This window comes from Klebsiella sp. 54, assembly GCF_018223875.1.
In the GTDB taxonomy this organism is placed as follows: domain Bacteria; phylum Pseudomonadota; class Gammaproteobacteria; order Enterobacterales; family Enterobacteriaceae; genus Klebsiella; species Klebsiella quasipneumoniae.
In genome coordinates, this window is record NZ_JAGRRA010000002.1 from 337,697 (window position 1) to 799,069 (window position 461,373).

Consider the following 461,373-nt stretch of genomic DNA (forward strand, 5'->3'; position numbering starts at 1 on the left):
TGCCTCGCTGCCTTTGCCGCCGATAAAGCGGATCGGCTGGCGTTTCCACCAGCCGGATTGATGGGCGCGAATGTTACCGCGTACGGGCCGGGTCACCGGCCCCTCGACGACAAACTCGCAGCTGTGAATGCTGGCCATAAACAGCCGCTTCTGACGCACGCTGAAGGTCACGGCGGTGGCGTTGTTCAAGCGCAGCAGCGCGCTGCGCTCGCTCAGCTTTTCGCAGGGCCAGCCGGCCAGATCGCGCTGCACCGCGTTCATTAACGGCGTTTCAAACCAGGGGACGGAGGACATCTGGCGTCATCTCCCCGCGGGTCTGTTTTTCGTAGTTGTTGATGGCGCGCTCCACTACCTCTTCCACCACCAGCGGCTTGAACGGATTGACGCGCTGCACGCACACCGTCCAGAACAGGGCGTAGGCGGCGGTCAGGCCGAGCATAATGCCGAACGGCACCAGCACCTGGCGACTGTCCATCCCCGGCGGGGTGATATTGACGATAGCGATGATAATGCCGACGCTGGAGATAATCTGCGGCAGTGGGAACCACGGCGAGCGGTAGGCGCGCGGCAGGTCCGGGCGGCGAATGCGCAGCATCACCACCGACAGCGTCACCAGCAGATAGGCGACGCCCCAGGCGCAGACCGCGGCGAGGATCAGCGGCACGATGCGGTCCAGATCGCCGTTCAGATACCAGGCGTGCAGGCAGGGGATCGCCACCCCGATGGCGATGGCGATTACCGGCGTTTTAAAGCGCGGATGCAGCCAGGTCAGGAAGCGGGGCAGCGCGCCGTCCAGCGCCATACCGTAGATAATGCGCGGCACGGCGGCCATCAGCGTATTGATGGTGGCGCAGCCCGCCAGCAGCAGCCCGACCCCCAGCCAGTACTGGCCGGCGTGGCCCATCACCCGCTCGGCGAAGGCCGGGATCGCCATCGGCGTATCCAGCAGATGGACGTTGTTGGCCGCGTCGAGCACGGTATTCTCCACCTGGCGGTTGATCGCCGCACCGTAGATAAACATGCAGCTGGCGACCCCCAGCAGGCCCAGCGCCATCGCCCGCGGTATGGTGCGGTGGGCCTGTTTGATCTCCGGCGCCATCGGCGTCACCAGTTCGCAACCGACGAACATAAACATCGCCATGCCGATATAGCCGAACAGGCCGTTGATATCGCTAACGTTCAGCGGTGTGCCGAACCAGCCGGAAAGATGAGTCACCGGCGCCATAAAAATGCCGCACAGGCCGAAAATGGTCAGCGTGGTCCACATGCCGAAGGTCAGCACCACTTCGACCTTGCCGAAGATTTCCACGCCGATGGCGTTCAGCAGGCCGAAAATCACCACCATGCCGACGCCCACCATCCAGGTGTTTTGGTGAGCGGCCATCTGGGCGTTGATCGATTCGAAGTTCACCAGCGCCATAATGCCCGCCAGGATCGTCTCCGCCGTCCCGGCGAAAATATGGACGATCAGATAGGCGCACAGCGCGCCGGTGATAGCGAAAAAGCGGCCCATGCCGCAGGAGATATAGTCGTACACCGAACCGGTGGTGGGAATGAGCGTCGCCGCCTCGGCAAAGGTGGTGACCTGCGCCTGCATCATAATAAAGGCCAGCAGCACCGCCAGCGCGAAGGTATCGCCGCCCATGCCGAAGCCGCTGGTCACCGTCAGGATCACCGGGCTGGCCATAATCAGCCCGACGGAGCTGGCGAGGGTGGTCGGGAAGCCGACGACGCCGCGCTCAAGATGGCTGGCAAGTCTGTTACTAAACATAGTCAACCTCTGCACAATAATGGGGTAGGGCAGGGAATAGCCAGCGCCACTCCCGGATAGTCATAATTTAGGCGGGCATCCTGCTCAACGAATATCGTCCGGAAGGTGGAGGGTGGCGCATGATTCTGTGACGCAGTCCATGAATGTGAGGGTGGATAAACAAGATGACCCCGAAAACCGGGGCCATCCGTCTTGCCACGTTGCGCCTGTTTCTGCCGGGTGGCGGCTGCGCCTTACCCGGCCTACGATCCGCGCGGCCTGCCTGTAATTTATTCACCATGCTGACTGAAACTGCCGGTGTTGGCGGCCTCAAAACTCCCGGTGGCGCTGCCGCTTACCGGGGCTACAGCGCTGTGCGATTTGGTAGCCCGGAGAAGGCGCAATGCGTCGCCTCCGGGTCCCCCCCCTGCGCCGCCGGGCAGTATCAGCGCGTTAGCGCGTCTCGACGTTCGCCAGGTAGTGCTTCACAAAGCGCGGCGTCAGGATTTTCCACTCCACTTCGGTGCCCTGTTTAACAAACCAGCTATCGCCTGGCGCAAAGCGCTGCGGTTCACCGCCGGCGACGGTCAGCTCTACTTCGCCTTCCAGCACGGTGGCGTGTTCGGTAAACGGATAGGTCATGGTAAAGCTCCCCTCAGTGGACGAAAACAGTCCGCAGGTAAAGGCATCCTGCGGCTCGCCGTAGATCATCGCCCCGGCCACCTGCGGGTCGCCGGCGGTCGGCGTCGCGCCGAGCAGGCTGACGCTGCCGATTGGCTGCAGGTCGGGCACCGGGTGTTTAAGTTTAAAAGCGTGCATAGCGTTCTCCTGGTTAACTCCGGCCTTTCCAGAAACCGGCGGTTTGATGCATCAATTTTCCGGCGGTGACCAGCAGCAGGCGCAGGCTGTCACGGCCGTGGATGGTCGCGTGGGGGATGCTGCTCAGCAGACGATAGCGGTCTGAACCGCCGTTGATCCCTTCGGCGAGGATTTTGCACACGATGTGCGATGGGGTGACGCCGAAGCCGGAGTACCCCTGGACGTAAAAGACGTTGTTGTGATCGCGTAGCGTGCCGATCTGTGGAAACAGGTTGGCGCTACAGGCCATTGGCCCGCCCCAGGCGAAATCGATCTTCACATCCTTCAAATAGGGGAAGACCTCCGCCAGCAGGGTGCGGTTCCAGGCGGCGAAATCGTTCGGCGTATACTCCACAAAGCGGGTGGCGCTGCCGAACAGCAGGCGGTTTTCCCGGGTGACGCGGTAGTAGTTAATCACCGGGCGAATATCGCTGAAGGCGCCGCGCAGCGGGCTGATGCGCTCGATCAGTTCATCGGAGAGCGGCTCGGTCGATACCTGATAGGAGTAGGTGACCAGCGTTTTGTTGTAGATCTCCGGCTCCATATTGTTGAGGAAGCTGTCGCAGGCCCACAGCAGTTTGGCGGCTTTGACGCTGCCCATCGCGGTACGTACCCGCACCTGTTTGCCGTAATTCACCTCCACCACCGGCGAGGATTCGAAGATCTTCACTCCCAGCGAATGGGCGGCCTGCGCCGAGCCGAGGAGCATATTGAGCGAATGGATCTGGCCGCCGCCCATATGTTTCAGCGCGCCGCAGTAGACCTCGGAGCCCACCACCTGCTGCACCTCTTTCCCGGTATACAGCTCGATCTCTTCATCCGGGGTGGCAGCCTTAAACTCCTTCTCCCACTGGCGCAGCGTTTTCAGTTGCCGCTGGTTATAAGCGAGATAGCCATAGCCGGGGACGAAATCGGCGTCGATATTATATTTGCGGATGCGTTCGCGAATGATGCCCGCGCCAAGGTTGGCTATTTTAAACAGCGTTTCCAGCCCTTCTTTGCCGACGTGCTTTTTCACCGCTTCGATGTCGTGACCGATACCGGCCATCACCTGGCCGCCATTGCGCCCGGTGCCGCCATAGCCGAGATGGCGCGCTTCCAGCACCACCACGTTGGTGATGCCCTGTTCCGCCAGCTCAAGGGCGGTGTTAATACCGGAGAAGCCGCCGCCGATAATCACCACGTCGGCTTCAATATCTTCCCGCAGCGCCGGAAAATGGAGGTGGTATTTCTTCGTCGCGCCGTAGTAGTTCAGCGCATCGATTTTGATGTTCATCGCGTTACCCTGTGGTCTTGCCTCGCTCAAGTGCCTCATCACAGCACGCCGCGCGGGCGTTGAATATCGTCCGGAAGAATGACGTTCTTTAGAACGATAGGCGGCGGCGGGAAGCCGTGCTGTGATGGGCCAACGTTGCTGAAAAAACGGGTACTGACGATGAGCGAGATAACCTTACTGGCGGAAGTGACCGCCTTTTTACGCCAGCCGCACGGGCAGTTTATCGCCGGTGAGCGAGAGGCGGGCCGCGGCGCGCCGTTTGCGGTGATCAACCCGGCCACCGGGCGGGCGATCGCCGAGGTCACCGCGGCGGATAGCGACCAGGCGGATCGCGCGGTAGAGAGTGCCCGCCAGGCGTTTAATCAGTGGCGCGAAATGCCGACGCTGGCGCGCGGAACCTTGCTGCTGAAGCTGGCGGATGCCCTGGCTGAGCATCGCGAAGCGCTGGCGCAGCTGGAAAGTCTCTGCTCCGGCAAGACCATCACGCTGGCGCGCATGCTCGAGCTGGATCAATCGGTCGCTTTCCTGCGCTACTTCGCCGGCTGGGCGGGGAAAGTCACCGGCGAAACCCTGAATGTGTCGCTGCCGTCGATGGCCGGGGAGAAATATACCGCCTTCACTCGCCGTCAGCCGCTGGGGGTAGTGGTGGGCATCGTGCCGTGGAACTTCTCCATCATGATTGCCGTCTGGAAGCTGGCGGCGGCCCTGGTCTGCGGCTGCACCATTGTTCTCAAGCCGAGCGAGTATACGCCGCTGACGCTGCTGCGCGTGGCGGAGCTGGCGAAAGCGGTGGGTATTCCGGACGGGGTGATTAACGTGGTCAACGGCGCCGGCGGCGAGATTGCTCAGCGGCTGATTACCCATCCGGCCTGCGCCAAGGTGAGCTTCACTGGCTCGGTGGCCACTGGCGAGAAAGTCCAGCAGTCGGCCAGTGCGTCAGGTAAACGGGTGACCCTTGAGCTGGGGGGCAAAAACGCCGCGCTGTTCCTGGATGATCTGACGCCGGAGGCGATGGTCAACGGCATTCTGGAAGCCGGCTACCTGAACCAGGGGCAGATTTGCGCCGCCGCGGAGCGCTTTTATCTGCCGCAGGGTAAACTGGATGCGGTGCTGGCGCTGCTGAAAGATAAGCTCAGCGCCTTCGCGCCGGGATCGCCGCTGGATGAGCGCACGCTGATGGGGCCGCTGGCCAACCGCCAGCAGTATGACAAAGTGTTGCGGCTCATTCAGACCGCGCGCGACGAGGGCGATACCATCGTCTGCGGCGGCGAAGCCCTGCCGGGGGAGGGCTATTTCCTGCAGCCGACGGCGGTCAAAGTGCGCAGCGAAGAGAGCACCCTGATGCGCGAGGAGACCTTCGGCCCGGTGTGCAGTTTTATCGGTTATCACAGTGAAGACGAGGCGCTGGCGCGGATCAATGCCTCGCCGTATGGCCTGGCGGCCAGCGTCTGGTCGGATAACATTCGCCTGGCGCTACGCTACTCGGAGGCGATTGAGGCCGGCATCGTGTGGGTCAATATGCATACTTTCCTCGACCCGGCGGTACCGTTCGGCGGCATGAAGGGCTCGGGCATCGGGCGCGAATTCGGCAGCGCGTTTATCGATGACTACACGGAGCTGAAGTCGGTGATGGTGCGCTATTAAGTTTTGTCGGTGGAGGTAGCCTTAACCGGGCTTCAGGCGTCTGCGTAGGCCCGGTAAGCGCAGCGCCTCCGGGCAAGGACAGCGGATGGACAGCCGCGAATGTGCCAGGCGACGACGGCGCCTTGCACGGCCTGAGTCCGTGCAAGCGAAGGTTAATGTCGCCGCCGCCATAACCCCTCGCAACTTGCGACAATCCCCCCTTAGTGATAAAAGGTGCCCCTTCGCAAAAACACACAGGGGAACGACGTGAAAGACGCGTCAACGTCGTCGGATGCCGTAGAAGAGAGCGGCCCGACGCTTCATCGCGGTTTACAGAACCGACACATTCAACTTATCGCCCTTGGCGGCGCGATTGGCACCGGGCTGTTTCTCGGCATTGGTCCCGCTATCCAGATGGCCGGTCCGGCGGTATTACTGGGTTACGCCGTTGCCGGGATTGTCGCTTTTCTGATCATGCGCCAGCTGGGCGAAATGGTGGTGGAAGAGCCGGTATCCGGCTCCTTTGCCCACTTTGCCTACAAATACTGGGGCCCGTTCGCCGGCTTCCTTTCCGGCTGGAACTACTGGGTGATGTTCGTGCTGGTGGGAATGGCGGAGCTGACCGCCGCCGGGATCTACATGCAGTACTGGCTGCCCGACGTCCCGACCTGGATCTGGGCGGCGGCCTTCTTCCTTATTATTAACGCCGTCAATCTCGTCAACGTGCGCCTGTATGGCGAAGCGGAGTTCTGGTTTGCGCTGATAAAAGTGCTGGCGATTATCGGCATGATTGCCTTTGGCCTGTGGATGCTGTTTGGCGGCCACGGCGGCAGCAAAGCCGGGTTCGACAACCTGTGGAAACACGGCGGCTTCCTCGCCACCGGCTGGCACGGTCTTATCCTGTCGCTGGCGGTGATCATGTTCTCCTTCGGCGGGCTGGAGCTTATCGGCATCACCGCCGCTGAAGCGCAAAACCCGGAAAAGAGCATTCCAAAAGCGGTCAACCAGGTGGTTTATCGTATCCTGCTGTTCTATATCGGTTCGCTGGTGGTGCTGCTGGCGCTCTACCCGTGGGTGGAGGTCAAATCCGACAGTAGCCCGTTCGTGATGATTTTCCATCATCTCGACAGCAACCTGGTGGCCTCCGCGCTGAACTTCGTCATTCTGGTGGCCTCGCTGTCGGTGTATAACAGCGGCGTGTACTCCAACAGCCGGATGCTGTTCGGCTTGTCGGTGCAGGGCAATGCGCCGACGTTCCTCGCCCGCGTCAGCAAGCGCGGCGTGCCGGTGAACTCTCTGCTGCTCTCGGGGATTATCACCTCACTGGTGGTGGTGCTGAACTACCTGCTGCCGCATGAAGCGCTGGGACTGCTGATGGCCCTGGTGGTGGCGACGCTGCTGCTGAACTGGATCATGATCTGTATGGCGCACCTGAAGTTCCGCGCCGCCCAGCGCCGCAAAGGGCGTGAATCGAAGTTTAAAGCGCTGCTGGCGCCCGCCAGCAACTACTTCTGCATTGCTTTCCTTGGGCTGATTCTGGCGCTGATGTGCACTATCGACGGGATGCGCCTGTCGGCGATCCTGCTGCCGGTGTGGATCCTGTTCCTGTTTATCGCCTTCAAACTGCTGCGCCGCCCGGCGTAAGCGAGATGCCCCGCCGTCCGGCGGGGCTGCCTGGCTTTTTATTGTGATCCTCTTCGCAGGTGGGGCATTTGCCTGGCGATCTTCTTTTTGTAATCGATTACTTTTGTTTGGAGCTATTTTGTAATCGATTACTTTTCTGAGGGCGAGCAACATGGTCACAACAACAGAAGGTCGGGAAAGTGTCCGCGTGAGCCACCGTTTTCTGGTGCCGCGGCTGTCGTTAATGATGTTTATGCAGTTCTTTATCTGGGGCAGCTGGTCGGTGACCCTGGGGCTGGTGATGACCCGCTATGAGATGTCATTGCTGATCGGCGATGCGTTCTCCGCCGGGCCGATCGCCTCCATCCTGTCCCCCTTTGTGCTAGGGATGCTGGTGGATCGCTTTTTCGCCTCGCAGAAGGTGATGGCGGTGATGCACCTGGCCGGGGCGGCGATCCTGTGGTTTGTCCCCCAGGCGCTGGTGGCGCAGAATGGCGCGCTGCTGATTGGCCTGCTGTTCGGCTATACGCTGTGCTATATGCCGACCCTGGCGCTGACCAACAATATCGCCTTCCACAGCCTGGCTAACGTCGATAAAACCTTTCCGGTGGTCCGCGTGTTCGGCACCATCGGCTGGATTATCGCCGGGATCTGCATCGGGGTGACCGGCATCTCTGACACCACCGGCATCTTCACCGTGGCGGCGCTCTGTTCGGTGGCGCTGGCGATCTACAGCCTGACGCTGCCCCACACCCCGGCGCCGGCCAAAGGCATGCCGGTTCAGTTTCGCGATCTGCTGTGCGCGGACGCCTTCTCGCTGCTGAAAACCCGCCATTTCCTGATTTTCTCCCTCTGCGCCACCTTAATTTCCGTGCCGTTAGGCACCTATTACGCCTATACCGCGTCGTATCTGGCGGATGCCGGCGTTAAGGATGTCAGCACCGCGATGTCCTTCGGCCAGATGTCAGAGATCGTCTTTATGCTGGTGATCCCGCTGCTGTTCCGTCGCCTCGGGGTGAAATACATGCTGCTTATCGGCATGGCGGCGTGGTTTGTTCGCTATGCCTTTTTCGCCCTCGGGGTCAGCGAAGAGGGGCGCTTCCTGCTCTATCTGGGTATTTTGCTGCACGGCGTGTGCTATGACTTTTTCTTTGTCGTCGGCTTTATCTACACCGACCGCGTGGCGGGCGAGAAGGTCAAAGGCCAGGCGCAGAGCATGATTGTGATGTTCACCTACGGGATCGGCATGCTGCTGGGCTCGCAGATCTCCGGCGCGCTGTATAACCATCTGGTGGCCGGCCAGAGCGTGCCGCAGGCCTGGGTGACCTTCTGGTGGATCCCGGCGGTGGCCGCCGCGGTTATCGCGCTGATTTTCCTTTTCTCTTTCCAGTACAACGAGAAAGAGCCGCACTAATTTTACAGGAGGGGGTATGAAAACGATCAAGGGACCGGGCATTTTTCTGGCGCAGTTTATCGGCCCGCAGGCGCCGTTCAACACCCTGGCGGGGATGGCGCAGTGGGCCGCCGGCCTGGGGTACAAGGCATTGCAGATCCCCTGCAACCACCCGGCGATTTTCGATGTCGAGCGGGCGGCGGCGAGCCAGACCTACTGCGACGAGGTCCGCGGCACCCTGGCGGAGCATGGGCTGGTCATCAGCGAGCTGTCCACTCATCTTGAAGGACAGCTGGTGGCGGTGCATCCGGCGTATGACGCGGCGTTTGACGCCTTCGCCCCGGCGGCGCTGCACGGCGATCCGCAGGCGCGCCAGCGCTGGGCGGTGGAGAAAGTGCGCCAGGCGGCGGTGGCCTCCGGCCGCCTGGGGCTGCAGGCGCATGCGACCTTTTCCGGGGCGCTGGCATGGCCCTTTTTTTATCCGTGGCCGCCGCATAATCAGTCGCTTCTGGATGAGGCCTTTGCCGAGCTGGCCCGGCGCTGGCGGCCGCTGCTGGACCTCTTCGACGAGCAGGGGGTCGATGTCTGCTACGAGATCCACCCCGGCGAAGACCTGCACGATGGCGTGACCTTTGAGCGTTTTCTCGCGCGGGTGGATAACCATCCGCGCTGCAATATGCTCTATGACCCGAGCCACCTGCATCTGCAGCAAATGGATTACCTGACCTATATCGATATCTATCATGCGCGTATTAAAGCGTTTCACGTCAAGGACGCCGAATTTCGCCGCAACGGGCGCAATGGCGTCTACGGCGGCTATCAGCCCTGGCAGCAGCGGGCTGGCCGTTTCCGCTCTCCCGGCGACGGGCAGATCGACTTCAAAGGGGTGTTCAGTAAGCTGACCGAATATGATTTTGACGGCTGGGCGGTGCTGGAGTGGGAGTGCTGCCTGAAGGATGCCGAGACCGGCGCGCGCGAGGGCAGCGAGTTTATTCGTCGCCATATCATTCCCGTTGCCGGACGGGCCTTCGATGACTTTGCCGCCGGTGGGAGGGAATAACATGATTCAGGTTGCGATTATTGGGGCTGGGTTTATTGGCCCGGCGCATCTGGAGGCGCTGCGGCGGCTGGGGGATATCGAGGTGGTGGCGCTGTGCGACAGCAGCCTTGAGGCGGCGCAGCGCAAGGCGCAAGCGTTGAATATTGCCCATGCCTACGACAGCGTGGCAGCGCTGCTGGCCCATCCGGGGCTGCAGGTGGTGCATAACTGTACGCCGAACCATCTGCATGCCCAGATTAACCGGCAGATCCTCGCCGCCGGGCTGCACGTCTTCTCCGAAAAACCGCTGTGTATGACGGCGGAGGAGGCGCGGGAGCTGGTGACGCTTGCCGCCCGGGCCGGCGTGGTGCATGGCGTCAGCTTCGTCTATCGCCAGTTCGCCATGGTCCAGCAGGCGGCGGCGATGATCCGCCATGGCGAGGTCGGCAGGATCTTCGCGGCGCACGGCAGCTATTTACAGGACTGGATGCTGCTGGAGACCGATTACAACTGGCGGGTTGATTCGGCGCAGGGCGGCGCATCGCGGACGGTGGCTGACATCGGCTCCCACTGGTGCGATACCGTGCAGTTTATGACCGGTCGGCGGATTGTCGAGGTGATGGCGGATCTGTCTATCGTCTGGCCGACGCGTAAAGCGCCGGTCAATGGCAAAGCGACCTTCAGCGCCGTTCACGAGGCGCAGGGATATGAAACCCGGCCTGTCGATACCGAGGACTTTGGCTCGGTGCTGTTGCGTTTTGACGATGGCAGCAAAGGCAGCTTTATGGTTTCTCAGGTGAGCGCCGGGCGGAAAAACCGTCTGGCGGTGGAGGTTAACGGCAGCCGCTGTTCTCTGGCCTGGGATCAGGAAGTGCCCCAGCGGCTGTGGATCGGCCACCGCGAGCAGCCGGATCGGCGGCTCAGCGACGACCCCAGCCTGCTGTGGCCGGAGATCGCTGACAGCGCCCATTACCCCGGCGGCCATATTGAGGGCTGGCCGGACGCCTTTAAGAATATGATGGGGCATTTTTATCAGGCGGTGCGCGCCGGGAAGATGCCGGAGGCCGGGGCCCGACGCTTCGCCGCTTTCGACGACGGCGCCGATGTGATGTACATCATCGAGGCGATCGTCAAAAGCCATCAGCAGCAGCGCTGGGTGAGCGTCGAACGCTGAGGGCGGGGGAGCGAAGGATTATTTCACCCCAAGATAGCCGTCGAGATAGGCACCGGAGAGTTCGTTGCCGAACAGGACGGCATCTTTATTTTCCATTGCATTATCCCATTTGTCGCTGGCGTTGCCGGTAAAGGCGTGCTCGGTGCGGGTGCCCTGCGCCGCCTGCTGTTTGATGGCCTCCGCGGTGCGGCGGGCGTCGCTTTCGCTCATGCCAGCGGCTTTATCCTGCTGGCCGCGGGCGTACATCGCCGTGAAGGTCGGCAGGTTTAAACGGTAATTTTCCTGACGGTTGACGGTGAAGTTGCCGCCGACAAAATCGGAGCGGTGGGCGACGAACGCGTAGGCGTGGCGTTCCGGTGACGATTTTGACGAGGTGCAGCCGGTGATCGTTGCCAGGGCACAGCTGAGGGCGAGAATCGCGGTGGAGAGCCTCATGGGGATATCATCCTTAATCATAAAAGAACAAATGGGGCACAGGCGGTCTGTTGCGCCTCCTGCGCTAATGAGAATATGAAACGGCAAAAGGATGCGCGTTATCGGGGCGGGAGAGAAGCCCTGATTATTAATAGTGTCCCGAGACGCCGTCTCACTGAGCCACGCTTTCGCGCCAGGCTGGCAGGCCAACCAGAGCTCATTTATGATAGCCTGCAGGATCCACCTCTATCGCAGGAAGTGCAGGGTTTATGTCTATTCAGAAAATTGCTCGTCTGGCCGGCGTTTCGGTGGCCACGGTGTCGCGGGTGCTGAACAACAGCGATACGGTAAAAGCCAAAAACCGTGAGCGCGTGCTGCAGGCGATCAAAGAGAGCAACTATCAGCCGAACCTGCTGGCGCGTCAGCTGCGAACCGCCCGCAGCAATATGATCCTGGTGATGGTCTCCAATATCGCTAACCCTTTTTGCGCCGAGGTGGTGAAAGGGATAGAAGAAGAGGCGGAGAAGAACGGCTACCGCATTCTGCTGTGTAATTCCGGGTCGGATCTGGCCCGCTCGACCTCGGGCCTGCAGCTGCTCTCCGGCAAAATGGTCGACGGCATTATTACCATGAACGCGCTCTCCAGCCTGCCGGAACTGACCACCATGATTGGCGATGCGCCCTGGGTGCAGTGTGCGGAGTATGCCGATACCGGCAGCATCTCCTGCGTCGGGATTAACGACGTCGAGGCGGCTCAGGGGGCGGTGTCCCGGCTGGCCGACGGCGGCCGCCGTCGCATCGCGCTCATTAATCACGACCTCAGCTATCGCTACGCCCGCCTGCGCGAGCGCGGCTATAAAAGCGTGCTGCACGTGCACGGTCTGGCGTATCAGCAGGTGACCTACGCGCAGGATCTTAGCGCGGCGGCCGGTAAACGGGCGATGGAGCAGCTGCTGTCGCAAGACGAGAAGCCCGACGCGGTGTTTGCCGTTTCGGACTCCCTTGCCGCCGGGGCGCTGCGGGCAATTGACCAGGCTGGACTGCGGGTGCCGGAGGATATCGCGGTGATCGGCTTCGACGGCACCGAGCTGGCGGAAGTGGTCTCCCCGCAGCTGACCACCGTTGAACAGCCCTCCCGGGCGATCGGCCGCACGGCGGTGGATCTGTTAATGAAACGCATCGACGATCCCGACGCTGCCGTTGAGCGGGTGATGATGGACTGGCGCGTGATAGCCCGCGCCAGCGCCTGAGGTCAGCGGGAGAAGGCGCCCGCCAGCGCGCGAATGTCGTTGCCGGTGGGCGTCTGATGAATGCGTAAGCCAAACTCCTCCACCACGGCGAAGACATGGTCGAAAATATCCGCCTGGATCCCCTCATACTCCGCCCACACCACGGTGTTGGTGAAGCAATAGATCTCGATCGGCAAGCCGTTGGCATCCGGCGCCAGCTGGCGCACCATCAGGGTCATATCCTGGCGGATGCGTGGATGATGACGTAAATACTCCTGCAGATAGGCACGGAAGGTGCCGACATTGGTCATTCGCCGCTCATTGAGAACCGACTGTTCCCCGGCATACTGCTGGTTCCAGGCGCTAATTTCCTCGTGGCGCGAATCCATATAGGGTTTAAGCAACTTCGCCCGGATCAAGCGCTGCTGCTCCTGTTCATCGAGGAAATGAATGCTGGTGGTGTCGATGTTGAGGCTGCGCTTAATGCGGCGGCCGCCGGAGGCCGACATGCCGCTCCAGTTTTTAAACGAGTCGGAGACCAGCGACCAGGTCGGAATGGTGGTGATGGTATTATCCCAGTTACGTACCTTGACCGTAGTGAGGCCGATATCGATCACCGCGCCGTCGGCGCCGTATTTCGGCATCTCCAGCCAGTCGCCAAGCTTGAGCATATCGTTGGCCGAGAGCTGGATACCGGCCACCAGGCCAAGGATCGGATCTTTAAATACCAGCATGAGCACCGCGGCCATGGCGCCGAGCCCGCTAATCAGGATCGCTGGCGACTGGCCTATCAGCAGGGAAATAATCAGGATGCCGATAATAATCGCCGTCACCAGCTTAATTCCCTGGAATATCCCCTTCAGCGGCAGCTGAGAGGCGGCGGGAAATTTCTGCGCCAGCTTTAAGATCACATCCAGCAGTGAGAAGAAGGACAGCATGGCATATATCATCACCCATAGCTGAGCCACGGTGGTTAATATTTCCGCGGCCTCGCTGCCTTTTTGCAGCCACAGCACCGCCTGCACGTTGACGATGATCCCCTGCAGGGTAAAGGCCAGTCGGTGAAAGAGTTTATTCTGCGTGATGATTTGCAGCCACAGATGGCTGCTGGCCAATGCCCGTTTTTCAAAAGCGCGAAGCACCACTTTATGCAATATCAGATGCACGACGACGGCGGTGAACAAGATAATGCCGAAGATAATCATCAGCGAGCGGGTGGGAGTTATTTCGATTCCTAAGGCGGCAATTTGCGATATTAATTCCTGCATAACGTCTCCTGAATATCCAGCGGGTATGATGACCGCTGGATAACGATTATGCAAATCACCGCCGCCGGTATTACGACGCTACCGTCGCCGGCTGTCGGTTGAGATGATGACGCAGCCACAGCGCGATGGCCCCCAGCAATAGCATCATAGCCACCTCGACCAGCAGAAAATCAATCAGCGCCTGCGGATAGTTTCCGCCGCCGCGACGGGCCAGCGCCAGGAACAGCGAGCCGAGGATAGCCGGCCCAAGGCCGAGAGTCGCCTGCTGCAGGGTACTGAGGATGGCGCTCCCGGCCCCGGCGTCGCTGGCGCTGATATCGCGCATACCAATCCGGTAAAAGCTGTTGACGATCAGCGCCTGGCCGTAGCCGATCAGCGCCGTGGCGGGGACCAGCGTCAGGGCGGTGGTGGCGATCCCGAAGCGGGAGAAGGTGGCGCACAGCAGCAGTAGACCGGCGATCTGCACCGCCAGACCGGTCAGCAGGATCCGCCCCATGCTGTAGCGGGCGATAAGCCGCGGGGCATACAGCGCCGAAATAAAATAGGCCACGCCGAGGGCGATAAAGCTATTGCCGGACTGCCACGGCGCCATCCCCAGCCCCTCCTGCATGGTCAGCGCCATGCAGAACATAAAGCCGGACCAGGCGCTGAAAAACAGCAGGGCGATGGCCATCCCGAAGCGGATGCTGGTCAACTGCAGCAGACGCGGCGGCAGCAGGGGATGATCGCCACGCTGCTGCTGGCGCAGGGCGCTCTGACGCATGGCGAACAGCAGCGGCAGGACCGCCACCAGCATCAGCTGCAGCCACAGCGGCCAGCGCAGCTCCGGACCGAGGGCCATCGGGAACAGCAGGCAGCAGAGGATGAGGGCGAGGTACAGCGTGCCCTGCCAGTCAATCCGCGACGGCGTCTCACGACGGGTTTCCGGCACATAGCGGCGGCTCAGGGCCAGCACCAGCAGGCAGATCGGCACATTGATAAAAAAGGCGTTGCGCCAGCCCAGTCCGGCGATGTCCGCCGATACCAGCCAGCCGCCGCCCATCTGTCCGACAATAAAGGCGATCCCGCCGATCCCGCCGTACAGGCTGATAGCCCGGGCGTGGGCCGGGCCTTTGAGGGTGACGTGCAGGGTGGCGAGGATCTGCGGCACAATCAGCGCCGCCCCGGCGCCCTGCAGAGTGCGGGCGGCCAGCAGGGCGCTGATGCTGTTCGCTATGCCGCACAGCAGGGAAGCAATGCCAAAGAGCGCGACGCCCCACATAAACAGGCGCCGGCGGCCATAGTTATCGCCAAGCTTACTGCCCATCGCCAGGCAGACGGCAAAGGCGACACCGTAGAGCGCGACGATAAGTTCCAGCTGCGTGGCGCTGGCCGCCAGGGTATGGGTGATGGCGTCCAGCGCCACATTGGTGATCGAGGTATCAATAAGCGGCAGCATCTGGCCGCCCAGCAGCAGCAACAGACCGGCGCGGCCGGGTGAAACAGCAGACGTTTTCATGGGAATCTCCATTGCGTCATTCAGCAGACCGACGTAGCATTACCGATAAATTAAACGGGTACCAGTTCCTGTCTATACTGGTACTGGAACTACCATGCTGGAGGGGTGATGACCACGATGCCGCAACGGGAGTCGACGTTCGCCGTGCCGGACGATCGGCGCAAACAGCTGGGGGCGTTTCTGCGCGCCCGCCGTGAAAGCCTCGATCCGCAGCGCCTGGGGTTACCCCGGGTGGGCCGCCGACGCACGCCGGGTCTGCGCCGGGAAGAGGTGGCGATGCTCGCCGACGTCGGCGTTACCTGGTACACCTGGCTGGAGCAGGGGCGGGAGGTGAATCCGTCGGAGGCAGTGCTGGTGGGGGTGGCGAATGCCCTGCAGTGCAGTCCGCTGGAGACCCGGCATCTGTTCGTGCTCGCCGGGCTGACCCCGCCGGAAGCCACCCAGGTGACGGCGTGCGAAGGCATTAGCCCCGGCACCCGCCGCATGCTGGACAGCCTGATGCCGCAGCCGGCCAGCATTCAAAAACCGAACTTTGATATTGTGGCCTGGAACGACAGCTTCTGCCGCCTGATGGGTGTCGATTTCGCCACCCTTGCGGAAGAAGATCGCAACTGCATTTATCTGTATCTGACCCATGAGACCTGGCGCAGCCGGATTGAAAATCGCGATGTGCTGCCGACTTTTGTCTCCTATTTCCGCGCCGCGATGGCCGAGCACCGTGGCGATCCGGCATGGGAAAACAAACTGGCGCGCTTTTTCGCCGCCTCGTCGGAGTTTGAAGCGCTGTGGCATCAGCGCTACGAGGTGCGCGGCGTGGAAAACCAGATTAAACATTTTAACCACCCGCAGCTCGGGCGATTCAGCCTGCAGCAGATGTACTGGTATTCGGCGCCGCGCAATGGTTCGCGTCTGCTGGTCTACCTGCCGATGGACGAGGCGGGCGAGCAGGCGCTGGCGTGGCTGGACCAACATTCATGACAAGGACTCAGATGGTTGAGAATGTGCCATCTTCGGGTATTGCCCGGCTGGGCTGCTGGACGGTTCCCTCTCCCTCCGGGAGAGGGGCAGGGTGAGGGAAAGCACTGCAGGGAAGTCTTTTATGTTATCTGCGACTTCAGCGCACATTGCGCTCCCGGTTAGTCTTCTGCGTTATATCTCTCATGACGCAGGGAGCGCACAGGGGGCGGCCAGTCGCCGCCGCCCCCTGTACCCCCGGGCTCCGGCCAGCAACATCGCCACTTCGTGGTGCCTTCGACTTATCCCTGCAGGCTTCGGGTCGGGCCGAGGCAGCGTCCATGCAAAACACGGCCCTCAGCCCGCATCCATGCGGGCTGCCCCGGCCTGCCGGGAACGTCTCAGCGATGTTGAGGCCGCCAGCACCGGCAGTTTCAGCAGCCCCAGGACCCGCGGTGATTTGGGTTTGTAGGCCGGGTAAGGCGTACGCCGCCACCCGGCAAAAAGGCGAGCATATTAGCGAAAACAGGTTTGTCATCAGTCTCAAGGAATGCCTATGAACGTAACCCGAAAAGAGCAGCGCATTATTCAGCGCGCGCTGAATGCCTGGCAGGCCAGCGGGGAGTTAACCCCGGCGGACAGTCAGCGGCTGGCGCACACGCTGCGCGTCTCCCCCTTCGACTGGCGGCGCCTGAGCCGCTATGCCTTCTGGACCGCGCTGGCCTGCGTGCTGATTGCTCTGGGCAGTCTGTTTGCCGACAGCGAACTGGTGGCGTGGCTGCTGAGCCTGTTCAGCCACTCGGCGCTGACGCGGATCCTGCTGCCTGCACTGCTGGCAGTCGCCTGCTACGGCTGGGGTTTTCGCCGCCAGCAGCGGGAGACGCAGTGGCACTACAGCACCGAGGCGATTTTGTTTCTGGGCGTCGTCTTTACCGCGTTGGCGCTATGGCAGTTGGGTGAACGGCTGGATAACGGCAGCGGCCATATCGCGCCGCTGTTTCTGGCCGGATGCATGATTTACGGCGCTATCGGCTATGTAGCCCGCTCCGGGCTGGTGTGGCTTTTTTTTCTGCTGGCGCTGGGCAACTGGTTTGGCGCAGAAACCGGCTATGTCTCGGGGTGGGGCGCCTACTGGCTGGGCATGAACTACCCGATTCGCTTCGTCCTGTTCGGCGGCGCGCTGCTGGCGCTCTGCTACGGCGCGCAGTCCTTGCTTCGCCAGCGTCAGCTGTTTACCGTCAGCAAGGCGATGGGCCTCACGTACCTGTTTATTGCGCTGTGGATCCTGTCGATTTTCGGCAATTACGACGCTGACAGCTGGTACAACGTAAGCCAGGCGCGACTCCTGCCGTGGGGGCTGCTGTTTGCCGCGGCGGCCGGCGTCTGCATTTTTATCAGCCTGAAAACCGATGACGCCATGCTGCGCGGCTTTGGGTTAACCTTCCTGGCGATCAATCTCTATACCCGCTTCTTTGAGTTTTTCTGGAACGGGATGCACAAAGTGCTGTTTTTCTTGATCCTTGCCGTCTCGCTGGCGGTGATTGGCCGCTATGCCGAGCGCATCTGGCACGCGGGGAACGTTAAGCCATGAAAAATTAAGCGCTTTTAAAGAAGTGTGGCTGACGGCAGCGACGTCCTGCGCGAATTGTCGTATAAGCGAATTTTACGCTTTTGACAGGGGAGCGAGATGAACAAGGAGTCGATTTTTCGCCAGCTAGAACAACGGATCGCCGGGCGAGCGCTGACGGCGGAAGCGCTGGGCGAGTTTAACGCTATGGCCATTGCCGATAGCTTGAAGCAAAAACGCAGCATCATCAGCCATCATCTGAATAATCTCCATCGCGAGCAGCGGGTGGTCAAAGTGAATGGTCGCCCGGTGCTGTTTTTACCCGTTACCGTTCTGCGCGATCATCACCGCCTGGCGGTTCGGCACGGCGAATACGCCTCCATTCAGGCGCTGTGCGCGGAGCGTCAGGATAGTCTGGCGCAGCTGATTGGCGCGCAGGGCAGCCTGCAGGAAGCATTGCGCCAGTGCAAGGCTGCCATCAGCTACCCTGGCGCAGGTCTGCCGCTGCTGCTGCGGGGCCCTACTGGCACCGGGAAAAGTTTTCTAGCTCGCCAGCTCTGGCACTACGCAATAGATGAAGGCATTTTACCTGCCGATGCGCCTTTTACCGTATTTAACTGCGCCGAGTACGCGAATAATCCAGAACTACTGACCTCGAAGTTATTTGGTCATGCGAAGGGGGCCTTTACCGGCGCCGATAAAGCCGTTCCTGGTCTTATCGAGACCAGCAACGGTGGGGTGTTGTTTATCGATGAGGTTCATCGGCTGCCGCCCGAAGGTCAGGAAAAGCTGTTTCATTTTATGGATAACGGTAGCTGGCGCCGGCTGGGGGAGAGCACCGATGAGCGCAGCGCCACGGTGCGGCTAATTTTTGCTTCAACCGAGGATCTGGAAAAACACTTCCTGGCGACCTTTATTCGCCGTATTCCGGTCATTGTAAAAATTCTGCCGATCGCTGAACGCGGCCAATTCGAGCGGCTGGCGTTTATCCACCACTTTTTCCGCCGTGAAGCCCAGCGTTTGAACCACGATCTGGCGCTGGATGGCGAAATCGTCAGCCAGCTCATGCGTGAAACGCTTGAAGGAAATGTCGGTGGGCTGGAAAATTTGATTCGCAATATTTGCGCCAGCGCCTGGACATTTGGCGAACGTGATAGCGGTCTTTTACACATAAAAGCGGGTTTGCTGCCCGACCGATTACTGGCGGATGCGCCTTTTTCCCTTCAGCAAAATAGCGAGCGGGTTATGATTTACCGCGATGGCGACGCGCAGCCTCTTTTTTCTGGTCGTCACCATGAATACCAACGGCTAACGGAAAATATTTGTAGCCTGTGCGAGGAGTTGGCTCAGGATAATATTAGCGTGCGGACCTTTGAAAAGCTTATTTATCAGAACGTGACGCTCTATCTTGATGCGCTGATGAATCAGGAGAGTACGGTCTCTCTGCAGGACAAACGGCTGCGCTTTATTGAAGATGTGGGCAAAGCAATCGCTGTCAATTATGACCTTCAGCTAAATGTCGAATTCGCTTATCTTACCGGCCGCTACCTCACCAGCCTCCCTCTGGCGCCGCGTAGCGTTGCTGAGCCCGTGCGTCTGGTGATGCAGCGCTGGCTGGACTCCTCGGCGGGGCTGGCGCAGCGTATCGCAGAGAAACTACTGGATGTCGTCAATAATAAATACGATCTGCTCATCGATACGCTTGACCGCCTGGCGGTTGCCGCTATCGTCAGCAATGCGATTGATGCGACCAGCGGCGGAAAAGTGAAAGCGCTGATAATCGCCCACGGTTATTCGACCGCCAGCAGCATTGCCGGCGTTGCCAACCGCCTGATTGGCGAGAAGATCTACCAGGCCATGGATATGCCGATGGAGGTGGCGTTTAACGATGTCAGTCGCGCCGTGGTTGATTATCTCCAGCATACGGACACGCGTGCGGGTGTGATGGTGCTTATTGATATGGGCTACACCAAGGAGATTGCCGATGCGCTTTTGTCGGTGATTCACGGCCCGCTGGTGGTGGTGGATAACGTCACGACCCGCATGGCGCTGAACGTTGCCAGCGAGATCGCGCTGGGAAAAAACATCGAACAAATCGCCGAAGAGATCGTGCCGCTTAATCAGTCGCGTTGGGATGTGTTCTGGCCCGCAGAAAAAAAAGAGCGTGCGCTGCTGGTGACCTGTATTACAGGTATCGGTACCGCATTTAAATTTAAAAATCTGATGGAGAAGAGCCTGCTCAACGATTTTGATATTAACATCATCGCCTGCGAGTATACGCGCTTAAAAAACAGTCGTACGGCGGTATCGTTGCTCCACCAGTATGAAGTTATTGCGGTCGTGGGTACCCACGACCCGCAGCTGGCCGGAGTGCCCTGGGTTGGCATTGAGGAACTACTTGGCGAGCAGGGGCATCGACATCTGAGTCAGCTCTTAAGTGGCTATCTTAATGAAAAGCAAATTGCGCTGATTAATAAAAATATGGTTCGTGAGTTTTCGCTGCATAACGTTGTCAACTCTCTGACGATACTGAATGCCGGAAAAACCATGGGCCATATCGAAACCATTATCGCTGAGTGGCAAAATACGCTTGGTTTTCATTTTAATAATAACTTAATTATCAGTTTATATGTGCATCTCAGCTGTATGATTGAGCGTCTGGTAATGCGTAATGAAATTAGCCATTATAAAGATCTTGAGCAATTTACCCGCCAGCATGGCGAATTTATTGCCATGGTGAATCACTCGTTCCAGCGCCTGAAAATACTCTATAACGTGGCGCTACCGGTAGCGGAAATTGGCTATATTCACGATATTTTTGAATTACGTATTGAAGATTTTAGCTGGTAATTCTCAACGCAGCCCCGGAGAATTACGCCGGGGCTGGCAGGCGGTTAGCGAATCAATATTCGACTTTCCACATATAGCGGCGGGTGGTCAGCGGGTGGTTGCGGGCGGTGGCCAGCGCCAGGTTGTAAACATCCAGTACGCAGTTGTGCAGCAGGCCGCAGAAATATTCGCGCACGCTGGCGTGCAGTGTGTCGATTCCCACCTTTTCCACGTCAATAATCTGCAGTTTTCCCTGGTAACGTTCGATAAAGCGGATCGCGCGGTCATCCAGCGGGCGTGTGCGGCCGCTGCTTTTTAATAAAATAAACGGCGTTCCCGCTTCGGTAATCTCAAAGGGACCGTGGAAATACTCGCCGCTATGGATGCTCGCGGAGTTAATCCACTGCATCTCCAGCAGAATACAGATGGATTCCTGATGCGCGGCGCCGAATGAGGGGCCGCTGCCCATCATGTAGATGACCTTTTCGCTCTTCCAGGCTTCGGCAAAATGGCGCGCATCCGCCTGAACCTGCTGCTGAGCGCCGCGTACCACGGATTCAAAACTGGCAAAGGCGCTGACCATCTCATCGTAATGGGCGTATCCCTCAGTTTGCGCAAGCACTTCCAGCGCCAGCCACAGGCTGTATGCCGCTTTTTGCTGCGTCGGATCGACGGTTTCGGGATAGCGCGCCCAGCAGTATTCAATAGTGTAATCGCTGTGTTCGCACAGCGGCGTGCCAGGGGTATATACCAGTCCAATAGTGGCGGCGCCTTTCTGACGCGCGATGCGGGCGGCTTCCACCGTTTCAGCGGTGTTGCCCTGCTGCGAGGCGAGGATCACTACGCTGTTTTTACCTAACGCGTTCGGCGTCGCGTGGACAAATTCATTACTGGTAACATAGCCGACGGCCAGCTTTTTAGCTTCACAATCGAGAAAATATTTCCCCGGCCAGAAACCGGTTAATGAACCACCGCAGCCAACAAACCATACGCGCTCAATGTGCTGCTTAGATAAAATATCGCGAATAATAGTATGTGCGTTTTTATGAGCTATAGACATATTGGTCTCCTTGAGATGTAACGGGTCCTCCGCTGAATAGCGGATAACTTTTACTATGCGTCAATTAATTGGGTTGTTTACTTTTCATTTTCTGGTGGAACTGCGGATCCTTCGGTATCGCGGGATCGATGCCCTTCACTGGTGGCAGTCGGGCACAAACCATTTGTAACGGAATGATATATTCAAAGACCGCAAAGTCGGGATCGTTAATAAATGCGAAGGGCATATTTTTGCCGTTATTTTCGACTTGTGGACCAATGCGATAAATATGCTGAGTCCAGCCGCCAAGTATTTCCGCCAGGCGATCCTGACGCTCATCGGGAAACGGATCGAGCATGATCAGGGTAGAGCGCTCGTCGAAGGCGTTATAGATCCCGTGGATGAACTCCTCAAATTCGTAACCGGCAACCGGACAGCGTAGCGTTTCAAGCATCTTTAGCGCACCTTCCTGAACGGTGCCAAACAGCCTTGCCGGACCGGTCAGGCGAATGTCCGCGCTGTCGATAAGCGGTCGGGCATGGTTGAGAACCCACGCCTGCGAGGCCTCAATGAGCGTCGGCAAATGATTAAACGTGGTATCCATGCGGATGAGTAGCGCTTTGCGCTCCTCATCGCTCAGGCGCCGCTGGCGACTGGCGACAGCAAGCGCCAGCAGCATCAGATTAAGTATGGTGCAGTGATACCCTTTGGTTTTAGCGCCAGCCCGCTCTTCTCCACAGGGTACTGTTAAGACCAAATCTGCCGCCCGGTCGATAACGGCTGGCGCTTCCCCGGCCATGGAAGCGGTGAGATGCCCGGCTGCCCGGGCGCGTTCCATTGCGGCGAGGGTAGAGAGGCTGCCGCCTCCCTGAGAAATGCCGATGACCAGCGCTTTGTCGCTGAGGGTCAGCGCCGAATCATCCAGCAGAAAAGGCCAGTAGACATCAACGGGTAGCCCGCACCACTGCTGCATAAACGAGCGGGCGGTCAGCGCGCCGTGATAAGAGGTACCGGAGCCGGTCAGGATAATACGCGTGATGCCGCGCTCCGTTAGCGCTTTCGCCGCCTGCCAGAGATCTTCCCGCGTCTGCGTCAGCATAGCGAGCAGACAGGCGGGTGTTTCATTCATATAGTCTTCTACGTGCATGGGGATATTCCTCTTCTTAAAGCAGGCCTAGCGCGCTGGCCGCCATGCCAAACGCGACGGTTCCTAGCAGGATCCAGTTAATATTGACTCCCTTACGGATCAACTTGTACATCCCGAGGGTGAAAAGCAGCGGCAGCAGCGAAGGAAGAATTTTGTCAATAAACTCCTGCGCCTTCATGGTGGTCTGCCCGGCGGTAAAGCTGAGCGGGGTGGTGATATCTATCATGCTGGCGGTCATCGCGCCGACGACCATGAGGCCAACAATTGATGCGATATAGGTCACCCGGTCCATAAGGCCGCTTTGGTAAATTCTCATCAGCCAGGTCGTACCCGCCCGGTAGCCGAGCTTCAGGCCATACCAGCGGCACAAAAGATGCGGCAGGTTATAAACTAACAGCGCCAGTATCGGTCCCAGCAGGCTGCCCTGCTGGGCGAAATAGATACCCATCCCGGCGGCGATAACCTTTAATGATCCCCAGAAAATGGAGTCGCCGATGCCCGCCAGCGGTCCCATCAGGCTGGTTTTAATCGCGTTTATCGACTCCTCATTAAATTCGGGGTTACGTTGGTTCTCTTCTTCCATGGCAATCGACAGGCCGAAGATAAAGGTCGAGAGATGGGGCGTGGTGTTAAACAGCACCAGATGACGCTGCAGGGCGCGCCCCAGCTCCGTTGGGTCCTGATAGATACGCTTCAGGGCTGGCGACATGGCGAAGGCGTAGCCCATATGCTGCTGGCGCTCGTAGTTCCACGAGCCCTGTAGCGTAAAGGAGCGCCAGAACACGCTGCGTAAATCGCGGGCGGTGATGCGGCTTGCGTCATCGCTTTGCGGCTGGGTAGCGCCAGTCACAGTTTGCGTCATTTCGCTCATGATTAGCTCTCCTGCTGCTTAAGATTAAGGAACTGGCTGATGATAAATGCCAACACCACAGCGAACAGCGCAATGGCGATGATATCCAGTTTGGTATATGCCGCTATCAGAAATCCCAGACCGAGGTACGGCATCAGTTTGCTGCTGAGCATCATGCTGATCAGCAGGGCGAAGCCGAGCGCTGGCAGGATCTTACTGGCGACGATCAATCCGTTGGTTATCACCGGTGGAATGGCCTCCAGGAACCAGCTTACCGCCGAAGAACCAAGCAGAATGGCAAAAAAAACCGGTAGAAATCCGTTTAAAAAATAGAGTAGCGTCGGACCGGCGAGGTGCATCAGGCCGACCATTCGGGTATTACCCCGTGCCGCATAGCGATCCGCCAGATGACCAAAGCGGGCGTTCACCACGCGCACCAGGATGCCCAGCGTCTGCGCCAGCATTGAGACAGGGATGGCGATGGTGAGCGCAGCCTCCGGACCGCGGCCGGACATGATCGAAAACGCGGTGGCCAATACGGAGCCGGTCACGATATCTGGCGGGTGCGCGGCGCCGATGGCGACGTTGCCGAGGAAAATAAGCTCCAGCGTAGCGCCAATCAGAATCCCCTCATGCAAATTACCGCAGACCAGACCGGTGAGGGCGCACATCACCAGCGGTCGATCGATCATTGATACCCCAAGCAGGCGGCCATCAAGTATCCCCAGAGCGGCGATCAGGCCGAGTAACGTTGCGGTGAGCAACATAGTGACCTCCGAAGTTAAAGTTGGTCGTTAAGGAGTTCAGCCGAGTGGGCGGGTACCTGACGCATCTCCAGCCGAATGCCTTTTTCTTTTAGCGCTCTGCTATGGGCGATTTCCTCGTCGGTCAGATAGATGGCCTTGCCGAATTGTCTTGCCCCTTCCTTCTGTGGCAGACCACCGTAATTAATTGCGCTAATTTCCGGGATTTTTTCCACTAGCGCGAGGGTTTCCGCAGTATTGCCAAGGACCACCATGACTTTTTTATGATCCAACTTGCCGCTGTTAAGCTTTTCCGCCGCCTGTTCAACGGTGGCGATGTCCAGCGTGACGCCCGCTGGCTTTGCCAGGTTAAGCGACATCGTAATGAAGGCATCCGCCGCGGCTTTGGCGTTGGCGACGATGATATGGTCGATATCCAGCGCTCGGGTCCAGGCAAAAACCACCTGGCCGTGCAGCAGCCGATAATCAATGCGCACGAGTTTAATCATGAGATTCTCCCTGTGGGTCAGAGGATGGTTGTGTTATTAGAGGATTGATGAAAACAATGGATTCACGCGCCGCGCTGGTGGCGTAGATAATCGCGGCCTCGGTAGTGGCTTCTTCGCACAGCAGAAACTCCAGCAGCAGAGTCAGATTGATGCCGGCGACCACGAAAACGTTGCGATGTCGCATCAAGACGCTCACGGCGCTATTGTTAATACTGCCGCCAAGCAGGTCGGTGAAGATCACCACTTCATCACCATTCGCCTGGACGATGAGATGCTCCAGGGTTTGCTCCAGCTGTTCGGTGGTCACGATATCTTCGTCATAGGCGCAGACCGGGATAACGCCGTGTTCATCGCCAATCAGCAGCGACAAACTGTTCACCAGTCCGCGAGCAAAATGGCCGTGGCTGGCCACATAGATATGTTTCACCCGGTTTCTCCTTCATCCAGATAGCGGTATCTGTTAAGAGCAAAGGGCGTGCCAGAAATAAAAAATATTATTTATCAATTAATTAAACCAGCTGGTTCACACTAAAGGCGTTATTCCTGGCACAAGCGGGCTCATTAGCGCCAGAAACCTGGCACAAACGGCAGAAAAAGAGGGGAAAGAGTGGGGGAAGAAAGTCCCGGGCGAGACGCTGCTGCGCCATGGCCCAGGCGTTCCCGGCAGAAGGGAATTAAATCTCGGTAATGGTCGTCGACTGCGGCAGACGCGACTTCGGCAGGGTAGCGTTGAAATCCTCCACGCTATGGTGGCCAACCGGGACCACCACCAGGCTGGTGTAGCCCTTGGCTTTCAGGTCAAACTCCTCATCGAGGATCGCAAAATCAACCCCTTCGATCGGCACGGCGTCGAGGCCCATCGCCGCTACGCCCAGCAGGAAATTGCCGACGTTGAGATACACCTGCTTCGCCATCCACTGATCGTCATCTTTCAGCTCTTTGCGGTGCATATCGGCAAAGAAGGTGCGACCCTTGTGGTTAGCGGCTTTTGCGTCAGGAGTGGCGAAACGGCCATCGGCCTCTTCCTGATCCACGACGCGCTGCAGCCAGGCGTCGTCCATCGCGGTTTTCGCGCAGAACACCACCACGTGCGAGGCGTCAAGAATTTTACGTTCGTTGAACACGTAGGTACCGCTGGCGGCTTTCGCCACGCGGGCTTTGCCTTCATCGGTGCTGGCAACGATAAAGTGCCACGGCTGGGAGTTGGTGCTTGACGGGCTGTACTGCAGCAGCGTTTTCAGCTGTTCCGCTTCCCCGGCAGTCAGCTTTTTCGTGGCGTCAAAGGCCTTGGTGGAATAGCGCTTCAAAGCGACCGATACGATATCCATAACTCTTCCTCACAGTTTACAGCACCTTACCGGTGCGTTCAGGAGAGGAAGAGTACAGCGAAGATCGCAAAATGATAAGGGTGAAAAATGCGATAACACTTATCGCGTTTGGCTGAAAATCAGCGCGGACGCAGGCGCTGCTGCGCCTTTTTGCTCAGCTTGTTCACCACCTGGTGCCACGAATCGTCAATCAGCTCGGCCAGCAGATCCTCGCTGATGTCGTCGCCCGGCACCACCGTGATCCAGTGTTTCTTGTTCATATGGTAGCCGGGTTCGATACTGCGATAAATTTCCTGATTGAGCAGCGACTTCTGCGGCTCGGCCTTCAGGTTGACCAGCGCCCGCCCGCGAATGGTCATGGTGATCATAAAGATGCGGCCGTCGACCTTAAACACATCGTACTCCGGCCCAAAGGGCCAGCAATGTTCGGTAAACGGGTAGGTCAGGGCGATACGGTGAGCGCAGGGATGCAGTGTTTCCGGCGTCATTAGGCGTCCGCCTCATGCAGGGCGTTCCACATGGCTTCAAAACCGAGGGCGATAATCTCCCGGGCGCGCTGCGGATCGTGGCTGGCGAATTCGATGGTGGTTTCCGCCAGCGACAAAAACAGGGCGTCGCCAAAGGCGCGATACGCCTCGCTGAGGAATATCTCTTTCACCGACAGCTGGCACATTTCGTTGAGCTCCGGAAAGCTCTCTTTCACCTGGCGGCGGGTTTCGTCAGTGATGCGCTCGCTGAGCGCCATACGGCGGATCGCCTTGTGCTCCATCGGGTTGCGCACGCCCCAGTCGATATAGCTGTTCCAGATATTGCGCGCGTTCTCTTTCGGGCGCTTCTCGTCCGGATCCAGCCCGGCGATCATGGTGCGCACCAGGCGCAGCTTAATGGCGAGGTATAGTTCGTTGAGCAACTCATCCTTGGTAGCGAAATAGCGAAACAGCGTCCCCTCGGCCACACCGGCGCTGCGGGCGATGGCCGACGTCGAGGCGGCGATGCCGGACTGGGCGAAAGCCGCGGTGGCAGCTTCCAGTAACGCTTGCTTTTTATCTTCACTCTTTGGACGAGCCACTACTTTTTTCCTCACGCAGGTTTAAACAAACCGCCGATCTTTGCACGTCTGACCTGGTTGCTGCAACGGCGGAACGCAAAAATTGAAAATCGTCTTGACGACTTTCATCACATTCCTAATAATGAGTGCGTACTCACTCATAATCAAGTTATATCATAAAGCCTCCGGGATGGGGGCTTTTGTCTGGTCAGGATATGAACCGTGTCACTTTCAGCGTGGTCGCCATCATGTTACTCGCAGCAGCAACGACATTGCCGTTTGTCCTCAATGCCGGTTTTGGTAAGGCGCCGCAGGGGGCACAGCTTAGCCAGGTGGAAGCGTCCCCCCACTACCGGGATGGCCAGTTCCATAACCAGCTGCCCACGCCGGGGTTCACCGGGCAAAAAAATATGCTGGCGGCATGGTGGGATTTCCTGATGACTAAACGGGAAAACGCCCGTCCCGCGCAGCCGCTGCCGCTGGTGAAGACCGATCTGGCGACGCTGCCCCTCGGGCAGGACGTGATGGTCTGGCTCGGCCACTCCTCCTGGTATCTGCAGCTGGCGGGAAAACGCATCCTGATCGACCCGGTGTTCAGCGATTACGCGGCGCCGTTCTCCTTTATTAATAAAGCTTTTCCCGGCGACTATCCGTGGCGGGCGGAAGGGATGCCGGAGATCGATCTGCTGATCATCTCCCACGATCATTACGACCATCTGGATTACGCCACCATCCGCGCTCTGCTGCCGAAAATTAAGCGGGTCATTACGCCGCTGGGGGTTGGCTCGCACCTGCGTTACTGGGGGATGGACGGGGCGCTGATTACCGAAGCGGACTGGCAGCAGGCGATTCCGGTTAACGACGAGCTCACCGTCCACGTCCTGCCGGCGCGGCACTTTTCCGGCCGTGGGCTGAAGCGCAACCAGACGCTGTGGGCCAGTTTTCTGTTCGTTACCCCGCAGCAAAAGATTTATTACAGCGGCGACAGCGGCTATGGGCCGCACTTTAAAGCGATAGGCGATGAATTTGGTCCGGTCGATCTGGCGATCATGGAGAACGGGCAGTATGACCAGGACTGGAAATATATTCACATGATGCCGGATGAAACAGCTCAGGCCGCCGACGACCTGCGCGCTCGCGCGGTGCTGCCTGGGCATGCAGGACGATTCGTTTTGGCGAAACACAGCTGGGATGAACCGTATCAACGGCTGGCGGCTGCCAGCGAAGGAAGGGCCTGGCGTCTGCTGACGCCTGTGCAGGGCGAGCCGGTGTGGGTCGCCGATAAGACGCAATCATTTAACGCCTGGTGGCGCTAAGCGCCAGTGCAGTATCAGAGGAGAGAGCATATGACGATTTCCGCTCAGGTGATTGATACTATCGTCGAGTGGATTGATGACAACCTGCATCAACCGCTGCGTATTGATGATATCGCTCGCCATGCCGGGTATTCGAAATGGCATCTGCAACGGCTGTTTTTACAGTATAAAGGGGAGAGCCTGGGGCGCTATATTCGCGAAAGGAAGCTGCTGCTGGCCGCCCGCGATCTGCGTGACACCGATCAGCGGGTCTACGATATCTGCCTGAAGTATGGCTTCGATTCGCAACAGACCTTTACCCGCGTCTTCACCCGGACCTTCAATCTGCCGCCGGGCGCCTACCGTAAAGAGAACCACAGTCGCGCCCACTGAGGCGCGCCCTTCCTGGTTTAGCGTTCGAGCGAAAACCAGCGACGCCACACCCAGCGCAGCACCAGATACTCAATGGCGCCCAGTGCTAAGAACCACAAACAAAACAACACCGTATAAAGCTGGTTGAGATCCATCATATGGAATGTCTCAACCAGCTTTTGCGCCAGCGTCAGGCCCAGCGACGGCGCGGGCAACAGCAGACAGGAGAGCAGAGCCAGGAGCAGGATCCCGGCGGCGGAGAGGAGCGTTTCCAGCGGATGTTTCATGTCATGTTAATCATCAGTTAAAAAACATATTGTCCGGCAAAATAATCCCTAACGCAATATGCTTTGTATTTTACTCGCCTTAATGCGCCTCTGTTTAATATTATGGTCTGCCTTTCATTCCCATGTTAATTAATCTGAAATAATTTGTAATTAAATTAAAATCAGTCTCCTGTAAATTACTGTCATTATTATGCCAGCGCTTTTACAAAACTATAAGTGCTATATCCCACCAGCGTGGCAGCGATGATGGCCAGCAAGATGTACAGCGCAAGACGGCGTCCGCGGTAGATTCCAAACATATTTAACCTCGTTTAGTTTTGGTTTATTAATATTCTGTAATAGTTGGCTCGTGGAATTAACTTACCACATATTTTTTATTTTGCGAAAAATTTAGGCTTGTATTGGTTCACATTTTTATCGGCTTTTTCGCCACCTTTTACTGCATTGGCCAGGAATGATTTCAGGCTTTCCGACTCACGGAATTTATAAGGAAAATGTAATTTGACCAAGATGAATAACCCAAAGTTTACGACGCCCTCGGGCGACACCGCGCCACGGCAGGTCTGGCAGCAGACCGTTGACGCAGTGCTGGCGCAGACCAAAAGCCAGGCCGCTGGGTTAAGTTCCGCAGACGCCGCCGAGCGCCTGAATAGCTGTGGGCCGAACGCGCTGCCGGAAAAGAAAGGGAAACCGGCCTGGCTGCGCTTTCTTGCCCACTTTAACGACGTACTGATTTACGTGCTGCTGGCCGCCGCGGCGCTGACCGCCATCATGGGGCACTGGGTCGATACCCTGGTGATCCTCGGCGTGACGGTGATTAACGCCCTGATCGGCCATATCCAGGAGAGCAACGCCGAAAAGTCCCTGCAGGGGATCCGCAACATGCTCTCCAGCGATGCCCGCGTCCAGCGTAACGGCAAACATGAGACTATCCCGACGCGCGACCTGGTTCCGGGAGATATCGTTATCCTGCGCGCCGGCGACCGCGTGCCGGCGGACATGCGGCTGATTGAAACGCACAACCTGCGGGTGGAAGAGGCGATCCTCACCGGCGAGTCGACGGTGGTGGATAAAATCACCGACGCGCTGGAAGGCGACCTGCCGTTGGGCGACCGGGTGAACATGGTCTTCTCCGGGACCACCGTCAGCGCCGGCGGCGGCGTCGGCGTGGTGACCGCCACCGGCGCGCAGACCGAACTCGGCCACATTAACCAGATGATGGCGGGCATTGAGAAGCACCGCACCCCGCTGCTGGTGCAAATGGATAAGCTCGGCAAAGCGATTTTCGTCATTATCCTCGCCATGATGGTGGCGCTGTTTATCTTCAGCCTCGCGCTGCGGGATATCCCGATGGGCGAGCTGCTGCTGTCGCTGATTAGCCTGGCGGTGGCCGCGGTACCGGAGGGGCTGCCGGCGATCATTTCAATTATTCTGTCGCTCGGCGTGCAGACGATGGCGCGCAAGCGGGCGATTATTCGTAAGCTGCCGACCGTGGAAACCCTCGGCGCCATGACCGTGGTCTGCTCGGATAAAACCGGCACCCTGACGATGAACGAAATGACCGTCAAGGCGATCATCACCGCCGACTGCTGCTACCGGGTGGAAGGCGACAGCTATGAGCCGCAGGGGCGGATCTTCCTTGAGGGGAGCGATGAGCCCGTGCAGGTTCAGCCGGGTACCGTGCTGGAGACCTGGCTGCGCACCATCGACCTGTGCAACGACAGCCAGCTTATCCAGGATGAGCGCGGCCTGTGGGGGATCACCGGCGGGCCAACCGAAGGGGCGCTGAAGGTGCTGGCGGCGAAAGCGCAGCTCCCGGCGGTGGAGGCCCGTCTGGTGGCCAAGATCCCCTTTGACTCGCAGTACAAATATATGTCCACGCTGCAGCACATCGATGGCGATGCCCGGGTGTTAATCACCGGTGCGCCGGACGTCATCTTCGGCATGTGCCGTGAGCAGATGAGCCGCCAGGGCGCGGTGCCGTTCGAGGCGCAGTACTGGGAAGAGGAGATGGCGCGCTTCGCCCGTCAGGGGCTGCGCATGGTGGCGGCGGCCTGTAAGCCGGCCAGCCTTGATGCCACCACGTTGAACCATGAGGATCTGCAGGAGGGACTGATTTTCCTCGGCATCGCCGGAATGATGGATCCGCCGCGTCCGGAAGCTATTGACGCTATCCACGCCTGCCAGACCGCCGGCATCCGCGTGAAGATGATCACCGGCGACCACCCGCAGACGGCGATGAGCATCGGCCAGATGTTGGGGATCACCAACAGCAGCCAGGCCATGACCGGCTACCAGCTGGAGCACATGGACGATGCGGCGCTGGCGAAGGCGGCGGTGGAGTACGACATCTTTGCCCGCACCAGTCCGGAGCATAAGCTGCGCCTGGTGAAAGCCCTGCAGGATAACGGCGAAGTGGTCGGCATGACCGGCGACGGCGTCAACGACGCGCCGGCGCTGCGCCAGGCCGACGTGGGTATCGCGATGGGTATCAAAGGGACCGAAGTCACCAAAGAGGCGGCTGACATGGTGTTGACCGATGATAACTTCGCCACCATCGCCAGCTCGGTAAAAGAGGGCCGTCGGGTCTATGACAACCTGAAGAAGACCATCCTCTTCATCATGCCGACCAACCTGGCGCAGGGGCTGCTGATCATCATCGCCCTGCTGGCGGGGAACATGATTCCGCTGACCCCGGTGCTGATCCTGTGGATGAACATGGCGACGTCGGCGACGCTCTCCTTCGGCCTGGCCTTTGAGGCCGCGGAGCGCAACGTGATGAACCGCCCGCCGCGTAAAACCGGCCAGCACGTGATGGATGGTTTCGCCGTGTGGCGGGTGGCTTTTGTCGGGTCTATGATTGCTATTGCCGCCTTTATCCTTGAGGCCTGGCTGGCGCCGCGCGGCCACAGTCCGGAGTTTATCCGCACCGTGCTGCTGCAGATGCTGGTGACGGCGCAGTGGGTCTACATGATCAACTGCCGCAGCAGCGACAGCTTCTCCCTGAGCATGGGCCTGCTGCGCAACAAAGGCATCTGGCTGGTGACCGGTGTCCTGCTGCTGATGCAGCTGGTGATTATCTATGTCCCGCTGATGCAGAACATGTTTGGCACGGAAGCGCTGCCGCTGCGCTACTGGTTGGTCACCCTGGTCATCGGCATCGCCATGTTCCTGGTGGTGGAAATCGAGAAGCGTCTGACGCGCCGGTTCCGCAAAACGGCCTGATCGATCTCGCGCGCCTCGCCGCAGGCGCGCGTTACTGTCGCAAGGATCCCCTATGATTAAAACCTTCCGCTTTGCGCTGCTGGCTAGCGCCCTGGCCAGCAGCGCCCTGACGGCCACCGCCGCGCCGGCGGTGCCGGTCCGCGTCGCCACGGCCGAACTGGCTCCTCATGCTGAAGAACGCGCCATCCCCGGACGGGTCGAGGCAATCCGCGCCGTCGACATTCGCGCGCGCACCGAAGGGGTGATTGTTCAGCGCCACTTCCAGGACGGGCAGTATGTGACCGAGGGCGACCTGCTGTTTACCCTCGACGACGCACAGCCCCGCGCGGCGCTGGCCCTGGCGCAGGCCGAGCTGAAAAGCGCAGAGGCCTCATTACGCCAGTCGCAACAGCTGCTCACTCGCTACGAGCGACTCATCAACAACCACTCCATCAGCCGCAACGACGTCGACACAGCCCGGATGCAGCGCGACGTCGCCGCCGCTGCCGTGCAGCAGGCGAAAGCCCGCGTCGAGGCCCAGCAGATTGTGCTCAGTTATACCCGGATTGCGGCGCCGGTGACCGGACGGGTGGGCCACAGCGCCCTTCACGTCGGGACGCTGATTAACCCATCCAGCGGAGTGCTGGTGGACATTGTGCAGCTGGATCCGGTGCGGGTCTCGTTCGCCCTCGACGAAGCCGCGTTTTTCAGCAAAACCGGCCAGCATGCCGACATCCACGCTCTGAAGCAGGCGTGGCTGGCGCAGATTGACGTGGATGGCAAACGGCGCGATGGGGTGTTGACCTCCATCGATAACCGGATTGACGCCCGCACCGGCAGCGTGGCGGTGCGGGCGGAGTTCGCCAATCCGCAGCACCGTCTGCTGCCGGGCGGCAGCGTAACAATCCTGTTCCGTCCGCAGGAGCTGCAGTCACGGGTGATGATCCCGGCCGCCGCCGTGCAGCAGGATCCGCAGGGCTTTTTCAGCTGGGTGCTGAAGCCGGACCATACCGCCGGGCAGCGTCGTCTGACCCTCGCGGGACAGCAGGGGCAGCAGTTTGCGGTTGAGAAAGGGCTGCAGGCGGGCGAGCAGGTGATCACCGACGGCGCGCAGCGTTTACGCGAAGGCGCCGCGGTACAGGTGCTGAACTAAGTAAGGAGAAGGGATGCTGACCTTTTTTATCCGTCGTCCGCGATTTGCCATGGTGATCGCGCTGCTGCTGACCTTTGTCGGCGCGGTGTCGCTGAAGCTGATCCCGGTGGAGCAGTACCCGGCGATCACGCCTCCGGTGGTGAACGTTACCGCCAGCTGGCCAGGCGCCAGCGCGTCAGACGTGGCGGAGGCTATCGCCGCCCCGCTGGAGACCCAGCTCAACGGCGTCGATCATATGCTGTATATGGAGTCCACCAGCTCGGATGAGGGAACGTACCGCCTGAGTATTACCTTCGCGGCGGGCACCGATGCCGACCTGGCGGCGATCGACGTGCAAAACCGGGTGTCGCAGGCGCTGGCGCAGCTCCCGCCGGAGGTGCAGCAGAATGGGGTCCAGGTACGCAAGCGCGCCAGCAACCTGCTGATGGGGGTAAGCCTTTATTCGCCGCTGGGCACGCTGTCGCCGCTGTTTGTCAGTAACTACGCCAGCACCCAGGTACGCGAGGCGCTGGCGCGCCTGCCCGGCGTCGGCGAGGTGCAGATGTTTGGCGCCCGGGATTACAGTATGCGCATCTGGCTGCGTCCGGACCGCATGAACGCCCTCAACATCACCACGGATGACGTTGCCCAGGCGCTGCGCGAGCAGAATGTGCAGGGCGCGGCGGGGCAGGTGGGCACCCCGCCGGTATTCAACGGTCAGCAGCAGACGCTGACCATCAACGGGCTGGGGCGTCTGAACGAGGCGGCCAGCTTTGGCGAGATTATCCTCCGCCGCGGCGCGCAGGGGCAGCTGGTTCGCCTCGCTGACGTGGCGACCATTGAGCTGGGCGCCCGCAGCTACAGCTCCGGCGCGCAGCTGAACGGTAAAGCGTCGGCCTATCTGGGTATCTACCCGACGCCCACCGCCAATGCCCTGCAGGTCGCCAGCGCAGTGCGCGCTGAGCTTAACCGCCTGCACACCCGCTTTCCGGCGGATCTCACCTGGGAGGTGAAGTTCGATACCACCCGCTTTGTGGCGGCGACGATCAAAGAGATCGGCGTCTCGCTGGCGCTGACCCTGCTGGCGGTGGTCGTGGTGGTGTCGCTGTTCCTGCAGAGCTGGCGGGCGACGCTGATCGTAGTGCTGGCAATCCCTGTGTCACTGATCGGCACCTTTGCGGTGCTCTATCTGCTGGGCTACAGCGCCAACACCCTCAGCCTGTTCGCGATCATTCTCGCCCTGACGATGGTGGTGGATGACGCCATTGTGGTGGTGGAGAATGTGGAAACCAAAATGGCGGAAGGGCTGGATCGCCTGCAGGCCACCGCCCAGGCGCTGCGGCAGATCGCCGGGCCGGTGATCGCTACGACCCTGGTGCTGCTGGCGGTGTTTGTGCCGGTGGCGCTGCTCCCGGGGATCGTCGGCGAGCTGTACCGGCAGTTTGCCGTGACGCTCTCCACCGCGGTGGCCCTGTCGAGCCTGGTGGCGTTAACCCTAACCCCAGCCCTCTGCGCGCTACTGCTGCGCCCGCGTCCCGCCCGGCCGGCGGCGGTGTGGCGGGCGTTTAACCGTCTCCTCGACGGCACCCGCGACGGCTATGGCCGGCTGGTTGGCTGGATGAACCGCCGCCCCTGGCTGGCGCTGGCGGCGACGGTCGCGGCGGGCGCGCTGGTGGCGTTCAGCTTTAGCTCAATGCCGAAAGGCTTCCTGCCGCAGGAAGATCAGGGTTACCTGTTTGCCAGCGTGCAGCTGCCGGAGGCGGCGTCGCTGGAGCGTACCGAAGCGGTGATGGCCCAGGCGCGCAAGCTGCTGATGGCTAACCCGGCGGTGGAGGATGTGATTCAGGTGTCCGGCTTCAACATTCTCAACGGCACCAGCGCCGCTAACGGCGGGTTTATCTCGGTGATGCTCAAGGACTGGCATCAGCGGCCGCCGCTGGATACGGTGATGGCGGATATCCAGCGCCAGCTGCTGTCGCTGCCGGAGGCGACGATCATGACCTTCGCGCCGCCGACCCTGCCGGGCCTGGGCAATGCCTCGGGATTTGACCTGCGCATCCTGGCGCAGGCCGGTCAGTCGTCGGCGGAGCTGGAGCAGGTGACGCGGGAGATCCTTCAACTGGCGAACCAGCATCCGCAGCTGAGCCGGGTGTTTACCACCTGGAGCAGCAACGTGCCGCAGCTGACCCTGACGGTCGACCGCGATCGGGCGGCGCTGCTGGATGTGCCGGTGGCGCAGATCTTCAGCAGCCTGCAGACGGCGTTCGGCGGCACGCGCGCCGGCGATTTCAGCCTTAACAACCGTGTCTATCATGTGCTGATGCAAAATGAGATGCAGTGGCGCGAGCGGGCTGAGCAGATTAGCGAGCTGTACGTCCGCAGCCGCGACGGCGAGCGGGTGCGGCTGAGCAATCTGGTCACCATTACGCCGACGGTGGGGGCGCCGTTTATTCAGCAGTACAACCAGTTCCCGTCCGTGTCGGTGAGCGGTTCAGCGGCCGAGGGGGTCAGCAGCCGTACGGCGATGGCGGCCATGGAGCAGATTCTGCAGGCCCATCTGCCTCCGGGGTATGACTACGCCTGGAGCGGCATCTCCTGGCAGGAGCAGCAGACCGGCAATCAGGCGGTGTGGATCGTGCTGGCGGCGGTGGCGATGGCGTGGCTGTTCCTGGTGGCGCAGTATGAGAGCTGGACGCTGCCGGCGAGCGTCATGCTTTCGGTGCTGTTCGCCATCGGCGGAGCGCTGCTCTGGCTGTGGACGGCGGGCTATGCCAACGATGTGTATGTCCAGATAGGACTGGTGCTGCTGATCGCCCTGGCGGCGAAGAATGCGATTCTGATCGTTGAGTTTGCCCGCAGCCGGCGCGAAGAGGGATTGTCGATAGTCGACGCCGCGCGCGAGGGCGCCACCCGCCGCTTCCGCGCGGTGATGATGACCGCGGTGTCGTTTATTATCGGCATCATGCCGATGATGCTCGCCACCGGCGCCGGGGCGCAGAGCCGGCGGATCATCGGCACCACGGTGTTCAGCGGAATGCTGGTGGCGACGATGGTTGGCATCCTGTTTATTCCTTCGCTGTATGTGCTGTTTCAGCGTATGCGCGAGTGGGCGCATCGGCGGGGGTAAGCGCGGCGCTACCGGTCGGTAACGGGGATACTCCAGGCTGCAACGACTACCGGGCGGTCCCCTCTCCCTTTGGGAGAGGGGTAGGGTGAGGGTGGGTTTTGCGTTCACGTTGCGTTTGGGCGTGAGCCCCGTCTTATCTGCCGACCTCCGGTTCGCCGATTTCAGCAGGAATCGGCCCTGCTGCACGCCCGTAGATTTCAGGGGCCATATCATAGCGAACAGACTCTGTAGGCCCGGTAAGCGCAGCGCCACCGGGCAAGGACATCGGGCACGGCGGCAATACCTTGCCCGGCCTGCCGTTAATTTATTCACTCTCCTGGCTGGAATGGCCGCCCCCAAACGCGCCCGCTATTTCCTCTCCACCGTTATCATGGTCACGAACGGATGATATTGCCACGGCACGCTGCCGCCTTTGCGGTACATCTTCGACAGGGTGCCGTCGAGATAAAGCATCTGTCGCACCCCAAGCTTTGACTGCGCATAGCAGGCAAAATCATAGAAGTTGGTCTCGCGATCGCTGAGCATAAACACCACCCGGCCTTGCTTATCGATGCCAACCCCGTTGCGCAGTTTGCGCGAGCTGGCGGAGGGCTTCAGCCGCCAGTTGATGACGCCATTCTCAATCAGCATCGGGCCGGACTGCACCGCATAGCGGATGGCGGGAGAGCGTTTGTACGCCGGCAGCGGCACGATTTTCGCCCGGCCGTTCTCCACCAGGAATACGCCGCCGGGGCGGATAAAGAAGTTCCCGCCGCCGGCGGAGCGGTTTACCGGCGTCAGGCGTTTGCCGTCTTCGATATACAGCCCCAGCGGCGCGTAGGCCTTATCGTAAATGCCGCCGTTCATCGCCATCTGCACCCGGCCATCGCCATCGATACCCGCCAGCAGCGAACGCAGGGAACCCCAGGCTTTACCGTGCCGATCCTGCCAGTACATTGCAATGCGCTCTTTCTGCGCATCCACCCGATAGCTCTGCAGGGTTAGCGTCGGGTCGGTGAGGGTACAGGCGGCGCTGGCGACGGCGGCCAGGGGCAGCAGCGCCAGGGGGAGCAGGCAGCGTAATAACATGGGCAATCCTTTCTATGGTCTGCGCCGAGTATACCCGCCTCGCTGTCTTATGCCGCCCAAATCTCACAGTGTTTTTGCACCAGCCCGGAAAGCGAACCGCCGTTGGCGATAAACTCGCGCATCTGCTGCGCCTCGCTGTGCGGCGATTTCGCCTGGCGAACCACCGCCTCCAGCGCCGCCGTCGCCTTCAGCTGATGGGCGAAAGGAGCCAGCCGGTCGGCGAGCTGCAGGATCTCCTGGCGGATGCTGCGCTGCTCCCCGCTGCGCACGTCGGTAAGGGTCCCGTCCAGCCCGTAGCGGCAGGCCTGATAGCGGTTAAAAGGGTACAGCAGATAATCATCAGGCTGGTGCTTAAAGGGGCGCTCCGTCAACAGCCAGCAGGCCAGGGTCTGTATAAAGCCGGCGATATGGATCGCCTGGGCGAGGGTCAGAGGAGTGTCCATCACCCGCACCTCGACGGTCCCAAACTGCGGGCTGGGGCGAATATCCCAGTGCAGATCCTTCATGCTGTCGATCATGCTGGTGTAGCTCAGCTGGCGGAACAGGCGACGAAACCCCTGCCAGTCGGCCACCCACGGCATCGGACCGTTGTCGGGATAAGAGGAGAAGCGGTTGAGGCGCGAACAGGCGAAGCGGCTGTCGGTGCTGTCGAACCACGGCGAGGCGGCGTTGAGGGCGATGAAGTGCGGCACAAAGCGCGACAAGCCGTGCAGCAGATAGATGGCGTCGTCGCCGCTCTGGCAGCCGACGTGCACATGCTGGCCAAAGACCGTCGCCTGCTGCGCCAGATAGCCAAAATGCTCGACGGTTTTGACATAGCGCGGATTGTCGCTGATCTGCTGGCGCTGCCAGGCATGAAAGGGGTGGGAACCCCCGCCGCAGATCTGCAGATGATGATGCAGCGCCGCGCGCTGGACCGCCTGCTGGATGGCGCTGAGCTGGATTTGCGCATGGCTGATGTCGCGGCACACCCCGGTGGCGATCTCCAGCATGCTCTCGGTGATATCGTGCTTGGCTTCTCCCACGGTCAGCTCATGCTGGACGTCGGCAATCAGCGTCGAGGCATCCTGGCTGAGGTCGTAACCTGGCGGGTTCACCACCTGCAGCTCCAGTTCGATACCGAGGGTAAAAGGATCGGAGCGGTGAAAATCGGCTAAAGGCATAGTCTCTCCCGGTCGATGTGTTCCCTGAAGTATAGAAGGGATTGATCCCGAGGGAGAATACGCGGCGGCGGAGGACGGGGATGAATAAAAAAGTGACGCAGAGTGATTATTTGAAATTTGCCATATAGCGGCTGGTGCAATTCTGCAACATATTTCCCGCTGGCGGTGCGACGGAATAAGGTGCAATTATTTTCCCATAATTATCATGGTGATAATATAAGTCCTTCTTATTTTACCGGTCGGTTTTGGCCTATTATCGCCCGCGTAAGAGCTGGTACGCATTTTGCCTGTTAATCCGTGACACTTTATTTAACAGGGATCATGTGATGCACAAAAAGACGTTATTTTCGCGTGCCGGTCGTCTCGCCGTGGCGGTGAGCGGCGCACTGGCCCTGGCGGGCGCCGCCTTACCTGCCAACGCCTCCACGCTGCGGATCGCCATGACCGCCGCGGATATTCCGTTAACCCTCGGCCAGCCGGATCAGGGCTATGAGGGCAACCGCTTTACCGGCATCCCGCTGTACGACGCGCTGGTGGAGTGGGATCTGTCGCAAGGTGAAAAGCCCAGCGGTCTGGTGCCGGGGCTGGCGACCGAGTGGCACATCGATCCGCAGAACACCAGCCGCTGGATTTTCACCTTGCGTCCGGGCGTCAGGTTCCATGATGGGACGGAGGTGAACGCCGACGCCATCGTCTGGAACGTGGATAAGGTGCTGAATAAAGCGGCGCCGCAGTACGCCCCGGGGCAGATCGGCAACACCCTGTCGCGCATGCCGACCCTCACCGGCGCGGAGAAAATTGACGACCACACCGTGGCGCTGACCACCTCGGAACCGGACGCGCTGCTGCCGTACAACATCACCAACCTGTTTATTGTCTCGCCCACGGCGTGGCAGAAGCAGTATGACGCGGTGCCGGCCAGCGCGGGGGATAGCGCCGCGCGCAGCAAACAGGCATGGACCGCCTTCGCCGCCCATGCGGTGGGCAGCGGCCCGTTCAAACTGGAGAAGCTGGTGCCGCGTCAGCAGCTGATCCTCGCGAAAAACCCCGACTACTGGAACAAAGATCGCATTCCCCGGGTGGATAAGGTGGTGCTGATCCCTTTGCCGGAGGCCAACGCCCGCACCGCGGCGCTGCTGTCGAAGCAGGTGGACTGGATTGAAGCCCCGGCGCCGGACGCCATCGATCAGATCAAGTCTCAGGGTTTTCACCTTTACGCCAACACCCAGCCGCACCTGTGGCCCTGGCAGTTCTCCTTTGAAAAAGGATCGCCGTGGCAGGACATTCGGGTGCGCAAAGCGGCCAACCTGTGTCTGAACCGCGCCGAGCTGAAAAGCTACCTCGGCGGCTACATGACCGAGGCCACCGGGGTCTACGAGGCCGACAGCCCGTGGCATGGCAAACCCACCTTCCAGATCAAATATGACCCGGACGCCGCCCGTCAGCTGATGACCGAGGCTGGATACAGCGCCGGCAAGCCGCTGCACGTCACGGTGGCCACCTCGGCCTCCGGCTCCGGGCAGATGCAGCCTTTGCCGATGAACGAGTATATCCAGCAGAGCCTGAAGAGCTGCTTCTTCAATGTGGATATTAAAGTGGTGGAATGGAACACCCTGTTCACCAACTGGCGCCTGGGCGCCCGGGATCCCTCGGCAAAAGGGATCGACGCGATCAACGTCAGCGCCGCGGTCAATGATCCCTATTTTGGCCTGATCCGCTTCTCGACCGCCAAAGCGTTTCCGCCGGTGGCGACCAACTGGGGCTACTTCGCCACCCCAGAGACGGAAAAACTCGCCGCCGCCGTCAAGCACGCCTTTACCCCGGAAGCGATGAATAAAGCCGCCGGCGATCTGCACGCCGCGCTGGTGGATCAGGTGCCGTTCCTGTTTGTCGCCCACGACGTCGGGCCGCGCGCGATTTCGCCCGCGGTGACCGGAGTGGTGCAACCGCAGAGCTGGTTTATCGACCTCAGCCTGGTGAGCAAAAAAGAGTAATCGCGAAAGGGGCAACCGATGATCAATACGCTGCTATACCGCATTCTGCTGGCTATCCCCACCATGCTTGGGGTGGCGGTGATCTGTTTCATGCTGGTGCAGATCGCGCCGGGCGACCCGCTGGTGTCGGTGATGCCGCCGGACGCCTCGGAGGCGCTGCGCCAGACGCTGATGCAGGCCTACGGCTTTGATAAGCCGCTGCCTCTGCAGTTTATCCACTGGCTGTGGCGGGCGCTGCACGGCGACCTCGGTATGTCGGTCGCCACCGGCCGCCCGGTGATAGACGAGGTGATGACCGCAGTGGCTTACTCCCTGCGCCTGGCGCTGCTGGCGACGGCGATCGGCTTCGTCCTCGGCAGCCTGTTTGGCTTTGTCGCCGGCTATTTTCGCAACAGCGTCATTGACCGTCTGGCCTCGGTGTTGTCGGTGTTTGGCGTCAGCGTGCCGCATTACTGGCTGGGGATGCTGTTGGTGATCCTCTGCAGCGTCAAGTTCGCGCTGCTGCCGGCCACCGGCGGCGGGCCGATAGGCGAGGTGGGCTGGCAATGGGACTGGGCGCACCTGCAGTTCATGCTGCTGCCGGCCATCACGCTGTCGGTGATCCCGACCGGGATTATCGCCCGCACCGTGCGCTCGCAGGTAGCCGATATCCTCAGCCAGGAGTTTATCGTTGGCCTGCGCGCCCGCGGCCTTAACGAATCGCGCATCTTCGTCCACGTCATGAAAAATGCCGCGCCAACCGCGCTGGCGGTGATGGGGCTGCAGGTGGGCTATCTGATGGGCGGCTCGATCCTCGTGGAGACTGTCTTCTCCTGGCCGGGGACCGGGCTGCTGCTCAACACCGCCATTTTTCAGCGCGACCTGCCCCTACTGCAGGGCACCATCTGGGTGCTGGCGCTGTTTTTCGTGTTGCTCAACCTGTTGGTGGATATTCTGCAGGCCACCCTCGACCCGCGCATTAAGAGGAGCTGACCATGGTGGATACGGCAACGACGAAAGCGGTCCCGGCCGCGCCGGCCAACGCTTCCCGGCAAGGTTACTGGCGCGGCGTGCTGCGCCGCTTACTGCGCGATCCCGGCGGCGTGGTGGTGGGGGTAGTGATCCTCCTGCTGCTGGCCCTGGCGCTGTTAGGGCCATGGCTTATCGTCAAAGACCCCTATCAAACGTCGATGTTCCTGCGCCTGAAGCCCATCGGCAGCGACGGCTTCCCGCTGGGCTCTGATGAGCTGGGGCGCGACATGCTGTCGCGACTGATTCTCGGCACCCGGCTGTCGCTGTTTATGGGGATTGTCCCGGTGGTGTTCGCCTTTTTTATCGGCGGCGCCATCGGGATCATCGCCGGCTACATGGGCGGCAAAATCAATACCGTGATTATGCGCACCGTGGATGTGTTCTATGCCTTTCCCTCGGTCCTGCTGGCGATTGCGCTGTCGGGGGCGCTGGGGGCGGGCATCGGCAATGCGCTGCTGTCGCTGACCCTGGTGTTTGTCCCGCAGGTGGCGCGGATTGCCGAGAGCGTGACCGCCCAGGTACGGCATATGGACTATATCGACGCCGCCCGGGCCACCGGCGCCAGCGCGTTGACCATTATCCGCGTCCAGGTGCTGGGTAACGTGCTCGGGCCGATCTTCGTCTTCTCCACCGGGCTGATTTCGGTGTGCATGATCCTCGCCTCCGGCCTGTCGTTTCTCGGCCTCGGCGTGCGGCCGCCGGAGCCCGAGTGGGGGCTGATGCTCAATACCCTGCGCACGGCAATCTATACCCAGCCGTGGGTGGCCGCCCTGCCGGGCCTGATGATTTTTATCACCTCCATTTCGTTCAATATCCTCGCGGACCGCCTGCGTGCGGCAATGGCGATTAAGGAGTAAGCGATGCAACCCTTTATCAATATCGATCTCGGCGGGCCGGCGCAGCCGCTGCTGAAGGTCAATCATCTGCTGAAGTACTTCCGCGGCGGCAAAGGCCGGGAGGTGGTCCAGGCGGTGGACGATATCAGCTTCACGGTGATGAAAGGTGAAACCCTGGGGGTGGTCGGCGAGTCGGGCTGCGGCAAATCGACCACCGCCCGACTGCTGATGCAGCTGCTCACCCAGGACAGCGGCGAACTGATCTTCGACGGGCTGGAGGTTGGCTCGTCGCGTCTGCCCATGAAAGCCTACCGTCGCCAGGTGCAGATGGTTTTCCAGGATAGCTATGCCTCGCTCAATCCGCGCATGACCATGGAGGAGAGCATCGCCTTCGGCCAGCGCGTCCACGGCGTCAGCGCCAGAGAGGCCAGCGAATACGCCCGCTATCTGCTGGCGCACGTCGGCCTTGAACCGGCGCGCTTTGCCGACCGCTACCCGCATGCGCTCTCCGGCGGCCAGCGGCAGCGGGTGAATATCGCCCGCGCGCTGGCGATGAAGCCGCGGCTGGTCATTCTTGATGAGGCGGTGTCGGCGCTGGATAAATCGGTGGAAGCCCAGGTGCTGCAGCTGCTGCAGGAGCTAAAACGCACCCTCGAGCTGACCTATGTGTTTATCAGCCACGATCTGCACGTGGTTCGCTGGCTGTCGGATCGGATCCTCGTTATGTACCTTGGCGAAGTGGTAGAGATCGGCCCGGCGGAGCAGCTGTTTACCGCCTCCGCCCACCCCTATACCCGGGCGCTGTTAAGCTCCATGCCCTCCATGGACCCGGAACACCGCACCCTGACCTCGCCGCTGAGCGGCGATCCCCCCAGCCCCATCGCGCCGCCGAGCGGCTGTCGCTTTCACACCCGCTGCCCGCATGCGAAGGCGGTCTGCGCCGAAGTGAAACCGCGGCTGGAGGCGGTCGGGGAGGGGCACCAGAGCGCCTGCCTGATGGCGCAGCCGGCCTCGCTCTGGCATCAGAGCATCCCCCTTAAGGAGGTCAGCCATGTCGGATAACGCCTTTGTCCATGTGCGCGACCTGCGGGTCGTCTTTCGCCGCGACGGGCAGACCATCAACGCGGTCAACGGGGTCTCCTTTGACGTACAAAAGGGGGAGGTGATGGCGCTGATTGGCGAGTCGGGTTCCGGCAAGAGCGTGACCCTGCGGGCGCTGATGCGCCTGCACCCGCCGGGGAGCAGTGAGCTCTCCGGCACCCTGCGGGTGGGTGACGACGCGGTGCTGACGATGAGCGCCAGCCAGCTGCGGCGCTACCGCGGCGGGCGCTGCGCGATGATTTTTCAGGAGCCGCTACTGGCCTTCGACCCGGTCTACACCGTTGGGCAGCAGATTACTGAAGGGCTGCGTCGCCACGAAGGGCTGTCGCGCCAGGCGGCCCGGGACAGGGCACTGGAGGCCCTGCGCCAGGTGCGCATTCCCAGCCCCGAGCGGCGGCTGGACGCTTACCCGCACGAGATGTCCGGCGGGATGCGCCAGCGGGCGATGATCGCCCTCGCGCTCTCCTGTAACCCGCAGCTGCTGCTGGCGGATGAGCCGACCACCGCCCTCGACGCCACGGTGCAAATCCAGATCCTGATCCTGCTGCGCGAGCAGCAAAAGCAGCGCGGGCTGTCGATCGTGTTTGTGACCCACGACATCGGCGCCGCGGTGGAGATCGCCGACCGGGTGGCGGTGATGTACGCCGGGCGGATCGTCGAGGAGGCTTCTATGAGTGAGATCCTGCGCCACCCACGCCATCCTTATACCCGGGTGCTGCTGGGCAGCCGGCCGAAAGAGGGGCTTAAGAAAGGCGATGCCCTGCACTGCATTCCCGGCGCGCCGCCGGATCTGGCGCGCTTGCCGCCCGGCTGCGCCTTTGCCGAGCGCTGCCCGCACCGTCGCCCGGTCTGCGAGCAGAGCCTGCCGCCGACGGAATCCGTCGCGGAGCGCCACGCGGTGAGTTGCCACCGCTGGCGCGAGCTGGCGATTGACGCCAACGCGCAGGCCCTGGCCGTCTGACCGGCGGCAACACACCACGATGAAGACCAGGCGCTGATGCCTTTTTTCCCACCGCCGGTTGCGCTGGCGGCGACCTTGATGTCAGGAGACCACCATGAGCTGTGATGTACTTTTTACCCCCGCGACCGACACCACCGGCTGGCGTATCAATGGCGACCGCCTGTGGGCGTCGTTAATGGATCTCGCGCAGATCGGCGCCACGCCGAAGGGCGGCTGCCGCCGTCTGACCCTCACCGACCTCGACCGTCAGGGGCGGGACCGGGTGATTGGCTGGGCGCGGGAGGCCGGGATGAGCGTCACCATCGATAAAATCGGCAATGTGTTTATGCGTCGGGAAGGGCGCAACCCCAGCCTGCCGCCCATCGTCTCTGGCAGCCATATCGACACCCAGCCCACCGGCGGCAAATTTGACGGCAACTACGGCGTGCTGGCGGCGCTGGAGGTGGTGCGCACGCTCAACGATCTGCAGATTGCCACCGAGGCGCCGATTGAGGTGGTGTTCTGGACCAACGAAGAGGGGTCGCGCTTTGTGCCGGTGATGATGGGCTCCGGGGTCTTTGCCGGGGTCTTCCCGCTGGAGGAGACCTGGGCCGTCACGGATAAAGAGGGCGTCAGCGTCGGCGAGGCGCTGGCGCAGATCGGCTATATCGGCGAGCAGACCCCGGGAGAGCATCCCGTAGGCGCCTATTTTGAGGCGCACATTGAGCAGGGGCCGATTCTCGAAGATGAAGCGAAAACCATCGGTATCGTGCAGGGCGTGCTGGGGATCCGCTGGTACGACTGCGTGGTGACCGGTCAGGCGTCGCATGCCGGGCCCACGCCGATGCGCCTGCGTCAGGATGCCCTGCAGGTGGCGACCCGCATTATGCAGGAGGTGGTAGCCATTGCCGGACGCAGCGAAGAGGGACGCGGCACCGTCGGCAGCGTGCAGGTGTGGCCCAACAGCCGCAACGTGGTGCCCGGAGAGGTCACCTTCTCCATTGATATGCGCAATCTCAGCGATGCGCTGGTGGATGAAATGGATCGCCAGCTGCGGGCGTTTATCGCGGAGGTTGAGCGGGAAAGCGGTCTGCAGGTGGCCCTGAAGCAGGTGAGCCACTATCCGGCGGCGCCCTTCGATGGCGAATGCCAGCAGGCCATTGCCGATGCCGCGCAGCGGCTGGGCTACCCGGCGCGGCCGATCGTCTCCGGCGCCGGGCATGACGCAGTGTATATGAGCTACCTGGCGCCGACCGGGATGATTTTTATCCCCTGCAAGGATGGGATCAGCCATAACGAAATGGAGTATGCCTCGCCGGAGCACGTCGCCGCCGGCGCCAACGTGCTGCTGCAGGTGATGCTCCAGTACGCGCGGCCGCTGTAGGCGGTCGCCCTCCCCGGCGGGGCGACCTGTTTCCAGCCGTTTGTCATGTGGTAGCCCGGGTCAGCGGTTACGCCGCCGAAACCCGGGACGGCGGATGTAGGGGCGGTCAATCACTGCTCCTGCTCTCTGCGCTAACCCGCCGGCGGCCACATTTGCGCGAGCCCATCACGCACAGCACCACGCCGAGGGTAACCGCCAGCATCAAGGGGCTGACGGTTTCGTGCAACAGCGCCGCCGACAGGCCAAGCCCGAAGAACGGCTGCAATAGCTGGAGCTGGCCGACGGCGGCGATCCCGCCCGCGGCCAGCCCTTTGTACCAGAAGATAAAACCGATCAGCATACTGAAGAGCGACACATAGCCGAGCGCGGTCCAGGAGGAGGCCGATATGGCATGCCAGGACGCAGGCTGAACCATCAGCGAGGCGGGGAGCATCAACGGCAGGGCAATCACCAGCGCCCAGCAGATCACCTGCCAGCCGCCGAGCTCCCGCGTCAGCTTCGCCCCTTCCGCATAGCCGAGGCCGCAGGCGATAACTGCCGCCAGCATCAGCAGATCGCCGCTGAGCGACGTCGCCGCACTTTGCGTCAGGGCGAATCCCATCACCAGCAGGCTGCCCAGCAGCGAAAAGATCCAGAAAGCGCGCTGTGGACGCTCGCCGCCGCGCAGCACACCAAAAATAGCGGTCATCAGCGGCAGCAGACCAATAAACACAATCGAATGCGCCGAGGTGATGCGCTGCAGGGCCAGCGCCGTGAGCAGGGGAAAGCCGATCACCACCCCTGATGAGACGATGATCAAGGGCACAAGCTGCACCAGGCGCGGGCGTTTCTGGCGAAAGCCGACCAGCAGGGCGATGGCAAGCAGCCCGGCGATGGAGGCGCGCAGAAAGGTCAATAACAACGGATCCATATCCTGCACCGCCAGCCGCGTCGCGGGCAGGGAACCGCTAAAAATAATCACCCCCAGTAAACCATGAAACCATCCGGACCAGGGACCGGGCGCCGATTTATCCAATATTGAATCTACCACGTTAACCTCGCGTTATCTGATTGGGCTGCGCCCGCTTGAGCATCGTCAGTGGCGATGGTAATGTGGCCAATCTGATACAATCAAATTATTGTCATAGATACATTTCACGATGAAAGCTCGATACAAAGCCGTTGTCGACCGATACGCGCAGGCGATCCGCAGCGGGCAGCTGCCCGCCGGCAGCCGTCTGCCAACGCACCGTACCCTTGCCGCCGATGAACGCCTCTCGCTGGCCACCGCCACCCGCGTCTACCGTGAACTGGAAGAGATGGGGCTGGTTAGCGGCGAAACCGGCCGCGGCACCTTCGTGCGCGACCTCGCGCTGCCGCCGGGGCATGGGGTCGATCAGCAGGTGGTGGCCGCTGACGTCGTGGATCTTAACTTCAACTACCCTTCGCTGCCGGCGCAGGGCGATGCGCTGCGCGAGGCGCTCAGGCAGCTGGCGATGGCGGGCGATATTGATTCGCATCTGCGCTATCAGCCTCACGCCGGGCGGCTCGCCGAGCGGGACATTATCGCCCGCCATTTGACCTGCCGACACTTTGCGCCGGCCGCGGAAAATGTCCTGATCGTTAACGGCGCACAGCACGGGCTGGCGGTGACCGTTATGGGGCTGTTACGTCCGGGCGATGTGGTGGCGGTTGATGCTCTGACCTATTCGGGCTTCAAGGTTCTGGCGGCGCTCTATCATCTGGAGCTGGCGGCCATCCCCTGTGGGGCCGAGGGGCCGGACCTGCAGGCGCTTCATGCGCTGTGCCAGCAGCGGCGAGTGCGGGCGGTGTATACCATGCCGACGCTGCACAATCCGCTGGGCTGGGTGCTCAACGCCGGGCAGCGGCAGGCGCTGGCCGACCTCGCGCGCCAGCACGATCTGCTGATTATTGAAGATGCGGCTTACGCCAGGCTGGTGAGCCGCCCGCCGCCGCCGGTGGTCAGCTATGCGCCGGAAAGAACGGTGTATGTCACCGGATTTTCGAAAAATATCGCCACCGGACTGCGCGTGGGGGTGGTGATTTCTCCGCCGCGCTATCGGCCGGAGATTGAGCGCGCCATCCGGGCCACGACGTGGAATACGCCGACGCTGATAAGTTCGCTGATCTGCGCCTGGATTGAAGATGGCACGGTGGCCCGCTTTGAAACACAGAAACGCCAGGATGCGCGGCAGCGGCAACAGGTGGCCCGCGAGGTGCTTTGTGGGCTTCCCGTTGTCAGTCATCCCGATTCGTACTTCGTCTGGCTGCCTCTGGGGGAAGAGAGCCGGGCCGATCGGCTGGCGAACGCGCTGATGGAACAGCGTATTTCGGTGTCGACCGCCGAGCCGTTCTGCGTCTCCGCCACGATTCCACAGGCGCTGCGCATTGCGCTCGGATCGGTGCCTTTCGACAGTCTGCGCCCGGCGCTGCTCAGCGTGCGCGATGCCGTTGAGTACGAACAATTTCGCTAACCCATCTGCTCCAGCTGGCCGCGCAGGACCTCCACCCCCTGGGCGATGGCGTCGGGGTTAATGGCGTGGAATCCCATGCGAAAGTAGTTATCCGGCGGCGCGGCGCTGAGAAAATGGCGCGCCCCGGGCTCAATCAGCACGCCGGCGTGGGCGGCGCGCCAGGTGAGCTGCTGGGTGTTGATCTGCGCCGGGGTCTGCAGCCAGAAGGCGTTAGCGTGTTCGCTCCCCGCCAGCGCGCGACAGGACGGCAGATAGCGCTGCAGGGCGGCGTGCAGGCGCTCCCAGCGCTGGGCGGAGTCGTAGTGGTAGCGCCGCAGATGGGTTTCATAATGTCCCTGGGCGAGGAAATGGGCCATCTGGTACTGAATGTTGGTCGGCGGATGGCGATAGACCAACCGGCGCAGGGCGCGCGCCTCGTCGATCAGGTCCGGGTCGGCGACCATAAATCCCAGCCGCAGCCCCGGCGATAGCGCCTTTGACAGGCTGCTGACATACACCACCCGGCCGCTGCGGTCGCTGGCCTTCAGCGCCGGCAGCGGGTTGAGGGTAAAGTTACTCTCCGAGTCATAATCATCTTCAATGATCACCGCGTCATGGCGGGCGGCATGCTCCAGCAGCTGGCGACGCCGCGCGCTGCTCATTGCCACCCCGGTGGGCACCTGGTGGCCGGGGGTGACATAGTAGTAATCGCAGGGACGTTCGTTAAGCACGATCCCCTCTTCATCCACCGGGTGCGGCACCACCTCGGCGTCGGCGAGCAGAAAGGTGTTGATGGCTTCGCGAAAGCAGGGGTTTTCGACGCCAATGCGGGTGGTGGAGGAGAGCAGCAGCCGGGTCAGCAGGTAGAGGGCGTTTTGCGAGCCCAGGGTGATGAGAATTTCGTCCGGGGCGGCGACAATGCCGCGCTTGGGCAGCACCCGGGTGCGGATCTGCTCGATGAGCATCGGCACATCCTGGTCAATATGGTCGATGACCCACGCCGGGTCGCGCACCCCGCCGTGCAGCCAGTTCGCCGCCGAGCGCCAGGTGGCCAGCGGGAACTGACGGGTATCGGGCTGGCCGTAGATAAACGGGTAGCGGTAGTGCATCCAGCCCGCCGGTTTGAGGATCGACTCCTGCTGGCTGGGGGTCATCTGCAGCCGGTCGCCCCAGCGTGGTGCAGCCGCTTCGCGCTGCGGTGCACTCTCGACCGCGGCAGGTGAAGCATCGTGATAGTGGGGGTGCAGGTAGTAACCACTTCGCGGGCGGCTAATCAGGTAGCCCTCGTTGACCAGACTTTCGAACACCAGGGCGGTGGTGTTGCGCGAGACGCGCAGCTGGCTGGCCAGCTGGCGGCAGGAGGGCAGCGGGGTGTCGGCGGCGAAGATCCCGCTGAGAATGGCATTCACCAGCGTCTCTCGCACCTGCTCCTGCAAACCGCGACCAGGCTCAAAATCAACGTGTAACAGGTGACGGATCATACGGGGCTCCTCTGGCAATAACGCATCGCGACCACCCGCTAAGCTCAGCAAATTCCATACCACCCTTCCGCCATCTGACACAGCGATGCGGCCCATCTGGCTCTATACGGAATTGCAAAACGCTCCCACATTAAAAACGCATTCAGCCGCCGTGGACCGGAACCTCCCGGCCTCTATTTTGCATAAACCTTTTCGCGTTCTGGAATGAACCCGTCTGGCCAATCCATCAGGGGTGAAATAATGAAAAAATCATTGGCATCAATATGTCTGAGCGCTGTATTAACGGTTGCTTTTTCTTATCACGCCGTCGCGGCCGATCTGCCGGAAATAGAAAAATCCGGCACCCTGAAAGTGGCGACGGAAGATGATTATGCGCCGTTTAACTTTATGAATAATGGCCAGGCCGATGGCTTTAACAAGGATATGCTTGAGGAGTTACGTAAATACGCCAAATTTCATGTCGACCAGAGCATATTACCATGGACCGGATTATTAGCGGCTGTCTCCACCGGGCAATATGATATGGCCTTAACCGGGGCGGTTATTACCGATGAGCGGCTGAAGGTTTTTGATTTCACCCCGCCGTGGGCCTCTGCGCAGCACTATTTTGTCAAACGCGCTGGCGATACCTCGCTAAATACCATTGCCGATCTCAGCGGCAAAAAAGTGGGCGTGCAGGCGGGCAGCGCGCTGCTGGCGCGTTTGCCGGAGCTGAAGGCGATGCTGGAGAAGACCGGCGGCAAGCTGGGACCGGTGGTGGAGTACCCCTCCTATCCGGAAGCCTACGCCGACCTGGCGAATAAGCGGCTGGATTACGTGATTAACGTGGTTATCTCGGTGAACGACCTGGCGAAAGCCAAACCGAAGGTCTTCGCCAAAGGGCTGGCCGTCTCCGGACCTGGCTATATGGCGTGGCCGATCCCGAAAAACTCGCCGCAGCTGCTGGCCTATATGACTAAGTTTATGAACCACATGAAGGAGACCGGCAAGCTCGCCGAGCTGCAGAAAAAATGGTTCGGCGAAACCTATGACAACCTGCCCACCGAGGCGATCACCAGCCCGGAACAGTTTCATAAGCTTGCCGGTCTGTAATGTTCCGCGGCGGGCGACCGCCGCCTGTTGCTGAGAAGGAGGGCCTCATGGATGCAATTTCCTGGCAGTTATTAATCGAAGGCGCATGGACGACCCTCTGGATTTCGGCCATCGCTATCGCCTTCGGGGTGGTGGCGGGGCTGCTGATCGCCCTGGTGCGGATGCTGCGTCTGCCGGTTATCGACCAGCTGCTGGTGGTCTATATCAGCCTGGCCCGCGCGACGCCGCTGGTGACGCTGGTGCTGTTTCTGTTCCTTTCCCTGCCCACGATGGGCATTAACCTCGACAAGAACGTGGCCGCCATCGTGGCGCTGACGCTTAACACGTCGGCGTTTAACGCTGAGATCTGGCGCAACGCCTTCCGCACCTTTCCGCGCGAACAGCGGGAGGCGGCAGAGTCGGTGGGGATGCGCCGCTGGACCTACTTCCGCTACATCATGCTGCCGCAGATGTGGATCGAAAGCCTGCCGGCGCTGGTCAATGAGATGTCGTTTTTGATCAAAGGTAGCCCGGCGATCGCCGTGATTGGCGTGGTGGATCTTACCCGGGTGACCAACCGTATCTCCTCGGTCACCTACGAGCCGCTGTCGCCGATCCTCGCCGCCGGCCTGCTGTATGTGGCGATCATCGGCTGTTTGTTGAAGCTGCAGGGGATCGCGGAACGGAAAGCCAGGCGCCTGGCGCGCTAGCAACGGGAGGTATTATGAATCAGTGGGGCGTTATCTGGTCGGTACGCGATAGCTTTATTGCCGGGTTATTCGCGACCCTCGAACTGTTTATTACCGCCGCCCTGGCGGCCCTTATTATCGGTATTGCGCTGTGCTATTTGAGTGAATATCAAAAGAAAGTCCTTAACCGGGTTATCATTGGCTTTGTCAGCCTGATGCGCGCGATCCCTTTTTTGATCCTCGCCTATCTGCTGTATTACGGACTGCCGCAGCTCGGTATTAGCATGGAGCCGTGGACCGCCGGTTTATTGGCCCTGATTATTTATCATGGCGCCTACTTCTTTGAAATATTGCGCAGCCAGCGGCGGGTATTTTCTGGCGGGTATATTGAAGCGGCGATTGCTCAGGGCTTTTCTCGCTATGCCATTTTTCGGCGGATTATTTTACCCAATATCGTCTCTTCCGCCTTACCGCTGATCGGCAATCAGCTGATTATCTGCCTGAAGGACACCGCTTTCCTGAGCATTATTACCGTTCAGGAGATCACCGCCGCCGCCAACAGCGTCCAGGCGACCTATTTTATTCCGTTTAACGCCTTTATCGTCGCCATTGGGCTTTACTGGGCGATCAGCATTCTGCTGGAACTGCTGATTAAGCGCCTGACCGCCTGGGGAGCCAAACGAGGAATGAGCCATGCCTGAGTCTATTGCCGTAAGCGTCAAAAACGTCTCCAAGCAGTTCGATAATGTGGAAGTCCTGCGGGATATTAACCTGACGGTGGAGAAGGGGACCGTGGTGAGTATTCTCGGTTCGTCCGGGTCGGGAAAATCCACCCTGCTGCGCTGTATGAACTGGCTGGAACAGCCGGACCGCGGTGAAATTCATATCGGCGGTCAGCGGCTGGGGATTGATGAACAGCGCGGCCGGGCGATGTCGCACCGCCAGCTGGCCAAAATCCGCGAGCGGGTGGGGATGGTGTTTCAGAGTTTTAACCTGTGGCCGCATCTGACCGTGCAGCAAAACGTCAGTGAGGCGCTGCTGCGCGTTAAGGGCATGAAGCGGGACGAGGCGAAGGCCATGGCCATGCAGCAACTGGAGAAAGTCGGCATGGCGCACAAAGCCGATGTCTACCCGATCACCCTCTCCGGCGGGCAGAAGCAGCGGGTGGCGATCGCCCGTTCACTGGCGATGTCGCCAGAAGTTATCCTCTTCGATGAACCGACCTCGGCGCTGGATCCGGAGCTGGTGAACGAGGTGTTAGGAGTGATGAAAGCCCTTGCCGCCGAGGGCTACACCATGGTGGTGGTGACCCACGAGATGGATTTTGCCCGCCAGGTGTCCAATGAGGTGGTGTTTCTGGAGAAGGGGCTGCTGATTGAGAAGGCGCCGCCGGAGAAGTTCTTCACCCAACCTGACTCCGAGCGCGTCAGGCAGTTTCTGCAAAGCAGCCGCTAGACCGGCCTGTCCCCCCTGCCGGCAGCGCCGGCAGGGGAAGCGTCGGGCTTCTCTTAATCCCGATCGATGGCGAACGGCTGCCACGCCTGACGCACCGGCATCACCTCTACCCGGTTAATGTTCATATGCGCCGGCAGCGTGGCGATATAAAACATCTGCTCGGCGATATCGCGCGCGCTCAGCGGCGTGGTGCCGCGATAGAGCTTATCCGATGCCGCCTGGTCGCCCTTAGTGCGCACCAGGGTAAATTCGGTCTCGGCAATCCCCGGCGCCAGATCGGTGACTCGCACGCCGGTGCCAAGCAGATCGCAGCGCAGGTTATAGCTGAACTGTTTCACGAAGGCCTTGCTGGCGCCATAGACATGGCTGCCGGGATAGGGCCACTGTCCGGCGATCGAGCCGATATTGATAATGCTCGCTCCGGTGCCATGGCGAATCAGCGTCGGCAGCAGGGCGTGGGTGACCGTCACCAGACCGGTGACATTGGTGTCGATCATCGTTTTCCAGTCCTCCAGCGCCACCTCCTGCGCCGGCAGCGGCGACAGCGCCAGCCCGGCGTTGTTGATCAGGGTGGTGACATCGGCGAAATCGGCGGGCAGCGACGCCACGGCGGCAGCCACTGCCTCGCTGTCACGAACGTCAAGCTCAATAATATGCACCGGCACCTTAGCGGCGAGGCTGTCCTGTAAGGCCTTCAGTCGCGGATAGCGGCGCCCGCTCAACACCAGCGACCAGCCCGCGTCGGCAAACACCTGCGCTGCCGCTTCGCCAAAACCCGAGGTCGCCCCGGTGATAAACACTACGTTGCTCGTTGCCATCTCATTCTCCTGTGCGGTTGTCTCTTCACTATAAAAACGCCGGACGGCAAGGCACAGGGCCAGACGACGGGCGGGGATGTGACACCGTGTCACATCGTTTTGCGCGCACTGGCTCTATCCGATTTGCGCGGCCGCGGCCAATGATGAAGCCAACCACTACGACATGAGAGAGGGCAGGGTATGAAGCTGGCAATTCACAACGAGGTCGCGGTAAGCAATGACGAAGTTCGGCAATTGGATCGCGCCTATGTGTTTCATTCATGGTCGATGCAGGGCAATCTCAACCCGCTGGTCATCGCCGGGGCGCAAGGCTGCGAGCTGTGGGATTATGAGGGGAATACCTGGCTCGACTTCAGCAGCCAGCTGGTGAACGTCAACATTGGCTATCAACATCCCCGGGTGCTGGCGGCCATGAAGGCGCAGCTGGAGACCCTGGTCACCATCGCGCCCGCCACCGCCAACCTTGCCCGCGGCGAAGCGGCGAAGCGCATCGTCGACCTGGCGCCGGCGGGCTTCAGCAAGGTGTTCTTCACCAACGCCGGGGCGGATGCCAATGAGAACGCGATTCGCATGGCGCGGCTCTATACCGGGCGCGACAAGGTGCTCTCGGCCTATCGTTCCTACCATGGCAACACCGGCAGCGCGATCGCCGCCACCGGCGACTGGCGCCGGGTGCCGAATGAGTTCTCCCGCGGCCATGTGCACTTCTTCAACCCCTACCTTTACCGCAGCGAGTTCAACGCCGCGACTGAGGAAGAGGAGTGCCAGCGCGCGCTGGCGCATCTGCGGCGGATCATTGAATGCGAGGGGCCGACGGCCATCGCGGCGATCCTGCTGGAGTCCATCCCCGGCACCGCCGGGATCCTCGTGCCGCCGGCAGGCTATATGCAGGGCGTGCGCGCTCTGGCCGACGAGTTTGGCATCGTGCTGATCCTCGATGAGGTGATGGCCGGCTTTGGCCGCACCGGCAGCTGGTTCGCCTTCGAACAGGATGGCGTGGAGCCGGATCTGGTGACCTTTGCCAAGGGGGTTAACGCCGGCTACGTGCCGGCGGGCGGGGTGCTGATTAGCGAGCCGATTGCCCGCTACTTTGACGACCACTTCTTTGCCGGGGGGCTGACCTACTCCGGCCATCCGCTGGCGATGGCGGCGATTGTCGCCACCATCGACGCGATGAAAGAGGAGAAGGTGGTTGAGAACGCGGCCTATATCGGCAATGAGGTGCTGCGACCCGGCCTCGAGGCGCTGGCGGAGAAGCACGCCATTATCGGCGAGGTGCGCGGTCGCGGCCTGTTCCAGGCGCTGGAGCTAGTAAGCAGCCGTAAACAAAAAACGCCGTTGACCGCCGCCGACATGGCCGCGATCAAAGGGGCCTTAACCGAGGCCGGACTGCTGGCCTTTGTGGTGGAAAACCGCATTCACGTGGTGCCGCCGTGCACCATTACTGCTGAGCAGGTGGCGCAGGGGCTGGCGATTTTTGATGCGGTATTCGCCCGCTTTGCCAGCCTGGCGAAGTAGGGGAGGGGGCCGGATACTGTTCCCCGGCGGCGCGCTTGCCGGGCCTAAACGCCAGCCGGACGGTTCCCTCTCCCTCCGGGAGAGGGCGAGGGTGAGGGGAAGCACTGCAGGTGGTTGTTTATGTTATCGGTGGCTTCAGCGTAGTTTGCGCTCCCGGCTAATCGTCTGCGTTATGTCATTCATGGCGCAGGGAGCGCACAGGGGGCGGCCAGTCGCCGCCGCCCCCTGTACCCCCGGGCTCCGGCCAGCAAAATCGCCGCTGCGCGGTACCTTCGACTTTTCCCTGCAGGCTTCGGGTCGGGCCGAGGCAGCGTCCCTGCAAAACACGGCCCTCAGCCCGCATCCATGCGGGCTGCCCCGGCCTTCCGGGAACGTCTCAGCGATTTTGAGGCCGCCAGCCCCGGCAGTTTCAGTCGCCGCAAGTGGGTAAATTAACGGCAGGTCGCACGAATCGTAGGTCGGGTAAGCGAAGCGCCACCCGACAAAACAACCGCGCATCCGCTGACTTCACCTCATTCGGTGTTCTCCGTTGACCAGCGCGTCGCGATCGAAAAAGCGCTGGATCACGCCCTCCGCCATAAACGCCGCCCGATCGGACATATGGGCGATGACGTCGGCATCATGGCTGACCAGCAGATAGGTCATGCCGTGCTCCTGTTTCAGGCGGTTTAGCAGATTGAGGATTTCCGCCTGTACCGACATATCCAGTGCCGAGGTCGGCTCATCCAGCAGCAGGATCTGCGGGCGCAGCAGCAGGGCGCGGGCAATGGCCACGCGCTGCCGTTGACCGCCGGAGAGCTGATGCGGATAGCGGCGCGCGGCGTCGGCGGCCAGACCCACCTGTTCAAGGGCGGTGGTCACCCGCGAGGCAACGTCGCGGATGCCGTGGATCTGCAGCGGCTCCGCCAGGGTGCGCCACAGGGTATGGTTGGGATGCAGCGAAGCATACGGATCCTGAAACACCATCTGCACGTTGCGCCGCAGCTCGCCCTGAAAGCGGGCGCCCGGCGTAATGGCCTGGCCGAGCAGATCCACGCTGCCGCGCCATTCGCGCTGTAATCCGGCGAGCACGCGCAAAATCGTCGATTTACCGCAGCCCGAGGCGCCGATCAGGCTGAAGGTTTCCCCGGCGTCGACACGGAAACTGGCGGCGGAGACCGCCGTCTTCGCGCCGAATGTTACCTGTAAATCCTGAAGATTAACGATCGCCATGGGCCGTCTCCGTAAAGTCCTGAGTTCTGTCGAGGGTCGGCAGCATCTGGCCGTAAGTATGCGCATTCGGCCGGCAGGTCCACAGGGTGCGGGTATAAGGGTGCGTCGCCGTCGGTAGCGCTCGCGCTGGCATCTCGTCGACCTGTCTCCCCTGGTACATCACCAGCACGCGATCGCAATGCGCGGCCACTAACGGCAGATCGTGGCTGATCAGTAACATGGCCATCTGCCGCTGCGCGCACTGCTCCACCAGCAGCTCGAGGATCTGGTTGCGCAGGCGGGCGTCAAGGGCCGAGGTCGGCTCGTCGGCTATCAGCACCTTCGGGTTATTGAGCAGCGCGAGGGCGATCATTACCCGCTGCCCCATCCCGCCGGAGAGTTCGCCGGGATAGCGGCTGAGGACCGGGAGATCCAGACCGACGGCGGCGATAGCGTCTTTGACCGCCTCGGCGCGCCCGCGGCGGCTGAGACGCTGATGCAGGGTTAACGCCTCTTCCAGCTGCGTCTGAATGGACTGCACCGGATTCAGCGCATAGCGCGGGTCCTGCAGCACCATAGCGATATCGTTGCCGCGCAGCTCGCGCCAGCCGCGGGCGCTAAGGGTCAGCACATCACGCCCCAGCACCTCCAGCCGTTCGGCGCTCACTATCCCGGGCTTGCGCACCAGGCCCATCAGCGCCCGGGCGGTCATTGATTTGCCGGAGCCGGATTCGCCCACCAGCGCCAGCCGCTCGTTGCCGAGGGTGAAGCTGACGTTGTCCACCACCCGGGCGGTGGGGTAGTCGACAGCGAGTCCCTGCACGGTCAGTCGGATGTCAGTCATGTTGCGGCTCCAGAATATCGCGCAGGCCATCGCCCAGCAGGTTAAACGCCAGGCTGGCGAGCAGGATCGCCGCGCCGGGGATGGCAGCGATCCACCACTGGTCGAAAATCACCTGCATCCCGTCGGCAATCATCGCTCCCCACTCCGCCATCGGCGGGCGAGCTCCAAGGCCGAGAAAGCCGAGCCCGGCGGCGGCGAGAATAATACCCGCCAGATCGAGCGCCAGCCGGACAATTGCCGACGGCAGACACAGCGGCAGAATATGGCCGACCAGCAGCCGCCCGCCGCGGATGCCCAGCATCTCCGCCGCGGCGAGATAGTCGCTATGGCGCAGGCGCTGAATTTCACTGCGCGCCTGACGGGCGTAAGCCGGCCAGGTAGTCAGGGCTAACGCCAGCGCGCCGTTGACCAGCCCCGGGCCGAGCATCGCCACGAACGCGAAGGCGAGGATCAACCGCGGCATCGACATCACCACGTCGGTAAACCGCATCAGTATTCGCTCCAGCCACCCGCCATAGTAGCCGGAGAGGATACCCACCAGCAGCCCGACGGGCAGGGTAATGGCGGTTACCAGCGCCACCAGACCCAGCGCCGGACGGGCGCCGTAGAGCAGGCGCGACAGCAGGTCACGGCCGTAGCTGTCGGTGCCGAGCCAGTGCCCCGCGCCAGGTCCCTGCAGACGGGCGGCGGCATCCTGCCAGTTGGGATCGTGCGGCGCCAGCCACGGGGCGAACAGCGCGGTCAGCACCAGCAGGATCACCAGGGCCAGGCCGCTGAAGGCGGCGGGTGATCGGCGCAGACGGCGTAAAAACAGATAAGTCGGCATCAGCGCACCCTCGGGTCGGTTAACCGCACCAGCAGGTCGGTCAGGTTATTGATCAGCACAAAACTCACGCCAATCAGCAGCGTGCCGCCCATGATCGCCGTGGTATCCCCGGCGAACAGCGCGGTGGTGAGATAGCGGCCGATCCCCGGCCACGAGAAGACGGTTTCGGTGAGCACCGCCCCTTCGAGCATCGAGGTCCAGGTGAGGGCGGTCACCGTCAGCAGAGTGCCGCGGATATTGGGCAGGACGTGGCGCAGCAGAATCGTCATCTCTCCGGCCCCTTTGGCCCGCGCCAGCAGAATGTACTCTTTGTTCATCTCGCTCAGGCAGGCGGAGCGGGTCAGGCGGGTGATGCTCGCCAGCGAGTAATAGGCCAGCACCAGCACCGGCAGCGCCAGATGGCCGATGGCATTTTTAAATGCGGCGGTATCGCCGGAGAGCCAGGTGTCGATCAGCGCAAAACCGCTGCGCGGCTCGACAGTGTACTGATAAATATCGTCGAGTCGACCCGGGCCCGGCGCCCACTGCAGCCGGGCGTAAAACAGGGCCAGCATCAGCAGGCCGAGCCAGAAAATGGGCACCGAGTTGCCCAACAGGGTAAAGGTGCGCACCGCCAGATCCCACGGCGAACAGGCGTAACGGGCGCACAGCACCCCGGCGACGATGCCCAGTACCGCGCCGACGATCAGCGCCAGGGTCGCCAGCTCAAGGGTTGCCGGAAAGACCGCCAGCAGGTCGAGAAGCACCGGCTGGCCGGTGGCGCTGGCGATGCCAAGATCGCCATGGGACAGGTTGACCAGGTAGTGCCAGAACTGGACCGGCAGCGGTTGGTCGAGACCCAACTGATGGCGAACCTGGTCGTAAGTCGACTGACTGGCATGGTCGCCGACGATCTGCAGCACGCGGTCGACCGGCGACAGCGCGGAGAGCGCGAAGGTGACCAGCAGCAGCCCGAACAGCGTCAGCAGCAGGGTAAACAGCCCCTGCAGCAGGCGGGTAAAATGAGTGGAAAACGATGGCATGGAAAATGGAAATTCCTGGTATATCAACATGGTTCCCGGCGGCGCGACGCCCACCGGACCCGGGTGGCGAAACGGTCATCCGGGCAGGGCGAGGCCGCCATGCCCGGTGACATAACCCGCTTACTTGGTGACGTTATCGTACCAGACCATATCGGCGTTCAGCCCCTGCTGATAGCCCTTCACGTTGTCGCGCACCACGATCTGGGTTTTCCCCTGGTCAATAAAGACGTATGGCGAATGCTGCAGCAGGGTTTCCTGCATCGTTTTGTACAGGTCGAGGCGTTTCGCCGGGTCCGGCTCCGCCACCGCGGCGAGGGTGGCTTTATTCAGCTCAGGGATCTGCCAGCCGTTGAGCCCGGCCACGGTGCTGGATTTACCATCGTTCCATGCAAAGGCGCTGGCGTTGGAATGGGCATCAAAGTAGTCCGGGATCCACAGGCGGATCGCCGCCTGATGCTGCTTCGCGCGCACCCGGGCATAGACCTGGCTGCCGGCGGCGGGTAGCAGATCCACCTTCACCCCGCCCTGGGCAAAGCTGGCCTGCAGCGACTGGGCGATGGTGATAAACGGCGGTTTGTTCTCCACGTCGAGGGTGAAGTGGGCATCCTTAATGCCCGCTTTATCGAGGATAGCCTTAGCTTTTTGCGGGTTGAAGGTGAACGGATTGGTCTCCAGCGCCCCCGGCAGGCCGGCCGGCAGGAAGCTTTGATGAATAAAGTACTGTCCTTTCAGCAGATTTTTGGTGATGCCTTCATAATCGACCAGCCAGCGCGCCGCCTCCCAGAAGGCCGGATTATTCAGCAGCGGGTTGGCGCTGTTGGCGGTATTAAACACCAGGTAGTTTTGCTCGGCGGACGGGATGCTCAGCACCTTCACGCCGGGTTTATCCTGCAGGGCGGCTATCTGGTCAGCGCCGAGGTCGCGGGCCACGTCGGCATCCCCCTGCTGGATCAGCAGGCGGCGGGAAGCCGGGTCGGGGACATTTTTAATAATAATGCTCTTGATCTTCGGCGCGCCGGTGGGGGAGCTGGCGTTGGCCTCCAGCACAATGGCCTGATGCGGCTGGTAGATGCGCATTTTATAGGCCCCGCTGCCCGCCGAGTGCATCTTCAGCCAGTCGTTGCCGAAGTCGTTATTTTTCGCGTTCGGCGCCACCTGTTTTTCATCAACGATGGAGGCGATGGGGGTGGAGAGAATATTCAGCGCCACCGCCGGGCTGACGTCGGCGGTCCAGTGCAGCGTCAGGGTATGATCGTCAACTTTTTTCAGCTGGCTGGCGATGTTGTCCGGCTGCCAGCCGAGCACGTTGAGAATAAACGCTGGCGATTTATTCAGCGTCACCGCGCGGGTGTATGAGAAAATCACATCTTCCGGGCGCAGCGGATTACCGGAAGCGAATTTGGCATCCGGCTTCAGTTTAATGGTCAGGGTTTTCGCCGCCGGATCGGCCTGCCAGCTTTCGGCGAGAATCGGTACGATTTTTTCAGGGTTGTTGCGGTCCGGCTGCACCAGACGCTGGTAGAGGCTGGGGACCGTCTGAATGCTGGAGAGTTCGTTCGCTTCCGCCGGGTCGAGGCTGACGATATCGTCGAGACCCTGGGCGACCACCAGCGTGTTGGGCGGCGTGGCGGCATGCGCGGCGGTGGAGAGCGCCGTCAGTACCAGTAAAGGCAACAGTTTTTTGGTCATGTGCAATCCCTGAAAAATGGTTATTTTAATTTTTTATGCCTCGCTACGTTAGGCCGCTTGCGAAAAGGCGTAAAGTCAAAATAAGGATATTCTTATGCTAAAAACGCATAATCAAGAACGACAGGTTATTGCCGGTCGCGCAGAAGCGCCTTTCTCCGCTGCGGGCTTCTTGCTATAACGCATTGTCTATTGCGAGGAGGTGGGTGTGCCGGAAATCAATGAGTTTGGCCAGCAGGTGAACGACCTTGTCCCAGGCTGGCAGGGGGCGCGAGTCCTGCGACGGACGGCGTTAAATGGCCGTTTTTGTCGACTGGAGCCGCTGGACGTTGACCGTCATGCGGCGGATCTGTTTGCCGCCTATGCGCTCGGTGACAACAGCGACTGGACGTGGCTGGCGTCTACGCGGCCGGAGAGCGTGGCGGCGACCGCCCACTGGATCGCGGGCAAGGTGAATGATGATGCCCTGGTGCCGTATGCGGTGATTGACCTCCATAGCGAGCAGGCGGTGGGCATCGTCAGCTATATGGCGATCGAACGGGAAATGGGCACGGTTGAGATCGGCCATGTCACCTGGTCGCGACGGATGAAAAACACCCCGCTGGGTACCGAAGCGGTCTGGCTGCTGCTGAAGAACGGCTTTGACCATGGCTATCGTCGGCTGGAGTGGAAATGCGATTCGATGAATGTCGCCTCGCGCCGCGCCGCCGAACGGCTGGGCTTTAGCTGGGAAGGACGTCTGCGGCAGAGGCTGGTGCGTAAAGGGCGGACGCGCGACAGCGATATGCTGTCCATCATCGACGGCGAGTGGCCTGCGCGCGATGCGGCGCTGCGGGCGTGGCTGGCGGCGGAAAACTTTACTGCCGACGGGCAGCAGATCAAACGCCTGGAGGCGTTTCGCTAACTCTGCAAAGTGAATGGGCAGAGCGCATCACGCCAGCTCTGCCCATACAAAGGCTATTTCTCGATCATCTGAATAATTTGATCCCGGTTAATGGCATGTTCATTTCCCGCGATATCCTCATAGGTGATTAACCCAGTATCGTCATCGACCTCCGGTTTTCCGTGGGTGATAATCATCTCACCATTTTTTTTCTCTAATACATAATCGCTGGAACACCCCGCAACGGTGAACGTTAATAATGCCAAACCGAATACTGCAACGAACTTTTTCATTGTGCTACCTGTTGTAAGAAAGCCACAGTGGGCCGCAGAATATGACAGACTAACCAGTTATCGAAAGTGGGTCATAATTAACACCGAATAAAGTATTAACATGGCGACTAACGTAATAACCACAATACGACGCTCAAGGGGCGTGGCCTTTTTCTTAGATTCATCATCTGGTTTTGTTAACATAATATTCTCTCTGTTAGCCCTGTCAGTGCTCCCGATTCCGACACCGGCAGAGGTGAGTTCTCGGCAATATTGTCGGGATGAACGACTTGCTAGTTGTTATTTAATACCCAGAGTTAAAGTAACGATTCCAGTGATAACCATTCAAAGACCCGTTCAGGCATTTTTGGCTAACACAACATTAAAAATCTCATTTTTATGGCTGAAGCTGGCTATGCCTGCCGCAGACTCTGTTGCGCAGGCAGCACGCTTATTATCTTTTCGCACGTAACGGATAAGAAATGCCTGTTATTATCAATGCTCCGGGGCTGGAAACGGCAAACCCCGGATGACGTTATTAAATGATTCTCACCAAAATATTAAAGAGGCCTATTTAAGATGATGAGAATCACAATTCGCCATTAAGCTAATATAATTTTGCAAATAAGCTATAGATTCGTCGGTTTACAAAATAAAGGTACCTTCAATAACCAGACAGGCTTCGCCTGAGAGTTCAACACGTCCGTTATCTTTGATGTGGCAGAAGAGTTCTCCCTTACGGTTGCCACCTTGCTGGGCATGAAGCGTTTTTTTCGCCAGTTTCTCACTCCACAGCGGCGCCAGAAAAGTATGTGCCGAACCGGTGACCGGATCTTCGTTGACTCCCACCTGCGGACCGAACCAGCGAGAACGAAAATCGAAGGTCCGTGATGCGGCGGTGACCACCACGCCACGGGTGTTGAAGGCATTCAAGGCGTTAAAGTCGGGTTTAAGCGCGTCCAACAGCGCTTCGTCATCAATGACGACAATAATATCGGAGGCTTGCCAGGTTTCACCTGCGTCTTCAGCCAGTCCCAGCGCCTTGAACAATCCTTGCGGCGCGGCGATGGGTGACGGAACAACCAGCGGAAAATCCAGGGTATATTTTCCGTCATGCATCGTGACGTCCAGCGCGCCGCTGCGGGTGAAAAAACGCACCCGATCGCGCGCTTGTTGATTGAGCAGCACGCTGGCCGCAGCCAGCGTGGCATGACCGCAGAGATCGACCTCGACGGCTGGGGTAAACCATCGCAATCCGAAACCGTCAGGCTGCCTGACAACAAAGGCCGTTTCCGACAGGTTGTTTTCCGTCGCAATGCGCTGCAGCACGCTATCTTCAGGCCACGCCTCCAGCAAACAAACCGCGGCGGGATTGCCGGTAAAGGGGCCTTTTGAGAAAGCATCGACCTGATAAAAGCGAATGCGCTGCTGTGAATTATTTTTCATTCATCACCTCAAGGTCATTATAAACCGTATATCGTGTTACCCCCAGGGCCTGAGCCGCCTGCTGCACGCCCCCGCGCATTTTAAAAATACCTTTCGTATGCATTTCAGCGACAATTTTCAAACGCTGCGCTTTTTGTATTTTTTTACCCGGCACTGAATATTTATCAATGATTTCCTGGATTGACTGATCGATCAATCCGCCTAAATTAAGATCGACCGCCTCTGCGGCCTCCGCCGGCGATGGCAGCAGCGCGTCAAGGCTCTTGCGTATTTGCTCAAAAGGCGAGGGGTCGACATTAATACAGAAGGCGATAAGCGGATATCCCTCTTCGCTGTAATAAATTGTCGATGCGCTATTGAGCGTTTTCCCTGAAGCGGTGACGGTTTTATAATCGCTTATGGTTCTCGGCTTGTTGTTATTCGTCTTCTGCAGAAGCAGCGCAAAACCGGTATCTTTTTCCGGACCGGCTAATAAATGATCGCCATTACCCCTGCCGCTAACATGACCGTTAATAATTTTGATAATGGAATGTTCTGGGGTAGTGAGATTATGCAACACCACCTCCTGATTCGCTGATAACGTTCCCGCCATGGCGTCCATGGCTGCTTCAAGCGGCCCGGCGATCTGTGCAACCTGCTGTGTGTACTCTGATGTCATGGATGATCCTCTGCTGGAATCGTGGTCAGGAAGCGACCCCGGAACGCTATTTTACCATGGGAGATTCGCTGACAGGATTAAGTTATACGCACAATGTTTAATTATCAACAAAAAGTTGAATTTTTAGCGCTGGCAGCGTAAATTCCGCTGCGCAAAGCGTCAGCGCTCATGTCGGGTGCGTCTTTATGTTATGGAAATATAATGAGAATTTTTGGCTTGATAGTCATTGCCGTTCTGCTGGTGGCCTGCGGAGTCATTCACCCCTTCGGCGACAAAACCATCTATCAGACTTATTCGGTACCCGATCGGCTGGGGCTGCACTGGCGCTATGACTGCATACGCAGCGCCCTGAAGCCGCAAGGCTATGAGGTTGAGCGCATCATCCCCGAGCAGAATGCGCCAAACTTCTTTGATATTTCGCAGCACGGCACACGAGTCGCCCAGATCGATATGTATCAGGTGGCTGGGGCGAGGGCGATAAGTATCACCCTGATATCCGGTGCAAAACAGGTGAATGCTGCTATCGATAGCATTATTCAGCCGTGCCTTGATCGCTAAGGGATGCTGGAAAGGTGAGGAGTGTCCTTTCCGCACGGGAAAGGACAAGCGTGGCCTAAACGGTTAGCGGCGAACCGGCGCGTCGCCAGCGACATAATACGCCGCGGTGCTGCGCGGCAGCGGCTGGCGGCCGCGAATGGCGTCAGCCATCTTCTCGCCGATCATAATGGTGGTGGCGTTCAGGTTGCCGGTGATGATCTGCGGCATAATCGACGCATCGATCACCCGCACGCCTTCCAGACCGTGGACCCGGCCTTCGCCGTCGACCACCGCCATCTCGTCGTAACCCATCTTACAGGTCCCGCATGGGTGGAATGCGGTCTCGGCGTGGTTGCGCACAAACTCATCCAGCTCGGCATCGCTCTGGCAGTCAATACCCGGGCTGATTTCGCGGCCGCGATACTTATCCAGCGCCGGCTGGTTCATGATCTCCCGGGTGATGCGAATGGCGTCGCGGAACTCCTGCCAGTCCTGCTCATGGGACATATAGTTAAACAGGATCGCCGGGTGGGCGTGCGGGTCGCGCGACTTCAGGCGCACGTGGCCGCGGCTCGGAGAACGCATCGAACCGACGTGGCACTGGAAGCCATGCTCTTTTACCGCGTTGGAGCCATTGTAGTTAATCGCTACCGGCAGGAAGTGGTACTGAATGTTCGGCCAGGCGAACTCGGCGCGGCTGCGGATAAAACCGCCCGCTTCGAACTGGTTGCTGGCACCGATCCCGGTGCCGCCGAACAGCCACTCGGCGCCGATCTTCGGCTGGTTCCACCACTGCAGCGCCGGGTAGAGCGAAACCGGCTCTTTGCATTCATATTGCAGATACATCTCCAGATGGTCCTGCAGGTTTTCCCCCACGCCGGGCAGATCGTGCACCACCGGGATATCGAACTGCCTGAGCAGCTCGGGGTTGCCGACGCCGGAGCGCTGCAGGATCTGCGGCGAGGCAATCGCCCCGGCGCACAGCAGTACCTCTTTGTTGGCCGTCGCTTTTGACGGGATAGTGCTTTCCCCCTCCAGCCACTCGACGCCCACCGCGCGCTTGCCGGCAAAAATAATGTGATCGGTCAGCGCATGGGTGCGGATGGTCAGGTTGGGGCGACCGCGCGCCTGGTCGAGATAGCCGCGGGCGGTGCTGGCGCGACGGCCCTGCGGCGTCACGGTGCGGTCCATCGGACCAAAGCCTTCCTGTTGGTAACCGTTAAGATCGTCGGTGCGCGGATAACCCGCCTGCACCCCGGCTTCAACCATCGCCTCGAAGAGCGGATTATTGCCCGGCTTCGGCGTGGTGACGCTCACCGGGCCATCGCCACCGTGGTAGTCGTTGGGCCCGATATCACGGGTTTCCGCTTTCCGGTAGTAGGGCAGGCAGTCGAGATAGCTCCAGTGTTCCAGCCCTGGCGCGGCGGCCCAGTTATCGAGGTCCAGGGCGTTGCCGCGTATGTAGCACATGCCGTTGATCAGCGACGAGCCGCCGAGCCCTTTGCCGCGTCCGCACTCCATGCGGCGATTGTTCATGTACGGCTCAGGTTCGGTCTCGTAGGCCCAGTTGTAGCGCTTGCCCTGCAGCGGATAAGCCAGCGCGGCGGGCATCTGGGTGCGGAAATCGAACCGGTAGTCCGGGCCGCCGGCTTCCAGCAGCAGGACGGTGGTGTTTGGATCTTCAGTCAGTCGTGTCGCCAGAACGTTGCCGGCGGAGCCGGCGCCAATAATGATGTAGTCAAATTGCAAAAAAACCTCCCGGTTAAAATATGGACTGGAATTTACCCATCTCAACCTGGATGGACTTCACCTGGGTGTAACTCTGCAGGGTCATCACGCCGTTCTCGCGGCCAATGCCGGAGTGCTTATAGCCGCCGACCGGCATCTCCGCCGGGGATTCCCCCCAGGTGTTGATCCAGCAGATACCCGCTTCGAGCTGATGAATGGCGCTGTGGGCGCGGTTCAGGTCGGCCGTGACTATACCCGCCGCCAGACCGTAGTCGGTATCGTTGGCGCGGCGGATCGCTTCTTCATCGGTGTCATAGGTGAGGATGGACATCACCGGGCCGAAGATCTCCTCGCGCACGATGGTCATCTCATCGCTGCAGTCGGTAAACACGGTCGGGGCCACCCACGCGCCGTTGTCAAAGCCTTCGCCCTTCAGCACGTCGCCGCCGCACAGCAGGTTCGCGCCTTCTGCTTTGCCTTTGGCGATGTAGCGCAGCACATTGTCACGGTGCGGGAAGCTGACCAGCGGGCCAAAGTTGGTGCGTTCATCGAACAGATCGCCTGCACGGATGCGGCCCACGCGCTCAACGATTTTCTGCTCAAACGCCGCCTTAACCTTCGCGGGGACGAACACCCGGGTGCCGTTGGTGCACACCTGTCCGGAGCTGAAGAAGTTGGCCATCATGGCGATGTCGGCGGCGAGATCGAGATCCGCATCGTCGAAAATAATCAGCGGCGATTTGCCGCCCAGCTCCATCGTCACCTCTTTCAGAGACGAGCCCGCCGCGTTGGCCATCACCTTTTTGCCGCTGGCGACGCCGCCGGTAAAGGAGACTTTAGCGATACCCGGATGCTCGGTCAGGTACTGGCCGGTCTCCGCGCCCACACCCGGCAGGACGTTAAACACGCCGTCCGGCAGACCCGCTTCGGTATAGATTTCGGCAAGTTTCAGGGCGGTGAGCGGGGTCACTTCGCTCGGCTTGAAGATCATCGCATTGCCCGCCGCCAGCGCCGGGGCGGATTTCCACAGAGCGATCTGGATCGGGTAGTTCCATGCGCCAATCCCGGCCACCACACCCAGCGGTTCGCGGCGGGTGTAGACGAACGACGTCTCGCGCAGGGGGATCTGACTGCCTTCCAGCGCCGGGATCAGCCCCGCGTAATACTCCAGCACGTCCGCGCCGGTGACGATATCCACGGTTGAGGTTTCGGAATACGCTTTACCGGTGTCGAGGGTTTCCAGCTTTGCCAGCTCGTCGTTCCGTTCGCGCAGGATATCGACGGCGCGACGCAGGATGCGCGAGCGTTCCATGGCGGTCATCGCCGCCCAGATTTTTTGCCCACGCCGCGCGCTCTCGACGGCGCGGTCGACATCCTCGCGTCCGGCAGCCTGTACGCTTGCCAGGACTTCACCGTTGGCCGGGTTAATGGTCTCGAAGGTGCGACCGCTGGTGGCGGATGTATAACCACCATGGATATAAAGCTGCTGTTCTGCCATTCGGGACATAAATTCTCCTCGGTTATTCGGTCGGTAAATGCTGGCTGATGAAGTGGCTGGTCAGCGACTGCGCCAGCGTCTTATCCAGCGGTTTGCCGCTCAGGGCGGCGCGCAGCCACAGGCCGTCTATCAGCGCCGCCAGCCCGTAGCCGGCCTCCTGGGCCTGCTGGCGCGGCAGCTCCCGGCGGAACTCGTACACCAGGTTCGACAGCAGGCGGCGGCTGCTCACCTGCTGCAGGCGGTAGAGCATCGGCTGGTGCATGCTGCTAGCCCAGAAGGCCAGCCAGGCCTTCATCGCCGCGCTGCTGATCTGCGTCTCATCAAAGTTGCCGCCGACTATCGCCTGCAGGCGCTCTCCGGCGCTGCCGTCCGGCAGAGCGTGCAGACGGTTGAGCACCGCGTCGCGTAGCTGGCTGGTGATGTCGCGCATGGTCGCCTCCAGCAGACCATTTTTGTCTTTGAAATAGTGACTGATGATCCCCGTCGACACGCCCGCCCGCCGGGCGATCTGCGCGATGGTCGCGTCGTGCATTCCGACTTCATTTATTGCGTCCAGCGTGGCGTCGATCAGTTGCCTGCGCCGGATTGGCTGCATCCCCAGTTTGGGCATTTTTGCCACTCCATTCATCAGCGTTGGTTAACTATTAAAGCGGTTTTTGATTGGACGTTCAATATAAAATGTGTCTTAATTGTTACGTGATTGAATTTTAATAGTTACAAAAACAGTGGGGATACTGGATGACAGATCTTTCGCAAAACAGAGAAAAGGACAAAATCAATCCGGTGGTTTTTTACACCTCTGCCGGACTGATTTTGTTGTTTTCCCTGATGACGATCTTTTTTCGCGATTTTTCTGCCGAGTGGATTGGACGCACCCTGGGCTGGGTGTCGAAAACCTTCGGCTGGTACTATCTGCTGGCGGCGACGCTGTATATCGTCTTCGTCGTCTGCATTGCCTGCTCGCGCTTCGGATCGGTGAAGCTCGGGCCGGAGCAGTCCAAGCCCGAGTTCAGCTTGCTGAGCTGGGCGGCGATGCTGTTCGCCGCCGGGATCGGCATCGACCTGATGTTCTTCTCCGTGGCCGAGCCGGTGACGCAATATATGCAGCCGCCGGAAGGGGCGGGGCAGACCATCGAGGCGGCGCGCCAGGCGATGGTGTGGACCCTGTTTCACTATGGCTTAACCGGCTGGTCGATGTATGCCCTGATGGGCATGGCGCTGGGATACTTTAGCTATCGTTATAATTTGCCGCTGACCATCCGCTCGGCGCTGTACCCGATTTTCGGCAAACGGATCAATGGGCCCATCGGCCACAGCGTCGATATCGCGGCGGTGATCGGCACCATCTTCGGCATCGCCACTACCCTCGGCATTGGCGTGGTGCAGCTCAACTACGGTCTGAGCGTGCTGTTCGATATTCCGGACTCGCTGGCGGCGAAAGCGGCCCTGATTGCGCTGTCGGTGATCATCGCCACCATCTCGGTCACCTCCGGGGTGGACAAGGGCATCCGCGTGCTCTCTGAACTGAACGTCGCCCTCGCGCTGGGGCTGATCCTGTTCGTGCTGTTCATGGGCGATACCTCCTTCCTGCTCAATGCGTTAGTGCTCAACGTCGGCGACTACGTCAACCGCTTTATGGGCATGACGTTGAACAGCTTCGCCTTCGACCGCCCGGTAGAGTGGATGAACAACTGGACGCTCTTTTTCTGGGCGTGGTGGGTGGCCTGGTCGCCGTTCGTTGGCCTGTTCCTGGCGCGCATTTCGCGTGGGCGCACCATCCGCCAGTTTGTGATGGGCACCCTGATCATTCCGTTCACCTTTACCCTGCTGTGGCTGTCGGTGTTCGGCAACAGCGCGCTGTATGAGATCATCCACGGCGACGCGGCCTTTGCCGAGGAGGCGATGCTCCACCCGGAGCGCGGCTTCTACAGCCTGCTGGCGCAGTATCCGGCGTTTACCTTTAGCGCCTCGGTGGCGACCATTACCGGCCTGCTGTTCTACGTCACCTCCGCCGACTCCGGCGCGCTGGTGCTGGGGAATTTCACCTCGAAGCTGAAGGACATTAACAGCGACGCCCCGAACTGGCTGCGCATCTTCTGGTCGGTAGCTATCGGCCTGCTAACCCTCGGGATGCTGATGACCAACGGCATCTCGGCGCTGCAGAACACCACGGTGATCATGGGGCTGCCGTTCAGCTTTGTGATTTTCTTCGTGATGGCCGGACTGTATAAATCCCTGAAAGTGGAAGATTACCGTCGGGTCAGCGCCAGCCGCGACACCGCCCCGCGCCCGATGGGCCTGCAGGACCGGCTGAGCTGGAAGAAGCGCCTGTCGCGGCTGATGAATTACCCGGGCACACGCTATACCAAACAGATGATGGAGACGGTGTGCTACCCGGCGATGGAGGAAGTGGCCCAGGAGCTGCGGCTGCGCGGCGCCGCGGTGGAACTGAAGAGCCTGCCGCCGGAAGAGGGCGAGAACCTTGGCCACCTCGACCTGCTGGTGCACATGGGCGACGAGCAGAACTTTATCTACAAGATCTGGCCGCAGCAGTACTCGGTGCCGGGCTTTACCTATCGGGCGCGCAGCGGGAAATCCACCTATTACCGGCTGGAGACCTTCCTGCTGGAGGGCAGCCAGGGTAACGACCTGATGGACTACAGCAAAGAGCAGGTGATCACCGATATTCTCGACCAGTACGAGCGGCACCTGAACTTTATCCATTTGCACAGGGAAGCGCCGGGGAACAGCGTGATGTTCCCGGATGGCTAGCCAGGGAGCCCCCGTCGGCGAAAGACTGACGGGGGCGACGGGCGGTTACTGGTAGTTAAAGGCGTCCGGATGGTTGTCGAGGCTACCGCTGAGGGCGGCAAACAGCACGGTTTTGCCATCGATGGACAGGGCGTCGCTGACGTTAAGCCAGGTCAGCTTCTCCTGGTCGGTTTTTTCATCGACCACCGAGTAAACGCCTGACATCTGTTTGCTTTTCTCCGACCAGATCACCGCGATACGCTCGTGGCCGCAGTCGTGGGGTTTGCAGGCGCTTAACACCTGCCAGGATTCGCTGCCCAGCTTCACCGTCTGCGCCGGCGAACCGGTGCCGCCGGTGGTCACCCAGGCGGGCAGCTGATGGCCTTTGACCATCTGGTTAAACGACGCCCGGGTGGCGCTATCGTGGGCCAGACTGTTCAGCGTGACGTCGCCTTGCGCCATAACGCTGGCGGAGGCGGCTAAGGCGATAATAGCGGTAAGCGTTTTAAACATGTTTCCTCCTGGACTTATTCCGTCCTGATAACAAGCCTCTTTATAGTGAGCGTAGATAATGATTAATGCAAACTTTGACATATATCCCGTGAAGGATTAGCGGCGGTGCGCGCATGGACGTTACGCTAAGCGATATGCCATGATGCGGATTGATTAACTTTTTCCAATATATGCCCTTGTGATAAAGCAGTTAGCGAAATGGCATAGTTATTCAGGCGATAAAGCATGGCGTATGTGAATCATCTACTGACGTTTATTGAGAGTAATCCGGCGCTGGCGGTGGGATTTAACCTTATTCTGCTACTGTTCTCCGGCATATTTGCCCACCTTTTATGCAAGTTCTTGCTGATTAAAGTGGTGCGTAAGGTCTTCTTTGGTAGCCATAAACAGGACGTGCCGCTGGAGAAGGATCGACGCATCGCCGAAAAGCTGTCCAATTTCATTCCGGTTATTATCGTCTATTACGTTCTCCAGTTTATGCCGGCGATGCCGGCATCGCTGGTGACGGCGATTAATACCGTCTGCGGGATCTTGTTTTTTATTTTTATGTCGGTGTTTTTCAACGAGATGCTGGATATTGTTAACAGCTCTTATCTGCGAAAAACCAAACGTAAAAATCATTCCATTAAGGGCTATATCCAGATAGGCAAAATCTTAGTTCACATCCTGGCGGCGATTATGATCCTCGCCGTGATGTCGAATAAATCGCCGATTATTATTATCTCCAGTTTGGGGGCGGTGGCGGCGGTGCTGATGATCGTGTTCCAGCATACCCTGCTGTCGCTGGTGGCGAACGTTCAGCTGTCGTCCAACGACGTGCTCCAGCTGGGGGACTGGATTGAAATGCCTGACAAGAACCTCAGCGGCGAGGTGACGGATATCGCGCTGCACACCATTACCATCCGCAACTGGGACAATACCATCTCCCGTATTCCCACCAAGAATTTCCTCACCGAGACCTATACCAACTGGCAGGCGATGTTCTCCTCCGGGGCGCGGCGGATCATGCGCAGTATCGCCATCGATCAGCACTCGGTGCGTTTTCTCGACCAGGAGATGCTCTCCTCGATGCTGGCCATCCGCGGGGTGAATGAGCCTTTGACCACGTTGCTTGACGGCCGGGATCCCGGCGGCGTGGCGGACCGCTGGTTTGTCGATAACGGCCTGACCAACCTGACTCTGTTTCGCCACTACCTGATGCACTATCTTGCCGAGCGGCCGGATATTATTAAGGAGATGTACATTGTGGCGAGAACGCTGAAACCGTCGCCGTCGGGTATCCCACTGGAGATTTACTGCTTCACCTCCTCGACGCTGTGGAAAGACTACGAAAACACCCAGTCGGCGATATTTGAGTACATTACCGCGGTGGCCGGGCAGTTCTCCCTGCGCCTCTATCAGTATCCCGCCGGGCACGATTTCTGGCGTCTCTCCCAGGAGCACGCCGCCCGGGCTGGCCTGCCGCCGTCGGCCGAAGGCTAAGCGCTGATCTGCTGGCGCCAGAGGGCGATCTCCTCTTCCAGCCAGGCGATGAACCGGGCGATTTCCGGCCGGTTCTCCGCCTGCGGGGAGACGGTCAGCCAGTAGTGCCAGGGGTAGGGGACGGTGACGGCGGTGAGCTGCACCAGCTCGCCGCGGGCTATGGCTCCCGCCACCAGCGAGCGCCGCTCCAGCGCCACGCCGGCCCCCAGGCGAACCGCCTCCAGCACCAGGTTGGAGTCGTTCAGGCGCAGGCCCGCGGGGACGATGGTCTTTTCCAGCCCCGCCTGGCTGCACCAGGGGTGCCACGACTCCATGGAAAAAACGATATCGCTGGCGGCGATCGCCTGCGGGGTGGTCGGCAGGTCGCCGCCGCGATAGTGCGGCGCGGCCACCACCAGCTGTTCATCGGCAAACAGATGCCGGCTTTCCATCCCCTCCCAGTCGCCTTGCCCCATGCGAATGGCCAGATCGATACCCTCCTGCTGCAGGTTGACTACCGCCAGGCTGGTCAGCAGGCGCACCGCGATCTGCGGATGTCGCGCCTGAAAGCGCGCCAGCCGCGGCAGCAGCCAGTGGCAGCCAAAGGAGGGGAGGGTCGCCAGGGTCAGTTCCATGGTGCGGGGTTTGATCTGCACCATCCGCGTGGCGTCGGCGATGTGCTGTAACGCCTCGCGGATTTGCAGGGCATAGAGCCGCCCCTCTTCCGTGATGCGCACCCCGCGGCCGTGGCGGACAAACAGTGAGACGCCGACCAGGGCTTCCAGCTGTTTGATGTGCTGGCTGACCGCCGAATGGGTCACGCTCATTTCGTGGGCGGCCTGCGTCACGCTGCCGAGGCGCGCCACCGCCTCAAAGCTGCGCAGGCTGGCGACAGGGGGAAAATCTGCCATGGTGATCTCTCTGGTCAAGGAGTCGATACGTTAACGTTACTACCGGGTTAGCGGGTTTTATAGCCGCCGTGAACAGGCTGTCGAGGGGATGCAGGCTGTCTCAGTCGGTATAGCACAGGGGAGACAGGCGAACTACCCCGTGGCGCCAGTTTGTTAGTTTTCCTAACCATTGCGGTAAGCATCCCCTGATATTCGCGGGGCGGGTTTTGCAGTAAGGTAAGCCAGCAACCCCTTTATCGCAGGCAGGAGTGACGATGAAACTCATTGGTATGATGGATTCACCTTATGTAAGACGCGTGGCGGTTTCTCTGGCGCTCTATGGCGTGGAATTTGAGAGCCTGCCTCTATCGGTCTTTAGCGGCTTTGACGAATTCTCCCGTATTAATCCGGTGGTCAAGGCGCCGACGGTGATTCTTGATAACGGGACGCAGCTGATGGACTCCACGCTGATCCTCCATTATTTCGAAACGGCCAACCCCGCCGGGCGTCGGCTGCTTCCCGCTCATCCCGAGGCGCTGGCCCACGACCTGCACCTGCTGGGGGTGATCCTCGCCGCCAGTGAAAAAGCGGTCCAGCATGTTTATGAGCACCGTCTGCGGCCGGAAGAGAAGCAGCATCAGCCGTGGATAGCCCGGGTGACCGGCCAGCTGCTCGCCGCCTGTCGGGAATGGGACGCCCGGCTGGCAGACCGCGCTGTCGCCGCGCATCCGGACCAGGTGATGGTCACCAGCACGGTGGTCTGGTCCTTTATCCAGTTGATGATCCCGGCGGTGGTGCCGGCAGCGGAGTTTGCGCATATTCGCGCGCTGGCGCAGAAGGGGGAGGCGCTGCCGGCGTTTCAACAGTATCCTCTGGCTTAACGGCGGGGATGGAGAGGGGCGCCGCAGCGTGGCGCCCTGAAGCAGGAAAGGATCACCAGCAGACAAACCCGCCGTCGACCACCAGGTCTACGCCGGTGCAGAACGAGGCGGCGTCGCTGGCGAGGAACAGCGCCGGGCCGGCCATCTCTTCCACCTTCGCCATCCGCTGCATCGGCGTCTGGCTTTCAAACTCGCGGGTTTGGTGCACCATCTCCGGACGGGTATTCATCGGCGTGGCGGTATATCCCGGGCTGATGGAATTGACGCGGATCCCTTTGCCCACCCACTCCATCGCCAGGCTTTTCGACAGATGGATCACGCCGGCTTTGGAGCAGTTGTAATGCGCCTGGTCGAGGCCGCGGTTAACGATAATCCCCGACATCGAGGCGATGTTGATAATCGACCCGCCGCCGGATTCCAGCATCAGCTCCGCTTCCGCTTTGCAGGAATTCCACACCCCGGTGAGATTGATATCGATCACCCGCTGCCATTGCTCGCTCTCCATCTCCAGCGCCGGATTGGCGTTGGCGATCCCGGCGGCGTTGACGGCGATGTCGAGGCGGCCAAAGCGGCTTTTGGCCAACGCGACGGCGGCGCGCAGGTCGGCCAGCTGGCGGACATCGCCGGTGTAGGCGCAGGCCTGGCCACCAATGGATTCAATATGACTGACCGTTTCCGCCAGCCCACCGTCGTCGCGAAGATCAAAACAGACCACCCGCGCGCCGGCGCTGGCGAGACTGCAGGCGATGGTCTGGCCAATGCCGCTGCCGGCGCCGGTGACAAAGGCGACGCGATCCCGCAGGCTAAACAGCTGTTGTGCAAAGTCTTTACCGATCATAATGATTATTCTCTTCAATATAGTGTCGAACATCGGGAGCCAGGCTTCCCGGTTGGCGGCGCGCCGCGCCTTAACCGGGCTACCGTGCTCAGGACATAATCAAACCGCCATCGATGTTAATGGTCTGTCCGGTGAGATAGCGGGCGTCGTCGGAGGCGAGAAACGCCACCAGCCCGGCGACGTCTTCCGGCTTGCCGGCGCGCTTCATCGGAATGCCCTCGACCCACTCCGCCATCAGCTCGCCTTTGCCGTAGCGCTTCTGCTCGGTGCTGAGAATTTCGCCCCACACGCGGTCGTTGTAATCCCACATTTCGCTTTCAATAATGCCCGGGCAGAAGGCGTTGACGGTGATATTCCACGGCGCCAGCTCATGAGCCAGGCTTTGGGTAATGCCGATCACGCCCATCTTGCTGGCGGCATAGTGCGGGGTATAGATAAAGCCCTGGCGCCCCTGACCGGATGAGGTGTTGATCAGGCTGCCGTGATTCTGTTTCACCATATATTTGGCCGCCTCGCGGCAGCACAGCCAGACGCCGGTGGTGTTGACCGCCAGCACTTTTTCGAAATCGGCTTTTGGCATCCGGTCGTAGTAATCGATGGTGATCACCCCGGCGTTCTGAATCGAGACGTCAATGGTGCCGAAGCGGGCGGCGGCCTGCTCATATAGCCCCTGAACCTGGGCTTCATCGGTGACATCGACCTGCAGCGATAAAATATCCGCCTGATAGCGCTGACGCAGGGTTTCGGCGGTCTCGTGAACGCGCTCGGCGTTGGAGACCATCACCAGATTCGCGCCGTCGCGGGCGAAGCGCTCCGCAATACCTGCGCCGATGCCGCGGCAGGCGCCGGTGATCACCACCGTTTTGTTCTGGAAATCTCGTTGCATATGTTGTTCCCTTTCGCTGAGCCGGGCACCAGGCCCGGCGGAAGATGTGAATCGTTGCCGGTTAGCTGGAGGTGGCGCCGTTGGGGGGGATGGCGGCCAGTTTCTCCTCGTGGCGGCGCATCAGGATGACCTTGCTCTGCAACTTCTGCTGGAACTGGTCGACGACCACGGCGGTGACGATCACCACGCCTTTAATCACCATTTGCCAGAAATCGCTGACGCCCATCATCACCATGCCGTCGGCAAGGAAGACGATGACGAAGGCGCCGATAATCGAGCCGGTTACCCGACCACGGCCGCCGGCCAGCGCAGTGCCGCCGAGCACGGTGGCGCCGATGGCGTCCATCTCAAACATGTTGCCGGTCATCGGGTGCGCGGTTTGCAGCTGCGATGCGACGATCAGGCCGACAAAGGCCGCGCACAGGCCGGAGAAGGCATAGACGAATATTTTCGCTTTCACGATCGGCACGCCGGCGAGGCGGGCGGCGGACTCGTTGCCGCCGATGGCGTAGATGTAGCGGCCAAGCGGCGTTTTGGTGGTCAGCCAGTAGCCCAGCACCAGGAAGCCGATCATCAGCCAGATGGGCAGATAGACGCCGAGCAGGGTGCCGGAGCCGAGGGTGGCGAAACCGGTGTTGCCCAGCGCTTCCATGCCGTTGAGATTCGGGTAGGTGCTCCCGTCGTTAAACAGCAGCGCGGAGCCGCGGGCGACGTACATCATGCCTAAGGTGCAGATAAACGGCGCCACGCCGAAGCGGGTGATCACCGCGCCGTTCACCAGGCCGACCAGCACGCCGAAGATCGCCACGCAGAGGATCACCTCCGGGACGTTAAAGAAGAGGATGTCGCCGTTCCACAGCGGCAGGCCGTTGGTCAGCAGCGCGCCCGCCACCATGCCGCAGATCCCCGCCACCGCGCCGACGGACAAATCAATGCCGCCGGTGAGAATGACCAGCGTCATGCCGATGGCCAGCAGGCCGGTGATCGCCACGTGCTGGGTCATGATCAGCAGGTTAGAAGCGGTCAGGAAGTTGGGTACCATCACGCTGAAGAATGCGATCACCAGCAGGAGGGCGATAAAGGTGCGGGCCTTCAGCAGGTACATATAAATCATATATTTCTGGTTCATGATGGATTCCAGCCTGATTAATCTTGAGGAGTTGAAGCCGCGATTAACTGTTCGCGGGTCACCGCATGACGCGGTAGATCGGCGGTAATGCGGCCATCGGCCATCACCAGGATGCGGTCGGCCAGGGCCATCACCTCATCCAGTTCAGAAGATGAAAACATCACCGCCAGCCCCTGCTGGGCCATTTTGCCGATCAGGTGGTAGACGTCGGTTTTCGCACCGACGTCGATGCCGCGCGTCGGTTCGTCGAGGAACACCACCTGCGGCTGGGTCATCAGCGCTTTACCCAGCACCACTTTTTGTTGATTGCCGCCGCTCAGCGAGGTGATGGGCAAATTGGCGTCGCTGACCTTGATCGCCAGCTGCTGGATCATCGCTTTCACGCAGGTCTCTTCTTTTTGCGGATTCAACCAGCGCCAGGCGCGGCGAAAACCCTGCAGGCTGAAATCAGAGAGCGTCATGTTGGCCTGAATCGACATCATCTGCACCACGCCTTCGCCCTGGCGGTCCTCCGGCACCAGAGCCAGCCCTTTTTTCAGACGCTGCTGAAAGCGTGCTTTGCCGATGCTTTCGCCATTGAGGTGTACCTCGCCGCGCTGGCAGGGCATCAGGCCCACCAGGCCTTTGAACAGCTCGGTGCGTCCGGCCCCCAGCAGGCCGTAAATACCGATCACTTCGCCTTTTCTGAGGGTGAAGGTGACGTCATTGAGCTTGTAGCCGCCGCTGGGATGCAGCGCGGTCAGTCCCTTGACGTCAAGCACCGCGTTGCCTTTTGGCGCCGGTTGATAATCGAAATGTTTTTTCTTATCGCCGACCATCTGCTCGATGATCCACGGCACGCTGGCGTCGCTGACGTGACGCTCGCTGATAAAGCGGCCGTCGCGGAAAATGGTGATGTGGTCGCCGATCTCCATCAGCTCTTCGAGGCGATGCGAGATATAGATAATGGTCACGCCGCGGCGCTTAAGCTGCGCGATCACCTTGAACAGCACTTTCACCTCAGACTGGCTCAGCGCCGAGGTGGGTTCGTCCATGATCAGCACCCGGGTGTCTTTCGACAGCGCGCGGGCAATCTCGACTAATTGCTGGTGGCCGATACCGAGTTCGCCCAGCGGGGTGTAGGGATCGACATCCAGCTCCAGTCGCTCCAGCAGCGATTTGGCCAGCGCGTACTGATATTTTTCGTTGATGCGTCCTTTCTGAAAGAATTCATTTGCCATGAAGATGTTGTCCATCACATTCATATTGGGAAATAAATTCAGTTCCTGGAAAATAATGCTGATGCCGAATTTCTCTGCCTGATGGGTAGAGTTTAAAGTCACCGCCTCGCCATCGAGAATAATTTGCCCGGAGGAGGGCGTTTCCACACCGGCAAGCATTTTCATCATGGTGGATTTACCCGCACCATTTTCTCCGATCAGCACGTTGACCTTATTTCGATAGACCCGGTAATTGACATTATCCAGGGCGGTCACGCCGGGATAGACGCGCGACAGGCCGCGAGTTTCGATAATCACTTCAGACTCAACGGGCTGGGGAGCGACGAGATCGTGCGGCGCCATATTATTGCCCCCCCGCGTGAACGATTTTCGCCGGGGTAATTTCCGGGAGGGTTGGCGGAATATCCCACGCCGAGAAGACGCCGTACACGTCCACGCTGTCGCCGGTTTTGACGTTGGCTGTCTGAATCATTTTGACCGCCTGGCTGTTGATATTCTTGCTGTACTCGCCGAACAGCACCTGGTCGTTAAAGTCCTGATAGCTGGCGCCGCTGTAGCCATCGCGCAGCTGGGTGCCGCGCAGGGTGGGGCCAATTTGCACCGTCACATTGCCGACGCTGGCGTCGGACAGGGTCATCTTGCCGCTGCGCGAGGCGGTATCGAGCTTGCTGACAGTACCTGAAACTTTGACGTAGAAGATGCAGGGGGTTTCGTCCTGCGCGCGGTAGCCAAGGGCTTTGCAGGCGCTATCGATGTCTTTTGCCGCCTTGAGCGCGCTCATCAGTTCCGCCGCCGGGCGCGCTTTCGCCACCACCTGGGGTACGATGCTCTGCTGCCAGGTTTTATCCATGTTCGCCATATGCGGGTTAGGCGGCGATTTCAGATCTGCCAGCTCCTGCTGCGAGACGATGCGACAGCCCCCAAGCGCCAGTACGGCTAGCGTCAGACAGGTTTTCTTAAACATAATGCTCTCCTCTGCGCCCCCGCGGGGGCGCAACCACCCGAACTCAGGACTTAATGTTGAAATCCTGGACTTTATCGGCGTTATCCTGGGTAATCAGAATGCCGCGGAACATCACGCGCTGTTTGGCCGGCTTTTCGCCTTTTTGCAGGTAATTATCCAGATCGGTGACGCCCTGAGCGGCGATGGCCTGCGCTTGCAGCATCACGGTCGCCTGCAGGGTGCCGGCTTTCACGGCGTCGCGCTCATCGTTGCTGCCGTCGATGCCGACGACGATCACATCGCTACGGTTGGCCGCTTTCAGCGCTGCAATCGCGCCGAGGGCGACCGGCCCGTTGCCGCAGATCACGCCTTTCACGTCCGGGTGAGCCTGCAGAATGCTGTCCATGATGCGCTTGCCGTCGATCAGGGTGCCTTTGGCATCCTGTTTCGCCACGCTGACCATATCCGGATACTGGTCAATGACCTGATGGAAAGATTTAGAACGGGTGACGCAGTTATTATCGGCGAGGTTGCAGGTCAGCTCGGCGTATTTGCCTTTCTCCGCCATCTTCTCGACGAAGACGTTGGCGACCTCGGAGCCGGCCTGGAAGTTATTGTGGGTAATTTGTTCCAGCGCCACATCATCAACCGGAATTTCACGGTTAATTAAGACCACCGGAATGCCGGCTTTTTTGGCCTTTTCAATGGCGGCGACGCTGGCGGTGGAGTCGGCGTTATCAAGAATAATGCCCTGCACCTTTTTACCAATGGCGGTGTCGATAAGCTCATTCTGCTTTTTGACATCTTCGCCATGGGACAGCACGGTGGTTTTATAGCCGAGCGCCTGGGCTTTTTCGCTGGCGCCTTTGGCTTCCGAGGCGTAATACGGGTTATCCAGCGAGTTGACCATGATCATAATGGTGCCTTTCTCCGCGGCGTGCGCGGCAAAGGAGAAGGCGGTCAGGGTAGCAGCGGTTAAAAGGGTTATACGTAATTTCATGACTCTGTTCCTGTATTTTTATATTCGAACAAATGAGCCCCTGAGCGGGCAGGCTTTTACGGTCTGAAATTTCCCCTGATGTATTCGGGGATAGCGATATCGTTATGGGCCGGGTTTCTCCTGTGATAAGTGAATGCGTGTTGTCGCGCAGTCTGGCGGTCAGGCTGGCGAGTCCGGTTTCCATAATGTTCGGTCGACCGCATGGCGCCACTCCTGCCAGCGCGTTTGTAAGCGCTGGTGGCGGGCCATGTCGGGCTGAAAGGCGCTGTGTTCGGTTAAGAAGGCCTGCAGATCGGCGGTCGACCCGGGATGGAGCGCTTTGCGGGCCAGCAACGCCGCGCCGATGGCGGACAGCTCCGGCACGTCGCTGCGCATCACCGGGCAGCCGAGCAGATCGGCCTGGTATTGCATCAGCCAGTCATTGTTGGTCGGCCCGCCGTCCACCATCAGCGCCGTCAGGGTGAACTCCTCATGCTGACGCATCGCCACCACCACGTCGGCAATCTGATAGGTGATGGACTCCAGCGCCGCGCGGATCAGATGCGCGCGTTTCACCCCGCGACTCAGGCCGCAGATCACGCCGCGGGCGCTATCGTCCCACCAGGGGGCGCCGAGACCGGTCAGCGCCGGCACGAAGTACACCCCGAGGGTCGAGTCGACGGAGGCGGGAAGGGTGTTCAGCTCATGGGCCAGCTCGGCGGCAGAGAGCTCGCTCAGACCGGTGCTGTCCGCCATCCAGGCGACGGCATCGCCGGTGTGGGGAATATTACCTTCCAGCCCCCACACTAGCTGATCGCCATCGTGCCAGGCGACAGTGGTCGCCAGCGCCTCGATATCGCACTGCGCCGATTTGACCGGCGCCATCACCGATGAGCCGGTGCCGTAGGTGGCTTTCACGCAGCCCGCTTCGCCGAGCGCGTGGCCGAACAGCGCCGCGTGGGAGTCGCCGATCATCGCCATAATGGGAATACCGTCTGGAATAGCGGCCAGCCCTTTGGTATGGCCGAAGAGGCCGCTCGACGGTTTAATTTCCGGCAACGCCGCGCGCGGAATACCGAATAGCGCTAGCATCTCGTCGTCCCACTCGCCGCGGTGCAGATTCAACAACTGGGTGCGGGCGGCATTGGAGTAGTCGCAGCAGAAGGCTTCTCCGGCGGTCAGATTCCACAGCAGCCAGCTGTCGATGGTGCCGAGGCAAATCTCGCCGCGTTCGGCGCGCAGGCGGCCATCGGCAGTCGCATCCAGCAGCCAGCGCATTTTGGAGGCCGAGAATAGCGGGGCGATCGGCAGGCCGGTGGCCTGTTTAATACGCTGTTCCTGACGTTCGTGACGCAGCGTGTCGCAGAACGCGGCGCTGCGGGTGCATTGCCAGGTAATGGCTGCGTTAATCGGTTCGCCGCTGTCGCGATACCAGCCGATGGCGGTTTCCCGCTGGTTGCTGATGGCCAGCGCGGCGACGTTTTCCGCGCCGACGTGGGCCACCGCGCTGGCGATCACCGCCAGCGAGGCGGCCACCAGCGCCTCGCCCGACTGCTCCACCCAGCCGTCGCGCGGCGTTTGGAGCGCCAGCGGCTGCGAGAATTTGACGATAACCTTGCCCCGGCTATCCAGCACCACCGCTTTGGCGTTGGTGGTGCCTTCATCCAGGGCGATGATGAACTCTTTTGCTGTCGCCTGCATCGTGCTCTCCTCGGTCACCCGGTGTCCTGGAACAGCGGAGACGGGATATCTTCCACCGTCTCATGCGTTTACGCAGGCCATGATGTGACATTTCGTTATCATCTTCTTAATCACTGAATATATATTCGATAGTGATTATTTATTTGATACCTTAAGCCACAAACCCGGTGACGGGCTACCGGAAAAATCATCAATTGTGCTGGCAATCACATTTCGCCGATCGGCGAAAGCGGCGGCAGGCGGCTGGAGTGGTAGATTAACTCATTGAATTTCAATGCAATAACTGAGGCAGCCCTGAGGCTAAAAAAGCGCGTCAGGGCGGCAGAGAGGAAAAACAGCGCGGCAGGTTAGTCGCTGACCAGCATGCGGGCGGTAGGATAATCGGTGATTAAAACGTCAATGTAGCCGCCGGTGAGGGCGCCTTTGATGGCCGCGACTTTGTCAGTGCCGCCGGCCAGCGCGACCACGTTCGGGCATTTTTTGACCTTCTCCAGCGCCATGCCGATCACCGGATCTTCATCATCGCGTAACACCGGATGGCCGTTTTTGTCGTAGTAGTGCAGGCAGATATCGCCCACCGCGCCGCGCGCCGCCAGCACCTGCAGCATATCTTCGTGATAGTAGTTCCCGGAGGTTTTCAGCAGCTGGGAGGGTTCGAGAATGCCGATGCCGACGATGGCGATATCCACCTCGTCAAAGCGCGACACTACGTCCGCGACGTCCTTGCTGGCCAGCAGTCGGTTGCGCTCCTCCATGGATCCCTCAATGCTCTGCGACGGCAGCAGCCAGGCGTCGCAGTTCAGGCGCTGGGCGAGGGTCTGGGTAAGAATCGTCGCCTGCACGTTACCGTTGGGCCCGACGCCGCCGAGCAGCTGGATCACGCCGCTGGCCTTCAGGTTCTGCGCATGAACTTCATCGACCATCGCGCGAATGGTTGAGCTCCAGGAGGAGACGCCAATCAGATCTTTTGGCCGCAGACGGGTTTCCAGGTAGTGGGCGGCGGCGGAGCCAATCGCCCGCTTAATGGTGTGATCGCTGGCCTCTTCCTCGGTATCCACCACCACCGCCTGCTTAAGACCGTAGCGATCCTCAAGCCCTTTTTCGAGCTTCAGAAAAATGTTTGACGGCTGTACGACGCTGATTTTGACGACGCCCTCTTTCTGGCAGCGGGTAATGGCGCGGGAGACAAATGACTGTGAGAGCGAGAGAAGTTGGGCGATATCAGACTGCTTTCGTCCTTCCAGGTAGTAAAGCGTGGCAATCTTAACCAATAGCCGTTGTTCATCCTGCTTAGCCATATTAATCCTCGAAAATCATTTATCGCCTGTGTTCAGACGCTTAGCGGCAGCCATATTATTTAGGGTATAGAGGCTTCTATCATACGCGAAAAAAAATCACACTTAAGTGTGACAGGCATCTAACTTTTGCCAATCCTCAAAATCGACTATGGACAAAAACAAAACAGCCAGGTCATAATCGAATAAAGAATCATCATTGAATATATATTCAAGGCGATTCCAAGTCAACGTGTTTCTCCGGGCTAAGTCCGGAGCGGGAGGCAGAATGTTCCTGAGTAGGGCGCTGTGGCAGAAGGCTTACCACCCGGCATAGGGATATCTGGTTTTTTTAGTTCTTGCTGGAATAAATATTCCATGCTGAAAATAAATTCAGAGGTGTGAAATGAATCCCTACAGATTTGATATTCAGACGCTGGAGCGTAAAGCCCGCGCGGTGCGGCGCCACATTGTGCGCTTAAACGCCAATAGTCCGGCCGGCGGCCACACCGGGGCCGACCTCTCGCAGGTCGAATTGTTAACCGCACTCTATTTCCGCGTTCTCAACGTCGCGCCGGATCGGCTCGACGACCCGCAGCGCGATATCTATATCCAGTCGAAAGGCCACGCGGTGGGCTGCTACTACTGTGTCCTGGCGGAGGCCGGCTTCTTCCCGGTCGAGTGGCTGGAGACCTACCAGCATGCTAATTCTCATCTCCCGGGCCACCCGGTGCGGCAGAAAACGCCGGGTATTGAGCTGAACACCGGCGCGCTGGGCCACGGTTTGCCTGTTGCGGTGGGGCTGGCGCTGGCCGCGAAGAAAAGCAACAGCACCCGCCGCATTTTTTTGATCACTGGCGACGGCGAACTGGCGGAAGGCAGCAACTGGGAAGCCGCCCTGGCAGCGGCGCATTACGGTCTGGATAACCTGGTCATTATTAATGATAAGAACAATCTCCAGCTGGCCGGGCCGACGCGCGAAATCATGAATACCGATCCGCTGGCCGACAAATGGCGCGCCTTCGGCATGGCGGTCAGCGAATGCCAGGGGAACGACATGGCCTCGGTGGTCGCGGCCATCGAGGGGTTGCAGCAGAAGGGTAAACCAAACGTCATTATTGCCAACACCACGAAAGGCGCGGGGATCTCCTTTATCCAGGGGCGCCCGGAGTGGCACCACCGGGTGCCGAAAGGTGAAGAGATCGCTCTGGCGCTGGAGGAACTGAAAGATGAGTAATGCAGAACACCTGGCTAACGTCATGGTCGAGGCCTTTATCGCCGCCGTGGAAAGCGGTGTCGATCTGGTGCCGGTGGTGGCCGACTCCACGTCGACGGCCAAAATCGCCCCCTTTATTAAGCAGTTTCCCGGCCGGCTGGTGAACGTCGGCATCGCTGAACAGAGTATGGTCGGCACCGCCGCTGGTCTGGCGCTGGGCGGCAAAGTGGCGGTGACCTGTAACGCCGCGCCGTTTCTCATTTCACGGGCTAATGAGCAAATCAAAGTGGATGTCTGTTACAACAACACCAACGTGAAGCTATTTGGCCTTAACGCCGGGGCCAGCTACGGTCCGCTGGCCAGCACCCACCATGCGATTGACGATCTGGCGGTGATGCGCGGCTTCGGCAATATCCAGATCTTCGCCCCCTCCACGCCGCGCGAATGTCGGCAGATTATCGACTATGCCCTTGCTTATCAGGGCCCGGTCTATATTCGCCTCGATGGCAAGGCGCTGCCGGAGCTGCTTGACGAGTCGTATCGCTTTGTTCCCGGCGCCGTGCTGACCCTGCGCGAAGGCGAGGACGTCGCGCTGGTGGCCACCGGTTCGACGGTGCATGAGGTGGTGGAGGCAGCGCAGCGGCTTGCCGACCTCGGCGTTCAGGCGAAAGTGGTCAGCGTGCCGTCGATCCGCCCCTGCGATACCGCGGCGCTGCTGGCGGCGCTTCGGCCGTGCGGCTCGGTGATCACCGTGGAAGAGCATAACGTCAACGGCGGTCTGGGCAGCCTTGTGGCGGAGGTGCTGGCGGAAGCCGGCGTGGGCATGACTCTACAGCGCTTGGGGATCCCGGACGGGGAGTACGCCGCCGCCGCCGATCGCGGCTGGATGCGCCAGTACCACGGGTTTGATGCCGCCGCCATCGTCGCCCGGGTGCAAAACAGGGGCTGATGGCCTGAACGCCCGTCGCGTGAAGCGCGCGGGCGTTTACTGCTGCAATGCGCAAAGCGTGATGACCTGCTCCTCCGACGCGGTCCAGTGCAGCGGATAGCATTGCCCCGCAAACCGCAGCGCTACGGTGCTTGCAGTTACCTCCACGATCTGAAAGTCGTCGAACCCCAGCGCGCGCTGGCTTGCCGTCGGCGTCGCCTTAAACCCACTCTCTTTCGCCGAAAACGCCAGCGTCAGCGCCAGCGGGAAGGGCAGGCCGCTGTGTAACAGCACCTTTTTTTCCACCTCGTTGATAATGCTGCTCTCCAGCTCCGCCGCCAGCGGTGGCGTAAACTGGCGCTCGATATCGACGCCCACCGGCCGGTCAGTCACTACCGCCAGCGCGCGCTGGCCGCAGTGGCTGATGCTGCCGAACCAGGGCGCGGGCCATAGCGGCTGGCGCCGATCGCCGATGGCGGGAGGCTGTTTTTCCCCGACCTCGCGCAGGGCGTACACCGCGGCGATGCGCCCGGCCAGGTGCTCCGCCTGCCGCTTGCGGCCCCAGCCGCTCAGGCTGGCGTGGTAGGGCAGCCACAACAGATCTTCAGGCTGGAAAGTCGCCGGGTCGAAATCGATCTGCTGCAGCGTATAGCCGGCCAGCGGCAGGGTGGCGTGATGGATGCGCATAGGGCAAGAATACCGTGGTTGTCCCCGCCCTTTATCCTGCAAGGGCGGGGCAGGGAGAACCCGCTATCAGAAGTGGGTGTTGACGCTCAGGTACCAGGTGCGGCCCGATTCGTTGTAGGTCTCGGCGCCGGCGCCGTACATCGTGCCGGTGGCACCCCCAGTGGTCTGGGCGTTGCCCGCGCGCCAGTGGCGCTTGTCGAAGACGTTATCCACGCCGCCGGTCAGACTAACGTATTTGGTGACGTCCCAGGTCGCGCTCAGGCCGAGGATGCTGTAGGGGCTGACCTCGTTCTTCTCGCTGCCGGTAACCGGTTGACCCTTATAGTTGTACTTCTTCGGCTCCTGTTTGCCGTACCAGGTAAAGGTCGATTGCAGCGAAACATCATCGCGTACCTGCCAGCTCAGCGTGGAGTTTAGCGTGTATTCCGGGATAATCGACAGACGATCGCCGGTCTCTTTGTTCTTACTCTGCAGCATATAGGTGATGTTGTTGGTCCAGTTGACGGTCTCGCTCACCGGGACGTTGAGCGTGCCTTCCAGGCCTTCCACTACCGCTTTCGGCACGTTTTCCCACTGGTAGAGATCGGTACCTTTACCGTTTTGATAGACCGGAGCATAGCCTGCCTCAATCTTGTTGCGGTAATCGTTGCGGAACCAGGTCACGCCCGCCAGCCAGCCGTCGCGTTTAAACTCAAGGCCAATCTCTTTGTTGATGCTGGTCTCGGCTTTTAAATCTTCATTCCCCTGCAGATAGCAGCCGTCTTTGCTGGCGTAGCAGCCCTGGCCTTTGCTGTAGAGAATGTAGTTCGGGTTGGTCTGATACAGGCTCGGCGCTTTATAGGCGCGGGCGATGCCCATCTTCAGCGTGAAGTCGTCCCACAGCCCTTGGGACAGGTTAAGGGACGGACTCCAGTTGTTGCCGACGATGCTGTGGTGATCGAAACGCAGCGCCGGGGTCAGCATGGTGGTGTCGGTCAGCTCCATGTTGTTCTCAGCGAACAGGGAGAAGATCTCCGCCTGCGAGTACGGGCTGCGGCCGGTGCTGTCGTAGCCCGGAATTTCTCCTCCCGACAGCGCCTGGGTATTGGAGGCATTATCCTTCATCCGCTGCTGGTTCCACTCGCTGCCCAGCGTCAGGTTCTGATTAACCAGATAGTCGAACGGGATGCTGACTTCGCTGTGCAGCATCACATCCGCCAGATCGATATCGGTGAACTGGTTGCTGTTGAAGATCCCCTCGGTACCCCCGGCCAGACCTTCGCCTTTGCGCGAGTTGCGGGTGCGTTCGTACTGCGCCCAGTTGCTGGTGGTCACGCCGTTGTCCCAGGCGCCGTTCCAGGTGACCGAGTAGGTGTTGCGGTACAGACGGTTGGTCTCTTTGCCGTAGTTCTCTTTCACCAGGTCGTTGGAGTTGGTGTTCTGAGTGTCGCCGGCATAGAGGTTCCCCTGGCGGCTGTAGCCGGCCTCAAACTCCAGCGACTGCATCGGGGCGAATTCCCAGCGCACCAGACCATCGATGTTTTTATTTTTTACCCCTTCGCGCCCGGCCGGCAGGGTGTCGGCATAGATCCCGGTGCGTTCGGACTGATGACCCTGGTTGATGTCCCAGGCGTCGGCCTGCGTTTTGTCGAGGTTACCGAACAGGCGGAAGCTGAAATCGCCGCCCAGCGGGCCGCTGAGGCTGAAGTTGGTGCGCTTGGTGGAGCCTTCGTCTTTGTGCTCCGGGGCGTTCATATAGGTGTTCCAGGAGCCGTGCCACTCATCGCCGGTTTTTTTGGTGATGATATTCACCACGCCGCCGGCGGCGCCGTTACCGTAGCGGGCGGCGGCCGGGCCGCGAATCACTTCGATGCGTTCGATCATCTCCGGCGGCACCCAGCTGGTGTCGCCGCGGGTGTCGCGCTCGCCGCGCCAGCCGAGACGCACAGAGTTGCGGCTGGTGACCGGCTTGCCGTCGATCAGGATCAGGGTGTTTTCCGGGCCCATGCCGCGGATATCAATCTGGCGGTTATTGCCGCGCTGGCCGCTGGTGGAGTTGCCGGTCAGGTTGACCCCCGGCATGGTGCGAATGATCTCCGAGACGTCGCGCGCTGGCGGACGCTTGCGGATCTCATCGGCGGTGATGGTGGAGACGCCCGGCGCCTGCAGGTTCTGCTCGGCGGCGGTGACCACCATGGTCTCTTCCGCGGCGCTGTTTTTATCGTCGGTGGCGGTTTCCGCTGCGCTTAACGGAAAAGCAACCCCGTAAATTCCCAGATTGACCAGCAAGGCCAGGGATTTGATCCTGTTATTCATTGTTATTCCTGCTTTTTTGTCGCCACGTTCCCCAAACGCCCCTTCCCACCGGGAGGGGAGGCGGCATAAATGTTGCCGGAAGAGGGCAAAGGCACTCCGTCGCTAGCTGAATAAGCTCTCTTCGACATGTGTTGTGAAAGACGCGCTTCCCACGGCGCGCTAATACGCTATTGCAAATGCAAATAGTTATCAATAATATTATCAATAAAGAATGACAATTAATTAAAAAAGTCACGCGATACATAGGGTTAATGACAGAATGTTAACGACAGGAAGCGAGGAGTGGTGGCGAACCCTGCAGGGTCCGCAGTCCCGGGCGGTGGATGACGCCATCGAGGTGACGTTCTGGTGGCGGGATCAGGCAGGGGATGAAACGCGTTCTCCACGCCGTCGGGTATGGCTCTATATCACCGGCGTGACCGACCACCATCAGAATGCGCGGCCGCAATCGCTGCAACGTCTGCCCGGGACCGACGCCTGGTGCTGGCGAACCACGCTGTCGCCGACCTGGCGCGGCAGCTACTGCTTTATTCCTTCCGACCGTGACGATGATTTTTCCCCTGAGGTGTTCAGCGCTGATAAGCCGGACCGCGCGCTGCTGCGCGAAGGCTGGCGCAAACTGCTGCCGCGGGCGATAGCCGATCCGCTGAACCCGCACAGCTGGCGGGGTGGACGCGGCCATGGGGTCTCGGCTCTGGAGATGCCGCAGGCGCCGGCGCAGCCCGGCTGGGACCAGCTTAATGCAGCGCATCCTCCCGCTCGTTGCCTTGAGTGGCGCAGCGCGCGTCTGGGCAACCATCGCCGGGTCTGGATCTACACCCCCGGCGAGGCCGTCGATCCGCAAACACGGCCGCTGGCGATCCTGCTTGACGGCCAGTTCTGGGCCGAAAGCATGCCGGTGTGGACGCCGCTGGCCGCGCTGACCCGCGAGGGGAGACTGCCGCCGGCGGTCTACCTGCTGATCGACGCGATCGATAACCAGCGCCGCGGGGTTGAGCTGCCCTGTCATCGCGATTTCTGGCTGGCGGTGCAGGAGGAGCTTCTGCCCCTGGTCCGCGGCCATGCCCCGTTCAGCGACCGCCCGGATCGGACGGTGGTGGCCGGGCAAAGCTTCGGCGGCCTGGCGGCGATGTTCGCCGCCCTCAACTGGCCGCAGCGCTTTGGCTGCGTGCTCAGCCAGTCAGGCTCCTACTGGTGGCCGCATCGCGATGGCCGCGGGGAGGGCTTTATCGGCGAACGTCTGCGCCAGGGCGAGGCGTCCGCGGCCGGGCTGCGCATCTGGCTGGAGGCGGGCCAGCGTGAACCGATTATTTTTCGCGCCAACCAGGCGCTGCTGGCGCAACTCACCACCACGCAGCAGACAATTTTCTGGCGTCAGGTTGACGGCGGGCATGATGCGCTCTGCTGGCGCGGCGGGCTGACGGCAGGGCTTATCCAGCTCTGGCAGCCTCTGCTGTCGCCCCCTTAGCACAGCGCTTTACGACAGGAGTTTGATATGCAATTCAGTAACCCCTTCGACAATCCGCAAGGGCAGTTTTACATTCTGCGCAATGATCAGCAGCAGTACAGCCTGTGGCCGGGGCACTGCGCGCTGCCTGCCGGATGGACGGTAGTGTGCCCTCCGCAGTCGGTTGAGGCGTGCAACGCCTGGCTGGCGGCTAACTGGCCGACACTGACCCCCGCTCATCATGCGGCATAAGGAGCTGACCATGACCACTCGTTTACCGCTGGTTGCCGCGCAGCCGGGGATCTGGATGGCCGAGCGCCTCTCCACTCTGCCTGGCGCCTGGAGCGTGGCCCACTATGTTGAACTGCGCGGCGCGCTCGACCCCGCGCTGCTGGGTAAGGCGATTGTCGCCGGTCTGCAGCAGGCGGACACCCTCAGCCTGCGCTTTGAGGAACAGGAGGGGGAAGTCTGGCAGTGGGTAGCGGCGGAGCGCACCTTTGCCGAACCGCCCATCATTGACCTGCGTACGACGCCGGATCCGCATCGTGCCGCCACGGAGCGGATGCAGGCGGATCTGGCGCAGGATCTGCGCGTCGACGGCGGTAACCCGCTGGTGTGCCATCAGCTGCTGCGCGTCGGCGACGATCGCTGGTACTGGTATCAGCGTTATCACCATTTGCTGGTGGATGGCTTTAGCTTCCCGGCGATAACCCGGCAGATCGCCGCCATCTACCGCGCCTGGCAGCGCGGGGAAGCCACTCCTGAGTCGCCTTTCACCTCCTTCGCCGAGGTGGTGGACGAGTACCAGCGCTACGCCGGCAGCGAGGCCTGGCAGCGGGATAAAGCTTTCTGGCAGGCCCAGCGCCAGGCGTTACCGGCTCCCGCCTCACTCTCTGCCGCGCCGCTGGGCGGACGCGCCGCCGGGAGCGATATCTGGCGGATGAAGCTGGAGATGAGCGCCGACGCCTTCCGCCGCCTGGCCAGCCATGTGCCGCAGTGTCAGCCCGCTGATCTGGCGCTGGCGCTCACCACGCTGTGGCTGGGCCGCCTGTGCAACCGGATGGACTACGCGGCGGGCTTTATCTTTATGCGCCGGATGGGCTCAGCGGCGCTGACCTCGACGGGGCCGGTGCTCAATGTCCTGCCTCTGGCGGTGCATATTGACGCCGAGGAGACGCTGGCGGATCTGGCGATGCGCCTCGCCGCTCAGCTGAAAAAGATGCGCCGCCATCAGCGCTATGACGCCGAGCAGATCGTCCGCGACAGCGGCAAAGCGGCAGGGGACGAACCGCTGTTTGGCCCGGTGCTGAACGTCAAAGTCTTTGATTACCTACTGGATATCGACGGCGTCGAGGCGGTGACCCATACTCTCGCCACCGGCCCGGTCAACGATCTTGAGCTGGCGCTGTTCCCCGATGAGACCGGCGGGCTGTCGCTGGAGATCCTCGCCAACAAGGCCCGGTATGATGAAGCCGAGCTGCGTCGCCACATGGCGCGACTGACCGCGCTGCTGGCGCAGTTTGCCGCCGATCCGACGCTGAGCTGCGGCGACGCGGAGATGCTCTCCGCCGACGAGCTGACCCGGCTGGCGGCGGTCAACGATACCGCTATGCCGCTGCCTGCCACCACCCTCAGCGCGCTGGTGGCCGACCAGGCGCGGAAGACCCCTGATGCCCCAGCGCTGGCGGATGCTAACTGGCAGTTCAGCTATCGCGAGATGCGTCAGCAGGTGGTGGCGCTCGCGCAGCTGCTGCGTCAACGCGGCGTGAAGCCGGGCGACAGCGTGGCGGTGGCCCTGCCGCGCTCGGTGTTCCTGACCCTGGCGCTGCACGGCATTGTCGAAGCGGGGGCCGCCTGGCTGCCGCTGGACACCGGCTACCCGGACGACCGTCTGCGGATGATGCTGGAAGACGCCCGGCCGTCGCTGCTGATCGCCTCGGAGGATCAGCTGGCCCGCTTCAACGATATCCCCGGGCTGGAGAGCCTCTGCTACCAGCAGCCGCTGGCCGTTGCGGATGACGCGCCGCTGGCGCTGTCAAAACCGGACCATACCGCCTACATCATCTTTACCTCGGGCTCCACCGGGCGGCCGAAAGGGGTGATGGTCGGCCAGACCTCCATCGTCAACCGCCTGCTGTGGATGCAGGATCGCTATCCGTTATCTGCCGACGACGTGGTGGCGCAGAAAACACCGTGCAGTTTTGACGTTTCGGTGTGGGAGTTCTGGTGGCCGTTTATCGCCGGCGCGCGGCTGGTGATGGCCGAGCCGGAGGCGCACCGCGACCCGCAGGCGATGCAGCAGTTCTTCGCCCACTACGGCGTGACCACCACCCACTTTGTGCCGTCGATGCTGGCGGCGTTTGTCGCCTCGCTGGATGCCGACAGCGTCGCCGCCTGCCGCACGCTGCGGCGGGTATTCTGCAGCGGCGAAGCGCTGCCGACGGACTTGTGCCGCGAGTGGGAGCGCTTGACCGGCGCGCCGCTGCATAACCTGTACGGCCCGACGGAAGCGGCGGTGGACGTCAGCTGGTATCCGGCCTGCGGGCCTGAGCTGGCGGCGGTGACCGGCAGCAGCGTGCCGATTGGCTGGCCGGTATGGAACACCGGGCTGCGCATTCTGGATGCTGCGATGCGCCCGGTGCCGCCGGGGGTGGCGGGGGATCTTTATCTCACCGGCATTCAGCTGGCGCAGGGCTATCTGGGGCGTCCGGACCTCACCGCCAGCCGCTTTATCGCCGACCCGTTTGCCCCCGGCGAGCGGATGTATCGTACCGGCGACGTGGCGCGCTGGCTGGCGAACGGCGCGGTGGAGTATCTTGGCCGCAGCGACGATCAGCTGAAGATCCGCGGGCAGCGCATCGAGCTTGGCGAGATTGACCGGGCGATGTCGGCCCTGCCGGACGTGGCGCAGGCGGTGAGCCACGCCTGCGTCTTCAACCAGGCGGCGGCGACCGGCGGCGATGCCCGACAGCTGGTGGGCTATCTGGTCTCTGACTCCGGCCTGCCGCTGGATACCGCGGCGCTGAAAGCGCGGCTGGCGGAACAGCTGCCGCCGCATATGGTGCCGGTGGTGCTGATGCAGCTCGCTGAGCTGCCGCTCAGCGCCAATGGCAAACTGGATCGCAAAGCGCTGCCGCTGCCGACCCTCGGCGGCGAGCGCAGCGGCCGGCCGCCGGAGCCCGGCATGGAAACTCTTGTCGCCGCCGCCTTCAGTCAGCTGCTGGGCTGCGAGGTGAATGATATCGACGCTGATTTCTTTGCCCTCGGCGGCCATTCGCTGCTGGCGATGCGCCTGGCGGCACAGCTTAGCCGCCAGCTGGCGCGGCAGTTGACCCCGGGGCAGGTGATGGTGGCCTCGACTGTGGGCAAACTGAGCGCGCTGCTGGCGGCCGATCTCAGCGATGAGCAGGCTCAGCGCCTGGGGCTGGATACGCTTCTGCCGCTGCGCGAGAGCGAGGGCCCGACGCTGTTCTGCTTCCATCCGGCCTCCGGCTTCGCCTGGCAGTTCAGCGTGCTGGCGCGCTATCTCAGCCCGCGCTGGTCGATTACCGGTATTCAATCGCCGCGCCCGCAGGGGCCAATGGCCAGCGCCGCCAGCCTCGACGAGGTGTGCGAGCATCATCTGCAAACGCTGTTGGCGCAGCAGCCGCACGGCCCTTATTACCTGTTCGGGTATTCGCTGGGCGGCACCTTAGCCCAGGGGATTGCCGCCCGCTTGCGCCAGCGCGGCGAAGCGGTGGCCTTCCTCGGCCTGCTGGATACCTGGCCGCCGGAGACGCAAAACTGGGCGGAGAAAGAGGCGAACGGGCTGGATCCGGCGGTGCTGGCGGAGATTGCCCGCGAGCGTGAAGCGTTTCTTGCCGCCCAGCAGGGGCAAGCCTCCGGCGAGCTGTTCAGCGCCATCGAAGGCAACTATGCCGATGCGGTGCGGCTGTTAACCACCGCGCACAGCGCGAAGTTTGACGGCAAGGCGACGCTGTTCGTGGCGGAGAAGACGCGGCAGGCGGGGATGGATCCGCAGGTCGTATGGGGCCCGTGGGTGGGGGAACTGGAGGTGTTCAGCCAGAACTGCGCCCACGTCGACATTATCTCCCCGCAGGCCTTTGAAGCCATCGGTCCGGTGGTCAGGGAGATTCTGGGATAACGGTTGAGTTCGGGCTACAGCAGGTAGCCCGGCTCAGCGTAGCGCAAGCCGGGGAAAGGGAGAATTACCGTCGGCCCAGCGGCACCACCAGCGGCGTATGCGCCACCGGATCCTCAATGATCGTGCAGCGCAGGCCGTAAATCCGTTCAATCAGATCCGCCGTGACGATCGCCTTCGGCGCCCCCTCGGCGACGATCCTGCCGTCGCGCAGGGCGATCAGGTGGGTGGCGTAGCGGCAGGCCTGGTTAAGATCGTGCAGCACCGCCGCCAGGGTATAGCCCTTCTCGCGATTCAGCTCGCTCAACAGTTCCAGCAGGTCGATCTGATGGCTGATGTCCAGCCAGGTGGTCGGCTCATCCAGCAGCATAATCGCCGTTTCCTGGGCCAGCACCATCGCAATCCACGCCCGCTGCCGCTGGCCGCCGGAGAGCGTATCGACGCTCTGCAGCGCCAGATCGCTGATCCCGGTCGCTCGCATCGCCTTGTTCACCGCCTCTTCATCTTCTTTGCGCCAGCGGGTAAACAGCGGCTGGTGCGGATAGCGCCCGCGGGCCACCAGCTCCTGCACCGTGATATCGCCAGGGGTGGTGGCATTCTGCGCCAGCAGCCCGATGCGGCGGGCAACCTCTTTACTGGCGTACTGCTGGATCTGCGCGCCGTCGAGCCAGACGTGGCCGCTGGCGGGCGTCATCAGGCGACTGAGGGTGCGCAATAGCGTCGACTTGCCGCAGCCGTTGGGGCCGATAATGGCGGTGAAGTGACCGTCAGGGATGGTCACGTTCAGCGACTCGGCGATGGTCTTGTTCCCGTAGGCCAGGGTTAACTGCTCGCCGCGCAAACGGGAGGGGACAGCACTCATTTTTTGCGGGACTCCTGAATCAACAAAGCAATAAGGTAAATACCGCCGAGGCTGACGGTTAGCACGCCCACCGGCAGTTGCCAGGGCATAAACAGCCGCTGGGCGCCGTAATCGGCCAGCGCCAGCAGCAACGCGCCGCACAGGGCAGACTGGGTTAATCCCCAGCGGGCCGTGCCGCTCAGGCGGCGGGCGATATGCGGCGCCACCAGCGCGATAAATGAGATTGGCCCGGCCAGCGCCGTCGAGGCGGCGGTGAGCACCACTGCCACTAGCATCAGCAGCAGGCGCGAGCGTTCGACCTGCACCCCCAGCGCGCAGGCGGTATCGTCGCCCATCTCCAGCAGCCGCATCCGGCGAACCAGCAGGGCGCTGCCCACCAGCATCAACAGGATCAGCGGCGCTGATGGCCAGGTTTTACCCCACGTCAGGCCGTTAAGCGATCCGGCGTTCCACAGGCCCGCAGAAAGGGCGGTCTCCAGCGAGGCGCGCAGCAGCAGCCAGGTGTTGAATGCCACCAGCATGGCGCGCACGCCGATGCCGATAATGATCAGGCGGAAGGTCCCGATCCCGTTGCGCCAGGCCAGCAGCCAGACCACCAGCGAGGTCAGCACCCCGCCGGCCATCGCCGCCAGGGCGATCGCCGTCAGGTTCTGGCCGAAGAGCACCATCGCCACCAGCACGCCGCTCCAGGCGCCGGTGTTAAAGCCCATCACGTCCGGGCTGCCGAGCGGGTTACGGGTCAGCGACTGGAAAATGGCGCCGCTGACGCCGAGCGCGGCGCCGATGAGCAGCGCCATTAACACCCGCGGCAGCCGCCATTCGTTTACCACCATCGTGACGTTGCGCGGCGCGTCGCCGAACAGCGCCGAGAACACCTGGTCAATCGTTAGCGGCACCGGGCCTTGCGCCAGCCCGAGCAGGGAAATCAGCAGGCTGGCGGCCATCAGCAGCAGACAGCTGGCTATCAGGCGGCGGGACGGGGCAATCACAGGCCACCTCCCCGCGGCTGGCGGCGCACCAGCCAGATCAGCACCGGCGCGCCGAGAAAGGCGCTCACCACCGATACCCGCAGTTCGCCGGGCACCAGCAGGCGGCCAATCACGTCGGCAAACAGCAGCAGCGCCGGGGTGGCGAGCAGGGTGACCGGCAGCGACCAGCGATGATCGGCCCCCACCAGCCAGCGCGCCATATGCGGCATCATCAGACCGATAAAGGCGATAGGGCCGACGACGGCGGTGGCGCTGCCGCACAGGACGGTGATAACGATCAGGCCGATCAACTGGGTGCGGGCGACGCGGCTGCCGAGGGCGGTGGCGGTATCGTTGCCGAGGCTCAGGCTGTTAAGCGCCCGGCTCAGCAGCAGGGCGGCGATCCCCGCCACCACCACCGGTAGCAGGACAATTTTCAGCGTCTGCAGGGTGCGGATATCCAGCGAACCGGCCTGCCAGAAGCGCAACTGATCGTAGACGTCGGGGTTGAGCAGGGCGATGCCGTTGGACAGCCCTTCCAGCACCGCCGCAAGGGCGACCCCGGCGAGGGTGAGGCGCACCGGGCTCAGCTGGCCGCCGCCCTGGCTGCCGGTGAAGGCCACCAGCAGCGAGGCGCAGAGCGCGCCGCAAAACGCCAGCAGCAGCTGCTCCTGTGGAGAGGTGATCCCGAACAGCGCCGCGCCGAGGACGATGGCGAAGCTGGCGCCGGAGTTGACCCCCAGCAGGCCGGGGTCGGCCAGCGGGTTACGGGTGAGCGTCTGCATCAGCGCGCCGGCGAGACCGAGGGCAATGCCCGCCAGCAGACCGGCCAGGGTGCGCGGCAGGCGCGCATCCAGCACGATGGTGCAGTCGGCGCTTTGACAGGTTCCGCTAAAGGCGGTGAATACCGTGCCGATCGGCAACGATTTGGCGCCGATCGTCAGGCTAAGCGCGGCGGCTAAGGCAAGTAGTAGCAACAATCCGGGCACGGCGACAGAGCGTACCGCGGTCGTAGAAAACGACATAACTGACATCCCTGATATGATAATGATAGTAATTATCGTTATCGATTTTATTCAGCTATGGTAGCATGACCCACAGGAAAAAGGGTATTAAAAATAACGACAAGGCGCTGTAATGAACCGACAATCCTGGCTGCTTAACCTCAGCCTGCTGAAAACTCACCCGGCGTTTCGCGCCGTTTTTATCGCTCGCTTTATCTCTATTCTGTCGCTTGGTCTGCTGGGCGTGGCCATCCCGGTGCAGATCCAGATGATGACCCATTCGACCTGGCAGGTCGGGTTGTCGGTGACCTTGACCGGCGCGTCGATGTTTATTGGCCTGATGGTGGGGGGCGTACTGGCTGACCGCTATGAGCGCAAACGCCTGATCCTGCTGGCGCGCGGCACCTGCGGCGTGGGCTTTGTCGGCCTGTGTCTGAACGCCCTGCTGCCGGAGCCGTCGCTGGCGGCGATTTATCTGCTGGGGATCTGGGACGGTTTCTTCGCTTCTTTAGGCGTGACCGCGCTGCTGGCGGCGACCCCGGCACTGGTGGGGCGGGAAAATCTGATGCAGGCCGGGGCCATCACTATGCTGACGGTGCGCCTGGGCTCGGTGATTTCGCCCATGATCGGCGGCCTGCTGCTGGCCTCCGGCGGCGTGGCGTGGAACTTCGGCCTGGCGGCGGCGGGGACGTTTATCACCACCTTAACCCTGCTGCGTCTGCCGCAGCTGCCGCCGCCTCCGCAGCCGCGCGAGCATCCGCTGCGTGCCCTGCTGGCGGGGCTAACCTTCCTCTGTCAGAGCCCGCTTATCGGCGGGATTGCGCTGCTCGGCGGCCTGCTGACCATGGCCAGCGCGGTGCGGGTGCTCTATCCGGCGCTGGCCGGGAGCTGGCAGATGTCGGCCGGACAGATTGGCCTGCTGTACGCCGCGATTCCGCTCGGCGCGGCCCTGGGGGCGTTGACCAGCGGCCAGCTGGCCCAGACCGTGCGGCCGGGCGCGCTGATGCTGGCGACGACGGTGTGCTCCTTTGTCGCCATTGCGCTGTTCAGCCTGATGCCGCACTGGGCGTTGGGCGCGCTGTGCCTGGCGCTGTTTGGCTGGCTGAGCGCTATTAGCTCGCTGCTGCAGTACACCCTGATCCAGACCCAGACGCCGGAACATATGCTCGGGCGGATTAACGGTCTGTGGACCGCCCAGAACGTTACCGGCGACGCCATCGGCGCGGCGCTGCTCGGCGGGTTAGGGGCGGTGATGACGCCGGTCGCTTCCGCCAGCGCCAGCGGCTGGGCGCTGGCCCTCGTCGGCGTGCTGCTGGTGGGGCTGCTACGCGAGCTGCGCCGCTTCCAGCGCCCGGAAATCGTCAAAGAAAGTTAAGTAGGGGGCGATTGCCCGGTGGCGGCTGCGCCTTACCGGGCCTGGGGGGGCGGGCATTGTAGGCCGGGCAAGCGCAGCGCCGCCCGGCAAAGCGTTCGGGCTGGGTTCCCGTCCTGATGGCACAGACCGCGCTAGCCGAACAGGCTGGAGAGACGCTGGAGCACCAGCAGGGCGCTGTAGTAGTCAAGACGGAAGGTCTCGGTGCCCAGCGGGTAGACGCGTTTCCCTTCGACCGCCGGGAGATGCGCCAGCAGCGGATTGGCGTAGATGGCATCGACATCTTTCTGGTCGCCAGCGAACAGGAACAGGCTCTGGCCGTTCAGTCCGGCCGCCAGGTTCTCCCCGCCCAGCTGCACGATATCGTGGCGTTTGCCCTGGCTGTGGCTGGCGGGCAGGCCGCCTGGCAGCGTCGCCAGACTAAAGCCCAACTGCTGGAGCATCTGCCCCTGGGCCGATTCCGGCGTCCAGATATTGGCGCTGTGCGCGGCCGCGGTATAGACGAGGGCGGTGACCGGCTGCGGCGGCAGCTTCATTTTTTCTTTTAACGAAACGAGCTGTTTATTGAAGTCGGCGATGCGCGCGCTGGCCTGCTGCTCATGGCCGGTGATCTGCCCCAGCTGGGTGAGCAGCGTTTGCCAGCTTTTATCGTCATAGTTGATGACCAGCGTCGGGGCGATCGTTTTGAGCTGATCGTACAGCGGCAGGGCGGAGTCGCCGCCGGTGGCGCTCACCAGGATCAGATCCGGCATCTGGGCGGCCACCGCTTCCGCGCTCGGTTCGCCGATATACAACCGCGCCAGCTTGCGGGCTTTGGCGACCTCGCTCCACTGGCGCAGAAAGCCCTGGCTATCGGCCACGCGGTTGTTCGGGGTGGTGGCGCCGCTGGCGACCACCGGCGCGTCGATCGCCAGCAGCGAGCCGGTGAGGGTCACGCTGGTGGAGACAATGCGCAACGGCTGGCTCGGCAGGGTGTGTGTCCCGTAGCTGTCGGTGACCTGGCGCGGCCAGTCCGCCGCCTGGGCTGAGGTAATTCCTAAAAACAACAGCATGCCGGTCAGCGCACCGCGGCGGCAAAAAGAAGAGAAGTTCACGTCATCGCATCCTGATTCGAAGGGTAATAAATGCGTCTCATTTTCAACTTTGCGTTGACAGGATGCAAGCCAAAGTGGCGGCGCGATGACGTAACGCGGTTGACATGGCGGGCAATACCTTTTAGGTTAGCCAACCAAAATACAAATGATAATTATTCGTAATATATTTATCGTTTTTGGAGGATGATATGGAAACGTCACTGGCTGAGGATGTACAGAAACCTACCCGGACCTTGTCGCCGGACAGCTTCTTCTTTATGTCGCCGTACCGCAGTTTTAGCACCTCAGGCTGCTTCCGCCGCCTCTCAGCGCCCGCCGTCGGCGGCGATGCGCTGAACGGCGAGTTCCAGCAGCAGATGGCCGCCGCCTTTGCCGAGGCCCGGGCGGCGGGGATCCGCAAGCCGGTGATGGTCGGGGCCATCCCGTTCGACACCTGTCAGCCTTCCGAGCTTTATATCCCCGAGCGCTGGGAAGCGTTCTCGAGACCGGAAAAACAGCGTTCCGCCCGCTATGCCGCGCCGCTGGAGGCGATGGCGGTGGTGGAGCGCCGGGAGATCCCGGAGCAGGACGCGTTTCTAGCCATGGTGGAACGCGCCGCCGCGCTGACCGCCACCCCGGAAGTCGACAAAGTGGTGCTATCACGACTAATCGATATCACCACCCGCGATCCTGTCGATAGCGGCGCCCTGATGGAGCGCCTGATCGCCCAGAACCCCGCCAGCTTTAACTTCCATGTGCCGCTCGCCGACGGCGGCGTGCTGCTGGGCGCCAGCCCGGAGCTACTGCTGCGTAAAGAAGGGGCGCATTTCAGCTCGCTGCCGCTGGCCGGCTCCGCCCGCCGCCAGCCTGACGATGTGCTGGACCGCGAAGCGGGCAACAGGCTGCTGGCGTCCGGCAAAGATCGCCATGAGCACGAGCTGGTGACCCAGGCGATGAAGAGCGTGCTGGGCCCGCGCAGCAGCCAGCTGTCGCTGCCGTCATCGCCGCAGCTAATCACCACCCCGACGCTCTGGCATCTGGCGACGCCGATCGAAGGCACGGCGCTGGCGGAAGAAAACGCCATGTCGCTGGCCTGCCTGCTGCACCCGACTCCGGCGCTGAGCGGCTTCCCGCACCAGGCGGCGAAGCGCCTGATTGCCGAACTGGAACCCTTCGACCGTCAGCTGTTCGGCGGCATCGTCGGCTGGTGTGACGATGAAGGCAACGGCGAATGGGTGGTGACCATCCGCTGCGCGCGTCTGCAGCAGCGTACGCTGCGCCTGTTTGCCGGCGCGGGCATTGTTCCGGCCTCCTCGCCGCTGGGCGAATGGCGCGAAACCGGCGTCAAACTGACCACCATGCTTAACGTATTTGGCTTGAATTAAGAGGCAAGGATGATTGCATTTACCCGTTGGCCGGATGAGTTCGCGGCCCGCTATCGTCAAAAAGGCTACTGGCAGGATCTGCCGTTAACCAATCTGATCACCCGTCACGCAGAAAACGACGCCGTGGCGATTATCGATGGCGATCGACACATTAGCTACCGCCAGTTTAACCAGCGGGTGGACAACCTTGCCTGCTCTCTGCAGCGTCAGGGACTGAAGCGCGGAGAAACCGCGCTGGTGCAACTGGGCAACGTCGCCGAGTTTTACATCACCTTCTTCGCGCTGCTGCGCATCGGCGTCGCGCCGGTGAACGCGTTGTTCAGCCACCAGCGCAGCGAGCTTAACGCCTACGCCGCGCAGATTAAGCCGGCGCTGCTGATCGCCGACCGCGAGCACGCGCTGTTTGCCGACGATAGCTTCCTCCATGCGTTTATTGCTGAACATGCTTCCCTGCGCGTGGCGCTGCTGCGTAACGACGGCGGCGAGCGCAATCTGGCGACGGAGATTAACCGCCCGGCGGATAACTTTATCGCCAATCCAACCCCTGCCGACGAAGTGGCCTTTTTCCAGCTCTCCGGCGGCAGCACCGGGACGCCGAAGCTGATCCCGCGTACCCATAACGATTACGACTACAGTATCCGCCGCAGCAACGAGATCTGCGGGATCAACGCTGAGACACGCTACCTCAACGCGCTGCCGGCGGCGCATAACTATGCGATGAGTTCCCCGGGTTCGCTCGGCGTTTTCCTCGCCGGCGGGCGGGTGATCCTCGCCGCCGACCCGAGCGCCACCCTCTGTTTCCCGCTGATTGAAAAACATCAGATCAACGTTGCCTCGCTGGTGCCGCCGGCGGTCAGCCTGTGGCTGCAGGCCATTCACGAATGGGGCAGCAACGCGCAACTGCAATCGCTGCAGCTATTGCAGGTCGGCGGCGCGCGCCTGTCGGCGACCCTTGCCGCGCGCATTCCGGCGGAAATCGGCTGCCAGCTGCAGCAGGTGTTCGGCATGGCGGAGGGGCTGGTGAATTACACCCGCCTTAACGACAGTCCTGAGCGGATCATCCATACCCAGGGCTGCCCGATGTGCCCGGACGATGAAGTGTGGGTGGCAGATGCCGAGGGCAACCCGCTGCCACGCGGCGAAGTGGGCCGCCTGATGACCCGCGGGCCCTACACCTTCCGCGGCTACTACAACAGCCCGCAGCATAACGCGGAGGCCTTCGACGCCGAGGGTTTCTACTGCTCCGGCGATCTGATTTCGATCGATGAAGACGGGTATATCACCGTTCAGGGCCGGGAAAAAGATCAGATCAACCGCGGCGGCGAGAAGATCGCCGCCGAAGAGATCGAAAACCTGCTGCTGCGCCATGAGGCGGTGATCCACGCCGCGCTGGTCAGCATTGAAGACAATCTGCTGGGCGAGAAGAGCTGCGCTTACCTCGTGGTGACCTCGCCGCTGCGCGCCGTCGCGGTGCGCCGCTTCCTGCGCGAGCAGGGGGTGGCTGAATTTAAACTGCCGGACCGCGTGGAGTGCGTAGCCGCTCTGCCGCTGACGCCGGTGGGCAAAGTCGATAAGAAACAATTACGTCAGTGGCTGGCCGAAGGCAAGCTGGGCTGAAGGAGAACAGAAAATGGCAATCCCTAAATTACAGGCTTACGCGCTGCCGGAAGCCAGCGATATTCCGGCGAACAAAGTCAGCTGGGCCTTTGAACCTTCCCGCGCCGCGCTGCTGATCCATGATATGCAGGAATACTTTCTCAATTTCTGGGGCGAAAACAGCGCGATGATGGAGACAGTGGTGGCCAATATCGCCGCCCTGCGCGACTTCTGCAAACAGAACGGTATTCCGGTGTACTACACCGCCCAGCCGAAAGAGCAGAGCGATGAAGACCGCGCCCTGCTGAATGATATGTGGGGGCCGGGGCTGACCCGTTCGCCGGAGCAGCAGCAGGTGATTGCCGCCCTGGCGCCGGACGAAGACGACACCGTGCTGGTGAAATGGCGCTACAGCGCGTTTCATCGCTCGCCGCTTGAAGAGATGCTGAAAGAGAGCGGCCGCGACCAGCTGATCATCACCGGCGTTTACGCCCATATCGGCTGCATGACCACCGCCACCGACGCCTTTATGCGCGATATCAAACCGTTCTTTGTCGCCGACGCGCTGGCGGACTTCAGCCGCGAAGAGCACCTGATGGCGCTGAAATACGTCGCCGGCCGTTCCGGCCGCGTGGTGATGACCGAAGAGCTGTTGCCGCTGCCGGCCAGCAAAGCGGCGCTGCGCGCGCTGATCCTGCCGCTGCTCGACGAATCCGACGAACCGCTGGATGATGAAAACCTGATCGACTACGGTCTGGATTCGGTGCGGATGATGGCCCTCGCCGCCCGCTGGCGCAAAGTGCACGGCGATATCGACTTCGTGATGCTGGCGAAAAACCCGACCATCGACGCCTGGTGGGCGCTGCTTTCCCGCGAGGTGCAATAATGGCGGCGCTGGATTTTCGCGGCCAGACCGTGTGGGTGACCGGCGCCGGTAAAGGCATTGGCTATGCCACCGCGCTGGCTTTTGTGGAGGCCGGGGCCAACGTCACCGGTTTCGACCTCGCCTTTGACGGCGAACGCTACCCGTTTGCCACCGAAACGCTGGACGTCGCCGATGCCGACCGGGTACGCGAAGTGTGCAGCCGCCTGTTGGCGAACACCGAGCGATTAGACGTGCTGGTGAACGCCGCCGGGATCCTGCGCATGGGCGCCACCGACCAGCTGAGCGCGGAAGACTGGCGGCAGACCTTCGCGGTCAACGTCGGCGGGGCGTTTAATCTGTTTCAGCAGACGATGGCCCAGTTCCGTCGTCAGCGGGGCGGGGCCATCGTCACCGTCGCTTCCGATGCCGCGCATACGCCGCGTATCGGCATGAGCGCCTATGGCGCCTCGAAAGCGGCGCTGAAAAGCCTGGCGCTAACCGTCGGCCTTGAGCTGGCGGGCAGCGGGGTACGCTGTAATCTGGTGTCGCCGGGTTCTACCGATACCGATATGCAGCGCACGCTGTGGGTCAGCGACGATGCGGAGCAGCAGCGGATCCGCGGTTTCGGCGAGCAGTTTAAGTTGGGTATCCCGCTCGGCAAGATTGCCCGCCCGCAGGAGATCGCCAATACCATTCTGTTCCTCGCCTCTTCTCACGCCAGCCATATCACCCTGCAGGATATCGTGGTAGACGGCGGCTCGACGCTGGGGGCGTAAATGGCCTGGAAACGAGCGCTCACGCTGGCGGCGCTGAACGCCAGTAGCGAAAACACCCTGGTGGCGCATCTGGGGATCGTCTACACCCGGCTGGAAGCTGGGCTGCTGGAGGCGGAAATGCCGGTGGATGCCCGCACCCATCAGCCGTTTGGCCTGCTGCACGGCGGGGCCTCAGCGGCGCTGGCGGAGACGCTGGGGTCGATGGCCGGCTGGCTGATGACCGAAGAGGGGCAGTGCGTGGTGGGTACCGAGCTGAACGCCACCCATCACCGGGCGGTCTCCAGCGGGAAAGTGCGCGGCGAGTGCCGCCCGCTGCATCTTGGCCGGCAGAGCCAGAGCTGGGAGATTGTGGTGTATGACGAGAAGGGGCGGCGCTGCTGCACCTGTCGTCTGGGCACCGCGGTGCTGGGCTAAGGAGCCGCTGTTTCCCCGGCTCGCGCTACGCTTAGCCGGGCTACGGTTTTGACGCCCGGCGGCGCTGCGCTTGCGCGGGCCTACGGTCTGCCCCGGCCTTCCGGGAATGTCTCAGCGATGTTGAGACCGCCAACACCGGCAGTTTCAGTCAGCATCGATGCCGTTGTAGGCCGGGTCAGCGCAGCGCCACCCGGCAAAATCACGGCGTAACTGGACCGATTCGGTCATCGACTGGCAACCCGCATAATCCTTTCATTCATTTTCCAGCCTTAAGTGATCTCGCTAGCAATGTGAGACAAATCTCTGTGGGTGGACGGCATCTGCGCTGTTTCGATGTTGTTAAATTCTGCGTTGTGATCTAGAAACAAAATGTAACATCCTGATTACCCTACCGGTGGACCACAACAATGAATAATTCAGGGAAATACCTTATCTGGGCACTGCTCTCCGTGATCGGAGCCTTTGCCCTCGGCTACATTGCTTTAAACCGGGGTGAGCAGATCAACGCGCTGTGGATTGTCGTCGCGGCAGTATGCGTTTATCTGATCGCGTATCGTTTTTACGGCCTGTATATCGCCAAAACCGTGCTCGGCGTCGATTCGACGCGCATGACGCCCGCGGTGCGGCATAACGATGGCCTCGACTATGTCCCGACTGACAAAAAAGTGCTGTTCGGACACCATTTTGCCGCCATCGCCGGCGCGGGGCCGCTGGTGGGCCCGGTGCTTGCCGCGCAGATGGGCTATCTGCCGGGGATGATCTGGATCCTCGCAGGCGTGGTGCTGGCCGGGGCGGTGCAGGACTTTATGGTGCTGTTCGTCTCCACCCGTCGCGACGGCCGTTCGCTGGGCGAACTGGTGAAAGAGGAGATGGGGGCGACCGCCGGGGTGATTGCCCTGGTGGCGACCTTTATGATCATGGTGATCATCCTCGCGGTGCTGGCGATGATCGTGGTGAAAGCGCTGACCCACAGCCCGTGGGGGACCTACACCGTCGCGTTCACCATTCCACTGGCCATTTTTATGGGGATCTACATTCGTTACCTGCGTCCGGGACGCATTGGTGAGGTGTCGGTCATTGGTCTGGTGCTGCTGGTATTCGCCATTATCTCCGGCGGCTGGGTAGCGGAAAGCCCGACCTGGGCGCCGTTCTTTGACTTTACCGGCGTCCAGCTCACCTGGATGCTGGTGGGCTACGGCTTTGTCGCCGCGGTGCTGCCGGTCTGGCTGCTGCTGGCCCCGCGCGACTACCTCTCCACCTTCCTCAAAATCGGCACTATCGTCGGTCTGGCGATCGGCATTCTGATTATGCGTCCGACCCTGACCATGCCGGCGCTGACCAAATTTATTGACGGTACTGGCCCGGTATGGACTGGCAACCTGTTCCCGTTCCTGTTTATCACTATCGCTTGCGGCGCGGTGTCGGGCTTCCACGCCCTGATTGCCTCCGGTACCACGCCGAAGATGCTGGCGAATGAAAATCAGGCCTGCTTTATCGGCTACGGCGGCATGCTGATGGAATCCTTCGTGGCGATTATGGCGCTGGTCGCCGCCTGTATCATTGACCCGGGCGTCTACTTCGCGATGAACAGCCCGATGGCGGTGCTGGCGCCGGCGGGAACCACCGATGTGGTGGCGTCGGCGGCGCAGGTGGTGAGCGGTTGGGGCTTTGCGATTACCCCGGAAACGTTGACGCATATCGCTAATGAGGTGGGCGAGCAGTCCATCATCTCCCGCGCCGGCGGGGCGCCTACGCTGGCGGTGGGCATGGCCTACATTCTCCACGGCGCGCTGGGCGGGCTGATGGACGTCTCGTTCTGGTACCACTTTGCCATTCTGTTTGAAGCGCTGTTTATCCTGACGGCGGTGGATGCCGGCACCCGTGCGGCGCGCTTTATGCTGCAGGATCTGCTGGGTGTGATCTCCCCGAACCTGAAGCGTACTGATTCGTTACCGGCTAACCTGCTGGCGACGGCGCTGTGCGTGCTGGCGTGGGGCTACTTCCTGCATCAGGGGGTGGTCGATCCGCTGGGCGGTATTAACACCCTGTGGCCGCTGTTCGGTATCGCCAACCAGATGCTGGCGGGGATGGCGCTGATGCTCTGCGCAGTGGTGCTGTTCAAGATGAAACGTCAGCGCTATGCGTGGGTGGCGCTGGTGCCGACGGCCTGGCTGCTGATCTGTACCCTCACCGCCGGCTGGCAGAAAGCCTTCAGCCCGGACAATAAAGTGGGCTTCCTGGCGATCGCTAATAAATTCCAGGCGATGATCGACAGCGGCAAAATCCCGGCGCAATATACCGAGTCGCAGCTGGCGCAGCTGGTGTTTAACAACCGTCTCGATGCCGGGCTGACCATCTTCTTTATGATCGTGGTGGTGGTGCTGGCGCTGTTCTCGATTAAAACCGCGCTGGCGGCGCTGAAAGAGAATAAACCGACGGCGAAAGAGACACCCTATGAGCGAATGCCTGAAAACCTGGACGCGATGGTGACTCAGGCGAAAGGGGCGCATTAACCTGTGTGCCGGGTGACGGCTTCGCCTTACCCGGCCTGTCTTTCTGATCCTCCCTCTCCCTTTGGCAGAGGCTCGGGGTGAGGGAAACAAAAGAGAAATGACTTATGTTTGACACCCTTTCCAAAGCAGGTAAGTACCTGGGCCAGGCCGCCAAAATGATGATCGGCGTGCCGGATTACGACAACTACGTCGAGCACATGCGCGTCAACCATCCGGATCAGACGCCAATGACCTGGGAAGAATTTTTCCGCGAACGCCAGGACGCTCGCTACGGCGGCAAGGGCGGGGCAAAGTGCTGTTAACCCTCTTTCGGCAGATAGAGGCTGATCTGCTCCTGCTTACAGCCGTAGAGCGCCGCCAGCTTTTCGCGGGTGCGCTTCTGCGGCCGGGAGTCCAGCGCTTCCAGCTGTGACACGGCGGACTGGCTGATGCCCAGTTTGTCGGCCACCTCCTGCTGGGATAACCCACGCAGGATACGCCACGCGGCCTGCAGGCTGACGTTCTCGCTATGCATGATGTCGCACACTTCACCCGGTAAACCTACGTTATCGTAGATATCTGATTCGTAAGGGATGTCTTCCCAGTCGTTTTCATCATCGTCATCATACTCAAGCATGGCTAAACGCATGCGAAAATATTCACCGTAGGGAATGACAACATACTGTTTTTTTCCTTCTTCATCCTTGATGAACTGAATAGTCATATTCCGTATGCTCCTCATGAAGGTAGGTGGTGGTTGTCCGGCGTTTTACCGCCACTACGTAACAGGTATCACCCGGCGGGTCTCCGAAGGTGTAAATGACCCTGTAATCACCTAATCGCAACCTGTAGTGGTTTTCGGGAGAAGATAATTTCTTGATATCCGCGACAGGTGATGTTTTATCATCCATCTTCTCCAGCCTGAATTTAATGCGGTTCTGATATCGCGTATCGATTTTAGAAAATTGCTTCTCTGCTGTTTTTGACCAGACAATCTTCATCCGTACCTCCACTGTACGCCCACACAGAATATAAGGAAATAATAAGACTATTAGATAAATTCCGAATTTCTAATGGGTTACTGTAGAGCGGAGAAAAACCGGGAGAAAGCGGCAAAACGGGAACCGTCGAGGGTGCTCGGGAAGGCCTCTGCCGGACGACAGAGGCTTGCAGGAAATGTGCGATCAGGCGTTCAAACCACCGTCCACATCGAGACCGGTACCGGAGATCTGCCCCGCGGCCGGGCTGGCGAGGAAGGTGACCGCCGCGGCGATGTCTTCCGGCTGGCCGTAGTGGCCTAACGCAATAAGTTGACGCTGAGCATCAGCCTGCTCGCCGTCTTCCGGGTTCATATCGCTGTTGGTCGGGCCGGGATGGACGAGGTTAACGGTGATACCGCGGGGGCCTAAATCGCGCGCCAGGCCGCGGGTCAGGGAGTTGAGAGCGGACTTGGTCATTGAGTAAACCGCGATGCCCGGCTGCGCCACGCGGTTAGCCAGACAGCTGCCGATGTTGATGATGCGGCCGCCGTCGGACATATGCACCAGCGCCTCCTGGATAGCGATAACCACCCCACGAATATTGACGTTAATAAGCGCGTCAATGTCCGCCAGCGTCATGGACTCCAGCGGGCCGCCGCGCGCGATCCCGGCGTTGTTGACCAGAATATCCAGCCCGCCGAGGGACCGCGCCGCATGGGTCACAGCATCCTGTATCGCCTGCGCGCTGGCGCTGTCGGCCTGCACCGCTTCACCGTGCCTACCCAGCGCCTTTATTTCCTCGGCGACCGCCTGGGCTTTATCGGCCGATTTTTCATACGTTATAACCACATCGGCGCCGGCGCGCGCCAGCGACAGCGCGATAGCGCGCCCCAATCCACGGCTGGCGCCGGTAACCAGCGCCTTCTTACCTGTTAAATCGATCTGCATGATGACCTCGTTGCGAGAGTGGTGAGCATCATCATTAGGTATAGACGGTCGGGGTGATTAACGGCTGAAGTATTCCACCTTCTCAAACGCCGCGCGCAGAACCCCAGGGGTTAAGGTCACCGGTAAATAATGAATCGACTCGCCCGGGCGCAGGGTATGGGCAATGACCCGGTCAAGCTCTGCGCGGTTATTGATATCAACCTCCAGCGCCGCCAGCGTCGCCGGCAGGTTAAAGCGCTGCCAGGCCTGCACCAGCTGCGCCAATACCTCATCCTGACCGAGCAGGGCGCTTTGCACCAGAATGCCGTAGGCCACCTTGGTGCCATGGAGGAATTTATCCGTCTGCGGCAGCACCGTCAGCCCGTTGTGCACCGCATGGGCGGCGGCGACCCGGGTGTAGCGTTCCCCCAGCCCGCCAACCATCCCGCCGCCAGCGATAACTGCATCCACCACATCGCGAAACGCCTGGGTCAGCTCGCCGCGGCGCTGGTCCGCCAGCGCCGTTTCGCTGCTGTCCAGCAGCACGTCGCGGATCGCCAGCGCGCCGTTAATCCCCAGCCGCACGGTGAGCGGCAGAGCCTCCGGCTGCGGCGCCAGTACCACGGCCTCATACCATTTGGCTAAGGTGTCGCCAATGCCCGCCAGCAGGTACTCCGCCGGGGCGTTGAGAATGATGCGCGGCTCGACCAGCACCAGGAAATTCGCGTCATCGAACATCTCAAAATTCAGCGCCTGTCCGGCGTCGCTGTACCACACCGACAGCGGCGTCCACGCCGCGCAGGTGGCGGCGATGGTCGGGATGGCCACCAGCGGAACCCCCAGGCGGCGGGCCAGCACTTTTGCGCTGTCGAGCAGCGCGCCGCCGCCGACGCCAATCACTACCGCTCGATCGTCACCTGAGGCCTGCACCAGCCCCGCCACGTCGCGTTCGCTGCAGTGGCCGGTAAAGCGGATCTTTTTCGCTTCCGGCAAGTGGAAGGCCGCCGGCAGAAAAGGCTCGGCGCCGGCCAGGGCGCGCTCGCCATAGACCCACACCGCCCGCGACAACTGGTCGGCGTTAAAAAAATCGCTCAGCCGCTCAAGGCTGCCAGAATGGGAGAAATAGTTGGCCGGGCCGGGCACGACGCGGATATCGCTGTTGCTCATGGGTGCTGTCCTTATTGGTGTTGGGCTAACCTGATGTTATGTCTGGACATCCAGATGGCTAATATTATTTCGTTGTATCTTATGCTTTTTACGCAGTTGTCAGCCAGCGGCGGCTATGAAAAATTCGTTAAATCAGAAGATTAATTGCCGCACGGGAGCAGTGATGAGCGCGAATCGCCTTGAGATGCATAACATTAGCCTGGCCTTCTCCGGCTTTCAGGCGCTGAACAAGGTGGCCTTCACCCTTTATGGCGGGTCGGTGCATGCCCTGACCGGCGCCAACGGCGCGGGTAAGTCGACGCTGATGGCCGTGTTGTGCGGCACCCACGCCCACTATGAAGGCGAGGTGACGATCAACAACCAGCCGGTCACCATTCGTTCGCCGCGGGATGCCAAACAGCTGGGGATCCACCTGGTGCAGCAGGAGGTGGACGTGGCGCTGGTGCCGGGCCTGAGCATTGCCGAAAACATCATGCTGGACAGGCTGGCTGAGCCGGGGACGACCTTCCGCTGGGCGCGGGTTCGGCAGCTGGCGCGCGAGGCGCTGGCGCAGCTGGACGTGGCGCTGGACGTCAGGCGCTCTATTGATAGCTGCACCCTTGCTGAAAAACAGCAGATCCTGCTGGCCCGCGCCCTGTCGCACCATTGCCGCTTTTTGATTCTGGATGAACCCACCGCGCCGCTGGATCAGCATGAAAGCGAACGCCTGTTTGCGGTGGTGCGCCGTCTGCAGCAGCAGGGGATCGGGGTGGTGTTTATTTCGCACCGTATTCACGAGCTGAAGGCGATCTGCGACACCCTGACGGTGCTGCGTGACGGGCGGTTGATTGAGAGCGGCCCGATGGCGCCGCTGAGCGGGGAACAGATTGTCGAAAAGATGCTGGGCCACGAGCTGAGCGATATCTTCCCGCCGCCGCGACCGCCGCACGGTGAAGAAGTGCTGCTGCAGGTAGAAGGGCTGCACGATGAGGCGCTGCTGCAGGATATCTCGCTGCGCCTGCGCAAGGGGGAAATTCTTGGTATCGCTGGGCTGGCCGGCGCGGGCAAAACTGAGCTGTGCAAAGCGCTGTTCGGCGCCAGCAAAAGCCGGGTACAGCGCGGCGAGCTGAACGGCCAGCCGTGGCGGCCGCGCGATCCGGCCGATTCGGTAGGGCGCGGCCTGGCGCTGGTCCCGGAGGAGCGGCGCAAAGAGGGCATTTTCATCGAAGAGCCGATCGCGATGAACCTGGCGGTCAGCGCCGATAACCACTTTTCGCGCTGGAGCCTGTTCGGCCATCGGCAGGCCTGGCGCTGGGCGGAGGAGGTGATTGCCCGCCTCGGCGTGCGCGCCACCGGTCCCGGTCAGACGCTGCGCCGTCTTTCCGGCGGCAATCAGCAGAAGGTGGCCATTGGCAAATGGCTGCGCAGTCATGCCAATGTTTTGATTTTTGACGAACCGACCAAAGGGGTCGATGTGAAAGCGAAAACCGATCTGTTCATGCTGATCGATGGTCTGGCGCGCGAAGGCAAAGGGGTGATTTATGCCTCGGGTGAATTCGCCGAGCTGGTCGGTTTATGCGACCGCATCTGCGTACTGTGGGACGGACGGATCGTGGCGGAGATCCCCGGCGCGGAAGCCCGGGAAGAGACACTGCTTTATTATTCAACCGGAGGAGCGGCAGCGTGAGCAAGGCCCTGGCAGTGAACGCGACGGTATCGGGCCGTCAGCGATTTTTTGATTTTCTCTACAAGTGGGGCATGTTGCTGACCGTGGTGCTGCTGGTGGCGGTCTTTGGCCTCGCCTCGGACAATTTCCTTGACCCGTTCAACATCATCAACATTCTGCGCTCGATTGCCATCGTGACGGTGATTGCCATTGGGGTGTCGATTTCCCTCACCATCGGCGGCTTCGATCTGTCCGTCGGATCGACGGCATCGCTGGCCAACGCCCTGGTGATCTCCCTGTTCGTCTGGCATGGCCTGGGGACCACCGAAGCAATCCTGATCACCCTCGTGCTCTGCACTCTGGTAGGGCTGTTTAACGCCTTTCTGATCGTGGTGCTGCGCATCCCCGACATGCTCGCCACCCTGGCCAGCCTGTTTGTGATTCAGGGGGTGGCGATGACCTACAGCTACGGCGGGTCGATTACCGAAAACATGGTGCTGCCGAGCGGCGAGATGGCGGAAGGCACCATCCCGGCGGCGTTTGGCGCCCTGGGCCAGGTGCCGACAATCGTCATCATCATGCTGGTGGTAACGCTGGTCGCCCAGCTGGCGCTGTCGTTCACCACCCACGGCCGGCGGATGTACGCCATCGGCGGCAACCCGGAGGCGGCGAGGCTCTCCGGCCTGCGGATCACGCGTTATAAAGTGGCGGCGTATGTGATTGCTTCGCTGCTGGCCGGGCTGGGCGGCATTCTGCTGGCCTCGCGCATCGGATCCTCGCAGGTTAATGCCGGCGGCGGCTATCTGATGGACGCGGTGGCGGCGGCCTGGATCGGCTTTTCGCTGGCCGGTTCCGGGAAACCGAACGCCCTTGGGACGCTGGTGGGGGCGGTGATCCTCGGCGTGCTCTCCAACGGCCTGGTGATGCTCTCGGTGCCGTATTACGCGATGGACATTATTAAAGGGCTGGTACTGGCTGGCGCGCTGGCACTGACCTATTTTCAGCGCCGTACTTAACATTTTACAGGGTAAACCGCATGAAAAAGATCGCACTCTCTCTCATTACGCTGGGTCTGCTGCAGTCGACGGCGGCGCTGGCCACCGCCCCGACGCCGGTGCCGGCGGCCATTGCCGAACACAACGGCCCGATCCGCATTGCCGTGATCCGCAACCTGGGGTCTGACGATAACACCACCCAGTTTGTCGCCGGGGCGCTGCAGGAAGGCAAAAAGCTCGGTTTCAAAATCAGCACCTTCCTGAGTAACGGCGATGACGCCAAGTTCCAGGACTTCGTCAACCAGGCCATCAGCCAGAAATACGATGGCATTATTCTCTCCCAGGGGCGTGACCCCTATTCGACGGCCCTGGTGAAGAAGGCGGTGGACGCCGGGATCAAAGTGGCGGTGTTCGATACCGCGGTGAGCGGCGAGATCCCCGGAGTGACGGTCAGCCAGCAGGATGACGCCTCACTGACCGAGCTCTCCTTTGGCCAGCTGGTGAAAGACTTCAACGGCAAGGCCAACATCGTCAAGCTGTGGGTGGCGGGCTTCCCGCCGATGGAGCGCCGTCAGGCGGCTTACCAGACGCTGCTGAAGCAAAACCCGGGAATTAAAGAGCTGGAGTCGATCGGCGCCGTTTCGTCCGATGTGCAGGGCGACACCGCCAACAAGGTGGGGGCGATCCTCGCCAAGTATCCGAAAGGGAAAATCGACGCTATCTGGGGCACCTGGGATGCCTTCAGCCAGGGAGCCTATAAAGCGCTGAAAGAGAACGGCCGCACCGAGATCAAACTCTACAGTATTGATATTTCCAACCAGGATCTGCAACTGATGCGCGAAGCCGGCAGCCCGTGGAAGGTGAGCGTGGCGGTGGATCCGAAGCTTATCGGCGCGACCAACGTGCGGCTGATCGCCAATAAGATCGCCGGCGAGCCGACGCCAGCCACCTACGACTTCAAGGCGGCGGCGATCCCGCAGGCGCTGCTGGCGGCCCAGCCGGGGGCGGTGAATGTGGCGTCGCTGGGGAAAATCATTCCGGGCTGGGGCCAGACGGAAGACTTTATCGCGCCGTGGTTCGCGACGCTGGAAGCGAAAAACAAATAAAACGAAGCCGGGTGGCGGCGGGGCGGCATGGTGGCCCTCACCCCGGCCCTCTCCCGCAGGGAGAGGGGGAAAACCAACTGCACTCGTAGGCCCGGTAAGCGCAGCGCCACCGGGCGAAAGGAATTCACTATGTCAGCATTACCTTCCCCCGAATACAGCCGCAATATGCGGCTGATTGGCCATAGCGACCAGGGCGGTCGTCCGGACGGCGTGCAGCTGATGGTGCACCGCGGATTCGCCTATATCGGCCATATGGTGTCGCAGGGCTTTTCCGTGGTCGATGTTCGCGATCCGACCCGGCCCACTACGGTCAACTATATTGCCGCGCCCTCGGGCACCTGGAACGTGCACCTCCAGGCGCATGACGATCTGCTGCTGGTGATCAACGCCCGGGACCTGTTTGCCGACGCCCGTTTTGCCGATGAGAAGGTGTACTACACCCGATCGGTGGGTGACACAGTCAGCGATGTGCAGGACAAAGGCTGGAGCGCCGGGCTGCGCGTGTTTGATATCTCCACGCCGGATAAGCCGCGTGAAATTGGCTTTCTGTCGCTTAATGGCATCGGTATTCACCGCATCTGGTACGTCGGCGGCCGCTGGGCGTACGTGTCCGCGCTGATCGACGGTTTTACCGACTACATCTTCCTGACCATCGATCTGGCCGATCCGCGTAAACCGCAGGTTGCCGGGCGCTGGTGGCTGCCGGGGATGCACCAGGCAGGCGGCGAAACACCGGACTGGCCGCAGGGCAAACGCTACGCGCTGCACCACGCCATTATTGCCGGGGATACCGCCTACGGCAGCTGGCGCGACGGCGGCCTGACGCTGCTGGACGTCAAAGACCGAACTCAGCCGACGCTGATTAGCCATCGCAACTGGAGCCCGCCGTTTGGCGGCGGAACGCATACCGCGCTGCCGCTGCCGGATCGCGATCTGCTGGTGGTGCTGGATGAAGCGGTGCTCGACAACCAGGAGGACGGCGAGAAGCTGATCTGGCTGTTTGATATCCGCGAGCCGGCGAACCCGGTGAGTATCTCAACTTTCCCACAGCCGGATGAAATCGACTATGTGGCGAAAGGGGCGCATTTTGGCCCGCACAATCTGCATGAGAACCGGCCGGGGAGCTTTGTCAGCTCAACGCTTATCTTCGCCACGTATCAGAATGCCGGCGTGCGGGCGTACGACATTTCTAATCCTTATCGCCCGCTGGAGACCGGGGCGCTGGTGCCGGCTGCTCCTGAGAGAATGATGGATACCCGTCCCGGCCGCCCGCGGGTGATCCAGTCCTGTGACGTGTTTGTCGATGCCCAGGGAATTATCTACAGCACCGATTACAACGGCGGGCTGTCGGTGATTGAGTATCTGGGGTGAGGGCAAGGTAAAAGCAAAATTGTGCTTGCATTTCTGCCGGGTGGCGGCTTTCGCCTTACCCGGCCTACGAAAGACTGCAAGATCAAATCGTTATGCGGTTATCTGTAGGCCCGCGCAAGCGTAGCGCCGCCGGGCAATCTCAGAAAATTGCACTTTTTAGGGCTTGCTCCCTCTCCCTGTGGGAGAGGGCCGGGGTGAGGACAAGGTAAAAGCAAAATTGTGCCCGCATTTCTGCCGGGTGGCGGCTTTCGCCTTACCCGGCCTACGAAAGACTGCAACATCAAACCGTTATGCGGTTATCTGTAGGCCCGCGCAAGCGCAGCGCCGCCGGGCAATCCCAGAAAATTGCACTTTTTTAGGGCTTGCTCCCTCTCCCTGTGGGAGAGGGCCGGGGTGAGGGAAAACAGGCCGCACTCAGCTGTACTGGCGCACCCGCGCCAGCAGCTCGTCGACGCTGTCGATACGCTCGGCCAGCACGATCAGCGCTCTGCCGAGGGTAATGGCGTGGCGCAGGCACTCATGACGCATGGCGTCGTCCTGGATAGTGTCGATATCCGCGACGTGCGACAGTCCGACGCTGCGGCGGATCAGTTCGCTGCCGCAGAAGCCGACCGCGTCCGCCCACACCTTTTTCAGAAAGGCGGAGGCATAGCCGGGGTAAGCCAGCGCCGCGTCGCGGGTTTTCTCCGCCGCCAGCGCCTGGAAGCGCTCGGCAAAGGTGGTCCACAGTTGGTGGATGTCGTTCAGCCGCTGCTCGCGCGCGGCGGCGGCATCGCGAATGCCGAGCTGGCCCGGCAGGCCGCAGTAGTTCAGCAGCAGGTTGCCGATGGCGGTGCCGATATCGAAGCCGATGGGGCCGAAGTAGCCGAACTCGGCGTCGATGGCCTTCAGGCTGCCTTCGGCAACGAAGATCGACCCGCTGTGGATATCGCCGTGCAGCAGCGCTTCCGCATGGGCAAAGAAACGGTGCTTCAGCGCCGCCACCGCCAGCTTAAGCTGGGCGTCGTCGCGCAGGGCGGCGACATCGGCCTCCAGCTCCGCCGGGTAGTTATTGCGCTCGTGGATCTGATACGGGTCGTTAAAGAACAGATCCTCGGTGATCTCGCACATCGCCGGGTTAATAAACTGCGCTATCTGCGCTTTTTTCTCGTGGGGATGAAGATAGAAATCGCTGGTGTGAAACAGCACCTGCGCCAGATAGTCGCCAAGCTGGCGGGCCGCCTGAGGGTAGTAGACGTTAGCGATAAGCTCCCCGCGCCAGATGCGGTGGTCGGAAAGATCTTCCATCACCATCACCGCCAGCTCGGGATCAAAGTGATGGATTTTTACCGTGTGCTGCGGGCTGTGCTGATAGTGGGCGACCAGGGTCTGCGCTTCGAGACGGGCGCGGTCGAGGGTCAGCGGCCAGGATTCGCCGACGCAGCGCACGTAGGGCAGGGCCTGTTTGACGATCGCCCGGCTGACGCCCTGGCGATCGAACACTTTAAACACCAGATTGAGGTTGCCATCGCCCACTTCCTGCGCGCTGACCAGCTCAGATGGGTTGTCGATGCCGGCGAACTGCTGCGCGTAAGCCACGGCGTCATGGGCGGTGAAGGTATGGTATTGCGACATTGCCTCGATCCTCGAATTCTGATTAAGCCGTTCAGACGTCTATACTTCTGGATTCCATCCTGACACAATGTGATACAACAACGCAACAGGGATTTAACGACATGCAGACATTACAGACCACCAGCCTGCGGGTGAGTGAAAATCAGCTTTTTATTCTCGACCAGCAGGCCTTGCCGCAGGAAAAACGCTGGCTGGCGGCGGATAACGTTGCGCTGCTGGTGGACCATATTCACGCCCTGCGGGTGCGCGGCGCGCCGTTGATTGGCCTGTCCGCCAGCCTGCTGCTGGCCCTGCTGGCCCAGCGCGGCCTGTGCCGGGATGAACTCCAGCTGGCGCTGGAGACGCTGCGCGCGGCGCGGCCGACGGCGGTCAACCTGATGAATAATCTGGATCGCATGAAGCAGGTGCTGGCCCGGGAGGATTATCCGCAGGCGCTGGAAGCGGAAGCCTTGCGTCTGGTCGAAGAAGATAAACAGCTGTGCGACCGCATCGCTGAGGCGGGCAGTGCGCTGGTGAAGCCCGACAGTCGATTGCTGACCCACTGCAACACCGGTGGCCTGGCGACCGCCGGGGTAGGTACCGCCCTGGGGGTCATTGCGCTGGCGCATCAGCAGGGAAAAGTGGCCAGCGTGTGGGTCGATGAAACCCGGCCGCTGCTGCAGGGCGGTCGTTTAACCGCCTGGGAGCTGGGCGAGCTGGGCGTGCCCTATCAGCTGATCGCCGATTCAATGGCCGCCAGCCTGATGGCGCAAGGGAAGGTGGATGCGGTGTGGGTCGGCGCCGACCGCATCGCCGCCAACGGCGACGTGGCGAATAAAATCGGCACCTATTCCCTGGCGGTATTGGCCCATTACCACCAGATCCCGTTTTATGTCGCTGCGCCGCAGACGACCCTCGACCGCCATTGCCCGAACGGGGCGGCCATTCCCATTGAGCAGCGCGCCGCGGCCGAAGTGACCGGAGTGGCGGGCAGCTTTGGCGCGGTACAGTGGGCGCCGACCGGGGCCGCCGTGTACAATCCGGCGTTCGATGTCACGCCTGCTGGGCTGATAAACGGCTGGGTGCTGGACAGCGGGGTGGTCACCCCGGCGCAGGTCTCCGCCGGGGCGTTTGCGCCGGATAACGGATAACGGACGCCGTGCCGGGCCTGGAAAAAACGGCTTTCCCGGGCCCGGCAAACGCCGCTACGGCAGGACCATCGCTACCGTCGGGGCGGAGGGCCGATCGATACGCTGACCCAGCGCGGTGATGGCCGCCTGGAAGGGGCACAGCGTACCGACGTCGGTCTGACGGCAGCCCGGCTGACGCCACTCCTGACGCAGCATCGGGTGCTGCGCGTCCGGCGTCTGCAGACGACGCAGGTCGTCGAGGCCTTGCGCCTGGAAATAGACCCGCAGATAGCGTTCCCCGCTCTTCGCGTCGCGCCAGCGCTCCAGCACCAGGCTACTGCCCGGCGGGATATTCCCCCGGCTGTAGCCCGGCAGCTGCCAGCTAAAGTTCATCAGCGTGCGCACCATGGCGATGTTGGTGTCATGCGCCACCAGCAGCAGCCAGCGTACGTTCGGACTCGCCTCTGGTTTGACGCCGTCGAGCATGGCGTTGAGCAGCACCGACCCGCGTTTTTGCGCGGTATACAGCACGTCGTTACTCAGATCGTAGTTTTCCGTTAACAGCGGCAGCAGGGCCGTGATCTGACTGGCCTGGGCGATCTTGCCCCACGCCAGCTGGCTGAGAGGCAGGTTTTCACTCCAGCCGAGACGCAGCGTTTCCACCATATTGGCCATCACGCTCAGTCCGCTAATAGTGGTCTTCCCGCTTTTGCTCTGCTCGACCTGCCATGGGGTATCGAAGATAGGGCAGGGCTTATCGGCCTGGCAAACCGCCTGTTTCAATAGCTGGATAGTCGGCGCCAGCGCCTGCCGACGCTGCGCCAGATCCCCGGCCTTCTCTTTCACCGCCGCCAGCTGGCGGGCGGGGTCGGTTTGCGTGGCGGCGAACTTGTCGGTCTGAAACAGCGGATCGGCATCCCCGCTGACGTAATGGATAGCGACGCCACAGCCGGGGAAGGCGCCATCCACCAGCGCCTGGGCGGTCGCCCGCGTCCGCTGCAGCGGACTGGCGCGCACGTAAATCGACTCCGCCGTCGGGCATCCCGCCTGCAGCAGGCCGAGCTGGCGATAGTGCTGGCCTTCCTCACGCCCTTTGTTGACCACGGCGGCATAGCCATGACCGGTGAGCTCGCCGTCATGGGTGGTCCACTCGGTCCATGGGCGTCCGGTGGCGGCCTCGATGGCTTCCCGGTTGCCGGCCGTCGGCGGACGAATGCCGTGGCGGCTAAGCTCCACCACTTTTTCCAGCTGCCAGTCTGCGGCGGCGGCTGATTGCAGCGCCAGCAGCGGCAGCGCGCAGGCGATAAACAGGCGTAACAGCCCCTGATGTCTTGCAGGCATCATATCTTCTTCCTTAATTCGTTAATCGGTTATGAGGAGAACGAGGTCTGCCGTTCGACGGCATGGCGCCGGGCGACGATGGCGGCAGTGGTAAAACAGAGTAGCGCGGAACCCAGACCGGTACCCACCCAGAACAGCGCCAACGTGCTGAAATCATACAGCGTTTTGCCGTTCTCAAGGATAGCTGTTTTATCAATAATGATCCCGGTGAGAAACTCGCCCAGGCCGGCGCCGGCGTAGCTGGCGATGCCGATGGTGCCGAGCGCGGCCCCCGCCGCTTTGCGCGAGGAGATATCGACGGCGATCAGCCCGCCGAGGAAGCAGGTCAGAGCGCCAATGGTGGCCCCGAAGATAATCATCGCCAGAATATCAGTGTAATAATTGTGCGGCGACCAGAGCATCAGGGCGAAGCCGGCGGTGTTCAGCAGGCTGATAAAGCCGGCCATCACGCTGCGGTTGCGCGGGAAAAAGCGGTCGGAGAGCATGCCGGCAATGATGGTCCCGGCGATGCCGGCGATGGCGTTGACGCCGATAATCCCGGATGCCTCCAGCGTGGAATAGGCTTTATCCTGCTCGAGGAAGAAGATCCCCCAGGAGTTGACGGCGTAGCGGTCGATGTACATAAAGGCGGAGGCGAGGGCGAGGGTCCACAGCGCCGGGTTGCGCAGCGCCAGCAGCTGGTTTTTAAACACCGAGCCGCGGGCTTCGACCTCCTCCTGCGGTTCATCGCGGATGACGTTGATGGACGGGAAGCCGCTGCTCTGCGGCGAATCGTGCATGAACAGCACCAACAGCACCACGCCGGCGGCGCCGAGCGCGGCGGTGGACAGGTAGCCCATCTGCCAGCCAAACCCGGCGATCACCGCGGCGATCACCATATAGGTGACGGCCTCGCCGATATTATGCGCCGTCGACCAGATGCCATAGAAGGTGCCGCGCTCTTTAACGCCGTACCAGCGCGCCAGCGAGACCGCGCAGGGGCCGACGCCCATCGACTGCGCCCAGCCGTTGATCCCCCAGAAGATGGCCAGCAGCAGGGCGTTGGTGGTCATCCCCATCATCAGGTTCATCCCGGCGCTGAGCAATAAACCGAGGCTCATATAGCGCACCACGTTGGCGTGATCGGCGATAAAGCCATTGACCAGCTTGCCGATGGCGTAGCTGAAGAACAGAGTGGAGCCGATCATGCCGAGCTCCGTCGGGGTGATCCCCAACTCCACCAGCGCGCTTTTGGCGACGGTGAAGGATAACCGGCAGACGTAAAAGGTGACGTAAGCCAGGGTCATGGCGATAAAGGTTTGCCAGCGCACCCGGCGAAAACGCTGTTCATCAAACGCGGCGCCCGCTTTCGGCGGCGACGCCCGGAAAAAAGCGATAATTCCAGACATAGGTGGTTCTCCGCAGGTCGGAGGCCTGACTGATTGATGTGGTTCGTCCGTGAATGAAGTTATCGTTACTGTGTAGAGTACATAATCAGAAATAGCCTGACCCGTAAGGGTTAATGTAATGGTTGTGGGATCATCTTTTTCAGCTGCGGGTAGAGCGTTGAGCTGGCCAGCAGCAGCGGGTTGCCGCGCTGGATCCCCTCCTGCGCCAGAAAATCGTTGCTGGCGCCGCCCGCTTCGCGCATCAGCACCAGCCCCGGCAGGGCGTCCCACGGGTTCATGTGCGGCTCGTAGTAGCCAATCAACCGGCCTGCCGCCGCCCAGGCGCTCATCAGCGCGCCGGAGCCGTTGCGGATAAACATGCCGCCGTCGCTGAGCAGCGCCTGCAGAAACGGCAGAAAGTCCGCCGGGGTGACGCGATGCGAGGTGCCGACGCCCATCACTCCCTCCCTGACCGTCGCCGCGGGGTGCGGACGGATCGGGGCGTCATTGAGCCAGGCGCCATGACCCCGCAGGGCGTGAAACAGCTCGCGATGGTTGGGGTCGTAGACCACGCCGATGACCGGTTCGCCGTCGGCGACGATCGCCAGCGACAGGCACCAGGTGTGCAGGCCGTTGAGGAAACAGCTGGTGCCATCGATGGGGTCGACCACCCACAGCACTTGCGCGTCGGGCAGGCGGGCGCCGCTCTCTTCGCCGAGAAAGCCATCCTCCGGAAACGCGCTCTGAATACGCTGTTTCACAAAGGCCTCCACCCGCTTATCGGCCACGCTGACCACGTCCTGCAGGTCGTCGCCTTTATGGTCGACGGTCAGCGCTTCGCGTTGCTGATAGTATTCAAACGCCAGCTCAGCCCCTGCTTTCGCCAGCTCGCAGGCCAGGCGGTAGCGGGCCTGTAGCGCTTCTGATTCCTGAGATTGCATATTGACTCCCTATTTTGCACACGTGTGCATTTTGCGTGAAAAAAACAGCCCCGAAGGGCCGAATGAGTGTGGCCGGGTTTCGCAGAAGATTCTGTGATCGCTCCAGCATAAAATGATTTTTTCATTTCGCACTTTGACGAATAATTAATTTCACCGGCACTTCGCGATGGCGCGAGGGCAGGCTGAAGCGGGCGATCCGCGTCATTAACAGATCCACCGCGTGGTGGGCCAGCAGGGCGGTATTCTGCTGAATGGTGGTAAGCTGGTAGGGTTGCCAGTCCGCCTGCGGGATATCGTCAAAGCCGACGATGGCCGGCAGCGGGGCAGCGGCGTCCCGCAGGCCGTCCTGGGCGCCCAGCGCCAGCATATCGGTAGCGCAAAACAGCGCTTGCACCCCGGGGTTTTCAGCAACGATTTCTCTGGCAGCCTGGTAGCCAGCCTGATAGCCGCCGCCGTCGCAGAAGCGGCTGGTCACCGTCATGCCCGACGTCTGCGCGATGAAAGCGTCATAACGCTGGCGGGTGCTGAAGTTCTCGCGATTTTCGCCTATAAAGCCAACCTGCCGCCAGCCTCGACGACTGAACAAGTCCGCCACCAGCTTCGCCCCCTGGGCGTTATCGCTGCACACCCGGTCGCAGCCGGCGAGATCCGCATGACGGTTGATCAGGGTGACGGGGATCTTGCGCTCCAGATACTCTTCCGCCAGCGACAGCGGCGGCGCGCCGGAGGTGATGATCACCCCGGCGACGTGGTAGCTCAGCAGCTGCTTAAGCGAAGGGGCGAGCTGCTGCGGATCGTCAGCGTTCATCAGCAGCGGCATAAAGCCGTTGAGCGCCAGCTGATGGACCAGCGGCGCCAGCAGTTTGCTGCGAAACGGATTGTCGAAACCGGCGGTGACGATGCCGATAAAATTACTGCTGCCGGTGATCATCGTCCGGGCGATGATATTCACCTGATAGCCCAGAGCTTCCGCGGCGTTCAGCACCTTCTGCCGGGTCTTCTCCGACACCGAGGCGCCGGGGGTGAAGGTGCGGGAGACCGCCGAGCGCGAGACCCCGGCCAGTCTGGCCACGTCCTCGGCCTTAATCCATTTTTTATCGCTCATCGTCGTTTCGCGCCGTCTGTTTTCCAGGAAGCCAACGCCCGGACGGGCGTCGGTCACGCACACTGCCTGAAAAGGTATCACAGAAAGGCGCCGACGCGCAGCGCCTTGCGCCTTATGCCGGATAGCGGATGTGCTCCACCTCACGCTGCAAAATCACCTTGCCGTGGCGAATGGAGGTCAGCACCCGCGCCTGGCGGCGGACGGCCTCGTAGTCGTTTTCCGCATCGAGGATCAACAGGTTAGCCGGGCGGCCTTCGGCGAGGCCGTAGTTATCGCCCAGACAAAGCGCCCGGGCGCTGTTGTCGGTGACGAAGTCGAGACAGCGCTGTAGATCGTCATAGCCGAGCATATGGCAGATGTGCAGTCCGGCATCCAGAATGCGCAGGATATTGCCATTCCCCAGCGGATACCACGGATCCTGAATCGAGTCCTGAGCAAAGCAGACGTTGATGCCGGCGCGATCCAGCTCCGCCACCCGGGTGACGCCGCGCCGTTTCGGCCAGCTGTCAAACCGGCCCTGCAGATGAATGCTTTCGGTCGGGCAGGAGATAAAGTTGATCCCCGAGGCTTTCAGCAGGCGAAACAGCTTCGAACAGTAGGCGTTATCATAAGAGCCCATCGCGCAGGTGTGGCTGGCGGTGACCTGCGCCCCCATACCGCGCACCCGGGCCTCTTCCGCCAGCACTTCGAGGAAACGCGACTGCGGATCGTCGATTTCATCGCAGTGGACATCCACCAGGCGGCCGTAGCGCTGGGCGAGGTCCATCAAAAACATCACCGAGCTGACCCCTTTGTCGCGGGTATTCTCATAGTGCGGAATGCCGCCCACCACGTCGGCGCCCATCTCGATGGCGCGCGTCATCAGCTCCCGGCCGTTGGGATACGATTCGATCCCCTCCTGCGGAAAGGCGACAATCTGTAGATCGATGAGATCGGCGGCCTCTTGTTTCACCGCCAGCAGCGCCTGCAGGGCCGCCAGCGACGGGTCGGTGACATCCACATGGGTCCGGACGTGCTGAACGCCGAAATCGCGCAGCATGCCGATGGTTTTCAGCGCCCGCTGGCGGGTGTCCTCCGGGGTAATGCTCGCTTTGCGCTGGCTCCAGCGGGTGATGCCTTCAAACAGGGTGCCGCTGCGGTTCCACTCCGGCTCGCCTGCGGTAAGGGTGGCGTCAAGATGGATATGCGGCTCGACGAAGGGCGGGATCGCCAGCCGACCCTGGGCGTCGATATCCCCGGTGTCGGCGGTCCGCATCGCGGTTTGGGCGGTCATGCGGCGAATGATGCCGTCCTGCAGCTCAAGGGTAAACAGCGCCTCCTGGCGGCGCAGGCGGGCGTTAACAATTTTCATGGTTGGTCCTGTAAATGGTTTTGCGATAAACGCCAGATCACCAGCGCGACCGAGGCGTTGAGATGAAACTGAGGGTGGCTGACCGGGTAGCCGGTCAGTTTTTCAATACGCTGGATGCGCTGGTGCAGGGTGTTGCGATGGAGACCCAGCCGGTCGGCGGCTCGCACCACGTTGCCGTTCTCCTGCAGCAGCGTCTCGAGGGTCTCCAGCAGCAGCCACGGCGCTTTACGGCCTGGCTCGATCAGGCAGCCGAGGGTGTCGTGCATAAAATCGTTGAGCAGCGCCGGGTCGCTGACCGCGGACAGCAGTTTGATAAACCCCAGCTGCTGATAGTCGCTGATGCGCTGGGTCGGCCGCAGGGTATCGCACAGATCCAGCGCCTGGCGCGCCTGCGACAACGCCCGCGGGTAGCCCTGCAGCTGCCTGACCGGCGCCGAGAGGCCGCAGAGCAGCGACAAACGCTCTTCCCCCTCCGCCAGCGTCTGCAGCCACTGCTGCAGCCACTTTTTCTGCTGAAAGTCTTCCCCCTCCTCATCCGGCAACAGGAAAAGGAACATGTTGCTGCGTTCCAGAAGCGGGAAGGGGTTGCCCTGCTGGTTGAGCTGCTGCTGCAGCTGCTGGCGCACGCTGCGGTGGGCCTGCTGCAGCCAGGCTTCGGCCTGTTCGGGCGGGAACTGGCGAAACAGGCGGGACAGTCCCTCCAGGCGCAGCGCCGCCAGCCGCAGTGGGCGGGTAAAATCGAGCTGCTGGTGGAGGGCGCGCTGGTGAAGCATCTGCAGGTCCGGATAGTCGCCGGTGACCAGCTGCATCAGGATGTCGCGCTGCGACTGCAGGGCGTTTTCGCTGCGGACCAGCGCGGTGCCGACCCGCTCGGTGACAATCACCATCTTCAGCAGGTAGGGCTGCTCGATCAGCGGAATGCCCAGCTCGTCGGCAAGGGCGATCAGCGTGGCGGGAATGGCGTGGATATAGGCCTCGCCGGTGAGGATCACCATCCCGGCGATGCCGCGCTGTTTGCCCTCCATCAGCAGCTGGATCAGGTTGGCTTCATCCCGGGGATGGTTGATGCCGGTGATAAAGACCAGCTCGCCTCCCATGATCCACTCGGCGATATGCTCATTTTCCGCCACGTAGTACCAGCGTACCGCCCGCTGCAGCCCTTGCTTTCCCGCCCGCAAACGCAGGGCGGAGAGTCCCTCAAGGGCCAGCAGTTCGCTGACCGTCAGGCTCATGGCTCTTGCTCCGCGACGGCGGCAGGCTGACGTTTGCTGACCATGGTCAGGGCGATATAGACCAGCGCGGAGACGGTGATCCCCACCAGCGGCGCGATCCACGGTGACAGATAAGCCACCACCGCGCCGGCGGCGTAGGCGCCGAGTCCCAGCCAGTTAAAACGCGGCAGGCAGGCGTTCTGCAGCAGGGGATAGCGCCCGCCGCGGGCGAACCAGTAGTCGGCGAGAATCACCCCGCCGATGGGCGGGATAATGCTGCCCAGCAGCACAAGGAACGGGATCAGCATTTCGTACATTCCGCCAATGGCCAGCACAATGCCCACCCCGGCGGCGGCGAGGGTCAGCGTGCGGCGGCGTTCGCTGCGCAGCAGATGGCAGGCGGCGGCGGAGACGTTATAGATGGTGGGGCCCTGGATGGTCAGCAGATTGAGACACAGCATGATCACCGCGGCGACTGACAGCCCCTGCAGGATCAGCACTTCGACGATATCGGCCTGTTGATAAACGATGGCGCACCAGGCGCCGGCGACGATCATCAGCCCGTTGCCGATGAGGAAGCTGCCCATGCTGGCGAGAATGGCGGTCCGGCTGGAGTTGGCCAGCCGGGTCCAGTTTGTCGCCTGGGTGGCGCCGCTGGCGAAAGTGCCAAAGACCATGGTGATGGCCGCCGACCAGGTCATGGTGTCGCTCGGCGCAATGCGGGTCATCGCCTGCCAGCCGCCGGCGTGGTGCAGCGCCAGATACATGGAGACCACCAGCAGCACGAACATCAGCGGCACCGACAGGCGCGACAGCGCGTCCAGCCCCTTGTAGCCCACCAGCGCGGTGACGCAGAACAGAATGCCAAACAGCACCATCAGCGGCTGGGTCAGCGCCTCGGGCAGGGCGAGGATCTTCACCAGCGAGATAGCGACCGTGGCGGTCCCCCAGGCGTACCAGCCCAGCTCGGCAAAGCCAAGGATAAAATCGGCCAGCTTGCTGCCGATCTCCCCGAAGCAGAACCGGCCCATCAGCACCGTATTCAGGCCGCTGCGCGCGGCAATCCAGCCCAGCGATGCGGCATAGAGAGCCAGCAAGGCGTTGCCGATGACGGCTATCCACAGCAGATTAACGATGGAAAAGGAGACGCCGAGTTTGCCGCCGGCAAACATCGTGCCGGTGAAAAAGGTAAAACTGAATAACACCATGGCGATGGAAAATACGCCTTTACGTCCGGCGGTGGGCGCTTCGACGAGGGGAAAATCATTGCTGTTTGACATCCTGGAACCTCTGGCTGGGTTAGATGGGCGGTGATAGCCGGAAGTAGCAAGAGATGTGCCAGGAAAAACCGGGCATGAGGAATAGCGCATAGTGTGCAATGTGCACGGTTATTGAGGGATTCAGGAGGAGTAATGCCATTTTAGTGTGCATCCTGCCATGTTTTGCACCAGTCCGGGGCAGAGGAGGGCGGCGACGGCATGCCTGGCGCAGAAGGAGAATTTCAGCCAGCACAATCCGCCAGCGTTGTGGCGCCAGGCAGCAGGGGATCGTAGCGGATTCACTGCGGTTGGTTAAATTGCTGTGAATAAAGGTTATTTAATATGCATTTATGATATAACCATTTGTCTTATGTGTGTTTCCTGAAATATTGTTCCCTCCGGTTAGCGGTGTTAGTATCGGATAAATAGCCATTTAGACGGCTAAACAAATCATCGCTAACCTAAGGAACTGCTATGTGGCAAGAAAGACTCGCGCAACTGGTCACCACCTGTCATTGGATCGGCGCGAAAGGCTGGGCGCCGGCGACCGGCGGCAATATGTCGGTGCGTCAGGATGATACCTGGTGCTGGCTAAGCGAGTCGGGCCGCGATAAAGGCAGCCTGACGACCGAGGATTTTCTGCAGGTGGAGATCGCCACCAATCAGGCCCCTTCCGGACGGAAACCGTCGGCGGAGACCGGCCTGCACACCCTGGTCTACCGCCTGTTCCCGGAGGCCAACGTGGTGCTGCATGTGCATACCGTCAATGCCACCGTGCTGTCGCGCATCGAAAAAAGCGACACGCTGGCGCTGCAGGGGTATGAAATGCAGAAAACCCTCAGCGGGCAGCACAGCCATCTCGATACCGTTCCGGTCGCCATCTTCGATAACGATCAGGATATTGACGCCCTGGCGGCGCGGATTGCCGATTATGCGCAAACCCGCCCGCTGCGTTACGGCTTTCTGCTGCGCGGACATGGCCTGACCTGCTGGGGGAAAGATATTCAGGAGGCCCGCCGGCAACTGGAGGGGCTGGAGTTCCTGTTCGAGTGCGAGCTGATGCGCCGCCGCTACGAGCCCTGAACCGGAGCAGGTATGGATTTTTATCTTGGTATCGATATCGGCACCTCCCGGGTGAAAGCGGTGCTGTTTGATCAGCATTTCACCGCGCGCGCCAGCGCTGCGGAAAACACCTCCCCCCGCCTGTCGGCCAATGGCTACGCGGAACAGGATATGACCCAGCTGTGGCATTCGGTGCTGGCTATTCTGCGCCAGATTGCCCGCCACCCGGCGCTGCAGGAGGGGCGGCTGCGGGCCATCGGCCTCGCCGGGCAAGGGGAGGGGGTCTGGCTCAGCGATGCGCAGGGCGAACCGGTGGGGCCGGGGATCCTGTGGAGCGATACCCGCAGCCACGAGCTGATGAGCGAACTGCTGCGCCGGCCCGGTTTTGACCGCCGCTATTTCGCCGATACCGGCACCCACCTGCAGCCCTGCAATACCAGCCTGCAGCTGTACTGGCTGAAACAGTATCAGCCGGAGCGGCTGGCGGCCGCGCGCTATCTGTTTTTCGCCAAGGACTGGATCCGCTTTCGCCTGACCGGCGTGGCGGCGCTGGAGCTGACGGACGCCAGCAGCTCATTACTCAATCAGCAGAGCGGCAGCTGGTCCTCGGTGGTGATGAACGAGATGGGGCTGGACGAACTGCTGCCGCTGTTTCCCCCTCTGCTGGCCCCGGACGCTCCGGCCGGTACGCTGAGCGACGCGGTGGCGGCGCTGACCGGACTGCCCGCCGCGACGCCGGTGGCCGCCGGGGCGCTGGATGTCTGTAGCGCCGCGCTGGGCTGCGGCGCGGTCAACGAAGGGGATATCTACACGATCCTCGGCACCACCTGCTGTACCGGAATCGTTTGCCGCGGTCCGCAGACGGTGAACGAGGCGACGCGCTTCGTCACTCACACCGAAGCCGGGCAGGTGATCTCGCTGTTTCCGATGCAGGCCGGTACGCCAAACATTGACTGGCTGCAGCAGCATATTTCGCTGGACGCCGATCTGGGTCGGCTGGAGCAGGCGATCGCGGAGGTGGAGCCAGGCAGCGGCGGCGTCTTCTGGCAGCCGTATCTTAATGGCGAACGCGCGCCGTTTTACAGCCCTGACGCGCGGGCCGGCTTTATCGGCATTAGCCCGCACACCACCCGCGCCGAACTACAGCGCGCGGTGTTTGAAGGCCTGGCCTTCGCCATTGTCGATGCGCTGCAGGGTTATCCCCAGGGCGGCGAGCTGTATCTGACCGGCGGCGGCGCAGCCTCGGCCACCTGGCTGCAGATTATCGCCGACTGTACCGGGCGCACGGTGGTCTCCAGCGCCTTTAATGAACTAAGCGCGCGCGGTGCGGCGATTCTGGCGGCCCGCAGCGTCGCGGCGCTGGCCGAGACGCCTCCGCTGGCGCAGGCCCGCTATCAGCCGCGCCCTCAGGCGCATGCCCGCTACGCGGCGCTGTATCCCGTTTATCGCCTGCTGCGTGAGCAGATGCTGCCGGTATGGCAGGCCAGGCAGGCCGCTCTTCAACGTCTTTCTCAGGAAGTACAACCATGAAAATCGTTTTTACCGCCGAGCATGCTGGCGACCTTAGCGCCTTCCACCAGCTGGGTGAGCTGCTGGTGGAGGGGTGGGCGCTGGGCAAACCGAAACTCAGCGCCGGTCAGCTGATTGAGCTGGCCCACGACGCTGAGGTGCTGGTGACCAGCTATGATGAGGTGACGGATGCGGTGATGGCCGCCTGTCCGCGCCTGCAGGTGATCGCCTGTACCCGCGCGAATCCGGTGAATATTGATACCCAGGCCGCGCAGGCGCGCGGCATCCGGGTACTCTACACCCCGGGGCGCAATGCCGATGCCGCCGCGGAGCTGACGCTTGGCCTGATGCTCAGCCTGGCGCGCCATATTCCGCAATCCCATGCGGCGCTGAAGCGGGGGGAATTCACGCAGGCTGACAATGCCGCCGCCGCCACCCAGCAGGGGCTGCGCCGGGATGTGGTCTGGGACGTGAGTCCGGAAAGCCCCTATGAAGTGTTTAAGGGCAGTGAACTGCGCAATAAAACGCTGGGCCTGGTGGGGTATGGCAACATTGGCCGCCGGGTGGCGCGTATCGCCCGGGCGTTCGGTATGGCGGTGCGGGTGGTGGATCCGTTCGTCGCCGCAGAGGATATCAATGAGCCAGGGTTACAGAAAACGACCCTGGAGGCGCTGTTCCGAGAGGCGGATATCGTCAGCCTGCATCTGAGCAGCGGGCCGCACAGCGACGGGCTGGTGAATGCGGCGCTGTTAAACAGCATGAAGCCCGGCGCGCTGCTGATCAATACCTCCCGCGCGGCGGTGGTCGACGAAGCGGCGCTGATTGAGGCTCTGCGTCACGGCCCGTTGGGCGGCGCGGCGCTGGACGTGTATCATCGCGAACCGCTGTGGCGCGATCACCCTTTTGTCACCGAGTTCGATAACGTGATTATCACGCCGCATATCGCCGGGGCCACCCGGGAGAGTATCGCCAAACACACGGCGATGATTGCCGCCGATCTTCAGCGCTATGTCGCCGGGGAGCCGCTGCTGTACCAGTGGCGTTAAGCCGCTTGCGCCGCCGCGTCCTGCAGCGGCTTGGGTCCAACGTCAGGGGCGATGGGCCGCCATAAAAGCCTGGGTCTGTTCCCAGTCTACCACCCCGGCATCCGAGCCCATCCCGGTCGCCACCAGCGCGGCCACCGCCGAGGCGACGTCGCACGCCGCTTTCACGCTGAGCCCGCGCGCCAGCGCGGCAATAAACCCGCCGCAGTAGCTGTCGCCGCAGCCGGTGGTATCCACCGCCTCGACGGGCCACGGCGCAATATGCTCCAGCGCGCCATCGCGGCCGATAAGCCAGGAGCCGTTCTCGCCGTCTTTCAGAATGCAGGTGCCCACGCCCAGCGCGAAGAAAAAGCGGGCGATGGCCTCCGGCTGCGTCTCCCCGGAGAGAAAGGCGGCTTCCTCCAGCGAAGGCATAAAATAATCCACCGACGGCAGCAGGGGCCGCAGCAGTTCCAGGGTGTGTTCATTCGGCGCGATAAGGTCAAAGCTGGTGGTGACTCCACGCGCTTTGGCCGCCTGCAGCAGCCGTGCGCTCTGTCCCTGGTCCATTGCCGCCAGCAGTCCGCTCCCGCCGTGATGCAGGAAGCGACAGTCAAGGACGGCGTCAAATTCCGCTTCACTGACGAACAGGGCGTCAGACGCGCCCCGGCAGTGCAGGGCCGGACGTTCGCCGTTGGGGCGAATCGGCAGGATCGTCGCCGAGGTCTCCTTCAGCGCGGTGCGCTGGATAAGCGAGCAGTCAATGCCCAGCCGGGCATAGCTGGCGAGGATAAAGTCGGCCTTTTCATCTTCGCCCAGGCAGGCCACCGCCGCGGTGCGGATCCCGAGCTTCGCGGCGTTAATATTAGCCCCCGCAGCGGTGCCGGCGGGGTTGAGGCGAATTTGCTCAATAAAAGCGACGCCACCGCGCGGCGGGATCGCCACCACCGGGCGCCCGGCAATATCCAGAATAGTCAGGCCGACAAATACGGCGTCAAAGGTTGCCATCGTTCTCCCGTTTAGCGATGCGTTTGGCGCAGACGCGCCTGCCAGAAGGATAGGGCGAGGGCCACCACCAGAATCACGCCGACCAGCGCGTCCTTCACCAGATAATTGAGGCCCATCAGGTTCAGACCATTATCAATAATGGCGAGGAACAGCACGCCGCCGAGGGTGCCGGCGATGCTGACCCGGCCCAGACGGTTAAAGGCGGTGCCGATAAACACCGCCGCAATGGCGTCCATCAGGTAAGACTGCCCGGCCAGCGGGGTAAATTGCCGCAGGTTGGCGGAGAGGATCACCCCGCCGACGGCGCAGAGGGCTGAGGCGGCCACCAGCACGCCGAGCATGGTCAGGCGATCGCGGATCCCGGCGATGCGCGCCGCTTCGCTGTTCTGACCGATAGCGCGGATATATTTGCCCCACAGGGTGCGCTCGGTCACCAGCCAGGCCGCCAGCCACAGCGCCAGCACGATCGCTACCGGCGTGGGGATCCCGCCAAGGTTACCCACCGCCAGGTCGTGATACTCGGGAGCCATTCGCCGATAGGCTATCGCGCCGCCGCCATCGGTATAGATACGTTCGGCGCTGCTGGCGATAAACCAGGTGCCGAGGGTGGCGAGGAAGGGGCGGATCCGGCAGATGAGGATCAGAAAGGCATTGAGCAGACCAATCAGCACCCCGCCGAGCAGGGCGCAGCCCACCGCCGCCTGCCACGGCAGATGCCAGGTTTTCAGGGCGACGAGGGCGAAGGCGGCGCCGAAATCGAGCGCGACGCCCACCGACAGGTCAATCGCCCCGGCGCTGACAATCAGGGTCATCGCCATCGCCACAATCAGCAGGATCGCGCTGCCCTGCAGCAGGTTGGCCCAGTTATCCACGGTTAAAAATACTGGATTCGCCCAGCCGAACAGGGCGATGGCCAGCAGGGTGATGATGCCGAATCCGGCCCGCGACAGCCAGGCCAGCGGGCTGCTGGCCGTCTGTTCCGCGGTAGCTGGAGTTTTCAGGGTGATTTGGCTCATGCCTCGCCTCCTTTGTGTCTGACCGCCGATGCCGCGAGCACCACCAGGATCAGGCCGCCTTTAATGGCGCCCATCCAGAAGATATTGACCCCCAGCAGGCCGAGCCCGTTAGAGAGGGCGTTAACCAGAATCGCTCCCAGCAGCGCGCCCCAGATGGTGACCACCCGACGGCGCGAGAAGGCGGCGCCGATAAAGGTCGCCAGCACGGTTTCCAGCAGCAGCGGCGTGGCCGTTCCGCTGGAGCTGCCGGAGCCCTGGCTGAGCAGCGGCAGAATAGCCAGCCCGGCGGCGATGCCGGCTAACAGCCAGACCTGCAGGGTTAAGCGGCGCACGTTCAGGCCGCTCATCTGCGCCATATCGCGATTACCGCCCACCGCCTGCACATGCTGGCCGAAGCGGGAGTGATGGAGCAGGAACTGGAACAGGATAAACACCCCCAGCAGATAGATAAGCGGCCAGGGCAGGCCCAGCACGCTGTTATCGCGGAAGGCGACCATCAGCGGATCGCTGACCGCGATGCGCCGCTGTCCGGTCAGCAGGTCCGTCAGGCCGGTAAACGCCACGGAGGTCGAGAGGGTAGCCAGCAGCGGCGGCAGGCCGGCCGCCAGCACCAGGAAGCCGTTGATCGCCCCGCAGAGCAGGCAAACCGCCGCCAGCAGCGCCAGCAGCAGGAGATACGGCGTGTGCCATTCGGCCAGCCCGAGGCTGAGCAGCGCGACGCCGAGCACCGCCGTCGCCGGCAGGGAGAGGTCGATGCCGCCGGAGACCACGTCATCTCCGCCCACGGCGATGACGCAGACCAGGCCGAAACAGAGGATCGCCAGCGGAACGCTCTGGACCAGCATCAGGCTGATATTTTGCCAGCTGAGGAAGTAGGGCGACTGCACGCTCAGCCACACCAGCAGCGCCAGAAACAGGATCAGGGGGAATTTTTCAATCAGCGTCGCCAGGCCCGGACGGCCGCGACGCTGGATAGCGGTACTCATGGTGAAGGCTCCTGTCCGCCGTTGATCGCCACCAGCAGGGCGTCGAGGGTCAGCCCGCGGGTGGGCAGATTGGCCGCCAGCGCGCCGCGCCAGAGGACGAGGATCCGGTCGCATAGTCCGAGCAGTTCGGGGGCGTCGCTGGAGGAGACCAGCACCGCCCGCCCTTTATCGGCCAGCTGGCGCGTACGTTGATAAATATCGCGGCGGGCGCCGATATCAACCCCGAGGGTGGGTTCATCGAGAATAAACAGCCGGGCATCGGTGCCGAGCCAGCGGGCGAGGATCGCTTTTTGCTGGTTGCCGCCGCTCATGTAGCGTACCGGCAGCGCCGGGCGTCCCGGACGGATCGCCAGCTGTTCTATCCAGTCGCGCGCTTTCTGCTCGGCGATCCCCCGCCGCTCCCAGCCAAAGGTGGCGGTCTCCGGCAGCGAGGCGAGATTAATATTGTCGGCGGTGGTGAAGGAGAGGATAAGCCCCTGATGGCGGCGGTCGCGCGGGACCAGCGCCATTCCGGCGCGGATCGCCTGCTTTGGCGTACGGATACGTCGCGGCAGGCCGTCGAGATGGATAGTGCCGCGCTCCGCCGGGCGCAAGCCGTAGAGTAAGTCCACCAGCACATCGCGCCCGGCGCCGAGCAGGCCGGCGACGCCGACGATCTCCCCCGGGTGAATATCAAAAGAGAGATCCTGCAGCTGCCGTCCGTCGCTCAGCTGGCGCACCGAGAGCAGCGGAGCCGCTCCGTTGTCTGCCGCCGGGCGCTGGCGCGGGGTATACAGCTGGTCGATTTCCCGGCCGACCATCATGGCGATCAGCGCCTCGGTATTCTGCAGCAGGTCGCGGTCGGGATAACCGACCACTTCCCCGTTGCGCAGCACAGTGCCACGGTCGCAGAGGCTGGCTATCTCATTGAGATAGTGGGAAATATACAGAATGGCAATGCCCTGGTCGCGCAGGCGCAGGATGGCGGAGGTGACCAGACTGGCCTCCTGGGCCTCGAGGGGGGCGGTGGGCTCGTCGAACACCACAAGCCGCGCCGCGCCGTCGATCAGCGCGCGGGCAATCTGCACCAGCTTGCGCTCGGCCAGGCTCAGGTCTCGCACCAGACGTTCGGGGTCGATCGCCAACTGCCAGTTTTGCTGGAAAAATTGCGCCGTGGCGGCCTTCATCCGTCGGCGATCCAGCGCCCCCCAGCGGGTGCGATACTCCTGGCCCAGAAACACCGATTCCGCGACGGTAAAGTGCGGGATCAGGTTGAGCTCCTGGTGGATAACGCGGATGCCGGCGGCTTCGATGGCTGCCGGGTTGCCGAGGGGCAGCGGGCGACCGTCGAGGGTCGCGCTGCCGCTGTCGGCCTGATAAACGCCGGCGAGGATCTTGATCAGCGTCGATTTACCGGCGCCGTTCTCGCCAATCAGGCCATGAATCTCCCCCGGATTGAGGCGCAGGGTAACCGCATTAAGCGCCATTACGCTGGCAAAACGTTTGCCGATCTGGTCCATGACCAGACCCGCGGCGGGGCGCTCCCCGCCAGGGTGTTGATTTATCACTGCAGTTCGCCGTATCCCAACTGTTTATACACCGCTTTCGCTTCCTGCGGACCTTTCACCGGTATCACCGGGATAAAGGTTTGCACCGGCAGTTTCTGACCGGCAAAGTAGCGGGCCACGTTGTCGGCGGAGGTCTGGCCGATCAGATGCGGCTGCTGCGCGACGTTAGCCACGAAGGGACTGCCGGGCTCCGCCATGATCTCCAGCGTTTCCGGACCGGCGTCGATGGCCGTCACTTTCACGTCCTTATCACGGCCGGTCTCTTCCAGCGCCTGGACGATACCGATGGCCGGTTGATCCCAGCAGGCGACATGGATGGCGTCCAGTTTGCCTTTCGGATACTGGCTGAGTAATTCGAGGGTTTTCTTCCGCGCGTCTTCCGGCGAGTTGGCGAACTGTTCCGCGAGCTCGGGCTGGATAATATGAATATCCGGGTAATCCTTAAGGACATATTTCCACTGATCGTAACGAATTCCGCAAATACGCAGCGCGCTGGAGAACGCGTTAAATACAGCGACGTTGCCTTTACCGCCTAATTCGTCCGCCATGTAGCGACCGATGGTGGAGCCCAGAGTGTAGTTATCGGAGGTGGTATTATTGACCGAATATTGTGAAACATGATCCACGGTGAATACCGGGATACCAGCATCACGTAATGCTTTAAATTTGGGTTCGACGGCGCTGTCGCCGAGAATACTAATTACCGCATCCACCTTGCGTGACAGTAAAATATCGTGATTATTGGCATGAACCTGATTATCCCGGCCGCCATCGACGCCAATGACTTTGCCTCCCAGTTTCTCCACTTCCTCTGTCGCGCCTTTAAAAGCTTCGCGATCCCAGAAATGCTGGGTGCCTACTACGGCAACGCCAATGGTTTTTCCCTGTAAGGAGAGGGTATCAGCGCCAGTGACGCTCAGCGAGGCAAGGGAAAGCAGTCCCAGCGCGGCAGGCAATAATTTTCTCTTCTGCGACATTGTTATTATGATCCTGTGATGAAGGTGGTTGCGGACCGGTAGCATGACAAGAAGCACCTCGCCACCTCAAATACAAAATAAGTCTAAGTTATGCCGGCAATGTTATATCGCGGAAACGCCAGAGAAAAATTTATTTTGTCATGAAGAACCTGAAAATATTTCATGATGGCGGATAGGCCTTTTTATTTTGTGGTTTTATTTTTGGCTTGTTCCGTGTTTATTTAGCAGATAAAGACAATTTTCTGTTTATTATGAGTGTATGGGAAATACGGCATCTACAGAGAAAAAGAGAAGATTGCGCGGGCTAAAGCTTTTTTTAGCAGCGCAATGTCTGGCCGGGTAAGCAATATTACCGCATTTCCCCGCTTTATTTTAACGAACCTTAGGCTGAGAAGAACGCGGGCGCTATGAAGAAACAGCATAATTATACGGTGATGCACTGGGGAACCTGGCAGGTGGAGAGCCGCGAGGGCGAGATCGTGGCGGTTAAGCCGGTGCCCTGGGATAAAAACCCTTCACGCATCGGTCAGTCGCTCCCCGACGCGGTGACCAGCCAAACGCGCATTCGTCGCCCGGCGGTACGCGCCGGCTATCTGCAGCACGGGCCGGCGTCACGAGAAGGGCGAGGCAAGGAGCCCTTTGTCGAAGTCAGCTGGGAGGTGGCCCTGGACCTGGTGGCTCGCGAGCTGCGCTCGGTCAAGGCGCGCTGCGGCAATGAGGCGATTTACGGCGGCTCCTACGGCTGGGCCAGCGCCGGGCGCTTTCACCATGCGCAGAGCCAGCTGCACCGTTTTCTTAAGGGCTTTGGCGGGTATACCGCCAGCACCAATACCTATAGCAGCGCCGCGGGCGAGCGTATTCTGCCGCATATCCTTGGGCCGCTGAGCCCGCTGCATCGTCAGCATACCCATTTTTCCGAGCTGGCGCGGGAGTGTCAGCTGTTTGTCGCGATTGGCGGTCTGCCGCTGCGCAATGCCCAGGTCAACGGCGGCGGCGCCAATGACCATATGTTGCCGTACTGGCTGGATAAGATGCAGGCCAACGGCACGCGGTTTATTAATATCAGTCCGGTGCGCAATGACCTCAGCGCGGTGCCCGACGCCGAGTGGCTGGCCATTCGGCCGGGCACCGATACCGCACTGCTGCTGGCGCTGAGCTATGTGCTGATCGCTGAGTCCCTCTACGACCAGGCGTTTATCGCCAGCCATACCGTCGGGTTTGCCCCTTACCGCGCGTATCTGTTGGGCGAGCATGACGGCATAGCGAAAACACCGGCGTGGGCGGCGGCAATTACCGGCCTTGACGCCCAGCGCATCGCCGAGCTGGCGCGGGAGATGGCCCGCCACCGTACGATGGTGAATATCTCCTGGTCCATCCAGCGCGCCCGTCAGGGGGAGCAGGCCTACTGGGCGACGGTGGCCCTGACCGCGCTGCTGGGACAGATCGGCACGCCGGGCGGCGGCCTCGGGTTTGGCTATGCCTGTACCAACCTGGCGGGGGCGGTGCGAAAAGCGTTTTCCGGCCCGCGCTTGCCCGCCGGCGAAAATGCGGTGGACAGCGTTATCCCGGTGGCGCGGCTGTCCGATATGCTGCTGCACCCGGGAGAAGCCTATGAGTTCGACGGTCAGCTGCTGCATTATCCCGACATCCGTCTGGTCTACTGGGCGGGAGGCAATGCGTTTCACCATCACCAGGATATTAACCGACTGTGCGAGGCCTGGCGCCGTCCGGAGACGGTGGTGGTGCATGAGCAGTACTGGACCGCGCAGGCCAAATTCTCTGACATCGTCCTGCCGGCTACCACCTCGCTGGAGCGAGAGGATATCGGCAGCGGCGGTCATGACGGATTTATGATTGCCATGAGCGCGCAGATCCCGCCGGTGGGCGAGGCGCGTGATGATTACGCTATTTTCCTCGATCTTGCCGGGCGGCTGGGCTTCGGCGAACTGTTCAGCGAGGGGCGGGACGCCGGGCAGTGGCTGCGCCATCTCTATGAGGAGTCAAGGCCGCGGGCGCAGGAGGAGGGCATTGCGCTGCCCTCGTTCGAGGATTTCTGGCAGCAAGGGGTGCTGGAATACAGTGCGCCGGAGCGGCCGCAGGTCTTTCTCGCCGATTTTCGCGCCGATCCGCAGCGCTATCCGCTTTCCACGCCCTCCGGCAAGATTGAACTCTTTTCCTCTACCGTCGCCGGGTTTGGCTATCGCGAATGCCCTGGCCATCCCTGGTGGGATGAGGAAGAGGCTGCCCGGCAACGACTGGAGGCGGCGCGCTGGCCGCTTCATCTGCTCTCCAGTCAGCCACGCGCCCGCCTGCACAGCCAGTATGATCACGGCAGCGTCAGTCGGGCGACGAAAATTCAGGGACGCGAGCCGCTGTGGATGCATCCGCGGGACGCGCAGGCAAGAGACATCCACGAAGGCAGCGTGGTGAAGGTGTATAACGACCGCGGGGCGATTCTGGCGGGCGTGCATTTGAGTGAACAGATTTTGCCGGGGGTGGTACAGATGTCCACCGGCGCCTGGTATGACCCTCTGGATCCGAATGAAAAAGGAACCCTCGATAAGCACGGTAATCCCAACGTGTTAACCGAGGATCGCGGCAGTTCGCGCCTGGGGCAGGGCTGTAGCGCCCAGAGTTGTTGGGTGGAAATCGCCCCGTGGCGAGAGGAACTGCCGCCGATCACCGCCTTTGACCCGCCGAAGTTTATTGCGGTTTAAGCGTGGGAGGATCGCCGGCGGCGGGGCGGGTAGCCCGGAGAAGGCGCAGTATGCGCCGCCTCCGGGAAAGCGCGGTCCAGGCAGTTTAAGGCTCCTGACCAGGCGGTAATGGATGACAGGACGACGTTACGCCAGCCGTGGGTAGGCGCTGGCGATATCGTCGCCGGTAAACTGGGCGATCCAGCCTTCCGGGTTATCAAAAATGCGAATGGCGGTGAAGTTCGGTTCTGATCCCATATCAAACCAGTGCGGAGTGTGGGCAGGAACCGAAATCAGATCGTTCTTTTCGCACAGCACCTGGAACACCTCGTCGCCAATGTGCAGGCAGAACAGACCGGCGCCCTCGACAAAAAACCTGACCTCGTCTTCGCCATGGGTGTGCTCATTCAGGAATTTTTCCCGCAGCGCCTCTTTCTGCGGGTTATCGGCGCGCAGGCTGATGACGTCCCAGCTCTGATAGCCCTTTTCGGCGACCAGTTTGTCAATCGCATGCTGATAGGCGGCAATCACCGTTTCTGCGCTGGGGTCTGCGCCGAGGTCGCGGTCGGCCTGCCAGCGTTCGAAACGGACGCCTTTGGCGTTAAGCTGCTCCTGAATCGCTTTGGCGTCGGTGCTGTGCCAGACCGGCGTTTGCGGATCGGTCACAGAAAATAGGGTTAATGCGCTCATGCTGGGATCTGCTCCGGATGAATGTCGTCAAAACGCTGAACCTGAGGGTGGTGGCTTGCCGGGTCGCGATCGCCGCGTACCAACTGGACAGTGCGCAACCCCGCGGCTTCGGCGGCGTCGAGTTCCTGATGGATATCCGACAGGAACAGGATGGCCCCGGGGGCGTGGCCCAGGTGTTCAGCAATGTTGCGGTAGGACTGCGCTTCGCGTTTAGCGCCTACCAGGGTATCGAAATAGCCCGTAAACAGATGAGTAATATCACCTTCATCGCTGTAGCCAAATAACAATTTCTGCGCTGCCACGGAGCCAGAAGAATATACATACAAATCAATGCCCTGTGCTTTCCATTTCTCCAGCGCCGGCAGCACGTCCGGGTAGAGATGGCCGGTAAAGTCGCCGTTGAGGTAGCCATCGCGCCAGATGATCCCCTGGAGTGCCTTCAGCGCAGTGGATTTACGGTCTTCGTCCATAAAGGCGAAGAGGGTAGCAATCAGGTCGGCGGTGCTGGCGGCGGGGGAGTCTGTCTCTCGGCGCAAGTTGTCGAGAATCGTTCTCACCGGCTCAGCGTGCTGTTGAGCGGTCACAAAGCCGGCCAGTCGTTCGCGGGCGTAGGGGAACAGCACGTTATGCACGAAGCGGATATCGCTGGTAGTGCCTTCGATGTCGGTCACGATGGCGCGGATCATGGTTTCTCCAGAGTGGGCGTAGCGTGGAATAACATTAGCATTTAGACGTCTAAGCGTCTTGATTGCCAAATATTAACATCGTGTTATAGTGGCTTCAACAACAGCATTACAATCGGTACAAAAAGAATGAGCAATAACCCATTGATTCCAGAGAGTAAACTCCCGTCACTTGGCACCACCATTTTTACCCAGATGAGCGCTCTCGCCCAGCAGCATCAGGCCATTAACCTGTCTCAGGGCTTTCCCGATTTTGACGGCCCGCGCTATCTTCAGGAGCGTCTGGCGTACCACGTGGCGCAGGGGGCGAATCAGTATGCCCCGATGACCGGCGTGCCGGCGCTGCGCGAGGCGATCGCTGACAAGACGGCGGAGCTGTATGGATATCGACCCGACGTCAACAGCGATATCACGGTCACCGCCGGGGCGACGGAGGCCCTGTACGCGGCGATCACCGCCCTGGTGCGCCGTGGCGACGAGGTGGTCTGTTTCGATCCCAGCTACGACAGCTATGCTCCCGCGGTGGCGCTGGCCGGCGGCGAATTACGCCGTATTGCCCTTCAGCCGCCGCATTTTCGCGTCGACTGGCAGCAGTTTGCCGCGACGCTGAGCGACAAAACCCGGCTGGTGATCCTCAACACCCCGCACAACCCCTCGGCCACGGTCTGGCAACGCGAGGATTTTGCCGCCCTGTGGCAGGCGATAGCCGAACGTGAGATCTATGTTCTCAGCGACGAGGTCTATGAGCATATCAACTTTGCCGAAAACGGCCACGCCAGCGTGCTGGCGCATCCGCAGCTGCGCGAGCGGGCGGTGGCAGTCTCTTCGTTTGGCAAAACGTTTCATATGACCGGCTGGAAGGTTGGCTACTGCGTGGCCCCGGCGGCCATCAGCGCGGAGTTGCGTAAGGTTCATCAGTATCTGACCTTCTCGGTGAATACCCCGGCGCAGCTGGCGATCGCCGATATGCTGCGCGAGGCGCCAGAGCACTATCTCGAGCTGCCGGCGTTTTATCGTGAACGCCGCGATCTGTTTATTGAGGCGCTGCGCCCCAGCCGGCTGAAACTCCTGCCCTGTGAGGGCACCTACTTCCTGCTGGCGGACTACAGCGCCCTCTCCGATCTTGACGACGTGAGCTTCTGCCGCTGGCTGACGACAGAGGTTGGGGTGGCGGCGATCCCGCTCTCCGTCTTCTGCGCCGACCCGTTCCCGCACAAGCTGATCCGTTTGTGCTTCGCTAAACAACCGGAGACCCTGCTGGCCGCGGCGGCGCGTTTGTGCCAGCTATAGTTATTTAATGGTCCATGCCTGAGAGAACTGGCGGCCGGCGAACATTTCCGTCAGGCCGCTGATTTGCTTCAGACGCAGTACCTCATCGGCATCCATCCCCAACTCTTTGCCGATCTTTTGCGGTGTCCAGCCGAGCCGGGTCAGCTCGCGCACAATCTCCGACATGGCGTGGATTTGGTGACGTCCCCGCGCCCGGTTGTGGCGTATGGTTGCCGCCATCAGCCCATCGCGGGAGGCGGTTTCATTCGGCAGACAGGTCACCGGCAGATAGCCTCGCAGGGTTTTCTTCAATGACGCTTTGCTGCAGGCCAGTTCATGACGGTGAAAACCATCGACAATGGTATACGCCTGCGGACCCTGGCGGATGACCACCACCGGCTGGGTAAAGCCATCGGCTTCCAGCGAGGTCTGCAGCAGACGTTTTTCCGGCGGCGCCACGTTGTTCGGATTGTAGTCATTGGGGGCGACCTGCTCCTGTTTGACCCACAGCACGCAGTCAACCGGCTGGGAGCGGAAGGGGCTGCGCTGGTGGAGCACATGGCGAAACGCGTTGATAGCCTCGATGCGCGCTTCATCATCCAGCGTTTGCAGGAAAGCGTCCAGCGCCTGCGTTAGTTGTTGTTGCATAATATCCCCCATTGTTGGCGATGTTTTTCCATACGTTTTCGGTAGCGCTGATAGTGGCTGCTTTTGGTCGGACTGAACGAGAGCTGACGGCACCAGTAGTCGTTATTGAGCAGCACTTTGCAGACTCGTCGCCAGGAGGGGATATCCTTTGTGCCAATGTCCCCGGGCTGGGTGTCGGGAATATCTTCCATCCCTTTTTTCTGATACCAGCGCAGGTAGACGGCGATTTTATTGCGATAGTGCTCGGCGGTGGTTTCCGGCATGCTGTCGAGCAGGAAAAGAGCATAGCTTTTCCATGTCAAATGGTCGGGTTTGTCGATTTTTCGGTGACCGTAGAACTGATTGTCATGCCCGGCATAGACGCCGCCGCTGTGCGCGCCGCTGACCCGCTGACACATCGCGGCCCAGCGTTCCGGCTCCAGCACATGGTACAGCCACAGCCCCTGGCGCTGCTCCGGACCGAAGGGTTCGCAGATGCGCATGTAGCGCAGCGGCACCCCGGCCTGATACATCAGATCGTACAGCGGGTTATAGGGCTGGCCGCTTCTGGCAAACCAGGTCCAGATATCGGCGGTTTTCCAGTCATAGAGCGGGTAGATGTACCAGGCGTGTCCCCCCGGCGCCGAGGTGGTCCACGGTTTATCGTCAGCGAAGCGTTGTTTGCGCTGGGAAGAGATGGTCATAAAGCGATTCAGCGACTCATCAGCCCGAATGCCCACCAGCACGGCGGCGGGCCGCCGCTGGGAAAACCACTCGGCAAAATGGCTGACGAAAGCCTCAAAGCTCATTCCGGGTTGGTAGAAGGGGAAATAATCCGGGTGGGCGATCGCCCCTGGCGGCGGCTGGCGGACCCAGCGGGTTCCGGGCTCCCAGCATTGCCATTGCGGCTTATACTGCGTCAGGGCATTTTGGGTCGTGAGCGGCAGGGCGACCCAGTAAAAGGTGTCGATGACATCCTGATACAGGGCGCGCAGTTTTTCACAGTGGGCGATGGTGCAAGAGAACTGTGCTTCCCAGTCAATAAACAGTACGCTGATTTTCTTACCCTGTAACCGAGCTGCCTGCGCGGTTAAATGCAGCATAACGGTGGAGTCTTTTCCGCCAGAGAAAGAGACGCAAACGCGTGAAAAATTATCCAGAACCCATTGGATCCGCTGCTCCGTCGCCTGCAGCACCGACTCCGGTAAGGGATATTTAATAAACGACATGACCATTAATCCTTTAATACGAGATATTCCCATTTGGTCAGTATAAACGATGAGGGCCGGGAGTTTAATGGTCGTTTTTTTATTCGGACAATGTGGGGTAAATAGTGGATATGTTATCCATTGTTATTAATTTGTGGTTGTGATGCTACTCTATCATTCATTAGAATGCTGATTAATTCAGATAAGAAATGATTCTGCGAAGATGAATGATGGTGGTTAATATATATTGTGATATCCGGGAAGAGATTGTCTATATTGATGACGTGAAGCTGCATAGTGGGTGAAATAAAATCAAATAAATAGGAAGGAACGAAGCCAATTAAGTCGGTTTTACTGATCATATTAAGAATGGTCATAAACGAGTCACTGCGAAAGGCGATATTGTTCGGGTTCAGCCACGGCATGCTGCTCTGCTGAACGCGCTGAATCACGGGATCGTTGGTGATGTAGTGGGTAAAAAACTCCTGCGCCAGCGCTTCAACCGATGTGAGTTCCTCACGCCGCGGATGGTCCCTCCGGCACAACGCCAGCGTCTGCACCGTCTTATAGGGCTGACAAATAGTAGCGCGGTTGTTGATGGGCATTCGGGTGAATACCAGATCCGCCTGGCGATACGCCAGCAACTCCTCCGCCGATTCCGTGGTGGTCAGATTATGGTGCTCAATCTGTAAATTAGCCTGATGACAGAGCTGGTTAATCATAAAATGGCTGTTTACTGAACAGAACAGCGGCGGGCCATATATTACAATACGCTTTCGCAGTTCGGTGCGTTTATTGAGATTGATTGTTTTTTCGAGTTGTTCAAGGTTTTGTTGCAGATGATAATGAAGATTGACGGAGGCGGTGGTGGGCGTCATGCCTTTCCCGACCCGAACAAATAGCGGATCATTTAATTGTTGGCGCAGACGCTGCAATGACTGACTCACCGCCGACGGGGTGATAAATAACGTCGCCGCCGCTTTGCTGATGCTTAAATGTTGATATATACACTCAAAAATAACCAATAGGTTTAAATCGAACTTTTTCAGGTCGTAAAGATTTGCCATTAATGCAGTCCTGTGTATTATCAGTGCGAATTGAAATATTCATAATAAGAATGTTGAATGGCTTAATATGCGTGGTGTGAATTTATTTTTGGCCAGTAATATTAAGCTTTGCTTAATATATCTTATTGTCGATAGCGGCGCCAGCGGTGGTTGTTGTCTGGCGCCACTCCACAATAAGATTATTTCTTTTCACCCATCATAATTTGTAGCTTCTCTTTATCCGGCAGGCCGACCACCTGCTGCAGCATATTGTCCTTATTCATATAATAAATGGCTGGCGTGACGTTGGCCCCCAGATCGTCCATCAGCTGCTGATTGACGTTGAGCATTTTCATTTTCTCGGGCGGGATAGCCTTCGGTATCGTCAGGGCTATTTTGCCGTTCGATTGCTCGTAATCATGCCAGGTTTTCGCCGGATCTTTACTGGCGAGAATCGCTGCGGCAGTGACCGGGCTCTCCGGCTTGATCACGCCCACCAGCAGGGTGCGGATCTGCACTTTACCGGCGTCCACCCAGGGACGGGACTGCTGCCAGAACTGTTTGCAGTAAGGGCAGAAGGGGTCGGCAAAGACATACAGCACGATGGGGGCGTCTTTGTTGCCATCCTGCAGCCAGTGGGCGCTGGCCATCTTCTTCCACATCTCTTGTCCCGCCGGCGTGTAGAGCTCTTTTTGAAACAACTGCTCGCTGAGGTTGTTGCCGTTCTCGTCATACATATAGCCGGAAATGGCATGTTTGCCGTCTGGCGTGAGGTAGATGGCGACGCCCATATCCTGGTATTTACCCAGCCAGCCTTTCATTCTCCCCGGCGCGTCAAAGGGTTTGATGATAGTAATGCCTTGTTTTTCAATAGCTTTTACCGGGGCGGGTAGTTCTTCCGCATAGCTGCAAAAAGGCAAAAGGCTGAGCAACAGCAGACGTTTTAACATGAGTATTCCTTGTAAAATCAGCAGGAAAGGAAGAAAGATTGCCAAACCTATTACAGTTATAGGCAGGATCAGCAGAACGACGGATTGCCCTTTCCTGGCGTGGGTGATGTAATCCTGGATGCTGTTACATTAAGGTAATGTAGAGCGCAACACATAGCCAGTCTGACTGGCGCTGAACCTACCTTCGGGTATTTCAGGTAACGGGGCCGCCTGAAAAGGTGGCCTTTTTACTTTTGTCGCGGCAAATGATGCGAAAAACAGCGAACAGCGCTGAACGCGTCGCCAGGTTCACAAAGTTGTCTTGTTCCGGTTGTTAGATAACGCTTATTGATTCGATAATGTAAACGCATTGGTCGGGTCAGGAAAAATTCGTTAACTTAGACCTCAACGAAAACACGGAGGAAGTATAGATGTCCTTAATTAACACCAAAATCAAACCGTTCAAAAACCAGGCATTCAAAAATGGTGAATTCATCGAAGTCACCGAGAAAGACACCGAAGGCCGCTGGAGCGTCTTCTTCTTCTATCCGGCTGACTTCACCTTCGTCTGCCCGACCGAACTGGGCGACGTGGCTGACCATTACGAAGAACTGCAGAAGCTGGGCGTAGACGTTTACTCTGTTTCTACCGATACCCACTTCACCCACAAAGCGTGGCACAGCAGCTCTGAAACCATCGCGAAAATCAAATACGCGATGATTGGCGACCCGACTGGCGCCCTGACCCGTAACTTCGACAACATGCGTGAAGATGAAGGTCTGGCTGACCGCGCCACCTTCGTGGTTGACCCGCAGGGTATCATCCAGGCAATCGAAGTTACCGCTGAAGGTATCGGCCGTGATGCGTCTGACCTGCTGCGTAAAATCAAAGCGGCGCAGTATGTTGCTTCCCACCCAGGCGAAGTGTGCCCGGCGAAATGGAAAGAAGGCGAAGCGACGCTGGCTCCATCTCTGGACCTGGTCGGTAAAATCTAAATTTCCGTCGCCTTTCACGCTATAGCGGCGTTGGCGTTGCCTGCTCACCCCGGTCACTTACAGGTGTAAGCTCCCGGGGATTCTCAGGCTAGCCGCCTTGCTCTGGCGCGAAATGCTTAGGAAATTGCGTAGATTATCAGGGCGCTTTGGCGCCCATTTTATTCCAACACCATGATGCAAGCGCATTCAGGCAGCCTGACAAGGCCGCTTGCATGATGATGTTTTAAGCCCAGGAGATAACAATGCTCGACACCAACATGAAAACCCAGCTCAAGGCCTATCTTGAGAAGCTGACTAAGCCTGTTGAGCTGATTGCCACGCTGGATGACAGCGCTAAATCGGCAGAAATCAGGGAACTGCTGGCTGAAATTGCTGAACTGTCAGACAAAGTCACCTTTAAAGAAGACAACACGCTGGCGGTACGCAAGCCATCGTTCCTGATTACTAACCCAGGTTCCGACCAGGGCCCACGCTTTGCGGGCTCCCCGCTGGGCCACGAGTTTACCTCGCTGGTGCTGGCGCTGCTGTGGACCGGCGGTCATCCGTCGAAAGAGGCCCAGTCTCTGCTGGAGCAGATCCGCGATATCGATGGCGACTTTGAGTTTGAAACCTACTACTCGCTCTCCTGCCATAACTGCCCGGACGTGGTCCAGGCGCTGAACCTGATGGCGGTGCTCAACCCGCGTATCAAACATACGGCGATTGACGGCGGGACGTTCCAGAATGAGATCACCGAGCGCAACGTGATGGGCGTGCCGGCGGTGTTCATGAACGGCCAGGAGTTTGGTCAGGGACGGATGACGCTGACGGAAATCGTCGCCAAAGTGGACACCGGTGCGGAAAAACGCGCAGCGGAAGAGCTGAATCAGCGTGACGCTTACGATGTGCTGATCGTCGGTTCCGGCCCGTCCGGCGCGGCGGCTGCGGTTTACTCTGCGCGTAAAGGGATTCGTACCGGCCTGATGGGCGAACGCTTCGGCGGCCAGGTGCTGGATACCGTGGATATCGAAAACTACATTTCGGTGCCGAAAACCGAAGGCCAGAAGCTGGCCGGGGCCCTGAAAGCGCACGTTAGCGACTATAACGTCGATGTGATCGACTCCCAGAGCGCGACCAAACTGACGCCGGCGGCGACAGAGGGCGGCCTGCACCAGATCGAAACCGCCTCCGGCGCGGTGCTGAAGGCGCGCAGCGTCATCATTGCCACCGGGGCGAAATGGCGCAATATGAACGTGCCAGGCGAAGATCAGTATCGCACCAAGGGCGTAACCTACTGCCCACACTGCGACGGTCCGCTGTTTAAGGGCAAACGCGTGGCGGTAATTGGCGGCGGTAACTCCGGCGTGGAAGCGGCTATCGACCTGGCGGGCGTCGTGGAGCACGTGACCCTGCTGGAATTCGCACCGGAGATGAAGGCCGACCAGGTGCTGCAGGATAAAGTCCGCAGTCTGAAGAATGTCGATATCATTCTCAATGCGCAGACTACGGAAGTGAAAGGCGACGGCAGTAAGGTCACCGGTCTGCAGTACCGTGACCGGGTGAGCGGCGATGAGCATCATGTCGCGCTGGCGGGGATTTTCGTGCAGATCGGCCTGCTGCCTAACACCACCTGGCTGGAAGGCGCGGTTGAGCGTAACCGTATGGGTGAGATCATCATCGATGCGAAGTGCGAAACCAACGTCAAAGGCGTATTCGCCGCCGGTGACTGCACCACTGTGCCGTACAAGCAGATTATTATCGCGGCAGGGGAGGGGGCGAAAGCGTCGCTGAGCGCCTTTGACTACCTGATCCGCACGAAAACCGCATAACAAGTCAGACAATAGACCTGCATAACCAAGAGGCTACCCTGGGGTAGCCTCTTTTTTTATGCTCTTTTTCCTCACCCTTACCTGACGACCATCACCGGGATATGGGCATGACGGATGACGCTCGAGGCGTTGGATCCCAGCAAGTGGGTACTGATGGAGGGATTGCGTGAGCCAATCACCACCACGTCGGCGTTTATTTCACTGGCCAGTTCGTTGACCATGTCGCGCACGCTGCCGAAACGCACATGCAGCTTGATACGTGAGGGGTCAATGCTGAAATGGCTGACCATGGTCTGCAGGCGGGTTTCCGCCTCATGCTGCAGATGCTCCTCAAAACGCCGCAGGTCGGCGGTAAACCGGCTCATGGTGAAGCTCGCTGAACCGGGTAATACGTGGAGCAGATGGATCACCCCGTCCTGCTGGGCCAGAAACTCCGCGTGCCGGACGGCTTTATCGCTCAGCGCCATCTCAAAGACATCAACCGGCATAATGATAGTCTTATACATATGCAATCCTCCTTGTTCGTTTGCGTCTATATCAACATATTATATGCGGATATTGTGTCATTCAGGTCGCAAAACTGTCAGTCAGGCAGGCGCAAAGCGTAAAAAAAGGTTAGCGGGGGGGAAGACAGCAGAAAGAGGATGTGTGGACATCCTCTGAATAAAGCGCGATACGCCTCAGGCAGCGGAGATTAGCGGTGGAATTCGCCAGCGGCTTCCGGCTGGTACAGCAGCGCCAGCACTTCCAGGTGCGTTGACGCCCCGCCCGGCAGCTCCCAGTGAATGGTGCTGCCGACCTTGAGGCCGAGCAGAGCGGCGCCCACCGGCGCGAGGACCGAGAGCTGGCTGGCGCTGTCGGTCACCTGCGACGGAAACACCAGCGTCCGCACGCGCTCTTCGCCGCTGGTTAAATCGCGGAATTTAACCGTACTGTTCATGGTAACGACATCGTGCGGCATCGCTTCCGGCGCCAGCATTTGCGCGCGGTCGAGCTCGTCGTTCAGGGCATCGGCAACCGGCGAGCTGGCGAAAGCTGGCTGCTCCAGCAGCCTGTCGATACGTTCGGCATCCAGTTCGTTAATGATGATTGCGGGTCTGGTCATTGCATACTCCATGTTATCCAGGAACCTGTCCGTAAAAGAAAACCCTCGCCGAAAAAGGCAAGGGTTAAGGTTCTCCCATCATACTGAGAGTTGCCGGCAGTTTGAAGTGATGAAACGCACAATCAGCGCGCAACGCCCCCCGGCGAACGACGTTTTCTGGTCAGCACGCGGCGTCGCGCTAGTGGCCAACCTTATCGAGGATAAACTGCGCGCCGCAGTTACCTGGGTGAGGCTGAGGCAAAAAGGCGGAAGTGGCCAGCGGGTCATTGATGGTCGAGGCGTTGAGCGAGATTTGCATCTCGGTCAAATAGGCCGGATTACCGTTACAGGTTAATTTAAACGCCTTCACGCTCTGCGGACCCCAGGCGCGGGCCACAGCGGCGTCGAAGTCGGCGCGGCTAACGGTTTGGCCATAGTGTTTGGCAATGAAATCGCCCACCGGGCTGCGCTTAATTTCTCCATTCAGGCGCACCATGGCGCCAAAATAGCTGTCGGGATCGAAGCCGAAGCAGACGCCATGTTTGGCGTATTCGTAACGTTCGAGGCAGGAGGTGCCGCCCGCGCCCGGCATCACGCTATTCAGTTTGTTGGCCATCTCCAGCGACAACCCGGTCTCCGCCGCCTGACATTTGCGGTTCGCTTTCACCTCCGGCATGTCGGGCACCGGGCGCGTGGCGCAGCCGTAGCGCATCCAGCGTCGTTCATCCACTCCGCGCGCGGCAATGGACTTTGGCAGCCCGGGCCACAGGCCATGCACGGTCAGAAAATCGGCTTTATTCGCGGTTTCCTGCTGCAGGCGACACTCTTCCGGTTCATTGCGGTTACGGTCATACATGCTCTGACAGAATCCGGTTTGCCAGGAGAGGGCCAGGACATAGCGGTCAAAATCAGCGTATCGCGTCGCGGTGAGCGGTTCAGCGCCGGCCTGAGTGGCGGTAAGCACAAGGGCAAGCGCGGCGAATTCCTTCCTGAACATGTTTATTCCTGATTGTGGATAGCAAAAGATAACGGGGAGTTATTAAAGCATAAAAAAGGCGCCTGCTGGCGCCTTTTCACGTGGTTAGACCATTAGTGGACCGCGCTGCCGGGGACGAGGAGCTCGGTCGCGACGATCACCACCAGCAGGCCAACCATCACCGGCACCGAGGTGCGTTTGACCACTTCGAACGGGGAAATCTTCGCCATCCCGGCGACGGCCACCACCACGCCAGAGACTGGCGATATTGTGCGGCCAAGGTTTGAAGCCTGCAGCATCGGGATCGACAGATAGGCCGGATTGATACCGGAGGAGTGCGCCAGCTTGGGGATCATCTCGACAAAGGCGTAGAACGGGGCATTGCCGGAGCCGGTGGTCATCGCCGCCAGCATGGTCAGGATCACCAGCACCAGCATCAGAATAATACTGGCCGAGCCGAAGGAGGTGGCGATGGAGATCAGACCATTGATGAAGCCGATGGTGCTTAATCCCTGAGCAAAAACGCCGGCGGCGACCAGCAGCATCACCACGCCGGCGAAGGCGTCAGCCATCCCGCGGTAGGCGACTTCCAGTCCGCTGAAGACGTTTTTGGTGTTGAACCCGCGCAGGAATTCGAGGATCGCCGCCAGCAGCATGCAGCCGACGAGGATGGTAATAATGTGCAGTTCCGGTCCCCATTTGCCATCGAAGATCAGCACGCCAATAATCGGCGTAAACGGCAGGATGGCGTACAGCGCCGGAGCGTTGGTGGTGATCTCGTTGACGTCGAGCATTTCGTGGGAAATGTTCTCTTTTTTATCCAGGTAGCGCTGCCAGAAGAAGTGGGCGATCGCCATGCAGATGATAGCGGCGATGGAGATCGGCAGCGTGGTCTTAAAGGCAAAGTCGATCAGCGGCATTTCGGCCGCTTTGGCCGCCAGCACGACGTCGCCCGAGGTGGGCGAAAGGATAATCGCCGCCGGCGAGGCGCAGATGGCCGCCGCCGCCCCGCGGCTGATACCGACGTTTACCATCACCGGGAACAGGGTCGCCATCAGCAGCACGCCGAGGCCGGTCGCGGAGGAGACGGCCAGTGACATCAGGCAGGCGACAAAGTAGGCGGCAATCATCAGCAGATAGGGCGAATTGATATAGCGCAATGGCTTTGAGGCTAATTTCACCACCATATCATTGGCGCCAATATGAGTCATATAGGTGGCGAAGCCGCACAGCATCATGATCATCATACCCAGATCGCCGCCACGGCTCATGAGGAGAATCTTAATGTATTCAATAATGTCAGTGGCGGAGTAACCGGTGCCCGCGGTATTGCCTGGTAAGACTTTATGTCCCAGCAGGGCGCTGACGATCAATAAGATTAAGCCCCCGACGAACAGCACCCCGGTGGCCGAGTAGCCTTTGATGATATAGCGGGCGACGCCCACAATGACCACGATCCCGATCAGGATCTCAATAAACGTCAGCATTTATTACCCCTAAGCCCAAAGAATATGTAGTGAAAAAGCGTCACACCAAATTTTAATGTGCGAATGTGCCGAAAAAACGGACGAAACTCGCTGATGCAAATCAATAAAGCGACAAGAACTACGCGTCCCCGTTACGCCTGGATATAATCACCAGATGGATAGTTAAGTGGTTCTGATGGTCAGCGGGAGAAAATCAGGAGTTTGCCTTATTTCGTTCAACCTGTATTGAGACTATCTTTGCTATTTTAGGTGGCTTTTAAATGAAAGTGGTAATAGAAAAGTGTTGATGTTACGTCGTTTTTCATTGTTTTCTCTTGGTTTTTTAGGATGGTTATTGGTGTCCGGAAACGCCAGCGCGTCGTTTTCATCGACCCTTAGCGAAGGTTACCATACCTTAAGTAATAACGTTGCGCAGACCTGGAACGAGCCAGAGCACTATGATCTGTACGTTCCAGCCATCACCTGGCACGCGCGCTTTGCCTACGATAAGGAAAAGACGGATAAGTATAACGAACGCCCGTGGGGGGCCGGTTTCGGCGTCTCCCGCTGGGATGAGAAAGGGAACTGGCACGGTCTGTACCTGATGGCGTTTAAAGACTCTTTCAATAAGTGGGAGCCCATTGGCGGCTACGGCTGGGAGAAAACCTGGCGCCCGCTGACGGATCAGAACTTCCGCCTCGGTCTCGGCTATACCCTTGGGGTGACGGCGCGCGATAACTGGAACTACATTCCGATTCCGGTGATCTTGCCATTAGCGTCAATAGGTTACGGTCCGGCAACGTTCCAGATGACCTACATTCCCGGCACCTACAATAACGGTAACGTTTACTTCGCCTGGGCTCGCATACAGTTTTAATTCGCTAAGTCTTAGCAATAAATGAGATAAGCGAGGCGTCTTGTGGAAAAACAAGGACTAAAGCGTTACCCACTAAAAAAGATAGCGACTTTTATCACTTTTTAGCAAAGTTGCACTGGACAAAAGGTACCACAATTGGTGTACTGATACCCGACACAGCATTAGTGTCGATTTTTCATATAAAGGTAATTTTGATGTCTAAGATTAAAGGTAACGTTAAGTGGTTTAATGAGTCCAAAGGATTCGGTTTCATTACTCCGGAAGATGGCAGCAAAGATGTATTCGTACACTTCTCTGCAATCCAGTCCAACGGTTTCAAAACTCTGGCTGAAGGTCAGCGCGTAGAGTTCGAAATCACTAACGGTGCCAAAGGCCCTTCTGCTGCAAACGTAATCGCTCTGTAAGCAACGCGTCAGTAGAATATAAAAACCCGCTAAACAGCGGGTTTTTTTTTGCCTGTTGATTACGCCTTTAGCGGCTGGCGGCCTGCGAGAAGAGCCAGAAGGCGACAGCCGTCATGGCAAACGAACCCAGCAAGTTCACCGCAACGTTGAGGAGCGCCCAGCTCACTCGCCCCTGCTGCAGAAGAAACACCACTTCCGCAGAGAAGGTGGAAAAGGTGGTCAACCCGCCGCAGAAACCCGTGGTGATCAGTAGCTTCCACATCGGGTCAATGCCGGTCAGTCGATTAAACCACGCCAGCCCGGCGCCGATCACAAAGGCGCCTAACAGGTTGGCGGTCAGCGTTCCAATAGGGATAGCATGGTGCACAGGATTAAGCTTCATGCCGAGCCACCAGCGCAAAACGCTGCCGGTGCCGCCGCCAATAAAAACGGCGCAAAGAAGTTGAAACACGGTCGTTTCCTGCTATTTGATGTAAGAGAGTGTCAAGTGTAGCGCGCAACGGGCGCAATTGGCTATTCATAACCTGACGGGAGAAAAACATGCGGGTAGCGGCAGGGCAGTTTATCGTCACGCCAGTATGGCAGACGAATGCGCACACTTGTGTGGCGATGATGCAGCAGGCGGCGCGTGAAGGGGCGGCGCTGCTGGTGCTGCCGGAGGCGTTGCTGGCACGTGATGACAACGACCCGGATCTGTCGGTGAAATCGGCCCAAACGCTGGATGGGGCGTTTTTGCAGCTGCTGCTGGCCGAGAGCGCGCGTAACGGCCTGACGACGATCCTGACGCTGCATGTGCCGTCGGGGGAGGGAAGAGCAACCAACACGCTGGTGGTATTGCGTGAAGGGAAAATCATTGCCCATTATCACAAACTTCATTTATACGACGCCTTCGCAATGCAGGAGTCCCGGCGGGTGGATCCCGGCAGGCAAATTCCCCCGGTGATTGACGTGGCGGGATTTCGCGTTGGCCTGATGACCTGTTACGATCTGCGTTTTCCGGAACTGGCGCTGTCGCTGGCGCTGAACGGTGCGCAGCTGCTGGTGCTGCCCACCGCATGGGTGAAAGGGCCGCAAAAAGAGCATCACTGGGCGACGCTGCTGGCGGCGCGCGCGCTGGACACGACCTGCTACGTCGTGGCGGCAGGCGAATGCGGGACGCGTAACATCGGGCAGAGCCGCATCATCGATCCGCTGGGGACCACCGTGGCGGGCGCGGGGAGCGAGCCGCAGCTGATCTATGCCGATATTTCCGCAGACTACCTTACGCGGGTTCGCGAGCGTTTGCCGGTGCTGCAGAACCGACGGTTTGCGCCACCGCAATTATTGTGACGTTTTTTTAAACAAGGCTTGATTCACCTTGTTACAGATTGCTATTGTGTCCGCGCGCCAAATACCCGTATTGTTTATCCCAATAATTCGCTGTGCACGTCAGGACGGACACCCCAGCGCTCACTCCCGGAGGGGAGGCCTCGGGCTGAATCACGCGGCCCGCGCACAGGTGGATTACAATATGACGGATAAATACGTGTATGATGGCGTATTCGCAGCTTGTATAGAGAAGAAGGTTAGCTATGGGTGAGATTAGTATTACCAAACTGCTGGTCGTTGCAGCACTGATTATCTTAGTGTTTGGTACCAAGAAATTACGTACGCTGGGCGGCGACCTGGGTTCGGCTATCAAGGGCTTTAAAAAGGCCATGAACGAAGATGACGATAGCGCGAAGAAAACCACCGCTGAAGACGAAGTACCGGCGCAGAAGCTCTCTCATAAAGAGTAATTCTCCGGCTGCGTCCCCTGGCGGGATGCGGAAGGTTCGGCGAAGAGGCCGCGACGTTTACGTTGCGGCCTTTGTCGTTTTTATCGACGCCGCGCAGGAAAGATGCAACTAATTGTTACGGGAAGGCGAAGCGGATGAAGCGGAGAGCGCCGCTGCGCCGGGAAGTGACGCAGCGGGAGAAGCGGCAGGTTATTTAACTTCCATCCCTTTAGCCTGCAGGTCGGCATGATAGGAAGAGCGAACGAAGGGGCCGCAGGCGGCGTGGGTGAAGCCCATCGCCATGGCTTCTGCTTTCATCTCTTCAAACTCTTCCGGGCTAACGTAACGCTGCACTGGCAGGTGGTGACGGCTCGGCTGCAGATACTGGCCTAACGTCAGCATGGTGACGCCATGACGGCGCAGGTCGCGCATAACTTCGATGATCTCGTCGTTGGTTTCGCCCAAGCCCACCATCAGGCCGGATTTTGTTGGGATCTCCGGGTGCGCTTCTTTAAAACGCTCCAGCAGCTTCAGCGACCAGTTGTAATCCGCGCCCGGACGCACCTGACGATAGAGGCGCGGTACGTTTTCGAGGTTGTGGTTGAAGACGTCCGGCGGGGTCACCGTCAGAATCTCCAGGGCGCGATCCATGCGGCCGCGGAAATCCGGGACCAGCGTTTCGATTTTAATCGTCGGGTTTTTCTCGCGAATGGCGCTGATGCAGTCGGCAAAATGCTGTGCGCCGCCATCGCGCAGGTCGTCACGGTCCACCGAGGTGACCACCACGTAGCGCAGCCCCATATCGGCGATAGTTTGCGCCAGCTTCTGTGGCTCGTTCGCATCTGGCGCGACCGGGCGGCCATGCGCGACGTCGCAGAATGGGCAACGGCGGGTACAGATCGCACCGAGGATCATAAAGGTCGCGGTACCGTGGTTGAAGCATTCTGCAAGGTTCGGGCAGGAGGCCTCTTCGCATACGGAGTGCAGGCCGTTCTTACGCATCGCTGCTTTGATTCCCTGGATACGGGACGAGTCTGCCGGAAGTTTGATTTTCATCCATTCCGGTTTTCTGAGCAGAGCTTCACGCTCAGTTGCCACGTTCTTCACCGGGATAAGGGCCATTTTATCGGCGTCGCGGTACTTAACACCGCGTTCCATCACAATGGGTTTACTCATAGCGTGCGTGTTCCAGTTGCGAGTCACGAAGGAAAGCGAATTAATTCAATGAAATGTTGCAATTATCAACTATTTTTGAATCAAGAGCAGGCAGTATACCATTGAAAAGGGGCAGAAAGCAGCCTGCCTGCCCGGCAAATTGTAAAATAGTTGTTGTTTTATCCTTTTCCCTTCCGTGCGCTACGCCTTAAACGCCTGGATCACGGTCTCAATGATCTCTTTCAGCAATGGCTCTTTCCCGCTCTGCTTATTGAAGTGCAGCGCAACATCAATCTGTTCTTCCCGCAGGGAGGGAACATCCAGGGTTTGCAGCGGCCAGAGACGGGATACCATGGCGAACAGGCGCTCGGTGGTTAGCCCCAGCATATCGCTCTCGGCGATCATTGCCGCCTGGGTCAGCAGATTGAAGGTGCTGAAACCGCAGCGGCGCTCGCCCATCTCCTCCTGCAGTCGACGATGCAGCGTAGGGTAGCGCTGGCCTTCAGGCAGCAGCAGCGCAAACTCGTATTGCGCGAGGGCGGATTCATCTTGTGGACCGTCCAGCGCAGGATGCCCAGCGCGGCAGTACATCTGCACCCGATCCTGATACAGCACGTGATGGCTTAGCGCCTGACCGCTGTGCAGATGGGTGTCGATTAACAGATCCACCTGGCGCTGGTCGAGCTGCCGCGCGGCGTCGGTAAGGGCGATGTTGTGCAGCAGGATCTGCGGAAAGGCCGGCTTCAGCGCGCTGGCCAGGCAAGGCATCAGCAGCGCCCCCATGGCTGGCGTAGTGGCGATAGTGATCACCCGCTGCTGGTCCGGGCTGCCGGTGATATCCAGCGCGCTAAGGAAAGCCTCCATACCGCGGCTGATGTACTGGTGAAGGTGGGTGGCATAGGCGGTGGGCGTCACGCCCTGGCCTTTGCGGATAAACAGCGGATCGGGGAACAGCGCCCGCAGTTTGTTAATTGACTGGCTAATGGCCGACGGCGTGATATTGAGTATCTTCGCGGCATTGACGATACCTTTGTGTACATACACGGCTTCGAAGATGGTCAACAGATTGAGGTCAATATTACGCAGGATGCGAAACATCTGACGGTCGTAACGTTCGTCCTGTCTGTCAGGAGATTCTGACGGCGGCGTATTCTCTGGCACGCGATGAGTCCGGTTGGGAATGATAGGCCAAGTATAGCGGCCCGCGGCGTTGCCGTGCGTGACAATTGATTGCAAAAATAATGTGTTACTTGTTCAGCCCCCCGCCGTCAGCGGGGCGCTGATCTGCCGCTTAACCCTGAGGCAGGTATTCGTGCGGGGGATGGTTCAACAGCGCCAGCAGATTGGCGACCAGCCGCGGAGCGACAGTCTCCGGGGTGGCTTCCGGTAGCCACTGACGCATTTGCGTCATCTCCATACCGGCATAGCCGCAGGGGTTGATACGCAGAAACGGCGTCAGATCCATCGCGATATTGAGCGCCAGGCCGTGGAAAGAGCAGCCTTTACGGATCCGCAATCCCAGAGAGCAGATTTTGCGATCGCCGACGTAGACGCCAGGGGCATCGGCGCGGGGGTGCGACTCAATCCCATATTCGGTAAGGGTATTGACGACCGTTTGCTCCAGCAGCGTCACCAGCTCACGCACCCCCAGCTTGCGGCGCTTGAGGTTCAACAGGACGTACATTACCTGCTGTCCCGGGCCGTGATAGGTTACCTGGCCGCCGCGATCGCTTTGGATCACCGGAATATCACCGGGCACCAGCAGGTGTTCCGCTTTGCCGGCCTGACCCTGGGTAAAGACCGGGTGATGTTCTACCAGCCAGATCTCATCGAGGGTATCTTCATCACGGGCGTCGGTAAATTCATGCATCGCCTGCGAGACGGGTTCGTAAGGTTGCAGGCCAAGCTGCCGGATTAGAATTTTATTATGCTGCAAAACAACATCTCCGCCGGGAAGAGAGAATTCAGGTCGGGGAGTATATCACAGCCGTGTGAAAGGGAATGAGAAGACCCGGCACGGCGGCCGGGTCAGGGAAAGGGTTACAGCACCATCCGAACGATATCGATATTGCCTAACTCTTCGTACAGCGTTTCCACTTGTTCAATGTGGGTGGCGTTGATGGTGATGGAGACCGAGTGGTAGTTACCTTTGCTGCTCGGTTTTACTGACGGCGAGTAATCACCAGGCGCATGGCGCTGTACCACTTCCACCACCTGATCAACCAGCTCAGGCAACGCCTGCCCCATTACTTTGTAAGTAAATGGCGTAGGGAATTCAAGCAGTTCGTTAAGTTTGGTTTTCATGTCAGCTCCGGTGTTACGACAAAATAATAACTCCCACCAAGGGCGGGAGTTATCAGGTTACTTGGATGAATAGTATATGGGGATGGAAATCACACTTTCAAGCGTTCGATTTTTAACCAAACCAGTGGTGGAACATTAATTTAATGTAATCAATAATTTTACCGAAGAAATTACCTTCCGGAATTTCCTGCAGCACCACCAGCGGGCGCTGGTCAATGGTTTTACCATCCAGCTGGAAGTTAATGGTGCCGATGACCTGGTTTTTCTGCAGCGGGGCATGCAGCTCAGTGTTATTCAGCACGTAGCTGGCTTTCAGATCTTTCATCCGGCCGCGCGGGATGGTCAGGTAGACGTCTTTATCCACCCCCAGCGAAGCGCGATCGCTGTCGCCGAACCAGGCTGGTTCGGATGCAAACTCTTTGCCGGCTTTAATCGGGTTGACGGTTTCGAAGAAGCGGAAGCCCCAGGTCAGTAGTTTTTTGCTTTCCGACTCACGCCCTTTGAACGTCCGGCCGCCCATTACCGCCGAGATCAGACGCATCTGGCCTTCGGTGGCGGAAGCGACGAGGTTGTAGCCTGCTTTGTCGGTGTGGCCGGTTTTGATGCCGTCGACGTTCAGGCTGTTATCCCACAGCAGGCCATTACGGTTCAGCTGGCGGATGCCGTTGAAAGTGAACTCTTTCTCACGATAGATCGAGTATTCGTTCGGCACATCGCGGATCAGCGCCTGGCCAATCAGCGCCATGTCGCGCGCCGAGCTGTACTGGCCGTCAGCGTCGAGGCCGTGAACGGTCTGGAAATGGGTGTTTTTCAGGCCGAGGGCGTTGACGTAGTTGTTCATCAGGCTGACGAAGGCATCCTGGCTGCCGGCGACATAGTCGGCCATCGCCACGCAGGCATCGTTACCGGACTGCAGGTTGATACCGCGGATCAGCTGGGAAACCGGCACCTGCATCCCCGGTTTGAGGAACATCAGGGAAGAGCCTTTGAATACCGGGTTGCCGGTGGCCCAGGCGTCGTTGCCGACGGTGACCAGATCGGACTCTTTGAATTTGCCCGCTTTCATCGCCTGACCAATAACATAGCTGGTCATCATTTTGGTCAGACTGGCCGGGTCGCGGCGGGAGTCGGCGTTGTTTTCAGCCAGCACCTTGCCAGAATTGTAATCGATAAGGATCCAGGATTCGGCGTCAATCTGCGGGGCGCCTGGGATCATCGTTTTGATATTCAGGTCATCGGCGCGGGCAGCGGAGGAGAGCGCTGCAACGGAGAGCGCCGTGATGAGTAAACGAGCGGTGAAAGAGGTCTTCATGGTCAGAACAACGGCATCCGTGATGGAGTTAAAAAAAGTGCCTTACTATAGCAAATGCTCTGCGGGCCAGCATCCGACATTGCGCATGAGTTTGTTAATGACTTTTACATGCGCAAGGTGAACGGGCTGCCCGCGGCCTTTAGTTGGCGCGAGTAATAAAGGACTGCAGCTGCGCTTCGCTTTGCAGGCGCTGCTGAACGGCGCTGGCCTGCGCCTTGTCGGCAAATGGTCCCAGCTGAATACGCCACACCGCGCCGTTTTGCATGACCCGGCCTGGCACAGAGAACTGCTGGCTCAGACGCTGCTGATACTGCTGCGCACGCGCCTGGTCGCTCACTGCGCCCACCTGGACGACAAAGTTACCGCTGGCGCTGGAGGTGGCGGAAGAGGAAGCGGCAACGGCGCCGGCGGCTGCGGCCGCTGCGGGCGCGACGCTACCCTGGATGGAGCCGGGGGCGGTCACCGGCGCTGCTGGCGTGGCGCCGGCGGCAGGTGCGGTCGCGGTGGCGGCCGCGGGTTCGCTGCTCTCCAGCACGCCGCTGTTCAGCGGCGTCGGGGCGCCGAGGAAACCGCCGCTGTTCACCGGAGCGCCAACGCTATCTTCCGGCTTCAGCGTGCTGTTGCTGATCGGGCGAACGTCAGTGGGCGCAGGCTGGTTCATGCCAGCAGCGTCACCGCCGTCCAGATTCGGACGGGCGGGCAGAGCGTAAGTCTGTTTGGCGACGGTGGTACAAGCCATTCCCGGGCCGGAAAGCGAACCGTCAGGCGCGACGATGATGGGGTCGATACGCACTTTGGTGTTGTTCGAGGTGTTCAGGCGGTCGGCGGACGCGCGAGAGAGCGAGATAACCCGATCGTTGCCGTAGGGACCGCGATCGTTAATCCGCACGACGATCATGCGCCCGTTGGCGAGGTTGGTGATCCGCGCATAGCTCGGGATCGGCAGCGTCGGGTGCGCCGCGGTCAACTGCGTCGGGTCGAAGGTTTCACCGCTGGCGGTCAGGTTGCTGTTGGGTTCCGCGTCATAGATCGCCGCGAAACCGGCCTGAGTAAAGTTTGCCGGATCCTGGACGATTTTGTAGCGCTTACCGTCGCGCTCATAATCCTGATTCGCCGTCGCGTTCGGCGTTTCATACTGCGGATCGGCGCCGCTGATCTCAACCGTCGGGCCATTACAGACGGCCGGCTGTGGAGTACTGACCGTCTTTTGTTGCACGTCATCACTCGAACATGCCGCCAGCAGCCCCGCTGCTATGCAGATCCCCAGCCATTGCTTACGCATTGCGAACCCCTTTAAACGCTTTTCGACAACATTTTTCTGTGGGTATGGATCGACATCACGATACCAAACCCGGCCATCAATACGATCAGGGCGGAGCCCCCGTAGCTCACCAGCGGCAACGGTACGCCCACCACCGGTAAAATACCACTCACCATACCAATATTTACGAAGACATAAACGAATAAAATCAACATTAAACCACCGGCCATGACCCGGCCAAAGGTGGTCTGCGCCTGAGCGGCGATCCACAGTCCGCGCATGATCAGCAGAATATAGAGCGCCAGCAGGATCAGCACGCCAATCAGGCCCAGCTCTTCGGCGAGAACGGCGAAGATAAAGTCGGTATGGCGTTCCGGCAGGAACTCCAGCTGCGACTGGGTGCCGTGCAGCCAGCCTTTGCCGCGCAGACCGCCAGAGCCAATGGCAATTTTAGACTGAATAATATGATACCCCGCGCCCAGCGGGTCGGTTTCCGGATCGAGCAGCATCATCACGCGCTGGCGCTGATAGTCGTGCATCAGGAAGAACCACAAAATCGGGATAAAGGCGGCGACCAGCACCACCGCAATGCCGATCAGTCGCCAGCTGAGGCCGGAGAGGAACAGCACAAACAGACCGGAGAGGGCGATCAGAATCGAGGTCCCGAGGTCAGGCTGCGCCGCTACCAGCAGCGTCGGCAGAAAGATCAGCACCAGGGCAATACCGGTGTTCTTCAGCGAAGGGGGGCAGACGTCGCGGTTAATAAAGCGCGCCACCATCAGCGGCACGGCAATTTTTGCAATCTCCGACGGCTGAAAGCGGACGATACCGAGATCCAGCCAGCGCTGCGCCCCTTTGGAGATGGCGCCGAAGGCGTCGACGGCCACCAGCAGAATAATACAGAAAATATAGAGATAGGGCGCCCAGCCTTCATAGACCCGCGGCGGGATCTGCGCCATGACGATCATGATCACCACGCCCATGGCGATCTGGCCGATTTTACGCTCCATCATGCCGACGTCCTGACCGCTGGCGCTCCAGATAACCAGTGCGCTGTAGGTCAGCAGCGCCAGCAGGATCAGCACCATGGTGGGGTCAAGATGGATCTTATCCCACAGCGATTTTTTGTTCGGATTATCCGTCATTATTGATCCTCCCCTGCGGTCACCGCCGGGTTTTCGCTTGGTAGCGTGGTGTTGTTATCGCCCAGCATGATGTGATCGAGGATTTGGCGCATAATCGTACCGACCGCCGGGCCGGCACCACCGTTTTCCAGGATCATCGCCACGGCAACCTGCGGGTTGTTATAAGGCGCAAACGCCGTCATCAGTTTATGGTCACGCAGACGCTCAGAGATTCGGTGCGCGTTATAGGTTTCGTTGGCCTTCAGGCCAAACACCTGGGCGGTACCGGACTTGGCCGCGATTTTATACGGCGCGCTGGCGAAATACTTGTGCGCGGTGCCGTTGCCGCGGTTGGCCACGCCGAACATGCCGTCTTTGGCGATTTCCCAGTAGCCGGAATGAATGTCGCCTACCGGCGGCTCATGAGGCTGGACCCACGGAACGGGCTTGCCGTCTTCCACGGTGCTTTGCAGCAGGTGCGGCACTTTCACCACCCCGTCGTTAATCAGGATCATCAGCGCTTTGTTCATCTGGATCGGCGTGGCAGTCCAGTAACCCTGGCCGATGCCCACCGGAATGGTGTCCCCCTGGTACCAGGGTTTCTTAAAGCGTTTGAGCTTCCATTCGCGGGTCGGCATGTTGCCCGAGCGCTCTTCGGCAAGGTCGATACCGGTATAGTGGCCGTAGCCAAACTTGCTCATCCACTCCGCGAGGCGATCGATGCCCATGTCATAGGCGACCTGATAGAAATAGGTATCCGCGGACTCCTCAAGCGCTTTGGTGACGTTCAGGTGGCCGTGGCCCCATTTTTTCCAGTCACGATAGCGTTTTTCCGAGCCGGGCAACTGCCACCAGCCCGGGTCAAACAGGCTGGTATTGCGGGTGATCACCCCGGCGCTCAGCGCCGAGACGGCGACGTACGGTTTGACCGTCGATGCCGGCGGATAGACCCCTTGCGTCGCACGGTTGACCAGCGGCGTGTTCGGATCGTTGAGCAGGCCGGAGTAATCTTTACTGGAGATGCCGTCGACGAACAGGTTCGGGTCGTAGCTCGGCGTCGAAACCAGCGCCAGAATGGCGCCGGTACGCGGGTCGGTGACCACCACTGCGGCGCGGCTACCAGCCAGCAGCGTTTCGATATACTGCTGCAGCTTGAGGTCGAGGGTGAGGTAGATGTCGCGTCCGGCCTGCGGCGGCACCTCTTTGAGCTGACGAATCACGCGGCCGCGGTTGTTCACTTCAACCTCCTCGTAGCCGGTCTGACCGTGCAGGACGTCCTCGTAATAACGCTCAATACCCAGCTTACCGATGTCGTGGGTCGAGGCGTAGTTGGCCAGTTTGCCCTCTTTATCGAGGCGGTCGACGTCTTTATCGTTAATTTTCGAAACGTAGCCGATGACGTGCGTCAGCGCCGAGTTATAGGGATAGTAACGGCGCTTGTAGCCTTTGACTTCCACGCCGGGAAAGCGGTACTGGTTGACGGCAAAGCGGGCCACCTGCACTTCGCTGAGGTTGACCTTTACCGGAATCGAGGTAAAGCGATGGGAGCGGGCGCGCTCCTTTTTGAAGCCGGCGATATCATCGTCGGTTAAATCGACGACGTCGCGCAGCGCATCCAGCGTTTGCTGCACGTTATCGACTTTCTCCGGCATCATCTCCAGCTGATAAATGGTGCGGTTAAGCGCCAGCGGAGTGCCGTTACGATCGTAAATAATGCCGCGGCTCGGCGGGATCGGCACCAGCTTGATGCGGTTTTCGTTCGAACGCGTCTGATAGTCGTCGAAGCGAACGATTTGCACATTGTACAGGTTGGCGATCAGAACGCCGGTAAGCAGCAAAATCCCCAAAAAAGCGACCAGCGCCCGGCGCACGAACAGCGAGGATTCAGCCGTATAGTCGCGGAAAGAATTCTGTAATTTCATTCGCTGCTCAGTCTACCCTGATCATCATTACTCACGGTGGTACGGATGGTTGGTGGTAATGCTCCACGCCCGATACAGGCTCTCGGCCACCAGTACGCGCACCAGCGGGTGAGGTAAGGTGAGGGTGGAGAGCGACCAACTCTGTTCCGCCGCTGCTTTACAGGCTGGAGAGAGGCCTTCCGGGCCGCCGACCAGCAAACTGACGTCGCGCCCGTCCTGTTTCCAGCGTTCCAGTTCGCGCGCCAGCTGCGGCGTATCCCATGGTTTACCCGGAATATCCAGGGTCACGATGCGGTTTTTACCGGCAGCGGCTAACATCATCTCGCCCTCTTTTTCGAGGATGCGCTTGATATCAGCGTTCTTGCCGCGCTTACCGGCTGGGATCTCCACCAGTTCGAACGGCATATCTTTGGGAAAACGGCGCAGATACTCGCTAAAGCCGGTCTGTACCCAGTCCGGCATTTTGGTGCCAACGGCCACCAGCTGCAACTTCACGCATTAACTCCAGAGTTTTTCCAGCTCGTACAAACGACGGCTCTCTTCCTGCATGACGTGAACCATCACGTCGCCGAGGTCGACGACGATCCAGTCGGCGGCGGCTTCCCCTTCAACGCCCAGCGGCAGCATGCCGGCGGCGCGGGATTCCTGAACCACGTGGTCGGCGATGGACATCACATGACGCGTGGAGGTGCCGGTGCAGATAATCATGCAATCGGTGATGCTGGATTTGCCATGTACATCAATGGCAACGATGTCCTGACCTTTCAGGTCATCAATTTTGTCGATAACAAAATCCTGGAGTGCTTTACCCTGCAAGTGTTCCCCCTGGGTGCGTGAAGATTGATAATCATAAAGAGCCTGACAGTATACCTGAACTGATGAAAAAGTCGGGTGAAATGTCTGTCGGCAGGCGTTCGCGGCGGGGTATCATCCCATCCCTCGCCGAGGATTGCATCGCCATTTTTGTAAAACAATTTTCTGCAAAGCGGCTTTGGCGGATGCTGCCTGGCAGCGGAGAATAGCAGCCTGCTCTGGCCTGTCAATGGTTCGGCGGGAATTCTTCTTCCGACTGCCAGACGGCCTGGCTATTTAATACCCGCAGGGTGGTGAAATCGTGGCGGATTTCGAGCAGGCTCCAGGCGCCATGGGCTATCGGAAAGTGCCACATCGCCGCGGCGGGCATCTGCAACAGCAGGGCGGTCAGCAGGCTCAGAACGCCCTGATGGCCGACGATCAGCAGATGGTCAAGATGGCGGCAGTCGGTCAGCGTGGGGATAAACTCGCTGACGCGGCGGGCAAAACGCTGAAAGCTTTCGCCGTTAGTAGGGGCCGCGTGCTGCCAGTCAGCACACCACGCGGCATAGTTTTGCGCATCTTCTCGTTGAAGGTCGCGATGATGACGCATCTCCCAGTCGCCGAAAAACATCTCATTGAGCGCGGCATGGCATTCGCGCGGGATAGCGCGATCGCCAAGCAGCAGATCGGCCGTTGTCCCGGTCCGCGCCAGCTCGCTACAGAAGACTTTATCGAAAGGCACCGCGCGCAGCCGTTCGCCGAGCGCTCGCGCCTGAGCGACGCCTCGCGGCGTCAGGGGCGTTGGGGCATGGCCGCTGTATAATCCGGCAACGTTGGCTTCGGTTTCGCCATGGCGAACTAACCATAATTTCATGAACAGGCTCTGACGGGCGATGGAGAGGTGGCGTTACCATAGCGCTTTTTTCGCGTCAGGCCCAGCGCGGGGTCAGCAATAGAGACCCTGCTCGCGGATGTAGTCCAGCACCGCGGCCGGCAGCATCTCGGCGCAGGACTCGCCGCGCTCGAGGCGCTGGCGAATGATCGTCGCCGAAATATCGAACCACGGTGTCTCAGCCAGGTAGATCACGCCGGAAGGGCGGCGATGCAGAGATTCCACATCGTGGGTTAAATGGCGATCCAGCCAGCGCTGATCGGCCTCATGGGCCATGGTCAGTGGGTAACCCGGCCGGCGGCAGACAATCAGGTGGACATTGTCGAGGATGGTTTCATAGCGGTGCCAGGTGGGAAAGGTGAGCAGCGAATCCTGGCCAATGATAAACGCCAGCGGCTTGTGCGGCCCCTGCTCCTGGCGCCACTCCTGCAGCGTTTGCGCCGTCCAGGAGGGGGTATCGCGCTGCAGTTCGCGTTCATCGAGCGTGAACAGCGGCTTATCGGCAATCGCCAGCTTCAGCATGTGCACGCGCTGGGCGCTGGTGGCTTCCGGTTGTGGACGGTGCGGCGGGACGTTATTAGGCATGATGATGACCTTGCTCAGGCCAATCTGATTCGCCAGGATCTCGACCGGCTTGAGGTGACCATAATGCACCGGATCGAAGGTGCCGCCATAGATTGCCTGTAAGTGAGTCATATCAACCATCAATAAAAACGTCCGCCAGGGCTTTGTGGCAGAGCAACAACGAAAGACTTTCCAGTTCGGGCCAGACGTCGTACCCGTAATCCTGTTTAAAGGTCAGTTCCGCGCGGGTCAGAAGAGTCACCGCCTGGCGAAGCTGTTCGCCGCTCAGTCGGGCGAGGGCGTCGCTGAGCAGCTGACGGCGGTTTTGCCAGACCCGATGTTTATCAAACAGCGAACGCAGCGGCGTCTGTGCCGACTGGCGCTTGAGGGTCACCAGCAGCAGCAGCTCCCGCTGTAGCGTACGCAGCAGGATCGCCGGCTCGCAGCCTTCAAGACGGAGCTGCTGCAGGACGTGCAGCACGCGCTTACTTTTGCCTGCCAGTAGGGCATCGACCCAATGGTAAGGGGTAAAGTGCGCGGCATCGTTCACCGCCTGCTCAACGCGGGGCAGCGTCAGCTTACCGTCCGGCCAGAGTAGCGCCAGACGCTCCAGCGCCTGCGCCAGCGCCAGCAGATTGCCTTCGTAACAGTAGCACAGCAGCTGGCTGGCCGCGTCGTCGAGCTGCAGCTGATGCTGTTTGGCCCGGGCGGCTAGCCAGCGCGGCAGCTGCGCGTATTCCGGCGTCTGGCAGCTGACCTGGACGGCGCGCTGCGCCAGCGCGGTGAGCCACGCGGCATTCTCCTGGGCTTTGGTCAACTTACTACCGCGAACTATCAGCAGCAGGTCGTCGTGCAGCAGACCGACCAGCGTCGCCAGCTGTTCGTTGATCGCCGCGTTGGGGCCATTCTCTGGCAGGATTAGCAACAGGGTTTGCCGGCTGGCAAACAGGCTCATCGCCTGGCTTAAGGCGAAAAGCGCCTGCCAGTCGGTGCTGTTGTCGATAGAAAAGGTATGGTGTTCGGTAAAGCCTTGTGCGGCAGCGGCTTCGCGAATAGCGTCCTGGCTTTCCTGCAATAGCAAAGGATCGTTGCCAAGCAGCAGATAGGCCGCGCGCAGCCCTTCAGTGAGCTGCGCGCGGAGCTGTTCCGGGTACAACCGAATCATCATTGACCCAGCGTGGTGGAGACGCGGTTACCCGAGGACGCCGGCGCGGTGCTGCCCGCGACCGGTTTTTCTTCCTGCTGGGTGGCTTCAACATCCGCTACCTGAACGCTTGGTAGTTTACGAATCAGCTGTTCCGCCGCTTTATCGTACATTTCCTGGATAATCATATCCTGCTCGGCGTCTTTGGCTAACGCCGCCTGCGGGTTATCAAAGAACGAACGATAGACCTTAGTGGTTATCGGATAGATATCGTGACCCGGGATCAGAACGCTGGCATGGACGGTCATGACCATCTGATATTCCGCCGTACGACCGTCCTGGAACACCGAGGCCGTATCTTTCTGAATCGACGAACCATCGAGGCGCAGAGAAGGGACATCTTTACGCAGCGTGCTGGCGTCGATCAGTTCCACGCCGTTAAGACGCAGCTGATTGCGCACCGCGCGGCTTAATGGGCCATTCGGATCGCTCGACTGGAAAATCATGGTTTTCATGGTGGTGGGCACCTTGGTAGTGCTACGCAGATGCCAGCCACAGCCGGCGGTGGCAAGCACCGCCAGAGATAACAACATTGTTACCAGATATCGCACGCTTCCTCCCGCGCTTAGCCAACGACCAGATTGAGCAGTTTACCCGGGACGTAAATCACTTTACGCACGGTTTTGCCGTCGAGATACTTCGCCACCAGATGCTCCTGGCCGGCGCGCTCGCGGACCTGCTCTTCAGTTGCGTCTACCGCAACGGTAATTTTACCACGAACTTTGCCGTTGACCTGGACGACGACGAGGGTGCTGTCTTCCACCATCGCGCTTTCATCCGCCACCGGCCACGGCGCGTTGTCGATATCACCTTCGCCGTTCAGCTCACGCCACAGGGTGAAGCTGACGTGCGGGGTGAACGGGTTGAGCATACGCACTACCGCCAGCAGGGCTTCCTGCATCAGGGCGCGATCCTGCTCATCTTCTTGCGGCGCTTTCGCCAGCTTGTTCATCAGCTCCATGATCGCCGCGATGGCGGTGTTGAAGGTCTGACGACGGCCGATGTCATCGGTCACTTTGGCGATAGTTTTGTGGATATCGCGACGCAGCGCTTTCTGATCTTCACTCAGCGCCGCCACGTTCAGGGCCGCAACGTCCCCTTTGGTGGTGTGTTCGTAGACCAGCTTCCAGACGCGTTTCAGGAAACGGTTCGCCCCTTCGACGCCAGATTCCTGCCACTCGAGGGTCATATCCGCCGGGGATGCGAACATCATGAACAGACGGACAGTATCCGCGCCGTAGCGCTCAACCATGACCTGCGGATCGATGCCGTTGTTTTTCGACTTGGACATCTTGCTCATGCCGGTGTACACCAGCTCGTGACCCGCCGCGTCTTTCGCTTTCACGATGCGGCCTTTTTCGTCACGTTCGACGATGGCGTCAACCGGGGAGACCCAGTTACGTTCGCCGTTTTCGCCTACGTAGTAGAAGGCGTCAGCCAGCACCATGCCCTGGCACAGCAGCTGTTTCGCCGGCTCATCGGAGTTGACCATCCCCGCGTCGCGCATCAGCTTGTGGAAGAAGCGGAAGTAGAGCAGGTGCATGATCGCGTGTTCGATGCCGCCGATGTAGATATCGACCGGCAGCCAGTAGTTGGCCGCTTGCGAATCCAGCATCCCTTCCTGATACTGCGGGCAGGTGTAGCGCGCATAGTACCAGGAGGATTCCATAAAGGTGTCAAAGGTGTCGGTTTCGCGCAGCGCCGGCTGGCCGTTAACCGTGGTTTTGGCCCATTCAGGATCGGCTTTGATCGGGCTGGTGATACCGTCCATGACTACGTCTTCCGGCAGGATCACCGGCAGCTGATCTTCCGGGGTCGGCAGCACGGTGCCGTCTTCCAGGGTAACCATCGGGATCGGCGCGCCCCAGTAGCGCTGACGGGATACGCCCCAGTCACGCAGGCGGTAGTTAATTTTACGCTCACCTACGCCCATGGCAGCCAGTTTGTCAGCAATAGCGTTGAAGCCCGCTTCATAATCGAGGCCGCTGAATTCGCCGGAGTTAAACAGGACGCCTTTCTCGGTCAGCGCCTGCTGGGAAAGATCCGGCTCGGAGCCGTCGGTGGCGAGGATCACCGGCTTGATGTTCAGCCCGTATTTGCTGGCGAACTCGTAGTCGCGCTGGTCGTGGCCCGGAACGGCCATCACCGCGCCGGTGCCGTACTCCATCAGCACAAAGTTAGCCGCCCATACCGGAATTTCTTCACCGGTCAGCGGGTGGATAGCTTTAAAGCCGGTATCGACGCCTTTTTTCTCCATCGTCGCCATGTCGGCTTCCGCCACTTTGGTGTTGCGGCATTCGTCGATGAAGGTGGCCAGCGCCGGATTGTTCGCCGCAGCCTGCTGCGCCAGCGGGTGACCCGCAGCGACCGCCAGGTAGGTACAGCCCATAAAGGTGTCCGGGCGGGTGGTATAGACGGTCAGCTTGTCGGCGTAGTTATTGACGTCAAAGGAGATTTCCACCCCTTCAGAACGGCCGATCCAGTTGCGCTGCATGGTCTTCACGGTGTCCGGCCAGTGGTCCAGCTTATCCAGATCGTTCAGCAGCTCATCGGCGTAGGCGGTGATTTTAATAAACCACTGCGGGATCTCTTTACGCTCGACTTTGGTGTCGCAGCGCCAGCAGCAGCCGTCGATAACCTGCTCGTTGGCCAGCACGGTCTGGTCGTTCGGGCACCAGTTCACTGCGGAGGTTTTTTTGTACACCAGGCCTTTTTTATACAGCTCAGTGAAGAACTTCTGCTCCCAGCGGTAGTATTCCGGGGTGCAGGTTGCCAGCTCGCGGCTCCAGTCATAGCCGAAGCCCAGCATTTTGAGCTGGTTTTTCATGTAGGCGATGTTGTCGTAGGTCCACGGCGCTGGCGCGGTGTTGTTTTTTACCGCCGCCCCTTCCGCCGGCAGACCGAACGCATCCCAGCCAATTGGCTGCAGGACGTTTTTACCCAGCATGCGCTGATAGCGGGCAATCACGTCGCCGATGGTGTAGTTACGCACGTGACCCATGTGTAGTCGACCAGAAGGATAAGGAAGCATCGACAGGCAGTAATACTTCTCTTTGCTCTCGTCTTCAGTTACTTCAAATGTACGATTTTCGTCCCAGTGAAGCTGGACTTTCGATTCTATCTCTTCCGGGCGGTATTGCTCTTGCATGGCAGCCAGTGGTCCTGTTTTCAATACAGCTACAAAATGTAGCCAATGGATGTGTTATTTCAGATCGGCATAGCATAGCCCAAACGCCAACGTCAAAACAGCTTTTCGCACATCAACATCGGCAAAAGCTGGGCAGATTATTTCGCGAGTCTGTGGCTTGTCAGACACAGCGGGAGAGGAATAAGGTCTATTATCAGAAGACGTTAACCACACCGGAGGCGAAATGATGAACAAGGTTGCTCAATATTACCGTGAACTGGTCTCCTCGCTCAGCGAACGGCTCCGCCATGGAGAACGCGATATTGACGCGCTGGTGACGCAGGCACGCGATAAAATTGTCCGCGCCGGCGATCTGACGCAGAGCGAGATTGAGTCGGTGATAGCCGCGGTCAAGCGCGATCTTGAGGAGTTTGCCCGCAGCTACGAAGAGAGTCATGAAGACGAGAGCGACAGCGTGTTTATGCGGGTGATCAAAGAGAGCCTGTGGCAGGAGCTGGCCGATATCACTGACAAAACCCAGCTTGAGTGGCGGGAGGTTTTTCAGGATCTGAATCACCACGGCGTATACCACAGCGGCGAAGTGGTCGGTTTAGGCAACCTGGTGTGTGAGAAGTGTCACTATCACCTGGCGGTGTATACCCCGGATGTGCTACCGCGCTGTCCGAAATGCGGCCACGATCAGTTCCAGCGCCGGCCATTTGAACCCTGATGCATCCGGCCCGGTGCGTATTAATAGCATCGGGCCTGATTAAAAACGACCTATCATTGCATTAACGAGATAGATAAACGTCTTCCCTGTGATTGTAAAATATCTCAGCTGTCTCTTTTACCCTGATCACTTCGCGCTTCATATAATCATTATGAGCGAGCAGAGCACTCGTCCTCAGCATGAATGCGGCTTGATGATTACTATCTCGTGATAGATCTTTCCGCGCGAATGGAAAGCGTGTGCCAGCATGGTGCGCCATAATAAAATGACTACCGGCGATGCGCTGACATCAGCGCATCGCCTGCTCTTACCGCTTGGTCGTGATTTCAGCTTGTTTAAACTGCTGATGACCGCCCATCTCGGAAACATAGTTGTGCGCGGAGTTCAGCACCAGTTTGTTAGTGGAGATAGAACCAACATTACAAGTTGAAAGCTTCAGGAAACCACAGCGATAGCCGCCATTATAGACTTTATTAGCGATAATCGTCAGATTCTCTCCTGCCTGAAGAGTGCCGTAGTTGGTGATATCGGCAAAATTTTTCGTATCCAAGGTGAGATCTTTGGCTGCGATGATTTGGCCTTCATTTTTCATACCATAATAAGCGATGATATTCGCATCGACACTATCAATAGTTGCCTTATTGTGAACGTTATTACTCTCAATCTGTACGGATTTTCCGTAAACGTAGTTGTTATTTTTGAACTGGACGCTTTTAACCGTCATAGAGTTTCCGCTAACAAGGTTACCGTCCTGGATGATATCGCCATTAGTGATAAGCGATATATCGATACCAGAAATTCGCCCTGTATTATGGATGTTGCCTGAACTGACGTTGCTATCCTTTGCCGACACGATAGCCAGATTAGTGTAGCCCCAAAGGTTACCGGTGACGGTGAGATTATCCCCGCTAAACTTGACGTTGGTGATTTCGCCCCACATTGTACCGCCGTTGTTGATATTGTGGGCAGAAATATTTAACTGGCCATCGGCGTTAATCGTTGAACCATAGGTGGTATTGATATCGCCGAGGGTGGTTAAGGTTAATGCCTTGGTGCCATTAATTCTGCCGGTATTGACGAGGTTGCCGGCGGCGCTCACGTTAAGCGTTTTGTCACTGGTAATCGTGCCTTCATTGGTCAATGTGTTCAGAGTGGTGACCTGAGTGGCGAGGGCGCTGCTGTTAATGCTGCCCTTATTTTTCATCTCACCTGCTGAGACGATTTGCGTCGCGATGCCTTTCCCAGTGATAGCGCCTTCATTAATCAGTGAACCGTTGCTGGTCATGGTGAGAAGGGTGTTTGCAGCCATCGTGCCTTTATTCCGGACGCCGAAACCCAGATTATTACCAGTCATGGTGATACTGTTGGCCTTGATTCCGCCTAGTTGGCTAATATCAATGCTGTATTCCGGATATAATATTTGTTTGGCTGTGGCTGCTTTTCCAAGGCTGGTCATCTTTCCGGTTTTGTTATCAAACGTTAAGTTGCCCGCGCCCACCATAGCGTTGGCTGCCGTCATTGTGCCGTTAATCGCGATGGCGTCGGCCAGCAAGGCTGCATAGCTGTTAGACGCGTTCATACCTTTATCGTCAATGGTGATTTTACCCTGCGTGACCGTATAGCTATCAATCGCGCCGGTATCGCTCAGATTGACCTGGCCTGTCGTCAGCACTGCTTTGTTAGTATTAATAAAACTGCACCCGGAGCAGGTGATGCCGTTAGGGTTGGCGATAACGACATCGGCTTTTTGTCCGTTAACTTCGATAAAGCCCTGCAGATTACTCATTTTATTGGAGGTGACTTCATTTAAAATAACGGAAGCGCTGCCGTTGGTCAGATTATTATTCTTAGCGATATTACCGTGAGTGCTGTGGTTCACGTCGCTGGCGCTGTTGTTTAAAATAGTGCCGTTAGGGCCGACGTTGAATTCGCGATATAAGTTATGCGAGACGCCAGCGGCATTAGGAGCTTCGATATCAATAACATTTGCCCCTGATCTATGCGTATAGCTTGACGGATCGGCATAAACAACGGATGAACTTAGCGCTGCAGCCAGCGCAACATATGAAACCTTGAATTTAAACATGTAATTTATTCCTTTAAATAGTAAAAAATGAATCAGTAAATTGCAGTAATGCGCCGATGAAAACTAATACCTCCACTGTAATGAAAAGCCCAGGTTCATGGCATCGCTATGAAAGTCATCAGGTTTACTGATGGGCGTGCCGATAAAAAAATCATATTGCGTAGACGCTATTTCTCCGCGGACGCCGCCGACTGCGCCTGAAAGGCTTTTTCCCTGCCTGGCGCGCTCGGTACCAATGATCCTGCCGAAGTCAAGGCCAAGATATACCTGCTGGTCGGGGGTGGGAATATTCCAGCTAAAATCATTGCGCCAGTACCAGCCTTGATTGGCCGAAAGCGTATTTTCACCGTCAAAGCCGCGAACCGTCCAGCGATTGCCGATATTAAACTGGTTGTCCGAAGATAATCTATCCGGGCTGAACTGGGCATGGAAACGCGGCATCCAGCTAAACTTATCGCCGGTTGCGGCAAACTGCATCAAGGCCTGTATATCGGCGTGAACAATGCGCGATTGATGGCTATATAAACCGCCTTTTTCCTCGGGGGTGGGGACGGAGCTCAGCCACGGCAGGCTGCGCTGAACGCCCAGGCTTGCGTCGATAATTTTCCTGTTGAAATAGTGCTGATGGCGCACGGTAAATTCCCAGACAGGATTTTGTTTACGCATCACATACAACTCATCGCCGCCAAAGAAATAGTGCGAACTGCTCTTCGCTATGCGCAGATCGGCGGTCGTTTTTTGTTGTCGGGTATGCGAAAGCAGGCGGCTAAGGGTCGCGCTGTAATAACGGTTTTTACTTTTATAGTCGATGCTTGACCATCTTCCTTTAAACAGCTGGCGGTACTGGCTGTAGGAGCCGTACAGGCTCAATGACCAGTAACCAAAAGGCACGGAGTAGTAAAGGTTGCCGTTATGGTTGCCGTCGTTGTGCTGGTTGAATTCAACGTCGCCGCCTGCCGAGATGGAAAGAATATCGTTCAATGAAGATAAATCGTAAAGGTATAGCGCGCCTCCACCCTGATAGCGACCGCTGGCGCGGCTGCCTGCGTCATCAAGCCAGGCGCCAACCTGCCACTGTTTATCCATTACCCGGGCGATTTCAATATCACTTTCGCCAATGTGTTCCCCGGGCCGCAGCTTCATATGGGCGCTGGCGCCAGGCAGGCGCTGCAGGTTAGCCATCCCTTGTTCAAGATCGCTGAGGCGCAGGATTTTACCGGTATGGGTGGGCATGGAGGTCCACAGGTTCGTCACGGCACTATTTGGCGCAAAATCAATATGCCCCGTTTTGCCATAAGTCAGCGTTATTTTGAGAATGCCCCCTTCTAGTGACTGAGAAGGGATATCGATCAGGGAAGTAATATACCCTTGTGTTATCAGTTCATTTTGTAGGGCGTTCGTCAGCAGGCGAATCCCTTCTATTCCGAGGCAATGGCCGGGCGCCTGGGCAGCGATCTTCCCGAGGAGGGCGGTGGTTTTTGCGTTGTCCTCGGAGGCAATATCAACTTTCGTGATGTACCGACAGGTCGCTTCCTCGGGAAATATCAAGGTTTGCGTTTTCGCATAGGTGCGAGAAGATTGGTATTGCTGCTGATGGGGCATTAATGCGCTTTCACGGGCTTTATCCTGTTCTACCTGGTTTACCGTGGCGGAGTCAATACCCGCCCGCGCGGTAAAGCAGGTGAGCAAATTTAAACACAAAATAATGGCCAGTCCGTTAGTGTTAGTCCGCATGAAGCAATATCCGTTTGTTTCATTGAGTAAGATTATAATTAATGGTTGTGCACGGCATGAAATAGCCTGCGCGGCGTATAGCAAGTCAATTGAAATATTATTTCAAGAAATTTAAACTCACGGGGATTATTACAAGATGCCGTATGCTAACGATGACGTGGCGGTTAATCTATTCTACGGCCCCTGAATTCTTTGTGAAATTTTTACTTCATGTTGTGAAGCTGTCGCTTTGAGATGAAGCAATTGAAAAGGGGAGGGGCTGACAGGCGCGCACGGTGATATCGTGCGCGCCGCAGAAGTTAGTGCAGAATTTTGGCGAGGAAATCTTTAGCGCGATCGGATTGTGGATTGGCGAAGAAGGCCTCTTTATCGGCATCTTCGACTATCTTTCCTTCATCCATAAAGATCACCCGGTTGGCCACCTTACGGGCGAAGCCCATTTCATGGGTAACCACCATCATCGTCATCCCTTCGTTGGCCAGTTCCACCATGACGTCCAGTACCTCGTTGATCATCTCCGGGTCGAGCGCTGAGGTGGGCTCATCAAACAGCATAGCGATCGGGTCCATACACAGGGCTCGGGCAATGGCCACGCGCTGCTGCTGGCCGCCGGAGAGCTGCGCCGGGTATTTTTCCGCATGCGCCGCCAGGCCCACGCGCTCCAGCAGTTTGAGCCCCTTCTTGCGCGATGACGCTTTGTCACGATTGAGCACCTTAACCTGCGCCAGCGTCAGGTTGTCGATAATCGACAGGTGTGGGAATAGTTCAAAATGCTGAAACACCATTCCGACATGCGAGCGCAGTTTGGCAAGATTGGTCTTTTTATCGTTAACCACGGTGCCATCGACGATAATCTGCCCCTGCTGCACCGGCTCAAGGCCGTTCACGGTTTTAATCAGTGTGGATTTACCGGAGCCTGACGGCCCGCAGACCACCACGACTTCGCCTTTTTTCACTTCCGTGGAGCAATCGGTCAGCACCTGAAAGTGACCATACCATTTTGAAACATTTTTCAGGGTAATCATTACACAGTCCTTTTCTTCAACCAGCTGACCAACAGCGAGGCGCTGAGGCTAATCACAAAATAGACGCCGCCCGCGAACAGGATCATTTCGACCTGGGTCCCGTCACGCTCGCCAATCGTGGAGGCGGTACGGAAGAAGTCGGCGAGGCTCAATACATACACCAGCGAGGTATCCTGGAACAGGACGATCCCCTGGGTTAACAGCAGCGGCACCATGGCGCGGAAGGCCTGCGGCAGGATCACCAGCCGCATCGACTGCCAGTGGGTCATTCCCAGCGCCAGCGCGGCGCTTGACTGGCCGCGGGAGATGCTCTGGATACCGGCGCGGATAATCTCTGAATAGTAGGCGGCCTCGAACATCGAAAAGGCCACCATCGCCGAGATCAGGCGAATATCCGTTTTCGGCGACAGTCCCAGCACGTTCTGCAGGAAGCCCGGGACAATCAGGTAGAACCACAGCAGAACCATCACCAGCGGGATAGAACGGAACACGTTAACGTAGGATTTAGCAAACCAGGCCAGCGGCAGAAAGCTGGACAGGCGCATGACCGCCAGCAGGGTGCCCCAGACGATGCCGACCACGATGGCGATCACCGTAATCTTCAGGGTGATCACCAGCCCTGCCAGCAGGTAGGGCATGGAGGGAACGATCGAACTCCAGTCAAAATCGTACATTATTTGCCTCCCATATTGCCAGGCAGGCGAACCTTACGCTCGACCACATACATAATCAGCATAATCACCGCGTTGATGAAAACATAGGCCAGGGTGATGGCGGTAAAAGACTCCCAGGCATGAGCTGAGTAGTCCAGCAGTTTGCCCGCCTGCGCGGCCATATCGGCCAGACCGATGGTGGAGGCGATGGCCGAGTTTTTCACCAGGTTCATCATCTCCGAGGTCATCGGCGGCACGATAACGCGATAGGCGTTCGGCAGCAGCACGTAGCGGTAGGTTTGCGGCAGGGTCAACCCCATCGCCAGACCGGCGTTCTTTTGCCCGCGCGGCAGCGACTGGATAGCGGCGCGTACCTGCTCGCAGACGCGAGCGGCGGTAAACAGCCCCAGGCACAGCATGGAGGAGACAAAGAACTGAATGTTTGGGTCCAGCTCCGATTTAAACCACATGCCGATATTTTCCGGCAGGAATTCCGGCACCACCAGGTACCAGGTAAAGAACTGCACGATCAGCGGCACGTTGCGAAACAGTTCGACATAGCAGGTGCCAATGCCCGAGAGGAAGCGATTGGGGACCGTGCGTAAAATGCCGAACAGCGAGCCGACGAGAAAAGCGATGATCCAGGCCGAGATGGAGAGGGCGACGGTGATCTGAAAACCGCTCCACAGCCAGCCCAGGTAGGTAGTGTTGCCGAAGGGGGCCTGTTGCAGGAATATCCCCCAGTTCCAGTCTATTGACATACATGACTCCTGGAAAAAAAGGGTAGCCATTGCTACCCTCGAAGACGGTTGTCCAGCTTGTTTCGGTATTCGCGGCGGCTGGGGAACGACCAGCCGCCGTATAGTCTGTCCGTGCTGTGACAATCATCGGGAGGGCAGGATATCCCGCCCCTGGTTGTTATAATTAGTTCAGTGCTTTGTCATTAGGTGATTTGAACAGCGCTTTCATGTCGTCCGACAGCTCGAAGTTCAGGTTAAGATTTTTTGGCGGAATCGGGTTTTTGAACCATTTGTCGAACCACTTCGCTGCTTCGCCAGAGGTCTGGGCCTGGGCAACGGTTTCATCGACCAGCGCCTTGAAGGCCGGATCGTCCTTACGCAGCATGCAGCCATAGGCTTCTTTCGACTGCGCGGTGCCGACGATTTCCCAGTTATCCGGTTTCTTCGCCTTGGCGCGTTCGCCAGCCAGCAGGGCATCATCCATCATAAAGGCCACCGCGCGTCCGCTCTCCAGGGTGCGGAAAGAGTCGCCATGATCTTTGGCGCTGATAATGCGCATATTCATTTTTTTCTCATCGTTCAGCTTGTGCAGCAGGATCTCTGAGGTGGTTCCGGAGGTGACGACGACCGCTTTATCCTTCAGGTCAGGGAAATCTTTAATCGGGCCGCCTTTCTTCACCAGCAGACGAGTGCCGACGACGAAGATAGTATCGGAGAAGGCCGCCTGTTTCTGGCGCTCAAGGTTGTTGGTGGTAGAGCCGCACTCGAAATCAAAGGTGCCATTCTGCAGCAGCGGAATACGATTCTGCGAGGTGACCGGGATCAGTTTGACCTGCAGATCGGGTTTGTTCAGTTTTTTCTTGATGGCATCGACGATGGCGTTGGAGTAGTCCTGAGAGTAACCCACAACCTTCTGTTGGTTATCGTAGTAAGAGAAAGGGACGGAAGATTCGCGATGGCCGACAACGATAACGCCATTTTTCGCGATCTTATCCAGAGTGCTCTGGCCAGCCGCCGGGGCAGCATCTTCCGCCTGCGCCAGACCAGCGGTCATTCCCATTACCAGCATTGCCGTGGCCAGTTTACGTAATTGCATATCCAACTCCTTATCCGCAGCGTCACCGACGCTATTGATACCCATTGTGATTGTGTGTGTTGTTATTAGGGGCACGCATCCACGTGCCGCATTTGTATGTGTTTGTTAGCATTTAGTTTGGCTTAATGTAAATATTTTGCTGCTTTATTGTTTATTTTTGCGAAGCGCTCCGCACCAATGGGAGGCAAATATCTTCCATTGCACCAAAATAGCGCGACCACCGATCGTTTATGGTGCAACCCGGTTGCACTGGGCCGGAGGACGGCGCTACCCGATTAAATAAAGCAATGACTGTGCCAGGGTGGCAAATGACGGGAAGAAAAAAGCCGGCGACGGGCGTCGCCGGTAGAGAACTTATCGGCGACGCTGACGCAGGCTCATCAGCAGCGCACCGAAGCCGAGCAGCGCCGTCAGCGCCCACAGCGGCCAGTTGCCAGTGCGAGCGTAAGGGGTCATGCCGCTGGTGGGCGTCACGGTGGTGGTCAACACCTCACGGGTAAACTGCGGGATCATCTTCTGGATCTCGCCGCGCGGGCCGATCACGGCGGTAATGCCGTTGTTGGTACTGCGCAGCAGGGGGCGGGCCAGCTCCAGGGCGCGCATCCGCGCCATCTGGAAGTGTTGCCACGGGCCGATGGACTTGCCGAACCAGGCGTCGTTAGAGATGGTCAGCAGGAAGTCGGTATCCGGACGGAAGTTATCCCGCACCTGTTCCCCGAGGATGATCTCGTAGCAGATGGCCGCGGTCAGCTTCAGGTTATGCGCCATCAGCTGCGGCTGCACGTAGGGACCGCGGCTGAAGGAGGACATCGGCAGGTCGAAGAATGGCGCCAGCGGACGCAGAATCGACTCCAGCGGTACAAACTCGCCGAACGGCACCAGATGGTTCTTGTTGTAGCGGTTGGTCGAGTCGTAGCGGTACGGGTTATCTTTGCCGAGGGTAATGATGGTGTTGTAGGTGTCGTAGCGATTCTGCTTATTAAGACGCGCGTCGACGATGCCGGTGATCAGCGAGCTGTCTTTTGCGCGCAGCAGATCGTCCATCATGCTGAGGAACTGCTGCTGGTTGATCTCCAGATCCGGGATCGCCGATTCAGGCCAGATAATCAGCTGCGAGTGGCCGATATGCGGCTGGGTCAGCGCCAGGTAGGTTTTCAGGGTATTAACCAGCTGTTTCTCGTCCCACTTCATGGCCTGCGGGATATCGCCTTGCACCAGCGAGACCTGCGTCGCGCGCTCCGGCAGCAGCTGATACCACTGGATATAGCGCAGCGGGAACGGCAGGGCGAACAGCACCGCGGCAATCACCAGCGCCTTCCCGTTGCGCTGCACGAGGGCCAGAGCCAGCAGGCCGCTAACCATCATCAGCAGGAAGTTGATCGCCTCAACCCCCATCACCGGCGCCAGGCCTTTCAGCGGGCCGTCGATCTGGCTATAGCCGAACTGCAGCCACGGAAAGCCGGTCAGCACCCAACCGCGCAGGAACTCGGTGATCTGCCAGACGACGGGGGCGGCGATCGCCACCCGTAGCCAGCTGGTTTTGGGCCACAGCCGGGCGAGCAGGCCGGCAAACAGGCCGGTGTAGAGCGACAGATAGGCCGCCAGCAAAACGACGAGGAAGACGTTAACCGGACCCGGCATACCGCCAAACTGCGCAATACTGACATAAACCCAGTTGATTCCCGTGCCGAACAGGCCAAGTCCCCAGAAATAGCCGATGCCGGCGCTTTGCAGCGGGCGGCGGTTAAGGGTTAACGCCTGCAGACCGACCAGTGAAATAATCGCTGCTGGCCAGAAGTCGTAAGGTGAAAAAGCCAGCGTTCCGCTGGCTCCGAATAGCAGCGCCAGCAGCAGACGTACGCGCTGGCGTTCAAGAAGAGAGGCAAATACCATTTAGGCTAATCGTCCCGTAAATTAACGCCTGTTGCCACAGGCTATGCTGTTTGCCAGCCGGGGGAGGGGACAACCGAGTATCGCCACGGTCTGTCTCCCGGCTGGCCGTGACCTTCAGCGCCGCCGCTTACTCTTCCAGCTTCGGCTGGGGAGCATCATCCGGCAGCTTAACATGCACCTGAATGATACGACGACTATCTGCCATTGCTACCTTGAATTGGTAACCATCAATGTCGATAGATTCGCCGCGAGCTGGCAGGTGGCCAAAGGCCTGCATTACCAGCCCGCCAATGGTATCCACTTCTTCATCGCTGAAGTGCGTATCGAAGGCGTCGTTGAAGTCTTCAATGGAGGCCAGGGCGCGTACCGTCCAGGTATGGCGGCTCAGCTGGCGGAAATCGATATCTTCTTCTTCGTCGTACTCGTCTTCAATTTCCCCGACGATGAGCTCAAGGATATCCTCGATGGTCACCAGACCGGAGACGCCGCCGAATTCGTCAATAACGATCGCCATATGGTAGCGCTGTGAGCGAAACTCTTTCAGCATGCGGTCGACCCGCTTGCTTTCCGGAACGACAACCGCCGGCCGTAACACTTTTTCCATGCTGAAGGCTTCGGCGTCGCTGCGCATAAACGGCAGCAGATCCTTGGCCATCAGAATCCCTTCGATGTGATCTTTATCCTCACTGATGACCGGGAAGCGCGAGTGGGCGGATTCGATGATGACATCGAGGCACTCGTCCAGCGTCTGATTGCGTTTCAGGGTAATCATTTGTGAACGGGGGATCATAATGTCGCGGACCCGCTGGTCGGCGATATCCATTACCCCTTCGAGCATGTCACGCGTATCTTCATCGATAAGATCGTTCTGCCCGGAATCACGGATCAGCGCCAGCAGTTCATCGCGGTTTTTCGGTTCCCCGTGAAAGAGCTGGCTGAGTAACAGGGAGAAAAATCCCTTTTTGCTGTTTACTGTGTCACTACTGTGTGAATTGTCGTCGCTCATGGCGTCGTTTGGGTTCTCATGTTGATTTAATGTCGCTCGTCGCGCGTAAACTCAGCGCCGGACGGCATGGGTTGCCTGACGTTCAGGCGGGTAAAATGCATGAACAGCGGCCGGATGAGGCGCAAGCGCCACGATCCGGCAGGGGGCTATTCAGCAATCTTCTCGGAAATGTACGGGTCCTCATAGCCCAGAGCAAGCATTATCTCTGTTTCGAGGCCTTCCATCTCTTCCGCTTCGTCATCTTCGATGTGATCGTAGCCCAGCAGATGCAGGCTGCCGTGCACCACCATATGCGCCCAGTGCGCCTCCAGCGGTTTACCTTGCTCGCTGGCTTCCTGCTCCACCACCTGACGGCAAATGATCAGATCGCCGAGCAGCGGCATTTCAATCCCCGGCGGCGCTTCAAACGGGAAAGAGAGGACGTTGGTCGGCTTATCCTTGCCGCGATAGGTCAGGTTCAGCTCATGGCTTTCTGCAACGTCGACCAGACGAATCGTTAACTCTGACTCCTCCTGAAACGGCGGAATGACGGCGTCGACCCAGCGTTGAAAAAGGGCTTCGTCCGGCAGGCCGCTGGTCTCTTCGCAGGCCAGCTGTAAATCGAGGATCACCTGACTCATTTTTGCTCCTGTTCCTGGGCTTCGCGTTTGCGCTCGGCGGCCAGTTCTGCTTTACGTTTCTGGTCTGCGGCTTCCCATGCCTCATAGGCGTTCACGATGCGGGCGACCACCGGATGGCGGACCACGTCTTCGCTATGGAAGAAGTTAAAGCTGATCTCATCGACTTCCGCCAGCACTTCGATGGCGTGGCGCAGACCGGATTTGGTGCTGCGCGGCAGGTCAATCTGCGTGATATCGCCGGTGATCACCGCCTTGGAGTTAAAGCCGATGCGGGTCAGGAACATTTTCATCTGCTCGATGGTGGTGTTCTGGCTTTCATCAAGAATGATAAAGGCGTCATTCAGCGTCCGTCCGCGCATATAGGCCAGCGGGGCCACTTCGATGACGTTACGCTCAATCAGCTTTTCCACCTTCTCAAAGCCGAGCATCTCGAACAGCGCGTCGTACAGCGGGCGCAGATACGGGTCGACCTTCTGGCTCAGATCGCCGGGCAGGAAGCCGAGCTTTTCACCCGCTTCGACGGCCGGACGGGTCAGCAGAATGCGGCGGATCTCCTGACGCTCCAGCGCATCAACCGCCGCCGCCACCGCCAGATAGGTTTTCCCGGTACCCGCCGGACCCACGCCGAAGGTGATGTCGTGATCGAGGATATTGGCGATGTACTGCGCCTGGTTCGGCGTACGCGGTTTGATCACCCCGCGCTTGGTCTTGATATTGACGGCTTTTCCGTACTCCGGCACGCTCTCGGCGCTTTGCTCAAGCACGCGCGCCTCTTTGATCGCCAGATGGATCTGCTCTGGTTCAATATCCTGAATCTGACCGCGCATCGGCGCCGTGTCGACATACAGGCTGCGCAGAATATCGGCGGCGGCGTGTACGCAAAGGGCGCGTCCGGTCAGCTTAAAGTGATTGTCACGGCGGTTGATCTCAATGCCTAACCGACGCTCCAGCTGTTTGATGTTGTCGTCAAACGGGCCGCACAGGGCTAACAGGCGTGCGTTATCCGCTGGCTCCAGGGTAATTTCACGAGTGTCTATGTTCAAACTGTTCCTCTTTACGCAGGTGGCCGGACGCGGCGCGTGGCCGGCTAATCAGGAAATTATTTACGTCACAGGAAAATGGCGCAAGCATTGCTGTAGATATAGGGACGGAGAGAGGAATTACAAGGCCTGCCGGAACCGACAGGCCTGAAGGGATCACGGCTGATAGATACCCACGCCAAGATCGTTCTCTTTACGGGTGCGGGCAATCACTGATTCGGGGGATTCAGCGATACGCAGACCCATCTCCGCTTCGGTGCGCACGATTTTGCCGCGCAGCGAGTTGGTGTAAACATCGACGATTTCGACATCGACAAACTTGCCGACGAGGTCCGGGGTGCCTTCGAAATTGACCACCCGGTTGTTCTCCGTACGCCCGGAGAGCTCCATGATGTTCTTGCGCGACGTGCCTTCCACCAGGATGCGCTGTACCGTGCCGAGCATGCGACGGCTCCAGGCCATCGCCTGCTGGTTGATGCGCTCCTGCAGAATATACAGACGCTGTTTCTTGTCGGCATCCGGCACGTCGTCGACCATATCGGCCGCCGGGGTGCCCGGACGGGCGGAGAAGATAAAGCTGTAGCTCATATCGAAATTGACGTCGGCGATAAGCTTCATCGTCTTTTCGAAATCTTCCGTGGTTTCGCCGGGGAAGCCGACGATAAAGTCTGAGCTTATCTGAATATCCGGACGCGCTTCACGCAGCTTACGAATAATCGCTTTATACTCCAGCGCGGTATGGGTCCGTCCCATCAGGTTAAGCACGCGGTCGGAGCCGCTCTGCACCGGCAAGTGCAGGAAGCTCACCAGCTCCGGCGTATCGCGATAGACCTCGATGATATCGTCGGTAAATTCGATCGGGTGGCTGGTGGTGAAGCGAATGCGGTCGATGCCGTCGATAGCGGCCACCAGGCGCAGCAGATCGGCAAAGCTGCCGGTGGTGCCGTCGTAGTTCTCACCGCGCCAGGCGTTCACGTTCTGGCCCAGCAGGTTGACTTCACGCACGCCCTGCGCCGCCAGTTGGGCGATTTCAAACAGGATATCGTCGCACGGGCGGCTGACTTCTTCACCGCGGGTGTAGGGCACCACGCAGTAGGTGCAGTATTTGTTGCAGCCTTCCATAATCGAGACGAAGGCGGTCGGGCCTTCGGCGCGCGGTTCTGGCAGGCGATCGAATTTTTCAATTTCCGGGAAGCTGATATCAACCACCGGGCTGCGGTTGCCGCGCACAGAGTTAATCATCTCCGGCAGGCGGTGCAGGGTTTGCGGCCCGAAAATAATATCGACATAGTGCGCGCGCTGACGAATATGGTCGCCTTCCTGGGAGGCCACGCAGCCGCCAACGCCAATAATCAGGTCCGGGTTCTTCTCTTTCAGCAGCTTCCAGCGTCCAAGCTGATGGAAAACTTTTTCCTGGGCCTTCTCACGAATTGAGCAGGTATTGAGCAACAGCACATCTGCTTCTTCCGCCACTTCGGTCAGTTGATACCCATGTGTCGCATCCAGCAGATCGGCCATCTTTGATGAATCATACTCGTTCATCTGACAGCCCCAGGTTTTAATATGGAGTTTTTTTGTCATTGACTTGCTCATGCTCAGTAATAGATATCCAAAACGCGGGGATATATACAGGGTGAATTTCGCATTCCAGGGCGCGTATTGTAATGCTTTGGTCGCCCCCTGACCAGTGCGAGCGTTATCACCGCAAGAGGGCGAAAAATCCGGTAAACTTAACGGATTCTGCTTTAAGGATAATAGCCATGACAATTCACGCAACAGATGTCGCCATCGTGGGCGGCGGCATGGTCGGCGGCGCCCTGGCGTTAGGGCTGGCGCAACAGGGATTTACCGTGACGGTGCTTGAGAAAACGGCGCCCCCGGCTTTCGATCCGGCATCCGCCCCGGATGTGCGGATCTCGGCGATCAGCGCGGCCTCGGTCGGCCTGCTGAAAAGCCTTGCCGTCTGGGATGCCGTGCGGGCGATGCGCGTCCACGCTTACCGTCGTCTGGAGACCTGGGAGTGGGAGAGCGCGCACGTCGCCTTTGACGCCGCAGAGCTCAAGCTGCCAGAGCTGGGCTATATGGTTGAGAACAAGGTCCTGCAGTGGGGCCTGTGGCAAGCGCTGGCGGCGCACGAAGGGGTTACCCTCCGCGTTGGCGGCGAACTGGAGGCGATGCAGCGCGGCGAGGCGCAGACGGTGCTGCGTTTACGCGAGGGGGAGACGATCCACGCCCGGCTGGTTATCGGCGCCGACGGCGCCAGCTCTCAGGTGCGGGAGATGGCCGGCATCGGCGTGCATGCCTGGCAATATCAGCAGTCCTGTATGCTGATCAGCGTCGAATGCGCCGACGATCCCGGCGACAGCACCTGGCAGCAGTTTACCCCCAGCGGACCGCGCGCCTTCCTGCCGCTGTTCGACAACTGGGCCTCGCTGGTGTGGTATGACGCCCCGGCGCGGATCCGTCAGCTACAGGGCATGTCCATGCCCCAGCTTCAGCAGGAGATCGCCCGCCATTTCCCGGCGCGTCTCGGACGGGTGACGCCGCGGGCGGCCGGCGCCTTCCCGCTCACCCGGCGTCATGCGCTGCAGTATGTTCAGCCCGGTCTGGCGCTGGTGGGCGATGCGGCGCACACCATTCATCCGCTGGCGGGGCAGGGGGTTAACCTTGGCTATCGCGATGTCGACGCCCTGCTGGAGATCCTGGCGCAAGCGCGCGGCCGAGGCGAAGAGTGGGCCAGCCTGCCGGTGCTCAAGCGCTACCAGGCGCGGCGGCGGGCGGATAATTTTATTATGCAGTCGGGGATGGATCTGTTTTACGCCGGATTCAGCAATGACCTGGCGCCGGTGCGGATGCTGCGTAATATTGGCCTGATGGCGGCCGAACGCGCCGGGGTGCTGAAGCGTCAGGCGCTGAAGTATGCGTTAGGCTTGTAACTCCGGCTTCCCGGGCAGGGGCGTAGTGGAAAGCGCATGCCCGGCAGTCAGTGACGCGCCAGGATGGCTATACGCCAATAGCAAAAAAGCCCACCGAGGTGGGCTTTTTTGCATTTAAGTGGCTGGGGTACGAGGATTCGAACCTCGGAATGCCGGAATCAGAATCCGGTGCCTTACCGCTTGGCGATACCCCAATTGTCTGTTGCGCCTGACCGACACTATCCCGGTTTAAGAGCAACAGTGCGTTCATTGCTGAACGACTTTTTAATTTGGCTGGGGTACGAGGATTCGAACCTCGGAATGCCGGAATCAGAATCCGGTGCCTTACCGCTTGGCGATACCCCAACAAATTGTTTGCGGATTTATCGATGTGTATCGATACGTCCCGAATATGGTGGCTACGACGGGATTCGAACCTGTGACCCCATCATTATGAGTGATGTGCTCTAACCAGCTGAGCTACGTAGCCAAATTGTCTTACTGTTTCTTCGATGGCTGGGGTACCTGGATTCGAACCAGGGAATGCCGGTATCAAAAACCGGTGCCTTACCGCTTGGCGATACCCCAATACCGTCGCGGTGACCCGCAAATATCGAAGAAATATGGCTGGGGTACCTGGATTCGAACCAGGGAATGCCGGTATCAAAAACCGGTGCCTTACCGCTTGGCGATACCCCATCCGTACAACGCTGACTGGTGAATGGTGCGGGAGGCGAGACTTGAACTCGCACACCTTGCGGCGCCAGAACCTAAATCTGGTGCGTCTACCAATTTCGCCACTCCCGCAAAAAAAGATGGTGGCTACGACGGGATTCGAACCTGTGACCCCATCATTATGAGTGATGTGCTCTAACCAGCTGAGCTACGTAGCCATCTTTTTTTCGCGTAACCTTATCGGCGTTGCGGGGCGCATTATGCGTATTGGGCCTGCGAGCGTCAACCTCTTTTTCAAGGAAAATCGTTGTAATGTGACTGTTTGGTTAGGTTGCGAACAGCTCGCTGCAATAATCGGCAATTATTGGTTATTTATCGTTTTTCAGAGGCATAATTCCCGCAAAAAGAAAACGGACCCCGGAGGGTCCGTTTCGCGTTTCAACGCCTGTCAGGGCTTATTTATAGGCCGACTGGTGGACGCCTACCGCGCGGCCTGACGGATCGTTCATGGTTTTGAATGCTTCATCCCACTCAATGGCTTTAGCAGAAGAGCAGGCCACCGACGGACCGCCAGGAACACACTCCGCCGCGCTTGGCAGCGGGAACAGCTCTTCGAAGATCTCGCGGTACAGATAGCCTTCTTTGGAGGTCGGCGTGTTGTACGGGAAGCGGAAGCTTGCGGTTTCCAGCTGCTGATCGCTGATCTGTTTCGCGGCCACTTCTTTCAGCGTATCGATCCAGCTGTAGCCGACGCCGTCAGAGAACTGCTCCTTCTGGCGCCAGGCAACGCTGGCCGGCAGATAGGATTCAAAGCATTCGCGCAGCACGTGTTTTTCCATTTTGCCGTTGCCGCACATCTTATCCTGCGGGTTGATGCGCATCGCCACGTCGAGGAACTTCTTGTCAAGGAACGGCACGCGGGCTTCCACGCCCCAGGCGGACATCGCTTTGTTGGCGCGGGCGCAGTCAAACATATGCAGCGCCTGCAGCTTACGTACCGTCTCTTCGTGCAGTTCTTTGGCGTTCGGCGCCTTATGGAAGTAGAGGTAGCCGCCGAACACTTCGTCCGAGCCTTCGCCGGAAAGCACCATTTTGATGCCCATGGCTTTAATTTTCCGCGACATCAGGTACATCGGCGTCGAAGCGCGAATAGTGGTCACATCGTAGGTTTCGATGTGATAGATAACGTCGCGGATCGCATCCAGCCCTTCCTGGACGGTAAAGTGAATTTCATGGTGCACGGTGCCAAGGTGGTTAGCCACTTCCTGCGCCGCTTTCAGGTCAGGAGAGCCTTCCAGACCGACCGCGAAGGAGTGCAGCTGCGGCCACCAGGCTTCGCTACGCTCCTGATCTTCAACGCGACGGGCGGCAAATTTCTTGGTGATGGCGGAGATGACCGAAGAATCAAGGCCGCCGGAGAGCAGCACGCCGTAGGGGACGTCGGACATCAGGTGGCTTTTCACCGACTCTTCCAGCGCCTGGCGCAGCTCGTTCTTATCGGTAACGTTGTCTTTTACCGCGTCGTAATCGAACCAGTCGCGCTGATAGTACTGGCGAATTTCACCGTCTTTGCTCCACAGGTAGCTACCCGCCGGGAACTCTTTAATGGTGCGGCACACCGGCACCAGGGCTTTCATTTCAGAGGCGACATAGAAGTTGCCGTGTTCGTCATGGCCCATATACAGCGGGATAATGCCGATATGGTCGCGGCCAATTAAGTACGCGTCTTTTTCGCTGTCGTACAGGGCGAAGGCGAACATCCCCTGCAGGTCGTCGAGGAACGCCGGGCCTTTTTCCTGATACAGCGCGAGGATCACTTCGCAGTCGGAGCCAGTCTGGAACTGATAGCGGTCGCCATATTCCGCGCGCAGCGCCTGATGGTTGTAGATTTCGCCGTTAACGGCCAGCGCATGGGTTTTTTCGGCGTTGTACAGCGGCTGAGCGCCGGCGTTGACATCGACAATCGACAGGCGCTCGTGCGCCAGAATCGCTTTGTCGCTGGCATACACGCCAGACCAGTCCGGACCGCGATGGCGCATCAGGCGGGAAAGCTCCAGCGCCTTTTTACGCAGCTCACCTGCGTCAGTTTTAATATCCAGTACGCCAAAAATAGAACACATAGCCTTCTCCATTACCCTGTCGTGTTTGATGTTGTGCTGGCTTCGTCTCGTGGCGAAGCCTGAGTGCGTGCTTAAGAAAATGCCGTAAAGGGGGAGCAGGCGCAAGGGTTTTACGGCCGGAAAAAGAAAAAACGCAACTGCGATTGTTGAATAGTAAAAAAAGAGTATCTTTTGAACGGCTTCATTGAAGAATACGCAATTTTAAGCCATTTTTATTAGATATGGTGCTTTTGGCAGGCGTCAAAAATGAACAACCACGTCCTGAGACGTGGCTGACATTAGAAAATATCGATTTCCGCGACGGAGGGGTAGATCCACGACGGGCGGAACGGCATGCTGTCGATGTCGTCGAGGGTTGAGACTCCGGAGAGCACCAGAATGGTCTCCAGCCCCGCCTGGAAGCCAGCCAGAATGTCGGTGCGCAGATTGTCGCCGACAATCACCGTCTGTTCGGAGTGGGCCTGCATTTTGTTCAGCGCTGAGCGGATGATCCACGGGCTGGGTTTACCGACGTAAAACGGCTTACGGCCGGAGATCTTCTCGATCCCGGCGCACAGGGCGCCGCAGGCCGGGTAGAAGCCGCGACCGTGAGTATCCGGGTTAGTGGCAATGAAGCGGGCGCCATTGGCGACAAAGAAGGCCGCCTTATGCATCATCTCCCAGTTAAAGGAGCGGGTTTCCCCGACGATGACAAAATCCGGGTTGACGTCGGTAATGGTAAAGCCGGCTTTGTACAGCTCGTGGATCAGCGCCCCTTCACCCACCACATAGGCTTTCTTACCTTCCTGGCGGCGCAGAAAATCGGCCGTCGCCATCGCCGAGGTGTAGAAGGCGCTATCCGGAACCTCAATCCCGGCGGTGGCGAAACGGTTCGCCAGATCCTGGCCGGTTTGCGACGGGTAGTTGGTCAGCATCACCAGCGGCATGCCTTTCTCGAGGATGCGCTTGATAAACTCGGCAGCGCCGGGAACGGCGACGTTATCGTGCATCAGCACACCGTCAATATCACAAATTATGTTTTGAATGGTCATGGTGGGTCCAGAATCATTATCAAAGACGAAACTATACGCGTCATTGATGAGGTTTCACACCTCTGACGGGCGATGCCCGCCAACGACAGAGCGACGCGCTTATCAATAAAGGGGGGCGGTTAGCTCTCAAGCAAGCGCTGCAGCAGCGTGCCATTGAGCATGGCGCGTTTGACCAGCGCGAAGGCGCCAATCGCTGAGCGATGATCGAGGGTGGAGCGCACCACCGGCAGGTTCTTACGAAACGCCTTCAGCGCCTGGGCGTTAATGCAGCCCTCAATGGCCGGGAGCAGCACTTTCTCGGCTTCCACAATTTCGCCGGCGATGACGATTTTTTGTGGATTGAACAGGTTGATGGCGATGGCGATCGTTTTTCCGAGGTGACGCCCTACGTACTCGACCACTTCGCAGGCCAGGGCATCGCCTTTGTTGGCCGCTTTGCAGATGGTTTTGATCGTGCAGTCATCGAGGGTCAGACGGCTCTGATAGCCCTGCTCCAGCAGGTGGCGAACGCGATGTTCGATGGCGGCATTAGCTGCGACGGTCTCCAGACAGCCAAAGTTGCCGCAGTGGCAGCGCTCGCCCAGCGGGTCGACCTGAATATGGCCGATTTCGCCGACGTTGCCGTTACGGCCGATAAAAATGCGTCCGTTGGAGATGATCCCTGCCCCGGTGCCGCGGTGCACGCGCACCAGAATGGAGTCTTCGCAATCCTGGCTTGCGCCAAAATAGTGCTCGGCCAGCGCCAGGCTGCGGATATCGTGTCCGACAAAGCAGGTAACGTTGAAGCGTTTTTCCAGCGCCCCGACCAGGCCCCAGTTTTCCACCGCAATGTGCGGCATATAGCGGATCACCCCGCTTTCCGGATCCACCAGCCCCGGCAGGATCACCGAGATGGCGATCAGCTCGCGAATTTTGCGCTGACAGTTTTCAATAAAAGTGGCGATGATATTCAGCAGGGCGTGTTCCAGCGTTTCCTGGGTGCGCTCGGGCAGCGGGAAATGCTCCTCTTCCAGGGTCTTGCTGCTTAAATCATAGAGGGTGAGAGTGGCGTCATAGCGGCCAAGGCGCACGCCAATGGCGTTGAAGTTGCGCGTCTCCGCAATGATGGAGATGGCGCGGCGCCCCCCGGTGGAGGCCTGCTGATCGACTTCTTTGATCAGGCCGCGCTCAATAAGCTGACGCGTGATTTTGGTCACGCTGGCAGGGGCAAGCTGGCTTTGTTCCGCGATCTGAATGCGCGAGATAGGCCCATGCTGGTCAATCAGGCGGTACACGGCCGCGCTGTTCAGTTGTTTTACGAGGTCAACGTTACCAATTTGAGCTTGTCCGCCTGCTGTCATACTTTTACTTACTCAGTGACGACCTCGTTACCATTAACGATGGTCTTGGTGATTTTATAATCGCGTGTAAAGGCGGTCAGGTTAGCGACCATACCCGGCGCAATACTGCCGAGCTGCTTGTCCACACCAATGGCGCGCGCGGGATAGAGCGTCGCCATGCGCAATACTTCGTCCAGCGCCACACCGCAATGCTCAACCAGATTACGTACCCCTTCAATCATGGTCAGGGAAGATCCGCTGAGGGTGCCGTTTTCATCTACGCACAGCCCGTTGCGGTAGTATATTGTTTTCCCGGCAAAAATGAACTGGTCAATATTCGCCCCCGCCGGCGCGGTGGCGTCGGTGACCAGGCACAGTTTGTCGCCTTTCAGGCGCTTGGCGTTGCGCACGTTGGCGTAATCGACGTGCATCCCGTCGACAATAATACCGCAGTAGACATCCGGCTCGTCAAAAATCGCCCCGGCCAGACCCGGTTCGCGGCCAGTAATGTACGGCATTGCATTATACAGGTGGGTGGCGAAGGTAATGCCTGCGCGGAAGCCCACTTTCGCCTCTTTCAGCGTGGCGTTGGAGTGGCCCGCGGAGACGACGATCCCGGCGGCGACCAGTTTGCGGATCACTTCCGGCTCAACGCGCTCAGGGGCGAGGGTCACTTTGGTGATCACATCGGCGTTGTCGCACAGGAAATCGACCAGCGCCGCGTCCGGTTTACGCACATAGTCCGGGTTGTGGGTGCCTTTCTTGACGATATTCAGCCACGGTCCTTCAAGATGCAGACCCAGCGCCTGGTTCGGGTGCTTTTGCAGGTATTCGCGCATCACGCGCACGCCTTGCTTCATCAGATCGTCGCTGGAGGTAATCAGCGTCGGCAGGAAGCTGGTGCAGCCTGAGCGTTCGTTGGCCTTCTGCATGATCTCCAGCGTGTCGACAGTGACCGCGTCAGGGCTGTCGTTAAACTGTACGCCGCCGCAGCCGTTGAGCTGGACGTCGATAAAACCGGGGGCGAGGATGGCGCCGTTGACTGAGCGCTGCTCGATGTCAGACGGCAAATCTGCCAGCGGACAAAGACGTTCGATAAGGCCATTAGCGATAACAACCGCATGGTCATCAAGAATTTCATGACCGGTATAAACCCGGCCCTGGGTTAATGCATACATTACGACCCCCGGTATATACGCCTCATCAGGCCCGGGTACGTTCGTTTGCCGCCGGCATGATGATGCATACAAAGAAAAAGATGGTCCCGCGCAAATCGCGGGACACGACTACATTACAGACCTTTAATATTTTCAGCTTCTAATTCGTTGAAATATTTCAGTGTCTTCACTTTCAGCTCCATGGTAGACGGTTCGTCACAGACGATCACCGCCTTCGGATGCAGCTGCAGACAGGTAATGGTCCACATGTGGTTGACGTTACCTTCTACCGCCGCCTGCAGCGCCAGCGCTTTCTGATGGCCCAGCACCAGAATCATTACCTCTTCTGCGTCCAGCAGGGTGCCCACGCCGACGGTTAGCGCATATTTCGGCACCAGATCCACGTCGCCGTCGAAGAAGCGGGAGTTCGCCACGCGGGTTTCATGGGTCAGGGTCTTAATACGGGTACGAGACGCCAAAGAGGAGGCCGGTTCGTTAAACGCGATGTGACCATCGTTGCCCACGCCGCCCATGAACAGGTGGATTTTACCGTAGGAACGAATTTTTTCTTCATAGCGACGGCATTCCGCATCGATGTCCGGCGCGTTACCATTCAGCAAGTTGATATTTTCTGCCGGAATATCAACGTGGTCAAAGAAATTACGGTGCATGAAGCTATGATAGCTTTCCGGATGCTCTTTCGGCAGGCCAACGTATTCATCCATGTTGAAGGTGACGACGTGTTTGAAGCTAACCTGGCCTGCTTTATGCATTTCAACCAGCGCCTTGTAGGCGGTGAGTGGGGTGCCGCCGGTCGGCAGTCCCAGGACGAACGGACGGTCCGCGGTTGGTTTAAATGCATTAATGCGGTTAACGATATGGCGGGCAGCCCATTTACCGACCTGCTCAGCGGTTACCAGGGGGATCAGTCTCATTCTTCACCTCTATAGTTAAAGTAGATTCTGGCGGATTGGCGCCAGCACTCTGAGGAGAGTATTGCAGCAACTGCGCCGACCGGGGTCAATCCGTGTTGATTTTTTGAATGATAAAATAAGTTTTCGATGTTAGCCAGTGTAAGGGAGGGGGGAATACGATATTTGGTGATAATTATCACAAAAAATGCCCGTTTAATTTGCGATACGAATTAATTTTTCACACACTTTGCCGGTAAGTGATAAAACCGACCTTGTTACACAATAAAAAAGTGGCTTTGAAAATGAGCCTCATCGGGGTCTCATAGGGGGAATAAGATGAATATTTTAGGTTTCTTTCAGCGGCTGGGTAGGGCGTTACAGCTCCCTATCGCAGTGCTGCCGGTCGCAGCATTGCTGCTGCGTTTCGGGCAACCAGACCTGTTGAATGTACCCTTCATCGCGCAAGCGGGTGGGGCTATCTTCGACAACCTGGCGCTGATCTTTGCTATCGGTGTGGCGTCAAGCTGGTCCAAGGATAACGCCGGTTCTGCGGCGCTGGCCGGGGCAGTAGGTTATTTCGTGATGACCAAAGCGATGGTCACCATCAATCCGGAAATTAACATGGGCGTACTGGCCGGTATCATTACCGGTCTGGTAGCAGGGGCGGTGTACAACCGCTGGGCCGGCATCAAGCTGCCGGACTTCCTGAGCTTCTTCGGCGGCAAACGCTTCGTGCCGATCGCCACCGGCTTCTTCTGTCTGATTCTCGCGGCGATCTTCGGCTACGTCTGGCCGCCGGTGCAGCACGCTATCCATGCGGGCGGCGAGTGGATCGTTTCCGCAGGGGCATTGGGTTCCGGTATCTTCGGTTTTATCAACCGTCTGCTGATCCCGACCGGCCTGCATCAGGTGCTGAACACCATCGCCTGGTTCCAGATTGGTGAGTTTACTAACGCCGCAGGCGCCGTGTTCCACGGCGACATCAACCGCTTCTACGCCGGCGACGGCACCGCGGGGATGTTCATGTCCGGCTTCTTCCCAATCATGATGTTTGGTCTGCCGGGCGCGGCGCTGGCGATGTATCTGGCCGCTCCGAAAGCGCGTCGTCCAATGGTGGGCGGTATGCTGCTGTCTGTTGCCATCACCGCGTTCCTGACCGGGGTAACCGAGCCGCTGGAATTCCTGTTCATGTTCCTGGCTCCGCTGCTGTACCTCCTGCACGCGGTACTGACCGGTATCAGTCTGTTCATCGCAACGGCGCTGGGCATTCATGCGGGCTTCTCCTTCTCCGCCGGCGCCATTGACTACGTGCTGATGTACAGCCTGCCGGCCGCCAGCAAAAACGTCTGGATGCTGCTGGTGATGGGCGTGGTCTTCTTCTTCGTCTACTTCCTGCTGTTCAGCGCGGTGATCCGCATGTTCAACCTGAAAACACCGGGTCGTGAAGACAAAGCCGCTGACGTGGTAACGGAAGAAGCTAACAGCAACACTGAAGAAGGCCTGACCCAGCTGGCGACCAGCTATATCGCCGCGGTGGGCGGAACGGACAACCTGAAAGCGATTGACGCCTGTATCACCCGTCTGCGTCTGACCGTGGGCGATTCGGCGAAAGTGAACGACGCCGCCTGTAAACGTCTCGGCGCATCCGGGGTGGTGAAACTGAATAAGCAAACCATCCAGGTTATCGTCGGCGCGAAGGCAGAGTCTATCGGCGATGAGATGAAAAAAGTGGTTACCCGCGGCCCGGTAGCGGCAGCGGCAACCGCACCGGCTGGCAACGTCGCCACCGCAGCGCCAGCGGCTAAACCGCAGGCGGTAGCGAACGCGAAGACCGTTGAGTCGCTGGTTTCGCCGATTACCGGTGACGTGGTGGCCCTCGAACAGGTGCCGGACGAAGCCTTCGCCAGCAAAGCCGTCGGCGACGGTATCGCGGTGAAACCGACCAGCAACATCGTTGTCGCGCCAACGGCGGGTACTGTGGTGAAAATTTTCAACACTAACCACGCGTTTTGCCTCGAAACCAACAACGGTGCGGAAATCGTCGTCCACATGGGTATCGACACCGTGGCGCTGGAAGGCAAGGGCTTCAAACGTCTGGTTGAAGAGGGCACGGACGTGAAGGCGGGCGAGCCGATTCTGGAAATGGATCTGGACTTCCTCAACGCCAACGCGCGCTCGATGATTAGCCCGGTAGTCTGCAGCAATAGCGATGACTACAGCGCGCTGGTGATACTGGCGAGCGGTAAGGTCGTAGCCGGCCAGACGCCGCTGTATGAGATTAAAGGCAAGTAAGGCTCCTGAGTCGAGTTTATGCCTCAGCGGCGAAGGGAAACCTTCGCCGCTTTTTTTTCCAGCAATCGGCCCCATAATCCTCTTCTGATACCTATTTTACGTAACTAATAGTTGTCACTACGCCCTGCTTGTAAGATCATGTGCCGTTATACGTTGTTTACGCTTTGAGGAACCCGTGATGAGTGAGGCAGAAGCCCGCCCGACTAACTTTATCCGTCAGATCATTGATGAAGATCTGGCTACCGGTAAGCACACCACCGTTCACACCCGCTTCCCGCCGGAGCCGAACGGTTATCTGCACATTGGCCATGCGAAATCCATCTGCCTGAACTTCGGCATCGCCCAGGATTATCAGGGCCAATGCAACCTGCGTTTCGATGACACCAACCCGGTGAAAGAAGATATCGAATACGTGGAGTCGATTAAAAACGACGTGCAGTGGTTAGGTTTCCACTGGTCCGGGGACGTTTGCTACTCGTCTGATTACTTTGATCAGCTGCATCAGTATGCGGTTGAGCTGATCAACAAAGGCCTGGCCTACGTTGATGAACTCTCTCCTGATGAGATCCGCGAATACCGCGGCACCCTGAAAGCGCCGGGTAAAAACAGCCCGTATCGCGACCGCAGCGTGGAAGAAAACCTGGCGCTGTTCGAAAAAATGCGCAGCGGCGGCTTCGAAGAGGGCAAGGCCTGCCTGCGCGCGAAGATCGATATGGCGTCGCCGTTCATCGTGATGCGCGATCCGGTGCTGTACCGCATTAAGTTCGCTGAGCATCATCAGACCGGCAACAAGTGGTGCATCTACCCGATGTACGACTTCACCCACTGCATCAGCGATGCGCTGGAAGGCATTACCCACTCGCTGTGTACCCTGGAGTTCCAGGACAACCGTCGTCTGTACGACTGGGTGCTGGACAACATCAGCATCCCGGTGCACCCGCGCCAGTACGAATTCTCGCGCCTGAATCTCGAATACACCGTGATGTCCAAGCGTAAGCTGAACCAGCTGGTGACTGAGAAGCACGTGGAGGGCTGGGACGATCCGCGGATGCCGACCATCTCCGGTCTGCGTCGTCGCGGCTACACCGCCGAATCCATCCGCGAATTCTGCAAGCGTATTGGCGTGACCAAGCAGGACAACACCATTGAGATGGCGTCGCTGGAGTCCTGCATTCGCGAAGATCTCAACGAAAACGCGCCGCGCGCGATGGCGGTGATCGATCCGGTGAAACTGGTTATCGAGAACTATCCGCAGGGCGAAAGCGAAATGGTGGCGATGCCGAACCATCCGAACAAGCCGGAGATGGGCAGCCGCGAAGTGCCGTTCAGCGCGGAAATCTGGATCGACCGCGCGGACTTCCGTGAAGAAGCCAACAAGCAGTACAAGCGTCTGGTGCTGGGCAAAGAAGTACGTCTGCGCAACGCCTACGTCATCAAAGCGGAACGCGTGGAGAAAGATGCCGAAGGCAATATCACTACTATCTTCTGCACCTACGATGCCGACACCCTGAGCAAAGATCCGGCTGACGGCCGCAAGGTCAAAGGCGTGATCCACTGGGTGAGCGCGGCGCATGCGCTGCCGGTAGAGATCCGTCTCTACGATCGCCTGTTCAGCGTACCAAACCCGGGCGCAGCGGAGGATTTCCTCGCGGTGATCAATCCGGAATCGCTGGTGATCAAACAGGGTTACGCGGAGCCGAGCCTGGCGCAGGCGGAAGCCGGTAAAGCTTACCAGTTTGAGCGTGAAGGTTACTTCTGCCTCGACAGCCGCTATGCAACCGCAACCAGTTTGGTGTTTAACCGCACCGTCGGTCTGCGCGATACCTGGGCGAAAGCGGGCGAATAACATTTTCCCTACCGTCAAAGCGCCGCACTCTGCGGCGCTTTTTTTTGTTTCAGAATCAGCCAATTACTCTTTTTATTTTCGCGAAGCGAATTAATTCTGTTTCGCTCCGGAAATAAATAACGCTTCTGATGTTTCCTGTCTCATATAAAAAACCAATGTAATCGCTTTCAGTCTTCGCATTTTTCCCTGATTTAGCAATGACTTCCATGACAAAATCATCAGAGATAAGACTGTAACAAAACGACATAAATTATGTGCGCTTTGTCATAATCTTAAGCTTTGCCTCACGAAAAACATTGATAATTCGCGTCACGAAAAATAGTCTATCTACAGTGGTTTCGCGGCCTTTTTCGCCGCCCCACATTTTGCAGTTTTATTTATTTTTTAGCGAATGACCTCTGGTCTTCGCCTTTTAAAACGTCAAAGAGGATATGCACATGCGTACGTTTAGTGGCAAACGTAGTACGCTGGCGCTGGCTATTGCCGCCGTCACCGCGATGTCGGGCTGGGTTGTGATTCCGCAGGCCAGCGCAGCAGGCTTTATCGATGATTCTACTTTAACCGGCGGTATCTATTACTGGCAGCGTGAGCGTGACCGTAAAGATGTGACCGACGGCGACAAATACAAAACCAACCTTTCCCACTCCACCTGGAACGCCAACCTGGACTTCCAGTCCGGCTATGCCGCCGATATGTTTGGCCTTGATATTGCGGCGTTTACCGCGATTGAAATGGCGGAGAACGGCGACAGCGGCCACCCGAACGAAATCGCCTTCTCGTCGCGCAACAAAGCCTATGACGAAGACTACTCCGGCGATAAGAGCGGCATCAGCCTGTATAAAGCCGCCGCGAAATTCAAATACGGTCCGGCGTGGGCGCGCGCGGGCTACATCCAGCCAACCGGTCAGACCCTGCTGGCGCCGCACTGGAGCTTCATGCCGGGGACCTATCAGGGGGCGGAAGCCGGGGCCAACTTCGACTATGGCACCGCGGGCGCGTTAAGTTTCTCCTACATGTGGACGAACGAGTATAAAGCGCCATGGCATATCGAAATGGATGATTTCTACCAGAACGATAAGAAGACCAAAGTTGATTATCTTCACTCCATCGGCGCCAAATATGATTTCAAAAACGACCTGGTGCTGGAGGCGGCATTTGGTCAGGCTCAGGGCTATATCGATCAGTACTTTGCTAAAGCCAGCTACAAATTTGACGTCGCCGGCGCGCCGTTGAGCACCAGCTACCAGTTCTACGGCACTCGCGATAAGGTCAGCAACGGCGGGGTCAACGACATCTATGACGGCACCGCATGGCTGCAGGCGTTAACCTTTGGCTATAAACTAGCGGATGTGCTGGATCTGCGTCTGGAAGGGACCTGGGTGAAGGCCGATGGCCAGCAGGGCTACTTCCTGCAGCGTATGACCCCGACCTACGCCTCCTCCAACGGTCGTCTCGATATCTGGTGGGATAACCGTTCCGACTTCAATGCCAACGGTGAAAAAGCGGTCTTCTTCGGCGCGATGTATGACATGAAAAACTGGGATATGCCGGGCTGGGCGTTTGGCGCGTCTTATGTGTACGCCTGGGATGCGAAGCCTGGCAGAATGGCTTCTCCGGATGCGTACTATGACCCTGACTATCGCCTGAAAGAGTCGGCCTATAGCCTCGATGCCATGTATACCGTGCAGGAAGGCCGGGCGAAGGGCACGCTGTTTAAACTGCACTTTACCCAGTACGACAACCATTCCGATATTCCGAGCTGGAGCGGCGGCTACGGCAACATCTTCCAGGATGAGCGCGACGTGAAGTTCATGGTTATCGCCCCGTTCACCATTTTCTAATGCCTGCGCGGCGGGCATGAGCCTGCCGCACCTCTGGGAGAACGACAATGAAAAAAATGCTGCTTATTGCCATGATGGCATCGGCTCTGGTGGCCTGCACCACGTCCCCGGCTCCGAAAGAAGACACCAAACTGAAAGATGCCTATAGTGCCTGTATTAATACGGCGGAAGGCAATCCGGACAAGATTGAAGCCTGCCAGAGCGTACTGAATGTCCTGAAAGAGGATAAACAGCACCAGCAGTTTGCTAACCAGGAGAGCGTCCGGGTGCTGGATTATCAGCAGTGTATCCAGGCTACCCGCACCGGCAACGATCAGGCGGTAAAAGCGCGCTGCGACCAGATCTGGAAGGAGATCCGCAGCAATAATTCGACCCATTAAGCCAGACGGCAGCGGCAAACGGGCGGAGCATATCTCCGCCCGTTTGCTTTTTTAGCGCTGACTCTCCGCCGGCTGATAGCCGCGACTCAGGCGCACAAACAGCAGCGCGGTGGCAATGAACCCGCACAGCGCAGCGCACATTAGCCACCATCCCGGCGCGCTTTTATCGCCGGTAAGCTCGACCAGGGCAGTGGAGATAGCCGGCGTCAGGCCGCCGAAAATGGCGGTGGCGAGGCTGAAGGCCAACGAAAAGCCCACGGTGCGGACATAAACCGGCATCACTTCGGTGAGGGCCGCCACCATCGCGCCGTTATACATGCCAAAGAAGAACGAAAACCACAGCAGGACCAGCGTCATACGGGTGAAATCCGGCGCGGCGGTAAGCCAGTGCATCACCGGCCAGGTGGTGAGCAGCGCCAGCACGGTAATTCCCATCAGCACCGGGCGACGACCGATCCGGTCAGAGATGGCTCCGCCAATCGGTAACCAGATGAAGTTGGAGATGCCCACCAGCATGGTTACCAGCAGACTGTCGCGGGCGCTGAGGTGCAGCACCGCTCTGCCGTAGGTTGGCGTATAGACGGTAATAAAGTAAAACGTGGTGGTGGTCATCGCCACCAGCAGGGTCCCCGCGGTAATAATGCGCCAGTTCCTGGCGATGGTGGTCAGGATCTCTTTGGTATCCGGGCGATGTTTACGCTGCAGGAATTCCTCGGTTTCCTGCAGTGAGCGGCGCAGCACGAAAATCAGCGGAATGATCAGGCAGCCAATAAAGAAGGGGATGCGCCAGCCCCAGGCGGCGATCTCCTCATGTTCCAGCGTGGCGTTCAGCGCATAGCCGATCAGCGCCGCCATGATGATAGCCACCTGCTGGCTGGCGGACTGCCAGCTGGTATAGAAGCCTTTATTGCCCGGTGTGGCGATTTCAGAGAGATAGACCGACACTCCGCCAAGCTCGACGCCCGCCGAGAACCCCTGCAGCAGACGGCCCACTAACACGAGGATCGGCGCCAGCACACCGATAGTCTGATAGCCAGGGACCAGGGCGATGAGTAGCGTCCCACAGCCCATGATCGCCAGGGTAACCATCAGCCCTTTGCGGCGACCGATTCTGTCGATATAGGCGCCGAGCACCACCGCGCCGATGGGTCGCATCAGGAAGCCCGAACCAAATACCGCAAAGGTGAGCATCAGCGCCGCGAACTCGCTCTCCGCCGGAAAGAAGGTGCGGGCGATATAGGTGGCATAAAAGCCAAACAGGAAGAAGTCGAACTGTTCGAGAAAATTACCGCTGGTCACGCGGAGGATAGCGCCGACGGTGCCGGCGCGGGTGGGTTGTTGGGTCATAGGGGGTGCTCTCCATTGTCTTTATCTTGTTGTTATCGGGTGCAGAGGGGGTAGGTCAGTCGCCGGCGACGCCCACCTGTTTTCCGCGGCGTTTCTCAATCGCCCACTTGAGTAACGCCGCACAGCGATAAAATCCGTGGGCAAATTTTCCATACGGCAGGGTTAAGAACAGGGCCATCACCACCCCGAGGTGGATGGCGAGCAGGATGCCCATCCACGAGGTATCCCGCCCCGCCAACAGCGCCAGGCCAGTGAAGCTGGTCAGCAGCAGCAGCAGAATAAATCCGCGATCCATCGGCTTCTGCCGCGCGTCGCCGTGCAGCGGCGAGCGGCGCAGGTTCAGCCACAGCAGGCCCGCCGGGCCGACCAGCAGGCCGATGCCGCCGAGGGTGCCGAGCAGCACCGGCAGGCTGAAGAACGGGTAGGGGGCTTCCCGGGCGGCGATATAGTGATAGCCCGTGGCCACCACGGTGGCGGCGAAGCAGAGCATAAAACCGTAGAAGGTGCAGTGGTGGAATCGGCGGCGCAGCAGGGTGAAGGCGTCATCGGCTTCGTTGCAGCCTTTCCCGTGCCCGCCGTCGAGATATTTCAGCGTCAGCGCATCATGGGATGCCTTTGCGATATCAATCGGTTGCGGCTGGCCAGGGGAGATCTCGCGCCAGAAGCGGATCACCCCGGTCATCAGTAAGCCAATCGCCAGCACAAAGACCGAGCCAAACATCCACGCCAGCAGGTTATGGGGGAATATCTGGTAGAAGTCGCCTGCCAGCGGCGGATGAAGCAGCGAGCCTTTGAGCCCCATCGCCAGCAGCAGAAAGATAATCAGGCCGCCGACCAGCGCCAGCACGGTGGTCATGCCGGCCCGGCGGTACAGGCTGCCAAAGGCGGCGGGCTGGGCGTAGTGTTGATAGGTCTCGAGCCGGACTTCGGCCATCGCCTTCGGCACGTTAATGGCAAACTCGTGCGGTGGCGCGTACTGGCAGGCGTGCAGGCAAGCGCCGCAGTTATGGCACAGGTTAGCCAGATAGTTGATATCCGCCTTGCCAAAGGCCAGGCGCTGGGTCATCGCCGGGAAGACGGCGCAAAACCCTTCGCAGTAGCGGCAGGCGTTACACACCTGCATCACCCGTTCGACTTCCGCTTCCGGTTCGGTGATGATCTGCGCGTCAATGATCAGCTTTTCAAGCGACTTCATGGTGTTTCTCCTGCTGCGCCGCCCGGGCGGCTTGCTGGCCGGCGATACGGCCGAAGGTGGTGCCGATCGACATCCCAACGCCGGCGGTGTAGCCCTTGCCCAGCACGTTGCCAGCCATCATTTCCCCGGCGACGAAGAGATTACGGCTGGGGTGACCGGCGAAATGGACGGCGGCGGTGTCGTCGACGTATAGCCCGAGGTAGGTGAAGGTGATCCCCGGACGCAGGGCGTAGCCGTAGTAAGGCGGCGTATCGATGGGGCGCGCCCAGTGAGTTTTCGCCGGCGTGAGGCCAGAGGTCGCGCAGTTATCCAGGCGGGTGTGATCGAACTGGCCCGGCGCGCAGGCGGCATTATAGTCGGCGATGGTTTGCGCTAAACGTTCGCCGTCAAGCCCCAGCTGGCGGGCCAGTTCCGCGATGGTATTGGCCTGAGCGCCGGGAAAGACCGGGGGCATAAAGTGGCCGATGGCTTTGCTGTCGATGATCGAGTAGCCGATCTGGCCGGGCTGGTGGGCGACCAGTCGGCCCCAGATGGCGTAGCGTTTAGGCCAGAAATCTTCCCCTTCATCATAAAAGCGCACGGCATCGCGGTTGACCACCACCCCCAGCGAAACGCAGTCGACGCGGGTGCAGATCCCGCCGTCATAGAGCGGCGCCCGGGCGTCAATGGCGACGCAGTGGGACTGAGAAGGATCGCCGATGATATCGGCCCCGGCGTCGATCATAAACTTGAGCAGCACCCCCTGGTTGAAGCGCGTGCCGCGGATGAGAAAGTTATCGGCGGGCCATTCGCCGCGGTCATTTTGCCCCCAGGCCTCGCGCAGCCACTCGCGGTTGGATTCAAATCCGCCGGCGGCGAGAACGCAGCTTTTCGCGACAATCCGTTCCTCGCCCGCCAGCGCGGCGACAAATTCACCGTTGCGCAGCTCCAGGGCCTGCACCGGCGTGTTGTAGCGGATCTGCACCCCCATCTGCTCTGCGCTGCGGTAATAGGCATTGACCAGCGCTTTGCCGCCGCCCATAAAAAAGGCGTTGGTGCGGGCCACGTGCAGGGCGCCGGAGAGCGGCGGCTGAAAGTTAACCCCGTGCTGGCGCATCCAGTCCCGGCACTGGGATGAGGTGCGGATCACCAGCCGGGCCAGCGCTTCGTTGGTGTTCCCTTCGGTGACGCGCAGCAGATCCTGCCAGTACTCCTCTTCCGGGTAGCTGTCGACCAGCACGTCCTGTGGCGCATCGTGCATACAGCGCAGGTTACGCGTGTGCTGCGAGTTGCCGCCTCGCCACTCCCGCGGCGCCGCCTCCAGCAGCAGCACCGAGGCGCCGGCTTCCCGGGCGGTTAAGGCGGCGCATAGCGCGGCATTGCCGCCGCCAATGACCAGTACATCCACCATTATCGGTTTCCTTGTAATTTAATTAATTGTTAAATTTGTAATGGGAATGTAGGCGGGAACGGCGGCAGGGCGCTATGGCGTAGCGCTAAAGAGGGGTTTAGTTAACGTAAAGGGTAGCACCTGGCCAGCGATCGGACTCCACCAGCTGGCGCATGACTTTGCTCAGTATTACCCTTGCCGCAAGGCCTGCCGGGGTGAGCTCATCATCCGACAGGCTGACCAGAAAGTTGGGACGGCTGAGGACCGGATTAGCGATGCCGATCACCCTCAGCGCCTGATGGTCGAGATGGGAAATGGCGGCCCCGGGCTGCAGGGTAGCGCCCAGCCCGCTGCGCACGGCCTGCATCAGCAGGGCCAGACCGTCAATGTCCGCCACCACCTCAACGCTGAGGTTGTGCTGCTGGCAAACCGCCTCCAGCCTGCCGCGCAGGCCGTGGCCCTGGCTTGGCATAATCAGCGGCAGGGTGGTGAGCTGGTCAGGGGAAACAGGGTCATCCGGCAGCGAGGCCAACAGCGCATGGGTGCCAATCAGGAACAGGCGCTCTTCGAGCACCGGTCTGGCGCTCCAGCGCAGGATCTTCTCCTGCTGGAAGACGATGGCTAAATCCAGCTGGCGGGTGTTGATCATCCGCTCCAGATTCCCGGAGAGGCTTTCCACCAGGTGCAGGCGGACGTCGGGGTAGCTCTCGCGCATCGCGTTGATGAACGGAACGCCAAGAACGGAGGCGGTACTGGGGGCCATGCCGACGCTGACGTGGCCCGACAGCCGCGCTTCGCGGGCGGCGAGGATGGCATCATCGGCATGACGCAGCGCCAGCTGCGCCTGTGAGTAGAAAGCGAGGCCCGCGCTGGTGGGCGTCACGCCGCGGGAGGTCCGCTGCAGGAGGCGAATGGCCAGCTCATTTTCCAGACGCGCGATCTGCTGGCTGAGCGCCGAGACGCCGATATTCAGATCGAGCGCGGCGCGGCCCATGCCGCCGGTTTCAACAATGCGCGTAAAATAGCGTAGCTGGCGAAGTTCCATATCAACTCTCCGGACAAAGCGGGGACTCGCGAGGGGCGCCGCCGGGACGTGAGCGGGAAGCGCGGCAGAAGCGCCCATAAAAAAGCCAACCGGCAGGTTGGCTTTTCAGAGCAGGCGAAGCGGGGAATTACTTTTCCACCGCGTCGTGGGCGTGTTCGTCCTCGCGGCAATCACCTTCCGCACAGTGACCGTACAGATACAGACTGTGGTTGGTCAGGCGGATGCCGTGACGGGACGCGATTTCACGCTGGCGTGCTTCGATAGAGTCATCACTGAATTCGATCACTTTGCCGCAGTCGAGGCAGATCAAGTGATCGTGGTGATGCTGCTGGGTCAGTTCGAAAACGGATTTACCGCCTTCAAAATTATGACGAGTCACGATACCGGCGTCATCAAACTGGTTGAGGACGCGGTAAACGGTCGCCAGACCAATCTCTTCGCCCATGTCGATCAGGCGTTTATATAAGTCTTCCGCACTGACATGATGGTTATCCGGTTCCTGCAGCACTTCAAGGATTTTCAGTCGAGGAAGTGTGACTTTCAGGCCAGCCTTCTTTAATGCGGTATTGTTGTCAGTCATGCGGAATCTGTCCTGTTGCTAAACGATCTACTTCCTTCAACGGAAGTCATACAGAAATTAACCCGACGTAATGCGTCTCATTATAGAACTGCCACTGGTAAATGAAAACTGCAAGTATCGGGCCTGGTTTGCTGTCAAAAACGAGGCACCAGCTACAAACTGCGTCACGTGCCTCGTAGAATCAGAGGACATTGTACAGATATGTGATTAAAAGTTAAAAACTTGTAGCTATTAGTTTGATTGCTTTTGTCTATTAATGCGACGCAACTCAATGATTGCGCCGCTTAATCATCAGGCGTTTTTGATTTCTTCGAGGTGCAGCTCTTCGGCCACCTGCTTCACCCACTTCTCAACGCGCTCGTTGGTCAGCTCCGGCTGGCGGTCTTCATCAATGGCGAGGCCGACGAAGTGGTCGTCATCCGCCAGGCCTTTAGAGGCCTCGAAGTGATAGCCGGCAGTCGGCCAGTGGCCAACGATGGTCGCGCCGCGTGGCTCAATGATGTCGCGGATGGTGCCCAGCGCATCGCAGAAGTACTCTGCGTAGTCTTCCTGGTCGCCGCAGCCGAACAGCGCCACCAGTTTGCCGTTAAAGTCGATCTCTTCCAGCGTCGGGAAGAAGTCGTCCCAGTCACACTGCGCTTCACCGTAGTACCAGGTCGGGATGCCGAGCAGCAGGATGTCGTGGGCTTCCAGATCTTCTTTGCTGCTTTTGGCAATGTCGTGAACATCAGCAACATCTTTACCAAGCTGCTTTTGAATCATTTTTGCAATATTTTCGGTGTTGCCGGTGTCGCTGCCAAAAAAGATGCCGATGATTGCCATGAGTAAAATAACCTCTTGAAACTTAAATGATGTGGTAGGGACGCGATGCCCACAGATAACGGCAATCATAGCAGAACAGGCAAGGGCGCGGAAACAGCAATCACGCCCGACTGCACACTCTGCTACATGAATGCGGATTTTTCGCGGAAAGTTAGAGTTTTCCCTGGCTGCGCAGGGCGGTTAATTGCGTCATCAGCATCTCTTCAATGAGATCGCTACGGCTCATATTACGCGCTTCCGCCAGTTCGTTAAGCGCATCGACCGCGTCGGCGTTGAGCTTTAGCTCCACGCGCTTCAGCCCGCGCACTTTATCGCGTTTCAGCTGATTACGTTTGTTGATGCGCAGTTGTTCATCGCGCGACAGCGGATTGGTTTTCGGTCTTCCCGGGCGACGCTCGTTTGCGAACAAATCTAATGTCGTACGGTCCGTTTGTTCTTTTGCCATGATTCTGAGTGACTTCGGGGAAACAAGCTGCCGGGCTCTAGCCGGCGCAGATAGCGCGCCATCATACATCAGGCGAACGGCTGCGCCAACGACCGCGGGCATTCTGCAGCGCGGTCGGGCATATTTTAGCCAATCAGGCGGCTATGCTCGTCAGATAGCGGCGGATCGCGCGCAACACCGCCTCGGGTTTCTCGGCATGAACCCAGTGGCCGGCGCCGGCAATGACGTGGGCCCGAGCCTGCGGGAACTGGGCCAGCAGCGCGTCGCGGTAGGCGTCGGTCACATAGGGGGAGTTGCCGCCGGGAATAAACTGCGTTGGGTGCGGCCAGGCCGGGATGGTTTCCCAGCCGACGATATGCGGGTACTGGTCCCACAGCACCGGGACGTTGAAGCGCCAGTCGCCGTCGACGAAAGATTTCAGCAGGAACTGAATCACGCCCTCTTCCTGCAGATGCTCGCGCATCACCTGCGCCGCCTGCTGGCGAGTGCTGGCGGCGGATTCGCTGACGGCGCGAATAGCGGCGAAGATCTCATCATGGCGGCGAACGTGATAATCCACCGGCGCGATATCAATAGCCACCAGACCGCTGATGCGCTCCGGGGCCAGGGCGGTCAACGCCATCACCGCTTTGCCGCCCATCGAATGGCCGATAAAGGTGGCCCGTTCAATCTGATGTGCATCGAGCGTGTCGAGCAGATCCTGCGCCATCGCGGGGTAGGTCATCTCTGGCGACCGCGGCGACAAACCGTGGTTGCGCATATCGACCTGCAGAATATCGTGGTCGGCGATCAGGTCGCGGGCGAGGATGCCCAGGTTGTCCAGGCTGCCAAACAGACCGTGGACCAGCACGATCGGGGAGTGGTTGTGCGGATTCTGTGCAGATTGCGCTCGGCTATTTAATTTCATGGCAAAGTTCTTTTTTTCGCTGCGTCGGGTTAGGGTATTATGTTGGACATTCTGCCATCCGGCTGCAAGACCCAGAAGTTATCTGAGTTTTACCGCCATCCTGGTTTGACGCTATCCGCGGTTGGGATTTGTACTTATAATCCCAACGATTTGTATTCAGAAAAGATATCGCACTGGATTAAGATGAAAACAATTGAAGTTGATGATGAACTCTACCGCTATATTGCCAGCCACACTCTGCATATCGGCGAGAGCGCATCCGACATTTTACGGCGTATGCTGAAATTTTCCGCCGTTTCCCAACCGGCTACACCGGTCAGCAAAGCCGCGCCGACGCTGGCGCCCACGCCTGCCGCTGAGGTGAAACCCGCTAACCCGGTGAAAGATAAAGTCCGCGCCATGCGCGAGATGCTGCTATCTGATGAATACGCCGAGCAGAAGCGCGCGGTGAACCGTTTTATGCTGGTGTTGACCACCCTCTATTCCCTGGACAGTAAAGCATTTGCCGAGGCCACTGAGTCTCTGCACGGCCGCACGCGCGTTTACTTCGCGGAAGATGCGCGTACGCTGCTGAAAAGCGGTAATCAGACCAAACCGAAACAGGTTCCTGGTACACCGTGGTGGGTGATCACCAATACCAATACCGGCCGTAAATGCAGCATGATTGAGCACATCATGCAGTCGATGCAGTTCCCTGCGGAGCTGATTGAAAAGGTTTGCGGCACGATCTAGCTTTTTAACATTTGCACCAGAAGGATCAGGCAATGGCAATCGATAAACGTGCGGGGCAGCCTGCGCAACAGAGTGATTTGATTAACGTCGCCCAACTGACTGCTCAGTACTACGTGCTGAAGCCTGAAGTCGGTAATGCGGAGCATGCGGTCAAATTCGGCACCTCCGGCCATCGCGGCAGCGCGGCGCGTCACAACTTCAACGAACCGCATATCCTGGCCATCGCCCAGGCTATTGCGGAAGATCGTGCGAAGAACGGGATCACCGGTCCGTGCTATGTCGGTAAAGATACCCACGCCCTGTCCGAGCCGGCGTTTATTTCGGTGCTGGAAGTGTTAACCGCCAACGGCGTTGACGTTATCGTTCAGGAAAACAACGGCTTCACCCCGACGCCGGCGGTCTCCAACGCGATTCTGGTGCATAACAAAAAAGGCGGTCCGCTGGCGGACGGCATTGTGATCACCCCGTCACACAACCCGCCGGAAGATGGCGGTATCAAGTACAACCCGCCAAACGGCGGTCCGGCTGATACCAACGTCACCAAAGTGGTGGAAAACCGTGCCAACGAACTGCTGGCCGCTGGCCTGCAGGGTGTGAAACGCATTTCTCTGGACGCGGCGCTGGCTTCCGGCCACGTCAAAGAGCAGGATCTGGTGCAGCCGTTCATTGAAGGCCTGGCGGACATCGTCGACATGGCGGCGATCCAGAAAGCGGGCCTGACGCTGGGCGTCGATCCGCTGGGCGGTTCCGGTATCGAATACTGGAAGCGCATTGGCGAGCACTACAAGCTCAATCTGACCATTGTGAACGACCAGGTGGACCAGACCTTCCGCTTTATGCACCTCGATAAAGACGGCGCCATCCGCATGGACTGCTCCTCGGAATGTGCGATGGCGGGCCTGCTGGCGCTGCGCGATAAGTTCGATCTGGCATTTGCCAATGACCCGGATTACGACCGTCACGGGATTGTCACCCCTGCCGGGCTGATGAATCCGAACCACTACCTGGCGGTGGCGATTAACTACCTGTTCCAGCATCGTCCGCAGTGGGGCAAAGAGGTGGCGGTCGGTAAAACCCTGGTCTCCTCGGCGATGATTGACCGCGTGGTGAACGATCTGGGCCGCAAGCTGGTGGAAGTGCCGGTGGGCTTTAAGTGGTTCGTTGACGGCCTGTTCGACGGCAGCTTCGGCTTCGGCGGCGAAGAGAGCGCCGGGGCCTCCTTCCTGCGCTTCGACGGCACGCCGTGGTCCACCGATAAAGACGGCATCATCATGTGCCTGCTGGCGGCGGAAATCACCGCAGTGACCGGGAAAAACCCGCAGGAGCACTATAACGAGCTGGCGGAACGCTTCGGCGCGCCGAGCTACAACCGTCTGCAGGCTTCCGCGACCTCCGCGCAGAAAGCGGCGCTGTCTAAGCTGTCGCCGGAAATGGTCAGCGCTGACACCCTGGCGGGGGATCCGATCACCGCTCGTCTGACCGCGGCGCCGGGCAACGGGGCGGCGATTGGCGGCCTGAAAGTGATGACCGACAACGGCTGGTTTGCGGCACGCCCGTCAGGCACCGAAGACGCCTACAAGATCTACTGCGAAAGCTTCCTCGGCGAAGAACATCGCAAGCTGATTGAAAAAGAAGCGGTAGAGATTGTCAGTGAAGTGCTGAAGAACGCTTAACGGCGCACGATCATCAGGCCCCTTGCGGGCCTGATTTTTTTCGCAAGGATAGCGATGAAAATACAACGGAAGTCCCTGTTTTTGTTCTGGGCGTGGATGGATCTCTTTTTCGTCCTGCAATTCTTATGGTGGAATATTGCCCACCGCCGACTCCCTTTTTACGACGACCTGCTGGCTTATCTCCAGCTGCTGCACACCTGGGGCTCTGCGGCGGTCTGGCTCTATCCGCTAAATGTGCTGCTGATTATCAGCATCCCGTTGTCGATGATCCTCTTTTTCCGTCAGAGCCGCTATGGGCTGTGGCTGGCCTGGGGGCAGGCGCCGCTCAGGCTGGTGTTTATGCAGCCTTCGCTTTCTTTGGGTCTGTGGCTGATTCAGGCCGCCGGCGTCAGGCATTTAGCGATCCTGGCAGGCTTCCTGCTGCTCTCTGAAGGGCTGAAGATCACCAGCCTCTGGTACTGCAGAGGCGGGGCTCAGGGCATAAAGCGATAGCCAATCCCGGTTTCGGTCAGCAGATGCTGAGGGCGCGCCGGATCGGCCTCCAGCTTTTGCCGCAGGTGACCCATATAGATCCGCAGATAATGGCTGTGCTCCACGGCGTTAGGGCCCCACACTTGATTCAGCAGCTGGCGCTGGGTAAGCACTTTGCCGGGATTATTCAATAGCGCCGCCAGCAGGCGAAACTCGATGGGCGTCAGGTGGATCTCTTCGCTGCCGCGCAGGATGCGGCGGGCGGGGATATTGACCTCCAGGTCGGCGAAGCGCACCACCGGCTCGTCGGCCTGCGCCGCGCCGTGGCGACGCAGCGCGACGCGCAGGCGGGCCTGCAGCTCGCCGATGCCAAAGGGTTTACTTAAGTAGTCATCGGCGCCGGCATCCAGGGCGGCAATTTTGTCATGCTCTTCGCTACGCGCTGACAGGACGATAATCGGCATCTGACTCCACTGGCGCAGGTCGCGAATAAAATCAATGCCATCACCATCCGGCAGGCCGAGATCGAGGATCGCGAGGTCGGGCTTACGGGTGGCGGCTTCGATCAGCCCGCGCTGCAGGGTTTCCGCTTCAAATACGCGCATGCCGTCGGCTTCCAGCGCGGTGCGCAGAAAGCGACGGATAGCGTGTTCGTCTTCGATAATCAGAACGTTAATCACAATTCCTCAGATAGCTCTTCCAGTTCAGGGGGCGTTTCTCCCGGCAGTGTAACACGGAATGAGGCGCCGCCCTCTGGCCGGTTGCTGGCAGAGATGGTCCCGCCGTGGACGTCGACGATGGCCTGACAGATGGCAAGGCCCAGCCCGACGCCGGGGATCGCCGATTCTTTGTTGCCGCGGGCGAATTTATCAAAGATAGCCTGTTCCTGGCCCGCCGGGATCCCTGGACCATTATCCCATACTTCCAGCGACAGCTGCCGGGCGTCCGCTTCGGCGCGAATACCGATGTCCGCCCGGGCGCCGGCATACTTATGGGCATTCTCCAGCAGATTAATCAGCACCCGCTCGAACAGCGGCCCGTCAACATGCACCAGCTGCAGCGGATCGGGTAAATCCAGTTGAACGTGCTGGCCGCCGAGGCTCGGTTCGAGCATGCGCAGCGCGCTGCCGACCACCTCCTCCAGCGTCAGCCACTCCTTGTGCAGATTAAAGCCGCCGGACTGGATCCGCGCCATATCCAGCAGGTTGTTCACCAGCCGGGTGGTGTTGAGCACATGCTGGCGGATTTCGTTGGCCTGCGGGGCATGCTTCGAGCCCTCGCTGGCCAGATCGAGGGTCAGGATTTCCGCCTGGCCAAACAGCACGGTCAGCGGGGTACGCAGATCGTGCGACAGGGCGGCGAGCAGCGAGTTACGCAGGCTTTCGCGCTCGCTGGTCAGTCGGGCCTGCTCTTCGCTGGCGGTCAGGGTGAGACGCTCCAGGGCGCTGGCCACCAACAGGGTGAAGGTCTCCAGCAGCCGCTGTTGCTCCGGGATCATCAGCTGACGCAGATTCGCCGGCTCCACCACCAGCAGGCCCCAGGTGCGGGCGGCGCTCTTCAGGGGCAGGATCTGATACGGCACGCCGGGCAGGGTATCGGTGCCGGCGCCGGCGGGTTGACCCTTATCAAAGCTCCAGCGGGCGATGGCATCATCCCACGGCGTCAGCCCGGGCTGGTGGGTTAAGGGCAGCAGTTTCCCCTGGGCGTCCGGGAGCAGCAGCTGGCTGCGGGCCTGAAAGGTGGAGGCGATAAACCGCTCGCTGGTGGTGGCGATATCCTGCTGGCTACGACCCACCGCCAGCGCTTTGGACATCTCATACAGATGGCGGGTACGCCGCTCGCGGTAGCGCGCCACCCGCGCCTGGTAGCGCACGCCGGCGGTGAGGTTACCGATAAGCAGGCCCACGGTGAGCATCACGCCGAAGGTGAGCAGATACTGGACATCGGACACCGCCAGCGTGCCGCGCGGGGCGACAAAAAAGAGATCGAAGCTGATAACGTTGATCACCGTCGCCAGGACCGACGGCCAGCGGCCGTAGAGCAGGGCGATGATCACCACTCCTAACAGATAGAGCATCACCAGGTTGGCGGCTTCGAAGGCCATCAGCCACTGCATGGCCACCAGGGTAATGATGGCGCACAGCGCCACCGCCACCGCGCAGCCCTGCAGCTGCAGGCGCCATTTCTCCAGCGCCGGACGACTGTCGCTGGCGCGCGCCTGAAAGGGGAAGGGTTTTTCATCCAGGGCGATGACCACCAGATCGAGGTCCGGCGCGTGGCGAGCCAGACGGTCGGCAAAACCGCTACGATCCCACCAGCGGCGCTTGCTCTGGCGGCCGATGACAATTTTCCCAAGGTTGTGTTCGCGGGCGTAATGGAGAACCGCTTTCTCTTCTGACGGGTCGGAGAGGGTGGCGGTTTCGGCGCCCAGCTCCTGGGCCAGACGCAGCGCGGCGAGGATGGCCCGTCGCCGGGCTTCCGGTAGCTGGTGCAGGGAAGGGGTCTCGACATACACCGCATGCCAGACGCTGCCCAGACGGGCGGCGAGCCGTGCGGCGGTACGCACCAGCTTTTCGCTGCCGGTGTTGTGCCCGATACAGAGCAGGATCGCGTCGCGGGTGTGCCAGACTTTCTCCTGGCCCTGGCGGTCGCGCCAGGCGCGCATCTGCTCATCGACGCGATCGGCGGTGCGGCGCAGGGCCAGTTCACGCAGCGCAATCAGGTTCCCTTTGCGGAAAAAGTTCTCGATAGCGCGCTCGGCCTGGCCACCGATATAGACTTTGCCCTCATTGAGCCGCTGGCGCAGATCGTCAGGGGGCAGATCCACCAGCACCACGTCGTCCGCGGCGTCAAAGAAGGGATCGGGGACGGTCTCTCGCACCTGCACGCCGGTGATCCCGCTGACGACGTCATTCAGACTTTCCAGATGCTGGACGTTAACGGTGGTGAAGACGTCAATCCCGGCCTCCAGCAGTTCGTCCACATCCTGCCAGCGCTTTGGATGGCGGGAGCCGGGGGCATTACTGTGCGCCAGCTCATCCACCAGAATCAGCGCCGGACGGCGGGCGAGGGCGGCGTCGAGATCGAACTCATACACGTAGCGCCCGCGGTGGGCGAGCCGCCGCGGCGGCAGGGTGCTCAGGCCCTGCAGCATCGCGGCGGTCTCTTTCCGGCCGTGGGTCTCCGCCACGCCAATCAGAATATCCAACCCCTGCGCCCGGAGCCGCTGCGCTTCCGCCAGCATCGCCCAGGTTTTCCCCACCCCGGCGCAGGCGCCGAAGAACACTTTTAGTTTGCCGCGATGCGGGGCGGCGGTGTGCTGCAGCAGGCGGTCAGGGTCCGGACGCAGCGGCTCGTCACTCATTTACTTATCCTTCAGGGCATCCAGCGCCATATTGAGTTGCAGTATATTGACCACCGGCTGGCCAAGGAAGCTCAGCAGCGGCTTTTGTGTGGCCTGGTTAACCAGCGCGGTCACCTGGTCGACGCTCAGCTGGCGCGCTTTGGCCACCCGCGGCGCCTGCCACAGCGCGGCGGCCGGGGTCAGGTTGTTATCGAGACCGCTCGCCGAGGTGGTGACCAGTTCGACCGGCACACGCGGGTCGGCATCCGGGTTTGCGGCGCGCAGGGCCTGCACCCGCTCGCTCACCGCCTTATCCAGCGCCGGGTTGCTGGCGGCGAGGTTGCTGCCGCCAGAGGCCATCGGGTTATCCGCTGTCTCCGCGGTGGCTGACGGGCGACCCTGGAAATAGCCTGCGGCGGTAAAGTTCTGGCCAATCAGCGCCGAGCCGCGCACCTCGCCGTTCATGCGGATCAGCGAGCCGTTGGCCTGTGAGTTAAACCACCACTGCCCCAGGCTGGTGGTCAGCAGAGGATAAACGCCGCCGGTGAGCAGGGTTAACAGAATAAATAGCACAAGTGCTGGACGAATCAATGACATAGTTTGTTCCTCACACCAGACCGCTCAGGGTCAGCAGCAGGTCGATGGCTTTAATACCGATAAAAGGCACCAGCAGACCGCCGAGGCCGTAGATCCACAGATTGCGGCGCAGCATCGCCGAGGCGGAGAGCGGGCGATAGCTCACCCCTTTCAGGGCCAGCGGGATCAGGAAGACGATGATCAGCGCGTTGAAGATAACGGCGCTGAGGATCGCCGACGATGGCGAATGCAGGCCCATCACGTTCAGCATGGCCAGCTGGGGATAGACCGCGGCAAACGCCGCCGGAATAATGGCGAAATATTTCGCCACGTCGTTGGCAATACTGAAGGTGGTCAGCGAGCCGCGCGTCATCAGCATCTGTTTGCCGATATGGACCACCTCAATCAGCTTGGTGGGGTTGGAATCCAGGTCGACCATGTTGCCCGCCTCTTTCGCCGCCTGGGTGCCTGAGTTCATGGCTACCGCCACGTCGGCCTGCGCCAGCGCGGGCGCGTCGTTGGTGCCGTCGCCGGTCATCGCCACCAGCCGACCTTCCGACTGATACTGGCGGATCAGCGCCAGCTTGGCTTCCGGCGTCGCTTCGGCGAGGAAATCGTCGACGCCGGCCTCGGCGGCGATCGCCGCGGCGGTCAGGCGGTTATCACCGGTGATCATTACCGTTTTAATGCCCATTTTGCGCAGCTGGGCGAAACGTTCTTTTATGCCGCCTTTGACGATATCTTTGAGTGAAATAATCCCCAGCACCTTTTCCCCTTCGGCGACCACCAGCGGCGTGGCCCCCTGGCGGGCGACCTCTTCCACCTGCTTCTCGACATCGGCAGGGAAGTGGCCACCGTTGGCCTCTACGTGGCGGCGAATGGCGTCCACCGACCCTTTGCGGATCATGCGCTGATCGATATTGATGCCGCTCATCCGCGTTTGCGCGGTAAAGGGGACAAAGGTGGCGTGCAGCGACTGCAGATCGCGTTCGCGCAGGTTAAAACGCTGTTTCGCCAGCACCACGATGCTGCGTCCTTCAGGGGTTTCGTCCGCCAGCGAGGAGAGCTGGGCGGCATCGGCGAGGGTTCGCTCTTCCACACCGCGCGCCGGCAGGAAAGCGGAGGCCTGGCGGTTGCCGAGCGTAATGGTCCCGGTTTTATCCAGCAACAGCACATCAACGTCGCCTGCCGCTTCCACCGCGCGGCCGCTGGTGGCGATCACGTTGGCGCCCAGCATACGGCTCATCCCGGCGACGCCGATGGCCGACAGCAGACCGCCGATGGTGGTCGGGATCAGGCACACCAGCAGCGCCACCAGTACGGTGACGCTGACCGCATTGCCGCTCCACGCCGAGAATGGCCAGATGGTGGCGGTGGCCAGCAGGAACACCAGCGTCAGGGCGATCAGCAGGATCGTCAGGGCGATTTCGTTCGGCGTTTTACGGCGCTGGGCGCCTTCCACCATGGCGATCATCCGGTCGAGGAAGGTTTCTCCCGGGTTAACGCTGCAACGGATCACCAGCCAGTCGGAGAGGATGCGCGTCCCGCCGGTCACCGAGGCGAAATCACCGCCGGATTCGCGGATCACCGGAGCAGACTCGCCGGTAATGGCGCTTTCATCCACCGAGGCGCCGCCTTCGATGACTTCACCATCGCAGGGGATAATATCCCCGGCTTCCACCAGCACCACGTCGCCTTTGCGCAGGTCTTCCGCCGGCACGTGGTCGACCGTCGCGTCATGCTGCGGGGCGCGCAGCTTACGGGCGAAGGCCGTTTTTTTCACCCCTTTCAGGCTATTGGCCTGGGCTTTGCTGCGGCCTTCCGCCATCGCTTCGGCAAAGTTGGCGAACAGCACGGTAAACCATAGCCAGATACTGATGGCGGCGGTAAAAGTGGCGCTGCCGGTCAGGGCGCCGCCAGCCATGGCGATGGCCAGCAGAGTGGTTAACAGGCTGCCCACCCAGACGATAAACATCACCGGATTGCGCCACTGCACCATCGGGCTGAGTTTTTTCACGGCATCCAGCAGCGCCTGGCGCACCAGCGTCGGCTCCAGCAGGGCTAATTGTTTGCGACTCATAACAGGGTGCTCCGCATCGCTCAAAGTAAGGAAAAGTGTTCGGCCAGCGGGCCAAGCGCCAGCGCAGGAATAAAGGTCAGGGCGCCAACCAGCAGCACGGTGCCGATCAGCAGACCGATAAACAGGGCGTCGTGGGTGGCCAGGGTGCCGGGGCTGGCCGGTTGAATTTTCTTCGCCACCAGCGAGCCGGCGATAGCCATCACCGGAATGATGACGGCGAAGCGTCCAGCCAGCATGCAGAACGCCAGCAGCAGGTTCCAGAATGGCGTCGCCGCGCCCAGGCCGGCGAAGGCGCTGCCGTTGTTATTGGCCGCCGAAGTGACGGCGTACAGCACTTCGCTAAAGCCGTGCGGTCCGGGGTTGAACATCCCGGCGCGGCCGGCCTCGGTCATCATCGCCAGCGCCGTGCCGAGCAGCACCAGCGTCGGGGTGACCAGAATGGCCAGGGCGATCATTTTCATTTCCCGGACATCGATTTTCTTTCCGAGGTACTCCGGGGTGCGGCCGACCATCAGGCCGGCGATAAACACCGCCAGCATAACGAACAGCAGCATGCCATAGAGACCCGAGCCGACGCCGCCGAACACCACTTCGCCAATCTGCATCAGCCACATCGGCACCATCCCGCCCAGCGCGGTGAAGGAGTCATGCATGGCGTTGACCGCGCCGCAGGAGGCGGCGGTGGTGATCACCGCGAACAGACTGCTGGCGAGAATACCGAAGCGGCTCTCTTTACCTTCCATATTCAGGCTGCTGTCGGCGCCCAGCGTCATCAGGTGCGGGTTGCCGCGGGTTTCCGCCCACATCACCACGGCGACGCAGAGGATAAAGATCAGCGTCATCGCCCACAGGATGGCGCGCCCCTGGCGGCGATCGCTCACCACCTCGCCGAAGGCGAAGCACAGCGCCGCCGGGATCAGGAAGATGGCCAGCATCTGCACGAGATTGGTCAGCGCCGTCGGGTTTTCAAACGGATGGGCGGAGTTGGCGTTAAAGAAACCGCCGCCGTTGGTGCCCAGCAGCTTAATCGCTTCCTGTGAGGCGACGGGCCCCATCGGCAGCAGCTGGTGCGCCCCTTCGAGGGTGGTAAAGGGCTGGTAGGCCTGCAGGTTCTGCGGCACGCCCTGCTGAATAAAGAACAGGGCCACCAGCAGAGAGAGCGGCAGCAGCAGCCACAGGGTAATGCGCGTCAGGTCGACCCAGGCATTGCCGAGGGTGGACATTTTCTGCCGGGCGAAGGCGCGGGTCAGGGCGAAGACCACGGCGATGCCGGTAGCGGCGGAGAGGAAATTCTGCACCGTCAGCCCCACCATCTGGCTGAGATAGCTCATGGTGCTTTCGCCGGCGTAGGCCTGCCAGTTCGTATTGCTGACAAAGCTGACCGCGGTGTTGAGCGCCAGATCCCACGTCAGCCCCGGCAGGTGCTGCGGGTTAAACGGCAGCACGCCCTGCAGCATCAGCAGGGCAAACAGCGCCAGGCCGCCGAGGGCGTTGAACAGCAGGAGCGCCAGCAAATACTGCAGCCAGCCCATCTCTTCGGCGCGGATCCCGGCCACGCGCCACAGGACGCGCTCGATCCCGGCCAGGCCGGGAAGCGGGATGTCATTCACCATTCTTGCCAGACACATCCCCAGCGGGCGCGCCAGCACCAGCAATACCAGCAGATAGCTGGCTAATAATAAAAATCCCTGGGCAGCCATCAGAATGCCTCCGCATGTATCAAGGCATAAACCAGATAAGCCAGTAACAGGAACACCAGCCCAACGCCAGTGAGTACGCCTGCAGTCACAATCCACCTCCGGGTGTGTTTTTGATTTACCAGGAGAATAGAAATTACGGCGCAAAGATTTCGCAAAAATCCGCGGGCGCGGTGTAAAAAAAGTATAAAAATGACAAAGGCATAAATTAACTAATGGTTAGTATTAATTTAACTTTTTTGTAACTAATTTACGTGGAGAATGTAAATTAAGTATAAATACGTGCTTTTTAGTGGTCGGATGAGTAGTAAAATTACAACCAGAGCGGTATTATTTTGCTCAGACAAACATGATTAATTTTCCGGCGCTGCTTGCCGGCCTGACAAAGGGGAGAGAAATGATGGCGTTGTACAAAGCTTATCCTGCTCATATTATTTTGCTGCGTCGTGCTTTCGCCGTCGTGGCTGGCGTCGCGGCGCTGCCGGTGATGCTGTTCTGGAAGGATCGCGCCCGCTATTACAGCTGGCTGCACCGTGTATGGTCGAAAACCAGCGAGCAGCCGGTGTGGATGGCGCAGGCGGAAAAAGCCGCGCACGACTTCTACTAATTCGCCCTGCTGCGAGGAAAACCACTAACCGCCGGTTGCCCCCGGCGGTTTTTTTTCGTCGCTTGTCTACACTCGTTTTCAGGCGCCGCAGCGGAATTGGCAGGTGCTTATTTTGCCTGGGCGCGCTATTTTTGCCGGCTTAGATCATAAGATGAGTTTTGCTGACGGAGAGTGAGGAGTGATATGGCCACCCATCTGGTCTGGTTACGCACGGATTTACGCATTCACGATAACCTGGCGCTGGCCGCCGCCTGCCGCGATCCGCAGGCGCAGGTGCTGGCGCTGTATATTGCCACCCCGGGGCAGTGGCGCGAACATCACCTGGCCCCGCGGCAGGCCGCTTTTATCGCCAGCCATTTGCGCAGTCTGCACGCCGCGCTGGCGGAGCGGGGCATACCGCTGTGGGTAGAAGAGGCGGACGATTTTAGCGCCAGCGTCGAGCGGCTGGCCCATTTCTGCCAGCAGCACCAGGTCAGTCACCTGTTCTACAACTATCAGTACGAATTCAATGAACGCCAGCGCGATGCCGCCGTTGAGAGCTCCTTGAGCGAAGTGATTTGCCAGGGATTTGACGACAGCGTCCTGTTGCCGCCCGGCAGCGTACTGACCGGCGGCGGCGAAATGTATAAAGTCTTCACCCCGTTTAAGAACGCGTTTATTCGACGGCTGCGGGAAGGATTGCCGGCGTGCGTGGCCGCGCCAAAGCCGCGCCAGGCGCCCGCTCGCCTGGCGCCGCCGGTGCCGGAGCTTAACTATCCGCAAACGCCGTTCGATGGGCTGCTGTTTGCCGCGGATGAAAAAACGGCGCTGGCGCGGCTGCGCGCGTTTTGTCAGCAACCGGCGGCGGATTATGAGGGGCAGCGCGACTTCCCGGCCGTGGAAGGGACCAGTCGCCTGTCGCCCTGCCTGGCCATCGGGGTGCTGTCGCCGCGCCAGTGCCTGCATCGGCTGCTGACGGAACACCCCGCCGCACTGGATGGCGGGGCAGGCGCCACCTGGCTTAATGAGCTGATCTGGCGCGAGTTTTACCGCTATCTGATGGTCTACTATCCGAAACTCTGTAAAGGTCGGCCGTTTGTCGCCTGGACCGATAAGGTCGCCTGGCGCGAAGAGGATGGCGCCCTGCAGGCCTGGCAGCGCGGGGAGACCGGCTTTCCGATTGTCGATGCCGCCATGCGCCAGCTTAACGCCACCGGCTGGATGCATAACCGGTTGCGCATGATTGTCGCCAGCTTCCTGACCAAAGATCTGCGCCTCGACTGGCGGGCAGGGGAGCGCTATTTCATGAGCCAGCTGATTGACGGCGACCTGGCGGCGAACAACGGCGGCTGGCAATGGGCGGCTTCGACGGGCACCGACGCCGCGCCCTATTTCCGCATATTTAATCCCACCACCCAGGGCGAGAAGTTTGATAAGCAGGGGGTGTTTATACGTCGCTGGCTGCCGGAGCTGGCAAAGGTGCCGGAGAAGGCGCTGCATCAGCCGTGGGTGTGGGCGGATAAACAGGGGGTGACGCTGGATTATCCGCGCCCTATAGTCGATCACAAGCAGGCGCGGCAGGAGACGCTGGCGGCCTGGGAGGCCGCCAGAAAGGGGATTATTCCACCGCCAGACGGCGGGTCCTGACCTTCAGCGAGTGATACAGCCAGATAACCAGCACTACGCCGACGCAGGCCAGCGCGCCCCAGGTGATCTGGCTGAAGACGTTGATGTAGGCGTCAATGGAATAGTTCACCGCCCCGGCGACGTCGAATGACGCCTGCGAGGTCTGGTCGGCGATAACGCCGGCCAGATAGTTGGCGATGGCCCCGGAGAGCAGCATATAGATGCCGGTCAGCACCCCGGTCACCCCCGGGATCTCAATGCGGGTGATTTGCGACATCGCGACCGGGTCGATAAACAGTTCGGCAAAACCCATCACCGCCAGCCCCAGCACCATCAGCGGCATGGACGACTGGCCATAGGCCGCCGACCAGCGGGCGCTGAGGGTCAAAATGCAGAACCCGGCGCTCATCAGGCCCAGACCGAGGGCAAATTTCCCCCAGATGCGCACGGTGCGGTTACCGCCGACGCTCTCTTTCACCAGCCACGCCAGCACCATGCCGCAGAGCATCACCGCAAAGGCATTGATCGACTGGAACATAGCGGTAGGGACTTCGTAGCTCATGATATGGCGGTTAACGAAGCGGTCAATATACAGGCTGATGGAGCTGCCGCCCTGTTGGGCGAAGGCCCAGAACAGCAGGCTGAAGGCGGTCAGGACGACGATCAGGCGCAGATCCTTGCGCTGTTTATCGGTCTCGGCACGCAGGTAGATCCGCGCCAGCACCGCGAGGCCAATGGCCGTGGCCACGATCAGGGCATACACCGACCACTCCTGCCAGAACAGCGCGGCAATCAGCAGCGGCGCGATGACCAGCAGCACCAGCAGCCAGCCCCAGTTCGGCAGCAGGAAGCGGCGGGTGCACAGCGCCTGGCGGTTCACACCGGCGGTATGCTGGAAATGACGGTTGCCGCAGAGGAAGATCACCAGTCCCGCCACCATGCCGATGGCCGCCAGGGCAAAGCCCATCGCCCAGCTATACTCCTCCTGAACGTAGCCGCAGGCGATGGGCGCGATGATCGAGCCGATATTGCCCGCGGCATACATCAGCGAGAAGCCGCCATCGCGACGCGGATCGGCGGGTTCGTACAGTTCGCCCAGCAGACAGCTGACGTTGGATTTAAACAACCCGTAGCCGCAGACGATGATCGCCAGCGACAGGTAGAGGAAGGCCGGGGCGGTTTCGCTGGCCCCGAGCACCAGATGGCCAATGGCCATCAGCAGCGCGCCGAGCATGACCGCCATCCGGTTGCCTAACAGCTTATCGGCCAGATAGCCGCCGAGGATCGGCGTCACATAGACCAGCGAACAGTAGGCGCTGAACAGGGCGTAAGCGTGGTTATCGTCATATTTGAGCTGATTGGTGAGATAGAGGATCAGCAGGGCGCGCATGCCGTAGAAGCTAAAATATTCCCAGATTTGCAGCGCCACGACGTAGTAAATCGCCCGCGGTTGCGATGATGTTGTCTTCATGAGAAGTGTGTTTCCTGGCCTAAAGCGAAAGTCGATCGTTCTGCATGAATAGCGTTTAATTAGTCATATTCATGGCTTGAGGGGCTTTCTGATTATTTAATATGCTTTATTAGTGCATAAATATACACGAATGCGCGGCGGGGTGAATAGACAAATTGCGCTATTCGGTAAAAAGTCATCGTCAGTGTCGGAGGCGGACTATCGACGACCCGAATGGATCTGGTTATGTTATGCCTTTGTATACCCTGATTATCTGCTGGAGTGGCGATGAAAAATAGCGAACTGGAACAACTGATAAACGACAAGCTCAATAGTGCAGCCATCAGTGACTTCGCCCCTAACGGTCTGCAGGTGGAAGGGCGCGACACGGTGCACAAGATCGTCACCGGAGTGACGGCCAGCCAGGCGCTGCTGGATGAGGCCGTTCGTCTTCAGGCGGATGCGGTGATTGTCCATCACGGCTATTTCTGGAAAAACGAATCGCCAGTGATCCGCGGTATGAAGCGCCGGCGCCTGAAAACCCTGCTGGCCAATGATATCAATCTCTACGGCTGGCACCTGCCGCTGGATGCCCATCCCGAGCTGGGCAATAACGCGCAACTGGCGCATCTGTTGGGGATTAACGTGCTGGGGGAAATCGAACCGCTGGTGCCCTGGGGCGAACTGTCGATGCCGGTTTCCGGCCTTGAACTGGCCTCATGGATTGAAGCGCGGCTGGGGCGTAAGCCGCTGTGGTGCGGCGATACCGGGCCGGACACCGTCAGCCGCGTCGCCTGGTGTACCGGCGGCGGCCAGAGCTTTATCGACGCCGCGGCGCGCTTTGGCGTGGACGCGTTTATCACCGGCGAGGTGTCGGAACAAACCATCCATTCCGCCCGCGAGCAGGGCCTGCATTTTTATGCCGCCGGCCACCACGCCACCGAGCGGGGCGGTATTCGCGCCCTCAGCGAATGGCTGACGGAAACCACTGACCTGGACGTCACCTTTATTGATATTCCCAACCCTGCCTGACGGGAGAGAGAAAAGTGCAGCGAGCGCGTTGTTATCTGTTAGGAGAAACGGCCGTCGTGCTGGAGCTGGAGCCGCCGGTCACCCTTGAGAGCCAGCAGCGGATCTGGGGCTTAGCCCAGCGTCTGGCGAACCATGAGGAAGTGATTGACGCCATTCCCGGCATGAACAATATCACTGTGGTGCTCCGCCGCCCGCAGGAGGTGGCGTGGGAGGCGATAGACCGTCTGCAGCGCTGGTGGGAGGAGAGCCTCGCGATCGAGCCGGAGTCGCGCTCGCTGACCATTCCGGTCGTCTACGGCGGCGAGGCCGGACCGGATCTCGGGGTGGTGGCGCAGCACAGCGGCCTCAGTGAAAAGCAGGTCGTGGAGCTGCACGCCTCGGTGGAGTATCTGGTCTGGTTTATTGGTTTTCAGCCGGGATTTCCCTACCTGGGCGGGTTGCCAGCTGCGCTGGCGACGCCGCGTCGCGCCGAACCGCGCGTGCACGTCCCGGCCGGGTCGGTGGGTATCGGCGGCGCGCAAACCGGGATCTATCCGCTGGCGACGCCCGGCGGCTGGCAGCTGCTGGGGCGGACCTCGCTAACGCTGTTCGACCCGTCGCGGAAGGAGCCTGCGCTGCTGCGCGTGGGCGATAAAATTCGCTTTGTGCCGCAAAAGGAGGGGGTATGTTGACTCTGATCCGCGCCGGCCTGTACACCTCGGTACAGGACGGTGGACGAGAAGGCCTGCGCCAGTCTGGCATCAGCCGCTGCGGCGCTCTGGATTATCCCTCGCTGGTGATTGCCAATCTGCTGGTTGGCAACGAGGCGAATGCCGCCGGGCTGGAGATTACCCTCGGCCAGGTGGAGATCGAATTTGCCCGCAGCGGCTGGTTTGCGCTGACCGGCGCCGCCTGCGAAGCGACGCTGGACGGTAAAGCGGTCTGGGTGGGCTGGCGCACCGCCTACCGGCCCGGGCAGCGGCTGGTGCTGAAAACGCCGCAGCATGGCATTCGCAGCTATCTGGCGGTGGCGGGCGGGATTGCGGTACCCGAGGTCCTTGGCTCGCGCTGCACGGATCTCAAGGCGGGGATTGGCGGTCTGGAAGGACGCCGCCTGCAGGACGGCGACAAGCTGAAGCTCGGGAAAGCCGCCCGCCGCTTCACCACCCCGCGCGGCGTCAAGCAGCTGCCGCTGGGCAACCGCATTCGTGCGCTGCCCGGGCCGGAGTACCACGAATTTGACGCGGCCTCGCAGGCGTCATTCTGGCGCGCCCCCTGGAAGCTCAGTCCGCAGAGTAACCGCATGGGGTACCGCCTGCAGGGGCAGCCGCTGAAACGCACCACCGATCGCGAAATGCTGTCGCACGGCCTGCTGCCGGGCGTGGTGCAGGTGCCGCACAACGGCCAGCCCATTGTGCTGATGAACGACGCGCAAACCACCGGCGGCTATCCGCGGATCGCCTGCATCATCGATGCCGATATGTACCAGCTGGCGCAGATCCCACTGGGGCAGCCGATCCATTTCGTGGCCTGCTCGCTGGAGGAGGCGCTGAAGGCGCGGGCCGATCGTCAGCGTTATCTTGAACAACTGGCCTGGAGACTCCACGATGATGATTGATCTCAATGCCGATCTCGGGGAAGGCGGGGCGAACGATAGCGCGCTGCTCCAGCTGGTGTCGTCGGCGAATATCGCCTGTGGTTTTCACGCCGGCGACGCCGGGCTGATGGTGCAGAGCGTGCGCGAGGCGCTGAAGTACGGCGTGGCAGTGGGCGCCCATCCGGGATATCCCGACCAGGAAAATTTTGGCCGCACGGCGATGGATCTGCCGCCGGAAACGGTCTATGCCCAGACGCTGTATCAGATTGGCGCTCTGGCGGCGATCGTTCAGGCTCAGGGCGGCGAGTTGCAGCACGTAAAGCCGCACGGCATGCTCTACAACCAGGCGGCCAAATCGCCGCCGCTGGCCGACGCGATCGCCCGCGCGGTCCGCGATGTTAACCCGCAGCTGGTGCTGGTGGGTCTGGCGGGCAGCGAACTGATCCGCGCCGGGCAACGCTATGGCTTGACGACGCGTCAGGAGGTGTTTGCCGATCGCGGTTATCTGGCCGACGGCAGCCTGGTGCCGCGCACCGAGCCCGGCGCGCTGATTGACAGCGAAGAGCAGGCCCTGGCGCAAACCCTCGAAATGGTGCAACACCACCGGGTGCGTAGCGTCAGCGGCGAATGGGCGAACGTGGTGGCGCAGACGGTATGTCTGCATGGCGATGGTCCGCATGCCCTCGAATTTGCCCGCCGTTTGCGGGCGGCGTTCGCCGGGCGCCATATTATGGTCAGCGCTCAGCCAGAGGCTGAGATATGACAATCTGAAGGACCGCGAAGGAGAAGACGATGGCGGGCGTATTACTCACCGGTTTTGAACCCTTTGACGGCGAGACGGTGAACCCTTCCTGGGAAGTGGTGCAGCAGCTTGACGGTACAATGATTGCTGGTCAGCCGGTGATCGCCAGGCAGCTTCCCTGCGTGTTTGGCGAGGCGCTGTCGGCGCTGGACGCGGCGATTGAAGACCTGCAGCCGAAGCTGGTTATCGCGGTGGGACAGGCCGGCGGCCGGGTCGATATCAGCGTCGAACGTGTGGCGATTAACGTCGATGATGCGCGTATCCCCGATAACAAAGGCCAGCAACCCATCGACACGCCGATCGTCGACGGCGGGCCGGCCGCGTGGTTCAGCACCTTGCCGATCAAAGCGATCGTCAGCGCGCTGCGCGATCGCGGGATCCCGGCCTCGGTGTCGCAAACCGCCGGCACCTTCGTCTGCAATCACGTCATGTACGGTCTGCTGCACAAGCTGCAGGGACAGAATGAGGTAAGGGGCGGGTTTATCCATATTCCATGGCTACCGGCGCAGGCGGCGGCCCATCCCGGCGAGCCGAGTATGGCGACCGCCACCGTGCGGGAAGCGCTGGAGACGGCCATAGCCGTAGCCCTGCACCAGCCGGTGGATAGTAAACTGGGCGGCGGCGCCACCCACTAACAAAAGGATGACAGTATGCCGGAAGGTCCGGAGATCCGCCGCGCGGCGGATACACTGGAGGCAGCAATCAAAGACGAACCCTTAACCGACGTCTGGTTCGCTTTTCCCCGGTTGCAACCCTATCAAACCGAACTGATTGGTCAGCGGGTTACCCATATCGACACCCGGGGCAAAGCCCTGCTGACCCGCTTCTCCGGCGGCCTGACCCTGTACAGCCATAATCAGCTGTACGGCGTTTGGCGCGTGGTTGAGGCCGGCGAACAGCCTGCCTCTAACCGGGTGTTGCGCGTCAGGCTACAGACGACCAGCAAGGCGATTTTGCTCTACAGCGCGTCGGACATTGAGATGCTCACGGCGGAGCAGGAGGCCAACCATCCGTTCTTGCTGCGCGTCGGTCCGGACGTGCTGGATATGACGTTAACCGCGGAGCAGGTGAAAGCGCGACTACTGTCGGCCAAATTCCGCAATCGTCAGTTTTCCGGCCTGCTGCTGGATCAGGCTTTTCTTGCCGGTCTGGGTAACTATCTGCGGGTGGAAATCCTCTGGCAGGTGGGGCTGACCGGGGGGTATAAGGCCTCGGAGCTTAATGAAATACAGCTGGATGCGCTGGCGCACGCGCTACTCGATATCCCGCGGCTTTCTTATCGCACTCGCGGCCAGCCCGATAACAACAAGCACCACGGCGCGCTGTTCCGCTTTAAGGTCTTCCATCGCGATGGGGAAAAGTGCGAGCGCTGCGGGGGCGTGATTGAGAAGACCATGCTCTCATCGCGGCCGTTTTACTGGTGCCCGCACTGCCAGCATTAAGCCGGCAGCAGACAGTGTCAGCGCCAGGCTTCATCGTCAGGCATAAAAAACGCGCCAGCAGGCGCGTTTTTATCATCCGGACAGCGAGATTAACGCTTGATGTCGGACTGGAAGTCGCGTTTGGCGTAGCCGGTGTACAGCTGACGCGGACGGGCGATCTTCATGCCGTCGCTGTGCATTTCGTTCCAGTGCGCAATCCAGCCCACGGTACGCGCCATGGCGAAGATAACGGTAAACATGGAGGACGGAATACCCATCGCTTTCAGGATGATACCGGAGTAGAAGTCGACGTTCGGGTAGAGCTTCTTCTCGATGAAGTACGGGTCGTTCAGCGCGATATGCTCCAGCTCCATGGCCACCTGCAGCAGGTCGTCTTTGGTGCCCAGCTCTTTCAGCACTTCATGGCAGGTTTCACGCATCACGGTGGCGCGCGGGTCGTAGTTTTTGTAAACACGATGGCCGAAGCCCATCAGGCGGAAAGAGTCATTCTTGTCTTTCGCACGACGAACAAATTCCGGAATGTGTTCAACGGAGCTGATCTCTTCCAGCATTTTCAGCGCCGCTTCGTTGGCGCCGCCGTGCGCCGGTCCCCACAGAGAGGCGATGCCGGCTGCGATACAGGCGAACGGGTTAGCGCCGGAAGAGCCCGCGGTACGTACCGTCGAGGTCGAGGCGTTCTGCTCGTGATCGGCGTGCAGGATCAGAATACGGTCCATGGCGCGCTCGAGCACCGGATTGACTTCGTACTCTTCGCACGGCGTGGCGAACATCATGCGCAGGAAGTTGCCGGCGTAGGAGAGGTCGTTGCGCGGATAAACAAACGGCTGGCCGATAGAATACTTGTAACACATAGCTGCCATGGTCGGCATTTTGGACAGCAGGCGATAGGCGGCGATTTCACGGTGACGCGGGTTATTCACGTCGAGGGAGTCGTGATAGAACGCCGCCAGGGCGCCGGTGATCCCGCACATAACGGCCATCGGGTGAGAATCGCGACGGAACGCATGGAACAGACGGGTGATCTGCTCATGGATCATGGTGTGACGGGTCACGGTGGTTTTGAATTCGTCATATTCGGCCTGGGTTGGTTTTTCACCGTTCAGCAGAATGTAACAAACTTCAAGATAGTTTGATTCGGTCGCTAACTGGTCGATCGGGAAGCCGCGGTGCAGCAGGATCCCCTCGTCACCATCGATAAACGTAATTTTAGATTCACAGGAAGCGGTAGATGTGAAACCTGGGTCAAAGGTAAATACGCCTTTTGAACCAAGACTACGAATATCAATAACATCCTGACCGAGCGTGCCTTTTAGCACATCCAGTTCAATAGCAGTGTCACCACCCAGGGTGATTTTTGCTTTAGCATCAGACATTTATGGTCTCCTTAGCGCCTTTATTGCTTAAGACTGCCGGGTGGTGGATTTGCTTTCGGCCCGCGCCCGTATACGTTACCAGTTTGTTATGTTGCACACAGCTCTGCGTCAGCGAAAAGGGCAGGGTACAGAGCAACGGCGCTTGATGGCACGTTCTTCAGGGCTGCGGTGAAACAACAGCAAATCAGCGTTTTAGCAGTCCGAATATTAAAACCTGTATACCACTAATAACTGTCCTGATTACATCGGTCAATACTGACACACTGTTACATAACTTATTCTCAGGTGAAAGAGTGACCCCATAACTTTTGAGCATTATTGCATTTAACTGGTAATGGTTGTAACAAGAATGTTTAATATTTGTCAAATCAGGTGATTAAAAATTAAAAAAATGTTGTTATCGTGACCTTGATCACTGTTCCGGAGAAAACCCAACAAACTATATGTAGGTTAATTGTAATGATTTTGTGAACGGCCTATACTGCGGCCAGGTCTCCGGAACACCCTGCAATCCCGAGCCACCCAGCGTTGTTTAGTGATGTTTTAATGCCTGAAAAGACGTTTTAACATGACTTCTGGTTATAGAAAGGACGCTGTCTGACCCGCAAGCAGACCGGAGGAAGGAAACAATAAGAACAGCATGTGGGCGTTATTCATGGTAAGAAATGTGAAAAAACAAAGACCTGTCAATCTGGATCTACAAACGATACGGTTCCCAATCACGGCGATAGCGTCCATTCTCCATCGCGTTTCCGGTGTCATCACCTTCGTGGCGGTCGGAATTCTGCTTTGGCTGCTGGGCACCAGCCTCTCCTCCCCTGAAGGTTTTCTGACGGCGGCCTCGATCATGGATAGCTTCTTTGTGAAGTTCATCATGTGGGGCATTCTCACCGCGCTGGCCTATCACGTCGTTGTCGGTATCCGCCATCTGATGATGGACTTTGGTTACCTGGACGAAACCCTCGAAGCAGGGAAACGTTCCGCCAAGATTTCTTTTGTTATTACTGTCGTGCTTTCACTTCTCGCAGGAGTCCTCGTATGGTAAGCAACGCCTCAGCACTGGGACGCAACGGCGTACATGACTTTATTCTGGTCCGTGCTACCGCCATCGTTCTGACCCTCTACATCATCTACATGGTTGGCTTCTTCGCTACCACCGGTGAGATCTCATGGGAAGTGTGGACCGGATTCTTTGCCTCCGGCTTCACTAAAGTCTTCACTCTGCTGGCTCTCGTTTCCATTCTTATCCATGCCTGGATCGGGATGTGGCAGGTGTTAACGGACTACGTTAAACCACTGGCTCTGCGCCTGGTTCTGCAGCTGGCTATCGTTGTGGCGCTGGTGGCTTACGTTCTTTATGGATTTGTTGTGGTGTGGGGTGTGTAATGAAATTGCCAGTCAGAGAGTTTGATGCTGTTGTCATCGGTGCCGGCGGCGCAGGTATGCGCGCGGCGCTGCAAATTTCCCAGAGCGGACAGACCTGTGCGCTGCTCTCTAAAGTCTTCCCGACCCGTTCCCATACCGTGTCAGCGCAGGGGGGTATCACCGTCGCGCTCGGTAACTCCCATGAAGATAACTGGGAATGGCATATGTACGACACCGTAAAAGGGTCGGACTATATCGGTGACCAGGACGCCATCGAATATATGTGTAAGACCGGCCCGGAAGCGATTCTCGAGCTGGAGCACATGGGCCTGCCGTTCTCCCGTCTTGACGACGGCCGTATTTATCAGCGCCCGTTCGGCGGCCAGTCGAAGAACTTCGGCGGCGAGCAGGCGGCGCGCACCGCGGCGGCGGCTGACCGTACCGGCCACGCCCTGCTGCACACCCTGTACCAGCAGAACCTCAAAAACCACACCACTATTTTCTCCGAATGGTATGCCCTCGATCTGGTGAAAAACCAGGACGGCGCGGTGGTGGGTTGTACTGCCCTGTGCATCGAGACCGGCGAAGTGGTCTACTTTAAAGCCCGCGCCACCGTGCTGGCGACCGGCGGCGCAGGCCGTATTTATCAGTCCACCACCAACGCCCACATCAACACCGGTGACGGCGTCGGGATGGCCATCCGTGCCGGCGTGCCGGTGCAGGATATGGAAATGTGGCAGTTCCACCCGACCGGCATCGCCGGGGCAGGGGTTCTGGTCACCGAAGGTTGCCGCGGCGAAGGCGGTTATCTGCTCAATAAACACGGCGAACGCTTTATGGAGCGTTATGCCCCGAACGCCAAAGACCTGGCGGGTCGTGACGTGGTGGCGCGTTCCATCATGATCGAAATCCGCGAAGGTCGCGGCTGCGATGGCCCGTGGGGCCCGCACGCGAAATTGAAGCTGGATCACCTGGGTAAAGAGGTTCTGGAATCTCGTCTGCCGGGTATCCTCGAGCTGTCCCGTACCTTTGCTCACGTCGATCCGGTGAAAGAGCCGATCCCGGTTATCCCAACCTGCCACTACATGATGGGCGGTATTCCGACCAAAGTGACCGGCCAGGCGCTGACCGTCAATGAGAAGGGCGAAGACGTGGTGATCCCGGGCCTGTTCGCGGTAGGCGAAATCGCCTGCGTATCGGTCCACGGCGCTAACCGTCTTGGCGGCAACTCGCTGCTCGACCTGGTGGTCTTCGGCCGCGCGGCGGGCCTGCATCTGCAGGAATCCATCGCCGAGCAGGGCACGCTGCGCGACGCCAGCGAATCCGATATCGAAGGCTCGCTGGACCGCCTCAACCGCTGGAACAACACCCGTTCCGGTGAAGATCCGGTGGCGATCCGCAAAGCGCTGCAGGAATGTATGCAGCATAACTTCTCGGTGTTCCGCGAAGGCGATGCGATGCACAAAGGTCTGGAACAGCTGAAAGTGATCCGCGAGCGCCTGAAAAACGCCCGTCTCGACGATACCTCCAGCGAGTTCAACACCCAGCGCGTTGAGTGCCTGGAGCTGGATAACCTGATGGAAACCGCGTACGCGACCGCCGTATCCGCTAACTTCCGTACCGAGAGCCGTGGCGCCCACAGCCGCTTCGACTTCCCGGATCGTGATGATGAAAACTGGCTGTGCCATTCCCTGTATCTGCCAGAGTCGGAATCCATGACGCGTCGTAGCGTCAACATGGAACCGAAACTGCGTCCGGCATTCCCGCCGAAGATTCGTACTTACTAATGCGGAGACAGGAAAATGAAACTCGAGTTTTCAATTTATCGCTATAACCCGGATGTTGATGACGCTCCGCACATGCAGGATTACACCCTCGAAGCGGAAGAAGGTCGTGACATGATGCTGCTGGATGCGCTGATCCAGCTGAAAGAAAAAGATCCGTCGCTGTCGTTCCGCCGCTCCTGCCGTGAAGGGGTTTGTGGTTCCGATGGCCTGAATATGAACGGGAAAAACGGTCTGGCGTGCATCACGCCGATCTCCGCGCTGAATCAGCCGGGCAAGAAGATTGTTATCCGTCCGCTGCCTGGATTACCGGTTATCCGTGATTTGGTGGTGGACATGGGGCAATTCTATGCACAATATGAGAAGATTAAGCCTTACTTGTTGAATAATGGGCAAAATCCTCCGGCTCGCGAGCATCTGCAGATGCCTGAGCAGCGTGAGAAACTCGATGGTCTGTACGAGTGTATTCTCTGCGCATGTTGTTCGACCTCGTGCCCGTCGTTCTGGTGGAACCCGGATAAGTTCATCGGCCCGGCTGGCCTGTTGGCCGCGTATCGCTTCCTGATCGACAGTCGCGATACCGAAACCAGCGAGCGTCTGGACGGCCTGAGCGATGCTTTCAGCGTATTCCGCTGTCACAGCATTATGAACTGCGTCAGTGTGTGTCCGAAGGGGCTGAACCCGACGCGCGCCATCGGCCATATTAAGTCGATGCTGCTGCAGCGCAGCGCGTAAGAAACCCGGTGTGTCCCGGATGGCGCTACCGCTTATCCGGGCTACCAAAAGCAGTAACCCCGGTAGCGTTTGTGCTACCGGGAAATGAATACCCTAAATAATTCGAGTTACAGGACAACGTACATGTAACTTGAAGTATGAAGGGATAGCAGGAAATCTTTAAAAACCGCCACAAGATGTACCAGTAATCAAGGCGTTCAGTGCGAGGTAAGGCGGCAACTGAACGCATCCCCGGGAGCATAGCGAACTATGTGACCGGGGTAAGTGAAGGCAGCTAACGCAACCGCAGCCTGAACGCCGAAGATTAATGGCAGTTTTTAAAGGTTCCTTAGCGGATAGAAACCACAACTCGTCCGCAACAAGTGAACCCCGGCACGTGCACTCGGTGTGCGTGGTAGTTTCTACGGCGAAATAAGCATATGAATGCTTAAGGGATCACGATGCAGAACGGCGCAATGAAAGCCTGGCTGGACTCTTCTTACCTCTCTGGTTCGAACCAGAGCTGGATAGAACAGCTCTATGAAGACTTCTTAACCGATCCTGACTCTGTTGACGCCAACTGGCGTTCAATGTTCCAGCAGTTACCTGGCACCGGAGTTAAACCGGATCAATTTCATTCCAAAACGCGTGATTATTTCCGTCGACTGGCGAAGGATGCCTCACGTTACACTTCTTCGATTTCCGACCCAGACACCAATGTGAAGCAGGTTAAAGTCCTGCAGCTCATCAACGCATACCGTTTCCGTGGCCACCAGCATGCGAATCTCGATCCGCTGGGGCTGTGGAAGCAAGAGAGAGTGGCGGATCTCGATCCGGCCTACCACGATCTGACCGAGGCCGATTTCCAGGAAAGCTATAACGTAGGTTCATTTGCCATCGGTAAAGACACGATGAAGCTGGGCGAGTTGATTGCCGCCCTCAAGCAAACCTACTGCGGCTCCATCGGCGCGGAATACATGCATATCACCTCTACCGAAGAAAAACGCTGGATCCAGCAGCGCATTGAATCGGTAGCTGGCAAAGCGAGCTTTACCGCGGAAGAGAAAAAACGCTTCCTCAGCGAACTGACCGCCGCGGAAGGCCTGGAGCGCTACCTCGGCGCCAAATTCCCGGGGGCGAAGCGCTTCTCGCTGGAGGGTGGCGATGCCCTGATCCCGATGCTCAAAGAGATGATCCGCCATGCGGGCAAGAGCGGCACCCGCGAAGTGGTGCTGGGCATGGCGCACCGCGGTCGTCTCAACGTGCTGGTCAACGTGCTGGGTAAAAAACCGCAGGATCTGTTCGACGAGTTCGCCGGCAAACATAAAGAACATCTCGGTACCGGCGATGTGAAGTACCACATGGGCTTCTCATCCGATATGGAAACCGAAGGCGGTCTGGTGCACCTGGCGCTGGCGTTTAACCCGTCGCACCTCGAGATCGTCAGCCCGGTGGTTATCGGTTCCGTACGCGCCCGTCTGGATCGTCTGGACGAGCCGAGCAGCAACAAGGTTCTGCCGATCACTATCCACGGCGACGCCGCCGTCACCGGTCAGGGCGTGGTTCAGGAAACCCTGAACATGTCGAAAGCCCGCGGTTACGAAGTGGGCGGTACCGTGCGCATCGTTATCAACAACCAGGTGGGCTTCACGACCTCTAACCCGCTGGATGCGCGTTCGACCCCGTACTGCACCGACATCGGTAAAATGGTGCAGGCGCCGATTTTCCACGTCAATGCCGACGATCCGGAAGCGGTCGCGTTCGTCACTCGTCTGGCGCTGGATTTCCGCAATACCTTCAAACGCGATGTTTTCATCGATCTGGTGTGCTACCGCCGTCACGGCCATAACGAAGCCGATGAGCCGAGCGCAACTCAGCCGCTGATGTATCAGAAGATCAAAAAGCACCCGACCCCGCGCAAAATCTATGCTGACAAGCTGGAGCAGGAGAAGGTGGCGACTCTGGAAGACGCGACCGAGCAGGTTAACCTCTACCGCGATGCGCTGGATGCCGGCGAATGCGTGGTGCAGGAATGGCGTCCGATGAACATGCACTCCTTTACCTGGTCGCCGTACCTCAATCATGAGTGGGACGAGAGCTATCCGGATAAAGTGGAGCCGAAGCGTCTGCAGGAGCTGGCGAAACGCATCAGCACGGTGCCGGAAGGTATCGAAATGCAGTCCCGCGTAGCGAAAATTTACGCCGACCGCCAGGCGATGGCGGCAGGTGAGAAGCTGTTCGACTGGGGCGGCGCCGAAAACCTGGCCTACGCCACGCTGGTTGACGAAGGTATTCCGGTGCGTCTGTCCGGGGAAGACTCCGGTCGCGGCACCTTCTTCCATCGTCATGCGGTGATCCATAACCAGACCAATGGTTCAACTTACACCCCGCTGCAGCATGTCCATAACGGTCAGGGCCAGTTCCGCGTTTGGGACTCGGTGCTGTCTGAAGAAGCCGTACTGGCGTTTGAATATGGTTACGCCACCGCTGAGCCGCGCACCCTGACCATCTGGGAAGCGCAGTTTGGCGACTTCGCCAACGGCGCGCAGGTGGTGATCGACCAGTTCATCTCCTCCGGTGAGCAGAAGTGGGGCCGGATGTGCGGCCTGGTGATGCTCCTGCCGCACGGCTATGAAGGCCAGGGTCCGGAGCACTCCTCCGCGCGTCTGGAGCGTTATCTGCAGCTGTGCGCTGAGCAGAACATGCAGGTCTGCGTACCGTCCACACCGGCGCAGGTGTACCACATGCTGCGTCGTCAGGCGCTGCGCGGTATGCGTCGTCCGCTGGTGGTGATGTCGCCGAAGTCGCTGCTGCGTCATCCGCTGGCAGTCTCCAGCATGGATGAGCTGGCGAACGGCACTTTCCTGCCGGCCATCGGTGAAATCGATCAACTTGATCCGCAGGCTGTGAAGCGCGTTGTGCTGTGCTCTGGTAAGGTTTACTACGACCTGCTGGAACAGCGCCGCAAAAACGAGCAAAAAGATGTCGCTATCGTTCGTATCGAGCAGCTCTATCCGTTCCCGCATCAGGCGGTGCAGGAAGCGCTGAAAGCGTATGCGCACGTGCATGATTTTGTCTGGTGCCAGGAAGAGCCGCTCAACCAGGGCGCATGGTACTGCAGCCAGCATCACTTCCGTGAAGTGATTCCGTTTGGGGCCTCTCTGCGTTATGCAGGCCGCCCGGCCTCCGCCTCTCCGGCGGTAGGGTATATGTCCGTTCACCAGAAACAGCAACAAGATCTGGTCAATGACGCGCTGAACGTCGATTAATTAAAGGATACACAATGAGTAGCGTAGATATTCTGGTTCCCGACCTGCCTGAGTCCGTAGCTGACGCAACCGTCGCCACCTGGCACAAAAAACCGGGCGACGCGGTCGTCCGTGACGAAGTCCTGGTCGAAATCGAAACTGACAAAGTGGTACTGGAAGTACCGGCATCAGCGGACGGCATTCTGGATGCAGTGCTGGAAGACGAGGGCGCTACCGTCCTGTCTCGCCAGATCCTTGGCCGCCTGCGCGAAGGTAACAGCGCAGGTAAAGAAAGCAGCGAAAAAGCCGATGCGAAGGCGTCCACGCCGGCGCAGCGTCAGCAGGCCTCTCTGGAAGAGCAGAACAACGACGCGCTGAGCCCGGCGATCCGTCGTCTGCTGGCTGAACACAACCTTGACCCAGCGGCCATCAAAGGCACTGGCGTCGGCGGCCGTCTGACCCGCGAAGACGTTGAGAAACATCTGGCGAAAGCCCCGGCGCCGGCAGAAGCCAAAGCGCCAGCCGCCGCCCCGGCAGCCGCGCCGGCGCCGCAGCTGGGCCACCGTTCGGAAAAACGCGTCCCGATGACCCGCCTGCGTAAACGCGTAGCCGAACGTCTGCTGGAAGCGAAAAACTCTACCGCCATGCTGACGACCTTTAACGAAGTCAACATGAAGCCCATCATGGATCTGCGTAAGCAGTACGGTGAGGCGTTCGAAAAACGTCATGGCATCCGCCTGGGCTTTATGTCCTTCTACGTGAAAGCGGTAGTGGAAGCGCTGAAACGCTATCCGGAAGTGAACGCTTCCATCGATGGCGACGACGTGGTGTACCACAACTACTTCGACGTCAGCATGGCCGTATCCACTCCGCGCGGCCTGGTCACCCCGGTTCTGCGTGACGTCGACCTGCTGGGCATGGCGGATATCGAAAAGAATATTAAAGAGCTGGCAGTGAAAGGCCGCGACGGCAAGCTGACCGTAGATGACCTGACCGGCGGTAACTTCACCATTACCAACGGCGGCGTGTTCGGCTCCCTGATGTCCACGCCGATCATCAACCCACCGCAGAGCGCCATCTTGGGTATGCATGCCATTAAAGACCGCCCGATGGCGGTGAATGGCAAGGTAGAGATACTGCCGATGATGTACCTGGCGCTCTCCTACGACCACCGTCTGATCGACGGACGTGAGTCGGTAGGCTTCCTGGTGGCGATTAAAGAGCTGCTGGAAGATCCGACCCGTCTGCTGCTGGACGTGTAGTCAGCAAGCGTATTACCTACCGTAGGCCGGATAACACGCGTTAGCGCCGTTATCAGGCCTACAGGTTTAAAGATAATTACACCCTGAAGGATGGACTGAACACATGAACTTACATGAATATCAGGCAAAACAACTTTTTGCCCGCTATGGCTTACCGGCGCCGGTGGGTTATGCCTGTACTACTCCGCGTGAAGCAGAAGAAGCCGCTTCAAAAATCGGCGCGGGTCCGTGGGTAGTGAAATGTCAGGTTCACGCTGGTGGCCGCGGCAAAGCGGGCGGTGTGAAAGTGGTGAAGAGCAAAGAAGAGATCCGCGCATTTGCCGAGCACTGGCTGGGCAAACGTCTGGTGACCTATCAAACAGATGCGAATGGCCAGCCGGTTAACCAGATCCTGGTTGAAGCGGCGACCGATATTGACAAAGAGCTGTACCTGGGCGCGGTCGTTGACCGTAGTTCCCGTCGCGTGGTGTTCATGGCCTCTACTGAAGGCGGCGTGGAAATCGAAAAAGTGGCGGAAGAGACCCCGCACCTGATCCACAAGATCGCCATCGATCCGCTGGCTGGCCCGATGCCTTACCAGGGCCGTGAACTGGCGTTCAAACTGGGCCTGGAAGGTAAGCAGGTTCAGCAGTTCACTAAGATTTTCATGGGCCTGGCGACCATTTTCCTGGAGCGCGACCTGGCGCTGATCGAAATTAACCCGCTGGTGATCACCAAGCAGGGCGACCTGATCTGCCTGGACGGCAAACTGGGTGCTGACGGCAACGCACTGTTCCGCCAGCCGGATCTGCGCGAAATGCGCGACCAGTCTCAGGAAGATCCGCGTGAAGCGCAGGCTGCGCAGTGGGAACTGAACTACGTCGCGCTGGACGGCAACATTGGTTGCATGGTTAACGGCGCGGGCCTGGCGATGGGTACCATGGACATCGTTAAACTGCACGGCGGCGAACCGGCTAACTTCCTCGACGTGGGCGGCGGCGCCACCAAAGAGCGCGTCACCGAAGCGTTCAAAATCATCCTCTCTGATGACAACGTGAAAGCGGTGCTGGTTAACATCTTCGGCGGTATCGTACGCTGCGACCTGATCGCTGACGGTATCATCGGTGCGGTAGCGGAAGTTGGGGTTAACGTTCCGGTGGTGGTTCGTCTGGAAGGTAACAACGCCGAACTGGGCGCGAAAAAACTGGCTGACAGCGGCCTGAATATTATTGCAGCGAAAAGTCTGACGGACGCAGCACAGCAGGTTGTTGCCGCAGTGGAGGGGAAATAATGTCAGTTTTAATTAATAAAGATACCAAGGTTATCTGCCAGGGCTTCACCGGTAGCCAGGGGACCTTCCACTCTGAACAAGCGATCGCTTACGGTACGCAAATGGTTGGCGGCGTGACGCCAGGCAAAGGCGGCACCACGCACCTGGGCCTGCCGGTGTTCAACACCGTGCGCGAAGCCGTTGAAGCGACCGGCGCTACCGCGACCGTGATCTACGTTCCGGCGCCGTTCTGCAAAGATTCCATTCTGGAAGCGATTGACGCGGGCATTAAGCTTATCATCACCATCACCGAAGGTATCCCGACCCTGGATATGCTGACCGTGAAAGTGAAACTGGACGAAGCGGGCGTGCGCATGATCGGCCCGAACTGCCCAGGCGTGATCACCCCGGGCGAATGCAAAATCGGCATCATGCCGGGTCACATTCACAAGCCGGGTAAAGTGGGCATCGTTTCCCGTTCCGGTACCCTGACCTATGAAGCGGTTAAGCAAACCACCGACTACGGCTTCGGCCAGTCTACCTGCGTCGGTATCGGCGGCGACCCGATCCCGGGCTCTAACTTCATCGATATCCTGAAGCTGTTCCAGGAAGACCCGCAGACCGAAGCGATCGTCATGATCGGTGAGATCGGCGGCAGCGCGGAAGAAGAAGCGGCTGCCTACATCAAAGAGCACGTGACCAAGCCGGTTGTCGGCTACATCGCGGGCGTGACCGCGCCGAAAGGCAAGCGTATGGGCCATGCGGGCGCCATCATCGCTGGCGGTAAAGGTACTGCTGATGAGAAATTCGCAGCCCTGGAAGCAGCCGGTGTGAAAACCGTTCGCAGCCTGGCCGATATCGGCGAAGCGCTGAAAGCGATCATCAAGTAAACCCTCTCTGCTTGTCCGCAAGCAGAAATCTGTCCGATTTCGACATGGTTGGCCACCGTCAGGTGGCCTTTTTTTTGGCCGTTATCCGCTTCTCCCGAAAGCCGCTGAGCCAGCAAACCCCGCGTTTGGCGAAAACCTTATCTATCATATTGATTTTAAAAATTATTTCATAAATATTCTCGACGTGCGGTTGTCGGAAAGGAAAATATGCCCTGGCCGTACCGGAGGGAAGCAAAACAGACACTAAAAAAAGAGTGGGGGAGGGGATAAGAAAACAGGAAAAAATACTGTGAGCGGTCTAGCATTAATCGGATCGGCTCTTTTTTTTCTTTTTTTTCCTGCGGCGTTAAATAATATTACCTATGATTCTCATCTCTCCCTTTTTAGTAACCAATCAAAGTATACTTTAAACACAGTATTAACATTAAGTTTACCAATATTCTTTATTGGGCTACATAATTAACACGTAGAGTAAAAATTGATTTATATCAATACTTAATGCTTGGAAAAATCCTTCAAAAAACGTTAAATTGTCTCAAGTCAAATTGGCCTAAACTGGCCATCTTCGCTATATATTGATCACCGTCGAAAAATGTAAAACTGGAACAATAAAAACATATTTATTGTAAGGTTATTGCGGCGTAATATATTGGGGAATCAATTGGGTTTTTCGTTAACGTATTTGTAACCTTGTCCTGGCGTGGTTTCACTTTCGGTTGAAACCCGCTCCGGGCGGGCGACAAATAAAAATTTGTATTGGGGCATGCGTATGAGCCAGAGCTTCTCGGTTCATTTTCGGAGTCTTCATGCGATGAGCAAGGAGTCATGATGTTAGATATAGTCGAACTGTCGCGCTTACAGTTTGCCTTGACCGCGATGTACCACTTCCTGTTTGTGCCACTGACGCTCGGTATGGCGTTCCTGCTGGCCATTATGGAAACGGTCTACGTCCTTTCCGGCAAACAGATTTATAAAGATATGACCAAATTCTGGGGCAAGTTGTTTGGTATCAACTTCGCGCTGGGTGTGGCGACCGGTCTGACCATGGAGTTCCAGTTCGGGACTAACTGGTCGTATTACTCACACTACGTGGGGGATATCTTCGGTGCGCCGCTGGCCATTGAAGGTCTGATGGCCTTCTTCCTCGAATCCACCTTTGTAGGTCTGTTCTTCTTCGGTTGGGATCGTCTGGGTAAAGTTCAGCACATGGCCGTCACCTGGCTGGTCGCACTGGGCTCCAACCTCTCCGCGCTGTGGATCCTCGTCGCAAACGGCTGGATGCAGAACCCTATCGCATCGGACTTCAACTTTGAAACCATGCGTATGGAGATGGTTAGCTTCTCCGAACTGGTGCTCAACCCGGTTGCTCAGGTGAAATTCGTTCACACCGTGGCGTCTGGCTATGTCACCGGTGCGATGTTCATCCTGGCTATCAGCTCCTGGTACATGCTGAAAGGCCGTGACTTTGCCTTTGCTAAGCGCTCCTTCGCCATCGCAGCCAGCTTCGGTATGGCAGCGATCCTCTCCGTTATTGTGCTGGGTGACGAATCTGGTTACGAAATGGGCGACGTGCAGAAAACCAAACTGGCGGCTATCGAAGCAGAGTGGGAAACCCAGCCTGCGCCGGCGGCCTTTACCCTGTTTGGTATTCCCGATCAGAATGCGCAAACCAACCACTTCGCCATCCAGATCCCTTACGCGCTGGGCATCATTGCCACCCGCTCGGTGGATAAGCCGGTTATCGGTCTGAAGGATCTGATGGTTCAGCACGAAGAGCGTATCCGTAACGGCATGAAGGCCTATGCGTTGCTGGAGCAACTGCGCGCCGGTTCCACCGACCAGGCCGTTCGCGACCAGTTCAATAACGTGAAGAAAGATCTTGGCTATGGTCTGCTGCTGAAACGCTATACCCCGAACGTCGCTGACGCCACGGAAGAGCAGATCGCCAAAGCGACCAAAGACTCTATTCCAAGCGTCGCACCGCTGTACTTCGCCTTCCGTATCATGGTGGCGTGCGGCATCCTGATGCTGTTGATTATCGGCGCCTCCTTCTGGAGCGTGATCCGTAACCGTATCGGCGAGAAAAAATGGCTGCTGCGCGCCGCGTTCTATGGCTTGCCGCTGCCATGGATTGCCGTGGAGTCGGGCTGGTTTGTTGCCGAATACGGCCGTCAGCCGTGGGCGATTGGTGAAGTCCTGCCGACGGCGGTGGCCAACTCGTCGCTGACCGCGGGCGATCTGATCTTCTCTATGTTGCTGATCTGCGGCCTGTACACGCTGTTCCTGGTGGCTGAACTGTTCCTGATGTTCAAGTTTGCCCGCAAAGGACCTAGCAGCCTGAAAACCGGCCGCTATCACTTTGAACAGTCCTCTGCGGCTATTCAGTCGGCACGCTAAGACAGGAGTCGTCAAATGATCGATTATGAAGTATTGCGTTTTATCTGGTGGCTGCTGATTGGCATCCTGCTGATTGGCTTCGCCGTCGCCGACGGGTTCGACATGGGGGTGGGCATGCTCACCCGCTTCCTCGGCCGTAACGACACCGAGCGTCGGATTATGATCAACGCCATCGCCCCGCACTGGGACGGTAACCAGGTGTGGCTGATCACCGCCGGCGGCGCGCTGTTCGCTGCCTGGCCGATGGTCTACGCCGCGGCGTTCTCCGGTTTCTATGTGGCGATGATTCTGGTGCTGGCCTCGTTGTTCTTCCGTCCGGTCGGTTTCGACTACCGTTCCAAGATCGAGGACACCCGCTGGCGCAACATGTGGGACTGGGGCATCTTCATCGGCAGCTTCGTGCCGCCGCTGGTGATTGGCGTGGCCTTCGGCAACCTGCTGCAGGGCGTGCCGTTCCATGTCGACGAATACCTGCGTCTCTTCTATACCGGTAATTTCTTCCAGCTGCTGAACCCGTTTGGTCTGCTGGCCGGTATCGTCAGCGTGGCGATGATCCTGACCCAGGGCGCGACCTATCTGCAGATGCGTACCGTAGGCGAACTGCACCTGCGCACCCGCACCGTCTCCACGGTGGCGGCGCTGGTGACGCTGGTCTGCTTCGCGCTGGCGGGCGTGTGGGTCTACTACGGTATCGACGGCTATGTGGTGAAATCGGTGATTGACCATACCGGCCCGTCTAATCCGCTGACCAAAGAAGTGGTGCGTGAAGCTGGCGCGTGGATGGTGAACTTTAACAATATGCCAGCGCTGTGGGCGATCCCTGCCCTGGGCGTGGTGCTGCCGCTGCTGACCGTCGTTTCGACCAAAGCGGATAAAGGCGCCTGGGCATTCCTGTTCTCCTCGCTGACCCTGGCCTGCATCATTCTGACTGCCGGTATCGCGATGTTCCCGTTCATCATGCCGTCCAGCACTATGCTGAACGCCAGCCTGACGATGTGGGACGCGACCTCCAGCCAGCGGACGCTGAATCTGATGACCTACGTGGCGATTGTCTTCGTGCCGATCATTCTGGGCTACACCAGCTGGTGTTACTGGAAAATGTTTGGCCGCATCACGCGCGAAGACATCGAAAAGAACACCCACTCGCTGTACTAAGGTAAGGAGCTATATATGTGGTACTTCGCATGGATTTTGGGAACGCTTCTTGCCTGTGCCTTTGGGGTGATTACCGCGCTGGCGCTTGAGCACGTGGAAGCCACCAAAGCCGGGAAGAAAGAAGAAATCTGATGAAATTTATCGCTACTCTGTACGCGATAATGGACAAGCGCCCGCTCCGGGCGCTTTCCTTATTGATGGCGCTGCTGCTGGCAGGCTGCATCTTCTGGGATCCGTCGCGCTTTGCCGCGAAGACCAGCGAGCTGGAAATCTGGCATGGTTTCTTGCTGATGTGGGCAGTTTGCAGCGGCGTTATTCACGGCGTGGGCTTCCGCCCGCGTGCCGTTCACTGGCAGGGGATTTTTTGTCCGCTTATCGCTGATATCGTGCTCGCTTTAGGTCTCTTCTTTTTCTTCTTTTGAATAAGAGATCTCTGTTAATGCTATGGGCTTGCATAAGCCCATAAAAATTTACGCCCCGTTTACTTTCCCCCATTCCAAACCACCTTTCCCGCGCGTATAGTAGCGAAGTTTGAAAGCTCTAACCTTTTTTTGCATTACCGGGATGTAAAGTGAATACAACGCTGTTTCGATGGCCGGTTCGGGTCTACTACGAAGATACCGACGCCGGTGGTGTGGTTTACCACGCCAGTTACGTCGCTTTTTATGAAAGAGCACGCACAGAGATGCTGCGCCACCATCACTTTAGTCAACAGGTTCTGTTGGCTGAACGCGTTGCCTTCGTGGTTCGCAAAATGACGCTGGAGTATTTTGCCCCCGCCAGACTCGACGACATGCTCGAAGTCCAGACGGAAATTACCTCGATGCGCGGCACCTCTTTGGTTTTCACGCAGCGAATCGTCAACGCCGAGAATACAGTGTTAAACGAAGCTGAGGTTCTCATTGTGTGCGTTGATCCACTCTTAATGAAGCCACGTGCGCTTCCCAAGTCTATTGTCGCGGAGTTTAAGCAGTGACTGACATGAATATCCTTGATTTGTTCCTGAAGGCGAGCCTTCTGGTTAAACTTATCATGTTGATTTTGATTGGTTTTTCTATCGCTTCCTGGGCTATCATTATTCAGAGAACGCGTATCCTTAACTCGGCCGCGCGCGAAGCTGAAGCGTTCGAGGACAAATTCTGGTCCGGGATTGAACTGTCCCGTTTGTATCAGGAAAGCCAGGGGCGTCGCGATAATCTGACCGGTTCGGAGCAGATTTTCTACAGCGGCTTCAAAGAGTTTGCGCGCTTGCATCGGGCCAACAGCCATGCGCCGGAGGCGATCGTCGAAGGGGCATCGCGCGCGATGCGTATTTCGATGAACCGCGAGCTGGAAACGCTGGAGACCCATATTCCGTTCCTCGGCACCGTAGGCTCCATCAGCCCGTATATCGGTCTGTTCGGTACCGTTTGGGGGATCATGCACGCCTTTATCGCTCTTGGCGCGGTGAAGCAGGCCACCCTGCAGATGGTGGCGCCGGGTATCGCCGAAGCGCTGATCGCCACTGCGATCGGTCTGTTCGCTGCTATCCCGGCGGTCATGGCGTATAACCGCCTGAACCAGCGCGTGAACAAGCTTGAACTGAATTACGACAACTTTATGGAAGAGTTCACCGCCATTCTGCACCGTCAGGCTTTTACCACCAGCGAAAGCAATAAGGGGTAAGCCATGGCCAGAGCACGTGGACGCGGACGTCGCGAACTGAAGTCCGAGATCAACATCGTTCCGCTGCTGGATGTCCTGCTGGTGCTGTTGCTGATCTTTATGGCAACGGCGCCGATCATTACGCAGAGCGTGGAAGTCGATCTGCCGGACGCCACGGAATCGCAAGCGGTGAAAAGCAATGACGATCCGCCGGTGATTGTGGAAGTCTCCGGGGTAGGGCAGTACAGCGTGAAAGTGGGGCAGGAGACGCTGTCCCAGCTGCCGCCGGAGCAGGTGATTGCCGAAGCGAAGCGTCGTCTTGAAGCCAATGAGAAAACGGTATTCCTGATCGGCGGTGCGAAAGACGTCCCTTACGATGAAATTATTAAAGCGCTGAACCTGTTGCATAGTGCAGGGGTTAAATCGGTCGGCTTGATGACCAAACCTATTTAATCGCTTCAGGTAGGTGCGTCCGCGCGGCGTTCGGCGGCGAGTATCGCTCGCCGTCGGTGCGCATCGCGGGTACAGGCGAACAGTTTTTGGGAACCGATAGTGTCAAAGGCAACCGAACAAAACGACAAGCTTAAACGAGCGATCATCATTTCAGTCGCGCTGCACATCATACTGATCGCGCTGCTGATCTGGAGTTCGTTTGACGAGCATCTGGATGCCTCTGCCGGCGGCGGCGGGGGATCGTCGATTGATGCCGTCATGGTCGATCCGGGGGCGGTGGTAAATAACTATAACCGTCAGCAACAGCAGCAGGCTAGCGCACGTCGCGCCGCTGAACAGCGCGAAAAACAGGCGCAGCAGCAGGCGGAAGAGTTACGTGAGAAGCAGGCGGCGGAACAGGAACGGCTGAAACAGCTCGAACAGGAGCGGCTGCAGGCGCAGGAAGCGGCGAAAGAAGCGAAGGAACAACAGAAGCAGGCTGAGGAAGCCGCAGCCAAGGCTGCCGCGGCGGCGAAAGCCAAAGCGGATGCGCAGGCTAAAGAAGCGCAGGAAGCAGCGGCCAAAGCGGCCGCCGAGGCGAAAGCGAAGGCGGATGCCCAGGCGAAAGCGGCTGAACTGGCGGCAGCGAAAGCGGCTGCTGACGCGAAGAAACAGGCCGAAGCCGCCGCCGCGAAAGCAGCGGCCGATGCGAAGAAACAGGCGGAAGCAGAAGCGGCGAAAGCCGCGGCAGAGGCGCAGAAGAAAGCAGAAGCGGCAGCGGCGAAAAAAGCGCAACAGGAAGCGGAGAAGAAGGCCCAGCAGGAAGCGGCTAAACAGGCAGCGGCTGAAAAAGCGGCTGCAGAAAAAGCCGCCGAAAAAGCAGCTGAGAAAGCGGCCGCGCAAAAAGCGGCCGCGGAGAAGGCCGCCGCCGAGAAAGCCGCCGCAGCTGAAAAAGCAGCGGCAGCCAAAGCGGCAGCTGCTGAGAAGGCGGCGGCTGATAAAGCGGCCAAAGCGGCAGCAGCAAAAGCCGCGGCAGCGAAGAAAGCGGCTGCAGCGAAAGAAGCGGACGGCGTTGACGACCTGCTCGGCGATCTGAGCTCTGGTAAGAATGCGCCGAAAGGTAGCACCAGCGGTAGCACAGGTGGCTCTTCACCTGCTAAAGGAAGTAAACCGGGGCAGGGCGGTGCATCTCAGGCGGAGATTGCCAGCTATATTTCGCAGGTGCAGGCCGCGATTAAAGGACATCTCTATGACTGGGATACGTACAAGGGTAAAGTATGTACGTTGCGCGTAAACCTGGCTCAGGATGGAACGTTGTTGAGTGTGAAATCGGAAGGCGGCGATCCGGCTTTCTGCCAGCAAATGCTGGCGGCTACCAGTCGGATGAGCAAATTCCCTAAACCGCCGTCGCAGGCTGTTTATGAAACGTTCAAAAATGCGCCACTGGACTTCAAACCTTAAGCGCTTTTTCTCCCCGCGTTAGCGGGGGGAAAGAAAATAGGGCGGTCATGGGTTTTGGTAGTTTTGTGTATTTGAGTTTGTTAACATTCTGCTAAATTATCGTGGGCTTTCCGCCCGGATAAGGGAGATATGATGAAGCAGGCATTACGAGTAGCATTTGGTTTTTTAATGCTGTGGGCGGCGGTGCTGCACGCAGAAGTACGTATCGAGATCACCCAGGGGGTGGACTCGGCGCGCCCCATCGGGGTGGTACCGTTCCAGTGGGCCGGCCAGGGCGCTGCGCCGGAAGATGTTGGCGGTATCGTGGCAGCTGACCTGCGCAACAGCGGTAAATTCAACCCGCTGGATCGCTCGCGTCTGCCGCAGCAGCCGACCAGTCCCCAGGAAGTGCAGCCTGCAGCCTGGTCTGCGCTGGGTATTGACGCCGTGGTCGTCGGTCAGGTGACGTCAAACCCGGATGGTTCTTATCAGGTCGCGTATCAGCTGGTGGATACCGGCGGTGCGCCGGGCACAACGCTGGCGCAAGGCTCTTTCAAAGTCACTAAGCAGTACCTGCGCTATGCAGCGCACACTGCCAGCGATGCGGTATTTGAAAAGCTGACTGGTATTAAAGGCGCCTTCCGTACCCGTATCGCCTACGTGGTGCAGACCAACGGCGGTCAGTTCCCGTATGAGCTGCGTGTCTCCGATTATGATGGCTACAACCAGTTCGTGGTTCACCGCTCCTCCCAGCCGCTGATGTCCCCGGCCTGGTCTCCGGACGGTTCAAAACTGGCTTACGTAACCTTCGAAAGCGGTCGTTCTGCGCTGGTGGTGCAGACCCTGGCGAACGGCGCAGTGCGTCAGATTGCCTCCTTCCCGCAGCACAACGGCGCGCCGGCGTTCTCGCCGGATGGCTCTAAACTGGCTTTCGCGCTGTCGAAAACCGGTAGCCTGAACCTGTACGTGATGGATCTGGGCTCGGGTCAGATTCGTCAGGTGACCAACGGTCGCAGCAACAACACCGAACCAAGCTGGTTCCCGGACAGCCAGAACCTGGCCTTCACCTCTGACCAGGCCGGTCGTCCGCAGGTGTATAAAGTCAATATTAATGGCGGCACGCCGCAGCGTATCACCTGGGAAGGTTCGCAGAACCAGGACGCTGACGTGAGCGCGGATGGTAAAACGATGGTAATGGTCAGCTCGGCCGGCGGCCAGCAGCACATTGCCAAACAAGATCTGGAAGCGGGTGGTGTACAGGTTCTGTCATCAACGTTTTTAGACGAAACGCCAAGTCTGGCACCTAACGGCACTATGGTAATCTACAGCTCTTCTCAGGGGATGGGATCCGTGCTGAATCTGGTTTCTACAGATGGGCGTTTCAAAGCGCGTCTTCCGGCAACTGATGGACAGGTAAAATCACCTGCCTGGTCGCCGTATCTGTGATAATAAATAATTGATTATTAAAGGAATCAAAGAAATGCAACTGAACAAAGTGCTGAAAGGGCTGATGATCGCTCTGCCGGTTATGGCAATCGCGGCATGTTCTTCTAACAAGAACGCCAGCAACGACCAGAGCGGTGAAGGCATGCTGGGTGCCGGCACTGGTATGGACGCTAACGGTAACGGCGGCAACATGTCTTCTGAAGAGCAAGCTCGTCTGCAGATGCAGCAGCTGCAGCAGAACAACATCGTTTACTTCGATCTGGACAAGTACGATATCCGTTCTGACTTCGCTGCCATGCTGGACGCGCACGCTAACTTCCTGCGCAGCAACCCGTCCTACAAAGTGACTGTAGAAGGTCACGCGGATGAGCGCGGTACGCCGGAATACAACATCGCGCTGGGTGAGCGTCGTGCTAACGCCGTTAAGATGTATCTGCAGGGCAAAGGTGTTTCTGCCGATCAGATCTCCATCGTTTCTTACGGTAAAGAAAAACCAGCAGTACTGGGTCATGACGAAGCGGCATATGCCAAAAACCGTCGCGCCGTACTGGTTTACTAAGAGAATTGCATGAGCAGTAACTTCAGACATCATTTATTGAGTCTGTCGTTACTGGTTGGCATAGCGGCCCCCTGGGCCGCTTTTGCTCAGGCGCCAATCAGTAGTGTCGGCTCAGGCTCGGTCGAAGACCGTGTCACTCAACTTGAGCGTATTTCCAATGCTCACAGCCAGCTTTTAACCCAACTCCAGCAACAACTCTCTGATAACCAGACTGACATTGATTCTCTCCGTGGTCAGATCCAGGAGAACCAGTATCAGCTGAATCAGATCGTTGAGCGTCAAAAGCAGATTCTGCTGCAGATTGACGGGCTGACGAGCGGGGGTGGCGCAGCAGCGGCTGGCGCCCAGACGTCGTCTTCCGGCGATCAGAGCGCGGCTGCTACCAGCGCAGCGCCAGCGGCCTCTTCAGGCGCTCCGGCGATGACCGGCGATGCGAACACCGATTACAATGCGGCCATTGCCCTGGTGAAGGATGCTTCACGCCAGGATGACGCCATGGCGGCGTTTCAGAACTTCGTTAAAAAGTACCCGGATTCGACTTATCAGCCGAACGCCAACTATTGGCTCGGACAGTTGAACTACAATAAGGGGAAAAAAGACGATGCGGCGTTTTACTTCGCCTCGGTGGTGAAGAACTACCCGAAATCGCCAAAAGCGCCAGACGCCATGTTTAAGGTCGGCGTGATCATGCAGGACAAAGGTGATACCGCGAAAGCGAAAGCGGTTTACCAGCAGGTGATCAACAAATTCCCCGGCACCGACGGTGCGAAACAAGCGCAAAAACGACTTAATGCCCTTGGTTGATTACGGCATGACCAGAAATCGCGTCATTTCTGGTCTTGTCGCCTGAATCGCCAGCAGTTAAGTGATCTTTATCGAAATTTTAGTTGCGCTGAATTCTGAAATCAGTAATATATGCCGCCGTTGCCAAGGGATATCAAACAAGCCCAAAGCGACGCCAGAGTGGGTCGTTAGCTCAGTTGGTAGAGCAGTTGACTTTTAATCAATTGGTCGCAGGTTCGAATCCTGCACGACCCACCAATCGTTCTGGTGGAACGCGATAGTAAAACGTGAAGGATAACGTTGCGACAGCAACGGCCCATAGGGCGAGGCGAAGCCGAGTCATCCTGCACGACCCACCAATTAGCAGTATCCAGCGTAGTATCGGGTGATTAGCTCAGCTGGGAGAGCACCTCCCTTACAAGGAGGGGGTCGGCGGTTCGATCCCGTCATCACCCACCACCGGGTCGTTAGCTCAGTTGGTAGAGCAGTTGACTTTTAATCAATTGGTCGCAGGTTCGAATCCTGCACGACCCACCATTATAATGATGGGGTCGGTGGAGGCAGTATCAGTAGTATCCAGCGCAGTTTCGGGTGATTAGCTCAGCTGGGAGAGCACCTCCCTTACAAGGAGGGGGTCGGCGGTTCGATCCCGTCATCACCCACCACTCGGGTCGTTAGCTCAGTTGGTAGAGCAGTTGACTTTTAATCAATTGGTCGCAGGTTCGAATCCTGCACGACCCACCAATTTCAGCATTTAACTCAGATGTTGAACGTGAAGGATAACGTTGCGTCAGCAACGGCGCCCCAGGGCGAGGTGAAGCCGAGTCATCCTGCACGACCCACCAATTTTAATATTGGTGTCGAGTGAAATTATTCAGGTAGTACCAGAGCGGGTCGTTAGCTCAGTTGGTAGAGCAGTTGACTTTTAATCAATTGGTCGCAGGTTCGAATCCTGCACGACCCACCAATCTTTAATGATGGTAACTGGTAGAAAAGTGAAGGATAACGTTGCGTCAGCAACGGCGCCGAAGGGCGAGGCGAAGCCGAGTCATCCTGCACGACCCACCATCCTGAATGATTACAGTAGCAAAATCCCGCAAGGGGTCGTTAGCTCAGTTGGTAGAGCAGTTGACTTTTAATCAATTGGTCGCAGGTTCGAATCCTGCACGACCCACCAATGTAAAAAGGCGCCCTAAAGGCGCCTTTTTGCTATGCGTTGAACTCAACGATTCGAACCTGCGGCAGGTTCGGGTCTCACGTAGTGAGACAACGGAGCCGCTTGCGGCGACGGCCCGAAGGGCGAGGCGAAGCCGAGTCATCCTGCACGACCCACCAATGTAAAAAGGCGCCCTAAAGGCGCCTTTTTGCTATGCGTCATTCTCCACAATCCTACTTCAGCATGACCCCCTGCCGCCGCTTACCGTGACGCCATAAGGCACGAACCGGTAGCCCGGGAAGATGCGTAGCATCATCCCCGGGGAATAGGTGCTCATGTACAAAATTCATCACGACTTTTTGCTCGTAATCCGCTATCTTGTTTAGCATATAAAACACCATGACCGTGTTAAGGCGCAGACAGGCCATAGTGACGGTCTTAGAGTTAAGCCAGTAAAACGAGATTGCATGATGAGCGTAATGTTTGATCCTGAAACGGCGATTTATCCCTTCCCACCGAAACCGCAGCCGCTGACCGTCGACGAAAAGCAGTTTTACCGCGAGAAAATCAAGCGTCTGCTGCGCGAGCGCGATGCCGTGATGGTGGCGCATTACTACACCGATCCTGAAATTCAACAACTGGCGGAAGAGACCGGCGGCTGTATAGCCGACTCGCTGGAGATGGCGCGCTTTGGCGCCCGCCATTCGGCCTCCACGCTGCTGGTCGCCGGGGTGCGTTTTATGGGGGAAACCGCCAAAATCCTTAGCCCGGAAAAGACCATTCTGATGCCGACCCTGAACGCCGAGTGTTCGCTGGATCTGGGCTGTCCGATTGAGGAATTCAACGCCTTCTGCGACGCCCATCCCGATCGCACCGTGGTAGTCTATGCCAATACGTCCGCCGCGGTGAAGGCTCGCGCCGACTGGGTGGTGACCTCCAGCATCGCCGTGGAACTCATTGACCATCTGGATAGTCTTGGTCAAAAGATCCTCTGGGCGCCGGACCGCCATCTTGGCCGCTATGTTCAGCGTCAGACCGGCGCAGACGTGCTCTGCTGGCAGGGGGCGTGCATCGTGCACGATGAGTTTAAAACCCAGGCACTGACGCGTATGAAGGCCCTCTATCCTGAAGCTGCTGTACTGGTCCATCCCGAGTCGCCGCAGGCAATCGTCGAGATGGCCGATGCCGTAGGTTCCACCAGTCAGCTGATCGCGGCGGCGAAAAGCCTGCCCCAGCGCCAGCTGATCGTGGCGACCGATCGCGGTATCTTTTATAAAATGCAGCAGGCGGTGCCGGAGAAAACGCTGCTGGAAGCGCCCACCGCTGGTGAAGGGGCGACCTGCCGCAGCTGCGCGCATTGTCCGTGGATGGCGATGAACGGCCTGAAAGCCATTGCCGAGGGGCTCGAGCAGGGCGGCGCTGAACATGAAATCCACGTCGACGAAGCGCTGCGGACCGGCGCATTAATTCCCCTTAACCGGATGCTGGATTTTGCGGCTACACTACGGGGATAACCTATTGCCGCGTCATCTGACGCTGAGAGGATAAAATGGATTTTTTTAGCACGCAGAATATTTTAGTACATATACCCATCGGCGCCGGGGGGTACGATCTCTCCTGGATAGAGGCCGTGGGGACCATCGCCGGGCTGCTGTGTATCTGGCTGGCGAGCCTGGAGAAGATCAGCAACTATGCATTCGGTCTGGTCAACGTCACGCTGTTCGCCATCATCTTCTTTCAGATCCAGCTGTACGCCAGCCTGTTGCTGCAGCTGTTCTTCTTTGCCGCTAACGTTTACGGCTGGTATGCCTGGTCGCGGCAAAGCAGCAATCATGAGGCCGAGCTGCAGATCCGCTGGCTACCACGCAGTAAAGCCCTGGGCTGGCTGGCGGCCTGCGTGGTGGCGATCGGCTTGCTGACCCTGTTTATCAATCCGTTTTTTGCCTTCCTGACGCGAATCGCGGTCAGCCTGATGCAAGCGCTTGGTTTGCAGGTCACGATGCCGGAACTGCAGCCGGATGCCTTCCCGTTCTGGGACTCCTGTATGACGGTGCTGTCGGTAGTGGCGATGATCTTAATGACCCGCAAATACGTTGAGAACTGGCTGCTGTGGGTCATCGTCAACGTCATAAGCGTGGTGATTTTTGCCCGTCAGGGCGTCTATGCTATGTCGCTGGAATATCTCTTGCTGACGTTCATTGCGCTGAACGGCAGCCGAATGTGGATAAACAGCGCGCGTGAGCGAGGTTCTCACGCGTTTTCTGGCTAATGATGGTGGTGATGATCGTGCCCGGCGTGCATCGTGTTGAGATGGCACTCCGGGCCGCTGCAGGGCTGGTACTCCATCTGCACCGTGGCATGCTCAATTTCATATTTATGTTCCAGGAAATGCAGGATGCGGTTGAGTAACGCATCATGATCGTGCGGCGGGACCACCTGCACATGCAGCGTCATCACCGGTTTTTCCCCCACCAGCCAGACGTGAACGTGGTGAACATCGCGCACCTCCGGGATAGAGCGGCGGATATCCCGCTGTAGGGCCGCCACATCCAGCGAACGCGGTGCGCCTTCCAGCAGCTCATGCAGACTCTCCTTCAGCAGCCGCCATGCGCTACGTAGCACCAGGCAGGAAACCAGCACGGAAAGGATCGGGTCGACAGGCGTCCAGCCGGTAGTGAGGATCACCACGGCGGCCACAATCGCGCCAACCGAACCCAGCAGATCGCCGAGCACGTGTAGCGCCGCGGCGCGCACGTTAAGATTCCGCTCTTCGCTGCCACGATGCAGGATCCAGAAAGCCAGCACGTTGGCCAGCAGGCCAGCGACCGCAATCACCATCATCGTCACCCCGGCAACCGGCTGCGGATGCTGGAAGCGCTGAATGGCCTCCCAGACAATCAGCATGGTGATCACCACCAGAGCAATGGCATTGAGAAACGCCGCCAGGGTGGTCAAACGCAGCCAGCCAAAAGTATGGCGGGCGTTCGGGGGACGGCTGGCGAAGCGAACCGCCAGCAGCGCAAACAGCAGGGCGGCGGAGTCGGTGAGCATATGGCCGGCATCCGCCAGCAGGGCCAGCGAGCCGGAGATCGCGCCGCCGATGGCTTCTATCAGCATAAAACCGGCGGTGACGATGAACGCCCAAAGCAGCCGGCGAGCGTTGCCGTTATCCGGAGCCTGGGCAGGGGAGTGCGAATGCGAATGCGCCATGGTGTCGTCCCTTGATAGTTATCATTATCACGCTATGACAGCATAAACAGAGAACGATAACAAACAGAGAAAAGGCGAGCCTAGCTCGCCTTTTCTCTGTTTGCACTCACCGCATCAATTACTGGGTGGTGCCGTCGGTTTTGCTGTTGTCATGGTTCATGCTGTCGCCGTTGTCCAGTTTCTTACCGGTATCCGGACAGCGGCCGTCTTTACACATCGAGTTTTTATGTACCTCATCGCTCGACATATTGTCCTGGCTCATCGTCGAGCCGTCAGGATGAAGCATGGTGCCGCCAGAGCCAGAGTTAATTTGGCTATTATCCACGTTATTCGGCGCCACGTTTTCACGGGCATCCGGCGCCACCTGGCCGGCATCAGCGGAAGAGTTGGCCTGGCCATTGTTGGACTGGGCGCCGGTGTCTGCCGCCAGGGCCGCGCCGCTGGCAAGACTTAAGGTGGCGGTGAGCAAAAGGGTCGTCAGTTTTTTCATATTCATCGGATACTCCTGTTGGGTCAGGAAGCGGTAAAAAACGCCTCCAGCGGTAAGTGTGCCAGGGATCTGACTCGCTATGGTTTAAGACTCCGCAGACGATCGCAGTGTCACTATATAATCCTGAAACGTAAGACTTAATTAGCTTTAACAGTTAAATATTGTAGTTCATGAGCCTGCTTTCGCTACTTTATGGCGTATTTTTGCCTATTTCCAGGATTATTCCATCACTACTGTAAAATCACGTTTACACTATTTCAGCGAAGAGATAGATTGGAGGGATTGCATTTCATTGAATAAGTATGGCAACGCTGGAAAGAAGATGAATTATCAGAACGACGATTTACGCATTAAAGAGATCAACGAATTATTACCTCCCGTTGCGCTCCTGGAAAAATTCCCTGCTACCGAAAATGCTGCAAACACCGTTGCACATGCTCGCAAAGCGATCCACCAGATCCTCAAAGGCGATGATGACCGCCTGCTGGTGGTGATTGGGCCTTGTTCTATTCACGACCCGGCGGCGGCGAAAGAGTACGCTTCCCGTCTGCTGACCCTGCGCGAGGCGTTGAAGGGCGAGCTCGAGATCGTCATGCGCGTCTATTTTGAGAAACCGCGCACCACCGTCGGCTGGAAAGGGCTTATCAACGATCCCCATATGGATAACAGCTTCCGCATCAACGACGGGTTGCGCATTGCGCGCAAACTGCTGCTGGACATTAACGACAGCGGTCTGCCGGCGGCGGGGGAATTCCTCGATATGATCACCCCGCAGTATGTCGCCGATCTGATGAGCTGGGGCGCCATTGGGGCGCGTACCACCGAATCTCAGGTTCACCGCGAGCTCGCCTCGGGGCTCTCCTGCCCGGTGGGCTTTAAGAATGGTACCGATGGCACCATCAAGGTGGCTATCGACGCGATTAACGCCGCCGGCGCGCCGCACTGTTTCCTGTCGGTCACCAAGTGGGGCCACTCCGCTATCGTTAATACCAGCGGCAACGGCGACTGCCATATTATTCTGCGCGGCGGCAAAGAGCCGAACTACAGCGCGAAGCACGTGGCGGAAGTGAAAATCGGTCTGGCGAAAGCGGGTCTTCCGGCCCAGGTAATGATCGACTTCAGCCATGCCAACTCCAGCAAGCAGTTCAAGAAGCAGATGGAAGTGGGCGCCGACGTATGCCAGCAGATTGCCGGCGGCGAGCGCGCCATTATGGGCGTGATGATTGAAAGCCATCTGGTGGAAGGCAACCAGAGCCTCGAGAGCGGTGAACCGCTGACCTACGGCAAGAGCGTCACCGACGCCTGCATCGGCTGGGAGGATACCGACACGATCCTGCGTCAGCTGGCGGAAGCAGTCAAAACCCGTCGCGGCTAAGCTACTCTGCGTTAGCGCAGGTCATAAAAAAAGCGTGGAGATTTCCACGCTTTTTTGTTTTGACCGGGGAAATTACTTCGCTTTACCCTGGTTGGCGACGGCAGCCGCTTTCGCCGCGATCTCTTCCGCATTGCCCAGATAGTAATGTTTGATCGGCTTGAAGTTTTCATCGAACTCATACACCAGCGGTACGCCGGTCGGGATGTTCAGTTCGAGGATCTCGTCTTCGCCCATGTTGTCGAGGTATTTCACCAGCGCGCGCAGGGAGTTACCGTGAGCGGCGATGATCACGCGCTCACCGCTTTTCAGGCGCGGCAGAATGGTTTCGTTCCAGTAAGGCACGACGCGGTCGATGGTCAGCGCCAGGCTTTCAGTGGTCGGCAGTTCCGCGTCGGTCAGTTTTGCATAGCGCGGATCGTGGCCCGGGTAGCGCTCGTCGTCTTTGGTCAGCTCCGGCGGAGTGACAGCGAAGCCGCGACGCCACTGTTTAACCTGCTCGTCACCGTATTTCTCAGCGGTTTCCGCTTTGTTCAGGCCCTGCAGCGCGCCGTAATGACGCTCGTTCAGCTTCCAGGATTTCTCAACCGGCAGCCAGGCCTGATCCAGTTCGTCCAGTACGTTCCACAGGGTATGGATGGCACGTTTCAGCACGGAGGTATAAGCAAAATCAAAGCTGAAGCCTTCAGCCTTCAGCAGTTTACCTGCCGCTTTCGCTTCGCTAACGCCTTTCTCGGACAGATCAACGTCGTACCAACCGGTGAAGCGGTTTTCGTTGTTCCACTGGCTTTCGCCATGACGAACCAGTACCAGCTTAGTTACAGCCATTCTCTTACTCCTCTCTACACGCCATCCCTCGCGCCGCGAACGGTGCGCTGAATATGTTGGTGTATGTGTTATTGATTGATAACTATTCTCATTATATTGCCGTGATTTGGCTCACGGCAATGCTTATCCCTAACCATAGCGAAAATAGTGGCTCAGTGTAAGGTGCTTGTAAAACACAGGTTATTTTTTTGCCCTTTGGTGACGGAAAATAGAGCAGGTTGCTGAAAAAAGAGGCGCCAGAGAGGAGGGGGGACGAAAAGCAGCGCCCCCGGCGGAGGGCGCTGGCGATTATCGGGCGATAAACTGATATTCCGTCAGGCTGACGTACTCCTGGCCCGGACGTAACACACAGTCCGGCTGCGGCCATTCCGGATGATTCGGCGAATCCGGGAGGAATTCGCTTTCCAGCGCCAGCCCCTGCCAGTCGGCGTAGGGCTCTGTCGTCTGCGACGGGGTGCCGCCGAGATAGTTGCCGGAGTAAAACTGCAGCGCCGGAGCGGAGGTATAGACCGTCATCTGCAGCTTGCCGTCCTGCGACCAGACCTGCGCCGCAGGCTGGCTGGCGTCGCCTCTGGCGTCCAGCAGGAAGGCATGATCGTATCCCTTCACCTTTTGCTGATCGGCGTCGGCGAGGAAGTCGGCGGCGATGGTTTTCGGCTGGCGGAAATCAAAGCTGGTGTTAGCAACATCTTTGAGTTCACCACCCGGGATACCGTCGCTTTCCACCGGCAGATACCTCTGGGCGAGGATCTGCAACTGGTGCTGGCGCACGTCGCCCTGGTCACCGTCGAGGTTGAAATAGACGTGATTGGTCATGTTCACCGGGCAGGGTTTATCCACGGTGGCGCGATAGGTAATCGCGATGCGGTTATCGTCGGTCAGACGATAGTGCGCGGTGGCCTGCAGCGTGCCGGGAAAGCCTTGATCGCCATCGGGCGAGGTCAGGGCGAAGAGCACTTCCTGCTCGTCGGCGCGGACGATGCGCCAGCGACGTTTATCAAACCCTTCGGGGCCGCCGTGGAGCTGGTGGCCCGCGTCGTTTGAAGGCGTAACGTTGACGAGCTGGCCGTCAAGCGGGAAGCGGCTATTGCCGATGCGGTTGGCGTAGCGGCCTACCGAGGCGCCAAGAAACGCGGCCTGGCGGGCATAGTCCTCCAGCTTCGCGCAGCCCAGCAGCGGGCGGCGCAGGCTGCCATCGGCCAGCGGCACCTCGGCGCTGAGCAGCGTTGCGCCCCAGTCCGCCACGGTGACGGTCATCCCCGCCTTATTGCGCAGGGTTACCTGCTGCCATGGCTGGCCGTCCGGCGCCAGCGCGGTGGTTTGTGTTACCATTGGCCAGCCCCCTGTGACGGTTTGCAGACATAGAACGTCTCTTTAATTCCGGTTTTCGCTTCATACTCGTTGGCAACGGCCTGCTGCACGGTATCGACCAGATCTTCCGGGACCAGCGCTACCACGCAGCCGCCAAAGCCGCCGCCGGTCATGCGCACGCCGCCTTTATCGCCGATTGTCGCCTTGACGATCTCCACCAGGGTGTCGATCTGCGGGACGGTGATCTCGAAATCATCGCGCATCGAGGCGTGGGATTCGGCCATCAGCTCGCCCATCCGCTTCAGGTCGCCTTTTTCGAGGGCGCTGGCGGCTTCCACGGTGCGGGCATTCTCCGTCAGCACATGGCGTACCCGCTTCGCGACGACCGGATCCAGCTCATGGGCGACGGCGTTGAATTGCTGAAGGGTGACATCGCGCAGAGCGGGCTGCTGGAAGAAGCGCGCGCCGGTCTCGCACTGTTCACGACGGGTGTTGTACTCGCTGCCGACGAGGGTGCGCTTAAAGTTGCTGTTGATGATGACCACCGCCACGCCTTTCGGCATCGAGACGGCTTTGGTGCCCAGAGAACGGCAGTCGATCAGCAGCGCATGGTCTTTTTTGCCCAGCGCCGAAATCAGCTGATCCATGATGCCGCAGTTGCAGCCGACGAACTGGTTTTCCGCCTCCTGGCCGTTGAGGGCGATTTGCGCGCCATCCAGCGGCAGATGATACAGTTGCTGGAACACGGTGCCGACGGCGACTTCCAGCGAGGCTGAGGAGCTTAACCCCGCACCCTGCGGCACATTGCCGCTGATCACCAGATCCGCGCCGCCGAAGTGGCTGTTCCGCTGCTGCAGATGCTTCACCACGCCGCGGACATAGTTCGACCACTGCTGGGTGTCGTGGCTGATAATCGGCGCGTCGAGAGAGAATTCATCGCTCTGATTGTCGTAATCGGCGGCAATCACCCGCACGGTACGATCGTCGCGCGGCGCACAGCTGATCACCGTCTGGTAGTCGATAGCGCAGGGCAGCACAAAGCCGTCGTTGTAATCGGTATGCTCGCCGATCAGGTTGACGCGGCCTGGCGCCTGAATGACATGGCTGGCCGGGTAACCGAAGGCCTCAGCAAACAGGGTTTGGGTTTTCTCTTTCAGACTCATCATTACACTCCGGATTCACGAAAATGGACGTCGCTGACGGCGCGCAGTCGTTCAGCAGCTTGCTCGGCGGTCAGATCGCGCTGCGTTTCGGCCAGCATTTCGTAGCCAACCATAAACTTGCGGACCGTCGCGGATCGCAGCAGCGGCGGATAAAAGTGGGCGTGGAGCTGCCAGTGGTTATGGTTTTCGTCGTTAAACGGCGCGCCGTGCCAGCCCATGGAGTAGGGGAATGAGCACTGGAACAGGTTGTCGTAACGGCTGGTCAGCTTTTTCAACGCCAGCGCCAGATCGCTGCGCTGGGCGTCGGTGAGATCGGTAATACGCTGCACGGGCGCTTTCGGCAGCAGCAGCGTTTCAAACGGCCACGCGGCCCAGTAGGGCACGACCGCCAGCCAGTGCTCGGTGTCGACCACGGTGCGGCTGCCGTCGGCCAGTTCGCGCCGGGCATAGTCCAGCAGCATTGGCTGGCCCTGGCTGGCGTAATATTCTTTCTGCAGACGGTCTTCCCGTTCCGCTTCATTGGGCAGGAAGCTGTTGGCCCACACCTGACCGTGCGGGTGCGGGTTGGAGCAGCCCATCGCTGCCCCTTTATTTTCAAAGACCTGTACCCACGGATAGCTTTTTCCAAGGTCCGCGCTCTGTTCCTGCCACGCTTTAACCACGCCTTCCAGCGCTTCAAGGCTCAGCTCCGGCAGCGTTTTGCTGTGGTCTGGCGAGAAGCAGATCACCCGACTGGTGCCGCGCGCGCTCTGGCAGCGCATCAGCGGATCGTCACTCTCCGGGGCGTCCGGGGTGTCGGTCATCAGGGCCGCAAAGTCGTTGGTAAACACGTAGGTACCGGTGTAATTCGGATTCGTGTCGCCGGTGACCCGGGTGTTGCCCGGGCACAGGAAACAGTCCGGATCGTGGGCCGGCAAGGTCTGTTTTGCCGGCGTTTCCTGCGCCCCCTGCCAGGGGCGCTTGGCGCGATGCGGAGAAACCAGAATCCACTGCCCGGTTAACGGGTTATAACGACGATGCGGATGGTCAACGGGGTTAAATACGCTCATGAAGGTTCCTTAGTCTGGATAACCCTGCGGATGGCGGGACTGCCAGTGCCAGGTGTCCTGCGCCATTTCGTCCAGGTTGCGCGTCACGCGCCAGTTCAGCTCGCGGTCGGCCTTGGCGGCATCCGCCCAGTAGGCCGGGAGGTCGCCATCGCGGCGCGGCGCGAAATGGTAGTTAATCGGTTTGCCGCAGGCCTTGCTGAAAGCATTGACCACGTCGAGCACGCTGCTGCCGACGCCGGCGCCAAGGTTGTAGATATGGACCCCGGCTTTGTCAGCCAGTTTTTCCATGGCCGCGACGTGACCGTCGGCGAGGTCCATCACGTGGATATAATCGCGCACGCCGGTGCCATCTTCGGTCGGGTAGTCGTTACCAAACACGGCCAGCGATTCGCGACGGCCAACGGCGACCTGGGCGATGTAGGGCATCAGGTTATTCGGGATCCCCTGCGGGTCTTCACCCATGTCGCCCGACGGATGGGCGCCGACCGGGTTGAAGTAGCGCAGCAGGGCAATGCTCCACTCCGGCTGGGCTTTCTGCAGGTCGGTCAGGATCTGCTCCACCATCAGTTTGCTTTTACCGTAGGGGCTTTGCGGGGTGCCAGTCGGGAAGCTTTCGACATACGGGATTTTCGGCTGGTCGCCGTAGACGGTGGCGGAGGAGCTAAAGATGAAGTTCTTCACGCCCGCGGCGCGCATGGCGGAGACTAATTTCAGTGTGCCGGTGACGTTATTGTCGTAATATTCCAGCGGTTTGGCGACGGACTCCCCGACGGCCTTCAGCCCGGCGAAGTGGATCACCGCTTCAATGGCGTGGTCGTGGAGGATCTCGGTCATCAGCGCTTCATTACGAATATCGCCTTCAATGAAGGTGGCTTTTTTGCCGCCGAGACGCTCAATCACCGGCAGTACGCTGCGCTTGCTGTTGCAGAGATTGTCGAGGATCACCACCTCATGCCCCTGCTGCAGCAGTTGAACGCAGGTATGACTTCCAATGTAACCGCTACCACCTGTAACCAGAACTTTCATGATTCGCTCCATTCGGCTTATCGTGTATGAGGAAGATAGCATATCAAAGAAGTGAAAAGTGTGACACAGAACAAGTTAGTGGAATCGTTTACACTTGAGGGTGAAACGACATCATTTAATTTATTTTGTTTTATATACAATTGGTTATATTAGGTTGGCGCTATTTTTCTGAAAAATACCAGGGATCTTTCGATCCCCGGCAGGAGGCGTCAGGCCACGGGGCCGAGCTGATAAGTGTAACCGTCTCCACTGGGAACGAATGCCAGGCGATGGGTAATACAGTCCGGGGCATCTTCCGCATGGTGCGAGACAAACAGCAGCTGCGTGGTGCCTTCGCCAATCAGGACGTCGACAAAGCGGCGTACCAGCTGGCGATTGAGGGGATCCAGCCCCTGCAGAGGTTCATCGAGGATCAGCAGGGTTGGATGCTTGACCAGCGCGCGAACGATAAGCGCCAGCCGCTGCTGGCCCCACGACAGGCTGTGAAACGGCGCGTCGGCGGTGCGCTTATCGATGCCGAGAATATCCAGCCATTGCTGCACCAGCTTATGCTGTTTATCGGACACCGCCTGATAAATGCCGATCGAGTCAAAATAGCCCGACAGAATAACGTTGCGGACGTTGGTGCTGACCCGGTAGTCCAGATGCAGGCTGCTGCTGACGTAGCCGATATGCTTTTTAATATCCCAGATGGTCTCGCCGCTGCCGCGGCGGCGGCCAAAGAGGGTGAGATCGTTGCTGTAGCCCTGCGGATGATCGCCGGTGATAAGGCTCAGCAGCGTGGATTTACCGGCGCCGTTGGGGCCGACGATCTGCCAGTGTTCGCCCGGGCTCACGGTCCATGAGAGATGGTTGATGACCGGACGATCGTTGTAGGAGACCACGCCGTCATTGAGCACGATACGCGGCGCCGAGTCTGCCAGCGCATGACGGGCTGGTGGTACATCTGGCTCCGGTAGGGTGATGCCGTCCAGTTTTTCACTGTGCGCCAGCTGAGCGACCAGCGCCTGCTGCAGAAGAGCGCGCTTCTCGCCGGTCTCGCTGAGGAGGCAATCAGCCAGCACGCCGGCGTATTGCACAAACTCCGGGATCTCATCGAAGCGGTTGAGCACCAGCACCAGGGTGAGGCCGGCGCGATGCAGGTCGGCCAGCAGCGCGGCCAACTGCTGGCGGGAGTTGACGTCGAGGCCGTCGAAAGGCTCGTCGAGGATCAGCAGTTGCGGATCGCTCATCAGGGCCTGGCACAGCAGGGTCTTACGCGTTTCGCCAGTGGACAGATACTTAAAGCGGCGGTCCAACAGGGCGCTGATGGCAAACTGTTCGGCAAGCTGCGCGCAGCGGGCAGGATCTTTCACCTCGTCCTGAATAATCTCCGCAGTGGTGCGGCCGGTATCTTCTTCTCCGGGGCTGAGCAGGTCGGTGTTATTGCGCTGCCACTCGTCGCTGACCAGCTTCTGCAGCTGTTCGAAGGAGAGACGTGTTACGCGGGAGAAGTGGCTTTCGCGCTGACCGCTGAGCAGGGTCAGGTCACCGGCCAGGGCTCGCGCGAGGGCGGATTTGCCGCTGCCGTTGCTGCCGACGAACGCCCAGCTTTCACCCGCCGCCACGCTCAGGTGGTCTATTTTTAAGGTTTTTGTATCGCTCAGGCGAAACGTGCCTTGCGAAATTTGCAATGATGACATGATGTATCCCATTTTTTGCAGCGATGTGCATCAGGGATACGACTTCAGGCGCGCAATGTCAATGGGGTCAGCATAACGTAGCGAGAATGATGCGATCGGCGTTGAAGTAAGCGATCGCCTCCGTCCCTTCCGTCAGGCCAGACGTCTGCGCCTGTGGCAGAGTGGCGCACAGGGTCTGGCCGTCCGCGAGGGTCATCAGCACTTCGCACTGCCCGGAGCCGCATTCGATATGGCTGATACGACCCGACAGCTGGTTTTCGGCCTGGCGGGCCACCGCCGGGTCGAGGGTGATGCCGACCCAGGGCGCTTTCAACAGAACCAGCACCTCCTGGCCCTCATCGAGCCCCAGCTTTTCAGCGCTCTGGGCGGTAATGGCGACGTTCAGGCGGGTCTGACCGTCGGCCAGCAGCACCTCAACGTGCTGCTGCACCTGCTGGCGATCGCGGCCGGTAATGGTGCCGAACCACTGGTTGCGGGCGCTGGTCTGCAGGGAAAAGCGCGAGATGGCCGCCAGCAGGCTGTCCAGTGGCAGGGCGTCGTCATCGCTGAGCACATCAAACGCTTTCTGCTGGATCTGCGCCAGCAGATCGTACAGTTGGATCAGACGCTGCCCGTAGCGGGTCAGCACCGCGCCGCCGCCGCCTTTGCCGCCGGTGGCGCGATCCACCAGCGGCTGTTCGCTGAGCTGGTTCATCTCGTTGATGGCATCCCACGCGCTTTTATAGCTGATGCCCGCGTGCTTCGCCCCCTGGCTTATCGAGCCGGTCTGGTCAATCTGTTTGAGCAGGGCGATCCGCCGGGGGTCGGCAAACAGGCGCTGCTGTAGCTTAAGGGTGAGAAGAATTTCAGCCTGCATAATCGTTTCCTGACAAAAAAGCGTATTGTGACCGATAGTCACCCAGTTGCAAAACCTCTGTGCGCGGTTTTGTCATTACCCACCGCACAAATGGGGCGTGTTTTTTCGGCTGAAACCGTTACAATCAGCAAATCATACTATCTGGAGTGAACCATGTTAGAGCTTTTGAAAAGTCTGGTTTTTGCGGTCATCATGGTACCGGTGGTGATGGCGGTCATCCTGGGATTGATTTACGGTCTTGGCGAAGTGTTCAACCTCTTCTCCGGCGTAGGCCACAAAGATCGCAGCCAGCAAAATCATTGATTTCCCGGCGCCCGGTTTAACCGGGCGCTGTGCTATTTCCCTCCTGTATCATTTCCCTTCGTTTTATTGTCCTGTGTCACTATAAAAATGCTCTGCATATCGTTATATTGTCGAATACATAACGCATTGACAGGAGATTCAGATGGCAGGTTCTTGGTTACGCGGGGTTATCGGGGTATCACTCACGCTGTGCGTCGCGGGTCAGGCGCTGGCGGCAGAGGGGAAAGTGACCGTTTTCGCCGCCGCATCGTTAACCAACGCGATGCAGGATATCGCCCAGGCGTATAAGAAAGAGAAAAACGTCGAGGTCGTCTCGTCGTTTGCCTCGTCGTCGACGCTGGCGCGGCAGATTGAAGCAGGCGCCCCGGCGGATCTGTTTATCTCCGCCGATCAAAAGTGGATGGACTACGCGGCTGACAAAAAGGCCATCGATCCGGCGACCCGCGCCACCCTGCTTGGCAACAGCCTGGTGGTGGTGGCGCCGAAAGCCAGCGCGCAGGGTGCGATTACCATTGATGAGAAAACCGACTGGACCAGCCTGCTGAAAGGGGGCCGTCTGGCGGTGGGCGATCCGCAGCACGTTCCGGCAGGGATCTACGCCAAAGAAGCGCTGCAGAAACTGGGCGCCTGGGAGACCCTGTCGCCGAAGCTTGCGCCGGCGGAAGACGTGCGCGGCGCGCTGGCGCTGGTGGAGCGTAGCGAAGCGCCGTTGGGCATCGTCTACGGATCGGATGCTGTGGCCAGCAAAGGGGTGAAAGTGGTGGGCACCTTCCCGGAGGCGTCGCATCAGAAAGTCGAATACCCGCTGGCGATTGTCGATGGCCACCGCAATGCGGCCGTGAGCGCTTTCTATGACTACCTGAAAGGGCCGGAAGCGTCCGCGATTTTCCAACGTTACGGATTTACCACCCGCTGATGTTTCTGAGCGAACCCGAATGGCAGGCGGTGCTGCTGAGCCTGAAAGTCTCCTCCCTGGCGGTGGCCTTGAGCCTGCCCTTTGGCATCTTTTTTTCCTGGCTGCTGGTCAGGCGCACCTTCCCCGGCAAGGCGCTGCTCGACAGCCTTCTCCATCTGCCGCTGGTGCTGCCGCCGGTGGTGGTGGGATATCTGCTGCTGGTGGCCATGGGGCGGCGCGGGTTTATTGGCAGCTGGCTGTATGACTGGTTCGGCATCAGCTTTGCCTTCAGCTGGCGCGGGGCGGTGCTGGCGGCGGCGGTGATGTCTTTCCCGCTGATGGTGCGCGCCATCCGCCTGGCGCTGGAGGGGGTGGACATCAAACTGGAGCAGGCGGCGAGAACCCTCGGGGCCAGCCGCTGGCGGGTATTTTTCACCATTACGCTGCCGCTGACTCTGCCGGGAATTATTGTTGGCACGGTGCTGGCCTTCGCCCGCTCGTTAGGGGAATTTGGCGCGACCATCACCTTCGTCTCCAATATTCCCGGCGAAACGCGTACCCTGCCTTCGGCGATGTACACCCTGATCCAGACTCCGGGCGGGGAGGGGGCGGCGGCTCGCCTGTGCCTCATCGCTATCGGCCTGGCGCTGGTCTCGCTCTTGATATCAGAATGGCTGGCCCGCGTGAGCCGCCAGCGCATAGGAGGATAATGATGCTGGAGCTGGACTTTACCCAGACCCTCGGCAGCCACTGTCTGCAGATCCGTGAAACGCTGCCCAGCAGCGGGATCACCGCCATCTTTGGCGTCTCCGGCGCCGGGAAAACGTCGTTGATCAACGCTATCAGCGGCCTGACCCGGCCGCAGGCGGGGCGGATCGTGCTCAACGGCAGGGTGCTGAACGACACCGCGCAGCGTATCTGCCTGGCGCCGGAGCAGCGGCGGATCGGCTATGTCTTTCAGGATGCGCGCCTGTTTCCCCACTATAAAGTGCGCGGCAATCTGCAGTACGGCATGGCGAAATCCATGGTCAGCCAGTTCGATAAGCTGGTGGAGCTGCTGGGGATCGCTCCTTTGCTGGATCGCCTGCCTGGCCGGTTATCCGGCGGCGAAAAGCAGCGTGTAGCCATCGGCCGCGCTCTGCTGACCGCGCCGGAGCTGCTGCTGCTGGACGAGCCGCTGGCCTCGCTGGATATTCCGCGCAAACGCGAACTGTTACCCTATCTGCAGCGGCTGGCGCAGGAGATCCATATTCCGATGCTTTACGTCAGCCACTCGCTGGACGAGATCCAGCATCTGGCCGATCGCGTTCTGGTGCTGGAGGCCGGTAAGGTGAAGGCTTTCGGTCCGCTGGAGGAGGTCTGGAGCAGCAGCGTGATGCACCCCTGGCTGCCGGCGGAACAGCAGAGTACGATCCTCAGCGCCACCATCGCCGCGCAGCATCCGCAGTACGCGATGACCGCGCTGACGCTGGGGGATCAAATGCTGTGGGTCAACCGGCTCGAACGTCCCGCAGGTGATACCGCGCGGATCCGCATTCAGGCGTCGGATGTTTCGCTGGTGCTGGCCCAGCCGTCCGTCACCAGCATCCGCAACATCTTGCGCGCCGAGGTGGTTCAGTGTCTGGAGGTCAACGGACAGATCGAGGTTCAGCTCAGGGTGAGCGGCCATCCTCTGTGGGCTCGAATCAGCCCGTGGGCGCGGGATGACCTGGCGATAGCGCCAGGCCAGCAGGTGTTTGCCCAGATCAAAAGCGTGTCGATCGCCGCCTGATCACAGCAGCTGACGGTAGATAAACTCGGCGATGCTGGCGGACTCATTGTCCCCGATGACCACGTTGGCGCGGGCTTTGACCTCGTCCACCGCATTGCCCATCGCCACCCCGGTGCCTGCTGCTTCCAGCATACTCAGATCGTTGTAGTTATCGCCGAAGGCCACCACATTCTGCATCGACAGCCCCTGGTCAGCGACCCACTGCGCCAGACGTTTGCCTTTGCTGTTGCCGGCGCGGGCAATATCCACCTGGTCGTGCCACGACCATTCGCACGCCAGGCCCAGCGTCTCGCCGACCTCCTGCGCAAAGCGCTGCAGACGGGGAATGTCATCGTCGGTGAGGGCGAATTTCCATACCGCCTTGACCTCGCGGACCGCCTGCGCCAGCGAGTCGACCTGGCTGAAGACCGGGCGCTGATCCTCCGGTAGCGCCAGCGCCCAGTTGCGGGTGCGGATCACATGCCCGGTGGGCTGTTCGTAAAGCATCGCGTCATCCACATAGGCCAGACCGTGGATCTGCTGTTCGGCGAGCATGGCGGTGAGGCTTACCGCGTGTTCCACCGACATAGGATCGGCCGCCAAAACCTTTTTTGCGTGATAATCATACAAATAAGTGCCATTACAACAAATTGCAGGTGTATCGAGGGCCAGTGCCTGATAAAAAGGATGAATAGCGACGTGATGACGTCCGGTAACGACGATCACCTGGTAGCCCGCCTCTCTGGCGCGGGCCAGCGCTTCCAGCGAAGCGGGCAGGATGGTTTTTTTGCTGGTAAGCAGGGTGCCGTCTAAATCCAGGGCAATCACGCGTGTTGTCATGTGTTATTTCCGGTTGATGTTGAAAAGTACCTGGCCATGATGGTACACCGCCGTGGCGTCAGGACCAATTTTTCCACATCTGCCGTGAATGTCTGTATGCCCTTTGTGCCGCCTTCCGTCGGTAATTCGGTCGGCGATGCGAGTATCATGGGCGGATGTCTTATAATTTTCAGGGTGCTGTTATCCTGAAAATGAAAAATCCACGTGCAGTGAGGGAAGGAGTAGTCATGAAACAAACCGTTTATACCGCCAGCCCGGAAAGCCAACAAATCCACGTCTGGAGTCTTGAAGCGGACGGCAAACTGAGGCTGGTGCAGGTGGTTGATGCCCCGGGTCAGGTCCAGCCGATGGTGGTCAGTCCCAATAAGGAGTATCTGTACGTTGGCGTTCGTCCGGAGTTTCGCGTGTTAGCTTATCGCATCACGCCGGATAACGGGGCGTTGACCTTTGCGGGGGAAGCGGCGCTGCCGGGCAGCCCGACCCACATTTCTACCGATCATCATGGCCGCTTTGTCTTCAGCGCCTCCTACAATCAGGGCTGCGTCAGCGTGACCCCGCTGCAGGATGGCCTGCCGGGTGAAACTATCACCGTGGTGGAAGGGCTGGAAGGCTGCCACTCGGCCAATATCTCCCCGGACAACCGTACCCTGTGGGTGCCGGCGCTGAAGCAGGATCGCATCTGCCTGTTTACCCTCAGCGAAGATGGTTTCCTCTCCGCCCAGGAGCCAGCGGAAGTCACCACCGTCGAGGGGGCGGGTCCGCGCCACATGGTGTTCCATCCGAACCAGCAGTATGGTTATTGCGTCAATGAACTCAACAGCTCCGTTGACGTTTGGGAGCTGAAAGACCCGAATGGCAACATCGAATGTGTACAAACTCTGGATATGATGCCGCCTGATTTCACCGGCGTGCGCTGGGCGGCGGATATTCATATCACTCCGGACGGGCGTCATTTGTACGCCTGCGATCGTACCGCCAGCATCATCACGGTGTTCAGCGTGTCGGAAGATGGTAGCGTGCTGGCGGTGGAAGGCTATCAGCCGACCGAGACCCAGCCGCGCGGCTTTAATCTCGATCACAGCGGTAAGTATCTGATTGCCGCCGGGCAGAAGTCGCACCATATCGCGGTGTACGAAATTACCGGCGAGCAGGGGCTGCTGCAGGAGAAAGGCCGCTATGCGGTCGGGCAGGGACCGATGTGGGTGGTGGTCAACGCTCACTGATCCGTCAGGCGGTAAAAGAAAAAACCTCGCGTGAGCGAGGTTTTTTTGATCAGAGCGGACAGGCTCTGTAGGGAAGGTGTTGCCCTGGTAGACCTGAAGCGTGAAAACCTTAGATATCGTCCATGGTGTAGCCGACGACAATCTCCAGCGTTTTACGGATCACGTCTGCGGTCACCACGTCATCGGTGCTTTCCAGCGCCTGAATCAGCCATAAAATAATGGCCTTATTGTTCAGGTGACCCTCGGACTGGAGAATACTGTTGATGGCCAGCGACATCACGGCGGACTCATCAACCAGCTTATCACCGGCGTTACGGAAATAGTCGGAGAGCGCGGTGTCCTGCAGTCCTGCGTAAATATCGGGTTGCTGATGCATAGTCTGTCTCATCACATTCTCACTCTGTGTTATTCACCATGGTTGGGAGACTCAGTGGATCTTTTTACCTTCCAGCGCCATGGCGCTTTGTGTCGGCGAACCTCGGGTTTCCCAACGGCCATTGATTTTCTTTACCTGCAAAGGCGCTTGCTTGCGCTGACGGGCAAGCTTCGCGCAAATTTCTTCGATCACGGCAGCGATGAGCTTTCTTCGCTGTCGGTCTGACTCTGTCGCCTGCATCAACCGAAGTCGAACCAGCAGGGTCGGGGTGGTAATCGGGCGATTCGTTTTCAGAAGCGCGAGCACCGCCTCGCCGATGATCTCATCGGTGATTTCCTCAGTTTCACTGCTATTCATAACCGTCTCTCTGCATGCCACTCTCTCCCTGAACCTGCGAACGGGCATTCAGGTCAGCAGCAGGTTTGTGGAAGCGATCGCCCCTCATCTGCTACTGCGGCGCAACAGGCGACGATCGATGACGTTATTCCTGACCGGCAAACAGCAGACCAATTAAGGTCTGATAGTGACTCTCTTCCTCGGGGGCACGGGCGCGGTCGAGGCGGCTCAACAGTTTGGTGCACAGCGCTTTGCGGTTGAGATGACGCCCTTCGTTGAGAATATCCATCACAATCTGACCCAGCGTTTCCTGCTGGGAAGGTAACGATGCTTTGTTGAAATACTGGGCAATTGCGTTCGCTGTATCTGGAATGTAACCATTCTGCTGCATATGTGCTCCTTTCATTTCATTCATCTGTTAACTGCCATTAAACTTATACAATATTTATTAACCTGTACACACAAAGTTGCACAGAAATGATTCAAAACGTGTTAACATTTTGATTTATAATCGGTTAATTTTTTATGTTTAGTGTGTTTCTGGCTTGTGAAGGTAGGGTTTAGCGTTGCATGTTGTACAAGAAAAGAAAAATGAAAAAGCCTTGCACAAAAAAGGGATTTTTAGTGTATCTTTTTTGTTAAGACAAAACCTAGTTTTACAAGACGATTAGCCTGATAACTGCTACTGTGAATGCTTACCCTCCCATCTGGAATCACTATGCTAACCACCATCATTTATCGCAGCCATATCTGCGACAATGTCTCATTCAAATCGATCGAGGCCATGGTCGCCAGGGCAAACGAAAGAAATGGGCAGGCGGACGTCACCGGTATTTTACTTTTTAACGGGACGCATTTTTTTCAACTCATTGAGGGGCCTGAAGAAAAGGTTCGGGATATTTATCAGCATATTTGCCGCGATCCCCGCCACTATAACCTGGTGGAGCTTCTGTGCGACTATGCGCCGTCCCGCCGTTTCGGTAATGTCGGCATGGAACTGTTTGATTTACGCGAACATGATCGCGAGGAAGTGCTGCAGACGGTGATGGACCGCGGGACCTCAAAATATCAGCTCACCTATGACGACCGGGCACTGCAATTTTTCCGCACCTTCGTCGAATCAACGGAAAAAGCGAACTATTTTGAGATTCCTTCCGCTGACAGCTGGGTATTCATCCCCGATCAGAATACTTTCTATCCTGATACCCCGATAATTGATAATAAGGAAAGCTGGTCCTTTGCCTTCCAGCCGATCGTCGACCCTTTCGCCTGCGAAATTATTTCGTGGGAAGCGCTGTTACGCGCACCGGACGGCCAGTCGCCTGGCGCCTATTTTGCCGGGCTTTCCGGGGACGACATTTATCTCGCCGATCTGCACAGTAAACGGGTGGCGCTGTCGCTGGCAGGGAAATTAGGCTTACGTAATAAGGCGTTAAGTATTAATCTACTACCGATGACGCTGGTTAAAGCGCCGAACGCGGTGGGTTTCCTGCTCGATCAAATTCAGCGTAATGATCTTATTCCTGAGCAGATTATTGTCGAGTTTACCGAGCGGGAAGTGATTTCGCGGATGGATGATTTTACCGATGCGGTGCGAAAGCTAAAGGGGGCGGGCATCAATCTCGCCATCGATCACTTCGGCGCCGGGTTTGCGGGGCTGTCACTGCTGGCGCAATACCAGCCCGACAGAATTAAAATCGACCATGAGCTGATCCGCAATATCCACCAGGATGGGCCGCGCCAGTCGATTGTACAGGCGATTATCAAATGCTGTTTTTCACTGGAGATTGCGGTCTCAGCCGTCGGCGTTGAGCGCGCTGAAGAGTGGATGTGGCTGGAATCAGCCGGTATTTCACAGTTTCAGGGGAATTTGTTCGCCAGCGCGCGCCTGGGGGGCTTGCCTGCCGTCGCCTGGCCAGAGAAAAAATGATCCATCTCGAAATCAGCTAATTATTTTTTCATCTTTTTCCCAAGCGCTGTGAGCCACAACCTGATATCTTTATCTGTACAAGAAAATAGAGTTGTACAGGATGCCTGAATTCGTTAGTTTAGGTATTAAAGTATCAGGTTGATGTGAGGCTGCTATGGCGTTTTACAGTATCGGTGAAGTCGCCGAACGTTGCGGAATCAATCCGGTCACCCTGCGCGCCTGGCAGCGTCGTTACGGGCTACTGAAGCCGCAGCGTAGCGAAGGCGGGCATCGACAATTTGATGAAGAAGATATCCTGCGCATTGAAGAGATCAAGCGCTGGATAGAGCGTGGTGTATCAGTAGGGAAAGTTAAAGCGCTGCTGGAGGATAACCTGCCGGCGGCGCGCGACGAATCCGCGCATCTTCAGGAAGAGATGATGTCCATTCTGCGTTATATGCAGCCTGCCAGAATCCGTGCCAAATTAATGGCGCTAAGCCATCAACACCCCGTCGACACGCTCATCGATAGCCTGTTAGTGCCGGTACGTCAGCGTCTGAAGCTCGATCAGAATACCTCGCTGGTGATTAGCAGTATGCTGGATGGTCTGTTGATTGACTGCGTGGCGCTGTTTCTTGCCGAAGCGCGTAAGAAGAACGGCAGGGAGACGCTGCTGGTGGGCTGGAGCAATGAGGACAGGACCCGTCTGTGGCTGGAGGCATGGCGTCTTTCCCAGCGTGGCTGGCACGTCAACGTCCTCGCCGAACCGCTGGAGTCGCCGCGGCCCGAGCTGTTTCCCGGCCAGCATATCTTCGTCTGGACCGGACGCGCTGCCACCCCTCTGCAGGAAGAGCTGCTCAGCCACTGGCAAGAGCAGGGCTTCAGCATCCATTTTCACGGTAATAATTAATCGCCCCGATCCGCAAAGCAGACCGGGGCTAACGCGCCGGGTTACAGGTGGATCTGGCTCCAGGATTTAAAGGTTTCGCTGCGGCTGATATTAAAAAAATCGGTCCTACCGCTACAGCCGAGCTTTTTAATCAGATTCAGCCGGATCTGATAAATGGTTTTAATATGCAGATTCAGCGACCGGCCAATGCTGGCGACCGCTTCGCCATTGCTGATAAGTTGAATCACTTTCTTTTCCCGCTCGGTAAACTGCACCGAGGCGCCCGGCGCCGGGTGGGTTTTATAGTAGCGGGTGGGCTGGTGCAGAAATATCTTTAACTCTTCCGGCGTTGAATCGGCCGGTAAGCGCAGCATAGGCAGTTCACTCAGAAAATTAAGATCGTTGCCTTCGGTTAACAGAATAAATAACGTATCCCGACGGTTATAGTTGTGCTGCAGTACTGCGAAATAATTGTCGCTGGTAAAGAAAACATGTTTTTTGCGAAAGTAAGTTGCCGGCAGACTATTCAGGATCAGCGACATCCCGTAGAGAAGAAAACGATTATCAAACCACAGATCGTAATGTTCAGTACGATAGCAGGTATTATGGTGTGACATTTTATTTGCCTCAGTTAGCCGATAGAGACCCAGGCGTGCCGGCACCGCAGGGTTGAGCCTGCTGCCAGCTCCGCGGGGTTAATTAATGATGAGGTTTGCTGGACAGCATATCCAGCGCCTGCAAATAGAGGTCGGAAAGTATTTCATTACTTTCCGTTTGCAGGCGATGCTGGATTTCCGTAATCATCCGCTCATTATTTATCGTTCTGTGCTGCTTAATGAGCGTATTTTCAATATTCTTCATCAGGGCCGAATTGAAGACAAACTCTGCTGGAATGGTATTTTTAATATGCATAGCTCGAACTCTCCCACGTATAACGCAAACTGACAATAAAAGTCGCTACGTACCATTGGTACGCGCTAAGTCACGAACAGGAAATGCAAAACCAGGAACCACCGCCTGACTTGCCGCGCCACCGTTAAACATCCCCGCTTCGTTGCGCAACAAGCAGTTAACACTCCAAAACTATAGACGGTGATTCTGCTATGTACAACTTTTTTCAGGACTATATGTACAACGGAACGACTTATTTTTGTATTTTGTATTAATTAATTGATTTTAAAGAATTTTGTTGTTTGCATTACTTGTACATAAAATCCGGTTTGTGCAAGATACCTTTGTAAAACTGGCGGGAAGAGGCTGACGATAATGAGAAGGTGATGTTTTGACCGGCGTGCTGGATGAAATAGCGCCGACGCAGGAAGGGGTACACAGCAACTCTGTCGTCGACAGGTGGCTTTCTTCCGCGTCGGACGCTAATCATAACGAAAAGCAGGTGAGGTTTTGTCTTTTTTTTGCACAATTAGGTAAAGGGAAACACATCGGTCATTTCGTTGTCGGTTTGCTCAGTTTGTTGGCGGATAAGGGGTGTGCTACGCTTTTTAATAACGATGTGGCGGTTGGGCATCGTTATCTTTCCCCCATTTCCCTCTCGGGCTTTTCCCCTTGTCCCGACGGATAAATATGGCAGAAGCTATCTGTCCATGGACAGGCCTTGAAGACTGAGGAGGGAAAATGCGCGGTAGAACCGTAATGCTCCTGGCCGGGTTAGCGACTCTCGCGCAGGCGAAAGAGATTAACCTCTATTCGATGAATACCGGTTCCTATGTTTACCATTTGACCAATAACCATGGGCAATATACTGAGAATTTCGAAAACCACTTTTTCTCAGTGGAACGTAAATTCTCAGAAGACTCGAAATACAGTCTGCTGATTGGCACTATGAATAATAGCTTCGACGATCGCTGCCTGGCGCTGGGCGTGAGAAGAGACTGGTACCACAACGGCAGCGGATGGACCTTCAAAGGCGTTTACGGCTATACCGGCGAATTCTTCTTCGACGCCTTCGAGCATTGCGGCGATCATGGCTCCTATAAAGATTTTAAGGATGCCACCGGGATCGGCTTTTCACCTTATATTTACCATGCCATACAGTACAACTTTACCGACTATTTCGCTCTTGAGAGTGGCATCATTATTCCCAGCGTGTTTGTGATCAGCATTCAGTGGAGCTTCCGCTAAATCGCCGCGTTGTCGATTACAGGGTTATCACCTTCTTGAGCAGCGTACTGGAGAGCGCCGCAAGGGAAATGAGCACCGACAGGACAAACGTTAGCGCAATCACTCCCAGCTTGGTGGCTAACGAGTGTATAGGGATCAGCATCACCAGCAGGTGAAAAACGGAGTAGTGCAGAATATAGACCCCGGTCATCGCTTTGCTAACCGTCGCCAGCACCGCCTCCTTCAGCTCGCGGTTCTTTTTAAACTGCACGGCGTTAGCGGCGATCACCAGCAGGACGATCAGAATATAAATCTGCGACCCCGTGAGAATGAACGCATTGCGATCGGCTTTAAACAGCGCGAAGAAAAAGTGGCGCTCATAAAACCAGGTAAATAAATAGACAAAGGGCAGGGCGATAATCGAACCTTTAATGACCCGCGGGTCGCGTATCCACTCCGTGACTCGCGGATCGTTAAACAACTGCCCGGTTAAATAAAAAAGTAGCCATGTCCACAGACGATACTGCGGCGCCAGGCTGAAAAGATGTCTTTCCGGATAGAGCACTGAGAGCAGGTCGTAACCATAAGAGCAGCACAGCAGCGTCAGGACCACGGTGAAAAACAGGCCGCGCCGCTGACTGAGCCAGGCAATCAGGGGATGGAAGGTATAGATGACGATCAGGGCGAAAATAAACCAGGGCTGGATCAGGTAGCCGCGCTGATAAGGCTCCCAGACATAATAGACCGTCATCCAAAACAGAAAGACGATCACCACGCTTTTAATTTTGCCAATTTGCCAGTTGGCGTCGTGACGCGTCTGCGCATCAAGATAGCCGGCTACCACAAAAAACAGCGGCGTGGCGATGGTCGAGACGAAGGTCAGTAGCCCGAGGATCCAGTGATAGTCATAATCAAAGCGATCCCAGGTGTTATAGATGGTGAAAAAAGTCACCGCTGTCATACAGCCGAGTGTCTTAATAATGCTCAGACCGGTACTGTTCATCGTTGAGGCGTCATATCCTTATGGTGAAAGCAGGCGTAAATCACCGGCAGAACCAGCAGCGTCAGCACGGTGGCGAAGGCCAGACCGAACATAATCACCACCGCCATACTCTGGAAAAAAACATCGCGCAGCAGCGGGGCAAGGCCAAGCACGGTGGTGAAGGCGGTCAGCAGGATTGGCCGCAGACGGGATGTTGCCGCATCAATGATCGCTTGTCGTTGATCTTTCTCTTGTTTTTGTTGCTCTATCTCTTCCACCAGCACAATGCCGTTGCGGATCAGCATGCCGCTGAGGCTGAGAAGGCCGATTAAGGCCATAAAGCCGAAGGGGATGCCGGTCAGCAAAAAGCCGGGCGTGACGCCGATCAGCGCCAGCGGCACGGTCAGCCAGATGGCGACGGCGTTTTTTAGCGAACTGAACATCAGCACCGTAATGATAAACATCACCAGATAGCCAAGCGGTAGGGTCGTGAACAGCCCTTGCTGCGCCTCACTGGAATTCTCCGCATCGCCGCCCCATTCGATACGGTAGCCATGCGGCAGCGTCAATGCGTCAATGCGTGGTTTCACCCGGGCGAGAATATCACCCGAGGTTTGGCCGCTTTGCGGACTGGGGTCGGTCTGGACCGTCAGCACCCGGGTGCGATCCCGGCGGAGAATCAATGGATCTTCCCACTCCAGTGAGAAGCCATGGATGACGTTACTCAACGGGATATACTGCTGGCGGCTCTGGCTCCAGACCAGCACGTTATTCAGGTGGTTGGCATCCTGTCGCTCCGTTGCCGGCGGCCGGACGATCACCGGCAGCAGATCGGCGCCCTCGCGATATAACCCGGCGCGACTGCCGGAGAAATTCATCTCCAGCGCATGATCAATGTCCTGTTTATCCACCCCCAGCTCGCGCCCCAGCGCCGGGGAGTACTGCGGGCGGATCACCTTGCTGCGGTTCTGCCAGTCGTTACGCACGCTGTCGGTGGCCGGATCTTCGGCGAGAATATCGCTCACCTGACTGGCCAGCGCGCGCAGCGTATCCGGGTCAGGGCCCTTAATGCGCACCTCAATTGCGCTATCCCCGGAGGGGCCGAACATAATGCGTTTAGTGCTGGCGTTCACCTGCGGGTAGTTTCTGGCGATCCAGGCTTCCACGTGGCGGGTGACGGGGGCGATGCCGCGCTGGTCGTCCATCCGCACCATAATTTGCGCGTAGTTGCTGTACTGCCGCTGGCCGCTGTAGGTAAGAATAAAACGCATACTGCCCTGGCCAATGGTGGCGACGGTGGTGACTACCCCCGGCTGGCCGGCGATCGACCGCTCAATATCGCGGGTCATCTGCTCGGTGGCGTTAATATCGGTACCGTAGGGGAGCCACAGGTCGACAAAGAAAATGGGCGTATTCGATGACGGAAAGAAATTCTGCCGAACGAAGGTGAAGCCCCAGATAGCCGCGGTCAGCAGGGCGCCCATCAGCACCAGGGTCACGGTCTTTTGCTGCAGCAGTATTCGCAGCGTCTGCTGATAGCCGCGATAAAAGCGGCCACGGTATGGATCGGCTTTTTCCGCCGGCGCGGCGGCCGATGGGGCGTGCTTAAACAACCACCACTTAATGAGTACCGGCGTGATGGTCAGGGCGGAGAACCAGCTTAGCATCAGCGAGATCAGCAGCACCTGGAACAGGGATTTGCAATACTCCCCGGTGGAGTCCTGTGAGAGGCCAATCGGCGCGAAGGCGAGGATGGCGATGATCGTGGCGCCGAGCAGCGGCAGGGCGGAGCGGCGGATCACATAGTTAATGGCGCCCAGCAGCGGCGAACCTTGCTGGCGGGCGATCAGCACCCCTTCGACAATAACGATGGCATTGTCCACCAGCATACTCAGGGCGATGATCAGCGCCCCGAGGGAGATCCGCTGTAACTCTATCCCCCAGATATACATGATAAGCAGGGTGCCGAGAACGTTGAGCGCCAGCGACAGGGCGATAATGATCCCGCTGCGTACCCCCATGAACACCAGCAGCACGCCGACCACGATCGCCAGGGCCATCAGGAAGTTGGTAATAAAGCCATTGACCGAGTGGGCGACCTCTGCCGCTTGATCGTAAAAAATGGCGATGTCGATCCCCGCCGGTTTGTCGGCGGCCATCTGCTGGAGGCGGGCTTCAAGGGCGTGCCCGACGTCAATGACGTTGACGCCAGGAATAAAAGAGACCCCCATGGTCACCGCCTGGCGGCCGTTGGCATGATAGATACTGGACGGCGAGTCGGTCAGCCCGCGCGACAGTGTGGCAATATCCCGCAGTCGGGTGGTGGCGCTGGCGCCGTGAGGGCTGACCAGCAGATCCCCCAGCTCATCGATGCTCTGAAACTCTCCGGTGGGGTGAAGGCGGATCGATTCGCTGCCAACGCGGATCTCTCCGGCGCTGGACACCACGTTGAGCCGGGTCAGGATAGCGGCGAGCTGGTTGAGCGTGATCCCGCGCGCCGCCATCTTCGCCAGCGAGATATCAACATTGATCTGTTGCGGAATGACGCCGCCGATAGCGACTTTACCGACCCCAGGAACCAGCACCAGCTCCCGACGCAGCTGTTCGGCATAGCGCACCAGTTCGGGGTTGGTAAAACTGTCGCCCGAGATGGCGAAGAAAAAGCCAAACACATCGCCAAAGTCGTCATTGACGAAGGGGGTCACGACGCCAGGCGGGAAAAGTCGGCTGGCGTCACCGACGCGGCGACGTAGCTCATCCCAGATTTGCGGCAGCTCGCTGGAATGGTACTGCGAAGCGATATTCACCGTAATTTGCGATAAGCCATTTGAGGAGATGGAGCTGACGTTATCCAGTGAGGGAAGCTGCTGAATCGCATTTTCCAGCGGCAGGGTCACCTCCTCCTCCACCTGCTGAGCGGACGCGCCAGGGTAGTGGGTGACGATCACCGCCGTTTTAATGGTGAAGGCAGGATCTTCCAGACGGCCGATATTGAGCAGGGCGAACAGACCCCCCACCCCCAGCAGCAGAATGGCTAACCAGACGCGGGTCGGGTTATTAATAAACTGACGGGAAATGTCCATTTATAATCCTCGTTCACGCGTCCAGATCCGCACCGGCTGCCCGGCATGCAGCTCGCTCACGCCCGCCGCGACCACCTGCTCACCCGCGTGGAGACCGTCGGTGATAGTCACTCCCTGCGCGGTCACCTCGCCGACGGTGACTTTGCGCTCTTCAAGAAACCGATGCGCATTGTCGCCTTTCACCACCCAGACGATGGGTTCATTCTTCGGCCGGTTATCCGGGTTAAACACCGCCTCCACTGGCACCACGAGGGTTTCCCTTCCGGCGCTGGCCGGTAAATTGCCGAGGTTGACCGTCACGGTGCCGCTAACCCCGCCGACGGTGGGAAAATCATCCGGCCGCGGCATGGTTAAAATGATCTGCCAGGTGAGGGTGCTGTTATCGCTGCTGCCGGTATGCTCTTTGTATTCCGCCGTAAATTCGCGGCCCGGCAGGGTATTGATCCTGACGACGGGACGGTAGGCGGTATTACGGATATCCAGGGAGGTGAACAGATTTTCGGGAATGCTGAAGACTACATCCAGCAGGTCGGTCCGCGTCAGGGTGATCACCGGCTGGCCGGCGGCGACCACCTGATGGTTGCGGATATGCACGCCGGCGGCAATCCCGCCGAAGGGCGCGGTGAGGCTCATTTGCGCCAGCTCTTCACGGGCGATTTTTAAGGCCGCGTTGGCGGCATCGCGATTGGCGCGCTGCACGTCCATTTCCGCCTGGGAGATGGCCTGACGTCCCGCCAGGGTCTGGAAGCGGTCGAACTGACGCTGGGCGAGGGTGGCCGCCGTTTGTCGCTCATTGACCCGCTGTTGGGCCTCGCGGGCATTCAGGCGCGCCAGCGTTTGTCCCTGAGCGATGGTCGCCCCCTGGCGAATATCCAGCGATTCCACCTGGCCCCCCCGCTTAAACGACAGCTCGGTGGAGTCGCCAGACTCGATACGTGCCGGAAACGTTCGCTGCTGGGTATTGCCCACGGCGGTCACCTGCGCCACCTTGACCATGCGCGGGGCGGACTCGACGGACGGCGATTTCTGATCGCAAGCGGTTGCCAATAAAATAACAACCGGGATGAGAGAAAAATAACGGTTCACAGTATTCCCCTCAGATTCAGGATTTATTTTACATTTTTATTACGCGGCGCACGCTTATTCGGCGAGGGCGGCGACAACCAGATAGGTGAATAGTCCCACCAGCGTGCAGGCGACAATGGCCAGCGCGACAAAGAATCCCAGACGTAACAGGCTATAACCAAACATGATTTTCTCCCTTAACACCCACCCGAACCGCGAATGTCATTTAATTCGGCCCTCGCTGTGACCACTGGACATTCGGAGCGGCACTCCTGCTTGTAATCAGCATAGTCGGAGAAAAGGTGAAGTGTTAAAAAAGTGAATACCCCGAGCGTTGGCGGCATCGTTGGGGAAAGGGCAGGAGATTCGCAGGTGATAAGAGCTTTTTATAATATTTTTCAGTCTATTAATCCGTCATTTTCTAATGTTAATTTTCCTGTGCTACGTTTAATAACATCTATTCCGCTCGCCGCTTCTGTTGTTGAGATTTCGTTCCTCCCCAAGTATGGGGTTATTCATCACTACGCATTGTATTGGTAATAAAAGGATTATCTCATGTATAAAAATATCGTTGTTCCCGTTGACGTTTTTGATGCAGGCCTGGCCGACAAAGCGCTCTCTCATGCAAAATTCCTTGCCCAACATTCTGCCGGGCAAATTCATCTTGTCCATGTCATTCCGGCATTCTCTCCGGTGTTAACGCGTGGATTTATCTCTGATGCCCGAAAGATGGAAGACCATTTGATTACTACCGCTAAGGAAAAACTGACCGAGCTGGTCAAAAAAAATGGCCTGGCGGAAGACGCCAGCCATCTTTATGTGCGCAGTGGCAATGTTCGCGATCAAGTGATCGCCCTGGCCGATGAGCTAAAAGCGGACGTAGTGATTGTCGGTTCACGCAATCCGGGGATCCAGACTCACCTGCTGGGCTCGGAAGCGGCCAATATCGTGCGCTATGCCCATGTACCGGTTTTCGTTGTGCGCTGATGACGGCGGGATGTCGTCCTGACTTCCGCTTCATAAATCGAGGGAGAGAGTATGAATACAGATAAACCGGGGGCGCCCTACTATCAGCGCTCCGTCGAGGAGACGCTCGCCAGCGTGCAGAGTTCGCCGGACGGGATTAGCGGAACAGAGGCGGCCACGCGCCTGCAGCAGTATGGCGAAAACGCCCTGCCGCAGAAGCCGGGTAAACCCGCCTGGCTGCGTTTTATTGTGCATTTTAACGATGTGCTGATCTACGTCCTGCTGGCGGCGGCGCTGCTCAAGGCGGTAATGGGCCACTGGATCGACATGTCAGTGATCCTCGCGGTGGCGGTGGTCAATGCGCTGATCGGCTTCATTCAGGAGAGTAATGCGGAAAAATCGCTGCAGAGTATCCGCAATATGCTCTCCAGCGAGGCGGTGGTGATCCGCCAGGGCAACCATGAAACCATCCCCACCACCTCGCTGGTGCCCGGCGATATCGTGGTGATCCGCGCCGGCGACCGAATCCCCGCCGATTTACGGGTGATTGAGGCGCACAACCTGCGGGTGGAAGAGGCGATCCTCACCGGCGAGTCGACGGTGGTGGAAAAAACCACCGAGCCGCTAAGCGGTGATTTGCCGCTCGGCGATCGCAGCAACCTGGTGTTTTCCGGGACCACCGTCAGCTCAGGGGCGGGGAAAGGGATCGTGGTGGCCACCGGCGGCGATACCGAGCTGGGCCACATCAACCAGATGATGGCGGGCATTGAGAAACATCGCACGCCGCTGCTGGTGCAGATGGATAAGCTGGGCAAAGCCATTTTTATCCTCATTCTGGTGATGATGGCGGCGCTGTTCGTCTTTAGCCTGCTGTTCCGCGATATGCCGGTCTCCGAACTGATGCTGTCGTTAATTAGCCTCGCGGTGGCGTCGGTCCCGGAAGGGTTGCCGGCGATTATCTCGATTATTCTGTCGCTTGGCGTGCAGGCGATGGCCCGTCAGAAAGCGATTATCCGCAAGCTGCCGACGGTGGAAACCCTCGGTGCGATGACCGTTATCTGCTCGGATAAAACCGGGACCCTGACCATGAACGAAATGACGGTGAAGGCGGTGATCACCGCGGACAGCGTCTATCGGGTGGAAGGGGACAGCTATGAGCCGGTCGGTAAAATCCATGCCATCGACGACCCGACGCCGATCGCCGTGGCGCCAGGATCGCTTCTTGAGCGCTATCTGCGCACCATCGATCTGTGTAACGACAGCCAGCTTATCAAAGAGGAAGGCGGGCTGTGGAAAATTACCGGCGGCCCCACCGAGGGGGCATTGAAGGTGCTGGCGGCGAAGATAACCCTGCCGCCGCAGCCCAGCGAGCTGCGTAGTAAAATTCCTTTTGATTCGCAATATAAATACATGTCGACGCTTTACCGGCTGGGCGAAGAGGAGGTGGTGCTGGTCACCGGCGCGCCTGACGTTCTGTTCCGCCTGTGCCAGTATCAGCAGAGCGACAGCGGACTGCAGCCGCTGGATCTCCCGTACTGGGAAAGCAAAATTGAAGAGTACGCCCGGGAGGGGCTGCGCATGGTGGCCGCGGCCTGGAAGCCAGCTGCCGCAGGCCAGACCGAGCTGACCCATCAGGATCTGCAGCAGGGGGTCATTTTATTAGGGGTTGCCGGGATGATGGATCCGCCACGTCCGGAAGCGATCACGGCGATTGCCGACTGCCTGCAGGCCGGGATCCGCGTGAAGATGATCACCGGCGACCATCCGCAAACGGCGATGAGCATCGGCAAAATGTTGGGGATTGGCAATGCGGGTAACGCCATCACCGGGCGCGAGCTGGAGGTGATGGACGACGCGCAGCTGAGCGTCGCCGCGCAGCAGTTCGATATCTTCGCCCGCACCAGCCCGGAAGATAAGTTCCGTCTGGTGCAGGCTCTGCAGAGCAAGAAAGAGATTGTCGGCATGACCGGAGACGGGGTGAACGATGCCCCGGCGCTGAAGCAGGCTGACGTCGGCGTGGCGATGGGGATCAAGGGAACCGAAGTCACCAAGGAAGCCGCCGATATGGTGTTGACCGACGACAACTTCGCCACCATCGCCAGCGCGGTCCGCGAGGGGCGCCGGGTGTATGACAACCTGAAGAAAACCATTCTTTTTGTCATGCCGACCAACCTTGCGCAGGGTTTACTGATCGTGATCGCGCTGCTGGCAGGCAACGTGCTGCCGCTGACGCCGGTGCTGATCCTGTGGATGAACATGGCCACCTCCGCCACGCTGTCGTTTGGTCTGGCGTTTGAAGCCGGTGAGAAAAATATTATGCGGCGGCCGCCGCGCGACCCGAAAATTCACGTCATGGACGGGTTTGCCATCTGGCGCGTGGCGTTTGTGGGGTCGATGATTGCGGTCAGCGCCTTTATTCTCGAAGCCTGGCTGCAGCTGCGCGGCTATTCGCCGGAGTTTATCCGTACCGTGCTGTTGCAGACCCTGGTCACCGCCCAGTGGTTCTATATGCTGAACTGCCGCGTGTCGGATGGTTTCTCGTTAACCAAAGGTCTGCTGGCTAACAAGGGGATCTGGATCGTCAGCGGCGTGCTGCTGGTGCTGCAGCTGCTGATTATCTATGCGCCGTTTATGCAGATGCTGTTTGGCACCACCGGGCTGCCGTTCCGCTACTGGGTGATCACCTTTATCATCGGCTTCGCCATGTTCCTGATCGTGGAGCTGGAAAAACCGCTGACCCGCAAATGGCGAACCGCCTGAGGGCGTGAAGCGCTGAACGAAAAAGGAAAGAGGGGGCATCGCCCCCTCTTTTATTATGCTTCACGCTTGTTGCGCTTTACTGTTTCGGCTCGGCGACCACGCTGCTTCCCACGCCGCGGTTGTTATATTCCCACATGCGGTTGAAGCTGTTGTCGTTGAGGTTGCGCTGCAGATTGCCTTTGTCATCCGCGCTGCCGGTGTTGCCGCTGAACGGACGGCCGGAGCCTACCGCTGCCGCCCACGGCTGGGCGATATTAAAGCCTTCGTTGATGGCGCTGTCGCGGATCACGACCTGACCGTTGCTGTTACCGTCAACATCCAGCGCGCGGCCGAGCTGCGCGACGTTATCCCCGGAGGCGGTGAAGCGGCTGTTAGTCGCCAGGAAGCCGTAGGTCACGCTCTTCAGGGTGGCCGGCGCGAAGACATAGGCTTCTTTCTGAGTACGGGAGTTCACCACGCGGAAGTCGGTGTTATCAAACACCACGGCGCCACGGCCAGAAACGATATCCACGTCGCCTTCAATATAGCTGTTGGTTACCAGGGTGCGAGTCTGACGGTTGTCCTGCAGACGGTTCTGCACGCCGCTGTTGGTCACGAAGAAGGTGTTCTGGCGGCCAAGAATGTTCACCTTATCGATCTGCACCTGGTCGCCATCGCTGCGCAGGGCAACGGCCTGGTGGGTACCGGCATCGACGCTGTCGCCAAGGTTGTTGGCGATGGTCAGGTTCTGCAGCTGCAGGCCGTTATTCTGCGACCAGAAGACCGCGGAGCACATCACGCCGACGGTGGCGGTGGATTTGCTCTGGCAGCTGTCGAACATATACCACGCCGGTTTGCCCGGCATGTATTTACCACCCGGATTGACCAGACGACGCCAGGTGTTGCGATCCATTTCAGAATCAATGGCTTCGCTGATTTTTACGTCAATCGGTTTATCGCCGGTACCATACAGAGTCAGGGCGCCCGGCGCCGCCGGAACGTAGACGGTGCCCGGGTATTCGCCCGGCATGATGGCGATAAACAGGCGACGGTTAGAGTGGCGGGCAATTGCCGCATCCACCGCTGCCTGGACGGTGGTATGGGTCACGCCCTGGGTTCCCGCCGGGCCGACGATAAAGTCAGGCTGCGCCGGCAGGCTGATGGCGGACGGCGTCCAGGCCGCGGCATTGGGGTTCAGCGACTGGAAATAGGCCGCCGGGGTAAAGTTTTTTGCTTCATCGGCGTTCAGAATGGGACGCGCGGTGGTGCCCGGTGCAGTCTGCGTTGAGGGCTGTTGATCGGCAGGCGTCGAGCTACAGGCGGACAGCGTCACGCCGAAGGCCAGCGCCAGCGCCAGACGGGAAACGGAATATGTGTTCATGTTGCTCCGGGCAAAATTAAGCGTAGTGAAATACCCCGGCTGAGACGCCAGGCTATAAGTCCTTTAAAACCTGCTGTTTTATACTAACTTGAACGAAACGGGAAGATGTGGGCTGAAAAACTTACCTTCTTTACGCAATGAACGCTTTCCCGGGACGGTCCCTAGTCACAAATAAATAACATTTAGTCGCGCTTTTGTTGACATTCCCGGCGTTATGAAAATAAATGTCTATACAACCCATGACAAGTTAAGCGCTATGACTGAAGCCACTTCCGAACTCGTTATCTGGCGAAACGCCCGTCTCGCCACCTTGAACCCCGACCACGCTCAACCGTACGGTCTGCTGGAGCGCCACGCGCTGCTGGTCCGCGACGGTCGCATTGCGGCGATCGTCGCCGAAGATGACCTTCCCAGCGGGCGCAGGATCGATCTCGAAGGCCGGCTGGTCACGCCGGGATTAATCGACTGCCACACCCATCTCGTCTTCGGCGGCAGCCGGGCCCAGGAGTGGGAGCAGCGTCTGAACGGCGTCTCCTATCAGACCATCAGCGCCAGCGGCGGGGGGATTAATGCCACCGTGCGCGCCACCCGCGACAGCAGCGAAGCCGAGCTGCTGGCGCTGGCCCAGCCGCGGCTGGCCCGCCTGCTGCGTGAAGGGGTAACCACTCTGGAGATCAAATCCGGCTACGGTCTCGATCTGCAAAACGAGCGCAAAATGCTGCGGGTCGCCCGCCAGCTGGCCGACGACAATGGCGTCGAGCTTTCGGCGACGCTGCTCTCTGCCCACGCCACGCCGCCGGAATATCAAGGCGACGCCGACGGCTATATTACGCTGGTCTGCGAAACGATCCTGCCGACGCTGTGGCGGGAGGGACTGTTTGAAAGCGTCGACGTCTTCTGCGAAAACGTCGGTTTCAGCCCGCAGCAAACCGAGCGGGTGTTTCAGGCGGCGCAGGCGCTAGGCATCCCGGTTAAAGGTCACGTTGAGCAGCTCTCTTCGCTGGGCGGCGCGCAGCTGGTGAGCCGTTATCACGGACTGTCCGCCGACCATATCGAATATCTGACGGAAGAGGGGGTGGCGGCGATGCGCGAGAGCGGCACCGTGGCGGCCCTGCTGCCCGGCGCGTTCTACTTCCTCAATGAAACCCGCAAACCGCCGGTGGAACTGTTGCGCAAGTACCAGGTGCCGATGGCGGTGGCGACGGATTTCAACCCCGGCACCAGCCCCTTCGCCAGCCTGCATCTGGCGATGAACATGGCCTGCGTCAAATTTGGCCTGACGCCGGAAGAGGCGTGGGCCGGCGTGACGCGCCATGCCGCGCGGGCGCTGGGGCGGCAGAACAGCCACGGCCAGCTGGCGGCGGGCTTTGTGGCGAACTTTGCCATCTGGGATGCTGAGCATCCGGTCGAGATGGTGTATGAGCCGGGGCGCAGTCCGCTCTGGCAGCGTGTGGTACGAGGAGAACTACAATGATGCTGTGGCAAGCTACCCCCGCTAACCTTTGGCAAGGTCGCGACGACAGCGCGGAAGCGCCGAATGCGCTGCGTCTGTTCCAGACCATTCCCCGCGCCGAACGCTTCGCGCCGCAGGAGATGCCCGGCGATATCGCGCTGCTCGGCTTCGCCTGTGACGAAGGCGTCCGGCGCAACAAAGGGCGTACCGGAGCGGCTGACGGCCCGGCGACCCTACGCCGGGCGCTGGCCAATATGGCCAGCCATCAGGGGCACGACCGCTGCGTGGATATGGGCACGATTAGCGTCGAAGGCGACCAGCTGGAAGCCGCGCATCAGGCGCTGCGCGAGGCGGTGACCGCCTGCCAGCGCGCCGGCAAACGCACGCTGGTACTGGGCGGCGGCCACGAGACCGCCTTCGGTCACGGCGCCGGGATACTGGATGCCTTCCCCGGCGAAAAAGTGGGCATTATTAACCTCGATGCGCATCTGGATCTGCGCTTTGCCGAGTGCGCCAGCTCCGGGACGCCGTTCCGCCAGCTGGCGCTGGAGTGTGACGCGCAGCAGCGCGGTTTTCACTATACCTGCATTGGGGTCAGTCGGGCGGCCAACACCCAGGCGCTCTGGGAGGAAGCGGCGCGGCGCGAGGTGGCTATTGTGGAGGATCTACAGGTATTAGAGGCCTTCGAAACCCGGGTGCTGGCGGAGCTTGAGCGCAATATCGCGCAATTCGACCGTCTGTATCTGACTATCGATCTCGACGTGCTGCCGGCGCGCGAAATGCCGGCGGTATCCGCGCCGGCGGCGCTGGGCGTGCCGCTGGCGACCCTGCTGCGCATCGTAGAGCCGTTGTGCCGCAGCGGTAAGCTGCAGGCGGTGGATCTGGTGGAGTTCAACCCGCAGTTTGACATTGACGGTCAGGGCGCCCGCGCGGCGGCCCGTCTGGCATGGCAAATCGCCCATTGGTGGCAGTAGCCATTCCGGTATATTCTGGGTGTTTCGCCGCCCATTTTGCAAAAGGAAAGCCAGGCTATGTTTTCACAGCAACCCCGTTCCGCGCCCGCGCCTTTTTATGAGAAGGTGAAGCAGGCTATCGGTGAAAAAATTCACAGCGGCGTCTGGCGACCGCATGACCGTATCCCTTCGGAAGCGGAGCTGGTGGCCCAGTTCGGCTTCAGCCGGATGACCATCAACCGCGCGCTGCGCGAGCTAACGGATGAAGGCCTGCTGGTCAGGTTGCAAGGGGTGGGGACCTTTGTCGCCGAGCCGAAAGGGCAGTCGGCGCTGTTTGAGGTGCGCAGCATTGCCGAAGAAATTCTTGCCCGTCACCATCAGCACCGCTGCGAGGTGCTGCTGCTGGAGGAGACCCGGGCGGATCATATTCAGGCGACGGCGCTCAGCGTAGCGGAAGGCACCCGCATCTTTCACTCGCTGATGGTGCATTACGAAAACGAGGTGCCGGTACAAATCGAAGATCGCTGCGTCAATGCCGCGGTGGTGCCGAACTATCTCCAGCAGGATTATACCGCCACCACGCCCCATGATTATCTGTCGCTGATCGCCCCGTTAACCGAAGGTGAACATATTGTTGAAGCGGTGCAGGCCACAGCGGAAGAGTGCGCGCTGCTGCATATTCACGCCCACGATCCCTGCCTGCTGATCCGTCGCCGCACCTGGTCGACAACCCATATCGTTTCCCACGCGCGCCTGCTGTTCCCCGGCAGCCGTTATCGTCTGCAGGGCCGCTTTGGCTCCTGATCCACACTGGCGTCAGCAAAACGTGATTGCTGACGCAATATAACAAAATTGTATCATTTCTGTTAAATCCTGGCTTGCGCATGCTTGTATAGACAAGTATATGTATCTACGTAAACAACGTTCATTGTCAGGAGAAACCCCGATGTCGCAAAGCAAATATCGCCAGCTGGACGTCCGTGCGCCAAGAGGCACGACGCTGACCGCGAAGAGCTGGTTGACCGAAGCCCCGCTGCGTATGTTAATGAATAACCTCGATCCCGATGTCGCCGAAAACCCGCACGAGCTGGTGGTCTATGGCGGTATTGGTCGCGCAGCGCGCAACTGGGAATGCTATGACGCTATCGTGAAGGCGCTGAAGAACCTGGAAAGCGACGAAACCCTGCTGGTCCAGTCCGGCAAGCCGGTGGGCGTTTTCAAAACCCATGAAAACTCGCCGCGCGTGCTGATCGCTAACTCCAACCTGGTCCCGCACTGGGCGACCTGGGAACACTTCAACGAGCTGGATGCCAAAGGGCTGGCGATGTACGGCCAGATGACCGCTGGCAGCTGGATCTACATTGGCAGCCAGGGCATCGTGCAGGGCACCTACGAAACCTTCGTCGAAGCCGGTCGTCAGCACTATCAGGGCAGCCTGAAAGGCCGCTGGGTGCTAACCGCCGGGCTGGGCGGCATGGGCGGCGCGCAGCCGCTGGCCGCGACGCTGGCCGGGGCCTGCTCGCTGAACATTGAATGCCAGCAGAGCCGCATCGATTTCCGTCTGCGCACCCGCTATGTGGACGAACAAGCTACTTCTCTGGATGACGCCCTGGCGCGCATCAAGAAATACACTGCCGAAGGTCGCGCTATCTCCATCGCCCTGTGCGGCAACGCCGCGGAGATCGTGCCGGAGCTGGTGAAACGCGGCGTGCGCCCGGATATGGTCACCGACCAGACCAGCGCCCACGACCCGCTGCACGGCTATCTGCCGAAAGGCTGGAGCTGGGAAGAGTATCAGCAGAAAGCCGAATCCGATCCGCAGGGCACCATTCTGGCGGCGAAACGCTCGATGGCCGACCACGTGCAGGCGATGCTGGCCTTCCATGAGATGGGGGTCCCGACCTTTGACTACGGTAACAACATTCGCCAGATGGCTCAGGAAGTGGGCGTCAGCAACGCCTTTGATTTCCCGGGCTTCGTGCCGGCCTATATCCGCCCGCTGTTCTGTCGGGGTATCGGACCGTTCCGATGGGTAGCGCTCTCCGGCGATCCGCAGGATATCTACAAAACCGACGCCAAAGTGAAAGAGATCATTAAGGATGATAAGCATCTGCACCACTGGCTGGATATGGCGCGCGAGCGCATCAGCTTCCAGGGGCTGCCGGCGCGTATCTGCTGGGTCGGTCTGGAATGGCGGCAGAAGCTGGGCCTGGCGTTTAACGAAATGGTGCGCAGCGGCGAAGTCTCCGCGCCGATCGTCATTGGCCGCGATCACCTTGACTCCGGCTCCGTCGCCAGCCCAAACCGCGAAACCGAAGCGATGCGCGACGGCTCTGACGCGGTCTCCGACTGGCCGCTGCTCAACGCCCTGCTCAACACCGCCAGCGGCGCGACCTGGGTGTCGCTGCACCACGGCGGCGGGGTAGGCATGGGCTTCTCGCAACACTCCGGGATGGTTATCGTCTGCGATGGCACCGATGAAGCGGCGGCGCGTATCGCCCGCGTCCTGCACAACGACCCGGCCACCGGTGTGATGCGTCATGCCGACGCGGGGTACGAGATTGCCATTGAATGCGCAGCAGAACAGGGTCTCAATCTTCCGATGGTCGCGGCAACGCAGGGGAACGCGAAATGAAATCTTTAACTCTGATCCCGGGGCAACTCAGCCTGTCGCAGCTCCGCGACATCTACAGCCACCCGGTGAATATTACCCTCGACAGCGGCGCGTTTGCCGCCATTGACGAGAGCGTGGCCTGCGTCAATGCCATCCTTGCCGAAGGGCGGACCGCCTACGGCATCAACACTGGTTTTGGCCTGCTGGCGCAGACCCGGATCTCGACGGAAGATCTGGAGAACCTGCAGCGTTCGCTGGTGCTGTCCCATGCGGCGGGCGTTGGCGAGCCGCTGGACGATGACCTGGCGCGGCTGATTATGGTGCTGAAGATTAACAGCCTGTCCCGCGGTTTCTCCGGGATCCGCCTGAGCGTGATCCAGGCGCTGATTGGCCTGGTGAATGCCGGCGTGACGCCGTGGATCCCGGCGAAAGGTTCCGTCGGCGCCTCCGGCGACCTCGCGCCGCTGGCGCATATGTCGCTGACCCTGCTTGGCGAAGGCAAAGCGCGGGTACGCGGCGGCGAATGGCTACCGGCCACCGAAGCGCTGCGTCAGGTTGGGCTGGAGCCGATTACCCTGGCGGCGAAAGAGGGGCTGGCGCTACTCAACGGCACCCAGGCCTCGACCGCTTTTGCCCTGCGCGGTTTGTTCGAAGCCGAAGATCTGTTCGCCTCCGCGGTCGTTTGCGGGGCGTTAACCACCGAAGCGGCGCTGGGTTCGCGTCGTCCGTTCGATGCGCGTATTCATGAGGTACGCGGCCAGCGCGGGCAGATTGATGCGGCGGCGCTGTATCGCCATCTGCTGACCGACGATAGCGCGATCTCGCAGTCGCACCATAACTGCAGTAAGGTGCAGGACCCGTACTCCCTGCGCTGTCAGCCGCAGGTGATGGGCGCCTGCCTGACCCAGATCCGCCAGGCGGCGGAAGTGCTGCTGGCCGAAGCCAACGCGGTCTCTGATAACCCGCTGGTCTTCGCCGCCGAAAATGACGTCATCTCCGGCGGCAACTTCCACGCCGAACCGGTGGCGATGGCCGCGGATAATATCGCGCTGGCGATCGCCGAAATCGGCTCGCTCTCCGAGCGCCGCATCGCGCTGATGATGGACAGCCATATGTCGCAGCTGCCGCCGTTCCTCGTGAAAAATGGCGGGGTGAACTCCGGGTTTATGATTGCCCAGGTCACGGCGGCGGCGCTGGCCAGTGAAAACAAAGCGCTATCGCACCCGCACAGCGTCGACAGCCTGCCGACCTCCGCCAACCAGGAAGACCACGTCTCGATGGCGCCGGCGGCCGGTCGCCGCCTGTGGGCGATGGCCGAGAACACCCGCGGCGTATTGGCCGTTGAGTGGCTGGCGGCGGTGCAGGGGCTGGATATGCGCGAAGGGCTGACCACCAGCCCACTGCTGGAAGAAGCGCGTCATCTGCTGCGCGAACGTGTCCCTCATTATACGCAGGATCGCTACTTCGCCCCGGATATCGATAATGCCATTGCGCTTCTGGCGGCCCGTCACCTGACGCGTCTGCTGCCTGCCGTACTGCCAGGCCTGCACTAATCACCGTTGTTCTCTGTACCCGCGTCGGGGGAAGTCATTCCCCCGACCGCCCTACATCGCATATTTGTCGTCATATAAAAAAACCAGGACACCTGTATATGCAACAACAACACAAGCCACATCTGCTGCGCGGGCTCAATGCCCGACACATTCGATTTATTGCGCTCGGCTCCGCTATCGGCACCGGGCTGTTCTATGGCTCGGCCTCCGCCATCAAGGCGGCGGGCCCGGCGGTGCTGCTGGCCTATCTGATTGGCGGCGCGGCGGTGTTTATCGTCATGCGCGCGCTGGGCGAGATGGCGGTGCGCAACCCGGTTTCCGGCTCCTTCGGCAGCTACGCCCGCCAGTATCTCGGGCCGCTGGCCGGGTTTATTACCGGCTGGACCTATACTTTTGAAATGGTGATCGTCGCCCTGGCCGACGTCACCGCCTTCGGCATCTATATGGGATTGTGGTATCCCGATGTCCCGCGCTGGATCTGGATCCTCAGCATCATCTTCTTTATCGGCGCCATGAACCTGTGCAACGTGCGGGTGTTCGGCGAGATGGAGTTCTGGCTGTCGCTGGTGAAGGTGGTGGCGATTATCGCCATGATGCTGGCGGGCACCGGGATCATCTTCTTTGGCTACGGCCATAGCTTCCCGGCTACCGGGCTGGAAAATCTGTGGAGCCACGGCGGCTTTGCTCCTAACGGCTGGCAGGGCGTTATCGCTTCGCTTGGCATCGTGATGTTCGCTTTCGGCGGGGTGGAGATTATCGGCGTCACCGCCGCGGAAGCGAAAGATCCGAAAAAGGTCATCCCGCAGGCCATCAATACCATTCCGCTGCGTATTATCCTGTTCTACGTCTGCACCCTGGCGGTACTGATGGCGATTTTCCCGTGGAACAGCTTTGGCGAGCAGGGGAGTCCGTTTGTGCTGATTTTCGACGGTCTGGGGATCCCGGCGGCGGCGACAATCCTTAACATCATCGTGATCAGCGCCAGCATTTCGGCAATTAACAGCGATATCTTCGGCGCCGGGCGCATGATGTACGGCATGTCGAAAGAGGGGCTGGCGCCGAAAAGCTTCCAGCGCATCGCCAGCAACGGCGTACCCTGGATGACGGTGGTGGTCATGGGCGGCGCGCTGCTGGCGGCGGTGGTGCTGAACTATCTGATCCCCGAGCAGGTCTTTGTGCTGATTGCTTCGCTGGCGGCATTCGCCACGGTGTGGGTGTGGTTGATGATCCTGCTGTCCCATTTCGCCATGCGCCGTAGTTTGTCTGGCGAAGAGCGCAGCCAGATTGCCTTCCCCGTCCCGTTCTGGCCAGTTGCGCCGCTGTTGACGCTGCTGTTTATGGGGCTGGTTATCGCGGTGCTGGGGATGTTTGCTGAGACGCGGATGGCGCTGATTGCCGGCCTGGTCTGGCTCGGGCTGCTGACGGTGGTGTGGTACGCGCGGGTGCGTAAAACGGCGCTGCAGGTAGCCACTGAACAGTAAGGCCAATTTCCCCGGTGGCGCTGCGCTTACCGGGGCTACAAATGGCACGGACCGTAGGCCGGGCAAGGCGTCAGCCGCCGCCCGGCATAAAAGCGGCTCCGTGCCCGCGGCAATCGCCCGGCGGCGCTGCGCTTGCGTGGGCCTGGGGGTATTGTAGGTCGGGTAAGCGCAGCGCCACCCGAAAAACAAATGGCGCCGCAAGTAGCCCGGATAAGGCGACAGCCGCTATCCGGGGGGAGATTAACTGAACAGGGCGGTGATGGAGGCGCTGGCGAGGGAATGGAAATGGACGTTAAAGCCGACCATTGCGCCGCTGGCCTCGGCATCCACTTCAATTTTCTCGACGTCCAGGGCGTGGACGGTAAAGATATAGCGGTGGGTTTCGCCCTTCGGCGGCGCTGCGCCGCCGTATCCCGCCTTGCCAAAATCGGTGCGGGTCTGAACGGCCTCTTCCGGCAGCTCCGCCTGACCGGAACCGGCCCCCTGGGGCAGGACGCGGGTATCCGCAGGCAGGTTAGCCACCACCCAGTGCCACCAGCCGGAGCCGGTCGGCGCATCCGGATCGTAGCAGGTCACCACAAAGCTTTTGGTTCCCGCGGGCACATCATCCCACATCAGATGCGGCGAAATATTGTCGCCATCGTAGCCCATGCCGTTGAAGACGTGACGATTAGGCAGCTTACCGCCGTCCTGGAGATCGTGACTGATCAGTTTCATGCTTCATCCTCATTGATAATGCGCTGATTAACCTGGAAGTGTAGCCTGCACCACGACGCAATTCCGCTATTTATTCGCTAAAAAATGTTTCGTCCTGCACCGCCAGGTTAACGGCGCGGGTCAGGCGGGACAGCTGTTCAGGCGCGATGATGTACGGCGGCATCAAATAGATCAGGCGGCCAAACGGGCGGATCCACACCCCCTGCTCGACGAAAAAGCGCTGCAGGGCAGCCATATTGACCGGGCGACGGCTTTCAACCACGCCAATAGCGCCCAGCACGCGGACATCGGCGACCAGGGCGGATCCCCGCGCCGGCGCCAGCTCGGCCAGCAGCTGGGCTTCAATCGCCGCCACCTGCCGCTGCCATTCGCCGCTCTCCAGCAGGCGCAGGCTTTCGCTGGCCACCGCGCAGGCCAGCGGGTTGCCCATAAAGGTCGGGCCGTGCATAAAGCAGCCAGCTTCACCGTTGCTGATGGTTTCCGCCACCTCGCGGGTGGTCAGCGCGGCGGAGAGGGTCATGGTGCCGCCGGTCAGCGCCTTGCCCAGACACAATATGTCGGCGGTAATCCCGGCGTGTTCACAGGCGAACAGCTTGCCGGTGCGGCCAAAGCCGGTGGCAATCTCATCGGCGATCAGCAGTATCCCTTCCCGGTCGCACATTTTACGCACCCGCTTCAGCCACTCCGGATGGTACATCCGCATCCCGCCCGCGCCCTGTACGATCGGTTCGAGGATCACCGCGGCGATGTCGTGACGGTGCGCGGCCATCAGGCGGGCAAAGGGCACTATATCCATTTCATCCCACTCGCCGTCAAAGCGGCTCTGCGGCGCGGGGGCGAACAGGTTATCCGGCAGATAGCCCTGCCACAGGCTGTGCATCGAGTTCTGCGGATCGCAGACCGACATCGCGCCGAAGGTATCGCCGTGATAGCCATTGCGGAAGGTCAGGAAACGTCGACGCGATTGGCCTTTCGCCTGCCAGTACTGCAGGGCCATTTTCATCGCCACCTCAACCGCCACCGAACCGGAATCAGCGAGGAAAACGCACTCCAGCGATTCCGGAGTCATTGTCACCAGCTGGCGGCACAGGGCCACCGCCGAGGGGTGAGTGATCCCGCCGAACATGACGTGCGACATCTGGTCGATTTGCGCTTTCATCGCCGCATTAAGACGCGGGTGATTGTAGCCGTGGATTGCCGCCCACCAGGAGGACATACCGTCAACCAGTTGTTCGCCGCCGGCGAGGGACAGCTCGCAACCGTGGGCGGAAACCACCGGGTAGACCGGCAGGGGGGAAGTCATAGAGGTGTAGGGGTGCCAGATGTGGCGCCGATCGAAGGCGAGATCGTCCAGGGTCATAAGCGACTTGTAAACCATTTTGAAAACATTTAGGTTTACGAGTATAAACCGAACCGTAAATTAACAAAACCCTTTGGAGAAGCCAATGGCTCACCACGTACGTTGGACAATGTCGCAAGTAACTGAATTATTTAATAAACCGCTCATCGATCTGTTATTCGAAGCGCAGCAAATCCACCGGCAACACTTTGATCCGCGCCAGGTGCAGGTCAGCACCCTGCTGTCGATCAAAACCGGCGCCTGCCCGGAAGATTGTAAATATTGTCCGCAGAGCGCGCGCTATAAAACCGGGCTCGAAACCGAGCGCCTGATGGAAGTCGAGCAGGTGCTGGAATCAGCGCGTCAGGCGAAAAACGCCGGCTCGACCCGCTTCTGCATGGGCGCGGCGTGGAAAAACCCCAATGACCGCGATATGCCGTATCTGGAGCAGATGGTGAAAGGGGTGAAGGCCCTGGGGCTGGAGTCGTGCATGACGCTTGGCACTCTGACAGACAGCCAGGCGCAGCGCCTGGCCGAGGCGGGCCTCGATTACTACAACCACAACCTCGATACCTCGCCGGAATTTTACGGCAACATCATCACCACCCGCACCTACCAGGAGCGCCTGGATACCCTGGACAAAGTGCGTGACGCCGGGATCAAAGTCTGCTCCGGCGGTATCGTCGGGCTGGGGGAGACCGTGAAAGACCGCGCCGGCCTGCTGCTGCAGTTGGCTAACCTGCCCACGCCGCCGGAAAGCGTACCGATCAACATGTTGGTGAAGGTCAAAGGTACGCCGCTGGCGGATAACGACGATGTCGACGCTTTCGATTTTATTCGCACTATCGCCATCGCGCGCATCATGATGCCCACCTCTTACGTGCGTCTCTCCGCCGGCCGCGAGCAGATGAACGAGCAGACCCAGGCGATGTGCTTTATGGCCGGGGCGAACTCCATTTTCTACGGCTGCAAGCTGCTGACCACGCCGAACCCGGAAGAGGACAAAGATCTGCAGCTGTTCCGCAAGCTGGGGATCAACCCGCAGCAGACGGCGGTGCTGGAAGGTGATAATGAGCAGCAGCAGCGCCTGGAGCAGGCCTTACTCACCCCGGACACTGAGGAATATTACAACGCGGCGGTGCTATGAGCTGGCAGCAGCGAATCGATCGGGCGCTGGACGAGCGACGAGCGGCGGATACTCTTCGCCGCCGCCTGCCGGTGACGCACGGCGCCGGGCGCTGGCTGGCGCGGGAAGGGGAGCGCTGGCTTAACTTCTCCAGCAATGACTATCTTGGCCTGAGCCAGCATCCGGCGATTATCGCCGCCTGGCAGCAGGGGGCGGAACGTTATGGCGTCGGTTCCGGCGGTTCGGGACACGTAAGCGGCTATAACGAGGCCCACCGCGCGCTGGAAGAGGAACTTGCCGACTGGCTGGGCTATCCGCGCGCGTTGCTGTTTATCTCCGGCTTTGCCGCCAATCAGGCGCTGATCGCCGCCCTGGCGGATAAAGAGGATCGGATCGTGGCCGACCGCCTGAGCCACGCCTCCCTGCTGGAGGCGGCAAGCCTCAGCCCGGCGCAGCTACGCCGTTTCGCCCACAACGATCCGCAACACCTCGCGCAACTGCTGGCTAAGCCGCTGGCGGGCGAACAGTTGGCGGTCACTGAAGGCATTTTCAGCATGGATGGCGACAGCGCGCCGCTGGCGGCCCTTCACGCCGCGGCGCAGGCCGCCGGGGCGCTATTGCTGGTGGATGACGCCCACGGCGTCGGCGTGGTCGGCGACGAAGGACGCGGGAGCTGCGCCGCGCAGGCGGTGCGCCCTGAGCTGCTGGTGGTTACCTTCGGCAAGGCGTTCGGCGTCAGCGGCGCGGCGGTGCTGTGCGACGAAGCAATGGCCGATTATCTGCTGCAGTTTGCCCGTCATTTGATCTACAGCACCGCGATGCCGCCCGCCCAGGCGGTGGCGCTGAGCGCCGTCCTGCGGATCATTCGCAGCAATGAAGGACAGCAGCGTCGCGACATCCTGGCCGCCCGCATCCGTCAGTTCCGTGAGGGGATGGGCGAGGTGTCGCTGGGGTTGACCGACTCCGTCAGCGCGATCCAGCCGCTGATCGTCGGCGATAACGGCCGGGCGCTGAGCCTGGCCGCACGTCTGCGCGACGCGGGCTGCTGGACGACGGCGATCCGTCCACCGACGGTGCCGGTCGGCAGCGCTCGTCTGCGCCTGACCCTGACCGCCGCCCATCAGGCTGAGGACATTAACCGTTTACTGGAGGTGCTGCATGGCCACGGTGAATAAGCAGGCGGTGGCCGCGGCGTTTGGCCGGGCGGCCGGCGGCTATTCGCAACATGATGAACTGCAGCGGCGCAGCGCGGAATTGCTGCTGCGCCAGCTGGCGCGTCGCGATTTTCCCCGGGTGCTGGATGCTGGCTGCGGCCCCGGCGGCATGAGCCGCCGCTGGCGTGAGGCGGGCAGCGTGGTGACCGCGCTGGATCTCTCCCCCGGGATGCTGGCAGAGGCGCAGCGTAACGACGCCGCCCAGTATTACCTGCTGGGCGACATTGAGGCGCTGCCGCTGCCGGACGCCTGCGTCGATCTGGCGTGGAGCAATCTGGCGGTGCAGTGGTGCGACGATCTGCGCGCCGCCCTTGGCGAGCTGTACCGGGTGGTGCGCCCCGGCGGCAGGGTGGCGTTTAGCACGCTGCTGGCCGACTCGCTGCCGGAGCTCAATCAGGCGTGGCAGGCCATCGACGACCGGCCGCATGCCAACCGTTTTCTCAGCGAAGCGGCGGTGCGTGCGGCGCTGAGCGGCCTGCGGGCGTCCGGCGAGGTGCATCAGATTAGCCTGCCGTTCGCCGACGCGCTGAGCGCCATGCGATCGCTGAAGGGCATCGGCGCCACCCATTTGCACCAGGGGCGGGCATCGGCCCCGCTTGGTCGCGGCAAACTGCGCGAGCTACAGCTGGCCTGGCCGCAGCGGCAGGGCGTCTGCCCGCTGACGTATTCTCTTTTTACAGGAGTCATTGAGCGTGACTAAACGTTTTTTTGTCACCGGGACCGATACTGAAGTCGGGAAAACCATCGCCAGCAGCGCCCTGCTGCAGGCGGCGAATCAGCTGGGTTTTCACACGGCTGGCTACAAGCCGGTGGCTTCCGGCAGCGAGCTTACCGCCGCAGGGCTGCGTAATGAAGACGCCCTGGCGCTGCAGCGTCATAGCCGGGTCGCGCTGCGCTATGAACAGGTTAACCCGTATACCTTCGCCGAGCCGACCTCACCGCACATCATCAGCGCCGACGAAGGGCGGCCGATCGCCGCGGCGAGGCTCTCCAGCGGGCTGCGCGAGTTAGAACGCCTCGCCGACTGGGTGCTGGTGGAAGGGGCCGGCGGCTGGTTTACGCCGCTGTCGGAAACCCTGACCTTTGCCGACTGGGCGCAGGTGGAGCAGCTGCCGGTGATTCTGGTGGTGGGCGTCAAGCTCGGCTGCATCAACCACGCGATGCTTACCGCCCAGGCGGTACGCCAGGCAGGGCTGCCGCTCGCGGGGTGGATCGCCAATGACGTGCAGCCGCCGGGCAAGCGCCACGCCGAGTATCTGGCGACGCTGAAAAACCGGCTGGCCGCGCCGTTCCTCGGCGAAATACCGTGGCTTGCCGATATCGCGCAGCGCGACGATCTCGGCCAGTATCTGGATCTCAGGGCGCTGGATCCGGCGTCATCCACTGCGCCAGCAGCGGTTCATCCAGCGCCATAATATCGCCTTCGGCGACGTTACGGCCCCGGTGCAAAACACAGAAACGATCCGCCACCCGGCGGATAAAGGGCAGGTGCTGCTCGGCGAGCAGCACCGTCAGGCCGATATCGCGATTCAACCGCAGCAGCAGATCCGCCAGCTTTTGCAGACAGCGCGGCCCTCTGCCGCGCGAGGGTTCATCAAGGATCAGCAGCCGTGGCTGGACAATCAGCGCCCTGGCCAACGCCAGCTGGTACTGATCGTCGTCGCTCAGCGAGGCGCCTTTGCGCTGCCGTAGGGCATAGAGTTCGGGAAAATGCTCATAGATTTCGCCGCCGCTGGCGTTAGCCCCGGGTTTCCCGGCCGCGAGGGCAATATGCAGATTCTCTTCCACGCTGAGCTGCGAAAAGATGCGTTTATCCTGCGGCACATAGCCGATACCGATGGCGCTGCGCGACTGGGCCGACAGGGGCGTGAGATCCTGCGGCGGGGCGCCAATGTCATGCCAGGTCATCCGGCCGCTGGCCACCGGCAGGTGCCCGGCAATGCAGTTAACCAGGGTGGTTTTTCCCATGCCCTCGCGTCCCAGTACGCCAATGCACTCCCCCGGGCGTAGTTCAAGATCGACATTCCACAGTGAATGCTGGTTGCCGTAAAAGTGATTTACTGCCTGTAAATTCAACATGGACGTTTTCTCCTTATCCTGGCGTCAGGGCGACAGAAAGATGCTGCAAAACTCTTGCCAGGAAAAAGAACGCTCGGAAAAAAACGCTAAATGCCGATACCATCAGGCACAGCCAGCGCCTGGGGTGCACTTTTCCGGTGCCCGACGCTAAAGGGTGGTGCAAAAAGCAGCAAAAATCGAGCGGCTTTAAGCGGATAGTTATCAAAAATAGTTCGATAAAAATTTTTCGCCACGTGATTAAGGCCGCCAGACGATTTGCGCCGGGCGGCGGCGGTCTTGGGCTGCAGACAGTTATCCACTATTCCTGTGGATAACCTTGTGTATTAGAGTTAGAAAACCTGCGGTAAGCTAGAGCGTACGCGGCTTGCGGCTGAATTGGCGCGAAAGGCGTCTTTTCTTTAAAAACATTAAATATCAGCTTGTTAGATAAAATCAATGGGTGTAAGAAAAGCGTCATCTGCTGCCATAAAACTTTCACCCGTCCGCTTGACAAATGTTAAAAGGTAAAAATTTCTGGGGATAACCCTGACGGCCGGAGGATTATTCCGCCCGGCGCGCGTTTTATACCCTGCTTACCGGCAAAAAAGGCCATGTTGTGGCGCTATCATAAGCACGTACTGTTTAAATATCCAGTGTAATTTATTGGCAAAAAACGGCCCGGGGGGTAGAATTAAACACCGGCCGCTAAATCTTTTTCAGGTTCTGATTGATGAGTAAATCGTTTGTTCTGCATTCCGCCTTTCGCCCCTCCGGAGACCAACCGGAAGCCATCCGCCGCCTGGAAGAGGGGCTGGAGGATGGGCTCGCGCATCAAACGCTGCTGGGGGTCACCGGCTCCGGTAAGACCTTTACCATCGCCAACGTGATTGCCGATCTGCAGCGGCCGACGATGGTGCTGGCGCCAAACAAAACTCTGGCGGCCCAGCTCTACGGCGAGATGAAAGAGTTTTTCCCGGAGAATGCCGTCGAGTATTTCGTCTCCTACTACGATTACTATCAGCCGGAAGCCTATGTCCCCAGCTCAGATACCTTCATTGAGAAAGATGCCTCGGTAAACGAACATATCGAGCAGATGCGCCTGTCGGCCACCAAAGCGCTGCTTGAGCGGCGCGATGTGGTGGTGGTGGCCTCGGTCTCGGCTATTTACGGCCTCGGCGACCCGGACCTGTATCTGAAAATGATGTTGCATCTGACGGTGGGGATGCTGATTGACCAGCGGGCGATCCTGCGCCGCCTGGCGGAACTGCAGTATACCCGCAACGATCAGGCCTTCCAGCGCGGCACCTTCCGGGTGCGCGGCGAGGTGATCGACGTCTTCCCGGCGGAATCGGACGATATCGCCCTGCGCATTGAGCTGTTTGACGAAGAAGTTGAGCGCCTGTCGCTGTTCGACCCGCTCACCGGCCATGTGGAATCGACGGTGCCGCGCTACACCATTTATCCCAAGACCCACTACGTGACGCCGCGGGAGCGCATTGTCCAGGCGATGGAAGAGATTAAGCTGGAACTGGCGGAGCGGCGCAAGGTGCTGCTGGCCAACAACAAGCTGCTGGAAGAGCAGCGCTTAACCCAGCGCACCCAGTTCGACCTCGAAATGATGAACGAGCTGGGCTACTGCTCGGGCATTGAAAACTACTCGCGCTTCCTCTCCGGGCGCGGCCCCGGCGAGCCGCCGCCCACCCTGTTCGACTACCTGCCGGCAGACGGCCTGCTGGTGATTGACGAATCTCACGTCACGGTGCCGCAGATCGGCGGTATGTACCGCGGCGACCGGGCGCGCAAAGAGACGCTGGTGGAGTACGGCTTCCGCCTGCCGTCGGCGCTGGATAACCGGCCGATGAAGTTTGAAGAATTCGAAGCGCTGGCGCCGCAAACCATCTACGTGTCGGCCACCCCCGGCGCCTACGAGCTGGATAAATCCGGCGGCGAGGTGGTGGATCAGGTGGTGCGGCCGACCGGTCTGCTGGATCCGATCATCGAAGTGCGGCCGGTGGCGACCCAGGTCGACGATCTGCTGTCGGAGATCCGCCTGCGCACGGCCATCAACGAGCGCGTGCTGGTCACCACCCTCACCAAGCGGATGGCGGAAGACTTAACCGAGTACCTTGAGGAGCACGGCGAGCGGGTGCGCTATCTGCACTCGGATATCGACACCGTCGAACGTATGGAGATTATCCGCGACCTGCGTCTTGGCGAGTTTGACGTGCTGGTCGGGATCAACCTGCTGCGTGAGGGGCTGGATATGCCGGAGGTGTCGCTGGTGGCGATCCTGGATGCGGACAAAGAGGGCTTCCTGCGCTCCGAACGCTCGCTGATCCAGACCATCGGCCGCGCGGCGCGCAACGTCAACGGCAAGGCTATCCTGTACGGCGATAAGATCACCCCCTCGATGGCGAAAGCCATCGGCGAGACAGAGCGTCGACGGGAGAAACAGCAGCGCTATAACGAAGAGCACGGCATTGTGCCGCAGGGGCTCAACAAGAAAGTGGTGGATATCCTGCAGCTGGGCCAGAGCCTGGCGAAAACCAAAGCCAAAGGGTGCGGTAAAGCGAAGGCCGTCGAGCCTGCCGGGCTCAGCGGCGTGGATATGACGCCAAAAGCGCTGCAGCAGAAAATCCACGAGCTGGAAGGGCAGATGATGCAGCACGCGCAAAACCTCGAGTTCGAAGAGGCGGCGCAAATTCGCGACCAGCTGCATCAGCTGCGCGAACTGTTTATCGCCGCCTCCTGAGTCCCGGCGTGTACTGCCGGGAGGTGGACGTGCGGGAAGCAGACAAGGCGTGGCCCTTATCGCCCTGTTCCGCAGCCAGATAACCATTCGCGGTGAAGAAAAAAGGCCGCAAAGCGGCCTTCTTAATGTTTGCTTAATCTCGCCAGGCGACACTATCCTCAACCTGATGAGGATAGCGCCCATGCAAAAAATCAACTTCCGTGAATATCTGGCGGTCGCCACCGCCCTGGTCATTATTGTTGCCTTCTTCCATCAGTGGGTGCTGACGTTCTGACCCCCGCGCCGCGGGAATAACACCCACGCGCGGACCCCTGGCCCCGGCTGGCGGTTATGTAAAAAGAACTGGGCGTCATGCAGCTGAGCGATGCGCGTGACGATGCTCAGTCCTAGCCCTATACCGCCGTAGCGACTGTCCATGCGCACGAAGGCCTTACTGAGTTCGCCGCTTTTCGCCTCATCAATCCCCGGTCCTTCATCTTCCACTGCCATCACCGGCATCAGACCCGCTTTCACCGACACGCGGATCGTCGACCCTTGCGGGCTGTAGCGATGGGCATTCTCCACCAGATTGCGCAGAATGACGCGGATGAGCGTCGCGTCGCCAGAGACGACGGCCTCGCTTTCGACATCCGTCAGCAGCAGCCGTTGCTGGCGCTCGGCCAGCATGGTCTCCAGCTCATCCTGCAGCGGTTTGACCACGTCATCCAGCAGCAGCACCTGCTGATAGCTGCCGGCGGAAAAGGACTGACCGACGCGCGCCAGCTGCAGCAGCTGCGAAATGCTGGTGGTCATCTGGTCGAGCCGCTGGATCAGCGGGTCGACGCCCATGCCGTGCACTTTCGCCAGCAGCTCAAGGTGCAGCCGCAGCCCGGCCAGCGGGGTGCGCAGCTCGTGCGCCACGTCGGCGGTAAACAGCCGTTCGCGATCGAGAGTCAGATTGAGGCGGGAAACCAGCTGATTCAGGGCGGTGGTCACCGCCGTCACCTCGGGCACCGATTCGCTGAGCACGATGGGGGTGAGGTTGTCCGGGGTACGACTCTCCAGCTCGCTTTGCAGACGTGACAGCGGGCGGGTGATTTTGCGTACCGCCAGCATGCTGATATACAGCGCCAGACCCACGATCAGCAGGCTCGGCACCAGCAGGCTGGCGACCGCTTCCCGAACCTCATGCTCCACATGCTTCTGGTTGTTGTGCCCTTCGATGGCGCTGGCCACCAGCAGCTGGATCTGCTCTTTGCTCTCATGCCATAGCCAGAAGACGCTGATCAGCTGGCAGACCACCAGAATGGCGCCGATGGTCAACAGCAGCCGGTGACGCATGGTCCAGTTTTCGGTTGCAAACAGAGCCATGGTCTATTCCGTATCGATGTGGTTAGCCAGCATATAGCCGAAGCCCCTGACGGTGCGGATCCGCGATTTGCCAATCTTATCGCGCAGGTTATGGATATGCACTTCCAGGGTATTGGTCGCTGGCTCATTGTCCCAGCTGTAGATATCGTTGTAGAGGATCTCACGATGTACCGGGCTGCCGGCTTTCATCATCAGCCGCGACAGCAGGGCATACTCCTTCGGCGTCAGATCCAGCGCCGTCTCACCGAGCCACACCTGGCGGCGGGTGACGTTGAGGCGCAGATCGCCGACGCTGATTTCGTTATCGCCCTGATTATTATGCCGACGGAGCAGGGCGCGAATGCGCGCGTTTAGCTCTTCCAGGGCAAAGGGTTTCACCAGATAGTCATCCGCGCCGGTGTCGAGACCGCTAATGCGATCCTCAAGGGTATCGCGGGCGGTGAGGATCAGCACCGGCTGGGTCATTTTCTCCCGCCGCATACGGGCGAGAAAATGTAGGCCGTCTTCGTCCGGCAGGCCGAGGTCGAGTACGATCAGGCTGTAGTGATTGCTGGCCAGCGACAGCGCCGCTTCGTGCGCCGTGGAGACGCCGTCGCACACGTATCCTTCACTTTGCATCGCCAGTATCAACCCCTGCAACAGCAGCGCATCGTCTTCAATGACTAAGATTTTCATCAACCAGCCTCTCTACATGGCGTTAAAATATCATCTGCCGCCTGGTACTCGTGGGTGCTGACGCCGAGCAGGCCGAGCAGGGTGGAGAACAGATTATCTTGTGAATAATCCTTCGTCTTAGCCTGTTGTTGCAAACACTGGCTGGAAACACCGTAACGTTGCTGGTAATCCGGCGACAGCCACAGCAGCATGGGCACGTGCTTTTGCGTATCCGGCGCAATGGAGTACGGCAGACCATGCAAATAGACGCCATTTTCGCCCAGCGATTCGCCGTGGTCGGACAAATAAACCAGGCTAGTGGTGAATTTGTCCTGTTTAGATTGCAGTAGTTTTATCGCTTTATCAACGACATAGTCGACATACAGAATGGTGTTATCGTAGGTATTGGTCAACTGTTGCTGCGTACAACTTTGGATTTCATTGGTATCGCAGGTTGGGGTGAATTTTTTGAATTCAGCCGGATAGCGATTGTAATAGGTTGGGCCGTGGCTACCGATGGTATGCAGCACAATAATGCCATCCTGTTGCAGGTTATCGATATAGCTGTCGAGATTATGGAACAGCACGTCGTCGTAGCACTCGCCGTCGATGCACTGTCCGGTTAGCTTCAGATCGGTCACGTTCTGGTGCGGTACCCGATCGCATGCCCCCTTGCAGCCGCCATCGTTGTCGTTCCACAGCACCTGGATGCCAGCGCGCTGCAGAATATCCAGGACGCCTTCCTGGTGATGGGCCAGCTCTTCGTCGTAGCGCGCGCGCGGCATATTGGAGAACATGCAGGGCACGGAAACCGCAGTTGCTGTGCCGCAGGAGGTGGTTTTCGGGAAGTACACCACGTTGTCCTGTTGCAGGCGCGGGTTAGTCTCCCGATCGTAGCCGCCCAGTGAGAAGTTATCCGCTCGCGAAGTCTCGCCGAGCACCACAATCGTCAGGTTCTTACGGGGACCGTTATGCATAACCGGTTTCTGCGTGGCATCTTCGCCAATCTTCACCAGCGGCAGGTTGTCCATGCGATGGTGCGCATACCAGGAGTTCAGCGCCACAATGCTGTTGGAGGGGCTCAGGGATTTCACCAGCTCTTTGTTGTTACGGAACACCGAGGCGTAATCTTTGTAGAACAGCGCGGCCACCAGAATTATCAGTAGTGCCGAAACGGCGATATTGAGCAGACGCATCGCCGCGCCGCGCCAGAAAGAGGCAGGTTTACGAACTTTAATCCACCAGGCCACCAGAACCATCAACAGGCCGGAAACTCCAAGCACGATGACCATTTTCGTCGACAGCAGAGCGAAGCTTTCCGCCGGTGTGGTATCGAAGATATTGGCGATCATCGAACGGTCAATCACCACGCCGAAGGACCAGATAAAGTACTGAGCCGAAGCGCTGAGTAGAATAAAAAGGCTAATCACCAGCCGGTCCAGCTTCAGGAACGAGGCGAGGGTGGTGAGGATATTCATCACGCAAATGGCCACGATTGGCATACTGAGGAATACCAGCCAGTTATGCAGGCTATTTACCGGCAGTAGCGGGAAAACCTGGCGATAAAAAGCCAGGTTGAGAAAGATACCGATATAGCAAGCAAAGAGAATCAGATACGTTGTGCGGCTGAGAACGGGCCGACGCAGAGGCAATAAAGACATAACACCTACCTACAGAAAGAGATATGGGTATAATGCCAGCTCTGTTTTAAGACAACCTTAAGATTTTAAGGTGCGCCGAAAGCCGATCCTCCGGCGCGCAGGATCAGCCCGGCAGCTGGAGCGCTTTCTCCAGCGCCCCGCGAAGCAGCGCCCGGTCATGGCGATAGGGAACGTCGCTGGCTTCCAGCGGCGTCTGAATTACCAGCCTGTTGTCGATGCCGCTGATATCGGCTTTTGGGCCGGCGATAACCGCATCCACCACCCGCTTGCCCACATAGCGCTCCATAATTGCGATGCGCTCCGCCAGCGACAGCCTCGCGGCCGGGCTGTGCTCTTTGCCGAGGTTATCGATAAACACCATTGGCGCCGGAGTGCGACGCAGCGCCTGGGCCATCTCGTCAAGCAGCAGGATTGGCAGCAGGCTGGTATAGAAACTGCCCGGGCCGATAAGGATCAGATCGGCTTCGGCGATGGCCTCCACCGCCTCACGGGTGGCCGGTACCGGCGGGGTGAGCATCAGCTCCTGCGGCACGCTATCGAGCTGATCGATATTGACTTCACCGTAAACTTCATGGCCTTCATGATCGAGCGCCATCAAATCCACCGGTTGTTCCGACATCGGAATAAGAAAAGCGTCCACTTTGAGCAGGTTTCTGATCAAATTGATCGCTTCCAACGGCCGCACGCTGAGGTGATCCAGCGCCTTTAACATCAGATTTCCCAGGTTATGGCCGGAAAGCTCGCCATTGCCGCTAAAACGGTACTCAAACATCGCCGACGCCACGCTCGGCTCGGCGATTAACTGATTGATGCAGTTGCGCATATCGCCCCAGGCAATGCCGCCTTCCGAGCGGCGGATCCGCCCGGTGGATCCCCCGTTGTCGGTGGTGGTCACAATGCCAGTCAGCCGTGAGCCCAGCGAGGACAGGGAGGACATTACCCGACCCAGACCATGCCCGCCGCCGAGCGCCACCACCCGATCCAGGTCAGCGAATGTACGATTGCGCATAGAAATTCCTTATTTCATATAAACGGCCACACACTACCCGATCTACCCCTAAAAGACGATGGGAGGAGCCCGACAAACTGACCGATATCAAGGCAAAAAGATGATTTATGGCTATTCTGTAGCGAAAATGCACGAAGGTAGCGATATATACAAGAATATATAGCGAAATCGCAAATGGCGAAACCGCCTGGAACGCGCTACTATCGGCATAACCTGTTAACACTCTAGCCTCTTCGCCTGTGTCAAAAGATATGGCGGTTTGGCCGCGACGCCGCCGGTTGTCGCCAGGGCGTGGGAAGAAATGACCGCGTCTCCCGTATTTGGAAAGGTGTATATGGCCTCACAGCTTACCGATGCATTCGCGCGTAAGTTTTATTACCTGCGTCTGTCGATTACCGATGTGTGCAATTTCCGTTGCACCTACTGCCTGCCGGATGGCTACAAGCCCGGCGCCGTCAATAACAACGGCTTTCTTAGCGTAGACGAAGTGCGCCGGGTCACGCGCGCTTTCTCCGCGCTAGGCACTGAAAAAGTTCGCCTCACCGGTGGGGAACCCTCCCTGCGCCGTGACTTCACCGAGATCATCGCCGCCGTGCGTGAAAACCCGGCGATCCGTCAGATTGCCGTCACCACTAACGGTTATCGCCTGGCGCGCGATGTCGAACGCTGGCGCGATGCCGGGCTGACGGCGATCAACGTCAGCGTCGATAGCCTCGACGCCCGCCAGTTCCATGCCATCACCGGCCAGGATAAATTCCACCAGGTGATGGACGGGATTGACGCCGCCTTCGCCGCGGGCTTTGACAAGGTGAAGGTGAATACCGTACTGATGCGCGATGTTAATCATCATCAGCTTGATACCTTCCTCGCCTGGATCCAGCCGCGTCGTATTCAGCTGCGTTTTATTGAGCTGATGGAAACCGGCGAGGGCAGCGACCTGTTCCGCCGTCACCATCTCTCCGGCATGGTGTTGCGCGACGAGCTGCTGCGTCGCGGCTGGATCCACCAGATCCGCCAGCGAAGCGATGGTCCGGCGCAGGTCTTTTGTCATCCGGACTACGCCGGCGAGATCGGCCTCATCATGCCGTACGAAAAAGACTTCTGCGCCACCTGCAACCGTCTGCGCGTCTCCTCCGTCGGCAAATTGCACCTGTGCCTGTTTGGCGAAGGCGGCGTCGACCTGCGCGACCTGATGGCCGATGATCGGCAGCAGGCCGCGCTGGAAGCGCGGATCGCCGAAGCCTTAACCCATAAAAAGCAGACCCATTTCCTGCATCAGGGCAACACCGGTATTACGCAGAACCTGTCCTATATTGGCGGATAATCGTTTTCGAAAGGAGCATTCAGATGAGCCAGGCTAGCGCTGAGTTTATTCCGACCCGTATTGCTATTCTTACCGTTTCCAGTCGTCGCGGCGAAGCGGACGACACTTCCGGCCACTGGCTGCGTGAGGCGGCGCAGGAGGCGGGGCACCATGTCGTCGATAAGGCGATAGTCAAAGAGAACCGCTACGCCATCCGCGCCCAGGTATCGGTGTGGATCGCCAGCGATGAGGTTCAGGTGGTGCTGATCACCGGCGGGACCGGGTTCACCGAAGGGGACCAGGCGCCGGAAGCGCTGCTGCCGCTGTTTGACCGTGAGGTGGAAGGTTTTGGCGAAGTGTTCCGCATGCTGTCGTTCGAAGAGATCGGCACCTCGACGCTGCAGTCCCGGGCCGTGGCCGGCGTCGCTAACCACACGCTGATCTTCGCTATGCCGGGCTCGACGAAAGCCTGCCGCACGGCGTGGGACAACATCATTGCCCCGCAGCTGGATGCCCGCACCCGTCCTTGTAATTTTATTCCTCACCTGAAGAAATAATGTATGTCACAACTGACCCATATTAACGCCGCGGGCGAAGCCCATATGGTGGATGTCTCCGGCAAAGCGGAAACGGTACGCGAAGCGCGCGCCGAGGCTTATGTCGAGATGCAGGCGACAACCCTGGCGATGATTATCGACGGCAGCCATCATAAAGGCGACGTTTTCGCCACGGCGAGGATCGCCGGGATTCAGGCGGCCAAGCGCACCTGGGAGCTGATCCCGCTGTGTCATCCGCTGATGCTCAGCAAAGTGGAAGTCAATTTGCAGGCGCAGCCGGAACATAACCGGGTGCGCATCGAATCGCTCTGCCGCCTGACCGGCAAAACCGGCGTCGAGATGGAAGCCCTTACCGCCGCCTCGGTTGCCGCGCTGACCATTTACGATATGTGCAAGGCGGTGCAGAAGGATATGGTGATTGGCCCGGTGCGCCTGCTGGCGAAAAGCGGCGGCAAGTCCGGCGATTTTAAGGTGGACGAACGCCATGATTAAGGTTCTGTTTTTTGCCCAGGTGCGCGAGCTGGTGGGGACTGATTCGCTGACTCTCGACGCCAGCGAGCTGGCCACCGTTGAGGCTGTGCGTCAGCAGCTTGCCGCTCGCGGCGATCGCTGGGCGCTGGCCCTGGAGGAGGGCAAGCTGCTGGCGGCGGTTAACCAGACGCTGACCGCCTTTGACCATCCTGTCGCCAGCGGGGATGAAGTGGCGTTCTTCCCACCGGTCACCGGGGGCTGACATGACGCAAACTCGTATCGTCGTTAGCCCGGCGCGCTTTAGCGTTGGCGAGGAGTATCTCTGGCTGGCCGAACGCGATGAAGACGGCGCGGTGGTTACCTTCACCGGCAAAGTGCGCAATCACAACCTCGGCGACAGCGTGAAAGCGCTGACTCTTGAGCACTATCCGGGGATGACCGAGAAATCGCTGGCGGAGATTGTCGACCAGGCGCGCGAGCGCTGGCCGCTGGGCCGGGTGACCATTATCCATCGCATCGGCGAAATGTGGCCGGGGGAAGAGATTGTGTTTGTCGGCGTCACCAGCGCCCACCGCGGCAGCGCCTTCGCCGCCGGCGAGTTTATGATGGACTACCTGAAAACCCGCGCGCCGTTCTGGAAACGCGAGGCGACACCGGAGGGCGAGCGCTGGGTCGATGCCCGCGACAGCGATCGTCAGGCGGCAGAGCGCTGGTAGTGTGATACGCTTACAGAGTGAAACTTTGTTAATCAGGAGAGAGTCATGGACAGATATCCGCGTTCCGATTCAATAGTGCAGGGCCGCAGCGGCCTGCAGACTTATATGGCGCAGGTGTACGGCTGGATGACGGTCGGCCTGCTGCTGACGGCGTTTATCGCGTGGTTTGCGGCGAATACCCCGGCGGTGATGATGTTCGTCTTTTCGAGCAAAATCACCTTTTTCGGGCTGATCATCGCCCAGCTGGCGCTGGTGTTTGTGCTGTCGGGGATGGTGCACCGGCTGAGCCCCGGGATGGCGACCACCCTGTTTATGCTCTATTCGGCGCTCACCGGGTTGACGCTGTCGAGCATTTTTATCGCCTACACCTACTCCTCCATCGCCAGCACCTTTGTGGTCACCGGCGGGATGTTCGGGGCGATGAGTCTGTACGGATACACCACCAAGCGCGACCTGAGCGGCTTCGGCAGCATGCTGTTTATGGGGCTGATTGGCATCGTGTTGGCGTCGCTGGTTAACCTGTGGCTGAAGAGCGAGGCGCTGATGTGGGCCGTGACCTACATCGGGGTGGTGCTGTTTGTCGGCCTGACCGCCTACGATACCCAGAAGCTGAAAAACATCGGCGAGCAGATTGATACCCGCGACAGCGCCAATCTGCGTAAATACTCGATCCTCGGCGCCTTAACGCTGTATCTGGATTTCATCAACCTGTTCCTGATGCTGCTGCGTATTATGGGCAACCGCCGCTAACCTGTTTATATCAAAGGGTTGCATCCCCGATCGCCCGGCAAGCGCAGCGCCGCCGGGCGAGACGTCAGGCACGGTACCCGTGGTATTGCCGGGTGGCGGCTGCGCCTTACCCGGCCTACAGGCTCCTCTCACAGGCTCAGACCCCGTTGGTCCGCGCAAGCGCAGCGCCGCCGGGCGAGACGTCAGGCGCGGTACCCGTGATGTTGCCGGGTGACGGCTGCGCCTTACCCGGCCTGGAGGACCCTCTCACAGGCTCAGACCCCGTTGGTCCGCGCAAGCGCAGCGCCGCCGGGCGAGACGTCAGGCACGGTACCCGTGGTATTGCCGGGTGGCGGCTACGCCTTACCCGGCCTACAGGCTCCTTTCACAGGCTCAGACCCAGTAGGTCCGCGCAAGCGCAGCGCCGCCGGGCGATTTCATTCGCGGGCCAGCTTGCGCTGGTTCTTTTGCCGCAACTTTTTCGCCCGACTCTCCAGCAGCAAATAGGCCACCGTCGCCAGCAGCAGCGGCAGGAAATAATAGAGCGCGCGCCAGGCGAGGAGAGCGGCGATGATCGCTCCCTTCGAAATCTCTTCCCCGGAGAGCATGGCGATGAACACCGCCTCCAGCACGCCAATCCCGGCCGGAATGTGGATAATCACCCCGGCGATACTGCTCACCAGCAGTACCCCCAATACAAGGAAATAGTTAATCTCGCTGCCCAACAGCAGCCAGATGATCGCCCCCATCGCCATCCAGTTCGCCGCCGAGACCCCCATCTGCAGCAGCGCGAATCGCCAGGAGGGCAGCACCAGCCGCTGACCTTTGATCGTCAGGTGACGGCGTTTGGCGAAGGCGCAGCCAAACAGATAGCACAGCGTGAGAAACAGCATCACTCCGCCGATAATGCGCAGAGTGGTCTGACTGATGTACCAGTGCGGCGGCAGCTTCACCAGATCCGCTGTAAATATCACCCCACCGAGCAGGATATAGCCCAGCCAGTTGGTGGTGATGCTTAATGAAAAAATACGGGTGATGGTGCCGCCGTTGAGCCCCAGCCGCGAGTACAACCGGTAGCGCATGCCGATGCCGCCGACCCAGGTGCTGAGGGTCAGGTTGAAGGCATAGCAGATAAACGACACCAGCATCACCTGGCGTTTCGCCAGCTTATGCCCACAATAGGCCCGGCCAAGCAGATCGTAGCAGCCGTAGATCAGATAGCTGACGATGACCAGCGCAATGGCGCTGAACAAGGCCAGCCGATCGTAGCCGCGGATCACCTTCCATACTTCCTGCCAGTCGACCTTCTGCGCGTAAATCACCAGCAGGACGATCACGGCGATAAAAAAGAGTACGGTCAGCACTCTTTTTGCCATCCGCCAGCGAGGGTGCGATTTGCTCATAGTGGATTATCCCTGGTAGGTGACTCGACGCGATCCTGAGTTTCAATCTCCGGCTGCACCGGCGGGCTGACCCTGGCCAGCCGCGGAGTATGGGCCGGCAGCCAGCCGACCCACGCCGGAAAGTGGCGCAGAAAGTGGAAGGCCATCACGCTCACCCCCAGCCGCCACCAGTTGCGTTTCGGCAGCATCGTTTTATCGATCCGCTGACAATCCCGGGCGATAAGCCCGTTAAGATTATCGCGCAGCGTCTGGTTAAACACCCGGTCGTGGATGATCAGATTGGCTTCCAGATTCAACGACAGGCTGAGCGGATCGAGGTTGCTCGACCCGACGGTGGCCCAGTGGTCGTCCGCGAGGGCGACTTTGCCATGCAGCGGACGGCGGCGATATTCGTAGATCTGCACGCCGCCTTTGACGAGGTAGTGGTAGAGCAGGTGGGCGCCGAACTTCACAATCGGAATATCCGGTTCGCCCTGGACGATCAGCTTCACCCGCACCCCGCGCCGCGCGGCATTGCGCATCGCATGCAACAGACGGTAGCCGGGGAAAAAATAGGCGTTCGCGATTATCACCTCCCGGCGGGCGCTGGTCAGCATCTTCAGGTAGTGGCGTTCGATATCGTCGCGGTGATCCTGGTTATCGCGCCAGACGAACAGCGCCTGCGCCTCGCCGGGGGTCTGGTTGATCTCCGGCTGATGGCGACGACGGCGCCACCAGCGGCGGGCGGTTTCGCTGTTGGGCAGATTCTCCAGTTCGAACTGCAGAATATCGAGCACCACCGGCCCTTCGACCTGCACCGTGTAATCCTGTTTGGCCTCCGGGCCATAGTCGCTCATATGTTCGGCGGAGTAGTTGATGCCGCCGACAAAGGCGGTGGTGTCGTCGATCACCACGATTTTACGGTGCATACGACGGAACAGGTTGGTACGCATTCCCATCAGCTTAGGGCGCGGGTCGTAATAGCGGAAAATCACCCCCGCGGCGGTCAGTTCACCGACAAACTCATCGCTAAGATCCGGCGAGCCGTAGCCGTCAAGCAGCACTTCCACCTGGATGCCGCGGCGTGCTGCCTTCAGCAGAACCGCGTGCAGCCGCCAGCCGACCTCATCTTCAAACCAGATAAAGGATTCGAGGATCACCCGCCGGCTGGCGCGACCGATGGCCGCAAACAGCGCCGGATAGTACTGGTCGCCGTTCTCCAGTAGCGTAATGCGGTTGCCTTCCTGCCAACGACATTTCACAAATGAATCTCCACGCTAAGGGGGGCATGATCGGACAGATGCCGCCACTGTTTGAGGGCCAGCGCCTTCGGGCGGCTGGCGTGGGCGTTCTTGACGTAAATGCGATCGAGGCGCAGCAGCGGAAAACTGACCGGAAAGGTGCGCGCCGGCCGTCCGCGGGCGCGGGTAAAGATCTCTTCCAGCCCTGCCTGGGCCTTTAACGGCTGGTTAGCCTGCTGACGCCAGTCGTTAAAATCTCCGGCCACCACCACCGGCTCGCCGGCGGGCAGGGTATTGACCCACTCCGCCAGCATCGCCAGCTGCGCCTGCCGCTGGTCGGCACGCAGTCCGAGATGGACGCAAATGACGTGAATCGTAACGCCGCTCTGCGGCGGTACGATGCGGCAGTACAGCAGGCCGCGTTTCTCCCCATTGCCGACCGAGATATCGCGATTTTCATAGTATTCAATCGGGAAGCGCGACAGCACGGCATTCCCGTGGTGACCTTCCGGATAGACCGCGTTGCGCCCGTAGGCGTAGTCGCTCCACATGGTGTCGGCAAGAAATTCGTAATGGGTCTTATCTGGCCAGTTTTCGATATGCAGCGGGTGAACTTCGTGAGCGCCCATCACTTCCTGCAGGCAAACTATGTCAGCGCTGACGCTGCGAACGGCTTCGCGCAGCTCGGGCAAAATAAAACGCCGATTAAACGCCGTAAAGCCTTTATGGGTGTTAATTGTCAGCACGTTCAACGAAAATCCCGACGTTGGCTCAGCCATAATTCTCCAGTAAATGTCACTTTCCTGAATAAAATAGTGTAGTAGACGTCACAAAAAGATGCGGTGATACGGAATTTTCCGTAAAGTGCGGTACTCTGAGTAGCAGAGAAAAATCCTTCAGGAGAGAAGCCATGAAGTGGCAACAACGTGTACGCGTCGCAACAGGTCTTAGTTGCTGGCAGATTATGTTGCATCTACTGGTCGTGGCAGTGCTGGTGATGGGATGGATGAGCGGCGCGCTGGTGCGCGTCGGATTAGGGCTGTGCGTCCTCTACAGCGTCACGCTGCTGGCGATGCTGTTTCTGCAGCGTCACCATGAGGCGCGCTGGCGCGATGTGGGAGACTTCCTTGAGGAGCTCACCACCACCTGGTACTTCGGCGCCGCCATGATAGCGCTGTGGCTGCTGTCGCGCGTACTGCACAACAACCTGCTGCTGGCTCTCGCCGGGCTGGTGATACTGGCAGGCCCGGCGGTGGTCTCGCTGCTGGCGAAAGATAAAAAATTACGCAATCTTTCTTCGGAACATCGCATACGCCGCTGAGCCGGTGGTGGCCGCTATGACCAGTAGCGGCCACAAACTTCCCCACACAATCTCCAGACTCGCATCCTTCAAATAAATTTGCTTGGTGATATCGGTAAAGTGGCGGATCGGGTTTATCCACGTCAGATCCTGCAGCCACTGCGGCATGTTTTCCACCGGTGAAACATAGCCGGAGAGAAGAATCGCCGGCATCATAAAGACGAACACGCCAATAAACGCCTGCTGTTGCGTTGAACATAGCGATGAGATCAATAAGCCAAATCCCACCAGCGACAGACCGTAAATCACCATGGTGAAATAGAACAGCAGCAGCGAGCCGGCAAACGGGATCTGATAGGCCCAGATACCAATCGCCAGCACGATAGTCGCCTGCAGGGTGGCGACGATCAGCGCCGGTACCGCTTTACCGACAAAGATTTGCCAGGTGGCGAGGGGCGAGACCAGCAGCTGATCGAGGGTGCCCTGCTCGCGCTCGCGGGCCACCGACAGCGAGGTGACGATCATCACTCCGATGGTGGTGATCATGGCGATGAGCGACGGCACCACGAACCATTTGTAGTCGAGATTCGGGTTATACCAGTTGCGCACCACCAGTTCGCTGTTGTTCGGCTTCGCTTTGTCCTCCAGCAGTTCCTGCTGATAATTTTTCACGACCTGTTGCAGATAGTTGGCGGCGATTTGCGCGCTGTTGGAGTTGCGCCCGTCGAGCAGGAGCTGCAGCGGGGCGGTTTGATAGTTGTCGAGGTTGCGAGAGAAATCCGCCGGGAAGCGCACCACCAGCAGGGCTTTTTGTTCATCGATGGTCGGCTGGATCGCCTGCGGGCTTTTCAGCAGCAGAACGTGGGTAAAGGCTTTGGCGCGGGCGAAGCGCTGAGTGAGTTCCACCGCGTGGCGACCGCTGTCTTCGTTGTAGATGGCGATGGTGGCGTTGGTCACCTCCAGCGTCGCGGCAAAGGGAAACAGCAGCACCTGAATCAGCACCGGCATGATTAAAATTGCCCGCGTCTGTGGTTCGCGCAGCAGCGACTGCAGCTCTTTGCGAATCAATGTCCATAAACGGTGAAACATAATAGCTCCTTTGGCCCATTCAACAACGCCGGGCGGCACTGCGTTTGCCCGGCCTGGGAGGATCGGCGAACCGTATAATCGATGTTGGTTAAACCGTAGGCCCGGTCAGCACAGCGCCACCGGGCAAAACCTAATCCAGACGCCGCTTGGTTTTCAACCATGTCAGACCGATAAACATCACCGCCGAAGCAATCAAAAACAGCACATTCACCAGCAGTACCACTGGAATATTGCCCGCCAGAAACAGGCTTTGCAGGGTGTTGACGAAATAGCGCGCCGGGATCACGTAGGTCACGGCGCGGATCACCGCCGGCATACTATCTATCTGGAAAATAAACCCGGACAGCATAATCGACGGTAAAAACGCGGCGTTCAGCGCCACCTGCGCGGCGTTAAACTGGTTGCGGGTAATGGTTGAGATAAGCAGCCCCATCCCCAGGGTGCTGAGCAAAAACAGACTGGTGATGACAAACAGGATCGGCAGCGAACCGCGATAGGGCACGCCGAGAATAAATACTGACACCAGCATACACAGCAGCATCGCCAGCATGCCGAGGAAGTAGTAGGGAATGAGCTTGCACAGCAGCAGTTCGGCGCGGGTGATCTCCGTCGACAGTAGCGCCTCCATGGTGCCGCGCTCCCATTCGCGCGCCACCACCAGCGAGGTCAGTATCGCGCCGACTACGGTCATGATAATGGTGATCGCCCCGGGGATAATAAAGTGCTGGCTGATAGCCGCCGGGTTAAACCAGTAGCGCATCTGCACGTCGATCAGCGGTTCAAAGGTCTCGCCGCGATCTTCCGCCCGCTGCTGCTGCCAGATCTGCCAGATCCCCTCCACGTAGCCCTGGGCGAAGTTAGCGGTATTGGGCTCGCTGCCGTCGGTGATGAGCTGGAGCGGCGCGCTGGCGCCGGGGCGGGCCATCTGGCGGTCGAAGTCCACCGGAATGACCACCATGGCGCGGATGCGACCGGCCTGCATCAGCTGAATTAACTGCTGGCGATTATCGCTGACGGTGGCGTCGATGTAGGGTGAGCCGGTCATGGTATGGACGAAATCCAGCGCCTCTTCGCTCTGCTGCTCCAGCAGAACCCCCACCCGCAGCTTGCTGGAGTCGAGGTTAATGCCGTAGCCGAAGATAAACAGCAGCAATAGCGGGATCACCACCGCAATCAGCCAGCTGCTGGGATCGCGGACGATCTGCCGGGTCTCTTTCACGCACAGGGCGCGGACCCGTCGCCAGGAGAGAAGGTTACTGCTCATGGCCATTCTCCTTATCCCAACGGTTAATCAGGGTAATAAACGCCTGCTCCATGGTCGGGTCCGTCTGGTTGTCATCCGCCGCCTGGGCCTTCAGCGCGTCCGGGGTGCCGCTGGCGATAAGCTTGCCGTGATAGACCAGCCCAATGCGGTCGCAATACTCCGCCTCATCCATAAAGTGAGTGGTGACCATCACCGTCACCCCTTTATCCACCATGCTGTTGATATGCAACCAGAATTCGCGACGAGTGAGGGGATCGACCCCGGAGGTGGGTTCGTCGAGAAACAGAATGTCTGGCTCATGCATCAGCGAGCAGGCCAACGCCAGCCGCTGCTTATAGCCGAGCGGCAGCTCGTCGGCGGCGTGGCGGGCAATGCTGTTCAGACCGAAGGCATCGCTCATGCGGGCGATTTTGTCATTTTGCGCCCGACCGCGCAGGCCGTAGACGCCGGAGAAAAAGCGCAGGTTCTGCTCGACGCTGAGGTTGCCGTACAGCGAAAATTTTTGCGCCATATAGCCCAGATGCTGACGCGCCTTGCCGGAGCTGACCTTAAGATCCATCCCCAGCACCAGCGCTTTGCCGGAGGTGGGCACCAGCAGGCCGCACATCATTTTGAAGGTGGTGGATTTACCGGCGCCGTTGGGGCCGAGCAGGCCGAAGATCTCGCCGCGCTTGACCTGGAAATCGACGTGGTCGGTGGCGGCGAAATCGCCAAATTTTTTCGTCAGCGACTGCGCCTCAATCACCGTTTCGTCTTTACTGCCGTCAACGCGATGGATAATCGCCCCCAGCGGCGATTCGGCGGTGCCGGCGCCGCCAAGCAGGTCGATAAAGGCGTCTTCAAAGCGCGGCGCGGTGTCGGCCACCTGCAGCGGCGGCATATCGTCATGTTCCTGAACCTCATCGATGCGGGCCTCCTTTTTCAGGATCAGACGCACCGATTTGCCCTGAATCACGCCGTCGCTAACCTGCGGCAGCTTCAGCGCCCGCTGCAGCAGGCGGCGGTTGTTCTCCTGCGGGCTGGAGACCAGAAAGCTGCGCCCGGCCATGGTTTGCGTCAGGGCCGTCGGCTCTCCTTGATAAAGCAATTTGCCTTCGTTCATCAGCAGCACATCGCGACACTGCTCGGCTTCATCGAGATAAGAGGTGCTCCACAGGATCAACATGCCGTCGCCGGCCAGCTCGTGCACCATCTGCCATAGCTCGCGGCGGGAGATCGGGTCGACGCCGACGCCGGGTTCATCCAGCAGCAGCACCTTCGGGTCACCCACAAGGGTACAGGCGAGCCCCAGTTTTTGCTTCATACCGCCGGAGAGCTTGCCCGCCAGCCGTTCGGTGAACGGGCCAAGGGCGGTAAAATCCAGCAGGCGGTCGAAAATTTTCTTCCGTGCCTCGCCGGTGACGCTGCGCAGGTCGGCGTACAGGGTCAGGTTTTCCATCACCGTCAGATCTTCATACAGGCCGAACTTCTGCGGCATATAGCCGAGCACCGCGTGCAGAGCGCTGTCGTCTTTTAGCGGATCAAAGCCGATCACCCTGGCGCTGCCCTCATCAGGCTTGAGCAACCCGGCGAGCATCCGCATCAGGGTGGTTTTCCCTGCGCCGTCGGGGCCTACCAGCCCGGTGACGTAGCCGGCGCGGATCGTACAGGTCAGCGGCGCCACCGCTGGCCTGTCCATCCCGGGGAAACGGCGGCTCAGGCCGTTTAAGGCGATGACGGCCTCACTCATGTCCGTTCCCGTGGTTAAAGGAGACGGTCACCGGCATCCCCTGGCGCAGGGCGTCGTCGGCATCGGTCACCACAATACGCAGACGATAGACCAGATCGGTGCGCAGGTCCGGCGTCTCGACAGTCTTCGGCGTGAACTCAGCGCTTGGCGAGACAAAGCCGATTTTGCCGTGATAGGGCTTATCCGGCCGGCTGTCGGTATAGAGCAACACCTCTTGTCCCGGCTGCGCCTGGCCGAGGTTTGTCTCATCAACGTAGGCTCGGACCCATACCGGATGGGTTAATGACAGCGTCAGCACCGTGCTGCCGGCGTTGAGCATGGTGCCGGGCTCGACGGCGCGGGTCATCAGCGTGCCGTCGGAAGGGGCGGTCAGCACCGTATCGTGCAGGTCCAGTTTGGCCTGCGCCAGCGCTGCCTGCGCCTGTTCGAGGCTGGCTTTGGCCTGGGCTATCTCCTGCGGACGGTTGCCGGCGCGGTATTGACGCAGTTTATCCTGCGCTGACTTCAGCGTTGCCTGCGCCTGGTCGCGCGAGGAGCGGGCGTTCTCCAGATCGTTGGCGGAAATGGCGCTGCTGGCGCGTAAACCCAGCTGGCGCTGATAAAAGTTTTGCGCGTAGTCGTAAGCGGCCTGCGCCTGATTTACCGCCGCCGCGGCCTGGGCAATCTCTTCCGAGCGGTAGCCGGCCATCATCAGGTCATACTGCGCCTGGGCGGTGGAGACGTTGGCCTGCGCCTGCAGCAGGGCGTTTTCATAGGGAGCTCGGTCAAGCGCGCCGAGGGTTTGCCCGGCGCGGATGCTGTCGCCTTCGTCGACGGTCAGCGAGGCCAGCCTGCCGCCGACGCGGAAGCTCATATTGACGGTGCGGATATCGACATTGCCATACAGGGTCAGCGGCTGCTGCCGGCTGCTCTGGTACCACCACCAGCCGCCGCCCAGCGCGGCGAGAAGAATCACGATCAGCAGAATGACGACGACGGGTTTTTTCATCAGCCCAAACTCCTTTGCGATAACCCATGCAGGATGAAATCGATATGACAGGTAATGACCTCAAAAATCTGTTCGGTTTTTTGCGCGTCAAACTGCGTCCAGCCGGTGCGCAGCAGGATAGTTTCACGCCCGAGACGGAAAGCGAGCACCTCGCCCAGCAGGGCGTGGGTATGAAGGATCATTTGCGTATCACCGGCATCGCGGCCGGTCCAGGCGGCGATTAGCCGGGTGAGATAGTGGTGCAGGGGGGCGATCACCTGCTGGTGGATCAGATGGTACGCAGCGGTGGGCGCCAGCTGTTCCCGGGAAATAAATTTGCTCAAGTTGACCGTATCCTCCTGGGTCAGCAGCAGGATCATGTTATGGCAGGCGCTGAGGATAAGGGCGCGGATCGCCTGGCGATCCGGCGACTCTCCGGCGAGCAGGGCCTCCGCCGCTTCGGCGTGCGGGCGAAAATTGTCACCGATAAAATCGGCGATCCACTGGCCGCAGGCGAGATACAGGTCGTCTTTCGAGCCAAAATAGTAGGTGATAGCGGCGATATTCTGCCCGGCCTGGGCGGCGATGTCGCGGGTGGTGGCGTGCTGGCCGTACTCGCCAAACTGGGCGATAGCGGCCGCGATAAGCTGACTTTTTGCCTGTTCGCCTTTACTGGTCATCGCGCTCTTAAAAATTAATCAATCGATTGATTAACTTTAGGCGTCGACTGGCGCTTTGTCCACCCGCCAGGGCTAAATATGAAAGCCGTCTTCCTCTAGCTCCCCGGCGACCCAGGCGAAGAAGCGCTGCACTTTTTCCTTCTGTTCATTAGCGTGGGGAAGGACGAAGTGGTGCGCGCCGACCGGCATGCTCCGTTCGTCGGCAAACACCGGCGTCAGCTGTCCCTGGCGCACATGGCCGCCGGCCAGCAGATTGCTTTCCAGGATCACCCCCATCCCCATCCGGGCCGCCTCGATGCTCATGTACGACCGGTCGAAATTAAAGATAAAGTTTTTGTGCCAGCCGCGGACCTTGTGCCACGACAGCCAGTTGCTCCAGTTAATTAAGGTGCTGTCGGAATGGATCAGATCGCAGGCCAGCAGATCTTCCGGGGCGTGAACCGCATGGCGGGTTAAATAAGAGGCGGCGCTGTAGGGCAGGACGCACTCATTTTTAATGGTTCTGACCAGCAGCGTCGGCCACTGCGACAGCCCGTGGCGAATATCGATATCAATATTATCCCGGGAAAACTGGATGCTTTCGTAAGAGCAGGTGAGGCTGATTTTTAACTCCGGCCACGCCTGACGGAATTTATCCAGCCGCGGCATTAGCCACAGCAGGCCGAAGCTCGGCGCCGAGTGAATGCGTAAATAATCCTGATGAATATCGTTAATCACCTGGCTGGTGGCCTGGCCAATCATATTCAGCGCTCCGGAGACCTCTTTGAGATATTTTTCTCCCACCGCGGTTAACATCACACCTTTGCTGCTGCGGGAGAACAGTTTTTTTCCCAGCAAGTGCTCCAGACTGGCTATCTGATGGCTGACCGCCGAGGCGGTAATGTTGAGATTCTCTGCGGCCAGATTGAGGCTGCCGGTCGCGGCGACTTCAATAAAAGCCTGGATATTGCGTAAAGAGGGCATCGGCAGATTTTTATTGGGCAGTGGTTGACTCATGGCGGCATCCTGCGCGAGGCGCGAATAAAAGAAAATGGCGAACAGCGTGGCGCAGCCGTGATGAACAGCCCAGGGAAAAGCGAAAAAACCATTTTAATTTGTGATGGGCTTAACAATTTATCTTGTTAAAAGCACGCCTCTCAGTAAACGCTAAAAATTTGCGGGGAGTCACTAACTCAATTTTTTCAATCATAATTGAGCTTTTTTGAATACCTTTTCATTTTTGGGTTGTTATATTCCCCTCACAGGCCTGATCACAAACTGCGATGCGCTTGGATCGTAATAATAAAACACCTAACCACCTGTTTCGCTGTGCAAAAAGACATGTCTCTCTTGTTGCGCCGGGGCGCGTGAAACGCGGCGACCCAGACGGCAACCTACGGCGAAGTGGATGAGGTATAAGATGAGGAAACCCTATGTCACGTATAGATACGCTGGTCTGTACTGACGCCAGGAAAACAAAATATCGTTTTGTGGTTTTGACGATGATTTTCCTGGTGTATGCCATCAATTACGCCGACAGAACGAATATCGGCGCGGTACTGCCGTTTATCATTGATGAATTTCATATCAATAATTTTGAGGCCGGAGCGATTGCCAGTATGTTTTTCCTCGGCTATGCGGTCAGCCAGATCCCGGCCGGCTTTTTCATCGCCAGACGCGGCACCCGGGGGCTGGTTTCGCTATCCATTTTCGGCTTTTCCGCTTTTACCTGGCTGATGGGCACGGTGAGCTCCGTGTTTGGTCTGAAGCTGGTGCGGCTGGGCTTGGGGCTGAGCGAAGGTCCCTGCCCGGTGGGGCTGGCGTCGACGATAAATAACTGGTTTCCGCCGAAAGAGAAAGCCACAGCAACCGGCGTTTACATCGCGGCGACCATGTTTGCGCCGATTATCGTGCCGCCGCTGGCGGTGTGGATTGCGGTGACCTGGGGCTGGCGGTGGGTCTTTTTCTCCTTTGCCATTCCCGGGATCGTGGCGGCGATAGCGTGGTACCTGTTGGTCAAGTCAAAGCCCGCGGAGAGCGGATTTGTATCTCAAAGCGAACTGGCAGAGATTAACGCCGGGCGCGACAGCCATCATAACGACGGTGTACGCGAAAATATATTAATCGCCGATCGCTTCACCTGGCTGGATAAAATTATCCGGGTGAAAAAAATGGCGCCTGTGGATACGGCGAAGGGCTTATTTACCTCAAAAAATATTCTCGGAGACTGCCTGGCCTATTTTATGATGGTCAGCGTGTTATATGGGTTATTAACCTGGATTCCGCTGTATTTAGTGAAAGAGCGCGGTTTCGATGTGATGAGTATGGGCTTCGTAGCCAGTATGCCGTGCATTGGCGGCTTTATTGGCGCGATTGGCGGCGGATGGATTTCGGATAAATTATTAGGCCGCCGGCGCAAACCCACCATGATATTCACAGCGGTATCAACCGTAGTCATGATGTTAATTATGCTAAATATACCGGCAAGCACCCTGGCGGTCTGTATTGGTTTATTCTTTGTCGGTTTCTGTTTGAATATCGGCTGGCCGGCTTTTACCGCCTACGGTATGGCGGTTTCGGATACGAAAACTTATCCCATTGCCTCTTCTATTATAAATAGCGGCGGTAACCTCGGCGGATTTGTAGCGCCGATGGTGGCCGGTTTCTTACTGGATAAGACGGGGAGCTTTAATTCTGTATTTACCTATTTTGGTATCTGCGCCGCATTGGGTTTGGTGGTGATTCTTTTCCTCGATGAGCCACAATAACGAAAATAGATCCTGTTAATTAATATGACGTAATGTCATGGAGTGAAACTATGTTATTAAAAGATAAAGTCGCCATTATTACTGGCGCGGCCTCCGCACGCGGTTTGGGGTTTGCGACTGCGAAATTATTCGCCGAAAACGGCGCGAAAGTGGTCATTATCGACCTCAATGGCGAAGCCAGTAAAACCGCCGCGGCGGCACTGGGCGAAGGCCATCTCGGCCTGGCGGCGAACGTCGCCGACGAAGTGCAGGTGCAGGCGGCCATCGAACAAATTTTGGCGAAATACGGCCGGGTCGATGTGCTGGTCAATAACGCCGGGATCACCCAGCCGCTGAAGCTGATGGACATCAAACGCGCCAACTATGACGCGGTGCTCGATGTCAGCCTGCGCGGCACGCTGCTGATGTCGCAGGCGGTGATCCCCACGATGAGGGCGCAAAAATCCGGCAGCATCGTCTGCATCTCGTCCGTTTCCGCCCAGCGCGGCGGCGGTATCTTCGGCGGTCCGCACTATAGCGCGGCAAAAGCCGGCGTGCTCGGCCTGGCGCGAGCGATGGCGCGCGAACTTGGCCCGGATAACGTCCGCGTTAACTGCATTACCCCAGGGCTGATTCAGACCGACATCACCGCCGGCAAGCTGACGGACGAGATGACGGCCAATATTCTTGCCGGCATTCCGATGAACCGCCTCGGCGACGCGGTGGACATCGCCCGCGCCGCGCTGTTCCTCGGCAGCGACCTCTCTTCCTACTCCACCGGTATCACCCTGGACGTTAACGGCGGCATGTTAATTCACTAAGCGAGGCACAGAGATGAAGATCACCGAATCACAAAAAGTCGCTGCGGCGGCGTGGCGTATCCGCCGCTACGCCCTGCAAATGGGTGAAGTGCAGGGGCAGGGCTATATTGGCCAGGCGCTGGGATATGCCGATGTGCTGGCTACCGCCTTCAGCCACGCCATGACCTATCGCCCGGAAGATCCTGAGTGGGAGGGGCGCGATCGCTTCCTGCTTTCTCATGGCCATTACGCTATCGCTTATTATGCCGCGCTGCTGGAGGCGGGCATTATTCCGGAAGCGGAACTGGAAACCTACGGCTCCGACGACAGCCGCCTGCCGATGTCCGGCATGGCGACCTACACCCCGGGGATGGAGATGTCCGGCGGCTCGCTGGGGCAGGGACTGTCTATCGCCGTCGGCATGGCGCTCGGCCTGCGGCAGAAACAGAGCACGGCCTGGGTCTACAACTCGATGTCCGATGGGGAGCTGGACGAAGGTTCGACCTGGGAAGCGGCGATGTCGGCGGCTCACTATGGCCTGAGCAACCTGATTAACCTTGTCGACGTCAACAAACAGCAGGCCGACGGCGATTCACGCAAGATCCTCGGCTTTGAGCCGCTGCAGGATAAATGGGCCGCCTTCGGGTGGTACGTACAGCGCGTAGACGGTAACGATCTGCCGGCGGTGATGGCCGCCTTTGACAACGCGAAAAGTTATTCCGGCAACCAGCCGCGGGTCATTTTATGCGACACGCTGATGGGCAAAGGGGTGCCGTTCCTCGAAACCCGCGATAAGAACCATTTTATTCGCGTCGATGCCGACGAATGGCAAAAAGCGATTGCGGTGCTGGACGCTAACAAACCGGAAGGAGTGCTGTAATGAGCCAGAGTAAACCCCGTTTAAAAACGTCGGCGATGATTGCTTCGATTGCCGATGAAGGCCAGGCGACCGTCTCTGCGCCCTTCGGCGTCGCGCTGTCGAAACTGGCGGCGCAGCGCCCTGAAATCGTCGGTATGACCGCGGACCTGTCAAAATATACTGACCTGCATATTTTCGCCCAGGCCTTCCCGGATCGTTTTTTCCAGATGGGAATGGCGGAGCAGCTGCTGATGGCGGCGGCGGGAGGCATGGCGAAGGAGGGATTTATTCCCTTCGCCACCACCTATGCCGCCTTTGCGACCCGTCGCGCCTATGATTTTATTCATCAGGTGATCGCTGAAGAACATCTGAACGTCAAGATCTGCGCGGCGCTGCCGGGCCTGACGACCGGCTATGGCCCCAGCCATCAGGCCACCGAAGATCTGGCGATCATGCGCGGTATCCCAGGCATGGTCATCGTCGATCCCTGCGATGCGCTGGAGATTGAGCAGGCGGTACCGGCCATTGCCGATCACCAGGGTCCGGTGTATATGCGTCTGCTGCGCGGGAAGGTGCCGCTGGTGCTGGATAAATACGACTATCAGTTCGAACTGGGCAAAGCGAAGCTGCTGGAGGACGGCAACGACGTGCTGATTATCTCCTCCGGGCTGATGACCATGCGCGCCCTGGAGGCGGTTGAAAAGCTGCGGGCCGATAATATCAGCGTGGCGGTCCTGCACGTGCCGACCATCAAACCGCTGGATGAAAAAGCGATTATTGAACAGGCGTCGAAGCCGGGTCGGCTGGTGGTCACCGCCGAAAACCACACCGCTGTCGGCGGGTTAGGGGAGGCGGTGGCCGCCCTGCTGATGCGCAAGGGGGTTCGCTGCGAGATGGATACCGTTGGTCTGCCTGACGCGTTTCTGTTGGCCGGCGCGCTGCTGACCCTCCACGATCGCTACGGCATCTCCACCGCGAAGATCGTCGAAAAGATTAAGTATCGTCTGCGTTAACCGCGCTGCGGCGACGCGCCTGGCCGCTGAGCGCTCTCAGCGGCCTTCTTCCTCCCGCCAGCCAGGCGCGGCATTCTTTTACAGATTTTATGCGGCCTGTCACAAAATCTGCTAGACTGCGCCCCTTCATGGCATTGTGGTTTTTGCCATCTCTTATCGCAATAATCTCCCTGAAAACTACGCCCTTCACCGGGCCGGGGCGGTTCGGAGTTGTTATGTCTTTTGATTCCCTTGGCCTGAATCCCGATATCCTGCGCGCTGTCGCTGAGCAGGGCTACGTTGAGCCGACCCCTATCCAGCAGCAGGCGATCCCGGCGGTACTGCAGGGCCGCGACCTGATGGCCAGCGCCCAGACCGGCACCGGTAAAACGGCGGGCTTTACTCTGCCGCTGCTGCAGCGCCTGATCCAGAACGAGCCGCACGCGAAGGGCCGTCGTCCGGTGCGCGCGCTGATCCTGACCCCGACCCGCGAGCTGGCGGCGCAGGTGGGCGAGAACGTGCGGGATTACAGCAAATATCTGAATATTCGCTCGCTGGTGGTGTTCGGCGGCGTGAGTATCAACCCGCAGATGATGAAGCTGCGCGGCGGCGTCGATATCCTCGTCGCCACCCCGGGCCGTCTGCTGGACCTCGAACATCAGAACGCCGTCAGCCTCGATAAAGTGGAAATCCTCGTACTGGATGAAGCGGACCGCATGCTGGATATGGGCTTTATCCATGACATCCGCCGCGTACTGGCGAAACTGCCGCCGCGTCGGCAGAACTTGCTGTTCTCGGCGACCTTCTCCGACGAGATCAAAGGCCTGGCGGAGAAACTGCTGCACAACCCACTGGAAGTGGAAGTGGCGCGTCGCAACACCGCCTCCGAGCAGATCACCCAGCACGTCCATTTTGTTGATAAGAACCGCAAGCGCGAACTGCTGTCGCAGCTTATCGGCGAAGGCAACTGGCAGCAGGTGCTGGTCTTTACCCGCACCAAGCATGGCGCCAACCACCTCGCGGAGCAGCTCAACAAAGACGGCATCCGCAGCGCGGCGATCCATGGCAACAAGAGCCAGGGGGCGCGTACCCGCGCGCTGGCCGACTTTAAATCCGGCGGCATTCGCGTGCTGGTGGCGACCGATATCGCCGCCCGCGGACTGGATATCGAAGAGCTGCCGCACGTGGTGAACTACGAGCTGCCGAACGTGCCGGAAGATTATGTCCACCGTATTGGGCGTACCGGTCGCGCGGCGGCCACCGGCGAAGCCTTGTCGCTGGTGTGCGTCGATGAGCACAAGCTGCTGCGCGATATCGAGCGCCTGCTGAAAAAAGAGATTCCGCGCATCGCGATTGCCGGCTATGAGCCGGACCCGTCGATTAAAGCCGAACCTATCCAGAACGGTCGCCAGCAGCGCGGCGGCGGTCGTGGTCAGGGGCAGGGACGCGGCGGCCAGGGGCAGGGGCGCAGTGGACAGCCGCGCAGCCAGAGCAGCGCCCCGCGTCGTCAGGACGGCGAGGCGCCGAAAGCGCGCACTCAGGACGGCAAACCGCCGCGCCGCCGTCGCCCGCGTAAGCCGGCTGGCGAATAACAGGCTGATGCCCGGGCCGCGATAACGCGGTTAAGCACGGCTCAGGCCCGTCTGTCCGCTACGCGGCGGCGGGCCTTTTTCTTTCCATTACACTATTTGTCGAGCACGCTTCCACACACAGCAGAAAGCAATACCTCCGGACGGGTAAAAATGGCACAATAGTGGCTGTTTATACAGTATTCAGGTTTTCTCATGGCTTTGACCGCTGCGCTGAAAGCGCAAATCGCCGCCTGGTATAAGGCGCTTCAGGAACAGATCCCGGACTTTATTCCCCGCCCCCCGCAGCGGCAGATGATCGCTGATGTGGCGAAAACCCTCGCCGGGGATGAGGGCAGGCATCTGGCTATCGAAGCGCCGACCGGCGTCGGTAAAACGCTGTCATACCTTATCCCTGGCATTGCCATCGCCCGTGAGGAACAAAAAACGCTGGTGGTCAGCACCGCCAACGTCGCCCTGCAGGATCAAATCTACAGTAAAGACCTGCCGCTGCTGCGCAAGATTATCCCCGACCTGCGCTTCACCGCCGCCTTTGGTCGCGGACGCTACGTCTGCCCGCGCAACCTGGCGGCGCTGGCCAGCACCGAGCCGACGCAGCAGGATCTGCTGGCTTTCCTCGACGACGATCTCACCCCGAACAACCAGGCGGAGCAGAAACTGTGCGCGACGCTGAAGCAGGACCTTGACAGCTATCGCTGGGACGGCCTGCGCGACCATACCGACAAAGCCATCGACGATGGACTATGGAGCCGGCTGAGCACCGATAAGGCCAGCTGCCTGAACCGCAACTGCCACTATTATCGCGAGTGTCCGTTCTTTGTGGCGCGGCGGGAAATTCAGGAGGCGGAAGTGGTGGTAGCCAACCATGCGCTGGTGATGGCGGCGATGGAGAGCGAGGCGGTGCTGCCGGAGCCGAAAAACCTGCTGCTGGTCCTTGATGAAGGCCATCATCTGCCGGACGTCGCCCGCGACGCGTTGGAGATGAGCGCCGAGATCACCGCGCCCTGGTTTCGCCTGCAGCTGGATCTGTTCTGCAAGCTGGTGGCTACCTGCATGGAGCAGTTCCGCCCGAAAACCACGCCGCCGCTGGCCAATCCGGAGCGGCTCGCCGGCCATTGCGAAGAGCTGTTCGAGCTGATTGCGTCGTTGAATAATATTCTCAATCTCTACATGCCCGCCGGCCAGGAAGCGGAGCATCGCTTCCCGATGGGCGAACTGCCGCAGGAGGTGATGGAGATCTGCCAGCGGCTGGCGAAGCTCACCGAGACGCTGCGCGGGCTGGCGGAGCTGTTTCTTAACGATCTCAGCGAAAAGACCGGCAGCCATGACGTGGTGCGTCTGCATCGGGTGCTGCTGCAGATGAACCGCGCCCTCGGCATGTTTGAAAGCCAAAGCAAGCTGTGGCGTCTGGCGTCGCTGGCGCAGTCCTCTGGCGCGCCGGTGACCAAATGGGCGACGCGGGTAGTGCGAGACGGCCAGATCCACGTCTGGTTCCACTGCGTCGGCATCCGCGTCAGCGATCAGCTTGAGCGGCTGCTGTGGCGCAGCGTGCCGCATATCGTGGTGACGTCAGCGACGCTGCGCTCTCTTAACAGCTTCTCGCGCCTGCAGGAGATGAGCGGCCTGAAGGAAAAAGCGGGTGACCGCTTCGTGGCGCTGGATTCGCCGTTCAACCACGTGGAGCAGGGGAAAATTATTATTCCTCAAATGCGCTATGAACCGTTGATAGATAACGAAGAGCAGCACATTGCCGAGATGGCGGCCTATTTTCGCCAGCAGGTGGAGAGCAAGAAGCATCTCGGGATGCTGGTGCTGTTTGCCAGTGGGCGAGCGATGAATCGCTTCCTGGAGCATGTGACCGACCTGCGTCTGATGCTGCTGGTGCAGGGCGACCAGCCGCGCTACCGGCTGGTGGAGCTGCATCGCAAACGGGTGGAAAGCGGCGAGCGCAGCGTGCTGGTGGGCCTGCAGTCCTTTGCCGAAGGTCTCGATTTAAAAGGCGATCTGTTAAGCCAGGTACATATCCATAAAATCGCCTTTCCGCCCATCGACAGCCCGGTAGTGATCACCGAAGGCGAATGGCTGAAAAGCCTCAATCGTTATCCCTTCGAGGTACAGAGTTTGCCCAGCGCCTCCTTTAATCTTATTCAGCAGGTGGGGCGTTTGATCCGTAGCCATCACTGCTGGGGAGAGGTGGTGATTTACGATAAGCGTCTGTTGACCAAAAACTACGGCGCGCGTCTACTGAACGCGTTACCTGTTTTTCCCATTGAGCAGCCGGGCGTTCCGGAGGTTATAGTAAAACGGAAAGCAAAACAGACAGCAAAACAGACAGGCCGCAAACGTCGCTGACGACGGCGCGTTGCACCAGGGGGAGCCATGGAGTACAGCAAAATTATAAAAGAGGTGGGCCGCGGTAAGAATCATGCCCGCGACCTGGATGAAGAGACCGCCCGTGCGCTCTACGCGCGGATGCTGAACGGCGAGGTGCCGGAGCTGGAGCTGGGAGGAATATTAATCGCCCTGCGCATCAAAGGCGAAGGCGAAGCGGAGATGAAAGGCTTTTACGCCGCGATGCAGCAGCATACGCTGCGCCTGACCCCGCCGGCAGGCAAGCCGATGCCGATCGTTATCCCCAGCTACAATGGCGCGCGCAAGCAGGCGAACCTGACGCCGCTGCTGGCGATGCTCCTGCATAAGCTGGGGTTTCCGGTCGTAGTTCACGGCGTCAGTCACGATCCGACCCGGGTGCTGACCGAGACCATTTTTACCCTGCTGGACATTCCGGCTACCCGGCATGCCGGTCAGGCGCAGGCGCAGCTGGAGGGGCATGAACCGGTGTATATCCCGGTGGGCGCCTTCTGCCCGCCGCTGGAGAAACAGCTGGCGATGCGCTGGCGGATGGGCGTACGCAACAGCGCCCATACGCTGGCCAAACTGGCCACGCCGTTTGGCGAAGGGGAGGCGCTACGCCTCTCCAGCGTGTCGCATCCGGAATATGTTCCCCGGGTGGCGGGCTTCTTTCGCGAGACCGGTGGCCGCGCGCTGCTGATGCACGGTACCGAAGGCGAAGTGTACGCCAACCCGCAGCGCTGCCCGCAGATCAGCCTGATTGATGACCAGGGCGTGCGGGTGCTGTGCGACCGCCAGACCGAGGCGGCGGCGGAAGTTATTCTGCCGGCCTCGAAAGATCCCGAAGTGACCGCGCGCTGGATCGAGCGCTGCGTCGCCGGCGTCGAACCGGTACCCCACTCGCTGAAGATCCAGCTCGCCTGCTGTCTGCTGGCCTGCGGCGAGGTCTCAACCCTGGAGCAGGGTCTCAGCCGCGTCAACGACTGCTGGTGAGCGGATCGGCAGGATAAAAAAAAGCCCGTCCGGTGGCTCGGACGGGCAAGGCAAGGGTATTAAAGGTCTTTTCAGGGTTAATTCAGTGGCTTACAGGGTTGAGTTGCGATTATTTATAGATAACCGCGGTACCGCTCAGTTTGTTGTTGGTGTTAGCGGAAGTGATGCTATAGCCGGTTGCGCCAGCGGCTTCGGCTTTAGCAGCCAGTTTCGCTTCCAGACCATCTAACGTGGTTGCGCCTTGCGCAGACACCACACCGATCTTATTCATGCTTTCAGCCTGAGCGGGGGTAACCGGCTCGGCGGCAAAGGCGCCGAAGGAAAGGGCGGTCAGTGCGATGGCAGCGGCAGCATATTTGATGTTTTTCATAGTTAATCTCTCGCAGGTTGTTCTGTTCAGGGGACGATGTTCCGTCGATGTGATAAGTATCACGCTTTTTTGCGGGAGATAAAATCGAAGGAAATTCACAGTCTTCATCGATTTTTTTGAATGACTAATAATTTACTGATTATTAATAAATTATTTCTGATTCTTTTCGTCTGATGGCGGAGCGAGGGAGACCGGCACGCTTAAGGGCACATATTGCGACATTTATCGCCAAAAAGTGTGCGCGAAAAGATAATGCGAAAAGCTGTCATGAACGGTAAAGGAAAGTCAGCGTAGCTGGCTATCCTTGGAACCACGGCGATTATATCCTGAAAATGTATTGTTATGTAAATCTTTCTCCTGTTGGCACTTCACGCAGTATCTGACGCCAGGAATAGCCTGTCGGCGAGCCTCCGGAATCGGTTCTCCGCATTCATCACAAAATTTGTTGCTTTCGCCGCGTGGAAGCTCGCGGCGGGCGCGAGCTACCGCATCGTCAATGGTGCTGTCGATCTGATCCTGAACGGCGCCGTCGCCTGCCCAACCTGATGCCATCGTCTGCCTCCTGTAAAAGGTTATTGATAAATTATAGCTGAACCGTACAGCCGGTTACCGCTGCTGGCGGCATTGACCCGCCAGGCTATCGCCCCACGGCGGTGGGCCTTATCCGCGAGGGCAGCAACCAGGTCGTCAAGGGTAGGGGCGCCGGAGGCGGAGACGGTGCCGACAGGGCGCAGCGGCCCGTCATAGGGCAGTTCAGGTGTCAGCGGCAGGGAAGAGGCCGCATTGGCCTGAGCGGCAAGCGCAGCGGCAAACAGCAGCGAGGTGATTTTCATCAGCATATCCTCATAAACAGCATGGGACATAGCTTAAGTGTAGGCCTTTCCAGACCGCGCAGCAGGGAATTTTTTATGCAAAAACAAGGCGTTTTGCATGCTACCGGCGCAGGGTAGCGATACTCTGGCCGGTAAATTATTTAGCGGGCGTCCGGGCGGATCATGTCAAAACGCAGGCTGTCATCAATACTGTAATAGGCGCTCGGACCTCCGGCGCGCAGGATCGGCTGAGCGCGGGCGGTTTGATAGATGCCGTTATCCAGCAGTGATTCATCGATATGCACGGCGACCACTTCGCCGAGCACCAGCCATGTATCGACAAGATTGCCGTCGGCGGTGGCGAGCTGAATACATTGCGACAGGCGGCACTCAAAGTTCACCGGGCTCTCCGCCACCCGGGGGGCCTTGACCAGGCGGCTGGCGGCGGCGGTGAGCCCGGCGCGCACGAATTCATCCTCATGGTGCGGGATCGAGGCGGAGGTTTCGTTCATCGCTTCGGCCAGCGGGCGCGTCGCCAGGTTCCAGACGAACTCCTTCGTTTCGACGATATTTCGCACGCTGTCTTTCCAGCCGCTGCTGGCGAAACCAATGATCGGCGGACGATAGTTAAAGCAGTTAAAAAAGCTGTATGGCGCCAGATTATGCTGGCCCTCGGCGTCCTGCGAGGCGATCCAGCCTATCGGGCGAGGCCCGATTATCGCGTTCAGCGGGTCATGCGGCAGGCCGTGGCCCTGCGAAGGTTGATAAAAGTACATGCTGCACCTGTCACGGATAAAGGAGATATCCAGACTCCCTTATTTACCGCGCCGCCGTCAACGGGTATCTTACGCGGCTGTTCAAAGGAGATTGTCATGAAAGCCCAGAAACCGGGGTTACACCCGCGTAACCGCCACCATCAACGCTACGACCTGCCCGCGCTCTGCCAGGCTCATCCTGACCTGCAGGGATACATTACGCTCAATCCGCGGGGTGAGCAGACCATTGATTTTGCCAATCCGCAGGCGGTTAAGGCGTTGAATAAAGCGCTGCTGGCGCATTTCTACGCGGTCAAACTCTGGGACATTCCTGACGGTTTTCTCTGTCCGCCGGTGCCCGGGCGGGCCGATTATATTCATCATCTGGCGGATCTGCTGGCCGGGGACAGCGGCGAAGTGCCGAAGCAAGCCACGATCCTCGATATTGGCACCGGCGCCAACCTCATCTATCCCCTGATCGGCGTTCACGAATATGGCTGGCGCTTTACCGGCAGCGAAATCAGCCCGGAAGCCTTCGCCAGCGCGCAGGCGATTGTTAATGGCAACCCGGGATTGACCCGGCAGATCCGTCTGCGTCGGCAAAAAGAGAGCCAGGCCATCTTCCACGGCGTGATCCACAAAAACGAGACCTATGACGCCACCCTGTGCAATCCGCCGTTCCATGACTCCGCACAGAGCGCCCGGGCGGGCGGCGAGCGCAAGCGCCGCAATCTCGGACTCGGCGCCGACAGCGGGCTTAACTTTGGCGGTCAGCAGCAGGAGCTGTGGTGCGAGGGGGGCGAAGTGGCCTTTATCTCGCAGATGATCCGCGAAAGTCAGGCCTTCGCCCGCCAGGTGAAATGGTTTACCTCGCTGGTGTCGCGCGGCGACAATCTGCCGCCGCTCTACCGCCTGCTGACCGAGGTCGGGGCAGTGAAAGTGGTGAAAAAAGAGATGGCCCAGGGGCAAAAGCAGAGCCGCTTTATCGCCTGGAGCTTTATGGACGACGCCAAACGCCGCCGTCCGTTCTAACTACTCCACGGCCGGGCTGTCGGCGCCCGGCATCGGCAATTGCTGCCAGGTCTGTACCGGGGCGCGAACCCCGGCGCGATCGAAGTGCTTTTTCACCTGGGTATCAAGGGCAAAGCGCACCGTCCACTGCTTCAGCGGCAAGGTGGTGAAGCTGACGCGCAGCGTAAAGGCGGTATTGCTCAACCCCACCAGCCCGGCGAACGACGGTTCGCCAATGATCAGGCCGCGGATCTCCTCCTGGGCCAGCAGATCGTCCACTGCCGCCTTCAGCGCCTGGCTGGCTTTATCCAGATCCTCATGGCGATCGACGTCATAGTTAGCCACCACCGAGCCAATGCCGCGCACGAAGTTGGCAAAGGTGGTGATCGAGGACCAGGGAATAATGTGATAGGCGCCGGTATCCTGGCGCACCCCCACTGAGCGAATCGACATCCGTTCCACCGTGCCGGTCAAAGGCCCGATGGTGACCAGGTCGCCGGTATTCATCCCGTTCTCAAACTGGATAAAAATGCCGGTGATAATGTCTTTAACCAGGGTTTGCGCGCCAAACGAGATGGCCAGCCCTAACGCCCCGGCGCCCGCCAGCAGCGGCGCGATATTAACCCCAATCTCCGAGAGCAAAATCATCACCGTGATGGTGCTGATCACCACCGCCAGCGCGTTGCGAAACAGGGTTAGCAGCGTACGGGCCCGCGCGCTGGGCAGCGGACGGCCATGGATATCCGAGGCCAGACGGTTTTCGATCAGGCTGGCCAACACCGTCCAGCCGATAGCGGAGAAGAAGAGGATAAGAGCGATACGGATCAGCACATCCACCGTTTTTTGCCCGGCATCGTTGTGCAGCCATTCGCGGAAGTCAAACAGCCCCCAGGCGCTCAGGAGCAGCATTATGGCAACACAGACGGTGAGAATGCGCGCTGCCTTCAGCGAGGCGGAGATCCAGCCGTTCAGCCGCTTTTGCAGCTCAGGATAGTTGCGCTGGGTGGCAGGGGAGAGAGTGATGGTTTTGGCTATCCAGCGCGACAGGATGCCGGACACCAGCGCCGCGCCGCCGATAATCGCCAGGCTGCGCAGGGTGGCGCCCATCATAAATTTCAGGCTGTTGCCTGGGTCGAACAGGGAAAAGAAGAAGAGCACCACAAAGTAGGCGCAGGCCAGCCAGTGCCAGATCAGGGCGAAGGCGCGGATAAACAGGCTAAAAAAGGAGAGCGAGCGGTCAGCCAGATGGATCAGCCCCTGCGTAATCACCGCTTTGTTATGAAAAATCAGATACAGCGCCCACAGCGTAATGCACAGCATGATGATGACGTTAGCCAGCGCGCCGACCTGAACATTCACCTGGTTAGAGATAATCGGCACCGCGACGATCAGGCCGTAGCCGATCAGGCTGCTGAGGGCGCTCAGGCGCAGACTCCAGTAGGAGGCGGCCTCGTCGCTGAGGTTAAAGGGCCTGAGCGCTGGAATGCGCGGGCAGAAAATGAGCCGCAGGATGGCTTTAAAGAACTCGATCAGCGCGAAGGCGTTGAGGAAAAGGCTCTGCTGAAAGGCGATAGTGGGGTTGTTGCCATCCAGACGATCGCTCAACAGCTGACCGACAAACAGGGTCAGCGCCAGCAGCAGCAGATCGATAATAAACGCCCCGGCGATGGTCAACGGCAGCTGGAGCCAGTTTCCGCGATCGCGGTTTTTATGCCGTCCCCATTCGCCCATTTTACGATACAGCGGCAGCGCCGCGAGGCGTACCAGCCACCAGAAGGCAAACACCAGCCCGGCCAGCAGTAAAAAATGCCAGGCGGCGCTGGTAAAGGTTTGTGGATTAAAGGGCTTATGCGGCGAGCCGGTAATATTGCGCCACAACTGGGAAAAGCGCGATGAGAGCTCATCGCCATATTCCCGGCTGATCTGCGTGACGTTCTCCAGCACGGTGGTCTCTTCTTTCACCGCCGGCGGCGTCAGCGTCGGGGTGCTGTCGGGCGGCGGCGTGGCGGCCGCTTTACGCAGCTGGTCAATGAGCTCCTGACGGGCGGCGTCGTTGGCCAGCACGTCGGCCAGCGCGGCATAGGCCGCTCTTTTCTGTTCTACATCGGGTTCGCTGGCGCTGGTTTTATCGGCGTTAGCGGTCGGCACGCCGGGCAGGGCGGCGGCGGAAAGCGGGGCAGTAAACAGCGCAGCGAGCAAAAGCAGGATCCACGGCATGGGCACCTCCGTTGCAACGTAAACGGGTAAGTATAGAAGCCGCTGGCGGAAGGGGAGGGAAGAGGAATCTGGAAAGCGGCTCTCTCCGCGAGGGAGAGAGCCGTTGTGGGTCAGGCGACGTGCTGCAGGAATTCGCGCAGACGCGGGCTTGGCGGGTTGTTCACCAACTCCTGTGGATTGCCGTCTTCGGCAATTCGTCCTTTGTCGATAAAGATCAGTCGCGAGGCCACTTTTTCGGCAAAGCCGATTTCGTGGGTCACAATCACCATCGTCATACCCTCTTCCGCCAGATCCTGCATCACCTTGAGCACTTCATGGCGCAGTTCCGGGTCGAGCGCGGAGGTGGGCTCATCAAACAGCATCATCTTCGGCTTCACCGCCAGCGCGCGGGCGATGGCCACACGCTGCTGCTGGCCGCCGGAGAGTTCAGACGGATAGTGATGCGCGCGCTCAGCCAGACCGACTTTCGCCAGCAGATCTTTCGCCAGCTTCTCCGCTGCCTGTTTGCTGGCGCCGCGTACCCGCAGCGGGCCAAACATCACGTTTTCCAGCGCCGTCAGGTGCGGGAACAGGTAAAACTGCTGGAACACCATTCCGGCTTCCTGACGAATCAGACGTTCGTCCACCTTTGGATCGTTGACCTTCAGGCCATCGACAATCAGATCGCCGCTGGTGATCTCTTCCAGTTTATTGATACAGCGCAGCATCGTCGATTTACCGGAGCCGGACGGGCCGATGATGACCACCACTTCACCCTGATTGATTTTCAGAGAGATATCGTGCAGCACCTGGGTTGGGCCAAAGTGCTTGGAGACGTTTTTAAATTCAATCACAGGATTTTCATCCTTCTTTCAAGACGACGCAGAATAAAGCTCAAGACCAGGGTGATGATCAGGTAGATCACGGCAACGGCGCTCCAGATTTCCAGCGCGCGGAAGTTGCCGGCGATGATCTCCTGTCCCTGACGGGTCAGTTCGGCGACGCCGATGACGATGAACAGCGAGGTATCCTTGATGCTGATGATCCACTGGTTGCCCAGCGGCGGCAGCATGCGGCGCAGCGCCAGCGGCAGGATCACGTGGCGAATGGTTTCGCGACGCGACAGGCCGAGCGCCAGGCCCGCTTCGCGGAAGCCTTTATGAATGGAGAGCACCGCGCCGCGGGTAATTTCCGCGATATAGGCGCCCGAGTTAATCATGATGGTCACTACCGCCGCGGAGAAGGGGTCAATGCGCAGATCGCTAAAGGCCATCGGCAGCGCAAAGTAGATGAACATAACCTGCACCACAATCGGGGTGCCGCGAATGATTTCAATAAACACCAGCGCGATGTGGTTGGCGATCCAGCCGCCGAAGCAGCGGGCGAAACCGGCCACCAGACCGATGATCAGGCCGCCGGCCAGGCCGAGGACGGAAATCCACAGCGTCATTTTGGCGCCTTCCAGCAAAATCGGAATGGCGGGCCAGATGGCACTCCAGTCAAACTGCATAATACGTTCCTGTTACCGTGTCGAGAGCAGAGGAAAGCCTCCGCCAAAATACGGTCTCCCGCAGCGTCTGTGCCGGAAGACCGTTGTGATGTCGCCGGGCCTGCGCCCGGCGAAGGACATTTTTATTATTTTGGTTCAGTGCCGAACCATTTTTTATAAATTTCGTTGTAGGTGCCGTTCTCGCGCAGCGTTTTCAGCGCACCGTTCACTTTCTCACGCAGCTCGTCGCTGCCTTTCGGGAAGGCGATACCGTAGTTTTGCGCTTCCAGTGATTCACCTACCGCTTTGAATTTGCCGTTGCCCGCAGTTTTGATGAAGTAGAGGATGTTCGGCGTATCGTGCAGGACGGCATCCGCGCGGCCGGTACCCAGCTCCATATAGGCGTTATCGATGTTCGGGAACTGACGCAGATCTTTGGTTTTGATATTAGCTTTCGCGTAGTCAACGGAGCCGGTGCCGCTCTTCACCGCGACCACTTTGCCGTTCAGATCTTTCACATCTTTGATGTCGTTATTATTGGCGTTGACCATCACCAGCAGGCCGCTTTTGTAGTAGCCGTCAGAGAAGTCGATGGCTTTTTTACGCTCGTCGGTAATGGTGATCCCCGCCAACGCCAGATCGATATTTTTGGTTTGCAGCGCCGGGATAATGCCGCTGAAGTCCATCGGCTTCAGGGTGTAGTCGAGCTTCAGCTCTTTGGCGATGGCCGCCCACAGGTCAACGTCAAAACCCACATACTTATCGCCTTGCTTAAATTCGAACGGGACGAACGCCGTATCGGTGGCGACAACCAGGGTCTTATTGGCGGCATGGGAAGAAACCGCAAAAGCCAGGGTCAGTGCAGCCAGTGAAACTTTAAATACAGACTTCATAGCATTTCCTTTTATATCCACGGGACGATCCCCTGCGAGAACGACTAGCCTAATGAAAAAATCGTGCCACTTTTACAACCTGTTGTTTTTAAACAAACGAAGCGGTAGCCGCTGCACAATATCGATCATTTCAGGCAAAGAGTGCACCATAACGGGGCGTTATTTTGGTGCATCCTGAGGTCGCTGAATAACGAGCCCATTTTTAGCGCAAACCCTGATGGGAAAACAATCTCGGTGTAACGATTGTGTGAGGTGATTATTACAATTGTTTTACTTTTGTGCGCATTTTCATCAATTTGACGCCCTGAAATGGTGCAAGGCCAGCGGGTGAGGGAAAGGCGGATGGGAAAAACAGCAAGGGTTGGGATGGGAAAGCAAAGGCGCCGTCGACCGCGCTGCGGCCGACGGCAAAGCCTTACTCGATGTTCGCTTCAATAAACCACAGGAATTTATCCAGGTCGCGGGAAGCGGCGGTGAAGATATCTGCGGTATCTTCGTCTTTGGCTTCACCGATCGCTTTGCGCACATCGTTCGCCACTACCGCGTAACGGTCCGCCAGCGCTTTCAGGTGATCCTGAACATGATGGATATCCAGCGGATAGCTCTGCAGCGGGGTTTTGCTGTTGATCACCTGAGTGGTGCCCAGGGCGACGCCGCCCAGCTGTACGGCGCGCTCCGCCATGGTATCCAGATGCTCAGTGAGCGCGGTACGGAAGCCATCCAGCATTTCGTGCACGGCGATAAAGTTCGCACCGCGCATATTCCAGTGTGCCTGCTTGGTGATAAGGGACAGGTCAATGAACTGGATCACCTGGCGATTCAACAGCTCAATGGTCGCTTTCTTTTCGCTGTCAGCGACATCGTTGCGGGTATAGACCAGATTAGATGCTTTTGATTTAACCAGTTTAGCGGTACTCATCGTTTCATATCCTCTTGATATTGATGCTCGTCACACTTCAAAGCTGAATGATGTGGAGCGTTGTCCCAGGTAACTTCGGGACTAAGTATAGCAAGGGTTTTAAAGTATGAGGCATCGGCAGGCCATATTACTCCGATAGCGTAAAGTGGTTGGCTATTTGAAAAAGCAAGCTAAGTCAGAAGGTTAGCGGAGGCTGGCGGGCCCGTAACTCGCGCGGGCCGCCGCCGTAACAGAATGTTAATTGATATCGACTTGCTTAATTTTGCTCTGCCGCTGCATGGTCAGCGTGGCGCCCATTGAGGCGATGATAATAGCGCCCAGCGCCAGGGTCTGGGAGAGATTCAGGGTTTCGCCGAGGAAGACCATACCGGACAGGGCGGCTAGCGCCGGCTCGAGGCTCATCAGCGTGCCGAAGGTGCGCGTCGGCAGGCGCGTCAGGGCCATCATCTCCAGGGAGTAGGGGAGTGCAGTGGAGAGAATGGCAATCCCCAGCCCCAGGGGCAGCAGCGACCATTGCCACAGCGTATCGGTAGCTTGCGCCATGCCTAACGGGACAAAGACCAGCGAGGCGATAAGCGACCCCATCGCCACCGTGGCTGGACCATGCTCCTCGCCCGCGCGCTGGCCGGTCAGAATATAGACCGCCCAACAGGCTCCGGCGCCGAGAGCGAACAGCGCGCCGGTTAAATCCACCTGCGCCACGTTCTGGCCCAGCGGCAGGAGATACCACAGCCCGAGGATCGCCAGCGCCACCCAGACAAAATCCAGCGGGCGACGCGAGCCGAAAAGCGCCACCGCCAGCGGGCCGGTAAACTCGAGGGCTACCGCCACGCCGAGCGGAATACGCTGCAGGGATAAATAAAACAGATAGTTCATCGCCCCGAGCGCCAGGCCGTACAGCAGCAGCGGCACGCGCTGGGCCGGAGAGAAACGCAACCGCCAGGGCTTGAACACCACCACCAGGATCAGCGTCCCGAGCGCCAGGCGCAGGGCGGTAACCCCCGGGGCGCCGACCACCGGGAACAGCGATTTGGCGAGCGATGCGCCGCTCTGAATCGAGGTCATAGCGATTAAAATCACCACTATCGGCAACCATGCCGCCGCTTTTCGGGATGGACCGGGCATCCTTTCTCCTGTCAGTTTTTGTCAAAAGGGGTAAAAGTTCCAGTGTACTGGAATTAGCTGCTGGCGGTTGAGCTAATGTTGAAAAAAACAGGGGCAAAAACAGTACAATGGCGAACGTTGCTGAGAAATTCACCAGGTGATTAGGATTAATCTGGATGCTTGCGAATTTCTTAATGAGCGTTAAACTGTAAGTTAACGCCAAAAACTGTTGTTTTCCATATTGTTATAGAAATATGGAAACTTTTGGTTACATGAAAAAGTATGTTAGACAATGTAAACTCCAAAGAGTTTCCCAAAAGTTTTTGATATATTTAAGGCTTAGGACTTATTAGAAACACATTTGAGGTGGTTATGAATAAAATTGCACGTCTTTCAGCACTGGCCGTTGTTCTGGCTGCATCCGTAGGTACCACTGCATTTGCTGCAACTTCTACTGTAACCGGCGGTTACGCGCAGAGCGACATGCAGGGTAAAGCGAACAAAGCTGGCGGTTTCAACCTGAAATACCGTTACGAGCAAGATAACAACCCGCTGGGTGTTATCGGTTCCTTCACCTACACCGAGAAGGATAACAACAGCAACGGTACTTACAACAAAGGTCAGTACTACGGCATCACCGCAGGTCCGGCTTACCGTCTGAACGACTGGGCAAGCATCTACGGCGTAGTGGGTGTTGGTTACGGTAAATTCCAGAACAACAACTTCCCTAATAAATCCGATATGAGCGACTACGGTTTCTCCTACGGTGCTGGTCTGCAGTTCAACCCGATCGAAAACGTTGCCCTGGACTTCTCCTACGAGCAGTCTCGTATTCGTAACGTTGACGTCGGCACCTGGATTGCTGGCGTGGGTTACCGCTTCTAATCACTCTGGTGATATAAAAAATCCGCCTCCCGGGGCGGATTTTTTTTGTCTGGCGATCGCCAGCCCGGCTGGTTGGCCGGCGCTGATCGCGTCGTTTTAGTTGATGGTGAACTCATCGCTGCCGAGGTGTGAATAGTCTACCTTCTGCAGCTGGAAGTTGGTGATATACACCGGGCCGGCCTTCTGCTCAGAGATAAACCGATAGCGCGGGGCGATTTCCGCCGCCTTGATTCCGGTCCATTGCGAGAAGAAGCTGAGGAAATCATTCGCCGAGCGCTGCGCCTTAATCACTTTATGCGCTTTGTCATCGCTGGAGAGCACCATAAACGGCACCTGGAAGTTCTGCTGGAACTTATCGTCGTGCGCCAGATACTGCACCTCTTTGCCTCGCTCCTTGAACGCCAGGCCATGATCGGAAAAGTAGGTCAGGGAAAAGGTGGCACCGGAATTTTGCAACTGACTGTAGAGCTTAGCCAGCAGGGTATCGGTTTGCGTCATGCTGTAGAGATAGCAGGAGGTCTCTTTCGACTGGACGAAAACCGTGTATTTGCCTTTGGTCCGGTCGCAGGCCTGCGGGTGCGAGCCCATCAGGTGCAGAACAATCAGCTGCGGCTGGGTGCGCTGGGTGGAGAGCACCTGCTCGGTCAACTTGAGTAACTGCTCGTCCTGGGTGTTTTTATTGGCTTCGAAATCGCCGTTTTTCAGGAACTGCACTTCATCCGCCCGTTTGGCGATACTGGCGATAGCGGTGTCGTACTCGCCGATCTGTCCCTGATTGGAGAACCACCAGGTCTGGAAACCGGCGCGGTTGGCGAGGGTGACAAAGTTATCCTGAAACTGCGGTTTGCCATCGACCACCCGGTTAAGCGTCAGGCCGAGGGATTTTTGCGTCGAGCCGCTGGCGGCGACGTAGTTGTTAAACAGATACCCGTTCACCGAACTGGCAAACGGCGTGTTATCCCAGTGGCCGCCGAAGGCGCCGAGGGCGTCGCGGCGGGCGCTTTCACCGATCACCACCACATAGAGATGGTACTTCGGCTTCACCGCCAGCACGTGCCAGCTGTCTTTCATGCCGGCCAGCTGCGCCATCCGCGCCTGCTCGTCCAGCACCTCGTTATTATTCACCACCACGTCTTTGACAAAACGGAAGGCCGGGTAACCGGTATCGATCACCTTGAATACCCCGCCCCAGGCGAGATTTTGCACCGGCTGGAGAAAAAAGATCCCGATGCTGAACAGCAGGCCCAGGGTCTCCATTTTTCCCCAGCGGGTCTGCTCGACGATCCTGCGGCGGACCGCAATGATCCCCAGCGCGAAGATAAATACCGCCAGCAGATAGTTGTACCACGGGAAGATGGTGAGAATTTCGGTGGACTCTTCCACGTTGGTGGCGTGCAGCGCCAGCAGGGTGTTGAAGTTGGGCGCGCCGTAAGCCTGGCCAAAGGGGTAGTAGAGGGCCGCCAGCAGAGAATAGGCGCCGACCACCCCTTTCTGCACGCGCGGAAAGGCGCGCCACAGAAGATGTAACACGCAGGTAAATGCCACGGTATAGAGCAGGCTAAATTCATAGCCCAGCGCCAGGTTAATCAACAGCGATTGTAAAAAGTAGAATCCTGTCCATGGGTTCAGTGCCAGTCGGCGGGCGACCAGCGTATCTTTCAGGGTGGTGACATTCATAGTAAACAATCAAAAAGAGGCCATGCGCATCCCCTGGCGTCAAGGGGTAAAACCTGCTGGACAGTGCGTGAAGAGGGTCTCTGCGAGCCGCGAATGTGGCAGGGCTGTGCAAAGATAGGGCTTGTAAATGGTAAGGTCAACCAGACATAACAGATTGTTTTGCGAGGGCGCTTACAAAACTTGAAAAAAGGTGGGGGAAACGGGAAAAACCGGTCAGTTTAGCGGCAAACGATGACAGAAAAATGAAGCGGCGTACCGCGACGCCGCCTCAGGAATGGGGTTTGTCCTGCTGCGGTTTACCGTTGATCATCTCGCACAGCATACCGAGCAGCATTAAGCGTACTTTAAAGGGGGAATGACTAAACACGTTTAAGCACCTCTTGAATTCGTTCATCTGCTCTCCTCCTGCCTGTTCGCTCCATCATTCCCTGATGGATGTTTGCATTATATACAGATATAGCACAGGCTATATTTTATAGCTATGGCTAAAACGTTAAATTTTTGTGCTCTTGGCGCAATCCATTACAATGTGGATCTTTTTATATGATGCTTGACGCGTCACACGAATGAGGAAGCACAATGAACCGTCGCGCAGGTAAGCCAATAACAAAAAAAGTGACGCAGTTAGTAAATGTTGAAGAGCACGTTGAAGGATTCCGTCAGGTGCGGGAAGCGCATCGACGCGAGCTGATTGACGACTATGTTGAACTGATTTCCGATCTCATCCGCGAGGTGGGCGAGGCGCGTCAGGTGGATATGGCCGCCCGGCTGGGGGTCTCGCAGCCCACCGTCGCCAAGATGCTCAAACGGCTGGCCAGTGTCGGCCTTATCGAACAGATCCCGTGGCGCGGCATATTCTTAACCGCGGAGGGTGAGAAGCTGGCCCAGGAGAGCCGCGAGCGCCATCAAATCGTGGAGAACTTCCTGCTGGCTATCGGCGTCAGCCCGGAGATTGCCCGCCGCGATGCGGAGGGAATGGAGCATCACGTGAGCGAGGAGACGCTGGCGATGTTCCTGAAATTTACCCAAACACAGGGATCTCAGGAAGCATGACTCTTCCCTTCGTCCAGTCGCTGCTGCGCGACCGTTTTCTCCATCTGCTGCTGATTATCGCCTGCGTACTCAGCGTGATGGTGCCGTTTGTCCCGGCAAGCTGGCCGGCGGCCATTGACTGGCATACTATCATCACCCTCAGCGGCCTGATGCTGTTGACCAAGGGGATTGAACTGAGCGGTTATTTTGACGTGCTGGGGCGTAAAATGGCCCGCCGCTTTGTCACCGAGCGCCAGCTGGCTATGTTTATGGTGCTGGCGGCGGCGCTGCTATCCACTTTCCTCACCAACGACGTCGCGCTGTTTATCGTGGTGCCCCTGACCCTGACGCTGAAGAAGTGGTGCGCCATCCCGGTGAACCGGCTGATTATTTTCGAAGCGCTGGCGGTGAACGCCGGGTCGCTGCTGACGCCGATCGGCAACCCGCAGAATATCTTACTGTGGGGACGCTCCGGTCTCTCTTTCCCTGGATTCATCGGCCAGATGCTACCGCTGGCGGCGGCAATGATGCTGACCCTGCTGGCGCTGTGCTGGTTCTGTTTCCCGGCAAACCGGCTCAACTACCAGAGTAGCGATAAGGCGCCATCGTGGCAGCCAAAGCTGGTCTGGAGCTGTCTGGGATTGTATCTGGTGTTCCTGACCGCGCTGGAGATGAATCAGGCGCTGTGGGGGCTGGCGCTGGTGCTGCTGGGCTTCCTGATACTGGCCCGGGCGGTGATCGTCCATGTGGACTGGTCGCTGCTGCTGGTGTTTATGGTGATGTTTATCGACGTCCATCTGCTGACTCAGCTTCCGGCGCTGCACCAGGTGCTGAGCGGGGTCGGGACGCTCTCCGGCGGTGGACTGTGGCTGACCGCCATCGGCCTGTCGCAGGTGATCAGCAATGTGCCCTCGACCATTCTGCTGCTCAACTATGTCCCGCCGTCGATCCTGCTCGCCTGGGCGGTTAACGTGGGCGGCTTTGGTCTGCTGCCGGGCTCGCTGGCCAATATCATCGCGCTGCGCATGGCAGGCGATCGGCGGATCTGGTGGCGTTTCCATCTCTACTCCATTCCCATGCTGCTGTGGGCGGCCCTTACCGGCTATTGGCTCTTCAAACTCTGCGCCTGATTTCCGCAGCGGTACGCCGCCCTCCACGCCGTTCGACAGGATCGCCCCTCGGGGCGATCTTTTTTTTGCCCGGCTCACAGAAAACGATCCCTGGCTTTGCGCATCGGTTCGCTTTTCGGTATATGACTAGTCATGAAATTTAAATGACTAGTCATATACCGAGGCGCAGGATGAAGAACAGACTACCGGCAGATTTCTTATGGGGTAATTCCGTCTCCAGCATGCAGACGGAGGGGGCGTGGAACGAGGGCGGCAAGGGGATGTCGGTGTACGATATCCGGCAACCGGCGGAATTCGCTTCCGACTGGAAGGTGGCGACCGACTCCTATCATCGCTATCGGGAAGATTTCGATCTGATGCAGGATCTGGGCATGAACTGCTACCGTTTTCAGATCGCCTGGAGCCGGGTGTGTCCTGAGGGAGACGGCGAATTTAATGAAGAGGGCATCGCCTTCTACCATCAGTTTATTGATGAACTGATCGCCCGCGGCATCGAGCCGATGATCTGCCTGTACCACTTCGACATGCCGCTCTCGCTGGCGGAGCGCTACAACGGATTCACCGACCACCGGGTGATGGACGCCTTTATTCGCTATGGCCAGAAGATGATCGCCTGCTATGGCGACAAGGTGAAATACTGGCTCACCTTTAATGAACAGAATCTGTACCATTCGCCGGAAGCGTTTCTGATTTCCGGCTACCTGCAGGGGGAGAAGACCCTGCGCGAGCTGTATCTGATCCAGCATCATGTGATGATGGCGCACGTCCATCTGACCGATCACCTGCATCAGACGAAGCCGCAGTGTCTGATGGGCGGAATGCTGGCCCACGCCCTGGTTTATCCGGCGACCTGCAAACCGCGCGATATCCTGTGCGCCCAGCAGCTGGACGAGTTTTTAAACCAGAACCTGCTGCGGGCTTACGCCGGGGAGGGCTACAGCCCGGAAGTGATGCATTTTGTCGCCGCTGAAGGGTTCGATGATATCTATCGTCCTGAGGATCTGGCGCTGATGGCGACGGTGAAGGTCGATTATCTGGCGTTCAGCTATTACGCCAGCCGGACGCTGAACAGCGACACCATCCCGGCGGGAACGGCGGTTAACAACTATATGCTGTTTGGCAATCAGGATAACCCGTTCCTGAAAGCGACAGAATGGAACTGGCAGATCGATCCGCTGGGCTTCCGGACCATCATCACCCGCTATTATAACGACTGGCGCCTGCCGGTGTTCCCGATTGAAAACGGCATCGGGGTGATTGAGTCGTGGGACGGTGAACATCCGGTTGCCGACGATTACCGCATCGCCTACCATCGCGACCATATCAACGCCATGAAAGCGGCCATGTTTGAGGATGGGGCGCAGGTGATCGGCTATCTCGGTTGGGGATTAATCGATATCCTGAGCTCGCAGGGTGATATGCGTAAGCGCTACGGCGTGGTCTACGTCAATCGCGAGAACCATGACCTCAAGGATCTGCGGCGGGTGCCGAAGAAGAGCTATGCGTGGCTGAAGCAGGTGATCCACAGCAACGGCGACGTGATGTAACGATGTTCTGGCGGTCAGGTCTAGTATGCTGCCCGCCAGTCACTCACAGAATGTAAAAGGACCGGGAATGACGGCGAAGTATCTGCAAATTGCGCGGGAAATAAAAAAACGCATCATCAGCCAGCAGTATCCTGCCAGCGCGCCGCTACCCGACCAGTTTGCGCTGGCGGCGGAGTTCAACACCAGCCGGATGACCATCCAGCAGGCGATGCGCCAGTTAATCGTCGAAGGGCTTATCTATACTCGCAAAGGGCAGGGCACCTTTGTGCGGAAAAATTTCCTTCAGCTGTCGCAGTGGGAGCTGCCCGGTAGCGACTATTTCGGCGCCACCAAAACCTGGGAACATCTTGGCGAGGTGCAAAGCGAAGTGGTGCGCTTCGAGGTGCGTTTTCCCACTGACAAGGAGCAGAGTTCGCTGCTGATCGACGCCGATGCCCCGGTGTATGACTTTGTCCGCCTGCGGCTGCTCAACGGCGAGCCGGTGTCGCTGGATTTGACGGTCATGCCGGTGGGGCTGGTGCCGGGGTTAACCAAAAGCCATCTGGAAGGGTCGGTGTTTCGCTACGTGCAGGAGACGCTGGGGCTGAAGCTGATGGGATCTTACCGCGTGGTGCGGGCGATGAAGCCGGACGAACTGGATAAACAGCATCTTCACTGCGAGGCCACCGATCCGGTGCTGGAGGTGGAACAGGTTATCTATCTGGAAGACGGCACGCCGCTGGAGTACGCCCACTGCCACTATCGCTACGACCACGGCGGGATTATTCTGGTGAATAACGGCTAGACCGGGGACCCTGCCGGCGCAGCGCTCAGCAGGGCCACGGTGTTGTCAGGTTTAGCCAGCCGCAGCCAGGGACAATACAGATAAAAAAACGGCGGGCCTGATGCCCGCCGTTTTTCTTGTCATGCAGAACTTAGTTCAGACGCACCGGCATACCGGAGCGGTTCTGGATAGCCTGCTCAACCACGCTCTGATCGACATCAGACTGGCTGGTGATCGCCTGTACCGGTTGAGTCAGGGTGATCGGCACGATCTCGCCGCCCTGGAACTGGGCTTCGGTGGTCGACAGCGGGTTGTGAACCTCGATGTAACGGCTGCCGTCCGGCTCGGTGGTGGCTTTTACCGGCTCATCGATAAACTGCACGCGGGTGCCGACCGGCACGTTCTCAAACAGGAATTTGATGTCATCGTTGCGCAGACGCACGCAGCCGTGGCTCACGCGCAGGCCGATACCGAAGTTAGCGTTGGTACCGTGGATGGCGTACAGGCGGCCGATATACAGCGCGTACAGACCCATCGGGTTATCCGGACCGGCCGGTACGACGGCAGGCAGCGGGTTGCCGGCGGCAGCGTATTCCGCATGCATCTTGGCGGTCGGCGTCCAGGTCGGGCCAGCCTTCTTACGTTCGACTTTGGTGGTCCAGTTGATTGGCGTATCTTTACCCAACTGGCCGATGCCGATCGGCAGAACGATCACGGTATTGGTGCCTTTCGGGTAGTAGTACAGACGCATTTCCGCGCTGTTGATGATGATCCCTTCATGCACGGTATCCGGCAGGATCAGCTGCTGAGGGATGTTCAGGACGCTACCGCCCTTCGGCAGATAGGTATCCACCCCCGGGTTGGCTTCCAGCATGTTGGAAAGCCCCATCTGATATTTGGCCGCGAAGTATTCCAGCGGCTGCTTGTTATCATCCGGAATGGTGATGACCTGGTTCTGACCAACCAAACGGCTGCCATCGGTTGGCAAAGGATAGGTGACAGCAGACGCTGTATTGCAAAAGCCTACGATGGCGAAGGCTGCCGCTAAGAGTGTAGATAATTTCATAGTTTTTAATGTCGTGTGCGAAATCAACGCCACACAGGCCTTTGTTAATGATTGAGACAGTAGATGGGAGCGCATTATATGTGCATTCCGCTGAACAGGTAAATCAGATGTGTACGAAATCACATTTTTTTCCCTGTCGCCTCGGCTGCCGCGCCCTGGCGTTCGGGGCGACAGGGGTTAGTCTTCCAGCAGCCGGGCCTGCAGCGCGACGCGGGCTGGGGCGGTGAGCTGATACTCTTCCGCCAGCCAGGCGTCGACATTGCCATAGCGCTGCTGAATGGCCGACAGCGCGGCGGCGAGATAGGACTCTTTCACCGTCAGGATGTCCGCCAGGCTCTGGCGCCCCTGGGCCGTCAGGTCATTGCCGAGCATCTCCAGCATCCAGGTCTCCACCTGCGTCAGCATGCCATGGGTGAGGAGATACTCCTCCATCACCGTCTCGCTGTCGCATCCGACGGCGAACAGGGTTAACGCGCAGCCGACGCCGGTGCGATCTTTACCGACCGCGCAATGTTGCAGCAAGGCGCCGTCGAAAGGGGTCGTCAGCCACGCGGCGAGCTGGCGATAGGCCGGGTTGTTAAACGGCAGCTGGCGATAGAGTTGCAGCATAAACTGCTCGCCGTTCAGCGCATTAAGGGTGGCGGCATTCAGCTCGGTGACCTTCGCATTGACCTCGCCGAGCGGCGGATTGGCCGGCGCGTTGAGATAGTGGGTGAGCGGGCTCAGTTTGTCCGGGGTGCGCTGCACTTCACCGGGGTCGCGGTAGTCGAGCACCCGGCTGAGCGGCAGGGTATCCAGGTGGTTGAGATCCTCAGCCGTTAGCCGGTTTAGCGCGCCGGAGCGCAGCAGCTTGCCGCTGCGTACCCGGCGTCCGTCGGCGGTGCGCTGGCCGCCCAGGTCGCGAAAATTGATGCCGCCCTGCAGGGATAAAAAGGCCGGATGTCGCGGTAGGCTGGTGGTCATGGGACTCCTCATCATCACGTACAGAATAACGGTTTGCGCGCAGGTCTCTGGCGCATCTGACAAAGACCATAGCACAAGCGCCGCGGCGGAATTTACCGCAGACCGTGAAAAGTGCGTCATTTACTGGCATAATGTCTGCTGTATCACACCCCTCATACTCTTTTTTCAGGATATCCCCGTGCTAGTATCCAGCAACGTTACCATGCAGTTTGGCAGTAAGCCGCTGTTCGAAAATATCTCCGTTAAATTTGGCGGCGGCAACCGTTATGGTCTGATCGGCGCCAACGGCAGCGGTAAATCGACCTTTATGAAGATCCTCGGCGGCGATCTCGAACCGACGCTGGGCAACGTTTCTCTCGACCCGAACGAGCGCATCGGTAAGCTGCGTCAGGATCAGTTCGCCTTTGAAGCGTTCACCGTGCTGGATACGGTGATCATGGGCCACAGCGAGCTGTGGGAAGTGAAGCAGGAGCGCGATCGCATCTACGCCCTCGCTGAGATGAGCGAAGAAGATGGCTATAAAGTGGCCGACCTGGAAGTTAAATATGGCGAAATGGACGGCTACTCTGCTGAAGCGCGCGCGGGCGAACTGCTGCTGGGCGTGGGCATTCCGGTTGAACAACACTACGGCCCGATGAGCGAAGTCGCCCCGGGCTGGAAGCTGCGCGTCCTGCTGGCGCAGGCGCTGTTCTCTAACCCGGACATTCTGTTGCTCGACGAACCGACCAACAACCTGGACATCGACACCATTCGCTGGCTGGAGCAGACGCTGAACGACCGCGACAGCACGATGATTATCATCTCGCACGACCGTCACTTCCTGAACATGGTCTGTACGCACATGGCGGATCTGGACTACGGCGAGCTGCGCGTCTATCCGGGCAACTACGACGAATACATGACGGCGGCCACCCAGGCGCGTGAGCGTCTGCTAGCGGATAACGCCAAGAAAAAAGCGCAGATTGCCGACCTGCAGTCCTTTGTTAGCCGCTTCAGCGCCAACGCCTCTAAATCGCGTCAGGCCACCTCGCGCGCGCGTCAGATTGACAAGATCAAGCTGGAAGAGGTTAAAGCCTCCAGCCGTCAGAACCCGTTTATCCGCTTCGAGCAGGACAAGAAACTGTTCCGCAACGCGCTGGAAGTGGAAGCCCTCACCAAAGGCTTTGAAGAAGGTCCGCTGTTCAAAAACGTCAACCTGCTGCTGGAAGTGGGCGAGAAGATTGCCATTCTGGGCGCCAACGGCGTGGGTAAATCCACGATGCTGAAAACCCTGGTGGGCGAACTGCAGCCCGATAACGGCACCGTGAAATGGTCTGAAAACGCGCAACTTGGCTACTACGCGCAGGATCATGAATACGAGTTCGAAAACGACCTGACGGTCTTCGAGTGGATGAGCCAGTGGAAACAGGAAGGCGACGACGAGCAGGCGGTGCGCAGTATCCTTGGTCGACTGCTGTTTAGCCAGGATGACATCAAGAAGCCGGCGAAAGTACTGTCCGGTGGTGAGAAGGGGCGGATGCTGTTTGGTAAGCTGATGATGCAGAAGCCAAACATCCTGATCATGGACGAACCGACCAACCACCTGGATATGGAATCCATCGAATCGCTGAACATGGCGCTGGAGATGTATCAGGGTACCCTGATATTCGTCTCCCACGACCGTGAGTTCGTCAGCTCGCTGGCCACCCGCGTGCTGGAGATTACCCCGGAACGGGTGATCGACTTCAGCGGCAACTACGAAGACTACCTGCGCAGCAAAGGTATCGAGTAATCCCTCTTCGTTACCCGGGTAGCGGCTATGCCTTACCCGGGCTACGCCTGGCATGGGATCTGTAGGCCCGTGCAAGCGTAGCGCCACCGGGCAATAACCGCGGGTAAAGAGCCACTTTCGCGCCGGATGGCGGCTGCGCCTTATCCGGCCTACGGTCGGTGCTATTGTGAGCTTAAGAGCCCTATCTTGTACCCATGGTTACTGGAACTGTCCGTTACCGGGGCTACCAAACCGCACAGTGCTGTAGCCCCGGTAAGCGGTAGCGCCACCGGGGGTTTTGAGGCCACCCGTTTGTAGCCCGGATTAGCGTAGCGCAATCCGGGAACATCATTAAATCCAGGCCGGGCAAGGCGTAAGCCGCCGCCCGGCATATCGCTTAGCGCCTCCACTCCGTTCCTTCAACGCCATTCACCAGCAGTTTGCGTTTTTCTCCCGCCGGTAATGACAGCTTCAGCGCTTTCCACGCCGGGCGATAGTTGCCGCGGGCGTTGACCTTCAGGTTGATGGTGCTGCTGTCGCACGCCATTTCCCACTCCAGCCATAGCGCATCGCCCTGTTTATAGCCCCAGCTTTCGCCGTCATCCTCAAACAGCAGACCCGAAGAGGTCCCGACGCCTTTCAGCGGGAACAGCTGCAGTTCGCGACGATCGTCCTGTTGCGCCACAACATGACGGATGCGCTCGCTGAGCGGCAATCCGGCCCCGGCGCGGACCAGCAGCGGCAGCTTTTCCAGCGGCGCGTCGAGGGTGACCCACTGGCCGCCGGCGAACCATTGGTGGCTGTAGAAATCATACCAGCCGGCCTGATTATCCGGCAGCCACACCTCACGCTGACGGGCGCCAGGCTCGACCACGCTGGCCACCAGCAGGTCGCGCCCCAGCAGGAAGTCATCGCATTCGGCGAAGGTCTGCGCGTCGTGTTGATGATCGAGGAAGGTCGGGCGCAGCATCGGTTCGTCGTCAGCATGCGCCTGCCACAGCAGGGTATACAGATAGGGCAGCAGGCGGTAGCGCAGCTCAATCGCGGAACGAATGGCCGGGGTAACGGCCGGATACATCCAGGCTTCGTTGACCGTCTGGTCGTCATTCCATGAGTGAATGGTAAAGCGCGGGTGCATCACGCCGTTTTGTACCCAGCGCACAAACAGCTCCGGCTCCGGTTTATCGCCGGAGAAACCGCCGACGTCGTGACCGACGTTAAACAGCCCGGAAAGGCTCATGCCCAGCCCCATGCGGATGTTATAGCGCAGCGTATCCCAGTTGGTGCGGTTATCGCCGCTCCAGGTCTGGACGTAGCGCTGCATCCCGGCGCAGCCGGAACGAGAGATGAGATACGGGCGCTTTTCCGGCGCAAAGCGCTGCTGGGCTTCCATCGAGGCGCGCATCATCAGCAGCGGCATCACCGGGCGAATATGCTTGATGGCGATTTCGCGGCCAAAGCCGTAGCAGCGCGCTTCGCCGTCCCACACCTCATACTCGTTATTATCGTTCCAGGTCGAGTCTATGCCCATCTCCAGCAGCTGGCTGGTGACCCCTTCCTGCCACCAGGCCACGGTTTGCTGATTGGTGAAGTCGAGGTGCGATCCTTCATCGTCCCAGAAGCTGGAGCGCTCCGGAGCGTCGGTTTGCGAATCGCGAACGAAAAGGCCGCGCTCCGCCACCTCGCCATAGCGCGGATGGTCCTGCAGCAGGCAGGGTTTGATATTGGCGGCCAGCTTCAGCCCGGCGTCGTGAAACGACTGACTCATCACTTTTGGCTGCGGCACCTTGTCGTAGTTCCAGTTAAAGACGTAGCGCTTGCCGTTAATCGAGGTATAGCCGGATGAGAGCTGGAACGAATCGCACGGAATAGCGTGCTCATCGCACAGGCGGATGAAGTTCATCAGCTGATTTTGCGCATCCGGCGCGTCGGTGTAGTGCATGGTCGAGCCGCTGTAGCCGAGGCTCCATTTTGGCCCGAACAGGGTTTTACCGGTCAGACGTACAAAGGCTTTGGTGACATCCAGCACCTGTTTACCGGTGAACAGGTAGTAATCGATATCGCCGGCTTCCGCCTGCCAGCGGCGGTAGGCGGTGTGGTAGTTGTCGATTTCGTTACCCAAATCCAGCCAGCAGCTGCTCAGGTTGTCGTAAAACAGACCATAGCTGACGTCGCTGCGCTGGGTGATGGTGAACGGAATATGTTTATACAGCGGGTCGGTGCTGGCGGCGTTGTAGCCCATGGCGTCGAGGTTGCGCATCTCATAACGCTTACCGGTGCGCTGCAGATCGCCGGCCTTTTCGCCCAGACCATAGAAACGCTCGTCTTTCCGGCGGCTCAGATAGTGGGCGACGCCGTCGCCGTGGGCATTGGCCAGATAGGCGCTGGTGGGGCGGTCGTTAGCAAGCTGCTGCCATTCCCCGGCGTCGTCGCGATAGCTCCACTCCAGCCACAGCGGCTGATGGACGGTGACGCGCAGCTGGCGGGTGGCGATGGTCAGCGTATCGGCCTCCTGTGTCAGCTGCCAGGCCGGGAGACTAAAACCGCTGAGGTCATCCCGGGCGCGGCCTTCCCACGGCACATCCTGCTGCGGAGCGATACTCCAGGTGCGATCCAGCGCCAGCTGGCCCTGGCGTTTCAGCAGCACGCGGAATAAATTCTCTTCCAGTACGTACAGGCACAGGGTGTGCTGGCCATCGACCGTCAGTTCAACGTGATGCTCCAGCTGTTGATGTAAACTCCAGTGTTTCAACGTTTTCATATCTTACATCCACTCTCAGGCGCGCTTGGCGCGACGTTCAGCAATAAATGCCACCAGGAAAACGGCGCCAATCAGGTCAAAGAACCCCATGGCGATGAACAGCGGGTTGAAGCCAATTTTGTCGGCGGTCACCCCGATTAATAACGAAAACAGGAAGCTGGCGATCCACGCCGCGGATCCGCGCATACCGTTTACCGTCGCCATTTGTCCCTTGTCGAACGACTCCACCACCAGCGCGCTGAGCATGCAGGAGATGATCTGATGTCCGAAGCCGCCAATGGAGATCAGGACGATGGTGATATAGGGATCGCGAGTGATAGCGACGAGGGCCAGGGAGATCATCAGAAATGCGCCGGTCACCGAGCTGGCGATCACTGAGTTGACTCGCGTACAGCCGAACCAGCGAACGTACAGGCGGGTGAGGTAGCCGCTGACCACGCTGCCGAGGTCGGCGGCGAGGAAAGGCAGCCAGGCGAACATGGCGATCTGCTTGAGATCCATGCCGTGCTCTTTGGCCAGGTACAGCGGTACCCAGAAGCTCAGCACCGCCCAGGCGGGCTCGGCCATAAACGCGGGAATGGCGATCCCGTAGAAACGTTTATTCTTCGAGACGGTTTTGAGTGCGGTAAAGAAGGGCTGTTTCACCGGTGGCGCTTCGTTATCCTGCTTGATGTACTCCAGCTCGCTTTTGCTGAGGTTGGGGTGCTTTTCCGGGTTCTGATAGAAGGCCCACCACAGCACCACCCACAGCAGGGCCAGCGCGCCGGTAAACATAAACGCCCCCTGCCAGCCGAAGGAAGCGTGGGCGAAGTAGATAATCGGCGGGGCGAGCATTGCGCCGATAGAGAACCCGACGCCAGCCCAGCCGGCGGCGATTGGCCGTTCAGACTTCGGAAACCACTCGCCGATGGTTTTGGCGTTGGCCGGGGTGGCGGCCGCCTCGGCCCCGCCCATAAAGAAGCGCAATATCGCCAGGTGCAGCCAGCTGCCGGCCCCGGCGTGGGCGATACAGGCCAGCGCCCACAAGGTGGCGCAGATCATAAACCCGAGCTTCAGGCCGATGACGTCGATAAGCCAGCCACAGAGCGGCTGGAAAATCGTGTAAGCCAGCTGAAACGCGCCGACGATCCAGGAATATTGTTCGGTGGTAATGCCGAGCGTCGCTTTCAGTTCCGGGGCGATAATCCCCAGCGAGTTGCGTGTGATGTAGTTGACGGTGACGCCAAGTAAAAACAGGACCAGCACCCACCAGCGCAGGTTTTTTACCACCCGGCGCGTTTTGCTGACCGCGATATCATTGTTGAGGCCTTGACTCATAGCACACTCCACATGACGTTAGTAGGGGGAAAGTGACGACCTCAATCCTTGAGTGGCCACGTAGTGTTATTAACTATTTGAATAGTCTATTTTTTTATCTCAACATCATTGGTATAACTAGTATGGGAGATGTTGGACCAATTCAGGCTAAGGGAGAAAAAACGGCGGGCAAAGTGCTATTTATGCAAGTTTTTTCATGAAATGACCGGGATCTCAAATTTTGCTCTGTCATTTGCTTACAGGGAGCGCTTTGGCGATTATGAAAATTCTTTCATTTTCCAATCGGAGCTGGATCACAAAATGGATAAAAAGCTGCGCGTCGCCGAAATCGCCGCCCGCACTGGGCTGTCGGCCAGTACCGTTTCGCGCGTCCTGGCCGGAAAGGCGAATACCAGCGACAAGGCGCGCCGGGCGGTGCTGGAGTGCGCCCGCGAGCTGGGGGTCATGCAGGGGCTGGCCGCCGGGCGTCTGCTGCTCAATAATCTGCTGGTGTTTGCCCCGCAGCGCGCCTTCGATGAGCGGTCGGATATCTTCTACTACCGGGTGATCCAGAGCATCAATAACGCGCTGGCGGCGCATGAAGTGCGCCTGCGCTACTGCGCGCTGGACGAAAACGACAGCGACGCCAATCTGTTTCTTGCCCGCATGAACGAAGCGGAAACCCAGGCCGCGGTGCTGCTGGGGATCGACGATCCGCATATTCATGGCCTGGCGGCGGATCTGGGTAAACCCTGCGTCTTGATAAACTGTCGGGATGAAGGGATGCGGTTGCCGTCCATTGCCCCCGATCATCGTTTGATTGGCCAGTGCGCCGCCCGCTATCTGTTTGATATGGGGCATCGGGTGGTGATGAACGTCATGTGTTTGCGCCGCTATACCATGGAGCTGCGGCTGGGGGGGATCGAGGAGGCGTGGCGCGCGCGCAATTTGCGCTTTACCGCCAGCCGGGATCTCATCAGCGTCGCCAACTTTAGCGCCAGAGAGACCGAAGAGCAGGTGGGGGCCTGGCTTGATGGCTTACAGGGCAGGCCGTTGCCCACCGCCTTCCTGGTGGGCGGCGATTTCATGGCCGCCGGCACGGTCAGCGCATTGCAAAAGCGCGGCCTGCGGGTGCCGCAGGATGTCTCGGTGATGAGCATCGACGGGTTTAATCTGGCGGCGATCCAGGAGGTGCCGCTGACCGCGGTGCATGTGCCGCGGGATGAACTGGGCAGCGAGGCGGTGCATCTCCTGCAGCAGCGCCTGCTGCGCCCGGAGGCGCCGCACGGTTCGCTGCTGCTGCACGGCACGCTGGTGGTGCGCGATTCGGTACGGCGGATCCGGCCGGGCAAAGGCCATACCGCCGTGGAGCCGCAGGGGCTGTATGACGATTAAACCGGGATACCCAGCGCCCGCTTGCCGTGGATGTTCAGATCTTCCAGAGTGAAGCGCCCCTGCCAGCTGGCCTCATAGTCCTCGCGCGGGAAATCCCCCGGCGAGGCCCCTTTTTCCAGAGCAATTTTCACTTTCTGCGCGTAGGCGAGGTTCTTTTCGCACATCGGCGCTGCCGGAATGTACATCACATTGCCCCAGCCCTGCTGATTTTCCACCGGCGCCACCGAGTGAATGACGTCGCAGTGCCACCAGACGGAATCGCCAGCGTTCAGCGCCGGAATCGAACTGAGGGCTTTGATCAGCAGCGGGTGCCACTGCTCAGAGATCGGCAGTACTCTGCCCGGCGCGACGCCGCACAGCTCATCTTCCGGCACATCGTCAAGCAGTGGGCGCAGTAGAACATAAGCCATCGCCTCGGGGATCGGCACCACGTGCAGTAGCCCCTGACCCGGGATCATGTCCGACAGCGCGGTCCAGCCCTGGAAAGTGCGGAACACTGAGCATTTGGTGGTGTTGTCGACGGTGTACTCTTCCACTTCCGTACGGTGCGCGGCGTCCCACGGATCGTAAGCGTCGACATGACCGTTAAACACGTTGGCGAAGACCTGCTGGTAGGCGGGGAGCAGCCAGCGCTCCAGCGCACCGGAATCGGTATGCGCGCCCAGCCCCTTTGAGGTGGTTCCCGGCGGACGGCGGCGAATGCGGTCAGGGTAAATGACGCTGACGTCCGGATCGAACCAGCGCTTGCCGTCCTGCTCAAAGCGCCACAGGCGGTTGAGGAAGGACTGCGCCGCGGCCATTTCATCGCTCTGGCGGGCCTGCATTTGCGAGGGCGACCAGTAGATGGGATAGATTTCCGGCCGCGAAGCCTCCAGCGTACCGAAGAAGCTGTCGCCTGGCCCTTTGTAGACCTCGTCGAAATGGTTCAGATCCAGATATTCCAGCATCGCGGTATCCCAGGCCAGCGCCTGTTCGCGCGGAAAGTGGCCTTTGATCACCGCGCAGCCCCGACGCTTAATGGCCGCGCGCTGGGCATCGCTCACGGTTCCCTCGGCGATATCGCGGAACGGAATGGTTGGCCAGATCTCCTGGCCTGCGGCTTTCAGCGTCTCAATTTCCTGCAGGCGCTCGCTGATGCGCGCTGAGAGCTTATCGAACACCGCCTGGACGTCGCCGATTTGCGCCCGCAGCGCCTGCTTCATCTGGCGAATCGCCGCTTTGTGGTCGGCGGGGAGTGTTTCGTGGGTCGGGAGAGCAGCCATAATAACCTCGCTGTATCTTTCATTCGAAAGTATTAAATCTTACAAACGTTAATTTAAGTTAAAATGGAGTTAATGCAAGTTTAAAATCTTGCTGCGGCGCACAAAATGGACAAGCCGGGGCGTGCAGCCCCGGAGAGAGGTCAATCGTTGAAGGGAGCGCTGTTATCGAGGACGGCCTGAATGACGTTCAGCGCGCCGTCATGGTTATTATCGTCGGTCGCGTATCCGGCGATAGCCTTAATGCTGTCGGCGGCGTTACCCATGGCGAAAGCGTATTTCACCAGCTTCAGCATTTCGGCGTCGTTGCCGCTGTCGCCGATGGCCACGCACTGCTGCGGCGACAGGTTCCAGCGCTTGAGCAGGCGGCTGATGCCGTTGGCTTTATGCAGGCCGGGAATAATCAAATCGACAAAGCCAAAGCCGCTGGTGACCGGCTTCATAATGCCGTCGAGCGACACGTGCAGTTTATCGATCAGCTGCGGGATCTCACTGTCCGGCAGGTTCAGAGAGAATTTGAACAGCGTATCGTCGATGGCGTGATAGTCGCTTACCCGCTGCAGACGGTGGTAGTGCTTTGACATCAGGTCGACGAAGGCATCCGGGGCGTTATCGCTGACGTAAGCGCTCTGCAGGCCGCAGGCGACGAAGTTCAGCTGCGGATCTTTGAGTAATTCGCCAATCACCACCTGCGATTCGTGGCGGGTCAGTTCGCCGTGGAACAGCTGCTTACCATGCGCAAAGACCAGTGCGCCGTTTTCGGCGACGAATGAGATCTGCTCGCGGATCTCCGGGAAGAAGGAGATCAGCTGATAGTACTGGTTGCCGCTGGCGACAACGAATTCAATGCCGCGCTGCTGCAGCTGGGCGAATTGCGCCAGAAACCGTGCGCGATCGTAGGTTTTGGCGTCATTGAGAAAAGTTCCGTCCATATCGGTGACGATAACTTTAACGGTCATAAGGGGGTGCTCCTGGCTTAACTTCGACCAGTAACATTCTAATTACAATGTGATGGGGAGCACAAATTTATTTCGAATGAAAGTTCATGCATTCAGAAAATGCCGGGAGGCGGCGTTGCCTTTCCCGGCCTGCAGGACAGGGAAGGCCCGCTAAGCGTCGCGCCAGCGGGCCTGAGGGGTTACAGCGTATGCTCGGTACGGGCGATGATATCGTCCTGGGTATCCGGCGACAGGGCGGTAAAGAACGCCGAGTACCCGGCGACGCGCACCACCAAATCGCGGTACTGGTCGGGGTGTTTCTTCGCCTCCAGCAGCGTGTCGCGCGAGACAATGTTGTACTGGATATGCCAGCCTTTATGCACCTCGAAGAAGGTGCGCAGCAGCACCATCAGCTTCTGCTTATCGGACTCGTTCTCCAGGGTGGACGGATTCAGCTTCTGATTAAGCAGCACGCCGCCGAGGATCGCCCCGGTGGGCAGTTTACCCACCGAACTGATGACCGCCGTCGGCCCCAGATGGTCGGTTCCGGAGGCCGGGCTGGCCCCTTCCGCCAGCGGGGTGTGCGCTTTACGGCCATCCGGCGTCGCCATGGTCTGCGCGCCGAACGGCACGTTGGCGGAGATAGACGACGTGCCGGCGTAATAGTTGCCGCCGATCGGGCCGCGGCCATAGCGCGGGTTGTGATACTGCTTCAGCTCGTCGATATAGGTCTGGTAGGCCCGCGCCAGCAACGTGTCCACGCTGTCATCATCGTTACCGTACTTCGGCGCGCCGTTGATCAACCGCTGGCGCAGCTGCTCGTGGGTCAGGCCGTCGAAATCTTCCGCCAGCGCCTTCGCCAGTTCCTGCTGGCCGATAACGCCCTGATCGAAGACCAGCTTTTTCACCGCCGCCAGGCTGTTGCCGAGGTTGGCGATGCCCACCTGCAGGCCGGACACCCAGTCATATTTCGCGCCGCCTTGCTTGATACTCTTCGCCCGTTCGATGCAGTCGTCCACCAGCGCCGAACAGAGAATATCGTGGACGTTCTCTTCCAGCATGGTATCGACCACGTACTCAATCTCAATCGACTTACGGGTGTAGTAGCGGATCTGGCGGTCCCAGTCGGCCAGCACCTCGTCGAAGTTAGCGAAGTTGCCTTTCGACAGGGCGTGCTCCTGCGGCAGAAACACCTGGCCGCTGGTGGCATCGCGGCCGCCTTCCAGCGTCGCCAGCATCACCCGCGCGAAGTTGATAAAGCTCATGCCGGTGCAGCGATAGCCCCATTTGCCGCCGACCGCAGTTTCGATACAGCCGATGGCCGCATAATCGTAGGCGTCCTGCGGCTCAATACCCAGCTTGATAAATTCCGGGATCACGATTTCGTCGTTATTAAACGCTGGCATACCGAAGCCGCAGCGGATCACCTGGACGCAGGCGTCGAGGAAATCGTTGCTCATTCCGGCGTGGTAGCGCACGCTGAGGTTCGGCTGGGTCGAACGCAGACGACCGCAGGATTCCAGGATGGCATACGACAGCGGGTTGACCGCGTCCTGCGGCTGGCCATCCACCAGGTTCTGGCCGCCGATGGTGACGTTCTGATACAGCGGGCTGCCGGCCGAGGCCTTGGAGTGCGAGCCGGAGCGGATCTTGTTAACCTCCAGCAGCTTCAGCCAGCAGCTGTGCAGCAGCTCAATGGCCTGTTCGCGATCTAACGATTGCTGCAGCTCAACGTCGCGGCGGTAGTACGGATAGAGGTACTGGTCCATGCGGCCAAACGAGACCGAGTGGCCATTGGATTCAATCTGCAGGATCAGCTGAATGAAGTAGCACAGCTGCAGCGCCTGCCAGAAGGTCTTCGGCGGCTCATGGGCGATGATGTCGCAGTTTTCGGCAATCGTCAGCAGCTCCTCGCGGCGTGCGTCACGGGATTCTGCCGTCGCCATCTCGCGCGCCAGCGCGGCGAAGCGTTTGCTGTGGTCGCTGACCGCCGCCAGCACAATATCAATCGCTTTCAGGAACTGTTCGCCGTGCAGGTCTTCCAGCACCGTCAGATTGATGCGCGACCGGCGTTCGGCGACTTTTGCACGCAGGCCGTCCAGGCCTTTCTCCAGCAGCAGCGGGTAGTTGACCGCCAGGTGGGCGTCGCCGGAGGTCATATTGCCCTCTGCCTTAATAATGCCGGTGGCGAGCAGCGCTTTCTGCTCATCGGTAAACATGCCGTAGCAGCGGTCCTGTACGGTCTGGCCGCGCCACCACGGGCACACTTCATGCAGCACGCGCTTGTTCTCTTCGCTGACCGCGAAGCCGGCGCCGGGGCGGTCGGCGAGATCGTCGATCTCTTTCTCGATCCAGCTGACGGTGTATTCCGGGAAGATCGGCGCGGCGCGCACTTCGCTGGCCTGGTTGCCGACGATCAGCTCATCGTGCTTGATCCAGATGGTGCGCTCGGCAAGGTGATGCGCCAGCGCCAGGGCACGACGCACCGGGATTGGCTTATCAAGATGCTGCTGATACATCTCGGTGTAGTGGCGGGCGCGTTCGGTACAGACCGGTGGCTTGACAATATGCACCAGCGCCATTTTATGGGCCTGGATGCGGGCGCTGAGGGTGTTGAGTTTCAGAGTCGTCATAGGGTTATCCTCGTAAGATCGCCGTTAGCCCCTTGCTCCGCGCATAATCCTGCGCAAAGGCGAGCAGCTCGGGAGCATCCAGCGGTTTATCCGGTGCGGTGTAGGGCTGACTGAGTAACTGGTATTTATTCATTCCCAGCGTGTGGTAGGGCAGGAAATGGATTTCGCTGACCCGCAGGCGGTCGGCGGCAAAATCAGTGATGGCGGTGATGTCGGCTTCGCTGGCGTTGAATCCCTGGATTAACGGCACGCGAATGATCATGTTTTTCCCCGCCTGCGCCAGACGCTGCAGGTTGTCCAGCACCCGGCGGGCGCTGCCGTCGGTCCACTGCCGGAAAACGGCCTCGTCGACATGCTTCAGGTCGGCGAGAAACAGGTCGACGAAGGGTAAAGCCGGTTCAATGTATTTCCAGGGGACGTGCAGGCAGGTTTCCACAGCAGTATGGATCCCTGCCTGATGGCTGGCCTCGAACAGCGCCCGCGCCAGGCCCGGATTCATAAAGGGTTCGCCGCCGGAAAGGGTGATGCCGCCGCCACTGCGATCGTAAAAGGGTTTATCGCGCAGCACCGTCGCCATGATCTCCTCGACGCTCTTCTCTTCGCCGCACACCGTGAGCGCGGTGGTGGGGCAGCAGTCGCGCAGCGCGGCGATATGGCTGTCGTTAACGTGTTGCCGGTGAATGATCAGGCCATCGAGGGTGCGGGTGATAACCGCCGGCGCCGCCTGCTGGCACAGCTCGCAGCCGGCAAGGCACAGGCGCGGGTCATACAGCAGGTCTTCGCTGCGGGCGCGGCTCTCCGGATTCTGGCACCAGCGGCAGCCCAGCGAGCAGCCTTTCAGGAAGACGACGGTGCGGATCCCTGGGCCGTCATGGGTGGAATAGCGCTGGATATTGAAGATCATGGCTTACCCTCTCGTTTGCGTATGAATATAAAAACACTTTCGAATGAAAGTTATATTGATGCAAATCAACAAGCGGGATGGAGATAATCGCCAGGGGATAGAATAACGGCAGAGGTCACAACCTCACCGGCGACGATCCTCGCCGGTGGTTGAACGTTAGCGCGTACCGCATACCTCGCACTGCGGGTGGCGCATCAGCTTCATTTCACGAAACTGGCAGGTCATGGCGTCGTACATCACGATTTTTCCGCTGGCAGGGGTGCCGTAGCCGGTCAGCAGCTTAATGGCCTCCATCGCCTGCAGGGAACCGATAGTGCCCACCAGCGGGGCCATCACGCCGGCTTCGACGCAGGTGAGGGCATTTTCGCCAAACAGGCGGCTCAGGCAGCGGTAGCAGGGTTCGCCCTGCTGATAGGTGAAGACGCTGATCTGCCCCTCCATGCGGATCGCCGCCCCGGAAACCAGCGGGGTTTGGTGGCGGAAGCAGCCGGCGTTGAGCTGGTTACGGATGGCGACGTTGTCGGTGCAGTCGAGCACCAGATCGTGCCCGGCAATCTGCGCCGCCAGCGCCGGTTCGTCCAGTAAGGCATTGAGCGGCACCAGATGAACGTGCGGATTAATGCGCGCCAGCGCCTCGCGGGCGGAATCCACCTTAGGCTGGCCGAGGGTGGCATCGCTGTGCAGCGTCTGGCGCTGCAGATTGGAGAGCGAGACGGTGTCGAAATCGAGCAGGGTGAGCTGCCCCACCCCGGCGGCGGCCAGATACTGCGCGGCGGCGCAGCCAAGCCCGCCGAGGCCGACCACCAGCACCCGAGCGGCCTTTAGCCGCTCCTGGCCGTCAAAATCAAAACCGCGCAAAACAATCTGCCGGTTATAGCGCAGCATCTCTTCATCGCTCAGCTCCACGGCCATTACAGCCCCCCAAACAGATGGCTGAACGGTTCGACCTCGACCCATTCGCCCGCTTCAACGTGGCCGCGCTCGCGCTCCAGCACGATAAAGCAGTTGCCGAGGCTGAAAGAGCTGAAAATGTGCGAGCCCTGATGGCCGGTGGTGGTCACCACCAGCTCGCCGTCCGGGTTGCGCTGCAGAATACCGCGTTGAAAATCGAGGCGGCCCGGCGACTTTTTCAGTCGTGTGGCGGCGCGTACCCGCAGGCGGGTTGCCTGAAGCGGGCCGTACTTGCCCGAGAGCTTCGCCAGCAGCGGCTGCACCAGCTGACAGAAGGTGACGGTGGCGGAAACCGGGTTGCCCGGCAGGCCGCAGAACCAGCTGCTGCTGAGCTTGCCGAAGGCGAAGGGTTTGCCCGGCTTGATCGCCAGCTTCCAGAAGCCGATCTCCCCCAGCTCTTCAAGAATGGTTTTGGTGTAGTCGGCTTCGCCCACCGAGACGCCCCCGGAGCTGATGACCACGTCGGCCTGCTGGTCGGCGGCGATAAAGGCCTCACGCAGTTGCGCCGGATCGTCAGGAATAATGCCGAGATTAATGACCTCGCAGCCCAGCTGTTCGAGCATCAGATGCACCGCCAGGCGGTTGGTATCGTAAATCTGGCCGTCGCCGAGCGGTTGACCCGGCAGCTGCAGCTCATCGCCGGTCGAGAAGACCGCGACGCGAATCTTGCGCACCACCTCGACGTCGGCAATGCCCAGCGAGGCCAGCACCGGCAGCTCGGCTACCGTCAGCGGCGTTCCCGCCGGGAAGACCACCGCGCCATGGGCGATATCTTCTCCGCGGCGGCGAATATGCTGCCCGGCTTTCACCGGCGCGGTAAAGCGCACGCCGGCGTCGGTCTGTTCAGTCTCTTCCTGCATGACTACCGCGTCGCAGCCTGCAGGCACCGGCGCGCCGGTCATAATGCGGATACAGGTGCCGGTGGGCCAGGCGTCGTGAAACGGCTGGCCGGCGAAGGCCTTCCCGGCGACCGGCAGGGCCGCGCCGTCGCGAAGGTCGCTCAACCGGACGGCATAGCCATCCATCGCCGCGTTATCAAAGCCGGGGACATCCAGCGGGGAGATAATGTCATGGGCGGTAACGCGCGCGAAGGCCTGCAACAGCGGTACAGTTTCCGTGGCGCTCAGCGGCGTAATACGATCGAGCATCTGGGTGAGGGCTGTGTCGAGCGGCATCAGTCCGGCGGTAAAATCCATGGGTCACTCCTGCGGGCAAAACGGCGAAAACGCCTATTATGGCAGAAAAGCGGCGCGGGCTGTATGCCACCTGGGTACGAGGCTTTACATCGCCCGCCGCTCTTTCTATATTCAAAAATTGTATAAGACATTCAGCAATATAATGATATCAATACCCTTATTCCTGACGTGACCGGCGCCGCGACGCGCTACGACAGAGCGGGGGCTATCCACTTCATCGTTAAGGACTGGCGAAATGGGCAAGGCGGTTATAGCAATTCACGGCGGCGCAGGGGCGATTTCTCGCGCGCAGATGACGCCGGAGCGGGAGCGGGAGTACGTGGCGGCGCTGTCGGCTATCGTCGAAAGCGGACAGAAAATGTTGGCTGCGGGCGCCAGTGCGCTGGATGCCGTGACCGAGGCCGTCCGTCTGCTGGAGGAGTGTCCGCTGTTTAACGCCGGGATCGGCTCGGTATTTACCCACGATCAAACCCACGAACTGGACGCCTGCGTGATGGACGGCTACAGCCTGCAGGCGGGGGCGGTGGCCGGGGTCAAACATTTACGTAATCCGGTGCTGGCGGCGCGTCTGGTGCTGGAGAAGAGCCCGCACGTGCTGCTGATCGGTGAGGGGGCGGAAAATTTCGCCTTCTCCCACGGAATGGCGCGCGTCGATAACGATCTCTTTTCCACCCCCGAGCGCCTGCTGCAGCTGCAGGAGGCGAAAGCGGGTGGGGAGATCATCCTTGACCACCATGCCGCTCCGCTCGACGAACGCCAGAAAATGGGCACCGTCGGGGCGGTGGCGCTCGATCTGGCCGGCAATCTGGCGGCGGCGACCTCCACCGGCGGCATGACCAACAAACTGCCCGGACGCGTTGGCGACAGCCCGCTGCCGGGCGCAGGGTGCTACGCCAACAACGCCAGCGTGGCGGTCTCCTGCACCGGCACCGGCGAAGTCTTTATGCGTACTCTGGCGGCCTACGATATCGCCGCCCTGATGGAGTACGGTCAGCTCAGTCTCTATTCTGCCTGCGAGCGGGTGGTGATGGAGAAGCTGCCGGCCCTCGGCGGCAGCGGCGGACTGATTGCCGTCGATCGCGAAGGCAACGTCGTTTTACCGTTTAACAGCGAAGGCATGTACCGCGCCTGGTGCTATGCCGGCGATACGCCGACCATTGGCATTTATCGCGAATAGAACAAGGGAGAGGGAGAGTGCCGCAAACTCACGAAACGGATACCTGCGAAGTACTGGTGGTGCGCAACCTGAACGTGGCGTTTCGCCAGCAGGATGCGCCAGAGGTGCAGGCCGTGCGTCAGCTTTCCTTCAGCCTGCGCCGCGGCGAGACGCTGGCGATTGTCGGGGAGTCTGGTTCGGGAAAATCGGTCACCGCTCTGGCGCTGATGCGTCTGCTTGACGCCGCCAGCAGCGAGGTGAGCAGCGAGGGGCTGTGGCTGCGACGGCGCAACCGGCAGGTGATCGCGCTCAATGAGCAATCGGAGGCCGAAATGCGCCGGGTACGCGGCGCGGACCTGGCGATGATTTTTCAGGAGCCGATGACTTCGCTGAACCCGGTGTTCACCATCGGCGAGCAGATCGCCGAATCCCTGCGTCTGCACCAGGGGCTGGGGCGCGAAGAGGCGCTGCGCGCGGCAAAAAAGATGCTCGACCAGGTGCGTATTCCCCAGGCGGAAGAGATGCTCTCACGCTATCCGCACCAGCTCTCCGGCGGCATGCGCCAGCGGGTGATGATCGCCATGGCACTCTCCTGTCGGCCGGCGGTGCTGATTGCCGACGAGCCGACCACGGCGCTGGATGTCACCATCCAGGCGCAAATTTTGCAACTTATCGCCGTCCTGCAAAAGGAGATGGCGATGGGGGTAATCTTTATCACCCATGACATGGGGGTGGTGGCCGATATCGCCGATCGGGTGCTGGTCATGTATCGCGGCGAGGCGGTGGAGACCGGCAGCGTCGAGGAGATTTTCCGTTCACCGCAGCACCCTTATACGCAGTCGCTGCTGGCGGCGGTCCCCCGGCTGGGGGAGATGCGCGGTCGGGATCTGCCGCGCCGCTTTCCGCTGCCGGGGCAGCCGCTGGCGGAGACAGAAACGCCAGACACGGTGGTGGCGGGGGAGCCGATTCTGCAGGTGCGCGATCTGGTGGCCCGTTTCCCGGTGCGCGGCGGGCTGCTCAATCGCGTGACGCGCGAAGTGCATGCGGTGGAGAAGGTGAGTTTTGATCTCTGGCCGGGAGAGACCCTCTCTCTGGTGGGGGAGTCCGGCTGCGGCAAGTCGACCACCGGCCGGGCGCTGCTGAGGCTGGTTGAGACCCAGGGTGGCACCATTACCTTCGACGGTCAGCGGATCGATACCCTCTCCGGCAGCAAGCTGCAGTCCCTGCGGCGCAATATTCAGTTTATTTTTCAGGATCCTTACGCCTCGCTCGATCCGCGCCAGACGGTCGGCGATTCGATTATGGAGCCGCTGCGGGTGCATGGCCTGCTGGACAGGGAGGCGGCGCGCGAGCGGGTCGCCTGGCTGCTGAAGCGCGTGGGGCTGCAGCCGGAGCATGCCTGGCGCTACCCCCACGCCTTTTCCGGCGGCCAGCGGCAGCGGATCTGCATTGCCCGCGCGCTGGCAGTGAATCCGAAGGTGGTGATTGCCGATGAGTCGGTGTCGGCCCTGGATGTCTCCATTCGTGCGCAGATTATCAATCTGATGCTCGACCTGCAGCGCGAGATGGGCATCGCGTTTCTGTTTATTTCCCATGATATGGCGGTGGTGGAGCGCATCAGCCACCGCGTGGCGGTGATGTATCGCGGCCGGATTGTCGAAATCGGCCCGCGCCGCGCAGTGTTTGAAAACCCGCAGCACCCCTATACCCGTAAGCTCATGGCTGCCGTACCGGTGGCCGACCCGGCCTACCGTCATCCGCAGCGGGTCCTGCTGTCTGATGACGTCCCGGGCAATATCTATAAGCGGGGCGAGGAGATCGCCAGCCCGCCATTGCAGCAGGTTGGGCCGGGCCACTTCGTCGCCCGCGACGCCGCCGACGTGCTGGGCAGAACATAACAACACATAACGCACCTTTTCAGGAGAACACGATGACACAACCTGTTTCACGCAAATGGTGGCTGGCGCTGAGTATCGCGGCGGCCCTGGCGAGCGCCCCCGCTTTTGCTGCCAAAGATGTAGTGGTGGCGGTCGGGTCTAACTTCACGACGCTCGACCCCTATGATGCTAACGATACTCTGTCGCAGGCGGTGGCGAAGTCCTTTTATCAAGGCCTGTTCGGCCTTGATAAAGAGATGAAGCTGCAAAATGTTCTTGCCGAGAGCTACACCGTGTCGCCGGATGGCCTGGTGTACACCATCAAGCTGCACAGCGGGGTGAAATTCCAGGATGGCACCGACTTTAACGCCGAGGCGGTCAAGGCTAACCTCGACCGCGCCAGCAACCCGGAAAACCATCTCAAGCGCTATAACCTGTATAAAAATATCGCCAGCACCGAGGCGGTTGATCCGACCACGGTGAAAATCACCCTTAAACAGCCGTTCTCGGCGTTTATTAATATTCTCGCCCATCCGGCGACGGCGATGATTTCGCCGACGGCGCTGAAAAAATATGGCAAGGATATCGGCTTCCACCCGGTGGGCACCGGGCCGTATAAGCTCGATACCTGGAACCAGACCGACTTCGTGAAGGTCAGCAAGTTCGATGGCTACTGGCAGCCGGGGCTGCCGAAGCTGGATTCCATTACCTGGCGACCGGTGGTCGATAACAATACCCGGGCGGCGATGCTGCAGACCGGCGAGGCGCAGTTTGCCTTCCCGATCCCCTACGAGCAGGCGCCGCTGCTGGCGAAAAACAGCAAACTGGAGCTGGTGGCCAGTCCGTCGATCATGCAGCGTTACATCAGCATGAACGTGACGCAGAAACCGTTCGATAATCCGAAGGTGCGCGAAGCGATCAACTACGCCATCAACCGCCAGGCGCTGGTCAAGGTGGCGTTTGCCGGCTATGCCACCCCGGCGACCGGCGTGGTGCCGCCATCGATTGCCTACGCTCAGAGCTACCCCGCGTGGCCTTACGATCCGGCGAAAGCGCGCCAGCTGCTAAAAGAGGCCGGCTACCCCAACGGGTTTAGCACTACGCTGTGGTCGTCACATAACCACAGCACCGCGCAGAAAGTGCTGCAGTTTACCCAGCAGCAGTTGGCGCAGGTGGGCATAAAGGCGCAGGTGACGGCGATGGACGCCGGTCAGCGGGCGGCGGAAGTGGAAGGTAAAGGGCAGAAAGAGAGCGGGGTACGGATGTTCTATACCGGCTGGTCCGCCTCCACTGGCGAAGCCGACTGGGCGCTGTCGCCGCTGTTTGCTTCCCAAAACTGGCCGCCGACCCTGTTTAACACCGCTTTTTACAGCAACCCGCAGGTGGATAGCGCGCTGAGCGAGGCGCTGAAAACCACCGATCCGCAAGAGAAAACCAAACTCTATAAAGCGGCGCAGGATATTATCTGGAAAGAGTCGCCGTGGGTGCCGCTGGTGGTGGAGAAACTGGTCTCCGCCCACAGCAAGAACCTCACCGGCTTCTATATCCAGCCGGACACCGGCTTCAGCTTCGAACAGGCAGATTTAACACCGTGAAGGTCGAGATGATGCCCTCCGGCGCTAGTGGGCGGAGGGCGGTTTTTCCGCGGGGCGGGTTGTGGAGGTACGATGCTCAACTATGTGATTAAGCGCCTGCTGGGGCTGATCCCCACCCTGCTAATCGTCGCGGTGCTGGTGTTTCTCTTCGTCCATATGCTGCCCGGCGACCCGGCGCGGCTGATTGCCGGACCAGAGGCCGATGCCCAGGTGGTGGCGATGGTGCGCCAGCAGCTGGGGCTTGACCAGCCGCTGCACGTCCAGTTCTGGCACTACATCACCAACGTGCTGCGCGGCGATTTTGGCATGTCCATGGCCTCGCGGCGTCCCGTTGCCAGTGAGATAGCCAGCCGCTTTATGCCCACCCTGTGGCTGACGCTGGCCAGCATGAGCTGGGCAGTGCTGTTTGGCATGGCGGTGGGGATCGCGGCGGCGGTGTGGCGCAATCGCTGGCCTGACCGTCTGGGAATGGCGCTGGCGGTGAGCGGTATTTCGTTTCCGGCCTTTGCCCTCGGCATGTTGCTGATGCAGGTGTTTTCGGTTGAGCTGGGCTGGCTGCCGACGGTGGGCGCCGACAGCTGGCGGCACTATATTTTGCCGTCGCTGACCCTCGGCGCGGCGGTGGCGGCGGTGATGGCGCGCTTTACCCGCGCGTCGTTCGTCGATGTGCTGCATGAAGACTATATGCGTACCGCCCGGGCGAAAGGGGTGAGCGAAACGCGGGTGGTGCTCAAGCATGGTCTGCGCAATGCGATGATCCCGGTGGTCACCATGATGGGGCTGCAGTTCGGTTTCCTGCTCGGCGGCTCGATCGTCGTGGAGAAGGTCTTCAACTGGCCGGGGCTGGGGCGACTGCTGGTCGATTCGGTAGAAATGCGCGATTACCCGGTGATTCAGGCGGAAGTGCTGCTCTTTTCGCTGGAGTTTATTCTTATCAATTTAGTGGTGGATGTGCTGTACGCGGCCATAAACCCGGCTATCAGGTATAAGTAAGGTGCGATTGCTTAACTGGAGAAGGCAGGCGGCGCTGAACGCCATGCCGGGCATCAGGCCCGGCGAAATCCATACCCCCTGGCATGAGTTCTGGCGGCGCTTTCGGCGTCAGCCGGTGGCCATGGGCGCCGGTATTTTCGTGCTGTTGCTGATTGCGGTGGCCATCGTCGCCCCATGGATAGCGCCGTACGATGCGGAAAATTATTTCGACTACGACCGGCTTAACGAGGGGCCTTCGCTGGTGCACTGGTTCGGTGTCGACTCTTTGGGGCGCGATATTTTCAGCCGGGTGCTGGTGGGGGCGCAGATCTCGCTGGCCGCGGGGGTGCTGGCGGTGCTGATTGGCGCGGCCATCGGCACGGTGCTTGGGCTGCTGGCCGGCTACTATGAGGGCTGGTGGGACCGGCTGATTATGCGTCTGTGCGACGTGCTGTTCGCCTTTCCGGGGATCCTGCTGGCGATCGCGGTGGTCGCCGTCATGGGTAGCGGGATGGCCAACGTGATTATCGCCGTGGCGATCTTCTCGATCCCGGCGTTCGCCCGGCTGGTGCGGGGCAACACCCTGGTATTAAAGCAGCAGACCTTTATTGAATCGGCGCGCAGCATTGGCGCCAGCGATGCCACCATCCTCTTCCACCACATCCTGCCGGGGACGGTGTCGTCGATCGTGGTTTATTTCACCATGCGCATTGGGGTATCGATTATTTCGGCGGCCAGTCTGTCGTTTCTCGGTCTCGGCGCGCAGCCGCCCACGCCAGAGTGGGGCGCGATGCTCAACGAGGCGCGGGCGGATATGGTGATGTCCCCGCACGTGGCGCTGTTTCCGGCGGTGGCGATTTTCGTGACCGTGCTGGCGTTTAATCTGCTGGGGGATGGCCTGCGCGATGCGCTGGATCCGAAGTTAAAGGGGTAGGGGACGTCGGGTGACGGTCTGGCGCACGACGGGGGGCTAAGCTGCATCGGTTGCCACTTTCTCTGCCCGGGAAAAGCGTTTATCACGTGTGGCGTCAGCGCACATTGCGCTCCCGGTTAATTTTCTGCGTTATGTCTGGCTTGGCGCAGGGAGCGCACAGGGGGCGGCCAGTCGCCGCCGCCCCCTGTACCCCCGGGCTCCGGCCAGCAACATCGCCACTGCGTGGTACCTTCGACTTATCCCTGCAGGCTTCGGGTCGGGCCGAGGCAGCGTCCGTGCAAAACACGGCCCTCAGCCCGCATCCATGCGGGCTGCCCCGGCCATCCGGGAACGTCTCAGCGATGTTGAGGCCGCCAGCCCCGGCAGTTTCAGCAACAATGGTGAATAAATTAACGACAGGTCGTACGAACGTAGGCCGGGTAAGCGTAGCGCCACCCGGCAAAATAACGGCGCAACAGGGTTGCCTGGAAGGTCATCAACGCTTGCCCGGCAGCGCTGCGCTTGCGCGGGCCTGGGGGGGGAGCCTACGGGAGGACCCCGTAGGCTGGGAATGCGCTAAGCCGCTATCCGGGAAGCTGGACTAGACCCGGGTTCCCCACAGGTCGTATTCGTCGGCGTGCTCGACTTTCACCCGCACCACGTCGCCCGGCTTGACGCCGGTTTCGCCGTTCAGGTAGACCGCGCCGTCGATTTCCGGGGCGTCGGCCATGCTGCGGCCAATGGCGCCTTCTTCATCAACTTCATCCACCAGCACCAGGATTTCGCGACCCACTTTTTCCTGCAGACGCTCGGCAGAGATCTGCTGCTGCAGCTGCATAAAGCGGTTCCAGCGCTCCTCTTTCACCTCTTCCGGCACCTGATCCGCCAGCTCATTGGCGCTGGCGCCTTCAACCGGGCTGTACTTGAAGCAGCCGACGCGGTCGAGACGCGCCTCTTTCAGGAAGTCGAGCAGCATCTGGAAATCTTCTTCCGTTTCCCCCGGGAAGCCCACGATAAAGGTGGAGCGCAGGGTCAGATCCGGGCAGATTTCACGCCACTGCTTGATGCGCGCCAGCTGACGGTCCGCGGAACCTGGACGCTTCATCAGCTTCAGGATGCGCGGGCTGGCGTGCTGCAGCGGAATATCGAGGTATGGCAGAATTTTGCCTTCCGCCATCAGCGGGATCACATCGTCAACGTGCGGGTACGGGTAGACATAGTGCAGGCGCACCCAGATGCCGAGCTTCGCCAGCTCTTCGCACAGGCTGACCATGCTGGTCTTCACTGGCATACCGTTGTGGAAACCGGTGCGGTGCTTGACGTCGACGCCGTAGGCGGAGGTGTCCTGCGAAATCACCAGCAGCTCTTTCACGCCAGCGTCAGCGAGGCGTTTGGCTTCCGCCAGCACTTCGCCAATCGGACGGCTCACTAGGTCGCCGCGCATGGACGGAATAATGCAGAAGGTGCAGCGATGGTTGCAGCCTTCAGAAATTTTTAAGTAGGCGTAGTGGCGCGGCGTCAGCTTAACGCCCTGTTCCGGCACCAGGCTCAGGAACGGGTTGTGCTTCGGCTTTGGCGTATAGTGGTGGACGTGCTCCAGCACCTGCTCATAGCTGTGCGGACCGGTGATCTCCAGCACCTTCGGGTGCACTTCACGGATCTGATCCTCTTTTGCGCCGAGACAGCCGGTGACGATCACCTTGCCGTTCTCTTTCAACGCTTCGCCGATCGCTTCCAGCGATTCCTGCACAGCGCTGTCGATAAAGCCGCAGGTATTAACGATCACCATATCGGCGTTGTCGTAGGTAGGGACGACGTCATAACCTTCGGTGCGCAGTTCGGTCAGGATACGCTCTGAGTCCACGAGGTTTTTCGGGCAGCCCAGGGAGACGAAGCCGATTTTCGGCTGGTGCGTGACATTGCTCATAGCTTAAAAAGTGTTCAATTATTGGAATGGTCAGGGCAGGAATTCTACAGATCTTTGCGAAAAAGAGTATAGCTCCGTCACGGTTAATGGTGAAAAAGCGCACCCAGCCCTGCCTTTCATGCCCCTGCCGCTAAAGCGGATCCCGCACGCCCCGGAGCAGAGGGGCGGGAAACGCTTCCGGCAAGCCGTGCGCGCAGGCGGCGATTCACGCCCGGCGTTGCTGCCGGGCAGAGACTTATTGCGCCGGGGTGACGGCTCCGGAGGGGGCGGCGCCGGGCTTTTTCGGCTCGCGCTTATCCTGCAGCGTGAAGACAGAGATCAAAGTAAATAGTCCGGCGATGCCGCCGAGGATCAGATAGGTGTCGGCGAAGCCAATGGTATCGTACAGATAGCCAGCCAGCGGGGAGTAAATGGCGGTGGCGATCGAGGCGACAAACAGCACCAGTAAATAGACTGTCGAAGAGAGCTTGTGGTCGAAGTTGGCGGCGATGAATTTAAAGACCGACACCAGAATTAACGGTTTCTCCAGGGCATGCATCATTTTTACTGCGCCAATCCACACCGGTCCGAGAGGCACCGCCGAACCAACAATACGTACCGACATGATCAGCCCGGCAATGATCAGCGCCCACTTGGCGCCGGTCCGGTTAACAAACCACGGCATCAGGCATAAGAACAGCGTTTCGCCGCAAACCTGAATGGAGGCGAGGATCCCATACCAGCGGTTGCCTTCCTCCGGCGTCGGGAACTGTTGCGAGAAGTACTGGGCAAACTGCTGATCGTAGGTGTCATAAATCTGCGTGACGAACAGGGTAAAGAGCAGCAGCATCCAGAACTGACCGTTCTTCGCCAGCTCGAGGGCATGGGAGACCTTCAGCGATTCGCTTCGCGCCACATCAGCGTCGGTTAATTCAATTTTGGTCAGCATAAAGCAGATGGCGGCGATGACGATGGCGAGGCTGGCGAGCCAGAAGGCCAGATTAGGATTGCTGTCGATATATTTACCCACAATCCAGGCCGCCGCTGCCCAGCCTAACGAGCCCCACATCCGCACCCGACCGTATTCGAACTGGTAGCGACGGGAAATCTTATCGATGTAAGAGTCGATCACCCCGCAGCCGGAGTTAAAGATGATCCCCAGATAGATCCCCCCCAGCAGCGCGCCGAACCAGAAATTGTGCACCAGCAGCGGCGCGTAAACATAGATAAAGAAGGGGCCCACCGGCAGGAGCAGGGCGACCAGCAGCCAGATAAGCCGTTTTTTCAGGCCGAACTTGTCGGAGATAAAGCCGAAGAAAGGTTGCATCAGCAGGGCGATAAAGGCGTTGACCGAGTAGAGCAGGCCGGTCTTCGTGGCGCTGATGCCAAGATGCTGGGTGGTCCAAATGACAAAGAAAGCCATGGTCGACGACCAGGCGAACAGGTAGAGGAAATCGAATAGACTCAACAGAAGGTAGTTTCTTTTACCGGGCGTCATGGTTCAGTTCCTTGCAAACGGGCAGAGAGATTATCAGCGAACCGCGGCCGCGGTCGCTGCTTTTATTAAATGTTATACGTATTACATTAATGATTTGTTATGGCATTCTGTCTTACGATCGTGCAATAGCATCTGCGATATAATGTGATCATTGCAGCACTATTTTGGCCACTTAATGGCGATTATGGCGATTTTGTTTCTTTGCGAAATTAAATGTGATCGTGTGACATTATTTTTGTTGTAGACCTGACAAAGCGGCAAGGTTGTCAAATTGTAAATGGTGTTAAAGTCTTGGGAATAATTGACCTGGCGCATCATTTTGTACAAAAAATAACCGTATTATGGATAGGGTAAAGGACGACAGAGGAGGAACCGTGATGACCGTTGACAGACTATACCGCCACCTTTTGCAGAAGCTCATTAACGCCAATATCGATATTGACGCCTATCTGCAGCTGCGGAAGGCCAAAGGCTACATGTCAGTCAGCGAAAATGACCATCTGCGTGAAAACTTGTTTGAGCTTTGCCGTGAAATGCGTGCCCAGGCGCCGCGCCTGCAGCATGTCATTTCACCGGAGGAAAAGGATGCCCTTCGTTTGGCCGGCGAGTCCGTCGCCGCCGCTGCAGTATGCCTGATGAGCGGGCATCATGATTGTCCGCTGTACATCGCTGTTAACGTAGAGAAGCTAGAACGCTGTCTGACAGGATTGACTTCAAATATTCATAAATTGAATAAATTGTCGCCAATTCCTCATGCCTGATCGGCTGAAACCCAGGGGAAGTGGATGCTTCCCCTGTTAAAGGTTATGTAAAAATCCCCGCGCAAATTTCCCCGCTGGCTACCCTTTAGCGCAGAGCTGACGAAAGGAGAATGCCATGCGTCCGATCTCGCTGCTGTTGCTATTGAGCGCCCTGTCGCTGCCGGCCCTGAGCCAGGCCGCGGCGCGGGTGGAGGTATTGCAGAACCGGCTGGCCCATCCGTGGAGCCTGGCATTTCTCCCCGGCGACCAGGGCATGTTGATCACCCTGCGTGGCGGCGAGCTCAAGCGCTGGCAACCGGGTAAAGGCCTGTCGGCGCCGATAGCCGGCGTGCCGCAGGTGTGGGCCAACGGCCAGGGGGGCTTACTGGACGTGGCGCTGGCCCCGGATTTCGCGCAGTCGCGGCGGGTGTGGCTAAGCTATGCGGAAAGCGACGCCAGCGGCAAAGCGGGCACCGCGGTGGGCTACGGGCAGTTGAGCCAGGATGCCACCCAACTGACGAATTTCACCGTGGTGTTTCGCCAGCAGCCGAAACTCTCCGTCGGCAATCATTTTGGCGGCCGGCTGGTGTTTGACGGCAAAGGGCATCTCTTTGTTGGCCTCGGGGAGAACAATCAGCGTCCCACCGCTCAGGATCTCGACAGGCTGCAGGGAAAAGTGGTCCGCCTGACGGAGAACGGGGGTGTGCCGCCGGATAATCCCTTTGTTGGCCGGGCCGACGTGAGGCCGGAGATCTGGGCCTACGGCATCCGCAACCCACAGGGGATGGCGATAAATCCGTGGAGCGGGGCGCTGTGGCTGAACGAGCACGGCCCGCGCGGCGGGGATGAAATTAATATCCCGCAGGCGGGAAAAAACTACGGCTGGCCGCTGGCGACGCACGGCATTAACTACAGCGGCCTGCCCATTCCGGAGGCCAGGGGCAAAACGGTTCCGGGAACCGAGCCTCCCCTGTATGTCTGGCCGGTCTCGCCCGGGGTAAGCGGGATGGCCTTCTACGCGGCGCAGACCTTTCCCCAGTGGCAACATAAGCTGTTTATCGGCGCGCTGAAGGAGACGTCGCTGATTGTTCTGGCGGTGGACGGCAATCAGGTCCGCGAGGAGGGGCGCCTGCTGGAGGCGCGCGGGAAACGCATCCGCGACGTTCGCGTGGGACCCGACGGCTATCTGTATGTGTTAACCGACGAGTCTAACGGCGAGCTATTGCGGCTGAGTCCGGAGAAGTAGCGTCAGGTGACCGGGATCTGCACCACTTCGCGCCAGGCGGGACGCTGGCTAATCTGCTGATACCAGCGCTGCAGATGGGGCCGCGGTTGCCAGCTGTCGAGGATCGACAACAGGTTGTAGACGAAGGGGGCGACGGCAATATCGCCAAGGCCGAACTGCTCGCCAGAGAGCCACGGCATTTTGGCCAGTTCGTCATCCAGCATGGCGAACAGCGTTTCGCAGGCGCTGATCCCCGCGGCTATGGCCGCCGGGTCGCGTTGCTCCGGCGGCGTCCTCACCAGGCCCATTAACACCGGGCGATGAGCGGGAGAGAGGGTGCCGTTGGACCAGTCCATCCACTTTTCGCCTTGCGCGCGCTGCGCCGGCGCGGCCAGCCACAGACGGTCAACGCCATACTGGGCGGCAAGGTAGCGAATAATCGTATTTGATTCCCACAACACCACCCCGGTGGCATCGTCCTTTAACAGCGGCACCAGCCCGTTGGGGTTCATCGCCAGATATTCCGGGTCATGATTGAGACCAAACTCCAGCCCGGCGAGGATCTGCTCATACGGCAGATCCAGCTCCTCCAGCACCCAGCGCACTTTCTTCACGTTGGTCGAATTATTACGTCCCCACAGTGTAATCATTTTCGCTCCTGAGTTTGTTTCACTGCCGTTGCAGCGCGATCGGCGATCATGTTGGGATAAAGTTAATATTTAGGCAATCACGATCAAAAAAATTGTTCTGATTAAAGCACGGCGGCATGTTATTGCGTAAACTTTAAAAACTTTACCAACTCGCTGTTTCTTTAAGGTCATTTGTACGCTTTACTCACCGGTTGCTGCGGCGCGGTCAGAGTGGCGCGGCATATTTTGTTTGGAAAGGATACTTGGGTGGCTCTTATGATGCATGACGCTTTTTCCCTTCGCGGCCTCGCGGCAGGTTGCGCGCTGTTATTTCTTGTCGCACCTGCGGTGCAGGCTGCAGAACAACTCCCCGACGCCCCTTCGATTGACGCTCGCGCCTGGATCCTAATGGACTACGCCAGCGGGAAGGTGCTAAGCGAAGGCAATGCCGATGAAAAACTCGACCCGGCCAGTCTGACGAAGATCATGACCAGCTACGTGGTGGGGCAGGCGATAAAAGCGGGAAAAATTAAACTGACCGATATGGTGACCGTCGGGCGCGATGCCTGGGCGACCGGCAACCCGGCGCTGCGCGGCTCATCGGTGATGTTCCTCAAGCCCGGCATGCAGGTTTCCGTGGAAGATCTGAACAAAGGGGTCATCATTCAGTCCGGTAACGACGCCAGCATTGCCATTGCGGACTACGTGGCGGGCAGCCAGGACGCTTTCGTCAGCCTGATGAACGGCTACGCCAAAAAAATGGGGCTGACCAACACCACCTTTATGACCGTTCACGGCCTTGATGCGCCGGGGCAGTTCAGTACCGCTCGCGATATGGCGTTGTTGACCAAAGCGATGATCCACGATGTACCGGAAGAGTACGCGGTACATAAAGAGAAAGAGTTCACCTTTAATAAAATTCGTCAGCCAAACCGTAACCGTCTGCTGTGGAGCACCAACCTCAACGCCGATGGTGTGAAAACCGGGACCACCGCCGGGGCCGGCTATAACCTGGTTTCTTCGGCCACGCAGGGCGATATGCGTCTGATTGCCGTGGTGCTGGGGACCAAAACCGACCGCATTCGTTTTAACGAGTCAGAAAAACTGCTGACCTGGGGCTTCCGCTTCTATGAAACCGTGACGCCGATTAAACCGGATGCCACCTTCGTCACTCAGCGCGTGTGGTTTGGCGACAGCAGCGAAGCGAAACTGGGGGCTGGCGAAGCGGGCTCTATCACCCTGCCGAAGGGGCAGCTGAAAAACCTGAAAGCCAGCTACACCTTAAACCAGCCGCAGCTTACCGCGCCGCTGGAGAAGGGGCAGGTGGTCGGGACTATCGACTTTAAGCTGAATGATAAAACCATCGAGCAGCGCCCGCTAATCGTCATGGAGCCGGTGAAAGAGGGCGGTTTCTTCAGCCGGATGATCGACTTCGTACTGATGAAATTGCACGGCTGGTTCGGCAGCTGGTTCTCCTGATGTCATGACCGCGCCCGGCGGGGCGCGGTCCGTTCATGTTCAGTACAGCAGCGAAATCTGCTGCGCCTTCGCCAGCGCGACCAGCTCGTCATCCGGGCAGATATCGCTGGCGATCACATCAAACTTCGCTAACGCCCCCATGCGCGCCGGACGCACTTTGCCAAACTTGCTGTGGTCTACCACCAGCACGTGGTAGCGCGCGTGTCGCATCGCCCAGTGCTTGACCGGCAGTTCCTCCAGGTTATAGCAGGTTGCCCCTTGCTCGCAGTCAATGCCCGCCGCCGAGTAAAAGGCGATGTCAGGGCTCAGATGGCTGAGGGTATCCTCAAGGCTCAGCGGCATAAAAATCGCGTTGCTGGCATGAAATTCCCCACCGCACAGGATCGCGCGGCACTGGGGCTTTTCCTGCAGGGCCAGAAAGGTGTTCAGGGAGTAGCAGACGCCGGTGAAGGGCAGAGCGTCGTCAATGGCGTCGATGATCCACGGGGTGGTGGTCCCGCAGTCGAAGAAGGCCATCTGATGGGCCTCCAGCAGCGCGGCCGCATGGCGGGCGGCGCGGCGTTTTTCCTCGACCAGCCGGGTTTTTTGGTCGCTGAGCAGGTAATGGGTGGCGCTGCGCGGCTCCAGCACAATGTATCCGCCGAGCAGCACGACCGGACCGCTGTGGCCGTTGAGGTCGCGACGAATGGTCATTTCCGACACCCCGAGCAGGGAGGCCGCTTCTTTCAGATGCAGCTTATCGCTGCGCTTGAGTGCCTGAATGAGCTGACTGATGCGTTCGTCACGGCGAGTTTCCATATTCCCTCTGCGCTAAAATCGCCCTGCGGAGGCAGGGCGTTAGCGGGATTTTACCTGTCGCTTGCGGGTTAGTCACGCGGTCGCCGCCGCGACGGTCGGCGTTTAGCCGCGCACCCAGCCTTTGCGGATCGGCAGGGAGAAGCAGAGGCGATAGAGGCGCTGCAGCTGACGGTACAGCGCCGAGCCGACAGTATGCCAGATTAGCGCCGCGCCAAGGCAGCCGCACATCCCGGCCAGCAGGCCGCCGACCATGTCCAGCGGCCAGTGGACGCCGAGATAGACGCGGGACCACGCGATGGCGGCGGCAAGGGCCATCAGCAGGGCGCCGGACCAGACGCGGTGCCAGAACAGGAAGGCCAGGGCAAAGGTAAAGCTGACGGTGCCGTGGTCGCTGGGGAAGGAATCGTCCGCCGCGTGGTGCAGGAAGTTATAGCCCACGCCAGCGACAAACGGCCGATCGTGCGGATAGAGGTGGCCGATCGCCCATGAGACGGTCAGGCTGATGCTCAGAGCCAGCATCAGCTTAAACACCATCTGCCGCTGGGCAGGCCCCCACAGCCACAAGGTCACCACCAGCAGGGGCACGATCAGAATCAGATCTTTAGCGATGAAAATCGCCACCTCAATGGCCCACTGCGGCGAGGCCGGGGTCGCGTTGAGCAGGGCGAACAGCGCGTAGTTAATATTTTCCAGCATAGACTTCCAGGCTCGTTGGTCCGATAGCAAATAAGCCGCTTACCCTAAATAAAAGCGGTGCGGAGATAAAGCAGTATTGTCTTAAATATCAGGTTGTTAAGAAATGTCGCCTTCTGAGGTGCGGCGCTAACCCCCTGAAAAGCGTCAGTATATCCTTTGTCACATGGCTGAAACATAAACGGAATATATACGCAGAGTGAATTGCTAAGGCGAGCCCTGACGCTGGCGCGCAACTCGCAATATTGTGCGGTGTCACCCACAATTCACTATCTCCGCGCCGGGAGTTTCATTACACTTTGCGCGATTTTTGATAGATAAGAGATTTCATGCAAAATTATTCGCTTTCAGGTCGCCGCCTCGGAAGGCAGGCGCTGCTGTTCCCGCTATGTCTGGTGCTATACGAGTTTTCCACCTATATCGGCAACGATATGATCCAGCCGGGTATGCTGGCCGTGGTTCAGGAGTTTCAGGTGGGCAACGAGTGGGTACCCACCTCGATGACCGCTTATCTGGCCGGCGGCATGTTTCTACAGTGGCTGCTGGGGCCGCTGTCGGACCGTATTGGCCGCCGTCCGGTGATGTTGACCGGGGTGGTGTGGTTTATCGTCACCTGCCTGGCGACGCTGCTGGCGCAGACCATTGAACAGTTCACCCTGCTGCGCTTCCTGCAGGGGATCAGCCTGTGTTTTATCGGCGCGGTCGGCTACGCGGCGATCCAGGAGTCCTTTGAGGAGGCGGTGTGTATTAAAATCACCGCCCTGATGGCCAACGTGGCGCTGATTGCCCCGCTGCTGGGGCCGCTGGTGGGCGCCGCCTGGGTGCATATCCTGCCGTGGGAGATGATGTTCGTGCTGTTCGCCGTGCTGGCGGCTATCTCGTTTGTCGGCCTGCAGCGGGCGATGCCGGAAACCGCGACGCGACTGGGTGAAAAGCTGTCGGTCAAAGAGCTGGGCCGCGACTATCGGCTGGTGCTGAAGAACCTGCGCTTCGTCGCCGGCGCGCTGGCTACCGGCTTTGTCAGCCTGCCGCTGCTGGCGTGGATCGCCCAGTCGCCGGTGATTATTATCAGCGGCGAACAGGCGACAAGCTATGAGTATGGCATGCTGCAGGTGCCGATTTTCGGCGCGCTGATTGCCGGCAACCTGGTGCTGGCGCGCCTGACTTCGCGCCGTACCGTGCGCTCGCTGATTATCATGGGCGGCTGGCCTATCGTGTTTGGCCTGCTCCTCTCCGCGGCGGCGACGGTGGTCTCTTCCCACGCCTATCTGTGGATGACCGCCGGTCTGAGCTTCTACGCCTTCGGGATTGGCCTGGCGAACGCCGGCCTGGTGCGCTTAACCCTGTTCGCCAGCGAGATGAGCAAAGGCACGGTTTCGGCGGCGATGGGGATGCTGCAGATGCTGATCTTCACCGTCGGCATCGAGCTCAGCAAACATGCTTACGAGCTCGGCGGCAACGGGCTGTTCAGCCTGTTTAACCTGTTGGGCGGGGTACTGTGGCTGGGGCTGATGATCTACTTCCTGAAAGATAAAAGCGTCGGCAATTCGCAGCAGGGATAACCGGTTGAAAACCCGGATGCGCTCGCATCCGGGTCTTATCAGGCGAATGGCGCTTCGCGATCCAATACCTTATCGATAATCTGCAGAACACCCTCTTCGTTATTGTGCGGCGCGTGATAGCGGGCGACGGCTTTGACGTCTTCCCGGGCGTTGGCCATGGCGAAGCCAAATCCGGCGTGCTGCAGCATTTCGATATCGTTGCCGCTGTCGCCGAACGCCACCACCTCGTGATCTTCAATACCCCAGCGCTGCTGCAAAATACGCAGGCCGTTGGCTTTGTGCACCCCCGGGATAATTAAGTCGATGCTACCGTAGCCGGTGGCTACGGCTGTCACCATGTCCCCCAGCGCCGCGTGCAGCTTCGGCTGAATTTCCGGGATCAGGCGGTCCGGCACGTTGAGACCAAATTTGAGGATGGTGTCATCGAGATGGTTAAAATCATCCACCAGTTCAAGGCGGTGATAATACTTCGCCGCCACCGTCTTCAGCGCGTCGTTGTAGCGGTTGAGGGTGTAGGCGCTGCGCTTCCCGCAGGCGATGATTTCGATATTCGGCAGCGTCTGCAGATGGTCGACCACGGCGTTGAAATGGTGAACCGGCAGCTGGCAGTTGAAGACGTCTTCATTGTCGCTCACCACCCAGCCGCCGTTTTCCGCCACGAAGGCGATCTGGTGGGCGATCTCCGGGAAGAAGGAGATCAGCTGGTAGTACTGGTTGCCGCTGGCGACCACGAAGCGAATGTTTTGCTCGCGCATTCGCTGATACTGGGCGAGGAAGCGCGGCCGGTTGTAAGTTTTGGCATCGCTTAAAAAGGTGCCGTCCATATCCACCGCAATCAGTTTGATGCTCATTAGCTGTTCTCCATAACGGGTTCAGACTGTGGCTTAGCCACCGCGCGGGCGACCAGCGCCGCCACCATCACCAGGCCCAGCACCACCATCATGGCGCTGCGCAGGCCGAAATGCTCGCCGAGGAAGCCCAGCAGCGGCGGCCCGACGAGGAAAGCAAGATACCCGGTAATCGCCACCACGCTGACGCGCTTAGGGGCATCCGGACCGGTATCGCTGGCGGCGGAGATGGTCAACGGGAAGCCGAGCGAGGCGCCAATGCCCCACAGCAGCACCGAAATGCCCGCCACCCAGGGGTTGTCGACGAAGATAATCAGGCCAATACCCAGAGCGCCCATCACCGCGCTGCCACGAACCACCGTCACCCGGCTGTAGCGATCGATAAACCAGCCGCCGGTAAAGCGGCCCAGCGTCATGCCGAGGGTGAAGCCGGCATAGATCAGCGAGCCGGAGGTGGGGCTAAAGCCGTGGCCGTCCACCATCAGCAGCGGCAGCCAGTCATTGGCTGAGCCTTCGGCGAAGGCCATCGCCAGGACGATGACCCCGATAAGCAGCAGCTGCGCATCGCGCCATACCGGCAGACCTTTCGCCTCGCCGTGGGCGGCTTCGGCGGCATTTTTACCGGTACCCTCCGGAATGGCGCGGATAGCAATGGCGATGGGCAGGATGGCCACCAGCGCGGCCGCCAGGATATGCGGGGCGGCGGGAAGGCCGAACCCGGTCACCGCCATGCCCACCCCGGCGCCGAACAGGGTGCCAAAGCTGTAGAAGCCGTGCATCATCGGCAGCACCGTTTTATTCATCTCCCGCTCAACCGCCGCGCCTTCGACGTTAATGGCGACCTCTGCCGAGCCAAAGCTGGCGCCAAAGATGGCCAGACCGAAGGCGAACAGCGGGGCGGAGGCAAGCCACAGCGCCAGGCTGAGCACCAGCATGCCGAGTACGGCGAAGGACATGGTGGTGCGGATGACCTTGCGGGTGCCAAAGCGCTTCACCAGCCACGCCGAGCAGAGAATACCGCTCATCGACCCCACCGACAGGCCAAACAGCACGATGCCCATCTCTGCGGTAGAAAGCGCCAGCAGATCGCGGATCGCCGGCGTGCGGGTGGCCCAGGAGGCCATTAATAAGCCAGGGATGAAAAAGAACATAAACAGCGCCCACAGTCGAAGCTGGAGCGCTCTGCGCGAAGATTGCGTCGTCATCCGTAAACGCCTTAAAGGAGAAGAGTGAAGACAACAGTAGCAAGCATGTGTACATTTGTACATAAACCGAAAGAGGAAAATCATGGCCCGTAGACCGAACGATCCGCAGCGCCGCGAGCGCATCCTGCAGGCGACGCTGGACACCATCGCGGCGCACGGCGTCCATGCGGTGACGCACCGTAAAATCGCCACCTGCGCGAATGTGCCGCTGGGGTCGCTGACCTACTATTTCAGCGGCATCGAGGCGCTGATCGAGGAGGCGTTCAGCCTGTTTACCGCCGAGATGTCGGCGCAGTATCAGCAAAGCTTCGCCGGGGTAGCGAACCGGCAACAAGCCTGCGATGCCATCGCGGAGCTGATCTTCAGCGCCCAGGTGACCACGGCGCGCAATATGGAGCTGATGTACCAGCTGTATGCGTTCTGTAGCAGCCAGCCAGCGCTGAAGGCGGTGATGCAGAACTGGATGCGGCGTAGCCAGCAGACGCTGGAGCAGTGGTTTGCCCCTGACACCGCCCGCGGCCTCGACGCCTTTATTGAAGGGATGACCCTGCACTTTGTCACCGACCGCGCGCCGCTGTCGAAGGCAGCGATCCGCATGATGGTCGGGCAGCTGGCGGGGGAGAGGGCGCAGGAAGAGGAGTGCTGAGGCGGCGTTTCACCCGGAATGGCTAAACGCAGGCAACAAAAAACCCATCAACCTTGAACCGAAGTGGCGGGGTTGATGGGCTCCACAAAATGGGGACATCAAAGAAAAGCAGTGGCATTACTTATGACTGATGCCCTGAGAAAAAGTTCTACCTGTGGCGGCTTTTTTCGCAAAAAATTTATTGTAGCCCCGGCCAGATGATCACGATGAGCGTCCCGGCGAGGGTGAGCAGCACGTTGGCGATGGCGTAGGTGCCCGCATAGCCGAGCGCCGGAATGTTGCTGCGCGCGGTATCGCTAATGATCTCCATCGCCGGGGCGCAGGTGCGCGCCCCCATCATGGCGCCGAACAGCATCGCCCGGTTCATGCGCAGCACATAGGCGCCAAACAGGAAGCAGATCACCACCGGCACCAGGCTAACGATAAGCCCTGCCGCCAGCATCTGGCCGCCGACGGCGCCCAGCCCGTTATTGATCCCGGCCCCGGCGCTGAGCCCGACCCCGGCCATAAACACCATCAGGCCAAACTCTTTCACCATGTTCAGCGCCCCCTGCGGGATATAGCCGAAGGTTGGGTGGTTGGCGCGCAGGAAGCCAAGCATGATGCCGGCGAACAGCAGGCCGGCGGCGTTGCCGATGCCGAAGCTGAAGGAGCTGAACTGGAAGGTGATCATGCCGATCATCAGGCCGACGATAAAGAAGGCGCAGAAGGCCAGCAGGTCGGTCACCTGGCTGTGAATGGAGATAAAGCCGATGCGGTCGGCTACGGTCTTCACGCGGCGGGCGTCGCCGCTGACCTGCAGCACGTCGCCTTTGTTCAGCACCACGTTGTCGTCGATAGGCATCTCGATCTGGCTGCGAATAACCCGGTTTAAGAAGCAGCCGTGGTCGGTGAGCTTGAGCTGCGCCAGGCGGCGGCCGACGGCGTTGTGATTCTTAACCACAATCTCTTCGGTGACGATGCGCATGTCGAGCAGATCGCGGTCGAACACCTCTTTACCGTTGCGGAAGCTCGGGTCGAGGCGAGCGTGCGCGTCCGGGTAGCCCACCAGCGCAATATCGTCGCCCATCTGCAGCACCGCGTCGCCGTCCGGGTTGGCCAGAATGCCGTTGCGGCGGATGCGTTCGATATAGCAGCCGGTCTGGCGATAAATGCCCAGCTCGCGCAGATTTTTGCCATCCGCCCACGCCACCAGTTCCGGGCCGACGCGATAGGCGCGGATCACCGGCAGGTAAACTTTACGTTTGGAATCGGTATCGAGGCCGCGCTCGCGGGCGATTTGCTGGGCGCTGGTCTGCAGATCCTGATGCTGCAGTTTGGGCATATAGCGGGCGCCGACGATGAGGCTCACCAGACCAACCAGGTAGGTCAGGGCATAGCCGAGGCTCAGATGGTCAAGCGACTGCGCCAGCTGATCGCTGGGCAGGCCGAAATGGCGCAGGGTGTCCCCCGCGCCCACCAGCACCGGGGTGGAGGTCATCGCCCCCGCCAGCATACCGGCGGTGAGCCCGATATCCCAGCCGAAGACTTTACCCAGCACCATGGCGATCAGCATCGCACTGCCGACCATCACCAGCGCCAGCATCAGATAGTTTTTCCCGTCACGGAAAAAAATCGAAAAAAAGTTAGGACCGGCTTCCACGCCGACGCAAAAAATAAACAGCATAAAGCCGAGATTAAGGGCATCGGTGTTAATCGCGAAATGCTGCTGACCTAATAATAGAGAAACGACTAAAACGCCAATGGAATTACCAAGTTGTACTGAGCCGAGACGCAGTTTTCCCAGGCATAGTCCTAATGCAAGTACAACGAATAATAACAGGATGTAATTCCCGTTTAACAAATCTGCGACGTTTATATTCACGAAAGCCAACTTCTCGTTTACTAGTAAGTTGTTGAAGGAAATGGTTATTTGGTCTAAGGTTGCTCAGGCGTTCGCGTTGTCGCGAACCTATTCTGGCACCCTGTTATAACCAGCAAAAATATACCCGCTAGTTTAATCCTTCCTGGATGCGGCGGCTAGTGACAATCGTTTTCAGGCTGGCAGGGGAGTTATTGGCATGGATTGCCGAAATGCTTTATCTGACTGGGCGACGTGGACGTGAGTTAGAGGCAACATCAGGAGGATACGGTGAAATCTGAGCGTAGTTGGGCCGGCATTATCTGTGGCTTCGTTCTGTTCATTGTGGTGTGCTTATCGTTGTTGTTACATATGAAAGGGGCCTTTCGCGCCAGCGGCAACCCGGAGCTGGGCCTGCTCTTCTTTTTGCTGCCAGGAGCGGCGGCGAGCTGTCTCTCTCCCGGTCGGCGGGTGCTGCGTCCTTTGCTCGGCGCGATGCTGGCGGCGCCGGTCTGTATGGTGACGATGCGGCTGTTTTTCGTCACGCACCGGACGTTCTGGCAGGAGATGGCGTGGGTACTGAGCGCGGTGTTCTGGTGTGCGCTGGGGGCGTTGTGCTTTTTGTTTATCTGCGCCTGGCTTGATACCTGGCGCAGTCATTCATCGAGCAAATAAATTTACTCAGGCAAACAGGCCAAGGTTCTCTTTCGCCCAGGCTTCGAAATCGGTGCAACCGCCGATGTGTTTCTGGTCGACGAAAATCTGCGGTACGGTTTCAACCGGTTTGCCGACGGTTTTTTCCAGGTCAGCTTTGCTGATGCCTTCGGCGTGAATATCCACGTAACGGTAGTTAAAGTCATCACGCTCGTTGGTCAGTTTTTCGGCCAGCTCTTTGGCGCGAACACAGTAAGGGCAGCCTGGACGACCAAAAATAACGGTAAACATTGCTTCTCTCCTTAAACCTCAGCCGGATGGCGAATGGCGCTTATGATGCCTGCATTGGTCGGTGAGGGAAAGCAGGTTTTGCCTTTTGCTTCGATGGTTTACGGCTATGTTTGATAAATGTCGTACTATCAAAACCCGTATACTGACCCGGCGGCGCGGCGGCATTGGCTGGCGCGTTGCGTTTATCAACCGGAGAGGCGTGATGCGAAAATTTGCCCCGATGCCGAAAAGCATTCTGCTGGTTGAGATCCTCGGGATGGGGCTGTTAACCCTTGCCTGGCTCTCACTTAACCAGTATGTCCAGCTGCCTGCGCCCATTGCCAGCCCGACCGCGGCGCTGGTGATGCTCTTTGCCGGGATCGCGCTGATGATCCCTGCCGCCATCGTCGTGATGTGGCGGATGGCGCAGATCGTGGCCCCGCAGTTAACCCACTCTCCTGAGCCTGAATCCTTGTCTGACAGAGAAAAACGAAATGACGCCGACCATTGAGCTGCTGCGCAGCCACCGTTCTATCCGCCACTTCACCGATGCGCCCGTGAGCGACGAACAGCGCGCGGCGATTATCGCCAGCGCGCAAGCGGCATCTACCTCGAGTTTTTTACAGTGCACCTCCATCATTCGTATTACTGACCCGGCCCTGCGTGAACGTCTGGTCCCGCTGACCGGCGGCCAGCAGCATGTCGCCCAGGCGGCGGAGTTTTGGGTCTTCTGCGCCGACTTTAATCGCCACCTGCAGATCTGCCCGCAGGCGGAGCTGGGGCTGGCGGAACAGCTGCTGATCGGCGTTGTCGATACGGCGCTGCTGGCGCAGAACGCGCTGACCGCCGCCGAGTCCCTCGGGCTGGGCGGCGTCTATATCGGCGGGTTGCGCAACAGCATCGAGGCGGTGACCGAGCTGCTGGAGCTGCCAAAGCACGTCCTGCCGCTGTTCGGCCTTTGCCTTGGCTGGCCGGCGGATAACCCGGACATCAAGCCGCGGATGCCGGCCGCCATGCTGGTGCATGAGAACCGCTATCAGCCGCTGGATAACGCGCTGCTGGCGGAGTATGACGACCAGTTGGCGCACTATTATCTGTCGCGCGGCAGCAACGCCCGCCGCGATACCTGGAGCGATCATATCCGTCGCACTATCGTGAAAGAGAGTCGTCCGTTTATTCTCGACTATCTGCATAAGCAGGGGTGGGCAACGCGCTGATTACGTGTACACTGCTGCTCCGGCCAGGCGGTATCCACCGCTGGCGGCAGGAAAGGTGAAAATGTGTTCGATAGCTGAGGCCCGCCAGAGCGGGTCTTTTTGCAGAGGTGCAGGATGAAAATTGCCATATTATCCCGGGATGGAACGCTTTATTCATGTCGACGCCTGCGCGAAGCGGCGCAACAGCGCGGGCATCAGGTCGAGATCCTCGATCCGCTTTCCTGTTATATGAACGTCAGTCCGGTGGCCTCGTCGATCCACTACAAAGGTCGCCAGCTGCCGCACTTTGATGCGGTGATCCCGCGCATTGGCTCAGCGATCACTTACTATGGCACCGCGGCCCTGCGACAGTTTGAGCTCCTGGGAAGCTATCCGCTGAACGAATCGGTCGCTATTACCCGCGCTCGCGATAAGCTTCGCTCGCTGCAGCTGCTGGCGCGCCAGGGCATCGATCTGCCGCTGACCGGCATCGCTCACTCCCCCGATGACACCAGCGATCTGATCGCCATGGTCGGCGGCGCGCCGCTGGTGGTGAAGCTGGTGGAGGGCACCCAGGGGATCGGCGTGGTGCTGGCGGAGACCCGTCAGGCGGCGGAGAGCGTGATAGACGCCTTTCGCGGGCTGAACGCCCACATCCTGGTGCAGGAGTACATTGCCGAGGCAAAAGGCTGCGATATTCGCTGCCTGGTGGTCGGCAATGAGGTGGTGGCGGCGATCGAACGGCGGGCGAAAGAGGGCGATTTTCGCTCTAACCTGCACCGCGGCGGCATGGCCTCGGTGGCGCAGATTAGCGACGAGGAGCGGGCCATCGCCATCAAGGCGACGCAAACCCTGGGGCTGGACGTCGCCGGTGTCGATATTTTACGCGCCACCCGCGGGCCGCTAGTGATGGAGGTAAATGCCTCGCCCGGGCTGGAAGGGGTGGAAACCACCTCCGGTGTGGACATCGCCAGCAGGATGATCGCCTGGATCGAGCGCCAGGCGACACCGGAATTCTGTTTGAAAATAGGCGGCTAACCGCCGGATGCAAGACTGTCATGGTATGCGGCGCTTTTTTTGCGTAAGCTATGGCGTCGTTTTTCCACTGTAAGAGGTCACAGGCACTATGGATTCACTGGTCGTTCCGGGTCTGGATACGCTACGTCGCTGGCTGGATGAGATCGGCATCAGCTTTTTTGAGTGCGATTCCTGCCAGGCATTGCACCTGCCGCATATGCAGAATTTCGACGGTATTTTTGATGCCAAAATTGACCTGGTGGACAACGTGGTGCTCTTTTCCGCCCTGGCGGAGGTGAAGCCGACTGCTCTGTTGGCGCTGTCAGCGGATCTCTCGGCCATCAACGCCAGCTCGTTAACCGTGAAGGCGTTTATCGACATTCAGGACGATAATTTGCCCAAGCTGGTGGTCTGCCAGTCGCTGTCTATCGGTCCTGGGGTGACTATGGAGCAGTTCGCCTGGTTCTTCCGCCAAAGCGAGGAGCAGATCTCGATGGTGATCCTTGAAGCCGGCGCCAATCAGCTGCTGTACAAAGGCGAAGAAGAAGAGCCGGCCGCGGAAAACGTGCAATACCATTTTCTTCACTAAACCTGCCTAAAATTAGCGCAGCCACTACCGCAGCGGCTGCGTATTACCCGCTTTTATTCTGTATTTAACCTTTCTTTAAAGCATTATTCACCGCCATTCAGGCCGTTTTGGCTTATCACGTAGACCGTTACTGCATAAAAATTTGATAAAAGGCGTTTTTTTACCTGGGCTATAGCCTCTTATTCTGGCTACAGTTATTCTGGCGATGCTTCCAGTTGCGAGCAACCACTCCGGGAGAGATCCGCTCTCCTTTTCTCAGGCAATGAAAAAATATGCATGATTTTTGCATGCGTAGAAATGCGTATATTTGAGCCCGTAAGTTAACGGGCGTTGAGAAGGAAAAGAGATATGACCGCCTTTGGTAAAAAATGGTTAACAGGTCTGGTTACGGGTGCGCTGATGGCCGTCTCTGCCGGTTCGCTCGCCGCCGAACAAAAAACCCTGCATGTCTATAACTGGTCTGATTATATTGCGCCGGACACTGTGGCCAATTTCGAAAAAGAGACCGGGATTAAAGTCGTGTATGACGTTTTTGATTCCAATGAAGTGCTGGAAGGCAAATTAATGGCCGGCAGCACCGGTTTCGATCTGGTGGTGCCGTCGGCAAGCTTCCTTGAGCGCCAGCTGGCGGCGGGGGTGTTCCAGCCGCTGGATAAGAGCAAGCTGCCCAACTGGAAGAACCTTGATCCCGAAGTGCTGAAGCTGGTCGCCAAGCATGACCCGGATAATAAATACGCTATGCCTTACCTGTGGGCGACGACGGGCATTGGCTATAACGTGGATAAAGTGAAAGCCGTCCTCGGCAAAGATGCGCCGGTGGACAGCTGGGATCTGGTGCTGAAGCCGGAGAACCTTGAAAAACTGAAAAGCTGTGGCGTCTCCTTCCTCGACGCGCCGGAAGAGATTTTCGCCACTGTGCTGAACTACCTTGGCAAGGATCCGAACAGCAGCAAAGCGAATGATTACACCGGTCCGGCTACCGATCTGCTGCTGAAGCTGCGGCCGAACATCCGCTACTTCCACTCTTCGCAATATATTAACGACCTCGCCAATGGCGACATCTGCGTGGCGATCGGCTGGGCAGGGGACGTCTGGCAGGCGGCAAACCGTGCGAAAGAGGCCAAGAACGGCGTCAACGTCTCTTACTTTATTCCGAAAGAGGGCGCGCTGGCGTTCTTTGACGTCTTTGCCATGCCGGCCGACGCCAAAAATAAAGATGAGGCCTATCAGTTCCTTAACTATCTGATGCGCCCGGATGTGATCGCCAAAATCAGCGACCAGGTGTTCTACGCCAACGGCAACAAGGCTTCCACGCCGCTGGTCAGCGAGACTATCCGTAACAACCCGGCGATTTATCCGCCAGCGGATGTGTTCGCCAAACTGTTCACGCTGAAGGTGCAGGATCCGAAGATCGACCGCGTGCGTACCCGCGCGTGGACCAAAGTGAAGAGCGGTAAATAAACTCTGACGGCCCGGTAAGCGGGCCGAATCAGAACGGCACTCGCCGGGAAATGGCAGCGCGCCCGGCGAGCAGAAGCACCAGGATGGTGCACATGCACTGTTAAGCACGAAGTATGGCACCGGACCATATGGTGATCGTTTTTTTGCCGGAGAGCACCCGATTGAACGACGTAACGCCCCGCCCACAGGCGAAAGCCCCCAAAGCGCTGACCCCGCTGCTGGAAATCCGTAACTTAACCAAGTCGTTTGACGGCCAGCATGCTGTCGACGATGTCAGTCTCACTATTTACAAAGGCGAAATTTTTGCTCTGCTGGGCGCATCAGGCTGCGGGAAATCGACCCTGCTGCGCATGCTGGCGGGCTTTGAGCAACCGACCGCCGGACAGATTATGCTCGACGGCGTGGATCTGGCGCGCGTGCCGCCCTATCAGCGGCCTATCAATATGATGTTCCAGTCCTACGCCCTGTTTCCCCATATGACCGTTGAGCAGAATATCGCCTTCGGCCTGAAACAGGATCGTCTGCCGAAGGCGGAAATCACCGCCCGGGTGCAGGAGATGCTGGCTCTGGTGCACATGCAGGAGTTCGCTAAACGTAAGCCGCACCAGCTCTCTGGCGGCCAGCGCCAGCGTGTCGCGCTGGCGCGCAGTCTGGCGAAACGACCTAAGCTGCTGCTGCTCGACGAACCGATGGGGGCGCTGGATAAAAAGCTGCGCGATCGCATGCAGCTGGAGGTGGTGGATATTCTTGAGCGCGTTGGCGTGACCTGCGTGATGGTGACCCACGATCAGGAAGAGGCCATGACCATGGCGGGCCGTATCGCCATCATGAACCGCGGCAAGTTTGTGCAGATTGGCGAACCGGAAGAGATTTACGAACACCCGACCACCCGCTACAGCGCCGAGTTCATCGGCTCGGTGAACGTCTTTGAAGGACTGGTGAAAGAGCGCCTCGAAGATGGCCTGGTGCTGAGCTCGCCGGGCCTGATGCATCCGCTGAAGGTTGACCCCGACGCCTCGGTGGTGGACAACGTGCCGGTATGGGTGGCGCTGCGTCCGGAGAAGATCATGCTGTGCGATGAGCCGCCGGCGGATGGCTACAATTTTGCCGTCGGCGAGGTGATTCATATCGCCTATCTGGGGGATCTCTCTATCTATCATGTGCGCCTGCAAAGCGGGCAGATGATCAGCGCCCAGCTGCAGAATGAGCACCGCCATCGGAAAGGGACGCCCACCTGGGGTGACGAGGTGCGTTTATGCTGGGATGCGGACAGCTGCGTTGTACTGACGGTGTAAGGAGAGGGCGATGAGTACCGTTGAATCCCCGTCAGGGGCGAAAAAACCGGGCGGCTTCGCGCTGTGGGCGGCGCGCCTGCAGATGGCGCATGGCCGCAAGCTGGTGATCGCGCTGCCCTATCTGTGGCTGATCCTGTTGTTTATGCTGCCGTTCCTGATCGTGTTCAAGATAAGTCTTGCCGAGATGGCGCGGGCGATCCCTCCCTACACCGATCTGATGGAGTGGGCGGATGGTCAGCTGACGCTGACCCTTAACTTTGCCAACTTCCTGCAGCTGACCGACGATCCGCTCTATTTCGAGGCTTATCTGCAGTCGCTGCAGGTGGCGGGCATCTCGACGCTCTGCTGCCTGCTGCTGGGCTATCCGCTGGCCTGGGCGGTGGCGCACAGCAAGCCATCGACGCGCAATATTCTGCTGCTGCTGGTGATCCTTCCGTCGTGGACGTCGTTTTTGATCCGCGTCTATGCCTGGATGGGGCTGTTGAAGAGCAACGGGGTGTTGAATAACTTCCTGCTGTGGCTAGGGGTTATCGATCAGCCGCTGGAGATCCTGCACACCAACCTGGCGGTTTATATCGGTATCGTCTATGCCTATCTGCCGTTTATGGTGCTGCCTATCTACACCGCGCTGACCCGCATCGACTATTCGTTGGTGGAGGCCTCGCTGGACCTCGGCGCCCGGCCCCTGAAGACCTTCTTTCAGGTGATCGTTCCGCTCACCAAAGGGGGGATTATCGCTGGCTCCATGCTGGTGTTTATCCCGGCGGTGGGGGAGTTCGTGATCCCGGAGCTGCTGGGCGGGCCGGACAGCATTATGATTGGCCGCGTGCTGTGGCAGGAGTTCTTTAACAACCGCGACTGGCCGGTCGCCTCGGCGGTGGCGATTGTCATGCTGCTGTTGCTGATTGTGCCGATCATGTGGTTCCACAAGCACCAGCAAAAACAGATGGGGGAGCAGGGATGAACGACTTGCCTGTAGTACGCTCGCCGTGGCGCATTCTGATCCTCGTGCTCGGGTTCACCTTCCTTTATGCCCCGATGCTGATGCTGGTGATCTACTCGTTCAACAGCTCGAAGCTGGTGACGGTCTGGGCCGGGTGGTCGACGCGCTGGTATAGCGAACTGTTCCACGATGACGCGATGATGAGCGCGGTGGGGCTGAGCCTGACTATCGCCGCCTGCGCGGCGACGGCGGCGGCGATCCTGGGCACCATCGCCGCGGTGGTGATGGTGCGCTTTGGGCGTTTTCGCGGCTCCAACGGCTTCGCGTTTATGATCACCGCGCCGCTGGTCATGCCGGACGTGATCACCGGGCTCTCGCTGCTGCTGCTGTTCGTGGCGCTGGGTCACGCCATCGGCTGGCCGTCGGATCGCGGGATGTTGACCATCTGGCTGGCGCACGTCACCTTCTGTACCGCCTACGTGGCGGTGGTGATCTCCTCGCGCCTGCGTGAGCTGGACCACTCGATCGAAGAGGCGGCGATGGATCTGGGCGCCGCGCCGCTGAAGGTCTTCTTCGTCATCACGCTGCCGATGATTATGCCGGCGGTGATCTCCGGCTGGCTGCTGGCCTTCACGCTGTCGCTGGATGACCTGGTGATCGCCAGCTTTGTCTCCGGTCCCGGGGCCACGACCTTGCCGATGCTGGTCTTCTCCAGCGTGCGCATGGGGGTCAACCCGGAGATCAACGCTCTGGCGACGCTCATCCTCGGCGTGGTCGGTATTGTTGGTTTTATCGCCTGGTATTTGATGGCCCGCGCAGAAAAGCAGCGAGTGCGCGATATCCAGCGTGCAAGACAAGGCTGAACCACCTAAAATCGGTACAGCAGCCTCCGGTCGGCGCCACCCTGTGGCGCCGTTTTCATGGAAGACATTACGTTGGGATTGTTTACGAAAACTCGCTCATCGCATGCCCGCCTTAACGTCCCTGCGCTGGTGCAGGTGGCGGCCTTTGCGATTATTTTGATTCGCGGTTTGGATCTGCTGATGATCCTCAATCTGTTGGGCCTGCAGGGGCTGAACGAATTCATACACCGTAGCGTCCAGACCTGGAACCTGACGCTGGTCTTCCTCGGTAGCCTGGCGCTGGTGTTTATCGAAATCTGGTGCGCCTTCTCGCTGGTGAAAGGGCGCAACTGGGCGCGCTGGGTCTATCTGCTGACGCAGATGATAGCCGCCGGCTACCTGTGGGCGGCGTCGCTGGGCTACGGGTATCCGGAGTTGTTCAGCATTCCCGGCGAATCCAAACGGGAGATCTTCCACTCGCTGGTGATGCAAAAACTGCCGGATCTGCTGGTCCTGACGCTGCTGTTTGTGCCCGCGAACTGCCGCCGGTTTTTCCGCCTGCAATAACGGTGATACAATCCCCGCCCCTGGAATTTTGAAGGTCAATTATGCATTGCGCACTCTACGACGCCGGCCGCTGCCGCTCCTGTCAATGGCTGGAACGGTCGGTTCCGCAACAGCTCGCCGATAAAATGGCCGACCTGCGCACGCTGCTGGCAGCGATCCCTGTCGCCGACTGGGGCGAGCCGGTCAGCGGGCCGGAGGCGGCATTCCGTAACAAGGCCAAAATGGTGGTCAGCGGCAGCGTTGAGCGTCCGCTGCTGGGGATGCTGCACCGCGACGGCACCCCGGTGGATCTCACCGACTGCCCGCTCTATCCCGCCGAGTTTGCGCCGGTATTTGCCGTCCTGAAGCCCTTTATCGCCCGCGCCGGGTTAACCCCCTACAACGTCGCGCGCAAGCGCGGGGAGCTGAAATATCTGCTGCTAACCGCCAGCCAGCAAGGGGAGATGATGCTGCGCTTCGTGCTGCGCTCAGAGGCCAAGTTGGCCCAGCTGCGCGCCGCGCTGCCCTGGTTACAGGCACAGTTGCCGCAGCTTAAGGTGATCACGGCGAATATCCAGCCAGTGCATATGGCTATTATGGAAGGCGAGCAGGAGATCTTCTTCACTGAACAGCAGGCGCTGGGGGAGGTCTTTAATGAGGTGCCGCTGTGGATCCGTCCGCAAAGCTTCTTTCAAACTAACCCGACGGTAGCCAGCCGGCTGTACGCCACCGCCCGCGACTGGGTGCGCGCGCTGCCGGTCCAGCATATGTGGGATCTGTTTTGCGGCGTCGGGGGTTTTGGCCTGCACTGCGCGACGCCGGCGATGCGCCTGACCGGTATAGAGATTGCCCCGGAGGCGATCGCCTCCGCCAGGCAGTCTGCCGCGCAGCTGGGGCTCAGCAATCTGCATTTTCAGGCGCTGGACTCCACGCAGTTCGCCACGCATGAAGCGGATATCCCGCAGCTGGTGCTGGTCAACCCGCCGCGTCGCGGCATTGGCGCCGAACTGTGCGACTATTTAAGCCGCATGGCGCCGCCCTATATTATCTATTCCAGCTGTAACGCCCGCACCATGGCGACCGACATTGCTCTTCTTAGCGGCTATCGCGTCGAGCGGGTCCAGCTATTTGATATGTTCCCCCACACCGCCCACTACGAAGTGCTGACCCTGCTGGTCCGCGAAGTTTAAACAAAATGTGAAGGCTTTGCGTCGCAGAGATCGGGTAAGCTTGACGCAGCATGTTTTGTTATTGGTGGGGGGAATCTAATGGCCAAAACCATTCTGCTGGTGGAAGATGATGAGGATATTGCCACGCTGCTGCGGCTCAATCTTCAGGATGAGGGCTATCAGATTGTGCATGAGGCCGACGGCAGCCAGGCTCTCGCCCGGCTGGAAACGCGGGTCTGGGATGCGGTGATCCTCGATTTGATGCTGCCCGGCGTCGATGGCCTGGAGATCTGCCGGCGTATCCGCCAGATGACCCGCTATCTGCCGGTGATCATCATCAGCGCTCGCACCAGCGAAATGCACCGCGTGCTGGGCCTGGAGATGGGCGCCGACGACTATCTGGCGAAACCCTTTTCGCTGCTGGAGCTTATCGCCCGCGTTAAAGCGCTGTTTCGTCGCCAGGAGGCGATGGGGCAGAACCTGTTGATGGACGCCGGGCGCCTGTCCTGCCATGGTCTGAGCATCGACCCGCTGTCTCGCGAAGTGAGGCTGCGCGGCGAGTTGGTGGACCTCACGCCGCGCGAATTCGAGCTGCTGTATTACTTTGCCCGCCATCCCGGGGAGGTGTTTTCGCGGCTGGCGCTGCTGGAGCAGGTCTGGGGATATCAGCACGAGGGCTATGAGCACACGGTCAATACCCATATCAACCGCCTGCGCAGCAAAATCGAACGTGACCCGGCCGAGCCGGACATCATTCTGACCGTCTGGGGCAAAGGCTATAAGTTCGCCCCGGTGACGCAAGAGGCCGCCCCGTGATCCGCCGCCTGAGCCTCAGCCAGCGGCTGGCGCTGGTGGTGGTCTCCCTGCTGATACTGTGCGCGGCGGCGGTGTGCGTCGTTCAGTTACATAGCAGCGCGCAGTATGGCAACGCCATGGTGCAGCGCCTCTCCGCCGGGCTGGCTCAGCAAATTGTGGCCCGCGAACCGCTGCTGGACGCCCACGGCGAGGTCAACCGGCAAACCCTGAAGTCGCTGTTTGACCGTCTGATGACCTTTAATCCCAGCGTGGAGCTCTATCTGCTGTCGCCGGATGGCGACCTGTTGGCCGATGCGGCGCCGCCGGGACATATCCAACGCCAGCGGATCGACATGGCGCCGGTGCAGGTTTTTCTCACCGGCAGTACGTCGCCGGTGTATGGCGACGATCCCCGCAGCCTTGACGGGCGAAAAGTCTTCAGCGCCGCCCCGCTGCGCGTCGACGGCCAGCTGCGCGGTTACCTGTATATCATTTTGCAGGGGGAGACCTTTAATCAGCTGGCGGCCGACGCCTGGCAAAAAACGCTGTGGAGCATTGTTCTGTGGACCCTGCTGCTGGTGACTCTGTTTGGCCTGCTGGCGGGAGGCCTGGCATGGTTCTGGGTGACCCGGCCGGTCCGCCAGCTCACCGCCCAGGTGGCGGCGAACGATCGGGACAGCATCAGTGCCATCAAAACCCTGGCGGCCCGCACGCCGGAGCCCCATCCCGGTAACGAGGTGGCGGTGCTCGAAAATCGCTTTATTGACCTTGCCCGGCAGATAGCCGGTCAGTGGGATCGGCTGGCCGACAGCGACCGCCAGCGCCGCGAATTTGTGGCCAATATTTCCCACGATTTACGTACGCCGCTCACCTCGCTGCTGGGGTATCTGGAAACGCTGACCCTGAAGGACGAACGGCTGACCGCCGAGGAGCGCAGGCAGTATCTCACCATCGCCCTGCGCCAGGGCAACAAAGTGCGCCATCTTTCGCAGCAGCTCTTTGAGCTGGCGCGACTGGAGCACGGGGGCATTAAGCCGCAGCGCGAGCGTTTCGCGATGGGGGAGCTGATTTCCGACGTGGCGCAGAAGTTTGAATTAACCGCCCGCACGCGCGAGGTGAACCTGCAAATTGATGTGCCGGGGCCGCTGCCGCTGGTTAACGCCGATGTGTCGATGATTGAGAGGGTGGTGACCAATCTGCTCGACAACGCCATGCGGCATACTCCCGTCGGCGGGGAGATTCGTCTGGCGGTCTGGCAGGAGAATCAACAGATCCAGGTCGAAGTGGCTGACAACGGAACGGGCGTCGATGCCGCGCTGCGCGACGATCTGTTCCAGCGGCCGTCGGCGTTGTCTGCCCAGGCGTCGCGGGAGGATCGCGGCGGGTTAGGGCTGCTGATTGTGAAACGAATGCTGGAGCTGCACGGGGGCGGGATCAGGCTGGTGGAGTCGGTAAGCGGGGCGCGGTTCAGGTTCTTCGTGCCACTTTGAGAAATTGCCGGGTGGCGGCTACGCCTTACCCGGCTACGGGGAAAGTGTAGGCCGGGTCAGCGCAGCGCCACCCGGCAAAAAAGTTACTCCGGGAACCACTGGTTGCTGATTTTCTGGTAGGTACCGTCGGCTTTAATCGCCTTCAGCGCCGCGTTCAGTTTCTCCAGCAGCGCCTTGTTATCCGGGCGCACGGCAATCCCAAGGCCGGTGCCGAAGTATTGCGGGTCGGTCACTTTCGGCGTGGCTGCCCCCAGCTGCGGGTTGGTTTTCAGCCACTCGTTGACCACCGCCGTGTCGCCGAACACGCCGTCGATACGGCCATTTTTCAGATCGATAATCGCGTTCTGGTAGCTGTCATAGGCGACGGTCTTCACCTCAGGATGTTTATCCTGCAGATATTTCTGGTGGGTGGTGCCGTTTTCCATGCCGATCCGTTTGCCTTTCAAATCATCGAACGAGTGGAATGCGTCTTTTTTGGCGATCACCAGCGCGGAGTTGGCGTAGTACGGGTCGGTGAAGGCGACCTGCTTGCTGCGCTCCGGCGTAATATCCATTCCGGAAATCACCGCGTCATACTTCTTAAACTTCAGCGCCGGGATCAGGCTGTCAAAGGCGTGGTTGGTAAAGGTGCATTCTGCCTGCATTTGTTTGCACAGCGCATGGGCCAGATCGATATCAAAGCCGACAATCTGGTTATTAGCGTCCATCGATTCAAACGGCGGATAGGTCGCGGACACGCCGAAGCTGATTTTCTCCGCGGCGGCGGCGCCGAAGGTGAACGTGGTGAGCAGTGCAGCCAGAACTAACTTTTTCATCGTGGAACTCCCGTCTGTCAATCTTATGATTATTCGCCGTGTCTGCGGCATAGGGTGACAATGCCATTAAATGAATTTGTATGCAATAAAAATGATTAAGTATTTTATTTGATATAAAAAAAGACGGACAGGTATTAGACTTGTCCGTCTTGTTGTTCACTTATTATGCAAAATACGCCAGGCGCTAATTACGCCGCTCGAAGGCTAGCGCTTTGCGCTCCACCAGCCGCATCAGCAGCGTCAGCAGCCCGTTGACGATGAGATAGATAATCCCGGCGGCGCCGAACACCATCACGTCGTAGGTCCGTCCGTACAGCAGCTGGCCGTGGCCCATCACTTCCATCAGGGTGATGGTGTAGGCCAGAGAGGTACTCTTAAAGACCAGCACCACTTCGTTGGAATAGGACGACAGCGCGCGCTTAAAGGCATACGGCAGCAGGATCGCCAGGGTATCCTTTTTACTCATCCCCAGCGCGCTGCACGACTGCCATTGCCCGTCGGGGATCGCCCGGATGGCGCCATAAAACAGCTGGGTGGTATAGGCGGCGCTGTTGAGCGACAGGGCGATCAGGGCGCACAGCCACGGCTCGGAGATAAGGTGCCACAGCCAGGGATATTCCTGTAGCGAAGGAAACTGTCCTGGGCCGTAGTAGATCAGGAAGATCTGCACCAGCAGCGGCGTACCGGTAAACAGCGTGATGTAGCCGCGCACTATCCACACCAGCCCCGGCGTCTTCAGCGTCAGGATAATGGTAAAGATCAGCGACAGGATCAGCGCCACGATAATCGACGCCACGGTCAGCGTCAGGCTGGTATGCAGTCCTTTCAGCAGTTCGGGTAAGTAGTCGAGCATCAGCCTGGTCTCCGTTCGAAGCGCGTCGCACGCTGGTCAATCCGCTTAAGGATGTATTGACTCAACAGGGTGATGACGAGATAGATTGCCGCGGCAATGATATACCAGTTAAAGGGCTCCTGAGTGCGGGTGGCGATGCTTTTAGTCTGCAGCATCAGATCGTTGACGCTGATAAGGCTCACCAGCGCGGTGTCCTTTAGCAGCACCAGCCACTGGTTGCCGAGACCGGGCAGCGCATGGCGCCACATCTGAGGCATCACCAGGCGGAAGAAAATGGCCGCTTTCGACAGCCCGAGCGCCTGGCCGGACTCCCACTGACCCTGCGGAACGGCTTTCAGCGCGCCGCGCAGCGTTTGCGAGGCGTAGGCGGCATACAGCAGCGACAAGGCGATCGCCCCGCAGAGGAACGGACTGACGTCAAAGTTCTCAATCTGCATCTGCACCGGGATCTGGATGAACCCGAGCGGGATGGTAAAACCGTCAGAGAGCGTCAGCAGCAGCTGGGACGAGCCAAAATAGATAAACAGCACCACCAGAATTTCAGGTAGTCCGCGCAGGATGGTCACAATGCCGGTTGCAAGCCAGGCTACCGGGCGCCATTTCACTGACTCCAGTACCGCGAAGAGCATCGCCAGGACGAGGCCGATGGCGAGCGCGCAAACGGCAAGGCCGACGGTCATCCCGGCGGCGCTTGCTAATGGAAAAATTTCGTTCATTCAGTCTTACTTCTGGAACCATTTGTTATAGATGGTCTGGTAAGTGCCGTCTTTCTTCACTTTTTCCAGCGCAGCGTTAAATTTCTGCTGCAGGTCGGTGTTGCCCTGACGCACGGCAATGCCCAGCCCGGTGCCGAAATAGGCTTTGTCGGTCACTTTATCGCCCACGGCCGCCAGCTTCGGATTGCTCTTCAGCCATTCGGTGACCACGGCGGTATCACCAAAGACCGCGTCAATACGACCGTTCTGCAGATCCAGCTTCGCATTCTGGTAGCTGTCGTAAGGGACGGTAGTGATTTCCGGATGTTTATCGGTGATAAATTTCTGGTGCGTGGTACCGTTCTGTACGCCCACTTTTTTGCCCTTCAGCTGATCAATGCTGGTGAACTTGCCCTGCTGACCGACGAACAGCGCCGAGTTGTCATAATACGGGGTGGAGAACAGTACCTGCTTTTCACGCTCAGGCGTGATGTCCATCCCGGCCATGACCGCGTCGAAACGGCGGAATTTCAGCCCCGGGATCAGGCTGTCAAAGGCCTGGTTGGTGAAGGTACAGGTGGCATCGATCTCTTTACACAGCGCGTTAGCCAGATCCACATCGAAACCGACGATCTGGTTGTTGGCGTCCACCAGCTCAAACGGAGGGTAGGAGGCCTCGGTGGCGAAACGAATGGTCTGCGCGGCGGAAGCGGAGAGGCTCATGCCTGCGAGCAGGGCGGCAATCAGTACTTTTTTCATCGTCATTTCCCCGAAAAACATCAATGTGAAAGATAGTTTTTAAACGCGTCAGTTTGCGGATGCGTGAAGCAGGAGGCATCCCCTTGCTCGACGACATGGCCATTTTCCATATACACCACCCGGCTGGCCGTCTTGCGCGCCACTTCAACTTCATGGGTGACGATAACTTGGGTGATGCCGGTTTCAGCCAGCTCGCGGATGATGCTAACGATCTGGGCGGTGATTTCCGGGTCGAGCGCCGCGGTAGGCTCATCGAACAGCAGAACCTGCGGCTCCATCATGAGCGCGCGGGCGATCGCCACACGCTGCTGCTGGCCGCCGGATAAATGCAGCGGGTAACGATCGCTGTAGGGCTTCAGACGCAGGCGCTCCAGCAGCTTCTCGGCGCGAGCCAGCGCCTGATCCTTGCTTAACCCCAGTACGCGACAGGGGGCTTCGATCAGGTTCTGCTGTACCGTCAGGTGCGGCCACAGGTTGTACTGCTGAAAAACCATGCCGACGTTCTGCCGCAGTTCGCGAATCGCTTTATCGGACGGCGCTCTGGTGAAGTCGAAATGGTTACCGGCGATGGTTAACGAACCGGAACGCGGCATCTCCAGCAGGTTGAGTACGCGCAGCAGCGAGCTCTTCCCGGCACCGCTGGGGCCGAGCAGCACCAGCGTTTCCCCCTGCGGGCAATCCAGCGTGATGTCGAACAGCGCCTGGTGCGCGCCGTAGAAGCAATTAATGCCGTTTAGTTTAATACTCATCTGGGCAGTCTGATACGAATAGCTATTGAGGCCGCAAATAGTACCTTTGGCAGAATAGTTATGCAATATTTATGCGTTAAAAGTTAAATCTAAACCACGTTTAGCTTTAAAGTTAGCACAAAATATTGCCTGGTGGGTGAGGGGGGCGTAAATGTCGGCATTCTCGGGGCGAATACCGACATTTTACCGGGGTTATCGTTTCAGCGGCGTCGCTTCAACTCCCGAACTAGCGTTTCTCCAGACTCTGTCGCAACGTTCCGGCCGGCGCGTGGCTGTTGTTGCCGAGATAGCGAACGTCATCGACGGCCCAGCACTGGCCTTCCTGGATCATCAGCACTTCGTCTTTCCAGTTCTGGGTTCCCTGTTTCAGCTCCACGCGCAGCGGAATGTTGCGCGCATCGCGATTAGGGATGGTTGAGGCGCTGGCGACGACGGCGCTGTCCGCGGGGGTGCTGCTGCTGGAGAACGGGTTAGCCTGCAGCAGCTTGCTGTTGGCGGGATCCTGACGGGCGTCATTGAGTAACTTCGCCAGGCCGTCGCTGAGATAGGGGCGCAGCGCCGCCGGATCCTGAGTACGGTTCTGGATCTGAATGTCATAGAATTTTTGCGCTACGTCGTCAGGGCCGCCTTCGACACAAGGGCCGCTGCGGGTGCCATTATCTTTATAGGCCGGGGTGACGGTCGTACAGGCGCTGAGCGCCAGCGCGCAAGGGAGAAGTGCTGCAAGAAGTTTGTAGCGCATGATGATTTCCTTATAAGCGAACTACGTTTTCAGTTTCCGTTAAAGCATAGCGTATAGCGTGCGGATTGTACTTGACGCAAAGAGCTAAGACCTTGATGTGGCTACAGCCTTAGGGCTGGAAATCAGCAGGGGGATGACGGCGGTTTTCAGGCAGAAAAAATCACGGCGGGATAAAAATAAATTATGGCTTTGCATAAACAAGAAACACTACCCCGGAAACAGGGTAGTGTTTCTTGAGAGATAAGATTAGTTATTTCTTCTTATAGATATTAGCGGAAATGTGCAGTTTTTTATCCGTGTTCCCGGAAGAGAGCACGATAACATCCGCGCCTTTTTCATCAGCTTTTTTAATCAGCTCTTCACGAGCATCGCTCGGTGCGGTCTGGCCGGTAGAAGAAATGGTGCCGATCTTGGTGTATTGCGTATGGACCTTATCAAAAGCTTCTTTCGATAAAATCTCAGCGGAGAAGGCGTTCGCCGTTAAAAACAATGCCGCACCTGCCACTAAAGCTGCATATTTCATATTTTTAGACTCCATTGTTTATCTTGCTATCATCATGCTCTTGTTTTAACTCACCAATGAGCGATTTCAGATTGTACTAACACTGCTTTTTTTTCAAGCAAAATACTGCAATTTTATGACGGCTAGTTAACTCTTTTTTAAAGAAAAGATGACAGAATTCGCATTGATAATGCTTGCTTTTTTTTGCCGTTTACACATCGTGAACGGAGCATACCAATTTCTACTGACATTAGCTGAAAATCAGCTTAAGAGGCCGGGGCAGGGGAGACAGCGCGCGGACAGACATTCCCGGAAACATAGTTTATCATATAGACAAGCAGGGGCTGCGCCTATGGTCATGCAGGTCACCAGGGAGATAAGATGTTAACAAATAAGCGAGAGCGCGCCCGGCAGCAGCGAACCGCGTTGTGGGCCACCAGAGATGATGTCCAGCGCCATGCGCTGTCAATGAGTCTGCCCTGGCTGGCTTTTGTAAATATCGCGTTTGCGTTAATGATTTTCTCCCGCAACTTTATTTTTACCTATTTTGATAAGAAGCTCCTGACTCACCAGGCGGTTATTCCTTATATCGAAATAGCGCTGATTGCGGTTATTATTATTTCGGCCATTTTAGTGATTATTGCCATCACGCCGCGTCTGGCGCAGGGGCGTTATACGCTGAATATCATCACCGCGCTGCTGCTGGTGCTCAGCCTGTGCTGGTCCCTGAGTAATTACTGTTTTATCTTTTTCTGGGCTTTGCCCTTCGCCTGGCCGCTGCTGGTTATATTGTTGACCACTGGCCTCACTGCGTTGTATCACCATTGGCCGGGCATTATCGCTTTTATGCTGCCGCTATGGGGGACGGCCTTGCTAGCGGGAATTCAGATCCACTATCACGCTGAAATTCGCTTTTTGATCCTGTGGACCATCTTTACGGCGATTTTGCTGTATGGACGACGTATTCTCCAGCGCTGGTACGATGAAGCCTGGGATACGCATCAGGAAAATATGCAGCTTATTCAGCGGCTGGAAAGTATTGCCAACCAGGATGCATTAACCGGGACCGCTAACCGCCGGGCGCTGAATGCGTATCTGGCGGAGATCTGGCAGCAAAACACGCCGTTGTCGCTGATGATGATCGATGTCGATTACTTTAAACGCTATAACGATCGCTATGGTCATCAGGCTGGTGACGAGTGCTTATCTTCTGTCGCGCAGGTGCTGAAAATGGCGGTCCGGGCCGAAGATGATCTGGTGGCTCGCTATGGCGGCGAGGAATTTGTGGTGGCGTTGCCTAGGGTTCCCCTGGTGCATGCCACCGCGATTGCCGAGCGCATTCAGCAGAAAATTCACGAGGCGGCGCTTCCTCATGAGGCATCAGAGGTGGCGTCGGTGGTGACCGTCAGTATCGGGATCGTCGATTCCGATGGCACGGTCCCGATGGAGACGCTGATCGCCCGGGCGGACAGTGCGCTGTACCAGGCGAAAAATAAAGGACGTAATCAATGGTCTTATTAACCCGGAGACGCTACCGGGCAAGGGAGAAGGGATGAAACGGATTGCCTATGTACTCCTGTTGGCGCTACTGCTGGCCGGCTGCGCGGGGGAAAAAGGCATCATCGATCGCGACGGATATCAGCTGGACACTCGCCATCCGGCGCAGGCGGCCTATCCGCGCATAAAAGTGCTGGTTATCCACTATACCGCAGATAATTTTGATGTCTCCCTGGCAACCCTGACTGATAAAGAGGTCAGCTCCCACTATTTAATTCCTGAACAGCCGCCGCGCCACCATCATAAACCGCGGATCTGGCAGCTGGTGCCGGAAGAGGATCTGGCCTGGCACGCCGGGGTGAGCTACTGGCGCGGCAGCACGCGCATCAACGATACTTCCATTGGTATTGAACTGGAAAACCGCGGCTGGCAGAAGACTGCGGGGGGTAAAAGCTTTACCCCCTTTCACCCGGAGCAGATCGCGGCCCTGATCCCGCTGGCGCGCGATATTATCGCCCGCTACCACATCGCGCCGCAGAACGTGGTAGCCCATGCCGATATCGCCCCGCAGCGCAAAGACGATCCGGGACCGTTGTTCCCCTGGCAACAGCTGGCGCAGCAGGGGATTGGCGCCTGGCCGGACGAGCAGCGGGTGGCTTTCTATCTGAACGGGCGCCCGGCCAGTGAGCCAGTGGACCCTGAGGTAGTACTGGATTTGCTGGCGCGCTACGGCTATCAGGTCACGCCGGAGATGACTCCCGCGCAGAAAAAACGAGTGATTACCGCCTTCCAGATGCACTTCCGCCCCCAGCGCTGGGATGGCGTAGCAGATGCGCAAACCGAAGCGATAGCCGAGGCGCTGTTAGAAAAGTATGGTCAGGGTTAGCGGTGAAGTTTACCGTGGTCGCGCAGCCAGGCGGCGGTACGCACAATCCCGTCGTCCAGCGTCACCACCGGCTGATAACCCAGCTCATCCTGCGCGCGAGTGATATCGAGCGTAAAATCAAAATTCAGTTTCGAGACGCCGTAGTGGGTAAAGGCCGGCTCTTTGGCCGTTTTATCGCCAAAACGCTCCATGCTGCGGGCGATAATATCCAGCATCGGGTAGGGGACTGAGCGGATCCGGCATTTGATGCTCAGCTCGTCGATCAGTTTCTGCACGATACTGCGCAGGGTGCGCGGTTCGCCGTTGCTGATATTCCACGCGCGGGCGGAGGGAAGATGATCGCACGCCGGCTGGCTCGCCAGCCACATCGCGTGGACGGCGTTTTCATAATAGGTCATATCGACCAGCGCGCTGCCGCCCCGTGGCAACAGGACGCTGCCATAGTGTTGCATCATTTGCGCCAGCCGGGGAATAAAGACTTTATCGTGCGGCCCGAACAAACTCTGCGGGCGCAAAATGGTAAAACGGGTGTGCGGGTTGGCCTGCGCCAGCAGGTTGATCACCTCTTCGCTGGCTGCCTTGCTGCGGGCAAACTCGTTGGCGAAGCGGTGCGGGCGGAAATCTTCCTGAATATCGCGATGGTGGTGATAATCAAAATAGAGCGAGGGCGAAGAGATATGAACGAAATTGCGTACGCCCCATGCTACAGACCACTCGCCGAGGCGACGGGTGGCGCGGACGTTAGCGAGATCGAAAGCCTGCTGCGTGCCCCAGGGCGAGGTAAAGCTTGAGCAGTGCCACAGGGTATCGATACCGGCGAGCATCACTTTAGCCTGCGAAGAGACCAGCTCGGTTAAATCCGCCGGGATGAATTCCGCCCCCATTTTGCTCAGAAGCTTACCCATCGCTTCGTTGCGCCCGGTCGCTCGCACGCTGATGCCCTTGTTGCGCAGATATTCCACTGCGTTGCGGCCTAATCCGCTGGTCGCACCGGTAACCAGTACCTTCATATCACTCTACTGTCCCAGAAAAGAATTTCGTGCGCATTTTTCCGTGATTCTCCCGACTATGCAATGAGAATCATGAAAGAATAATGCTTATCCTTCGACTCTGCCTGAGATTTGTTCGGCCAACCGGGCGATGCGTTGCGCCATACCGCGGAAAATAAACAGGTGCGCCGGGATCATCAGCAGCCAGTAGACCAGGCCCGGCATACCGTGCGGGTGCCACCAGGCGCGGACGTCCAGTTCACGACGATCGCCTTTATCGTTAATGGTAAAGCTTAACCGGCCCAGCCCCGGCGCTTTCATGCCGAACAGCAGAGTGAGCTGTTTTTCTTCCTCCACAATAATCACCTTCCAGCTGTCGACCGTATCGCCGGTCTGCAGATAGTCGCGCTGCGGTCGCCCTTTGGCCAGCCGGTGGCCGACCAGCAGATCCATCGCGCCGCGGGTTTTCCACAGCAGATTGCCGAAAAAATATCCCTCTTTACCGCCGATTTGGTTAACAACCTGCCACAGGGCTTTGCGGCTCGCCGGAGTGGCGACGGTGCAGCCTGCCTGTTTCGGATAGTAGCCATACTCCGGTCGCCAGCGGGCGAAAGCCTGGGCGTCGTAGCCCCAGTCGCTGGAGTTTACCAGCTGCTCTTCTTCTTTCAGGGTGCGGCGAACCGCCTGATCGAAGGGGATCAGCGTTTGCGGGATCAGCGCCCGCAGCGTCCGGTCATCGGCGATCAGATCGTGCTTCAACCCCTGAATCAGCGCTTTGGCGATGGTCGGCGGCACCGAGGTGATGACATTGAGGAACCACACCGAGATCCAGCGCGTCGGCAGGGGAATCGGAATAAGCGGGCGGTGTTTGCCGCTGACGGCCATAAAGCGAATGAACTGCTGCTGGTAGCTTAACACCTCCGGACCGGCGGCTTCGAAGACGCGGTGCGCGTCGGAAGGATGATTCAGCAGCTCAACGAGGTCAACGAGCAGGTTTTCCAGCGCGACAGGGGTGGTACGCGAACGCACCCAGCGCGGAGGAGTCAGCACCGGCAGGTTATAGACCATGTCGCGCATCACCTCGAAGGCGGCGGAGCCGGCACCGACGATAATTCCGGCCCGCAGCTCGGTTACCGGCACACCCGACTCGCGCAGGAGATCGCCGGTGACCTGACGAGCGCGCAGATGGTCGGACTGCTCCTGCGCTGGTGCCTGCAGCGAGCTGAGAAAGATAATCTGACGTACCGGCATCTGGCGCAGGGCATCGCGAACATGCGTCGCCACCCGACGCTCATGGGCGATAAAATCGCCGCCTTCGCCCATGCCATGTACCAGATAGTAAAGCGTATCGATACCGGTGAGCAGCGCAGGCAGAGCCTGCGGCTGATTGAGATCGACGGACCGGCAGGTGACGCCGGGCAACGCGAGTTTTTGCAGTCGGTCGGTATGGCGCGCCGCCGCCAGCACCGGATATCCCCGCGCGCTTAACTCGCGGACTAAATGCTGACCGATATAGCCGCTGGCGCCGAGCACCAGAACAGATTGCGACACGCCTGACTCCTTAGCGTTGTAAAAAAGCCTGCCAGTGGGCGACCACCTCGCTCAACTGCTGACGGTCGACATCCAGGTGAGTGACCAGACGGACGACTGGCGAAGCGTTGATCAGCACGCCGCGCGCCTGCATAAACTCGCCGAGCGCCCGGGCCTGCTCATCACCGACGCGAACGAACAGCATGTTGGTATCGTGACGAGTAACGTCGGCGCCGATGGCGCGCAGCTGATCCGCCATCCACGCGGCGTTATCATGATCCTCCTGCAGGCGCTGGACATTATTTTTCAGCGCGTACAGCCCGGCGGCGGCCAGAATGCCCGCCTGGCGCATCCCGCCGCCGACCATTTTCCGCCAGCGAACGGCGCGACGAATGTACGCCTCACTACCGACCAGCAGCGAGCCTACCGGGGCGCCAAGCCCCTTTGACAGACAGATGGTGAAGGAGTCGCAGTATTGGGCGATATCGCGTAACTCGCAGCCGTAGGCCACCACGGCGTTAAAGATGCGCGCGCCGTCGACGTGCAGCGCCAGATTGCGCTGGCGGGTAAACGCCCAGGCTTCCTGCAGATAGTCGCGAGGCAGCACCTTACCGTTATGGGTGTTTTCCAGACTCAGCAGGCGGGTCGGGGCAAAATGGATATCGTCAGGTTTGATTTTTGCTGCGACTTTATCCAGCGGCAGCGAACCGTCCGCCGCGGCGTCAATCGGCTGCGGCTGAATACTGCCGAGAACCGCCGCCCCGCCGGCTTCGTACAGATAGTTATGCGCCCCCTGGCCGACGATATACTCTTCGCCGCGCTGGCAATGGCTGAGCAGGCCGACGAGGTTGGCCTGGGTGCCGGTGGGCAGAAACAGCGCCGCCTCTTTGCCGGCCAGGTCGGCGGCGTAGCGCTGAAGTTCATTGACGGTAGGGTCGTCGCCATACACATCGTCCCCGACCGGGGCGGCCATCATGGCTTCCAGCATGGCGCGCCCGGGGCGGGTAACGGTATCACTGCGCAGATCGATCACGGCTATTCCTTGTTCTGGTTCAGAGTATTGCTTCTGTTTTACCTGAGCCAGTTGGTTTTCGCCAGTTCGATGACTTCATCGCCGCGCCCGCTGATGATCGCCCGCAGCATATACAGGCTAAAGCCTTTAGCTTGCTCCAGCTTGATCTGCGGCGGGATCGCCAGCTCCTCTTTGGCGACCACGACGTCGACCAGCACTGGACCGTCGGTGCGGAAGGCGGTCTGCAGCGCTTCATCCACCTCGGAGGCTTTCTCAACGCGAATACCTTTAATCCCGCAGGCTTCGGCGATGCGGGCGAAGTTGGTGTCGTGCAGCTCCGTGCCGTCGGTGAGATAGCCCCCGGCCTTCATCTCCATCGCCACGAAACCCAGCACGCTGTTGTTAAAGATGATAATTTTCACCGGCAGCTTCATCTGCGCCAGCGACAGAAAATCCCCCATCAGCATGCTAAACCCGCCGTCGCCGCACATGGCCACCACCTGACGCTCCGGCGCGGTGGCCTTGGCGCCAATGGCCTGCGGCATGGCGTTGGCCATGGAGCCGTGATTGAATGAACCCAGCAGGCGGCGTTTGCCGTTCATCTTGAGATAGCGTGCCGCCCAGACGGTCGGGGTGCCGACATCGCAGGTGAAAATGGCGTCTTCATCGGCAAAATGGCTGATCTGCTGCGCCAGATATTGCGGGTGGATCGCCTTCTCGCTGGGCTTCGCCAGATCGTCGAGTCCTTTTCGCGCGTCGCGATAGTGCTCCAGCGCCTTATCGAGGAAGCGGCGATCGGTTTTCTCTTCCAGCAGCGGCAGCAGCGCCTTCAGCGTTGATTTAATGTCGCCCACCAGCGCCATATCGACCTTACTGTGCGCGCCGATGCTGCCGGGGTTAATGTCGATCTGAATAATTTTGGCGTCGGTCGGATAGAAGGCGCGATAGGGGAACTGGGTGCCGAGCAGGATCAGGGTGTCGGCATTCATCATGGTGTGGAAGCCAGAAGAGAAGCCAATCAGCCCGGTCATGCCCACATCATACGGGTTGTCATACTCCACATGCTCTTTACCGCGCAACGCATGGACGATGGGAGCTTTAATTTTCGCCGCGAACTCCACCAGCTCCTGGTGGGCGCCGGCGCAACCGCTGCCGCACATGAGCGCGATATTGCTGGAGTAGCGGATCAGCTGGGCCAGCTTGCGCAGCTCTTCTTCCGCCGGGGTGACCGTCGGCAACGGCGCATGATACCACTGGCTGCTGGCGCTCTCCGGGGCCGCCTTCAGCGCCACGTCGCCGGGCAGCACCACCACCGAAACGCCGCGGTTGATCACCGCCTTGCGCATCGCCACCGCCAGCACCTGCGGGATCTGCTCCGGGGTGGAGACCAGCTCGCAGTAGTGGCTGCATTCGCGGAACAGCTCCTGGGGATGGGTCTCCTGGAAATAGCCGCTGCCGATTTCGCTGGATGGAATGTGGGCGGCAATCGCCAGCACCGGGACATGGTTGCGGTGACAGTCAAACAGACCGTTGATCAGATGCAGGTTACCCGGTCCGCAGGAACCAGCGCAGACCGCCAGTTCGCCGGTCAGTTGCGCCTCCGCGCCGGCGGCGAAAGCGGCAACCTCTTCGTGCCGGGTGGCCATCCAGTCGATGGTGCCCATGCGGTTCAGGCTATCGCTCAATCCATTGAGGGAATCGCCGGTGACGCCCCAGATACGTTTCACGCCGGCCTGTTCCAGCATTTTGGCAATGTATGCGGCCACGGTTTGTTTCATGATCTCCATCTCCTTTTTTTGATAACGCCTTCAAGCTTAGATGAAACTGCAGCTTACGTTGCCGATTGCCCTCAATTTTTTGCTGGTTTTATTGCTGAAGCAATGGGCATACTCTGGGATCTCACAGGGTGTAAAACAGGAAGCACATCAAATGGTTAAGGGATTGTTAAATGCAGTAAACAGAACGCTGTCGCATGAAGACGCCGGTAAACTCTTGTTACGACTCGCCGTCGGCGGGTTAATGCTGTTTCACGGTTTGCACAAGCTGCTGGATGGCGTGGACGGCATTAGCGGGATGCTGGCGGCGAAGGGGTTGCCGGGGTTTATCGCCTACGGTGTGCTGGTGGGGGAGGTGGTCGCCCCCTGTTTGTTGATTGTCGGCATCCTGACGCGCCCTGCGGCGCTGGTGTTGGCTTTCACCATGGTGGTGGCGTGGCTGATGGTCGGTCTCGGCAAGACATTTGCGCTTGATGCGGTGGGGGCGTGGGCGATCGAGAATCTGGTCTATTTCTTTGTTGGCGCGCTGGCGATTGCGCTTTTGGGCGCCGGGCGTTACTCGCTGGCCGGTCAGTCGGTCTGGCGGTAAAAATGCCTCATTCGTCCTGGGGCGTAAAGTCGATACTGTTGTCGGTTTGCCGCTTTTCAGTCCGGGAAAGCGTTTATCTCATGTCGCCTGAGAGTTTATTGTCGCCAGGGGTTTTCCCGGAGGCGGCGCATTGCGCCTTCTCCGGGCTACCAAATCGCACAGCGCTGTAGCCCCGGTAAGCGGTAGCGCCACCGGGGATTTTGACCTCAGGCGAGAACCAGATCGCTCTGCGGGCGACAGGAGCAGGCCAGCACATAGCCGTCGGCGATTTCATCTTCGGTCAGCGTCATGGTGCTGGTGACGCTATACTCCCCGGAAACGACTCTGGTTTTGCAGCAGCCGCAGACGCCGGCGCGGCAGGCGACGGTCACCGGCACCTGATTGCTCTCCAGCGCCTCGAGCAGGGTGGTGCCCACCGGCGCGTAAAACTCTCTCGCCGGCTGCAGTTTGGTGAATTTCAGCCCGCTGGTGGCGGCCTCTGCCACCGGTGTGAAGAACTTCTCCTTAAAGAAGCGGGTGACACCCAGGGCGGCCACCTCCTGCTCAACCTTCTCCATATACGGCGCTGGCCCGCAGGTCATCACGGTGCGGCTGGCGATATCCGGCACGCTCTGCAGTAGCTCCAGGGTCAGACGGCCGGCGACAAAACCGTGCGTTGCGTTGTGCTCCGCCACCAGGGTAACCGGATAGTTGCGCCACTCCTCGGCAAAGATCACATCCTCCGGCGAACGAACGCTATAGATCACTTGCACGTCTGCCAGCGGGCGGTACTTCGCCAGCCAGCGGCGCATCGACATTATCGGCGTCACCCCGCAGCCGGCGGCCAGCAGCAGGAATTTATCTTCTGCTTTATCGTCGCAGATAAACTCGCCCATCGCATCGGACAGCCAAAGATAATCGCCGCGTTTGACCTCGTGGGTTAACCATTGTGAACCCGCGCCCTCGTTAATGCGGCGAACGGTCAGCGTAATATACTCGCTGACCCCCGGCGTGGAGGAGAGGGTGTAGGCGCGCAGCGTTTCCGCGGAATCACGCACGCTGACCAGGGCGTACTGCCCGGCGCGATACGGATAGTAATCGTGGCACAGCAGCGAAAGGGTCCACACGTCCGGGGTTTCCTGGTGAATGTGGTGAACCTGCATCCGCCACGGGCATTGCGAAGTTGGCATGGTCATCAGGGACTCCTTACGCGCTCAGCAGCTGCTGCATATCTTGTTCCACGGTGGTCACGGAACGCAGACCAAACTTCTCATTGAGGACAGCCAGCAGATCCGGAGTGAAGAAGCCTGGCGCCGTCGGGCCGGTGACGATATTTTTCACGCCGAGAGACAGCAGCGTCAGCAGGATGACAATCGCTTTCTGTTCGAACCAGGAGAGCACCAGCGACAGCGGCAGATCGTTGACGCCGCAGCCCAGTTTTTCCGCCAGCGTGACCGCCAGAATAATCGCCGAATAGGCATCATTACACTGACCAGCGTCGACCAGACGCGGCAGGCCTTCGATATCGCCGAAATCCAGCTTGTTAAAGCGGTATTTACCGCAGGCCAGCGTCAGGATCAGACAGTCGTCCGGCACGCTGGTGGCAAAATCGGTGAAATAGTTACGTTCCCCGCGCGCGCCGTCGCAGCCGCCGACGAGGAAGATATGGCGCAGTTTTTCACGGCTGACCAGATCGATCAGCGTATCCGCCGCGCCGAGCAGGGTCTGACGGCCAAAGCCGACGGTGATCAGATGCGGGATTTCGCTGTACGGGAAGCCCGCCATCTGCTGCGCCTGGGCAATGACCGGGGAGAAGTCTTCGCCTTCCAGGTGGTTCACGCCCGGCCAGCCGACGATGCTGCGAGTCCAGATGCGATCGTCGTAAGCGCCGACGGTGGGATCGATGATGCAGTTAGAGGTCATCACGATGGGGCCTGGGAAGCGGGCGAATTCCACCTGCTGGTTCTGCCAGCCGCTGCCGTAGTTGCCGATCAGATGTTTGAATTTACGCAGCTCCGGATAGCCGTGCGCCGGCAGCATTTCGCCGTGGGTATAGACGTTGACGCCGGTGCCTTCCGTCTGCTCCAGCAGGTTGTAGAGATCTTTCAGGTCGTGGCCAGAGATCAGGATACATTTACCTGCGGTGGCTTTTACGTTGACCTGAGTCGGCGTTGGGTGGCCATATTTCGTGGTTTCGCCGGCGTCAAGGATGCTCATCACTTTGAAGTTCATCTGGCCGATTTCCATCGAACATTCGAGCAGCGCATTCATATCCGCAGGCCAGGTGCCCAGCCACGCCATGATCTTGTGGTACTGGGCGTAAATGGCGTTGTCGTACTGGCCGAGCACGTGGGCGTGTTCCATATAAGCCGCAGCGCCTTTCAGACCATACAGGCACAGCAGGCGCAGGCCGAGGATATTCTCGCCGATAGCGGCTTTATCTTTATTCGGGGCATAGTCTGCCGCCTGACGCTGCAGGCCACCCAGATCGTCGCCGACCAGCTGCAGGTCGGCCACCGGGCTGTCAACTTTGGCGCTGGCATCAAGGTCCAGGCACTGCGCTTTCAGCGCCTCACGCAGGGCAATCGCCTGACGGGCATAGCCGACGATGCGCGGAGAATCGAAATTGACGTTAGTTAGCGTAGAGAAGAAGGCGCGGGGGGCGAAGCTGTCGACCTCATGATCGATAATGCCATATTCGCGGGCCTTAAGCGCCCAGGCGGAGAGGCCTTGCAGTGACGCAATCAGCAGATCCTGTAGATCGGAGGTTTCCGCTGTTTTACCGCACATCCCCTGCGCGTAAGAGCAGCCGTTGCCGGCCGGGGTACGAATGGTTTGTTCACATTGCACACAAAACATGGTCACACCTTTAAAGTTATATTTGATATACATGTTTAAGGTTATGCCCGAGCGCGTGAGGAGAAAAGGTATTTCTGATACAACTTAAAGGGAGATTGATTTAGCGCAAAATTGGCGGCAGGAAGTCTGCCGCCAGCGCGTACTCAGGCGGCAAAAAAGGCGATCAGGATCGGGACCAGCAGGCTCAGCAGAAAACCGTGCACGATAGCGGCAGGGACGATCTCCACGCCGCCGGAACGCTGCAGCACCGGTAGGGTGAAGTCCATGGAAGTGGCGCCGCACAGACCCAGCGCCGTGGAGCGGCTTCGGCGAATCAGGCCCGGAATTAACATGATGGCCAGCAGCTCGCGGCACAGGTCGTTGAAGAACGCCGCGCTGCCGATTACCGGGCCAAAGGATTCGGTCAGTAAAATACCGGAGAGTGAATACCAGCCGAAGCCGCTGGCCATCGCCAGACCGGTCTTTAGCGGCAAATCCAGAATAAAGGCGTTGAGGATGCCGCCGAGTAATGAACTGATCGTGACCACCACGGCGACGATCATTCCCCGGCGGTTAAGGACTATTTGTCGCAGACTCATTCCATTATTGCGTAATTGAATACCGACGAGGAACAGGAGAAAGATCAGCGTATATTCGCTGGCTTCGGTGGCGTGTTGTAAAAAAGGCAGGCCGGTCAGGCCAAGCAAAAAACCGAGGACCACCACCCCGCACAGCTGGAGTGATTCCAGGGCCATGGCCAGGCGCGAGGGTAATTTCTCCTGACGATGCAGACTGCGCCAGGGCATTTTTCTTTCCAGCCACAGCAGAGCGGTAATATTACACAGTAAAATGATGACCACGCTCACCGCGGCGTAATGCAATATCGCCAGCAGATTGCTGGCCAGATTGTCGAGAAACGCCAGGCTGATACCCATAAAAAAGAGGATCACATAGACAATCCAGCTCAGCATCCGGTGAATCAGTTTTAGCGCAGAGGAGTGACGAAGAGGCAGTAAATAGCCGACGACCAGCGGCAACAGAATGATGAACAGTCCCGAGAACATGAACGACGCAGCCCTTGCATGATGAGAATAGCGCTCATGACACTACCCAAATAGCCGGGCCGAGTAAAGCTGTCGCCAGAAAGAAAAAGCCCGGAGACCCGGGCTTTAGAAAGGATTAATCGCGTTTTTCCAGCAGAGTGCGGTACAGCACGCCGCCAAGGATCCCGCCGACGATCGGCATGACCCAGAACAGCCACAGCTGCTGCAGCGCCCAACCGCCCTGGAAAATCGCCACCGCGGTGCTGCGCGCCGGGTTGACGGAAGTGTTGGTGACCGGAATGCTGATTAAATGGATGAGAGTCAGCGCCAGGCCGATAGCGATCGGCGCGAAGCCCGCAGGCGCGTGTTTGTCGGTCGCGCCATGGATAACCAGCAGGAAGCCGCAGGTCAGTACGATTTCAATAACGATAGCCGACAGCATAGAGAAGCCGCCCGGGGAGTGTTCGCCATAGCCGTTTGAGGCAAAGCCGCTGGCGGCGGCATCAAAGCCGGCTTTACCGCTGGCCACCACGTACAGCACCGCGGCGGCAATAATTCCGCCGACGACCTGGGCGATAATATAGCCAATGACCTCTTTCGCCGGGAAACGACCACCGGCCCACAGGCCTAAGGTTACCGCCGGGTTGAAATGACCGCCGGAAATATGGCCAACCGCATACGCCATGGTTAATACGGTTAAACCAAATGCCAGCGCCACGCCGGCAAAACCGATACCCAACTCGGGAAATGCTGCGGCAAGTACGGCGCTACCGCAGCCGCCAAATACAAGCCAGAAGGTGCCGAAGCATTCGGCTGCTAATTTTCTGAACATAACCACCTCAATTTAAATGTATACGCGCACGAGCGGACCGTGCCGGTCTTTATTTATCGTGATAAGGGACGACGATAAAAATAAAGCGGCGTTATTCTAGAGATAATCGCCATCCCAGAGCCAGTTAAATATATTGATATTATTTGATTTAGGGCAAGGTGAAGGGATTGCGTTTGCCAGTTTAACTCTTCCTATATCCATCCAAGATTATCAATAGTGTAGAACATAACGTCTGAAATAAAACTATTTTGTTTGATGAATAATCAATAGCCGTTAATAGACGATAAGTGCGTAATTTTATGAATATATTTAATCTCCAGAATAGGATGCGCAGAGGTGATTAAGCGGAGTGTCATCTTGCCGCCGCCCTCGCTATACTGTTGATTACTGAAGGAGAGTGGTGGTGTAGCGGAGGGGATATGCTTCTTGAGCGCGTAGAAATCGTCGGTTTTCGCGGTATCAATCGTCTGTCGTTGATGCTGGAGCAAAATAACGTCCTGATCGGGGAGAACGCGTGGGGGAAGTCCAGTCTGCTTGATGCGCTGACCCTGCTTTTGTCGCCAGAGTTCGATCTTTATCACTTTGTTCGCGATGACTTCTGGTTCCCCGCGGGCGACATCCAGGGACGCGAGCACCATTTGCATATTATTCTGACCTTTCGTGAAACCGAGCCGGGGCGCCATCGGGTGCGGCGTTTCCGTCCGCTTCAGCGCTGTTGGGTGCCCTGTGATGACGGCTATCACCGGGTCTTCTACCGCCTGGAAGGCGAACTCGCCGATGACGACAGCGTGATGACCCTGCGCAGTTTTATCGATGGCGAAGGCGAAGCGCTGGTGCTGGAGGATATCGATGAGCTGGCCAGACACCTGGTGCGTTTGATGCCGGTGCTGCGCCTGCGCGACGCGCGCTTTATGCGGCGCATTCATAACGGAACGGTACCGCACTCGCCGCAGATTGAGATCACCGCCCGCCAGCTGGATTTTCTGTCCCGCGAACTGGTCAGCCACCCGCAAAATTTATCCGACGGTCAGATCCGTCAGGGGTTGTCGGCCATGGTGCAGCTGCTGGAGCATTACTTTGCCGAGCAAAGCAGCGCCCAGACGCGACATCGCCTGATGCGTCGACGTTCCCATGATGAGCAGCGTAGCTGGCGTTACCTGGATATTATCAACCGGATGATCGACAAGCCCGGCGGGCGCAGCCATCGGGTGATCCTGCTGGGGCTATTTGCTACCCTGCTGCAGGCGAAAGGGACGGTGCGCCTCGATCGCGACGCGCGGCCGCTGCTGTTGATTGAGGATCCCGAGACCCGCCTGCACCCGATCATGCTCTCCGTCGCCTGGCATCTGCTGAATTTGCTGCCGTTGCAGCGTGTGACCACCACCAACTCCGGAGAGCTGCTGTCCCTGACGCCGGTGGAGCAGGTTTGTCGGCTGGTGCGTGAATCGGCGCGGGTGTCGGCATGGCGGCTGGGGCCGGGCGGAATGAATGCCGAAGAGAGTCGACGCATTGCCTTTCACATCCGCTTCAATCGCGCCTCATCGCTCTTCGCCCGCTGTTGGCTGCTGGTGGAGGGGGAGACGGAAACCTGGGTTATCAACGAGCTGGCCCGCCAGTGCGGCCATCATTTTGATGCTGAAGGGGTGAAAGTGATTGAATTCGCCCAGTCGGGCCTGAAGCCATTGATCAAATTCGCCCGCCGGATGGGGATCCAGTGGCACGTGCTGGTGGATGGCGATGAGGCAGGAAAAAAATATGCCGCGACCGTACGCGGTCTGCTGAATAACGATCGCGAGCTGGAGCGCGACCATCTGACCGCTCTGCCGGCGCTGGATATGGAACACTTTATGTATCGTCAGGGATTTGATGACGTTTACCACCGGGTGGCGCAGATCCCGGATAATGTGCCCATGAATATGCGGCGGGTGATCACCAAGGCCATCCATCGCTCATCCAAGCCGGACCTGGCGATTGAGGTGGCAATGGAAGCCGGCCGCCGTGGGGTGGACGCTGTGCCGACGCTGCTGAAAAAAATGTTCTCGCGGGTACTGTGGCTGGCCCGCGGTCGCGCTGATTAATCTCTTCGCCGTCGGGAATTTCGGCGGCGCAAAGCTCTCCGGCAGCTAAACAAAACATCATTGGCGCGAAAAATGGGTGTCCTGTTGCCGACGGGTTTCGATAGAATCACCGCCTGGAGCGGCAGGGAAACAGCAGGAATCGGAATATGAAAGTGAAGGGAAAACGCAGGACCGTCTGGTGGCTGTTGGCGATCGTTGTGCTGGGTCTGGCTGTCTGGGGATGGCGGATCCTCAATGCGCCGCTACCGCACTACCAGACGCTGGTGGTGCGCAAAGGCGATCTCCAGCAGAGCGTGCTGGCCACCGGCAAGCTGGATGCCCTGCGAAAAGTTGACGTCGGCGCCCAGGTCAGCGGACAGCTGAAGACGCTGCACGTGAATATCGGCGATAAGGTCAAAAAGGACCAACTGCTGGGGGTTATCGATCCTGAGCAGGCGCAAAACCAGATCAAAGAGGTGGAGGCGACGTTGATGGAGCTGCGCGCCCAGCTCAATCAGGCGCGCGCGGAGAGTAAGCTGGCGCAGGTGACCCTGGCCCGTCAGCAGCAGCTGGCGCAGCGCCAGCTGGTCTCGCGACAAGACCTCGATACCGCGGCCACCGACCTGGCGGTGAAACAGGCGCAAATCGGCACCATTGAAGCGCAAATTAAGCGCAACCAGGCAACGCTCGACACGGCGAAGACCAACCTCGACTACACGCGGATCCTGGCGCCGATGGCTGGTGAAGTGACGCAAATTACTACCCTGCAGGGACAGACGGTGATCGCTGCCCAGCAGGCGCCGAACATTCTGACCCTGGCGGACCTCAGCACCATGCTGGTGAAAGCGCAGGTCTCCGAAGCGGATGTCATCCACCTCAGACCGGGACAAAAGGCGTGGTTTACCGTGCTGGGCGACCCGCTAACTCGCTATGAAGGCAAGCTGAAGGACATTCTGCCGACGCCGGAAAAAGTCAACGACGCCATCTTCTATTATGCCCGCTTCGAGGTCCCGAACCCGCAGGGAATTCTGCGCCTCGACATGACCGCGCAGGTGCATATCCAACTGGCCGAGGTGAAGAACGTGATCACCATCCCGCTGAGCGCCCTGGGTGATGCGGTCGGTGATAACCGCTACCACGTCCGGCTGTTGCGTACCGGCGAGGTCAAAGAGCGTGAGATTGTCATTGGCGCGCGCAATGATACCGACGTCGCGGTGGTGCAGGGACTTGAAGAGGGGGATGAGGTGATCGTCGGCGAGAGCGCGAGCGGGGCGGCAAAATGACGGCCCTGCTCGAGCTGCGTGATATTCGTCGCAGCTATCCTTCCGGCGACGGCAGCGTTGAGGTCCTCAAGGGGATCACCCTCAGTATCCATGCCGGGGAGATGGTGGCGATCGTCGGGGCCTCCGGCTCGGGTAAATCAACGCTGATGAACATCCTTGGCTGCCTCGATAAACCCACCAGCGGCACCTATCGGGTGGCGGGAACCGATATTGCGCAGCTGGATGGCGATGCGCTGGCCCGTCTGCGGCGGGAGCACTTTGGTTTTATCTTTCAACGCTATCACCTGCTGTCGCATCTGACCGCCGCGCAGAACGTCGAAGTACCGGCGGTGTATGCCGGTAGTGAACGGCGGGCACGCCTGGCGCGCGCGCATGAGCTGCTGGCGCGCCTGGGGCTTGGCGATCGCGCCGACTATCAGCCGTCGCAGCTGTCCGGCGGCCAACAGCAGCGGGTCAGTATCGCCCGCGCCCTGATGAACGGTGGGGAAGTGATCCTCGCCGATGAGCCCACCGGCGCGCTGGACAGCCATTCCGGCGAAGAGGTAATGGCGATCCTGCACCAGCTAAAAGCGCAGGGGCACACGGTCATCATTGTGACCCACGATCCGCAGGTCGCCGCTCAGGCGGAGCGGATCGTCGAGATCCGCGATGGCGAGATCGTCCGCAACCCGCCCGCCAGCCGCCAGGGCGGCGGACTGCGCGCCCGTCCGCAGGCGGAGCCTTCGGCGTGGCGTCAGTTTACCAGCGGCTTTCGCGAAGCGCTGGTGATGGCCTGGAGAGCGATGGCGGCGAATAAAATGCGTACCCTGCTGACCATGCTCGGCATTATTATCGGTATTGCCTCGGTGGTGTCGATCGTGGTGGTGGGGGATGCCGCCAAGCAGATGGTGCTGGCAGATATTCGCGCCATCGGCACCAATACCATTGATGTGTATCCTGGTAAGGATTTTGGCGACGACGACCCGCGCTATCAGCAGGCGCTGAAGTATGACGATTTGCTGGCGATCCAGAAGCAGCCGTGGGTGCGCTCCGCCACGCCGGCGGTTTCAAAAAGCCTGCGCCTGCGCGCCAACAATATTGACGTTGCCGCCAGTGCGGAGGGGGTCGGTCCACAGTATTTTAATGTCTACGGCATGACCTTTAGCGAAGGCAATACCTTCAATGAACTGCAGCTCAACAGTCGGGCACAGGTGGTAGTGCTCGACAGCAATACCCGTCGGCAGCTGTTTCCCAATAAAGCGAAAGTGGTGGGCGAGGTGATTCTGGTGGGCAATATGCCGGCCACGGTGATTGGCGTTGCGGATGAAAAGCAGTCGATGTTCGGCAGCAGCAAAATTCTCCGCGTCTGGTTGCCCTACACCACCATGGCGGGAAGAGTAATGGGCCAGTCGTGGCTGAACTCCATCACTGTGCGCGTTCATGAAGGCTACGACAGTGAAACCGCAGAGAAACAGCTGCTGCGTCTGCTGGAGCTGCGGCATGGTAAAAAAGATGTATTCACCTGGAATATGGACAGCGTCTTGAAAACCGCCGAAAGGACCACACATACCTTACAGCTGTTCCTGACATTGGTGGCGGTGATTGCCCTGGTGGTCGGCGGGATTGGCGTAATGAATATTATGCTGGTGTCGGTGACCGAACGGACGCGGGAGATCGGCATCCGCATGGCGGTTGGCGCGCGGGCCAGCGATGTGCTGCAGCAGTTTCTCATCGAGGCGGTGCTGGTTTGCCTGGTCGGCGGCGCGCTGGGGGTAACGTTGTCGCTGATGATCGCGTTTATTCTGCAACTGTTTCTCCCGGGCTGGGAGATCGGTTTTTCGCCGCTGGCGCTGGTGACGGCGTTTCTCTGTTCGACGTTAACCGGGGTGCTGTTTGGCTGGCTGCCGGCGCGCAATGCGGCGCGGCTCGATCCGGTGGATGCCCTGGCGCGGGAGTAGTCGGGATGAGAAATAAAAATGCCAGTCAGAAGGACTGGCATTTTATTAGCAGGATGTACACAATGAAGCAAAAGAGTTATGCAGCCGTTTCCGCTTCCACAGGGACGATCACGCTGGCGTGGTTGCCTTTTGGCCCCTGGTGAACATCAAACCGAACGGCTTGTCCGGCTTTTAGCGTTCTGTAACCATCCATCTGGATGGTGGAGTAATGGGCGAAAATGTCTTCGCCGCCGCCCTCAGGGCAGATAAAACCGAACCCTTTGGCATTGTTGAACCACTTAACAGTACCCATTTCCATACTTCGACATCCTTCGTAAATCTTTATTAGTAAGATGGAATGAACCGGTGGTGGAGTGACGAGTTGTTCAATTGCTCGCCAACTCTCGCCACTACAATTTAGAGAAATACGAAAACGCGTCAAGCGATTGAGGAGGGGGAACGGCGAAAAATGCGTCAAAATTTGAAGCAGTTAACGCTATTGCCGGGGAATGTGACAGCCGTCGCGGATAGAAGCGATAGATGATAGTTATCTATGATCTGTTGTAGATTTGTGATGAGCATAACCTCTGGTCATCGACAGGCCTCCGCCTGTTGGCAACAGCAACCGATGATGAACACTGACGATGAGTAAGAGAGATTGGCTGGACTTCGAGCACCTGGTTGACGACGAAGTTCGTGATGCGATTAAACCGCCATCTATGTATAAAGTGATATTGGTCAATGATGACTACACTCCAATGGAGTTTGTTATTGACGTGTTACAAAAATTCTTTTCTTATGATGTTGAACGTGCAACGCAACTGATGCTCACGGTTCACTATGAAGGTAAGGCGATTTGTGGCGTGTTTACCGCGGAAGTGGCGGAGACCAAAGTCGCTATGGTGAATCAGTACGCGAGGGAGAACGAGCATCCATTGCTGTGTACGCTGGAAAAAGCCTGAATTCAGGCATGAAAATTGGGGGAGGTGCCTATGCTCAATCAAGAACTGGAACTCAGTTTAAATATGGCTTTCGCCAGAGCGCGCGAGCACCGTCATGAGTTTATGACCGTCGAGCACTTGCTGCTGGCTCTGCTAAGCAACCCCTCGGCCCGTGAGGCCCTGGAAGCGTGTTCAGTGGACCTGGTGGCATTGCGTCAGGAACTTGAAGCCTTCATCGAACAAACCACACCCGTCCTGCCAGCCACGGAAGAAGAGCGCGACACCCAGCCGACGCTGAGCTTCCAGCGTGTGCTGCAGCGCGCCGTTTTCCACGTGCAATCTTCTGGCCGCAGCGAAGTGACCGGCGCCAACGTGCTGGTGGCCATTTTCAGCGAGCAGGAGTCGCAGGCCGCCTACCTGCTGCGTAAACATGAAGTGAGCCGACTCGATGTGGTGAACTTCATTTCTCATGGTACACGCAAAGATGAGCCGAGCCAGTCTTCCGATAACAGCGGAAGCCAGCCTGGCAATGAAGAGCAAGCCGGCGGGGAGGAACGTATGGAAAACTTCACCACCAACCTCAATCAGCTTGCTCGCGTTGGCGGCATCGATCCCCTGATCGGCCGTGAAAAAGAGCTGGAGCGCGCCATTCAGGTGCTGTGCCGTCGGCGTAAAAATAACCCGCTGCTGGTGGGGGAATCCGGCGTCGGTAAAACCGCCATCGCCGAAGGCCTTGCCTGGCGTATTGTGCAGGGCGATGTGCCGGAAGTCATGGCTGACTGCACCATCTACTCGCTTGATATTGGTTCTCTGCTGGCCGGGACGAAATACCGTGGCGATTTTGAAAAACGCTTTAAAGCGTTGCTGAAACAGCTGGAGCAGGATACCAACAGCATCCTGTTCATTGATGAGATCCACACCATCATCGGTGCGGGAGCGGCGTCTGGCGGCCAGGTCGATGCGGCTAACCTGATCAAACCGCTGCTTTCCAGCGGCAAGATCCGGGTGATTGGCTCCACCACTTACCAGGAGTTCAGCAACATCTTTGAAAAAGATCGTGCGCTGGCCCGCCGTTTCCAGAAAATCGATATTACCGAACCGTCGGTGGAAGAGACCGTCCAGATTATCAACGGCCTGAAGCCGAAGTACGAAGCGCACCACGATGTGCGTTATACCGCCAAGGCGGTGCGTGCGGCGGTTGAGCTGGCGGTGAAATACATTAACGATCGCCATCTGCCGGATAAGGCGATTGACGTAATTGACGAGGCGGGGGCGCGGGCGCGCTTAATGCCGGTCAGCAAGCGTAAGAAAACGGTCAATGTGGCGGATATCGAGTCCGTGGTGGCGCGCATTGCGCGGATCCCTGAGAAGAGCGTCTCCCGCAGCGATCGCGATACGCTGAAAAACCTTGGCGATCGACTGAAAATGCTGGTCTTTGGTCAGGATAAGGCCATCGAGGCGCTGACGGAAGCCATCAAGATGGCGCGCGCCGGGCTGGGCCATGAGCACAAGCCGGTGGGTTCATTCCTGTTCGCCGGGCCGACCGGGGTGGGGAAAACCGAAGTGACCGTGCAGCTGGCGAAGGCGCTGGGTATTGAGCTGCTGCGTTTTGATATGTCCGAATATATGGAACGTCATACCGTCAGTCGTTTAATCGGGGCGCCTCCGGGCTACGTCGGCTTCGACCAGGGCGGGCTGCTGACCGATGCGGTGATAAAACATCCGCACGCGGTGCTGCTGCTCGATGAGATCGAAAAAGCGCATCCGGACGTGTTCAACCTGCTGCTGCAGGTGATGGACAACGGCACGCTGACCGATAACAACGGACGTAAAGCGGACTTCCGCAACGTGGTGCTGGTGATGACTACCAACGCCGGGGTGCGGGAAACCGAGCGTAAATCGATTGGCCTTATCCAGCAGGACAACAGTCCGGACGCAATGGATGAGATCAAGAAGATCTTTACGCCGGAGTTCCGTAACCGTCTCGACAACATCATCTGGTTCGATCACCTCTCCACCACGGTGATCCATCAGGTTGTCGACAAGTTTATCGTCGAGCTGCAGGTTCAGCTGGATCAGAAAGGTGTCTCCCTGGAAGTCAGCCAGGAAGCGCGCGACTGGCTGGCGGAAAAAGGCTACGACCGGGCAATGGGGGCACGTCCAATGGGACGCGTCATTCAGGACAACCTGAAAAAACCGCTGGCGAACGAGCTGCTGTTTGGCTCGCTGGTCGACGGCGGGCAGGTGACGGTCTCTCTGGACAGCGCGAAAAATACGCTGACCTACGACTTCCAGAGCGCGCCGAAGCACAAACCGGAAGCCGCCCATTAAGGCGATATCTTCAATGTAAAAAACCGGCCAGGGGCCGGTTTTTTTTGCCTGCTGGCGGTAGAAATGAAAAGACCGGGAATTATCCCGGCCTTCAGCATCTGACGCCTTAAGGGCGAAAACAATCAGCGACTACGGAAGACAATGCGGCCTTTGCTCAGGTCGTACGGGGTCAGCTCAACAGTCACTTTGTCGCCCGTCAGAATGCGGATGTAGTTTTTACGCATTTTACCGGAGATATGCGCGGTTACCACGTGACCGTTTTCCAGTTCTACGCGGAACATAGTGTTAGGCAACGTTTCAAGTACGGTGCCCTGCATTTCAATATTGTCTTCTTTGGCCATCTAGTCCTCTGGGGTATCACTACCGTAGTTTTGAACCGGCAAGATAATGCCGAAGTTCATCATGTAAGTAAAGTTTTACGTGTCTACCCTGAATCATTCACCTTGCCGCAAGGCGCGCAGTCAGCACGCCGGCAATGGAAATATGACGGGTATGAATCGCCGAAGTAGTTTTGGCGCATTGCCCGGGACTCACACGGCCATGCCGCGTGACAGGCGCAAACGTAAAGGGGAGTGACAGAACGATGGGCGTTATCTGACTCTTATTATTCCCAAACGGCGGCGGGGCAACAGGCAGAAGCTACTCTACCGCGCAATTATACCATCCTGACGCAAAATGTGCTGAAAACATTTTATTGTCCGCCCGGAAATAGCACCCGCGGTACCCAAAATCGCTCGGGCAGACGGTAGCTGCGTAATACTGACAGATAGTCCAGATAATCGCGGCGGGGAATATCCACCGCGCCTAATGATGCGGTATGGTTGTTCAGCACCTGACAGTCAATTAATTTACCGCCGCTCTGCGCAAAGTCCTGGCAAAATACCAGCAGCGCGGTTTTGGAGGCATTTTCCGCCCGGCTGAACATCGACTCGCCGCAGAACAGCGCCCCCTGTGCCACGCCGTACATTCCCCCCACCAGAGTATTCTCCTGCCAGACTTCAATGGAGTGGGCATGGCCCAGCTCATGCAGCTGGTGGTAGGCGCGAACGATGCTGCTGGTTATCCAGGTGCCTTCGTCACGATCGCTGGCGCAGCCCTCAATCACCTCGCCAAAGGCGTGGTTGAGCGTGACGCGGTAGGGCGAACGCTGATGAAAGCGCTTCATGCTGCGGCTGAGATGGAACTGTTCCGGCCAGAGCACCGCCCGGGGATCGGGCGACCACCAGAGGATCGGGTCGCCGGGGGAAAACCAGGGAAAAATACCACGCTGATAGGCCATCAGCAGGCGCGCGGGGCTCAGATCGCCGCCGAGCGCCAGCAGGCCGTTAGGTTCACGCAGGGCGCCTTCCGGAGAAGGGAAGGCGATAGAATGCCGGGAGAGCTGAACCAGACGCATTTTAACCTCAATACGCATCAGCAAAAATTAGATAATAGCCTACAGACGCTGTTTAAACTGGAAGTACCGGCCCTGTTTAGCGAGCAGCTCCGCGTGACTACCTTGCTCAATTATCTGGCCGTTGTCCATGACTATTATCTGATTAAAACGCGCCAGGCCTCGCAGGCGGTGGGTGACCATCAGCACGGTTTTCTCGCGTAAGACTTCCGCCAGCAGATGCAGGATCTGGCTTTCGGTGGCCGCATCCAGACCTTCTGTCGGTTCGTCCAGCAGCATCAGCGGCGCATCGTGGAGCAGCGCACGGGCAATGGCCAGCCGGCGCAGTTCGCCGCCGGAAAGCTGGCGTCCGCCTTCGCCCAGCCAGCCGTTGAGTCCGCCATCTTCCAGCAGTTTTTCCAGGCCTACCTTCTCAAGGGTGGCGCAGAGCAGAGTGTCATCAGCCTCAGGCGCCGCCAGCAGCAGGTTGTCGCGCAGGGTGGCGCTGAACAGGTGCACGCGCTGCGGCACCACGCTCATTGACTGCCGCAGGGTGGCTTCGCTGAGCCCGGACAGCGGCTGGTCGTTGAGCAATATTTCACCCTGTGTCGGATCCCATGCGCGGGTGAGTAACTGCAACAGCGTCGACTTTCCGCAGCCGGTTCGGCCAAGAATAGCAATATGTTCCCCGGCGGCAATCTGCAGGGAGATGTTCTCCAGAGCGGGGGAGTGCTGCTGCGGGTAGCGGAAGGTGACCTGCCTGAAAGCTAAGGCCACCTGCGCAGGCTTGCTGGCCTCGCCCTCGACGAAGGAGACTTCCGGCTGCTGGTCAGTGATCTGCGAGATCCGCAGCGCGGAGGCGATCACCTGACCTAAATGCTGGAAAGCGCCGGTGACGGGCGCCAGGGCTTCGAAAGCCGCCAGGGCGCAGAAGACGAACAGGGCGATCAGCGCCCCGGGCTGACTGTTGCCGCCGACGCCGTCTGAGGCCAGCCAGAGCATGGCCACCACGGCGATACCGCCGATCAACAGCATCAGCGCCTGCGAAAGCGCGGTCAGCTCGGCCTGGCGACGCTGCGCCTCCTGCCAACTGAGCTCGGTCTTTTCCATTTGCGCGCGATAGCGGTCGCTGGCGTTAAACACCATCAGCTCCGCCTGGCCGTGCAGCCAGGCGGTAAGCTGTTGCCGATACTGGCCGCGCAGCTGGGTCATACTCTCTCCGGCCGGTTTACCGGCGCGATAGAACAGCGGCGGCATAACCAGCAGGGTCACCAGCATGATACCGCCGAGCGTTAGCGCGAGGGTGACATCGAGCAGGCTTAATCCGCAGGTCACCACCACAATCACCACCAGCGCGCCGACCAGCGGCGAAATGACCCGCAGGTAGAGATGATCCAGGGTGTCGACGTCGGCTACCACGCGGTTGAGCAGTTCACCCTGGCGAAAGCGCGCCAGCCCCGCCGGAGAGAGGGGGAGTAGTTTGCTGAAGGTGAAGACGCGCAGGTGCTGTAGCACGCGGAAGGTGGCGTCGTGGCTGACCAGACGCTCGAAGTAGCGTCCGGCGGTCCGGATAATCGCTGCGCCGCGAACGCCCGCGGCGGGCAGCATATAGTTAAAACTGTAGATCCCGGCGACGCCCACCACCGCAGAGGCGGAGAGAAACCAGCCGGAGAGCGTCAGCAGGCCGATACTGGCCAGCAGGGTCACAATAGCCAGTACGATGCCGAGCAGCAGCATCCATTTGTGGCGTTTGTACAGTGCCAGATAGGGTAAGAGCGCGCGCATTTAAATCTCCTCCTGACGATGGGCCAGCAGCGCCGAGAAGACCCCGCCGGCGCGGGCCAGCGTGGCGTAGTCGCCTTGTTCGATAATCTGTCCGTCCTGCATCACCCAGACGGCATCCCAGTCCGCCAGTCCCTCAAGCTGATGGGTAACCAGCAGCGTGGTTTGCTGGGTGGAGGCGTGGGTCAATGCCTGCATGACCCGTTGTTCGCTATGGGCGTCGAGGCTGGCGGCGGGTTCATCCAGCAGCAGCAGGCGGCACGGCACCAACAGCGCGCGGGCGACCGCGATACGCTGCGCCTGGCCGACCGACAGACGGCCCGCCTGATCGCCCACGGCGGTATGGATCCCATCCGGCAGCAGAGCGATAAACTCGCTCACCCAGGCCTTGTCCAGCGCCAGTCGAAGCTGGGCATCGCTGGCTTCCGGCCACGCCAGCAGCACATTTTCCCGCAGCGTGGCGGCAGGAAGCTGGGGATTCTGCCCCACCCAGCTTAACAGGCGACGCCAGCGATCGGCGTCCAGCTCGCGCAGCTCCACGCCATTGACCTTCAGCGAACCCTCATAGGGCAAAAAGCCGAGCAGGGTGTTCAGCAGTGAACTTTTCCCGGAGCCGCTCTGACCCACCAGCACCACCCGCGCGCCTGCAGGCAGTGAAAAGTTAAGCGGCCCGGCCAGGACTTTCCCTTCGGGAGATTTAATCAGCAGGTCGCGCGCTTCCACGCCAATCAGATCATTATCATTTAAGGTTTTTTCGCCGCGCTCCAGCTGGGTCAATGGGGTTTCCATAAACGTTTTCAGGCTGTCTGCGGCGCCCACGGCCTGGGCTTTGGCATGGTAGAAGGTGCCCAGGTCACGTAACGGCTGGAAAAATTCCGGGGCGAGGATCAGCGTCAGGAAGCCCGCCATCAGCGTGACGCCCGCGCCATAGTGGCCGAAGTTCAGCTCGCCAAGGTATGAGAAGCCAAAATAGACCGCCACCAGCGCAATGGAGAGCGAGGTGAAAAATTCCAGTACCCCGGAGGAGAGGAACGCCAGGCGCAGGACTTCCATGGTGCGTTGGCGAAAATCCTGCGAGGCGTCGCGAATATTATCCGTTTCGGCCTGACCGCGGTGAAAAATACGCAGGGTTTCCATGCCGCGCAGGCGGTCGAGGAAGTGGCCGCTGAGGCGGGCCAGCGCCTGGAAGTTACGCCGGTTGGCATCGGCGGCGCCCATCCCGACCAGCGCCATGAAAAGCGGGATCAGCGGGGCGGTGCCGAGGAGGATCAACGCGGCGGCCCAGTTAATCGGGAAAATAGTGATAACGATCAGCAGCGGTACGCAGGCCGCCAGCGTCATCTGGGGCAGGTAGCGGGCATAATAGTCATGCATATCGTCGATCTGCTCGAGGATAAGCGTAGCCCAACTGCCAGCCGGTTTGCCCTGGATCCACGCCGGGCCCGCCTGCTGGAGGCGGTCGAGCACCTGGCGGCGAATTTCATAGCGAATATGCTGCCCGGCCTGAAAGCCGACCCGTTCACGCAGCCAGACCACCCAGGCGCGCAGCACAAAGGTCAGCACCAGCAGGGTTAGCGGCAGCAGCAGGGCGGTCGCAGGAATATTCTCCATCACCATTCGATGCAGGATCCGCGCCAGGAACCAGGCCTGCGCCACGATCAGCAGACCGCTCGCCACGCCAAGGAGGCGGGAAATCATCAACCAGCGACGGGAGATAATGCTTTGCTGTTTTAACCAGCGAGTTAACTCTTGTTGACGGGTTTTATTCATTGCGCGCTTTGCAGGTGTCGTTATCGGAATATTGGGCACGGCAATGTTACATCGCGGCAAAAATAAAGGCGACTTTTCGTCGCCTTCTTTACCTTTGTTACTGACTTGTAAAGATTATTTGCAGGCGTCAGCCAGACCGTCGAGGTAACGTTCAGCGTCCAGCGCCGCCATGCAGCCGGTGCCGGCGGAGGTGATAGCCTGACGATAAATATGGTCCATCACATCGCCGGCGGCGAACACGCCCGGGATGCTGGTCTGGGTCGCATTGCCATGGATACCGGACTGCACTTTGATGTAGCCGTTCTCCAGCTCCAGCTGACCTTCAAAGATGGCGGTGTTCGGGCTGTGGCCGATGGCGACAAACAGACCGGCTACTTCCAGGGACTCGACGTTGTCGCTGTTTTTGGTATCGCGCAGACGCAGGCCGCTGACGCCCATCTGGTCGCCGGTCACCTCTTCGAGGGTGCGATCGGTATGCAGCACGATGTTGCCGCTTTCCACTTTGTCCATCAGGCGTTTGATGAGGATTTTTTCCGCACGGAAGGAATCGCGACGGTGGATGAGGTGTACCTCAGAGGCGATGTTTGACAGATACAGAGCCTCTTCAACCGCGGTGTTGCCGCCGCCGATCACCGCCACTTTCTGGTTGCGATAGAAGAATCCGTCACAGGTGGCGCAGGCGGAAACGCCGCGGCCCTTGAAGGCTTCTTCGGAAGGCAGGCCCAGGTAACGGGCGGAAGCGCCGGTGGCGATAATCAACGCGTCACAGGTGTATTCGCCGCTGTCGCCGGTCAGACGGAACGGCCGGTTTTGCAGATCGACGCGGCTGATATGGTCGAAAATAATCTCGGTTTCAAATTTCGTGGCATGCTCGTGCATGCGCTCCATCAGCAGCGGACCGGTCAAATCGTTCGGATCGCCTGGCCAGTTTTCCACTTCCGTCGTGGTGGTCAGCTGACCGCCTTTTTCCATCCCGGTGATCAGCACCGGCTGCAGGTTGGCGCGTGCGGCATAGACCGCCGCGGTGTATCCCGCAGGTCCAGAACCAAGGATAAGCAGTTTACTGTGTTTGGCTGTGCCCATGAGATCCCCATAATAATTGGCATACATTGGGCTGGGATTGTAGGGAATTTGTTGTCGTAAAAAAAGAGCGCAGCGATTTTGTTAACGATGTGTGCAATAGAAGCGGCCGATGAATTGGCGATTTTCCCGGCAAGGAATATAACTATTTCTACTGTTGGCGGGACAATTATAAGACGAAAAAATGAGAATCAACCAGGGTAGATGATGAATATCTGGCATCTTGTACTAAAAATCGATGTTTTGCTTTGACAATCCCCTGTGCTTTTGCGAAAACATTCAAGGAAGAAGAAAAGCAGTATTTGGCGTGCGGCGAATTTTCATGCACGCAAATGCCATTTTTATCCGGGTTAACGAAATCTACGCATGGTGTGGACAGACGCCATGCGTGATGTCGGTGACTGCCGTCAGGCAACGGGCTTCTCACGTACCCCTGGGTTACCCAATGTCGTACGGGTAATAACAGGATGGGCTCTGGCAGTGAAGGCACAGAGCCGGAACAGGAGTAGGGAAGGAATACAGAGAGACAATAATAATGGTAGATAGCAAGAAGCGCCCTGGCAAAGATCTCGACCGCATTGATCGTAACATCCTGAATGAATTGCAAAAAGATGGGCGAATTTCTAACGTCGAGCTTTCTAAACGGGTGGGACTTTCTCCGACGCCTTGCCTTGAGCGTGTGCGTCGTCTTGAAAGACAGGGTTTTATTCAGGGCTATACGGCGCTGCTCAACCCGCATTATCTGGATGCATCACTTCTGGTATTTGTTGAGATTACTCTGAATCGTGGCGCACCGGATGTGTTTGAGCAATTTAACGCCGCAGTGCAAAAACTTGAAGAAATTCAAGAGTGTCATCTGGTTTCCGGTGATTTCGACTATCTGTTGAAAACCCGCGTACCGGATATGTCAGCGTATCGTAAATTACTGGGCGAGACCTTGCTGCGCCTGCCGGGCGTTAACGACACCCGTACCTATGTGGTAATGGAAGAAGTCAAGCAAAGTAATCGTCTGGTTATTAAGACGCGCTAACACGGAACAGGTGCAAACTCGACGTAGTTTGATTACACTCCTGTTAATCCATACAGCAACAGTGCCGGGGAGACCCGGCGCTGTTGTCCGTTTTAGCAGCAGGCAGGAAACAGCCTGATACCTGGAGAGCCTTTCTTGAGCCAGGAATACACCGAAGACAAAGAAGTCAAACTTACCAAACTCAGCAGCGGGCGCCGACTCCTCGAGGCGATGCTCATCCTTTGCTCCCTCTTCGCCATCTGGCTGATGGCGGCATTACTGAGCTTTAACCCCTCGGACCCAAGCTGGTCGCAAACGGCATGGCATGAGCCTATCCATAATTTAGGCGGCGCCCCCGGCGCGTGGCTTGCCGATACCCTCTTTTTCATTTTTGGCGTCATGGCCTACACCATCCCGGTGATCATCATCGGCGGATGCTGGTTTGCCTGGCGGCATCAGGAAAATGACGAATATATTGATTATTTCGCCGTTTCTCTGCGCCTCATCGGTGCGTTAGCCCTGATCCTGACCTCCTGCGGTCTGGCGGCGATTAACGCCGATGATATCTGGTACTTCGCCTCTGGCGGGGTGATTGGCAGCCTGCTGAGCACCACCCTGCAACCGCTGCTGCACAGCAGCGGCGGCACCATTGCGCTGTTGTGCATCTGGGCGGCCGGCCTGACGCTGTTTACCGGCTGGTCGTGGGTCAGCATTGCGGAAAAACTGGGCGGCGGCATCCTGTCCGTGCTCACCTTTGCCAGCAATCGTACCCGTCGGGATGATACCTGGGTCGATGAAGGCGAATACGAAGACGACGATGAAGAGTACGACGACGAAGAGGCGGCAACCCCCCAGGAGTCGCGTCGCGCCCGTATCTTGCGCAGCGCACTGGCGCGGCGTAAACGTCTCGCTGAGAAGTTTACCAACCCCATGGGGCGTAAAACCGACGCGGCGCTTTTCTCCGGCAAACGGATGGATGACGGGGAAGAGGCAGTGCAGTACAGCGCCAGCGGTGCGCCTGTTGCCGCCGACGATGTACTGTTTTCCGGCGCCAGCGCCGCGCGTCCCGCCGAGAATGATGTGTTGTTCTCCGGCGCCAGCGCCGCGCGCCCGGGCGATTTCGACCCTTACGATCCGTTGCTGAACGGCCAGAGTATCGCTGAGCCGGTGGGCGCAGCGGCGGCGGCCACTGCCGCGCCGCAGCCGTGGGCCGAATCACCGGCTGGTCATCAGGGCGCTGCGCCGGTTTATCAGCCGGAAGCTGGTTACCCGCCGCAGCCCTACCAGCCAGAGCCGGCACCGTATCAGCAGCCTGCTTATGCTCCTCATGCCGGTCAGCCGGCACCGCAGGCGTATCAGCCTGAGCCAGTGCAGTATCAGCAGCCGGTTTACGATCCGTATGCCGGCCAGCCTGCGCCGCAGGGGTATCAACCCGAGCCTGCGCCGTATCAGCAGCCGGTTTACGATCCGTATGCCGGTCAGCCGGCTCCGCAGGGGTATCAACCCGAGCCTGCGCCGTATCAGCAGCCGACTTACGATCCGCATGCCGGTCAGCCTGCGCCGCAGGCGTATCAGCCTGAGCCTGCGCCGTATCAGCAGCCGGTTTACGATCCGCATGCCGTCCAGCCTGCGCCGCAGGGGTATCAGCCAGAGCCGGCGCCGTATCAGCAGTCGGTTTACGATCCACATGTTGCTCAGCCTGCGCCGCAGGGGTATCAGCCAGAGCCGGCGCCGTATCAGCAGCCGGTTTACGATCCGCATGCTGTCCAGCCTGCGCCGCAGGGGTATCAACCCGAGCCTGCGCCGTATCAGCAGCCGGCTTACGATCCGCATGCCGGTCAGCCTGCGCCGCAGGCGTATCAGCCTGAGCCCGCGCCGGTACCTGCCGCGCAGCCAGAGCCTGAGGTCGTGCAGGAAGAAGTGAAACGTCCGCCGCTCTATTATTTCGAGGAAGTGGAAGAGAAGCGGGCGCGCGAACGCGAGCTGCTGGCTTCCTGGTATCAGCCTATTCCGGAGCCGGAAAGTCCGATCGCCACCAAACCGCTGACGCCGCCCGCCTCGCCGTCCAAACCGCCCGTGGAGTCAACCGTAGTTTCTGCGGTGGCGGCAGGAGTGCATCAGGCAACGGCTGCCAGCGGCGGCGCAGCCGCTGCGAAGACGGCGACCGCCGCGTCCGCAGCGACAGCGCCATTGTTCAGCCCGGCCTCCAGCGGACCGCGGGTCCAGGTGAAAGAGGGCATTGGTCCAAAACTACCGCGGCCAAATCGCGTTCGCGTCCCGACGCGTCGGGAACTGGCCTCCTACGGCATCAAGCTACCGTCGCAGCGGGAAGCTGAACAGCGCGCGCGGCAGGCCGAGCGCGACCCCCATTATGATGATGAGCTGCTCTCGGATGAGGAAGCGGATGCTATGGAGCAGGATGAGCTGGCTCGCCAGTTCGCCGCCACTCAACAGCAGCGCTATGGCCATCGCTGGGAAGACGATAACGCGACTGATGACGATGACGCCGATGCCGCGGCGGAAGCGGAGCTGGCGCGCCAGTTTGCCGCCACCCAGCAGCAGCGCTACGCCTCCGAGCAGCCGCCGGGCGCTAATCCGTTCTCGCCGGCGGATTATGAATTCTCGCCGATGAAAACGCTGGTCAATGAGGGTCCGAGCGAGCCGCTGTTTACGCCGACACCGGAAGTACAGCCGCAGCAGCCAGCCCAGCACTATCAACAACCGGCCGCCGCTCCGCAGCAGGGTTATCAACCTGCGCAGCACCAGCCGGTACACCCTCAGCCAGTGCCGCAGCAGCCTTACCAGACTGCGCCGCAGCCCGTGCAGCAGCAACAGCCGGTTGCCCCACAGGGGCACCAGCCTGCCGCGCCTGCGCCGCAGGAGAGCCTGATCCACCCGCTGCTGATGCGCAATGGCGATAGTCGACCGCTGCAAAAGCCGACAACGCCGCTGCCGTCGCTGGATCTGCTCACGCCGCCGCCCAGTGAAGTCGAGCCGGTGGATACCTTTGCTCTTGAGCAGATGGCACGACTGGTGGAAGCGCGACTCGCCGACTTCCGCATTAAAGCGGATGTGGTGAACTACTCGCCGGGGCCGGTGATCACCCGTTTCGAACTGAATCTGGCGCCTGGCGTCAAAGCGGCGCGAATCTCTAACCTGTCACGGGATCTGGCGCGTTCGCTGTCCACGGTCGCCGTGCGCGTGGTGGAAGTGATCCCGGGTAAACCGTATGTCGGGCTTGAGCTGCCGAATAAAAAGCGCCAGACCGTCTACCTGCGTGAAGTGCTCGACAACAGCAAGTTCCGTGATAACCCGTCGCCGCTGACCGTGGTGCTGGGTAAAGACATCGCCGGCGATCCGGTGGTGGCCGATCTGGCGAAAATGCCGCACCTGCTGGTGGCCGGTACCACCGGTTCCGGTAAGTCAGTCGGCGTCAACGCCATGATCCTCAGCATGCTCTACAAAGCGCAGCCGGAAGATGTGCGTTTCATTATGATCGACCCGAAAATGCTCGAGCTGTCGGTCTACGAAGGTATTCCGCATCTGCTGACGGAAGTGGTCACCGACATGAAAGACGCCGCCAATGCGCTGCGCTGGAGCGTCAACGAGATGGAGCGTCGCTACAAGCTAATGTCGGCGCTGGGCGTACGAAATCTGGCGGGCTATAACGAGAAGATTGCTGAAGCGGCACGCATGGGCCGTCCGATCCCGGATCCATACTGGAAGCCAGGCGACAGTATGGACGCCGTGCACCCGGTACTGGAAAAGCTACCGTACATAGTGGTGCTGGTGGACGAATTCGCCGACCTGATGATGACCGTCGGTAAGAAGGTGGAAGAGCTGATCGCTCGCCTGGCGCAGAAAGCGCGTGCGGCGGGGATCCACCTGGTGCTGGCGACGCAGCGTCCGTCGGTGGATGTCATTACCGGTCTGATTAAGGCCAACATTCCGACGCGTATCGCCTTTACCGTGTCGAGTAAAATTGACTCGCGTACCATTCTCGATCAGGGCGGTGCGGAATCGCTGCTCGGGATGGGGGATATGCTCTACTCCGGGCCGAACTCCACCACGCCGGTGCGCGTCCATGGGGCGTTTGTTCGCGACCAGGAAGTCCACGCTGTGGTTCAGGACTGGAAAGCCCGCGGTCGTCCGCAGTATGTTGACGGCATTACCTCCGACAGCGAAAGCGAAGGCGGCGGCGGCGGTTTCGACGGCGGTGAAGAGCTGGATCCACTGTTCGATCAGGCGGTCAGCTTTGTGACCGAGAAGCGTAAAGCGTCGATTTCCGGGGTGCAGCGCCAGTTCCGCATTGGCTATAACCGTGCCGCGCGTATCATCGAACAGATGGAAGCGCAGGGTATTGTCAGCGAGCAGGGCCATAACGGTAACCGCGAAGTGCTGGCGCCGCCGCCCTTTGAATGAGTGCAAAGTTGGGTAAATAAGCGCAAAATCAGCCAATTCTTCTGTCCCGCCGCCGTCGGCGGTCCTACATTAGGGGCAGAAGAGGCTCCCGCGTCGGGAGTGACGCACATTAAGGAAGAACAATGAAAAAACTCGCAATCACCTGTGCATTACTGTCTGGTATGGTCGTCAGCCAGGTCTGGGCAGATGCGGCCAGTGACTTAAAAAGCCGTCTTGATAAAGTGAGCAGCTTCCATGCCAGCTTCACGCAAAAAGTCACCGACGGCAGCGGCAACGCCGTGCAGGACGGACAGGGCGACCTGTGGGTAAAACGCCCGAATCTGTTTAACTGGCATATGACCCAGCCGGATGAGAGCGTCCTCGTTTCGGATGGTAAAACCCTGTGGTTCTATAACCCGTTCGTCGAGCAGGCCACGGCGACCTGGCTGAAAGACGCCACTAGCAACACGCCGTTTATGCTGATTGCCCGCAACCAGTCCAGCGACTGGCAGCAGTACAATATCAAACAAAACGGCGATGATTTTGTGCTGACGCCGAAAAGCGGCAGCGGCAACCTGAAGCAGTTCACGATCAACGTCGGTCGGGACGGCACCATCCATCAGTTCAGCGCCGTCGAGCAGGACGATCAGCGCAGCAGCTATCAGCTGAAATCGCAGCAGAACGGCGCCGTCGACGCATCTAAGTTCACCTTTACGCCGCCGAAAGGGGTGACGGTGGACGATCAACGTAAGTAGAGGCGAAAGTGAGCAATCTGTCGCTCGATTTTTCCGACAACGCGTTTCAACCTCTGGCCGCTCGCATGCGGCCAGAAAATTTAGCGCAGTATATTGGCCAGCAGCACCTGCTGGCGCCGGGTAAACCCCTGCCGCGGGCGATCGAAGCCGGGCACCTGCATTCGATGATCCTCTGGGGGCCGCCGGGTACCGGCAAGACTACCCTGGCGGAAGTTATCGCCCGTTATGCCAGCGCCGATGTCGAAAGGATCTCGGCGGTGACCTCCGGGGTGAAAGAGATCCGCGAGGCCATTGAGCGCGCGCGGCAGAATCGCAACGCCGGCCGACGAACGATTCTGTTTGTTGACGAAGTGCATCGCTTCAATAAAAGCCAGCAGGATGCCTTTCTGCCGCATATTGAAGATGGCACTATCACTTTTATTGGCGCGACCACCGAAAACCCTTCCTTTGAGCTTAACTCAGCGCTGCTCTCCCGCGCCCGCGTCTATTTACTGAAATCGCTCACTACCGACGATATCGAGCGGGTGCTTGACCAGGCGATGAACGATAAAACCCGCGGCTACGGCGGCCGGGATATCGTTTTGCCGGATGAGACCCGCAGGGCCATCGCCGAACTGGTAAACGGCGACGCGCGGCGGGCGCTGAATACCCTGGAAATGATGGCCGATATGGCCGAGAGCGATGATGCGGGCAAGCGGGTGCTGAAGGCGGAACTGCTGACCGAGATCGCCGGCGAGCGCAGCGCGCGCTTTGATAATAAAGGCGACCGTTTCTACGATTTGATTTCCGCCCTGCATAAGTCGGTGCGCGGTAGCGCGCCGGACGCGGCGCTTTACTGGTACGCGCGGATCATCACCGCCGGGGGCGATCCGCTGTATGTTGCCCGCCGTTGTCTGGCGATTGCCTCGGAAGACGTCGGCAACGCCGATCCGCGGGCGATGCAGGTGGCCATATCGGCGTGGGACTGCTTCACCCGCGTCGGGCCGGCGGAAGGCGAACGGGCGATTGCCCAGGCTATTGTCTATCTGGCCTGCGCGCCGAAGAGCAATGCGGTCTACACCGCCTTTAAAGCGGCGCTGGCCGATGCGCGAGACCGTCCGGACTATGACGTTCCGGTGCATCTGCGCAATGCGCCGACGAAGCTGATGAAAGAGATGGGCTACGGGCAGGAGTATCGCTACGCTCATGACGAACCTAACGCCTACGCCGCCGGCGAGCAGTACTTCCCGCAGGAAATGGCGCAAACGCGCTATTATCACCCGACAAACCGGGGGCTTGAGGGCAAAATTGGCGAAAAGCTCGCCTGGCTCGCTGAACAGGATCAAAATAGCCCGATAAAACGCTACCGCTAATTGAGGCGTTGCGGTAAGGTTATTACACTATTTCCGTGGCCGTAGCCTGCGGCCACTTTTCTTTTTTTAATTCGATAAGCACAGGATAAGCATGCTCGATCCCAATCTGCTGCGTACCGAGCCAGACGCAGTCGCAGAAAAACTGGCACGCCGGGGCTTTAAGCTGGATGTAGATAAACTTCGCGCGCTTGAAGAGCGTCGTAAAGTTCTGCAGGTGCAAACGGAAAACCTGCAGGCGGAGCGCAACTCCCGATCGAAATCCATTGGCCAGGCGAAAGCGCGCGGGGAAGACATCGAGCCATTACGCCTGGAAGTGAACAAACTCGGCGAACAGCTGGATGCCGCAAAATCCGAGCTGGAAGCGCTGCTGGCGGAAATCCGCGATATCGCGCTGGCGATCCCGAATATTCCTCACGATGACGTGCCGGTTGGCCGTGACGAAAACGACAACGTTGAAGTCAGCCGCTGGGGCACGCCGCGCCAGTTCGATTTTGACGTGCGCGATCACGTGACGCTGGGTGAAATGCACGGCGGGCTGGATTTTGCCGCCGCCGTTAAGCTCACTGGTTCGCGCTTCGTGGTGATGAAAGGCCAGCTGGCCCGTCTGCACCGCGCCCTGGCGCAGTTCATGCTGGATCTGCACACTGAACAGCATGGCTATAGCGAAAACTATGTCCCGTACCTGGTAAACCAGGACACCCTGTATGGCACCGGCCAGCTGCCAAAATTCGCCGGCGACCTGTTCCATACTCGCCCGTTGGAAGAAGAGGCTGACAGCAGCAACTACGCGCTGATCCCGACGGCGGAAGTGCCGCTGACCAACCTGGTGCGTGATGAAATTATCGATGAAGACGATCTGCCGATCAAAATGACCGCCCATACGCCGTGCTTCCGTTCCGAAGCGGGTTCTTATGGTCGCGACACCCGCGGTCTGATCCGTATGCACCAGTTCGATAAAGTTGAGATGGTGCAGATTGTCCGTCCGGAAGACTCCATGGCGGCGCTGGAAGAGATGACCGGCCACGCCGAGAAAGTGCTGCAGCTGCTGGGCCTGCCGTACCGTAAGGTCGCGCTGTGCACCGGCGATATGGGCTTCAGCGCCTGCAAAACCTATGACCTCGAAGTGTGGGTTCCGGCGCAGAACACCTACCGTGAGATCTCTTCCTGCTCTAACGTCTGGGATTTCCAGGCGCGTCGTATGCAGGCTCGCTGCCGTAGCAAGTCCGACAAGAAGACCCGTCTCGTTCATACCCTGAATGGTTCTGGACTGGCGGTTGGTCGTACGCTGGTGGCGCTGATGGAAAACTATCAGCAGGCCGATGGCCGTATCGAGATCCCGGAAATCCTGCGCCCGTATATGCGCGGCCTCGAATATATTGGTTAATTTTTACCATCTCCCTTAAAAGCGCCTGCGGGCGCTTTTTTTACACCCTTATTGATACCGGGCAATAATCCCTTCCGCGAATGCAGTGATACTCCCTTTGGATTAAATCAGCATAAAAAATCAATAATATTTCAAAGCATTATATATATGACTATATAGCGCTTATCAGTTTATTGTGAGCAACCAAAGCGAGTATCCATGAAAATTAAAGCCCCCGATGCTTTACTGGCTGCTGAGGTAAGCCGCCGTGGTCTGATGAAAACCACGGCAATAGGCGGCCTGGCGCTGGCCAGCAACGCACTAACGTTACCCTTTTCCCGTATGGCCCATGCCGCCGACACGCCAGCCCCGGCCAGTGAGAAGGTGGTCTGGAGCGCATGCACCGTCAACTGCGGTAGCCGCTGCCCGCTGCGCATGCACGTGGTGGATGGCGCGATTAAATACGTTGAAACCGATAATACCGGTGACGATAACTATGACGGCCTGCATCAGGTGCGCGCCTGCCTGCGCGGACGTTCTATGCGCCGCCGGGTTTATAACCCCGATCGGCTGAAATACCCCATGAAGCGCGTAGGTAAACGCGGTGAGGGTAAATTCGAGCAAATCAGCTGGGATGAGGCATTCGATATCATTGCCAGCACGACGCAGCGGCTGATTAAAGATTACGGCAACGAGTCCATCTATCTGAACTACGGCACCGGCACGCTGGGTGGCACGCTGACCCGCTCCTGGCCGCCGGGGAAAACCCTGATTGCCCGTCTGATGAACTGCTGCGGCGGGTATCTCAATCATTACGGCGACTATTCATCCGCGCAGATTGCTGCCGGGTTGAATTACACCTACGGCGGCTGGGCAGATGGCAACAGCCCGTCGGATATTGAAAACAGCCAGCTGGTAGTGCTGTTCGGCAACAACCCCGGGGAAACGCGGATGAGCGGCGGCGGGGTGACCTACTATCTTGAGCAGGCGCGCCAGAAATCCAATGCCAGGATGATCATTATCGATCCGCGCTATACCGACACCGGCGCCGGACGCGAAGATGAATGGATCCCGATTCGCCCCGGCACCGATGCGGCGCTGGTATCGGGTCTGGCGTGGGTGATGATCACCGAGAATCTGGTCGATCAGCCGTTCCTCGATAAATACTGCGTGGGATACGACGAGAAAACGCTGCCCGCCGGTGCGCCAGCCAATGGTCATTACAAAGCTTATATTCTTGGCGAGGGCACTGACGGTATCGCCAAAACGCCGGAGTGGGCCTCGACCATTACCGGTATTCCGCGCGAACGCATTGTTAAACTGGCGCGGGAAATTGCCACCGCTAAACCGGCCTATATCAGCCAGGGCTGGGGGCCGCAGCGTCATGCCAACGGCGAAATCGCCACCCGGGCTATCGCGATGCTCGCCATTCTGACCGGTAACGTCGGGATCAACGGCGGCAATAGCGGCGCGCGCGAGGGCTCCTACAGCCTGCCGTTTGAACGTATGCCGACGCTGGAGAATCCGGTTCAGACCAGCATCTCGATGTTTATGTGGACCGATGCGATTGAGCGCGGCCCGGAAATGACCGCCCTGCGCGATGGGGTACGTGGCAAAGATAAGCTCGATGTGCCGATCAAAATGATCTGGAACTATGCGGGCAACTGCCTGATCAACCAGCACTCTGAGATCAACCGCACCCACGAAATCCTGCAGGACGATAAGAAGTGCGAGATGATTGTGGTCATCGACTGTCATATGACCTCGTCAGCGAAATACGCCGATATTCTGCTGCCGGACTGCACCGCCTCTGAGCAGATGGATTTCGCGCTAGATGCCTCCTGCGGCAACATGTCCTACGTCATCTTTGCCGACCAGGCCATTAAGCCGCGTTTCGAATGTAAAACCATCTATGAGATGACCAGCGAGCTGGCGAAGCGCCTTGGCGTCGAGGAGAAATTTACCGAAGGCCGTACCCAGGAAGGCTGGATGCGCTATCTGTATGAGCAGTCGCGCAAAGCGATTCCCGACCTGCCGGATTTCGACACCTTCCGTCAGCAGGGCATCTATAAGCAGCGCGATCCGCAAGGTCATCATGTGGCCTACAAAGCCTTCCGTGAGGATCCGCAGGCTAATCCGCTGACCACGCCTTCGGGCAAGATCGAAATTTACTCGCAGGATCTGGCGAAAATCGCCGCCACCTGGGAGCTGCCGGAAGGGGATGTTATCGATCCGCTGCCGATATACACCCCGGGCTTCGAAAACTACAACGATCCGCTGACGGCAAAATACCCGCTACAACTGACCGGTTTTCACTATAAATCACGCGTTCACTCAACCTACGGCAACGTCGATGTACTGAAGGCCGCCTGTCGGCAGGAGATGTGGATTAACCCGATCGATGCCCGCCAGCGCGGCATTGCCAACGGCGATCGCATTCGCATCTTCAACGACCGTGGGGAAGTGCATATCGAAGCGAAGGTGACCCCACGCATGATGCCCGGCGTGGTCGCGCTGGGGGAAGGGGCATGGTATAACCCGGACGCCTCGCGTGTGGATCAGGCGGGCAGCATCAACGTGCTGACCACCCAGCGCCCCTCGCCGCTGGCGAAGGGCAACCCGTCGCATACCAACCTCGTCCAGGTTGAGAAGCTGTAAGGAGTAACCGATGACAACTCAGTATGGATTTTTTATTGATTCCGCCCGTTGCACCGGTTGCAAGACCTGCGAACTGGCCTGTAAGGACTACAAAAATCTGACCCCGGAGGTCAGCTTCCGCCGCATCTATGAATATGCCGGCGGCGACTGGCAGGAGGATAACGGCGTCTGGAATCAGAACGTGTTCGCCTATTACCTCTCCATCGCCTGTAACCACTGTGAAGATCCAGCCTGCACCAAAGTCTGCCCGAGCGGTGCGATGCACAAGCGCGAAGACGGTTTTGTGGTGGTCAACGAAGAGGTCTGCATTGGCTGCCGTTACTGCCATATGGCCTGTCCGTACGGCGCGCCGCAGTATAACGCCGATAAAGGCCATATGACTAAGTGCGACGGCTGCCACGAGCGCGTCGCCGAAGGGAAAAAGCCGATCTGCGTCGAGTCCTGCCCGTTGCGGGCGCTCGATTTCGGGCCGATTGCCGAACTACGCGCTAAGCACGGCCAGCTGGCGGCGGTGGCGCCGCTGCCTTCGGCGCACTTTACCCGGCCGAGCATCGTGATCAAACCTAACGCCAATGCCCGGCCGTGTGGCGATACCACTGGTTACCTGGCGAACCCGAAGGAGGTGTGAGATGGGAAACGGATGGCATGAATGGCCGCTGATGATCTTTACGGTCTTCGGCCAGTGCGTCGCGGGCGGCTTCATCGTCCTGGCGCTGGCGCTGATGACGGGCAAGCTTTCCCGTGAGCAGGAGCAGCGCGTGGTAGGTAGCATGTTCGGCCTGTGGGTATTGATGGGGGTCGGGTTTATCGCCTCGACAATGCACCTCGGTTCGCCGCTGCGGGCCTTTAATTCGCTCAATCGCGTGGGGGCCTCGTCGCTGAGTAATGAGATAGCCAGCGGGGCGATCTTCTTCGCCATTGGCGGGATTGGCTGGCTGCTGGCCGTGTGCAAAAAGCTGCCTGCCGGACTGCGTAGCCTGTGGCTGGTAGTGACCATGGCGCTGGGGGTGATCTTCGTCTGGATGATGGTGCGGGTCTATAACACCATCGACACGGTGCCGACCTGGTATACCGTCTGGACGCCGCTGAGCTTCTTCCTGACGCTGTTTATCGGCGGCCCGCTGCTGGGCTATCTGCTGCTGCGCGTCGCAGGCGTCGACGGTTGGGCGATGCGCCTGCTGCCGGTGGTCACTTTGCTGGCGCTGCTGGCGAGTATTGTGGTGGTCCTGATGCAGGGGAGTGAACTCGCCACTATCCGCAGCTCAATTCAGCAGGCCTCCGCCCTGGTGCCGGATTATGGGCTGCTTATGGCCTGGCGCGTGGTGCTGCTGGCGCTGGCCCTGGCCTGCTGGTGCGTGCCGCAGATTCGCGGCCGCAAGCCGGCGCTCTCGCTGCTCGGCCTGGCGTTTGTTCTGGTGCTGGCGGGAGAGATGATTGGCCGCGGCGTATTCTATGGTCTGCATATGACCGTCGGGATGGCTATCGCCAGTTAATCAGCCTCATCATGCCGGCGCAGGCGTGCCGGCATGATGAAAACGTGCTGTTGATAGATGAAATTTTTCGACTGAAATTAACGCAGGGATTTATTAATAAATTAAGAAAAACAATAGCGTATTATTTGTTGCCTCACCTTTCCCCCTTCTGTGGATAAAAAACTTCTATCGTGCCCTGCAAAACCGCGTCAGGCTTGATTTCAGGTGGATTGACAATGTTTTTAGCGGTGGCATGATGCGCTCGCGATCTGAACATTCCTCACGGTTTTTACCCATGACCATCTACACCCGGCCAGTGCAAATGCTGCTCTGTGGCCTGCTTTTACTGACCCTGGCGATAGCGGTGCTGAATACGCTCGTCCCGCTGTGGCTCGCCCATGAAAATATGCCAACCTGGCAGGTCGGCATGGTGGGGTCATCTTATTTTACCGGCAACCTGGCCGGTACGTTGCTTGCCGGCTGGGTGATCAAGCGCCTGGGGTTTAACCGCAGCTATTATCTCGCGTCGTTAATCTTCGCCGTCGGCTGCGTAGGGCTGGGGATCACCGTGGGCTTCTGGACGTGGCTGAGCTGGCGGTTTATCGCCGGCGTAGGCTGCGCGATGATTTGGGTGGTAGTGGAAAGCGCGCTGGTCTGCAGCGGCACTTCTCGCAGCCGCGGTCGTCTGCTGGCGGCGTACATGATGGTTTATTACGTTGGTACCGTACTGGGCCAGCTGATGGTCAGTAAACTACCCACTGATTTAATGAGCGTCCTGCCGTGGGTGACGGGCCTGGCGCTGGCGGCGATCCTGCCGCTGCTGTTTACCCGCATTATGGGGCAGGCCGAAGAGCCGCATGAAACGGTACGGATCTGGCCGATGCTTAAGCTGCGCCAGGCGCGCCACGGGGTCAATGGCTGCATTATCTCGGGGATTGTCCTCGGCTCGCTTTATGGTCTTATGCCGCTGTGGCTAAACCATCAGGGCGTCAGCGACGCCGGCATTGGCTTCTGGATGGCGGTGATGGTGAGCGCGGGGATCCTCGGCCAATGGCCGGTAGGGCGGCTGGCAGACCGCTACGGTCGCCTGCTGGTGCTGCGGGTGCAGGTTTTTGTGGTGATTCTGGGATGTCTGGCGATGCTCAGCCAGGCGGCAATGGCGCCGGCGCTGTTTGTGCTTGGGGCATCCGGTTTCACGCTGTATCCGGTGGCGATGGCCTGGGCCTGTGAGAAAGTGGAGCACCATCAGCTGGTAGCGATGAACCAGGCGCTGCTGATGAGCTATACCATCGGCAGCCTGCTGGGCCCGACGCTGACGGCGATGCTGATGCAGAACTTCTCGGATAACCTGCTGTTTATCATGATCGCCAGCGTGTCGTTTATCTATCTGCTGACCCTGCTGCGCAAAGCCGGGCATCATCCAACGCCGGTGGCGCACGCCTGATCCTGTAACGCGCAGCGTATGCTGCGCGTCATCCGTTTCAATTACCTATTTTTACTGCTGCAGAACCAACCTGTCGCTTTGCATGAGAAGGCAATGGCTGGACGGACACGGCTTCCCACGCCGTTGCAGGCCGGCATAGGTGCTTCACCGGCCCGGGTGGGATTAGTACATCACTTTATGACCATACTGCTCAAGGATGCCTTTTACCCGCTCCATGGTCTCTTTCTTCGGCGGATGGACGCCGTCCAGCTTGTATTCTTCGCCCATTGCTACCCATTTGTGTTTGCCCAGCTCATGGTAGGGCAGCAGCTCGATTTTTTCGACATTGCCCATATCGCGGGTAAATTCGCCCAGGCGGTGTGCGGAGTCATCATCGTCTGACCAGCCCGGAACCACCACGTAGCGGATCCAGACATTGATATTCTTCTTCGCCAGATACTGGGCGAATTCCAGCGTACGATGGTTAGAGACGCCGACCAGGTTCTGGTGAATCTCATCATTCATCTGCTTGAGATCCAGCATCACCAGGTCTGTTACCTCCAGCAGTTCGTCGATAACCGGATCGTAGCGACGGACAAAGCCGTTGGTATCGAGACAGGTATGAATACCTTCTTTCTTACAGGCGCGGAACCAGTCGCGAACAAACTCCGCCTGCAGGATCGCCTCACCGCCCGATGCGGTGACGCCGCCGCCGGAAGCATTCATAAAGTGACGATAGGTCACCACCTCTTTCATGAGCTCTTCAACGGTGATTTCTTTGCCGCCGTGGGTATCCCATGTATCACGGTTATGGCAGTACAGGCAACGCATCAGGCAGCCCTGGAAAAAGGTAATAAAGCGGATGCCCGGGCCATCAACGGTGCCACAGGATTCAAAGGAGTGAATGCGACCAATAACTGACATTGCGGTGTTTTCTCCAGATGTGGCCCATCCGGGGCCGTGTTGGTGCACAGCTCAGCGGCTGTGTCGAGTCTGTTTTGACAGATACCCAAAGTATAGATAACTGGCAAAGCAGGCTAGGGCGGGGATTGCTTGTTAAAAAGGCCCCACTGATGTGGGGCCTTTATTGTACGCTTTTTCAGTCAGACAGGGAATTACATGGTCTGAGTGAAGGTACGGGTAATAACGTCCTGCTGCTGTTCTTTAGTCAGGGAGTTAAAACGTACAGCGTAGCCAGATACGCGGATGGTCAGCTGCGGATATTTTTCCGGATTTTCCATCGCGTCGAGCAGCATTTCGCGGTTCATCACGTTCACGTTCAGGTGCTGACCACCTTCGATGGACGCTTCGTGGTGGAAGTAACCATCCATCAGACCCGCCAGGTTGGTCTTACGAACTTCGTCATCTTTACCCAGTGCGTTCGGTACGATAGAGAAGGTGTAAGAGATACCATCTTTCGCGTAAGCAAACGGCAGTTTCGCTACGGAGGTCAGAGAGGCAACAGCGCCTTTCTGGTCACGACCGTGCATCGGGTTAGCACCTGGTCCGAACGGCGCGCCAGCGCGACGACCGTCTGGGGTGTTACCGGTTTTCTTACCATATACCACGTTAGAGGTGATGGTCAGAACAGACTGAGTCGGAATCGCGTTGCGGTAGGTGTGCAGTTTCTGAATTTTCTTCATGAAACGTTCAACCAGGTCAACGGCCATGTCATCGACGCGAGCATCGTTGTTACCAAACTGCGGATATTCGCCTTCGATTTCGAAGTCAACAGCCAGACCGTCTTCGTCACGAATCGGTTTAACTTTCGCATATTTGATAGCAGACAGGGAGTCAGCAGCAACGGACAGACCCGCGATACCACACGCCATGGTGCGGATAACGTCACGGTCGTGCAGCGCCATCAGAGAGGCTTCGTAGCTGTACTTGTCGTGCATGTAGTGGATGATGTTCAGCGCAGTGACGTACTGTTTAGCCAGCCAGTCCATGAAGTGATCCATGCGCTCCATGACTTCGTCGAAGTTCAGGACGTCGCCTTTGATCGGTTCAGATTTCGGACCCACCTGCATTTTCAGTTTTTCATCCACGCCGCCGTTGATAGCGTACAGCATGGTTTTCGCGAGGTTGGCGCGAGCACCGAAGAACTGCATTTGCTTACCAACAACCATCGGGCTTACGCAGCATGCGATAGCGTAGTCGTCGTTATTGAAGTCCGGACGCATCAGGTCATCGTTCTCATACTGCAGAGAAGAGGTATCGATGGACACTTTAGCCGCGAATTTCTTGAAGCTCAGCGGCAGTTTTTCAGACCACAGGATAGTGATGTTCGGCTCCGGAGACGGCCCCATGGTGTACAGGGTGTTCAGGAAGCGGAAGCTGTTTTTGGTCACCAGAGTACGGCCGTCAACGCCCATACCGCCGATGGATTCCGTTGCCCAAATCGGGTCGCCGGAGAACAGTTCATCGTATTCCGGGGTACGCAGGAAGCGAACCATACGCAGTTTCATGACCAGGTGGTCAACCATTTCCTGCGCGTCTTGCTCGGTGATTTTACCCGCCTGCAGGTCACGTTCGATGTAGATATCCAGGAAGCTGGAGGTACGACCGAAGGACATTGCCGCGCCGTTCTGAGATTTCACGGCAGCCAGGTAACCGAAGTAGGTCCACTGGATAGCTTCCTGAGCGGTGGTTGCCGGACCGGAGATGTCGTAGCCATATTTAGCCGCCATCTCTTTGATCTGGCCCAGCGCACGGTGCTGTTCAGCAATTTCTTCACGCAGACGGATGGTCGCTTCCAGATCTTCGCCGCTTTCCAGTTTCGCTTGCAGAGAGTTGAACTGGGCGAATTTGTCTTTCATCAGGAAGTCGATACCGTACAGCGCAACGCGACGGTAGTCACCGATGATACGACCACGGCCGTAAGCATCCGGCAGACCGGTCAGTACGCCGGATTTACGGCAGCGCAGGATGTCCGGAGTATAGACGTCGAAAACGCCCTGGTTGTGAGTTTTACGGTACTCGGTGAAGATTTTTTTCAGCATCGGGTCCAGTTCGCGATTGTACGCTTTGCAGGAACCTTCAACCATTTTAATACCACCAAACGGGATGATCGCACGTTTCAGCGGCGCTTCGGTCTGCAGACCAACGATTTTTTCCAGACCTTTCTCGATATAGCCTGCGTCGTGAGAGGTGATGGTGGAAGCCAGGGCAGTGTCAAAATCAACAGGCGCGTGAGTGCGGTTTTCCTGTTTTACACCTTCCATTACGGTGTCCCACAGCTTGGTGGTCGCTTCAGTCGCGCCAGCCAGGAAGGATTCGTCGCCTTCATATGGGGTGTAGTTTTTCTGAATAAAGTCACGGACGTTGACTTCATTCTGCCAGTCACCTTTCGCAAAACCTTCCCAGGCTGTGGCTAACTTTTCATTAAGCTCGGACATGTAACACCTACCTTCTTAAGTGGATTTTTTATTTACTGCCTGAAACAACCCTTAGTGATGGTCGTTGCCACGCAGGTAAATGACCCAGTATGTCAACCCGACCAGCAGACCCCCGCCGATAATGTTCCCGATAGTTACCGGAATCAGGTTATCAGTGATGAAGTTCATAACGGTCAAGTGAGAGAAACTTTCCGGAGTCGAACCGATTGCGGTCCAGAATTCCGGGCTTGCAAAGTTGCGGATTACGATACCCATCGGGATCATAAACATGTTGGCGATGCTGTGCTCAAAGCCGCTGGCAACGAACATCGCTACCGGCAGGACCATGATCATCGCTTTATCCATCAGGCTACGACCGGAATAGCTCATCCATACGGCGAGACAAACCATCAGGTTAGCGAGGATACCCAGGCTCACGGCCTCCACAAAAGTATGGTGCATTTTGTGGTCAGCGGTCTGCAGGACATTAAGCCCCCAACCGCCGTTGGCAGTCATATATTCGCCTGATAACCACATCAGCAGCACAAACAGCAGTGCGCCCACCAGGTTACCAAAATAGACGTTGAGCCAGTTTTTTGCCAGTTGCCCCCAGGTAATTCGACCGCTGGCTTTCGCCACCACGATCAATACCGTAGAGGTAAAGAGGTCAGCGCCGCAGATAACGCACAGAATCAGACCCAGGGAAAAACAGACCCCACCGATAAGCTTGGCAATCCCATAAGGCATCGCGGCAGTGCCGGTGGTCGCGGTGATATAGAATACGAAAGCGATGGAGATGAAAACGCCAGCGGTGATCGCCAGATAAAAGGTCTTCATCGGATGCTTCGTTGCTTTATAGACACCTGCTTCTTCGGCGACTTTCGCCATCGCGGCAGGGAGCAAAAGATCAAAAGGGTTGTCAGCTTTCACACTAACTCTCTCTTTATATAAGTTGGCGGTGAGATACTAACAAAGCATTATAGAAGGGAAATTGATATAGATCATATCTCACCGGAACTATATGCCTTTTTAGTGTGTGGTTTTTGTGATTTATTGAATTAAGTAATTGAATGTTATGAGGAAAATAAATTTTAAAATTTATAAATTATGTTGAATTTTTTCGTTTTCACGCCATTTCTTGAGTTAATTAATATGGAGTATTTTATTTAAAATTAACGAATGGTAAATGTTATATGCGCGTTATTTACTATTAATTAACTTTACAACTACAAACTATAGTGGCCACCTCGTCAGGTGAAATCAACGGAGCCACATTGGGCTCCGTTGTTGGCAACCACGATGGCGCGCTTAGGGCTTATTTTGCCCAGAACGCCGCCTTCGCCCGCTGCAGCTTTTCATAGGCCTTCAGTAGCGACTGATGGGCCGGGAAGGCCTGCAGATCGCTGTCGACAGCCTGGAGGCCATAGAACGGCGCTTCCCCGCTCAGCGCCGCGCTGGCGGCTTCGACCGCCTCGGCGCCGTACATACGGATGAAGGCGTTCAGGTATTGCAGCGGCTGACGCTCCTCTTCCTGGCTCAGCAGCAGCAGGGTCTGCAGGCAGCGATAGTAGTTAGCACGTTCGGCGCTGAAGACCGAAGCGTTGAATTCCATGGTCCACTCGGTCCAGATCAGCGCCTGCTCCAGATCGCCGCCGGCCAGGGCCAGCATGGCTTTCAGCTCCCCGACGCGCAGGGTATACCAGCCGTTGTCTTTGCCGGTGGCGAGGCCCAGCAGTTCGCGAACGCGGGTGAAATCATCCAGACCCTCATCGTCCATCTGCTCGATCAGCGCCAGGTAATCTTCTTTTTCCCACTCGCTGCCCGGCAGGGACAGAATGGTGTCGCGCAGATGAGCGCCCATGCTGTTGTTCGCCAGCCACAGATCTTCCGCTGGGTAAATATCCGACATCCCCGGGACGATGATACGGCAGGCGTAAACGCCCAGGTGCTCGTAGTCGGCGATATATACTTCTTTATCTTCGGCCTTGAAGATGGCCATCAGGGTGGCGAACTCTTCTTCTGTGGTGCCGGAGAAGCTCCAGTCCACGAACGGATAGTCGGCATCCTGCTTGAACATATCCCAGGAAATCAGGCCGCTGGAGTCGATAAAGTGGGTTTCGAGGTTAGCGTGCTCGGCGACCTCTTCATCGTCGAAGGTCGGCGGCGTGAAGACGTCGAGATCTTTCAGGCTACGGCCCTGCAGCAGTTCGGTGACCGTACGCTCCAGCGCCACGCCGAAGTCCGGGTGGGCGCCGAAAGAGGCGAAGCAGGTGCCGTTTGCCGGGTTAAACAGCACGACGCAGATAACCGGATACTTGCCGCCCAGCGAGCCATCATAGGCAAAGATCGGGAAACCTTCGGCTTCCAGTTTGGCGATCGACTCCACGACGCCCGGATAGCGCGCCATGACCTCCGCCGGGATCTCCGGCAGGCTGATGCTTTCGGCGATGATGCGATTTTTGATGTGGCGCTCAAAGACTTCGGACAGGCCCTGCACGCGAGCTTCATTACGGGTGTTGCCGGCGGACATGCCGTTGGAGACATACAGGTTGCCGACGATATTCATAGGAATATAGACCGTTTCGCCGTCGGACTGGCGGGTAAAGGGCAGGCCGCACACGCCGCGCTCATCATTACCGGATTGCAGATCCACCAGCATGCTGGCCGTCAGCTGATCGTCCGGATCGTAGAACGCGCGCAGACGAGCATCCAACAGGCCTTCCGGGACCTCGTCGTCTTCGGTCAGCGGGAACCACTTTTCGTTTGGGTAGTGAACGAACGGGCCATTAGCGATAGTGTCGCCTAACCAGAAGTCAGCGAAAAAATAGTTGGTGGACAGGCGCTCGAAATATTCGCCCAGCGCGGAGGCGAGGGCTGCCTTTTTGGTGGCGCCTTTACCATTAGTAAAGCACAGCGCGCATTCCTTATCGCGAATGTGAACGGACCACACGTGCGGCACCGGGTTCAGCCACGAGGCCTCTTCGATATCAAATCCGAGGTCGAGCAATTTTTGCTGGAAGCGAGCGATGGAATCTTCCAGGGCGGCATCTTTGCCGGGAATAAACGTTTGGGTCATGGCGATCACTTTTGTCGTACGGAAAGCGCGCAATGATACGGCTTTTATCTGACAGGTGCTATCTCCATCATCTGGCTATGCTTAGAGACATCTTTTAATGCTCAGGGAGATGATAATGAAAGCCTTTGACTGGCAGCGGATGGCGCTCGATAAAGTGCCGGTGGAATTTCTCGGCGAGGTGGCGTTGCGCAGCCTCTACACCTTCGTTCTGGTCTTTATTTTCCTCAAAATTACCGGACGGCGCGGCGTGCGGCAGATGTCGCTGTTTGAGGTGCTGATTATTTTGACCCTCGGTTCGGCGGCGGGGGACGTGGCGTTTTATGACGATGTCCCGCTGTTGCCGGTGCTGGTGGTCTTCGTCACGCTGGCGCTGCTTTATCGCGGCATCATGTGGCTGATGGGGCATAGCGAAAAGCTGGAGGATCTGCTGGAGGGGAAACCTATCGTGGTGGTGGAGGAGGGGCAGCTGGCCTGGGAGAAACTGCATGCGGAAAATATGACCGAATTTGAATTTTTTATGGAGCTGCGGGTCAACAGCGTCGAGCAGCTCGGCCAGGTGCGGCTGGCGATCCTCGAAACCAACGGCCAGATCAGCGTGTTTTATTATCCGGATGAGGAGGTGAGGGCCGGGTTGTCGATCCTCCCGACGCACTGCACCACGCGCTATACCACTATTCCTCAGGAAGGGATCTACGCCTGCGTACGCTGCAGCATCGTGATGGCGATGCAGGCGGGAGAAAAGCGAATATGTCCCCGCTGCGCAAATGCAGAATGGTCGAAGGCCAGCCGGGCGAAACGGCTCACCTGACAGCAAATATGTCGGTTTTATTACGTCAAGCCGATAGATTCTGTTGTGTGACGGCTGCCGCGTTTTGCCGTCGGCGAGTTTTAGCCATTGCGGACCGTGTCACTGAATGATAAAACCGATAGCCACAGGAATAACTTATGCCCGCGGCGGTTCGCGGGCAAAACAACATAGCAACGTGGTGAGGGGAAATGGCTCAGGTCTATAACTTCAGTTCGGGCCCGGCAATGCTGCCGGCGGAAGTACTCAAACTGGCTCAGCAGGAACTGTGCGACTGGCACGGTCTGGGTACGTCGGTCATGGAAATCAGTCACCGTGGTAAGGAATTCATCCAGGTGGCAGAAGAGGCAGAACAGGACTTCCGTTCTCTGCTGAACATCCCTTCCAACTATAAAGTGTTGTTCTGCCATGGCGGCGGCCGCGGCCAGTTCGCCGGGATCCCGCTGAACATCCTCGGCGATAAAAACGTCGCTGACTATGTGGACGCCGGCTACTGGGCGGCCAGCGCGGTCAAAGAGGCGAAGAAATACTGCACGCCTAACGTCATCGACGCGAAAATCACCGTCGACGGCAAGCGCGCGGTCAAGCCAATGAGCGAGTGGCAGCTGACGCCGGGCGCGGCGTATCTGCACTACTGCCCGAACGAAACCATTGACGGTATCGCGATTGACGATACGCCGAACTTCGGCGACGACGTCATCGTGACCGCCGATTTCTCCTCCACTATTCTGTCTCGCGAAATTGACGTCAACCGCTACGGCGTGATCTACGCTGGCGCGCAGAAGAATATCGGCCCGGCAGGGTTGACGCTGGTTATCGTGCGTGAAGATCTGCTGGGTAAAGCCAGCGTGGCCTGCCCGTCAATCCTCGACTACACCGTGTTAAGCGAGAATGACTCGATGTTTAACACGCCGCCGACGTTCGCCTGGTATCTGGCCGGTCTGGTGTTTAAGTGGCTGAAACAGCAGGGCGGCGTCGCCGCGATGGACAAGATCAACCAGCAGAAAGCCGAACTGCTGTATGGCGTGATCGATAACAGCGGCTTCTATCGTAACGATGTGGCGCAAGCCAACCGCTCCCGCATGAACGTGCCGTTCCAGCTGGCGGACAGCGCGCTGGATAAACTGTTCCTTGAAGAGTCGTTTGCCGCCGGGCTGCACGCGCTGAAGGGCCACCGGGTGGTGGGCGGCATGCGTGCCTCCATCTACAACGCGATGCCGCTGGACGGCGTGAAGGCGTTAACCGACTTTATGCTGGACTTCGAACGCCGCCACGGTTAATCGCCCGTTTCTTTCTTCCTCCCCGCGGCCTGTCTGCGGGGTTTTTATTCTGTTTGTTTGAGAGTGAAGTTTGATGGAATCCCTGACGTTACAACCCATCGCACGCGTAGAGGGCACCGTGAACCTGCCTGGTTCGAAAAGCGTCTCCAACCGCGCGCTGCTGCTGGCCGCCCTGGCCCGCGGCACGACGGTGCTGACCAACCTGCTGGACAGCGACGATGTGCGCCATATGCTGAATGCCCTGAGTGCGCTGGGGGTTCAATACACCCTGTCTGCTGACCGTACCCGCTGTGAAGTGACCGGCAACGGCGGCCCGCTGCATGCCGCAGCGGCGCTGGAGCTGTTCCTCGGCAACGCCGGTACCGCGATGCGCCCGCTGGCGGCAGCTCTGTGCCTTGGCAGCAACGATATCGTGCTGACCGGCGAGCCGCGAATGAAAGAGCGCCCGATTGGCCATCTGGTAGATGCCCTGCGTCAGGGCGGCGCTCAGATCGACTATCTGGAGCAGGAAAATTATCCGCCGCTGCGCCTGCGCGGGGGGTTCCAGGGGGGCAACGTCGACGTTGACGGCAGCGTCTCCAGCCAGTTCCTGACAGCGCTGCTGATGGCCGCGCCGCTGGCGCCGCAGGATACCGTAATCGCCATTAAGGGCGATCTGGTGTCGAAACCCTATATCGACATCACCCTGCACCTGATGAAAACCTTCGGGGTTGAGGTGGACAACCAGTCTTATCAGCGCTTTGTAGTGCGCGGCAAGCAACAGTATCAGTCACCGGGGGATTACCTGGTGGAAGGAGATGCTTCATCGGCCTCGTATTTCCTCGCCGCTGGCGCCATTAAGGGCGGCACGGTGAAGGTCACCGGTATTGGCCGCGGCAGCGTACAGGGCGACATTCGTTTCGCCGACGTACTGGAAAAAATGGGCGCCACCGTCACCTGGGGCGACGATTTCATCGCCTGCACCCGTGGCGAGCTCAAGGCTATCGATATGGATATGAACCATATTCCGGACGCCGCGATGACCATCGCCACCGCCGCGCTGTTCGCGCAAGGCACTACCACGCTGCGCAATATCTACAACTGGCGGGTCAAGGAGACGGACCGTCTGTTCGCCATGGCGACAGAACTGCGTAAAGTAGGCGCCGAGGTGGAAGAGGGTGAAGATTATATTCGCATCACCCCGCCGGCGACGCTGAAGTTTGCTGAAATCGGCACCTATAACGACCACCGGATGGCGATGTGCTTCTCGCTGGTGGCGCTGTCTGATACGCCGGTGACTATCCTTGATCCCAAATGTACGGCGAAAACGTTCCCCGACTATTTTGAGCAACTGGCGCGGATCAGTACCCTCGCCTGAGTAAAACTTTGTCATCCCGCGGGCTGATGTCCTGTCAGCCCGCTATAATTGCGCAAAACTTCTGCTTTTCATTTCCTGTAGTCCGTAATTTACAAGCAATGCTCACTTTCCGGCGTATTGATGCGTATAATGCGCGGCGTTTATATTCCATGCGCCTTGCTGAAGGAGAAAAAGATGACGGCGAATATTCCGGTAATCACCATTGATGGGCCTGGCGGTGCGGGTAAAGGTACGTTGTGCAAGGCAATGGCGGAAGCGCTGGGCTGGCATCTGTTAGATTCAGGCGCGATCTACCGCGTTCTGGCGCTGGCGGCGCTGCATCATCATGTTGACGTGGAGTCCGAAGAGGCGCTGGTGCCCCTGGCTGCCCATCTTGACGTGCGCTTTATTTCTACTGACGGCAACCTGGAAGTGGTGCTGGAAGGGGAAGATGTCAGCGGCGAAATTCGCACCCAGGAGGTCGCGAACGCCGCCTCCAAGGTGGCGGCTTTCCCTCGCGTTCGCGAAGCGCTGCTGCGCCGCCAGCGCGCCTTTCGTGAACTGCCGGGGCTTATCGCCGACGGGCGAGATATGGGCACGGTGGTTTTCCCGGACGCGCCGGTGAAAATTTTCCTCGATGCCTCGGCCGATGAGCGAGCGCATCGCCGCATGCGGCAGTTGCAGGAAAAGGGCTTTGATGTTAACTTTGAACGTCTTTTGTCCGAGATAAAAGAGCGTGATGATCGCGATAGAAATCGCGCCGTGGCGCCGCTTGTCCCGGCTGCCGATGCATTAGTTCTCGATTCAACCGAACTAAACATTGAGCAAGTGATTGAAAAAGCGCTACAATATGCGCGCGAAAAATTGGCCGTTGCGTAAGCCTTAACCGGTAACGCGCCGAAGCCTCCGAATTATAGCAGTACCCCGCGGCAATGGATGGTCAGCGGGTATGTGAAACAACCCCATCCGGCACGGAGCCAGGTGGACGTTAATATTAACCTGAAGATTAAACATGACTGAATCTTTTGCTCAACTGTTTGAAGAATCCTTAAAAGAAATCGAAACCCGCCCGGGTTCCATCGTTCGTGGTGTTGTTGTTGCTATCGACAAAGACGTAGTACTGGTTGACGCCGGTCTGAAATCTGAGTCCGCCATCCCGGCTGAGCAGTTCAAAAACGCCCAGGGCGAGCTGGAAATCCAGGTTGGTGACGAAGTTGACGTTGCTCTGGATGCAGTAGAAGACGGCTTCGGTGAAACTCTGCTGTCCCGTGAGAAAGCTAAACGTCACGAAGCTTGGATCACGCTGGAAAAAGCTTACGAAGACGCTGAAACTGTTACCGGTGTTATCAACGGCAAAGTTAAAGGTGGCTTCACTGTTGAGCTGAACGGTATTCGTGCGTTCCTGCCGGGTTCCCTGGTAGACGTTCGTCCGGTGCGCGACACGCTGCACCTGGAAGGCAAAGAGCTTGAGTTCAAAGTCATCAAGCTGGACCAGAAGCGTAACAACGTTGTTGTTTCTCGTCGTGCCGTTATCGAATCCGAAAACAGCGCAGAGCGCGATCAGCTGCTGGAAAACCTGCAGGAAGGCATGGAAGTCAAAGGTATCGTTAAGAACCTCACTGACTACGGTGCATTCGTTGATCTGGGCGGCGTTGACGGCCTGCTGCACATCACCGATATGGCCTGGAAACGCGTTAAGCATCCGAGCGAAATCGTAAACGTTGGCGACGAAATCACTGTTAAAGTGCTGAAGTTCGACCGCGAGCGTACCCGTGTATCCCTGGGCCTGAAACAGCTGGGCGAAGATCCGTGGGTAGCTATCGCTAAACGTTATCCGGAAGGTACCAAACTGACCGGTCGCGTGACCAACCTGACCGACTACGGCTGCTTCGTTGAAATCGAAGAAGGCGTTGAAGGCCTGGTTCACGTTTCCGAAATGGATTGGACCAACAAAAACATCCACCCGTCCAAAGTTGTTAACGTTGGCGACGTAGTGGAAGTGATGGTTCTGGATATCGACGAAGAACGTCGTCGTATCTCCCTGGGTCTGAAGCAGTGCAAATCTAACCCATGGCAGCAGTTCGCGGAAACCCACAACAAGGGCGACCGTGTTGAAGGTAAAATCAAGTCTATCACTGACTTCGGTATCTTCATCGGCCTGGACGGCGGCATCGATGGCCTGGTTCACCTGTCTGACATCTCCTGGAACGTTGCAGGCGAAGAAGCAGTTCGTGAATACAAAAAAGGCGACGAAATCGCAGCAGTTGTTCTGCAGGTTGACGCAGAGCGTGAGCGTATCTCCCTGGGCGTTAAACAGCTGGCGGAAGATCCGTTCAACAACTACGTTGCTCTGAACAAGAAAGGCGCTATCGTTGTTGGTAAAGTCACTGCAGTTGACGCTAAAGGCGCAACCGTAGAACTGGCTGACGGCGTAGAAGGTTACCTGCGTGCTTCTGAAGCATCCCGTGACCGCGTTGAAGACGCAACTCTGGTTCTGAGCGTTGGCGACGAAGTTGAAGCGAAATTCACTGGCGTGGATCGTAAGAACCGCGTAGTGAGCCTGTCTGTACGTGCGAAAGACGAAGCGGAAGAAAAAGACGCTATCGCTACCGTGAACAAGCAGGAAGACGCGAACTTCTCCAACAACGCCATGGCTGAAGCGTTCAAAGCAGCGAAAGGCGAGTAATCTTTGTCATTCAGGTAATAACAACCTGAATAGTGACGAGTTTACTTGACAGATTGCAGGATTCGTCCTGTAATCAAGCACAAAGGGCGGCTACGGCCGCCCTTGTTTAAGCTGTTAGCTAATTTTTGCCTTGAAGGAAACCGGAGGAATAATGACCAAGTCAGAATTGATTGAAAGACTTGCCAGCCAGCAATCTCACATTCCGGCGAAAGCGGTGGAAGATGCTGTTAAAGAAATGCTGGAACATATGGCCTCAACGCTTGCTCAAGGTGAGCGCATTGAAATCCGCGGTTTCGGCAGCTTCTCTCTGCACTATCGTGCACCTCGCACCGGACGTAACCCGAAAACTGGTGATAAAGTCGAACTGGAAGGTAAGTACGTTCCGCACTTTAAGCCCGGGAAAGAATTACGTGACCGCGCCAATATTTATGAAGGGTGAGTTGCACGACGTGCAACCGGCCTGACGATAAAAGCACCTTCGGGTGCTTTTTTTGTGCCCGCCATTTACGTCCCGCTTCGCAAAAAAAAAGCGCCTGACTGCAAGCGTGACGATTGTCTGGAACGCTGCACGCGCGTCTGAATTCAGCCCGAGGACGTCAGCTTCGCTTTACGTAACACTGCCCGCTCACAGGGAGGTGTTTATGCGTCTACCATGGCTTGCCGGATGCGCCATCATCGCGATACTGCCGCTACTCTGGCTACCCGCGTTGCCGGGCCCGGGCATTCTGGCGTTCGCCGGCGTACTGGCGCTGTTGCTGACCCGTCTGCGCGGGACGGTCATCGCCGTTGTGGCGATGACGCTTCTGCTGATGGTCTGGGGAGTATTGAGCGCATATCAGGCGCTGTGGCCAACGCAGCACCTCACCGGCGCCGCCCGGCAGGCGGAAGTGTTCCTCCACGAGACGGATGGCCAGACTCTGCACCGCGGACAGATTGTGCGCCTGGCGGACCGCTTCCTGTTCCCCCCGGTTGGCGTGACGTTATACGGGGAACTTGCACCAGCCCCCGTCTGTGCGGGGCAGCGCTGGATAATGACGCTGCGCCTGCGGCCGGTGCATGGGCAGCTCAATGACGGAGGCTTCGACAGCCAGCGCTATGCGCTGGCCCAGCATCGGCCGCTGAGCGGGGGGATCGTCGCCGCTTCCGCGTTGGATACCCGCTGCAGTCTGCGCGCCCGCTACCTGGCGTCGCTGACCCGGCGATTGCAGACTTATCCCTGGCATCCGGTGATGCTGGGCCTGGGGATGGGGGAGCGGCTGGCGCTGCCGGCGGAGATCAAAGTCCTGATGCAGAACACAGGCACCTCCCACCTGATGGCTATCTCCGGTTTGCATATTGCCCTTGCGGCTTCCCTGATCGTGCTCCTGCTGCGCGGTTTACAGTCCCTTTTCCCGGGGCGCTGGATCGGCTGGCGGCTACCGCTGCTGGCCGGGCTGGCGGGCGCCGTCGGCTATGCCTGGCTGACCGGTATGCAGCCACCGGCCCTGCGCACTTGCGTAGGGCTTGCAGTCTGTTGTGCTTTACGTTTGTCGGGTCAACGCTGGACGGCGTGGCAGGTGTGGCTCTGCTGTCTGGGGGCGATTCTGGTTGCCGATCCGCTGGCGGTGTTGTCGCAAAGCCTGTGGCTATCCGCCTTCGCGGTGGCGGGGCTGATCTTCTGGTTCCAGTGGTTACCGCTGCCTGACAGTCGCTGGCGCTGGCCGTGGAAAGCGCTGTTCGCCCTCGTGCATTTGCAGGCTGGCGTGACGCTGCTGCTGATGCCACTGCAGCTGCTGCTCTTCCATGGCATAAGCCTGACGTCGATGGCCGCTAATTTGCTGGCGGTACCGTTAGTGACCCTGCTGGCGGTGCCGCTCATTCTCGCCGGAATGCTCCTGCATCTCACTGGACCGGAGGTGGTGGCGTCGCTGATCTGGCTGGCAGCCGATCGCGTGCTGGCGGTGTTGTTCTGGGGGTTACGACGTTTACCGGACGGCTGGCTGACGCTGGATGCCCGCTGGCTCTGGATCAGTAGCCTGCCGTGGCTGCTGGTGATGGGCTGGCGTTTTCAGAGCTGGCGGTATACTCCGGCGCTGTGCCTGAGTGTGCTGTTTTTGCTGGCGCGGCCATTCAGCCGGCAACCGCCCGCGGACCAATGGCGGGTGACGATGCTGGATGTCGGACAGGGGCTGGCGATGGTGATCGAACGTCACGGCAAGGCGTTATTGTACGATACCGGGCCGGCATGGCCGCAGGGCGACAGCGGTCGACAGGTGATTATCCCTTGGCTGCGCTGGCACCATCTGCAGCTGCAGGGGATTATGCTGAGCCACGAGCATCTTGACCATCGCGGCGGCCTCGAATCTGTGCTGCAGGCTTGGCCGCAGGCGTGGGTGCGCAGCCCTTTAGGCTGGGCGCATCATCTGCCGTGCCATCGCGGCGAACGCTGGCAGTGGCAGGGACTCACTTTCCAGGCGCTGTGGCCGCTGCCGGGCAGCGCGGCAAAGGGAAACAATCACTCCTGCGTGGTGCGAATCGATGATGGTCGCTCCAGCATCCTGCTGACCGGCGATATAGAACGTCAGGCGGAGCAGGCGATGATCAGCCGCTACTGGCAGCATCTGGCGTCTACACTTATTCAGGTTCCCCATCACGGCAGCAACACCTCTTCCAGCGAACTGCTGGTCCGGCGGGTGGATGGCGCGGCCGCGCTGGTTTCCGCTTCGCGCTACAATGCGTGGCGGATGCCCTCGCACAAGGTCGTTCAGCGCTATCGCCAGCGGGGGTATCGCTGGTTCGCCACGCCGCAGCAGGGGCAGATAACGGTGGTTTTTTCTGCAGAAGGGTGGCAAATCCATAGCTTACGGGATCAAGTTTTACCTCGTTGGTATCATCAGTGGTTTGGCGCGCCCGCCGATAACGGGTAGAATATGCGGCTATTTCAACACAAGCTGGTTTATTGAATGCAGAACGATAAAGATCTCTCCACGTGGCAGACCTTCCGCCGACTTTGGCCGATTATTGCACCGTTTAAAGCCGGGCTAATCGTAGCGGCGGTGGCGTTAGTGCTTAACGCGGGCAGTGACACCTTCATGTTATCGCTTCTTAAACCGTTATTGGATGATGGTTTTGGTAAAACGGATCGCTCAGTGCTGCTATGGATGCCGCTGGTGGTTATCGGGCTGATGGTGCTGCGTGGGATCACCAGCTACATCTCGAGCTATTGTATCTCCTGGGTTTCCGGCAAAGTGGTAATGACCATGCGTCGTCGCCTGTTCGGCCACATGATGGGCATGCCGGTGGCTTTCTTTGACAAGCAGTCTACCGGGACGCTGCTGTCACGTATCACCTATGATTCTGAACAGGTCGCTTCCTCCTCTTCCAGCGCGCTGATCACCGTGGTCCGCGAAGGGGCATCGATTATCGGCCTGTTCGTGATGATGTTCTATTACAGCTGGCAGCTGTCGTTGATCCTAATTGTACTGGCGCCGATCGTGTCGGTAGCAATCCGCGTGGTCTCCAAGCGTTTTCGCAATATCAGTAAGAATATGCAGAACACGATGGGGCAGGTCACCACCAGCGCTGAGCAGATGCTGAAAGGGCACAAAGAGGTGCTGATGTTTGGCGGCCAGGAAGTGGAAACCAAACGTTTTGATAAGGTCAGCAATAAAATGCGCCTGCAGGGGATGAAAATGGTTTCCGCCTCGTCTATCTCCGACCCGATCATTCAGCTTATCGCCTCCCTGGCGCTGGCCTTTGTCCTGTATGCCGCCAGCTTCCCGAGCGTGATGGACACCCTGACCGCTGGGACCATTACCGTGGTCTTCTCCTCCATGATTGCGCTGATGCGTCCGCTGAAGTCTCTGACCAACGTCAATGCCCAGTTCCAGCGCGGGATGGCGGCATGCCAGACGCTGTTTGCGATCCTCGATTCCGAGCAGGAGAAAGACGAAGGTACCCGCGTCATTGAGCGGGCGAAAGGCAATCTCAAGTTCGAGAACGTCACCTTTACCTATCCGGGTCGCGAAGTGGCCGCGCTGCGCAATATCAATCTCGATATCCCGGAAGGGAAAACTGTGGCGCTGGTGGGACGCTCCGGTTCGGGTAAATCGACCATCGCCAGCCTGATCACGCGATTCTACGATGTCGACGATGGGCAGATCCTGCTGGATGGCCATGACTTGCGCGAGTACAAGCTGAGCTCGCTGCGCGACCAGGTAGCGCTGGTTTCACAGAACGTGCACCTGTTCAATGATACCGTCGCCAATAACATTGCCTATGCCCGTACTGAAGAGTACAGCCGCGAGCAGATTGAAGAGGCTGCGCGAATGGCCTACGCCATGGACTTCATCAACAAGATGGACAATGGCCTGGATACCATCATCGGCGAAAATGGCGTGATGCTGTCCGGCGGCCAGCGCCAGCGTATTGCTATCGCCCGTGCGCTACTGCGTAACAGCCCGATCCTGATCCTCGATGAAGCCACCTCGGCGCTGGATACCGAGTCCGAGCGTGCGATTCAGGCGGCACTGGATGAGCTGCAGAAAAACCGCACCTCGCTGGTTATTGCCCACCGTCTGTCAACCATTGAGCAGGCTGATGAGATTGTGGTGGTTGAAGACGGGCGGATCGTGGAGCGCGGAACGCACCATGACCTGCTGGAGCATAAAGGCGTATACGCCCAGCTGCATAAGATGCAATTCGGCGAATGATCGCGCGCATCTGGTCCGGTGAGTCGCCGCTGTGGCGCCTGCTGCTGCCGCTCTCCTGGCTGTATGGCCTGGTGAGCGCGATGATTCGCCTCAGCTATCAGCTGGGGTGGAAAAAAGCCTGGCGCGCGCCGGTGCCGGTGGTGGTGGTCGGTAACCTGACCGCCGGCGGCAACGGTAAAACGCCGGTGGTGATCTGGCTGGTGGAGCAACTGCAGCAGCGCGGCATTCGCGTTGGGGTGGTCTCTCGCGGCTACGGCGGTAAAGCCGAACGCTACCCGCTGGTATTAACTGACCGGACCAGTACGGCGCAGGCAGGCGATGAACCGGTGCTCATCCATCAGCGCACCGGCGCGCCGGTGGCGGTCTCTCCGCTGCGCAGCGACGCGGTGAAAGCGCTGCTCAGCGCGCACGAGCTGCAGATTATCGTCACCGACGATGGGTTGCAGCACTATAAGCTGGCGCGGGACCGGGAAATTGTCGTCATCGACGGCGTGCGCCGCTTTGGCAACGGCTGGTGGCTGCCTGCCGGGCCGATGCGTGAGCGGGCATCGCGCTTGCAAAGCGTTGATGCGATTATCGTCAACGGCGGCGTGGCGCGTCCGGGAGAGATCCCGATGCAGCTGCGTCCCGGGATGGCGGTCAACCTGCTTACCGGCGAACGTCGCGATGTCTCTACCTTCAATAACGTAGTGGCAATGGCCGGCATCGGCCATCCGCCGCGCTTTTTCGCCACCCTCGAAAGCTGTGGTGTCCAGCCGGTCAAAACCGTGGCGCTGGCGGACCATCAGGCGCTGAGCCAGGCCGATGTCGCCGCTCTGGTAACCGCCGGGCAGACGCTGCTGATGACCGAGAAAGACGCCGTGAAATCTCGCGATTTCGCCGCTGCGAACTGGTGGTATTTACCGGTCGACGCCATAATGGCCGATGAACGCGCACAGCGGTTGCTTGCGGACTTAGCGACGTTGGCGCAACGTTAACCGACGCGCCGGCTTTGCTCGCCGCTGTGCTGGAATTCCTGACGGAGAACCTGCATGTCGGTATTGCAACTATCGCTTAATGAGGCGCGCCACCTCCATCTCGCGGCGCAGGGGTTATTAAAAAAGCCCCGGCGTCGCGCTCGCCCGAATGACATCCTTTCCACCATCCAGCAAATGTCGCTGCTGCAAATCGATACCATCAACGTGGTGGCCCGCAGCCCCTACCTGGTGTTGTTCAGCCGCCTCGGCAGCTATCCGCAGCACTGGCTGGATGAGTCATTGCGCAGCGGCGAGCTGATGGAA

At 59.0% G+C, this 461,373-nt stretch carries 409 protein-coding genes, 14 tRNA genes, 1 other RNA gene, 1 pseudogene and 1 riboswitch (2 of these 426 only partly in view); of the genes and pseudogenes, 202 read left to right on the forward strand and 223 right to left on the reverse strand.

The features are described 5' to 3' along the window. The 4 genes from KHQ24_RS03315 to KHQ24_RS03330 form a co-directional block, all read right to left on the reverse strand. On the reverse strand, nt 1-294 hold the 5' portion of the coding sequence (locus KHQ24_RS03315) for a DUF3156 family protein (RefSeq protein WP_114507951.1). It extends 300 nt beyond the left edge of the window; only the first 294 of its 594 coding nucleotides appear in the window; its start codon is at nt 292-294; its stop codon lies beyond the left edge, outside the window. Further along, nucleotides 272-1,771, reverse strand: a complete 1,500-nt coding sequence (locus KHQ24_RS03320; RefSeq protein ID WP_002892820.1) for an APC family permease — start codon at nt 1,769-1,771, stop codon at nt 272-274. Before KHQ24_RS03320 ends, KHQ24_RS03315 begins: the two co-directional genes overlap by 23 nt. A gap of 432 nt (nt 1,772-2,203) precedes the next feature. Next, entirely contained in the window at nt 2,204-2,569 is a 366-nt protein-coding gene (locus KHQ24_RS03325) for a cupin domain-containing protein (protein WP_002892824.1), read from the reverse strand. A 13-nt stretch (nt 2,570-2,582) separates the two neighbouring features. After that, the gene (locus KHQ24_RS03330) at nt 2,583-3,884 is read right to left on the reverse strand and encodes an NAD(P)/FAD-dependent oxidoreductase (protein WP_017900836.1); all 1,302 of its coding nucleotides are present in this window, start codon (nt 3,882-3,884) and stop codon (nt 2,583-2,585) included. Nucleotides 3,885-4,043: 159 nt separating this feature from the next. Between KHQ24_RS03330 and KHQ24_RS03335 the strand changes: the two genes are divergently transcribed. From KHQ24_RS03335 to KHQ24_RS03355, 5 genes are all read left to right on the forward strand, one after another. Continuing rightward, the gene (locus KHQ24_RS03335; RefSeq protein WP_017900837.1) at nt 4,044-5,528 is read left to right on the forward strand and encodes an aldehyde dehydrogenase family protein; all 1,485 of its coding nucleotides are present in this window, start codon (nt 4,044-4,046) and stop codon (nt 5,526-5,528) included. Between the two features lie 246 nt (nt 5,529-5,774). Beyond that, nucleotides 5,775-7,151: a phenylalanine transporter gene (pheP, locus tag KHQ24_RS03340; RefSeq protein ID WP_032455670.1), complete on the forward strand. Its 1,377-nt coding sequence runs from the start codon at nt 5,775-5,777 to the stop codon at nt 7,149-7,151. Between the two features lie 187 nt (nt 7,152-7,338). After that, the gene (locus KHQ24_RS03345; protein ID WP_164727430.1) at nt 7,339-8,544 is read left to right on the forward strand and encodes an MFS transporter; all 1,206 of its coding nucleotides are present in this window, start codon (nt 7,339-7,341) and stop codon (nt 8,542-8,544) included. 16 nt (nt 8,545-8,560) lie between these two features. Beyond that, nucleotides 8,561-9,583 (forward strand): sugar phosphate isomerase/epimerase family protein, encoded by a 1,023-nt coding sequence (locus KHQ24_RS03350; RefSeq protein ID WP_004202459.1) that lies wholly within the window; start codon nt 8,561-8,563, stop codon nt 9,581-9,583. A 1-nt stretch (nt 9,584) separates the two neighbouring features. Continuing rightward, entirely contained in the window at nt 9,585-10,736 is a 1,152-nt protein-coding gene (locus KHQ24_RS03355) for a Gfo/Idh/MocA family protein (RefSeq protein WP_211777120.1), read from the forward strand. An 18-nt stretch (nt 10,737-10,754) separates the two neighbouring features. On the opposite strand, the gene KHQ24_RS03360 is transcribed toward KHQ24_RS03355, so the two are convergent. Then, nucleotides 10,755-11,171, reverse strand: coding sequence for an Exc2 family lipoprotein (locus tag KHQ24_RS03360; protein ID WP_004202462.1), 417 nt, complete (start codon nt 11,169-11,171; stop codon nt 10,755-10,757). 248 nt (nt 11,172-11,419) lie between these two features. Here KHQ24_RS03360 and KHQ24_RS03365 point away from each other — a divergent pair, with 248 nt between their 5' ends. After that, nucleotides 11,420-12,400 (forward strand): LacI family DNA-binding transcriptional regulator, encoded by a 981-nt coding sequence (locus KHQ24_RS03365; protein ID WP_017900840.1) that lies wholly within the window; start codon nt 11,420-11,422, stop codon nt 12,398-12,400. Nucleotides 12,401-12,402: 2 nt separating this feature from the next. Here KHQ24_RS03365 and KHQ24_RS03370 read toward each other — a convergent pair whose 3' ends face one another. Both KHQ24_RS03370 and KHQ24_RS03375 read right to left on the reverse strand, forming a co-directional pair. Then, nucleotides 12,403-13,647, reverse strand: coding sequence for a mechanosensitive ion channel family protein (locus tag KHQ24_RS03370; protein WP_004202471.1), 1,245 nt, complete (start codon nt 13,645-13,647; stop codon nt 12,403-12,405). Between the two features lie 70 nt (nt 13,648-13,717). Beyond that, nucleotides 13,718-15,145 (reverse strand): MFS transporter, encoded by a 1,428-nt coding sequence (locus KHQ24_RS03375; RefSeq protein ID WP_004202473.1) that lies wholly within the window; start codon nt 15,143-15,145, stop codon nt 13,718-13,720. A gap of 108 nt (nt 15,146-15,253) precedes the next feature. Here KHQ24_RS03375 and KHQ24_RS03380 point away from each other — a divergent pair, with 108 nt between their 5' ends. The 3 genes from KHQ24_RS03380 (at nt 15,254) to KHQ24_RS03390 (ending at nt 20,516) form a co-directional block, all read left to right on the forward strand. Further along, complete coding sequence (locus tag KHQ24_RS03380) at nt 15,254-16,123, forward strand: helix-turn-helix transcriptional regulator (protein ID WP_017900842.1); 870 nt, start codon at nt 15,254-15,256, stop codon at nt 16,121-16,123. Nucleotides 16,124-16,655: 532 nt separating this feature from the next. Continuing rightward, nucleotides 16,656-17,690 carry a hypothetical protein gene (locus KHQ24_RS03385; protein ID WP_049004319.1) on the forward strand — a complete coding sequence of 345 codons (1,035 nt, stop codon included), beginning with the start codon at nt 16,656-16,658 and terminating at the stop codon, nt 17,688-17,690. Nucleotides 17,691-17,786: 96 nt separating this feature from the next. After that, the gene (locus KHQ24_RS03390; protein WP_008805532.1) at nt 17,787-20,516 is read left to right on the forward strand and encodes a sigma 54-interacting transcriptional regulator; all 2,730 of its coding nucleotides are present in this window, start codon (nt 17,787-17,789) and stop codon (nt 20,514-20,516) included. Between the two features lie 52 nt (nt 20,517-20,568). Here KHQ24_RS03390 and KHQ24_RS03395 read toward each other — a convergent pair whose 3' ends face one another. From KHQ24_RS03395 to KHQ24_RS03435, 9 genes are all read right to left on the reverse strand, one after another. Then, the gene (locus KHQ24_RS03395; protein ID WP_004202478.1) at nt 20,569-21,555 is read right to left on the reverse strand and encodes an SIS domain-containing protein; all 987 of its coding nucleotides are present in this window, start codon (nt 21,553-21,555) and stop codon (nt 20,569-20,571) included. Nucleotides 21,556-21,619: 64 nt separating this feature from the next. Next, on the reverse strand, nt 21,620-22,681 hold the full coding sequence (locus tag KHQ24_RS03400; protein WP_032455674.1) for an SIS domain-containing protein: 1,062 nt from the start codon (nt 22,679-22,681) through the stop codon (nt 21,620-21,622). 16 nt (nt 22,682-22,697) lie between these two features. After that, a complete protein-coding gene (locus KHQ24_RS03405) occupies nt 22,698-23,552 on the reverse strand; it encodes a PTS system mannose/fructose/sorbose family transporter subunit IID (RefSeq protein WP_004176976.1) in 855 nt (284 codons plus the stop codon). 2 nt (nt 23,553-23,554) lie between these two features. Further along, nucleotides 23,555-24,298 (reverse strand): PTS mannose/fructose/sorbose/N-acetylgalactosamine transporter subunit IIC, encoded by a 744-nt coding sequence (locus KHQ24_RS03410; RefSeq protein WP_004202480.1) that lies wholly within the window; start codon nt 24,296-24,298, stop codon nt 23,555-23,557. A gap of 14 nt (nt 24,299-24,312) precedes the next feature. Continuing rightward, nucleotides 24,313-24,783: a PTS sugar transporter subunit IIB gene (locus tag KHQ24_RS03415; RefSeq protein ID WP_004202482.1), complete on the reverse strand. Its 471-nt coding sequence runs from the start codon at nt 24,781-24,783 to the stop codon at nt 24,313-24,315. Further along, nucleotides 24,776-25,210: a PTS sugar transporter subunit IIA gene (locus tag KHQ24_RS03420; protein ID WP_002893017.1), complete on the reverse strand. Its 435-nt coding sequence runs from the start codon at nt 25,208-25,210 to the stop codon at nt 24,776-24,778. Before KHQ24_RS03420 ends, KHQ24_RS03415 begins: the two co-directional genes overlap by 8 nt. 247 nt (nt 25,211-25,457) lie before the next feature. Then, nucleotides 25,458-26,111 carry an oxygen-insensitive NAD(P)H nitroreductase gene (gene nfsB, locus KHQ24_RS03425; protein WP_004202485.1) on the reverse strand — a complete coding sequence of 218 codons (654 nt, stop codon included), beginning with the start codon at nt 26,109-26,111 and terminating at the stop codon, nt 25,458-25,460. A 119-nt stretch (nt 26,112-26,230) separates the two neighbouring features. Then, a complete protein-coding gene (locus KHQ24_RS03430; RefSeq protein ID WP_004202487.1) occupies nt 26,231-26,599 on the reverse strand; it encodes an MmcQ/YjbR family DNA-binding protein in 369 nt (122 codons plus the stop codon). Beyond that, the gene (locus KHQ24_RS03435; protein ID WP_017899014.1) at nt 26,599-27,180 is read right to left on the reverse strand and encodes a TetR/AcrR family transcriptional regulator; all 582 of its coding nucleotides are present in this window, start codon (nt 27,178-27,180) and stop codon (nt 26,599-26,601) included. The genes KHQ24_RS03430 and KHQ24_RS03435 overlap by 1 nt, the downstream gene beginning before the upstream one ends. Before the next feature lie 179 nt (nt 27,181-27,359). Here KHQ24_RS03435 and KHQ24_RS03440 point away from each other — a divergent pair, with 179 nt between their 5' ends. After that, complete coding sequence (locus KHQ24_RS03440) at nt 27,360-28,475, forward strand: MBL fold metallo-hydrolase (protein ID WP_025999133.1); 1,116 nt, start codon at nt 27,360-27,362, stop codon at nt 28,473-28,475. A 30-nt stretch (nt 28,476-28,505) separates the two neighbouring features. Further along, on the forward strand, nt 28,506-28,847 hold the full coding sequence (locus KHQ24_RS03445) for a RamA family antibiotic efflux transcriptional regulator (RefSeq protein WP_004202492.1): 342 nt from the start codon (nt 28,506-28,508) through the stop codon (nt 28,845-28,847). 17 nt (nt 28,848-28,864) lie between these two features. On the opposite strand, the gene KHQ24_RS03450 is transcribed toward KHQ24_RS03445, so the two are convergent. Further along, nucleotides 28,865-29,113: a DUF1158 domain-containing protein gene (locus KHQ24_RS03450; RefSeq protein ID WP_002893037.1), complete on the reverse strand. Its 249-nt coding sequence runs from the start codon at nt 29,111-29,113 to the stop codon at nt 28,865-28,867. Between the two features lie 501 nt (nt 29,114-29,614). On the opposite strand from KHQ24_RS03450, the gene KHQ24_RS03455 reads away from it, so the two are divergent. The 3 genes from KHQ24_RS03455 to KHQ24_RS03465 are packed head-to-tail and all read left to right on the forward strand — an operon-like array spanning nt 29,615 to nt 36,576. Continuing rightward, complete coding sequence (locus tag KHQ24_RS03455) at nt 29,615-32,338, forward strand: cation-transporting P-type ATPase (RefSeq protein ID WP_211777121.1); 2,724 nt, start codon at nt 29,615-29,617, stop codon at nt 32,336-32,338. Between the two features lie 52 nt (nt 32,339-32,390). Further along, complete coding sequence (locus KHQ24_RS03460; RefSeq protein ID WP_211777122.1) at nt 32,391-33,470, forward strand: efflux RND transporter periplasmic adaptor subunit; 1,080 nt, start codon at nt 32,391-32,393, stop codon at nt 33,468-33,470. A 13-nt stretch (nt 33,471-33,483) separates the two neighbouring features. Next, a complete protein-coding gene (locus tag KHQ24_RS03465) occupies nt 33,484-36,576 on the forward strand; it encodes an efflux RND transporter permease subunit (RefSeq protein WP_211777123.1) in 3,093 nt (1,030 codons plus the stop codon). A gap of 348 nt (nt 36,577-36,924) precedes the next feature. Here the strand turns inward: KHQ24_RS03465 and KHQ24_RS03470 are convergent, their stop codons facing one another. Together KHQ24_RS03470 and KHQ24_RS03475 are read right to left on the reverse strand one after the other, a co-directional pair. Continuing rightward, the gene (locus tag KHQ24_RS03470) at nt 36,925-37,644 is read right to left on the reverse strand and encodes a phosphodiester glycosidase family protein (RefSeq protein ID WP_017899017.1); all 720 of its coding nucleotides are present in this window, start codon (nt 37,642-37,644) and stop codon (nt 36,925-36,927) included. A 47-nt stretch (nt 37,645-37,691) separates the two neighbouring features. Next, a complete protein-coding gene (locus KHQ24_RS03475; protein WP_004202501.1) occupies nt 37,692-38,807 on the reverse strand; it encodes a YbdK family carboxylate-amine ligase in 1,116 nt (371 codons plus the stop codon). A gap of 326 nt (nt 38,808-39,133) precedes the next feature. Between KHQ24_RS03475 and KHQ24_RS03480 the strand changes: the two genes are divergently transcribed. The 6 genes from KHQ24_RS03480 to KHQ24_RS03505 all read left to right on the forward strand — a co-directional run bounded on the left by KHQ24_RS03480 (nt 39,134) and on the right by KHQ24_RS03505 (nt 46,073). Further along, entirely contained in the window at nt 39,134-40,801 is a 1,668-nt protein-coding gene (locus tag KHQ24_RS03480) for an ABC transporter substrate-binding protein (RefSeq protein WP_048323285.1), read from the forward strand. 18 nt (nt 40,802-40,819) lie between these two features. Next, nucleotides 40,820-41,773 (forward strand): ABC transporter permease, encoded by a 954-nt coding sequence (locus tag KHQ24_RS03485; protein ID WP_017899019.1) that lies wholly within the window; start codon nt 40,820-40,822, stop codon nt 41,771-41,773. Nucleotides 41,774-41,775: 2 nt separating this feature from the next. Beyond that, on the forward strand, nt 41,776-42,669 hold the full coding sequence (locus KHQ24_RS03490) for an ABC transporter permease (protein ID WP_032455678.1): 894 nt from the start codon (nt 41,776-41,778) through the stop codon (nt 42,667-42,669). A 3-nt stretch (nt 42,670-42,672) separates the two neighbouring features. Then, nucleotides 42,673-43,710, forward strand: a complete 1,038-nt coding sequence (locus KHQ24_RS03495; RefSeq protein ID WP_017899021.1) for an ABC transporter ATP-binding protein — start codon at nt 42,673-42,675, stop codon at nt 43,708-43,710. After that, nucleotides 43,700-44,710, forward strand: coding sequence for an ABC transporter ATP-binding protein (locus KHQ24_RS03500; protein ID WP_004202512.1), 1,011 nt, complete (start codon nt 43,700-43,702; stop codon nt 44,708-44,710). Before KHQ24_RS03495 ends, KHQ24_RS03500 begins: the two co-directional genes overlap by 11 nt. Before the next feature lie 94 nt (nt 44,711-44,804). Further along, on the forward strand, nt 44,805-46,073 hold the full coding sequence (locus KHQ24_RS03505; protein WP_032455679.1) for a Zn-dependent hydrolase: 1,269 nt from the start codon (nt 44,805-44,807) through the stop codon (nt 46,071-46,073). Nucleotides 46,074-46,179: 106 nt separating this feature from the next. Here the strand turns inward: KHQ24_RS03505 and KHQ24_RS03510 are convergent, their stop codons facing one another. Continuing rightward, nucleotides 46,180-47,088, reverse strand: coding sequence for a DMT family transporter (locus KHQ24_RS03510; protein WP_211777252.1), 909 nt, complete (start codon nt 47,086-47,088; stop codon nt 46,180-46,182). 124 nt (nt 47,089-47,212) lie between these two features. Here KHQ24_RS03510 and KHQ24_RS03515 point away from each other — a divergent pair, with 124 nt between their 5' ends. Beyond that, nucleotides 47,213-48,547: a PLP-dependent aminotransferase family protein gene (locus tag KHQ24_RS03515; protein WP_064178048.1), complete on the forward strand. Its 1,335-nt coding sequence runs from the start codon at nt 47,213-47,215 to the stop codon at nt 48,545-48,547. Here the strand turns inward: KHQ24_RS03515 and KHQ24_RS03520 are convergent. After that, nucleotides 48,544-50,007 (reverse strand): PLP-dependent aminotransferase family protein, encoded by a 1,464-nt coding sequence (locus KHQ24_RS03520; RefSeq protein ID WP_096833610.1) that lies wholly within the window; start codon nt 50,005-50,007, stop codon nt 48,544-48,546. The two genes, KHQ24_RS03515 and KHQ24_RS03520, sit on opposite strands and share 4 nt — an antisense overlap. 240 nt (nt 50,008-50,247) lie before the next feature. Here KHQ24_RS03520 and KHQ24_RS03525 point away from each other — a divergent pair, with 240 nt between their 5' ends. Genes KHQ24_RS03525 through KHQ24_RS03540 form a run of 4 tightly spaced genes read left to right on the forward strand, consistent with a single transcriptional unit; the run spans nt 50,248 to nt 53,222 of the window. Then, the gene (locus tag KHQ24_RS03525) at nt 50,248-51,099 is read left to right on the forward strand and encodes a transporter substrate-binding domain-containing protein (protein ID WP_023319919.1); all 852 of its coding nucleotides are present in this window, start codon (nt 50,248-50,250) and stop codon (nt 51,097-51,099) included. 47 nt (nt 51,100-51,146) lie between these two features. Beyond that, nucleotides 51,147-51,788: an amino acid ABC transporter permease gene (locus KHQ24_RS03530; RefSeq protein WP_002893187.1), complete on the forward strand. Its 642-nt coding sequence runs from the start codon at nt 51,147-51,149 to the stop codon at nt 51,786-51,788. Nucleotides 51,789-51,802: 14 nt separating this feature from the next. Beyond that, nucleotides 51,803-52,468, forward strand: coding sequence for an amino acid ABC transporter permease (locus KHQ24_RS03535; protein ID WP_004885631.1), 666 nt, complete (start codon nt 51,803-51,805; stop codon nt 52,466-52,468). Beyond that, nucleotides 52,461-53,222, forward strand: a complete 762-nt coding sequence (locus KHQ24_RS03540) for an amino acid ABC transporter ATP-binding protein (protein ID WP_004151676.1) — start codon at nt 52,461-52,463, stop codon at nt 53,220-53,222. The genes KHQ24_RS03535 and KHQ24_RS03540 overlap by 8 nt, the downstream gene beginning before the upstream one ends. 53 nt (nt 53,223-53,275) lie before the next feature. Here the strand turns inward: KHQ24_RS03540 and KHQ24_RS03545 are convergent, their stop codons facing one another. After that, nucleotides 53,276-54,040, reverse strand: a complete 765-nt coding sequence (locus KHQ24_RS03545) for an SDR family NAD(P)-dependent oxidoreductase (protein ID WP_048323300.1) — start codon at nt 54,038-54,040, stop codon at nt 53,276-53,278. Between the two features lie 180 nt (nt 54,041-54,220). On the opposite strand from KHQ24_RS03545, the gene KHQ24_RS03550 reads away from it, so the two are divergent. Continuing rightward, nucleotides 54,221-55,558, forward strand: coding sequence for an aspartate aminotransferase family protein (locus KHQ24_RS03550; protein WP_064188092.1), 1,338 nt, complete (start codon nt 54,221-54,223; stop codon nt 55,556-55,558). A 507-nt stretch (nt 55,559-56,065) separates the two neighbouring features. Here the strand turns inward: KHQ24_RS03550 and KHQ24_RS03555 are convergent. The 5 genes from KHQ24_RS03555 to KHQ24_RS03575 form a co-directional block, all read right to left on the reverse strand. Further along, nucleotides 56,066-56,770 carry an ABC transporter ATP-binding protein gene (locus KHQ24_RS03555; protein WP_064178050.1) on the reverse strand — a complete coding sequence of 235 codons (705 nt, stop codon included), beginning with the start codon at nt 56,768-56,770 and terminating at the stop codon, nt 56,066-56,068. After that, nucleotides 56,757-57,593, reverse strand: a complete 837-nt coding sequence (locus tag KHQ24_RS03560) for an ABC transporter ATP-binding protein (RefSeq protein WP_023319923.1) — start codon at nt 57,591-57,593, stop codon at nt 56,757-56,759. Before KHQ24_RS03560 ends, KHQ24_RS03555 begins: the two co-directional genes overlap by 14 nt. Continuing rightward, nucleotides 57,586-58,419: an ABC transporter permease gene (locus KHQ24_RS03565; RefSeq protein WP_004885647.1), complete on the reverse strand. Its 834-nt coding sequence runs from the start codon at nt 58,417-58,419 to the stop codon at nt 57,586-57,588. Before KHQ24_RS03565 ends, KHQ24_RS03560 begins: the two co-directional genes overlap by 8 nt. Beyond that, nucleotides 58,419-59,441: an ABC transporter permease gene (locus KHQ24_RS03570; RefSeq protein ID WP_211777124.1), complete on the reverse strand. Its 1,023-nt coding sequence runs from the start codon at nt 59,439-59,441 to the stop codon at nt 58,419-58,421. The genes KHQ24_RS03565 and KHQ24_RS03570 overlap by 1 nt, the downstream gene beginning before the upstream one ends. A gap of 120 nt (nt 59,442-59,561) precedes the next feature. Further along, nucleotides 59,562-61,130, reverse strand: a complete 1,569-nt coding sequence (locus tag KHQ24_RS03575) for an ABC transporter substrate-binding protein (RefSeq protein WP_087771307.1) — start codon at nt 61,128-61,130, stop codon at nt 59,562-59,564. Between the two features lie 205 nt (nt 61,131-61,335). Here KHQ24_RS03575 and KHQ24_RS03580 point away from each other — a divergent pair, with 205 nt between their 5' ends. Beyond that, nucleotides 61,336-62,031, forward strand: coding sequence for a GNAT family N-acetyltransferase (locus KHQ24_RS03580; RefSeq protein WP_017899033.1), 696 nt, complete (start codon nt 61,336-61,338; stop codon nt 62,029-62,031). A 53-nt stretch (nt 62,032-62,084) separates the two neighbouring features. Here the strand turns inward: KHQ24_RS03580 and KHQ24_RS03585 are convergent, their stop codons facing one another. The 3 genes from KHQ24_RS03585 to KHQ24_RS03595 all read right to left on the reverse strand — a co-directional run bounded on the left by KHQ24_RS03585 (nt 62,085) and on the right by KHQ24_RS03595 (nt 64,386). Further along, on the reverse strand, nt 62,085-62,303 hold the full coding sequence (locus KHQ24_RS03585; protein WP_004885657.1) for a YgdI/YgdR family lipoprotein: 219 nt from the start codon (nt 62,301-62,303) through the stop codon (nt 62,085-62,087). 624 nt (nt 62,304-62,927) lie between these two features. After that, the gene (locus tag KHQ24_RS03590; RefSeq protein ID WP_017899034.1) at nt 62,928-63,728 is read right to left on the reverse strand and encodes a PhzF family phenazine biosynthesis protein; all 801 of its coding nucleotides are present in this window, start codon (nt 63,726-63,728) and stop codon (nt 62,928-62,930) included. Then, nucleotides 63,718-64,386, reverse strand: coding sequence for a helix-turn-helix transcriptional regulator (locus KHQ24_RS03595; RefSeq protein WP_004885662.1), 669 nt, complete (start codon nt 64,384-64,386; stop codon nt 63,718-63,720). Before KHQ24_RS03595 ends, KHQ24_RS03590 begins: the two co-directional genes overlap by 11 nt. 201 nt (nt 64,387-64,587) lie before the next feature. Between KHQ24_RS03595 and KHQ24_RS03600 the strand changes: the two genes are divergently transcribed. Next, entirely contained in the window at nt 64,588-64,944 is a 357-nt protein-coding gene (locus KHQ24_RS03600) for a hypothetical protein (RefSeq protein WP_017899035.1), read from the forward strand. 63 nt (nt 64,945-65,007) lie between these two features. On the opposite strand, the gene betA is transcribed toward KHQ24_RS03600, so the two are convergent. The 3 genes from betA to betI are packed head-to-tail and all read right to left on the reverse strand — an operon-like array spanning nt 65,008 to nt 68,759. Then, on the reverse strand, nt 65,008-66,672 hold the full coding sequence (gene betA / locus KHQ24_RS03605; RefSeq protein WP_017899036.1) for a choline dehydrogenase: 1,665 nt from the start codon (nt 66,670-66,672) through the stop codon (nt 65,008-65,010). A gap of 13 nt (nt 66,673-66,685) precedes the next feature. Then, the gene (gene betB, locus KHQ24_RS03610) at nt 66,686-68,158 is read right to left on the reverse strand and encodes a betaine-aldehyde dehydrogenase (protein WP_004885669.1); all 1,473 of its coding nucleotides are present in this window, start codon (nt 68,156-68,158) and stop codon (nt 66,686-66,688) included. 13 nt (nt 68,159-68,171) lie between these two features. Further along, nucleotides 68,172-68,759: a transcriptional regulator BetI gene (gene betI, locus KHQ24_RS03615; RefSeq protein WP_017899038.1), complete on the reverse strand. Its 588-nt coding sequence runs from the start codon at nt 68,757-68,759 to the stop codon at nt 68,172-68,174. 128 nt (nt 68,760-68,887) lie between these two features. Here betI and betT point away from each other — a divergent pair, with 128 nt between their 5' ends. Beyond that, on the forward strand, nt 68,888-70,921 hold the full coding sequence (gene betT, locus KHQ24_RS03620; protein ID WP_004885674.1) for a choline BCCT transporter BetT: 2,034 nt from the start codon (nt 68,888-68,890) through the stop codon (nt 70,919-70,921). Between the two features lie 45 nt (nt 70,922-70,966). On the opposite strand, the gene ivy is transcribed toward betT, so the two are convergent. Then, nucleotides 70,967-71,413, reverse strand: coding sequence for an Ivy family C-type lysozyme inhibitor (gene ivy, locus KHQ24_RS03625; protein WP_017899040.1), 447 nt, complete (start codon nt 71,411-71,413; stop codon nt 70,967-70,969). 225 nt (nt 71,414-71,638) lie between these two features. Between ivy and KHQ24_RS24535 the strand changes: the two genes are divergently transcribed. After that, nucleotides 71,639-72,895 (forward strand): mechanosensitive ion channel family protein, encoded by a 1,257-nt coding sequence (locus tag KHQ24_RS24535; protein ID WP_049116389.1) that lies wholly within the window; start codon nt 71,639-71,641, stop codon nt 72,893-72,895. On the opposite strand, the gene KHQ24_RS03635 is transcribed toward KHQ24_RS24535, so the two are convergent. Beyond that, nucleotides 72,892-73,785, reverse strand: coding sequence for a LysR substrate-binding domain-containing protein (locus tag KHQ24_RS03635; protein ID WP_211777125.1), 894 nt, complete (start codon nt 73,783-73,785; stop codon nt 72,892-72,894). The genes KHQ24_RS24535 and KHQ24_RS03635 overlap by 4 nt on opposite strands. Before the next feature lie 254 nt (nt 73,786-74,039). On the opposite strand from KHQ24_RS03635, the gene KHQ24_RS03640 reads away from it, so the two are divergent. Next, entirely contained in the window at nt 74,040-74,645 is a 606-nt protein-coding gene (locus tag KHQ24_RS03640) for a glutathione S-transferase family protein (protein ID WP_023319931.1), read from the forward strand. A gap of 52 nt (nt 74,646-74,697) precedes the next feature. On the opposite strand, the gene KHQ24_RS03645 is transcribed toward KHQ24_RS03640, so the two are convergent. The 8 genes from KHQ24_RS03645 to KHQ24_RS03680 all read right to left on the reverse strand — a co-directional run bounded on the left by KHQ24_RS03645 (nt 74,698) and on the right by KHQ24_RS03680 (nt 83,639). Beyond that, entirely contained in the window at nt 74,698-75,483 is a 786-nt protein-coding gene (locus KHQ24_RS03645) for an SDR family oxidoreductase (RefSeq protein ID WP_023319932.1), read from the reverse strand. An 88-nt stretch (nt 75,484-75,571) separates the two neighbouring features. Then, nucleotides 75,572-76,369, reverse strand: a complete 798-nt coding sequence (locus KHQ24_RS03650) for an SDR family oxidoreductase (protein WP_002893589.1) — start codon at nt 76,367-76,369, stop codon at nt 75,572-75,574. Nucleotides 76,370-76,430: 61 nt separating this feature from the next. Then, nucleotides 76,431-77,498: an ABC transporter permease gene (locus KHQ24_RS03655; RefSeq protein ID WP_002893591.1), complete on the reverse strand. Its 1,068-nt coding sequence runs from the start codon at nt 77,496-77,498 to the stop codon at nt 76,431-76,433. Nucleotides 77,499-77,515: 17 nt separating this feature from the next. After that, nucleotides 77,516-79,060, reverse strand: a complete 1,545-nt coding sequence (locus KHQ24_RS03660) for a sugar ABC transporter ATP-binding protein (protein ID WP_101993697.1) — start codon at nt 79,058-79,060, stop codon at nt 77,516-77,518. Between the two features lies 1 nt (nt 79,061). Beyond that, nucleotides 79,062-79,682 (reverse strand): DUF2291 family protein, encoded by a 621-nt coding sequence (locus tag KHQ24_RS03665; protein ID WP_064189903.1) that lies wholly within the window; start codon nt 79,680-79,682, stop codon nt 79,062-79,064. 43 nt (nt 79,683-79,725) lie between these two features. Next, nucleotides 79,726-80,661, reverse strand: a complete 936-nt coding sequence (locus KHQ24_RS03670) for a D-ribose ABC transporter substrate-binding protein (RefSeq protein WP_004176926.1) — start codon at nt 80,659-80,661, stop codon at nt 79,726-79,728. Nucleotides 80,662-80,820: 159 nt separating this feature from the next. Then, entirely contained in the window at nt 80,821-82,341 is a 1,521-nt protein-coding gene (locus tag KHQ24_RS03675; protein ID WP_053810663.1) for an FGGY family carbohydrate kinase, read from the reverse strand. Between the two features lie 347 nt (nt 82,342-82,688). Then, nucleotides 82,689-83,639 carry a sugar-binding transcriptional regulator gene (locus tag KHQ24_RS03680; protein ID WP_002893602.1) on the reverse strand — a complete coding sequence of 317 codons (951 nt, stop codon included), beginning with the start codon at nt 83,637-83,639 and terminating at the stop codon, nt 82,689-82,691. A 382-nt stretch (nt 83,640-84,021) separates the two neighbouring features. Here KHQ24_RS03680 and KHQ24_RS03685 point away from each other — a divergent pair, with 382 nt between their 5' ends. Continuing rightward, nucleotides 84,022-84,852, forward strand: coding sequence for a transketolase (locus tag KHQ24_RS03685; protein ID WP_017899047.1), 831 nt, complete (start codon nt 84,022-84,024; stop codon nt 84,850-84,852). Beyond that, nucleotides 84,845-85,780 carry a transketolase family protein gene (locus tag KHQ24_RS03690; protein WP_043521714.1) on the forward strand — a complete coding sequence of 312 codons (936 nt, stop codon included), beginning with the start codon at nt 84,845-84,847 and terminating at the stop codon, nt 85,778-85,780. Before KHQ24_RS03685 ends, KHQ24_RS03690 begins: the two co-directional genes overlap by 8 nt. A gap of 36 nt (nt 85,781-85,816) precedes the next feature. Here the strand turns inward: KHQ24_RS03690 and entD are convergent, their stop codons facing one another. Both entD and fepA read right to left on the reverse strand, forming a co-directional pair. Next, entirely contained in the window at nt 85,817-86,446 is a 630-nt protein-coding gene (gene entD, locus KHQ24_RS03695) for an enterobactin synthase subunit EntD (protein WP_017899049.1), read from the reverse strand. A gap of 66 nt (nt 86,447-86,512) precedes the next feature. Next, nucleotides 86,513-88,741 carry a siderophore enterobactin receptor FepA gene (fepA, locus tag KHQ24_RS03700; RefSeq protein WP_017899050.1) on the reverse strand — a complete coding sequence of 743 codons (2,229 nt, stop codon included), beginning with the start codon at nt 88,739-88,741 and terminating at the stop codon, nt 86,513-86,515. Nucleotides 88,742-89,000: 259 nt separating this feature from the next. On the opposite strand from fepA, the gene fes reads away from it, so the two are divergent. Genes fes through entF form a run of 3 tightly spaced genes read left to right on the forward strand, consistent with a single transcriptional unit; the run spans nt 89,001 to nt 94,332 of the window. Next, a complete protein-coding gene (fes, locus tag KHQ24_RS03705) occupies nt 89,001-90,209 on the forward strand; it encodes an enterochelin esterase (protein WP_064178057.1) in 1,209 nt (402 codons plus the stop codon). A gap of 27 nt (nt 90,210-90,236) precedes the next feature. Beyond that, entirely contained in the window at nt 90,237-90,440 is a 204-nt protein-coding gene (locus tag KHQ24_RS03710) for an MbtH family protein (protein WP_017899052.1), read from the forward strand. A 10-nt stretch (nt 90,441-90,450) separates the two neighbouring features. Next, nucleotides 90,451-94,332, forward strand: a complete 3,882-nt coding sequence (entF, locus tag KHQ24_RS03715; protein ID WP_211777126.1) for an enterobactin non-ribosomal peptide synthetase EntF — start codon at nt 90,451-90,453, stop codon at nt 94,330-94,332. Nucleotides 94,333-94,396: 64 nt separating this feature from the next. Here entF and fepC read toward each other — a convergent pair whose 3' ends face one another. From fepC to fepD, 3 genes are read right to left on the reverse strand one after another with little or no spacing between them, the layout of a single operon-like run. Continuing rightward, entirely contained in the window at nt 94,397-95,191 is a 795-nt protein-coding gene (gene fepC / locus KHQ24_RS03720) for an iron-enterobactin ABC transporter ATP-binding protein (protein WP_049093694.1), read from the reverse strand. After that, entirely contained in the window at nt 95,188-96,180 is a 993-nt protein-coding gene (gene fepG / locus KHQ24_RS03725) for an iron-enterobactin ABC transporter permease (RefSeq protein WP_211777127.1), read from the reverse strand. The genes fepC and fepG overlap by 4 nt, the downstream gene beginning before the upstream one ends. Beyond that, nucleotides 96,177-97,184, reverse strand: a complete 1,008-nt coding sequence (gene fepD / locus KHQ24_RS03730) for a Fe(3+)-siderophore ABC transporter permease (RefSeq protein WP_004885733.1) — start codon at nt 97,182-97,184, stop codon at nt 96,177-96,179. Before fepD ends, fepG begins: the two co-directional genes overlap by 4 nt. A gap of 112 nt (nt 97,185-97,296) precedes the next feature. On the opposite strand from fepD, the gene entS reads away from it, so the two are divergent. Further along, nucleotides 97,297-98,538: an enterobactin transporter EntS gene (gene entS, locus KHQ24_RS03735; RefSeq protein ID WP_017899055.1), complete on the forward strand. Its 1,242-nt coding sequence runs from the start codon at nt 97,297-97,299 to the stop codon at nt 98,536-98,538. A gap of 131 nt (nt 98,539-98,669) precedes the next feature. Here entS and fepB read toward each other — a convergent pair whose 3' ends face one another. After that, nucleotides 98,670-99,629, reverse strand: coding sequence for a Fe2+-enterobactin ABC transporter substrate-binding protein (gene fepB, locus KHQ24_RS03740; RefSeq protein WP_004885740.1), 960 nt, complete (start codon nt 99,627-99,629; stop codon nt 98,670-98,672). 188 nt (nt 99,630-99,817) lie between these two features. Here fepB and entC point away from each other — a divergent pair, with 188 nt between their 5' ends. The 7 genes from entC (at nt 99,818) to KHQ24_RS03775 (ending at nt 107,459) form a co-directional block, all read left to right on the forward strand. Continuing rightward, entirely contained in the window at nt 99,818-100,993 is a 1,176-nt protein-coding gene (gene entC / locus KHQ24_RS03745; protein WP_004885741.1) for an isochorismate synthase EntC, read from the forward strand. A gap of 9 nt (nt 100,994-101,002) precedes the next feature. After that, nucleotides 101,003-102,610 carry a (2,3-dihydroxybenzoyl)adenylate synthase EntE gene (entE, locus tag KHQ24_RS03750; protein WP_109938120.1) on the forward strand — a complete coding sequence of 536 codons (1,608 nt, stop codon included), beginning with the start codon at nt 101,003-101,005 and terminating at the stop codon, nt 102,608-102,610. 13 nt (nt 102,611-102,623) lie between these two features. After that, nucleotides 102,624-103,475, forward strand: a complete 852-nt coding sequence (gene entB, locus KHQ24_RS03755) for an enterobactin biosynthesis bifunctional isochorismatase/aryl carrier protein EntB (protein WP_017899057.1) — start codon at nt 102,624-102,626, stop codon at nt 103,473-103,475. Between the two features lie 8 nt (nt 103,476-103,483). Beyond that, a complete protein-coding gene (entA, locus tag KHQ24_RS03760) occupies nt 103,484-104,230 on the forward strand; it encodes a 2,3-dihydro-2,3-dihydroxybenzoate dehydrogenase EntA (RefSeq protein ID WP_087771335.1) in 747 nt (248 codons plus the stop codon). After that, on the forward strand, nt 104,231-104,644 hold the full coding sequence (gene entH, locus KHQ24_RS03765) for a proofreading thioesterase EntH (protein WP_023319943.1): 414 nt from the start codon (nt 104,231-104,233) through the stop codon (nt 104,642-104,644). A gap of 407 nt (nt 104,645-105,051) precedes the next feature. Beyond that, nucleotides 105,052-107,157: a pyruvate/proton symporter CstA gene (cstA, locus tag KHQ24_RS03770; protein WP_211777128.1), complete on the forward strand. Its 2,106-nt coding sequence runs from the start codon at nt 105,052-105,054 to the stop codon at nt 107,155-107,157. Nucleotides 107,158-107,261: 104 nt separating this feature from the next. Beyond that, complete coding sequence (locus tag KHQ24_RS03775; protein ID WP_004885759.1) at nt 107,262-107,459, forward strand: YbdD/YjiX family protein; 198 nt, start codon at nt 107,262-107,264, stop codon at nt 107,457-107,459. Here KHQ24_RS03775 and KHQ24_RS03780 read toward each other — a convergent pair. From KHQ24_RS03780 to KHQ24_RS03795, 4 genes are all read right to left on the reverse strand, one after another. Continuing rightward, nucleotides 107,456-107,860: a helix-turn-helix domain-containing protein gene (locus KHQ24_RS03780; protein WP_004885761.1), complete on the reverse strand. Its 405-nt coding sequence runs from the start codon at nt 107,858-107,860 to the stop codon at nt 107,456-107,458. The genes KHQ24_RS03775 and KHQ24_RS03780 overlap by 4 nt on opposite strands. Then, nucleotides 107,835-108,137: a type II toxin-antitoxin system RelE family toxin gene (locus KHQ24_RS03785; protein ID WP_017899060.1), complete on the reverse strand. Its 303-nt coding sequence runs from the start codon at nt 108,135-108,137 to the stop codon at nt 107,835-107,837. The genes KHQ24_RS03780 and KHQ24_RS03785 overlap by 26 nt, the downstream gene beginning before the upstream one ends. Nucleotides 108,138-108,320: 183 nt before the next feature. Continuing rightward, on the reverse strand, nt 108,321-109,064 hold the full coding sequence (locus KHQ24_RS03790) for an SDR family NAD(P)-dependent oxidoreductase (protein ID WP_004885764.1): 744 nt from the start codon (nt 109,062-109,064) through the stop codon (nt 108,321-108,323). Between the two features lie 57 nt (nt 109,065-109,121). After that, nucleotides 109,122-110,210, reverse strand: a complete 1,089-nt coding sequence (locus KHQ24_RS03795) for an oxidoreductase (protein ID WP_004885776.1) — start codon at nt 110,208-110,210, stop codon at nt 109,122-109,124. Between the two features lie 163 nt (nt 110,211-110,373). On the opposite strand from KHQ24_RS03795, the gene KHQ24_RS03800 reads away from it, so the two are divergent. From KHQ24_RS03800 to KHQ24_RS03815, 4 genes are all read left to right on the forward strand, one after another. Further along, nucleotides 110,374-111,876, forward strand: a complete 1,503-nt coding sequence (locus KHQ24_RS03800; protein ID WP_049004676.1) for a sugar ABC transporter ATP-binding protein — start codon at nt 110,374-110,376, stop codon at nt 111,874-111,876. Then, nucleotides 111,873-112,871 (forward strand): ABC transporter permease, encoded by a 999-nt coding sequence (locus KHQ24_RS03805; RefSeq protein WP_004885781.1) that lies wholly within the window; start codon nt 111,873-111,875, stop codon nt 112,869-112,871. The genes KHQ24_RS03800 and KHQ24_RS03805 overlap by 4 nt, the downstream gene beginning before the upstream one ends. A 20-nt stretch (nt 112,872-112,891) precedes the next feature. Next, the gene (locus KHQ24_RS03810; RefSeq protein WP_004885784.1) at nt 112,892-113,956 is read left to right on the forward strand and encodes a sugar ABC transporter substrate-binding protein; all 1,065 of its coding nucleotides are present in this window, start codon (nt 112,892-112,894) and stop codon (nt 113,954-113,956) included. A gap of 129 nt (nt 113,957-114,085) precedes the next feature. Beyond that, a complete protein-coding gene (locus tag KHQ24_RS03815) occupies nt 114,086-115,327 on the forward strand; it encodes an LVIVD repeat-containing protein (RefSeq protein WP_004885786.1) in 1,242 nt (413 codons plus the stop codon). Between the two features lie 414 nt (nt 115,328-115,741). Here the strand turns inward: KHQ24_RS03815 and mtnK are convergent, their stop codons facing one another. Next, complete coding sequence (gene mtnK / locus KHQ24_RS03820) at nt 115,742-116,941, reverse strand: S-methyl-5-thioribose kinase (RefSeq protein WP_211774304.1); 1,200 nt, start codon at nt 116,939-116,941, stop codon at nt 115,742-115,744. A 101-nt stretch (nt 116,942-117,042) separates the two neighbouring features. Between mtnK and mtnA the strand changes: the two genes are divergently transcribed. Next, on the forward strand, nt 117,043-118,071 hold the full coding sequence (gene mtnA, locus KHQ24_RS03825; protein WP_064187580.1) for an S-methyl-5-thioribose-1-phosphate isomerase: 1,029 nt from the start codon (nt 117,043-117,045) through the stop codon (nt 118,069-118,071). Between the two features lie 54 nt (nt 118,072-118,125). Here mtnA and KHQ24_RS03830 read toward each other — a convergent pair whose 3' ends face one another. The 7 genes from KHQ24_RS03830 to codB form a co-directional block, all read right to left on the reverse strand. Then, nucleotides 118,126-119,394, reverse strand: a complete 1,269-nt coding sequence (locus KHQ24_RS03830) for a histidine phosphatase family protein (RefSeq protein ID WP_004885793.1) — start codon at nt 119,392-119,394, stop codon at nt 118,126-118,128. A 26-nt stretch (nt 119,395-119,420) separates the two neighbouring features. Continuing rightward, nucleotides 119,421-120,779 (reverse strand): MFS transporter, encoded by a 1,359-nt coding sequence (locus KHQ24_RS03835; protein WP_023319949.1) that lies wholly within the window; start codon nt 120,777-120,779, stop codon nt 119,421-119,423. 110 nt (nt 120,780-120,889) lie between these two features. After that, nucleotides 120,890-121,699, reverse strand: a complete 810-nt coding sequence (locus tag KHQ24_RS03840) for an inositol monophosphatase family protein (protein WP_017899069.1) — start codon at nt 121,697-121,699, stop codon at nt 120,890-120,892. 121 nt (nt 121,700-121,820) lie between these two features. Then, nucleotides 121,821-122,771 (reverse strand): LacI family DNA-binding transcriptional regulator, encoded by a 951-nt coding sequence (locus KHQ24_RS03845; RefSeq protein ID WP_074194126.1) that lies wholly within the window; start codon nt 122,769-122,771, stop codon nt 121,821-121,823. Nucleotides 122,772-122,916: 145 nt separating this feature from the next. Further along, a complete protein-coding gene (gene codA / locus KHQ24_RS03850) occupies nt 122,917-124,155 on the reverse strand; it encodes a cytosine deaminase (protein WP_004885802.1) in 1,239 nt (412 codons plus the stop codon). Continuing rightward, nucleotides 124,152-125,387, reverse strand: a complete 1,236-nt coding sequence (locus KHQ24_RS03855; protein ID WP_004885804.1) for a PucR family transcriptional regulator — start codon at nt 125,385-125,387, stop codon at nt 124,152-124,154. The genes codA and KHQ24_RS03855 overlap by 4 nt, the downstream gene beginning before the upstream one ends. Then, nucleotides 125,384-126,646: a cytosine permease gene (codB, locus tag KHQ24_RS03860; protein ID WP_053810651.1), complete on the reverse strand. Its 1,263-nt coding sequence runs from the start codon at nt 126,644-126,646 to the stop codon at nt 125,384-125,386. Before codB ends, KHQ24_RS03855 begins: the two co-directional genes overlap by 4 nt. 453 nt (nt 126,647-127,099) lie before the next feature. On the opposite strand from codB, the gene KHQ24_RS03865 reads away from it, so the two are divergent. Genes KHQ24_RS03865 through KHQ24_RS03875 form a run of 3 tightly spaced genes read left to right on the forward strand, consistent with a single transcriptional unit; the run spans nt 127,100 to nt 130,242 of the window. Next, on the forward strand, nt 127,100-127,708 hold the full coding sequence (locus KHQ24_RS03865) for a methylthioribulose 1-phosphate dehydratase (RefSeq protein WP_008805607.1): 609 nt from the start codon (nt 127,100-127,102) through the stop codon (nt 127,706-127,708). Nucleotides 127,709-127,720: 12 nt separating this feature from the next. Continuing rightward, nucleotides 127,721-129,217 carry an FGGY-family carbohydrate kinase gene (locus KHQ24_RS03870; protein ID WP_064178065.1) on the forward strand — a complete coding sequence of 499 codons (1,497 nt, stop codon included), beginning with the start codon at nt 127,721-127,723 and terminating at the stop codon, nt 129,215-129,217. After that, complete coding sequence (locus KHQ24_RS03875) at nt 129,214-130,242, forward strand: 2-hydroxyacid dehydrogenase (RefSeq protein ID WP_004885809.1); 1,029 nt, start codon at nt 129,214-129,216, stop codon at nt 130,240-130,242. Before KHQ24_RS03870 ends, KHQ24_RS03875 begins: the two co-directional genes overlap by 4 nt. A gap of 42 nt (nt 130,243-130,284) precedes the next feature. Here the strand turns inward: KHQ24_RS03875 and KHQ24_RS03880 are convergent, their stop codons facing one another. The 5 genes from KHQ24_RS03880 to KHQ24_RS03900 are packed head-to-tail and all read right to left on the reverse strand — an operon-like array spanning nt 130,285 to nt 135,752. Further along, the gene (locus tag KHQ24_RS03880; RefSeq protein ID WP_064178066.1) at nt 130,285-131,226 is read right to left on the reverse strand and encodes a carbohydrate kinase family protein; all 942 of its coding nucleotides are present in this window, start codon (nt 131,224-131,226) and stop codon (nt 130,285-130,287) included. An 11-nt stretch (nt 131,227-131,237) separates the two neighbouring features. Further along, entirely contained in the window at nt 131,238-132,242 is a 1,005-nt protein-coding gene (locus tag KHQ24_RS03885) for an ABC transporter permease (RefSeq protein WP_043521666.1), read from the reverse strand. Then, complete coding sequence (locus KHQ24_RS03890) at nt 132,239-133,228, reverse strand: ABC transporter permease (RefSeq protein ID WP_050887528.1); 990 nt, start codon at nt 133,226-133,228, stop codon at nt 132,239-132,241. The genes KHQ24_RS03885 and KHQ24_RS03890 overlap by 4 nt, the downstream gene beginning before the upstream one ends. Further along, nucleotides 133,225-134,727, reverse strand: coding sequence for a sugar ABC transporter ATP-binding protein (locus tag KHQ24_RS03895; RefSeq protein WP_074195349.1), 1,503 nt, complete (start codon nt 134,725-134,727; stop codon nt 133,225-133,227). The genes KHQ24_RS03890 and KHQ24_RS03895 overlap by 4 nt, the downstream gene beginning before the upstream one ends. A 44-nt stretch (nt 134,728-134,771) precedes the next feature. Continuing rightward, the gene (locus KHQ24_RS03900) at nt 134,772-135,752 is read right to left on the reverse strand and encodes a sugar ABC transporter substrate-binding protein (RefSeq protein WP_043521659.1); all 981 of its coding nucleotides are present in this window, start codon (nt 135,750-135,752) and stop codon (nt 134,772-134,774) included. A 407-nt stretch (nt 135,753-136,159) separates the two neighbouring features. Here KHQ24_RS03900 and KHQ24_RS03905 point away from each other — a divergent pair, with 407 nt between their 5' ends. Then, nucleotides 136,160-138,469, forward strand: coding sequence for a molybdopterin-dependent oxidoreductase (locus KHQ24_RS03905; protein WP_048323370.1), 2,310 nt, complete (start codon nt 136,160-136,162; stop codon nt 138,467-138,469). Nucleotides 138,470-138,595: 126 nt separating this feature from the next. On the opposite strand, the gene KHQ24_RS03910 is transcribed toward KHQ24_RS03905, so the two are convergent. Both KHQ24_RS03910 and mtnC read right to left on the reverse strand, forming a co-directional pair. After that, complete coding sequence (locus tag KHQ24_RS03910) at nt 138,596-139,138, reverse strand: 1,2-dihydroxy-3-keto-5-methylthiopentene dioxygenase (protein WP_004885825.1); 543 nt, start codon at nt 139,136-139,138, stop codon at nt 138,596-138,598. Continuing rightward, nucleotides 139,135-139,824 carry an acireductone synthase gene (mtnC, locus tag KHQ24_RS03915; protein WP_004885828.1) on the reverse strand — a complete coding sequence of 230 codons (690 nt, stop codon included), beginning with the start codon at nt 139,822-139,824 and terminating at the stop codon, nt 139,135-139,137. Before mtnC ends, KHQ24_RS03910 begins: the two co-directional genes overlap by 4 nt. A 141-nt stretch (nt 139,825-139,965) precedes the next feature. Here mtnC and KHQ24_RS03920 point away from each other — a divergent pair, with 141 nt between their 5' ends. Beyond that, nucleotides 139,966-141,111, forward strand: a complete 1,146-nt coding sequence (locus tag KHQ24_RS03920; protein WP_074194562.1) for a pyridoxal phosphate-dependent aminotransferase — start codon at nt 139,966-139,968, stop codon at nt 141,109-141,111. Here KHQ24_RS03920 and KHQ24_RS03925 read toward each other — a convergent pair whose 3' ends face one another. The 4 genes from KHQ24_RS03925 to dsbG all read right to left on the reverse strand — a co-directional run bounded on the left by KHQ24_RS03925 (nt 141,112) and on the right by dsbG (nt 144,921). Then, nucleotides 141,112-141,738, reverse strand: a complete 627-nt coding sequence (locus tag KHQ24_RS03925; RefSeq protein ID WP_023319959.1) for an IbrB-like domain-containing protein — start codon at nt 141,736-141,738, stop codon at nt 141,112-141,114. Next, a complete protein-coding gene (locus KHQ24_RS03930) occupies nt 141,723-142,946 on the reverse strand; it encodes a phosphoadenosine phosphosulfate reductase (protein WP_017899082.1) in 1,224 nt (407 codons plus the stop codon). The genes KHQ24_RS03925 and KHQ24_RS03930 overlap by 16 nt, the downstream gene beginning before the upstream one ends. A gap of 113 nt (nt 142,947-143,059) precedes the next feature. After that, nucleotides 143,060-143,992 carry a DNA-binding transcriptional repressor CitR gene (gene citR, locus KHQ24_RS03935; RefSeq protein ID WP_053810647.1) on the reverse strand — a complete coding sequence of 311 codons (933 nt, stop codon included), beginning with the start codon at nt 143,990-143,992 and terminating at the stop codon, nt 143,060-143,062. A 179-nt stretch (nt 143,993-144,171) separates the two neighbouring features. Continuing rightward, on the reverse strand, nt 144,172-144,921 hold the full coding sequence (dsbG, locus tag KHQ24_RS03940) for a thiol:disulfide interchange protein DsbG (RefSeq protein ID WP_064190109.1): 750 nt from the start codon (nt 144,919-144,921) through the stop codon (nt 144,172-144,174). Between the two features lie 410 nt (nt 144,922-145,331). Between dsbG and ahpC the strand changes: the two genes are divergently transcribed. Both ahpC and ahpF read left to right on the forward strand, forming a co-directional pair. Further along, the gene (ahpC, locus tag KHQ24_RS03945) at nt 145,332-145,895 is read left to right on the forward strand and encodes an alkyl hydroperoxide reductase subunit C (RefSeq protein WP_002894394.1); all 564 of its coding nucleotides are present in this window, start codon (nt 145,332-145,334) and stop codon (nt 145,893-145,895) included. 242 nt (nt 145,896-146,137) lie between these two features. Continuing rightward, nucleotides 146,138-147,703 carry an alkyl hydroperoxide reductase subunit F gene (gene ahpF / locus KHQ24_RS03950; protein WP_017899084.1) on the forward strand — a complete coding sequence of 522 codons (1,566 nt, stop codon included), beginning with the start codon at nt 146,138-146,140 and terminating at the stop codon, nt 147,701-147,703. 77 nt (nt 147,704-147,780) lie between these two features. Here the strand turns inward: ahpF and uspG are convergent, their stop codons facing one another. The 4 genes from uspG to dcuC form a co-directional block, all read right to left on the reverse strand. Next, nucleotides 147,781-148,209: a universal stress protein UspG gene (gene uspG / locus KHQ24_RS03955; RefSeq protein ID WP_002894401.1), complete on the reverse strand. Its 429-nt coding sequence runs from the start codon at nt 148,207-148,209 to the stop codon at nt 147,781-147,783. A gap of 188 nt (nt 148,210-148,397) precedes the next feature. Beyond that, entirely contained in the window at nt 148,398-148,808 is a 411-nt protein-coding gene (rnk, locus tag KHQ24_RS03960) for a nucleoside diphosphate kinase regulator (RefSeq protein ID WP_004885849.1), read from the reverse strand. A 178-nt stretch (nt 148,809-148,986) separates the two neighbouring features. Next, nucleotides 148,987-149,784, reverse strand: coding sequence for a ribonuclease I (gene rna, locus KHQ24_RS03965; RefSeq protein ID WP_211777129.1), 798 nt, complete (start codon nt 149,782-149,784; stop codon nt 148,987-148,989). Nucleotides 149,785-149,876: 92 nt separating this feature from the next. After that, on the reverse strand, nt 149,877-151,250 hold the full coding sequence (gene dcuC / locus KHQ24_RS03970) for an anaerobic C4-dicarboxylate transporter DcuC (protein ID WP_004885851.1): 1,374 nt from the start codon (nt 151,248-151,250) through the stop codon (nt 149,877-149,879). A gap of 337 nt (nt 151,251-151,587) precedes the next feature. On the opposite strand from dcuC, the gene pagP reads away from it, so the two are divergent. After that, the gene (pagP, locus tag KHQ24_RS03975; RefSeq protein WP_004885852.1) at nt 151,588-152,106 is read left to right on the forward strand and encodes a lipid IV(A) palmitoyltransferase PagP; all 519 of its coding nucleotides are present in this window, start codon (nt 151,588-151,590) and stop codon (nt 152,104-152,106) included. 194 nt (nt 152,107-152,300) lie between these two features. Beyond that, nucleotides 152,301-152,510 (forward strand): transcription antiterminator/RNA stability regulator CspE, encoded by a 210-nt coding sequence (gene cspE / locus KHQ24_RS03980; protein WP_002439184.1) that lies wholly within the window; start codon nt 152,301-152,303, stop codon nt 152,508-152,510. Nucleotides 152,511-152,577: 67 nt separating this feature from the next. Here the strand turns inward: cspE and crcB are convergent, their stop codons facing one another. Then, on the reverse strand, nt 152,578-152,961 hold the full coding sequence (gene crcB / locus KHQ24_RS03985; protein ID WP_002894459.1) for a fluoride efflux transporter CrcB: 384 nt from the start codon (nt 152,959-152,961) through the stop codon (nt 152,578-152,580). Nucleotides 152,962-153,050: 89 nt separating this feature from the next. Here crcB and KHQ24_RS03990 point away from each other — a divergent pair, with 89 nt between their 5' ends. Continuing rightward, entirely contained in the window at nt 153,051-153,839 is a 789-nt protein-coding gene (locus KHQ24_RS03990; protein WP_043521639.1) for a deaminated glutathione amidase, read from the forward strand. Between the two features lie 242 nt (nt 153,840-154,081). Continuing rightward, a complete protein-coding gene (gene tatE / locus KHQ24_RS03995) occupies nt 154,082-154,288 on the forward strand; it encodes a twin-arginine translocase subunit TatE (RefSeq protein WP_004885862.1) in 207 nt (68 codons plus the stop codon). A 189-nt stretch (nt 154,289-154,477) separates the two neighbouring features. Here the strand turns inward: tatE and lipA are convergent, their stop codons facing one another. From lipA to leuS, 15 genes are all read right to left on the reverse strand, one after another. Beyond that, nucleotides 154,478-155,443, reverse strand: coding sequence for a lipoyl synthase (gene lipA, locus KHQ24_RS04000; protein ID WP_004885864.1), 966 nt, complete (start codon nt 155,441-155,443; stop codon nt 154,478-154,480). A 180-nt stretch (nt 155,444-155,623) separates the two neighbouring features. Beyond that, complete coding sequence (locus KHQ24_RS04005) at nt 155,624-156,583, reverse strand: YbeF family transcriptional regulator (protein ID WP_017899088.1); 960 nt, start codon at nt 156,581-156,583, stop codon at nt 155,624-155,626. A gap of 130 nt (nt 156,584-156,713) precedes the next feature. Continuing rightward, nucleotides 156,714-157,358, reverse strand: a complete 645-nt coding sequence (lipB, locus tag KHQ24_RS04010; protein WP_004885871.1) for a lipoyl(octanoyl) transferase LipB — start codon at nt 157,356-157,358, stop codon at nt 156,714-156,716. A gap of 104 nt (nt 157,359-157,462) precedes the next feature. After that, nucleotides 157,463-157,726: a DUF493 family protein YbeD gene (gene ybeD / locus KHQ24_RS04015; RefSeq protein WP_002894474.1), complete on the reverse strand. Its 264-nt coding sequence runs from the start codon at nt 157,724-157,726 to the stop codon at nt 157,463-157,465. Between the two features lie 112 nt (nt 157,727-157,838). Beyond that, nucleotides 157,839-159,038: a D-alanyl-D-alanine carboxypeptidase DacA gene (dacA, locus tag KHQ24_RS04020; protein WP_211777130.1), complete on the reverse strand. Its 1,200-nt coding sequence runs from the start codon at nt 159,036-159,038 to the stop codon at nt 157,839-157,841. A 139-nt stretch (nt 159,039-159,177) separates the two neighbouring features. Continuing rightward, nucleotides 159,178-160,320 (reverse strand): endolytic peptidoglycan transglycosylase RlpA, encoded by a 1,143-nt coding sequence (gene rlpA, locus KHQ24_RS04025; protein ID WP_004885873.1) that lies wholly within the window; start codon nt 160,318-160,320, stop codon nt 159,178-159,180. 11 nt (nt 160,321-160,331) lie between these two features. Continuing rightward, nucleotides 160,332-161,444 (reverse strand): peptidoglycan glycosyltransferase MrdB, encoded by a 1,113-nt coding sequence (gene mrdB, locus KHQ24_RS04030; protein WP_004885876.1) that lies wholly within the window; start codon nt 161,442-161,444, stop codon nt 160,332-160,334. Then, nucleotides 161,444-163,345: a peptidoglycan DD-transpeptidase MrdA gene (gene mrdA / locus KHQ24_RS04035; protein WP_004885880.1), complete on the reverse strand. Its 1,902-nt coding sequence runs from the start codon at nt 163,343-163,345 to the stop codon at nt 161,444-161,446. The genes mrdB and mrdA overlap by 1 nt, the downstream gene beginning before the upstream one ends. 27 nt (nt 163,346-163,372) lie before the next feature. Further along, complete coding sequence (gene rlmH, locus KHQ24_RS04040) at nt 163,373-163,840, reverse strand: 23S rRNA (pseudouridine(1915)-N(3))-methyltransferase RlmH (protein WP_002894620.1); 468 nt, start codon at nt 163,838-163,840, stop codon at nt 163,373-163,375. Nucleotides 163,841-163,843: 3 nt separating this feature from the next. Next, entirely contained in the window at nt 163,844-164,161 is a 318-nt protein-coding gene (gene rsfS / locus KHQ24_RS04045) for a ribosome silencing factor (RefSeq protein ID WP_002894623.1), read from the reverse strand. 223 nt (nt 164,162-164,384) lie between these two features. After that, the gene (locus tag KHQ24_RS04050; protein WP_004885883.1) at nt 164,385-165,014 is read right to left on the reverse strand and encodes an adenosylcobalamin/alpha-ribazole phosphatase; all 630 of its coding nucleotides are present in this window, start codon (nt 165,012-165,014) and stop codon (nt 164,385-164,387) included. Nucleotides 165,015-165,086: 72 nt separating this feature from the next. Next, the gene (gene nadD, locus KHQ24_RS04055) at nt 165,087-165,737 is read right to left on the reverse strand and encodes a nicotinate-nucleotide adenylyltransferase (protein WP_023319968.1); all 651 of its coding nucleotides are present in this window, start codon (nt 165,735-165,737) and stop codon (nt 165,087-165,089) included. Continuing rightward, nucleotides 165,730-166,761, reverse strand: a complete 1,032-nt coding sequence (holA, locus tag KHQ24_RS04060; RefSeq protein WP_004885888.1) for a DNA polymerase III subunit delta — start codon at nt 166,759-166,761, stop codon at nt 165,730-165,732. Before holA ends, nadD begins: the two co-directional genes overlap by 8 nt. Next, nucleotides 166,761-167,351, reverse strand: coding sequence for an LPS assembly lipoprotein LptE (gene lptE / locus KHQ24_RS04065; RefSeq protein ID WP_004885890.1), 591 nt, complete (start codon nt 167,349-167,351; stop codon nt 166,761-166,763). The genes holA and lptE overlap by 1 nt, the downstream gene beginning before the upstream one ends. A 14-nt stretch (nt 167,352-167,365) precedes the next feature. Next, entirely contained in the window at nt 167,366-169,948 is a 2,583-nt protein-coding gene (gene leuS, locus KHQ24_RS04070; protein ID WP_004885891.1) for a leucine--tRNA ligase, read from the reverse strand. Nucleotides 169,949-170,174: 226 nt separating this feature from the next. On the opposite strand from leuS, the gene KHQ24_RS04075 reads away from it, so the two are divergent. After that, nucleotides 170,175-170,657: a zinc ribbon-containing protein gene (locus KHQ24_RS04075; protein ID WP_025999140.1), complete on the forward strand. Its 483-nt coding sequence runs from the start codon at nt 170,175-170,177 to the stop codon at nt 170,655-170,657. Nucleotides 170,658-170,964: 307 nt separating this feature from the next. On the opposite strand, the gene KHQ24_RS04080 is transcribed toward KHQ24_RS04075, so the two are convergent. The 11 genes from KHQ24_RS04080 to miaB form a co-directional block, all read right to left on the reverse strand. Further along, a complete protein-coding gene (locus KHQ24_RS04080) occupies nt 170,965-172,743 on the reverse strand; it encodes a filamentous hemagglutinin N-terminal domain-containing protein (RefSeq protein ID WP_080841209.1) in 1,779 nt (592 codons plus the stop codon). A 63-nt stretch (nt 172,744-172,806) separates the two neighbouring features. Beyond that, on the reverse strand, nt 172,807-174,477 hold the full coding sequence (locus KHQ24_RS04085) for a ShlB/FhaC/HecB family hemolysin secretion/activation protein (protein WP_017901432.1): 1,671 nt from the start codon (nt 174,475-174,477) through the stop codon (nt 172,807-172,809). Nucleotides 174,478-174,776: 299 nt separating this feature from the next. After that, on the reverse strand, nt 174,777-175,502 hold the full coding sequence (locus KHQ24_RS04090) for an amino acid ABC transporter ATP-binding protein (RefSeq protein ID WP_004885898.1): 726 nt from the start codon (nt 175,500-175,502) through the stop codon (nt 174,777-174,779). Beyond that, nucleotides 175,502-176,176 (reverse strand): glutamate/aspartate ABC transporter permease GltK, encoded by a 675-nt coding sequence (gltK, locus tag KHQ24_RS04095; RefSeq protein ID WP_002894707.1) that lies wholly within the window; start codon nt 176,174-176,176, stop codon nt 175,502-175,504. The genes KHQ24_RS04090 and gltK overlap by 1 nt, the downstream gene beginning before the upstream one ends. Continuing rightward, nucleotides 176,176-176,916 carry an amino acid ABC transporter permease gene (locus tag KHQ24_RS04100; protein ID WP_002894709.1) on the reverse strand — a complete coding sequence of 247 codons (741 nt, stop codon included), beginning with the start codon at nt 176,914-176,916 and terminating at the stop codon, nt 176,176-176,178. Before KHQ24_RS04100 ends, gltK begins: the two co-directional genes overlap by 1 nt. 163 nt (nt 176,917-177,079) lie before the next feature. Then, entirely contained in the window at nt 177,080-177,991 is a 912-nt protein-coding gene (locus KHQ24_RS04105) for an amino acid ABC transporter substrate-binding protein (RefSeq protein WP_023288842.1), read from the reverse strand. Between the two features lie 354 nt (nt 177,992-178,345). Further along, on the reverse strand, nt 178,346-179,884 hold the full coding sequence (gene lnt / locus KHQ24_RS04110) for an apolipoprotein N-acyltransferase (protein WP_004885901.1): 1,539 nt from the start codon (nt 179,882-179,884) through the stop codon (nt 178,346-178,348). Between the two features lie 127 nt (nt 179,885-180,011). Further along, on the reverse strand, nt 180,012-180,890 hold the full coding sequence (corC, locus tag KHQ24_RS04115; protein WP_004197606.1) for a CNNM family magnesium/cobalt transport protein CorC: 879 nt from the start codon (nt 180,888-180,890) through the stop codon (nt 180,012-180,014). Nucleotides 180,891-181,036: 146 nt separating this feature from the next. Further along, nucleotides 181,037-181,510, reverse strand: coding sequence for an rRNA maturation RNase YbeY (gene ybeY, locus KHQ24_RS04120; protein WP_002894722.1), 474 nt, complete (start codon nt 181,508-181,510; stop codon nt 181,037-181,039). Then, nucleotides 181,507-182,553, reverse strand: coding sequence for a PhoH family protein (locus KHQ24_RS04125; protein ID WP_004176871.1), 1,047 nt, complete (start codon nt 182,551-182,553; stop codon nt 181,507-181,509). The genes ybeY and KHQ24_RS04125 overlap by 4 nt, the downstream gene beginning before the upstream one ends. Before the next feature lie 153 nt (nt 182,554-182,706). Next, nucleotides 182,707-184,131: a tRNA (N6-isopentenyl adenosine(37)-C2)-methylthiotransferase MiaB gene (miaB, locus tag KHQ24_RS04130; protein WP_032455723.1), complete on the reverse strand. Its 1,425-nt coding sequence runs from the start codon at nt 184,129-184,131 to the stop codon at nt 182,707-182,709. A gap of 179 nt (nt 184,132-184,310) precedes the next feature. On the opposite strand from miaB, the gene ubiF reads away from it, so the two are divergent. After that, nucleotides 184,311-185,486: a 3-demethoxyubiquinol 3-hydroxylase gene (gene ubiF / locus KHQ24_RS04135; RefSeq protein ID WP_153245270.1), complete on the forward strand. Its 1,176-nt coding sequence runs from the start codon at nt 184,311-184,313 to the stop codon at nt 185,484-185,486. Nucleotides 185,487-185,605: 119 nt separating this feature from the next. Here ubiF and KHQ24_RS04140 read toward each other — a convergent pair. From KHQ24_RS04140 to nagB, 12 genes are all read right to left on the reverse strand, one after another. After that, a tRNA-Gln gene (locus tag KHQ24_RS04140) sits at nt 185,606-185,680 on the reverse strand. A gap of 76 nt (nt 185,681-185,756) precedes the next feature. Beyond that, a tRNA-Gln gene (locus tag KHQ24_RS04145) sits at nt 185,757-185,831 on the reverse strand. Between the two features lie 47 nt (nt 185,832-185,878). Next, nucleotides 185,879-185,955: transfer RNA gene (locus KHQ24_RS04150), tRNA-Met, on the reverse strand. A 23-nt stretch (nt 185,956-185,978) separates the two neighbouring features. Then, nucleotides 185,979-186,053, reverse strand: a tRNA-Gln gene (locus KHQ24_RS04155). Nucleotides 186,054-186,089: 36 nt separating this feature from the next. Continuing rightward, nucleotides 186,090-186,164, reverse strand: a tRNA-Gln gene (locus KHQ24_RS04160). Nucleotides 186,165-186,187: 23 nt separating this feature from the next. Further along, nucleotides 186,188-186,272 (reverse strand) — tRNA-Leu (locus KHQ24_RS04165). Nucleotides 186,273-186,281: 9 nt separating this feature from the next. Further along, a tRNA-Met gene (locus KHQ24_RS04170) sits at nt 186,282-186,358 on the reverse strand. A gap of 237 nt (nt 186,359-186,595) precedes the next feature. Continuing rightward, nucleotides 186,596-188,260, reverse strand: coding sequence for an asparagine synthase B (asnB, locus tag KHQ24_RS04175; RefSeq protein WP_004885914.1), 1,665 nt, complete (start codon nt 188,258-188,260; stop codon nt 186,596-186,598). A 278-nt stretch (nt 188,261-188,538) separates the two neighbouring features. Continuing rightward, nucleotides 188,539-189,291, reverse strand: coding sequence for an HAD-IIA family hydrolase (locus KHQ24_RS04180; RefSeq protein WP_004885918.1), 753 nt, complete (start codon nt 189,289-189,291; stop codon nt 188,539-188,541). A gap of 119 nt (nt 189,292-189,410) precedes the next feature. Beyond that, nucleotides 189,411-190,631, reverse strand: a complete 1,221-nt coding sequence (nagC, locus tag KHQ24_RS04185; protein WP_004885919.1) for a DNA-binding transcriptional regulator NagC — start codon at nt 190,629-190,631, stop codon at nt 189,411-189,413. Between the two features lie 8 nt (nt 190,632-190,639). Further along, the gene (gene nagA / locus KHQ24_RS04190) at nt 190,640-191,788 is read right to left on the reverse strand and encodes an N-acetylglucosamine-6-phosphate deacetylase (RefSeq protein WP_004885928.1); all 1,149 of its coding nucleotides are present in this window, start codon (nt 191,786-191,788) and stop codon (nt 190,640-190,642) included. 113 nt (nt 191,789-191,901) lie between these two features. Next, nucleotides 191,902-192,702: a glucosamine-6-phosphate deaminase gene (gene nagB / locus KHQ24_RS04195; protein ID WP_002894749.1), complete on the reverse strand. Its 801-nt coding sequence runs from the start codon at nt 192,700-192,702 to the stop codon at nt 191,902-191,904. A gap of 315 nt (nt 192,703-193,017) precedes the next feature. On the opposite strand from nagB, the gene nagE reads away from it, so the two are divergent. The 4 genes from nagE (at nt 193,018) to chiQ (ending at nt 199,040) form a co-directional block, all read left to right on the forward strand. Then, entirely contained in the window at nt 193,018-194,973 is a 1,956-nt protein-coding gene (nagE, locus tag KHQ24_RS04200; protein WP_211777131.1) for a PTS N-acetyl glucosamine transporter subunit IIABC, read from the forward strand. 178 nt (nt 194,974-195,151) lie between these two features. Beyond that, complete coding sequence (gene glnS / locus KHQ24_RS04205; protein ID WP_004885933.1) at nt 195,152-196,819, forward strand: glutamine--tRNA ligase; 1,668 nt, start codon at nt 195,152-195,154, stop codon at nt 196,817-196,819. A 437-nt stretch (nt 196,820-197,256) separates the two neighbouring features. Beyond that, nucleotides 197,257-198,660 carry a chitoporin ChiP gene (gene chiP, locus KHQ24_RS04215; protein ID WP_211777132.1) on the forward strand — a complete coding sequence of 468 codons (1,404 nt, stop codon included), beginning with the start codon at nt 197,257-197,259 and terminating at the stop codon, nt 198,658-198,660. Between the two features lie 47 nt (nt 198,661-198,707). Further along, the gene (gene chiQ, locus KHQ24_RS04220; protein WP_023319976.1) at nt 198,708-199,040 is read left to right on the forward strand and encodes a ChiQ/YbfN family lipoprotein; all 333 of its coding nucleotides are present in this window, start codon (nt 198,708-198,710) and stop codon (nt 199,038-199,040) included. A gap of 51 nt (nt 199,041-199,091) precedes the next feature. On the opposite strand, the gene KHQ24_RS04225 is transcribed toward chiQ, so the two are convergent. From KHQ24_RS04225 to ybfF, 8 genes are all read right to left on the reverse strand, one after another. Next, nucleotides 199,092-200,387: an MFS transporter gene (locus tag KHQ24_RS04225; RefSeq protein WP_004885943.1), complete on the reverse strand. Its 1,296-nt coding sequence runs from the start codon at nt 200,385-200,387 to the stop codon at nt 199,092-199,094. Nucleotides 200,388-200,442: 55 nt separating this feature from the next. Further along, nucleotides 200,443-201,582, reverse strand: a complete 1,140-nt coding sequence (tcuB, locus tag KHQ24_RS04230) for a tricarballylate utilization 4Fe-4S protein TcuB (RefSeq protein ID WP_211777133.1) — start codon at nt 201,580-201,582, stop codon at nt 200,443-200,445. After that, a complete protein-coding gene (gene tcuA, locus KHQ24_RS04235; protein WP_114464999.1) occupies nt 201,569-202,972 on the reverse strand; it encodes an FAD-dependent tricarballylate dehydrogenase TcuA in 1,404 nt (467 codons plus the stop codon). The genes tcuB and tcuA overlap by 14 nt, the downstream gene beginning before the upstream one ends. A gap of 97 nt (nt 202,973-203,069) precedes the next feature. Continuing rightward, nucleotides 203,070-203,996: a tricarballylate utilization LysR family transcriptional regulator TcuR gene (gene tcuR / locus KHQ24_RS04240; protein WP_211777134.1), complete on the reverse strand. Its 927-nt coding sequence runs from the start codon at nt 203,994-203,996 to the stop codon at nt 203,070-203,072. 127 nt (nt 203,997-204,123) lie between these two features. After that, nucleotides 204,124-204,576 (reverse strand): ferric iron uptake transcriptional regulator, encoded by a 453-nt coding sequence (fur, locus tag KHQ24_RS04245; protein ID WP_004885952.1) that lies wholly within the window; start codon nt 204,574-204,576, stop codon nt 204,124-204,126. A 291-nt stretch (nt 204,577-204,867) separates the two neighbouring features. Next, on the reverse strand, nt 204,868-205,398 hold the full coding sequence (gene fldA, locus KHQ24_RS04250) for a flavodoxin FldA (RefSeq protein WP_002894765.1): 531 nt from the start codon (nt 205,396-205,398) through the stop codon (nt 204,868-204,870). Between the two features lie 151 nt (nt 205,399-205,549). Beyond that, entirely contained in the window at nt 205,550-205,843 is a 294-nt protein-coding gene (ybfE, locus tag KHQ24_RS04255) for a LexA regulated protein (protein WP_004885954.1), read from the reverse strand. A gap of 133 nt (nt 205,844-205,976) precedes the next feature. After that, nucleotides 205,977-206,750, reverse strand: a complete 774-nt coding sequence (gene ybfF, locus KHQ24_RS04260) for an esterase (RefSeq protein ID WP_032455726.1) — start codon at nt 206,748-206,750, stop codon at nt 205,977-205,979. Nucleotides 206,751-206,933: 183 nt separating this feature from the next. Here ybfF and seqA point away from each other — a divergent pair, with 183 nt between their 5' ends. The 3 genes from seqA to KHQ24_RS04275 are packed head-to-tail and all read left to right on the forward strand — an operon-like array spanning nt 206,934 to nt 209,647. Beyond that, entirely contained in the window at nt 206,934-207,482 is a 549-nt protein-coding gene (gene seqA, locus KHQ24_RS04265; RefSeq protein ID WP_017901421.1) for a replication initiation negative regulator SeqA, read from the forward strand. Nucleotides 207,483-207,514: 32 nt separating this feature from the next. Next, nucleotides 207,515-209,155 (forward strand): phosphoglucomutase (alpha-D-glucose-1,6-bisphosphate-dependent), encoded by a 1,641-nt coding sequence (gene pgm, locus KHQ24_RS04270; RefSeq protein WP_002894773.1) that lies wholly within the window; start codon nt 207,515-207,517, stop codon nt 209,153-209,155. A 54-nt stretch (nt 209,156-209,209) separates the two neighbouring features. Then, nucleotides 209,210-209,647, forward strand: a complete 438-nt coding sequence (locus KHQ24_RS04275; protein WP_004885958.1) for a hypothetical protein — start codon at nt 209,210-209,212, stop codon at nt 209,645-209,647. Here KHQ24_RS04275 and kdpE read toward each other — a convergent pair. The 6 genes from kdpE to kdpF are packed head-to-tail and all read right to left on the reverse strand — an operon-like array spanning nt 209,629 to nt 217,414. Then, nucleotides 209,629-210,306, reverse strand: a complete 678-nt coding sequence (gene kdpE / locus KHQ24_RS04280; protein WP_002894776.1) for a two-component system response regulator KdpE — start codon at nt 210,304-210,306, stop codon at nt 209,629-209,631. The two genes, KHQ24_RS04275 and kdpE, sit on opposite strands and share 19 nt — an antisense overlap. After that, nucleotides 210,303-212,990 carry a two-component system sensor histidine kinase KdpD gene (gene kdpD, locus KHQ24_RS04285; protein WP_065878947.1) on the reverse strand — a complete coding sequence of 896 codons (2,688 nt, stop codon included), beginning with the start codon at nt 212,988-212,990 and terminating at the stop codon, nt 210,303-210,305. The genes kdpE and kdpD overlap by 4 nt, the downstream gene beginning before the upstream one ends. Continuing rightward, nucleotides 212,991-213,566 (reverse strand): potassium-transporting ATPase subunit KdpC, encoded by a 576-nt coding sequence (kdpC, locus tag KHQ24_RS04290; protein ID WP_004885963.1) that lies wholly within the window; start codon nt 213,564-213,566, stop codon nt 212,991-212,993. Between the two features lie 10 nt (nt 213,567-213,576). After that, complete coding sequence (gene kdpB, locus KHQ24_RS04295; RefSeq protein ID WP_004885966.1) at nt 213,577-215,625, reverse strand: potassium-transporting ATPase subunit KdpB; 2,049 nt, start codon at nt 215,623-215,625, stop codon at nt 213,577-213,579. Nucleotides 215,626-215,645: 20 nt separating this feature from the next. Then, complete coding sequence (gene kdpA / locus KHQ24_RS04300) at nt 215,646-217,325, reverse strand: potassium-transporting ATPase subunit KdpA (protein ID WP_004885967.1); 1,680 nt, start codon at nt 217,323-217,325, stop codon at nt 215,646-215,648. Beyond that, complete coding sequence (gene kdpF / locus KHQ24_RS24490) at nt 217,325-217,414, reverse strand: K(+)-transporting ATPase subunit F (protein ID WP_020323459.1); 90 nt, start codon at nt 217,412-217,414, stop codon at nt 217,325-217,327. The genes kdpA and kdpF overlap by 1 nt, the downstream gene beginning before the upstream one ends. A gap of 305 nt (nt 217,415-217,719) precedes the next feature. On the opposite strand from kdpF, the gene KHQ24_RS04310 reads away from it, so the two are divergent. After that, on the forward strand, nt 217,720-217,929 hold the full coding sequence (locus KHQ24_RS04310; protein WP_004142243.1) for a DUF2517 family protein: 210 nt from the start codon (nt 217,720-217,722) through the stop codon (nt 217,927-217,929). 183 nt (nt 217,930-218,112) lie between these two features. After that, nucleotides 218,113-219,555: a deoxyribodipyrimidine photo-lyase gene (gene phrB / locus KHQ24_RS04315; RefSeq protein WP_211777135.1), complete on the forward strand. Its 1,443-nt coding sequence runs from the start codon at nt 218,113-218,115 to the stop codon at nt 219,553-219,555. Here the strand turns inward: phrB and dtpD are convergent. Next, a complete protein-coding gene (gene dtpD, locus KHQ24_RS04320) occupies nt 219,527-221,005 on the reverse strand; it encodes a dipeptide permease DtpD (RefSeq protein ID WP_064178079.1) in 1,479 nt (492 codons plus the stop codon). The two genes, phrB and dtpD, sit on opposite strands and share 29 nt — an antisense overlap. A gap of 267 nt (nt 221,006-221,272) precedes the next feature. Between dtpD and KHQ24_RS04325 the strand changes: the two genes are divergently transcribed. Genes KHQ24_RS04325 through nei form a run of 6 tightly spaced genes read left to right on the forward strand, consistent with a single transcriptional unit; the run spans nt 221,273 to nt 225,836 of the window. Next, a complete protein-coding gene (locus KHQ24_RS04325) occupies nt 221,273-222,016 on the forward strand; it encodes a type 2 GTP cyclohydrolase I (RefSeq protein ID WP_004885970.1) in 744 nt (247 codons plus the stop codon). A gap of 14 nt (nt 222,017-222,030) precedes the next feature. Continuing rightward, nucleotides 222,031-222,687, forward strand: coding sequence for a 5-oxoprolinase subunit PxpB (pxpB, locus tag KHQ24_RS04330; protein WP_017901415.1), 657 nt, complete (start codon nt 222,031-222,033; stop codon nt 222,685-222,687). Continuing rightward, nucleotides 222,681-223,613 (forward strand): 5-oxoprolinase subunit PxpC, encoded by a 933-nt coding sequence (pxpC, locus tag KHQ24_RS04335; protein ID WP_004885976.1) that lies wholly within the window; start codon nt 222,681-222,683, stop codon nt 223,611-223,613. Before pxpB ends, pxpC begins: the two co-directional genes overlap by 7 nt. Continuing rightward, nucleotides 223,603-224,355, forward strand: a complete 753-nt coding sequence (gene pxpA, locus KHQ24_RS04340; protein ID WP_064178080.1) for a 5-oxoprolinase subunit PxpA — start codon at nt 223,603-223,605, stop codon at nt 224,353-224,355. Before pxpC ends, pxpA begins: the two co-directional genes overlap by 11 nt. 29 nt (nt 224,356-224,384) lie before the next feature. Beyond that, complete coding sequence (gene pcp, locus KHQ24_RS04345; RefSeq protein ID WP_004885979.1) at nt 224,385-225,029, forward strand: pyroglutamyl-peptidase I; 645 nt, start codon at nt 224,385-224,387, stop codon at nt 225,027-225,029. A 15-nt stretch (nt 225,030-225,044) separates the two neighbouring features. Next, nucleotides 225,045-225,836, forward strand: coding sequence for an endonuclease VIII (nei, locus tag KHQ24_RS04350; RefSeq protein ID WP_064183010.1), 792 nt, complete (start codon nt 225,045-225,047; stop codon nt 225,834-225,836). 89 nt (nt 225,837-225,925) lie between these two features. Here the strand turns inward: nei and gltA are convergent, their stop codons facing one another. Then, complete coding sequence (gltA, locus tag KHQ24_RS04355; RefSeq protein ID WP_004885983.1) at nt 225,926-227,209, reverse strand: citrate synthase; 1,284 nt, start codon at nt 227,207-227,209, stop codon at nt 225,926-225,928. A 640-nt stretch (nt 227,210-227,849) separates the two neighbouring features. Here gltA and sdhC point away from each other — a divergent pair. From sdhC to pnuC, 29 genes are all read left to right on the forward strand, one after another. Further along, nucleotides 227,850-228,254 carry a succinate dehydrogenase cytochrome b556 subunit gene (gene sdhC / locus KHQ24_RS04360; protein WP_004142216.1) on the forward strand — a complete coding sequence of 135 codons (405 nt, stop codon included), beginning with the start codon at nt 227,850-227,852 and terminating at the stop codon, nt 228,252-228,254. Next, a complete protein-coding gene (sdhD, locus tag KHQ24_RS04365; protein ID WP_002894949.1) occupies nt 228,248-228,595 on the forward strand; it encodes a succinate dehydrogenase membrane anchor subunit in 348 nt (115 codons plus the stop codon). Before sdhC ends, sdhD begins: the two co-directional genes overlap by 7 nt. Further along, nucleotides 228,595-230,361 carry a succinate dehydrogenase flavoprotein subunit gene (gene sdhA / locus KHQ24_RS04370; protein WP_004179067.1) on the forward strand — a complete coding sequence of 589 codons (1,767 nt, stop codon included), beginning with the start codon at nt 228,595-228,597 and terminating at the stop codon, nt 230,359-230,361. The genes sdhD and sdhA overlap by 1 nt, the downstream gene beginning before the upstream one ends. 15 nt (nt 230,362-230,376) lie before the next feature. Continuing rightward, nucleotides 230,377-231,093: a succinate dehydrogenase iron-sulfur subunit SdhB gene (sdhB, locus tag KHQ24_RS04375; RefSeq protein ID WP_002894954.1), complete on the forward strand. Its 717-nt coding sequence runs from the start codon at nt 230,377-230,379 to the stop codon at nt 231,091-231,093. Nucleotides 231,094-231,533: 440 nt separating this feature from the next. After that, nucleotides 231,534-234,341, forward strand: coding sequence for a 2-oxoglutarate dehydrogenase E1 component (sucA, locus tag KHQ24_RS04380; RefSeq protein WP_004147623.1), 2,808 nt, complete (start codon nt 231,534-231,536; stop codon nt 234,339-234,341). A 14-nt stretch (nt 234,342-234,355) separates the two neighbouring features. Beyond that, nucleotides 234,356-235,582 (forward strand): 2-oxoglutarate dehydrogenase complex dihydrolipoyllysine-residue succinyltransferase, encoded by a 1,227-nt coding sequence (gene odhB / locus KHQ24_RS04385; protein WP_004142209.1) that lies wholly within the window; start codon nt 234,356-234,358, stop codon nt 235,580-235,582. Between the two features lie 103 nt (nt 235,583-235,685). Further along, nucleotides 235,686-236,852, forward strand: a complete 1,167-nt coding sequence (gene sucC, locus KHQ24_RS04390; protein WP_002895039.1) for an ADP-forming succinate--CoA ligase subunit beta — start codon at nt 235,686-235,688, stop codon at nt 236,850-236,852. Then, a complete protein-coding gene (gene sucD / locus KHQ24_RS04395) occupies nt 236,852-237,721 on the forward strand; it encodes a succinate--CoA ligase subunit alpha (RefSeq protein ID WP_004885990.1) in 870 nt (289 codons plus the stop codon). Before sucC ends, sucD begins: the two co-directional genes overlap by 1 nt. Before the next feature lie 828 nt (nt 237,722-238,549). After that, a complete protein-coding gene (gene cydA / locus KHQ24_RS04400; RefSeq protein WP_002895047.1) occupies nt 238,550-240,118 on the forward strand; it encodes a cytochrome ubiquinol oxidase subunit I in 1,569 nt (522 codons plus the stop codon). Nucleotides 240,119-240,133: 15 nt separating this feature from the next. Further along, a complete protein-coding gene (gene cydB / locus KHQ24_RS04405) occupies nt 240,134-241,273 on the forward strand; it encodes a cytochrome d ubiquinol oxidase subunit II (protein ID WP_004885993.1) in 1,140 nt (379 codons plus the stop codon). Between the two features lie 15 nt (nt 241,274-241,288). Beyond that, the gene (gene cydX, locus KHQ24_RS04410) at nt 241,289-241,405 is read left to right on the forward strand and encodes a cytochrome bd-I oxidase subunit CydX (protein ID WP_002895051.1); all 117 of its coding nucleotides are present in this window, start codon (nt 241,289-241,291) and stop codon (nt 241,403-241,405) included. Next, entirely contained in the window at nt 241,405-241,695 is a 291-nt protein-coding gene (ybgE, locus tag KHQ24_RS04415; protein WP_002895053.1) for a cyd operon protein YbgE, read from the forward strand. Before cydX ends, ybgE begins: the two co-directional genes overlap by 1 nt. A 149-nt stretch (nt 241,696-241,844) precedes the next feature. After that, a complete protein-coding gene (gene ybgC / locus KHQ24_RS04420; protein ID WP_002895056.1) occupies nt 241,845-242,249 on the forward strand; it encodes a tol-pal system-associated acyl-CoA thioesterase in 405 nt (134 codons plus the stop codon). Then, nucleotides 242,246-242,938 (forward strand): Tol-Pal system protein TolQ, encoded by a 693-nt coding sequence (gene tolQ / locus KHQ24_RS04425; protein WP_004152221.1) that lies wholly within the window; start codon nt 242,246-242,248, stop codon nt 242,936-242,938. Before ybgC ends, tolQ begins: the two co-directional genes overlap by 4 nt. A 3-nt stretch (nt 242,939-242,941) precedes the next feature. Beyond that, entirely contained in the window at nt 242,942-243,370 is a 429-nt protein-coding gene (gene tolR / locus KHQ24_RS04430; protein ID WP_002895061.1) for a colicin uptake protein TolR, read from the forward strand. Nucleotides 243,371-243,469: 99 nt separating this feature from the next. Beyond that, nucleotides 243,470-244,810 (forward strand): cell envelope integrity protein TolA, encoded by a 1,341-nt coding sequence (gene tolA / locus KHQ24_RS04435; protein ID WP_004885996.1) that lies wholly within the window; start codon nt 243,470-243,472, stop codon nt 244,808-244,810. Nucleotides 244,811-244,942: 132 nt separating this feature from the next. Beyond that, nucleotides 244,943-246,235 carry a Tol-Pal system beta propeller repeat protein TolB gene (tolB, locus tag KHQ24_RS04440; protein WP_004885999.1) on the forward strand — a complete coding sequence of 431 codons (1,293 nt, stop codon included), beginning with the start codon at nt 244,943-244,945 and terminating at the stop codon, nt 246,233-246,235. A 34-nt stretch (nt 246,236-246,269) separates the two neighbouring features. Continuing rightward, a complete protein-coding gene (gene pal, locus KHQ24_RS04445; protein ID WP_002895068.1) occupies nt 246,270-246,794 on the forward strand; it encodes a peptidoglycan-associated lipoprotein Pal in 525 nt (174 codons plus the stop codon). Nucleotides 246,795-246,803: 9 nt separating this feature from the next. Continuing rightward, nucleotides 246,804-247,598 carry a cell division protein CpoB gene (gene cpoB / locus KHQ24_RS04450; protein ID WP_004886003.1) on the forward strand — a complete coding sequence of 265 codons (795 nt, stop codon included), beginning with the start codon at nt 246,804-246,806 and terminating at the stop codon, nt 247,596-247,598. Nucleotides 247,599-247,759: 161 nt separating this feature from the next. Next, nucleotides 247,760-247,835 (forward strand) — tRNA-Lys (locus KHQ24_RS04455). Between the two features lie 125 nt (nt 247,836-247,960). Then, nucleotides 247,961-248,036 (forward strand) — tRNA-Val (locus KHQ24_RS04460). A gap of 2 nt (nt 248,037-248,038) precedes the next feature. After that, nucleotides 248,039-248,114 (forward strand) — tRNA-Lys (locus KHQ24_RS04465). Nucleotides 248,115-248,166: 52 nt separating this feature from the next. Further along, nucleotides 248,167-248,242 (forward strand) — tRNA-Val (locus KHQ24_RS04470). Nucleotides 248,243-248,245: 3 nt separating this feature from the next. Next, nucleotides 248,246-248,321, forward strand: a tRNA-Lys gene (locus KHQ24_RS04475). Nucleotides 248,322-248,468: 147 nt separating this feature from the next. Beyond that, a tRNA-Lys gene (locus tag KHQ24_RS04480) sits at nt 248,469-248,544 on the forward strand. 134 nt (nt 248,545-248,678) lie between these two features. Then, nucleotides 248,679-248,754, forward strand: a tRNA-Lys gene (locus tag KHQ24_RS04485). 36 nt (nt 248,755-248,790) lie between these two features. After that, nucleotides 248,791-248,912: non-coding RNA, RtT sRNA (locus KHQ24_RS04490), on the forward strand. A gap of 291 nt (nt 248,913-249,203) precedes the next feature. Then, complete coding sequence (gene nadA / locus KHQ24_RS04495) at nt 249,204-250,247, forward strand: quinolinate synthase NadA (protein WP_023319994.1); 1,044 nt, start codon at nt 249,204-249,206, stop codon at nt 250,245-250,247. Nucleotides 250,248-250,282: 35 nt separating this feature from the next. Continuing rightward, a complete protein-coding gene (gene pnuC, locus KHQ24_RS04500; RefSeq protein ID WP_004151689.1) occupies nt 250,283-251,002 on the forward strand; it encodes a nicotinamide riboside transporter PnuC in 720 nt (239 codons plus the stop codon). On the opposite strand, the gene zitB is transcribed toward pnuC, so the two are convergent. Then, nucleotides 250,999-251,943, reverse strand: a complete 945-nt coding sequence (gene zitB, locus KHQ24_RS04505) for a CDF family zinc transporter ZitB (protein WP_048294396.1) — start codon at nt 251,941-251,943, stop codon at nt 250,999-251,001. The genes pnuC and zitB overlap by 4 nt on opposite strands. A 118-nt stretch (nt 251,944-252,061) precedes the next feature. Beyond that, a complete protein-coding gene (locus tag KHQ24_RS04510; protein WP_017899606.1) occupies nt 252,062-252,439 on the reverse strand; it encodes a YbgS-like family protein in 378 nt (125 codons plus the stop codon). Nucleotides 252,440-252,755: 316 nt separating this feature from the next. Here KHQ24_RS04510 and aroG point away from each other — a divergent pair, with 316 nt between their 5' ends. Beyond that, entirely contained in the window at nt 252,756-253,808 is a 1,053-nt protein-coding gene (gene aroG / locus KHQ24_RS04515; protein ID WP_057214035.1) for a 3-deoxy-7-phosphoheptulonate synthase AroG, read from the forward strand. A 72-nt stretch (nt 253,809-253,880) separates the two neighbouring features. On the opposite strand, the gene gpmA is transcribed toward aroG, so the two are convergent. The 7 genes from gpmA to modE form a co-directional block, all read right to left on the reverse strand. Beyond that, nucleotides 253,881-254,633 carry a 2,3-diphosphoglycerate-dependent phosphoglycerate mutase gene (gene gpmA / locus KHQ24_RS04520; protein WP_002895089.1) on the reverse strand — a complete coding sequence of 251 codons (753 nt, stop codon included), beginning with the start codon at nt 254,631-254,633 and terminating at the stop codon, nt 253,881-253,883. A 288-nt stretch (nt 254,634-254,921) separates the two neighbouring features. Further along, nucleotides 254,922-255,965: a galactose-1-epimerase gene (gene galM / locus KHQ24_RS04525; RefSeq protein WP_117130214.1), complete on the reverse strand. Its 1,044-nt coding sequence runs from the start codon at nt 255,963-255,965 to the stop codon at nt 254,922-254,924. Beyond that, nucleotides 255,959-257,107 (reverse strand): galactokinase, encoded by a 1,149-nt coding sequence (galK, locus tag KHQ24_RS04530; protein WP_065696729.1) that lies wholly within the window; start codon nt 257,105-257,107, stop codon nt 255,959-255,961. The genes galM and galK overlap by 7 nt, the downstream gene beginning before the upstream one ends. 2 nt (nt 257,108-257,109) lie before the next feature. Further along, nucleotides 257,110-258,156: a galactose-1-phosphate uridylyltransferase gene (gene galT, locus KHQ24_RS04535; protein WP_064178085.1), complete on the reverse strand. Its 1,047-nt coding sequence runs from the start codon at nt 258,154-258,156 to the stop codon at nt 257,110-257,112. A gap of 9 nt (nt 258,157-258,165) precedes the next feature. Next, nucleotides 258,166-259,182: a UDP-glucose 4-epimerase GalE gene (galE, locus tag KHQ24_RS04540; RefSeq protein WP_004886025.1), complete on the reverse strand. Its 1,017-nt coding sequence runs from the start codon at nt 259,180-259,182 to the stop codon at nt 258,166-258,168. Between the two features lie 209 nt (nt 259,183-259,391). Continuing rightward, nucleotides 259,392-260,864: a molybdate ABC transporter ATP-binding protein ModF gene (modF, locus tag KHQ24_RS04545; protein WP_043521780.1), complete on the reverse strand. Its 1,473-nt coding sequence runs from the start codon at nt 260,862-260,864 to the stop codon at nt 259,392-259,394. A gap of 67 nt (nt 260,865-260,931) precedes the next feature. Continuing rightward, nucleotides 260,932-261,720, reverse strand: a complete 789-nt coding sequence (gene modE / locus KHQ24_RS04550) for a molybdenum-dependent transcriptional regulator (RefSeq protein ID WP_004886029.1) — start codon at nt 261,718-261,720, stop codon at nt 260,932-260,934. A 153-nt stretch (nt 261,721-261,873) separates the two neighbouring features. Between modE and KHQ24_RS04555 the strand changes: the two genes are divergently transcribed. From KHQ24_RS04555 to modC, 4 genes are all read left to right on the forward strand, one after another. Then, the gene (locus KHQ24_RS04555; protein ID WP_002895156.1) at nt 261,874-262,023 is read left to right on the forward strand and encodes an AcrZ family multidrug efflux pump-associated protein; all 150 of its coding nucleotides are present in this window, start codon (nt 261,874-261,876) and stop codon (nt 262,021-262,023) included. Nucleotides 262,024-262,165: 142 nt separating this feature from the next. Then, nucleotides 262,166-262,939 (forward strand): molybdate ABC transporter substrate-binding protein, encoded by a 774-nt coding sequence (gene modA / locus KHQ24_RS04560; protein WP_004886031.1) that lies wholly within the window; start codon nt 262,166-262,168, stop codon nt 262,937-262,939. Then, nucleotides 262,939-263,628: a molybdate ABC transporter permease subunit gene (gene modB / locus KHQ24_RS04565; protein ID WP_004886033.1), complete on the forward strand. Its 690-nt coding sequence runs from the start codon at nt 262,939-262,941 to the stop codon at nt 263,626-263,628. Before modA ends, modB begins: the two co-directional genes overlap by 1 nt. Nucleotides 263,629-263,630: 2 nt before the next feature. Next, nucleotides 263,631-264,689, forward strand: coding sequence for a molybdenum ABC transporter ATP-binding protein ModC (gene modC, locus KHQ24_RS04570; RefSeq protein WP_135683169.1), 1,059 nt, complete (start codon nt 263,631-263,633; stop codon nt 264,687-264,689). Here the strand turns inward: modC and KHQ24_RS04575 are convergent, their stop codons facing one another. Then, entirely contained in the window at nt 264,690-265,508 is an 819-nt protein-coding gene (locus KHQ24_RS04575) for a pyridoxal phosphatase (RefSeq protein ID WP_048323452.1), read from the reverse strand. A 227-nt stretch (nt 265,509-265,735) separates the two neighbouring features. On the opposite strand from KHQ24_RS04575, the gene pgl reads away from it, so the two are divergent. Further along, nucleotides 265,736-266,731 (forward strand): 6-phosphogluconolactonase, encoded by a 996-nt coding sequence (gene pgl / locus KHQ24_RS04580; protein ID WP_194069286.1) that lies wholly within the window; start codon nt 265,736-265,738, stop codon nt 266,729-266,731. A 109-nt stretch (nt 266,732-266,840) separates the two neighbouring features. Here the strand turns inward: pgl and KHQ24_RS04585 are convergent, their stop codons facing one another. The 3 genes from KHQ24_RS04585 to ycgZ all read right to left on the reverse strand — a co-directional run bounded on the left by KHQ24_RS04585 (nt 266,841) and on the right by ycgZ (nt 267,834). Continuing rightward, complete coding sequence (locus KHQ24_RS04585; RefSeq protein WP_004886050.1) at nt 266,841-267,107, reverse strand: biofilm development regulator YmgB/AriR family protein; 267 nt, start codon at nt 267,105-267,107, stop codon at nt 266,841-266,843. A gap of 51 nt (nt 267,108-267,158) precedes the next feature. Then, nucleotides 267,159-267,464, reverse strand: coding sequence for a hypothetical protein (locus tag KHQ24_RS04590; protein ID WP_017899616.1), 306 nt, complete (start codon nt 267,462-267,464; stop codon nt 267,159-267,161). Between the two features lie 124 nt (nt 267,465-267,588). Beyond that, nucleotides 267,589-267,834 carry a regulatory protein YcgZ gene (gene ycgZ, locus KHQ24_RS04595; RefSeq protein ID WP_004151693.1) on the reverse strand — a complete coding sequence of 82 codons (246 nt, stop codon included), beginning with the start codon at nt 267,832-267,834 and terminating at the stop codon, nt 267,589-267,591. A gap of 327 nt (nt 267,835-268,161) precedes the next feature. Here ycgZ and KHQ24_RS04600 point away from each other — a divergent pair, with 327 nt between their 5' ends. Together KHQ24_RS04600 and KHQ24_RS04605 are read left to right on the forward strand one after the other, a co-directional pair. Continuing rightward, nucleotides 268,162-269,373: a diguanylate phosphodiesterase gene (locus KHQ24_RS04600; RefSeq protein ID WP_004886055.1), complete on the forward strand. Its 1,212-nt coding sequence runs from the start codon at nt 268,162-268,164 to the stop codon at nt 269,371-269,373. Nucleotides 269,374-269,527: 154 nt separating this feature from the next. After that, complete coding sequence (locus tag KHQ24_RS04605; RefSeq protein ID WP_017899619.1) at nt 269,528-270,262, forward strand: MerR family transcriptional regulator; 735 nt, start codon at nt 269,528-269,530, stop codon at nt 270,260-270,262. Nucleotides 270,263-270,303: 41 nt separating this feature from the next. Here KHQ24_RS04605 and KHQ24_RS04610 read toward each other — a convergent pair whose 3' ends face one another. After that, the gene (locus tag KHQ24_RS04610) at nt 270,304-270,858 is read right to left on the reverse strand and encodes a helix-turn-helix transcriptional regulator (protein WP_211774475.1); all 555 of its coding nucleotides are present in this window, start codon (nt 270,856-270,858) and stop codon (nt 270,304-270,306) included. Nucleotides 270,859-270,940: 82 nt separating this feature from the next. Next, nucleotides 270,941-271,153, reverse strand: coding sequence for a biofilm development regulator YmgB/AriR family protein (locus KHQ24_RS04615; protein ID WP_004886058.1), 213 nt, complete (start codon nt 271,151-271,153; stop codon nt 270,941-270,943). 370 nt (nt 271,154-271,523) lie between these two features. Here KHQ24_RS04615 and KHQ24_RS04620 point away from each other — a divergent pair, with 370 nt between their 5' ends. Together KHQ24_RS04620 and KHQ24_RS04625 are read left to right on the forward strand one after the other, a co-directional pair. Beyond that, nucleotides 271,524-271,820 carry a hypothetical protein gene (locus KHQ24_RS04620; protein ID WP_165455318.1) on the forward strand — a complete coding sequence of 99 codons (297 nt, stop codon included), beginning with the start codon at nt 271,524-271,526 and terminating at the stop codon, nt 271,818-271,820. Between the two features lie 53 nt (nt 271,821-271,873). Beyond that, entirely contained in the window at nt 271,874-272,380 is a 507-nt protein-coding gene (locus KHQ24_RS04625; protein ID WP_004886059.1) for a hypothetical protein, read from the forward strand. 16 nt (nt 272,381-272,396) lie between these two features. Here the strand turns inward: KHQ24_RS04625 and KHQ24_RS04630 are convergent, their stop codons facing one another. Genes KHQ24_RS04630 through KHQ24_RS04640 form a run of 3 tightly spaced genes read right to left on the reverse strand, consistent with a single transcriptional unit; the run spans nt 272,397 to nt 277,510 of the window. Continuing rightward, nucleotides 272,397-273,320 carry an acyltransferase gene (locus KHQ24_RS04630; RefSeq protein ID WP_074186554.1) on the reverse strand — a complete coding sequence of 308 codons (924 nt, stop codon included), beginning with the start codon at nt 273,318-273,320 and terminating at the stop codon, nt 272,397-272,399. A gap of 38 nt (nt 273,321-273,358) precedes the next feature. After that, nucleotides 273,359-276,424, reverse strand: coding sequence for an efflux RND transporter permease subunit (locus tag KHQ24_RS04635; protein ID WP_064794463.1), 3,066 nt, complete (start codon nt 276,422-276,424; stop codon nt 273,359-273,361). Beyond that, nucleotides 276,425-277,510 (reverse strand): efflux RND transporter periplasmic adaptor subunit, encoded by a 1,086-nt coding sequence (locus KHQ24_RS04640; protein ID WP_048294404.1) that lies wholly within the window; start codon nt 277,508-277,510, stop codon nt 276,425-276,427. Between the two features lie 534 nt (nt 277,511-278,044). On the opposite strand from KHQ24_RS04640, the gene KHQ24_RS04645 reads away from it, so the two are divergent. Together KHQ24_RS04645 and KHQ24_RS04650 are read left to right on the forward strand one after the other, a co-directional pair. Further along, complete coding sequence (locus tag KHQ24_RS04645; protein ID WP_004886076.1) at nt 278,045-278,476, forward strand: universal stress protein; 432 nt, start codon at nt 278,045-278,047, stop codon at nt 278,474-278,476. Nucleotides 278,477-278,527: 51 nt separating this feature from the next. Continuing rightward, entirely contained in the window at nt 278,528-281,215 is a 2,688-nt protein-coding gene (locus KHQ24_RS04650; protein WP_211777136.1) for a cation-transporting P-type ATPase, read from the forward strand. A gap of 76 nt (nt 281,216-281,291) precedes the next feature. Here the strand turns inward: KHQ24_RS04650 and KHQ24_RS04655 are convergent, their stop codons facing one another. Next, nucleotides 281,292-282,575, reverse strand: coding sequence for a putative acyl-CoA thioester hydrolase (locus tag KHQ24_RS04655; RefSeq protein WP_004886081.1), 1,284 nt, complete (start codon nt 282,573-282,575; stop codon nt 281,292-281,294). A 214-nt stretch (nt 282,576-282,789) separates the two neighbouring features. On the opposite strand from KHQ24_RS04655, the gene hutI reads away from it, so the two are divergent. The 6 genes from hutI to KHQ24_RS04690 all read left to right on the forward strand — a co-directional run bounded on the left by hutI (nt 282,790) and on the right by KHQ24_RS04690 (nt 290,629). Further along, on the forward strand, nt 282,790-284,049 hold the full coding sequence (hutI, locus tag KHQ24_RS04660) for an imidazolonepropionase (protein ID WP_072500723.1): 1,260 nt from the start codon (nt 282,790-282,792) through the stop codon (nt 284,047-284,049). Continuing rightward, complete coding sequence (gene hutG, locus KHQ24_RS04665; RefSeq protein ID WP_023320005.1) at nt 284,046-285,002, forward strand: formimidoylglutamase; 957 nt, start codon at nt 284,046-284,048, stop codon at nt 285,000-285,002. Before hutI ends, hutG begins: the two co-directional genes overlap by 4 nt. 57 nt (nt 285,003-285,059) lie before the next feature. After that, complete coding sequence (locus KHQ24_RS04670; protein WP_017899626.1) at nt 285,060-285,785, forward strand: histidine utilization repressor; 726 nt, start codon at nt 285,060-285,062, stop codon at nt 285,783-285,785. 142 nt (nt 285,786-285,927) lie between these two features. After that, the gene (gene hutU, locus KHQ24_RS24375; RefSeq protein ID WP_004886099.1) at nt 285,928-287,616 is read left to right on the forward strand and encodes a urocanate hydratase; all 1,689 of its coding nucleotides are present in this window, start codon (nt 285,928-285,930) and stop codon (nt 287,614-287,616) included. Beyond that, a complete protein-coding gene (gene hutH / locus KHQ24_RS04685) occupies nt 287,613-289,148 on the forward strand; it encodes a histidine ammonia-lyase (protein WP_032455741.1) in 1,536 nt (511 codons plus the stop codon). The genes hutU and hutH overlap by 4 nt, the downstream gene beginning before the upstream one ends. 98 nt (nt 289,149-289,246) lie before the next feature. Continuing rightward, on the forward strand, nt 289,247-290,629 hold the full coding sequence (locus KHQ24_RS04690; protein ID WP_211777137.1) for an amino acid permease: 1,383 nt from the start codon (nt 289,247-289,249) through the stop codon (nt 290,627-290,629). A gap of 240 nt (nt 290,630-290,869) precedes the next feature. Here KHQ24_RS04690 and KHQ24_RS04695 read toward each other — a convergent pair whose 3' ends face one another. Further along, complete coding sequence (locus tag KHQ24_RS04695) at nt 290,870-291,346, reverse strand: kinase inhibitor (protein ID WP_002895575.1); 477 nt, start codon at nt 291,344-291,346, stop codon at nt 290,870-290,872. Nucleotides 291,347-291,416: 70 nt separating this feature from the next. Further along, nucleotides 291,417-292,706 carry an adenosylmethionine--8-amino-7-oxononanoate transaminase gene (gene bioA, locus KHQ24_RS04700; protein WP_025999311.1) on the reverse strand — a complete coding sequence of 430 codons (1,290 nt, stop codon included), beginning with the start codon at nt 292,704-292,706 and terminating at the stop codon, nt 291,417-291,419. Nucleotides 292,707-292,791: 85 nt separating this feature from the next. Between bioA and bioB the strand changes: the two genes are divergently transcribed. The 4 genes from bioB to bioD are packed head-to-tail and all read left to right on the forward strand — an operon-like array spanning nt 292,792 to nt 296,440. After that, nucleotides 292,792-293,832 carry a biotin synthase BioB gene (bioB, locus tag KHQ24_RS04705; protein ID WP_004886109.1) on the forward strand — a complete coding sequence of 347 codons (1,041 nt, stop codon included), beginning with the start codon at nt 292,792-292,794 and terminating at the stop codon, nt 293,830-293,832. Further along, the gene (gene bioF / locus KHQ24_RS04710; protein ID WP_211777138.1) at nt 293,829-294,986 is read left to right on the forward strand and encodes an 8-amino-7-oxononanoate synthase; all 1,158 of its coding nucleotides are present in this window, start codon (nt 293,829-293,831) and stop codon (nt 294,984-294,986) included. The genes bioB and bioF overlap by 4 nt, the downstream gene beginning before the upstream one ends. Further along, nucleotides 294,970-295,725 (forward strand): malonyl-ACP O-methyltransferase BioC, encoded by a 756-nt coding sequence (bioC, locus tag KHQ24_RS04715; RefSeq protein WP_004886115.1) that lies wholly within the window; start codon nt 294,970-294,972, stop codon nt 295,723-295,725. The genes bioF and bioC overlap by 17 nt, the downstream gene beginning before the upstream one ends. Continuing rightward, nucleotides 295,718-296,440 (forward strand): dethiobiotin synthase, encoded by a 723-nt coding sequence (bioD, locus tag KHQ24_RS04720; RefSeq protein ID WP_211777139.1) that lies wholly within the window; start codon nt 295,718-295,720, stop codon nt 296,438-296,440. The genes bioC and bioD overlap by 8 nt, the downstream gene beginning before the upstream one ends. Here the strand turns inward: bioD and KHQ24_RS04725 are convergent. Further along, a complete protein-coding gene (locus KHQ24_RS04725) occupies nt 296,382-297,104 on the reverse strand; it encodes an ABC transporter ATP-binding protein (protein WP_017900923.1) in 723 nt (240 codons plus the stop codon). The genes bioD and KHQ24_RS04725 overlap by 59 nt on opposite strands. 86 nt (nt 297,105-297,190) lie before the next feature. Continuing rightward, entirely contained in the window at nt 297,191-297,403 is a 213-nt protein-coding gene (locus tag KHQ24_RS04730; RefSeq protein ID WP_004886124.1) for a hypothetical protein, read from the reverse strand. A 410-nt stretch (nt 297,404-297,813) separates the two neighbouring features. Between KHQ24_RS04730 and uvrB the strand changes: the two genes are divergently transcribed. Then, on the forward strand, nt 297,814-299,835 hold the full coding sequence (gene uvrB / locus KHQ24_RS04735; protein WP_211777140.1) for an excinuclease ABC subunit UvrB: 2,022 nt from the start codon (nt 297,814-297,816) through the stop codon (nt 299,833-299,835). Between the two features lie 252 nt (nt 299,836-300,087). Here uvrB and pmrB read toward each other — a convergent pair whose 3' ends face one another. The 4 genes from pmrB to yvcK all read right to left on the reverse strand — a co-directional run bounded on the left by pmrB (nt 300,088) and on the right by yvcK (nt 304,509). Next, entirely contained in the window at nt 300,088-301,185 is a 1,098-nt protein-coding gene (gene pmrB / locus KHQ24_RS04740; protein ID WP_004886129.1) for a two-component system sensor histidine kinase PmrB, read from the reverse strand. Nucleotides 301,186-301,188: 3 nt separating this feature from the next. Beyond that, on the reverse strand, nt 301,189-301,860 hold the full coding sequence (pmrA, locus tag KHQ24_RS04745; RefSeq protein ID WP_004886130.1) for a two-component system response regulator PmrA: 672 nt from the start codon (nt 301,858-301,860) through the stop codon (nt 301,189-301,191). Next, entirely contained in the window at nt 301,860-303,500 is a 1,641-nt protein-coding gene (eptA, locus tag KHQ24_RS04750) for a phosphoethanolamine transferase EptA (protein ID WP_004886132.1), read from the reverse strand. Before eptA ends, pmrA begins: the two co-directional genes overlap by 1 nt. Nucleotides 303,501-303,603: 103 nt before the next feature. Next, nucleotides 303,604-304,509 carry a uridine diphosphate-N-acetylglucosamine-binding protein YvcK gene (gene yvcK, locus KHQ24_RS04755; protein WP_004886135.1) on the reverse strand — a complete coding sequence of 302 codons (906 nt, stop codon included), beginning with the start codon at nt 304,507-304,509 and terminating at the stop codon, nt 303,604-303,606. 208 nt (nt 304,510-304,717) lie between these two features. Continuing rightward, nucleotides 304,718-304,856, forward strand: a riboswitch (molybdenum cofactor riboswitch). On the opposite strand from yvcK, the gene moaA reads away from it, so the two are divergent. From moaA to KHQ24_RS04785, 6 genes are all read left to right on the forward strand, one after another. Further along, complete coding sequence (moaA, locus tag KHQ24_RS04760; RefSeq protein ID WP_017900173.1) at nt 304,844-305,833, forward strand: GTP 3',8-cyclase MoaA; 990 nt, start codon at nt 304,844-304,846, stop codon at nt 305,831-305,833. (Overlaps the previous riboswitch by 13 nt.) A 23-nt stretch (nt 305,834-305,856) precedes the next feature. Continuing rightward, nucleotides 305,857-306,369, forward strand: a complete 513-nt coding sequence (gene moaB, locus KHQ24_RS04765) for a molybdenum cofactor biosynthesis protein B (protein WP_004886139.1) — start codon at nt 305,857-305,859, stop codon at nt 306,367-306,369. A gap of 3 nt (nt 306,370-306,372) precedes the next feature. Further along, entirely contained in the window at nt 306,373-306,861 is a 489-nt protein-coding gene (gene moaC / locus KHQ24_RS04770; RefSeq protein ID WP_004886142.1) for a cyclic pyranopterin monophosphate synthase MoaC, read from the forward strand. Further along, entirely contained in the window at nt 306,854-307,102 is a 249-nt protein-coding gene (gene moaD / locus KHQ24_RS04775) for a molybdopterin synthase sulfur carrier subunit (RefSeq protein WP_004886145.1), read from the forward strand. The genes moaC and moaD overlap by 8 nt, the downstream gene beginning before the upstream one ends. 1 nt (nt 307,103) lies before the next feature. Then, nucleotides 307,104-307,556, forward strand: coding sequence for a molybdopterin synthase catalytic subunit MoaE (gene moaE, locus KHQ24_RS04780; RefSeq protein WP_004886150.1), 453 nt, complete (start codon nt 307,104-307,106; stop codon nt 307,554-307,556). A 45-nt stretch (nt 307,557-307,601) separates the two neighbouring features. Then, a complete protein-coding gene (locus KHQ24_RS04785; RefSeq protein ID WP_004886153.1) occupies nt 307,602-308,306 on the forward strand; it encodes a Bax inhibitor-1 family protein in 705 nt (234 codons plus the stop codon). 416 nt (nt 308,307-308,722) lie between these two features. Here KHQ24_RS04785 and KHQ24_RS04790 read toward each other — a convergent pair whose 3' ends face one another. From KHQ24_RS04790 to KHQ24_RS04800, 3 genes are read right to left on the reverse strand one after another with little or no spacing between them, the layout of a single operon-like run. Continuing rightward, complete coding sequence (locus KHQ24_RS04790) at nt 308,723-309,688, reverse strand: lysylphosphatidylglycerol synthase transmembrane domain-containing protein (protein ID WP_017900169.1); 966 nt, start codon at nt 309,686-309,688, stop codon at nt 308,723-308,725. Further along, entirely contained in the window at nt 309,685-310,929 is a 1,245-nt protein-coding gene (gene clsB / locus KHQ24_RS04795) for a cardiolipin synthase ClsB (protein ID WP_004886156.1), read from the reverse strand. The genes KHQ24_RS04790 and clsB overlap by 4 nt, the downstream gene beginning before the upstream one ends. Continuing rightward, complete coding sequence (locus tag KHQ24_RS04800; protein ID WP_004886158.1) at nt 310,926-311,687, reverse strand: endonuclease/exonuclease/phosphatase family protein; 762 nt, start codon at nt 311,685-311,687, stop codon at nt 310,926-310,928. The genes clsB and KHQ24_RS04800 overlap by 4 nt, the downstream gene beginning before the upstream one ends. Nucleotides 311,688-311,818: 131 nt before the next feature. On the opposite strand from KHQ24_RS04800, the gene KHQ24_RS04805 reads away from it, so the two are divergent. Then, a complete protein-coding gene (locus tag KHQ24_RS04805; protein WP_012542390.1) occupies nt 311,819-312,229 on the forward strand; it encodes a YbhQ family protein in 411 nt (136 codons plus the stop codon). On the opposite strand, the gene KHQ24_RS04810 is transcribed toward KHQ24_RS04805, so the two are convergent. The 6 genes from KHQ24_RS04810 to KHQ24_RS04835 form a co-directional block, all read right to left on the reverse strand. Further along, a complete protein-coding gene (locus tag KHQ24_RS04810) occupies nt 312,191-313,297 on the reverse strand; it encodes an ABC transporter permease (RefSeq protein WP_004886162.1) in 1,107 nt (368 codons plus the stop codon). The two genes, KHQ24_RS04805 and KHQ24_RS04810, sit on opposite strands and share 39 nt — an antisense overlap. 130 nt (nt 313,298-313,427) lie before the next feature. Further along, on the reverse strand, nt 313,428-314,561 hold the full coding sequence (locus KHQ24_RS04815) for an ABC transporter permease (protein WP_004886164.1): 1,134 nt from the start codon (nt 314,559-314,561) through the stop codon (nt 313,428-313,430). Continuing rightward, nucleotides 314,551-316,290: an ATP-binding cassette domain-containing protein gene (locus KHQ24_RS04820; protein WP_032455747.1), complete on the reverse strand. Its 1,740-nt coding sequence runs from the start codon at nt 316,288-316,290 to the stop codon at nt 314,551-314,553. Before KHQ24_RS04820 ends, KHQ24_RS04815 begins: the two co-directional genes overlap by 11 nt. Beyond that, nucleotides 316,283-317,278, reverse strand: a complete 996-nt coding sequence (gene hlyD, locus KHQ24_RS04825; RefSeq protein ID WP_065696739.1) for a secretion protein HlyD — start codon at nt 317,276-317,278, stop codon at nt 316,283-316,285. The genes KHQ24_RS04820 and hlyD overlap by 8 nt, the downstream gene beginning before the upstream one ends. Next, nucleotides 317,278-317,952: a transcriptional regulator CecR gene (cecR, locus tag KHQ24_RS04830; RefSeq protein ID WP_085956527.1), complete on the reverse strand. Its 675-nt coding sequence runs from the start codon at nt 317,950-317,952 to the stop codon at nt 317,278-317,280. Before cecR ends, hlyD begins: the two co-directional genes overlap by 1 nt. Before the next feature lie 57 nt (nt 317,953-318,009). Further along, nucleotides 318,010-318,933 (reverse strand): LysR substrate-binding domain-containing protein, encoded by a 924-nt coding sequence (locus KHQ24_RS04835; protein ID WP_023320018.1) that lies wholly within the window; start codon nt 318,931-318,933, stop codon nt 318,010-318,012. On the opposite strand from KHQ24_RS04835, the gene KHQ24_RS04840 reads away from it, so the two are divergent. The 8 genes from KHQ24_RS04840 to ybiB all read left to right on the forward strand — a co-directional run bounded on the left by KHQ24_RS04840 (nt 318,925) and on the right by ybiB (nt 328,248). Then, on the forward strand, nt 318,925-319,062 hold the full coding sequence (locus KHQ24_RS04840; protein ID WP_032425862.1) for a hypothetical protein: 138 nt from the start codon (nt 318,925-318,927) through the stop codon (nt 319,060-319,062). The two genes, KHQ24_RS04835 and KHQ24_RS04840, sit on opposite strands and share 9 nt — an antisense overlap. Before the next feature lie 287 nt (nt 319,063-319,349). Next, the gene (locus tag KHQ24_RS04845; protein WP_004886173.1) at nt 319,350-320,684 is read left to right on the forward strand and encodes an MFS transporter; all 1,335 of its coding nucleotides are present in this window, start codon (nt 319,350-319,352) and stop codon (nt 320,682-320,684) included. A 50-nt stretch (nt 320,685-320,734) separates the two neighbouring features. Further along, nucleotides 320,735-321,484, forward strand: a complete 750-nt coding sequence (locus KHQ24_RS04850) for an SDR family NAD(P)-dependent oxidoreductase (RefSeq protein ID WP_017900162.1) — start codon at nt 320,735-320,737, stop codon at nt 321,482-321,484. Nucleotides 321,485-321,497: 13 nt separating this feature from the next. Continuing rightward, a complete protein-coding gene (locus tag KHQ24_RS04855; protein ID WP_049092359.1) occupies nt 321,498-322,343 on the forward strand; it encodes a transketolase in 846 nt (281 codons plus the stop codon). Further along, nucleotides 322,343-323,335 (forward strand): transketolase family protein, encoded by a 993-nt coding sequence (locus KHQ24_RS04860; RefSeq protein ID WP_211777141.1) that lies wholly within the window; start codon nt 322,343-322,345, stop codon nt 323,333-323,335. Before KHQ24_RS04855 ends, KHQ24_RS04860 begins: the two co-directional genes overlap by 1 nt. 215 nt (nt 323,336-323,550) lie before the next feature. Then, nucleotides 323,551-324,906, forward strand: a complete 1,356-nt coding sequence (rhlE, locus tag KHQ24_RS04865; protein WP_004886179.1) for an ATP-dependent RNA helicase RhlE — start codon at nt 323,551-323,553, stop codon at nt 324,904-324,906. Between the two features lie 192 nt (nt 324,907-325,098). Continuing rightward, nucleotides 325,099-327,255, forward strand: coding sequence for an ATP-dependent DNA helicase DinG (gene dinG, locus KHQ24_RS04870; RefSeq protein ID WP_064189342.1), 2,157 nt, complete (start codon nt 325,099-325,101; stop codon nt 327,253-327,255). A 27-nt stretch (nt 327,256-327,282) separates the two neighbouring features. After that, nucleotides 327,283-328,248 (forward strand): DNA-binding protein YbiB, encoded by a 966-nt coding sequence (gene ybiB / locus KHQ24_RS04875; RefSeq protein ID WP_004886183.1) that lies wholly within the window; start codon nt 327,283-327,285, stop codon nt 328,246-328,248. Nucleotides 328,249-328,357: 109 nt separating this feature from the next. Here ybiB and ybiJ read toward each other — a convergent pair whose 3' ends face one another. The 4 genes from ybiJ to KHQ24_RS04895 form a co-directional block, all read right to left on the reverse strand. Further along, nucleotides 328,358-328,618: a DUF1471 family protein YbiJ gene (gene ybiJ / locus KHQ24_RS04880; protein WP_004176772.1), complete on the reverse strand. Its 261-nt coding sequence runs from the start codon at nt 328,616-328,618 to the stop codon at nt 328,358-328,360. Between the two features lie 285 nt (nt 328,619-328,903). Next, nucleotides 328,904-329,170 carry a DksA/TraR family C4-type zinc finger protein gene (locus tag KHQ24_RS04885; protein WP_002895824.1) on the reverse strand — a complete coding sequence of 89 codons (267 nt, stop codon included), beginning with the start codon at nt 329,168-329,170 and terminating at the stop codon, nt 328,904-328,906. 20 nt (nt 329,171-329,190) lie between these two features. Then, the gene (locus KHQ24_RS04890; protein WP_025999233.1) at nt 329,191-329,451 is read right to left on the reverse strand and encodes a DUF1471 domain-containing protein; all 261 of its coding nucleotides are present in this window, start codon (nt 329,449-329,451) and stop codon (nt 329,191-329,193) included. Nucleotides 329,452-329,591: 140 nt separating this feature from the next. Beyond that, entirely contained in the window at nt 329,592-330,206 is a 615-nt protein-coding gene (locus KHQ24_RS04895) for a flavin reductase family protein (RefSeq protein WP_004886190.1), read from the reverse strand. A 96-nt stretch (nt 330,207-330,302) separates the two neighbouring features. On the opposite strand from KHQ24_RS04895, the gene rlmF reads away from it, so the two are divergent. Continuing rightward, the gene (gene rlmF, locus KHQ24_RS04900; RefSeq protein WP_180241748.1) at nt 330,303-331,217 is read left to right on the forward strand and encodes a 23S rRNA (adenine(1618)-N(6))-methyltransferase RlmF; all 915 of its coding nucleotides are present in this window, start codon (nt 330,303-330,305) and stop codon (nt 331,215-331,217) included. Here the strand turns inward: rlmF and ybiO are convergent, their stop codons facing one another. The 6 genes from ybiO to rhtA form a co-directional block, all read right to left on the reverse strand. Next, nucleotides 331,218-333,413 (reverse strand): mechanosensitive channel protein, encoded by a 2,196-nt coding sequence (gene ybiO / locus KHQ24_RS04905; protein ID WP_004886194.1) that lies wholly within the window; start codon nt 333,411-333,413, stop codon nt 331,218-331,220. Nucleotides 333,414-333,523: 110 nt separating this feature from the next. Beyond that, the gene (gene glnQ, locus KHQ24_RS04910) at nt 333,524-334,246 is read right to left on the reverse strand and encodes a glutamine ABC transporter ATP-binding protein GlnQ (protein ID WP_004212183.1); all 723 of its coding nucleotides are present in this window, start codon (nt 334,244-334,246) and stop codon (nt 333,524-333,526) included. Continuing rightward, nucleotides 334,243-334,902, reverse strand: a complete 660-nt coding sequence (glnP, locus tag KHQ24_RS04915; protein WP_002895837.1) for a glutamine ABC transporter permease GlnP — start codon at nt 334,900-334,902, stop codon at nt 334,243-334,245. Before glnP ends, glnQ begins: the two co-directional genes overlap by 4 nt. A 125-nt stretch (nt 334,903-335,027) precedes the next feature. After that, nucleotides 335,028-335,774, reverse strand: a complete 747-nt coding sequence (glnH, locus tag KHQ24_RS04920; RefSeq protein WP_004886198.1) for a glutamine ABC transporter substrate-binding protein GlnH — start codon at nt 335,772-335,774, stop codon at nt 335,028-335,030. 415 nt (nt 335,775-336,189) lie between these two features. Further along, on the reverse strand, nt 336,190-336,693 hold the full coding sequence (dps, locus tag KHQ24_RS04925; protein ID WP_004886200.1) for a DNA starvation/stationary phase protection protein Dps: 504 nt from the start codon (nt 336,691-336,693) through the stop codon (nt 336,190-336,192). Nucleotides 336,694-336,930: 237 nt separating this feature from the next. Beyond that, entirely contained in the window at nt 336,931-337,818 is an 888-nt protein-coding gene (rhtA, locus tag KHQ24_RS04930) for a threonine/homoserine exporter RhtA (RefSeq protein WP_004886203.1), read from the reverse strand. Nucleotides 337,819-338,169: 351 nt separating this feature from the next. Between rhtA and ompX the strand changes: the two genes are divergently transcribed. Further along, a complete protein-coding gene (gene ompX / locus KHQ24_RS04935) occupies nt 338,170-338,682 on the forward strand; it encodes an outer membrane protein OmpX (RefSeq protein WP_004886207.1) in 513 nt (170 codons plus the stop codon). 96 nt (nt 338,683-338,778) lie between these two features. On the opposite strand, the gene KHQ24_RS04940 is transcribed toward ompX, so the two are convergent. Next, nucleotides 338,779-340,359, reverse strand: coding sequence for a phosphoethanolamine transferase (locus tag KHQ24_RS04940; protein WP_004886211.1), 1,581 nt, complete (start codon nt 340,357-340,359; stop codon nt 338,779-338,781). Nucleotides 340,360-340,627: 268 nt separating this feature from the next. Next, nucleotides 340,628-340,753, reverse strand: a complete 126-nt coding sequence (mntS, locus tag KHQ24_RS04945; protein WP_004886214.1) for a manganase accumulation protein MntS — start codon at nt 340,751-340,753, stop codon at nt 340,628-340,630. Between the two features lie 185 nt (nt 340,754-340,938). Here mntS and mntR point away from each other — a divergent pair, with 185 nt between their 5' ends. The 4 genes from mntR to KHQ24_RS04965 all read left to right on the forward strand — a co-directional run bounded on the left by mntR (nt 340,939) and on the right by KHQ24_RS04965 (nt 344,852). Then, entirely contained in the window at nt 340,939-341,412 is a 474-nt protein-coding gene (gene mntR, locus KHQ24_RS04950; protein ID WP_004886216.1) for a manganese-binding transcriptional regulator MntR, read from the forward strand. Then, the gene (locus tag KHQ24_RS04955) at nt 341,409-342,521 is read left to right on the forward strand and encodes an anion transporter (RefSeq protein ID WP_004886219.1); all 1,113 of its coding nucleotides are present in this window, start codon (nt 341,409-341,411) and stop codon (nt 342,519-342,521) included. Before mntR ends, KHQ24_RS04955 begins: the two co-directional genes overlap by 4 nt. A gap of 170 nt (nt 342,522-342,691) precedes the next feature. Further along, entirely contained in the window at nt 342,692-344,068 is a 1,377-nt protein-coding gene (locus tag KHQ24_RS04960) for a glycoside hydrolase family 1 protein (protein ID WP_211777142.1), read from the forward strand. Nucleotides 344,069-344,135: 67 nt separating this feature from the next. Then, nucleotides 344,136-344,852, forward strand: coding sequence for a GntR family transcriptional regulator (locus KHQ24_RS04965; RefSeq protein ID WP_004886227.1), 717 nt, complete (start codon nt 344,136-344,138; stop codon nt 344,850-344,852). A 130-nt stretch (nt 344,853-344,982) separates the two neighbouring features. On the opposite strand, the gene ldtB is transcribed toward KHQ24_RS04965, so the two are convergent. Together ldtB and KHQ24_RS04975 are read right to left on the reverse strand one after the other, a co-directional pair. Beyond that, nucleotides 344,983-345,897 (reverse strand): L,D-transpeptidase, encoded by a 915-nt coding sequence (ldtB, locus tag KHQ24_RS04970; protein WP_004886230.1) that lies wholly within the window; start codon nt 345,895-345,897, stop codon nt 344,983-344,985. A 177-nt stretch (nt 345,898-346,074) separates the two neighbouring features. Continuing rightward, nucleotides 346,075-346,990: pseudogene (locus KHQ24_RS04975) on the reverse strand (tyrosine-protein phosphatase). Between the two features lie 48 nt (nt 346,991-347,038). Between KHQ24_RS04975 and KHQ24_RS04980 the strand changes: the two are divergent. Continuing rightward, nucleotides 347,039-348,631 (forward strand): ABC-F family ATPase, encoded by a 1,593-nt coding sequence (locus KHQ24_RS04980; protein ID WP_004886235.1) that lies wholly within the window; start codon nt 347,039-347,041, stop codon nt 348,629-348,631. 376 nt (nt 348,632-349,007) lie between these two features. On the opposite strand, the gene KHQ24_RS04985 is transcribed toward KHQ24_RS04980, so the two are convergent. Both KHQ24_RS04985 and KHQ24_RS04990 read right to left on the reverse strand, forming a co-directional pair. Beyond that, nucleotides 349,008-351,371: a glycoside hydrolase family 31 protein gene (locus KHQ24_RS04985; RefSeq protein WP_211777143.1), complete on the reverse strand. Its 2,364-nt coding sequence runs from the start codon at nt 351,369-351,371 to the stop codon at nt 349,008-349,010. 15 nt (nt 351,372-351,386) lie between these two features. Continuing rightward, a complete protein-coding gene (locus KHQ24_RS04990) occupies nt 351,387-352,688 on the reverse strand; it encodes an MFS transporter (RefSeq protein WP_004886240.1) in 1,302 nt (433 codons plus the stop codon). A 300-nt stretch (nt 352,689-352,988) separates the two neighbouring features. Between KHQ24_RS04990 and KHQ24_RS04995 the strand changes: the two genes are divergently transcribed. Then, entirely contained in the window at nt 352,989-354,062 is a 1,074-nt protein-coding gene (locus tag KHQ24_RS04995; RefSeq protein WP_004886244.1) for a LacI family DNA-binding transcriptional regulator, read from the forward strand. On the opposite strand, the gene KHQ24_RS05000 is transcribed toward KHQ24_RS04995, so the two are convergent. The 6 genes from KHQ24_RS05000 to moeA form a co-directional block, all read right to left on the reverse strand. Beyond that, nucleotides 354,059-355,324, reverse strand: coding sequence for a DUF1479 domain-containing protein (locus KHQ24_RS05000; protein WP_211777144.1), 1,266 nt, complete (start codon nt 355,322-355,324; stop codon nt 354,059-354,061). The two genes, KHQ24_RS04995 and KHQ24_RS05000, sit on opposite strands and share 4 nt — an antisense overlap. Before the next feature lie 140 nt (nt 355,325-355,464). Further along, a complete protein-coding gene (locus KHQ24_RS05005; RefSeq protein WP_032455759.1) occupies nt 355,465-356,280 on the reverse strand; it encodes a Cof-type HAD-IIB family hydrolase in 816 nt (271 codons plus the stop codon). A gap of 179 nt (nt 356,281-356,459) precedes the next feature. After that, complete coding sequence (locus tag KHQ24_RS05010; protein WP_004886253.1) at nt 356,460-358,892, reverse strand: formate C-acetyltransferase/glycerol dehydratase family glycyl radical enzyme; 2,433 nt, start codon at nt 358,890-358,892, stop codon at nt 356,460-356,462. A gap of 4 nt (nt 358,893-358,896) precedes the next feature. Next, on the reverse strand, nt 358,897-359,796 hold the full coding sequence (locus KHQ24_RS05015) for a glycyl-radical enzyme activating protein (RefSeq protein ID WP_004886257.1): 900 nt from the start codon (nt 359,794-359,796) through the stop codon (nt 358,897-358,899). Nucleotides 359,797-359,952: 156 nt separating this feature from the next. Then, the gene (gene moeB / locus KHQ24_RS05020; RefSeq protein WP_032455761.1) at nt 359,953-360,708 is read right to left on the reverse strand and encodes a molybdopterin-synthase adenylyltransferase MoeB; all 756 of its coding nucleotides are present in this window, start codon (nt 360,706-360,708) and stop codon (nt 359,953-359,955) included. Next, the gene (gene moeA, locus KHQ24_RS05025) at nt 360,708-361,943 is read right to left on the reverse strand and encodes a molybdopterin molybdotransferase MoeA (protein WP_049115005.1); all 1,236 of its coding nucleotides are present in this window, start codon (nt 361,941-361,943) and stop codon (nt 360,708-360,710) included. Before moeA ends, moeB begins: the two co-directional genes overlap by 1 nt. Before the next feature lie 235 nt (nt 361,944-362,178). Between moeA and iaaA the strand changes: the two genes are divergently transcribed. From iaaA to gsiD, 5 genes are all read left to right on the forward strand, one after another. Next, a complete protein-coding gene (iaaA, locus tag KHQ24_RS05030) occupies nt 362,179-363,120 on the forward strand; it encodes a beta-aspartyl-peptidase (RefSeq protein WP_023320035.1) in 942 nt (313 codons plus the stop codon). A gap of 17 nt (nt 363,121-363,137) precedes the next feature. Continuing rightward, nucleotides 363,138-364,997 carry a glutathione ABC transporter ATP-binding protein GsiA gene (gene gsiA, locus KHQ24_RS05035; RefSeq protein WP_211777145.1) on the forward strand — a complete coding sequence of 620 codons (1,860 nt, stop codon included), beginning with the start codon at nt 363,138-363,140 and terminating at the stop codon, nt 364,995-364,997. A 32-nt stretch (nt 364,998-365,029) separates the two neighbouring features. Next, entirely contained in the window at nt 365,030-366,571 is a 1,542-nt protein-coding gene (gsiB, locus tag KHQ24_RS05040) for a glutathione ABC transporter substrate-binding protein GsiB (RefSeq protein WP_004886272.1), read from the forward strand. A 72-nt stretch (nt 366,572-366,643) separates the two neighbouring features. Continuing rightward, nucleotides 366,644-367,564, forward strand: a complete 921-nt coding sequence (gene gsiC, locus KHQ24_RS05045; protein ID WP_087832378.1) for a glutathione ABC transporter permease GsiC — start codon at nt 366,644-366,646, stop codon at nt 367,562-367,564. A gap of 1 nt (nt 367,565) precedes the next feature. Further along, the gene (gene gsiD / locus KHQ24_RS05050) at nt 367,566-368,477 is read left to right on the forward strand and encodes a glutathione ABC transporter permease GsiD (protein ID WP_004886276.1); all 912 of its coding nucleotides are present in this window, start codon (nt 367,566-367,568) and stop codon (nt 368,475-368,477) included. Nucleotides 368,478-369,057: 580 nt separating this feature from the next. Here the strand turns inward: gsiD and rimO are convergent. Together rimO and KHQ24_RS05060 are read right to left on the reverse strand one after the other, a co-directional pair. Then, nucleotides 369,058-370,383 (reverse strand): 30S ribosomal protein S12 methylthiotransferase RimO, encoded by a 1,326-nt coding sequence (rimO, locus tag KHQ24_RS05055; protein ID WP_211777146.1) that lies wholly within the window; start codon nt 370,381-370,383, stop codon nt 369,058-369,060. Nucleotides 370,384-370,618: 235 nt separating this feature from the next. Further along, entirely contained in the window at nt 370,619-371,860 is a 1,242-nt protein-coding gene (locus tag KHQ24_RS05060) for an oligosaccharide MFS transporter (RefSeq protein WP_049116963.1), read from the reverse strand. Nucleotides 371,861-372,237: 377 nt separating this feature from the next. Between KHQ24_RS05060 and bssR the strand changes: the two genes are divergently transcribed. After that, a complete protein-coding gene (gene bssR / locus KHQ24_RS05065) occupies nt 372,238-372,621 on the forward strand; it encodes a biofilm formation regulator BssR (RefSeq protein WP_004201285.1) in 384 nt (127 codons plus the stop codon). 115 nt (nt 372,622-372,736) lie between these two features. Further along, nucleotides 372,737-373,846: a PQQ-dependent sugar dehydrogenase gene (locus KHQ24_RS05070; RefSeq protein ID WP_211777147.1), complete on the forward strand. Its 1,110-nt coding sequence runs from the start codon at nt 372,737-372,739 to the stop codon at nt 373,844-373,846. Nucleotides 373,847-373,848: 2 nt separating this feature from the next. On the opposite strand, the gene KHQ24_RS05075 is transcribed toward KHQ24_RS05070, so the two are convergent. After that, nucleotides 373,849-374,475, reverse strand: a complete 627-nt coding sequence (locus KHQ24_RS05075) for a glutathione S-transferase family protein (RefSeq protein WP_004201289.1) — start codon at nt 374,473-374,475, stop codon at nt 373,849-373,851. A gap of 255 nt (nt 374,476-374,730) precedes the next feature. Between KHQ24_RS05075 and dacC the strand changes: the two genes are divergently transcribed. Next, on the forward strand, nt 374,731-375,933 hold the full coding sequence (dacC, locus tag KHQ24_RS05080; RefSeq protein ID WP_004201290.1) for a serine-type D-Ala-D-Ala carboxypeptidase: 1,203 nt from the start codon (nt 374,731-374,733) through the stop codon (nt 375,931-375,933). Between the two features lie 39 nt (nt 375,934-375,972). Here dacC and deoR read toward each other — a convergent pair whose 3' ends face one another. Together deoR and ybjG are read right to left on the reverse strand one after the other, a co-directional pair. Then, a complete protein-coding gene (deoR, locus tag KHQ24_RS05085; RefSeq protein WP_094311334.1) occupies nt 375,973-376,731 on the reverse strand; it encodes a DNA-binding transcriptional repressor DeoR in 759 nt (252 codons plus the stop codon). A 102-nt stretch (nt 376,732-376,833) separates the two neighbouring features. Then, nucleotides 376,834-377,427, reverse strand: coding sequence for an undecaprenyl-diphosphate phosphatase (ybjG, locus tag KHQ24_RS05090; protein ID WP_004201292.1), 594 nt, complete (start codon nt 377,425-377,427; stop codon nt 376,834-376,836). A gap of 326 nt (nt 377,428-377,753) precedes the next feature. Here ybjG and kdeA point away from each other — a divergent pair, with 326 nt between their 5' ends. Further along, nucleotides 377,754-378,986: a multidrug efflux MFS transporter KdeA gene (gene kdeA, locus KHQ24_RS05095; protein ID WP_004201293.1), complete on the forward strand. Its 1,233-nt coding sequence runs from the start codon at nt 377,754-377,756 to the stop codon at nt 378,984-378,986. 38 nt (nt 378,987-379,024) lie between these two features. Here kdeA and KHQ24_RS05100 read toward each other — a convergent pair whose 3' ends face one another. Continuing rightward, nucleotides 379,025-379,837, reverse strand: coding sequence for a Cof-type HAD-IIB family hydrolase (locus KHQ24_RS05100; protein WP_017900140.1), 813 nt, complete (start codon nt 379,835-379,837; stop codon nt 379,025-379,027). Beyond that, entirely contained in the window at nt 379,837-381,039 is a 1,203-nt protein-coding gene (locus KHQ24_RS05105) for an MFS transporter (protein WP_080841190.1), read from the reverse strand. Before KHQ24_RS05105 ends, KHQ24_RS05100 begins: the two co-directional genes overlap by 1 nt. Before the next feature lie 82 nt (nt 381,040-381,121). On the opposite strand from KHQ24_RS05105, the gene KHQ24_RS05110 reads away from it, so the two are divergent. Beyond that, nucleotides 381,122-381,685: a TetR/AcrR family transcriptional regulator gene (locus tag KHQ24_RS05110; protein WP_023320041.1), complete on the forward strand. Its 564-nt coding sequence runs from the start codon at nt 381,122-381,124 to the stop codon at nt 381,683-381,685. 178 nt (nt 381,686-381,863) lie between these two features. Here the strand turns inward: KHQ24_RS05110 and KHQ24_RS05115 are convergent, their stop codons facing one another. Next, a complete protein-coding gene (locus KHQ24_RS05115; protein ID WP_004179131.1) occupies nt 381,864-383,549 on the reverse strand; it encodes an aspartate:alanine antiporter in 1,686 nt (561 codons plus the stop codon). Between the two features lie 267 nt (nt 383,550-383,816). On the opposite strand from KHQ24_RS05115, the gene ybjM reads away from it, so the two are divergent. Continuing rightward, the gene (gene ybjM / locus KHQ24_RS05120) at nt 383,817-384,200 is read left to right on the forward strand and encodes an inner membrane protein YbjM (RefSeq protein ID WP_004201325.1); all 384 of its coding nucleotides are present in this window, start codon (nt 383,817-383,819) and stop codon (nt 384,198-384,200) included. Between the two features lie 6 nt (nt 384,201-384,206). Here the strand turns inward: ybjM and KHQ24_RS05125 are convergent, their stop codons facing one another. Then, on the reverse strand, nt 384,207-384,470 hold the full coding sequence (locus KHQ24_RS05125; protein WP_002896352.1) for a GrxA family glutaredoxin: 264 nt from the start codon (nt 384,468-384,470) through the stop codon (nt 384,207-384,209). Nucleotides 384,471-384,672: 202 nt separating this feature from the next. On the opposite strand from KHQ24_RS05125, the gene KHQ24_RS05130 reads away from it, so the two are divergent. The 12 genes from KHQ24_RS05130 (at nt 384,673) to KHQ24_RS05185 (ending at nt 395,792) form a co-directional block, all read left to right on the forward strand. Continuing rightward, nucleotides 384,673-384,960: a YbjC family protein gene (locus KHQ24_RS05130; RefSeq protein ID WP_065879024.1), complete on the forward strand. Its 288-nt coding sequence runs from the start codon at nt 384,673-384,675 to the stop codon at nt 384,958-384,960. Continuing rightward, nucleotides 384,944-385,666 carry a nitroreductase NfsA gene (gene nfsA / locus KHQ24_RS05135; protein WP_004201327.1) on the forward strand — a complete coding sequence of 241 codons (723 nt, stop codon included), beginning with the start codon at nt 384,944-384,946 and terminating at the stop codon, nt 385,664-385,666. The genes KHQ24_RS05130 and nfsA overlap by 17 nt, the downstream gene beginning before the upstream one ends. Before the next feature lie 114 nt (nt 385,667-385,780). Beyond that, complete coding sequence (gene rimK, locus KHQ24_RS05140) at nt 385,781-386,683, forward strand: 30S ribosomal protein S6--L-glutamate ligase (protein ID WP_004201328.1); 903 nt, start codon at nt 385,781-385,783, stop codon at nt 386,681-386,683. 88 nt (nt 386,684-386,771) lie between these two features. After that, on the forward strand, nt 386,772-387,251 hold the full coding sequence (locus KHQ24_RS05145) for a YbjN domain-containing protein (RefSeq protein WP_017899416.1): 480 nt from the start codon (nt 386,772-386,774) through the stop codon (nt 387,249-387,251). A 348-nt stretch (nt 387,252-387,599) separates the two neighbouring features. Beyond that, nucleotides 387,600-388,712 (forward strand): spermidine/putrescine ABC transporter substrate-binding protein PotF, encoded by a 1,113-nt coding sequence (potF, locus tag KHQ24_RS05150; protein ID WP_004201329.1) that lies wholly within the window; start codon nt 387,600-387,602, stop codon nt 388,710-388,712. A gap of 161 nt (nt 388,713-388,873) precedes the next feature. Next, nucleotides 388,874-390,007: a putrescine ABC transporter ATP-binding subunit PotG gene (gene potG / locus KHQ24_RS05155; RefSeq protein ID WP_048326271.1), complete on the forward strand. Its 1,134-nt coding sequence runs from the start codon at nt 388,874-388,876 to the stop codon at nt 390,005-390,007. A gap of 10 nt (nt 390,008-390,017) precedes the next feature. After that, nucleotides 390,018-390,971 (forward strand): putrescine ABC transporter permease PotH, encoded by a 954-nt coding sequence (gene potH / locus KHQ24_RS05160; protein WP_004201331.1) that lies wholly within the window; start codon nt 390,018-390,020, stop codon nt 390,969-390,971. Continuing rightward, the gene (potI, locus tag KHQ24_RS05165; protein WP_002896372.1) at nt 390,968-391,813 is read left to right on the forward strand and encodes a putrescine ABC transporter permease PotI; all 846 of its coding nucleotides are present in this window, start codon (nt 390,968-390,970) and stop codon (nt 391,811-391,813) included. Before potH ends, potI begins: the two co-directional genes overlap by 4 nt. A 57-nt stretch (nt 391,814-391,870) precedes the next feature. Further along, nucleotides 391,871-392,359 carry a YbjO family protein gene (locus KHQ24_RS05170; protein ID WP_004201332.1) on the forward strand — a complete coding sequence of 163 codons (489 nt, stop codon included), beginning with the start codon at nt 391,871-391,873 and terminating at the stop codon, nt 392,357-392,359. Between the two features lie 41 nt (nt 392,360-392,400). Beyond that, nucleotides 392,401-393,528, forward strand: coding sequence for a 23S rRNA (uracil(747)-C(5))-methyltransferase RlmC (gene rlmC, locus KHQ24_RS05175; RefSeq protein WP_211777148.1), 1,128 nt, complete (start codon nt 392,401-392,403; stop codon nt 393,526-393,528). Nucleotides 393,529-393,606: 78 nt separating this feature from the next. Then, on the forward strand, nt 393,607-394,323 hold the full coding sequence (locus KHQ24_RS05180; protein ID WP_004201334.1) for a response regulator transcription factor: 717 nt from the start codon (nt 393,607-393,609) through the stop codon (nt 394,321-394,323). After that, complete coding sequence (locus KHQ24_RS05185) at nt 394,320-395,792, forward strand: sensor histidine kinase (protein WP_004201335.1); 1,473 nt, start codon at nt 394,320-394,322, stop codon at nt 395,790-395,792. Before KHQ24_RS05180 ends, KHQ24_RS05185 begins: the two co-directional genes overlap by 4 nt. 83 nt (nt 395,793-395,875) lie before the next feature. On the opposite strand, the gene artJ is transcribed toward KHQ24_RS05185, so the two are convergent. The 7 genes from artJ to yahO all read right to left on the reverse strand — a co-directional run bounded on the left by artJ (nt 395,876) and on the right by yahO (nt 400,928). After that, complete coding sequence (gene artJ / locus KHQ24_RS05190) at nt 395,876-396,607, reverse strand: arginine ABC transporter substrate-binding protein ArtJ (RefSeq protein WP_004201336.1); 732 nt, start codon at nt 396,605-396,607, stop codon at nt 395,876-395,878. Between the two features lie 184 nt (nt 396,608-396,791). Further along, on the reverse strand, nt 396,792-397,460 hold the full coding sequence (artM, locus tag KHQ24_RS05195; RefSeq protein WP_004201338.1) for an arginine ABC transporter permease ArtM: 669 nt from the start codon (nt 397,458-397,460) through the stop codon (nt 396,792-396,794). Continuing rightward, complete coding sequence (gene artQ, locus KHQ24_RS05200; RefSeq protein WP_004201339.1) at nt 397,460-398,176, reverse strand: arginine ABC transporter permease ArtQ; 717 nt, start codon at nt 398,174-398,176, stop codon at nt 397,460-397,462. The genes artM and artQ overlap by 1 nt, the downstream gene beginning before the upstream one ends. A 6-nt stretch (nt 398,177-398,182) precedes the next feature. Continuing rightward, nucleotides 398,183-398,914, reverse strand: a complete 732-nt coding sequence (gene artI, locus KHQ24_RS05205) for an arginine ABC transporter substrate-binding protein ArtI (RefSeq protein WP_002896390.1) — start codon at nt 398,912-398,914, stop codon at nt 398,183-398,185. A 20-nt stretch (nt 398,915-398,934) separates the two neighbouring features. Continuing rightward, nucleotides 398,935-399,663, reverse strand: coding sequence for an arginine ABC transporter ATP-binding protein ArtP (gene artP, locus KHQ24_RS05210; protein WP_004201340.1), 729 nt, complete (start codon nt 399,661-399,663; stop codon nt 398,935-398,937). 226 nt (nt 399,664-399,889) lie between these two features. Further along, nucleotides 399,890-400,405 (reverse strand): lipoprotein, encoded by a 516-nt coding sequence (locus KHQ24_RS05215; RefSeq protein WP_004201341.1) that lies wholly within the window; start codon nt 400,403-400,405, stop codon nt 399,890-399,892. A gap of 250 nt (nt 400,406-400,655) precedes the next feature. Beyond that, nucleotides 400,656-400,928: a DUF1471 family periplasmic protein YahO gene (yahO, locus tag KHQ24_RS05220; protein ID WP_004201342.1), complete on the reverse strand. Its 273-nt coding sequence runs from the start codon at nt 400,926-400,928 to the stop codon at nt 400,656-400,658. Nucleotides 400,929-401,288: 360 nt separating this feature from the next. Here yahO and KHQ24_RS05225 point away from each other — a divergent pair, with 360 nt between their 5' ends. Both KHQ24_RS05225 and KHQ24_RS05230 read left to right on the forward strand, forming a co-directional pair. Further along, complete coding sequence (locus KHQ24_RS05225; RefSeq protein WP_004201344.1) at nt 401,289-402,428, forward strand: GGDEF domain-containing protein; 1,140 nt, start codon at nt 401,289-401,291, stop codon at nt 402,426-402,428. Nucleotides 402,429-402,459: 31 nt separating this feature from the next. Beyond that, nucleotides 402,460-403,290, forward strand: a complete 831-nt coding sequence (locus KHQ24_RS05230; protein WP_053810609.1) for an N-acetylmuramoyl-L-alanine amidase — start codon at nt 402,460-402,462, stop codon at nt 403,288-403,290. Here the strand turns inward: KHQ24_RS05230 and KHQ24_RS05235 are convergent. The 4 genes from KHQ24_RS05235 to poxB form a co-directional block, all read right to left on the reverse strand. Further along, nucleotides 403,287-404,300 carry an NAD-dependent epimerase/dehydratase family protein gene (locus tag KHQ24_RS05235; RefSeq protein WP_032455772.1) on the reverse strand — a complete coding sequence of 338 codons (1,014 nt, stop codon included), beginning with the start codon at nt 404,298-404,300 and terminating at the stop codon, nt 403,287-403,289. The two genes, KHQ24_RS05230 and KHQ24_RS05235, sit on opposite strands and share 4 nt — an antisense overlap. A gap of 87 nt (nt 404,301-404,387) precedes the next feature. Further along, nucleotides 404,388-405,830, reverse strand: coding sequence for an SDR family oxidoreductase (locus KHQ24_RS05240; protein ID WP_048294439.1), 1,443 nt, complete (start codon nt 405,828-405,830; stop codon nt 404,388-404,390). 10 nt (nt 405,831-405,840) lie between these two features. Then, a complete protein-coding gene (gene ltaE / locus KHQ24_RS05245; protein WP_004201348.1) occupies nt 405,841-406,842 on the reverse strand; it encodes a low-specificity L-threonine aldolase in 1,002 nt (333 codons plus the stop codon). 38 nt (nt 406,843-406,880) lie between these two features. Further along, nucleotides 406,881-408,599: a ubiquinone-dependent pyruvate dehydrogenase gene (gene poxB, locus KHQ24_RS05250; RefSeq protein WP_023320052.1), complete on the reverse strand. Its 1,719-nt coding sequence runs from the start codon at nt 408,597-408,599 to the stop codon at nt 406,881-406,883. A 151-nt stretch (nt 408,600-408,750) separates the two neighbouring features. Here poxB and KHQ24_RS05255 point away from each other — a divergent pair, with 151 nt between their 5' ends. Next, complete coding sequence (locus KHQ24_RS05255) at nt 408,751-409,185, forward strand: DoxX family protein (protein WP_004201350.1); 435 nt, start codon at nt 408,751-408,753, stop codon at nt 409,183-409,185. A gap of 206 nt (nt 409,186-409,391) precedes the next feature. On the opposite strand, the gene hcr is transcribed toward KHQ24_RS05255, so the two are convergent. The 4 genes from hcr to aqpZ all read right to left on the reverse strand — a co-directional run bounded on the left by hcr (nt 409,392) and on the right by aqpZ (nt 413,877). After that, nucleotides 409,392-410,360 carry an NADH oxidoreductase gene (hcr, locus tag KHQ24_RS05260; protein ID WP_049093427.1) on the reverse strand — a complete coding sequence of 323 codons (969 nt, stop codon included), beginning with the start codon at nt 410,358-410,360 and terminating at the stop codon, nt 409,392-409,394. Nucleotides 410,361-410,370: 10 nt separating this feature from the next. Next, on the reverse strand, nt 410,371-412,023 hold the full coding sequence (gene hcp, locus KHQ24_RS05265) for a hydroxylamine reductase (protein ID WP_094311339.1): 1,653 nt from the start codon (nt 412,021-412,023) through the stop codon (nt 410,371-410,373). A gap of 143 nt (nt 412,024-412,166) precedes the next feature. Then, nucleotides 412,167-413,066 carry a lysine exporter LysO family protein gene (locus KHQ24_RS05270; protein ID WP_004201354.1) on the reverse strand — a complete coding sequence of 300 codons (900 nt, stop codon included), beginning with the start codon at nt 413,064-413,066 and terminating at the stop codon, nt 412,167-412,169. Between the two features lie 115 nt (nt 413,067-413,181). Beyond that, nucleotides 413,182-413,877, reverse strand: a complete 696-nt coding sequence (gene aqpZ, locus KHQ24_RS05275; RefSeq protein WP_004201355.1) for an aquaporin Z — start codon at nt 413,875-413,877, stop codon at nt 413,182-413,184. Between the two features lie 419 nt (nt 413,878-414,296). On the opposite strand from aqpZ, the gene KHQ24_RS05280 reads away from it, so the two are divergent. The 3 genes from KHQ24_RS05280 (at nt 414,297) to macB (ending at nt 419,154) form a co-directional block, all read left to right on the forward strand. After that, the gene (locus tag KHQ24_RS05280) at nt 414,297-415,955 is read left to right on the forward strand and encodes an ATP-dependent endonuclease (protein WP_048323524.1); all 1,659 of its coding nucleotides are present in this window, start codon (nt 414,297-414,299) and stop codon (nt 415,953-415,955) included. Between the two features lie 146 nt (nt 415,956-416,101). Further along, nucleotides 416,102-417,217, forward strand: coding sequence for a macrolide transporter subunit MacA (macA, locus tag KHQ24_RS05285; protein WP_004201357.1), 1,116 nt, complete (start codon nt 416,102-416,104; stop codon nt 417,215-417,217). Further along, a complete protein-coding gene (gene macB / locus KHQ24_RS05290; RefSeq protein ID WP_004201358.1) occupies nt 417,214-419,154 on the forward strand; it encodes a macrolide ABC transporter ATP-binding protein/permease MacB in 1,941 nt (646 codons plus the stop codon). Before macA ends, macB begins: the two co-directional genes overlap by 4 nt. A 76-nt stretch (nt 419,155-419,230) precedes the next feature. Here the strand turns inward: macB and cspD are convergent, their stop codons facing one another. Continuing rightward, entirely contained in the window at nt 419,231-419,452 is a 222-nt protein-coding gene (gene cspD, locus KHQ24_RS05295; RefSeq protein WP_002896516.1) for a cold shock-like protein CspD, read from the reverse strand. Nucleotides 419,453-419,777: 325 nt separating this feature from the next. On the opposite strand from cspD, the gene clpS reads away from it, so the two are divergent. Together clpS and clpA are read left to right on the forward strand one after the other, a co-directional pair. After that, nucleotides 419,778-420,095, forward strand: a complete 318-nt coding sequence (clpS, locus tag KHQ24_RS05300) for an ATP-dependent Clp protease adapter ClpS (protein WP_002896520.1) — start codon at nt 419,778-419,780, stop codon at nt 420,093-420,095. Nucleotides 420,096-420,125: 30 nt separating this feature from the next. Further along, nucleotides 420,126-422,405: an ATP-dependent Clp protease ATP-binding subunit ClpA gene (gene clpA / locus KHQ24_RS05305; RefSeq protein ID WP_004201360.1), complete on the forward strand. Its 2,280-nt coding sequence runs from the start codon at nt 420,126-420,128 to the stop codon at nt 422,403-422,405. Between the two features lie 122 nt (nt 422,406-422,527). Here clpA and infA read toward each other — a convergent pair whose 3' ends face one another. The 5 genes from infA to trxB form a co-directional block, all read right to left on the reverse strand. Then, nucleotides 422,528-422,746, reverse strand: a complete 219-nt coding sequence (gene infA, locus KHQ24_RS05310) for a translation initiation factor IF-1 (protein ID WP_001040187.1) — start codon at nt 422,744-422,746, stop codon at nt 422,528-422,530. A gap of 350 nt (nt 422,747-423,096) precedes the next feature. Next, nucleotides 423,097-423,801 (reverse strand): leucyl/phenylalanyl-tRNA--protein transferase, encoded by a 705-nt coding sequence (gene aat / locus KHQ24_RS05315; protein ID WP_053810603.1) that lies wholly within the window; start codon nt 423,799-423,801, stop codon nt 423,097-423,099. A gap of 39 nt (nt 423,802-423,840) precedes the next feature. Beyond that, complete coding sequence (gene cydC / locus KHQ24_RS05320; protein ID WP_135683014.1) at nt 423,841-425,562, reverse strand: heme ABC transporter ATP-binding protein/permease CydC; 1,722 nt, start codon at nt 425,560-425,562, stop codon at nt 423,841-423,843. Then, nucleotides 425,563-427,329: a heme ABC transporter permease/ATP-binding protein CydD gene (gene cydD, locus KHQ24_RS05325; RefSeq protein WP_108433004.1), complete on the reverse strand. Its 1,767-nt coding sequence runs from the start codon at nt 427,327-427,329 to the stop codon at nt 425,563-425,565. Between the two features lie 114 nt (nt 427,330-427,443). Continuing rightward, the gene (gene trxB, locus KHQ24_RS05330; RefSeq protein ID WP_004201366.1) at nt 427,444-428,412 is read right to left on the reverse strand and encodes a thioredoxin-disulfide reductase; all 969 of its coding nucleotides are present in this window, start codon (nt 428,410-428,412) and stop codon (nt 427,444-427,446) included. Between the two features lie 532 nt (nt 428,413-428,944). Between trxB and lrp the strand changes: the two genes are divergently transcribed. From lrp to KHQ24_RS05375, 9 genes are all read left to right on the forward strand, one after another. Beyond that, a complete protein-coding gene (gene lrp, locus KHQ24_RS05335; RefSeq protein ID WP_000228469.1) occupies nt 428,945-429,439 on the forward strand; it encodes a leucine-responsive transcriptional regulator Lrp in 495 nt (164 codons plus the stop codon). A gap of 135 nt (nt 429,440-429,574) precedes the next feature. Then, nucleotides 429,575-433,840, forward strand: a complete 4,266-nt coding sequence (ftsK, locus tag KHQ24_RS05340) for a DNA translocase FtsK (RefSeq protein ID WP_135683016.1) — start codon at nt 429,575-429,577, stop codon at nt 433,838-433,840. 122 nt (nt 433,841-433,962) lie between these two features. Continuing rightward, on the forward strand, nt 433,963-434,574 hold the full coding sequence (gene lolA / locus KHQ24_RS05345) for an outer membrane lipoprotein chaperone LolA (RefSeq protein ID WP_004201368.1): 612 nt from the start codon (nt 433,963-433,965) through the stop codon (nt 434,572-434,574). Between the two features lie 8 nt (nt 434,575-434,582). Next, on the forward strand, nt 434,583-435,926 hold the full coding sequence (gene rarA / locus KHQ24_RS05350) for a replication-associated recombination protein RarA (RefSeq protein WP_211777149.1): 1,344 nt from the start codon (nt 434,583-434,585) through the stop codon (nt 435,924-435,926). A 91-nt stretch (nt 435,927-436,017) separates the two neighbouring features. Then, nucleotides 436,018-437,310, forward strand: a complete 1,293-nt coding sequence (serS, locus tag KHQ24_RS05355; protein ID WP_004201371.1) for a serine--tRNA ligase — start codon at nt 436,018-436,020, stop codon at nt 437,308-437,310. A 198-nt stretch (nt 437,311-437,508) separates the two neighbouring features. Further along, a complete protein-coding gene (gene dmsA / locus KHQ24_RS05360) occupies nt 437,509-439,947 on the forward strand; it encodes a dimethylsulfoxide reductase subunit A (RefSeq protein WP_135683018.1) in 2,439 nt (812 codons plus the stop codon). Between the two features lie 10 nt (nt 439,948-439,957). Further along, nucleotides 439,958-440,575 (forward strand): DMSO/selenate family reductase complex B subunit, encoded by a 618-nt coding sequence (locus KHQ24_RS05365; RefSeq protein ID WP_004201375.1) that lies wholly within the window; start codon nt 439,958-439,960, stop codon nt 440,573-440,575. Between the two features lies 1 nt (nt 440,576). Next, the gene (locus KHQ24_RS05370; RefSeq protein WP_064187632.1) at nt 440,577-441,440 is read left to right on the forward strand and encodes a dimethyl sulfoxide reductase anchor subunit family protein; all 864 of its coding nucleotides are present in this window, start codon (nt 440,577-440,579) and stop codon (nt 441,438-441,440) included. 274 nt (nt 441,441-441,714) lie between these two features. After that, complete coding sequence (locus KHQ24_RS05375) at nt 441,715-442,863, forward strand: MFS transporter (protein ID WP_004201378.1); 1,149 nt, start codon at nt 441,715-441,717, stop codon at nt 442,861-442,863. Between the two features lie 162 nt (nt 442,864-443,025). Here KHQ24_RS05375 and pflA read toward each other — a convergent pair whose 3' ends face one another. The 4 genes from pflA to ycaO all read right to left on the reverse strand — a co-directional run bounded on the left by pflA (nt 443,026) and on the right by ycaO (nt 449,295). After that, nucleotides 443,026-443,766, reverse strand: coding sequence for a pyruvate formate lyase 1-activating protein (gene pflA, locus KHQ24_RS05380; RefSeq protein WP_002898145.1), 741 nt, complete (start codon nt 443,764-443,766; stop codon nt 443,026-443,028). Between the two features lie 191 nt (nt 443,767-443,957). Beyond that, nucleotides 443,958-446,240, reverse strand: coding sequence for a formate C-acetyltransferase (gene pflB, locus KHQ24_RS05385; RefSeq protein ID WP_004201379.1), 2,283 nt, complete (start codon nt 446,238-446,240; stop codon nt 443,958-443,960). A gap of 51 nt (nt 446,241-446,291) precedes the next feature. After that, complete coding sequence (focA, locus tag KHQ24_RS05390) at nt 446,292-447,149, reverse strand: formate transporter FocA (RefSeq protein WP_004201380.1); 858 nt, start codon at nt 447,147-447,149, stop codon at nt 446,292-446,294. Nucleotides 447,150-447,534: 385 nt separating this feature from the next. Beyond that, complete coding sequence (ycaO, locus tag KHQ24_RS05395) at nt 447,535-449,295, reverse strand: 30S ribosomal protein S12 methylthiotransferase accessory factor YcaO (RefSeq protein WP_023320066.1); 1,761 nt, start codon at nt 449,293-449,295, stop codon at nt 447,535-447,537. 115 nt (nt 449,296-449,410) lie between these two features. Between ycaO and KHQ24_RS05400 the strand changes: the two genes are divergently transcribed. The 10 genes from KHQ24_RS05400 to KHQ24_RS05445 all read left to right on the forward strand — a co-directional run. Next, nucleotides 449,411-450,103 carry a DUF421 domain-containing protein gene (locus KHQ24_RS05400; RefSeq protein WP_023320067.1) on the forward strand — a complete coding sequence of 231 codons (693 nt, stop codon included), beginning with the start codon at nt 449,411-449,413 and terminating at the stop codon, nt 450,101-450,103. 188 nt (nt 450,104-450,291) lie between these two features. Continuing rightward, nucleotides 450,292-451,380 carry a 3-phosphoserine/phosphohydroxythreonine transaminase gene (serC, locus tag KHQ24_RS05405; protein WP_004201383.1) on the forward strand — a complete coding sequence of 363 codons (1,089 nt, stop codon included), beginning with the start codon at nt 450,292-450,294 and terminating at the stop codon, nt 451,378-451,380. Nucleotides 451,381-451,453: 73 nt separating this feature from the next. Continuing rightward, a complete protein-coding gene (gene aroA / locus KHQ24_RS05410; RefSeq protein ID WP_023320069.1) occupies nt 451,454-452,737 on the forward strand; it encodes a 3-phosphoshikimate 1-carboxyvinyltransferase in 1,284 nt (427 codons plus the stop codon). Nucleotides 452,738-452,911: 174 nt separating this feature from the next. Further along, nucleotides 452,912-453,595, forward strand: a complete 684-nt coding sequence (cmk, locus tag KHQ24_RS05415; RefSeq protein ID WP_004201385.1) for a (d)CMP kinase — start codon at nt 452,912-452,914, stop codon at nt 453,593-453,595. Between the two features lie 133 nt (nt 453,596-453,728). After that, nucleotides 453,729-455,402, forward strand: coding sequence for a 30S ribosomal protein S1 (gene rpsA, locus KHQ24_RS05420; RefSeq protein WP_002898162.1), 1,674 nt, complete (start codon nt 453,729-453,731; stop codon nt 455,400-455,402). A 151-nt stretch (nt 455,403-455,553) separates the two neighbouring features. Then, entirely contained in the window at nt 455,554-455,841 is a 288-nt protein-coding gene (ihfB, locus tag KHQ24_RS05425; RefSeq protein ID WP_002898165.1) for an integration host factor subunit beta, read from the forward strand. 202 nt (nt 455,842-456,043) lie between these two features. Then, nucleotides 456,044-458,308, forward strand: a complete 2,265-nt coding sequence (locus tag KHQ24_RS05430; protein WP_080837452.1) for a ComEC family protein — start codon at nt 456,044-456,046, stop codon at nt 458,306-458,308. A 36-nt stretch (nt 458,309-458,344) separates the two neighbouring features. Further along, the gene (msbA, locus tag KHQ24_RS05435) at nt 458,345-460,093 is read left to right on the forward strand and encodes a lipid A ABC transporter ATP-binding protein/permease MsbA (protein ID WP_004201387.1); all 1,749 of its coding nucleotides are present in this window, start codon (nt 458,345-458,347) and stop codon (nt 460,091-460,093) included. Beyond that, nucleotides 460,090-461,070, forward strand: coding sequence for a tetraacyldisaccharide 4'-kinase (lpxK, locus tag KHQ24_RS05440; RefSeq protein ID WP_211777150.1), 981 nt, complete (start codon nt 460,090-460,092; stop codon nt 461,068-461,070). The genes msbA and lpxK overlap by 4 nt, the downstream gene beginning before the upstream one ends. Before the next feature lie 54 nt (nt 461,071-461,124). After that, nucleotides 461,125-461,373 carry the 5' portion of a winged helix-turn-helix domain-containing protein gene (locus tag KHQ24_RS05445; RefSeq protein WP_211777151.1) on the forward strand. The gene runs 981 nt beyond the window's last position, so 249 of the gene's 1,230 nt are visible here — the first part of the coding sequence; its start codon is at nt 461,125-461,127; its stop codon lies off the right edge, out of view.

Coding starts and splice junctions, on each gene's coding strand:
- KHQ24_RS03320 (WP_002892820.1), bottom strand. CDS start 1,771: ATGTTTAGTAACAGACTTGCCAGCCATCTTGAGCGCGGCGTCGTCGGC.
- KHQ24_RS03325 (WP_002892824.1), bottom strand. CDS start 2,569: ATGCACGCTTTTAAACTTAAACACCCGGTGCCCGACCTGCAGCCAATC.
- KHQ24_RS03330 (WP_017900836.1), bottom strand. CDS start 3,884: ATGAACATCAAAATCGATGCGCTGAACTACTACGGCGCGACGAAGAAA.
- KHQ24_RS03335 (WP_017900837.1), top strand. CDS start 4,044: ATGAGCGAGATAACCTTACTGGCGGAAGTGACCGCCTTTTTACGCCAG.
- KHQ24_RS03350 (WP_004202459.1), top strand. CDS start 8,561: ATGAAAACGATCAAGGGACCGGGCATTTTTCTGGCGCAGTTTATCGGC.
- KHQ24_RS03355 (WP_211777120.1), top strand. CDS start 9,585: ATGATTCAGGTTGCGATTATTGGGGCTGGGTTTATTGGCCCGGCGCAT.
- KHQ24_RS03360 (WP_004202462.1), bottom strand. CDS start 11,171: ATGAGGCTCTCCACCGCGATTCTCGCCCTCAGCTGTGCCCTGGCAACG.
- KHQ24_RS03365 (WP_017900840.1), top strand. CDS start 11,420: ATGTCTATTCAGAAAATTGCTCGTCTGGCCGGCGTTTCGGTGGCCACG.
- KHQ24_RS03370 (WP_004202471.1), bottom strand. CDS start 13,647: ATGCAGGAATTAATATCGCAAATTGCCGCCTTAGGAATCGAAATAACT.
- KHQ24_RS03375 (WP_004202473.1), bottom strand. CDS start 15,145: ATGAAAACGTCTGCTGTTTCACCCGGCCGCGCCGGTCTGTTGCTGCTG.
- KHQ24_RS03380 (WP_017900842.1), top strand. CDS start 15,254: ATGACCACGATGCCGCAACGGGAGTCGACGTTCGCCGTGCCGGACGAT.
- KHQ24_RS03385 (WP_049004319.1), top strand. CDS start 16,656: ATGAACGTAACCCGAAAAGAGCAGCGCATTATTCAGCGCGCGCTGAAT.
- KHQ24_RS03390 (WP_008805532.1), top strand. CDS start 17,787: ATGAACAAGGAGTCGATTTTTCGCCAGCTAGAACAACGGATCGCCGGG.
- KHQ24_RS03395 (WP_004202478.1), bottom strand. CDS start 21,555: ATGTCTATAGCTCATAAAAACGCACATACTATTATTCGCGATATTTTA.
- KHQ24_RS03400 (WP_032455674.1), bottom strand. CDS start 22,681: ATGCACGTAGAAGACTATATGAATGAAACACCCGCCTGTCTGCTCGCT.
- KHQ24_RS03405 (WP_004176976.1), bottom strand. CDS start 23,552: ATGAGCGAAATGACGCAAACTGTGACTGGCGCTACCCAGCCGCAAAGC.
- KHQ24_RS03410 (WP_004202480.1), bottom strand. CDS start 24,298: ATGTTGCTCACCGCAACGTTACTCGGCCTGATCGCCGCTCTGGGGATA.
- KHQ24_RS03415 (WP_004202482.1), bottom strand. CDS start 24,783: ATGATTAAACTCGTGCGCATTGATTATCGGCTGCTGCACGGCCAGGTG.
- nfsB (WP_004202485.1), bottom strand. CDS start 26,111: ATGGATATCGTATCGGTCGCTTTGAAGCGCTATTCCACCAAGGCCTTT.
- KHQ24_RS03430 (WP_004202487.1), bottom strand. CDS start 26,599: ATGACGCCGGAAACACTGCATCCCTGCGCTCACCGTATCGCCCTGACC.
- KHQ24_RS03445 (WP_004202492.1), top strand. CDS start 28,506: ATGACGATTTCCGCTCAGGTGATTGATACTATCGTCGAGTGGATTGAT.
- KHQ24_RS03450 (WP_002893037.1), bottom strand. CDS start 29,113: ATGAAACATCCGCTGGAAACGCTCCTCTCCGCCGCCGGGATCCTGCTC.
- KHQ24_RS03460 (WP_211777122.1), top strand. CDS start 32,391: ATGATTAAAACCTTCCGCTTTGCGCTGCTGGCTAGCGCCCTGGCCAGC.
- KHQ24_RS03465 (WP_211777123.1), top strand. CDS start 33,484: ATGCTGACCTTTTTTATCCGTCGTCCGCGATTTGCCATGGTGATCGCG.
- KHQ24_RS03470 (WP_017899017.1), bottom strand. CDS start 37,644: ATGTTATTACGCTGCCTGCTCCCCCTGGCGCTGCTGCCCCTGGCCGCC.
- KHQ24_RS03475 (WP_004202501.1), bottom strand. CDS start 38,807: ATGCCTTTAGCCGATTTTCACCGCTCCGATCCTTTTACCCTCGGTATC.
- KHQ24_RS03480 (WP_048323285.1), top strand. CDS start 39,134: ATGCACAAAAAGACGTTATTTTCGCGTGCCGGTCGTCTCGCCGTGGCG.
- KHQ24_RS03485 (WP_017899019.1), top strand. CDS start 40,820: ATGATCAATACGCTGCTATACCGCATTCTGCTGGCTATCCCCACCATG.
- KHQ24_RS03490 (WP_032455678.1), top strand. CDS start 41,776: ATGGTGGATACGGCAACGACGAAAGCGGTCCCGGCCGCGCCGGCCAAC.
- KHQ24_RS03495 (WP_017899021.1), top strand. CDS start 42,673: ATGCAACCCTTTATCAATATCGATCTCGGCGGGCCGGCGCAGCCGCTG.
- KHQ24_RS03500 (WP_004202512.1), top strand. CDS start 43,700: ATGTCGGATAACGCCTTTGTCCATGTGCGCGACCTGCGGGTCGTCTTT.
- KHQ24_RS03505 (WP_032455679.1), top strand. CDS start 44,805: ATGAGCTGTGATGTACTTTTTACCCCCGCGACCGACACCACCGGCTGG.
- KHQ24_RS03515 (WP_064178048.1), top strand. CDS start 47,213: ATGAAAGCTCGATACAAAGCCGTTGTCGACCGATACGCGCAGGCGATC.
- KHQ24_RS03520 (WP_096833610.1), bottom strand. CDS start 50,007: ATGATCCGTCACCTGTTACACGTTGATTTTGAGCCTGGTCGCGGTTTG.
- KHQ24_RS03525 (WP_023319919.1), top strand. CDS start 50,248: ATGAAAAAATCATTGGCATCAATATGTCTGAGCGCTGTATTAACGGTT.
- KHQ24_RS03530 (WP_002893187.1), top strand. CDS start 51,147: ATGGATGCAATTTCCTGGCAGTTATTAATCGAAGGCGCATGGACGACC.
- KHQ24_RS03535 (WP_004885631.1), top strand. CDS start 51,803: ATGAATCAGTGGGGCGTTATCTGGTCGGTACGCGATAGCTTTATTGCC.
- KHQ24_RS03540 (WP_004151676.1), top strand. CDS start 52,461: ATGCCTGAGTCTATTGCCGTAAGCGTCAAAAACGTCTCCAAGCAGTTC.
- KHQ24_RS03545 (WP_048323300.1), bottom strand. CDS start 54,040: ATGGCAACGAGCAACGTAGTGTTTATCACCGGGGCGACCTCGGGTTTT.
- KHQ24_RS03550 (WP_064188092.1), top strand. CDS start 54,221: ATGAAGCTGGCAATTCACAACGAGGTCGCGGTAAGCAATGACGAAGTT.
- KHQ24_RS03555 (WP_064178050.1), bottom strand. CDS start 56,770: ATGGCGATCGTTAATCTTCAGGATTTACAGGTAACATTCGGCGCGAAG.
- KHQ24_RS03560 (WP_023319923.1), bottom strand. CDS start 57,593: ATGACTGACATCCGACTGACCGTGCAGGGACTCGCTGTCGACTACCCC.
- KHQ24_RS03565 (WP_004885647.1), bottom strand. CDS start 58,419: ATGCCGACTTATCTGTTTTTACGCCGTCTGCGCCGATCACCCGCCGCC.
- KHQ24_RS03570 (WP_211777124.1), bottom strand. CDS start 59,441: ATGCCATCGTTTTCCACTCATTTTACCCGCCTGCTGCAGGGGCTGTTT.
- KHQ24_RS03575 (WP_087771307.1), bottom strand. CDS start 61,130: ATGACCAAAAAACTGTTGCCTTTACTGGTACTGACGGCGCTCTCCACC.
- KHQ24_RS03585 (WP_004885657.1), bottom strand. CDS start 62,303: ATGAAAAAGTTCGTTGCAGTATTCGGTTTGGCATTATTAACGTTCACC.
- KHQ24_RS03590 (WP_017899034.1), bottom strand. CDS start 63,728: ATGAAAAATAATTCACAGCAGCGCATTCGCTTTTATCAGGTCGATGCT.
- KHQ24_RS03595 (WP_004885662.1), bottom strand. CDS start 64,386: ATGACATCAGAGTACACACAGCAGGTTGCACAGATCGCCGGGCCGCTT.
- KHQ24_RS03600 (WP_017899035.1), top strand. CDS start 64,588: ATGAGAATTTTTGGCTTGATAGTCATTGCCGTTCTGCTGGTGGCCTGC.
- betB (WP_004885669.1), bottom strand. CDS start 68,158: ATGTCCCGAATGGCAGAACAGCAGCTTTATATCCATGGTGGTTATACA.
- betI (WP_017899038.1), bottom strand. CDS start 68,759: ATGCCCAAACTGGGGATGCAGCCAATCCGGCGCAGGCAACTGATCGAC.
- betT (WP_004885674.1), top strand. CDS start 68,888: ATGACAGATCTTTCGCAAAACAGAGAAAAGGACAAAATCAATCCGGTG.
- ivy (WP_017899040.1), bottom strand. CDS start 71,413: ATGTTTAAAACGCTTACCGCTATTATCGCCTTAGCCGCCTCCGCCAGC.
- KHQ24_RS24535 (WP_049116389.1), top strand. CDS start 71,639: ATGGCGTATGTGAATCATCTACTGACGTTTATTGAGAGTAATCCGGCG.
- KHQ24_RS03635 (WP_211777125.1), bottom strand. CDS start 73,785: ATGGCAGATTTTCCCCCTGTCGCCAGCCTGCGCAGCTTTGAGGCGGTG.
- KHQ24_RS03640 (WP_023319931.1), top strand. CDS start 74,040: ATGAAACTCATTGGTATGATGGATTCACCTTATGTAAGACGCGTGGCG.
- KHQ24_RS03645 (WP_023319932.1), bottom strand. CDS start 75,483: ATGATCGGTAAAGACTTTGCACAACAGCTGTTTAGCCTGCGGGATCGC.
- KHQ24_RS03650 (WP_002893589.1), bottom strand. CDS start 76,369: ATGCAACGAGATTTCCAGAACAAAACGGTGGTGATCACCGGCGCCTGC.
- KHQ24_RS03655 (WP_002893591.1), bottom strand. CDS start 77,498: ATGAACCAGAAATATATGATTTATATGTACCTGCTGAAGGCCCGCACC.
- KHQ24_RS03660 (WP_101993697.1), bottom strand. CDS start 79,060: ATGGCGCCGCACGATCTCGTCGCTCCCCAGCCCGTTGAGTCTGAAGTG.
- KHQ24_RS03665 (WP_064189903.1), bottom strand. CDS start 79,682: ATGTTTAAGAAAACCTGTCTGACGCTAGCCGTACTGGCGCTTGGGGGC.
- KHQ24_RS03670 (WP_004176926.1), bottom strand. CDS start 80,661: ATGAAATTACGTATAACCCTTTTAACCGCTGCTACCCTGACCGCCTTC.
- KHQ24_RS03675 (WP_053810663.1), bottom strand. CDS start 82,341: ATGCAGGCGACAGCAAAAGAGTTCATCATCGCCCTGGATGAAGGCACC.
- KHQ24_RS03680 (WP_002893602.1), bottom strand. CDS start 83,639: ATGGCTAAGCAGGATGAACAACGGCTATTGGTTAAGATTGCCACGCTT.
- KHQ24_RS03685 (WP_017899047.1), top strand. CDS start 84,022: ATGAATCCCTACAGATTTGATATTCAGACGCTGGAGCGTAAAGCCCGC.
- KHQ24_RS03690 (WP_043521714.1), top strand. CDS start 84,845: ATGAGTAATGCAGAACACCTGGCTAACGTCATGGTCGAGGCCTTTATC.
- entD (WP_017899049.1), bottom strand. CDS start 86,446: ATGCGCATCCATCACGCCACCCTGCCGCTGGCCGGCTATACGCTGCAG.
- fepA (WP_017899050.1), bottom strand. CDS start 88,741: ATGAATAACAGGATCAAATCCCTGGCCTTGCTGGTCAATCTGGGAATT.
- fes (WP_064178057.1), top strand. CDS start 89,001: ATGTTAACGACAGGAAGCGAGGAGTGGTGGCGAACCCTGCAGGGTCCG.
- KHQ24_RS03710 (WP_017899052.1), top strand. CDS start 90,237: ATGCAATTCAGTAACCCCTTCGACAATCCGCAAGGGCAGTTTTACATT.
- entF (WP_211777126.1), top strand. CDS start 90,451: ATGACCACTCGTTTACCGCTGGTTGCCGCGCAGCCGGGGATCTGGATG.
- fepC (WP_049093694.1), bottom strand. CDS start 95,191: ATGAGTGCTGTCCCCTCCCGTTTGCGCGGCGAGCAGTTAACCCTGGCC.
- fepD (WP_004885733.1), bottom strand. CDS start 97,184: ATGTCGTTTTCTACGACCGCGGTACGCTCTGTCGCCGTGCCCGGATTG.
- entS (WP_017899055.1), top strand. CDS start 97,297: ATGAACCGACAATCCTGGCTGCTTAACCTCAGCCTGCTGAAAACTCAC.
- entC (WP_004885741.1), top strand. CDS start 99,818: ATGGAAACGTCACTGGCTGAGGATGTACAGAAACCTACCCGGACCTTG.
- entE (WP_109938120.1), top strand. CDS start 101,003: ATGATTGCATTTACCCGTTGGCCGGATGAGTTCGCGGCCCGCTATCGT.
- entB (WP_017899057.1), top strand. CDS start 102,624: ATGGCAATCCCTAAATTACAGGCTTACGCGCTGCCGGAAGCCAGCGAT.
- entH (WP_023319943.1), top strand. CDS start 104,231: ATGGCCTGGAAACGAGCGCTCACGCTGGCGGCGCTGAACGCCAGTAGC.
- cstA (WP_211777128.1), top strand. CDS start 105,052: ATGAATAATTCAGGGAAATACCTTATCTGGGCACTGCTCTCCGTGATC.
- KHQ24_RS03775 (WP_004885759.1), top strand. CDS start 107,262: ATGTTTGACACCCTTTCCAAAGCAGGTAAGTACCTGGGCCAGGCCGCC.
- KHQ24_RS03780 (WP_004885761.1), bottom strand. CDS start 107,860: ATGACTATTCAGTTCATCAAGGATGAAGAAGGAAAAAAACAGTATGTT.
- KHQ24_RS03785 (WP_017899060.1), bottom strand. CDS start 108,137: ATGAAGATTGTCTGGTCAAAAACAGCAGAGAAGCAATTTTCTAAAATC.
- KHQ24_RS03790 (WP_004885764.1), bottom strand. CDS start 109,064: ATGCAGATCGATTTAACAGGTAAGAAGGCGCTGGTTACCGGCGCCAGC.
- KHQ24_RS03795 (WP_004885776.1), bottom strand. CDS start 110,210: ATGAGCAACAGCGATATCCGCGTCGTGCCCGGCCCGGCCAACTATTTC.
- KHQ24_RS03800 (WP_049004676.1), top strand. CDS start 110,374: ATGAGCGCGAATCGCCTTGAGATGCATAACATTAGCCTGGCCTTCTCC.
- KHQ24_RS03810 (WP_004885784.1), top strand. CDS start 112,892: ATGAAAAAGATCGCACTCTCTCTCATTACGCTGGGTCTGCTGCAGTCG.
- KHQ24_RS03815 (WP_004885786.1), top strand. CDS start 114,086: ATGTCAGCATTACCTTCCCCCGAATACAGCCGCAATATGCGGCTGATT.
- mtnK (WP_211774304.1), bottom strand. CDS start 116,941: ATGTCGCAATACCATACCTTCACCGCCCATGACGCCGTGGCTTACGCG.
- mtnA (WP_064187580.1), top strand. CDS start 117,043: ATGCAGACATTACAGACCACCAGCCTGCGGGTGAGTGAAAATCAGCTT.
- KHQ24_RS03830 (WP_004885793.1), bottom strand. CDS start 119,394: ATGATGCCTGCAAGACATCAGGGGCTGTTACGCCTGTTTATCGCCTGC.
- KHQ24_RS03835 (WP_023319949.1), bottom strand. CDS start 120,779: ATGTCTGGAATTATCGCTTTTTTCCGGGCGTCGCCGCCGAAAGCGGGC.
- KHQ24_RS03840 (WP_017899069.1), bottom strand. CDS start 121,699: ATGCAATCTCAGGAATCAGAAGCGCTACAGGCCCGCTACCGCCTGGCC.
- codA (WP_004885802.1), bottom strand. CDS start 124,155: ATGAAAATTGTTAACGCCCGCCTGCGCCGCCAGGAGGCGCTGTTTACC.
- KHQ24_RS03855 (WP_004885804.1), bottom strand. CDS start 125,387: ATGAGCCTGACGGTCAGCGAACTGCTGGCCCTTGAGGGACTCTCCGCC.
- codB (WP_053810651.1), bottom strand. CDS start 126,646: ATGTCAAACAGCAATGATTTTCCCCTCGTCGAAGCGCCCACCGCCGGA.
- KHQ24_RS03865 (WP_008805607.1), top strand. CDS start 127,100: ATGTGGCAAGAAAGACTCGCGCAACTGGTCACCACCTGTCATTGGATC.
- KHQ24_RS03870 (WP_064178065.1), top strand. CDS start 127,721: ATGGATTTTTATCTTGGTATCGATATCGGCACCTCCCGGGTGAAAGCG.
- KHQ24_RS03875 (WP_004885809.1), top strand. CDS start 129,214: ATGAAAATCGTTTTTACCGCCGAGCATGCTGGCGACCTTAGCGCCTTC.
- KHQ24_RS03880 (WP_064178066.1), bottom strand. CDS start 131,226: ATGGCAACCTTTGACGCCGTATTTGTCGGCCTGACTATTCTGGATATT.
- KHQ24_RS03885 (WP_043521666.1), bottom strand. CDS start 132,242: ATGAGCCAAATCACCCTGAAAACTCCAGCTACCGCGGAACAGACGGCC.
- KHQ24_RS03890 (WP_050887528.1), bottom strand. CDS start 133,228: ATGAGTACCGCTATCCAGCGTCGCGGCCGTCCGGGCCTGGCGACGCTG.
- KHQ24_RS03895 (WP_074195349.1), bottom strand. CDS start 134,727: ATGGACCAGATCGGCAAACGTTTTGCCAGCGTAATGGCGCTTAATGCG.
- KHQ24_RS03900 (WP_043521659.1), bottom strand. CDS start 135,752: ATGTCGCAGAAGAGAAAATTATTGCCTGCCGCGCTGGGACTGCTTTCC.
- KHQ24_RS03905 (WP_048323370.1), top strand. CDS start 136,160: ATGAAGAAACAGCATAATTATACGGTGATGCACTGGGGAACCTGGCAG.
- KHQ24_RS03910 (WP_004885825.1), bottom strand. CDS start 139,138: ATGAGCGCATTAACCCTATTTTCTGTGACCGATCCGCAAACGCCGGTC.
- mtnC (WP_004885828.1), bottom strand. CDS start 139,824: ATGATCCGCGCCATCGTGACCGACATCGAAGGCACTACCAGCGATATC.
- KHQ24_RS03925 (WP_023319959.1), bottom strand. CDS start 141,738: ATGCAACAACAACTAACGCAGGCGCTGGACGCTTTCCTGCAAACGCTG.
- KHQ24_RS03930 (WP_017899082.1), bottom strand. CDS start 142,946: ATGTCGTTTATTAAATATCCCTTACCGGAGTCGGTGCTGCAGGCGACG.
- citR (WP_053810647.1), bottom strand. CDS start 143,992: ATGGCAAATCTTTACGACCTGAAAAAGTTCGATTTAAACCTATTGGTT.
- dsbG (WP_064190109.1), bottom strand. CDS start 144,921: ATGTTAAAACGTCTGCTGTTGCTCAGCCTTTTGCCTTTTTGCAGCTAT.
- ahpC (WP_002894394.1), top strand. CDS start 145,332: ATGTCCTTAATTAACACCAAAATCAAACCGTTCAAAAACCAGGCATTC.
- ahpF (WP_017899084.1), top strand. CDS start 146,138: ATGCTCGACACCAACATGAAAACCCAGCTCAAGGCCTATCTTGAGAAG.
- uspG (WP_002894401.1), bottom strand. CDS start 148,209: ATGTATAAGACTATCATTATGCCGGTTGATGTCTTTGAGATGGCGCTG.
- rnk (WP_004885849.1), bottom strand. CDS start 148,808: ATGACCAGACCCGCAATCATCATTAACGAACTGGATGCCGAACGTATC.
- rna (WP_211777129.1), bottom strand. CDS start 149,784: ATGTTCAGGAAGGAATTCGCCGCGCTTGCCCTTGTGCTTACCGCCACT.
- dcuC (WP_004885851.1), bottom strand. CDS start 151,250: ATGCTGACGTTTATTGAGATCCTGATCGGGATCGTGGTCATTGTGGGC.
- cspE (WP_002439184.1), top strand. CDS start 152,301: ATGTCTAAGATTAAAGGTAACGTTAAGTGGTTTAATGAGTCCAAAGGA.
- KHQ24_RS03990 (WP_043521639.1), top strand. CDS start 153,051: ATGCGGGTAGCGGCAGGGCAGTTTATCGTCACGCCAGTATGGCAGACG.
- tatE (WP_004885862.1), top strand. CDS start 154,082: ATGGGTGAGATTAGTATTACCAAACTGCTGGTCGTTGCAGCACTGATT.
- lipA (WP_004885864.1), bottom strand. CDS start 155,443: ATGAGTAAACCCATTGTGATGGAACGCGGTGTTAAGTACCGCGACGCC.
- ybeD (WP_002894474.1), bottom strand. CDS start 157,726: ATGAAAACCAAACTTAACGAACTGCTTGAATTCCCTACGCCATTTACT.
- dacA (WP_211777130.1), bottom strand. CDS start 159,038: ATGAAGACCTCTTTCACCGCTCGTTTACTCATCACGGCGCTCTCCGTT.
- rlpA (WP_004885873.1), bottom strand. CDS start 160,320: ATGCGTAAGCAATGGCTGGGGATCTGCATAGCAGCGGGGCTGCTGGCG.
- mrdB (WP_004885876.1), bottom strand. CDS start 161,444: ATGACGGATAATCCGAACAAAAAATCGCTGTGGGATAAGATCCATCTT.
- mrdA (WP_004885880.1), bottom strand. CDS start 163,345: ATGAAATTACAGAATTCTTTCCGCGACTATACGGCTGAATCCTCGCTG.
- KHQ24_RS04050 (WP_004885883.1), bottom strand. CDS start 165,014: ATGAAATTATGGTTAGTTCGCCATGGCGAAACCGAAGCCAACGTTGCC.
- nadD (WP_023319968.1), bottom strand. CDS start 165,737: ATGGTTGATATGACTCACTTACAGGCAATCTATGGCGGCACCTTCGAT.
- holA (WP_004885888.1), bottom strand. CDS start 166,761: ATGATTCGGTTGTACCCGGAACAGCTCCGCGCGCAGCTCACTGAAGGG.
- leuS (WP_004885891.1), bottom strand. CDS start 169,948: ATGCAAGAGCAATACCGCCCGGAAGAGATAGAATCGAAAGTCCAGCTT.
- KHQ24_RS04075 (WP_025999140.1), top strand. CDS start 170,175: ATGAACAAGGTTGCTCAATATTACCGTGAACTGGTCTCCTCGCTCAGC.
- KHQ24_RS04080 (WP_080841209.1), bottom strand. CDS start 172,743: ATGTTTAAATTCAAGGTTTCATATGTTGCGCTGGCTGCAGCGCTAAGT.
- KHQ24_RS04085 (WP_017901432.1), bottom strand. CDS start 174,477: ATGCGGACTAACACTAACGGACTGGCCATTATTTTGTGTTTAAATTTG.
- KHQ24_RS04090 (WP_004885898.1), bottom strand. CDS start 175,502: ATGATTACCCTGAAAAATGTTTCAAAATGGTATGGTCACTTTCAGGTG.
- gltK (WP_002894707.1), bottom strand. CDS start 176,176: ATGTACGATTTTGACTGGAGTTCGATCGTTCCCTCCATGCCCTACCTG.
- KHQ24_RS04100 (WP_002894709.1), bottom strand. CDS start 176,916: ATGTCAATAGACTGGAACTGGGGGATATTCCTGCAACAGGCCCCCTTC.
- KHQ24_RS04105 (WP_023288842.1), bottom strand. CDS start 177,991: ATGCAATTACGTAAACTGGCCACGGCAATGCTGGTAATGGGAATGACC.
- lnt (WP_004885901.1), bottom strand. CDS start 179,884: ATGGTATTTGCCTCTCTTCTTGAACGCCAGCGCGTACGTCTGCTGCTG.
- corC (WP_004197606.1), bottom strand. CDS start 180,890: ATGAGCGACGACAATTCACACAGTAGTGACACAGTAAACAGCAAAAAG.
- ybeY (WP_002894722.1), bottom strand. CDS start 181,510: ATGAGTCAGGTGATCCTCGATTTACAGCTGGCCTGCGAAGAGACCAGC.
- miaB (WP_032455723.1), bottom strand. CDS start 184,131: ATGACAAAAAAACTCCATATTAAAACCTGGGGCTGTCAGATGAACGAG.
- ubiF (WP_153245270.1), top strand. CDS start 184,311: ATGACAATTCACGCAACAGATGTCGCCATCGTGGGCGGCGGCATGGTC.
- asnB (WP_004885914.1), bottom strand. CDS start 188,260: ATGTGTTCTATTTTTGGCGTACTGGATATTAAAACTGACGCAGGTGAG.
- KHQ24_RS04180 (WP_004885918.1), bottom strand. CDS start 189,291: ATGACCATTCAAAACATAATTTGTGATATTGACGGTGTGCTGATGCAC.
- nagC (WP_004885919.1), bottom strand. CDS start 190,631: ATGACAGCAGGCGGACAAGCTCAAATTGGTAACGTTGACCTCGTAAAA.
- nagA (WP_004885928.1), bottom strand. CDS start 191,788: ATGTATGCATTAACCCAGGGCCGGGTTTATACCGGTCATGAAATTCTT.
- nagB (WP_002894749.1), bottom strand. CDS start 192,702: ATGAGACTGATCCCCCTGGTAACCGCTGAGCAGGTCGGTAAATGGGCT.
- nagE (WP_211777131.1), top strand. CDS start 193,018: ATGAATATTTTAGGTTTCTTTCAGCGGCTGGGTAGGGCGTTACAGCTC.
- glnS (WP_004885933.1), top strand. CDS start 195,152: ATGAGTGAGGCAGAAGCCCGCCCGACTAACTTTATCCGTCAGATCATT.
- chiP (WP_211777132.1), top strand. CDS start 197,257: ATGCGTACGTTTAGTGGCAAACGTAGTACGCTGGCGCTGGCTATTGCC.
- chiQ (WP_023319976.1), top strand. CDS start 198,708: ATGAAAAAAATGCTGCTTATTGCCATGATGGCATCGGCTCTGGTGGCC.
- KHQ24_RS04225 (WP_004885943.1), bottom strand. CDS start 200,387: ATGACCCAACAACCCACCCGCGCCGGCACCGTCGGCGCTATCCTCCGC.
- tcuB (WP_211777133.1), bottom strand. CDS start 201,582: ATGAAGTCGCTTGAAAAGCTGATCATTGACGCGCAGATCATCACCGAA.
- tcuA (WP_114464999.1), bottom strand. CDS start 202,972: ATGGTGGATGTACTGGTCATTGGCGGCGGCAATGCCGCGCTATGCGCC.
- tcuR (WP_211777134.1), bottom strand. CDS start 203,996: ATGGAACTTCGCCAGCTACGCTATTTTACGCGCATTGTTGAAACCGGC.
- fur (WP_004885952.1), bottom strand. CDS start 204,576: ATGACTGACAACAATACCGCATTAAAGAAGGCTGGCCTGAAAGTCACA.
- fldA (WP_002894765.1), bottom strand. CDS start 205,398: ATGGCAATCATCGGCATCTTTTTTGGCAGCGACACCGGCAACACCGAA.
- ybfE (WP_004885954.1), bottom strand. CDS start 205,843: ATGGCAAAAGAACAAACGGACCGTACGACATTAGATTTGTTCGCAAAC.
- ybfF (WP_032455726.1), bottom strand. CDS start 206,750: ATGAAATTAAATAGCCGAGCGCAATCTGCACAGAATCCGCACAACCAC.
- seqA (WP_017901421.1), top strand. CDS start 206,934: ATGAAAACAATTGAAGTTGATGATGAACTCTACCGCTATATTGCCAGC.
- pgm (WP_002894773.1), top strand. CDS start 207,515: ATGGCAATCGATAAACGTGCGGGGCAGCCTGCGCAACAGAGTGATTTG.
- KHQ24_RS04275 (WP_004885958.1), top strand. CDS start 209,210: ATGAAAATACAACGGAAGTCCCTGTTTTTGTTCTGGGCGTGGATGGAT.
- kdpD (WP_065878947.1), bottom strand. CDS start 212,990: ATGAGTGACGAGCCGCTGCGTCCGGACCCTGACCGCCTGCTGCAGCAC.
- kdpC (WP_004885963.1), bottom strand. CDS start 213,566: ATGTCATTGATTCGTCCAGCACTTGTGCTATTTATTCTGTTAACCCTG.
- kdpB (WP_004885966.1), bottom strand. CDS start 215,625: ATGAGTCGCAAACAATTAGCCCTGCTGGAGCCGACGCTGGTGCGCCAG.
- kdpA (WP_004885967.1), bottom strand. CDS start 217,325: ATGGCTGCCCAGGGATTTTTATTATTAGCCAGCTATCTGCTGGTATTG.
- KHQ24_RS04310 (WP_004142243.1), top strand. CDS start 217,720: ATGATGGCGTTGTACAAAGCTTATCCTGCTCATATTATTTTGCTGCGT.
- phrB (WP_211777135.1), top strand. CDS start 218,113: ATGGCCACCCATCTGGTCTGGTTACGCACGGATTTACGCATTCACGAT.
- dtpD (WP_064178079.1), bottom strand. CDS start 221,005: ATGAAGACAACATCATCGCAACCGCGGGCGATTTACTACGTCGTGGCG.
- KHQ24_RS04325 (WP_004885970.1), top strand. CDS start 221,273: ATGAAAAATAGCGAACTGGAACAACTGATAAACGACAAGCTCAATAGT.
- pxpC (WP_004885976.1), top strand. CDS start 222,681: ATGTTGACTCTGATCCGCGCCGGCCTGTACACCTCGGTACAGGACGGT.
- pxpA (WP_064178080.1), top strand. CDS start 223,603: ATGATGATTGATCTCAATGCCGATCTCGGGGAAGGCGGGGCGAACGAT.
- pcp (WP_004885979.1), top strand. CDS start 224,385: ATGGCGGGCGTATTACTCACCGGTTTTGAACCCTTTGACGGCGAGACG.
- nei (WP_064183010.1), top strand. CDS start 225,045: ATGCCGGAAGGTCCGGAGATCCGCCGCGCGGCGGATACACTGGAGGCA.
- gltA (WP_004885983.1), bottom strand. CDS start 227,209: ATGTCTGATGCTAAAGCAAAAATCACCCTGGGTGGTGACACTGCTATT.
- sdhC (WP_004142216.1), top strand. CDS start 227,850: ATGTGGGCGTTATTCATGGTAAGAAATGTGAAAAAACAAAGACCTGTC.
- sdhD (WP_002894949.1), top strand. CDS start 228,248: ATGGTAAGCAACGCCTCAGCACTGGGACGCAACGGCGTACATGACTTT.
- sdhA (WP_004179067.1), top strand. CDS start 228,595: ATGAAATTGCCAGTCAGAGAGTTTGATGCTGTTGTCATCGGTGCCGGC.
- sdhB (WP_002894954.1), top strand. CDS start 230,377: ATGAAACTCGAGTTTTCAATTTATCGCTATAACCCGGATGTTGATGAC.
- sucA (WP_004147623.1), top strand. CDS start 231,534: ATGCAGAACGGCGCAATGAAAGCCTGGCTGGACTCTTCTTACCTCTCT.
- odhB (WP_004142209.1), top strand. CDS start 234,356: ATGAGTAGCGTAGATATTCTGGTTCCCGACCTGCCTGAGTCCGTAGCT.
- sucC (WP_002895039.1), top strand. CDS start 235,686: ATGAACTTACATGAATATCAGGCAAAACAACTTTTTGCCCGCTATGGC.
- sucD (WP_004885990.1), top strand. CDS start 236,852: ATGTCAGTTTTAATTAATAAAGATACCAAGGTTATCTGCCAGGGCTTC.
- cydA (WP_002895047.1), top strand. CDS start 238,550: ATGTTAGATATAGTCGAACTGTCGCGCTTACAGTTTGCCTTGACCGCG.
- cydB (WP_004885993.1), top strand. CDS start 240,134: ATGATCGATTATGAAGTATTGCGTTTTATCTGGTGGCTGCTGATTGGC.
- cydX (WP_002895051.1), top strand. CDS start 241,289: ATGTGGTACTTCGCATGGATTTTGGGAACGCTTCTTGCCTGTGCCTTT.
- ybgE (WP_002895053.1), top strand. CDS start 241,405: ATGAAATTTATCGCTACTCTGTACGCGATAATGGACAAGCGCCCGCTC.
- tolR (WP_002895061.1), top strand. CDS start 242,942: ATGGCCAGAGCACGTGGACGCGGACGTCGCGAACTGAAGTCCGAGATC.
- tolB (WP_004885999.1), top strand. CDS start 244,943: ATGAAGCAGGCATTACGAGTAGCATTTGGTTTTTTAATGCTGTGGGCG.
- pal (WP_002895068.1), top strand. CDS start 246,270: ATGCAACTGAACAAAGTGCTGAAAGGGCTGATGATCGCTCTGCCGGTT.
- cpoB (WP_004886003.1), top strand. CDS start 246,804: ATGAGCAGTAACTTCAGACATCATTTATTGAGTCTGTCGTTACTGGTT.
- nadA (WP_023319994.1), top strand. CDS start 249,204: ATGAGCGTAATGTTTGATCCTGAAACGGCGATTTATCCCTTCCCACCG.
- pnuC (WP_004151689.1), top strand. CDS start 250,283: ATGGATTTTTTTAGCACGCAGAATATTTTAGTACATATACCCATCGGC.
- zitB (WP_048294396.1), bottom strand. CDS start 251,943: ATGGCGCATTCGCATTCGCACTCCCCTGCCCAGGCTCCGGATAACGGC.
- KHQ24_RS04510 (WP_017899606.1), bottom strand. CDS start 252,439: ATGAATATGAAAAAACTGACGACCCTTTTGCTCACCGCCACCTTAAGT.
- aroG (WP_057214035.1), top strand. CDS start 252,756: ATGAATTATCAGAACGACGATTTACGCATTAAAGAGATCAACGAATTA.
- gpmA (WP_002895089.1), bottom strand. CDS start 254,633: ATGGCTGTAACTAAGCTGGTACTGGTTCGTCATGGCGAAAGCCAGTGG.
- galM (WP_117130214.1), bottom strand. CDS start 255,965: ATGGTAACACAAACCACCGCGCTGGCGCCGGACGGCCAGCCATGGCAG.
- galK (WP_065696729.1), bottom strand. CDS start 257,107: ATGAGTCTGAAAGAGAAAACCCAAACCCTGTTTGCTGAGGCCTTCGGT.
- galT (WP_064178085.1), bottom strand. CDS start 258,156: ATGAGCGTATTTAACCCCGTTGACCATCCGCATCGTCGTTATAACCCG.
- galE (WP_004886025.1), bottom strand. CDS start 259,182: ATGAAAGTTCTGGTTACAGGTGGTAGCGGTTACATTGGAAGTCATACC.
- modF (WP_043521780.1), bottom strand. CDS start 260,864: ATGTCATCATTGCAAATTTCGCAAGGCACGTTTCGCCTGAGCGATACA.
- modE (WP_004886029.1), bottom strand. CDS start 261,720: ATGCAGGCTGAAATTCTTCTCACCCTTAAGCTACAGCAGCGCCTGTTT.
- KHQ24_RS04555 (WP_002895156.1), top strand. CDS start 261,874: ATGTTAGAGCTTTTGAAAAGTCTGGTTTTTGCGGTCATCATGGTACCG.
- modA (WP_004886031.1), top strand. CDS start 262,166: ATGGCAGGTTCTTGGTTACGCGGGGTTATCGGGGTATCACTCACGCTG.
- modB (WP_004886033.1), top strand. CDS start 262,939: ATGTTTCTGAGCGAACCCGAATGGCAGGCGGTGCTGCTGAGCCTGAAA.
- modC (WP_135683169.1), top strand. CDS start 263,631: ATGCTGGAGCTGGACTTTACCCAGACCCTCGGCAGCCACTGTCTGCAG.
- KHQ24_RS04575 (WP_048323452.1), bottom strand. CDS start 265,508: ATGACAACACGCGTGATTGCCCTGGATTTAGACGGCACCCTGCTTACC.
- pgl (WP_194069286.1), top strand. CDS start 265,736: ATGAAACAAACCGTTTATACCGCCAGCCCGGAAAGCCAACAAATCCAC.
- KHQ24_RS04585 (WP_004886050.1), bottom strand. CDS start 267,107: ATGCATCAGCAACCCGATATTTACGCAGGACTGCAGGACACCGCGCTC.
- KHQ24_RS04590 (WP_017899616.1), bottom strand. CDS start 267,464: ATGAATAGCAGTGAAACTGAGGAAATCACCGATGAGATCATCGGCGAG.
- ycgZ (WP_004151693.1), bottom strand. CDS start 267,834: ATGCAGCAGAATGGTTACATTCCAGATACAGCGAACGCAATTGCCCAG.
- KHQ24_RS04600 (WP_004886055.1), top strand. CDS start 268,162: ATGCTAACCACCATCATTTATCGCAGCCATATCTGCGACAATGTCTCA.
- KHQ24_RS04605 (WP_017899619.1), top strand. CDS start 269,528: ATGGCGTTTTACAGTATCGGTGAAGTCGCCGAACGTTGCGGAATCAAT.
- KHQ24_RS04610 (WP_211774475.1), bottom strand. CDS start 270,858: ATGTCACACCATAATACCTGCTATCGTACTGAACATTACGATCTGTGG.
- KHQ24_RS04615 (WP_004886058.1), bottom strand. CDS start 271,153: ATGCATATTAAAAATACCATTCCAGCAGAGTTTGTCTTCAATTCGGCC.
- KHQ24_RS04625 (WP_004886059.1), top strand. CDS start 271,874: ATGCGCGGTAGAACCGTAATGCTCCTGGCCGGGTTAGCGACTCTCGCG.
- KHQ24_RS04630 (WP_074186554.1), bottom strand. CDS start 273,320: ATGACAGCGGTGACTTTTTTCACCATCTATAACACCTGGGATCGCTTT.
- KHQ24_RS04635 (WP_064794463.1), bottom strand. CDS start 276,424: ATGGACATTTCCCGTCAGTTTATTAATAACCCGACCCGCGTCTGGTTA.
- KHQ24_RS04645 (WP_004886076.1), top strand. CDS start 278,045: ATGTATAAAAATATCGTTGTTCCCGTTGACGTTTTTGATGCAGGCCTG.
- KHQ24_RS04650 (WP_211777136.1), top strand. CDS start 278,528: ATGAATACAGATAAACCGGGGGCGCCCTACTATCAGCGCTCCGTCGAG.
- KHQ24_RS04655 (WP_004886081.1), bottom strand. CDS start 282,575: ATGAACACATATTCCGTTTCCCGTCTGGCGCTGGCGCTGGCCTTCGGC.
- hutI (WP_072500723.1), top strand. CDS start 282,790: ATGAAAATAAATGTCTATACAACCCATGACAAGTTAAGCGCTATGACT.
- hutG (WP_023320005.1), top strand. CDS start 284,046: ATGATGCTGTGGCAAGCTACCCCCGCTAACCTTTGGCAAGGTCGCGAC.
- KHQ24_RS04670 (WP_017899626.1), top strand. CDS start 285,060: ATGTTTTCACAGCAACCCCGTTCCGCGCCCGCGCCTTTTTATGAGAAG.
- hutU (WP_004886099.1), top strand. CDS start 285,928: ATGTCGCAAAGCAAATATCGCCAGCTGGACGTCCGTGCGCCAAGAGGC.
- hutH (WP_032455741.1), top strand. CDS start 287,613: ATGAAATCTTTAACTCTGATCCCGGGGCAACTCAGCCTGTCGCAGCTC.
- KHQ24_RS04690 (WP_211777137.1), top strand. CDS start 289,247: ATGCAACAACAACACAAGCCACATCTGCTGCGCGGGCTCAATGCCCGA.
- KHQ24_RS04695 (WP_002895575.1), bottom strand. CDS start 291,346: ATGAAACTGATCAGTCACGATCTCCAGGACGGCGGTAAGCTGCCTAAT.
- bioA (WP_025999311.1), bottom strand. CDS start 292,706: ATGACCCTGGACGATCTCGCCTTCGATCGGCGCCACATCTGGCACCCC.
- bioB (WP_004886109.1), top strand. CDS start 292,792: ATGGCTCACCACGTACGTTGGACAATGTCGCAAGTAACTGAATTATTT.
- bioF (WP_211777138.1), top strand. CDS start 293,829: ATGAGCTGGCAGCAGCGAATCGATCGGGCGCTGGACGAGCGACGAGCG.
- bioC (WP_004886115.1), top strand. CDS start 294,970: ATGGCCACGGTGAATAAGCAGGCGGTGGCCGCGGCGTTTGGCCGGGCG.
- KHQ24_RS04725 (WP_017900923.1), bottom strand. CDS start 297,104: ATGTTGAATTTACAGGCAGTAAATCACTTTTACGGCAACCAGCATTCA.
- uvrB (WP_211777140.1), top strand. CDS start 297,814: ATGAGTAAATCGTTTGTTCTGCATTCCGCCTTTCGCCCCTCCGGAGAC.
- pmrB (WP_004886129.1), bottom strand. CDS start 301,185: ATGGCTCTGTTTGCAACCGAAAACTGGACCATGCGTCACCGGCTGCTG.
- pmrA (WP_004886130.1), bottom strand. CDS start 301,860: ATGAAAATCTTAGTCATTGAAGACGATGCGCTGCTGTTGCAGGGGTTG.
- eptA (WP_004886132.1), bottom strand. CDS start 303,500: ATGTCTTTATTGCCTCTGCGTCGGCCCGTTCTCAGCCGCACAACGTAT.
- yvcK (WP_004886135.1), bottom strand. CDS start 304,509: ATGCGCAATCGTACATTCGCTGACCTGGATCGGGTGGTGGCGCTCGGC.
- moaA (WP_017900173.1), top strand. CDS start 304,844: ATGGCCTCACAGCTTACCGATGCATTCGCGCGTAAGTTTTATTACCTG.
- moaB (WP_004886139.1), top strand. CDS start 305,857: ATGAGCCAGGCTAGCGCTGAGTTTATTCCGACCCGTATTGCTATTCTT.
- moaC (WP_004886142.1), top strand. CDS start 306,373: ATGTCACAACTGACCCATATTAACGCCGCGGGCGAAGCCCATATGGTG.
- moaD (WP_004886145.1), top strand. CDS start 306,854: ATGATTAAGGTTCTGTTTTTTGCCCAGGTGCGCGAGCTGGTGGGGACT.
- moaE (WP_004886150.1), top strand. CDS start 307,104: ATGACGCAAACTCGTATCGTCGTTAGCCCGGCGCGCTTTAGCGTTGGC.
- KHQ24_RS04785 (WP_004886153.1), top strand. CDS start 307,602: ATGGACAGATATCCGCGTTCCGATTCAATAGTGCAGGGCCGCAGCGGC.
- KHQ24_RS04790 (WP_017900169.1), bottom strand. CDS start 309,688: ATGAGCAAATCGCACCCTCGCTGGCGGATGGCAAAAAGAGTGCTGACC.
- KHQ24_RS04800 (WP_004886158.1), bottom strand. CDS start 311,687: ATGGCTGAGCCAACGTCGGGATTTTCGTTGAACGTGCTGACAATTAAC.
- KHQ24_RS04805 (WP_012542390.1), top strand. CDS start 311,819: ATGAAGTGGCAACAACGTGTACGCGTCGCAACAGGTCTTAGTTGCTGG.
- KHQ24_RS04810 (WP_004886162.1), bottom strand. CDS start 313,297: ATGTTTCACCGTTTATGGACATTGATTCGCAAAGAGCTGCAGTCGCTG.
- KHQ24_RS04815 (WP_004886164.1), bottom strand. CDS start 314,561: ATGAGCAGTAACCTTCTCTCCTGGCGACGGGTCCGCGCCCTGTGCGTG.
- KHQ24_RS04820 (WP_032455747.1), bottom strand. CDS start 316,290: ATGAGTGAGGCCGTCATCGCCTTAAACGGCCTGAGCCGCCGTTTCCCC.
- hlyD (WP_065696739.1), bottom strand. CDS start 317,278: ATGAAAAAACCCGTCGTCGTCATTCTGCTGATCGTGATTCTTCTCGCC.
- KHQ24_RS04835 (WP_023320018.1), bottom strand. CDS start 318,933: ATGAGTCAACCACTGCCCAATAAAAATCTGCCGATGCCCTCTTTACGC.
- KHQ24_RS04845 (WP_004886173.1), top strand. CDS start 319,350: ATGTCACGTATAGATACGCTGGTCTGTACTGACGCCAGGAAAACAAAA.
- KHQ24_RS04850 (WP_017900162.1), top strand. CDS start 320,735: ATGTTATTAAAAGATAAAGTCGCCATTATTACTGGCGCGGCCTCCGCA.
- KHQ24_RS04855 (WP_049092359.1), top strand. CDS start 321,498: ATGAAGATCACCGAATCACAAAAAGTCGCTGCGGCGGCGTGGCGTATC.
- KHQ24_RS04860 (WP_211777141.1), top strand. CDS start 322,343: ATGAGCCAGAGTAAACCCCGTTTAAAAACGTCGGCGATGATTGCTTCG.
- rhlE (WP_004886179.1), top strand. CDS start 323,551: ATGTCTTTTGATTCCCTTGGCCTGAATCCCGATATCCTGCGCGCTGTC.
- dinG (WP_064189342.1), top strand. CDS start 325,099: ATGGCTTTGACCGCTGCGCTGAAAGCGCAAATCGCCGCCTGGTATAAG.
- ybiB (WP_004886183.1), top strand. CDS start 327,283: ATGGAGTACAGCAAAATTATAAAAGAGGTGGGCCGCGGTAAGAATCAT.
- ybiJ (WP_004176772.1), bottom strand. CDS start 328,618: ATGAAAAACATCAAATATGCTGCCGCTGCCATCGCACTGACCGCCCTT.
- KHQ24_RS04885 (WP_002895824.1), bottom strand. CDS start 329,170: ATGGCATCAGGTTGGGCAGGCGACGGCGCCGTTCAGGATCAGATCGAC.
- KHQ24_RS04890 (WP_025999233.1), bottom strand. CDS start 329,451: ATGAAAATCACCTCGCTGCTGTTTGCCGCTGCGCTTGCCGCTCAGGCC.
- KHQ24_RS04895 (WP_004886190.1), bottom strand. CDS start 330,206: ATGTACTTTTATCAACCTTCGCAGGGCCACGGCCTGCCGCATGACCCG.
- rlmF (WP_180241748.1), top strand. CDS start 330,303: ATGAAAGCCCAGAAACCGGGGTTACACCCGCGTAACCGCCACCATCAA.
- ybiO (WP_004886194.1), bottom strand. CDS start 333,413: ATGCCGTGGATCCTGCTTTTGCTCGCTGCGCTGTTTACTGCCCCGCTT.
- glnP (WP_002895837.1), bottom strand. CDS start 334,902: ATGCAGTTTGACTGGAGTGCCATCTGGCCCGCCATTCCGATTTTGCTG.
- glnH (WP_004886198.1), bottom strand. CDS start 335,774: ATGAAGTCTGTATTTAAAGTTTCACTGGCTGCACTGACCCTGGCTTTT.
- dps (WP_004886200.1), bottom strand. CDS start 336,693: ATGAGTACCGCTAAACTGGTTAAATCAAAAGCATCTAATCTGGTCTAT.
- rhtA (WP_004886203.1), bottom strand. CDS start 337,818: ATGCCCGGTCCATCCCGAAAAGCGGCGGCATGGTTGCCGATAGTGGTG.
- ompX (WP_004886207.1), top strand. CDS start 338,170: ATGAATAAAATTGCACGTCTTTCAGCACTGGCCGTTGTTCTGGCTGCA.
- KHQ24_RS04940 (WP_004886211.1), bottom strand. CDS start 340,359: ATGAATGTCACCACCCTGAAAGATACGCTGGTCGCCCGCCGACTGGCA.
- mntS (WP_004886214.1), bottom strand. CDS start 340,753: ATGAACGAATTCAAGAGGTGCTTAAACGTGTTTAGTCATTCCCCCTTT.
- mntR (WP_004886216.1), top strand. CDS start 340,939: ATGAACCGTCGCGCAGGTAAGCCAATAACAAAAAAAGTGACGCAGTTA.
- KHQ24_RS04955 (WP_004886219.1), top strand. CDS start 341,409: ATGACTCTTCCCTTCGTCCAGTCGCTGCTGCGCGACCGTTTTCTCCAT.
- KHQ24_RS04960 (WP_211777142.1), top strand. CDS start 342,692: ATGAAGAACAGACTACCGGCAGATTTCTTATGGGGTAATTCCGTCTCC.
- KHQ24_RS04965 (WP_004886227.1), top strand. CDS start 344,136: ATGACGGCGAAGTATCTGCAAATTGCGCGGGAAATAAAAAAACGCATC.
- ldtB (WP_004886230.1), bottom strand. CDS start 345,897: ATGAAATTATCTACACTCTTAGCGGCAGCCTTCGCCATCGTAGGCTTT.
- KHQ24_RS04985 (WP_211777143.1), bottom strand. CDS start 351,371: ATGAAAACGTTGAAACACTGGAGTTTACATCAACAGCTGGAGCATCAC.
- KHQ24_RS04990 (WP_004886240.1), bottom strand. CDS start 352,688: ATGAGTCAAGGCCTCAACAATGATATCGCGGTCAGCAAAACGCGCCGG.
- KHQ24_RS04995 (WP_004886244.1), top strand. CDS start 352,989: ATGGATAAAAAGCTGCGCGTCGCCGAAATCGCCGCCCGCACTGGGCTG.
- KHQ24_RS05000 (WP_211777144.1), bottom strand. CDS start 355,324: ATGGCTGCTCTCCCGACCCACGAAACACTCCCCGCCGACCACAAAGCG.
- KHQ24_RS05005 (WP_032455759.1), bottom strand. CDS start 356,280: ATGACCGTTAAAGTTATCGTCACCGATATGGACGGAACTTTTCTCAAT.
- KHQ24_RS05010 (WP_004886253.1), bottom strand. CDS start 358,892: ATGACGACTCTGAAACTCAACACCCTCAGCGCCCGCATCCAGGCCCAT.
- KHQ24_RS05015 (WP_004886257.1), bottom strand. CDS start 359,796: ATGATCTTCAATATCCAGCGCTATTCCACCCATGACGGCCCAGGGATC.
- moeB (WP_032455761.1), bottom strand. CDS start 360,708: ATGGCCGTGGAGCTGAGCGATGAAGAGATGCTGCGCTATAACCGGCAG.
- moeA (WP_049115005.1), bottom strand. CDS start 361,943: ATGGATTTTACCGCCGGACTGATGCCGCTCGACACAGCCCTCACCCAG.
- iaaA (WP_023320035.1), top strand. CDS start 362,179: ATGGGCAAGGCGGTTATAGCAATTCACGGCGGCGCAGGGGCGATTTCT.
- gsiB (WP_004886272.1), top strand. CDS start 365,030: ATGACACAACCTGTTTCACGCAAATGGTGGCTGGCGCTGAGTATCGCG.
- gsiC (WP_087832378.1), top strand. CDS start 366,644: ATGCTCAACTATGTGATTAAGCGCCTGCTGGGGCTGATCCCCACCCTG.
- rimO (WP_211777146.1), bottom strand. CDS start 370,383: ATGAGCAATGTCACGCACCAGCCGAAAATCGGCTTCGTCTCCCTGGGC.
- KHQ24_RS05060 (WP_049116963.1), bottom strand. CDS start 371,860: ATGACGCCCGGTAAAAGAAACTACCTTCTGTTGAGTCTATTCGATTTC.
- bssR (WP_004201285.1), top strand. CDS start 372,238: ATGACCGTTGACAGACTATACCGCCACCTTTTGCAGAAGCTCATTAAC.
- KHQ24_RS05070 (WP_211777147.1), top strand. CDS start 372,737: ATGCGTCCGATCTCGCTGCTGTTGCTATTGAGCGCCCTGTCGCTGCCG.
- KHQ24_RS05075 (WP_004201289.1), bottom strand. CDS start 374,475: ATGATTACACTGTGGGGACGTAATAATTCGACCAACGTGAAGAAAGTG.
- dacC (WP_004201290.1), top strand. CDS start 374,731: ATGATGCATGACGCTTTTTCCCTTCGCGGCCTCGCGGCAGGTTGCGCG.
- deoR (WP_094311334.1), bottom strand. CDS start 376,731: ATGGAAACTCGCCGTGACGAACGCATCAGTCAGCTCATTCAGGCACTC.
- ybjG (WP_004201292.1), bottom strand. CDS start 377,427: ATGCTGGAAAATATTAACTACGCGCTGTTCGCCCTGCTCAACGCGACC.
- kdeA (WP_004201293.1), top strand. CDS start 377,754: ATGCAAAATTATTCGCTTTCAGGTCGCCGCCTCGGAAGGCAGGCGCTG.
- KHQ24_RS05100 (WP_017900140.1), bottom strand. CDS start 379,837: ATGAGCATCAAACTGATTGCGGTGGATATGGACGGCACCTTTTTAAGC.
- KHQ24_RS05105 (WP_080841190.1), bottom strand. CDS start 381,039: ATGACGACGCAATCTTCGCGCAGAGCGCTCCAGCTTCGACTGTGGGCG.
- KHQ24_RS05110 (WP_023320041.1), top strand. CDS start 381,122: ATGGCCCGTAGACCGAACGATCCGCAGCGCCGCGAGCGCATCCTGCAG.
- KHQ24_RS05125 (WP_002896352.1), bottom strand. CDS start 384,470: ATGTTTACCGTTATTTTTGGTCGTCCAGGCTGCCCTTACTGTGTTCGC.
- KHQ24_RS05130 (WP_065879024.1), top strand. CDS start 384,673: ATGCGAAAATTTGCCCCGATGCCGAAAAGCATTCTGCTGGTTGAGATC.
- nfsA (WP_004201327.1), top strand. CDS start 384,944: ATGACGCCGACCATTGAGCTGCTGCGCAGCCACCGTTCTATCCGCCAC.
- rimK (WP_004201328.1), top strand. CDS start 385,781: ATGAAAATTGCCATATTATCCCGGGATGGAACGCTTTATTCATGTCGA.
- KHQ24_RS05145 (WP_017899416.1), top strand. CDS start 386,772: ATGGATTCACTGGTCGTTCCGGGTCTGGATACGCTACGTCGCTGGCTG.
- potF (WP_004201329.1), top strand. CDS start 387,600: ATGACCGCCTTTGGTAAAAAATGGTTAACAGGTCTGGTTACGGGTGCG.
- potH (WP_004201331.1), top strand. CDS start 390,018: ATGAGTACCGTTGAATCCCCGTCAGGGGCGAAAAAACCGGGCGGCTTC.
- potI (WP_002896372.1), top strand. CDS start 390,968: ATGAACGACTTGCCTGTAGTACGCTCGCCGTGGCGCATTCTGATCCTC.
- KHQ24_RS05170 (WP_004201332.1), top strand. CDS start 391,871: ATGGAAGACATTACGTTGGGATTGTTTACGAAAACTCGCTCATCGCAT.
- rlmC (WP_211777148.1), top strand. CDS start 392,401: ATGCATTGCGCACTCTACGACGCCGGCCGCTGCCGCTCCTGTCAATGG.
- KHQ24_RS05180 (WP_004201334.1), top strand. CDS start 393,607: ATGGCCAAAACCATTCTGCTGGTGGAAGATGATGAGGATATTGCCACG.
- artJ (WP_004201336.1), bottom strand. CDS start 396,607: ATGAAAAAGTTAGTTCTGGCTGCACTGCTCACCACGTTCACCTTCGGC.
- artM (WP_004201338.1), bottom strand. CDS start 397,460: ATGCTCGACTACTTACCCGAACTGCTGAAAGGACTGCATACCAGCCTG.
- artQ (WP_004201339.1), bottom strand. CDS start 398,176: ATGAACGAAATTTTTCCATTAGCAAGCGCCGCCGGGATGACCGTCGGC.
- artI (WP_002896390.1), bottom strand. CDS start 398,914: ATGAAAAAAGTACTGATTGCCGCCCTGCTCGCAGGCATGAGCCTCTCC.
- artP (WP_004201340.1), bottom strand. CDS start 399,663: ATGAGTATTAAACTAAACGGCATTAATTGCTTCTACGGCGCGCACCAG.
- KHQ24_RS05215 (WP_004201341.1), bottom strand. CDS start 400,405: ATGCGCTACAAACTTCTTGCAGCACTTCTCCCTTGCGCGCTGGCGCTC.
- yahO (WP_004201342.1), bottom strand. CDS start 400,928: ATGAAATATGCAGCTTTAGTGGCAGGTGCGGCATTGTTTTTAACGGCG.
- KHQ24_RS05225 (WP_004201344.1), top strand. CDS start 401,289: ATGTTAACAAATAAGCGAGAGCGCGCCCGGCAGCAGCGAACCGCGTTG.
- KHQ24_RS05230 (WP_053810609.1), top strand. CDS start 402,460: ATGAAACGGATTGCCTATGTACTCCTGTTGGCGCTACTGCTGGCCGGC.
- KHQ24_RS05235 (WP_032455772.1), bottom strand. CDS start 404,300: ATGAAGGTACTGGTTACCGGTGCGACCAGCGGATTAGGCCGCAACGCA.
- poxB (WP_023320052.1), bottom strand. CDS start 408,599: ATGAAACAAACCGTGGCCGCATACATTGCCAAAATGCTGGAACAGGCC.
- KHQ24_RS05255 (WP_004201350.1), top strand. CDS start 408,751: ATGGTTAAGGGATTGTTAAATGCAGTAAACAGAACGCTGTCGCATGAA.
- hcr (WP_049093427.1), bottom strand. CDS start 410,360: ATGACCATGCCAACTTCGCAATGCCCGTGGCGGATGCAGGTTCACCAC.
- hcp (WP_094311339.1), bottom strand. CDS start 412,023: ATGTTTTGTGTGCAATGTGAACAAACCATTCGTACCCCGGCCGGCAAC.
- KHQ24_RS05270 (WP_004201354.1), bottom strand. CDS start 413,066: ATGTTCTCGGGACTGTTCATCATTCTGTTGCCGCTGGTCGTCGGCTAT.
- aqpZ (WP_004201355.1), bottom strand. CDS start 413,877: ATGTTCAGAAAATTAGCAGCCGAATGCTTCGGCACCTTCTGGCTTGTA.
- KHQ24_RS05280 (WP_048323524.1), top strand. CDS start 414,297: ATGCTTCTTGAGCGCGTAGAAATCGTCGGTTTTCGCGGTATCAATCGT.
- macA (WP_004201357.1), top strand. CDS start 416,102: ATGAAAGTGAAGGGAAAACGCAGGACCGTCTGGTGGCTGTTGGCGATC.
- macB (WP_004201358.1), top strand. CDS start 417,214: ATGACGGCCCTGCTCGAGCTGCGTGATATTCGTCGCAGCTATCCTTCC.
- cspD (WP_002896516.1), bottom strand. CDS start 419,452: ATGGAAATGGGTACTGTTAAGTGGTTCAACAATGCCAAAGGGTTCGGT.
- clpS (WP_002896520.1), top strand. CDS start 419,778: ATGAGTAAGAGAGATTGGCTGGACTTCGAGCACCTGGTTGACGACGAA.
- clpA (WP_004201360.1), top strand. CDS start 420,126: ATGCTCAATCAAGAACTGGAACTCAGTTTAAATATGGCTTTCGCCAGA.
- infA (WP_001040187.1), bottom strand. CDS start 422,746: ATGGCCAAAGAAGACAATATTGAAATGCAGGGCACCGTACTTGAAACG.
- aat (WP_053810603.1), bottom strand. CDS start 423,801: ATGCGTCTGGTTCAGCTCTCCCGGCATTCTATCGCCTTCCCTTCTCCG.
- cydC (WP_135683014.1), bottom strand. CDS start 425,562: ATGCGCGCGCTCTTACCCTATCTGGCACTGTACAAACGCCACAAATGG.
- cydD (WP_108433004.1), bottom strand. CDS start 427,329: ATGAATAAAACCCGTCAACAAGAGTTAACTCGCTGGTTAAAACAGCAA.
- trxB (WP_004201366.1), bottom strand. CDS start 428,412: ATGGGCACAGCCAAACACAGTAAACTGCTTATCCTTGGTTCTGGACCT.
- lrp (WP_000228469.1), top strand. CDS start 428,945: ATGGTAGATAGCAAGAAGCGCCCTGGCAAAGATCTCGACCGCATTGAT.
- lolA (WP_004201368.1), top strand. CDS start 433,963: ATGAAAAAACTCGCAATCACCTGTGCATTACTGTCTGGTATGGTCGTC.
- serS (WP_004201371.1), top strand. CDS start 436,018: ATGCTCGATCCCAATCTGCTGCGTACCGAGCCAGACGCAGTCGCAGAA.
- dmsA (WP_135683018.1), top strand. CDS start 437,509: ATGAAAATTAAAGCCCCCGATGCTTTACTGGCTGCTGAGGTAAGCCGC.
- KHQ24_RS05365 (WP_004201375.1), top strand. CDS start 439,958: ATGACAACTCAGTATGGATTTTTTATTGATTCCGCCCGTTGCACCGGT.
- KHQ24_RS05370 (WP_064187632.1), top strand. CDS start 440,577: ATGGGAAACGGATGGCATGAATGGCCGCTGATGATCTTTACGGTCTTC.
- KHQ24_RS05375 (WP_004201378.1), top strand. CDS start 441,715: ATGACCATCTACACCCGGCCAGTGCAAATGCTGCTCTGTGGCCTGCTT.
- pflA (WP_002898145.1), bottom strand. CDS start 443,766: ATGTCAGTTATTGGTCGCATTCACTCCTTTGAATCCTGTGGCACCGTT.
- pflB (WP_004201379.1), bottom strand. CDS start 446,240: ATGTCCGAGCTTAATGAAAAGTTAGCCACAGCCTGGGAAGGTTTTGCG.
- ycaO (WP_023320066.1), bottom strand. CDS start 449,295: ATGACCCAAACGTTTATTCCCGGCAAAGATGCCGCCCTGGAAGATTCC.
- KHQ24_RS05400 (WP_023320067.1), top strand. CDS start 449,411: ATGAAAGCCTTTGACTGGCAGCGGATGGCGCTCGATAAAGTGCCGGTG.
- serC (WP_004201383.1), top strand. CDS start 450,292: ATGGCTCAGGTCTATAACTTCAGTTCGGGCCCGGCAATGCTGCCGGCG.
- aroA (WP_023320069.1), top strand. CDS start 451,454: ATGGAATCCCTGACGTTACAACCCATCGCACGCGTAGAGGGCACCGTG.
- cmk (WP_004201385.1), top strand. CDS start 452,912: ATGACGGCGAATATTCCGGTAATCACCATTGATGGGCCTGGCGGTGCG.
- rpsA (WP_002898162.1), top strand. CDS start 453,729: ATGACTGAATCTTTTGCTCAACTGTTTGAAGAATCCTTAAAAGAAATC.
- ihfB (WP_002898165.1), top strand. CDS start 455,554: ATGACCAAGTCAGAATTGATTGAAAGACTTGCCAGCCAGCAATCTCAC.
- KHQ24_RS05430 (WP_080837452.1), top strand. CDS start 456,044: ATGCGTCTACCATGGCTTGCCGGATGCGCCATCATCGCGATACTGCCG.
- msbA (WP_004201387.1), top strand. CDS start 458,345: ATGCAGAACGATAAAGATCTCTCCACGTGGCAGACCTTCCGCCGACTT.
- lpxK (WP_211777150.1), top strand. CDS start 460,090: ATGATCGCGCGCATCTGGTCCGGTGAGTCGCCGCTGTGGCGCCTGCTG.